The following is a 455290-nucleotide window of genomic DNA, read 5'->3' on the forward strand; positions in this document are numbered from 1 at the left end:
AGCTACGCCGACCTGGTCGCCCTCTGCCAGTTCCTCCCCGGCCCCGCCAGCAGCCAGGTTGGCATGGCCCTCGGCCTGGCCCGCGCCGGCTACCCCGGCGCCCTCGCCGCCTGGCTCGGTTTCACCCTGCCCTCGGCGCTGCTGCTGGTACTCTTCGCTCTCGGTCTGGGACGCTGGGGCGCGCTGTTGCCCGAGGGCGTGCTGCATGGCCTGAAGATCGCCGCGGTGGCGGTGGTGGCCCAGGCGGTCTGGGGCATGGGCCGCAGCCTGTGTCCGGATCGCCCGCGCCTGGCGCTGATGGCGCTGTCCTGCGCGAGCGTGCTGGCCTGGCCCACGGCCTGGGCCCAGGTCGCGGTGATCGCCGGTGCCGGCCTGGCCGGCCTCGCCCTGTTGAAAACGGAAGCCGGGGAAGGCCACGAGCGGCTGCCGATCGCCATTGGCTACCGCGGCGCGCTGCTGTTCCTCACCCTGTTCGCCGTGCTGCTGGTCTGCCTGCCGCTGGCCGCGCGCCTCTGGCCGGAACACTGGCTGCGCCTGCTCGATGCGTTCTACCGGGCCGGCTCGCTGGTGTTCGGCGGCGGCCATGTGGTGCTGCCGCTGCTACAGGCGGAAGTGGTGCCCAACGGCTGGGTCGACGGCGATACCTTCCTCGCCGGCTACGCGGCCGCCCAGGCGGTACCGGGCCCGCTCTTCACCTTCGCCGCGTTCCTCGGCGCAGCCTCGGGCCCGGCGCCGAACGGCTGGAGCGGCGCGCTGCTGTGCCTGCTGGCGATCTTCCTGCCGTCGTTCCTGCTGGTCGCCGGTGCCTTGCCATTCTGGGAACGCCTGCGCCACGAACAGCGGGTACGGGCAACGCTGGCCGGGGTCAACGCGGCGGTGGTCGGCCTGCTGCTGGCGGCGCTGTACCAGCCGCTCTGGACCGAAGGCATCCTGCGCCCGGCCGACTTCGCCCTGCTGCTCTTCGCCCTGCTGGCCCTGCTCGCCTGGAAGACGCCGCCCTGGCAAGTGGTGCTCGCCTGCGCCGTGGCCGGCGGCCTGATCGCCGCAGCCGGCTAGCCGTTCAAGGCCAGGCTCAGCCCCTGCGCCGCCGGCGCGGCCGCCTTGCCCGGCTCCGCGCCCTCCGGCCGATAGCCGAGGCGCAGGCCGCCCCAGTGCTTGCCGTGGATGAAGATCGGCACCGAAAGATCGTGCATCAGCTCGCCGGTGTCACGGGTGTAGGTCTGTAGCAACAGCGGCTGCTGGTGGCTGCCGCAGCGAATCCCGGTGCGGTCGTTGAACAGGCGCTTGCTGCGGCTGCGCAACGCGTCCGTCTGCGGGTCGCCGCTGGGCGGATGGGCGAAGGCGCGATTGTGGGTGGGCACGTAGCCTTCGGGGGTACAGGCGATGGCGAACACCAGGTTGCGGTTGCGCTCCAGCAACTGCTCCTGGATGCCCGGCAGGACCTGGTCGGTGTAGCTGTCGAAGCGGGTCCGGTACTTGGTCGGCTGGGTATTGGGCAACGGCTGGTAGCTGCGGTCGAACAGGTCGTCGAGGTCGATGCGCCCGCTGCGCACGTCCTCCTCGAAGCGAGCGGCGATAGCCGCCGCGCCCTCCCGGGCGAGGTCGTAGACCGACTGGTGGTAGGCGTCCAGGCTGACCTCGGCGAGGCGCTCGCTGATCACCTCGGCCTGGTTCTCCAACTGGCTGGCGGCTTCGCCGAGGCGCAGGGTCTGTTCCTCGCTGGCGCTGAGGTCGCCGCGCACTTGCTCGACCGCGGCGAACAGGCTGGCGAGTTGGCTGCGGTTGATCTCGGCGCCCTGGGCGATCTCGGTAATCTGGCTCTCCACCCCGGCCGCCAGTTCGGCAATGCCTTCCAGTTGCCGACCGGTCAGCTCGACCTGGCCGACCCCTTCGCCCAACTCTTCGGAAAGCTGGCGGATCTGCTCGACCACCTCGCTGGTCTGGCGCTGGATCTCGGCGACCATCTGGCCGACTTCCTCGGTGGCCTCGGCGGTACGTCCGGCCAGGCCGCGCACCTCTTCGGCAACCACCGCGAAGCCGCGCCCATGCTCGCCGGCGCGGGCCGCCTCGATGGCCGCGTTGAGGGCCAGCAGGTTGGTCTGGCTGGCGATGCCCTGGATCACCAGGGTGACCCGCTGGATGTCCTCGCTGCGCTGGTTCAGCGCCTCGATCGCCTCGCGGCTGGCGCCCATCCGCTCGCTGAGCCGATGCATGCGCTCGATGGTCGAGGCCAGCAGCACCTGGCCCTCGTCGCTGCCGGCGCGCGCCCGGGTGGCGGCGTCCATGGCCTGGCGCGCCAGATTGGAGGTGGCGCGCTCGGTGTGGATCATCACTTCGGCGCTGCCGACGATCTGTTCGGCGGCGTCGAGCTGGGATTGCAGCTTCTCCGCCAGGCGCTTCACCGAGAACGCCACGCCGGCGGCCGACAAGGCGTTCTGGCTGGTGTTATGGGACAGGTCGCGAGCCAGCCGGGCGATGTCGGGCTCGCCGACGGTCGCCACCGCCGTGCGGTTGCCGGGAAGCAGCCAGGGCAACCAGAGCAGCGCCACGCCGAGCGGCAGGGCCAGGTACAGCGGCAGCCAGCCATGCCGGGCGCCGACCAGCAGGAGAACCAGGGCCAGGCTCTGCAACAGGCAGACGAAGAGGATGCGGGAACGAGCGGGCTGCATGAGTAAATCTCCGGCCTCCGGGGCGTTGCGTCATGACCCTGGGGTCGGACGGGCGACGGCGGGGCTTCTTTATTTGACTTGTAGTCCGGTTTGTAGCCCGCCCCCGGAAGCGCCGCCATCGTTCCTTAGTGGTATGGCCAATGGCTGGCATTCGACTAGCGCAGGCCGCGACGAAAGGCGGAGAACACCCCGGACGCGTCGGCCAGGCCTTGATCCATGGGGGCTTCGCCGCATTTCCAGGGGTCGCTCGAAGAATTTCCGTCCTGCCGTCCGTCGGCCGACACCGTATGACAAGCCCGGAGCCCACGTTATAATTCCGCGCCCATTTACAGCCGGTAGCGGTCGACTAGACTCCCAACCGGCGCTGGCCGGACCCCGCTTCCGCCCAGCCTGGTCGCTATCGGGCCCGCTCTTTTTGGACTCAGGACCACCCGTGACGAAAGACGAATTGCGTGCCGCGCTGGCGCGCGAGGAACAGCGTTACAAGGACGTGTACGGCGGCGAAGTGACGCTTTATGCCGCCCAGCCGGAACCCGACCGCAAGCCCTGGCGCAAGCGCCCAACCGTTCAGGATCAGGCGTTCGACAGAGAACTGCAGAAGATCGAAGAAGAGCGTCTCAAGGCCGGGCAGGAAGCAGCGAACCCCATTCCATTTACCTCCAACCGACAGGAGAGCGACGGATAACGAAGCGTTTCAATCTGTTTCGTTTTTCCCGCAAAGCCCGATGCGACGGGGCGTTGCCCGCGACAATGGCAACCTTCCGGAGTTCCAGACGGATAAAAACGCATCTGGCATAATCGCCGCCCCGTCTCTGACCGGTTTCTCACATGTTCGATCTTTTCAGCGGGCTCGATGCCTGGGTGGGTATCAGCCTGGTGCTGGCCCTGGCCTTCGTCCTCACCTTCGAGTTCATCAACGGCTTCCACGACACTGCCAACGCGGTGGCCACCGTCATCTACACCAAAGCGATGTCCCCCTACCGGGCGGTGATGCTCTCCGGTGTGTTCAACTTCCTCGGCGTGCTGCTCGGCGGTGTCGGCGTAGCCTACGCCATCGTTCACCTGCTGCCGGTGGAACTGCTGATCAACGTGAACACCGGCCATGGCCTGGCGATGGTCTTCTCCCTGCTCGCCGCCGCCATCGCCTGGAACCTCGGCACCTGGTACTTCGGCATCCCGGCCTCCAGCTCGCACACCCTGATCGGCTCGATCCTCGGCGTCGGCCTGGCCAATGCGCTGATCACCGACGTGCCGCTGGCCGAAGGGATCAACTGGCAGAAGGCGATCGACATCGGCCTGTCGCTGATCTTCTCGCCGCTGGCCGGCTTCATGGTCGCCGCGCTGGTCCTGCTCGGACTGAAGTGGTGGCGTCCGCTGTCGAAGATGCACAAGACCCCGGAAACCCGTCGCGAACTCGACGAGAAGAAGCACCCGCCGTTCTGGAACCGCCTGGTGCTGGTGCTTTCCGCCATGGCGGTAAGCTTCGTCCATGGCTCCAACGACGGCCAGAAGGGTATCGGCCTGATCATGCTGGTACTGATCGGCATCGTCCCGGCCAAGTTCGTCCTCGACCTGAACAGCACCACCTACCAGATCGAGCGCACCCGCGACGCCGCCCTGCACCTCAGCCAGTTCTACCAGCGCCACACCGATACCCTCGGCGACATGCTGGCCCTGGGCAAGAGCAATGGCAGCGAGATGCCGCAGTTCTACCGCTGCGATCCGAAACAGACCGAGCCGACCATCAACGCGCTGCTTCGCGACCTGCGCGGCGTGCCCAGCTACAACGACCTGGACGCCGACGAGCGCGTGCAGGTGCGTCGCTACCTGCTGTGCCTGGACGACACCGCGAAGAAGGTCGGCAAGCTATCCGACCTGCCGGCGCGGGAGAAGGCCGACCTCGAGAAGCTACGCAAGGACCTGACCGCGACCACCGAATACGCGCCGTTCTGGGTCATCATCGCGGTGGCCCTGGCTCTCGGCATCGGCACCATGGTCGGCTGGAAGCGCGTAGTGCTCACCGTCGGCGAGAAGATCGGCAAGCAGGGCATGACCTACGCCCAGGGCATGAGCGCGCAGATCACCGCCGCCGCCGCCATCGGCATGGCCAACATCTACAGCCTGCCGGTGTCCACCACCCATGTACTGTCCTCCGGCGTGGCCGGGACCATGGTGGCGAACAAGAGCGGCCTGCACGGCGGCACCGTGCGCAACATCCTGATGGCCTGGGTGCTCACCCTGCCGACTTCGATGGCGCTGTCCGCCGGCCTGTTCTGGCTGGCCTCGCAATTCATCTGAGCCGCCTCGCCGGTTGAAAAAACGCCTGCTTGTCCGCAGGCGTTTTTTTGCCGCGCTCCCACCGACGTCATCCGCCCGCCTCGGCGGGCAGCGCCGCCAGCGGCAAGCGAACCACGAACAACGCGCCCTCCCCCTGGTTGGCCGCCGTCAGGCTACCGCCCATGTTGCGCACCAGATCGTGGCTGACCGAGAGACCCAGGCCGGTACCCTTGCCCTCCGCCTTGGTGGTGAAGAAGGGTTCGAATATCCGCTCCAGCAGGAGCGGTTCGATCCCGCCGCCGTTGTCGTGCACGTGCAATTCGACCCAGCCCGGTTCGCGGCAGGCCACCTGCTCCAGGCGAACGCGCCGGCTGGCCAGGCCGGGATTGCCGAGAAGGGCATCGCGGGCGTTGGCGAGCAGGTTGATGATCACCTGCTCCAACTGGTCCGCCTGCCCTCGCACCACCATCCGCTGCGTCGGCGCCGGGCACTCCACCTCGATGGCGTGCTGACGCAGCCCCTCGCCGAGCAGGCCCAGGGCGCCTTCGAAGGCGGTATAGGGGTCGAACGGCAGCGCCTCCAGCGCCGACTTGCGGCTGAACACGCCGAGGTGGCTGACCAGGCGGTCGACGCGCAGGACCTGGGCATCCATGCGCTCCAGTTTCTCGCCCAGGTAGTCGCCGTCGAGGCCGACGCTGTTCATCCGCTGGCGCATGTTGAAGAGGGTCATGCGCAGCACGTGCAGCGGCTGCTTCACCTCGTGGGCGAGGCCGCTGACCATCTCCCCCAGGCTGGCCATCTTGGCGCCTTGCGCCAGTTGCTGCTGGGCCCGGCGCACCGGCGTGTTGTCGCGCCCCACCGCCTGTACCTCGCACAATTCGCCACGGGCGTCGAACAACGGCCGCTCGGCCCACACCAGCCAGAGAAAACGTTGCCCCGGCAGGTTGAAGCGCAGCTCCGGCACCTCGCTGGCGCCCTCCCGCGGCGAGCCCAGCAGACGCGCGCGCAAGGCGCTGGCGTCTTCCGCCGCCAGCCACTCGTCGAGCCGGCGACCGACCAGGCGCTCCGGGCTGGTCGCGAGGCTATCGGCGAAGGTCCGGTTCACGTAGGTCAGCACCAGGTCGGCGGTATAGCGACAGATCAGCGCCGGCGAATCCTCCACCAGGACCCGGTAGCGTTCCTCGCTCTCGGCGATACGCTGTGCCGCCAGGTGCTGCTCGGTCACGTCCAGCCACAGGCCCACCGCCTCGCTGGGCAGGCCCTGGGCATCGTGCAGCAGCTTGGCTTCGTCGTAGAGCCAGTGCCAGTTGCCCTGGCCATCGGCGAGGCGATAGCGGGTCTTCACCCGGCCCTCGCGAAGCAACTCGCGGCCACGGGCGAAAAAGGCCTCCAGGTCGTCCGGATGCACCCGTTCGGCGAGCGCCTGCCAACTCTGTCCCTGCAAGTCGAGGCCGAGCAGGTTGCTCGCGCTTTCGCTGTAGAACTCCGGCACCAGGTGCCCCTGCTCGACCCGCTGGACGTAGATCACCACCGGCGCGCTGTCGATCAGGCTGCGCAGCCGCGCGTGGGCCGCCTGTGCCCGTTCCTCCTGGCGCCGGCCTTCGCTGATGTCGAGCAGCACGCCGGACAGCCCCAGCGCGCTGCCGCGTCCCAGCAGCCGGCCCTCGATGCGCAGCCAGCGGCGCTCGCCGCGGCTATCCGGCTGACGCAGGCAAAGGTCCTGGGCCAGCGCCTGGCCGCTGCGCAGGCTGGCACGCAGGCGCAGGCCGAGCTCGTCAGCGTCCGCCGGTTGCAGCAGGCCCTGCAGGTGTTCCAGCGGCACCCGACGATACTCGCCGGTCAACCCCAGGCTGTCGTGCAAGGCCGGCGCCAGTTCGAAGAGTTCCTGCTCCGCCCAGTAACGCCACCAGCCGCCGCCGATCATCTCCTGCAACAGCCCCAGCTTGCGCGAACTGTCGTGCTGCTCGTGGAGTTCGCAGCGGTCCGCCACCTGGTTCGCCAGCAGTTCCGCGAGGTATTGCCAGTCCTGCGGCGCGGGCCCCTGGGCGAGCTGCTCCAGCGACATCGGCCGCACCAGCAATGCCCCCAGGCGGCCACCGCGCATCGCCGCCGGCACCAGGTAGAGCGCGTCCTCGCCGATCTGCCGGAGCAGCGTCGAGGCGCCTTCGCCACGGCGTAGCAAGCGCGCGCCCGCCCCTTCGCGCAGGTCGTCGTCGGCGAGTTGCAGGGTCGGTCGCAGCAAACTGTCGCTGCCAGGCCGCACATGACTGGCGAAGACCGTGCAGAAACCCTTGCCGTCGCCCAGCAGCAGGGCGATAGCCTGCATCTGGAACGCGCCGGAGAGCGATTCGAGAATCTCCTGGACTGCCTCCGCCAGGTGCCCGTGGGAGACATGGCGCAGACGCGAAAGGATCAGCTTGCCCAGGCTCAGGCTCTGCAACTGGTGCTGCTGGCTGTCGGACTGCCAGTTGAGGTCGGAGATGTCCATGCCCAGCAGCAGCGAGCGTCCCAGGCCGTCGAGCGGCTGCATCGGCTGGAAACGACAGGTCAATGGCGCGGCGGCATCGCTGCGCAGCGTCAGGTCGAGACGCTCGCCCCGGCGCAGGCCGGCCAGCGTCGGCGCACCGGGGGCGCGCCGCTCCAGATACTCGGCGAAAGGCCGCGGCTGTTCGCCAAGCCCATGGGCGCACTGCAGACGATACGCCTGCCGCCCGCCGACCCGGATCACGCGGTCCTGTTCGTCCATCTCGAAACACAGGTCCCAACTCCTCAGCGAAGCGCTCCAGAGGGAGGGGCCTTCCTGCGAAAAGGGTTCCGGCCTCTCGGCCTCGGCGGACGACGAGCGGGAAAATTCGAACATGCGACCACCTCACAGCAACAGGTTGGCACTCGCCTTCAGCGTCTGCGGCAGGTTGGGAATCGCGCCGATGCCGGGGAAGCTCAGCACGGGGATGATCGCCTTGCCCGGATCGCCGTACGGGTACTGCACGCAGACCTCGATCCGCGACGTGGCGCTGACGTAGTCGGCGTACTGGCCGTTACCGGCACAAGGCTGGAGGTTCGCTCGCCAGGCCGCCGGCATCCAGTCCAGGCGTGCGAGCAACTCGTCCCTGGCACGGGCTTCGGCGAGGCTCTCGTAGCCCGCATCGGAGGGATCGACAGCGATCGCCGCACGAGCCCCCACGGCAGCGGCATCGTTGAACGACTGCAACATGAGCAAAGGAATGCTGTAGCTGATCAGGCCGTAGACCAGCGCGAAAAACAGCAGGAAGATCGCTGTGAATTCGATGGCGACGGCGCCGTGCTGGCGTCGCCGGGAAGCTTTTCCGAGCATGAGCTGACATCCCCGATCCGCATCCTTAATACTAGTCGTCATTCGCTCCGCCAACGTTACTGAAAAGGTATTAATCCAGATGTCGAAAAAAGGCTGAAGAACAGGATGGAGCAATTAGCACTGGCCTTGTGGGCAAGCGTTTGCGGATATCAGGACATCAAACGTTTGCGCGTCTCCAACTGGCTTATCCTGGGCGGTTTTCTTATTTCCTTTGTTTATTTATATGTGAAAGAGTCAAGCCTGACCGGCGCTACGGTTAATATGGCAATGACCGCACTTTTTATAGGCGTCTGCCTCAGCCTTCCCGGCTACCTTCTCGGCAGGCTCGGCGCCGCCGACGTCAAGTACCTGGCCGCACTGGGGCTGGCCAGCGACCCACTTACGGTGCTCTATAGCCTGGCCTTCGGCTGCCTGCTGTGCATCGCGCTATTCATCCTCGTAAAGTTATTCAAACGTTCGGTAGAAAAGTCCGCAATGAATGAAGAAGTTCGCCTTCGAAGGGCACCGTCAAAAAACAAGTCATTCCCTTTTATATTCGCCATGAGCGCCGGCCTTTTGGCACATCTGATTATCAGTAAAATTATCTGAGTAAACTTGCGGAAGACCTCACTTAGCGACTATATGCTTATGGCTAATACCATTCGGTATGGCTGCATTCCAATGCACGTCCCCTGTTAAAAACAAAATAAGCAAATGGAGCGTATGACCATGGACAAACCGGCCTCGCGGCATTTCAGCGTCTTGATCATCGATGATGAACCCCAGGTGACCTCGGAACTCCGCGAACTGCTGGAAAACAGTGGCTACCGTTGCGTAACCAGCACCCACCGGGAGTCGGCGATCGCCAGCTTCCAGGCCGACCCGAACATCGGCCTGGTCATCTGCGACCTCTACCTGGGGCAGGACAACGGTATCCGCCTGATCGAGAGCCTCAAGGAAGTCGCCGGCAACGGCAGGTTCTTCGAATCGATCATCCTCACCGGTCACGATGGCCGCCAGGAAGTGATCGAGGCCATGCGGGTCGGCGCCGCCGACTACTACCAGAAACCGGTGGCGCCGCAGGAACTGCTGCATGGCCTCGAACGCCTGGAGAACCGCCTGCACGAGCGCGTCCGCAGCCAGTTGAGCCTGAGCCACGTCAACCAGCGCCTGGAATACCTCGCCGAATCGCTGAACTCGATCTACCGCGACATCCACAAGATCAAGTACGAGGTACACGGCAACAGCCAGCCGAGTGCCCTCAAGAGCGAAGACAGCCAGCCGTCCGCGCCGCCGGCGTCGGTCGCGGAAAGCCAGGTGTCCCCGAGCAATCCGCTGTTCGGCAAGCTGTCGCCCCGCCAGCAGGCGGTGGCGCGGCTGGTGAGCAAGGGCCTGACCAACTACCAGATCGCCTACGAACTGGGCATCACCGAGAACACGGTGAAGCTGTACGTCTCCCAGGTGCTGCGCCTGATGCATATGCACAACCGCACACAGCTGGCGCTGGCCCTGTCGCCTGCGGCGATGCAGCAGGGCAGCGGAGCGGTGGTGCACTGACAGGCGCGATGGCCCGGCAGACCTGCTAGATCAGCAGTTCCGCCCTGCCGACATCGACCTTCAGAATCTCCGCGTCGATGTATCCAAGTTGTACCCCCAGCAAGGGCAGGACCAGATTCAGGATCGGCGTCAGCAGCCCATCGACCAGAGGTGCCACCACGGAATTCACGATGAGGTCGGTGAGCGCCGTCGAGCCGCACAGCAAAGGCAAGCACAGTCCGAGCACCACGGGATTGACGTTGATGCTGGTTTTCAGGGTACTGGCGAGAAAGCCGCTTTCCGGCAACCTGCGGCTCTGGACGAGATCGGAACCGTCGGCTTTCACGTTGAATCGCGTATCGCCCGAGCTGCCGGCGATCGAGGTATCGAGCTTGAGATCCAATCGCACCAAGCCGCCAAGCACCAGAATCGAGCCGACCTGATCGATGTTGGCCGGACTGCCGATCTTTATCGTCGCTCCGCTGCTTCTCCAACCGAAGTCCAACGCGGTATCCGGGCGGGTACAGGCCATGCTTTTCAGCCAGACGGCTCCCGACGCGCCTTCGATGGCCAGTTGCAGTTTCGTGGTGGCGAGAATGGACAGGAACCCGGAATCGATGTCCGCCGTAAGTCGTACCTGGGACTGGCGCACCTCCGTGCGCCAGGCACCGCTCTCATCCTGCCCTGGCGGCCCGGAGACGATCCTCTTCGGCTCTACGACCGTGAGCCGTGCATTGGCCAATCCGGGGATGCCCAGGTTCACGGCGACCGCGGAATTCTTGTTGGCGACCTGGGCAACCGCCATGATGAGATCCAGCGCATTGATCGCCGTATCCAGCTGCGACATGCTGTTCACCTCGCCGGCGCTCAGCCCCAGCAAGTCTCCCAGTTTCAACGTGGCCGACTTTACCCCCACCAATTGCGTTCTCAGGGCCTCGACCGAGGCTACGCCGTTCTTCGCCAGGACGTTCACGCTGGCGGCGAGTACCTGCTGCAAGCCGACGTTGGTATTCAACAACTGTTCGATGGTCCCCAGGCTGGTATCGACCCCGATCAAGCCCATTCCATCCGCGCCGAGAATGTCCAGCACACTGAGCTTCGCGTCGGCGATACCGTTGTAGGCCGCCGCGGAGAGATCGATGTGGGTGCCCAGCAATCCGCTCAAGATGGGGTTGAGCAACGCCGATTGGCCACTGTTCACGCTGGCCAGCCCCGTACCTGCGGAAATCGTGGCGTTCGGCAGGCGTCGCGCCACGGCCTCTGCGCGGAGATCGACGTTGGCATTGCCGCCGCCGAACAGTCCCCCGAGGTTGGCGACCAGGCTGCCGGGAACGCTCTTGGTCACCTCGACATGCACCGCCTCGTTGGCGGCAGCCGCGTTCGACGCGCTGGCTATGAAACTGCGCAGGCCGCCGGCACTCAGCACGCCGCCGACCTCCGCCGACAGGCTGGAGCCGGCGGCGTCCGCATCGAACCCGTTGAGCATCGCGCTGGCCTTGGCGAAAGACGTCGCCTGTGCAGAACTCTGGTCGCCGCACAAGGCTCCCTGGGAGGCACTCTCCAGCGCCGCCACGTCCGCCACTCGCTGCAGGTTGCGCTGCTCCAGGTAGAGCCGCCCGGTATCCACCACCAGCAACAGGCAGATCAAGGCCAGCAGCAGGGTGGTCGCCGCCAGGATGCCGATCGCCCCACGCTGTCTTGCAGGCCATCCGTTCATGCCCTGCCCCTCCGCCAGGAACCGTCAGTTCTTGCTCTCGCCGAAGCCGCGATCTTCCAGCAGGTACTCGGGAATCTCGTGCTCATAGCTTTTCAGGTAGCGCTGGTAGGAGCGCTGGCGCTCGGCGGCGGTCGCGCTTTGCCGGACCGGGCTGGCGGCCCGGCCGCTCGCCTGGATGGCCAGCCAGGCGCGGGTGGCGGTCTGCGGTTCGGCCGTCGCTGGCGCGGCGGGACGGACCGCCGGCGTGTCCGCGGCCCAGGCCGGGCCGGACAGGAGCAGCAAGACGCCGAACAGGATTCGCTCGTGCATGGTTCACCTCTCCGGCGCCGGCTCAGGGCGCCTCGTTGGCCATCGCGGTATGCATATTCGCCTCCGCCGGCCGTTCCGCCAGCGGGTCGTCGCTTGCCGGCGCCGCGCCGGGTGTCGGTACGGCACCCCAGCTGCGCGCCCGCGCCTCGGCCGCGCGGATGTCCCGGGCATCCAGCTGCAAACGCTCGATCAGGCGCTGCGCATCTTCCCGGTCGCCTTGCAGGTACAGCAGGCCGAGCAGGTTGGTCGCCGGCAGCTTGCCGCCCTGCTGCAACTCCAGCGCAGTGATGAATTCGAAGCGCGCGCCGACACGGTCGCCGCGCTTGAGCAGGGCGACCCCCAGGTCGTTGCGGAAGCGGCTCTCGGTCGGCCGCAGGCGCGCCGCCTCGCGCAGCTCGAGGACCGCCCGGGCGCTGTCGCCACTGCGCAGGGCGAGCAGGCCGAGGCCGTGGTGCGCCTCGGGTGCCTTGCAGGTTTCCAGCAGGGCCTGGTACTCGGCCCTGGCCCGCGGGTCGCCGATCCGGCGCAGGATCAGCGCCCTTTCCTCGCGCACGTCGAGCAAGCCCGGCGGCATGCTTTCCAGGTTGGCCAGGGCCGCATGCAGGCGGCCCTCGCGGATCATGTCGCGGACCATGTTCATCTGCAGTTCCTGCTCCTGGCCGAGCTGCTGCGAACACTCCCGTGGGCCGTCCCGCCCCGGCAGCGCGGCGCAACCGCCGAGCAGGGCGGCGCACAGGCCGATGCCGATCAGTGCTTTCATCCCAGTCCTCCCAAGGCCTTGGTGATGGCGATGACGCCCGGACCGGCGAGGACGATCAGCAGCGCCGGGAACAGCAGCACCATCATCACCAGGCTCATCTTCGCCGACAGCTTGCCGATGCGTTCCTGCAAGGTGGTCAGGCGCCGGTCTTCGAACAGTTGCTTGAGCGTCAGCAGGGTGCTGCGCGCACTGCCGCCCTGGCGCAACATCTGCCGTAGCACGCCGCAGCAGTCGTTCAGCGGGTCCACCTGCAGGCGCCGGGCAAGCGCCTCCAGCTCTTCCGCCAGGTCGATGCCGTTGTCGGCACGGGTCAGCGCCAGGTCCAGCTCGCGGGCCAGTTGCGGGGTGATCCCGCGGCCTTCCAGGCAGACCACGCGCAGCGTCTGCTCCACGGTCAGACCGGCATCGAAGAGGATGCGGATCAGTTGTACGAACAGGATCATCTCGTCGGCGATCAGCGCCCGGCGCGCCTTGGCGAAGTGCTTGAGCACCTGCTTGGGCAGGAGGAAACCGATGCCGGCGGCGAACAGCAGCGGCACCGCGTAGGACGCCTCGCTCTCGGCGCGCAGCAGCTTGACCAGCAAGACCAGGAGAACGAACAGCAGCGGCGTGAGAAACACCGAGATCAGGTACAGGGTCCGGTAGCGACTCTCGTGCCAGCCGGCCTGTTGCAGCAACTGGCGGGCCTCGCTGTCCATAAGTTGCAGGCGCCGCACCCAGAAGCTGTCGTCCATCCGCTCGGTCATGCCGGCCAGCCACCTGGTCGAGCCGCCAGGGTTGGCCAGCGCTCCCAGGCGCCTCTCGATCAGGCGCTGCTCGCGGCTGCCGTTGCGCGCCTGGAGCAACAGCAACAAGGCACCGCCGACCGACATCAGGAGCGCCGCGAAAATCAGCCACTGTGCCTGCATGGCCACCTCCTAGACGCTCTTGAGCATGCGCCACAGCGCATAGCAGCCGAGCAGTTGCAGCCCGAGCGAGGCCAGCAGCAGGAAACGCCCGGTGCCGTCGGCCCACATGTTCAGCAGATAGCCCGGGTTGCTCGCCAGGATGTAGCCGCCCAGGGCGCTCGGCACGCCGGCCAGGACATAGGCGCTGATCCGTGTCTCGCCGGTCATCGCGTGCAACTGCCGGCTGAGCTTCTCGCGTTCGTGGATGAGCTTGACGATGCTGTCCAGCAGGTCGCTGGTATTGCCGCCATAACGGTGGTTGACCGAGACACCCAGGGCGAGGATGCGCAGTTCCTCCACCTCGTAGAGTTCGGCGACTTCCTGCAACGCCTCCGGCAGGTGGATGCCGAGAAGCACGTGGTTGCGCGCCAGGGTGAAGATGTCGCGCAGCGGCTCCTCGGCGTTCTCCACCGCCTGCATCAGCGCGTCGCCCAGCGTGCGCCCGGCGTGCAGGCTGCGCACCACCTGGTCGAGGAAGCGCGGCATCTGCCGGATCATTCGCTTCAGGCGGCGCTGGTAGAGCATGCCCAGGGCGACGCGGCAGGACAGCGCCGCCAGTAGCAGGCCGCCTAGCGCACCGACGATGCCGAACAGGCGCAATCCGCTCCAGACCAGCAGCAGCGCGAGCACTGCCGCCCCGAACAACCACGGGCGCGGGCGCTGGATACCGGCGCGACGCATCTGGCGAGCCAGCCAGTGACTGCTGCGCGGCCGCACCGCGACCGCCTCCTGGCGTCCCAGCAGCCGTTCAACCACCAGTTCGTTGCGCCCGGCGCGCCAGCCCATGAACGCCAGAGCCAGCGCGGCGAAAGCCAGCACGCCGCTGAACAGCACCAACAGTTGCGCGCCGTTCACAGCAGCGCCTGGCGGAATTTCTGCCCGACCGGCGCGGCCTGGCGGACGAACTGCCCGCTGCCACGCCGGTCGAGACTGAACAGGGTATTGGTGACGTACACGCCGTCGCGCACCTCCAGCACCTCCAGCACTTCGCTGATGCAACGCCGACCGCTGGCCAGGCGGGTGATCTGCACCACCACGTCCAGCGCGGCGCAGATCATCAGGCGCAAGGTCTGCTCCGGCAGCCTGTTGCCGGTCAGGCCGACCAGCATCTCCATGCGCAGCAGCGAATCCATCGCCGAGTTGGCGTGCACCGTGCTCATCGAGCCGTCGTGGCCGGTGTTCATCGCCTGCAGCACGTCGAGCACCTCGACGCCGCGGATCTCGCCGAGGATGATCCGGTCCGGGCGCATCCGCAGGGCGTTGCGGATCAGGTCGCGGGCGGTCACCTCGCCGTAGCCCTCGGCGTTCGGCGGACGGGTCTCCAGGCGCACCACGTGGTCGTGGCCGAGTTGCAGCTCGGCGGTGTCCTCGATGGTGACGATCCGCTCGCGTTCGTCGATGAAGCCGCTGATGACGTTGAGCAAGGTGGTCTTGCCGGTGCCGGTGCCGCCGCTGATGAGGATGTTGCAGCGGCGCGAGACCGCCTGGCGGAGGAACTCGAGCAAGGCTTCGTCGACGCTCTGGTAGGCCAGCAGGTCGGCACTGCGCAGCAGCTCCTGGCTGAACTTGCGGATCGAGATGCACGGCCCGTCCAGCGCCACCGGGGGAATGATCGCGTTGACCCGGCTGCCGTCCGGCAGGCGCGCGTCGACCATCGGGCTGGACTCGTCCAGGCGTCGGCCGAGGGGCGCGAGGATACGCTGGATCACCCGCAGTACATGGTGGTCGTCGATGAAGCGCAGGTCGCTCTGGTAGAGCCGCCCTTCCCGCTCGACGAACACCCGGCCCGGTCCGTTGACGAGGATTTCCGAGACGCCGGGATCGCGCAGGAGGATCTCCAGCGGGCCGAAGCCGGTGAGTTCGTCGACCACCTCTTCGGCCAGGCGGTCCAGTTCGTAGCGGGAGATCGCCAGTTGATGGCGCGAGCCGTATTCGCAGACCTTTTCCGAGACGTACTGGACCACGGCGGAGCGCGCGCCCTCCAGCAGGTTCATGCCGTCTTCGTCGATCTCGTCGATGATGTAGCGGTGCAGGCGCAGCTTCAGCGCCTGGATGTCCTGCTCCTGGCGGTAGTGGAAGGCACCGCCGTCAGGACGCGCGCCGAATCCCGTGCTCATAGCAGCGCCGCCTTGGCCCGGCCGAGCCAGGACAGCAGCGAACGGCGCTCGCCACGTGTCACGCACAGGCTGTCCGCCAGTTGCCGCAGCTTGGCCGCCAATGGGTCGCGCGGCGCCACCTCGAACAGGCTCTTGCCGAGGTTCTTCGCGCGCAGGCGCGATTCCGGGGACAACGGCAGGACACCGAACAGATCGAGGTCGAACATCCGGCTGAGGGCCTGCTGGTCCGGCGCCACATTGGGCAGGTAGCGCTCGATCAGCAACTCGATGGAGGGCAACGGCAGGTTGCGCTCGCGCAGGCGGCGCAGGCGCTCCAGGCCCTTCTTGCAGGACGGCACGCTCTGGTCGACCATCCACAGCACGCGGTTGGCCTGCACCAGCAACTGGTTGCTCAGCTCGCCCTCGGGCAGCCCGGTGAGGTTGACCACCACATGGCTGAACGCCCCGCGCAGGTTGCCCAGCAACAGATAGAGTTCGGCGGTGGTGACTCGCTCCAGCACGCCGGGCTCGTCGGTCAGGCTGAGTATCCGCAGGCCGCTGTCGAGGCGGGTGAAGGCGCTGTCGATCAGGGTCTGGTCGAGGCGCCGCAGGTTGCGCAAGGCGTCGCTGAAGGTGAAGGCCGAGTCCAGGCCGAGGATCGCCAGCGCCTCGCCGGTGGGCTGGCCGACGTCCAGCAGCAGGACCTGGTTCGGCGTCTGCTCCTGCAACGCCTTGGCCAGGTGCAAGGCGACGAAGGCGCCGTCGGCGTCCGGTCGGGCGCTGACCAGGGTCAGCAGCTCGCCCTGGCGCGCCGCGCTCACCGGCACGCTGGGCAGGCGTCCGCCGAGGCGCCGGATCAGCCCGGTCAGCTCGCTGGCGCGGGCGCCGTAGGTGATGAAGTCGCGCGCGCCGGCGCGCATCGCCGCCAGCACCAACTGGTTGTCCAGGCCGTCGCCGATGGCCACCACCGAGAGCATCGGCCGCGCCGATACCAATCCCTCGACCAGCGCGCCCTGGGACACCAGGTTGCTCTTGCCGAGGCTGATGAACAGCACCCCGGCGGCGGTGACGTCGAGCAGCGCCAGCAACTCCTCCAGGCTGGCGCTGCCTGCGGGTACCACCTGGCCGGCGGACGCCAGGCTGTTCTGCAACCAGTCGAGTTCGCCGGGATGCTGGGTCAGCGCCACGAAGTTCTGGTTCATGCGCGCCTCCTAATCCGACAGGCCGGTGTCGTTCTGCTGGCCGTCGTACTCGCCGCGCTCGAGGAAGTACAGGCGCGAGAACCCCGGATCGTAGTGCCGCAAGCCCTCGCCGGGCAGGTCCGGCAACTGTGCGTCGGCAGCCAGCGGCTGAACCAGGTGTGGGGTGACGATCATCAGCAGCTCGCGGTCGTCCTTGTCCAGCTTGGTCGAGCGGAAGAACGCACCGAGGATCGGGATGTCGCCCAGCCAGGGAAACTTGTCGACGTTGCTCACCGAGTTGCTGCTGGTCAGCCCGCTGATCACGAAACTCTCGCCATCGGCCAGCATCACGCTGGTGTCGGTGCGCCGGACGCGCAGTGCCGGCACCGCCACCCCGCCGCTCTGGATGCCGGCGCTGTAGTCCAGTTCGCTGACCTCCGGCGCCACCTTGAGAGCGATGCGGCGGTTGTTCATCACCGTTGGGGTGAGGGTCAGACGGATGCCGAACTCCTTGTATTCGATGGTGACGTTGTCGTTGGTGCCGTTCGGCACCGGGATCGGAAACTCGCCGCCGGCGAGGAACGACGCGCTCTGCCCGCTCATCGCCACCAGGCTCGGGCGCGCCAGGGTATAGGCGAAGCCGCTGCCCTCCAGGGCATTCATGAAGCTCAACCACTTGCCGCCGCCGAAGATCAGGTTGAATCCCGAGCTGCCGGTGCCGAAGGTGCCGCCCAGGCCGCTGCCGTCGGCATTGACCTTGATGTCGCCGAGGCTGCCTGGCGCACCGAGCACCCAGAGGTTGCCGCCGCGCCGGACGAACGAGGTGCTGGCCTGCTTCAGCTTGCTGCGGCTGACCTCGACGAAGCGGATATCGGTCTGCACCTGGTTCGGTAGCTCCTCCGCGGCACCGGCGGTGAACGCTGGAGCACCGCGGGTATCGACGCTACCGCGTCCCTCGACCTCCACCAGGCTGCGCAACGGCTCGGGACTGCAGCCGGTCCAGATCAGCAGGCTGGTGGAGCCCTGTTCCTTGCCGGTGACCAGGAAGCCGCGACGATCCAGCAACTGTACGTCGGCGATCTTCGGATCGCCGATGGCCAGCCGTTCGATCGGCACCGCCAGGCGCAGGTCACGCTGTTGCCCCTGGACGACATCGACCCGCGGCGCCTGCGCCAGCAACTCGATGCAGCCCTGCGGCAAAGCCAGTGCCGGCAGCGCCAACGCCACCCCCAGCAGCCCTCCCAGCCAGCGCGACACGCCTATCCCGGTGCTCCGATGCATATGCCGGCTCCCCTCAAGGCGCTTCATGGGTCATGGCGCTGCCACGGTAGACCGTGACCCCGTTGGCCACCGGCACGCGCGGAGCCGCGCTGCGCACGCTCGGCGCCGTCGGTTTGCGGCGCTCCAGCAGTTGGTCGAGGCTCAGCGCCGCGCTCGGCGCGCCCAGCGACGCTTGCAGCAGCGCGCCTTCCTGCTCCCTGCGGTAGAGTTCTTCGTCCTTGCTGCGGATGGCCAGGCGCAGCGAACCGGCCTGGCTCGCCAGCATCAGCCGCGCCACGCCGTCCTCCGGTACCGCCAGCACCGCGGTACGCGGCGGACGCGGGTCCTTTTCCTGGTTCGAGCGGTCCTGCCCATCGCTGCCCACGGCGATCCGCTCGCCGTAGGTCAGTACCCGGACTCCGGGCAACACCAGTTGCGCCAGCGGGGTCGATTCGCCGTCCCGCTCGTCACGCACGAAGAGCATCACGTCGACATAGTCGCCGGGCAGGACGAAGCCGCCGCCGCCGACCACTTCGTCCACAGCGATCGCCATCGCCCGCTCGTCCGGACGAATGGTCCGGGCCAGCGGACCGCCGGGTTCTAGGGTCGCGGCGGAAAGAATGCTGCCGGCCGGCACCGCGACCCAGACCCGCTTGCCGAGCAACGCCTCGGGCCTGTCGTAGCTACCGACCGGTGCGGTCCGCAACAGCTCGACGCTCAGGTCGTCCTTGCCGATCACCGCCAGCGCCGGGAGATCGCGACTGGCCACCAGCACCGGCTTGCGTTCGAGCTTTTCCAGCGAAGCGCCCACCGCCGCCGAAGCCGGCGCCACGGATGGAGCATGCGCGTTCGATGGCGCGCGGCCGATGGATACGCCGAGGTATCCGAGCAGCACAGCACCGAGCAGCAGCAGGCCGGCCAGGGCCATCAGCACCTTGCTATTCATGGGCAGACCCCTGCTATGCGTCCGGACAGGTCGATGAACGGAAAATCACCGGCGATCGCCGATGATCGGAAAAGAAAAACGGGCGTCTCGCTGTCCGTGTCATGGCCATACTCCGGGACTGGCTTTCCATGGCAGGTACATTGGGGTTATCGACTGGCGACAGTCGTTATTCAAGAACCAAAGTTCATAACTTCGAACTTGCGACGATAGGCCTGAATCTAGACTCGGGATAATCAATGTCAATTTGTCATTAGATGTAGTCCAAGCCTTGTAACCCGCCATATAACCTTGCGACTAATCCACTCCTACTAATGCCATTTAGTTGTTGCAAAACGCCATCATCGGCCTAGCCTCAGCGTGGAGGCAGGGCTCTGTCTCGGTGATTGCCGCGTTCGAGGAGCAAACAAGAATGAAGAACCTGACCCTGTTCGTGTATTGCAAAGTTCGCGCATTCCTGGCGGACGAAGAAGGGGCAAACGCCATCGAATACGCGGTTATCGCCGGTTTGATCGCGGTGGCTCTGATTGCCGTATTGAGTCCCACGGACAGCGGTATCGTCGGCGGTCTGAAAGCCTTCTTCGACGGCGTCGGCACCAAAGTCGGCGGACTGGCTCCGGACTGACGTCCTCTTCCAGAGCGATTTCCCTCCAGTGGCGCCATTTTCATGGCGCCACTATTTTGCCTTTATGCTGGCACTGTGCTACAAAGCCGGCCGTTCAGGCGCTGGATCATGGCTTTCCCCCGCAAGCTCCCTACCTGGTGGCCTGGGCTCCCCGCCCTTCTTGAGGCTTTTGCCAGGACGCATCGCTCATGCTTCGCTCGCTGTCGTTTGCCAAGAAAATCCTTCTCGCCGCCGCATTGGTGGTGGTTTTCGCCTTCACCTGCTTCATCCTCTACAACGATTACCGACAGCGCGAGGCCGTGCGCACGGACACGGAAAACTACCTCGGGGAAATCGGCACCCTGACCGCCAGCAACATCCAGAGCTGGCTGGAAGGCCGCATGCACCTGGTGGAAGGCCTGGCCTCGCAACTGGCGCTGCTCGACCAGCCCGACGAGGCGAATATCGCAAGGCAACTGGAACAGCCCGTCTTCAGCCGCAATTTCGCGTCGGTCTATCTTGGCGAGGCGGCCAGCGGCGCCTTCACCATGCGCCCCTACGACGCCATGCCGGAAGGTTACGACCCACGTACCCGCGCCTGGTACAAGGACGCGCTGGCGGCCGACCGGCTTATCGTCACCGAACCCTTCGTCGATGCCGGCACCGGCGAGCAGATCCTCGCCATGTCGCTGCCGGTGCGGCACGCCGGTCAACTGCTGGGCGTCGCCGCCGGCGACATGAAGCTGGAGACCCTGACCGCAATCCTCAATTCCCTGAAGTTCGATGGTGCCGGCTACGCCTTCCTGGTCAGCGACGCCGGCAAGATCCTCCTCCACCCCGACTCCGGGCTGGTCCTGAAGACCCTCGCCGAAGCCTATCCCAAGGGCGCACCGAACATCGACCCCGGGGTCCACGAGGTGGAACTCGACGGCCGCAGCCAGTTCGTTTCCTTCACCCCGGTGAAGGGACTGCCCGGCGTGACCTGGTACGTCGCCCTGGTCCTCGACCGCGACACCGCCTATTCGATGCTCAGCGAATTCCGCACTTCGGCGATCGTCGCCACGCTGATCGCGGTGGTCGGCATCATGCTTCTCCTCGGCATGCTGATCCGCGTACTGATGCAACCGCTCACCGACATGGGCCGCGCCATGCAGGACATCGCCCAGGGTGAAGGCGACCTGACCAAGCGCCTGAAAGTCACCAGCAACGATGAATTCGGTACGTTGGCCAATGCCTTCAACCGCTTCGTCGAGCGTATCCACGAATCGATCCGCGAGGTCGCCGGCACCGCCCGTCAACTGCACGACGTGGCGCAACTGGTGGTGAACGCCTCGAACTCCTCGATGGCCAACTCCGACGAGCAGTCCAACCGCACCAACAGCGTCGCCGCAGCGATCAACGAACTCGGCGCCGCCGCCCAGGAAATCGCCCGCAACGCCGCCGATGCCTCGCACCATGCGTCCGACGCCAACCACCAGGCCGAGGACGGCAAGCAGGTGGTCGAGCAGACCATCCGCGCGATGAACGAGCTTTCCGAGAAGATCAGCGCCTCCTGCGCCAACATCGAGGCCCTCAACAGCCGCACGGTGAACATCGGCCAGATCCTCGAGGTGATCAAGGGCATCTCCGAGCAGACCAACCTGCTCGCCCTCAACGCCGCCATCGAAGCCGCCCGCGCCGGCGAGGCCGGACGCGGCTTCGCGGTGGTCGCCGACGAGGTGCGCAACCTGGCCCATCGCGCCCAGGAGTCGGCCCAGCAGATCCAGAAGATGATCGAAGAGCTGCAAGTCGGCGCCCGCGAGGCGGTGGGCACCATGACCGAAAGCCAGCGCTACAGCCTGGAGAGCGTGGAGATCGCCAACCGTGCCGGCGAACGCCTGGGCAGCGTGACCAGCCGGATCGGCGAGATCGACAGCATGAACCAGTCGGTGGCCACCGCCACCGAGGAACAGACCGCGGTGGTCGACTCGCTGAACATGGACATCACAGAGATCAACACCCTCAACCAGGAAGGCGTGGAGAACCTCCAGGCCACCCTGCGCGCCTGCGGCGAGCTGGAAGCCCAGGCCGGGCGCCTGCGGCACCTGGTGGACAGCTTCAAGATCTGAGCCCGTCCGTCCCACAGGCCAGCTAACCGCGAAGCGGTTAGTCGGCGATCATCCAGCCCCCATGAAAAAGGCGCCCGCGGGCGCCTTTTTCATGGCCTGGCGCTCAGCGCCGCTTCTTCCCGCCCATCAACGAGCCGAGCAGGCCACGCACCAGCTCCCGGCTCAACTGGTTGGCCGCCTGGCGCATGGCGCTCTTCACCGTCGAATTGGACAGCAGGCTGCCGAGAATCTGCCCGGCCATGCCGCCGACGCCGGACGCGCTTTCCTGCTGTGCAGGCGCCTGGCCCTGCACCTCGGGCTTGGCGTCCGCCTTGCTCGCCAGCACCTCGTAGGCCGACTCGCGATCGATCGGCTGGTCGTAGCGCCCCTTCAACGGCGACCGCTGGACCAGTTCGGCGCGTTCGCTGTCGCTCAGCGGGCCGATCCGCGAATAGGGCGGCGCCACCGCGACGCGCTGGACCATGGCCGGCGTGCCCTTTTCCTCCAGGGTGCCGACCAGCGCCTCGCCGATACCCAGTTCGGTCAGCACCCCCAGGGTGTCGAACGCCGGGTTCGGGCGGAAACCGTCGGCCACCGCGCGCAGCGATTTCTGTTCCTTGGCGGTGAAGGCGCGCAGGCCATGCTGGATACGCAGGCCGAGCTGGGCCAGGACATCGTCCGGCAGGTCGCCCGGCGACTGGGTGACGAAGTACACCCCGACGCCTTTCGAGCGGATCAGCCGGACCACCTGTTCCAGGCGGTCGCGCAAGGCTTTCGGCGTGCCGTTGAACAGCAGGTGGGCCTCGTCGAAGAACAGTGCCAGCACCGGCTTGTCGGCATCGCCGCGCTCCGGCAGTTGCTCGAACAGCTCGGCCAGCAGCCAGAGCAGGAAAGTCGCGTAGACCTTCGGCGCCTCGTGCACCAGGCGGCTGGCGTCGAGCAGGTGGATGCGCCCGCGCCCGTCCGGCTCGGGGCGGAGGATGTCTTCCAGTTGCAGGGCAGGCTCGCCGAAGAAGGCCTCGGCGCCCTGCTGCTCCAGAGTGGCCAGGCGGCGCAGCAGCGCCTGCCCGGAAGCGCCGGTGAACAGCGCCCGGTCCTCGCCGAGGATCTCCGGATTGTCCTTCAGGTGGTTGAGCAGCGCCTTCAGGTCCTTCAGGTCGAGCAGCAGCAGGCCTTCCCGGTCGGCCACCTGGAAGGCGGCGAACAGCGCGGCCTGCTGGCTATCGGTCAACTCCAGGAGGTTGGCCAGCAGCAGCGGGCCCATCTCGCTGATGGTGGTGCGCAACGGGTGGCCGGTCTTCCCGGCGATGTCCCAGAGCGTGGTCGGGTAGGCCTTCGGCTGGTAGTTCAGCCACGGCATGCTGGCAATGCGTTCGGCGACCTTGCCCTGCGGGTTGCCCGGCGCGGCAATGCCGCACAGGTCGCCCTTGATGTCGGCGGCGAATACCGCGACACCGGCATCGCTGAAGGATTCGGCGAGGTGCTGCAAGGTCACCGTCTTGCCAGTACCGGTGGCGCCGGCGATCAATCCATGACGGTTGGCCAGGCGCCAGGCCTGCCCTACCGGCTGGCCATCGGGGCCAGCGCCGATCAACAACTCATTCGCTTGCGACATCCATTCATCCTCGGGACTAAAGCTCCGGCACGCTGTGCCGACAGTATGGGAAAGCCCTTGTACAACGGGGCTTCCAGCGGAACCCGCGTACCAATATGCGCGGGTTCCCGCGAAGGGCGTCGGGCCAGCGCATCGGCCCGATCTGGCCGTCCAGCTTCAGCGAAGACCTTCGGGCCTTGCTGAGACAGGAAAAATCGCCATCGTATCCGTATCACGCATTCTTCGGAGCCACCCAGGGAACCGTGGCTTCGTGGCACAAGGCCGTGCCTGGGTCGACGGACTACCCACCCGCGCGACCCGCCCGACGCTGCAAGGCGTACGGAAAGCCCCTGCGCCCGCGGAACGGTCGCAGGGGTCTGGTCAAAGACTGGCGCTACATACTCCTGGACGCAATACAACATGATCAAAAGTCTGAAGTTCAGCCACAAGATCCTCCTCGCGGCCTCCCTCGTGGTGTTCGCCGCTTTCGCACTGTTCACCCTCTACAACGATTACCTGCAGCGCAACGCGATCCGCGAGGACCTCGAAAGCTACCTGCGGGAGATGGGTGACGTGACCTCCAGCAACATCCAGAACTGGCTCGGCGGCCGTCTGTTGCTGGTCGAGCAGACCGCCCAGACCCTGGCCCGCGACCACAGCCCGGAAGCCGTCAGCGCCCTGCTCGAACAGCCGGCCCTGACCTCGACCTTCAGCTTCACCTACCTCGGCCAGCAGGACGGCGTCTTCACCATGCGCCCGGACAGCCCGATGCCGGCCGGCTACGATCCGCGCAGCCGGCCCTGGTACAAGGACGCCGTAGCGGCCGGCGGCCTGACCCTGACCGAGCCCTACGTCGACGCCGCCACCCAGGAACTGATCATCACCGCGGCGACGCCGGTGAAGGCCGCCGGCAACACCCTCGGCGTGGTGGGCGGCGACCTCAGCCTGAAGACCCTGGTACAGATCATCAATTCGCTGGACTTCAGCGGCATGGGCTACGCCTTCCTGGTCAGCGGCGACGGCAAGATCCTGGTGCACCCGGACAAAGAGCAGGTGATGAAGACCCTGAGCGAGGTCTACCCGCAGAACACGCCGAAGATCGCCACCGGTTTCAGCGAGGCCGAATTGCACGGGCATACCCGCATCCTCGCCTTTACCCCGATCAAGGGCCTGCCTTCGGTGACCTGGTACCTGGCGCTGTCCATCGACAAGGACAAGGCCTACGCCATGCTCAGCAAGTTCCGCGTCTCGGCCATCGCCGCCGCGCTGATCTCCATCGTCGCCATCCTGGTCCTGCTCGGCCTGCTGATCCGCCTGCTGATGCAGCCGCTGCACCTGATGGGCCGTGCCATGCAGGACATCGCCCAGGGCGAGGGCGACCTGACCAAGCGCCTCGCCGTGACCAGCCGCGATGAATTCGGCGTGCTCGGCGATGCCTTCAACCAGTTCGTCGAGCGGATCCATCGCTCGATCCGGGAAGTCGCCGGGACCGCGCACAAACTGCACGACGTCTCGCAACTGGTGGTGAACGCCTCGAACTCTTCGATGGCCAACTCCGACGAGCAGTCCAACCGCACCAACAGCGTAGCCGCGGCGATCAACGAACTCGGCGCCGCCGCCCAGGAAATCGCCCGCAACGCCGCCGATGCCTCGCACCATGCGTCCGACGCCAACCACCAGGCCGAAGACGGCAAGCAGGTGGTCGAGCAGACCATCCGCGCGATGAACGAGCTTTCCGAGAAGATCAGCGCCTCCTGCGCCAACATCGAGGCCCTCAACAGCCGCACGGTGAACATCGGCCAGATCCTCGAAGTGATCAAGGGCATCTCCGAGCAGACCAACCTGCTCGCCCTCAACGCCGCCATCGAAGCCGCCCGCGCCGGCGAGGCCGGGCGCGGCTTCGCGGTGGTCGCCGACGAGGTGCGCAACCTGGCCCATCGCGCCCAGGAATCGGCGCTGCAGATCCAGAAGATGATCGAAGAGCTGCAAGTCGGCGCCCGCGAGGCGGTGGCCACCATGACCGAGAGCCAGCGCTACAGCCTGGAGAGCGTGGAGATCGCCAACCGTGCCGGCGAAAGCCTGGGCAGCGTGACCCGGCGGATCGGCGAGATCGACGGGATGAACCAGTCGGTGGCCACCGCCACCGAGGAACAGACCGCGGTGGTCGATTCGCTGAACATGGACATCACCGAGATCAACACCCTCAACCAGGAAGGCGTGGAGAACCTCCAGGCCACCCTGCGCGCCTGCGGCGAGCTGGAAACCCAGGCCGGGCGCCTGCGCCAACTGGTGGACAGCTTCAAGATCTGAGCCCTGCCTGTCCCGTAGCCGAACCGGCCGGATAACCGCGAAGCGATTATCCGGCCTATCGATGAAGAGCGCCCACGGGCGCTTTTTTCGTTCTCCAGGTCGCATTCGGTGAAACCATTCATCCATTGCGCTAAAGCTTCCGGGCTTGCCGCCGACAGACACGGCAAGCCTTGCAGTTGCGATCCAACTGGGGCTGTTCACGACAGCGCGCCCGCGCCTCCCGGATGCAAGAAACCATGATCAAAAGTCTCAAGTTCAGTCACAAGATCCTGCTCGCCGCCGCGCTGGTGGTGATCGCGACCTTCTCCCTCTTCACCCTCTACAACGACTCCCTGCAGCGCACCTCGATCCGCGAGGACCTGGAGGACTACCTGCACGAAATGGGCGAGATCACCGCCAGCAACGTGCAGAACTGGCTGAGCGGGCGCATCCTGCTGATCGAGAACCTGGCCCAGACCCTGGCCCGCGACCACAGCCCGGAGACCACCCAGGCCCTGCTGGAACAGCCGCTGCTGGGCTCGACCTTCCTCTTCACCTACCTGGGGCAGACCGACGGCACCTACACCGCGCGCCCCACCAGCGACCTGCCGGCCGACTACGACCCGCGCCGCCGCCCCTGGTACAACGCCGCCACCAGCGCCGGCCAGACCACCCTCACCGAACCCTACATGGAGCCGGCCATCCACGAGCTGGTACTGACCATCGCCAGCCCGGCGCGCCAGGACGGCCAGCCGTTCGGCGTGGTCGGCGGCGACCTCAGCCTGCAGACGGTGGTGAAGATCATCAACTCGCTGGACTTCGGCGGCATGGGCTACGCCTTCCTGGTCAGCGGCGACGGCAAGATCCTCGTCCATCCGGACAAGGACCAGGTCATGAAGAGCCTCAGCGACGTCTACCCACGCAACACGCCGAAGATCGGCAGCGGCTTCAGCGAGGCCGAGCTGCACGGCAACACCCGGATCCTCAGTTTCTCTCCGGTCAAGGGCCTGTCCGGCCTGGACTGGTACATCGGCATCTCGGTGGACAAGGACAAGGCCTATGCCATGCTCACCAAGCTGCGTACCTCGGCGATCGTCGCCGCGCTGATCGCGGTGGTCGCCATCGTCCTCCTCCTCGGCATGCTGATCCGCGTACTGATGCAACCGCTCACCGACATGGGCCGCGCCATGCAGGACATCGCCCAGGGCGAAGGCGACCTGACCAAGCGCCTGAAGGTCACCAGCAACGATGAATTCGGGGTCCTGGCCATTTCCTTCAACCGCTTCGTCGAGCGTATCCACGAATCGATCCGCGAGGTCGCCGGCACCGCCCGTCAACTGCACGACGTGGCGCAACTGGTGGTGAACGCCTCGAACTCTTCGATGGCCAACTCCGACGAGCAGTCCAACCGTACCAACAGCGTCGCCGCGGCGATCAACGAACTCGGTGCCGCCGCCCAGGAAATCGCCCGCAACGCCGCCGATGCCTCGCACCATGCGTCCGACGCCAACCACCAGGCCGAGGACGGCAAGCAGGTGGTCGAGCAGACCATCCGCGCGATGAACGAGCTTTCCGAGAAGATCAGCGCCTCCTGCGCCAACATCGAGGCCCTCAACAGCCGCACGGTGAACATCGGCCAGATCCTCGAAGTGATCAAGGGCATCTCCGAGCAGACCAACCTGCTCGCCCTCAACGCCGCCATCGAAGCCGCCCGCGCCGGCGAGGCCGGACGCGGCTTCGCGGTGGTCGCCGACGAGGTGCGCAACCTGGCCCACCGCGCCCAGGAGTCGGCCCAGCAGATCCAGAAGATGATCGAGGAACTGCAGATCGGCGCCCAGGAAGCGGTCAGCACCATGACCGAGAGTCAGCGCTACAGCCTGGAGAGCGTGGAGATCGCCAACCGTGCCGGCGAACGCCTGAGCAGTGTCACCGGACGGATCGCCGAGATCGACGGGATGAACCAGTCGGTGGCCACCGCCACCGAGGAGCAGACCGCGGTGGTCGATTCGCTGAACATGGACATCACCGAGATCAACACCCTCAACCAGGAAGGCGTGGAGAACCTCCAGGCCACCCTGCGCGCCTGCGGCGAGCTGGAAACCCAGGCCGGGCGCCTGCGCCAGCTGGTGGACAGCTTCAAGATCTGAGCACTGCCCGAGCCGTAGCCGAACCGGCGGATAATCGCGCCGCGGCTATCCGCCCTGCCCCCGGCCATTCGTAGGGTGAACAACGCCAACGGCGTTGTTCACCCTTATCCTGCCAGGATGCCTCCCGAGGCATGCCTTCCTCTCCGCCCGCTCCCTCTGCGACCTATTCCCGCGCTGGCTGCCCCGAACGCGCCGGCTCGCGCTTTCTTTCCTAGACTTGAAGCTACCCATGGCTCCCGCACACCGTTCGAACGACTGCCGGCGCCGGTGGTCCACTGAGTGGCAGAAGGAACAAGCTCAACGGAGGAAGGCCCATCGTGCACATCGCCGATATGACCATGTTCTACGCGCCTGCCAGCGGGGGGGTACGCACCTATCTCGAAGCCAAGCATCGCCATCTCTGGCACTATCCCGGCATTCGCCACAGCGTGCTGGTTCCTGGCGCCGGCTATCGCCAGGCGAACGGCATCCACGAGGTGCCGGCGCCGCCGCTGCCATTCGGCAATGGCTACCGCTTCCCTCTCCGTCGCGGCCCCTGGCGCAAGGTGCTGCGCAATCTGCAACCGGACCTGATCGAGGTCGGCGACCCCTACCTCACCGCCTGGGCGGCGCTCGACGCACGGCGTCGGCTGGACGTGCCGGTGATCGGTTTCTACCACTCCGACCTGCCGCTGCTGGTGAGCAATCGCATGGGCGCCTGGCTCGGCACCAACGCGGACAACTACGTCAGCAAGCTGTACGGCCACTTCGACCGGGTCCTGGCCCCCAGCCGGGTGATGGCGGAAAAGCTGATGCGCCTGGGCGTCGCCGACGTGCATGTACAACCGCTGGGCGTCGACCTCGTCACCTTCCATCCGAGCAACCGAGATCCGGGGCTGCGCCAGGAACTCGGCCTGGACGAGGAAACCCGCCTGCTGGTGTTCGCCGGGCGCGGTTCGCGGGAAAAGAACCTGCCGGTACTGCTCGACGCCATCCAGCGCCTCGGCGACGGCTATCACCTGTTGCTGGTGGGTTCCAACATGCCGACCCGGGTACCGCGCAACACCAGCGTGGTCGACCATTTCTGCGACAGCCGCGAAGTCGCCCGCCTGCTGGCGAGCAGCGACGCGCTGCTGCACGCCGGCGACCAGGAGACCTTCGGCCTGGTCGCACTCGAAGCGATGGCCAGCGGCATTCCGGTGGTGGCGGTGCGCGCCGGGGCACTGGCGGAAATAGTCCCGGAGCGTTGCGGCGTGCTCTGCGCGCCGAACAACGGCGACGCCATGGCCTGCGCGGTGCGCGAACTGTTCAGCCACGACGTCGAGCTGCGCGGCCAGCGCGCCCGCCGTCACGTCGAGCGCCAGCATGCCTGGGACGCGGTGGTCGCCGGCCTGCTCCTGCACTACCACGCGGTACTCGGCGACAGCGAGGCGAGGTTCCCGCGCTATGGCTGAACGCAGCCTGCTGCTGGTGTTGCACGACGTGGCCCCGGAAACCTGGCCGGACTACCGGCCCTTCGTCGAGGCCGTGGACGCGCTCGGCCAGGTCCCCATGACCTGGCTGGTAGTGCCCGATTTCCACCATCGCAACCCGTTGGAAGCCGACGAAAAGTTCTGCGAACTGCTCTCGCGGCGGGTGGCCCGGGGTGACGAACTGGCTCTCCACGGCTTCTATCACTACGATGACGCCCCACCACCGCGTACTCCAGGGCAATACTTCATGCGTCGCATCTACACCTGGGAGGGAGAGTTCTATGCCCTCGACCACGCCGAGGCCAAGGCCCGCCTGGCCGCCGGCATCGAACTGTTCCGCCGCCGCGGATGGCCGCTGCACGGTTTCGTCGCGCCGGCCTGGCTGATGAGCGCCGGCACCCGCCAGGCGCTCGGCGAGAGCGGACTGCGCTACACCAGCGACCCGTCCAACCTGTATCGGCTTCCCCACCTGCAACCGATCGAGGCCCCCGGTCTGGTCTGGAGCGCGCGCAGTGCCTGGCGTCGCGGCCTCTCCTGGGCGCTCAGCGAGCAGCGCCGGCGGGCCTGGCGCGCAGCGCCGGTGATCCGCCTCGGACTCCATCCGGTCGACATGCGCCATCGCTTTTCCCGCGAATACTGGCTGCGTACCCTGCGCACCCTGCTGTCCGAGGGGCGCCAGCCGCTGACCAAGATCGACTGGCTGGAGCGCCGCCTCGCCCTGGACCACGCGGCATGAGTCGAGGCTGGTTACTGCTGTTCGGTTTGATCGGTGCCTCGCTGATTCCGCTGGTGCTCGGCGGCAGCGACATGTTCTCGCGCTTGCGCGCCTTCCCGCTGGACAGCCTGCTGCTGATGTTCGGCATGATCGTGGTCTGCTGGTTCATCAACGGCCTGCGCCTGCGGCTGCTGCTCGCCGGGCGCGCCGGCAAGCTCGGGCAGTTGCAGAGCGTCGGCATCATCATGGCCAGCGAATTCGCTTTCTGCGCCACTCCGGGCGGCAGCGGCGGGCCGTTGACCCTGATGGCGCTGCTGGCCCGGCGCGGCCTGCGCCCGGCACAGACCAGCGCGGTGTTCGCGGTCGACCAGTTGGCCGACCTGACGTTCTTCCTCTGCGCCCTCGGCGCGATCCTGATCTATGCCCTCAGCCATTCGCTGAGCCCGAACATGGAATCGAGCCTGATCTTCAGCGCGGTATTCCTGGTCGGCCTGTTCGTCGGCGCGGTAATGCTGATCCGCTACCTGCACCAGGTGATCCGCTTCAACGGGCGGGTTCTGGCGCGGCTCGGCGTGTCATCGCGCAAGCGCCTGCACTGGGGCCGCAAGATCCTGCATTTCCGCATTGCCCTGCACGACAGCCTGCGCCTGCCGAAACGACGCCTGCTGGCGGTCTTCCTTCTCAGCAGTACGCACTGGCTACTGCGCTTCAGCGTGCTCGATCTGACCCTGCGCGGCCTGGGAGTGGATATCCAGTGGGCCTGGACCTTCCTGATCCAGATGGTCTCGCTCAGCGCCGGACAGCTCTCGCTGATCCCCGGCGGCGCCGGCGGCACCGAGCTGACCTCGGCGGCCCTGCTGGCCCCCATGATCGGCAAGTCGACGGCGGCGGCGGCCATCGTCATCTGGCGAGCGGTGACCTTCTATTTCTACCTCGTCGCCGGCGGCCCGGTGTTCGCAGTGCTCGCCGGACGCCCGCTGCTGAAGAAGCTGATCAGCAGTCGCGAGGCTTCTTCCTGAGCGTATCCTCGGCGTCAGCCTCGCCCGTCTCGCTGGCGCTCTCCTGGATACGCCGCCAGAGTTCGGCCGCGCCGGGAAACTCGGTTCCGTCCTCGTCGCCGAGGGCGTCGATGTCGTAACGGCTTGTGCAACCCTCGCCGAGGGTCGGTGGCGGGCTGGCGGTGCCCGCCGACCTGGGATCGCTCATGTTCGTTCCTCCGGGTGCCGGCCCCGGCCGGCATTCCAGGGAAGCCGACTCAGTCGAACACCACCGTCTTGTTGCCGTGTACCAGTACGCGGTCTTCCAGGTGATAGCGCAGTCCGCGCGCGAGCACCAGTTTTTCCACATCCTTGCCCAGCCGCACCATGTCTTCGACGTTGTCGCGGTGAGTGACCCGCACCACGTCCTGCTCGATGATCGGACCGGCATCCAGTTCCTCGGTCACGTAATGGCTGGTCGCGCCGATCAGCTTGACCCCGCGCTTCGACGCCTGGTGATACGGCTTGGCGCCGATGAAGGACGGCAGGAAGCTGTGGTGGATGTTGATCACCTGGTGGGCGTACTTGCGGCACAGGTCCGGCGGCAGGATCTGCATGTAGCGAGCCAGGACGATGCAGTCGGCGCCATGTTCGTCGATCAGCCGGGAAACTTCATCGAAAGCCGGCTGCTTGTCCTGCGGATCGACGGGAACGTGGAAATACGGGATACCGTGCCACTCGACCATGCTGCGCAGGTCGTCGTGGTTGGCGATCACGCAGGGAATCTCGCAGTCCAGTTCGCCGCTGTGCCAGCGGTGCAGCAGATCGGCCAGGCAATGGGACTCCTTGCTGGCCATCAGCACCACGCGCTTCTTCACCTCGGAATCGGTGATCCGCCATTCCATGGAGAATTCGCGGGCGATCGGGGCGAAAGCCTGGCGGAAGCCATCCAGGTCGAACGGCAGAGAGTCGGCACGGATCTCGTGGCGCATGAAGAACCAGCCGTTATCGTTGTCGGAATGATGGCTGGCTTCGGTGATCCAGCCATTGTAGGTGGCCAGGAAGTTACTCACCTTGGCAACGATCCCGACCCCGTCGGGACAGGCGATCACCAGCCGAAAAGTGCGCATGGGTATACTCCAGAAACATCGCGAAAGGCCGCCATTCTAGCGGCATGGCGGGAAAAGTTCAGCCTCGGCGAAGGCCTTTCGACAGGCTGTTGCGCGAGAGAATAAACCCGCACAACAGGGCAATCCCGATGCGGAATTAATTACTTTGAATTTCATCGAGAAAAGTTTTCATCGCGGTTTACTTACAGTTTCGCCCTGACTATTATTGAATCTACTTACATGCCCGCCACCGCCACTCAGCACAGACAAGGTACCTGACATGTCCCTGATCAACGAATATCGCGCCACGGAAGAAGCCATCAAGGAACTTCAGGAGCGCCTGAAGTCCCTGGAACAAGACGACAAACTGAAAAAAGAACTGGAATTCGAAGAGAAGCTGCGCACGCTGATGGGCACTTACCAGAAGTCCCTGCGTGACGTGATTTCCCTGCTCGATCCGGACGCCAAGATCGGCAAGAGCACCCGCACCGCCAAGGCGCCTGCCGGCAAGCGCGCGCGCAAGGTCAAGCAGTACAAGAACCCGCACACCGGCGAAGTCATCGAGACCAAGGGCGGCAACCACAAGACTTTGAAAGAGTGGAAAGCCAAGTGGGGCCCCGAGGCCGTCGAGAGCTGGGCCACCCTGCTCGGCTAAACCAGTCAGTTCCACGAAGAACGCCAGCCCAGTGCTGGCGTTTTTCATTTCCGCCGGATCGTACCGACTCCTCTGCCTGCGTCCTCAAGTCTCCAGCGAATAGCGTTGACGCAGTTCCGCGGCGTAATCGCGCCAGGCCGCAAGTACCGCCGGCAATGTGCCGCCCTGCTCTTGCCGACAAGCCTCCAGCGCCGCCTCGAAGGCCGGCAAAGTATTCGGTGCGCCGTATTCTTCATGGGACAAACGATTGCGGCAGAAGCTTTCCCATTGTTGGCGCTCGTCCACATTTAAAGTTTCCGGGAAATTTCGCGCACGATAGCGGAAGAACAACTCCTGCAAACGGGCATCGTCGAAGGGCCATTGTTCTTTGGCCAATTGCTCCGGTTCGGCAAGGCGCAGCTGTTCACAAAGGCGTCGATCTCGATCGCCAATAAATCCGTCATACAACTGTTGCTCGGGGTCGTCGCTGGCGGAGAAACTTTCTTCGCCATATAGCGCTGTCAGTTTGTCCGCCCAGACGGTTTGATGCTGGCGCAACAGCTCGGCTTTTCGCTGGCACTCCTCGAGTTCGATGCCGGTTCGCTGGCGATCCTCGGCGCGCAATACCGACAGCGGCGCCACCACCGGGCAACGGTTGACCTGGATCTGCTTCAGCGGCACCGGCAACTCGCCCTCGGCCAGTTCGTCGCGACGGGTATACAGGCGCCTGCGCAAGTCTTCGGCCGACAACTCCAGCAGCGGCGCGGGATCGGCGCAGAGGTCGCAGACGATCAGGGCATTGCGGTTGCGCGGGTGCCAGGCCAGCGGCAGGACCACCGAGAGGAAATGGCGCTCCGCGGAAAAGCGTCCGGAGACATGCACCAGCGGCTGCAGCAGGCGCACCTGGTCGAGCACCTTGTGCTTGCTGCGCAATTGGTAGAGGTAATCGTACAGGCGCGGCTGGCGCTGACGGATCAGGCGGGCCAGGGCAATGGTGGCGCGGACATCGGAAAGCGCGTCGTGGGCCTGGCCATGCTCCAGGCCGTTTGCCGCGGTGAGCATTTCCAGCTTCAGCGACAGCCGGCCGTCCAGCTGCGGCCACTGGATGCCCTCCGGGCGCAGGGCATAGGCGGTACGGACCATGTCGATCAGGTCCCAGCGGCTATTGCCGCCTTGCCACTCGCGGGCGTAGGGATCGAAGAAGTTGCGGTACAGGCTGTAGCGCGTCACTTCGTCGTCGAAGCGCAGGGAGTTGTAGCCGGCCACGCAGGTCGCCGGCTGCGCCAGCTGGGCGTGTACCCGGGTCATGAAGTCGGCCTCGGACAGCCCCCGCTCGGCCAGCCGCTGGGGAGTGATGCCGGTGATCAGGCAAGCCATAGGGTGAGGCAGGATATCGTCGCTGGGACGGCAATACAGGTTCATCGGCTCGCCGATCTCGTTCAGCGCCTCGTCCGTGCGGATCCCGGCGATCTGCAACGGCCGGTCGCGGCGAGGGTCGATGCCGGTGGTTTCGTAGTCGTACCAAAAAATACTCGCGTTCACGGTCATTCCCTTTCTGGCGGCACCGGGCAGTCTACCAGTGACTGCCGCGAAGCTCGCGACCCACTTCGGGGATTTCCAGGTTTTCCAACGAACTCACGGAAAGCGCCGTAGGCACAGCCCGCCAGGGCGCGTCAGTGCGCATATCTGCCATCCGAACCTTGCGTTGTCCCCTCCGCCCTCGCTAGCATTCCGCTCGCACGGATGCCCGTTTCACTGACAAGGACAGCACCATGAACGACACCAGCAATCCCTACGCCACCCCCGCCAGCGCCCTGCAACCGACCCAGGCGGTGCCGCCGGTCATCGGCGACTACGACTTCCGCATCGGCGACGTGATCAGCGAAGCCTGGGCCAAGATCAAGGGCGTCAAAGGCATCCTGATCGGCGCCTTCGTGGTCTACAGCGTGGTGATCCAGACCATCACCTTCATCCTCACCCTGCTCTTCGGCGGTATCGGCCTGATGAGCGAGGCCGATCCCATCGCCTTCGCGGTCGGCCAGATGATCGCCAGCCTGGTCGCCACGGCGGTGGGCTACCCGTTCTTCACCGGCCTGACCATGATCGGCATCCGCCGCGCCGCCGACCAGCCGGCGACCTTCAACGAAATGTTCAACTACTTCGGCATGCTGGTGCCGCTGCTGCTCACCGGCCTGCTGATGATGCTGATGGTCTACGTCGGCTTCTTCCTGCTGATCATCCCCGGCCTCTACCTGAGCGTCGCCTACATGCTCGCCCTGCCGCTGGTGGCCGAGCGCGGCCTGACGCCCTGGCAGGCCCTGGAAACCTCGCGCAAGGCCATCAGCCGCCACTGGTTCAAGGTGTTCGGCCTGCTGCTGGTGCTGAGCCTGCTGATGCTGGTGAGCATGATCCCGCTGTTCATCGGCCTGATCTGGACCGGCCCGCTGTTCGTCGTTTCCATGGGTATTCTCTACCGCACCATCTTCGGCGTTCGCCCGCTGGGCAACTGAGGTGCAGACCGGGCCGTCGCGGCGGCCCGGTTGCCTGATGACGCCACGCTGGCTAGCATCTGACTTTCCCCGACACGGCCCCCCGATGCCACCGAACGCAGCCGCCCGCCTCGTCGCGCCCGCCCCCCGGCCAGGCGCCGAGGTCCTCGACACCCACTACCACGTGGAAACGCCGGAAGGCATCGACCTGCTCCTGCGTCCCGCCGGCGTCGTCCCCCGGGCCCTGGCCTATACCATCGACCTCTGCATCCGCGGCCTGATCATGCTGGTGCTGATGCTCGGCCTGGCGTTCCTCGGCAAGCTCGGCGCCGGCCTCGGCCTGCTGCTGACCTTCGTCATGACCTGGTGGTACATGGTCCTCTTCGAGGTGCTCAACCAGGGCCGCTCGCCCGGCAAGCAGATGATGGGACTGCGCGTCGTCCACGACGACGGCACTCCGGTGGGCTGGGCCGCGTCGCTGCTGCGCAACCTGCTGCGCTTCGCCGACATCCTGCCCTTCGGCTACGCCCTCGGTCTGCTCTGTTGCCTGAACCATCCGGCCTTCAAGCGCCTGGGCGACATCGCCGCCGGCACCCTGGTGGTCTACCGCGAACCCGAACTGAGCCGGCCCAGCCTGCCTGACGTCGAGCCGCAACTGCCGCCCTTCCCCATGAGCCTGGAAGAACAGCGCGCTTTCCTCGGCTTCGCCGAACGCGGCGCGGCGCTTTCCTCGGCACGCCGCGAGGAACTGGCGGGCATTCTCGCCGAACCGCTGGGCGTCGAGCCGGTACGCGCCCAGGCCGAGATCAACGGCATCGCCCGCGGCTTTCTCGGCCTGCGCCAGGAGAGCGCATGAAACAGAGCCTCTTCGAACAGCGCCACCAGGCCGCCTGGCAACGCTTCGACAAACGCCTCGCCTTCCTCGAGAAAGGCAAGAAGCTGGAAGGCTCCAGCGACGACTTCGCCGCCGATTACCGGCGCCTCTGCCAACAACTGGCGCTGGCCCAGGAGCGCGGCTACAGCAGTCACCTGATCGACCAGTTGCAGCAACTGGCGATGCGCGGCCACCAGCAGTTCTACCGGCACCGCAGCCACCTCGGCAGCCGCATCCTCGGCTTCCTGCTCGCCGGCCTGCCGCGCCTGGTCCGCGAGGAATGGCGCAGCATCGCCGTGGCCAGCCTGCTGTTCTACGGCAGCGCCCTGCTCATGGGGCTGCTGGTCTATCACTTTCCCGACCTGATCTACAGCGTGGTCAGCCCGGACAAGGTCAGCGAGATGGAGTCTATGTACGCCCCGGAAACCACCCGCCTGGGTCCGTTGGGGGCACGCGACACCAGCGACGACTGGGAAATGTTCGGCTTCTACATCATGAACAACATCGGCATCGCCTTTCAGACCTTCGCCAGCGGCGTGCTGCTGGGACTCGGCAGCCTGTTCTTCCTGCTGTTCAATGGCCTGATGATCGGTTCGGTGGCCGGCCACCTGACGCAGATCGGCTACGTGCAGACCTTCTGGCCGTTCGTCATCGGCCACGGCGCGTTCGAACTGACCGCCATCACCTTCGCCGGCGCCGCCGGCCTTAAGCTCGGCTGGGCGCTGCTCGCGCCAGGTCGCCTGACCCGCGGCGAAGCCCTGCGGCTGGCCGCCCGGCGCAGCGTGCAACTGATCGCCGGGGTGATCGTGCTGTTGCTGCTGGCGGCCTTCACCGAGGCCTATTGGTCTTCCATCAGTCATTTCGAGCCGCGGGTGAAGTACGCGGTCGGCGCGGTCCTCTGGCTGCTGGTCGGCAGCTACTTCCTGTTCGCCGGACGGAGCCGCCATGCGCCTGACTGACGCCAGCGTGGCGATTCGACCGCGCAGCGCCTGGGAAGCGCTCGACCTCGGCATCCTCCTGGCGCATCGCCATGCGCGCCTGCTGATGGGCAGCTGGGCGTTGCTGACCCTGCCGCTGTTCGCCGTGCTCAGCCTCCTGCTGTGGCAGCATCCGACCCTGGCGATCCTGATCTTCTGGTGGCTCAAGCCGGCCTTCGAACGACTGCCGCTGTACATTCTCTCGCACGCCCTGTTCGGCGATACGCCAACCCTGAAGCAGGCCCTGCGCGCCTATCCCGCCCTGCTGAGGAAACAGTTGCCGGCCAGCCTGCTGTGGCGCCGCTTCAGTCCGACGCGCAGCTTCGACCTGCCGGTCCTGCAACTGGAAGGGCTCGCCGGGGAGCCCCGCAGCCAGCGCCTGATCGTATTGTCCCAGCGCAACGCCGGCGGCGCGACCTGGCTGACCGTGGTCGGCGTGCACCTGGAAATGGCGCTCTGGGCCGGCTTCGCCATGCTTCTCTACCTGCTGATCCCAGCGCAGAACGAGATCGACTGGAACTGGCAGAGCCTGCTCGACCCGGAAGCCGGCGAGTGGCTCTGGCTGGAGCACCTCTCGAACCTGCTCTACGTCCTGGTGCTGGTAGTCTGGGAGCCGATCTACGTGGCCTGCGGCTTCACCCTCTACCTGAACCGGCGCACCGAACTGGAGGCCTGGGACATCGAGCTGGTGTTCCGCCGCCTGCGCCAGCGTCTGGTCGGCAGCGCCTATGTCCTGCTGCTCGGCCTGGCCGCTTCGCTGGCCTGGCTGCCCGCCCCTTCCGCCTACGCCGAGCCGGCGGCCGCCGCCAGCGCCGGCGAAGCCGAGCTACCGCCCGAGCAGGCCCGCCTGCTGCGGCAGAAACTCAACAGCGAACAGGCCGGCAAGCAGATCCGGGCGATCGTCGACGGCGCGCCGTTCAAGAACAGCGAGACCGTTACGGGCTGGCGCTTCGGCGACAAGACCGAGAAAAAGGACAGCCGCAAGGAGGACGAAGAGCGGCTCAAGGCATTCTTCGAGGCCCTGGCCAACTGGGTGCCGTTCCGTCACGCGGCGCAGGTCATCGAAGTGCTGCTCTGGGCGCTGCTGTTCAGCGCGGTGTTCCTGCTGGTCTGGCGCTACCGTGAATGGCTGCGCCTGTTCGTCGGCAACCTGGGCTTGCCGCAACGGGCCCGCCGCGAAGCGCCGACGGTGATGTTCGGCCTCGATCTCAGTCCGGAAAGCCTGCCCGACGACATCGCCGGCAACGCCGAACGGCTCTGGAACGAGAAACCACGGGAAGCCCTCGGCCTGCTCTACCGCGGGCTGCTCAGCCGACTGCTGCATGACTACCGCCTGCCGTTGAAGGGCTCTCATACCGAGGGCGAGGTCCTGCGCCTGGTCGAAGGACTGGAGCAACAACGGCCGCTGCTGCACTACAGCCAACTGCTGACCGCCCAATGGCAGGCGCTCGCCTACGGCCACCGGCTGCCGGCCGACGACGCTCGCCAGCGCCTCTGCGACGGCTGGCGCAGCCTTTTCGCCGCGGGAGCCAAGCCATGATGAGCCGGCGCGCGCGCTTCCTGTTGCTTGCCGTGCTCCTGCTGCTGGCCGGGCTGCTGGCGATCTTCCTGGCCAGCCGCCTGCAACCCTATACGGAGACGATCGACCTCGGCCCATCGCCGGAGGCCCGGCGCAATCCCTACCTGGCCGCCGAACTGTTCCTGCGCAAGCAGGGGGTCACGGTGAGCCGCGCCGACGGCCTTGAGGTCCTCAAGGAACTGCCGCCCTCCGGGCATACCCTGCTCCTGCTCGGCAGCCGTTCCGGCATGACTCCCGGCCAGGCGCGCCGCCTGCTGCAATGGAGCGAGCAGGGCGGGCACCTGGTGCTGATCGCCGAACGCCTGTGGGACGAGGACGAGAAGAAGAGCGGCGACCTGCTGCTCGACAGCCTGGATATCCGCCAGTACCTCACCGAGGACTTCGACGACAGCCAGGACCGGGCCAGCGAGGAAACCGCCGACGCCGACGAAGGTAGCGTCGACGACCATGCGACCGAAGCGCCGCCGGAGGAAGCCGCCGGCGAGGAAGAAGAGCCCGCCGACAGCGTGCCGGACTATTCCGCACTGACCCGCCTGTACCTGGAAAACGAGCGCTCGCCGGCCTACATCGGCTTCGATCCCGACTACCACCTCTACGATCCGCAGAACCACGCCTACGCCTGGGCCAACAGCGGCGACGCCACCCACCTGTTGCAGATGCAGCACGGCAAGGGCCTGGTCACGGTGCTCACCGACGCCTGGATCTGGCAGAACCGCAACATCGAGCAGTACGACAACGCCTGGCTGCTCTGGTACCTGACCCAGGACAACCAGGTGACCCTGCTCTACCGCGCCGAACGCGACAGCCTCGCCACCCTGCTCGCCCGCCACTTCCCCGAGGCCCTGGCGGCAGCGCTGCTGCTGTTGCTCGCTGGCCTGTGGCGCGCAGGGCTGCGCCAGGGTCCCTTGCAGCCGGTGGCCAGCCGTTCGCGCCGGCAACTGGAGGAACACCTGCGCGCCGGCGCCGACTTCCTCCTCCGCCAGCGCGGCCACGTCGCCTTGCTGCACGGTCTGCAACGCGACATCCTGCGCAGGGCGCGGCGTCGCCACCCCGGTTTCGAACAGCTCGGCGTCGCCGAGCAATGGCAGATCCTCGGTCGCATGACCCGCCTGCCACCCAGCGCCATCAGCCAGGCCATGCGCCCATATCCGGCGCAGCGCCTTTCCGCTGCCGACTTCACCCGCCAGGTCGCCCACCTGCAAAGCCTCAGGAATGCCCTATGAGCGAACAGACGCCCGAACAACCGAGCACCGCGCCCAACCCGGCGCTCCAGCGCCAGCGCGCCAGCCAGCTGGCCCAGGCCCTGCGCAGCGAACTGCAGAAAGCCCTGATTGGCCAGGGCGCGGTGATCGACGATGTGCTCACCGCGTTGCTCGCCGGCGGCCACGTGTTGGTGGAAGGCGTGCCGGGGCTCGGCAAGACCCTGCTGGTACGCGCCCTGGCGCGCTGCTTCGACGGCGGCTTCGCGCGCATCCAGTTCACCCCCGACCTGATGCCCAGCGACGTCACCGGCCACGCCGTATACGACCTCGCCAGCGAGCAGTTCAAGCTGCGCAAGGGGCCGGTGTTCACCCACCTGCTGCTGGCGGACGAGATCAACCGCGCGCCGGCCAAGACCCAGGCCGCCCTCCTGGAAGTGATGCAGGAGCGCCAGGTCACCCTGGAAGGACGCGCCCTGCCGGTGCCGCAGCCGTTCATGGTGCTGGCGACGCAGAACCCGATCGAGCAGGAAGGCACCTATCCGCTGCCGGAAGCCGAACTCGACCGCTTCATGCTCAAGCTGCGCATCGATTACCCGGCCGAAGCCGAGGAACAGACCCTGGTGCGCCAGGTGACCCGCTCCGCGCGCAGCGACATGCTCGACGTGGCCAACCTGCGGCCGCTGCTGAAGGACAAAGACGTTCTCGCCCTGCAGCGGATCGCCAGCGACCTGCCGATCGACGACCAGGTCCTCGACTATGCCGTGCGCCTGGCCCGCACCACCCGCAACTGGCCGGGCCTGGCCCTCGGCGCCGGACCTCGCGCGTCGATCGCCCTGGTCCGTTGCGGCCGGGCGCGGGCGCTGTTGCGCGGCGGCGAGTTCGTGGTGCCGGACGACATCAAGGGCTGTGCCCTGGCGGTCCTGCGCCATCGGGTCCGGCTGTCTCCGGAGCTGGACATCGAGGGGCTGTCGGTGGACCAGGTCCTGCAACAGTTGCTCGACCAGGTACCGGCCCCCCGCGTATGAAGCCATCGCGCGCCCTGCTGGCGCTGTTCGCCGCGCTCCTGCTGCTGGCCATCGGCCTGGGCAGCCTGTCGGCGCTCGGCCAGCGGTTGCCTGCGCAACTGCATACATTCTGGTGGGCGGTGCTCGCCGCGCTGCTCCTGCTCGGCCTGCTGGACGCCCTGTGGGCGCGCCGCCAGGCGGTGCCGAAGCTGAGCCGCCAGCTCAGCGGCAACCTGCCGCTGGGGCGCTGGAGCGAAGTGCGCCTGCATCTGCAGCACACCTATCGGCGTCCGGTTCGCCTGACCCTGTTCGATCACCTGCCGGCCGGCATGGATTTCGAGTACCTGCCGCAGGAGGTCGAACTGCGCCCGGGCGAAAGCACCGAGGTCGGCTACCGGGTGCGGCCGCTCAACCGCGGTCACTTCGTGTTTCCCCGCTGCGAGCTGGAACTGCCCAGCCCGCTGCGCCTGTGGCGGCAGCGCCGCTACCTGGAAGCACGTGGCGAGACCCGCGTCTACCCGGACTTCGCCCGCCTCTACGGCGCCGAACTGATGGCGGTCGACCACTGGCTCAACCAGATCGGCGTACGCGGCGGCCAGCGCCGCGGCCTCGGCCTGGAGTTCCACCAGTTGCGCGAATTCCGCGACGGCGACACCCTGCGCCAGATCGACTGGAAGGCCACCGCTCGCAAACGCACGCCGATCGCCCGCGAATACCAGGACGAACGCGACCAGCAGATCCTCTTCCTGCTCGACTGCGGCCGCCGCATGCGCAGCCAGGACGGCGACCTGTCGCACTTCGACCATGCCCTCAACGCCAGCCTGCTGCTGGCCTACGTGGCCCTGCGCCAGGGCGATGCGGTGGGCGCCATGACCTTCGCCGGCGACGACCGCCGGCACCTCCCGCCGGGCAAGGGCAGCGCCCAGCTCGGCGCGCTGCTCAACACCGTCTACGACCTGCAGACCAGCCAGCGTCCCGCCGACTTCCCGGAAGCCGTGCAGGCGGTGCTGTCCCGCCAGCGGCGGCGGGCCCTGGTGATCCTGGTGACCAACCTGCGCGACGAGGACGACGAAGAACTGCTCGGCGCGGTGAAACGCCTGGGCCGCCAACACCGGGTGCTGGTCGCCAGCCTGCGCGAGGAAGTGCTCGACACCCTGCGCCAGGAGCCGGTCGCCCGCTACGAGCAGGCGCTCGCCTACACCGGCACCATCGACTACCTGAATGCGCGCAACGGCCTCCACGAGAAGCTCGCGGCCCACGGCGTGCCAGTGCTCGATGCGCGTCCCAGCGAACTCGGGCCGGAGCTGATCAGCCGCTACCTGGGCTGGAAGCGCGCCGGCGTGCTTTGACGGATCAGACCGACTGCGGCTGGCGGGGGAAGCTGAAGTAGCGGCGCAGCGCCTCCACCAGTTCGAGGAATTCGGCGGGCGGCGCCAGCAGGTGGAAGCCGGAATCGAAATGACCGGGCGTGACGTCCTCGCAGGTCCACCGGCAGTCGGCGGAAAAATCGATGCATTGCGGGCGACCGCCCAGTCCCGGAACCTTCAGGCGCAGTTCGAAACGCGCGCCGACCAGCATCGGCAGTTGGCTGATCAGCAGCAGGCCGTCCTCGGAGACGTTGCCGATGTAGCCCATCGGCTTGTCGGTGATGCGATTGAACACCTTCAGGTAGCTGGGCAACTGATGGCGCTGGATATGTCGTTGAAGACCCATAATGGCATTTCGCTATGATTTGCAGTCCAGTATGACGATGCCGGCGCTCGGGGAACAAGCTCAGCGGCAGCGTTCGGACTCCCGCGAGGCCAGTTCGCGACGAATGGCGTCCAGCTCGGCATCGCTCAGGTAAACCGGCCCGCCGCCGGCGTCCTGCCGATAGAAGCGGCCGCCGCGTTCGAGCTGGGACAACTGTTGCCGCAAGCGCCCGCATTCCTCGGCCAGCGCAGCCTGGCGCTGGCCGGCACGTTCGGCGGCGGCGGTGCGTTCCTCGCGACGAGCATCGAAATACTCCTGGGTGCGCTGCTCGCGCTGGCGGGTCGCGGCGTCACGTTCCACCACCTGCGGCCTGACTTCGACGCGTTGCGCGCCGGCCGGTGGCGTGGCGGAGAAGTGTACCTTGCCCTGGGCATCGGTCCAGCGATAGATGTCCGCCTGTGCCAGCACGGGCATCAGGGCGACACAGAACCACAGGGCACGCATGCGAACCTCCTCCGTGAAATCCAGGACGAAGCTTACCGGATCGACCGGGGTCCCATGCGACCGACGGTCAGCCTGAACGCCCGTCCAGTCTCCCGGCCGCCTACAGGCGGGTCGGCACGGCGCTGGCCGAGGCCGGCGTCTCATTCAGCCGGCCCAGCTGGCGCAAGGTCTCCAGCCGCGCCTTGGCACGGTAGGCATATTCGCTGGTGGGGTAACGGGCGATGATGAAGTGGTAGGTCTGCGCCGCGTCGACGAACAGGCTCTGGCGTTCCAGGCACTGGCCGCGCAGCAGCGAGATTTCCGGCTGCAGGTAGGGCCGCGCGCGAATCCGCCGTTCGGCCCGCGACAGGTCGAGCATCACCTGTGCGCAATCGCCTTTGTCGTAGGCGCGGTAGGCCCCGTTCAGGTCGCTGTTCAGCGACCAGCTGTTACAACCGGTGGCACTCAGCGCCAGGCAGGCAACGATCAAGCTTCGCATAGGCATATCCTCCGTTGGGAACTGTATCGGCGCGTATTGGCGTGACTGAAGGGCCTGACTAGACTGGGGTGGCTCTCGCCCTGGCGCCAAGGAGATGCCATGCGCTTCGCCCGCCGTCTCGTCCTGCTCCCATTGTTGTCGCTGCTGGCCGCCTGTTCGCCGACCACGCCGCTGTTCGTCGCCCAGGTGACCACTGGCGAAGTCGCCGAATACAAGCAGATGAAGAGCAACCGCATGACCGCCGCCATCGAGGAGGAAGGCGACCTGCTGACCTACAGCGCCATGGCGATCCGCGACAACAGGAGCGCCGAGGCGGAGAAGCTCTACCTCACCGGCTACGACAATAGCCGCTACAGCGCCGAGGTGCGCGGTATCTCGCTGTACCAGATCGGCCTGATCTACATGAGCCGCTACAACGACCAGCGCGACGACGCCAAGGCCACCGACTACTTCCAGCGCGTGGTCCGCGAGTTCCCCGGCACCCACGCCGCCGAGCATGCCCAGGCGCGCCTGCTGGCGATGCGCCAGCGAGCCAGGGAGCCGGTGCAGAAGAGCGCCCGCGAATTGCTCGCCACCTGGAAGCCGCAGCAGAACCTCGACCTCTACAAGACCAGCCTCGACCCGGACATGACCCTGCTGTCGCGCCGCGCGGTGCTCAAGGATCGCGTCGACGAAGCCGCCGAGCTCTACCTGCTGGCGGTCAACGATCCGGCGATTCCTGCCGGTATAAAGGAAAAGGCCCTCTACCAGCTCGGCCTGATGTACCTGGCGCCGGACAACCCGCACCCGAACCGCGACAAGGCCATCGAATACCTGCGCCGCCAGTTGCTCGACTATCCTGAAGGCGAATTGTCGAACAAGGCCAGCCGGCACCTCGACCAGGCGCTCAACGTGCAACCTCGCTGATCCCCGCCGGACTGACCCAGATCAAGCGCCCGTCGCGGCGCCTGGTCTGCAATGGCATTCCCGCCCAGTGCCAGGAGCGTTGCCATGAACCTGCATAACCTGCTGGTGGTCGTCGACCCGAGCAGCGACGAACAGCCGGCCCTTACCCGTGCCCAGTGGATCGCCGAACGCAGCGGCGCCAGCGTCGAGTTGCTGCTGTGCGACTTCAACCCGGCGCTGGACGGCGGGCTGTTCTTCGACAGTCACTCGCTGCAGCGTGCCCGCGACCTTTACCTGGACGAACGGGTCACCTGGCTGGAGCAGCTTTCCATGCCGCTGCAGCAGGCCGGCATCCGCACTCAGGTCGAGGCCCAGTGGGGCAAGCCGCTGGACCGGATGGTCCTGCAACGGGTCGGCGAAACCCGGCCCGACCTGGTCCTCAAGAGCACCCGCAAGCACAACCTGCTGCGCCGCCTGCTACTGGGCAACAGCGACTGGCAATTGATCCGCCACTGCCCGCAGCCGCTCTGGCTGGTCCATCACGACGCCTGGCGCGGCCAGCGCCTGTGCGCGGCGCTCGACCCGCTGCATGCCAGCGACAAGCCGGCCGCCCTCGATCACCGGCTGATCGCCGCCGCCCGCCAGCTCGAAGCCAGCCTGGGGCTGCGCGCCGACTACCTGCATACCCACGCGGCGATGCCGCGCAGCCTGCTGTTCGACGCGGAAATGCTCGCCGGCTACGAGCGTTTCGTGCTGCAACATGAGGAACGTCACCGCCAGGCCTTCGACGACCTGCTGGCAGCCTACCCGGAGATCGCCGCGGAGCGCCGCCACCTGCTGGCCGGCTATGCCGAGCAGGCGATCCCCGACTTCGTCCGGGCCAACGACATCGACCTGCTGCTGATGGGCGCGGTCGCCCGGGGGCACCTGGACAACGCGCTGATCGGGCAAACCGCCGAACGCGTCCTGGAGGAGGTGGAATGCGACCTGCTGGTGCTCAAACCGACAAATGACATCTGATGCAGATAGTATGACTCCGCAGTCGCCGCCGAGCCTCGCCGGTGGTAGCCTGCACGCCAGCGTTATCCAAGGAGTCCTTTGCATGTCCGTTCGCCGCACCAAAATCGTCGCCACCCTCGGCCCAGCCAGCAATTCCCCGGAAGTGCTGGAGCAACTGATCCTGGCCGGGATCGACGTCGCCCGCCTCAACTTCTCCCACGGCACCCCCGATGAACACCGCGCCCGCGCCAGGCTGGTGCGCGAACTGGCGGCCAAGCACGGCCGCTTCGTCGCCCTGCTCGGCGACCTGCAAGGACCGAAGATCCGCATCGCCAAGTTCGCCAACAAGCGCATCGAATTGCAGGTCGGCGACAAGTTCCGCTTCTCCACCAGCCACGCCCGCGACGCCGGTACCCAGGAAGTGGTCGGCATCGACTACCCGGACCTGGTGAAGGACTGCGGGGTCGGCGATGAACTGCTGCTGGACGACGGCCGGGTGGTGATGGTGGTCGAGGAAGTCGCCGCCGACGAACTGCGCTGCCGGGTGCTGATCGGCGGCCCGCTGTCCGACCACAAGGGCATCAACCGCCGCGGCGGCGGTCTCACCGCGCCGGCGCTGACCGACAAGGACAAGGCCGACATCAAGCTGGCCGCGGACATGGACCTGGACTACGTGGCCGTTTCCTTCCCGCGCGACGCCAAGGACATGGAATACGCCCGCCGCCTGCTCACCGAGGCCGGAGGCAAGGCCTGGCTGGTGGCCAAGATCGAGCGCGCCGAGGCGGTCGCCGACGACGACGCCCTCGACGGCCTGATTCGTGCCAGCGACGCGGTGATGGTGGCCCGTGGCGACCTCGGCGTGGAAATCGGCGATGCCGAGCTGGTCGGCATCCAGAAGAAGATCATCCTGCACGCTCGCCGCAACAATAAAGTGGTGATCACCGCGACCCAGATGATGGAGTCGATGATCCACAGCCCGATGCCGACCCGCGCGGAAGTCTCCGACGTGGCCAACGCCGTGCTCGACTACACCGACGCGGTGATGCTCTCGGCGGAAAGCGCCGCCGGCGAGTACCCGGTGGAAGCGGTGAAAGCCATGGCCCGCGTCTGCCAGGGCGCCGAGAAGCACCCGACCAGCCAGAAATCCAGCCACCGCCTCGGCCAGACCTTCGACCGCTGCGACGAGAGCATCGCCCTGGCGTCGATGTACACGGCCAACCACTTCCCGGGGATCAAGGCGATCATCTGCCTGACCGAAAGCGGCTTCACCCCGCTGATCATGTCGCGCATCCGCTCGTCGGTACCGATCTACGCCTACTCCCCGCACCGCGAGACCCAGGCTCGCGTGGCGATGTTCCGCGGCGTGGAAACCATCCCCTTCGACCCGGCGGCGCTGCCGGCGGAGAAGGTCAGCCAGGCCGCGGTCGACGAGTTGCTCAAGCGCGGCGTGGTGACCAAGGGCGACTGGGTGATCCTGACCAAGGGCGACAGCTACACCGCCCAGGGCGGCACCAACACCATGAAGGTGCTGCACGTCGGCGACCTGCTGGTATAAGCGCACGTCGCGGCGGATAACGCCCGTGGCGTTATCCGCCCTACGGACCGGCGCTCCGCTAACTCAACGTGGTGTAGGGCGAATAACCGCTACGCGGTTATCCGCCGTTTCAGCCGCATCGCGGCGAATAACGCCTGGGGCGTTATCCGCCCTACGGATCGTCGCTCCGCTGGCCCAACAGCGGTGTGCTCAGGCGAACCTGGAGAAATCCGGCTGGCGCCGGTGCATGAAGGCGCTGAGCGCCTCGATCGCCTCGGGCGAGCGCAGTCGGGTACTGAAGATATCGCCTTCCTCGGCGATCACCCGGCGAAGCTCCTCGATAAACGGCGCTTTCATCAGGCGCTTGCTCTCCACTACCGCCGAGGGCGCCAGGTGCAGGAAGCGCCGGGCCGCATCGCGGGCGTGCTCCAGCACCGTGGCGCCATCCTCCAGCGCCGCATTGGCCAGGCCCCAGGCCGCCGCCTGCTCGCCGCTGAAGTCCTGGCCAAGCATCAGCAATTCCGCAGCCCTGGCATGACCGAGCATGCGCGGCAGGATCAGGCTCGAGCCGAACTCCGGTGTCAGGCCGAGGTTGACGAACGGCATCTTCAATCGCGCGTTGCGACCAACGAAGACCAGATCGCAATGCAGCAGCAGGGTGGTGCCGATACCCACCGCCGGTCCGTTCACCGCGGCGATCACCGGCTTGGGGAATTCCAGCAGGGCGCTCATGAAGCGGCCGACCGGGCTGTCGCGCAGGGATGGCGGTTGTTCGAGGAAGTCGAGGATGTCGTTGCCGCTGGTGAAGCAGGCATCGCCGCCAGTGATCAGCACTACCCGCACAGCCGTATCGGCCTGCGCCTCCAGCAGCGCCTCGGCCATCCGGCTGTACATCGCGCGGGTCAGCGCGTTCTTCTTGTCCTGGCGGTCCAGGCGCAGGGTCAGCAGCCCTGTTTCGCGTTCGACCCGAATCAGCTCGCTCATCGTCACTCCAGGGATGCGGCGCAAGGCCGCGGCAATGACTGCAAGGCACCGCCACCGGCGCCGCGTCAGGCGTGGGGCAGGAACAGGTCCGCCAGGGTCTGGCTACGCGGTACGCCGGCCAGGTAGAGATGCCGGGCGAAGCGTTCGACGCTGACGGGTTGGCCGCAGAGTAAGGCCATGCTGCGCCGCGGAACAAGGCGGAGATCGGCCAAGGCAGAGGGCAACTGCGCCGCCGACACCAGGTTGACGCGCAGTTGCGGATGACGCCCGGCCAACTCCGCCAACTCGCTCGCCAGGTAGTGGTCGCGCGCCAGGTGCAGCAGCTGGATCGGCGCCTGGTGTTCCGCGCGCAAGGCTTCGCGAAGTATCCCCCAGAGCGGCGCCAGCCCGGTGCCGGCGGCCATCAGCAACAGCGGTCGCTCCTGCCAGTCCGGCTCGTAGCGCAACGCCCCGCCGCGCAACTCGCCCAGACGCAGGAGCGCGCCAGGCGCCAGGCGCCGGGCGCGGTCGCAGAACGCGCCGGGAGCGCTACAGTCGATGTGGAACTCCAGCCATGGGTCCTCGTGAGGCAGGCTGGCCAGCGAATAGGGACGCGCCACGCCATCGTCGCTCCACAGCAGCAGGTGCTGCCCGGCGCGATAGCGCAAGGGCCGCTCCGGCTCCAGGCGCAGGCGCAGCACATCGCCCAGCCAGTGGCAGGCGACGACCCTGGCCGGCAGCCCGTCGCGCTCAGGATCGAAAGGCTGCAACATGAGGTCGCCGAGCACCCGGCACTGACAGGCCAGCCGCCAGCCCGCTTCGCGCCGTACCGGATCGAGCGCCTCCGGGAGGGTGTCTTCCACCTCGCCCTGCAGGCAATGCACCAGGCAGGCGTGGCAACTGCCGGCGCGGCAGCTATGGGGCACGGCGATGCCGCCGGCGAGCAGCGCATCCAGCAGGTTGCTGCCGGCGGCGACGGCAAGGCGTCGCTCGCCGACCCGTATGTCAGGCACTGGTGACCTCCCAGGTGGCGTCGCAGCGGTTTCGTCCGCCACGCTTGGCACGGTAGAGCGCCTGGTCGGCCCGCTGCAAGGCCTCGTCGAGATCGTCGTCGGCATACAGCAGGGTCATGCCCACCGAAAGGCTCAGGGTATCCACCGTGACCCCGACCGGTTCCGCCTGTTCGAACGCCAGGCGCAGGCGTTCGCAACAGCTTTCCAGCTGTTCCGCGTCGGCGTGGGGCAGCAGCAGGACGAACTCCTCGCCGCCGTAACGGGCCAGGACGTCGCCATCGCGCAGACAGGAACGCGCCACCGCGGCGAAGGTCTGCAGGACCCGATCGCCGGCGGCGTGGCCGTGGCGGTCGTTGATCCGCTTGAAGTGATCGAGGTCGATCAGCGCCAGGCCGTGCTGCCGGTTCGGCAGCAGGTCTTCCAGCGCCCGACTGGCCAGGCGCATGAAATGCCGGCGGTTGAACAGCCCGGTGAGTTCGTCGGTGGCCACCAGGTCTTCCAGTTGGCGCATCATGCCGCGCAGCGTGTCCTGGTGCGCCTGCAAGGCATAGCGGCGCTGGCGCATGCGTTGCCGCATCGCCTGTATGTAGCTGGCGAACAGGCTCAGCCAGACCATTACGATGAACATCACGAGCACCTGCAATGCAGCCCGGCCCGGCAGCTCGAGACGCTGCTGCAAGGCCTCTACCAGGTAGATGCCGGAAAAAGCGATGAACGCCAGCGCCGCACAGCGGGCGAAGACCCGCGGCGGCAGTTGGAACACGCCGAACAGCAGGGCCAGCACGTAGAACACCATGAAGGTGCCGCGCAGGCTGTCGACGTGATAGAGGAAATAGGTCAGCCAGGCGATCGCCACCAGCACCTGCGGCTCGGTCAGGCTGGGATCGGCGTAACGCAGGTTGCGACCGCTGGCGAACAGCCAGAGGAAGGCCAGTTGGCAAGCCACCACCAGGGTGGTGCTGGCTGCCGCGGTGGTCGGCGCTGCGCGGTAGAAGCCGCTGAGTAGCGCCAGCCAGAGCAGGACCAGGCCGAGCAGGTAGGTGCCTGCGGCCATGCCGAACCGGCGGAGCAAGAGCTTTTGCAGCGCACGCTGTTTCAGAGGAGGCTTGTCTGTGCGCATGGGCTCCGTCCCGTAATGGCACCTGGCCGCAATGTACCCTGCCCCCTGCGGGTTGCCTAGTCGAACGAACTGCCAGCTAGCGGACCGCGGATTTATCGGCCGACCAGCCGGCTGGCCGACCAAGGTCTGATCGTCGGCGCGTGCGCCCGTCTCGCCGGAACGGCTATACTGTCGCGCCTTTTTTGCGCCGGTGCCTGACCGGCGCGCTCCTCGGCTGCGGCCGGCTCCGTGACCCTGCCCCGCATCCGAATTACCCGCCTGAAGAGGACCGTGCTCCATGGCCGTGATCAAGCAAGACGACCTGATCCAGAGCGTCGCCGATGCCCTGCAGTTCATCTCCTACTACCACCCGGTCGATTTCATCCAGGCCATGCATGAGGCCTACCTGCGCGAAGAATCGCCGGCTGCCCGCGACTCCATGGCGCAGATCCTGATCAACTCGCGCATGTGCGCCACCGGCCACCGCCCGATCTGCCAGGACACCGGGATCGTCACGGTGTTCGTCCGGGTCGGCATGGACGTGCGCTGGGACGGCGCTACCATGAGCGTCGACGATATGATCAACGAAGGCGTGCGCCGCGCCTACAACCTGCCGGAGAACGTCCTGCGCGCCTCGATCCTGGCCGACCCGGCCGGCGCGCGGAAGAACACCAAGGACAACACGCCGGCGGTGATCCACTACTCCATCGTTCCCGGCGACAAGGTCGAAGTCGATGTCGCGGCCAAGGGCGGCGGCTCGGAGAACAAGTCGAAGATGGCCATGCTCAACCCGTCCGACTCGATCGTCGACTGGGTGCTGAAGACCGTACCGACCATGGGCGCCGGCTGGTGCCCGCCGGGCATGCTCGGCATCGGCATCGGCGGCACCGCGGAGAAAGCAGCAGTGATGGCGAAGGAAGTCCTCATGGACCCGATCGACATCCACGAACTGAAGGCCCGCGGCCCGCAGAACCGCATCGAGGAACTGCGCCTGGAGCTGTTCGAGAAGGTCAACCAGCTGGGCATCGGTGCCCAGGGTCTGGGCGGCCTGACCACCGTGCTCGACGTCAAGATCATGGACTACCCGACCCACGCCGCCTCGCTGCCGGTGTGCATGATCCCCAACTGCGCCGCGACCCGCCACGCCCACTTCGTGCTCGACGGCTCCGGCCCCGCCGAACTGGAAGCGCCGTCGCTCGACGCCTACCCGGAGATCGTCTGGGAAGCCGGCCCGTCCGCGCGCCGCGTCGACCTGGACAAGATCACCCCGGAAGAGGTGCAAAGCTGGAAACCGGGCGAGACCCTGCTGCTCAACGGCAAGATGCTCACCGGCCGCGACGCCGCGCACAAGCGCATGGTCGACATGCTGAACAAGGGCGAAACGCTGCCGGTGGACCTGAAAGGCCGCTTCATCTATTACGTCGGCCCGGTCGATCCGGTCGGCGACGAGGTGGTCGGCCCGGCCGGTCCCACCACCGCCACCCGGATGGACAAGTTCACCCGCCAGATCCTCGAACAGACCGGCCTGCTGGGCATGATCGGCAAGTCCGAGCGCGGTCCCATCGCCATCGAGGCGATCAAGGACAACAAGGCGGTATATCTGATGGCCGTCGGCGGCGCCGCCTACCTGGTCGCCCAGGCAATCAAGAAGTCCAAGGTGCTGGCCTTCGCCGAACTGGGCATGGAAGCGATCTACGAGTTCGAGGTGAAGGACATGCCGGTCACCGTCGCGGTTGACACCAACGGCGAGTCGGTGCACATCACCGGCCCGGCGGTCTGGCAGAAGAAGATCGCCGAAAGCCTGGCGGTCGAGGTCAAGTAAGCCTGCTCCGTCCCTGGAAAAGCCCGGCCCCGCGCCGGGCTTTTTCGTACGGCCACTGGCCGGAGCCTGGACTGGCAGCGCCGCAGGCGCCTTGGTTCAGCCGAACCAGAAATACAGCAAGGTCAGGTTCGCCGCCGAGATCAGGCCGAACAACGACCAGGCCAGCGCGCTGACCCAGCGCGGGTTGACGAACTCCCCCATCAGGTTCCGGTCGCTGCTGAAGCGAATCAGCGGCCACAGGGCGAACGGCAATTGCAGGCTGAGCACCACCTGGCTGAGCACCAGCAGCTTGCCTACCGCGCCTTCGCCCAGCCAGAGCACGCCGATCAAGGCCGGCACCAGGGCCAGGCCGCGGGTGATCAGGCGCCGCTGCCAGCAGGGAATCTTCGCCCGGAGGAAACCCTCCATCACCACCTGCCCGGCAATGGTGCCGGTGAAGGTCGAGCTTTGCCCCGCCGCCAGCAGGGCGAAGCCGAACAGGAAGCTGGCCAGGGCGCCGCCCACCAGCGGGTCGAGCAGGTGGTAGGCGTCCTGGATCTCCACCACCTCGGTGTGGCCGCTGCCGTGGAAAGCCGCGGCGGCGAGGATCAGGATCGCCGCATTGACCAGCAGCGCCAGGGACAGCGAGCCGATGGTGTCGAGCCGGGAAAAGCGGATCGCCGAGCGTTTGCTCGCCGCGTCGTCGCCGCTGACCCGGGTCTGCACCACGGACGAATGCAGGTAGAGGTTGTGCGGCATCACCGTCGCGCCGAGGATGCCGATCGCCAGGTACAGCGGCTCCTGGCTGCTCAGGGTGTCCCAGGATGGCCGCAGGCCGGCGGCGACATCCGGCCAGTAGGGGCCGATCAGCACCAGTTCGACGAAGAAACACGCGCCGATGGTCGCGATCAGCCCCAGCACTATGGCCTCCAGGCGGCGGAAGTTGGCGCCCTGCAGGGCCAGCACGATCAGGGTATCGAAGGCGGTGAGGACCACCCCGGTGGTAATCGAGACGCCCAGCAGCAGGTGGAAGGCCAGCGCCGCGCCGAGCACCTCGGCAAGGTCGGTGGCGACGATCGACAGTTCCGCCAGCAGCCATTGGCCACGCGCCACGCCAGGGCGATAGCGCTCCCGGGAGAGCTGCGCGAGGTCGCGGCCGGTGGCGATCCCCAGGCGCGAACAGAGGCTTTGCAGGAGCATCCCGGAAAAGCTCGCCAGCACCACCACGAACAGCAGCGCGTAGCCGAAGCGCGAGCCCGCCTCGATGGCGGTGGCCCAGTTGCCGGGGTCCATGTAGCCGACCGAGACCAGCAGGCCGGGGCCGACGAACAGCGCCAGCTTGCGCAGCGGCGAGGCGTCGGCCGGCACCGCCACGCTGTGGCTGACCGCCGAGGGACAGAACGGCGCGGTGGCCGTGGTGGGCAGGGAGTATTTCACGAGGCGACGCCGGATCGGGGAGGAAGTGCGACCAGCCTAAACGTTTCACCCCGGTCGCGTCTTCCCTCCCCTCAGGCCTGGGCGCGCTGGCCGACCAGGCTCAGCTCGGCGACCTTCTCGCGCCGCTGCGCCAGGTAGCGGGTGCAACTGACACGCAGGAAGGAGGCGAAGTTGAGCACCTCGCCGCGATAGTCCATCACTTCCTCGTAGAGCTTGGTGATCAACTGGTTGGTGCTCAGGCCCTCGCCTTCGGCGATTTCCCGGAGGATGTCCCAGAACTGGTTCTCCAGGCGCAGGGTGGTCACCACCCCGCGGATGCGCAAGGAACGCGAGCGCGATTCATAGAGGATCGGGTCGGCTTTCACATAGAGTTCGCACATGCGCGGGGGTCTCCTGGGTCTCAGTGGCTGATACGGGTGCCGAGCACCTCAAGGAAGCGCGCCAGCCACGCCGGATGCGCCGGCCAGGCCGGCGCAGTGACCAGGTGGCCGTCGACGTGGGCCTGGTCCGACGGAATGTCGACGTACTCGCCGCCGGCCAGCCGCACCTCCGGGGCGCAGGCCGGATAGGCGCTGCACGCCCGCCCTTGCAGGACGCCGGCGGCGGCCAGCAGCTGGGCGCCATGGCAGACCGCGGCGATCGGCTTGCGCGCGGCGTCGAAGGCACGCACCAGAGCCAGCACCTGCTCGTTCAGGCGCAGGTATTCGGGGGCGCGGCCGCCGGGGATCAGCAGGGCATCGTAATCCTCGGCGCGGGCCTGGGCAAAGTCGGCATTGAGGGTGAAGTTGTGGCCCGGCTTCTCACTGTAGGTCTGGTCGCCTTCGAAATCGTGGATGGCGGTGCGCACGCTTTGCCCGGCCCGCTTGTCCGGACACACCGCATGCACCTGGTGGCCCACCATCTGCAGGGCCTGGAACGGGACCATGGTTTCGTAGTCTTCGGCATAGTCGCCGACCAGCATCAGGATCTTCTTCGCAGCCATCACGCGCACTCCTTCGGGCAGGGCCCGGTCATACCGGGGATGCACCTAAGGTAGCCAATCCGCAGGGGGACGCGGGTAATAGACGGTTACTACACGCGTGCCGGGTTCAGATGCCGATCTTGTCCAGGGCCCGCCCGACGCCTTCCCAGAACGAGCGCTGCACGCGTTTCCGGTAGCCGCTGGCGGCGAACTGCATGGGCTCCTGGACCTGGTGGGTAGCGCCGATTTCCGCAGCGCCGAGATCGGCCGCCACCAATTGCAGCGGGCCATCGCCCTCACCCGCCGGGTTCTCGCTCTTCGGTGGCGGGTTGAGTTCGTCGTAGCGCAGGTAGTAGACCGAGCCGGCCCTGGCCTCGAGCATGAAGCTGGCGATGCGGGTGAAATCCATCGGACCGTCGGCGAACAGGGTCCAGAAGCTGCCCGCCAGCGGCCGGCGCATTTCCAGCTTGTAGCTGCCGGTCTCGAACTCGAACGCCAGGTAGCCGTTGCTCGGCAGGCTGCCGATCAGTTCGTTGTTGAGGAAGATCCCCGGCGCCTCGAGTTCCTCGTCCGCCCACTGGCTCCGCGGACGGTAGAGGTAGACGGTGGCGTGGCTGGCATCGGCGCTCGGATGGGCGACGAAGGCCGGTCCGTCCACCGCACCGAAGAACGCGCCGGGCGTGCTGCAGCCGACCAGGCTCGCGACGATCGACAGGGCCAGCGACAGGCTGCGCAGCATGCTCCATCCCTCTTCTTATGGTTATCCGCGCAGCATAACCAGCCGGGTCGGGCCTGCCACCCGTCGAAAGTCCGGTTCTCCGGGAGAACGGCCTCAGGCCGGGCGCGGCACCTTGGCCAGCGCCGGCGTCGGCATCAGCCGGCGCACCAGCCACTTGCGCACCGGCACCACGCCGCGCTCCTGGAACAGTACGCAGAACGCCACCAGCAGGACCAGGAACAGCGGGTAGTAGAGCAGCGACGATGGCAGCGCGGCCGCCGCCTCGGTGCAGGCGCGCCAGTCGTCGAGACAACGCCCCGGCACGGCGATAAGGCGCTCGCTACGGGAGAACAGGGTGAACATCGGCACATGCAGGGCGAACAGCGACAGCGAGGCGGCCCCCAGGCGCGGCGACCAGTGGCGGACGAAAGCGCTCTTCGGGTCGGCGGGCAGCGCGCAAAGGCACACCAGCAGCAACTGGGCCGGCAGCAGCAGGCCGTTGTGCAGCAGGAAGTACCAATGCTTGGCGCCCTGGGTGAACAGGTAGTCGGCCACCAGGAAGGCCGCCACCACCAGCGCCACCAGCGCGGCCAGCAGGCCACGTCCCGGCACCATGCCGCGGTCGCGGTAGCCGCGGAACAACCCGTAGGCCAGGATGCCGCCAAGGAATTCCGGCAGGCGCAGCAACGGATTGCGGTGCAGCAGGCCGGTCCAGGGGATCCCGTAGCTCTCGCTGGCCACTACCAGCGCCGGCGGGATCAGGTAGACCAGCCAGACCAGCGCCAGCACCTTCCACTTGTGCCGGCTGCGCATCAGCCGCGGGGCGACGAAGGGAAACGCCAGGTAGAAGAACATCAGCGTCGACAGCGACCACAACGGCGCGTTGAAGGTCAGGTAATAGGGATTCCAGGCCTGCAGCAGGAGGATCTGCAGGATGCTGTTGACGAACAGTTCGGTGTTGCTCATCCAGTGCAGGAAGAGTTCCGGGTGGGTGCGGCCGAGCACTTCGTTGGTGTCGTAGATGACGAAGCGCGGGGTGGCCTTGTCCAGCTCGGGACCGATTCCCAGGTGGCTGAGGGCCAGCAGCACCAGGATCGACAGCAGCAGGGAGAACAGGTGCAGCGGATAGAGATTGGACAGTCGCTTGGTCCAGAAGCTGCGGGCGCTTTCGCGCAACCGGCCGCTGCGTGCGTAGACATGGGCCAGGAGGAAGCCGGAAAGCACGAAGAAGGTACTGGTGGCGAAGAACCCCAGGCTGGTCAGTTCGTCGAGACCGGGAAACTTCTGCTCTTTCGGATAGGTATGCAGGGTGTGGTACACCACCACGTACAGGCCGAGCAGGAAGCGCAACCATTCCAGTCCGATGAAACGTTCCTTGGAGTCGGGCGTTGCCACGCATCTCTCCTTTGTCATTGTAATGGGCGGTCCGGGGTAGACCCGCAAGCTCCCCGGCAAGTTTCACCGGGCCGGCCAGCGGCTACGAACGGCCGCGCCCTAGCGCCGGCGGTCGAGGAAATTCACCACTACCCGGTCCAGCCAACCCCACAGGCGCTGGTGCAGGCGCATCCACAGGGGTCGCGCGCGCCACATCGCCAGGGTCACCTCGCGGCTGTCGGCGAAGTCCGCCAGCAGGCTCGCCGCCGCCTCATTGGTGAAGTCCGGGTCGAGGGCCTCGAGATTGGCGTCGAGGTTGAAGCGTAGATTCCAATGATCGAAGTTGCAGGAGCCGACGCTCACCCAATCGTCGACCATGACCATCTTCAGGTGCAGGAAGCGCGGCTGGTATTCGTGGATGCGCACGCCGGCGCGCAGCAGGCGCGGGTAGTAGCGCTGCCCGGCATAGCGCACCGGGGCGTGGTCGGTGAGCCGCCCGGCCAGCAGCAGGCGCACCTCCACGCCGCGCTGGGCGGCCTTGCGCAGGGCCCGGCGAACCTTCCAGGTCGGCAGGAAGTACGGCGTCGCCAGCCAGATCCGTCGGCGCGAGCCGTTCAGCGCGCGGACCAGCGATTGCAGGATGTCGCGGTGCTGGCGGGCGTCGGCGTAGGCCACCCGGCCCAACCCACGGGCCGCCCCCGGCTGCGGCGGAAGGCGGGTAAGGGTCATGCCCTCGCGGGGCTTCCAGGCTTTCTCTTCGAGACAGGCCAGCCATTGCCGCTCGAACAGCGCCGCCCAGTCCGCCACCACCGGGCCGTCCATCTCGACCATCACCTCGCGCCAGGCGCTGACGTCGCTGACCGGTTCCCAGAATTCGTCGGTGATCCCGGCGCCGCCGACATAACCGAGGCGCCCGTCCACCAGCAGCAGCTTGCGATGGTCGCGGTAGAGATTGCCGCCAGTCAGCTTCCAGCGCAGCGGGTTGTACAGCCGCAGTTCGCCGCCGGCCTCGCGCAGGCGCTGGATCCAGGCGCTGCCCAGGCCTAGGCAGCCGAAGCCGTCGAACAGGCAGCGCACGGCGACGCCCCGGCGGCGGGCATCCAGCAGGGCGACGAGAAACAGTTCGGCGCAATGCCCGTCTTCCACCAGGTACAGCTCCAGCTCGATGCTCCGCTGCGCCGCCTCGATGGCCAGCAGCATGCGCGGGAAGAACCGCACGCCGTCATTGAGCAGGGCGAAGCGGTTGTCGCTGCGCCAGGGAAAGACCGGGCCGCTCACCGCGAAGTGAAGATCAGCACGGCGCCGACCGGCACCGAGAGCCCGATGCTGCCGGCGCCGGCCAGCTTGCGCAGGGTCTCGATGCCGGGGGCGAGGTCGAAGTCGGCGGCGTCCAGCACCAGCGGCGACAGGGTCACCACCTGGAAGCGATGCTCGTCCAGGCGGGTCACCAACAGGTCGCTGGCGTAGCTCTTGCGCTTGCCGTGCAGGCTGACGGTCACCGGCTGGCGCATTTCCAGTTGCACGCCGTCGGCCAGCTCGACGATCGGCGCCAGGTCGAGCTGGGCGGTGATCTCCGCCTCGGCGAAGCGCTTGGTCTCGAACAGATGCTCGCGGATGCGTTCGTCGCGCAGCGGGATGTCGGTGCTCACCGAGTCCAGCTCGACGCGCAGGCGCGCCTGCCCCTTGTCGTCGACCTTGCCGTGCATGACCAGGAAGCGGCCGACTTCCGAAAGGGTAGCGTTCTTGGTGGAGATGAAACTGAGTCGCGACGACTCGTAGTCCAGGTACCAGGCGGCCTGGACCGGCAAGGCCAGGAGGGCCAGGCCGAGGCAGATCAACTTGTGCATGAGGGTTCCCTTTGCGTCCGGCGCCACCTTAAACCGGCCGCCTGGGAGCAGGCAAACTCCCGCGTCAGTCGAGCGCGTGCTGCAACTGACTGACGGTATCGGCCAGGGTTCCCAGATGCCGGCGGCGCACCCGTTCGACGCAATCCTGGTCGCGCGGCCAGTGCAGCGCCACGCTGCCGAGCAGGCGACCCTGGGCGCGTACCGGCAAGGCCACCGCGCGGATCAGGAACGGCAGGCGCACCGGATACTCCCAGTGTCCCTCGGTACGCTCGCCGTAGCCCTGGCCGTGGGCCTGCTCGCGGGTGCGCAGCCAGAGGTCCTCGTCTACCTGGTGCTGGCGCGCCAGGCGGCGCACCTCGCTGTCTGCCAGTTCGCCCAGGCAGGCCTTGCCCATGGCCGAATGGAACAGGCTGGCGTGCTGGCCGACCACCAGCCGGTTGGCCGGGTAGCGCTTGCGCAGGACGCCGGGCACCGAGCTTTCCGCCACCAGCAGGCGGTCGCCGTCGAGAATCGACAAATCGGCGACCAGCCCGGTGCGCTCGCTCAACTCCACCAGCAGCGGCGCGGAACGCTCCACCACCTGGCAGCGGAAGCGCTCGGCGGCGTCACCGTAGAGGCGGGTGGAACGCAGCCGGTAGCGCCGGTCGGTCAAGCCGCGGTACAGCCAGCCCTGCTCCAGCAGGGTATGCAGCAGCCGCGACACCGTGGCCTTGGGCAGCTCAGTCAGGTAATGCAGTTCCTCGAGCCCCAGCGCCTGGTGCTGGCCCAGCAGATCGAGGATCGCCAGCGCCCGCTCCACCGAACGCACGGTTCCCGCCTCTTCTCTTTCCGGCATGACGACACCTCCACCGTCGACAGACCGTTATGGCAAAGCAAGATGCAGGCCCAGGTCATGTAGGAAGAATCTGCGAATACGGCAGCATTGCTCCGCGGCCTAGTCGATTCCCCCTGGAGCCTCGAGCATCGCCGGCGGACGGCGGCTGACCCAACGGGTCAGGCCCTCGTGGGCATGGGCCAGTTGCAGCACCGCCAGGTCGGCCTGCGCCGGGCCGATGATCTGCAATCCCATCGGCAGGCCCGCCGCGCCGAAGCCGATAGGTACGCTGATCGCCGGCAAACCGGCCAGGGTCGGGCCGATCACCACCTCCATCCAGCGGTGATAGGTGTCCATCGGCCGCCCGGCGACCTGCCGCGGCCACGCCGTTTCTGCATCGAAAGGAAACACCTGGGCGCTGGGCAGCAAGAGGAAATCGTAACGTTCGAACAGACGCGCCAGCGCCCGATACCAGTCGCTGCGATCCAGCGAGGCGCGATAGACCTCGGCGGCGCCGAGGCCGAGCCCGGACTCCACTTCCCACTGCGCCTCCGGCTTGAGTCGGACGCGCCGTGCGGGATCGGCGTAAAGCTCGCCAAGCGAGCCCTGCACCAGCCACTGGCGATGGACCAGCCAGGTGCGCCACAGGCGCTCCAGGGGATAGTCCGGCAGGCACGCCTCGACGTCGCAGCCCAGCTCGGCGAAATCGCCCAGCGCGGCTTCGCAAAGCTCCAGCACGCCCTCCTCCATCGGCAGGTAGCCGGCGTAGTCGCCGAGCCAGCCGAGCCGGGCTCCGCGGAAGTCGCGCCCGAGGTCGTCGGCGAACCTGCGCGGATCGTCGCGCAACGACAGCGGACAGCGCGGATCGTAGCCGGCCTGGGTGGCCAGCAGCCGGGCCAGGTCGGCCACGCTGCGCCCCATCGGGCCTTCGGTGGCCAGTTGCTGAACGAACAGTTCCGCTTGCGGGCCGTGCGGCACCCGTCCCTGGGACGGGCGGAAGCCGTAGACGTTGTTGTAGGCGGCGGGGTTGCGCAGCGAACCCATCATGTCGCTGCCGTCGGCCACCGGCAGCATGCGCAGCGCCAGCGCCACCGCCGCCCCACCGCTGCTGCCGCCGGCGATCCGCGCCGGATCGTAGGCATTGCGGGTGGTGCCGAACAGCGGGTTGTAGGTCTGCGAGCCGAGCCCGAACTCCGGTACGTTGGTCTTGCCGATGACGATCGCACCGCTGCTCTTCACCCGCTCGACGACGATTGCGTCGTGCTCCGGCACCTGCCCGGCGAACAGCGGCGAACCCAGGGTGGTAGGAATGCCGGAGGTGGCGGCGAGGTCCTTGATCGCCTGCGGCATGCCGTGCATCCAGCCCAGCCGTTCGCCGCGCGCCAGTTGCCGGTCGCGCTCGTCGGCCTGGGCGAGCAGACGGCTTTCCGCCTGCAGCGAGACGATGGCGTTGACCCGCGGGTTGAACCGTTCGATCTGCGCCAGGTAGGCCTGCATGACCTCGCGGCAGGATAGTTCGCGTCGGCGGATCGCCGCGGACAGCGGCAGCGCGTCAAGCGCGACGATTTCCTCGTGGCCGTCGCTTCGATGGCGGGTGGCGCTCATTCACAGACTCCTTGCCGGCTTGCCCAGGGCCGGTTCACGGGGGCGCGGGGCGGGCGTCGCGCCCTCCCGCAGATAGAGGGTGGCGAGCAGCCCGAGGAAGGCCGCGCCGAGCACGTAGAACGCCGGCGCCACTGGCGAGCCGCCGACCTCGGTGAGCCAGGTGACGATGAACGGAGCGAAACCGCCGAACAGCATCACCGCCAGGTTATACGCCACCGCCAGGCCGGTGGAACGCACCCGCACCGGAAACTGCTCGGCCACCGCGGTCGGCGCCGGGCCGAAGAAGCCGCCGATCGCCGTGCACAGCAACAGTTGCATCAGCAGCAGGCGCCCCAGGCTCGGCGCCGCGGCGACCCAAGCGAACAGCGGATAGACCATGAACATGAAGGCCAGGGTCGCGACCAACAGCACCGGGCGCCGCCCGACCCGGTCGGAGAGTCCCCCAGCCAACGGGATTACCAGGGTCATCAGCGCCACCGCAGCCATCTGCACCATGAACACCTCGTCCAGCGGCAGGCCCAACTGCTTGTGGGCGAAGGTCGGCATATTCACCAGCACCACGTAGAAGGACACCGTGCCGATCACCGTCAGGCCCATGCTCACCAGCACGCTGCGCCGGTATTCGCGCAGCACGCCGAGCAGCCCCTGGCGCTCGCCGGGCTCCCGGATGGCTTCGAGGAAGGCCTCGGTCTCGCCCATGTAGCGGCGGATCCACAATCCCACCGGACCGATCAGCAGACCGAACAGGAACGGCACCCGCCAGCCCCAGCTCTCCAGGGCCTCGGCGTCCAGGCAATGGGTGACCAGCGCGCCCATCCCCGCACCGGCGAACACCGCCAGGCACTGGCCGAACAATTGCCAGGAACCGTAGAGACCGCGCCGGTGCGGTGGCGCGCTTTCCACCAGGAAAGCCGTGGCGCTGGCGTACTCGCCGCCGGTGGCGAAACCCTGCAGCATTCGCGCGATCACGATCAGCAACGGTGCGCCGACGCCGATCGCCGCGTAGGTCGGGGCGAAGGCGATCATCGCGATGGACAGCGTCATCAGCAGGATGATCAGTTGCATCGCCGCCTTGCGTCCCCTGCGGTCGGCATACAGGCCGAGCAGGACCCCACCGACCGGACGCATGAAGAAACCGACACCGAAGGTGGCCAGGGCCATCAACAGCGAGGTGTACTCGTCGCCGGAAGGGAAGAACAGCCTGGCGATCAGGCTGGAAAGGAAGCCGTAGACGATGAAGTCGTACCACTCCAGGGCGTTGCCGATCACGGCAGCCGCCACCTGGCGGGTACGCGAGGTACCGCTCGGGCAAGCGTGCATGGGAATCTCCTGGTAACCGGGGGAATGCCGGCGCGACTCAGGCCGCGCCGTTATTGGCGGCAGTCAGTCGAAGGCCGGACGCCGCGGGGGCGGCCAGCCAGGTCTCGGCGAGCGCGCCCCAATAGGCCGCGCCCCGGACCAGGATGTCGTCGTTGAAGTCATAGGCCGGGTTGTGCACCATCGGCCGTCCTCTGCCGTTGCCGATGAACAGGTAGCTGCCGGGGCAGCGCTGTAGCATCCAGGCGAAGTCCTCGCTGCCCATCAGCTTCGGCGTGTCGCCGTCGACCTGCTCCGCGCCGGCCAGCTCGACCCCGACCTGGCGGGCGAACTCGGTTTCCTCGACGCTGTTGACCAGCACCGGATAGGCCGGGTAGTGCTCGATGCTGGCCTGGCACCCATAGCTGGCGGCCTGCAACTCGATGATCTGGCGAACCCGCTGCAGCACCTGCTCGCGCACCTGGCCGTCGAGCGCCCGCAGGCTCAGGCGCAGCACGGCGCGCTGGGGTATGACGTTGGCCGCCTCGCCGGCCTGCAATGCACCGACCGTGACCACCGCGGCCTTCTGCGGATCGACGTTGCGCGCCACCACGCTCTGCAGGGCCATCACCGCGCTCGACGCGGCGAGCAGCGGATCGACGCTCAAGTGCGGCATCGAACCGTGGCCACCGACGCCCTCCAGGGTGACGCTCAGCAGGTCCTGGGAAGCCATCATCGGTCCCGCGCGGAAGCCCAGGTGCCCGGCCTCCAGTCCCGGCATGTTGTGCATGCCGAACAGCGCATCGCAGGGAAAGCGCTCCAGCAGCCCGTCGGCTAGCATCGCCTCGGCGCCGCCCTGGCCTTCCTCGGCGGGCTGGAAAATCAGTACCAGGGTGCCGTCGAAACGCCGCGTCGCCGCCAGGTAGCGTGCCGCGCCGAGCAGCATCGCGGTGTGTCCGTCGTGGCCGCAGGCGTGCATGCGCCCGCCGTGGCAGCTGCTGTAGCCGAGCCCCGTGGCCTCGACGATCGGCAGCGCATCCATGTCCGCCCGCAGGCCGAGCCGCCGCGTACCGTCGCCCTGGCGGAGGACGCCGACCACGCCGGTGCGGCCGATCCCTTCGTGCACTTCGTAGCCCCAGCCGCGCAGGCACTCGGCGACCAGCGCGGCGGTGCGTCGCTCCTCGAAGCCCAGTTCGGGATGGGCGTGGATGTCCTGGCGCAGGCTACGCAGGTCGTCGGCGACCTCCTCGAGCCAGGCCACGATGTGTCGATGTCGAGCCATGCCGTCTCTCCTCTGGCCGGATTGCGCTCCGGTCTTGTTGGCGGGAGGCCCGGACGCAAGGCCGGCCGGGCGTGGTCACAGCTAAGCGCAGCGCGCGGCGAAGGACAACGGAAGGCGGTTCCACTGGGTGGAACCCAAGGCCCGCGCCGCCCTGCGCCGGCGCGTCAGAACTGTTCCGGCGGCACTTCGCGGAAGTTCAGCACGGCGAACACCGGTACCTCGGGAGTGATCGAGGGAATATTGGCCATGTCCTTCAAGGGCTTGAGCTTCTCTTCCAGGTCGAAGTCGAGCAGCTTCAGCAGCACCGGCTCCAGGGTCGCCACCTGGACCAGCCCTTCGCCCTGGCGGGTGACCAGCACGTCGGCCTTCAGGCGGCGCTGCTGGCCGTGCAGGTCGAGGGTGAAGTCGAGCTTCTCGACCCGCGACTGACCGACCCGCAGGTCGTCGAAGCCGGCCATGTCCAGGCGGCTCTCCACGGTGGCCTCGGGGAAGCGCGAGGTTTCGAAGAAGTTGTCCTTCATTCGCTCGTCGCGCAGGGCCAGGCCGCTGTCCAGGGTGCCCAGCGGCACCACGATGCGCGCGACGCCCTGCTTGTCGATCTGGCCGCTGAGACGGTCGAAGCGCTGCACCTCGGCCATCTTCGCGCGTTTCACGGAAACGAAGCTGATCCGCGAGTAATCCGGCTCCAGTTGCCATTCCGCCGCCGACAGCAGCGGGCTGAGGAGCAACAACAGGACACACAATACAACAGGCATTCCACCTCCGGCTTCGGGCCGGCGCCGTCCCTCGCCCCGCGCCCCGACATGCGCCGCCGGTCAGTCCGGCAGCCTGTCCGCCTCGGGCATGAGCCGGCATCCCTCGCGCGGGCCCAGCCAGGCGGCCGTCTGCGTACTGCCGAGGCCGCGGGCGGTCACCCGGCGGCGGGCTTCGTCGTCGAAGAAGCCGCTGATCGGCACGTACTGTTGGGTATAGGCCCGGCAATAGTCCGCGGAGTTCCCCATCACGTAGCGGCAGGAGCAGTACTCCTTGGCCGTGTAGGCGCCGATGATGGCGGGAAAGGCCGCCAGGTGGATGCGGTTCTGCCAGGCCCACGCGAGGGCGGCGAGCAGCCCCAGGACGAACAGGAAGAGCAAGGGATGGCGACGGATCATGGCCGCGCCTCCCCGACGAACGCCGCCTGCGCCAGGCGCAGGAATTCGTTGTGACGGAAACGCCCGTCGCGGTCGTCGGCGTAGCGCACGATCACCAGCTTCTCCTCGGGCAGCACGTAGAGCGCCTGGCCCCAGTGGCCGAGCGCGGCGAAGGCGGTCTCGGCGACGTCCGGCCAGGGCGCCCGCGCGCCTTTCACCGCACGGTTCAACCACCACTGGCCGCCCGGCACCGCCTCGCCCTCCTCTTCCGCGCTCGGCCGGTAGCGGGCGAAGGGCGTCAGGTTGAACTCGACCCATGCCAGCGGCAGCAGTTGCCGCTCGCGCCAGCGCCCGTGGCGCTGCATCAGCAGGCCGACGCGCGCCAGGTCGCGGGCGCTCATGTAGACGTACGACGAGCCGACGAACGTGCCGGCGGCGTCTCGCTCCCATACCGCCGAACGGATGCCCAGCGGCTCGAACAGCGCGCGCCAGGGGTACTCGGCATAGTCCGCGCCGAGCATGCCGTGGAGGGCCGCCGCCAGCACGTTGCTGTCGCCGCTGGAGTAGCGGAAACGCCGGCCCGGCGGCCGGGCCTGCGGGGTCTCGGCGACGAAGCCGGCCATGTCGTCACGCCCACGGGTGTAAAGCATCGCCACCACGGAGGATTTCAATGGCGCGAACTCGTAGTCCTCCTGCCAGTCCAGCCCGGAAGACCAGTTCAGCAGGTGGCGTAACGTCACCTGGGGATGACGGGCGAACGGCGGGTAGTAGCGCGCCACCGGGTCGTCGAGCTGGAAGCGCCCTTCGCCCTCGGCGACGCCAAGCAGCGTGGCGAGCAGGCTCTTGCTCACCGACCAGGTAAGGTGCGGGGTCTCGGCACGGCTCGGGCCGGCGTAGCGCTCATAGAGCAGGCGACCGTCGCGGATCACCACTACCGCGTCGGTGCGGATGCCTTTGCGACGAACATCGTCGCGACGGCCGAAGACATAGCGCTCGAATGCCTCCAGCGCCGGCCCCGCGGGCTGTTGGGCACGGGGCCAGTCGGTGTCGGGCCAGTCTTCGGCCAGGGCAGGGAGGGCGAATACCAGAGCCAGCGCGGCGAGGGCGCGGCGGGACAACGGCAAAGCGGGCATCGGCGGGCCCTCTCGACGGTCGAGGGGCAACCCTAGCATGGCGTCGATGACGCCAGGAAGCGCGGACTCAGCCGGGCATGCGGTAGTCGTCCGGACCGAGCAGGTCGATGCCGCACTCGAGGTTCTCGATCCAGTAGAGGAAGGCGCTGATCATTTCCTTGCCGACGAAGGGCCGCCCGTGTTGCGGCACGATCATCTCCACATCCATGTCCCGGACCATCCGCGCCCACAGGCGGCAGATCTTGTTCGCCGCCATGTAGCGGCGATGGAATCCGTCCATGTACTGGATATGCGCGGCGAAATCGCTGACCGGCGCCGCGTCGTCCACCAGCGAGGCGCCCATGTCGCCCGAGAAAAGGATCTTGCTCACCGGGTCGTAGAGCTGGAAGTTGCCCACCGAATGCAGGAAATGCGCGGGGATCGCCTTCAACGAGCAGTCGCCGAGAGCGATCGCCTGGCCGCGGTCGGGCAACGGCATGACCCGGTCGTAGGTGTTGATGCCATGGCTGACCGCCAGGTAGTTGGCCGTCAGGTGCGGCAGGAAGCGCGCCCACAGCTTGGAGCAGATCACCCGGGCGCGGGTGTGCAGCAGCCACTTGTCGAGGGCGGCGATGATGTCCGGGTCCTGGTGCGAAGCGAAGATGTAGTCCAGCTCCTGCAGCGGAAAGCGTTTCGACAATTCCAGCGAGAGCGGCGTGTAGGTCAGGTCGCCGCCGGGATCGAGCAGCAGGTACTGGCCGTTGTCGACGATCAGGAACTGGTTGGACTGGACCCCTTCGCCGCTGACGAGGTCATCGAAACACAGGCACTGGTGGCTGCCGTTGTCGAACAGCACGATCGGTTCGCGTCGCATGGTCGGTGAAATCTACTCTGTGCAGGCGCCGAGGAGCATTCCTCGCCGGATGCTGCGCAGGGTAAGCGCCTGCGGCGCGGCGCCTCACTGACCTGGGTCAAGCCCGAGGCGGGTCAAGGCCTTCTCCAGGCGAACTTTGCGGGCCCCGTTGGCAATCGCCAGCAAGCCGCGATCGCGTTGCCACAATGCCTCCCAGGTCGAGGCGTTGGCGGCGAAGGCGGCATCCAGTTGCCCCTCCAGCGCCGAGAACTGTTCGAACAGCCCAGCCAGTACCGCCTGGGTGCCGACGCAGGCGACCGGATGCCGCGCGACCTCGGCGCAGCCGCCGAGGATGCCGGCCAGGCGCAGCAGCAGCGGCGAGGGCCAGCCGCATTCATGGCCGACCCCATAGAGCCAGCCGACCAGCGCCGCCAGCACATGGACATCCTCCAGCAGGCGGAACGGCCTGACGTAGTCGTCCCAACCATCGCCGGGCAGGCGCTCGCAATGGGCACCGTCGAGCAACAGGCGGGAATGCGGCACATCCGGCATCAGCGGCAGCGCCGGCAACGCCTCCAGGCGCGCCCCCGGGGCGCCGGCCAGGACCACCGTCATCGACAGTCGCGGCGGCTGCCCCGGTGCCTCGTCGCGGGCGGCCACCAGCCACCAGGAGGCGCTGTCGCCAGCGGTGACGAAATCCTTTTGTCCATGCAGGACCAGCCCCTCCAGGCGGGTCTGCAGGTCCGCCGGGCGCACGCTGCGCTTCTCGGTCACGCACAGCGCGCCGAGACCTTCCGGCGCCGCCGGCCAGAGCGCGCGCAGGGCCGCCTGGTAGCCGGCGAGGAAGGCCAGGCCCGGACTCGCCGCCAATCGTCCGCCGAGCACCGCCCGCTCCAGGGTGCCAAGACCGTCGGCGCGCGCCAGGGCGGCGGCGTGCCAGTCTTCCAGGGAGCCTTCGGTGGGCAGGCGGTCGAGCGGGCCGAGCAAGCGTTGCCAGGACATGGCGGACTCCAGTGTGGAATGTGTCGGAACCGGCATCCTGCCGAGGGTGCCAGCGTTGAACAACGGCGCGTTACATCCGGCGACAATGTCATACAAGCATCACGCCCCTGTCACAGGGGTGACACCGCGCCTTCCTAGCCTGAGCTTGCACAACAAAGCCGAGCGGCCGCAACCCGCGGCGCCGGCCCAAGGAGGCCCAGGCATGACCCAGACCGCCATTACCCGCGAACCCGTCGCCGGACGCCGCCTGAAGGCCGAGCGCCTGAACGGCGCCCGCGCCCTGCGCGAGGCCCAGGCCCTGCGCTACCGCGTATTCAGCGCCGAGTTCGACGCCAAGCTCGAAGGCGCCGAAGACGGCCTCGACCGCGACGACTACGACCGTCACTGCGCACACATCGGCGTCCGCGACCTCGACAGCGGCGCCCTGGTGGCCACCACCCGGCTGCTCGACCATCGCGCCGCCGAACGCCTCGGGCGCTTCTACAGCGAAGAGGAGTTCCACCTCTCCGGCCTCGACGCCCTGCACGGCCCGGTCCTGGAGATCGGCCGCACCTGCGTCGCTCCCGAATACCGCAACGGCGCCACCATCGCGGTACTCTGGGGCGAACTCGCCGAGGTCCTCAACGAGGGCGGCTACCGCTACCTGATGGGCTGCGCCAGCATTCCCATGCGCGACGGCGGTATGCAGGCCAAGGCGGTGATGCAGCGGCTGCGCGAACGCTACCTGTGCACCGACTACCTGCAGGCCGAGCCGAAGAACCCGCTGCCGCCGCTGGACGTCCCGGAAAACCTCACCGCCGAGCTGCCGCCGCTGCTCAAGGCCTACATGCGCCTGGGCGCGAAGATCTGCGGCGAGCCCTGCTGGGACCCGGATTTCCAGGTCGCCGACGTGTTCATCCTGCTCAAGCGCGACGAACTCTGCCCGCGCTACGCCCGCCACTTCAAGGCAGCGGTCTGATGGCGCGGCTGCGCCTGCTGCTGCGCAGCGCCCGCCTGCTCGGGCTGGTCGCGCTCGGACTGGGCCTGGCCGCTTGGGTCAGCCTGCGCGAGCGACTGCCCGGCGCCGACGTCACGCCGCTGCGCCAGCGCCTGACCCGCTGGTGGCTGGCGCGCCTCTGCGCGGCCCTGCCCTTCGAGGTCAGGGTCAGCGGCGAAGCACCCCGGCAACCCATGCTGTGGGTAGCCAACCATGTGTCCTGGACCGATATCCCGCTGCTCGGCGCCCTGGCGCCGCTGACCTTCCTGTCCAAGGCCGAGGTGCGTGCCTGGCCGCTGGCCGGCTGGCTGGCGGAAAAGGCCGGCACCCTGTTCATCCGCCGCGGCTCGGGCGACAGCCGGCTGATCAACCAGCAATTGGCCGAACAACTGCACCGTGGGCGCAACCTGCTGATCTTCCCGGAAGGGACCACCACCAACGGCGAAAGCCTGCGCACCTTCCACGGTCGCCTGATGGCCAGCGCCCTGGAAGCCGGCGTGGCGGTGCAGCCGGTGGCGATCAGCTACCGCCGCGACGGCGTGCCCGATGCGCAGGCGCCGTTCATCGGCGACGACGACTTGCTCAGCCACCTCGGCCGCCTGCTGCGCGGCGAGCGCGGCAGCGTGCATATCCAGCTGCTGGAACCGATCCCCAGCCAGGGCCTGGACCGCGCCGAACTGGCCCGCCAGGCCCAGCAGGCGGTGCGCCTGGCGCTGTTCGGCACTGCCGCCCCTACGCAAACCCGGCGCGCCGCCTAGTCGCGCTTGGGCGGCACCGCCAGCACGTCACATGGTAGGTCGCCGAGGGCCGCCTCGGCCACGCTGCCGATCAGCGCGCGGCGGAAGCCGGTCAGGCCCTGAGTGCCGAGCACCGTCAACTGCGGCGCCTGGCGGCGTACCTCGGTCATGATCACGTTGATCGGCAAGCCTTCGCCGACGCGCAACTGGATGTCCTCGCGGCCCAGCCCCAGGCCGGCGACGTAGTCGCGCAGCTCGACGTTGGCCTTGAGTTCCTCCTGGTCGACGTAATGCTCGACGCGGTCTTCCTTGATCCCCGAATAACGCATCATGCCCTTGGCGAACGGCTCGAAGGCATGCAGCGCGGTGAGGCTGGCGGCGTCGAGGAAGCCGAGCTGGCCGGCCATCTGCACCGCGCGCGTCGAGGTCGGCGAGAAGTCCAGCGCCAGCAGCACCCGGCGGTACTCCTCTTCCGGCGCACCGGCCGCGCGCAGCACCGGGATCTTCGCATTGCGTACCACCCGCTCCAGGGTGGTGCCGATGAACAGGTCGCGCAGCGGCGTGTGCCGGTGCGCGCCCATCACCAGCAGGTCGGCGCCGATCTCCTCGGCCACCGCGTTGATCACCACCACCGGATCGCCGACCCGCACGATCGCCTTGGACTCGACGCCGAGGCGCTCCTTCAGGGCCTGTCCGTTCACTTCCAGCAGGTTGGCGATGGCCAGCCGTTGCGGCGCGATCAGCACCGGCGGCTGGTCGTCGTCGAGCACGTTCAGCACGGTCAGATCGGCATTCCTCGCCTTGGCCAGCGCCGCGGCGCGCATGACCGCCAGCTCGGAACGCGAGGACAGGTCGGTCGCCACCAGGATTCGTTTCATCTTCCACCTCCATTGGCAGAGCGTTGAACGTCGGCCCCATTGAACGATCGACGCGACCGCTGCCGGTTGATGTGCATCAAGCGGATGCTTCGGACTGAAACAATTGATAGGTGATTCCGCCGGCCGGGCCAATGGCCGCTGCGCCAGGCTCAGCGCTGGCTCAGGGCGAAAGCCTGGAGTTGCGGGTAGAAGGCGCGGAAATCCGCGCTCAGGTCATCGTAGCGCTGGGCCAGTTCTTCCCAGGAGCCGTCCAGCAGGTGCGGTCGCGACAGCCTCCGCGACATACCGCCCAGCACTTCGCGCAAGACCGCGAACTCGCGGTAGCTGCCCAGCCAGTCCTGGGCCGCCATCCGCGGCGCGATGCGCGCCAGGCGCTCCGGCAGCGGCGAGGCGGTGCGCAGGGTGCCGTAGACCCGCTCGACGAACTGCGGCAGCGGTTCGTCGGCGTAGTCGTTCCAGTCGCGCGCCAGGCAGTGGTCGAAGAACACGTCCAGCAGGACGCCGGCGAAACGCCGGCGCTCCAGCGGGAAGCGCCGCTTGGCCGCATGCACCAGTGGGTGGCTGTCGGTGAAGGCGTCGATGCGCCGGTGCAACTGGATGGCCCGCTCGATCTCGTCCGGCCATTGTCCCTGCAGGCGGCCCTTGACGAAGTCGCCGTACAGGCTGCCGAGCAGTTGGGCCGGTTGCGGGCCGCCGAGGTGGAGATGCGCGAGGTAGTTCATGCGGGCTAGCTTACCCCAGGGACGGAACGGTCGTTTCGATCATCGTCATCAGCCCTGTCGATAGCGACTATCGTCGCAATCGATCCCCATATCGTCCCACACCGATATATAGTTCGTCCCAACCCGATATGGACGGCCAACGGACCACCGCCATGCCACTGGACATCGACGAAATCATCAAGGCTCTCTCCCACCCGGTGCGACGCGACATGCTGCGCTGGCTGAAGGAACCGGAGAAGTACTTCGTCGAGCAGGACCACCCGTTCGAGATCGGCGTCTGCGCCGGCAAGTTCGACCAGCGTACCGGTCTTTCCCAGTCCACCGTATCGGTACACCTCGCCACCCTGCAACGCGCCGGTCTGGTGACCAGCCGCCGGGTCGGCCAGTGGAACTTCTTCAAGCGCAACGAGGAGACCATCCAGGCCTTCCTCGACCAACTCGGCGACGAGCTGTAAGCAGCACTCGCTTCCACCCCACCACCTCGCAGTCCAGGAGCTCGACCGATGCCGGCGTCTCTTCTCGTCCTCGCTTTATCCGCCTTTGCCATCGGTACCACCGAATTCGTCATCATGGGCCTGCTGCCGCAGGTCGCCGGCGACCTGCGGGTATCCATTCCCAGCGCCGGCTGGCTGATCAGCGGCTACGCCTTCGCCGTGGCCTTCGGCGCCCCGCTGATGGCCATGGCCACCGCCCGCCTGGAACGCAAGAAAGCCCTGCTCGCGCTGATGGGCATCTTCATCGTCGGCAACCTGCTCTGCGCGGTGGCCGCCAACTACGGCCTGCTGATGCTGGCGCGGATCGTCACCGCGCTCTGCCATGGCGCCTTCTTCGGCATCGGCTCGGTGGTCGCCGCCAGCCTGGTGGCGCCGAACCGCCGCGCTTCCGCCGTGGCCCTGATGTTCACCGGCCTGACCCTGGCCAACGTGCTCGGCGTGCCGCTGGGTACCGCGCTCGGCCAGGAAGCCGGCTGGCGCGCGACCTTCTGGGTGGTGACCCTGATCGGCGTGGTCGCCTTCGTCGGCCTGGCCAGGGTGCTGCCAAACGACCGCGAGGAAGAGAAGGTCGACCTGCGCCAGGAAATGTCCGCGCTGAAGAACCCGTCGCTGTGGCTGGCCCTGGGCACCACCGTGCTGTTCGCCGCCTCGATGTTCGCCCTGTTCACCTACGTCGCGCCGCTGCTCGGCGAAGTCACCGGGGTCAGCCCGCGCGGCGTGACCTGGACCCTGCTGCTGATCGGCGTCGGCCTGACCGTCGGCAACGTGATCGGCGGCCGCCTCGCCGACTGGCGCCTGGGCACCACCATGGCCGCGGTGTTCGCCGCCATGGCGCTGGTTTCGGCGCTGTTCAGCTGGACCAGCCAGGCCCTGCTGCCGGCGGAAATCACCCTGTTCTTCTGGGCCGCCGCCGCCTTCGCCGCGGTGCCCGCGCTGCAGGTCAACGTGGTCCGCGTCGGGCATGCCGCGCCGAATCTGGTGGCGACCCTGAACATCGGCGCCTTCAACGTCGGCAACGCGCTCGGCGCCTGGGTCGGCGGCAGCGTCATCGACCACGGCCTGGGCCTGACCCGCGTGCCGCTGGCCGCCGCCGCGCTGGCCGCGCTGGCGTTGCTGGCCACCCTGATCGCCTTTTCCGGAAACGGCCGCGCCCAGGCGCAGCCGGTCCTCGATTGATCCCCTGTCCGTCTATTCCCTAGTGGAGGATGTTCCATGGCTACTCTGTTCGATCCCATCGTGCTCGGCGACCTCGAGCTGCCCAACCGCATCGTCATGGCGCCGCTGACCCGCTGCCGCGCCGATGAAGGCCGCGTGCCCAACGCCCTGATGGCCGAGTACTACGCCCAGCGCGCCGATGCCGGCCTGATCCTCAGCGAGGCCACCGCGGTCACGCCGATGGGCGTGGGCTACCCCGACACCCCCGGCATCTGGTCCGATGACCAGGTCCGTGGCTGGAGCAACGTGACCAAGGCGGTGCACGCCGCCGGCGGACGCATCTTCCTGCAACTCTGGCACGTCGGGCGGATTTCCGATCCGCTCTACCTGAATGGCGAGCTGCCGGTGGCGCCGAGCGCCATCGCCGCCGAGGGGCACGTCAGCCTGGTGCGCCCGAAGCGTCCCTACGTCACCCCGCGCGCGCTGGACACCGAGGAGATCGCCGACATCGTCGAGGCCTACCGCCAGGGCGCCGAGCGGGCCAAGGCCGCCGGCTTCGACGGCGTGGAGATCCACGGCGCCAACGGCTACCTGCTCGACCAGTTCCTCCAGGACAGCACCAACAAGCGCACCGACCGCTACGGCGGCTCCATCGAGAACCGCGCGCGCCTGCTGCTGGAAGTCACCGACGCGGCGATCTCCGTATGGGGCGCCCAGCGCGTCGGCGTACACCTGGCGCCGCGTGCCGACTCCCACGACATGGGCGATTCCAACCGCCTGGAAACCTTCAGCCATGTCGCCCGTGAGCTGGGCAAGCGCGGCATCGCCTTCATCTGCGCCCGCGAAGCGCAGGCCGACGACAGCATCGGCGTAGCCCTGAAGAAAGCCTTCGGCGGACCCTACATCGCCAACGAGCAGTTCACCCTCGACAGCGCCAACGCCATCCTGGCCAAGGGCGACGCCGATGCGGTGGCCTTCGGCGTCCCCTTCATCGCCAACCCGGACCTGGTCGAACGCCTGCGCCAGGGTGCCGAACTGAACCCGCCGCGCCCGGAGACCTTCTATACCGGCGGCACCGAAGGCTACCTGGACTATCCGACCCTGGCCTGATCGCGCCAGCCAGGAAGAGCCCGCCACGCTTGCCGTGGCGGGCTCTGTGCTTTGCCCGTCTAGCGCAGGCGGAAATACGGCTCCGGCTCCGCGCACGGATCGCGCTGGGCGCAGCTCTTGCAACCGCCGCCGCAACCGCCCGAGCTTTGCGCAGCCACCCGCTCGACCTTGCCGAGCGCGATCAGCCGCTCCAGGATCGCCTCCACCAGCGCCGGCGGCGCGTCCACCTGGCGGCTGAGCTGTTTAAGCCCACGCGCCTGGCCGTCTTCCAGGGCGGCGCGGATCTGCATGAGTGTCGCCATCAGTGACATCCTCCCTGCCCGCTCGGGGCATCGGCCATTCGGCCTGGCAGTTGCAGTACCTGCTCACGGCCGAACAGACGCAGGCAGGTCATCAGGATCAGGTTGAAGAGCAGCACCACGGCGATGGTCAGGACGCTACGCTCGGGGTGCGCGGCGAAGGTGGCGACCTGGTAGCAGAGGGTCGCCAGCGAGTAGGCGACGTTCAGCCCCCAGAGCACCGAGAAAGCCATCCAGCCCTTGCTGCTTTCCCGGGCGATCGCGCCCATGGCGGTCACGCAGGGCACGTAGAGCAGGACGAAGACCAGATAGCTGTAGGCCGCGATGGGGCTGCCGAACTTGCTCGCCATGGTGCCCATCGAGCCGGTCTCCATGTCGCCGTCGGCCATGCTCGCCTCCACCGGGTTGGCCAGCACGCTGAGGCTGAAGGTATCGACCAGGCCGTCCCAGGTTTCGACCAGGGCGTCGCGCAGTTGCCCGGGCAGGTCGTAGCCTTCGTAGTCGAAGGCCTCGCCCTGGATCTGCTCGGCGGTGTAGAGGGTGTTCAGGGTGCCGACCACCACTTCCTTGGCCATCGCCCCGGTGACCAGGCCGACGGTGGCCTGCCAGTTGTCCGGCTGCACCCCGAGCGGCGCCAGCAGCGGAGTGAGACGCTGGCTGACGCTGGCCAGGGCGGAATGGCCGATGTCGCCCTGCACCGGCTTGCCGTCGAGGGTGATGCTGTTCAGGCCGCCGATCACCAGGCTGACCAGGATGATCACCTTGCCGGCCCGCACCACGAAGCCGCGCAGGCGCGACCAGGTCTGCAGCAGCAGGCTCTTAAGGTGTGGCACATGGTACAGCGGCAGTTCCATGACGAACGGCGAGGCCTCGCCGCGCATCAAAGTGTGCTTGAGCAACAGCCCGGTGAGGATCGCCACGACGATGCCGAGCAGGTACAGGGAGAAGATCACCAGCGCGCCGCCCTGGCCGAAGAAGGCCCCGGCGAATACGGCGAAGATCGCCAGGCGCGCGCCGCAGGACATGAACGGCGCCATCATGATGGTAATCAGCCGCTCGCGCTGCGCGTCCAGGGTCCGCGCACCCATGATCGACGGTACGTTGCAGCCGAAACCGACGATCAGCGGCACGAACGACTTGCCCGGCAGGCCCAGCGCCTGCATCAGGCGGTCCATGACGAAGGCCGCGCGGGCCATGTAGCCGGAATCCTCGAGCAGCGAGAGGAACAGGTACATCAAGCCGATCTGCGGCACCAGCGGCAACACCGTGTTGACCCCGCCGCCGATGCCCTGGGCGAGGAACGCCGTGAGCCAGTCGGGCAGGCCGAAGCGAATGCCCAGCCACTGGATGCCATCGATGAAGATCGCCGACGAGCCCTTGTCGAAGATCGGCTGTAGCGCCCCGCCGATGTTGATGGCGAAGAAGAACATCAGGTACATCACCAGCAGGAAGATCGGCAGGCCCAGCCAGCGATTCAGGACGATCCGGTCGAGCCATTGGGTCAGCCGGTGCGGCTGCGCCTGCTGGTGGTCGCAGACCGCCGCGCAGATCTCGCCGATAAGCCGGTAGCGCGCATCGACGATCGCCAGCTCGGGCTCCTCGCCGCAGCCCCGGCGCGCCTGTTCCAGGGTGGCGGGCGGCAAGCCCAGCGCCGGGCCGTTGAAGATGTCGCCTTCCAGCGCCTGCAACGCCAGCCAGCGCGGCTCGATGGCCGAGGCCGCCGGAGCGCGCGTTTCCAGAAGGTAGCCGACCTGCGCCTGGATGGCCGGCGGGTAGTCCACCGCCAGCGCCGCCTGCGGGACCTGCAACTCGTCGATGGCCGCCTTCAGCTCGTCGATGCCATCGGCGCGGGTGGACACCAGCGGCACCACCGGGCAACCGAGACGCCGCGCCAGACCGTCGATATCGATGCGGATGCGCTGGCTACGGGCGATGTCGAGCATGTTCAGCGCGACGATGCAGGGGATGCCCATCTCCCGCAACTGCACCGTGAGGTACAGGTTGCGCTCCAGGTTCGCCGCATCCACCACGTTGACCAGCACGTCGACTTCGCCGCTGGCGATGTAGCGGCAGGCGATCTGCTCGTCCAGCGAGGCCTGGGCGGAAACGCTGGTCAGCGAATAGGTGCCGGGCAGGTCGACCAGGCGTACCGCGTGGCGGGCGGTGTGGAACGCACCCTCCTTGCGCTCCACGGTGACGCCGGCCCAGTTGCCGACCCGCTGGCGCGAGCCGGTGAGCTGGTTGAACAGGGTGGTCTTGCCGGAGTTGGGATTGCCGATCAGGCCGAGGGTCAATGCGGTCATGGGGATTCCGGGCGGGGTCAGTCGAGCGGGACGAGGGTCAGCAGGGCGAGGTCCTTGCGCCGCAGCGCCAGGCTGGTCTGGCGGGTCTCGACCTGGATCGGGTCGCCCAGCGGGGCGATGCGCACCACGCGCAGCGCCGCGCCGGGCAGAAGCCCCATGGAGAACAGGCGTTGGCGATAGCCGTTGCTGATGGCGGGGGAATAACCGGTGATGCGGTAGGAACGGGACGGTTGCAATGCGCTCATGGCGGATTCCAGGCAGAGGAAGGGACCAATGGCCTCCCTGGCCGGTGACCGAGAATCTAAACGACTCTCACTTAAGGCTCGCTTAAGGACGCAGTATCGGAGTGGAGGAGCAGCGGATTCGCTGATCCAGAGCAATGGAAGCGGGGATTTTCGCCGGGCGCGGCGAACTGTCGCCGCCAGCGCCCGGTGCGACGGGGCGGCTGGCGGCGCAAGGGGTCAGCGGGTATTGAGCTGCTGCTGCAGGTTCTGCACCTGGGCCTGGAGGGTGTTGATGTTGCGCATCACCTGGGTGCGGAAGGCGTCGAACTCGGCGGTATTGCCGCCCTGGGCCGGGCGATTGTCGAGCTGGCTGCGCAATACCAGCAGGTCGTCCTGGATACCCTTGATCGTCTGGCTCGGGTTGCCCTGCTTCTTCAGCGCCGCGACATCGCCGCCGAGGGCCTTGAGTTGCTCGTTGGTCTTGCCCAGTTCGACCTGCAGGGCTTTCAGCTTCTCCTGTTCGGCGGCCAGTGTCTGCAGCTTGCCGTCCAGTTGCGCGACCAGTTGCGCCGCGCTTTCCTGCTGGGCCTTGAGATCGCTGGCCAGTTGATCGAGGCGTTTGCCCTGGCCGCCGAACTGGTTGCTCACATCGGCCTGCTGGCGTTCCTGGCTGCCGAGTTTCTCCTGCAGTTGCTTGACCTGCAGGCGCAGCGCCTCGCGTTCGCTGGTGACGCTGGACTCGCTGGCGACCACCTTGCCGCGAATGTCGTCGAGGCGCCCGGCGGCTTCTTCGCTGATCCTCACGAAGCTTTCCTGGGTCGCCACCAACTGCTGTTCCATCAGGCTGATTTGCTGGTGGCTCCACCAACCCACCCCGGCGAGGGCGATCAGCATCGCCCCGAGCAGGGCCCAGAGCGGGCCGGTAGAGGCCGGACGGCGCTCCTTGGTGTCGACGACCCGGCGCTGCTCCGGTTCGTAGACGTGCCGCGGGTGGTGGCCGAATTCGTCGCGGTCGGCGGCATCGGTGGTCAGGCTGGGCACATCGTCGAGTTCGTCGAAAGCATCGTTACGCATGGTGAAAACCTGTGAAGGGGAACGGCATCCTGCCGGAGGCCTGGAGAAAGGGCCGAACGGCGCATTATATCGGTTCTGCCCCGCCCCTTCAGCGTCTGCTCGAAGCAAATTGCCGGACCGGGGCGCTCCACCGCGAAGCCGTGCGCCCCAAGACGGAGCGAACGCTGTCCGGCACAGACCGCCGCAGGCCGCCGCCGGTTCCCTGCCCCGCACGCCGGCGCTGGTCCGCGGCCCGCATGGCACGTCGCTTGCCTGGGCTTTGCCGGGCAGATTCGAGAGCCGGAGGATGCATGGAGTTGAACAAATCCTTGCTGGATTGCATGCGCGCCGTGCGCCGACGCCTGCGCGAGGAACAGGCGCTGGATATCCACTTCCAGCAACGCGATGCGGTCGCCGCGATGCAGGCGGCCTGCGCCCGCTCCGGCGATGCGACAACGCGGGAGCTGGGACTGCGCCTCGGCAGGCTCAGCGGGGTCGCGCTGCCGCCGGCGGAACCTTCCCTGTTGCCCGCGCAGGCGCCGAGCCGACAATACGCCGGCCCGCTACGCGGCTGATCAGAGTCCCTGGGCGCGCCACCAGGCGCAGAACTCGTCGAGCGCGGTCCACAGGCTGACCCGCGGGTCGTAGTCGAGGTATTCGCGGGCGCGGTTGATGTCCAGGGTGAAGTTCTTCGCCATCACCGCCATGCCCAGGCGGAACAGCACCGGCTCCGGACGCCCCGGCAGGATCCGGCAGACGCCTTCGTTGAGCGCCGCCAGGCCATAGCCGACGGCATACGGCAGGTGACCGCCGACCGGCGGCAGCTCGAGCTGGCGCATCACGTAGTTGACCGCATCCCAGAACGGTACCGGCTGCCCGTTGCTGATGTTGTAGACCTTGCCCAGCGCCGGCTCGCCGGCCAGCAGGCAACTGAACAGCGCGTCGTTGAGATTGTGCACGCTGGTGAAGTCGACCCGGTTCAGGCCGTTGCCGAGGATCCGCAGGCGTCCCTTGCGGTGGGCCTGGATCATTCGCGGGAAGATGCTGGTGTCGCCGGCACCGACCACGAAGCGCGGACGCAGCGCCAACACTTCCAGGCCCAGGTCGCGGGCGCTGAGCACCAGTTGCTCGGCCTGGTACTTGGTCGCCCCGTAATGGTCGGAAAAACGCCGGGGTACGTACTCTTCGTTCAGATCCAGGTGGTCGCGCCCGTCGAAATAGATCGACGGCGACGACAGATGCACCAGGCGCCGCACCTTTTGCCGCATGCAGGCCTCGACGACGCTCTCGGCAAGCCCGACGTTGGCCGCCAGGAAGCGTTCGCGCGGCCCCCAGACTCCGACCGCGCCGGCACAATGCACCACCGCCTCGACATCCTCGCAGAGGCGCAGGACCAGCGCCGGGTCGGCGAGGTCGCCGGGAACGAACTCGGCGCCCCGCGCCACCAGATGCTCCACCGCGTCCGCACGACGACCGCTGACCCGTACCGACAGGCCCTGCTCCAGGGCGAAGCGAGCGAAACGCCCGCCGATGAAGCCCGTCGCCCCCGTTACCAGAATCCGCATTGCGTTTCTCCCGTTGTCCTTCTTGTGCCGCGACTCTAGCAACCCGGAGCCGCGCCACCACTGGCACAGCATGCCAGAACAACGACCTTGCGGGCCGCCGGCACGACTTGCGTTGGGCGACAGAAGCGGCGCTGCGCGCTACAAGGTCTAACCTGAAAGCCACCTGCACGCTGGGAGACGCACCATGGCCAGTCACTGGATGATCTACGGCGCCAACGGCTACACCGGCCGGCTGGTCGCTGAACAGGCGCAGCGCGAGGGCCTGACGCCGCTCCTCGGCGGACGCAACCCGGCCGCCCTGCACGCCCTCGGCAGCCAGCTCGGGCTGGAGTGCCGGGTCTTCGACCTGGGGGATCCGCAGGCCTGCCGCGAAGCCCTGGACCAGGTGAAGGTGGTGGCCCATTGCGCCGGTCCGTTCTCCGCCACTAGCACGCCGATGATCGCCGCCTGCCGTGCCGCCGGCACCCACTACGTGGATATCACTGGAGAGATCGCGGTGTTCGAGCAGGCCCACGCCGGCGACGCCGAGGCCCGCGAGGCCGGCATCGTGGTCTGCCCGGGCGTCGGCTTCGATGTGATCCCCACCGATTGCCTGGCCGCCTGCCTGAAGGAGGCGCTGCCGGACGCGCAACGGCTGGCGCTGGGCTTCGACACCGGCAGCGGGCTTTCGACGGGAACCGCGAAGACCAGCGTCGAAGGCCTCAAGCTCGGCGGCAAGATCCGCGAGAATGGCCGCCTGCGCGACGTACCGCTGGGCTACAAGCGCCGCGACATCGATTTCGGCCGCGGCCTGCGGCACGCCGTGACGATTCCCTGGGGCGACGTGGCCACCGCCTACTACAGCACCGGCATCCCGGACATCGAGGTCTACCTGCCGGCGCCGCCGCTGCTGGCCCTGAGCATGCGCCTGATCGACCCACTGCGTCCGCTGCTCGGTCGGCAACGGGTCCAGGACTGGCTCAAGGGGCAGGTCGACAAACGTATCTCCGGCCCCGACCAGGCGGCCCGCGAGCGTCTGCGCACCTGGGTCTGGGGCGAGGCGCGCAACGCCCGCGGCGAACGCCGCACGGCGCGCCTGGAGACGGCCAACGTGTACGACCTGACCCTGCACGGCGTGCTCCTGGCAGTGCGCCACCTGCTGGACTACCAGGGGCCCGGCGGCTACTTCACGCCATCGCGGTTGCTCGGCGCGCGCTGCGTCGAATCGTTGCCCGGCTCCGGACGAATCACCGTCATCGGCTGATCAACCTGACACCCGCACCAAGCCGTCGCCGGCGCGGGCGAGCAGGTGCTCGGTGAGCGACGCGAGCAGTTCGCCGCCGTTGCGCCAGTAGTGCCAGTACAACGGTACGTCGATGACCTGGCCGGGCAGCAGCTCGACCAGTTCGCCGCGCGCCAGCTCGCCTTGCACCTGGCGCTCCGGCACCAGGCCCCAGCCGAGACCGCCGGCGGTGAGGCGGACGAAACCTTCCGAGGATGGGCAGAGGTGGTGGATGAAACCGCCCTCGACGCCGAGGTCCTTGAGAAAGCGGTGTTGCAGCAGGTCGTCCGGGCCGAACACGATCGCCGGCACGCCGGCCAGGGCGGCCGCCTCGACCCCGCGGGGAAAGTGCCGGGCAATGAAATCCGGGCTGGCCAGGCCGCGATAACGCATGGCTCCGAGCAGCAGCGAACGCGCGCCGGCCACCGGCCGCGCGCTACCGCACACGCAGCCCGCCACTTCGCCCGCGCGCATGCGCTTGAGCCCGACCTCCTGGTCCTCCACCACAAGGTCCAGCAGCACCCGCCGCTCGGCGCAGAAATCGCCCACCGCGGCGGCCCACCAGGTCGCCAGGCTATCGGCGTTGAGAGCGATGCGCAGGCGCTCCGGGGCACCGCCTTCATCCAGGTTCGGCACCCAGCGCTGCAGGTCGCCCTCCAGCAGCCGCACCTGCTGCACATGGTTGAGCAGGCGGCGCCCGAGATCGGTGGGATGCGGCGGCGTCTCGCGCACCAGGACCGGCTGGCCGACCCGCGCCTCGAGCAGCTTGATCCGCTGCGATACCGCCGATTGCGACAGCCCCAGCGCCTGTGCGGCGCGCTCGAAACCGCCCTGCTCCACCACCGCGGCCAGCGCGGCGAGCAACTTGTAGTCGAACAAAATCAGTTTTCCTAATGAGAGATCAGCAGGATTCGTTTTCCTTATAAACCGCCCGCGGCCACACTCGCCAGCACTTTTCCGATTCACCCGACGCGGACCGACCATGGCTGGCGAAACCTCGCTGCGCACCCTGCTGCGCACGCTCACTCCCGAACTCAATCCCGGCGACTATGTGTTCTGTACCTGCGCCGATGGCGCGCTGCCGAACGGCGCCGAGCCGCTCGCCAGCTTCCGCGAGCGCGAGGGCCTGACCCTGGTGCTCGAACGCCGGCAGGCCGAACGCCTGGGCCTGCCCTACGAATACGTGGCGGCCTGGATCACCCTGACGGTGCACTCCTCGCTGGCGGCGGTGGGCCTGACCGCCGCCTTCGCCACGGCGCTAGCCGAAGCCGGGATCAGTTGCAACGTGATGGCCGGCTATTTCCACGACCACCTGTTCGTCGCCCGCGACGAGGGCCGGCGCGCCCTCGCCGTGCTCCAGCGGCTGGCGGCGGAGGCACACTGACATGTGGCAGAGCTATCTCAACGGCATCCTGGTGGCTGCCGGCCTGATCATCGCCATCGGCGCGCAGAATGCCTTCGTCCTCGCGCAGAGCCTGCGCCGCGAGCATCACCTCTCGGTGGCCGCGCTCTGCGTGTTCTGCGACGCGGTGCTGGTCAGCCTCGGCGTGTTCGGCCTGGCCAAGCTGCTGCTGGAAAACCCGACGCTGCTGGCCATCGCCCGCTGGGGCGGGATCGCCTTCCTGACCTGGTATGGGCTCAAGGCGCTGCTTCGCGCGTTGCGCCCGGACGCTCTCGGCAACGCCGCGGAAACCGGGCCACGCTCGCGCAAGGCGGTGCTTCTGGCGGCACTGGCGGTCACCCTGCTCAACCCCCACGTCTATCTCGATACCGTACTTCTGATCGGTTCGCTCGGCGCCCAGCAAGCCGCGCCGGGCGCCTATGCCCTCGGCGCGGCCAGCGCCTCGCTGATGTGGTTCTTCGCCCTCGCCCTCGGCGCGGCATGGCTGGCCCCCTGGCTGGCGCGCCCGGCCACCTGGCGCCTGCTCGACCTGATGGTGGCGGCCATGATGCTGGGCATGGCCGCGCAACTGCTGTTCCGGGGATAACGCGGTTTCCGTCTACCCGAGCGAACCCTCGCGCCGCCAGGCAGTCCAGAGAGAATGCGGCGGTGTTCGCCGGCGAGCTTGCAGAAGCCCGTCGCAGCGCGCCGCCGCCGGCCTTTGCCCCTACAGTTGCTGCGTGGATATGCCCCGACACGGGTGCTATGATCCGGAGTTCGCGGCACTGGGAGCCTAGGCTCCGAGTCGCACCCGGCGCCCTTTCCGGAGCGCTCCGCCGAACGTCCCCCCGGGGATCCAGGACGGGCTCCCGGACAGGCATCGGACCGGCCCCGTGAACCGGTCGCGCGCTAGCCGCGCCAGTCCTGACCTGAGGAAGAATAGGAGAGACACCATGGCTTTCGAATTGCCGCCGCTGCCTTACGAAAAGAACGCCCTTGAGCCGCACATTTCCGCAGAAACCCTGGAATACCACCACGACAAGCACCACAACACCTACGTGGTGAACCTGAACAACCTGATCCCGGGTACCGAGTTCGAAGGCAAGAGCCTCGAAGAGATCGTCAAGAGCTCCTCCGGCGGCATCTTCAACAACGCCGCCCAGGTGTGGAACCACACCTTCTACTGGAACTGCCTGAGCCCGAACGGCGGTGGCCAGCCCACCGGCGCCCTGGCCGACGCCATCAACGCCGCCTTCGGCTCCTTCGACAAGTTCAAGGAAGAGTTCACCAAGACTTCCGTCGGCACCTTCGGTTCCGGCTGGGGCTGGCTGGTGAAGAAGGCCGACGGCTCCCTGGCCCTGGCCAGCACCATCGGTGCCGGCAACCCGCTGACCAGCGGCGACACCCCGCTGCTGACCTGCGACGTCTGGGAACACGCCTACTACATCGACTACCGCAACCTGCGTCCGAAGTACGTCGAGGCGTTCTGGAACCTGGTCAACTGGGACTTCGTAGCGAAGAATTTCGCTGCCTGAGTCTGATCAGAACCACGAAAAAGCCCGGCATTCGCCGGGCTTTTTCGTTTTAATCTGCGGTCCAGGAGCCATCGTCTACCCTCAGGAACTGGTAGACCTTCGCTCGTGATAGCCTCTTGAGGTAAACAAGCTCTTCCTACCGGCTTGTCTTTCGCCCTGGCGACGAACAAGGAAGGCCCCTTGAAACTGGACTCCCGACACAGCCTCTCGCTCAAGCTGCTGCGTGTCGTGCTACTGGCGGCGCTGGCCGTTGGCGTAGTGCTCAGTTGCGCGCAGATCGTCTTCGACGCCTACAAGGCCAAGCAGGCGGTGAGCAGCGACGCCCAACGCATCCTCGCGATGGTCCGCGACCCTTCCACCCAGGCGGTCTACAGCCTCGACCGGGAAATGGCGATGCAGGTCCTCGAAGGCCTGTTCCAGCACGAGGCGGTGCGCCAGGCGAGCATCGGCCATCCCGGCGAGCCGATGCTGGCGGAGAAATCCAGGCCGCTGCTGGACCTGCCGACGCGCTGGCTGACCGACCCGATCCTCGGCCAGGAACGCACCTTCAGCATTCGACTGATCGGCCGCCCGCCCTATAGCGAATACTACGGCGACCTGAAGATCACCCTGGACACCGCGCCCTACGGCGAGAACTTCGTCACCACTTCGGAAATCATCTTCATCTCCGGCATTCTCCGCGCCCTGGCCATGGGCCTGGTACTGTTCCTGGTCTACCACTGGATGCTGACCAAGCCGCTGTCGAAGATCATCGAGCACCTGGTCAGCATCAATCCCGACCGCCCCAGCCAGCACCAGTTGCCGCTGCTCAAGGGGCACGAACGCAACGAGCTGGGGCTCTGGGTGACCACCGCCAACCAGTTGCTCGCCTCGATCGAAAGCAACAGCCACCTGCGTCGCGAGGCCGAAGACAACCTGCTGCGCATTTCCCAGTACGACTTCCTCACCGGCCTGCCGAACCGCCAGTTGCTGCAACAGCAACTCGACCAGATCCTCGACGGCGCCGGCCGCCAGCAGCGCCGGGTGGCAGTGCTGTGCCTGGGCCTCGACGATTTCAAGGGGATCAACGAGCAGTACACCTACCAGCTCGGCGACCAGCTGCTGATCGCCCTCGCCGACCGCCTGCGCGGGCACAGCGCGCGGCTCGGTTCGCTGGCGCGCCTGGGCGGCGACCAGTTCGCCCTGGTCCAGGCCGACATCGAGCAACCCTACGAGGCGGCCGAACTGGCGCAGAGCATCCTCGACGGCCTGGAAGCGCCGTTCGAGATCGACCAGCACGAGGTGCGCCTGCGCGCCACCATCGGTATCACCCTGTTCCCCGAGGACGGCGAGACCACGGAGAAACTGCTGCAGAAGGCCGAGCAGACCATGACCCTGGCCAAGACCCGCTCGCGCAACCGCTACCAGTTCTACATCGCCAGCGTGGACAGCGAAATGCGTCGCCGCCGGGAACTGGAAAAGGACCTGCGCGACGCCCTGCAGCGCCACGAGCTGCACCTCGTCTACCAGCCGCAGGTGGACTACCGCGACCACCGCGTGGTCGGCGTCGAGGCACTGCTGCGCTGGCAACATCCGTTGCACGGCTTCGTCCCGCCGGACCTGTTCATCCCGCTGGCGGAACAGAACGGCAGCATCTTCAGCATCGGCGAGTGGGTGCTCGACCAGGCCTGCCGGCAGTTGCGCGAATGGCACGACCAGGGCTTCGACGACCTGCGCATGGCGGTCAATCTTTCCACCGTGCAGCTCCACCACAACGCCCTGCCACGGGTGGTCAGCAACCTGCTGCAGGTCTACCGCCTGCCGGCGCGCAGCCTGGAGCTGGAAGTCACCGAGACCGGCCTGATGGAGGACATCTCCACTGCCGCCCAGCACCTCCTCAGCCTGCGCCGCGCCGGCGCGCTGATCGCCATCGACGATTTCGGCACCGGCTATTCCTCGCTGAGCTACCTGAAGAGCCTGCCGCTGGACAAGATCAAGATCGACAAGAGTTTCGTCCAGGACCTGCTGCAGGACGAGGACGACGCGACCATCGTTCGCGCCATCATCCAGCTCGGCAAGAGCCTGGGCATGCAGGTGATCGCCGAGGGCGTGGAAACCGCCGAGCAGGAGGCGTACATCATCGCCGAAGGTTGCAACGAAGGTCAGGGCTACCTGTACAGCAAGCCGCTGCCGGCCAGGGAACTGACCCAGTACCTCAAGCAGGCGCGACGCCTGAGCCAGGCCACCAGCAGCGAACGGCCCTGATCAGAACAGGCGGCTGAACAGCCAGCCCGCCAATAGCGCGCTGCCCAGGCAGAGCAACGCGGCCCCCGCCGCCTGGCGGCGCAGTTGCACGGCGAGATCGTCCTCGCCCTGGCTGGAGAGAATGAAGGGATGCGCCTCCCCCGGCTTGCCGAGCCGGTGGCGGGTCGGCGCGGCGCTGCTTGCCCGATGCCGATCCTCGGCCTCCAGCCGTGCCGCCAGGCGCACCCGGTTCCATTCGCGCTCGTCCAGCTCGCCGCTGCCGTCGCTGTCGAAGCGCGCCAGCAGCCCGTGGAAATCGCCCTTCCATTCACGGATCACCGCACCCTGCGCCCGTTCGGCATCGAGTCCCTGGCGACCGCCACCGCTGCTGCGGAATTCGCCCAGCGCATAGAGCGGCTCGCCGGCATGCAGGCGCTCCTCGGTGTAGCGGTAAAGCCGCTCTCCGCCGACCAGGGTGCCGAAGCTCTCCAGCAGTCGCAGGGTATCGATCGGTGCTTCGCGAAAAGCCTCCCAGCGCTGCTGGGTCAAGGGTCGCACCTCGGCGCCGCGTGGGTCGACCAGGCAGGCATCGGTGGCATCGCGCAAGCCGAATGGCGACTCGCTGGCACCTTTGTCGACGGTGCGCCAGGCCTTCTCGCGGCCACTGCGCTTTTCCTCGACTTCGATGCGGTAGCGCCACCACAGGCACGGCTTGCCGGTCAAGGGAGCCTGCAGCGGGCCTTCCGGGCCCTCCTCGAGCACCCCGTAGAGTTCGACGAAACCCTGCGCCGCCGAACGGATCCGCGAGGTCGGTACGTCGCCGAGCAGGCGCGCCCGGGCAAGGCGGTGCACGAACTGCCAGCCGGCCCAGGCGCAGAGCCCCAGGCTGGCGGCGATGAACAGCCAGCGCAGGTCGAAGTCCATCTCAGCCGAACAGGGCCTTGAGATCGACGTCGGCCTTCTCCGCCTCGCTGAACTGCAACAGCTCGGCGGCCTTGAAGCCAGCGACACGGGCGATCAGCAGGTCGGGAAATTGCTCGATGCGCACGTTGTTCAGGTTCACCGCCTCGTTGTACAGCTCGCGGCGATCGGCGATCCCGTTCTCCAGGCCGCTGATGCGCTGGGAAAGGAACTGGAAACTTTCGTTGGCCTTGAGCTGCGGGTAGTTCTCGGCCAGCGCGAAAAGCTGCCCCAGGCCGGCGCGCAGGCCGCTCTCGGCCTTGCCCAGGGCATTCACGTCGGCGCGCTCGCGGGCGCTGGCGACGGCGTTGCGGGCGGCGATGACCCGCTCCAGGGTGGCGCGCTCGTGCTGCATGTATTGCTTGCAGGCCTCGACCAGCTTCGGCAGCTCGTCATGGCGCTGCTTGAGGAGCACGTCGATGTTGGCCCAGGCCTTGCCCACGGCGTGCTTCAGCCGTACCAGGCCGTTGTAGAGCACCACCGCGTAGCCGGCGAGCAGCAGCAGGACAACCCAGAAAGCGATAGCGGTCAGACTCATGGACGGAGCTCCGGACGAAGATACTGGCATTCTAGCTGCGCCCGACATGTCCAGGCACGACGGCGATCACGCTGCGCCCTTTTCAAAAATGCAAATCTTTCGCATTATGTGGCGGTTTTTTAACGCCCTCGCGGGTGTTTCCGACAAGCGCACGCCGCTTCGGCACGCCACCAATAAAGCAAAGGAATCCGCCATGACTCGTATGCCCCTGGCCACCGCCAGTCTGCTGGCCCTCGCCATCTCCCTCGCCGGCTGCGGCGACGACAAGAAAGCCGAAGCGCCCGCAACACCGGCGGCCAGCACGCAGCCCGCCGCGCCCGCCGCCGCCCCGGCCGCCAAGGTCGACGAGGCCGCCGCCAAGGCGGTGATCAAGAACTACGCGGACCTCGCCGAAGCCACCTTCGCCGATGCCCTGAGCACCGCCAAGGACCTGCAGAAAGCCATCGACGCGTTCCTCGCCAAGCCTGACGCGGAGACCCTGAAAGCCGCCAAGGAAGCCTGGTTCGCCGCTCGTACCCCCTACTCCCAGAGCGAAGCCTTCCGCTTCGGCAACGCGATCATCGACGACTGGGAAGGACAGGTTAACGCCTGGCCGCTGGACGAAGGCCTGATCGACTATGTCGCCAAGGACTACCAGCACGCCCTGGGCAACCCTGGCGCCACCGCCAACATCGTCGCCAACACCGAGATCCAGGTCGGCGAAGACAAGATCGACGTCAAGGAAATCACCGGCGAGAAACTGGCCAGCCTGAACGAGCTGGGCGGTTCCGAAGCCAACGTCGCCACCGGCTACCACGCCATTGAGTTCCTCCTCTGGGGCCAGGACCTGAACGGCACCGGTCCCGGCGCCGGCAATCGTCCGGCCACCGACTATGCCCAGGGCAAGGACTGCACCGGCGGCCATTGCGACCGTCGTGCCGCCTACCTGAAGGCCGTCACCGACCTGCTGGTCAGCGACCTCGAATACATGGCCGGACAGTGGAAAGCCGGCGTCGCCGACAACTACCGCGCCAAGCTGGAGGCCGAACCGGTGGATACCGGCCTGCGCAAGATGTTCTTCGGCATGGGCAGCCTGTCCCTCGGCGAACTGGCCGGCGAGCGCATGAAGGTCGCGCTGGAGGCCAACTCCACCGAAGACGAGCACGACTGCTTCAGCGACGACACCCACCACACCCTGTTCTTCAACGGCAAGAGCATCCGCAACATCTACCTCGGCGAGTACAAGCGCATCGACGGCAGCGTGGTCAAGGGCCCGAGCCTGGCCGACCTGGTCGCCAAGGCCGACGCCGCCGCCAACGACACCCTGAAGGCCGACCTGGCCGACACCGAGGCCAAGCTGCAGGCCATCGTCGACAGCGCCGAGAAGGATGGCGTGCACTTCGACCAGATGATCGCTCCGGACAACAAGGACGGCCAGCAGAAGATCCGCGACGCCATCGCCGCCCTGGTCAAGCAGACCGGCGCCATCGAGCAGGCCGCGGGCAAGCTGGGTATCCAGGACCTGAAGCCGGACAACGCCGACCACGAGTTCTGACTCCTTCCTGCGCCAACAGCGTGCGGCCCATGGCCGCACGCTGCGTTTCAGGGCCTCGAAAGCGGACTTCGCGGGCCTTTACAAACGCAAATCCCTCTTATTTTGATTAGCTCCAACTGGTAAGCTTGCGGGCTGTTTCTACGCAGTCCGGGATGTTCGCCGATGTCGTTGCCGTCACCTTCCATGCCGCTCGCCTGTCTCCTGACGGCGCTCCTTCTGGGCGGATGCGGCGCCGACGACGAACCGCTGCGCGCCGAGCCCGGTGAACACCTGTCCGGGGGCGCGACCACGGTGCTGCAAAGCGACCGCAACGCCTTCTCCCTGCCCTCCGCCAACCTCGCCCCGAGCCGGCGCCTGGACTTCAGCGTGGGCAACAGTTTCTTCCGCAACCCCTGGGTCATCGCCCCTTCCTCCACCACCGCGCGCGACGGTCTGGGACCGCTGTTCAATACCAACGCCTGCCAGAACTGCCATGTGAAGGACGGCCGCGGCCACCCGCCGGGAGCGGACGCGGTCAGCGCGGTGTCGATGCTGGTACGCCTGTCGATCCCGGCCGGCCCTGCGGACGGCAAGACCCTGTTGCACCAGGGGGTGATTCCCGAGCCGACCTACGGCGGCCAGTTGCAGGACGTCGGCATTCCCGGCGTCGCCCCGGAAGGCAAGGTGCGGATGGACTACGAGCCGCTGAAGGTGAGGTTCGAGGACGGCACCGAGGTCGAACTGCGCAAGCCGATCCTGCGGATCAGCCAGCTCGGCTATGGGCCGATGCATCCGCAGACGATGTTTTCCGCCCGCGTCGCCCCGCCGATGATCGGGCTCGGCCTGCTCGAGGCGATTCCCGATGAGGCGATCCTGGCCAATGCCGATCCGGACGACCGCAACGGCGACGGTATCCGCGGGCGCGCCAACCAGGTCTGGGATGCCGCGCGGCAGCGCACCGCGCTCGGCCGCTTCGGCTGGAAGGCCGGCCAGCCGGATATCCCGCAGCAGAACGCGCACGCCTTCGCCAACGACATGGGCCTGACCAGCAGCCTGCTGCCCCACGACGACTGCAGCGCCGCCCAGGTCGAGTGCCGCCGGGCGCCCGACGGCGGCGAGCCGGAAGTCAGCGACAACATCTTCGCCCAGGTGCTGTTCTACAGCCGCAACCTGGCGGTCCCGGCGCGGCGCAAGGTGGACGACCCGCAGGTGCTGGCCGGCAAGCGCCTGTTCGCCCAGGCCAACTGCGTGGCCTGCCACGTTCCCGCCTTCACTACCGGTTCCGACGCCAGCGAGCCGGAGCTGGCCAACCAACGGATTCGTCCCTATTCCGACCTGTTGCTGCATGACATGGGCGACGGCTTGGCGGACAATCGCCCGGAATTTCTCGCCAGCGGGCGGGACTGGCGAACCCCGCCGCTATGGGGCATCGGCCTGACCGAAACGGTCAACGGTCACACCCAGTTCCTCCACGACGGGCGCGCCCGCAATCTGCTGGAGGCGATCCTCTGGCACGGCGGCGAAGCCGAAGCGGCCAAGCGGCACGTGCTCGGCTTCGACGCCGACCAGCGCAGCGCCCTGCTGGCCTTCCTGAATTCACTCTGAGGAGCCCACATGTTCCGCCCACGACTGCTCTTGACCAGCCTCGCCATCGCCCTCGGCGCCTGTTCGCCGCAAGACCCGCAGGCCGTCACCAGTGCCGCCCTGGCGCAACAGGTGATCCTGCCGACCTACAGCCGCTGGGTGGAGGCCGACCAGGCCCTGGCCAGCAGCGCCCTGGCCTACTGCCAGGGCAAGGAAGACCTGGCCAAGGCCCGCGACGCGTTCCACGCCGCGCAGAAGGCCTGGGCCGAGCTGCAACCGCTGCTGATCGGCCCGCTGGCCGAGGGCAACCGCGCCTGGCAGGTGCAGTTCTGGCCGGACAAGAAGGATCTGGTCGGGCGCCAGGTCGAACAGTTGCTGAAGAACAACCCGCAGGTCGACGCCGCGGCCCTGGCCAAGGCCAGCGTGGTGGTGCAGGGGCTCTCCGCCTACGAATACATCCTCTTCGACAGCAAGATCGACCTCGCTGACGCCGCCACCAAGGCCCGCTATTGCCCGTTGCTGGAAGCCATCGGCACCCACCAGCAGCAACTGGCCCAGGACATCCTGGCGCGCTGGAAGAACGACGGCGGCATGCTCACCCAGATGAGCAAGTTCCCCAACGACCGCTACGCCGACGCCCACGAGGCGATCGCCGAGCTGCTGCGGGTCCAGGTCACCGCCCTGGACATGCTGAAGAAGAAACTCGGTACTCCGCTGGGCCGGCAGAGCAAGGGCATTCCCCAGCCCTACCAGGCCGAGGCCTGGCGCAGCAACGCCTCGCTGGCCAGCCTGGACGCCAGCCTGAGCGGCGCCCAGGCGCTCTGGGAAGGTATCGACGGCAAGGGCCTGAAGACCCTGCTGCCGGCCGAACAGAAGGCCCTGGCCGGCAAGATCGACGCCGCCTACGTCGACAGCCACGCGAAGCTGGCGGCGCTGGAACAGAAACCGCTCTCCGAACTGCTCGCCAGCGAAGACGGGCGCAACCAGCTCAACGCCCTCTATGACAGCCTGAACGTGGTCCACCGCCTGCACGAAGGCGACCTGGCCCGCGCCCTCGGCGTGCAACTGGGCTTCAACGCCAACGATGGCGACTGAGGTTGGCACCATGCTGCGACGTCATGTGATCGGCCTGGGCAGCCTGCTGCTCGGCGCCTTGTCCTTCGGCGGCTGGAGCTTCAGCCGCCAGGGTAGCCAACCGCTGGTGCTGTCGGCGCGCGACGACGCCGATGGCCAGCATTACGCGGTGGGCTACCGCCTGGACGGCAAGTGCCAGTTCGCCACCCGCGTGGCCCAGCGCTGCCACGACATCGTCCAGCACCCGAGCCTGCCGCTGGCGCTGTTCGTCGCCCGCCGGCCAGGCACCGAAAGCTACCTGATCGACCTGAACGACGGTCGCCTGCTGCAGACCCTGGTCTCGCAGAAAGACCGCCACTTCTACGGCCACGGCGTGTTCCACCAGAGCGGCGAGTGGCTCTACGCCACCGAGAACGACACTACCGATCCCGGTCGCGGCGTGCTCGGCGTCTACCGTTTCGACGGCGAGCGACTGCAGCACAGCGGCGAGATCTCCACCCACGGCCTCGGGCCGCACCAGGTTTCCTGGATGCCCGACGGCGAGACCCTGGTAGTGGCCAACGGCGGCATTCGCACCGAGGCGGAAAGCCGGGTCGAGATGAACCTCGACGCCATGGAGCCCAGCCTGGTGCTGATGCGCCGCGACGGCAATCTGCTGTCCAAGGAAACCCTGGCGCAGCAGATGAACAGCGTCCGCCACCTGGCGATCGGTCGCGACGGCACCATCGTCGCCGGCCAGCAGTTCATGGGCGATGCCCACGAACATGCCGACCTGCTGGCGATCAAGCGCCCCGGCCGTCCCTTCGAAGCCTTCCCGGTGGCCGAGGAGCAGCGCCTGGCGATGGCCCAGTACACCGCCAGCGTGGCGATCCACGACGACCTGCGCCTGGTGGCCCTGACCGCCCCGCGCGGCAACCGTTTCTTCATCTGGGACCTGGACAGCGGTGCCGTACGCCTCGACGCGCCGTTGCCGGACTGCGCCGGCGTGGGCGCGGTGAAGAACGGCTTCGTCGTCACATCCGGACAGGGCCGTTGCCGCTTCTACGACTGCCAGGGCGAGCGCATCGCCGCGCAACCGCTGGAGCTGCCTGCCGGCCTCTGGGACAACCACCTGCACCTGGCCTGAGAGCGCGGCATCAACCTCTCGCCATACCGGTCCGCGAAAGTCGGAAGCGACCTGCAACACGCTTGAAATCTTTCGCCAATCCTGTGCTTTGACAAGCCTTGAAAGCTGCACGTAATGTGTCGGATTCGCCCCGAAACGGGGCGCTCTCGGCATACCAGGGACCAGGATTATGTTGCTCCGCCGCATGTTGATCATGCTCGCCGCGGTGATCGCCGTGGTGGCGATTCTCGCCGGCTACAAGGTCTACTCCATCCGTCAGCAGATCGCCCTTTTCAGCGCACCGAAACCGCCGATCAGCGTGACCGCCAGCCTGGCCGAAAAGCGTCCCTGGCAGAGCCGCCTGCCAGCCATCGGCAGCCTCAAGGCATTCCAGGGCGTGACCCTCACCGCCGAAGTCTCCGGCACGGTACGCGACGTACTGTTCCTTTCCGGCGACCAGGTGAAGCTGGACCAACCGCTGATCCAGCTGGAAAGCGACGTCGAGGAAGCCACCCTGCGCACTGCCGAGGCCGATCTCGGCCTGGCCAGGGCCGAGTACCAGCGCGGCCGCGAACTGATCGGCAGCAAGGCCATCTCGAAAAGCGAATTCGACCGTCTCGCCGCGCAGTGGGCCAAGACCAGCGCCACCGTCGCCGAGCTGAAGGCGGCGCTGGCGAAGAAGCGCGTGCTCGCGCCCTTCGCCGGGACCATCGGCATCCGCCAGGTGGACGTCGGCGACTACGTCTCGCCCGGGACGCCGATCGCCACCTTGCAGGACCTTTCCACCCTGCTCCTGGATTTCCACCTGCCCGAGCAGGACTTCCCCCTGCTCAGCCGCGGCCAGTTGGTGAAGGTCCGGGTCGCCGCCTACCCCGGCCAGGTGTTCGACGCCGAGATCGCCGCCATCAACCCCAAGGTCGACAACGAGACCCGCAACCTGCAGGTCCGCGCCGCCCTGGAGAACCCGGACGGCAAGCTGCTGCCGGGCATGTTCGCCAACCTCGAGGTGATGTTGCCTGGCGAGGAACAACGCGTCGTGGTGCCGGAGACGGCGATCACCTTCACCCTCTACGGCGACTCGATCTACGTCGTCGGGCAGAAGAAGGACGAGCAGGGCCAGGTGTCGAAGGATGACAAGGGCCAGCCGCAACGGGTCGTCGAGCGCCGCTTCGTCAGGATCGGCGAACGCCGCGAAGGCCTGGCGGTGGTGCTCGAAGGCCTGGAGGGCGGCGAGCAGGTAGTGACTTCCGGGCAACTGAAGCTCGACAACGGCGCCGCGGTGGCCATCGTCGCCGAGCGGGACCTCCAGCAAGAGCACTGAGTCGCGCGCCTTCCCGCTCCAAGGCGGAAGGCTTGCCAAGGGACTGAAACATGGCTTTTACCGATCCGTTCATCCGTCGTCCGGTCCTGGCGAGCGTGGTCAGCCTGCTGATCGTCCTGCTCGGCATGCAGGCCTTCAGCAAGCTGGTGATCCGCGAGTATCCGCAAATGGAGAACGCGCTGATCACGGTGACCACGCTCTACGCCGGAGCCAACGCGGAGACCATCCAGGGCTACATCACCCAGCCGCTGCAGCAGAGCCTGGCCAGCGCCGAAGGCATCGACTACATGACCTCGGTGAGCCGGCAGAACTATTCGACCATCTCCATCTACGCGCGGATCGGCGCCAATACCGATCGCCTGGTCACCGAGCTGCTGGCCAAGTCCAACGAAGTGAAGAGCCAACTGCCGCCGGACGCCGAGGACCCGGTGCTGCAGAAGGAGGCCGCGGATGCCTCGGCGCTGATGTACATCAGCTTCTACAGCGAGCAGATGAACAACCCGCAGATCACCGACTACCTGTCGCGGGTGATCCAGCCCAAGCTGGCGACCCTGCCCGGTATCGCCGAGGCGGAGATCCTCGGCAACCAGGTGTTCGCCATGCGCCTGTGGCTGGACCCGGTGAAGATGGCCGCGTTCGGCGTCACCGCCGGCGAGATCAACCAGGCGGTGCAGCAGTACAACTTCCTCGCCGCCGCCGGCGAGGTGAAGGGCCAGTTGGTGGTCACCAGCGTCAATGCTTCCACCGACCTCAAGTCGCCCCAGGCCTTCGCCGCCATCCCGGTGAAGACCGACGGCGACCGCCGGGTGCTGATGGGCGATGTCGCACGGGTCGAACTGGGCGCCGCCAGCTACGACGCGATCAGTTCGTTCAATGGGATTCCCTCGGTCTACATCGGCATCAAGGGCACGCCCAGCGCCAACCCGCTGGACGTGATCAAGGAAGTGCGGGCGAAGATGCCCGAACTGGAAGAGCAATTGCCGCCCAACCTCAAGGTGTCCATCGCCTACGACGCCACGCGCTTCATCCAGGCCTCCATCGACGAAGTGGTGAAGACCCTCGGCGAGGCGGTGCTGATCGTCATCGTGGTGGTGTTCCTGTTCCTCGGCGCGTTCCGTTCGGTACTGATCCCGGTGGTGACCATTCCGCTGTCGATGATCGGCGTGTTGTTCTTCATGCAGGCCATGGGCTACTCGATCAACCTGCTGACCCTGCTGGCGATGGTCCTGGCCATCGGCCTGGTGGTGGACGACGCGATCGTGGTGGTGGAAAACATCCACCGCCACATCGAGGAGGGCAAGCCGCCCTTCGAGGCCGCCCTGGAGGGCGCGCGGGAGATCGCCGTGCCGGTGGTCAGCATGACCATCACCCTCGCCGCGGTCTACGCGCCGATCGGCTTTCTCACCGGCCTCACCGGCGCCCTGTTCAAGGAATTCGCCTTCACCCTGGCCGGCGCGGTGATCATTTCCGGGATCGTCGCCCTGACCCTGTCGCCGATGATGTGCTCGCGCCTGTTGCGCCACGAGGAGAATCCCTCGGGCCTGGCGCATCGCCTCGACCTGATCTTCGAGGGCCTGAAGCGACGCTACCAGCGCGCCCTCCACGGCACCCTGGACACCCGTCCGGTGGTCCTGGTGTTCGCCGTGCTGGTACTGGCGCTGATCCCGGTACTGCTGATGTTCACCAAGAAGGAGCTGGCGCCGGAAGAGGACCAGGGCATCGTGTTCCTCATGACCAACTCGCCGCAGACCGCCAACCTCGACTACCTGAATCGCTATACCGCCGAGTTCGAAGGCATCTTCCGCAGCTTCCCGGAGTATTACTCGGCGTTCCAGATCAACGGCTACAACGGCGTCCAGGCCGGCATCGGCGGCATGCTGCTCAAGCCCTGGGACGAACGCGAAAAGAGCCAGATGGAATTGCTCCATGCGGTGCAGGCGAAGCTCAACGAGATTCCCGGCGTGCAGATCTTCGCCTTCAACCTGCCGTCGCTACCGGGCACCGGCGAGGGCCTGCCATTCCAGTTCGTGCTCAACACCGCCAACGACTACGAGTCGCTGCTGCAAGTGGCGCAACGGGTGAAGCAGCGCGCCAGCGAGTCCGGCAAGTTCGCCTTCCTCGATCTCGACCTGGCGTTCGACAAACCCGAGCTGGTGGTCGACATCGACCGCGAGAAGGCCGCGCAGATGGGCGTCTCCATGCAGGACCTGGGGGTGGCGCTGGCCAGCCTGCTCGGCGAGGGCGAGATCAACCGCTTCACCATCGACGGGCGCAGCTACAAGGTCATCGCCCAGGTCGAACGCCCCTATCGCGACAATCCCGGCTGGCTCGGCAGCTACTACGTGAAGAGCCGCAACGGCCAACTGGTCGCCCTCTCGACCCTGATCGAGACCCACGAACGGGCACGGCCGCGGCAACTGAACCAGTTCCAGCAGCTCAACTCGGCGATCATCTCCGGCTTCCCCATCGTCAGCATGGGCGAGGCCATCGAGACAGTTCAGCAGATCGCCCGCGAGGAAGCCCCGCGCGGCTTCGCCGTCGACTACGCCGGCGCTTCCCGGCAATACGTGCAGGAAGGCAGCGCATTGCTGGTCACCTTCGGACTGGCCCTGGCGATCATCTTCCTGGTCCTCGCCGCACAGTTCGAAAGCTTCCGCGATCCGCTGGTGATCATGGTCACCGTGCCGCTGTCGATCTGCGGTGCGCTGATACCGCTGTTCCTCGGCGTGTCGAGCCTGAACATCTATACCCAGGTCGGCCTGGTGACACTGATCGGCCTGATCAGCAAACACGGCATCCTGATCGTCGAGTTCGCCAACCAGTTGCGCCACGAACAGGGGCTGGGGCGTCGCGAGGCCATCGAGCAGGCCGCCGCGATCCGCCTGCGGCCGGTACTGATGACCACCGCGGCGATGGTGCTCGGGGTGATCCCGCTGATCCTCGCCACCGGCGCCGGGGCGGTCAGTCGCTTCGACATCGGCATCGTGATCGCTACCGGCATGTCGGTGGGCACCCTCTTCACCCTGTTCGTCCTGCCGTGCATCTACACCCTGGTGGCCAGGCCGGATGCCCCGCCAGGCGTGACGCAAGCGGCAAACGCACACTGATCGGAAACGGCGGACAGCGACAACAGCGCTGTCCGCCGGCGCTGTCGCTCCATCCCACAGCCCTCCGGGCGCGATCCTATGTCCGCCGGCAGCCGCCTCCAGTAGACTGCCCGCTGAAACGCAGTGGTGAGACGAGCATGGCCGAGAGCGCTTTTTCCGAACGTATCGTGCAGAACCTGCTGGATACCGACTTCTACAAGCTGACCATGATGCAGGCGGTGCTGCACAACTATCCCAACGCCGAGGTGGAGTGGGAGTTCCGCTGCCGCAACCAGGAAGACCTGCGCCTGTACCTGCCGGCCATCCGCGAACAACTGGAATACCTGGCGGGCCTGGCGATCAGCGACGAGCAACTGGCCTTCCTCGAACGGATTCCCTTCCTCGCACCGGACTTCATCCGCTTCCTCGGGTTGTTCCGCTTCAACCCGCGCTACGTGCAGACCGGCATCGAGAACGACGAATTCTTCCTGCGCCTGAAAGGCCCCTGGCTGCACGTGATCCTCTTCGAAGTGCCGCTGCTGGCGATGATCAGCGAGGTGCGCAACCGCGCCCGCTACCCGGCCGCCACCGTCGAGCAGGCGCGCGAACGCCTGCAGGAAAAGTTCGATTGGCTGCGCCGGGAGGCCAGCGCCGAGGAACTGGCCGGCTTCAAGATGGCCGACTTCGGTACCCGCCGCCGCTTCTCCTATCGGGTCCACGAGGCGGTGGTGAGCGGTCTGAAGGAGGACTTTCCGGGCTGCTTCGTCGGCACCAGCAACGTCCACCTGGCACGCAAGCTCGACCTCAAGCCCCTCGGCACCATGGCCCACGAATGGCTGATGGCCCACCAGCAGCTCGGTCCGCGCCTGATCGACAGCCAGAGTGCCGCGTTGGACTGCTGGGTCCGCGAATACCGTGGGCTGCTCGGCATCGCGCTGACCGACTGCATCACCACCGATGCCTTCCTGCGCGACTTCGACCTCTATTTCGCCAAGCTCTTCGACGGCCTCCGCCACGACTCGGGCGACCCGTTGCTGTGGGCGGAAAAGACCATCGCCCACTACCTCAAGCTGGGCATCGACCCGTTGACCAAGACCCTGGTGTTCTCCGACGGCCTTGACCTGCCGCGGGCCCTGAAGATCTATCGCGCGTTGCAGGGCCGGATCAACGTCAGCTTCGGCATAGGCACGCATTTCACCTGCGACCTGCCGGGCGTCGAGCCGATGAACATCGTGGTGAAGATGAGCGCCTGCAACGGCCATCCGGTGGCAAAGATCTCCGATACGCCCGGCAAGGCGCAATGCCGGGACCCTGACTTCATCCACTACCTCAAGCACGTGTTCCAGGTCGCCTAGGGCAAGCCTGGCGCGCTGCGGCAAGGTGGCGCATGAGGCCTGGTCCTTATTCGGCCCATGCCTCCGACGATCTCATCGCCCATGAAAAAAAAGCCCCGCCAAGGCGGGGCTTTTTCGACAAGGAGACTCAGCGCGACAGGCTGGCTCCCCCCTGGGAAAGACCGAACATCAGCAGCAGGATGTCCTTGTTCGGCTGGACCTCCTGGCGCGTCGGCCGCTCGGCCTTGAGCACCGAAGGCGTCGGGCAGTACTCATGACCGCCGTTCATCTGCACCACGTTCGGCGCGGGTTCGTGCCAGGCGGCAGCCGCGGCTGTAGCCACGGCGAGAGCGCCGACCAGCAACAAACCTCGAGTGATTTCTAATTTCATGTCTGCAACCCTTTGATGGCGCTGCCAAACGCCGTCTGGTAACCATAGATGAAGGCTTGCCACTGCGCGCCAGTCCACGACGAACGGCGCTTCAACTGCTTCAGGTCGTGCTGGGACGCCTTGTTCACCGTAAGGCGGCGGCGGCTCTTCTCCAGGTCGATCAGCGCTACTTCGATGGCCTCGCCCTCGACGCGGACGAAGATGTGCTTCGGATAGAGACAACCGTGCTGCCAGTGGGCGAGATTCATCCGGGCAATGGTAGCGCCGATTTGTTGCAGAATTCTTTGGTGCTTCGCTTCGCCCCAGCGGTCCTGGTCACCGCGCGCATAGCACTCGTCGAGGCTGGAGAAACCCTCCAGGGCTTCGGTCACCAGCAGCGCCTGCCATTGTCCGTCGACCTTGCGGCAGCCGGAATAGACCAGGCGCGGCACGCGAATACCAAGCGACTCGAAGGCCCGTAGCGCATCGCGCTCGCGCATGGCGGTGGGATAGCCGAAAGGGCGCTGCCAGTCGCGGTAGACGTGGCCGGTCTGCTGCTTGCGATAGAGCAGCCGTCCATCGCCGGTGTACACCCGCTGCACGCCGCTGGCCCCGCCGCGCCGCTCGTTGGGCTCCTCGACCCAGCTGCCGGGTACCTGCAACCACTGGTCGATGGCGGAGTCGCCGGAGATACGTTGCAGGGATGCCAGATCGGGAGCCATCGTTATTCCTTTCGCAAGATATAGACCCGCCACATGTGATACAGCGGGATGAAATCGAGATGCTTCTGGACGACGAAGCCGGCGTCGCGGAACTCGCGCTCGACCGTTTCGGCTGGTAACACGAAGCGGTTCTGGTAGCCGGTCTGTTCCCCGTTCGCTACCCGCCGTGCCTCCATGCGCCTACGCTTCCAGGCCTTGAAATTGCCATCGACCCAGAGGGAAAGAATCACGCTGTCCCGCGTGACCCGGTGAAACTCGCGGAGCAGGACGCGTCGATCATCCGCCTCGCCGATGTGGTGGAGCAGCCGCATGCAGAAGATATTGTCCACCGAGCTGTCCGGCAGGTCGATGGCGAAAGCGGAAGTCTGCAAGGGCCGTACCCGTTTCACCACACCGTCCGGCTGGCCGGCGCAGGCGACCGCCAGCATGTCCGCGGAATTGTCGGCGCCGATGATCACCCGGTTGTCCTTTTCCGCCAGCAGCGGCCAGAAGCGTCCGGCGCCGCAGGGCAGGTCGAGCACCAGGTTGGGCTGCCCCGCGAGCTTCAGCGCGTGCAGGGCGAGTTGGACGTCGCGCCGGTGGGAAAGTTTCCGGGCGAGGCCGTCCTGATGCTTCTTCAGGTAGGCCTCAGCATGCTCGCGATCATACTTGTGAGAAAAGTCGAGGTCGACAGGCGGATTGTTCATGACGGGAACTCCAGGATTCATGAGACGAACGGTATGAATCCAGCCGTCAAGCTCGGGTCAAGGGGTGGTGAATTTTTCGTCAAGCAACATCGAGTAAAACTTCGAACCGGCAGCCGTGCGGCTCCACCGCGCTGAGGGTTACGCTCCAGCCCTCGGCCGCGCAGATCCGCTTCACCAGCGAGAGCCCGAGGCCAAGGCCTTCGCCGCGCCCGGAGCTGGAACTGCCGCGAACGAAGGGCATGAAGATGCGTTCGCGTTGTTCTTCCGGGACGCCCGCCCCGGTGTCCTCGACGCTGAAACCATGCTCGTCGAGGGTCAGCGTGATGCTCCCGGCATCGGTGTAGTGGGTCGCGTTGCGCAACAGGTTGCCCATCACCGCGCGCAGCAGCGGCGCGTTGAACTGGCCGGCGCAAGCGCCTTCGTTGCGGTAGTGCAGGGTCAGGCCTCGCGCCTCGACCTGTTCGCGCCAGACCTGGACCAGGTCGTCGGCGATGCTCTCCAGGCTACCGTGGGGCGCCAGGCTTTCCTCGCCCTTCTGCGCACGCGCCAGCAACAGGAAGGTTTGCACCAGGTCGCGCATCTCCTCGGTGGCCTTGGTCATCCGCTCCAGTTGGCCACGGGCGCGCGGGCCGAGGCTGGGTTCTTCGGCCAGCAGTTCGCACGAGGTGGCGATGACCATCAACGGCGTACGCAACTCATGACTGACGTCGCTGGTGAACAATTGCTCGCGCTTGAGCGCGTCGCGCAGGCGGCCAAGGGTCTCGTCGAAGGAAGCGGCCAGCTCGCCGACCTCGTCGTTGGCGTAGTCCGGCGCCAACGGCGGCGCCAGACCGAGCAACTGTTCGCGATGCCGCACCTGGCGCGCCAGGCGCACCACCGGCTCCATCACCTTGCGCGCGAGCATCCAGCCAAGCAGGCCGGCCAGGGCGATGCTCAGCACGTAGCCGGTCAGCACCGAGGCGTAGAGCACCTGCTCGCGCGCTTCGAAATCGCTCTGGTCCTGCAGCAGGACGAAACGGCGACCATCGATATCGCGCACCAGCGCATGGAACGACAAGTCGCCCTCGAACACTTCGTGGAAACCGACATCCAGTTGGTCCAGCGCCGGCGGCATGGCGTAGGAGCCCTGGCCGTCGCTGATGAAGAAGCGCATGCCGGGATCGAGCACCGGGTTGCGTCCCTGGGCCAGGTCGTCGCGCAGGATGCGCTCCAGTTCGCCGCCCAGGTCGCGGGAAATCAGGCGCTCCTCGATGATGTGGACCACGCCGACGATGCCGGCGGAGAACAGTCCCCCCACGGCGACCGTCATCAACATGAAGGCGATGACGATCCGGCGGGCGAGGCTCTGCTTATACTCCATTCGGCTCCTCCGCCAGGCGGTAGCCGACGCCATGCACCGTATGCAGCAAGGCCACGGAGAATGGCTTGTCGATCACCTGACGGAGTTGATGGACGTGGCTGCGCAGGCTGTCGCTGTCCGGGCAGTCGTCGCCCCAGACCGCTTCCTCCAGGGCATCCCGGCGCACCACATGGGGGCTCTTCTGCATCAGCACGGCGAGCAGCTTGAGGCCGATCGGGTTGAGCTTGAGCGACTTGCCCGCGCGCTTGACCTCCAGGGTGTCCAGGTCATAGCTCAGATCGGCCACGCTCAGCTCGCGGCGGCCGCCACCCTGGGCGCGACGCAGCACCGCCTCGATGCGTGCGGAAAGTTCGGAAAGGGCGAAGGGCTTGACCAGGTAATCGTCGGCGCCGGAACGAAACCCCTGCAGGCGGTCGTCCAACTGGTCGCGGGCGGTGAGCATGATCACCGGGGTGTCGCGCCGTGCGTCTTCGCGCAGGCGCCGGCACAGGGCATAGCCGTCGATTCCCGGCAGCATCACGTCGAGCACGATCAGGTCGTAGTGCTCGGTGGCCGCCAGATGCAGGCCGGACAGCCCGTCCTGCGCGCAATCCACGGTATAGCCCTTGAGCGACAGGTAATCGGCCAGGTTGGCCAGGATGTCGCGGTTGTCTTCGACCACCAGTATTCGCATGTCCCACTCCTTCGCAGGAAGACCGATCGAGCGCCTCTCGCGCATTTACGGATTCTTCACCGGCGATTCACACCGGCTCTACGCTCGCCACCAGAGACTGCATGGCGTCTTCCATGGCCGCCGATCATAGCGGCTTTGCGGATGCGCACGAACCCCGGCGGTGGATTTAACCAGCGTCGAAGTCAAGAGAACGTCAACGCCAGCGTTGGAGATCGCATGACCCAGGCCGCCGTCCATTCCCCTTCCCGTCCATTCAACCCCTGGCTGTTCCTCGCCCTGCCGCTGGGCCTGGCGGCACTGCTGCTGGCCTTCGAGCCGGTGACCCTCGACCTCGCCCTGGCCAACTTGATGTACGACCCGGGCGCCGGCTTCATCGGCCGGCACAGCTGGTTCCTGGAGAACATCCTGCACGACCGGGTCAAGCAACTGGTGATCGCCATCAGCGTCCTCGGCCTGCTGGTCTCCATCGCCGGACTGTTCCACCGGCCATGGCGCGCACTGAGCAGGCCGCTGGCCTATGTGTTCCTCGCCATGAGCCTTGCAGCCAGCATAGTCACTCCGCTCAAGGCGCTCACCGCCGTGCAGTGCCCCTGGAGCCTGGCGCAGTTCGGCGGCGAGGAAACCTACAGTTCGCTGCTCAGCCCGCGGCCGCCGACCGAGCACCCCGGACGCTGCTGGCCGGGCGGGCACGCATCGTCCGGATTCGTCCTGTTCGCGCTGTTCTTCGCCCTGCGCGACCGCAAGCCCAGGCTGGCGCGCTACGCCCTGGCCTTCGCCTTCGCCATGGGCTGCCTGCTGTCGCTGTCGCGCATGCTGCAAGGTGCGCACTTCCTCTCGCACAACCTGTGGACGATGCTGTTCGACTGGCTGATCTGCCTCGGCCTGTACCGCCTGATGCTCTACCGACCGGAGAAGCGAGGACAGCGCAACGGCGGCGCCGACGAAAACCGCGTTCAGGGAGACGGTTCGTCCGCTCCCAGCACGCCGAACTCGATGGGCACCTTCATGTAGAACAGCCGCACGCCGGCCTGGCGGATCGACTCGAACAGCCGTTCTGCCTGCTCGGGATCGACCGCCATGAGGATTTCCTGCGGCTGGTCGGCCAGCTCGAAGAAATGCATCGAATGCAGCCGGCCGCTCTGGCCGAAGCCTTCGCTGGCAGCCAACGCGGTGGCACCGCGCACGCCCAGGCGGCGCGCCTCTTGCAGCAGCCAGTCGCAGATCGGCTGGCCCTGGTGCAGCGCCCCTGCTGGGTGATGAAGGTCAGTTGATAGCCTTGCATGGTCGGTCCTCCCGCTGCGCTATTTGCCCAGCATCCAGTTCATCGAGAACAACCCCAGCAGAGTCATCAGCAACGAGCCGCTGACGTGCGTCGCGATGGCCCCGGCGGCCCAACCCAGGCGGCCCTCCTGAAGCAGGCTGACGACCTCGGCGGAAAAGGTGGAGAAAGTGGTCAGGCCGCCGCAGAACCCGGTGATGATCAGTAGCCGCCATTCCGGAGCGATGCCCGGCGCCTGGGCGAAATAGGCAATCGCCGCGCCGATGACATAGCCGCCGACCAGGTTGGCCAGCAGCGTGCCGGGGGGAATGCTGGGCAGCAGGCTGTTCAGCTTGAGCCCGAGGAACCAGCGCAGCAACGCCCCCAGGGCGGCGCCGAGGGCGATGGCGAGAATGGATTTCCACATAGTCCTGTCCTTGTAGGAGCGATTCGGACAGGCGGCAGGCGAGCGCCTACGCGCCTTTCCAGGTTCATGCGTAGGCATCATCAGCCCCAGGGGCGGTTGAAGGAGGAATGCCATCTCCTGTCGGCAAGATTGGCACAAAGCGAGGCACCTATCAAAGGCCGGAGTACGCCGGATCGCCCGAAGCGTGCCAGTCTAGGGAACCTTTCCCCTTCCTTCGCCGGAGCCCCCCATGCGCCCAGCCCTGCTGCTTTGCTGCCTGTTCCTGTCCGCCACCGCCCAGGCCGAGGATTGCTCGCCGCAAACCTCTGTCGGTAGCTGGTGCGAGCTGCCGCTCGCGGCCCTCCACCCGACCCAGCAGAATGTCGGCCTGCTGCAGGTCGAGGATGACCAGGCCAAGCTCGCCGGGAAGAAGCCCAAGGCTCTCGAGCGCTACTTGCGCAAGAAGGAGATTCCGGTGGTGATCGGCCCCGGCGGCCGCTTCTACCTCACCGATCGCCATCACCTGAGTAGCGCGCTCTGGCGCCTGGACCCGAAACAGGGCGTACCGGTGAAGGTGATCGGCCGGCTACCCCAGGCCAGCGACTTCTGGAAGAAGATGCAGGAAAACCACTGGGTCTGGCTGCACGATGCGCGTGGCGCGGAGATCCCGCCCGAGGCGCTGCCGGACGCTCTCGCCGGGCTTGGCGACGATCCCTACCGCGCCCTGGCCGGCTACGCCGAGGACGAGAACGCCTTCGACAAGGATCGGCAGAGCTATTTCATCGAATTCCACTGGGCGCGCTATTTCGGCGAACGCATGCACTGGCGGCCGATCAGCCGCGCCACTCTGCCCGACGACCTGAAGCAGGCGCTGCGCCTGGCCTGCGAACCGGCGGCAAAGGAGCTGCCGGGCTACCGCCAGGACTGCCCGCGCTGAGGAATAAAAAAAGCCCCGCCGAAGCGGGGCTTTTCCAACCACAGGGGCCGGTCGGCTTACATCATGCCGCCCATGCCGCCCATGCCGCCCATGTCAGGCATGCCGCCCATGGCCGGCTTGTCTTCCACGATCTCGGCAACCATGGCTTCGGTGGTGATCATCAGACCGCCGATGGAGGCCGCAGCCTGCAGAGCGGAACGAGTGACCTTGGCCGGGTCCAGGATGCCCATCTCGATCATGTCGCCGTACACGCCGGTAGCAGCGTTGAAGCCGTAGTTGCCGGAACCCTGCTTGACCTTGTCGACCACTACGCTCGGCTCGTCGCCGGCGTTGGCCACGATCTGGCGCAGCGGCGATTCGACGGCGCGACGCAGCAGGGCGATACCGACGTTCTGCTCCTCGTTGTCACCCTTCAGGCCTTCGATGGCTTGCAGGGCACGAACCAGGGCTACGCCGCCGCCGGGAACCACGCCCTCTTCCACCGCCGCACGGGTAGCGTGCAGGGCGTCTTCGACGCGGGCTTTCTTCTCTTTCATCTCGACTTCGGTGGCAGCGCCTACCTTGATCACGGCAACACCGCCGGCCAGCTTGGCCAGGCGCTCTTGCAGCTTCTCGCGGTCGTAGTCGGAAGTGGTTTCCTCGATCTGCTTGCGGATCTGCAGGACGCGGGCTTCGATATCAGCCTGCACACCGGCGCCATCGATGATGGTGGTGTTTTCCTTGTTGATCACGACGCGCTTGGCGTTGCCCAGGTGCTCCAGGGTAGCGCCTTCCAGGCTCAGGCCGACTTCTTCGCTGATCACGGTACCGCCGGTGAGGATGGCGATGTCCTGCAGCATGGCCTTGCGGCGGTCGCCGAAGCCCGGAGCCTTGACGGCCGCGACCTTGACGATGCCACGCATGTTGTTCACCACCAGGGTGGCCAGGGCTTCGCCCTCGACGTCCTCGGCGACGATCAGCAGCGGACGGCCGGCCTTGGCGACGGCTTCCAGCACCGGCAGCATTTCGCGGATGTTGGAGATCTTCTTGTCGACCAGCAGCAGCAGCGGGCTATCCAGCTCGGCAGCCATGGTGTCCGGCTTGTTCACGAAGTAGGGGGACAGGTAGCCGCGATCGAACTGCATGCCTTCGACGACGGACAGTTCGTTTTCCAGGCCCGAGCCTTCCTCGACGGTGATCACGCCTTCTTTACCGACTTTTTCCATGGCTTCGGCAATGATCTGGCCGATGGACTCGTCGGAGTTGGCGGAGATGGTGCCTACCTGGGCGATGGCCTTGGTGTCGGCGCAGGGCTTGGCCAGCTCTTTCAGCTGGGCGACGATGGCCACGGTGGCCTTGTCGATGCCACGCTTCAGGTCCATCGGGTTCATGCCGGCGGCAACGGCCTTCAGGCCTTCGTTGACGATGGCCTGGGCCAGGACGGTCGCGGTGGTGGTGCCGTCACCGGCAGCATCGTTGGCCTTGGAGGCAACGTCTTTCACCAGTTGCGCGCCCATGTTCTCGAACTTGTCTTTCAGCTCGATTTCCTTGGCGACGGAAACGCCATCCTTGGTGATGGTCGGAGCGCCGAAGGACTTGTCCAGAACCACGTTGCGGCCTTTCGGGCCGAGGGTGGCCTTGACGGCATCGGCCAGCACGTTCACGCCGACCAGCATTTTCTTGCGAGCGGAATCGCCGAACTTAACTTCTTTGGCAGCCATGTTCTCTTTCCTCTAAATCGAATTCGGTGAAAACGGAGTGGTGAGACCGATCAGTCTTCCAGGACGGCGAGGATTTCGGACTCGCCCATCACCAGCAGTTCCTCGCCATCGACCTTGATGGCGTTGCTGCCGGAGTAAGGCCCGAAGACCACCTTGTCGCCCACCTTCACTGCCAGAGCGCGCACTTCGCCGTTGTCCAGTACACGACCGGTACCTACGGCTACCACTTCACCGCGGTTCGGCTTCTCGGCGGCGGAACCCGGCAGCACGATGCCGCCTGCGGTCTTGGTCTCTTCCTCGCTGCGACGGATAACGACGCGATCATGCAGAGGACGAAGCTTCATAGTCGTAACTCTCCCAAACAGTGGTTTCCAACGGCCGGATCGAAGTCCGGCGGGTTTTGTTGAAGCCGGCGTTGCCGGGTTGCGACTCGACGCGCGAGCCGCGTAAGACAGCCTGCCCTTGTGGCAGGGACCTTGCGGTGACCGTTACATAAGGTCGCCACAAGCCATTTCAAGGGCATGCAGTGAAAATTTTTTTCAGTTGCGCGAATCGTCGCGGCGCTCGTACTCGCCCTCGATGACGTTCGGCCGCGACGGACCCTGTCCGTAGCGGGCGTTCAGGTCGTCGGCAAAGGCGCGCCGGCGCAGCGCCTGCTGTTCGACGCGGCGGCGCAGGCCGCCGAGCATCAGGCGACGGGTGAAAGGAATCAGGCAGAGGATGCCGAAGATGTCGCTGATGAAACCCGGCAGCATCAGCAGGCCGCCGCCGACGGCGATCAACAGGCCTTCGAGCATTTCCTGCTCCGGCAGTTCGCCACGGGCCAGTCGTTCGCGGGCGCGCCAGGCGGTGGCCACACCGGCCACGCGCAACAATGCGGCACCGATGAAGGCGCTGGCGACGATCAGGAACAGGGTCCAGCCGACCCCGATGACACTGCCGACCTTGATCAGGACGGCCAGCTCGACCAGCGGGAAGAGCAACAGCAGAAAGAGGAAAGCGCGCATTTCAGAGTCCTTGGCGGGGCCCGTTTGCCCCCGGTACCACCAGTAGTTGGCGCCAGCCGGGGAAGAATTCAACCCTGCTCCGGCTCGACGGTCGGCCAGCGCTCGGCCCTGGCCAGTTGCACCAGCGCCTGGCGCACGGCCCCGGGGTTGCCGCAGGCGGCGGGGAACGGCAGCCAGTGCAGGCCCTGGCCGATGCGCAGGTGGAAACCTTCTGTATCAATTCCCGCCAGCTGCGCCGCGGCATGCGCCGGCAGTCCGGCCAGTTCCACATAGTGGGCGATGGCGGCGGCGTGGTCGCTGTTCATGTGCTCGACCATGCCGCGCTCGGCTTCTCCGGCGAACGGATTGGCCAGCGGCACGCGCTCGGCGGCCAGCCAGTGGATCGCGCCGAAACCGCCGATGAAACGCCACTGGACCGGCTGCAGCACCCAGAAATCGAAATCGTGGACCCGATGGTAGTCGGCGGACTCGGGGAAATAGCGGTAATAGCGCTCGGCCGCCGCGGCGACCTCCTCCTCCGCCAATTGCCGCGCCTCGGCCAGCAGGGTGAGGCGGCCGACAGCCTGGATATCCTCGGCGCCGCGCTCGCCTACCAGCATCGAGCAGCGCGGGTCCGCCTGCAGGTTGTGGGTGTGCTGGGCGATCCGGCTGATCAGGATCAGCGGCCGGCCTTCAGCATCCAGGCAATAGGGAACCACCGAGCCGAAAGGAAAGCCCGGCCATTTCTTCGAGTGGGTGGAAAGGACCGCACGGTATTCCTTGAGCAGCAATTCTCGGGCATTCTTTGCAGCTTCAACGCTCAATTTATGACTCCTTGCATAGAATCCGTCGTAAACGGACGGGCATATCAAAGTACGTTCGCAGGTGCCGGCAAGGTCCGCTTCCAGAAACTGCTCGTGGGGTTCCAAGCAATGCAATTGAAAGACAAGGTCATCATCATCACCGGCGGCTGCCAGGGGCTCGGTCGGGCAATGGGCGAATATCTCGCCGGCAAGGGCGCCAGGCTGGCCCTGGTCGATCTCAACCGCGAACGTCTCGACGAAGCCGTCGCTGCCTGCAAGGCCGCCGGCGGCGACGCTCGCGCCTACGTGTGCAACGTGGCGGACGAGGAACAGGTTACCCACATGGTGGCCCAGGTCGCCAGCGACTTCGGCGCGATCAACGGCCTGATCAACAACGCCGGCATCCTCCGCGACGGCCTGACCATCAAGGTCAAGGACGGCCAGTTGAGCAAGATGAGCCTGGCCCAATGGCAATCGGTGATCGACGTCAACCTCACCGGTGTGTTCCTTTGCACCCGCGAAGTGGCGGCGAAGATGATCGAGCTGAAGAACGAAGGCGCGATCGTCAACATTTCCTCGATCTCCCGCGCCGGCAACATGGGCCAGGCCAACTACTCGGCAGCCAAGGCCGGGGTCGCCGCGGATACCGTGGTCTGGGCGAAGGAACTGGCGCGCTACGGCATCCGCGTGGCCGGCGTGGCGCCGGGCTTCATCGAGACCGAGATGACCGCCGGGATGAAACCCGAGGCGCTGGAGAAGATGACCGCCGGCATCCCTCTGAAGCGCATGGGCAAGCCGGTGGAGATCGCCCACTCGGTGGCCTACATCTTCGAGAACGACTACTACACCGGCCGCGTTCTCGAACTGGACGGCGGCCTGCGCCTGTAGGCCCCGGCCCGGCAAGGAAAAAGCCCCGCTATCGCGGGGCTTTTTCGTGCAGGCCGGCTTACCAGCCGACCCCGAGGCCGAAGGTATAGCGGCGCTGGTTGACGTTGCCGTCGTTGCCGCTGAACTTGTCCCATTCCGCCTTCATGCTCAGCGAAGCCCAACTGGTCAGCTTGTAGCGGATCCCCGCCTCGGTCTGCAGCTCGTAGTCCAGGCCGGATTGCAGCGGCTTGCTGACCTCGCCGTTGGTGAACAGCTCGAACTGCTTGGCCAGCAGGTAGCGGTTGTAGTCCCACTTGAAGCTCGACGAATAGAAGTGTTCCTTCTCGCCGTCGGCGAACTCGTAGTCGTTGCGGTTGACCAGGGTGGCAATGGAGAACGCGCCCAGCTCGTTGTCCCAGAACTGGTAGCCGGGGCCGGTACCGACGGTACGCTTCTTCGCCAGGTCCTCGATCATGTCGCGCTTGTAGGCGACCTGGCCCTGCCAGAACCAGTGGTCGTCGATGAAGCGGTCCAGCGCGTACTGGCCGGAATAATTGTCGGTGCTGACCAGGCCGTTCTTCTTCTCGCGGTTGTACTCGCCCTGCACGTTGTGGCGCCAGAGTCCGTGGCGGGCGTTGGTCTTGAAATCGATGTCGTAGTCGGACACATCGTTCTCGGCCTGCTTGCGGTCCAGCGAGAAATCGACGTTGCCGTTCCATACCCAGTCCTGGAGGATCGGCTTGGGCGGCATCATCTGCTGGATGCTGGCCAGCTCCACGGTCTTCGGCTCGCCGTTGACCAGGGTCACCTGGCCCGGCCCGGCGGCCCTGATGCCCTTGGAATGCTCGCCGGTCTCGGCATCCTGCTTGACCAGCAGGTTCTGCTCGCTCTCGAAGGTGGAGATCTTGTCCCACTTGAGCGTGATGTCGCCGCCATAGTCGGTCTTCAGCAGCAGCTTGCCGCCGTCGAACAGGGTGATCTTGCCGGTAAGGCGGTCACCGTTCTTCATCCAGACCGTATCGGCAAGGGCTGAGGTGGAACTTGCAAGGGCAGCGAGGCACAGCAGGATTCTCGACAACATGAGCACAAATCAACTGAGTTGGGTTCGAAGAGGCCGGCATTATCCAAATGCCGGGCGGCAGAGCAAGGACCGGGGCACGGGCGGTAAAGTTCAGCCGGATCGACCGAAAGGTGAGCCGCGTCACCAGCCGACGCCGACCCCGATCAGGTAGTGCCGGTCGGACTGGGTGCCCCCCTCGGTGCGCAACTGGTCCAGTTCATAGAGGAACGAAAGACGCGCCCAACTGTTCAGGCGATAGCGCAGGCCGTATTCGCTGTCGAGCAGGTAGTCGATCCGCTCGATGCCGGGAACCAGCACGGTTCCCTTGCTGTACAGCTCCAGCCGGGTCCCGGCGAGCAGCCGCTTGTAGTCCCACTCCAGCGAATAGGAGGTGAAATCCTCGCGCGGCTGATCGCGCCACTCCAGTTGCCAGCGACTGATCTCGGCGACCAGGTCGAAACGCCCGAGTTCGTCGTCCCAGAACTGGTAGCCGGGGCCGGTTCCCAGCGCGCTCTGGCGCTCCAGGTTGTCGATCGCATCGTGCTTCTGCGAATAGCTGCCACGCCAGAACCAGTGTTCGTCGAAGAAGCGATCGAGGTCGTAGTCCAGCTCCCAGTTGTCCTCGACCTTGCGCCCATCCTTCTTTTCCCGCTCCACTTCCCCCGCCAGCACGTGGCGCCAGGCGCCGTGGCGAAGCCGGGTATCACCCTTGAGCTTCCATTCGTCCTTGTCGCTGTCGTTGCGCTTGCTGTCCAGCTTGACGTCGAGATTGCCCTCCCAGACCAGGTCCTCCACCAGCGGTCGCGGCGGCACCATCTGGCGAATACTGGCCAGCGGGACGGTATGGCTGCCGCCATCGACGATCCGCACCATGCCCTTGCCCGCCGCCTCCAGGGTTCGGCTACGCTGCCCGGATACGCCCTGCTGCTTGATCAGCAGGGGTTTGTCGGAACTGATGGTGTCGATATCCTTCCAATCGATCAGCACCTGGCCGGCATAACGGGTCTTCAGCGCCAGCTTGCCGCCGTCCATCAGCACGATCTCGCCGGACAGGCGGTCACCGTTGTCCAGCCATACGGTGTCGGCCAGCACGGGGCCGGCCAGGAGCATCACGACGATTGAACAGAGGGCTCTGAGCGACATGGGCGTTCACAAGGCGGACAGGAAAGGGAAAACCGATGAGCATGCCTGGGCCGGCAGCGACCCGGCAAGTGCCCAGGCGCGCCGCGAGGCCCTGTACCTGGTGCTGGCGCAGGTGCCGCCGGGGCAGGTGGTCAGCTACGGGCAACTGGCCGAACTGGCCGGCCTAGGCCGCGCCGCCCGCTGGGTCGGCAGGACGCTCAGCCAGTTGCCGGTGGATACCCGCCTGCCCTGGCATCGGGTTCTCGGCGCCGGCGGTCGCATCAGCCTGCCGGCGGACAGTCCCGGCGGTCGCGAACAACGCGCACGCTTGCGCGAGGAAGGCGTTCTCCTGCACAACGACAGGGTGGACATACGTCGGCATGGCTGGCTTACAGCGAAGTAGAGCGGTTAGAGTGCGCGTTATTTTTTGCGGAACGGTTACCCCATGACTCAGCAATCCTGGCGAGAGGCCCTGGTCGCCTACAAGTCTCCCGCCAGCCTGGCCCTCCTGCTGCTCGGCTTCGCCGCCGGCCTGCCCACCATGCTGGTGTTCAACACCCTGTCGGTGTGGCTGCGCGAAGCCGGCGTGGCGCGGGATACCATCGGTTTCGCCAGTTGGCTGGGGCTGGTGTACGCCTTCAAGTGGGTCTGGTCGCCGATGCTCGACCAGTGGCGCCTGCCCTTCGTCGGCCGTCTCGGCCGGCGCCGTTCCTGGCTGGTGTTCTCGCAGGTGCTGATCGCCCTGGGACTGCTCGGCATGGCCCTGTGCAATCCGCAGAGCCACCTGCCCTGGCTGATCGGCCTGGCCCTGCTGGTGGCGTTCGCCTCCGCCACCCAGGACATCGCGATCGACGCCTACCGCCTGGAAATCGCCGAGGATAGCCGCCAGGCCGCCCTCGCTGCCTGCTACATGACCGGCTACCGCGCGGCAATCCTGCTGGCCAGCGCCGGCGCGCTGATTCTCGCCGAATGGTTCGGCTCCACCAGCCTCAACTACAGCCAGTCGGCCTGGGGCCTGACCTATGCGTTGTTCGCCCTGCTGATCCTGCCCGGGCTGGTCACCAGCCTGCTGATCCGCGAGCCGGCGGTGGACGTGCCGATCCACGTCAACCCGTCGCGTTTCGACTTCAACCACCAACTGCTCTCGGTGCTCCTGCTGCTGATCCTGCTGATCTCGCTGCCGGCGATGATCACCGCCCTCCTCGACCGCGCCTGGCCGCGCGCCGGCCTCTACGCGCTGCTCATGGGGATCTGCCTGTCGCCGTGGGGACGCCAGCAGATTCGCCCGGTCCGCGAACTGCTCGCCACCGTGCGCAGGCCGCTGCTGGTGGCGGCGCGCGGCAAGGAAGTGCCGCTGTTCGATTTCGTCCACCAGGCGGTCTCGGTGATGGTGCTGATCATCCTCCTCGTCACCGTCACCGCCATGTGCCGCGCCTACTACTCCGGTGCCTGGCCGCGCGGCACGCTGTTCCTGCTGATCGCCGCGTCCTGCCTGTCGGCACCCGGGCGCCTGCTGATGGCCCCGGTGCTGACGCCGATCACCGAGTTCGTCCAGCGTTATCGCTGGCAGGCCCTGCTGCTGCTCGGCCTGATCTCCACCTATCGCCTGTCGGACACGGTGATGGGGGTGATGGCCGGGGTCTTCTACATCGACATGGGCTTCTCCAAGGAAGTCATCGCCAGCGTCAGCAAGGTCTTCGGCGTACTCATGACCCTGATCGGCGCCGCCGCCGGCGGGGTGCTGATCGCCCGCTTCAGCATCCTCTCCATCCTGTTCATCGGCGGTGCCGCTTCGGCTGCCACCAACCTGCTGTTCGCCATGCTCGCCCAGCTCGGCCCGCTGCACGCCGAGGCCCTGCCCAGCCATGACGTGATCAGCCTGGTGATGGCGCTCGAGCCGCACGTGCTGATGCTGGTGATGACCATCACCCTCGACAACTTCAGCGGCGGCCTCGCCGCCTCGGCCTTCGTCGCCTACCTGTCGAGCCTGACCAACCTGAAGTTCTCCGCCACCCAGTACGCCATGCTCAGCTCGACCATGCTCCTGCTGCCGCGCTTCATCGGCGGCTACTCCGGAACCATGGTCGAGAGCCTCGGCTACGAGCACTTCTTCTACGTCACCGCGGTGATGGGCATTCCCACCCTGCTGCTGATCGGCTGGTTGTGGCTGCGCCGCGCGCCGTCCAGCGAGACGCCGGCGCCGGGTCACCAGAACGCCGAGCAGCACTGAGGCAAGAATGAAAAAGGCCGGCATTCGCCGGCCTTTTTCGTGGATCGTGCGGGCCCTCAGTCGGCCATCGCGCCCTGCACAACCTTGACCACCCGCTGCGGGAAGGGAATGCCGATACCTTCCTTGCCCAGCGCGTCGCGGGCCTTTTCGTTGAACATGAACATCACGTCCCAGTAGTCGGCGTTCTTCACCCAGACCCGCAGGGACAGGGTAATCGCGCTTTCGCCGAGATTGGAAACCACCGCCACCGGTGCCGGGTCCTTCAGAACCCGCGGGTCGTCGGCCATGGCCAGGAGAATGTTCTGCGCATTCTTCAGGTCGGCGTCGTAGTCGATGCCGACGTCGAAGATCACCTTGCGCAGCGGCTCGGCGGAGTAGTTGGTCACCGTTCCGTTGGACAGCGCCCCGTTGGGCACGATGATCCGCTTGTTGTCGCCGCTACGCAGCACGGTGTGGAAGATCAGGATCGAATCCACGGTGCCGGCCACGCCCTGCGCCTCGATCCAGTCGCCGACCTTGAACGGGCGGAACAGCAGGATCAGCACGCCGCCAGCGAAGTTAGCCAGGCTGCCCTGCAGGGCCAGGCCGATGGCCAGGCCGGCGGCGCCGATGGCGGCGACGAAACTGGTGGTCTGGATGCCGATCATGGAAGCCACGCTGACCACCAGCAGGATCTTCAGGACGATGCTCACCAGGCTGCCGACGAAGCCCTGCAGGGTGCGGTCGACGCTGCGCCTGGCGAGCAGGCCGCCGACCCGGCCGGTCAGGGTGTTGATCAGCCACCAGCCGATCGCCAGGGTCAGCAGCGCCAGGGCGACCTTGCCGCTGTACTCCAGCACGATCGGCAGCCAGGACTCGGTCTGCTGCACCAGTCGGTCGTAGTTCAATTCCATGCATTACCTCCATTTCTCGAAAAAACACCCCTCCCTTCCGCAACGGAAACGGGACGGGCTTGCAGATTCCTGCCCGGACGCCGTGGGCCGACGTTCCCGGGCCTGGATACGAATCGGCGCAGCGCGGACGAACCGACGCTGCGCCGACAGGGGCGGACAACGCGGGAGAGGTCGCGGCGGCGCTACTCCCTATTGCGATGCCCGGGATGGCGAGAGGTTCCGAAAAACCTCGTCAATCGCGGAAGTTGGTGAACTGCAGCGGCATGCCGAGGGATTCGCCGCGCAGCAGGGCGATGGCCTCCTGCAGATCGTCGCGCTTCTTGCCGGTGACGCGCACCTGCTCGCCCTGGATGGCGGCCTGGACCTTGAGCTTGCGCTCCTTGATCAGGCCGACGATCTTCTTCGCCAGGTCCTTGTCGATGCCCTCGCGGAAGTTCACTTCCTGCTTGACCACCTTGCCCGACGGGTAGGCATCCTTGATCTCCATGCACTGGCTGTCGACCTTGCGCTTGACCAGGTTGGAACGCAGGATGTCGAGCATCTGCTCGAGCATGAAATCGGCTTCGGCGGTGAGGGTCACCGACTTGTCCTTGGCTTCGAAACTGCATTTGCCTTTCAGGTCGAAACGGCGATCCAGTTCCTTGATGGCGTTGTCCACGGCGTTGGTCAACTCGTGTTTGTCCAGTTCGGACACCACGTCGAACGAAGGCATGTCATCTCTCCAGATGGACGGCGCGACAGGGTTCACAGACGGAACCGCGCCTGGCTTGACGGTAAAAAATGCCCGCCCATTATAACCGAGCCCTCGCGAGCGAATGCCCGCCGGTGTGGCGGAGACCGACGATTTCTTCCCGATGGCGCGCGCGATCGCGGCCGGGACCCGGCCTCCCGCGACGAACCGGGCCCTTGCCGGCAGCGTACCGGCGCCCATCCTCTTCTCGAGTCCGTTCATGCCCAACCCCGATCTCAGCATCCTGGTCGTCGACGACGCCAAGTTTTCCAGCGCCATGATCGGCCGCGCCCTCAGCCAGGCCGGCTACCAGGACATCCGCTTCGCCAGCAGCGCCAGCGAGGCCCTGCAGCAGCTCGAACAACGCCCGGTCAGCGTGCTCCTGGCCGACTGGCTGATGCCGGAGATGGACGGCCTGGAACTGACCGCCCGGGTCCGCCAACTGGACGAAAGCATCAACCACTACACCTACATCGTCCTGCTCACCGGCAAGGAAGGCGAGAACGTCCTCGGCGAGGCCTTCGACCGCGGCGTCGACGACTTCGTCAGCAAGGCCGCAATGAACGAGCAACTGGTGCCGCGCATCTACGCAGCCGACCGCCTGTGCAACACCCTGCAACGGTTGCTGGTGGAAAACCGCCTGCTCACCGAAAACATCGCGCGGATGGAAGAACGCAACCTGGTGGATACCCTCACCGGCCTCGGCAATCCCCGCTACCTGCGCCAGAAGCTGGCCGACAGCCTGCGCCAGGTGGAAACCCGCGGTGGAGCGCTGTGCTACCTGCTGGTCGGCATGCCCGAGGCACCGGTCCTGCGCCAGCGGCACGGCGAGGCCTTCCATCGCGAGCTGCTGCTCGGCGTGGCCAGGCGCCTGCAACAGCTGGTCCGGCCGCTGGACGTGCTGGTGCGCCTGGACGAGCAGCATTTCGCCCTGATCACCTTGGTGGAGGACCTGCACGAATGCTCGTCGAGCAGCTTCAAGCGGCTGCACGACGGGCTCAACCTGAAGGCCTTCAAGACCAGCGAAGGCTTCATCAGCCTGAAAGCCGGCATCGCCATGCTCGGCCTCGACAGCGGGGCATTGCCGCTGGGCATCGACGAACTGCTGCAGCGCACCGAGGCCCTGTTGCCCGATGCCTATGCCAGCGGCAGGATCGCAACCTGCCGGCTACCGGCACTGCGCTAGACTTCGCTCTATCGTCAGCCATTCGCAGTAGCCACCATGACCTGGCATATCCTCGGCGCCGGTAGCCTCGGCAGCCTCTGGGCCGCGCGCCTCGGGCGCGCCGGCCTGCCCGTCCGCCTGATCCTGCGCGACCGCCAGCGCCTGCGCCGCTACCAACAGGCCGGCGGACTGAGCCTGGTGGAAGACGGCCAGGCCAGCCTCTACCCGATCGCCGCGGAAACCCCGGACGGCGGGCAACCCATCCAGCGCCTGCTGCTGGCCTGCAAGGCCTACGACGCGGAGGAAGCCGCCTCCAGCGTGGCCCATCGCCTGGCCGGCAACGCCGAACTGCTGTTGCTGCAGAACGGCCTGGGCAGCCAGCAGGCGGTCGCCGCCCGCCTGCCGCGCAGCCGCTGCCTGTTCGCCTCCAGCACCGAAGGCGCGTTCCGCGATGGCGATTTCCGCGTGGTCTTCGCCGGCCGCGGGCACACCTGGCTCGGCGATCCGCGCGACACAAGCGCCCCCGCCTGGCTGGCGCAGCTGTCCCAGGCCGGGATCCCGCACAGCTGGAGCGACGACATCCTCGAACGCCTGTGGCGCAAGCTGGCCCTGAACTGCGCGATCAACCCGCTGACCGTCCTCCACGATTGCCGCAACGGCGGCCTGCGGCAGCACCCGGAAGAGATCGCCGCGCTTTGCGACGAACTCGGCCAGTTGCTCCACGCCAGCGGCTACGACGCCGCCGCCAGGAGCCTGCTGGAGGATGTCCGGGCGGTGATCGACGCCACCGCGGCCAACTATTCCTCGATGCATCAGGACGTCACCCGCGGCCGGCGCACGGAAATCGGCTATCTGCTCGGCTACGCCTGCCAGCATGCGCAGCGCCTGGGACTACCGCTGCCGCGCCTGGGAACCTTGCTCGCCCGCCTCCAGGCCCATCTGCGCCAGCGCGGTTTGCCCGACCGCTAAAGCGCGTTACCCTGCCCGCCATTCCTTTTCGCCGCGGACCGCCAGAGCCCATGAACCTGCGCCAGCGCCTCGACAACCTGCCCGTAGGGCAGAAACTGCTCGCCGCCCTGCTGATCCTGCTGGCCACCGTGCTGCTGGTGGCCAACCTGGCGTTCATCAGCGCCGCCTACTGGATTTCCCAGGAGAGCGTCGCCCCCCAGGCGATGCAGACCATCGGCCGGCTGATCGCCAACCCGGCGCTCAGCCAGCCGGCACTCAGTTCGCCGCAGACCGCCGAGGTCCTGCTGCGCCAGCTCAACGATTACCAGCCGTTGCGCGCCGCGGCCCTGTACGACAGCAATGGGCTGATGCTGGCCGACCTGCAACGCGGCGACACCCTCAAGCTGCCGACCCGCCTGGACCGCCTGGAGCACTGGAGGCGCGGCGAGTACCGCCTCAACGCGCTGATCGAACTGCCCCAGGAAAACGCCCGCCCCGGCTACCTGTTGCTGGTGGCCAGCGGTGAACTGCCGAGCGCGTTCTACACCGGAACCCTCACCGCCAGCCTGGCGATCCTCGGCGTCAGCGTGCTGCTCTGGCTGCTGGTGGCGCAGCAGATACGCCGCCTGATCACCCGGCCGATCCGCGATCTCGAGGAACTGTCGCGGCAGGTCACCCGCGAGGAGAACTACGCCCTCCGCGCCCAGCGCGGCAACGGCGACGAGATCGGCCGCCTGGCCGACGCGTTCAACACCATGCTGACCCGCATCGAGGCCCGCGAGCAACAGCTTAAGCGCGCCCGCGACGATGCCCAGGAAGCGGTCGAGCAGGCCCAGAGCCTGGCCGAGGAAACCCGCCGCTCGAACCGCAAGCTGGAACTGGAAGTGCAGGTGCGCAGCAAGATCGAGAAGAAGCTCACCGGTTTCCAGCACTACCTCAACAGCATCATCGACTCCATGCCTTCGGCGCTGATCGCGGTGGACGAGCAACTCTACGTCACGCAGTGGAACCAGGAGGCCAGCCAGCTTTCCGGCACCAGCCTGGACGATGCGGTCAACCAGCCGGTGTTCCTCGCCTTTCCCTCGCTCAAGCCGTTCCTTCCGCAGCTCACCCGGGCTGCCGAGAAGCACAGCGTGGAGCGTGTCGAACGGGTCACCTGGGCGCTGATCGACACGCCGCGCCACTACGCCCTGACCTTCTACCCGCTGATGGGCGGCACCGGCCGCGGCGCGGTGATCCGCATCGACGACATCACCCAGCGGCTGAGCCTGGAAGAAGTGATGGTGCAATCGGAGAAGATGCTCTCGGTCGGCAGCCTCGCCGCCGGCATGGCCCACGAGATCAACAACCCGCTCGGCGCGATCCTGCACAACGTGCAGAACATCAAGCGGCGCCTGTCCCCGGAGCTGGCGAAGAACGTCGAGCTGGCGGCCGAGGTCGGAGTGCCGCTGGAAGACATCAATCACTACCTCGACGGCCGCGACATCCCGCGCCTGCTGGAAGGCATCCAGCACGCCGGCTCGCGGGCAGCGAAGATCGTCACCCACATGCTCGCCTTCAGCCGCCGCAGCCACCGGCAGATGACCGCTTGCGAACTGCCCGCACTGCTCGAACAGGCGGTGGAAATCGCCGGCAACGACTTCGACCTGGCCGAAGGCTTCGACTTCAAATCGTTGCAGATCGTCCACGAGTTCGACCCCAACCTCGGCCCGGTGCCGGTGATCGCCAACGAGGTCGAGCAGGTCCTGCTCAACCTGCTGAAGAACGCCGCCCAGGCCATCCACCAGCGCGACGACGAAGAGGAAGGCGAACAGGGTCGGATCGTCCTGCGCACGCGCCTGACGCCGCCCTGGGCGGAAGTCCAGGTGGAAGACAACGGCAGCGGCATGCCCGAACTGGTGCGCAAGCGTATCTTCGAGCCGTTCTTCACCACCAAGGAAGTCGGCCAGGGCACCGGTCTCGGCCTGTCCGTCTCGTATTTCATCATCACCAACAATCACAAGGGCCAGATGGAAGTACGCTCGGAACTGGGCCGCGGCACCTGCTTCAGCATCCGCCTGCCGCTGGAAAGCTCCGAAGCGGTCGCCCCGGCACAAGCCAAGGCCCTGCCGCCCGCTCTGCCGCAACCCGGTAGCAGCCTGCGGCGGGGCGACGAAGAGGAAGGTTGAAACCATGGGCAATCGATTGTCGAAGATCTACACCCGTACCGGCGACCGCGGCGAGACCGGCCTGGCCGGCGGACGCCGGGTGCCCAAGAGCCATCCACGCATCGAGGCGATCGGCGCGGTGGACGAATTGAACAGCCAGTTGGGCCTGCTCCTTGCCGAGCTGCTGGAAGCGCGTGGCGCACATCCCGGCCTGGAGGAGATCGTCCAGGCGCTGGCGCCAGTGCAACACCGCCTGTTCGACCTCGGCGGGGAGCTGGCGATGCCGGAGTATCGGGCCCTGGACGAGACGGAAGTGGCACGCCTGGAAAGCTGCATCGACCGCTGGAACGACGAGCTGGGCCCGCTGAAGAATTTCATCCTCCCCGGCGGTTCCCGCCTGGTCGCCCAGGCCCATGTCTGCCGCAGCCTGGCGCGCAGTGCCGAACGGCGCTGCCAGGCGCTGGACCAGGAGGAAACGCTGGAGGGCGTCGGCCTGCGCTACCTGAACCGGCTCTCCGACCTGCTGTTCGTCGCCGCCCGCGCCATCGCTCGGCGCCAGGGCGTGGCGGAGATTCTCTGGGAGGCGGCGGCAAAACCGGACTGACGGCGAGCGAGGGCTCGGCATCGAGACGAAAAAAGGAGGCCGAAGCCTCCTTTTTTCTTCATTCCACCGTCAAAGGCCGCCCGGCCAGAACGCACGGATACCCGCCACGCCCTGGGCTCCATGCTCCCAAGCCTGCTCGGCTTGCTGCGGACCGACGCCACCCAGCAGGTAGACCGGCTGGTTGAAGCCGGCGATCAGTTCGGCGGCCTTGTCCCAACCCAGCGCCGGCTCGCCGGGATGGCTCTCGGTCGGCTGTACCGGCGAAAGGGTGACGAACTCCACTCCCATCGAGGCGGCCAGGGCCAGTTCCTCCGCGTCGTGGCAGGAAGCGGCCAGCAGGCGCCCTTCGGGGAACGGCCGACCGGCGCTGGCGTATTTGCGCAGTTGAGCGGAGGTCAGGTGCCAGCCGGCAGCCGGGAAGTCGCCCAGCCACTCCAGCGGGCCTTTCAGCATCAGTTGCGCCTTGCCGGCGCAGAGTCCCTGGATATCGATGGCGAGATCGCGGTATTCGGGACTGAACATGTTCGGCGCGCGCAACTGGATGAGGCGGATGCCCGCCTCCACCGCCTTGCGTACGCCGCTGATCAGCTCGCCCGGCTCCAGGCCGTCCGGGGTGATCAGATAGTGCGCCGGCAGGCGCGCGGCCTGGACGATCGGCGCGTTGGCGGCGGGGAACTCGTAGTCCGCCAGCTCGCGCGGCTCCACCCAGGCCAGCGGTTGGCCCTCGACGCCGTGGGCTTCGCCGGAAAACCCGTCGACCTCCCAGACATCGAGCAGGACATGCTTGTCGGCATAGTCGTGGCGAACCTGGATCAGCGGCCGGGCCCGCTCGACACGGATGCCCAGTTCCTCTTCCAGCTCACGGGCCAACGCCGCGCGCACCGGCTCGCCGTCCTCCACCTTGCCCCCGGGAAACTCCCACAGGCCGCCCTGATGCTTGTCTTCCGGCCGCCGGGCGATCAGCACCCGGCCATCGGAGCCACGAATCACGGCCGCGGCAACATGTACTCGTTTCACGGATCATCTCCTCGCTACTGCCGTCACGCACCGCCGGAAGCGGCGGACGGCCATCAACTACCGGCCTGCTCGCGCAATGCCGCGTCGTACCAGGCGCGGAACGCAGGCCACTGATAAATCGTCTCGACATAGGTCCGGGCGATATCCGGCAACTCCACCGCATAACTGCGGAAACGCGCCGCCACCGGTGCGTAGAACGCATCCGCCAGGCTGGCGTGGCCGAACAGGAACGGACCGTCCTGGCCGAAGCGCCGCCGGCAATCCGCCCAGGCTTCGCAGATACGTTGAATATCCTGTCGTGTCGCCTCGGACAATTCCACCAATGGCTGCTGGCGCCGCAGGTCCATCGGCAGCTCGCCGCGCAACGCGGCGAAACCGCTGTGCATTTCCGCGCAGACCGAACGGGCCAGCGCCCGCGCCGCCTCGCCGCGCGGCCACAGGTGGGCCTCGGGGAAGCGCTCGGCGAGGTACTCGGCGATGGCCAGGGAATCCCAGATGTCGCCATCCTCGCTTTTCAGCAAGGGCACCTTGCCGGTCGGCGAATATTGCAGGATCCGCTCCCGGCTATCGGGCCGCCCCAGCGGGACGAGTATCTCGTCGAACGCCGCCCCGCTCATGCGCAGGGCCAGCCAGCCCCGCAGCGACCAGGACGAGTCATTGCGATTGCCAATCACGATGGTCAGGGCCATGCGCCTCTCCTCTTCGGCCGCCCGACGCGGACGGCCATGCACCAGAGAACTTAAGAGGCGCACGGACCGATGGCAAATTCCCGATTTTCATCCATCGATGAAGGATCGGAATGCCTGGCTTCAGGTGCGGTACTCTGCGTTGATCTTCACGTATTCGTGGGACAGGTCGGTGGTCCAGATGGTCTCGCTGCAGGTGCCGCGTCCCAGTTCGATGCGGATGCCGATCTCGGCCTGGGCCATCACCGCCGCGCCCTGCTCCTCGGTGTAACTGGCCGCCCGGCCGCCACGGCTGGCGATACAGACGTCGCCAAGGAACACGTCGATCTTGCTCACGTCCAGATTGGCCACGCCGGCACGTCCGACCGCGGCGAGGATGCGTCCCCAGTTCGGGTCGGAGGCGAACAGCGCGGTCTTGATCAGCGGCGAGTGGGCCACGGCATAGCCGACATCCAGGCACTCCTGGTGGGTGGCGCCGCCGTTGACCTGGACAGTGACGAACTTGGTCGCGCCCTCGCCGTCGCGAACGATGGCCTGGGCCAGCTCCATGGAAACCTCCAGTACCGCTTGCTTCAACGCGGCGAACAGCGCGCCGCTGGCCTGGGTGACTTCCGGCAGCGCCGCGCGACCGGTGGCGATCAGCATGCAGCAGTCGTTGGTGGAGGTATCGCCGTCGATGGTGATGCGGTTGAAGGACTTGTTGGCGGCATCGCGCAACAGATCCTGCAACACGCCCTGGGCGACCTTGGCGTCGGTGGCGATATAACCGAGCATGGTCGCCATGTTCGGCTTGATCATCCCGGCGCCCTTGCTGATCCCGGTGACGGTCACGGTCACGCCATCGTGCACGAACTGGCGGCTGGCGCCCTTGGGCAGGGTATCGGTGGTCATGATCCCCGCGGCAGCTTCGGCCCAGCGGTCCTCGGCCAGGTCGGCGAGGGCCGCAGGCAACGCCGCCTCGATCTTGGCCACCGGCAGAGGCTCGCCGATCACCCCGGTGGAATATGGCAGCACCGAAGTCTCGGCGACCCCGGCCAGTTCGGCGAGCTTGGCGCAGGTTTGCGCGGCGGCGGCGAGGCCGGCCTCGCCGGTACCGGCGTTGGCGTTGCCGGTATTGGTCAACAGGTAGCGCACCTCACCGAGGAAACGCTGCTTGGCCAGGGTCACCGGCGCGGCACAGAACGCGTTCAGGGTGAACACCCCGGCCACGCTGGAGCCTTCGGCGCAGCGCATGACCACCACGTCTTTGCGCCCCGGTCGCTTGATGCCGGCGGAAGCGATGCCGAGTTCGAAACCGGGGACCGGGTGCAGGGTGGACAGGGGGCCAAGACCGACAGCCATGGGAACGCGCTCCTTTACCAAACAGTGGACTCGATGCCGTCTGCGACGGCGTGACGGAAAACGCATCGGCGCCGGTCTGGCGCCAATTCGAACAAACGCCGCGAGCGGCAGGACCGGTCGCGGCGTTGGTGAACCAGGCGGGAAGCTTAGTCCAGCTGCCCGTGGCAGTGCTTGTATTTCTTGCCGGAACCGCACGGGCAAGGCTCGTTGCGGCCGATCTTCTGCTCGTTGCGCACAGGCTCGAGCGGCACGACCGGAGCCGGGCCCTCGGGAAGCGCTTCTTCCTCGCCGGCCACGGCCTGCTCCATCGAGGGAGCCTCGGCGTGCTGGAACTGCATGCGCTTGGCCAGTTCCTCGGCCTCGCGACGCAGGCGGGCCTCCTCTTCGGCCGGGTCTTCGCGACGGACCTGGACGTGGGACAGCACGCGGATGGTGTCGCGCTTGATCGAGTCCAGCAGCTCCTGGAACAGGGTGAAGGACTCGCGCTTGTATTCCTGCTTCGGATTCTTCTGCGCGTAGCCACGCAGGTGGATGCCGTGCCGCAGGTGGTCCATGGTCGACAGGTGGTCCTTCCACAGGTCATCCAGTACCCGCAGCAGCATCTGCTTCTCGAAGGCGCGCAGGGCTTCGGCGCCGGCCAGCTCTTCCTTCTCGTAGTAGGCGGCGACGATCTGCTCGAGGATCTTGCTACGCAGGGTTTCCTCGTACAACTTGTCGTCTTCGTCCAGCCACTGCTGGATCGGCAGGCGTACGGCGAAGTCGCTGTACAGCGCGGCCTCCAGGCCTTCGATGTCCCACTGCTCGGGCAGCGACTGCGGCGGAATGTGTTGGTTGATGGTGGCGCTGAGGGTTTCCTCGCGGAACTCCTTGATGGTCTCGCCCACGTCCTCTGCCGACAGCAGGGTGTTGCGCATGTGGTAGATCACCTTGCGCTGCTCGTTGGCTACGTCATCGAATTCCAGCAGTTGCTTGCGGATGTCGAAGTTGCGCCCTTCGACCTTGCGCTGGGCCTTCTCGATGGCGTTGGTCACCATGCGGTGCTCGATCGCCTCGCCGGACTGCATGCCCAGCGCCTTCATGAAGTTCTTCACCCGGTCGGAGGCGAAGATCCGCATCAGGTTGTCTTCCAGCGACAGGTAGAAGCGGCTGGAACCCGGGTCGCCCTGACGACCGGCACGGCCGCGCAACTGGTTGTCGATCCGGCGGGATTCGTGGCGCTCGGAGGCGATCACGTGCAGGCCACCCGCCTCGATCACCTGCTGGTGGCGCTTCTGCCATTCGGCCTTGATCTGGGCGATCTGCTCCTCGGTGGGGTTCTCCAGGGCCGCGACTTCGACTTCCCAGTTGCCACCGAGGAGGATGTCGGTACCGCGGCCGGCCATGTTGGTGGCGATGGTCACCGAACCGGGCGCGCCAGCCTGGGCGATGATCTCGGCTTCCTTCTCGTGGTACTTGGCGTTGAGCACCTTGTGCTCGATGCCTGCCTCTTGCAACAGCTTGGAAACGTACTCGGAACTCTCGATCGACGCGGTGCCGACCAGGATCGGCCGGCCGAGGGCCTGGCACTGCTTGATGTCGGTGATGATCGCCGCGTACTTCTCTTCCTGGGTCAGGTAGACCAGGTCGTTGAAGTCCTTGCGCGCGATCGGCCGGTGGGTCGGGATCACCACCACGTCGAGACCGTAGATCTGGCGGAACTCGAAGGCCTCGGTATCGGCGGTGCCGGTCATGCCGGCCAGCTTGTTGTACAGGCGGAAATAGTTCTGGAAGGTGGTGGAGGCCAGGGTCTGGCTCTCGGCCTGGATCGGCAGGCCCTCCTTCGCTTCGATGGCCTGGTGCAGGCCCTCGGACAGGCGACGGCCAGGCATGGTGCGGCCGGTGTGCTCGTCGATCAGGAGGATCTGGTCGCCCTGGACGATGTACTCGACGTTGCGGTGGAACAGGGTGTGCGCGCGCAGCGCTGCGTAGACGTGGGTCAGCAGGCTCAGGTTGTGCGCCGAGTAGAGGCTCTCGCCTTCGCCGAGCAGGCCGTTCTGGCTCAGCAGGTCCTCGATGAACTGGTGGCCCTGCTCGTTGAGTTCGACCTGGCGGGTCTTCTCGTCGATGCTGTAGTGGCCTTCCTCGGTCGGCTTGCCCTCGACCTCTTCGACCTGGCGCTTGAGACGCGGGATCAGCTTGTTGATCTTGATGTACAGCTCGGAGCTGTCTTCGGCCTGGCCGGAGATGATCAGCGGGGTACGCGCCTCGTCGATGAGGATCGAGTCCACTTCGTCGACCACGGCGAAGTTCAGCTCGCGCTGGAACTTGTCGTCCAGGCTGAAGGCCATGTTGTCGCGCAGGTAATCGAAGCCGAATTCGTTGTTGGTGCCGTAGGTGATGTCGGCGGCGTAGGCGGCGCGCTTGTCTTCCGGCGGCTGGAAGGGAGTGACCACGCCGACGCTGAGACCGAGGAACTCGTACAGCGGGCGCATCCAGTTGGCGTCGCGGCGCGCCAGGTAGTCGTTCACCGTGACCACGTGCACGCCCTTGCCGGACAGCGCGTTGAGGTAGACCGGCAGGGTGCCCACCAGGGTCTTACCCTCGCCGGTACGCATTTCGGCGATCTTGCCGTCGTGCAAGGTCATGCCGCCGATCAGCTGGACGTCGAAGTGGCGCATGCCCATCACCCGCTTGCCAGCCTCGCGAACCACGGCGAAGGCTTCGGGCAGCAATTGGTCGAGCGTTTCGCCCTTGGCGTAGCGCTGCTGGAATTCAGCCGTTTTCGCCTTCAACTGCTCGTCGGAGAGCGCCACCATCTGGGGCTCGAGCGCATTGATGGCCTGTACAGCCTTGGCCATGCGCTTTACATCACGCTCGTTCTTGCTTCCAAAGAGTTTCTTCAACAAAGGCGCAAACATATCGACTTGGTCATCCACACGTGGGGAATGGAAGGCTCACCCATCCGGCGGCCCGTGCCGATCAACGGCATGAAAGGGAACATTCTACCCGGAAACGGGTATGAGAAAAGTACAGCAGATCAATGCGCATCGCTCACTCGGAAACAGACGCGCGTGCGATGAAGCTTTGCGGATTCATTACCCGGCCATCCTTCATCACTTCGAAATGTACGTGGTAGCCGGTGGAGCGTCCGGTGCTGCCGACCTTGGCCAGCACCTGGCCGCGCTTGACCAGGTCACCGACCTCGACCAGGTTCTTCTGGTTATGGGCATACAACGTGGTGTAGCCATCGGCGTGCCCGACCTCGACCACGTTGCCATAGCCGTTCTTGCGCCCGGACCAGGTCACCACCCCCGCCGCCACGGCCACCACGTCGCTGCCGGCCGGCGCGGCGAAGTCGATGCCCTTGTGCATGCTCAGGCGGCCGCTCACCGGATTGACCCGGCGCCCGAACGGCGAGGAGATGTAGCCCTGGCGCACCGGCTGGCCGGCCAGGTAGGTCGACTGGCTGATGTGCTTGTCGGCGAGCAGTTGCTCCAGCACCTCGAGCTGCTGCTCGCGGGTATCCAGGCGTGCCGCCAGTTCGTCCAGCGTCGCCATGAACGACGGCGGGGCATAGGCGCTGCCCTCCAGCGGTTCGTCGACGCCACCCTGGCCGACGCTCAGGGAGAAGTCGAACTCGTCGGGGTCGACGTCGGCCAGCTCGGTGAGACGTTCGCCGAGGGCATCCAGCCGAACCAGGCGCGCCTGCAGTTCGCCGAGATGCACGCTCAGTGCGTCCATCTGCCGCTGCGCGTCCTCGCGGGCGCTGCTGATCTCGGCGCTCTGCGCCTGCAGCGCGGCATCGACTTCGATGCCGGCCACCGGAGCCGGCGCGCGGAACAGCCAGGCGCCCATGAAGCCCCCGGCCAACAGGCTGGCACCGACCACGCAGGCCCCGGCCAGCATCAGCAACCGCGGCTGCAGATGGACGGAGCGAGCGGCCCCATGGTGCCGGCTCAGAAAAATGATGTGCATGACTTATCCTTCATACGGGCCGGCAGTAGCGAAACGCTTTCTGCTACCATTCCGACTCAGTAACCCCCAGGCTTCCCGCCATGTCTTTTCGTCCCTTGCCCGCCCAGGCATCGACCCAGTTGCTGCGCCAGGCCAGGCCGCTGCAGATGCTGTTCGCCGAAGCCCAGCGCATCTGCCGCCTGCAGCAACTGCTGGAAAGCCAGTTGCAACCGGCGGCGCGCCCGTACTGCCATGTGGCTTCGTGGCGCGGCGGTTGCCTGCTGCTGATCGTCACCGATGGCCACTGGGCCACACGCCTGCGCTATCAGCAGCGGCGCCTGCAGCGGCAGCTGCAGGCTTTCGAAGAATTCGCGAACTTAGCGAAAATCCTTTTCAAGGTGCAACCCACCACGTCCACACAACGTGCGGCACGTCGCAGCTTGACCCTGTCTGCCGTCGCGGCGGAAAACCTTCGCGAATCCGCCGACATCGTCGGCAATCCACGCCTGCGGGAAGCGCTCGAGCGGTTGGCAAGCCGCGCCGAGAAAAGCCGGCAAGAATAAATCCCGAAATAAAAAGAGGCCACCCTGAGGTGGCCTCCAAATATGGAAAGGAGAGTTTTCCTACACTGCCGCCGCCGGGCGCATATAGGAAATAGGCGCGGTACGCGCGTCTTCGAAGGTCACCACTTCCCAAGCATCCTTGTCTGCGATCAACGTACGCAGCAGTTGGTTGTTCAGGGCATGGCCGGACTTGAAGCCACGGAACTCGCCGATAAGACTGTTGCCGAGCAGATACAGGTCGCCGATGGCATCCAGGATCTTGTGCTTGACGAACTCGTCCTCGTAACGCAGGCCGTCTTCGTTGAGCACGCGGTTCTCGTCGACCACGATCGCGTTCTCCACGCTACCGCCGAGTGCCAGGTTCTGCGAACGCAGGTACTCGATGTCGCGCATGAACCCGAAGGTACGGGCGCGGCTGACCTCCTTGACGAAGGAAGTACTGGAGAAATCGACCGAGGCCTGCTGGGTGCGACCACGGAAGACCGGATGATCGAAATCGATCTCGAAGCTGACCTTGAAGCCGTCGAACGGAACGAAGACGGCGCGCTTGTCGCCCTCTTCCACGCTGACTTCGCGCTTGATGCGGATGAACTTCTTGGCAGCTTCCTGCTCTTGCAATCCGGCGGACTGGATCAGGAATACGAACGGACCAGCGCTGCCATCCATGATCGGCACTTCCGAAGCGGACAGCTCGACGTAGGCGTTGTCGATACCCAGGCCGGCCATGGCCGAGAGCAGGTGCTCCACCGTATCCACTTTGACGTCACCCTTGACCAGGGTGGTCGACATGGTGGTTTCGCCGACGTTCTCGGCCCGGGCCGGGATTTCCACTACCGGATCCAGGTCGGTGCGGCAGAACACGATACCGGTGTCCACCGGCGCCGGTTTCAGGGTCAGGTAAACCTTTTCCCCCGAGTGCAGACCGACGCCAGTAGCCCGGATGATGTTCTTCAAGGTGCGTTGTTTGATCATGGCTTTGGCCGCTTAAGCGCTGACTGCGAACTGTTTTCAACAATGGCCGGCGATGATAGCAGAACCGGCCTTTGCTGAACACCAATCACATCTCTACTCCTGATTAATTACTTCAATCGGCCTGACGACGCAGGAACGCCGGGATATCCAGGTAATCCAGGTCATCCTGCGGGTTCAGCTTGGCCGCGGTCGCCGCGCTGCCGTGAGACTGGTTGCGCATCACGGTAGGACGGTCGAGGTCGCGGTAGTTCACCGACTGCTGCTCGCGCTGGGCCGGTGCGGCTGCCTGGGTTGCGCTGCCCTGCACGGTGTTGTCGACGACCTTCACCGGTTTCTCCAGGCGCGCGCCCAGGCCGGTGGCGACTACGGTGACGTGCAGCTCATCGCGCATGTCCGCGTCGATCACGGTGCCCACCTTCACAGTGGCGTGCTCGGAAGCGAACTGTTCGATGATGTTGCCGACATCGGAGTACTCGCCCAGGGACAGGTCCGGACCCGCGGTAATGTTCACCAGGATGCCGCGCGCGCCCTGCAGGTTGACGTCTTCCAGCAGCGGGTTGCGGATTGCCGCTTCGGTGGCCTCGCGGGCACGGTTCGGACCGCTGGCGCAGCCGGTACCCATCATCGCCATGCCCATTTCGCTCATGACGGTCTTCACGTCGGCGAAGTCGACGTTGATCATGCCCGGACGCTTGATGATGTCGGAGATACCGCGCACGGCACCGGCCAGCACGTCATCGGCCTTGGCGAAGGCAGCCAGCAGGCTGGCGTCCTTGCCGAGGATGGTCAGCAGCTTCTCGTTCGGGATGGTGATCAGCGAATCGACGCTCTCGGCCAGCGCGCGGATGCCCTCGTCGGCGATCTGCATGCGCTTGCGACCTTCGAACGGGAACGGACGGGTCACCACCGCGACGGTGAGGATGCCCATTTCCTTCGCCACTTCGGCGATGATCGGCGCGGCGCCGGTACCGGTGCCGCCACCCATGCCGGTGGTGATGAAGACCATGTCGGCGCCTTCCAGCACTTCGGAAATGCGCTCGCGATCTTCCAGAGCCGCCTGACGACCGACTTCCGGATTGGCGCCGGCACCCAGCCCCTTGGTGACGCCCGGGCCGAGTTGCAGAACGGTGCGCGCCGCGATGTTCTTCAGCGCTTGTGCGTCGGTGTTGGCGCAGATGAACTCGACGCCCTCGACGTTGTTCTTGGCCATGTGATTGACGGCGTTGCCGCCACCACCACCTACACCGATCACTTTTATGACGGCGGTTTGTGCGATGTTATCGACCAGTTCAAACATTTCCCCTCTCCTTCCTTTCTAGTTTTGTCGCCTACTGTTACCGCGTTGAATCAGAAATTGCCCTGGACCCAGCGTTTGAGCCGCTCCAGGACAGGTGCCTTGGGTTCGTCGCTGCTGTAGCTGCTGCCTGACACAGACATCGACATGCCATCGGACTGCTTCTGCAGTCCGTACATCAGCAGGCCGACGCCCGTCGAATAGATCGGGTTGCGCACCACGTCGGTGAGGCCCTTCACGCTATACGGCACGCCGAGGCGTACCGGCATGTGGAAGATTTCCTCGGCCAGCTCGACCGCGCCTTCCATCTTCGAGGTGCCGCCGGTGAGGACGATCCCGGCCGGGATCAGGTCCTCGTAGCCGCTGCGGCGCAGCTCGGCCTGGACCAGGGTGAACAGCTCGTCGTAACGAGGCTCGACCACTTCGGCCAGGGCCTGGCGCGACAGTTCGCGCGGCGGCCGGTCGCCGACGCTGGGCACCTTGATGGTCTCGCCGGCACCGGCCAGCTTGGCCAGGGCGCAGGCGTAGCGGATCTTGATCTCTTCCGCGTACTGGGTCGGCGTCCGCAGGGCCATGGCGATGTCATTGGTGACCTGGTCGCCGGCGATCGGGATCACCGCGGTATGGCGGATCGCGCCTTCGGTGAAGATCGCGATATCGGTGGTGCCGCCGCCGATATCCACCAGGCACACGCCCAGTTCCTTCTCGTCCTCGGTCAGCACCGAATAGGCCGAGGCCAACTGCTCGAGGATGATGTCGTCGACCTCGAGGCCGCAGCGGCGCACGCACTTCTCGATGTTCTGCGAGGCATTCACCGCGCAGGTCACCACGTGCACCTTGGCTTCCAGGCGCACCCCGGACATGCCCAGCGGCTCGCGCACGCCTTCCTGGTTATCGATCACGTAATCCTGGGCCAGGGTATGCAGCACCCGCTGGTCCGCCGGGATCGCCACCGCCTGGGCGGCATCCAGTACCCGTTCGATATCCGCCGGGTTCACCTCGCGATCGCGGATCGCCACGATGCCGTGGGAATTGAGGCTGCGGATGTGGTTGCCGGCGATGCCGACGAACGCCGAGTGGATACGGCAACCGGCCATCTGCTGGGCCTCGTCGATGGCGCGCTGGATCGACTGCACGGTGGACTCGATGTTCACCACCACGCCCTTCTTCAGGCCGCGGGACGGATGAGTACCGATGCCAACGACCTCCAGCTGGCCATCGGCCGTCACCTCGCCCACCAGCGCCACCACCTTGGAGGTACCGATGTCGAGGCCGACGATCATCTTGCCGCTCTGCACGCTTGCCATGGTTATTACTGTCTCCTCAACTCACTGCACGGCGCTGGCCGTGGCCACCGTCGCGGGCGTGACCGGCTCGCGCCACGCAACGGCGAGGCCGTTGGGGTAACGCAGGTCGATCCGCGCAATGTTCGAAATCTGATCTTTGAGTGCCTTGTCGTAGATGCTTACGAAGCGGCGAATCTTGTCTACCACGTGGTCGCGCCCGATCTGGATCTCGACGCCCTGGGCCGTGGTCAGCGCCCAACCGCCGCGATCGCTCATTTCCAGGCGGGCGATGGAGAACCCGAGGGGACGCAGCAACTGGCTGAGCAACTGGTATTGCTGCATCACCTGCTGTTGCGCCCGCTGTGGACCATGCAAGCGGGGCAGATGTTCATAATTCGCCAGCTCCTTTGGCGTAAAAGCCTGTCCCTGGTTGTTCAGCAGCGCTTCGTCGCCCCACCGGGCGATCGGCAGTTGCTCGTCCAGGCGGATCACCACCTGGTCCGGCCACACCCGGCGCACCTCGGCGTGGGCGATCCAGGGCATCTGTTCCAGTTGCCCGCGCATGCCCGCCAGGTCGATGGTGAAGAAGCTCGCCGCCAGGTACGGGGAAATCCGCTGCTGCACCGCGCGCTGGCTGATGTAGCTGAGGTCGCCCTCGACACTGACCTTGGCGATCGGCCGGTCGGCGTACGGCAGGATGTACTCGGCGCCGCGATAGGCGCCATAGCCGAGAACGGCCAGCAACAGCGGCCAGGCCAGGTACTTGAGGAAACTGAAGTCGGCTTTCGGCAGGCGCACGCTCAGCGGTTCCTTGGCCACCAGACGGCTGGCGCCGCGCGGCATCGGCTTGCGCGGAGCGCGGCCGAGTCCGCCGGGTTGCTGATGACGGAGCAGTACGCCGTTCATGGCTTATCCCCTCGCCTCGCGGCTATCGGCCAGGATCGCCAGCACCAGTTGCTGGAAATCCAGGCCGGCGGCCCGCGCGGCCATAGGCACCAGGCTGTGGTCGGTCATGCCTGGTGCGGTGTTGACTTCAAGCAGCCAGAAACGCCCTTCGGCGTCCTGCATCACGTCCGCCCGCCCCCAGCCCTGGATGCCCAGGGCGTCGCAGGCGCGCGCGGTGAGTTCCTTCAGCTCGCGTTCCTTGGCCTCGTCGAGACCGCAGGGCACCTGGTAGCGGGTATCGCTGGCCAGGTACTTGGCGTCGTAGTCGTAGAAGGTGTGCGGCGTGCCCAGGCGGATCGCCGGCAGCACCTGCCCGCGCAAGGTCGCCACGGTGAATTCCGGGCCGCTGATCCACTGCTCGACCAGCACCTGCGAGTCGTAGCGGGCCGCTTCGCGCCACGCCGCGATCAATTCGTCTAGCCCGCCGACCTTGGCCATGCCGATGCTCGAGCCTTCGTGAGCCGGCTTGACGATCAGCGGGAAACCCAGTCGCTGCGCCGCTTCGCGGCAGTCATCCTCGCTGGCCAACACCGCGTAGTCCGGGGTCGGCAGGCCGAGGCTGAGCCAGACCCGCTTGGTCCGCAGCTTGTCCATCGCCAGCGCCGAGGCCAGCACGCCGCTGCCGGTGTAGGGAATGCCCGCGCACTCGAGCAGGCCCTGCATGCTGCCATCCTCGCCGCCACGACCATGGAGAATGATGAAGGCGCGGTCGATCTTCTCCTCGACCAGGCGTTGCAGCAGGTCTTCGCCGACATCGATGCCGAAGGCATCGACCCCGGCGGCCAGCAGGGATTGCAGGACCATCGCGCCGGACTTCAGCGACACCTCGCGCTCGGCGCTCTTGCCGCCGAACAGCACGGCAACGCGGCCGAACGCCTTGGGATCCTGGGTGCCGTTCAGCAGGCTATCGAGGCAAAGGTTCATGCGCCCTTCCCTCCCTTGCCGGCGAACAGCGGGTTCTTGATCAGTTGCGGGGCCAGGCCGCCGACATCGCCAGCGCCCTGGCAAAGCAGGATGTCGCCAGCGCGCAGCAGCGGCTTGACCAGCGGCGCCAGGTCGGCGTCGCGCTCGAAGTAGATCGGGTCGAGCTGGCCGCGCTGGCGGATGCTGTGGCACAGCTGGCGGCTGTCGGCTCCCGGGATCGGCTCTTCGCCGGCCGGATAGACCTCCATCAACAGCAGCACGTTGGCTTCGCCCAGCACCTGCACGAAGTCTTCGTACAGGTCGCGGGTACGGGTATAGCGATGCGGCTGGTAGACCATCACCAGGCGACGCTCCGGCCAACCGCCACGGATCGCCTTGATCACCGCGGCGACTTCGCGCGGATGGTGGCCGTAGTCGTCCACCAGCATCACGCTGCCACCCTCGACCTGCAGCTCGCCGTAGACCTGGAAGCGCCGGCCTACGCCCTGGAAGCCGGACAGCCCCTGGACGATGGCTTCGTCGGAGATGCCCTCGTCGGTAGCGATGACGATGGTCGCCAGGGAATTCAGCACGTTGTGCAGGCCGGGCATGTTCACCGAGACGTCCAGCGGCTCGCGCTCCGGGCGCAACACGGTGAACCAGGTGCGCATGCCTTCCTGGCGGATGTTGATCGCGCGCACGTCGGCGTCTTCGCTGAGGCCGTAGGTCACGGTCGGACGGGCGATCTGCGGGAGGATCTCGCGCACCACCGGGTCATCCACGCACATTACTGCCAGTCCGTAGAACGGCAGGTTGTGGAGGAACTCGACGAAGGTCTTCTTCAGCTTGTTGAAGTCGCCGCCGTAGGTCGCCATGTGGTCGGCGTCGATATTGGTGACCACCGCGACCATCGGTTGCAGGTGCAGGAAGCTGGCGTCGCTCTCGTCGGCCTCGGCCACCAGGTAGCGGCTGGCGCCGAGCTGGGCGTTGGTCCCGGCGGCGTTCAGCCGACCGCCGATGACGAAGGTCGGGTCCAGGCCGCCGGCGGCGAACACCGAGGCGATCAGGCTGGTAGTGGTGGTCTTGCCGTGGGTGCCGGCTACCGCGATGCCGTGCCGGTAGCGCATCAGCTCGGCGAGCATCTCCGCACGCGGCACCACCGGAATCCGCCGTTCCAGGGCCGAGGCCACTTCCGGGTTGGCCCGGTTGATGGCACTGGACACCACCAGCACGTCGGCGCCGTCGGCGTTTTCCGCCTGGTGGCCGATGAAGATCTGCGCGCCGAACTTCTCCAGGCGCTCGGTCACCGCCGAGGCCTTGAGGTCCGAGCCGGATACCTCGTAGCCGAGGTTCAGCAGCACTTCGGCGATCCCGCACATGCCGGCGCCGCCGATGCCGACGAAATGGATGCGGCGGATACGGCGCATGGTCCGGGTGACGCCATTCGGTTCTTTAACCACGGGCCACCTCCAGGCAGGCATCGACCACCGTCCGGGTAGCCTCGGGTTTCGCCAGGCTGCGTGCCTGGTCTGCCATGGAGCGCAGGGTTTCGGGATGCATCAGGACCTCGGACAGCTGCGCGGCCAGTTCGGCCGCGCCGGTAGACTTTTGCGGCAGCAGGCGGCCGGCGCCGCTGCGTACCAGGAATTCGGCATTGCGGGTCTGGTGATCGTCGATCGCGTGAGGCAACGGCACCAGGAAGGCGGGTAATCCCGCCGCCGTCAGCTCGCTGACGGTCAGCGCGCCGGCGCGGCAGATCACCAGGTCGGCCCAGGCGTAGGCCGCGGCCATGTCGCTGATGAAGGGCGCGACGTCCGCTTCGACCGCCACTGTGCGATAACGCTCGGCGGTAATCTCGGCATGCTGACGACCGGCCTGATGGCGGATTGCCGGACGGATTTCCAGCGGCACCTGCGCGAGGGCCTCTGGCAACAGCTTGTTCAGCGGTTCCGCGCCAAGGCTGCCGCCGAGCACCAGCAGATTGACCCGACGGCCGGTCAGCGGCGCGCGGGCGTGCGCGTCGAGGAACAGCTCGCCGCGCACCGGATTGCCGGTGGTCAGACGCTTGTCGCTGGCCGGGAAGGTATCCGGGAATGCCTCGCAGACGCGCCTGGCGATCGGCGCCAGGCTGCGGTTGGCGGTGCCGGCCACGGCGTTCTGCTCGTGGATCACCAGCGGCACGCCGTTGAGGCGCGCGGCCAGGCCGCCCGGGCCGGTGACATAGCCACCCAGGCCGAGCACGCAGACCGGCCTCAGCTGGCGGATCAGCCGCAGCGCCTGGAACAGCGACTTGAGCAGTTCCAGCGGCGCCTTGACCAGCGACTTCAGGCCCTTGCCGCGCAGCCCGCTGACCTGGATCAGGTGCAATGGCAGGCCGGCCTTGGGTACCAGGTCATTCTCGATGCCGCGCGGCGTCCCCAGCCAGTGCACGGCATAGCCGCGCGCCTGGAACTCCCCCGCACAGGCGAGCGCCGGGAACACGTGTCCGCCGGTGCCACCCGCCATGATCAGGACATTACCTTTCATCGGCAAAGTCCTCTTCGTTGAACTCATATTCCTCGCTACCCAGGTGGGTTCGCCGTTCCCATTCGATGCGCAGCAACATCCCCAGACAGGCACAGCAGATCACCAGCGAACTGCCGCCGTAGCTGAGGAACGGCAGGGTCAGGCCCTTGGTCGGCAGCAGGCCGACGTTCACCCCGATGTTGATCAGGAACTGGCCGATCCAGAGGAAGGCCAGGCCGTAGGCCACGTAGGCGGAGAAGAACTGCTTGGCCTGCTCGGCCCAGATGCCGATGTACAGCGCGCGCAGGCTGACGAACACGAACAGGGCGACGGTCGCCAGGGCGCCGACGATGCCCAGCTCCTCTGCAAGCACGGCGAAGACGAAGTCGGTGTGCGCCTCCGGCAGGTAGAACTGCTTCTGGATGCTGTTGCCCAGTCCCATGCCCAACCAGCCGCCGCGGCCGAAGGCGATCAGCGCCTGGCTCAACTGATAGCCGGCGCCGAACTGGTCGGCCCAGGGGTCGGTGAAGTTGGTCAGGCGTGCCATCCGGTAGGGCTGGGTCTGGATCAGCAGGACCACCGCGCCGACCGCCAGCAGCACCATCAGGCCGAAGCGGAACAGCCCCACCCCGCCGAGGAACAGCATGGCCGCGGCAGCGCCCATCATTACCACGGTGGCGCCGAAGTCCGGCTCGCGCAGCAGCAGGCCGGCCATCGGCAGCAACACCACGAAGGGCTTGAAGAAGCCCATCCAGCTTTCCCGGACCTCCTGCTGGCGGCGGATCAGGTAGCCGGCCATGAAGATCACCACGCAGACCTTGGCGATCTCCGAAGGCTGGATGTTGAACAGGCCGAAGCCGATCCAGCGCATCGAGCCGTTCACCTCGCGGCCGATACCGGGGGTGATCACCAGCACCAGCAGGCCGAAGGCGACCAGCAACAGCTTCCAGCCCCAACGCTGCCAGGTGGCCATCGGGACCATCATGGTCAGGCCGCAGGAAATCAGGCCGATCACCAGGTAGATCAGGTGACGGACGGAGAAGTACAGCGGGTTGCCCGACTGCGCCGCCGCCACCTCGGAAGAGGCGGAAGTCACCATCACCAGGCCGAGGCCGAGCAGCGCCAGGCAACCCGCCAGCAGCGGGAAGTCCAGGTCGATGCCGTGCCGGCTCAACAGCGGCGACGGGAAGGGGCGCAACACCGACAGCATCACGCTAGCTCCTCTACGGCTTTGGCGAACAGGCGTCCGCGTTCTTCGAAGTTCTTGAACATGTCCAGGCTCGCGCAGGCCGGCGACAACAGCACCGCATCGCCTTCGCGGGCCAGCTCGGCGGCCTGCCGGACTGCTTCGTCCAGCGTTGCGACGCGCACCAGCGGTACCGCGTTGCCCAGTGCCTGGGCAATCAGCCCGGCGTCACGGCCAAGCAGTACCACCGCCCGGCAGAAGCGCGCGACCGGCTCGCGCAGGTCATGGAAATCGGCGCCCTTGCCGTCTCCGCCGGCGAGCAGCACCAGCTTGCCGTCGATGTCGGCACCCAGCCCCTCGATCGCCGCCAGGGCGGCGCCGACGTTGGTGGCCTTGGAATCGTCGTAGTAGCTCACGCCCTGCCGCTCGCGTACCCACTGGCAGCGATGAGCCAGGCCGGAAAACGCCTTCAGCGCGCCGAGCATGGCGTCGAACGGCAGGCCGACCGCATGGCCCAGCGCCAGCGCGGCGAGCGCGTTGGAATAGTTGTGGGCGCCACGGATCTTCAGTTCGCCGACCGGCAGCAGCTTGTCGAACTGGAACGCCAGCCACTTCTGGCCGTCTTCCTCGATCAGGCCGAAAGCCTTGAAGTCCGGCTTGTTCAGGCCGAACGACCAGCACGGCACGGTATCGGCGATCAGCGGTCGGGTCAGGGCATCGGCGCGATTCACCACGACCTGGCGGGCACCGCGGAAGATCCGGTGCTTGGCCAGGTGGTAGTCAGCCATGCCGTCGTAGCGATCCATATGGTCTTCGCTGACGTTCAGCACGGTCGCCACCTCGGCGTTGAGGCGATCGCAGGTTTCCAGCTGGAAGCTCGACAGCTCCAGCACGTACAGCTCGATATCGTCGGCCAGCAGGTCGAGCGCCGGGGTGCCGAGGTTGCCGCCGACGGCGACACGCTTGTCCGCGGCCACCGCCATTTCGCCCACCAGGGTGGTCACGGTGCTCTTCGCGTTGGAACCGGTGATGGCGACGATCGGGGCCTTCGCCTCGCGGGCGAAGAGATCGATGTCACCGGAGATGCGCACGCCTTTCGCGGCGGCCTGTACCAGCGCAGGGGTGCGCAGCGACAAGCCGGGGCTGACGTAGAGTTCGCGGGCGGAGCAGAGGAACTCGGCGTCGAGTTCGCCGCAACGCACTTCCACCTGCGGATACTGGGCACGCAGGGTGGCCAGCTCCGGCGGGTTCTCTCGGGTATCGACCACGGCGAAAGGCAAGCCGCGGCGCGCCAGGTAGCGCACCAGGGACATGCCGCTCTTGCCGAGGCCGACAACGATGCGGAAGTGGTCGGAGGCGATCAGGCTCATGCTCTCTTCGTCCTCAACGCAGCTTCAAGGTGGCGAGGCCGATCAGCACCAGGATCACGGTGATGATCCAGAAGCGCACGATCACGCGCGGCTCCGGCCAGCCTTTCAGTTCGAAATGGTGATGGATCGGCGCCATGCGGAAGACGCGGCGTCCGGTCAGCTTGAAGGAAGCGACCTGGATCATCACCGAGAGGGTTTCCATGACGAACACCCCACCCATGATGAACAGCACGATCTCCTGGCGCACGATCACCGCGATGGTGCCCAGCGCGGCGCCCAGCGCCAGCGCGCCGACGTCGCCCATGAAGACCTGCGCCGGATAGGTGTTGAACCAGAGGAAGCCGAGGCCGGCGCCGACCAGCGCGGCGCAGAACACGATCAGCTCGCCGGCGCCCGGTACGTTGGGAATCAGCAGGTACTCGGCGAACTTCACGTTGCCCGACAGGTAGCAGAAGATGCCCAGCGCGCCGGCAACCATTACCGTCGGCATGATCGCCAGGCCGTCGAGACCGTCGGTGAGGTTCACCGCATTGCTCGAACCGACGATGACGAAGTAGGTCAGGACCACGAAGAAGATGCCCAACTGGATCTCGACGCTCTTCAGCATCGGCACGATCAGGGTGGTCTCGATCGGGGTTTCGGCAGTCATATAGAGGAACACGGCGGCGCCGATGCCAAACACCGACTGCCAGAAGTACTTCCAGCGGCTCGGCAGGCCGCGGGAGTTCTTCTCGATCACCTTGCGGTAGTCGTCCACCCAGCCGATGGCACCGAACAGCAGGGTAACGACCAGCACCACCCACACGTAGCGGTTGGAAAGATCCGCCCACAGCAGCGTGCTGATGGCGATGGCGGTAAGGATCAGGGCGCCGCCCATGGTCGGGGTGCCCTTCTTCGACAGGTGCGACTGCGGACCGTCGTTGCGCACGGCCTGGCCGATCTGGCGGATCTGCAAGGTACGGATCATCCAGGGCCCCAGCCACAGCGACAGCGACAGCGCGGTGAGCACGCTGAGAATGCCGCGCAGGGTCAGGTACTGGAAGACGCCGAAGCCCTTGTAGAACTGTTGCAGGTATTCGGCCAGCAGCAGGAGCATTAGTGACTCTCCTCGGAGGAACCGCACAGCGCCGCGACGACTTTGTCCATCGCCGCGCTGCGGGAACCCTTGATCAAAATGGTGGTTGTCGGTTGTTCGGTGGCCAGCGCCCCGATCAGGCTGGCCTGGTCGGCGAAGTGCCGGCCCGTGGCGCCGAACGCCTGTACGGCGTGGGCCATCAGCGGTCCGACCGCATAGAGCGCGGACACCTTGCCAGCGGCGTAGGCGCCCACCTCGCGGTGGGCCTGCTCGGCCCAGGAACCGAGTTCGCCCATGTCTCCGAGGACCAGGACGGTGCGCCCGGAAAAGCCGCTCAGTATATCAATCGCCGCCAGCATTGACGCGGGGTTGGCGTTGTAGCTGTCGTCTATCACACGCAGCCCGCTGGCGGTCAGTTGCGCTACCGCGCGGCCCTTGACCGGCTGCAGCGCCTGCAGCCCGGCGACGATCCCATCCAGCGGCACGCCCAGTGCATGGGCGGCAGCGGCGGCAGCCAGGGCATTGGCGACATTGTGCCGCCCCAGCAGGTTGAGCTGGACCTGCGCTTCACCCGCTACGCCCTGCAGCCTGAAGCCCATGCAGCCGCGCGCATCGCGCTGCAGATCGGCGGCGCGGAAATCGGCCTGGGGCCGGTCGAGGGAGAAAGTCAGCAACGGACGGCCGCTGGCACGGGCCTTCCAGGTGTCGAAGGCCTTGTCGTCCAGGTTCAGCACGGCGGTGCCGTCGGCGGCCAGCCCTTCGAGTATCTCGCCCTTCGCCTCGACGATCTTCTCCGGTCCGCCGAACTCGCCGACATGGGCGGTGCCGGCATTGGTGATGATCGCCACGTGCGGGCGGGTCAGCTCGACCGTGTAGGCGATCTCGCCGATGCGCGAGGCGCCCAGTTCGATCACTGCGCTACGGTGCTGCGGCGCCAGTTGCAGCAGGGTCAGCGGTACGCCGAGGTCGTTGTTCAGATTGCCACGGGTAGCCAGCACCGACTCGGCATCGCCGGCCTGGGTACGCAGGATGCTGGCGAGCATCTCCTTGACCGTGGTCTTGCCGCTGGAGCCCGTCATGGCCGCCAGCGGGCCGGTGAACTTGCGCCGGTTCAGCGCGCCCAGTCGCCCCAGGGCCGCACGGGTATCGCGCACCAGCAATTGCGGCAGGGGCGCGTCGGCGACTTCGCGCTCCACCAGCGCAGCCACCGCGCCCTTGGCGGCAACCTCGGAGAGATAGTCGTGGCCGTCGAAACGCGGCCCACTCAGGGCAATGAACAGTTGGCCGGGCCCGATGGCGCGACTGTCGGTAGAAACCGCCGAAAAGACGGCGTCCTCGCCGATCAGGCGGGCGTCCAGCGCGACCGTCAACTGGCTGAGGCGAAGAGGCTCAAGCATGCGGCACCTCCCAGGCGGCCAGGGCGCGCTCGGCCTGCTCGATGTCGGAGAACGGATGGCGTACGCCGTCGATCTCCTGATAATCCTCGTGACCCTTGCCAGCCAGGAGCACCACGTCATCCACCGCAGCGGAAGCGATCAGATGGGCGATCGCCTCACCGCGCGACGGCAGGAAGGTAACCTTGTCAGCGGCAGCGAAGCCTTTGCGGATATCGGCGATGATCGCCGCACTGGCCTCGGTGCGCGGGTTGTCGTCGGTGACCAGCACCCCATCCGCCAGGCGTTCGGCGATCGCAGCCATCAACGGACGCTTGCCGGCATCGCGATCGCCACCGCAGCCGAACAGGCACAGCAGGCGCGCGGCCGCGTGCGGACGCAGGGCCTCCAGGACTTTTTCCAGGGCGTCGGGAGTATGCGCGTAGTCCACCACCACCAGCGGCTTGTCGCCGCCTCCCAGGCGCTGCATGCGGCCGACCGGCCCCTGCAGTTGCGGCAAGGTGCGGAGGATATCGCCCAAGGGATAACCCAGGCCAAGCAACGCACCGACCGCCGCCAGCAGGTTGCTCAGGTTGAAGCGGCCGAGCAATGGGCTGCGCAGCAGGCCCTCGCCGTGCGGAGTGACCAGTGCCGCCTCGATGCCGGCGTCGCCGAAGCGCGCTTCGCGGCAATAGAGGAACGCCGAGCTGTCGGTGAGGCTGTAGGTGATCAGCTCCGAGTCCTGTTCCTCGCCGGCCAGTCGACGGCCGAAATCGTCGTCCAGGTTGATCACCCGGCAGCGCAGGCCCGGCCAGGCGAACAGCTTGGCCTTGGCGGCGGCATAGGCTTCCATCGAGCCGTGATAGTCGAGGTGGTCGCGGGACAGATTGGTGAACACCGCGATATCGAAACCGAGCGCCGCCACGCGGCCCTGGTCGAGGCCGTGGGAAGACACTTCCATCGCTACCGCGCGGGCGCCGGCCTGCTTCAGCGTGGCCAGCGTGGCTTGCACCGCGAGCGGGTCCGGCGTGGTGTGCCGGCCGCTCTCCAGGGCGCCGTAGAAACCGGTGCCGAGGGTGCCGACGATGCCGCAGCGCTCGCCGAGCAGATCCAGGGCCTGGGCCACCAGTTGGCTGACGCTGGTCTTGCCGTTGGTGCCGGTGACGCCGATCAGGTCCAGCCCGCGGCTCGGCTCGCCGTAGAAACGCCCGGCGACCGCCGACAGTTGCGCGGCCAGCCCCTTCACCGCGATCAGCGGCGCATCGCTGGGCGGCAACTCTCCGGCGCCTTCCGCCTCGTAAGCCACGGCAGCCGCGCCCTTGGCCAGGGCATCGGCGATGTGCGCACGACCATCCTGGCGCCCGCCCGGCACCGCCAGGAACAGGTCGCCCGGACGAACGCCGCGGCTATCCAGGGTCAGCTCGCGGATCAGCAGATCGCGCTCGGCCTGGGGAAACAGTTGGTTCAGGCTCATAGGCATCAGCCACGCCCTCCTTTTGCGGGCGCAGCATTGACCTGCTGCTGTTCGGTGGCCGTCGGCAGGTTATCCGGCGGCACGTTCATCAGGCGCAGCGCGCCAGCCATGACCTTACTGAACACCGGCGCCGACACCAGGCCGCCGAAGTAGCCCGCCTTGCTCGGCTCGTCGATCACCACGACCATCGCGATGCGCGGATCGGTGGCCGGGGCGAAACCGGCGAACAGCGAGCAATAGGCGTTTTCCCGGTAGCCCTTGGTGCCGACCGAGACCTTGCGCGCGGTCCCGCTCTTGCCGGCGGCGTGGTAACCCGGCACCTGGGCGCGGAACACCCCGCCCTGGGCCTCGACCACTTGTTGCAGCATGCCCTGCACGGTGGAAGCCACTTCAGGCGAGATCACCTGCACACCATCCGGCACGCGGTCGACTCGGGTCATGCTCAGCGGCACGCTCTTGCCGTCGTTGGCCAGGGCCGCATAGGCATGCGCCAACTGGATCGCGGTTACCGAGAGACCGTAGCCGTAGGCCAGGGTCGCGGTTTCCGCCTTCGGCCACTTGCGGTGGTTGGGCAGGTTGCCGACGCGCTCGCCGGGGAAGCCCAACCCCGTGTCCTGCCCGAGACCGACCTGTTGCATGACCGAGTAGATGGATTCGGCGCCGATGTCGAAGGCGATCTTGATGATGCCGACGTTGCTCGACTTGATCAGGATGCCGGTGAGATCGAGTTGCCGCGAATTGCGCGATACGTCGCGAATGGTGTAGCGGCCGATCTGCAGGGTGCCCGGGTAGACGTCGACGATATCGCTGGGTTTCCAGCGCCCGCTGGCCAGCGCCGCGCTCATCGAGAACGGCTTGACCGTCGAGCCCGGCTCGAACACGTCGATCATCGCCCGGTTGCGCATGGCCGCCGGCTGCAGGTTACGACGATTGTTCGGGTTGTAGGTGGGCTGGTTGGTCATGGCCAGGATCTCCCCGGTCTTCACGTCCATGATCACCAAGCTGCCGGCCTTGGCGCCGTTTTCCAGCAGAGCGTTGCGCAGTTCGCGATGAGCCAGGTACTGCAGGCGCAGGTCGATGGACAGCGCAAGGGTCTTGCCCGGTTTGGCATTCTTGGTGACCTGCACGTCCTTGATCACGCGGCCACGGCGATCCTTGAGCACCTGGCGCTTGCCCGGCACGCCGGCCAGCCATTCGTCGAAAGCCAGCTCGATACCTTCGCGACCACGGTCGTCGACATCGGTGAAGCCGACCGCATGGGCCACCACTTCGCCAGCCGGGTAAAAACGCCGAAACTCCTCGATGGAGTACACGCCGGGCACCTTCAGGGCGATCACGCCTTCGCCCTGCTCCGGGGTCAGCCCACGGACCAGATAGATGAACTCGCGCTCGGCGTTCTGCTCGATGCGGTCGGCGAACAGCTTGGTATCCTGCCCGAGCGCCGCCGCCAGTTGCGGCCAGCGTTCCTTGGCGGTCATCAGCTCCTTGGGGTTGGCCCACAGGGTGGTGACCGGGGTGCTCACCGCCAGCGGTTCGCCGTTGCGGTCAGTGATCAGGCCCCGGTGCGCAGGGATGGCGATATGCCGCACGCTACGCGCGTCGCCCTGGCCCTTGAGGAAGTCATGGTCGATCACGTGCAGGTCGACGATTCGCCAGACGATGGCGCCGACCATCGCCAGCAGCAGGCCGACGATCACGCAGAACCGCCATGGGTAGAGAGCGCCCTGGAAATAATTCAGTTTCATGGCGCCACCATCCTGACCTCGGCCGGGTCGGGAACGCGCATGCGCAACTGTTCCACCGCCAGGCTTTCGATACGGCTATGGGCGGTCCAGGTGCTCTGCTCGAGAATCAACCGGCCCCACTCGGCCTGCGCCTTGTCGCGCACACTCAGCTCGGAATACAGCGAGTTGAGCAGTTGCCGGTTCCAGTAGGTGCTGTAGGCCACGGCAATCGCCGAGAGCAGCAGACCTATATAAAGCAGCAACATGAGGAAGCTGCCGGTAGGCAGGCGCTTGACGAAGAGACGGCTCATCTCAGCTTCTCCGCCACGCGCATGACCGCGCTGCGCGAGCGCGGGTTGGCCTTGAGTTCTTCTTCCGAAGCGTACTGCGGCTTGCCCAGCAGCTTCAGGCGCGGTTCGAAGACCTTGGAACGGATCGGCAGGTCGCGCGGCAGGTTGTCCGCCTCGCCCTTGGCGTGCTTGCGCATGAACAGCTTGACGATGCGGTCTTCCAGGGAATGGAAACTGATCACCACCAGGCGGCCGCCGACGGCCAGCGATTCGAGCGCGGCGTCAAGGCCGCGCTCGAGATCGCCCAATTCATTGTTCACATGGATGCGCAGGCCCTGGAATGCGCGGGTCGCCGGATTCTTACCCTTCTCCCAGGCGGGGTTGGCAACCGTGATCACTTCGGCCAGATCGGCGGTCCGTTCGAACGGGCGCTCCTGGCGGCGCTGCACGATGGCGCGGGCCATCCGCTTGGCGAAGCGCTCTTCGCCATATTCCTTGAAGACCCGGGCGATTTCCTCTTCGGCGGCATTGGCGATGAACTCCGCTGCGCTGATGCCCTGGCCGGGATTCATGCGCATGTCCAGGGGACCATCGTTGAGGAAGCTGAAGCCGCGCTCGGGATCGTCGAGTTGCGGCGACGACACGCCAAGGTCGAGCAGGACGCCATCGACCCGACCTTCGAGACCGCGTGCGCGCACCTCATCGCCCAGTTCGGCGAACGAGCGCTGCACAATGACGAAGCGGCCGTCTTCGGCCGCCAATGCTTTTCCTGTCTGGATGGCCTGGGGATCTTTGTCGAATCCGAGCAGGCGTCCCCCGGTGCCCAGTTTCTCGAGCAAGGCTCGACTATGGCCCCCTCTTCCGAAGGTACCGTCCAGATAGCAGCCGTCCTCCCGCGGGGCCAGTGCGGAAACGGCCTCCTCGAGCAGAACGGTGATATGGCGGTAGGTGGCATTCATAGTCAAAGGATCAGGTCGCGTAGTTCGTCCGGCAGCCCACCGGGTTGTTTGATTGCCGCCAGGTCGGCTTCAGCCATGGCGTTCCAGGCATCCTCATCCCACAACTGAAACTTGTTCAGTTGCCCCACCAGCATCGCCCGCTTGTCCAGCTTGGCGTACTCGCGCAGGCGCGGCGGAATCAGGAAACGCCCGTTTCCGTCCAGTTCCAGATCGACGGCATTACCGATCAGCAGCCGCTGCAGGCGCCGCGTTTCTTCTCGCAAAGAAGGCAGCTCGCGCAGCTTGGCTTCGATCAGTTCCCATTCGGGCAAGGGGTAAACGGTGAGGCAGGGGTCGACTGCGTCGATAGTGACGATGAGCTGGCCGGCACAACGCGAAACGAGCTCGTCACGATACCGACTCGGCATCGCGAGGCGCCCTTTGGCGTCAAGACTTATGGCATTAGCTCCGCGAAACACGTCAGCGCTTCCCCTGTGGTTGGCTTTCCATGCCAATTGATCCCACTTTTACCCACTTCATACCACTTCTGCACACTATAGAAATCCACACTCCCCACCGTCAAGGCGCGTCAGAAGTGAAAAATCCTTACAGGACGGAGATTTAGCGTGCTTTTGGAAGGTTGCGGAGCGCTTTTAGAAGTAAAAGAGATGACAAAACACAATAAGTCCAAAGTCTTAGCCTTCGAACTTAAAGTGATTTATCAAGAGTTGCGGCTTTTCGCTTTTGCGACGGACGGATAAAACCGGGAAAAAGCGAAGAGAGTGGGAAGAAGTGGGAGAGTCGATCTATAAGCCGGGTTCTGTCGAGGACAGCCATTCCTCTGGGACGCACATCACTGTACGCCTCAAGCGACCTACCCGAATCCAACGCGGGCCGCGCCAATGGATTCCTATTTGGTCTTGCTCCGAGTGGGGTTTACCTAGCCACGCACTGTTGCCAGCCGTGCGGTGCGCTCTTACCGCACCTTTTCACCCTTACCGGCGCTGTTGCGCTTAGGCGGTTATTTTCTGTGGCACTTTCCGTAGGCTCGCGCCTCCCAGGCGTTACCTGGCACTCTGCCCTATGGAGCCCGGACTTTCCTCCACCGCGCTATTGCGCGACAGCGACTGTCCAATCGACTCTCCGCCGACAAGGTTAGCGGGAGCAGGCGCGAAGAACAAGCTCAACTCTTCCCTTGGCGCTGCAAAGCCTGTTGATACAAAAGGTTTTTTCGCACCCCGGTGATTTCCGCCGCCAGCGCCGCGGCTTTCTTCAACGGCAGCTCGGCAAGCAGCAGGTCGAGCACCCTGAGCGCCTCTGCACCGATCGACTCCTCGCCTTCCGGCGCCTGCCACCCCGCCACCAGCACAACGCACTCACCGCGCTGCTGGTTGCTGTCCGACGCGACCCAATCGTGCAGTTCGGCCAACGGCAGGCTGCGAATGGTCTCGAAGGTCTTGCTCAGCTCCCGCGCCAGCACCGCACGGCGCTCCCCGCCGAACACGTCGCGCATGTCCGCCAGGCTTTCCAGCAGACGATGGGGCGCCTCGTAGAAAATCAGCGTGCGTGGCTCTTCCTGTACCGCCTGGAGGCGGCTGCGTCGTCCCGCAGCCTTGGCGGGCAGGAAACCTTCGAAGATGAACCGGTCCGACGGCAATCCCGCCGCCGACAGCGCCGCGATCAGCGCGCAGGAGCCCGGCACCGGGACCACCCGGATACCCAGCGCCTGTGCCTGGCGCACCAGGTGGAAGCCGGGATCGGAAATCAGCGGGGTACCGGCGTCCGAGATCAGCGCGACGTCCTCCCCCCCCTGCAGCCGGGAGATGAAGCGCCCGCCCTCCTCGCGCTCGTTGTGCTCGTGGCAGGCCGCCAATGGCGTCTCAATGCCGAAGTGCTGGAACAGCCGGATCGAATGGCGGGTATCCTCCGCAGCCACCAGGGCCACCTCCCGCAGCACCCGCAGGGCGCGCGGGGTGATGTCGTCGAGATTGCCGATCGGGGTCGCCACTACGAACAGAGTGCCTGCTGACACGAAAATACCTCGGGAGCTATCTGAAAAGGCGGCATTGTATCGCGATTCAGGGTGCCGCCATCGCACCCGAGGCGGGCCTCCGGTACAATCGGCGACTCTTCGTGAATGCGCCATGAGAAGCCCTATATGATCGCTTGCCTGCGTCCGCTTTCTGCTCTGATCCTGGCCGGTCTGCTGACCGCCTGCGCGACCTCGTCCAATTCCGGACTGGGCGAACTTCCCCGTACGCCGAATGCCAGCATCGAGCAGTTGTTGCAACAGGCCAGCCAGAGCAAGCCCGAGGAAGCGGCGCTGCTGCGCCTCTCGGCAGCGGACCTTGCCTACCAGCAGAAGGACCTCGCCAGGTCCACCGCCATCCTGGGACAGATCCCGCTGGAAAGCCTGAAGCCGGCCCAGCAGGTCTTCGCCAGCACCCTGAACGCCGAACTGGCCCTCGCCCGCAGCAAGCCCAAGGCCGCCCTGCAGGCATTGCAGCATCCGAGCATGCAGCATCTCAGCGAGCTGCCGGTGACCCAGCAGGTTCGTACCCAGCGCGCCAAGGCCCAGGCCCTCGCCGCCGACGGCCAGGTCCTTGCCGCAGCCAAGGAGCGCATCTACTTCGCCCCGCTGCTCGAGGGCCCGGCGGTGATCGAGAACCAGGAAAAGATCTGGACCCTGGTCAGCAGCCTGCCGGTCGACCAGTTGCAACCGAGCGCCAACGAAGGCGACCTCAGCGGCTGGCTGGCCCTGGCACGCATCACCAAGACCTCGGCGACCCTGCAGCAACAGCAGGCCAGCATCGAGAGCTGGCAACAGCAGAACCCCGAGCACCCGGCGGCCAAGCACTTGCCGGCGGCGCTGGAGAAACTCAAGACGCTGTCCCAGCAGCCGCTGACCCGCATCGCCCTCCTGCTACCCCAGCAGGGGCAGTTGGCCAACGTCGCCCGGGCCCTGCAGGACGGCTTCCTCGCCGCCCACTTCCAGGCCCAGCAGGCCGGCCAGAACCCTCCTTCGATCAAGCTCTACGACAGTACCCAGGTGCGCTCGCTAGATGACTTCTACCGCCAGGCCCAGGCCGATGGCGTCGAACTGGTCGTCGGTCCCCTGGAGAAGCCGCTGGTCAAGCAACTCGCCAACCGCGAGCAACTGCCGATCACCACCCTCGCACTCAACTACAGCGACAACAGCCAGGAAGGCCCGGCGCAGCTGTTCCAGTTCGGCCTCGCCGCCGAGGACGAAGCGCGCGCGGTGGCCAGCCGGGCCTGGGGCGACGGCATGCGCCGGGCCGTGGCGCTGGTGCCGCGCGGCGAATGGGGCGACCGCGTGCTGGCCGCCTTCAGCCAGAGCTGGCAGTCCGCGGGCGGCAGCCTGATCGCCGCCGAGCATGTCGACCAGCCGGTACAACTGGCGCAACAGATCGCCGACCTGCTGCAACTGCGCCAGAGCGAAGGCCGCGCCCAGCGCCTGCAGGGCGCCCTCGGCAGCCAGATCGCCACCCAGCCGTCGCGCCGCCAGGACATCGACTTCGTGTTCCTCGCCGCCACCCCGCAGCAGGCCCGCCAGATCAAGCCGACCCTGGCCTTCCAGTACGCCGGCGACCTTCCGGTCTACGCCACTTCGCACCTCTACACCGGGACCAACAACCCGACCCAGGACCAGGACCTCAACGGCATCCGCTTCTGCGAGACCCCGTGGCTGCTCAACCCCAGCGACCCGACCCGCCAGCAGGTCGCCGCCCAATGGCCCCAGGCCAACGGCAGCATGGGCCGCCTCTACGCTATGGGCGTCGACGCCTACCGCCTCGCTCCGCGTCTGCCTGAACTGAAGGCCGTGCCGAGCCTGCAGATCGACGGCCTGACCGGTACCCTGAGCCTGAATCCGACCCAGCGCATCGAACGCCAGTTGCAATGGGCCGAGTTCCGCAATGGCCAGGTCCAGCCGCTGGGGACCACCAGCTTTTGACCGATAGGGAAAGCTCCCGGGACAAGGGGCGCCAGGCCGAGGAACTGGCCTGCGCCCATCTACGGCGACAGGGCCTTGCCACACTTGGCAAGAATTGGAGCTGTCGCCGCGGAGAGCTCGATCTGGTCATGCTCGACGGCGATACAGTAGTATTCGTCGAAGTCCGCTCCCGCCGGCATCGCGCCTGGGGCGGAGCCCTGGAGAGCATCGACGCGCGCAAGCGGCAACGCCTGATTCTCTCCGCCGAACTTTTTCTGCAACAGGAGGCGCGCTGGGCCAAACGCCCCTGTCGCTTCGATGTGGTCACCGTCGATACCAGCGACGGACAATCACCACCGCGACTGGACTGGATTCAGAACGCATTCGACGCCTGATCAGCCGCCCCACCGAAGGTCATTACCGATGGACATGCAACACCGTATCCGCCAGCTCTTCCAGGCCAGCATCGAGACCAAGCAGCAGGCGCTGGAAGTACTGCCTCCCTATATCGAGCAAGCCAGCCTGGTGATGGTCAATGCGCTGCTCAACGAGGGCAAGATCCTCTCCTGCGGCAATGGCGGCTCGGCCGGCGATGCCCAGCACTTCTCCTCCGAACTGCTCAACCGCTTCGAGCGCGAACGTCCGAGCCTGCCGGCCGTGGCCCTGACCACCGACAGCTCGACCATCACCTCGATCGCCAACGACTACAGCTACAACGAAGTCTTCTCCAAGCAGATCCGCGCCCTGGGCCAGCCGGGCGACGTCCTGCTGGCGATTTCCACCAGCGGCAATTCGGCCAACGTGATCCAGGCCATCCAGGCTGCCCACGATCGCGAGATGCTGGTGGTCGCCCTGACCGGCCGCGACGGTGGCGGCATGGCTTCGCTGCTGCTGCCGGAAGACGTGGAGATCCGCGTTCCTTCCAAGATCACCGCACGCATCCAGGAAGTCCACCTGCTGGCCATCCACTGCCTCTGCGACCTGATCGACCGCCAACTGTTCGGGAGTGAAGAATGAGCCGTACCGCCTTCGTCGCCGCCACCCTGGCCCTGAGCCTGGCCCTGGGAGGCTGCAGCAGTTTCCTCAGCGCCACCCGGGACAAACCGATCGACGACGATCGCGGGACCCGAACCATCGGCAGCAAGATCGACGACTCGCTGATCGAGACCAAGGCCGCGGTGAACATCGCCAAGGCCGATCCGGCCCTGGACAAGGACTCTCACATCGTCGTGGTCAGCTACAACGGCATCGTGCTGATCGCCGGCCAGACCCCGCGCGCCGACCTCAAGAGCAAGGCCGAGCAGGCCGCACGCACGGTGCAGAAGGTCAAGAACGTGCATAACGAACTGCAGGTGACCTCGCCCTCCTCCCTGCTCGCCCGCAACAACGACGCCTGGATCACCACCAAGCTGAAGACCCAGATGCTCAGCGATCCCAACGTGCCCTCGTCGCGGATCAAGGTGGTCACCGAGAACGGCATCGTCTACATGATGGGCCTGGTCAACCAGCAGGAAGCCGCCCAGGCTGTCCGCGTCGCCCAGGGCGTCGACGGGGTGCAGAAGATCGTCAAGCTGTTCGAATACATAAACTGAAGAACAGCGAACGAAAAAAAGGCGATCCTTCGATCGCCTTTTTCATTGCTCGCCGTTTACTTGACCACCTTCAGGGATGGCCTGCCACTGGGACGCGGCGGCTCATCGGACGGCCCACCATCGTCATCGCCCGGCTCGTCGTCCACCGGACCCGGCTGCTCCAGATCGAAGACCATGCCCTGGCCGTTTTCCCGGGCGTAGATGGCCATTACCGCCAGCGCTGGAATGTACAGGCTCTGCGCCACGCCGCCGAAACGCCCCTCGAAGCTGACCGCCTCGTTGTCCATGTGCAGATGCCGCACGGCAGAGGGCGAGACATTGAGCACGATCTGCCCATCGCTGGCATAGCCCGGAGGCACCTTTACCCCGGCGAACTCTGCGTTCACCAGGATATGCGGCGTGCAATCGTTGTCGACGATCCATTCATAGAGCGCGCGGACCAGATAGGGACGGCTGGAATTCATCTTCATGTTCCTTAACGCATATCTCGTTCAACGGAAGACAGGCTGACCCGGAAGCTTTCCCGGGCGAATCCGCGCTCCATGTAGTCGAGCAACGGCTTGGCCTGCCGCGGCAACTCGATGCCCAGCAGCGGCAGACGCCAGAGGATCGGCAACAGGCAGCAATCCACCAGGCTGAAATCCTCGCTGAGGAAATATGCCTTGTCGGCGAACAGCGGGGAAACCCCGGTCAGGCTCTCGCGCAACTCCTTGCGCGCCTGGACCCGCTCGGCCTCCTTGCTGCGCGCATCCAGGATCCGGTCCACCAGGGAACACCAGTCCCGCTGGATACGATGGATCAACAGGCGGCTGTTGGCACGCTTCACCGGATAATCGGGCAGCAGCGGCGGATGCGGATAGCGTTCGTCGAGGTATTCCATGACCACCGTCGGCTCGTACAGCGCCAGGTCGCGATCGACCAGGGTCGGTACGCTGCCGTAGGGGTTGACCTCCGCCAGCATCGGCGGACAGCGGCCCGCCTCGATATCGATCACCTCTACCGCCACGTTCTTCTCGGCCAGGACCAGGCGGATGCGATGGCAGTAATGATCGGCAGGGTCGGAATAGCAGGTCAGCTTGTTGATTGAAGCCATGGAGCCCTCCTCGCAGGTCGACTTGTGGGAGGTGAAAAGACGCGCGCGCCCCGTAGGGCGCGCGCTTCGAAGACCAACGTGCGGGTTAGTGCACGTCCTTCCAGTACTCGCGTTTGAGGAGATAGGCGAATACGAAGAAGAAGGCCAGGTAGAGCAGGACGTAGGTACCGATACGCTCGGAGGCCAGCTTGTTCGGGTTGGCCGAATAGGCCAGGAAGGTCACCAGGTTCTTGACCTTCTCGTCGAACTGAGCTTCGTTCAGTTCGCCGGTCTTCGGCACCACGGTCAACTGGTCACAAGCTTCGTGAGTCAGCGGGGTACCGGTCAACGGATCGAACTGCTTCTTGCCATCCTCGACCACCTGTACCTGCTTGCAGCCGATCACCTGGCGTCCCTGCAGGGGCGCCAGGACGTTCGGCATGCCGACGTTGGGGAAGATCACGTTGTTCACGCCCCACGGACGCTTGGGATCCTCGTAGAACGAGCGCAGGTAGCTGTACAGCCAGTCGGTGCCGCGTACGCGGGCAACCAGGGTCAGATCCGGCGGAGCGGCGCCGAACCAGGTCTTGGCGTCGGCCGGCTTCATGCCGATGTCCATGTGGTCGCCGATCTTGGCGCCGGTGAACACCAGCTTCTCCATCATCAGATCGGCAGGAATGCCCAGGTCGGTGGCGACACGCTCGTAACGCTGGAACTTGGCGCTATGGCAGCCCATGCAGTAGTTGGCGAAGGTACGCGCGCCATCCTGCATGGCCGCCTTGTCGGTCAGGTCGATGTCGACATGATCCAGTTGCGGCCCATGGCCGCCAGCGGCGAAACCCAGGACTGGCAGTACCGCCAGAATCAGTGCAGCGAATTGCTTTTTCATCAGCCAGTCACCCTTTCCGGAACCGGTTTGGTCTTCTCCATCCGGGTGTAGAACGGCATCAGGATGAAGAAGGCGAAATACAGGACGGTGCAAACGCGCGACAGGGTAGTACCCAGCGGGCTCGGAGCCTGGGCGCCGTAGTAGCCGAGGATCACGAAGGACACCGCGAAGATCACCAGCCACAGCTTGCTCAGCCAGCCCTTGTAGCGGATCGAGCGAACCGGGCTGCGATCCAGCCACGGCAGGACGAACAGCACGGCGATCGCCGCACCCATCGCCACCACGCCCATCAGCTTGTCCGGAACCGCGCGGAGGATCGCGTAGAACGGGGTGAAGTACCAGACCGGAGCGATGTGCTCGGGGGTCTTGAACTGGTTGGCCATCTCGAAGTTGGGCTTCTCGAGGAAGTAGCCGCCCATTTCCGGGAAGAAGAAGATCACGGTGCAGAAGATGAACAGGAACACCACCACACCGACGATATCCTTCACGGTGTAGTACGGATGGAACGCGATGCCGTCCAGCGGTACGCCGTTCTCGTCCTTCTTCTTCTTGATGTCAACGCCGTCCGGGTTGTTCGAACCGACTTCGTGCAGCGCCAGGATGTGCAGCACGACCAGGCCGAGCAGGACGATCGGCAGGGCGATCACATGCAGGGCGAAGAAGCGGTTCAGGGTGATGCCGGAGATCAGGAAGTCACCGCGGATCCACTGGGCCAGGTCTTCGCCGACCACCGGAATCGCGCCGAACAGGGAAATGATCACCTGGGCGCCCCAGTAGGACATCTGACCCCAAGGCAGCAGGTAGCCCATGAAGGCCTCGGCCATCAGCGCCAGGTAGATCAGCATGCCGAAGATCCACACCAGCTCGCGCGGCTTCTGATAGGAGCCGTAGAGCAGGCCGCGGAACATGTGCAGGTAGACCACGATGAAGAACGCCGATGCACCGGTGGAGTGCATGTAGCGAATGATCCAGCCGTAGTCGACATCGCGCATGATGTATTCGACGGAAGCGAACGCCTCTTCGGCCGACGGCGTGAAGCTCATGGTCAGCCAGATGCCGGTGAGGATCTGGTTGACCAGCACCAGCAGCGCCAGGGAACCGAAGAAATACCAGAAGTTGAAGTTCTTCGGTGCGTAGTACTTGCTCAGATGGTCTTCCCACATCTTGGTCGCGGGAAAACGCGCATCGACCCAAGCCATGAACTTGTTCATCAGGCTTTCTCCTGGTCCACGCCGATGGTGATGACGTCGTCAGCATCGAACGTATAAGGCGGAATCGGCAGGTTCAGCGGCGCTGGCTGGCCTTTGTAGACACGACCGGCGAGGTCGTAGTGGGAGCCGTGGCAAGGGCAGAAGTAGCCGCCCTTCCAGTCCGGACCGAGGTCGGCGGGGGCGACTTCGGGACGGAAGGTCGGCGAGCAGCCCAGGTGGGTGCAGATGCCGACGATCACCGCCAGTTCCGGCTTGATCGAGCGAAGCTTGGGATCGACGTACTCCGGCTGCTCCGAGGCCTTGGAGTCCGGGTCGGCCAGTTGTCCTTCGAGGCTCGGCAGGGCGTCCAGCATCTCCTTCGTGCGGTGCACGATGAATACAGGCTTGCCGCGCCATTCAGCGATGATCTGCTGACCTGGATCGATCTTGCCCACGTTCACCTGCACCGGCGCGCCAGCAGCCTTGGCTTTGGCACTGGGGAACCATGACCCTACGAACGGGACCGCAGCACCCACCGCTCCCGCCGCGCCAACCACAGAGGTGGCCGCGACGAGGAAGCGACGCCGGCCTGCATTCACGCCGTCATTACTCATTCAGTCGTCTCCCATCAGCTTCAGACCTGTTCTAATCAGGCCTTTAAGTAAAAATTCGAGCCGCGCAAAAAATTCGCCAAATGGTAAAGAAAACCCCCTTTGATGACAAGGTAATAGCCTGACACAAAACGCCCGAAACCCTTGTAGGGCGCGCCCTTCGGCCATGCGACACCTTGCCGCAGAGTTAAAGCGTAGACATAAAAAAACGCCCAGCTCCGAAGAGGTGGGCGTTTTTCAGCAAGCGTCGAATTAACGCTTGGAGTACTGCGGACGCTTACGCGCTTTACGCAGACCGACTTTCTTACGCTCGACTTCACGGGCATCGCGAGTCACGTAGCCGGCCTTGCGCAGCGAGCTACGCAGGGTTTCGTCGTACTCGATCAGGGCACGGGTGATGCCGTGACGGATCGCACCGGCCTGACCGCTTACGCCACCGCCAACGACGGTAACGAAGATGTCGAACTTCTCGACGGTCTCGGTCAGCTCGAGCGGCTGACGCACGACCATGCGAGCGGTTTCACGACCGAAGAACTGATCGAGACCACGGTTGTTGATGGAAATCTTGCCAGTACCCGGACGCAGGAAGACGCGAGCGGTAGCGGTCTTACGACGGCCAGTGCCGTAATTTTGAGTCGCCGACATAATGAGCTATCCCGTTAAATCTTCAGTTCTTGGGGCTGCTGAGCGGTGTGCGGGTGGCTGGCACCCTTGTACACCTTCAGCTTGCGATACATATCGCGACCCAGAGGGTTCTTCGGCAGCATGCCTTTTACAGCGGTCTCGATGACGCGCTCAGGGGCCTTGGCGATCAGCTTCTCGAAGTTGATCGACTTGATGCCGCCCGGGAAGCCGGAGTGGTGGTAGTACATCTTGTCGGTGGTCTTGGCACCGGTCACACGCACCTGCTCGGCGTTGATGACGACGATGTAGTCGCCGGTGTCAACGTGCGGAGTGTACTCAGGCTTGTGCTTGCCACGCAGGCGGCGGGCAATTTCGGTCGCCAGACGACCCAGGGTCTGGCCGGCAGCGTCGACGACGAACCAGTCGCGCTGTACAGTTTCCGGTTTCGCGGTATAGGTTTTCATTCGTTATAGCCTCAGGGGCCGCCTGAAAATAAGACGGCGAATCTTACTGGACAGTGGTTGCCTTGACAAGTCAAGGACAGCCGAAAACAGACACGAATTGGGGCTCGGGTCGGTGTGCGTCCGTAACGACTAGATACATCGATCGGCAGGCTTGGCATCCCCCACCGATGAAAGGCTGCGGAATTATGCAGATTTCGCCAGAATTTACAACCGCATTAACCACTTAATTTCACGAGGACACCCGCATGGAGTATCGCCCGCTCGGCCGCACCGATCTGAAAGTCAGCGCCCTCTGCCTCGGCACCATGACCTGGGGCGAGCAGAACAGCGAGCAGGACGCCTTCGCCCAGATCGCCAGGGCCAAGGCCGCCGGGATCAATTTCATGGATACCGCCGAAATGTATCCGGTGCCGCCCCGCGCCGAGACCTACGCCAGCACCGAGCGCATCATCGGCAACTGTTTCCGCCGCAGCGGCGACCGCGCCGACTGGATCCTCGCCAGCAAGATCGCCGGCCCCGGCAACGGCATCAGCCATGTGCGCGACGGCAACCTCAAGTTCAACCGCCAGCACATCGTCGCCGCCCTCGATGCCAGCCTGGAGCGCCTGCAGACAGACTGGCTGGACCTCTACCAGTTGCACTGGCCGGAGCGGCGGACCAACTTCTTCGGCCAGCTCGGCTACCAGCACCAGGAAGAGAGCTTCACACCGCTGGAGGAAACCCTGGAAGTGCTCGACGAGCAGGTGCGCGCCGGCAAGATCCGCCACATCGGCCTGTCCAACGAGACACCCTGGGGCACCATGACCTTCCTCAGGCTCGCCGAGGAGCGCGGCTGGCCGCGCGCGGTATCGATCCAGAACCCCTACAACCTGCTCAACCGCAGCTTCGAGGTGGGCCTGGCGGAAATCGCCATCCGCGAGCAGTGCGGCCTGTTGGCCTACTCGCCGATGGCCTTCGGCATGCTTTCCGGCAAGTACGCGGACGGCGCCCGCCCGGCCAACGCGCGCATCAGTCTCTACAGTCGCTTCACCCGCTACACCAACCCGCAGGCGGAAGCGGCCTGCGCGCGCTACGTGGCGGTGGCCCGCGAACATGGACTGGAACCGGCGCAGATGGCACTGGCCTACGTCACTTCGCGGCCGTTCGTGACCAGCAACATCATCGGCGCGACCTCGCTGGAACAGCTGGAAACCAATCTCGGCAGCGTCGACCTGAGGCTGGACGAGGAGGTGCTCGCCGGTATCGATGCGATCCACCGGGAGCAACCGAACCCGGCTCCCTGAGGCTCCAGGGGCCTGGCGGTGCCGGCGGGTTCGGCGGACAACCGCGCGATGCGGTCGTTCGCCCCTCCCGGTGGCCAGGAGCGCCTCACAGGGCCCGCGCGATGATCTCCTTCATGATCTCGTTGGTACCGGCGTAGATCCGCTGTACCCGGGCATCGGCCCAGGCCCGCGCCACCGGATATTCCCACATGAAGCCGTAGCCGCCGTGCAACTGCACGCATTCGTCGAGCACCTTGCATTGCAGGTCCGTCGTCCAGTACTTGCACATGGCGGCGGTGGGTACGTCCAGCTTGCCCTGGAGATGCAGCTCCATGCAGCGATCGACGAAGACCCGGCCGACCTGGATCTCGGTAGCCATCTCGGCAAGCTTGAAGCGGGTATTCTGGAAGTCCGCCACCGACTTGCCGAACGCCTTGCGCTCGCGAGTGTAGTCGAGCGTCCATTGCAGGGCCGCCTCGGCCGACGCCAGCGCGCCGATACCGACGGTCAGGCGCTCCTGCGGCAGCTCCTGCATCAGGTAGATGAATCCCTGGCCGTCCTTGCCGAGCAGGTTCTCCCGGGGAATCCGCACATCCTGGAAGAACAGCTCGGAGGTGTCCTGGGCCTTCATCCCGACCTTCTCCAGGCGCTTGCCCTTGCTGAAGCCCGGCGTACCCGCCTCGACCACGAACAGGCTTATGCCCTTGGCGCCAGCCTTCGGATCGGTCTTCGCCACCACGATCACCAGGTCGGCGAGGAAGCCGTTGGTGATGAAGGTCTTCGAGCCATTGATGACGTACTCGTCGCCATCCAGTACCGCCGTGGTCTTCACCCCTTGCAGGTCGGAACCGGCCCCCGGCTCGGTCATGGCGATGGCCGCGACCATCTCGCCGGATACCAGCTTCGGCAGGTACTTGCGCTTCAGCGCCTCGCTGCCGTAGTGAAGGATGTAGGGCGCAGCGATGTCCGAATGCAGGGAGAAACCGATCCCGGTCAGGCCGGCCCGACCGATCTCTTCGATGACCACGGCGCTGTAGAGGAAGTCCGCGCCCATCCCGCCATACTCTTCCGGCAGGTGCGAACAGAGCATTCCGGCCTCGCCGGCCTTGTTCCAGAGCGCGCGGTCGACATGCCCATCCTTTTCCCATTGGTGATGGAAAGGCACGGCTTCCTGTTCGAGAAACTTGCGCACGCTGTCGCGAAACAGTTCGTGGTCGGAGCTGAACAGGGTTCTCGGTATCATCGTGGTCACCTGGAAACGGTCTGGGATCGGGTTGGCTGCACGCGGCAGGTCTTCGACTGTAGGGAAATGCCCCGACCGACGCACTGGACAGTTGCGCCAAAAAATAAGACGATCCAGCCGCCTTTTGACCGCTTTCCCTTACTCACAACAACGATAAAAATCCATGCGCGCTCAATCCGCTCCGGTGCTGAAACATGTCGGCATCGTCGCCATCGACGGCGTCTTCGCCTCGACCCTGATGCAGGCCAAGGACTTCTTCCACATGGCCAGCCTGCGCCACGGCAAGCAGCAGGGCCTCGGTCTCCAGCCGGCCTTCCGCACCCGCATCCTCAGCCCCGACGGCCAGCCGGTACGCAGCTTCAGCGGCGACAGCATCGCCGTCGACGGTCCCCTCGCCGCCTGCGATATCGTGGTCCTGCCCGCCTTCTGGGGCGACTTCGACGCGCTCGAACGGCGCTATCCGCAAATCGTTCCCTGGTTGCGCCGCAGCCATGCCGAGGGAACCGCCCTCTGCGGCGAGGCGACCGGGGTCTTCTGGCTGGCCCAGGCAGGCCTGCTGGATGGCAAGGAAGCGACCACCTACTGGCGCTTCTATCGGGAATTCGCCGAACGCTTCCCGAACGTGCTGCTCAACCAGGAGAAGCACCTGACCGATGCCGACGACCTGTTCTGCGCCAGCGGCGTCACCTCCGCCTGCGACCTCTACATCTATCTGATCGAGCGTTTCTGCGGCGGATCGGTGGCCCAGGCGGTGGCCCGGGATACCCTCTACGAAGTACAGCGCAGCTACACCCCAGGGCGTATCGGCTTCGGCGGACAGAAGCTGCACCATGACCCGACGATCCTGCAGATCCAGCAATGGCTGGAAGACCACTTCGCCGACAAGTTCCGTTTCGAGGACGTCGCCCGCGACCACGGCATGAGCATCCGCAACTTCATGCGGCGCTTCCAGGCCGCTACCGGCGACAAGCCACTGCACTACCTGCAGCGACTGCGGATCGAGACCGCCAAGGGCATGCTCTCGAGCACGCGCAAGAGCATCAAGACGATCAGCTACGAGGTCGGCTACGACGACGCCAGCTTCTTCGCCCGCCTGTTCCGCCAGCACACCGAACTCTCTCCCCACCATTACCGTCGCCAGTTCATGCAGAAGGAAAGCTGAGCCGGACATCGCCAGGCCTGCCCGAACGGCATCGGCGCCGGCGCTTTCCCTACAGAACCTAGGATAGGTAGCCAGGTCGGCCTTCGCGGGTTCTCATGAATCCGCAGGCCCGCCGCAGACGCGGGCGTTCCGAACAACGACAAGAACGGACCTTTGCCATGCGCCTTTATCTGCTCGCCTTCCTGGCCCTCTTCGGTATGAATGCTATGGCCGCCGACAACTGGAAAGCCTTCCCCTACGACCAGAGCGCCTATGACTATCCAGGCGACAAGTTGAAGGAAGCCTGGCCGCGCCTGACCCGCGGCTTCGGCGACTATCCCTATCCGGACGCCGACTGGGTGGTGAACATGGCGACCGCCCATCCGGATGCCCTGGAAAAGACCGTGAAGGCCGGCACCGGCTTCACCGGCAAGCCGGAAGAGGCCGCGCAATATGCGGCGCGCCTGCAGGATGTCTGGCGCCTGCTGTTCCGCGGCGACTACGCCAAGGCCAAGGAGCAGGGACTGGCCCTGGGAGTCGGCGGCCAGGTACCGGCGATGTTCGCCCAGGTGCTCTACGCCATGTTCCTGGCTCCCGACCAGGCGGAGAAACAGCGCCTGCTCGAAGAGGTCATCGACTACACCAATCAGGCCGGCCCGCTGGTCAAGGCCGATATCGTCGCCCAGTTCGGCAGCGTCTACGCCAAGGCGCGCCTGGCCGAGGAGCTATCGGTACCGGTAGTGCTCAAGCGCGGCTATACCAGCGAAATCCCCAAGGAACTGGACGCCCTCCTGGCCAGGCAACCCAACCAGCCGTTCGCCCTGGCGCTCTACGGCGGCTACGAGGCGGGAGTGATCCGCAAGGTCGGCAAGCTGGTCGGCAAGATGACCTACGGGGTCAGCGCCGACAAGATGGAACAGTACTTCGCCCGCTCCTTCCGCCAGGCCAACGACCTGCCGATCGGCCACTACGAGTACGCCAACGCGCTGACCTACGTATACGGCGACGACGAGCGGGAGAAGGCCATCGCCCAACTGAAGCAGGCCGTGGCGATCAAGCCGATCAACGCCATGGAAGCCCTCGAAGTGGCCCATGCGAAGAAGCTCCTCGCCGGCTTCGAGCAGAACACCGCGCAGCGCTGAAACGCCGCGCGTCCATGAAAAAAGGGGTTGCCATCGGCAACCCCTTTCTCGTTTCCGCCCCGGATCAGGGCCGGTGCGGACGCGTCAGGTATTCGTGGGACTGCATTTCCAGCAGACGACTGAGGGTGCGCTGGAATTCGAACTCCAGCCGGCCGCCGCTGTAGAGATCCTTTAGCTCGACCTCGGCGGAGATGATCAGCTTGACGCTGCGGTCGTAGAACTCATCCACCAGGTTGATGAAACGCCGCGCCATGTCGTCCTTGGTGACGCCCATCTGCTCGACGTTGGAGATCAGCACGGCGTGGAAAATCTTCGCCAGCTCGATGTAGTCGTTCTGGCTGCGCGGGCCGTCGCACAGCTCGCGGAATTCGAACCAGGCCACGTCGTCGCAGGTCAGGCGCGCGCGGATCTCGCGGTTCTCGATCATCAGCGCCTCGTCGCGCTGGGCCTTGGCACAGTCCGGGGTCAGGGCCTTGAAGCTGCGCGCCATCTCCTCCTCGACCTGTTCACTGAGCGGCCAGTGGAACAGCTCGGCCTGCTCCAGCGCGCGCAGGCGATAGTCGACGCCGCTATCGACGTTGACGATCTCGGTATGCTCCTTGAGCAGGGCGATCGCCGGCAGGAAACGGGCGCGTTGCAGGCCGTCCTTGTACAGGCCGTCCGGCACGATGTTGGAGGTCGCCACCAGGCTCACGCCGTTCTTGAACAGCTCTTCCAGCAGGGTGGCGAGGATCATCGCATCGGTGATGTCGGAGACGAAGAACTCGTCGAAGCAGATCACCCGCGCCTCGTCGGCGAAGCGCTTGCCGATGATGGTCAGCGGGTTCTTCTCGCCCTTGAGGGTCTTCAGTTCTTCGTGCACCCGCTTCATGAAGCGGTGGAAGTGCGTGCGTACCTTCTGCTCGAACGGCAGCGACTCGAAGAAAGTGTCCACCAGGTAGGTCTTGCCACGGCCGACGCCGCCCCAGAAATACAGGCCCTTCACCGGCCCACCGGACTTCCTGCCGAGCAGCTTGCCGAACAGGCCGGGCTTGGCGTGGTCGGCGGCGACCAGGTCATCGTAGAGGCGTTGCAGATGCTTCACGGCATTCGCCTGTGCGGCATCGTGGAAGAAATCGGGGCGTTGGAGATCGGCCTGGTAGCGCTCGAGGGGCGTCATGATCGGTAGCAATGCAACGAAAACGGGGCCGTCACTTTAGCGACGACCCCGTCTCTTGGCAATCGGCCATCCGTCGAGGATGTACCGGGGCTGCCTACTCCTGCGGTGCCAGCGCTTCGCGGGTGCGCTCGATGGCGGCGTCACGGGCGGCGGCGTCGGCGAAGGCCGGGCTCTGCGCCACCGCCTCGCCATCCAGCCACAGGCCAAAGGCATTGCCCTCGGCCCGCAGGTCAGCAGTCTCGCCAGCCAGCAGGCGCTTGCTCACCGCACCGGCGGCCTTGCCGTCGGCGAAGGCGCGGGACAGCAGTAGCTGTTCGCCGGCGGCGTCCAGCAGGCGGAAGCGGAAGCTGCCGTCGTCGTCGCGGAAGCTGACCAGGCGCGCAGCCTTGGCGGCCTTCTTCTTGCCGCTCTCGGTACTTTTCAGCGGCTCGCGCAGGGAGCGCAGGCCGACTGCCTCGCGCAACTCGGCGATGAATGGGGTGGCGATGCGGCGCGCCTTGGCGGCGCCGGCGAGGAGAATGTCCTCGATATCGTCCGGCTTGGCGATCAGCGCCTGGTAACGCTCGCGAGCCTCACCCAGTTCGTTGTCGAGCAACTGGAACAGGCGCTGCTTGGCTTCGCCCCAGGCCAGGCCGTCGAGCAGTTCCTGACGGAACGCGGCGACCTGTTCGGCACTGGCGAAGGCCGAGTAAAGAAGGAACAGGTGCGAACTGTCCGGGTCCTTCGGCTCGCCCGGCGCGCGCGAGTCGGTGACGATGCGTGCGATGGCGTCCTTGAGCTGCCTGGACGGGCTGAACAGCGGGATGGTGTTGTCGTAGCTCTTGGACATCTTGCGCCCGTCCAGGCCCGGCAGGGTGGCGACGTTTTCCTCGATCACCGCTTCGGGCAGGACGAAGAACTCGCGGCCGTTGCCGAACAGGTGGTTGAAACGCTGGCCGATGTCGCGGGCCATCTCCACGTGCTGCACCTGGTCGCGCCCGACCGGGATCTTGTGCGCGTTGAACATCAGGATGTCCGCGGCCATCAGCACCGGATAGCTGTAGAGGCCCATGGTCACGCCGGCGTCCGGGTCTTCGCCAGCCTCGACATTGCGGTCCACCGCGGCCTTGTAGGCATGCGCGCGGTTGAGCAGACCCTTGGCACTGACGCAGGTGAGCAACCAGGTCAGCTCGGGAATCTCGGGGATGTCCGACTGCCGGTAGAAGGTCGCACGCTCGACGTCCAGGCCGCCGGCCAGCCAGGTCGCGGCGATTTCCAGGCGCGAGCGCTGGATACGAGCGGGATCGTCGCACTTGATCAAGGCGTGGTAGTCCGCCAGGAAGTAGAACGAATCCACGTCGCTCCGACGGCTGGCGAGGATCGCCGGGCGGATGGCGCCGGCGTAGTTGCCCAGGTGCGGAGTGCCGGTAGGAGTGATGCCGGTCAGGATACGAGTAGTCATGCGATACCAGATGTCAGGCAAAGAAAAGAATGGCGCGCCGGATGGTAGCAGGGCCGGCGCGACAACGTCAGTCCTGCAGGCGTGGCAGCAACAGGTCCTTCAGATCGATCAGCTTGCCATGGAAGAAATGTCCGCTTTCCGCCACCCGCAACAGCTCGTGCGGTCGTGCCAGGGACTCGCTCCAGGCATATACCGCGGCCGGCGTGACCACGTCGTCATCCTCCGGCTGCACCACGGTCAGCGGGCAACGCGCAGGCAGGCTGACCGCGAAGCGTTCCACCGGCGGCGCGATCATGAACAGCCGCGCCAGCCCGACGCCCTCCGCTTCCAGGCGACCCGCCAGATTGCCGGCGACGCAGGAGCCGAAGGAAAAGCCCATCAGTGTCAGCGGCAACCCCGGATGGCGTGCCAGCAACCAGCGCGCGGCGGCCTCGGCGTCGTCGATCTCGCCGATCCCCTCGCCATAGCTGCCAGCGCTCTGGCCAACGCCACGGAAGTTGAAACGCAGGGTCGCCAGGCCGGCATCGCGGGCGCTGCGTTGCAGAGTGGCGACCACCTTGTTCTGCATGGTGCCGGCGAACAGCGGGTGCGGATGGCAGACCAGGGCGATGCCGCGGGCATCGGGCAGATCGAGGTGCAGGGCTTCCAGCGGCCCGCAGGGGCCATCGATGGATACAGGGATTTCGCGGGTAGACAAACAGGAACTCCGTGACCCCGGCTCGGGTCGACTCGTCTAGCAGATTACTCCAAGCGACACAGGCACTTACTCGCGTGCCGTGGTATACAGCTCGGACTCAAGCCGTTAACGTAAAGCAAAGCCGTCTATAGAGGAAGGATTCGCGTGGAACAGTCGCTCACCGCCTGGCTGCTGCCGGCCCTCGCCCTGGTCGCCGGGGTCGCCATCGGTTTTCTGATCGCCCGCCTGCTGCCCAACGCCGCGCCGAACAAGGTGCAACGCCAGATGGACGACCTGCAGGACCGCTTCGACAGCTATCAGCGCGAAGTCGTGACCCATTTCAACACCACCGCCAGCCTCGTGAAGAAGCTGACCCAGAGCTACCAGGACGTGCAGGAGCACCTCTCCGACGGCGCCCAGCGTCTGGCCCTGGACGAACAGACCCGCCAGCGCCTGCTGGCCGCGCTGCATGCCGACGAGGCCTACCCGGCCGAGCGCCGCGAGCGCCTGACTCCGCCGGCCTCCGGTGAAGTGCCGAAGGACTATGCGCCGAAGAGCCCGGACAGCCCCGGCACCCTCGACGCCACCTACGGCCTGAAAGGCAAGTACTGACGCGCTGCGCGAACCTGCCGACGCCCATGAAAAAGCCCCGCATCAGCGGGGCTTTTTCATGGCTGCGAGACGATCAGATCGCCTGGCGTTCGCGCAACAGGTCGAGCACCTGCTTCACGCCGTCCTCGACGCTCAGCGCCTGGGTATCGATCACCAGGTCGGCATCCAGCGGCACGTCGTAGGGGAAGGACTCGCCGGGGATATTGTCCTCGCCCGCCGCATACAGCCCCTGGGGATCGCGTTCGCGGCAGACCTGCGGCGACGCCTGCACATAGACGGTGATCAGGCGCTCGGCGCCGATCAGCGCCCTGGCCTGCTCGCGCCCTTCCGCGCTCGGCGCGACGAAGGCGCAGAGGCTGATCAACCCGGCCTCGTTGAACTGCTTGGCGACATGGGCGGTACGCAGCCAGTTCTCGGTGCGTCCGGCGCGGTCCTGCGGCAACCCCTTGTTCAGGTCGTGGCGCAGGTTCTGCCCGTCCAGCACGTAGACCGCGCGGCCCATATCGAACAGCTTGCGCTCCACGGCGTAGGCCAGGGTGCTCTTGCCGGCGCCGGAGAGGCCGCTGAACAGTACGGTCGCCGGCTGCTGGCCGAAGCGGCCGGCACGCTCCTCGCGCGTCACATGGGCATTCGAACCGTGATGCGCGCTGCTGCCATGGGCCGCCGGCGGAGCGGAGACGATCATGCCGGCGCCAACGGTGCCGTTGGTCAGGCGATCGATGACGATGAAGGCGCCGGTGGTGCGGTTCTGCTCATAGCCATCGAGCGCGATGGGCGCGTCCAGGCTGACCTTGACCCTGGCGATCTCGTTCAGCTTCAGCTCGCTGCCCGGGGTCCGCTCCAGGGTATTCACGTCCACCTTGTGGACGATGCTCGGAATCGAACCCGGCACATAGCTGGTAGCGCGCTTGATATCGTACTTCTTGCCCGGAAGCATCGGCTCCTCGGCCATCCACACCAGCATGGCATCGAAGCCGTCGGTGACCAGCGGGCGATTGTCGGCATGCACCAGCATGTCGCCGCGGGAAACGTCGATCTCGTCTTCCAGGGTCAGGGTGACGGCCTGGCCGGGACCGGCCTGCTCCAGTTCGCCCTCGAAGGTGACGATGGATTTCACCTTGCTGCCCTTGCCCGACGGCAAGGCCACCACCTCGTCGCCCTTGCGCACCACGCCGCTGGCCAGGGTGCCGGCGAAACCGCGGAAGTTCAGGTTCGGCCGGTTCACGTACTGCACCGGGAAGCGCATGTCATCGAGGTTGCGGTCGGCTGCGATCTCGACGGTTTCGAGGATTTCCATCAGCGACTGGCCGGCGTACCAGGGCGAACGCTCGGACTTGTTGACCACGTTGTCGCCCTTGAGCGCCGACATCGGCACGAAGTGCAGCGAACTGGTCTTCAGACCGATCTTCTCGGCAAAGGCCAGGTAGTCGGCCTTGATCTGTTCGAAGACACCCTGGTCGAAGTCCTTCAGGTCCATCTTGTTGATGGCGACCACGATATGCCGGATGCCCAGCAGGGACGCGATGAAACTGTGCCGGCGGGTCTGGGTCTGCACGCCGTAGCGGGCATCGATCAGGATGATCGCCAGGTCGCAGGTCGAGGCACCGGTGGCCATGTTGCGGGTGTACTGCTCATGACCGGGCGTGTCTGCGATGATGAACTTGCGCTTGGCGGTGCTGAAGTAGCGGTACGCCACGTCGATGGTGATGCCCTGCTCACGCTCGGCCTGCAGGCCGTCGACCAGCAGCGCCAGGTCGACGTCGTCGCCCGTGGTGCCGACTTTCTTCGAGTCGCGGGTGATGGCCTCGAGGTGATCCTCGTAGATCATCTTGGAGTCATGCAGCAGGCGCCCGATCAGGGTGCTCTTGCCGTCATCGACGTTGCCGCAGGTAAGGAAGCGCAGCAGTTCCTTGCGTTCGTGCTGCCCCAGGTAGGCGAGGATGTCCTCGCTGATCAGATCGGATTGATGAGACATGCTGCGTACCCTCAGAAATAGCCCTGACGTTTCTTTTCTTCCATCGAACCGGCCTGGTCATGGTCGATGACCCGGCCCTGGCGTTCGGAAGTACGCGTCAGGAGCATTTCCTGGATGATTTCCGGCAGCGTGGTGGCGCTGGACTCGACCGCGCCGGTGAGCGGGTAGCAGCCGAGGGTACGGAAGCGCACCATGCGCTTCTCGATGCGGGCTTTCTCTTCGTCAGAGAGATGCTCGAGGATGCGCTCGTCGTCGATCATGATCAGCGTGCCGTTCTTCTCGATAACCTCGCGCTCGGCGGCGAAGTACAGCGGGACGATCGGGATGCCTTCCAGGTAGATGTATTGCCAGATGTCCAGCTCGGTCCAGTTGGACAGCGGGAAGACGCGGATCGACTCGCCCTTCTTCACCTTGCCGTTGTAGATGTTCCACAGCTCGGGACGCTGGTTCTTCGGGTCCCAGCGGTGCTTGCTGTCGCGGAACGAATAGACCCGTTCCTTGGCCCGCGACTTCTCCTCGTCGCGGCGCGCACCGCCGAAGGCAGCGTCGAAACCGTACTTGTCCAGGGCCTGCTTGAGTCCCTCGGTCTTCATCACATCGGTGTGCTTGGCGCTGCCGTGGGTGAACGGGTTGATGCCCTGGGCGACGCCGTCCGGGTTGACGTGGGTGATCAGGTCCAGGCCCATTTCCTCGACCATCCGATCGCGGAACCTGTACATCTCCTGGAATTTCCAGCGGGTGTCCACGTGCATCACCGGGAAGGGCAGCTTGCCGGGGAAGAAGGCCTTGCGGGCCAGGTGCAGCATGACCGCGGAATCCTTGCCGATCGAGTACAGCATCACCGGGTTATCGAACTCGGCGGCCACCTCGCGGATGATGTGGATGCTTTCCGCCTCCAGCTGTTTCAGGTGCGTCAGTTTGTCGACCATGGCTACTCACGGAATTGCTTATGGACGGCCGTCGGGCCGTAGACGAACGCGCACTCTATCACAGCGCAAGGCTCTAAAAGATTCGCCATTTATACCGAAAAAATATACCCATATAGCCATCAGCGCTCAGCCTCGCAGCCGGCGAAAACACTGGCGTCGAGAGGTTTTCCAGGGGCGTTTCGCAGACCGGGCGGACAAAGCTGAGACGGCATCGTCCCGGACCGGACAAAGCCGTCGCCGCGACAGCGAGCAGACGGTCCGCCCCCCTTTCGGCGGCTCGACTTGTACGCCAGCGGCACTGCGCTAGCATAGCGGGCATCGTCATTCCGCCAAGAAGACCCCAGATGCGCCGTACCGCCCTCGCCCTGCCCCTGTTCCTCCTGGTCTCAGCATGCAGCAGCGAACCGACGCCACCACCGAAACCCGCCGCCAAACCCCAGGCCCGCACCGTCATTTCACCCCGCCCCGTACGCCAGTCGGTGCAACCGATACTGCCGCTGCGCGGCGATTACGCGAACAATCCGGCGGCACAGCGCTTCATCGACAGGATGGTCAGCCAGCACGGCTTCAACCGCCAGCAACTGCACGACCTGTTCGCCCAGACCCAGCGCCTGGACTGGGTGATCCGCCTGATGGACCGGCAAGCCCCCACCTATACCCCACCCAGCGGACCGAACGGCGCCTGGCTGCGCTACCGGAAGAAGTTCGTCACGCCAGGCAACGTACAGAACGGCGTGCTGTTCTGGGACCAATACGAAGCCGACCTGCAACGGGCGTCGCGCGTCTACGGCGTGCCGCCGGAGATCATCGTCGGCATCATCGGCGTGGAAACCCGCTGGGGGCGGGTGATGGGCAAGACGCGGATCATCGATGCGCTGTCCACCCTGTCCTTCTCCTACCCTCGCCGCGCGGAGTTCTTCAGCGGCGAACTGGAGCAATTCCTCCTCCAGGCTCGCAAGGAAGGTGCCGATCCGCTGGCCCTGCGCGGTTCCTATGCCGGCGCCATGGGCTACGGCCAGTTCATGCCGTCTTCATTCACCAAGTACGCAGTAGACTTCGACGGCGATGGGCATATCGACCTGTGGAATCCGCGTGACGCGATCGGCAGCGTCGCCAACTATTTCAAGCAGCACGGCTGGGTCAACGGCGATCGCGTGGCGGTTCCCGCCAGCGGCCGGGCGCCCTCGCTGGAGGATGGCTTCAAGACGCTGTACCCGCTGGACGTGCTCGCTTCCGCCGGACTACGCCCGCAGGGTCCGCTCGGCGGCCACCGGCAAGCCAGCCTGCTGCGCCTGGACATGGGCAGGAACTACCAGTACTGGTACGGCTTGCCGAACTTCTACGTGATCACCCGCTACAACCACAGCACCCACTACGCGATGGCTGTCTGGGAACTGGGCAAGGAGGTCGACCGGGTGCGTCACCGCTCCGTCGTCAGGCAGGATTAGGACAGTCGATGAACAGGTGCTCGATGGCGAAGCGCTTGCCCAGGTAGTCGCCCAGCGCCTGCACCCCGTAGCGCTCGGTGGCGTGGTGTCCGGCGGCGATGAAGCTGATGCCGTTCTCCCGCGCGCTGTGCACGGTCTGCTCGGAAACCTCGCCGGTCAGGTAGGCATCGACGCCGGCGGCGATCGCCTGGTCGATATAACCCTGGGCGCCGCCGGTGCACCAGGCGATGCGTCGGACCGGCTGGCCGGCGTCGACCAGCAGCGGCTCGCGCCCCAGCGCATCGCGCACATGCCGAGCGAAATCGGCAGGCTGCATCGGCTCGGCAAGCGAACCGAGGAGGACGATGGAACGCGGGTTGCCCGGCTCCAACGGCCCTTCCACTTCGAAGCCGAGCTGCCGGGCGAGCTGCACGTTGTTGCCCACCTCCGGATGCAGATCCAGCGGCAGGTGGTAAGCCAGCAGACTGATATCGTTGTTCAGCAGGGTCTTCAGGCGCCGTTGCTTCATGCCGACCACGCAGGGATTCTCACCCTTCCAGAAGTAGCCGTGATGCACCAGCACCACGTCGGCGTCGGCCTCCACGGCGGCATCCAGCAGCGCCTGGCTGGCAGTGACCCCGCTGACGATCCGCCGCACCTGCGGCCGGCCCTCGACCTGCAGGCCGTTCGGGCAGTAGTCCTGGATGCGCGCGGCATCCAGATAACGGTCGGCCTCTTCGACCAGGGTGCTCAGGGCGATAGCCATGCAAATTCCTCTTCATTCAGGCAGGGCGCGCCGCTCCTCTAATGGACGGCTTCCCCCTATAATGGGCGCCACCTTATCGGCCGCTTTTCGGCCTCGCAACCCCAAGGATTGTCCCGATGCCCAAGGCCCTGCGTTTCCTCGGCTGGCCCGTGCTGGTCGGCGTGCTGCTGGCCCTGCTGATCATCCAGCGCAACCCCGAGCTGGTCGGCCTGCCACGCCAGGAGGTGCACGTCGAGCAGGCGCCTCTGCTCAGCCGTCTGCAGGAAGGCCCGGTGTCCTATGCCAATGCGGTGAGCCGGGCGGCTCCGGCAGTGGCCAACCTGTACACCACCAAGATGGTCAGCAAGCCCTCCCACCCATTGTTCGACGACCCGATGTTCCGCCGCTTCTTCGGCGACAACCTGCCGCAACAGAAGCGCATGGAATCGAGCCTCGGCTCGGCGGTGATCATGAGCGCGGAAGGCTACCTGCTGACTAACAACCACGTGACCGCTGGCGCCGACCAGATCATCGTGGCCTTGCGCGACGGCCGCGAGACCATCGCCCAGTTGGTCGGCAGCGACCCGGAAACCGACCTGGCCGTGCTGAAGATCGACCTTAAGAACCTGCCGGCGATGACCCTCGGCCGCTCCGACGGCATTCGCACCGGCGACGTCTGCCTCGCCATCGGCAACCCGTTCGGCGTCGGCCAGACCGTGACCATGGGCATCATCAGCGCCACCGGACGCAACCAGCTCGGCCTGAACACCTACGAAGACTTCATCCAGACCGACGCGGCGATCAACCCCGGTAACTCCGGCGGCGCGCTGGTGGACGCTGCCGGCAACCTGATCGGCATCAACACGGCGATCTTCTCCAAGTCCGGCGGCTCCCAGGGTATCGGCTTCGCCATCCCGACCAAGCTGGCCCTGGAGGTCATGCAGTCGATCATCGAGCACGGCCAGGTGATCCGCGGCTGGCTCGGCGTCGAGGTCAAGGCGCTGACCCCGGAACTGGCGGAGTCCCTGGGCCTCGGCGAAACCGCCGGGATCGTCGTCGCCGGCGTCTATCGCGACGGTCCGGCGGCGCGCGGCGGCCTGCTGCCGGGCGACGTGATCCTGACCATCGACAAGCAGGAAGCCAGCGACGGCCGCCGCTCGATGAACCAGGTGGCGCGCACCCGTCCGGGACAGAAGATCAGCATCGTGGTGCTGCGCAACGGACAGAAGGTCAACCTGACCGCCGAGGTCGGCCTGCGTCCGCCGCCGGCACCGGCTCCACAGCAGAAACAGGACGGCGGCGAGTGATCCCCGCCATTGAAAACGGCGCCCTCGGGCGCCGTTTTCGTATCACTTGAGGAAGTGCAGGGCGTCCAGTAGCGCCTGGTTCTGCTCCGGACTGCCGATGGTGATACGCAGGAACTGGTCGATCCGCGCCTGCTTGAAATGGCGGACGATCACTCCCTGCTTGCGCAGGGTCGAGGCAATCTGCCCGGCATCGTGCCGCGGATGACGGGCGAAGACGAAGTTGGCGGCCGACGGTAGCACCTCGAAGCCCAGCGCCTGCAAAGAGGCGCTCAACGCCTCGCGGCTATCGATCACTGCCTGGCAGGTCCGACGGAAATAGGCGTCGTCCTCGAAAGCCGCCGCCGCGCCGGCGATCGCCAGGCGATCCAGCGGATAGGAATTGAAGCTGTTCTTGATCCGCTCCAGCGCCTCGACCAGATCGGCATGGCCGACCGCCAGGCCGACCCGCAGGCCGGCCAGGGAGCGCGACTTGGACAGCGTCTGGGTGACCAGCAGGTTCGGGTAGCGATCGATCAGGGCGATGGCGCTCTCGCCACCGAAGTCGACATAGGCCTCGTCGACCACCACCACCGAATCCGGCGACGCCTTCAGCATCGCTTCGATGGCGTCCAGCGGCAGCAGGCAGCCGGTCGGCGCGTTCGGATTGGGGAAGATGATCCCGCCGTTGGGCCGCGCGTAGTCTTCGACGCGGATGCGGAACCTTTCATCCAGCGCGATCTTCTCGTGCGCGATCCCGTACAGGCCGCAATAGACCGGGTAGAAGCTGTAGGTCACGTCCGGGAACAGCAGCGGCAGGTCGTGTTGGAACAGGCCATGGAAAATGTGCGCGAGCACCTCGTCGGAGCCGTTGCCGACGAACACCTGGTTGGCCTGTACGCCGTAGTGCGCGGCGACCGCCTGCTTCAACCGCTCGCCGTTGGGATCGGGATACAGGCGCAGGTCGTCGTTGAGTTCCGCCTGCATCGCGGCGAGCGCCTGTGGCGACGGACCGTAGGGATTCTCGTTGGTGTTCAGCTTGACCAGCCGCGACAGCTTCGGCTGCTCGCCCGGCACATAAGGCACCAGGTCCTTGACGAAGGGACTCCAGAATTTGCTCATGCTCAGGCCTCCTTCTCGTCGAGGATGCGGTATTCGGCGCTGCGCGCGTGGGCGGTCAACGACTCGCCGCGAGCCAGCACCGAAGCGGTGCGACCGAGGACCGAAGCGCCCTCGGCCGAGCAGTTGATGATCGACGAACGCTTCTGGAAGTCATATACCCCCAGCGGCGAAGAGAAACGCGCGGTACCGGAGGTCGGCAGCACGTGGTTCGGGCCGGCGCAGTAGTCGCCCAGGGCCTCGGCAGTGTAGCGGCCCATGAAGATCGCACCGGCATGGCGGATCTCCGGCAGCCAGCTTTCCGGATCGGCCACCGACAGTTCCAGGTGTTCCGGGGCGATGCGGTTGGCCACCGCGCAGGCCTGGGCCTGGTCGGCGACCTGGATCAGCGCGCCACGCCCCTCCAGGGAGGTGCGGATGATCTCGGCGCGCTCCATGGTCGGCAGCAGGCGGGCGATGCTGTCCGCGACGCGGTCCAGGAACGCCGCGTCCGGACTGACCAGGATCGACTGGGCGTCTTCGTCGTGTTCGGCCTGGGAGAACAGGTCCATGGCGATCCAGTCGGGATCGGTCTGGCCATCGCAGACCACGAGGATTTCCGAGGGACCGGCGATCATGTCGATGCCGACCTGGCCGAACACGTGACGCTTGGCGGTGGCCACGTAGATGTTGCCGGGGCCGACGATCTTGTCCACCCGCGGCACGCTTTCGGTGCCGTAGGCCAACGCGGCCACGGCCTGTGCCCCGCCGATGGTGAAGACACGGTCGACACCGGCGATGCAGGCGGCGGCGAGGACGATCTCGTTGATCTCGCCGCGCGGGGTCGGTACGACCATGACCACTTCGGACACCCCGGCGACCTTGGCCGGGATCGCGTTCATCAGCACCGAGGACGGGTAGGACGCCTTGCCGCCCGGCACATAGAGCCCGGCGCGGTCCAGCGGGGTGACCTGCTGGCCGAGCACCGTGCCGTCGGCCTCGGTGTAGCGCCAGGAACCCTGCTTCTGCTTCTCGTGGTAGCTGCGCACGCGCTCGGCGGCGACTTCCAGGGCTTCGCGCTGGGCTACGGTGATACGGGTGAGAGCCAGCTCCAGGCGCTCGCGCGGCAGGATCAGGTCGGCCATCGAGGCGGCCTGGAGACCGTCGAAGCGCTGGGTGAACTCGACCACGGCGGCGTCGCCACGGCTGCGTACGGCGGCGATGATGTCGAGGACGCGCTGGTTGACCGAATCGTCGGAGACACTTTCCCAGCTCAGCAGATGATCCAGATGACGCCCGAAGTCCGGATCAGCGGCATTGAGTCGACGGATAGCGAAGGGAGCGGTCATAGCGAGCCTCTTTTATGGATGGCGTTGTCTCGGGCGCCGCTAGACTACCAAGCCCACCGTGCGGGCACCCGAGAAAATTTGGCTATGACACGGATAGGCAGGTGCGGCGCGGAGCCGCACGGGTATCAGTGACGGTGTCGCGCCTCGACGGCGTCGCGCAGGGTATCGATCAGCGACTGGATGCGACCGTGCTGCATCTTCATCGAGGCCTTGTTGACCACCAGGCGCGAGCTGATCGTGGCGATCAGTTCCTGGGGCTCCAGGCCGTTGGCGCGCAGGGTATTGCCGGTATCCACGACGTCGATGATCTTGTCGGCGAGACCGACCAGGGGCGCCAGCTCCATCGAGCCGTACAGCTTGATCACGTCGACCTGGCGGCCCTGCTCGGCGTAGTAGCGCTTGGCGACATTGACGAACTTGGTGGCCACCCGCAGGCGTCCCTTGGGTTCAGGCGCGCCAATGGCGCCGGCGGTCATCAGCTTGCAGTTGGCGATACGCAGGTCCAGCGGTTCGTAGAGTCCCTGGCCGCCGTACTCCATCAGCACGTCCTTGCCGGCCACGCCGAGATCGGCGGCGCCATGCTCGACATAGGTCGGCACGTCGGTGGCGCGCACGATGAGCAGGCGCACATCGGGCAGGGACGTCGGGATGATCAGCTTGCGGCTCTTGTCCGGGTTCTCCGACGGCACGATGCCCGCCGCTGCGAGCAGCGGCAGGGTATCGTCGAGAATCCGGCCCTTGGACAAGGCGATGGTCAGCATTTGCGCGACAGCCTCCGCTAGCCCGGTACGCGGCGGATCTTGGCGCCGAGCAGCTGGAGTTTCTCTTCGATGCACTCGTAGCCACGGTCGATGTGGTAGATGCGATCGATCAGGGTGTCGCCCTCGGCCACCAGGCCGGCGATCACCAGGCTCGCGGATGCGCGCAGGTCGGTCGCCATGACCGGAGCGCCCTTGAGCTTGGGTACGCCGGTGACGATGGCGGTGTTGCCTTCGACGAGGATCTGCGCACCCATGCGGTTCATTTCGTAAACATGCATGAAGCGGTTCTCGAAGACCGTCTCGATGACCGCGCCGGTGCCTTCGGCAACCGCGTTCATGGAGATGAACTGGGCCTGCATGTCGGTGGGGAACGCCGGGTACGGCGCGGTACGCACGTTGACCGCCTTCGGCCGGTTGCCCTTCATGTCCAGCTCGATCCAGTTGCTGCCGGTGCTGATGTGAGCACCGGCCTCTTCCAGCTTCTGCAGGACCGCCTCGAGGATGGTCGGATCGGTATCCTTCAACTTCACCCGGCCGCCGGTCGCGGCCGCGGCCACCAGGTAGGTGCCGGTCTCGATACGGTCGGGCAGTACGTCGTAGCGAGCGCCGCCGAGGCGCTTCACACCTTCGATGACGATGGTATCGGAGCCAGCGCCCTGGACGTTGGCGCCCATGGCGTTCAGGCAGTTGGCCAGGTCGACCACCTCCGGCTCGCGAGCGGCGTTCTGCAGCACGGTGCGGCCGTTGGCCAGCGCGGCGGCCATCATCAGGTTCTCGGTGCCGGTCACGCTGACGGTATCGAAGAAGAAGTGACCGCCACGCAGGCCGCCGGCGGGCGCCTTGGCCTTGATGTAGCCGCCTTCGACCTCGATCTGCGCGCCCATGGCCTCGAGACCGCGGATATGCAGGTCGACCGGACGCGAACCGATCGCGCAACCGCCCGGCAGGGCCACTTCGGCCTCGCCGAAGCGCGCCAGCATCGGGCCCAGCACCAGGATCGAGGCACGCATGGTCTTCACCAGTTCGTACGGCGCGACCAGGGTCTTGATGCTGCTGGCGTCGACTTCGACGTTGAGCTTCTCGTCGATGATCGGCTGCACGCCCATGCGGCCGAACAGTTCGATCATGGTGGTAATGTCGTGCAGGTGCGGCAGGTTGCAGACGGTGACCGGAGTATCGGCCAGCAGGGTCGCGGCCAGGATCGGCAGCGCCGAGTTCTTCGCGCCGGAAATGCGGATTTCGCCATCGAGGCGGTTACCGCCGGTAATAATCAGTTTATCCATTGCAATGATCCCCCGTGGGCTCAGGAACGCTCGGCCCAGGCGGCGCGGCTGAAGAATTTCATGGTGACGGCATGGATGCTGCCATCGGCGATCCAGGCGTTCAAATGGGCGTAGACCTGCTGCTGACGCTTGACCGGGCTCTGGCCGGCCAGTTCGTCGCTGATCAGATTCAGTTGGAAATTGCACCCTTCGCCCTCGACTTCCACCTGGGTGCCGGGGAGTTTTTCCTGGAGAAGGCTCTTAACGTCTTCGGCCTGCATGCTCAACCTCAATCGGGCGCCCTACGCGCACGGTCGGCCATCATACAAAAAAGCCCTCCGCCTGCGAACCCCAGGAAGGGACGCGCAGACGGAGGGCCGCTCGTTCCACCGGCCGGTCATTCCTGCAGAGGCAGGATCTCCAGAAGGCTGCTGACCTTGGCAATCTCCCGCATGTCGTCCGGCAAGGCCCTGACGCTCAGGACCTTGCCGGCCTTGCGTGCGTCGCGCATGAAGGCCAGCAACAGGGAAATGCCCACGCTGCTGGAGCGCTCCACCGCCGAGCAGTCGACGACCAGTTCCGCCGCCTGGCTGGCGCGGATCAGCCGACCGCCCTGCTCGCGCAACGCCGGCCCGCTGCTGTAGTCGAGCACGCCGGCGAGCTGCAGTTCGCCGGCCGCGCCTTCGCGCAGGCTGGCCTGGCTCATTTCGCCCCGGCCTCTTCCGCTTTCGCGGTTTCCTTGGCCTTGGCGACCACCTCACCCCAGCCGGCGATGGTCTTCTCGAGGTCGTTGCGGTTCTTCTGCATGGTGTCGGCGAACTGGTCGCGGAACAGCTTGCCGATGTTGATGCCGTTGATGATCACGTTGCGGACCTTCCAGCCACCGGCCAGGTTGGTCATGGTGTAGGAGACCGGGTAAACCGTGCCCTTGCTGTCACGGATTTCCATGTTGACGCTGGCGCGATCGTCGCTCGGCTTGGCCGAGCTAGGCAGCACGCGGATGTCCTGGTTGTCGTATTCGAGCAGCGCGTTGCCGTAGAACTGCATCAGGCTGTTCTTGAACACTTCCTCGAAGCGCTTGATCTGCTCGGGTGAGGCCTGGCGCGAATACTTGACGGTCATCACGCTCTTGGCGATGCCCTCGGCATCGACCACCGGCCCGAGGATACGGTCGAGAGTGGCGTAGAGCTTTTGCGGATCGGCCTTGTAGGCGGCCTTGTTGGCCTTGATGTCGGAAAGCAGTTCGTCGACCGTGCCCTGCACCACCTGTTGCGGGGTCGGCGCCGCCATGGAAAGCAGCGGGAAAGCCGCCAGGAACACCAGCAGGCCGCGACGCAGAAGAGTCAGCATGGAAGAAAACCTCACTTTTTGGCTTCGTCTTTGTTAACCGAGTTCAGCAGGAACTTGCCGATCAGGTCTTCCAGCACCAGCGCCGACTGGGTGTCGTGGATGGTGCTGCCGTCCTTCAGAACGTCCTCGTCGCCGCCGACGCTGATGCCGATGTATTTCTCGCCCAGCAGGCCGGCGGTCAGGATCGACGCCGTGGAATCGACCGGCAGGTTGTTCACGTTCTGGTTGATCTCCATGGTCACGCGACCAGTGTAGCTGTCGCGATCCAGGTCGACCGCCGTCACCTTGCCGATCGTCACGCCGGCCAGGGTGACCTTGCCGCGCACGGTAACACCGGCGATGTTGTCGAAGTAGGCGTAGACCTTGTAGGTATCGCCGGCGTTGCCCACGCTCAGGCCGCTGACCCGCAGGGCCAGCAGCAACAGGGCCAGCAGGCCGGCCAGGAGGAACAGGCCGACACCGATTTCCAGGGTGCGGGTTTGCATTCAGAAATCTCCAAACATCAAAGCAGTCAGAATGAAGTCGAGCCCCAGCACCGCCAGGGAGGCATAGACCACGGTCCGAGTCGTCGCCCGGCTGATTCCTTCCGAGGTCGGCTCGCAGTCGTAGCCTTGGTAGACCGCGATCCAGGTCACCACGAAGGCGAATACGATACTTTTGATCACGCCGTTGAGCACATCCTCGGTGAACTGCACGCTGTTCTGCATGTTCGCCCAGAACGACCCCTCGTATACGCCCAGCCAGTCGACCGCGACCATCGCCCCGCCCCAGATGCCGACCACGCTGAAGATCGCGGCGAGCAGCGGCATGGAGATGAAACCGGCCCACAGGCGCGGCGCGACGATGTACTTGAGCGGGTCGACACCGATCATTTCCAGGCTGGAAAGCTGTTCGGTGGCCTTCATGTTGCCGATTTCCGCGGTAAGCGCAGAGCCGGCACGGCCGGCGAACAGCAGGCCGGTCACCACCGGCCCCAGTTCGCGCAGCAGGGTCAGGGCCACCATCTGCCCGACCGCCTGCTCGGAACCATAGGAAATCAGGATGTTGTAGCCCTGCAGGGCCAGCACCATGCCAATGAACAGGCCCGAGACGACGATGATCGCCAGCGACAGCACGCCTACCGAGTAGAGTTGCTTCACCAGCAGGTGCAAACCGGTGCCTGGCGTGCGTCGGCCGAGCAGGGCGTGGCCGAGGAACAGGGTCGAGCGGCCGAGCGCGGCGACCACGTCCAGGCCGGCGCGGCCGAACAGGCGGATACGTTCGAGGGGAGAGACTCTACGCATCAGCGCTCTCCCAGCAGGTCGGCCCGGTAGTCGCGGGCCGGATAATGGAACGGAACGGGACCATCCGGGATTCCCTTGACGAACTGGCGGATACGAGGATCGTCGGTTTCCTTGAGGACGTCCGGCGTCCCGTGGCCAAGTACCCGGCCGTCGCCGACGATATAGATGTAGTCGGCGATGCTGGCGGTCTCGGCCAGGTCATGGGAAACCACGATGCTGGTGATGCCGAGGGCATCGTTGAGCAGGCGGATCAGGCGCACCAGGACGCCCATGGCGATCGGATCCTGCCCCACGAACGGCTCGTCGTAGAGCAGGATCTGCGGGTCCAGGGCGATCGCCCGGGCCAGGGCGACGCGGCGCTTCATGCCGCCGGAAAGCTCGTCCGGCATCAGTTCCACGGCGCCGCGCAGGCCGACGGCCTGAAGCTTCATCAGGACGATGTCGCGGATCATCTCTTCCGGCAGCTGGGTATGCACGCGCAGCGGAAACGCGACGTTCTCGAAGACGTCGAGATCGGTGAACAGCGCCCCGCTCTGGAACAGCACGCCGAACTGCTTGCGCATGTCGAACAGGTCGCCGCGCGAAAGCTGCGGCAGGTTCTGCCCGTTGACCCAGACCTCCCCCTTCGAAGGACGCAACTGGGAGGCGATCAGCCGCAGCAACGTGGTCTTGCCGCAACCGGACGGGCCCATGATGCCGGTCACCTTTCCGCGCGGGATACGCACATCGATGTTGTCGAAAATCGCCCGCGATCCGCGCTTGAAGGTCAGGCCCTTCAACTCGACCGCGTAGGCACTATCGGTGCTCATCAGGACTCCTTGCGATGCGACCCGTCCATGCTGGACGCCTTGCCCGTTGCAAAGGCACGCATCCCGGAGGGGTCGAATGGGCGCGGACTATAGCACTGCGGCGGGTTCTGGCCCAAGGCCTGGCACCGTGCCGTTCAGCTTGGATTCAGCTTGTTCGGAGCGTTCTCTCAGCCCTTTAGGACATATCGCACACTTCAGGTTCACTACGGACAGAAAAAAATCGCGTCGACGTCGAATATATCGACATTTATGCAGTCATAGCGCGGAGTGCAGATAACGGCGGCGTAACAGAGCATTGCAGTCCATACAACATTGCGCCGCGGGGGATGCGGACCGACTTCACAGCATGGCTGGTGTAAGCGGGACACGCTTTCCCGTTATAATCCCGCCTTTAATCCAGGCGCCACATTCGTTGAACATGAGCCAGAACCTCGATTTCATCCATTCCGCCCAGCGCACCATCGGCCTCGAGCGCGACGCGGTAGACAGCCTGCTGGCGCGGATTGGCGACGATTTCGTCAAGGCCTGCGAACTGCTGCTGGCCGGCAAGGGCCGGGTCGTCGTCGTCGGCATGGGCAAGTCCGGTCACATCGGCAAGAAGATCGCCGCTACCCTGGCCAGCACCGGCACCCCCTCCTTCTTCGTGCATCCGGCCGAGGCCAGCCACGGCGACATGGGCATGATCACCAAGGACGACGTGGTCCTCGCCCTGTCCAACTCCGGCTCGACTGCCGAAATCGTCACCCTGTTGCCTCTGATCAAGCGCCTGGGCATCACCCTGATCAGCATGACCGGTAACCCCGAGTCGCCCCTGGCCAAGGCTGCGGAAGTGAACCTGGACGCCAGTGTCGGCCAGGAAGCCTGTCCACTGAACCTGGCCCCGACCTCCTCCACCACCGTAACCCTGGTCCTCGGCGACGCCCTGGCGATCGCCCTGCTCGAAGCTCGCGGCTTTACCGCGGAAGACTTCGCCTTCTCGCACCCGGGCGGTGCGCTGGGCCGCCGACTGCTGCTGAAGGTGGAAGACGTCATGCACGTCGGCGAAGGGCTGCCGCAGGTGCTGCTCGGCACCTCGCTGACCGGCGCACTGATGGAAATGACCCGCAAGGGCCTGGGCATGACCGTAGTGCTCGACGAACATGGCAAGCTTGCCGGCATTTTCACCGATGGCGACCTGCGTCGCGCCCTGGATCGGGGCATCGACGTCCGCCAGGTCACCATCGACCAGGTGATGACCGTCCACGGCAAGACCGTCCGCGCCGAAATTCTCGCCGCGGAAGCCCTGAAGATCATGGAAGACAACAAGATCGGCGCACTGGTGGTGGTCGACGCGGACGACCGTCCGGTCGGCGCCCTGAACATGCACGACCTGTTGCGCGCAGGAGTGATGTAATGAGCGATACCCATTCGGCCGCGGAACTCCCGGTCCGGGCCCGCCGGATACGCCTGGCGATCTTCGACGTCGACGGCGTGCTGACCGACGGCAAGCTGTATTTCCTCGTCGACGGCAGCGAGTTCAAGACCTTCAACACCCTGGACGGACATGGCATCAAGATGCTCATCGCCTCCGGCGTGCGCACCGCCATCATCACCGGCCGCGTCACTCCGGTGGTCGAACGGCGCGCGCGCAACCTGGGCATCCAGCACCTCTATCAGGGCCGGGAAGACAAGCTCGCCGTCCTCGACGAACTTCTCGGCGAACTCGGACTAGGCTATGAGCAAGTCGCCTACCTTGGCGACGACCTGCCCGATCTGCCGGTGATCCGCCGCGTCGGCCTGGGCATGGCGGTAGCCAGTGCCGACCCGTTCGTGCGCCAGCATGCCCATGGCGTCACCGCGGCCCGCGGCGGCGAAGGCGCCGCCCGCGAGTTCTGCGAACTGATCATGCGCGCCCAGGGTACGCTCGAAGCCGCCCAGGGCGCCTATCTGTAGAGCCGACCATGCCGAAGACACTACGCCAGAAACTGCTGCTCGCCCTGATCGCCCTGTTGCTGATCGTCGCGGGCTACTACTGGAACGTCGGGCTCGAGCTGTTCAACGAACAGCCGACCCGCCCCGGCCAGGACAACACCATCGACTACTATGCCGAGAATGCCCATAGCCTCCAGTACCAGGAGGACGGCAGCCTCGACTACGAGATGACCGCGGTGAAGCTGGAGCACCAGAAAGCCACGGACATCACTTTCGTCACCACCCCCGACCTGCTGCTCTTCCGTGGCAACGTGCAACCCTGGCACATCCAGAGCGCCCGCGCCGAAGTCGGACCGAAAGGCAAGGAGGTCGAACTCATCGACGACGTGCGCGTCGCACGTACCGATGCCAAGGGCCAACCAAGCATCCTGACCACCACTCGGCTGACCGTATTCCCCGACAAGAATTATGCACAGACCGAGCAAGCCGTTAAAATCGACGCGGCCAATGGAGTGACGACGGCTGTTGGAATGAAAGCGTATCTGAAAGACAGCCGGATGCACCTGCTGTCCAACGTAAGAGGTCAGCATGAGGTTCGTTAATACCCTCCCCCTTATTTTCGGTCTGACTGCCGCCCTCGGCAGCTCCATGGCCTTGGCCCTGCCTTCGGACCGCGAACAACCGATCCGCGTCCAGGCCGACAGCGCCGAACTGGACGACAAGCAGGGCGTCGCGGTCTACCGCGGCGACGTCGTGGTGACCCAGGGCAGCACCAAGCTGACCGGCAACACCGTGACCCTGAAACAGGACAAGAACGGCGACATCGAGGTCGTGACCTCGGTCGGCAAGCCTGCCTACTACGAGCAGAAACCCGCTCCGGACAAGGACGTGACCAAGGCCTATGGCCTGACCATCCAGTACTTCGTCACGCAGAACCGGGTCGTGCTGATCGACCAGGCCAAGGTGATCCAGGAAGGCAACACCTTCGAAGGCGAGAAGATCGTCTATGACACCCAGCGCCAGATCGTCAACGCGGGTCGTGCCACCGGCTCCCAGGTGACCAGCCCGCGCCCGCGCATCGACATGGTCATCCAGCCGAAGAAAAAGGCCCAGTAATGGCAACGCTCAAAGCCCAGCACCTGGCCAAAAGCTATAAAGGCCGGCAAGTCGTCCGCGACGTCAGCATGTCCATCGATAGCGGGCAGATCGTCGGCCTGCTCGGTCCGAACGGTGCCGGCAAGACCACCTGCTTCTACATGATCGTCGGCCTGGTCCAGGCCGACCAGGGCGTGGTCCGCATCGACGAGCAGAACGTCACCCACCTGCCGATGCACGGGCGCGCCCGGGCCGGCATCGGCTACCTGCCGCAGGAAGCCTCGATCTTCCGCAAGCTGTCGGTATCCGACAACATCATGGCGATCCTCGAGACCCGCAGCGACCTCGATCGCAACGGTCGCAAGGAAGCCCTGGAAGGCCTGCTGCAGGAATTCCACATCCACCACATCCGCGACAACCTCGGCATGAGCCTGTCCGGCGGCGAACGACGCCGGGTGGAAATCGCCCGCGCCCTGGCCAGCGCGCCGAAATTCATCCTCCTCGACGAGCCCTTCGCCGGCGTGGACCCGATCTCGGTCGGCGACATCAAGCAGATCATCCATCACCTCAAGGCGAAGGGTATCGGCATCCTCATCACCGACCACAACGTCCGCGAGACCCTGGACATCTGTGAAACGGCGTATATCGTCAATGATGGGCAGTTGATCGCGGAGGGGGATGCCGAGAGCATCCTCGCCAACGACCTGGTCAAGGAAGTCTACCTGGGGCACGAGTTCCGCCTCTGAAGAAATCTCCTAGCGCGCCCTCCGGCCTCGCCGGAGCGGTTCCGCTCGCCCGCGGTTTCGCAACCGCGAGTGCCGCCTGGAGCGGATGATTTATTCAGAGCAACCCTAGGCAAAGTACGAAAATTCAGGCATATAATTTGCTTCCTGGCGGTGCCGCCACCTCGGCACCCGTAGTAGTGGATGGTGCCATCCGGTACCAGCGAATAAGGTACTAAGCCCTCAGCCATGAAACCATCGCTAGTCCTCAAGATGGGCCAGCAGCTGACGATGACGCCGCAGCTGCAACAGGCCATACGCCTCCTCCAGCTATCCACCCTGGACCTCCAGCAGGAAATCCAGGAAGCGCTGGAATCCAATCCCATGCTCGAACGCCAGGAAGACGGCGACGATTTCGACAACAGCGACCCTCTCGCCGATGGCGCCGAACAGGCGGCCAGCGCGCCCCAGGAGAGCCCTCTCCAGGAAAGCGCCACGCCCAGCGTCGAAAGCCTCGACGACGACCAGTGGAGCGAACGCATACCCAGCGAGTTGCCGGTGGATACCGCCTGGGAAGACATCTACCAGACCAGCGCCAGCAGCCTGCCCAGCAACGACGATGACGAATGGGACTTCACCGCGCGCACCAGCAGCGGCGAGAGCCTGCACAGCCACCTGCTCTGGCAGGTCAACCTGGCACCGATGTCGGACACCGATCGGATGATCGCGGTGACCATCATCGATAGCATCAACAACGATGGCTACCTCGAAGAGTCCCTCGAAGAAATCCTCGCCGCCATCGATCCGGAACTGGACGTCGAGCTCGACGAAGTGGAAGTCGTGCTGCGCCGCATCCAGCAACTGGAACCCGCCGGCATCGGCGCCCGCAACCTGCGCGAGTGCCTGCTGCTGCAACTGCGCCAGTTGCCGTCCACCACGCCCTGGCTGAACGAAGCGCTGCGCCTGGTATCCGACTACCTCGACCTGCTCGGCGGCCGCGACTACAGCCAATTGATGCGGCGCATGAAGCTCAAGGAAGACGAACTGCGTCAGGTCATCGAGCTGATCCAGTGCCTGCATCCCCGGCCCGGTTCGCAGATCGAATCGAGCGAAGCCGAATACATCGTCCCCGACGTCATCGTGCGCAAGGACAACGAGCGCTGGCTGGTCGAGCTGAACCAGGAGGCGATGCCGCGCCTGCGCGTCAACGCCACCTACGCCGGCATGGTCCGCCGCGCCGATAGCAGCGCCGACAATACCTTCATGCGCAACCAGTTGCAGGAAGCCCGCTGGTTCATCAAGAGCCTGCAGAGCCGCAACGAAACGCTGATGAAGGTCGCCACCCAGATCGTCGAGCACCAGCGCGGTTTCCTCGACTACGGCGAAGAAGCCATGAAGCCGCTGGTCCTGCATGACATCGCCGAAGCGGTGGGCATGCACGAATCGACCATTTCGCGGGTCACCACGCAGAAATACATGCATACGCCGCGCGGCATTTTCGAGCTGAAATATTTCTTTTCAAGTCACGTCAGCACCGCCGAAGGCGGGGAATGCTCGTCCACCGCGATCCGCGCGATCATCAAGAAACTGGTGGCCGCGGAAAATGCGAAAAAGCCATTGAGCGACAGCAAGATCGCTGGTTTACTGGAGGCACAGGGCATTCAAGTGGCTCGCCGCACCGTCGCCAAATACCGCGAATCCCTGGGCATAGCCCCTTCGAGCGAGCGCAAGCGACTGGTGTGACGTTGATCCACGCCAAGGTGTTCCGGAGGCAGGTTGCTAACCTGCCACTTACACACGGGCAACAAGGAGAACGCGGTATGCAAGTCAACATCAGTGGCCATCAACTGGATGTGACCGACGCCCTGCGCGACTATGTCGGCGAGAAACTGAGCCGTCTGGAGCGCCATTTCGACAAGATCACCAATGTTCAGGTGATCATGGAGGTCGAGAAACTGAAGCAGAAGATCGAAGCCACCCTGCGCATCGCCGGTGGCGAGATCGTAGCCAATGCGGAACATGAGGACATGTACGCGGCCATCGACCTGCTGATCGACAAACTCGACCGTCAACTGATCAAACACAAAGAGAAGTATCTCGAACGGCAGCAAGGCGTAGGCGCCCGCTGATCTCCCCTCCCCTATGATCCGACTTGAGCAAATCCTGACCCCCGGCCGTTCCCTCGTGAACGTGCCGGGCGGCAGCAAGAAACGCGTACTCGAACAAATCGCCAACCTGGTAGCCAGGGAGCTGCCGGAGTTCGACGCCCAGACCATCTTCGAAAACCTGGTGGCCCGGGAAAAACTCGGCTCCACCGGCTTCGGCAATGGCATCGCCATTCCGCACTGCCGCCTGTCTGGCTGCCAGAGCCCCATCAGCGCCGTGCTGCACCTGGATGCTCCCGTGGACTTCGACGCGCTGGACGGCGCGCCGGTCGACCTGCTCTTCGTCCTGCTGGTACCGGAGGCCGCGACCGAGGAACATCTCGAACTGCTCCGGCAGATCGCCGCCATGCTCGACCGTGCCGACGTACGCGACCGCCTGCGCAGCGCTCCCACTGCCGAAGCGCTTTATCAGATCGTGGTAGACGTACAGAACGGGCAATGACATGCGCCTGATCATCGTCAGCGGCCGCTCGGGCTCGGGCAAGAGCACCGCCCTGAACGTCCTCGAAGACAACGGCTTCTATTGCATCGACAACCTTCCCGCCAGCCTGCTTCCCGACCTGGCGCAGCGCGCCCTGTTGCACACGGAGCTACTGCAGCCACAGGTGGCGGTGTCGATCGACGCCCGCAACCTGCCCAGCCAGTTGCAGCGCTTCCCCGAACTGTTGCAGGAAGTGCGGGACAACCACATCAACTGCGATGTGCTGTATCTCGACGCCGACGACGAGACGCTGCTCAAACGATTCTCGGAAACCCGCCGGCGCCACCCGCTGACCACCGACACCCGTTCGCTGGCGGAGGCGATTGGCGACGAGAGCCAATTGCTCGGACCGATCGCCGACCTCGCCGACCTTAAGCTGGACACCACCAGCCTCAACCTCTATCAGTTGCGCGACACCATCAAACTGCGCCTGTTGAACAAGCCGGAACCCGGCACCGCGTTCCTCGTCGAATCCTTTGGCTTCAAGCGCGGCATGCCAGTCGACGCCGACCTGGTGTTCGATGTGCGCTGCCTGCCGAACCCCTACTGGAAGCCCGAGTTGCGCGATCATTCGGGGCTGGAGCCGGAAGTCCGCGAGTATCTGGCCGCCCAGCCGGACGTCGAGGAAATGTACCAGGACATCGTCGGCTACCTGAACAAATGGTTGCCGCGCTTCGCCGCCAGTAACCGCTCATATGTAACAGTTGCGATAGGCTGTACCGGCGGGCACCATCGTTCGGTCTACCTCGCCGAGCGGATTGGCGCTGCACTCAGGGATTCCCTGAAGAACGTGCAGATTCGCCACCGCGATCTCAGCAGCTAGCCCATAACAAGAAGGACAGACTCCCCAAGATGCCCGCCCTCGAGATCACCATCATCAACAAGCTCGGTCTGCACGCCCGCGCGGCGGCCAAGTTCGTCGGCGTCGCGGGGCGCTACCCTTGCCAGGTCCGAGTCGGCCGCAATCCTGAAAGCTGCGTCGACGGCAAGAGCATCATGGCCGTGATGATGCTGGCTGCCGGCAAGGGCACCAACCTGCACCTGCATACCGAAGGCGAACAGGAAGACGAGGCGTTGAACGCGCTGGTCGAACTGATCAACAACAGGTTTGACGAGGGCGAGTGAACGCCCTCACCTTTCATCCTTAAAGCCGCTTCACACCTGGGCTACAGCCTGACCCTGTGCGTCCACACCAGGTTCGCATTCCTTTTCAGCGTCCACGAAACGTCCACACCCCTGGGCCAGGGGATTCAGGTTGACGACTTCGGCCAAGTGTCCGGGGCTGAAATGTGCATAGCGCATCGTCATCTGGAGAGTCGCGTGGCCCAGCACGCGCTGCAGGGTCAGGATGTCACCACCGTTCATCATGTAATGACTTGCGAAGGTATGGCGCAGCACATGGGTCAGTTGCCCTTTCGGCAGTTGCAGATCCAGTTCGGCCACCGCCAGCTCGAACGCCTTGTAGGTCGCCGAGTAGGACGATCTCCAGGGGAGCGCCCCCTCAAGCGACTTCTGCAGCTCTGCAGAAATCGGCACTGCGCGGTTTCTTGCCGACTTAGTGCGGACGAAGTGGATTCGACCATCCCGCACCTGCAGAGGTGTCAAATTCATTGCTTCGGACCACCTGGCACCAGTGGCTAAGCAGACCCGGGCAACCATACCAACCGTGGACGGGTGTTGATCCAGCTTGGCCAGCAAAAGCGGGATCTGTTCCCGGCTCAGGTAGCCCATTTCCGTCTCGTCCTGCTTGAGCGCTCGAACCTTCGCCAACGGGTTCTCACCTGTCCACTTCTCCAGACGCTCCAGCTCATTGAACATGGCCCGCAGGTGCACCAGTTCGTGGTTCAACGTCTTGGCACCTACAGGCTTGGCCGCCTGCCCTTTCTTCTTGCCTGACCCAGTTTTGAGCCGCCCCCACTTCCCTGCAATCCGGGCAGCACGATAGTCGGCAAACATCTCGGCGGTGAAGGTGCAAACCATCGGGTCGCCGATTCGCGCCACAGTGGTCAGCATTTCGCGGCGTCGCTTGTCGCCTTGCTTTAAGGTGTTGCCGTGCATGGTGAACCACAGCCCCACCAGTTCACTCAGGCGGCGTTCGTCGCGTTTCGGCTTCTTCTCAAACTCGCCCTTGGAGCCGTCGCCCATGATTCGACGTTCCAAGTGCATGGCTTCGTTCTTCGACTTCACCAGCCGGCGGATCCGCGGGCCTGACCTTCCCTCTGGCCGGCAATCCACCAACCACTGGCCATTGTCCTGTTTCTTGATCGACATGGGTTTAACTACGAGCCCGGCGCTTAACGCCCAGGATCTTGCGCAGGGTGTTGATCTCGCCAGTAGCCGTATCCGTAACCTTGTTGCGTGGATACACGCGATCCAGGCGGAAGGTGCGGGGCTCGTTGCGCATGTGGCAGAGGCCTACAAAGTAGGTGTCGTCTTCACCGGCCACCACCTTATGCACCGTCACTTCGCGGTCGGAGTACTCGCCTTGCGCGTTGCGGTAGTTGAAGCGGATCTGCTTCGCCCCCGTCCAAATCGTTTCGCCTTGGATGTACTCAGCATCGTTGTGCTCGAAGGTGTTATTCGCGCGTGCTTCTGAGCTACGGCCATTCTCGGCCACGTCAATCCACTGCTGAGCCAGCGCCTGGCTGCTCTTGCCCTTCTTCTTGTGGCGGATGAATCGAATGGTCTCGACGATGGCCCACACTAGGTAGATGGCCATCGCGGACTTCACCCACTCAGCATCACTCGTTACAGCCGTCAACCCCAAAGCCAGGACAAAGTAGCCACACCAGACATAGAGCGGCCGAATCGGTTCTGGCAGCTTCATTTCTGCTGCTCCAGCGGACTGATCTGACCGCAATCGGGCGCGGTGTCACCAGTCATCAGCCATAGAACGTACTTCTTGAATCGCGTATGGCCCGTGATCTTCAACAGCGCAACGGAACTCACCTCAAGGCGTAGGGCAAGCTCATATTTCTTGTAGCTGCTCAGGCTGATACCCGTCGCCTCACACAGCTCCGCTTGGGTCATTCCCTCCCTTATCCGAATCGCCTTCAGCTTCTCCGCTAACTCCATTAGTTGCATTTTCCTCTTGACATGGTTCCGTATGGGTACTTACACTGGTTCCGTATGGGTACTTTTGACCCAAATATCCACAAATATCAGTCAGGAGATTATCAGAATGCAGATTGCTATCGACACGCCATACGTGACTGTCGCCGAGTTCGTGAAGCGATCCGGCCAGTCCAAAAGCGCTGTGGAAAACGAGATCAGGGCAGGCCATTACCTGATACGGCCAAAGAGGGAGGGCTCGCGTGGGGCCGTGCTGATCAACATGGTTCACATGGCCCTGGAAGCTGCAGAGCAGGCGCAGCGAGTGCGCAACGAATCGAAAGCTGGTCAGCAGCAGTAAGGGAACCGGAATGAACGCACGTGTAAGCCAGGACCAGTTCGACGAGATCTACCGTCAGGACGTTCTGCCGGCGCTGGAAAGCGACGCCGAACTGGATTTCAAGCCGCATGAGGCTTCGGAAAAGTACCTGAACAACGGGGTATGCCCGGGCTGTGGGAAGCGCTCGCTGTACATCAGTCGCCAGAAGCCCTTTCAGCTGAAATGCAATCGGCTCAACAAGTGCCAGTACGAAGAGAAGACCCGCGACCGTTACTCCTACCTGTTCGAAAACCTCTCCGATCGCTTCCCCCGATCGGAGGCCGACCCGCACGCCACCGCTCGCGCCTACCTCCAGCGTGCTCGCGGGTTCAACACTGATCGACTTGCCGGTTGTTACGAGCAAGCGCGGTACAAGACCAAGAGCGGCGAGTGGGTGGAAACCGTCCGGTTCCCGCTGTGCGACGGCTACTGGGAACGCCTGATCGACCAGCGCGGGATCCAGGCCAACGAAGGCAAGAAGGCCCACATCAAGTACGGCACCAACTACCAGAACAAGGGGTGGACACCACCTGGCCAGGTCATCGAGAAGAACGACAAGGTGTTCATCGTCGAAGGGATCTTCCATGCCATCGCGCTGTGGCTCGCCGGCTATAAGGTGATCGCCTCGATCTCGGCCAACAACTTCCCCTGGGCCTACGTCGACGAGCACCAGGGCAAGCTGGTGACGTGGACACTCGCCCTGGACAACGACAAGGCTGGCCGCACCTTCACGGTGAAATACCGCAAGCAGTTGGCGGAAAGGAACGAGCTGGTGGCCGTCGCCCTGCTGCCGCTGCAGGGCAACGGCGAGCCACAGGACTGGGATGACGTCTACCGAATCGGCCGCCTGGACGAAACCCTGGTAAACGATGCCCTGTACGAGGGGCGGCTTTTCACGGCACCCACACCGCTGAACAAGGCCTATGTCATGTTCCAGCGCCTGAATCGGTCGTTCTTCCTGCTGGAGTTCGGCAATCGCCTGTACTCGGCCAGGGTGAACAAGAACGAGCTGCAGACAGATGGTGAAGCCCCGGGCGGTGGTTTCCTGGAAGAGTTCAAGAAGCACACCACCGTCGAGCAGGTCGCCAATTGCGTACCGCACTTCGAATACATCCAGAGCGACGTCATTACCAACGAACAGCAATACTTCTTCCGCGTCGCCTTCCCCAACGGTCGCAACAGCGTGACGGTCGCCCTGACAGCTGGCTCTATCGCTGAGCCGCGGGCCTTCGCCAAAACGCTGCTTGAGCGCACGCCTGGCGGGGTGTTCAACGGTGGCGAGAAGGTTCTGTCGATCCTTCGTGAGCAGTGGACAGAGAACCCGGACGTGGTGCGGACCCTACCATTCGTGGGGTATGACGAAGAAACCGGCACCTATTGCTTCCAAGACTTCGGGTTCATCAAGGGCCGCGAGCTGCTGGCCAACGAACACCGCTATCTCGACACAGGGAAGGGTGCGCTGAAAACCGCGTTGCAAAGCTTGCATATCACCTATGGCGAGCAGGTGAACCTGGACTGGTTCGACGACCTGGTGGCCGTACACCAGATGAACGGCCTGGCCGCTCTTTCCTGGTGGACCGGATCGCTGTTCACCCAACAGATCAAGAAGATGGTCGGTAATTACCCCTACCTGGAGTTCACGGGGCAGGGCGGTGCGGGTAAATCGTCCCTGCTGCGCTTCCTCTGGCGTCTGTTCGGCCGCACCAATCATGAAGGCATCAAGCCTAACGGTGGCGGCACCAGTAACGTGGGCCTGGCCCGTGTACTCGCCCAGGTCAGCAACCTGCCGGTGGTGTTCATCGAATCCGACAGCGAGTCCACCGACAGCCAGGGACGCATCATCATCAACCAGTTCAACTGGGACGATCACAAGGATCTCTTCGACTACAACGGCACATTGCGCACCACTGGTACGAAAACTACCGGTCCCGAAACCGCCAGCCTTCTGTTCCGCGCCGCCCTGTGCATCGCGCAGAACAATCAGGTAGTGGCGAGCGAACCGACCCTGACCCGTATCGTTCACCTGCACGCGACCAGGGACCACCACACCATTGCCTTGAAAGCAGTCGCCGACCGCCTGCACCGCCTCGAGGTCGGCCACCTGGCTGGCTACCTACGTCACTGCCTGGCCAATGAAACCTTGTGGCTGGAGCGCTTCTGGAAAGCCCGCGACACCTACCACAAGTTCTTGCTCGGCGTTAGCGCGCTGAAGCACTTCCGGATCGTTGACTGCCACGCCACGGTTATGGCGGCAGCCTATGCGACCCAGGGACTGCTGCCAGGGTGGACCGACGAACTCCAACTGCAAGTCGTCCAGCATCTCAAGAATCGCGCACAACACAGGCAGCAGGTCATCAGTAGCGAACCCGAGCTGCTGACCAAGTTCTGGAACATCTACCACTTCCTCAATGAGCGGGTGGTAACGATCACCGACCAGGACGGGACCCGGGAAGAGATCCACGAAACTCTCAACCATTCGACCGATCCAGCCTTAATTGCCATCAACCTCGAGCACTTCACCCAAGCCTCGAAGAACGCAGGGCAGGAACTCCTACCCTCGACCTTGCTGCGTCGTGACCTGCCCAAGAGCCAGACCTATGCCTTCATCGAAAACAAAAAGGTTCGATCCGCCCTGGAGAAGCGCCCTCTGCAGTGCTGGATCTTTCAGAAGAGGTGCGTGTGAGCCCGGCGAAGGTCTCGTGTGCGGTTAGAGGTTCAGGTCTTTCCAAGGAAGTCTGCGTAGACCCTCAGTTTGTCCGGAACATATGGAACAAATGAAAAATGAAATATAAATCTCTTTATTTTCAATCACTTAAACATAAAAACACGTTCCACCACTACTGGAACACACAGGAACAATCGGAACAGTTCTGTTCCTTACCTGTTCCAGCAATGTTCCAAGAGCATTTTTCATCGGAACAGCCGGTAAGCCACGTGGCACTAGGGTTACAGCGACTTTCACTTTTCACCTGTTCTCAGGTGTTCCAGTAGCACCGGAACAGCCGGGGAGTACTAGAGGCCACGAATGGCGCGGCCTCCAACTTTTCGGCCCCAGCTGTTCCGGATGTTCCAGACCTGGCGAGGGCATACGCAGAACGGATTTTTTAGGAGAGAACAACGATGGACGCCACCCAACCACTCGCCCAGAACCTGGCCCGCCTGGTCGGCCCGTTCGACCTGGCCAGCAGCACCGCGCACCAGGACTTTCTCTACTGGTGGCGGCGCGGCGCCAAGCTGCTGCGCCTACCGCAGCTACAGCCCCGGCAGGACCGTCACTGGGAAGTCCCCGAGATCGAGGACGACCAACTGCCGCGGATGCTGAAAGCGCTGCACGCCCTGGACGAGCCCCACCAGGCGCTGCTGCTAACGATGCTCAGCCTGGCCGGGTTCAAGCGCTCGGCCTGGCTGCATCAGGAAGCCGGCCTGGAGTTCGGCCAGTTGGCCGCCTGCAGGCTCGGCAACGACGTGTTCCAGATCCTGGTCGGCCTGCTGGCCAACCACCGCGAAACCCCCAACCACTGAGAACGGAGAACCCCATGAACGAATCCATCAGCGCCGCCATGGCCAAGATCTACGCCTACGACCAGGAGCGTCCCGCCCTGATCGCCGCCGGCAACCAGGCGCTGGTCCGCCTGGCCCCCATCGCGCTCCAGCCAACCGACCAGGCGCGCACCATCGGGCGCTTCCTGCTCGGGCTGTACAACGGCGAGGAATTCCCCTTTGACCTGACTGAGCTGCGCGGCCTGGACCTGGATCTGTTCCAGGACTGCCTGGCGGTCCTGGTCATGGATTACAGCCCCGAGCTGGAGGTCCACGAGCGAGTCCCAAACGGCAATGCCATCTGGCAGCGCCTGATCGAGCTGTGGGCCCCGGAAGCGGCTTAACGCCTCAACCACCAACGAAGGACAACACGATGACGAAGAACGAAGAAAACCTGGGCAAGCTCTTTGGAGCCCAACTGGTCAAGTCGCTGATCGATATACAGGCGACCAAGGTACTGCGGCGTCTGGTGCCGGAAGCACTCTGTCACACGGAAACAGGGGGAGTCGTTGGGCGCCTTCTGCTCGGCCTCGAGGATGGAGAGGCACACCCCTTCAACCTGAACGACCTGCGGCGCCTGGATCCGATCCTGCAGGACGAATGCCTGTTGGTCATCGCTCTGGACGGGACCGCCATGTTGAAAGTCCGCCAGCGCATCGAGCGCGACGATAACGGCCGAGTGGTATGGGCCCTGCTGAACAGCATGTGGGCACCGAAACAGCCGAACGCCTGACGGCATGAAGAAGAGGCGTCGAGGAGTAGCCGCTCCCCGACGCCAACCACCAGCGAAGGAGTCACACGATGAAGAAACACCCCAGCGGTAGCAACGCGAAGGCTACCACAGCACCGCGCCATCTGGTTGCCACCGCCATCGTCGGCGGCGCCCTGGTTGCATTCCTGGTCATGAAAACGGACGCGGCCCGGGCCAGGCTGCAGAGCGTCGCCGCCCTGGCCTACAGCCTGGGCGAACTCACCGACCAGGACGTCTCAGTAGTCGCCCAGTTGCTGGCCCGCCCCATACGTCCTACAGCCCCTGCTATCACGTTCGGAGAACACCACCATGTCTAACTCCCGTACCGCCGAGAAGTTCGTAGTGCGCCTACCTGACGGCATGCGCGACCGGGTCGCGGAGACTGCGCGGGACAACCATCGCAGCATGAATTCGGAAATCATCGCCCGCTTGGAACAGACACTGCTCGACGACCAGTCCCGCCAGCACCAGGACCGGCTGGTCCAGTTGCTTAACGCACGGATCGATGCCTTGGAAGAGGAGCTGCAGCTCTACCGCAAGGGAGCCCACGCATGAAAGCTGACCGTCACGGCACCCTGGCCGAGCAGAAGCGGTTTGCCCTGCGCTGGCAAGACGTGAACCAACGCCCGGAATGCGGCAACTGTCGATACCTGCGCACCGAGAAAGCCCCGGCCGCGACCTGCCCAGGCGCTGCCGTCCAGGCGATCCACCACTGCGACCGAGGCGGATTCCTGACGACCAGGACCGCGATCTGCGACCAGCACAAGAGGATCAGCCAATGATCGGCGCGCCGGTTCACCTGCAAGAACGCCGCGTGTTCAATGTCAGCGAAGAGCGTAATCGGCAAGCACGCAAGCAACTGTGGCTGCCGTCCACCTTCGTGATCGTCGAAGCCTCGCCGGTGCTCAACTACTTCAGCGGCCTGGGCGTCGTCCAGATCCCGCTGCCTCCGGGGGAGTTCCTGGTGGGCATGCAGGACCCCGCCGGCGCCCGGCGCTTCGGAATGGTCAGGTTCGAGGGGATCCACGACCTGGAGGGATGGGAGGAACAGGCATAACAAAGGGCGCTTCGGCGCCCTTTCTCACTTTCAGCGGAGGTTAGCGCACAGCAATTGCAGCGCTAAAACGACATAACCAGTTATATACCAGATCAGCACAAAATTATTTTCCAAAAACCAGCATTTAACTAATTTAGCAAAATTTCATTGTAAAAATCCTCCATTCAGAAAAACATTTAATGAGAAAATTATTCTATTGAAATATCGATAATGAAACCGCCACCACCGCCAAACATATCGACACTCCAGAATCCAGCAAAAACCGTTCATCGCCCCATATCCAAAAAATAAAATCAAGCCTGAAAAAGTGCTTGACCAAGCAAAATAGAGACATATAAAGTTTGCTCCCATCAATTGGCCAGCATGGAGTACCGGCAAATGGGAGACCTCACAATTACTGAGCTGCGCGACCAACTTAACGACGTACAGCACGCGCTTAGTTTCGTGAGTGGGGCAGTTGGTTCCGTTCCGCTAACAGAGCCTGAGCGCCTAGGCGCTCAAGTGATTATCAACTGGGTGAACAGCGACCTAGCGGGAACCTCCAAACTGTTGGAGAAGATTGGGCGTCAGGGCAACAACCCCAGTTGATCGAATAAGGCTCGTTGCTGGTGGCGGGGCATTTCGCGGAGACGGTCAAACAGAATTCGCTCCAGCGGCTCCGCTGCCGGAACCAAGGTATGCGAGAACGCGAGATTCATAACGAAACGATGCCCGCATCCCTTAGCATCCAAACACTGGCAATACAACTTGGCGAACTCAGGCGTAATATCTTCCCGCGTTGCGATTCTCGCTTTCGATCCACACAACTTACAGTAGACCCGCATATCTCCCCCCTACGGTCCCGACCAGGAACCTATTTTGCCATAAAGCTAGCCTGCGGAGGCTTCTTTAAACGCAATGCGCCGGTCTTCTCTGAGCACTTCATTCACCTGAAGAAACAGCTGTTGGATCGGCCGAATCTCGTTGTTCATGTACACCCGGTCGATCTTCTCAATGTCACCGAATCCAGCGCTATTCTCCGGAATGATTCCCGCCAGCGCCGGGTTCATTCGCCAAGCGGCGATAACATCATTACGAGTTATGTTCTTGACCTTCTCCAGTTCGTCCTTCGCCTGGAAATCGCCGACCGGGATTATCTGGATCGCCTTTTCAGAACCGCCGGGAATATTGACGAACATAGAACGGAAGTTTCCGACACCCTTACTTGCCGCGATCTGTGCCTTCAATTCCTCTTCGTCTTCATCGCTCAAGTCCGGATCGTTGGTATAGAAGATATAGCCGGCATGCGCTCCGTTGCTGTAGTAGCGCCGGCGAAACAGTGTCGCCGCTTCGTTCAACAGCAGCGACTGGAGCCCGCCCAGGTAGTCGGGTATCCCGTAGATGTTCTGCTCCACGTCGTATTCTTTCAGGTGCAGCACTTCGTCCTGGTCAAACTCCAGTTCCTCACCATGCGGCAGTAACATGGTGTACCCGCCGTCCAATCGGCAACGCATGTTGATCGCCGGCAGGTGCTCCAGCTCCAGGACCTGGCCGGCGATGTTCTCGCGCAGGTACAGGAAGCATTCCCCGAACACCATATGGTCCAGGCCTACACAGCGCATCGTCTGCACGCTGAGCCCGAGGGACGGGAGAAAGTCACGCAACAGCAGGTTGCGCTTGAACGGTGCGATGGCGCCGTGATGGGGGTTTGCGCGCAGCAGCTTGGCCAGCCCCTGGCGCGACACGGGCGGCAGGTAGATCCGCCCGCACTCGCTGGCGAAGACGCCCAGGTACTCGCCGATATTCTGTGTCAGCACCTGTTCCGGTGCGCCGAACGAGAACGCGCGCGCACCGTTGCGCTGTTGTGCCTGCTGCCGTGGTTTTCGCTTTGCCATGGGTCGCCTGTGTCGAGCTGCTGAGGGAATAGCGGCTGCGCCGCCGCTTGTTGGTGTTCAGGGGTTCATGGGCTAGCGCGTGCATGATCGACCAGGCCACGTCGGCGTGGCCGGTAGCCTCGGTCCTCGACGCGCTGTAAGTAATCAGGCCGCTGGCCGTCGTGCCGCGCTTGATCGAGAGGAACGCGGCGGCGACCTCGGTCCAGCCTGCGTCCCACTCGATCCGCCGGCCCTGGATCACATCCTGGGCCTTCAGCACCAAGGCGGTCTTCGCCTCCAGGCTGTAGTGGATAGGCGTAGCCCGGGGATAGAAGTCCTTCACCAGATCGAACACCCCGTAACCGACGCCGGTAATGTCGATGCCGATGTGCTGGACATTGAAGCGCTGACATAACTGCTCGATCTGCCGGGCCTGGTGCGTGAATGACGTACCCCGCCAGCTGTGCTTCTCCAGGATCCGGAACTTGCCGCCCGGCTCCAGGGGCGGGGCAACGACAACGCACGTCGCGTCGTCACGGGTTCGGCTGGGGTCGTACCCAAGCCAGACCGGGCGGTTGTCGAACGGCCGCGGGCTGTCCGGGTCGTAGTCCGTCCACAGGCCCAAGTCGGAATAGCAGCGCTCCAGGTCGGCCAAGGCGAATGCAGCCTGGGTGCTGTCGATGAACTTGCACATGAACAGCTGTTCGAAGCGCTCTTCGTCGTACTCCAGTTGCAGGCGCTCCAGGTCGAACAGGTTGCAGCCGCCGGCGATGGCGTCTTGAATCGTGATGACCTTGCGCCACTGCCCGTCCGGGCACAACGCGCCGGCGTGGATCTGCGCTTCGCTGGGCCACGGCCCGGCCTTCTTTCCGCGCTTGCTGTTGCGGAACTCCTCGCCAGTCCAGTACGGGTACGCCTGGTGCGTTACTGCGCTGGGCGTGGAGAAGTACGTCAGGCGCCACTTTGCATGCGAGGCCATCGCGCTGGCCACCGTCTGCAGCTTCTGGAAATTGGGGATCCAGAACACTTCGTCGATGTAGACGTGGCCGTGGTAGCTCTGCGCCGTATTGCTGTTCGTCGAAAGGAACCGCAGTTCCGCCCACGGCTTGCCGTCCTTGCTCAGTATGATGGGATTGCCGGACAGCTCGATATCGAACCACTGCGCTGCGAACGCAACGATGTAACTCCGGAACACTTCGGACTGGGCGCGGCTGGCGGACAGGAATATCTGGTTGTCGCCGGTCAGCACTGCGTCCATGAATGCTTCGGCGGCGAAGTAGTAGGTCAGCCCGATCTGGCGCGACTTCAGGATGTGGCGGATCCGCGCCGTAAGCGGATTCTTCTTCGCCGCGAACAGCTCCAGCTGGTAGCCGAACATCCGCGACGTGAACTTGTCCAGGAAGTCGATTTCGGTCACGCCTGAGACGTCATTCTTCAACTTTTTGGGCTTGCGTTTTCCCTCTCGTGGCGGGCGCTCGCCGCGCTCCCGGCCGCGCTCGGCGCGGGCGTCCGGTGCGGGCTCGCCTGCAGGTGACGGCGCAGGCCTGACCGCTTGCTTCTGCAGGCGCTCGCGGATCGAGGTCAGTCGGTCCAGTTCGTCAAGGTCTGCTTTCGACAACGCCCCAGGCTTCTCCGCAATCAGCGTGATCCGCCTGCTGATCGCGGCCAGGGGTTCTTCATCTGTCAGCAGTTCGTCCCAGCCGCCCCGGGCGATCCAGTAATAGACGATGCGGACGTTGGGCAGGCCCAGCTGGGCCTGTATCTCCTTCGGCTTCGCCCGCCGGAGATACAGCCGTTTGGCGGCTTCCTTCACTTCGATTGAGTACGACATGGGGCGCAGTCTATGCGCCGAAAATCGCCCTAACGCGCTCCGCAACTGCCTGTTTTTACTAACGAAATCAGATCGCAGGAACGCGCAGTGGATCCGCTTTCTTGGCCCTTCCCCGCTCCCTATCGTGGCGCTCAACGACACCAACCGAGCACCACGAATGCCCCGTTCCCTTGTTTCACCGTGGAAGCGCGTGGCCGTCAGCGGCGACACCGTAGACGGGCGCGTCATCACCGAGCAGGAACTGCGCGACTGCGCGGAAACCTACGACCGCAGTTTCTACACGGCGACGATCTGGGCCGAACATGATCGCTGGAGGGGCGCCCACGGCACGGTCTACGAAGTGCGCCTGGTCGAAGCAAAGGACGACCCGGAACTTGAGCCCGGCCAGGTCAGCTTGGAAGCCCGCCTGCGCCCGAACGACGACCTGCTGGCCCTGAACGACCAGGGCAAAGGCCTGTTCTCCAGCATCGAGATCTGGCCGAACTTCCGCAATTCCGGCCGCTGCTACCTCTCCGGGATGGCCGTCACCGACGAGCCGGCAAGCACCCGCACCCAGGAACTGTATTTCTCCCGCCGCCGCCCCAACGGCGCTGGCGTCCGCTTCTTCACCAGTTCCCACCCCCTCAGCAACCTGCGCGAAGACGACGGCGCGACCGCGCCCGAGGTGCGCGGCCTGATCGCCTCGCTAACCCGCGTGTTCAAGCTCTTCAGCGTCCCCAACACCCCCACCGAAAACCCATCATCCGACGAGGTAGAACCAATGGATGAAGCCACCGCCAAGGCCCTCAAGGCCCTTTACGATCAACTGGTTATCATCCTGGCCGGGCTCCAGGCAGTGATCGAACCCGTCGTCGAGGACGTGGACACCAGCGACACCCAGGAACAAGTCGATGCCGTCGGCGCCGCCGTCCAGGACGTGGTGGACCAGGCTGACGAAGAACGCGACTTCAAGCGCAAGAAGGGCAAGGAAGGCAAGGAAACCAAGGAACTCAGCGCCCGCATGGACGAGCTGCAGGACACCATGGCCAAGCTGCTCAACACCGCCCAGGGGCGCAAGATCCCGCGCACCACTGGCGCCGCCGCCAAGGCTCGCGGTAAGGGGCTGCGCTAATGGGTGCCCTCAGCGAACGCGCCCAGGCGCAGTACCAGCAACTCCAAGAGGACATGGCCGAGGCCTATAACGTCCACGACACCGCCCGCACCTTCGCAGTGGAGCCCACCCACGCCCAGGAACTCAACGACCAGATCACCGAGCGCGCCGATTTCCTCGGTCGCATCAACGTCGTCCCGGTCAGCGAGATCAAGGGCGAAAAGGTTCTGCTGGGCCTGAACGGACCTGCGTCGAGCCGCACCGACACCAGCACCAAGGACCGCGAGCCGCGCGACCTGCTGGACCTGAAGAACAACGAATACGAACTCTTCCATACCGAAACGGACGTGGCCCTGAAGTTCGCCACCATCGACAGCTGGGCGAAGTTCCCGGACTTTGCCGACCGCTACCTGGCGGCGGTTCAGCGCCGCATCGCCCTGGACCGGATCCTGATCGGCTTCCACGGCACCCATGCGGCCAAGCAGACCGACCTTCAGCAATTCCCGATGCTCCAGGACGTGAACAAAGGCTGGCTGCAACTGGCCCGCGAGCTGATCCCGGAACAGGTGCTGAAATCTGCCGACCCGGCCAAGAAAATCGTCATTGGCAAGGGGGGCGACTATGCCAACCTCGACGCGGCTGTGCATGACGTCAAGCAGATGATCGACCCTGTGTTCCGTGACGAAGGCGACCTGGTGGCGATCATCGGTTCCGACCTGCTGGCATACGACAAGGGCAAGCTGTATGCCGCGCAGGGGCAGACCCCGACCGAGAAAGAGCGGATCGAGGAAGCCCAGGTGATCGCCACCTATGGCGGCCTGCCGTCCTTCCTGGTGCCGTTCTTCCCGGTCAAGGGAATCATGGTCACGAGCTGGGACAACCTGTCGATCTACTTCCAAGACACCAGCTGGCGGCGCCATCTTCTGGAGAACCCCAAGCGCTCCCGCGTCGAGGACTACAACGGGCGCAATGAAGGTTACGTGATCGAGCAGTTGGGCAAGTTCGCTGCGCTGGAATCCGATTCCGTGGAGCTTGCGCCGTGAGCCTGGCCCTGGCCCACAAGCGCCGGATTCTGGCCGAGGGCGTGGCGGCTGATGCCGCCACCGTCCCGGCCTACAACCCGAGCGAGGCGCTGAACAGCCCAGCGAACGCGCAGAAGCACCTGGCCCTGATGCTGACCGCCCTGGATGGCGACCTGGAGCGCATCAGCGCGATCAACAGCCGCGAGGAACGCCAGCGCCTGAAGCGCGACGAACTGCTGCCCAAGTATCTGGACTATGTGCAGCGCTACCGCGCCGCCGGCCTGGTCTACCCGAATCCGGTCCTGGTCCAGGTGCTGGTCTGGCTGTTCGACACGGTTCAGTTCGAGGACGGCCTGGAACTGGCCCTGTTCGCTATCGAGCAGGGCCAGGAGATGCCGGAGCGCTTCAAGCGCCGCGATATCCAGACCTTTGTGGCTGATGCCGTCATCGACTGGGCCGAAGCCGAGTACAAGGCCTTGCGCAGTCCCGAACCCTACGTCTCCAACCTCCTGCCGTTGGTCGATGGCCAGTGGACGTTGTTCGAGCGGATCCCGGCGCGCTTCCACAAGGTGCTGGGCCAGATCGCGATGGATAGCGAGGAGTGGACGCAGGCCATCGAGCACTTCGACCGAGCCGTGGAGCTGTATCCGGAAATCGGCGTCGGCACCCGCCGAGCCACCGCCGCCAAGGCGCTGGCCAAGGCAGAAGCCGACGCGAGGACAACCCCGGACGCGCCCCCGGCCAGCCCTTAACCGACTACCCCCCGCAGCGGGGCGCGCCCAGGCGAGACGGCTACCTGTAGTCCGCTCAACCCGAAGGCGTCAGCCCCGCCCTATTCGAGTGTCACGCATGAGCTTTTCCGGCAAACCCACCCACGTGATCGAGCAGCCCATCCCCAACGACGGCTTCTGGCCGGATCTGGACGTCGCCGAGTTCCAGCGCCTGTACCGCATGCCGGCGGAATACCTGCTGGATCTGCTGGTGGACGGCGTGACCACCGCCCGGGCCGAGGTGAACCAGGACCTGGCCAAGCGCAAGCGCGCCTGGCAGGCCGCTGGGGTCACTCGGCTGGAAACCGCAGATCCGCAGGTGCTGCCGGATCGCGCCGAGTACGTCGCGCACTACAAGCGCGCCGTGTATTGCCGCGCCAAGGCTCAGCTGCTCGGCCAGTTCGCCACGGTCAACCGCCGTCCCGAGGCCGAGAACCTGGCGAAAGAGGCCGAGCAGACCCGCGAGCTGTTCTTGGCCTACAGCCAGCAGGCCGTCCGCCTGATCCAGGGCCGTTCGCGCATCACAGCGGAGCTTCTGTAATGGACAAGTTGCGCGCCCTAACCGCCTACCTGATCGACCGCCAACTGGTGCCCACCGAGCAGTTGGACAGCTTCGCCGAACAGGTGAGCCTGACCCTGGTCTGGAAGCCTGAACGCGAAGGCCTGCGCCTGGGCGCGATGCGCTATCGCGCCGTCATCATCCTGGAACGGCTGGCCGATCACCCCGGGCGCCTCATGGCTCTGGTCGGCAGTTGGCTGGAGAACAACGACCAGGACCGCGACGGCCTGCCGGATCCTGTATTTGACGTCGAGCAGATGGACCCGGACCTGGCCGACGTAGAACTGTCCGTCGAGTTCGTCGAACCGCTGCACCTGGCCGAGGATCCCGCCGGCGAAATCGAAGCGTTCGGCCAGCGCTGGGCGTTCGTGCCGTTCGACCTGTGGGTGGCCGAGCATGGCGAGGTGATCCATGGCTAGCGGCGCTCTGAACTTCGACATGCGCGGCGAACTCGACGTGCGCGCCCAGATGGCCCTGATGAGCCTGCCGCCGCAATTCCGCCGGCGCCTGCTGAACAACGCGCTCAAGCGCGTACGCGCCCAGGCTCGCCGCAACGTCTCCGGCCAGCAGAGCCCGGATGGTACGCCCTTTGAACCGCGCAAGCGCAAGGGCCGCCGCAAGATGCTTGCGGGCCTGGTCAAGCCCAAGCACCTGAACGTCACTCAACTGAACGCCGACCAGGGCGTGCTGGGCTGGCGTAATCCGCTGATGGGCCACATCGCGGGGCAGCACCAGGACGGTTACGTGGAACGCCGCACCGCCGCGCAGATGCGCCGCTGGAACCGCGTCCAGCCGAACCAGGCCTGCACAGAGAAACAGGCCAAGCGCCTGCGCCGCCTGGGTTTTCGTGTCCGCCAGGCCGGCAAGAAAGGGCTGTCTCGCCCATCCGTGCCGTGGATCCAGCAGCACGTCGGCTTTCAGCAGGCCGGCCTGCTGATTCGCGTCCTGCGCGACGAACAGCCCGGCCCGCAAAGCTGGGAAATCAAGCTGCCCAAGCGCGAATTCCTCGGCATCACCCAGCAGGAAACCGGGCGCCTGGTCGCCCAGCTCCTGGAACAAATCCTGAACTCTCCCCGATAGCGAGGCCCACCCATGGCTTTAGGCACTGTCAGCGTCAATAACCTCAACCTGGGCCAAGGTCCGGTGACTGAGATCGAACGCTATTTCCTGTTCATCGGCCCCGCGCCGAAGAACATCGGCAAGCTGGTCCCCCTAAACACCCAGTCCGACCTGGACGTGCAGCTGGGAATCCCAGATTCCGACCTCAAGCAGCAGATCGCCGCCGCACGGGCCAACGGCAGCAGCCGCTGGGCGGCCATGGCGGCGCCGATTGCACCGGACGGCAGTTGGCAGGACGCGCTGGCCTACGCCCAGCGCGAAGGCGTATCCGTCGAGGCCGTGGTGATTACCCGCCCGGCGGCCGATGCAACCGAGCTGCAGGCCATGCACACGGCCGCCGTCGAACTCGGCAACCGGTACGGCCGCCGCGTGTTCGTGATGGCGGCAGCGCCGGGCCTGACCGACGCCCAGGACTGGTCCACCTACCTGGAGGCCGCCCGCATGCTGGTCGCGGACATTGCCGCGCCGCGCGTGCTGTGCGTCCCGCAGCTGCACCGCAACAACCTGGGCGTGCTGGCCGGGCGCCTGGCGTCCGCAGAGGTCAGCATCGCCGACAGCCCCATGCGCGTTGCCAGCGGCGCCGTGGTCGGCCTCGGCGAGACGCCCCGCGACAAGGACGGGGTGCCGCTGGATATGGCCGTGCTGGCCGAGCTGGACAAGGCTCGTTACTCCGTCCCTCAGACCTACCCCGACTATCCGGGCACCTTCTGGGGCGATGGCAACCTGCTCGACGCCCCCGGCAGTGACTTCAACGTCGTGGAGAACCTGCGCGTGGCCGACAAGGCCGCCCGGCGCGTGCGGATCCTGCTGATTCAGCGTGTCGCGGATCGCAAGGTGAACAACACCCCCAACAGCATGGCGTCCACCCGTACCGCCCTCATGCGCCCGCTACGCGAAATGGCCCGCGCAACCACCTTTGCCGGCCAGACCTTCCCCGGCGAGATCCAGCCGCCCCAGGACGGTGACGTGGTGCTGACCTGGAAGAGCCGCACCGAGGTAGAGGTCTTCATCAAGATCCGCCCCTTCAACAGCCCCAAGACCCTGACCGCGAACATCGCCCTGGACCTGTCCGGCGGCGACGAGGAGTAAGCCATGGCCCGCATTTCTGGAATGAACTTCGACGTGAACATGGGCGACACCCTGGTTCACGTCGAGAAAGCCACCCTGGATATCACCGACAACAGCGCCGTTGCACAGACCGGCGGCGTCCCGGACGGGCATGTGGACGGCGACGTGACCGCCAGCGGCGAACTGGAGCTGGACAGCGCGAACTTCGCCCTGGTGATGGAAGCGGCACGCCGCGCCGGCAGCTTTCGCAAGATCGATCCGGTGGACTGCCTGTTCTTCGCCAAGGCTGGTGTCGATGAAATCCGCGTAGAGGCCTTTGGCTGCAAGCTCAAGGTCTCCAGCCTGCTGGACATTGATCCGAAGGGCGGCACGAAGACCGTCCATAAGATCCCGTTCGATGTCACCAGTCCGGACTTCATTCGCATCAACGGCGTGCCCTACCTCGACGCCAGCGAAACCGAGGATCTGCGCTGATGGCGGACTGTTTCGACCGCGCCCAGGCCCGCGAGCTGCAGGACCGCGAACTGGCCCTGCAGGCGCACCAGGTGCGCGTCCGGCCCAGCGGGCCGAGCCTGACCCACTGCCAGGACTGCGGCGACCCGATTCCCGAGGCGCGCCGCGCACTGGGGGGCATGTTGCGCTGCACGCCCTGCCAATCCGCTTTCGAGAAAGGGGGCCGCAGATGAGCAGCCGCGCCACACCCGCCGTTCGTATCGGCAAGCTGGAACGCGACCTGGCCGTGCTCGATCACCGCTTGGGTGACGTCGAGCGCCTGAACCGCGACGTGCCCCCCCGGCTCACCCGGCTGGAACAGCAGTTCGAGCACATGACCGAGCAGCTGGACGACCTGAACGCCGGCCAGCAGAAGTTAACCAGCACGGTGGACAACATCGGCCGGAAGATCACCTGGGCGCTGGGCGTGGCCAGCACGCTGTGGGCGCTGCTGCAGATGTTCGGGCCGGTCCTGCTGCGTCTGGTGCTGCCATGACGCTGCCGCGCAAGCTCACCGCCGCCGGCGGGGCGCTGGCCCTGGCTGCCGCTCTGGTCGCTCCGTTCGAGGGCCGTTCGCTGGTCGCCTATCTCGACCCTGTGGGGATCCCGACGATCTGCGAGGGGATCACCGCCGGCGTTCGCATGGGCGACATGGCGACCCCGGCAGAGTGCGACGCGCTGCTGGAGCGCGAGCTGCAACGGGCCGTCGATGCGGTTGACCGCCAGGTCCTGGTGCCGCTGCCCGACACGCGCCGCGCCGCCCTGGCGTCGTTCGTCTACAACGTCGGCGAAGGCCAACTGGCCCGCTCGACGCTGTTGCGCAAGCTCAACGCCGGCGACGTGCGTGGCGCCTGCGCCGAGCTGTCGCGCTGGGTCTATGCCGGCGGCAAGAAACTCGGCGGGCTTGTCCGGCGACGCGCTGCCGAGCGCGAGCTGTGCGAGGTGGGCCTGTGAGCCGCTTCGGCCTGCTGCTGGTCGCCGGGCTACTGGCCGTCCTGGTGCTTCTGGTCCTGGAGCGTGGGCGGATCCTGCGCACCAACGACCAGGTGCGCCGCGACCTGCAGGACGCCCAGCGCGAAGTCGCCGGCCTGCAGCAAGCCGCACACATCGCCGGCGAGCTACTGGCCGCCCGTGACGCACTCGACCTCAAGCACACCCAGGAACTCAACGATGAACGCGACCAGAACGCACGCCTGCGCGCTGCTGTTGACGCTGGCCGTCAGCGGCTGCGCGTCAACGCCACCTGCCCCGCAGTGTCCGCCGATGCCGGCGCCACCGGCCTGGCTGATGCAGGAGCCGCCGAACTCGCTGCAGAGGCTCGACAGGATTATTTCGCCCTCCGCGACGAACTCGCCCTGACCCGCCGCATGGTGCTGGGCCTGCAGGACTACGTCCGCACGCTCCAGCGCCTGTACCCCTTCCCCATTTTTCCCGTGATCCAACTACCCCAAGGAAACGCACCATGACCGAACGAAGCGAAAAAACCGAAATCACCCTGCAGATCCAGGACAAGGAATTCACCTTTGCCCTCAGCCCGGCGGACGTGACCCGCTATTTCAACGGCCTGAACCCGAACAACAAGGTAGCGCCCTCGAACAACCTCCTGACCAGCACCGTCCAGCAGGACCAACTGGCCGCCCTGCGCCCGTACCTGGTCAACCCCATGACCGTCATGAAGCTGGCCGGCGCGCTCCTGGAGGAATACGCCCCGGACGTCGAAGTGACCGTAAAAAAGCGCTCGGCCGCGCTGAGCGACTGAACGAAGACGGCCTGGGCCAGCTGATGGCCCTGGTCGAACGCTGGCTACCTGGAGCCGCGCCCACGGCGGACAACCTGGGCACGGCCAAGTGGCTGGAAGACGAACATTGGCGCCGCATGGAGATAGCCGTAACAAACGGCATCGCCAAGGCGCTGAACGGCTGATGGACCCCACCGCATGAGCACCAACAGCACCGCGAGACTGGACTTTGTGCTGCGCCTGATCGACCAGGTGACGGCGCCCGCAGCGCAGGCCAGCAAGGCCCTCATGGACGTGGCCGAGGTCGGCAAGAACGGATTCATGCAGGTGGGCGCCGGCATCGCCGGCGTGGTCGGTTCCGTGGTCGCGTTCCGCCAGTCCCTGGCCCCGGCCTTGGAGCAGACCGGGGCCCTGGGCGAGATCCAGTCCCTGGGCGTCGCCCAAGACGCCCTGGACGGGCTGAACCAGGCGTCGATGGAGTTCGCCGCGAACTACGGCGAGCACGCCACCGCCTTTGTCCGCTCGGCCTACCAGGTCGAAGGCGCGATAAAGGGGCTGGTGGGCAACGAGCTGGCTGCGATCACCAACGCGTCCAACGTGCTGGCCAAGGCCACCCGCGCCGACGCCGACACGATGACAACCTACATCGGCACCATGTACGGGCTGTTCCAGGGCCAGGCCGATGCGATGGGCCGGGCAAAGTGGGTCGAGCAACTGACCGGGCAGACCGCCCGCGCCGTCCAGTTGTTCCGCACGTCCGGCGAACAGATGAACGAGGCGTTCAAGGCTACCGGCATCGGTGCATCGGCCGCCGGCGCCTCCCTGGTCGAACAGATGGCGGTCCTCGGCCAGTTGAGCCAGACCATGGAGGGCGGCGAGGCAGGCGGGCTCTACAAAGCGTTCTTCGAAAACGTCAGCGCCGCCCAGGACAAGCTGGGCATGAAGTTCACCGACGCCGGCGGCCGGCTGCTGCCCATCATGCAGATCCTGGACAAGCTGCAGACGAAGTTCGGCAACCTGACCAAGCAGACCGACCTGGACGCCATTACCGGCGCGTTCGGCGGCGAGGCGGCGCGGATGATCGTCACGTTGCTGAAGGACACCGGCGCCCTGGCCAACAACCTGGACCAACTGGGCAAGGTCAAAGGCATGGAGCGAGCCGAGCGAATGGCCCGGGCCATGGTCGATCCATGGCAACGTCTCGACAGCGTTATCGAGAACATCCGCATATCGTTCGGCATGGTGCTGTTGCCAGTCCTCAACCCGCTGATCGAGCGCGTGGCCGAGGCCGGAAAGACATTCCAGCGCTGGCTGGGCATGTTCCCGAACATCGCTCGATGGCTCGGCTACATCACCCTCGGCGTGCTGGCCCTGACCGCCGCCGCCGGCGCGCTCACGCTGCTGGGCGGCCTGGTCACACTCTTCTCGGTCCTGGTCAGTCCAGTTGCGCTCCTGGTCGCCGGGTTCGCCGCCCTGGTGGTCGCGGTCGGCGCCACCATCATCTGGTGGGACGAGCTGCAGGCAGCCTTCGGCAACACGACCTGGTTCCAGGCGCTGGTGACGATGGCCACCCCGGTGGTGCTGACCTTCCGCATCCTGGTCGCCGTCCTGTCGGGACTATGGGACGTGTTCAGCGCGCTTTGGACCATCGGCGGCGAATACGCTCAATCCCTGGGCTTGCTCAGCGAAGGGGCAGGCGCCGCCACGGGTGCCTGGGGAACCTTCCTCCAGGTGCTGGCAAACGTCAGCCCCTTTGCATTGATCGGGAAAGCCCTCAAGGGCTTGATCGCGCTGCTGAACCTGATTCCGGGGATCAACATCGACGCCGAATTCGGCACGCTGCCCACCCTGCCGCAAGCGGCGGCCGAGGGGGCAACGGTGCCGATCGTTCCCACTGCGAGCCAGGCACAGCCACGCCTCGGCGCCGACGTGCTCGAGCGCGTCATGCCGAAAGCCCCGGAACTGCCGCTGGTCCTGCAGGCGAGTGTCCCCCCTTCAAGCGTCCCAGCACAGCCGCTGCCTGTCCTGCAGCAGCCTCTGGCCCCCGTACTGGGCCGGGTCACACCGCCGAGCATCCCAGCCCAGCCCCTGCAGTTGCTGCCCGAAGCGGCACCGCTGCCGGACCTGCAGCAGCACCTGGCGCCCACGCTGGGGCTGGTTTCGGCTCTGCCCACCCTGCAGCAACCGCTGGACCCGCTACTGGGCCAGCTCAAGCCCCCAGCCGCCCAACCGCTGCACCTGGTTCCCCAGGTGCAGCGGTTGCCGCCGCAACCCATGGAGGCCACCAACGCCCTGGAAGGCGCCGAGAAAGCCCGAGAGTCGATCAATAGGGCAATCCCTCGCCTCGCCCCTCAACAGGCCACCAGCGTGCCACCTGGGGGCTTCCTGCGCGCCATCCAGAACACCAACACGGTGAACCGAGGAATGCACGTCGAGAAAGTCGAGATCCATACCAGCAAGGCACCCACCGCGCACGACCTGGAAGGCCTCCTGGAGATGGCCGGATGACGCTCTACATCGATCTTTTGATTGTCGGCAACGACCTGGCCCTGGATCCGTCCCGCCAGCCGCGCCTGGTCGACGACCGGGCGAGCATCGCCCAGGACATCGCGCACCTGATCCGCGAAAGCGGGCTGTTGGTCACGCTGGTGGCCGAGCGTAGCCGGCTGAAACAGCGCGATTGCATCCAGCAAATGGAGCTGCTGGTTGAAGCGGACGAGCGCCTGGTGCCCGGCACCGTGCGGATTATCGAAGAAGGGTCGGGGCGCTACCTGGTCACGGCCACAACTGTGGAATTCGGCGCAATCGAGGTAACGCTGTGACTGTAGATTTCAAAGGCGCGCTGCGCGACGCCGGTATCCCAACCACCGAAGCCGATCTGCGCAAGGCCTGGGAAAAGGAGGTGGAGGCCCAGGGCTCGCTGCTGAGCAATACAAGCGCCTATTCGCCGTTCTGGCGCATCGTCACCGCCCTGGTGACGAAACCCGTCCTGGCCCTGCTGGAGTTCATCAGCGGCACCGTGCTACCGAACTTCTTCGTGAAGACCGCCGGCGGCGCCTGGCTGGATATGCTGGCCTGGGCGGTCAATGTGGAGCGCAAGCCGGCCAGCCAGGCCGAGGGCGCGCTGTTATTCACCCGCGCCGCTCCCGCCGGAGTCCTGGAGGTGCCCGTAGGCACACGGGTGCAGTCCGCAGCGATCAACGGCCATATCTACGAGCTGGAGACGACCGAACCCGGGCTGTTCGAGGATGGCCAGACCCAGGCGTCCATCCCCGTCCGCGCCGTCGAGCCGGGCAGCGGGTTCAACCTGGCGCCCGGCTACTACGCCATTCTCCCCGTGCCGGTCCCCGGCATCGTCCAGGTGGTGAACCTGGACGGCTGGCTGTCCGTGCCCGGGGCCGACTCCGAACCCGACGAGCAACTGCGCTTGCGCGTGCGTAACCAGTTCTCCGCCGTCAACCAGTCCCACACCGATGCTGTGTATCGCGCCATGATCGCCGGCTTTCAGGGCGTGCGCCCGGATGGCGTGTACTTCGAGCACGGTGCGCCGCGTGGGCCAGGCTCGGCCAATGCCTTCGTGCTGTTCGATGCCGGCGTGCCGGCGGACGAGTACCTGGAGCAGATAAACGCCTACATCCGCGACGAGGGCAACCACGGCCACGGCGACGACCTGCAGGTGTTCGTCATGCCCGAAACACTGCACAAGGTCCGCGTCGAGATCTGGCCCCGGGCAAATCTCACCGCCGACCAGCGCGCAGAGCTGAAAACCAACGTGGAGCAGTTCATCCGCGCCGCATTCCGCGAGAGTACCGCCAGTGGCTACCAACCGACCCTGACCTATCCGCAGTCGCGCTTCAGCTTCAGCCGGCTAGCCGAGGAACTGCACGAACAGTTCCCACGCCTGGAGTCCCTGCACTTCGACAACACCGACATTCTGTCGCAGCTGAATATCCCCCGGCTCCAGGATCTGCAGGTGGTCGCCCATGATTAAGCTGAAGCTGCCGTTCTGGCTCGACGGCCCCGAGCTGGCCAAGCTGACCCGCGCCGCACAGGCCTGGTGGGAAAAGGCCGAAGACTGGCTGCGCTGGCCGCTGCTGCAGCTGGACGCGGAAACCTGCCACATCACGATCCTGGATCTGTTGGCCTGGCAGCGCGACATATCCCGATTCCGCGGCGAACCGGAAAACCTGTACCGGCTGCGCGTGAAACACGCATTCGTCAACGCCGTGGACGCCGGATCCGTCGCCGGCGTGAAACGCATCCTGCAGCGCCTCGGCGTCGGCTACGTCGAGATCGAGGAACGGATGCCCGGCCGCGACTGGGACGTTGTGCTGCTGCAACTGACCGACTCGCAGCTATCGGCCAATCCCGAGCTGCTGCGCGTACTGATCCAGCAGTACGGGCGTACCTGCCGTCGCTACGACTTCCAGACCATCACACCGGTGACGCTGCACATCGTCGCCGCCGACTTCAACGACGACCAGCAGACCCTGGTCGCTACCCTGTAGGAGCCACGCATGGCACGCATCACCACCGCCGGCGAACGTTTGATTGCCCAGAAGCTGGGCGAAAAGAAGATCCTGGAAATCAGCCGCGTCGTGCTCGCCTTGGTGCCTGGCCTGGATCCGAGCAAGCCGGTAGACCGCGACGCGGCCAAGCCGCCGGCCAACCAGATCGTCTACACCGCCAACGTGACCAAGGCCGGGTACGTGAACCCGAACCAGATCGTTTACAGCCTGATGATGGGTAGCGACGTCGGGGACTTCGACTGGAACTGGATGGGCCTGGAGTCCGCCGAGGGCGTTCTGTTCGCCGTCGCCTGGGTGCCGGTCCAGCAGAAGCGCAAGAACAAACCGCCGCTGCAGATCGGCAACAACGTGACCCGGAACATCTTGGTGATGTTCGACGGCGCCCAGGAACTGACCGCGCTGACCATCGACGCCAGCACCTGGCAGCACGACTTCACCGTGCGCCTGGCCGGGATCGACGAACGCGAACGCCGGAGCAACAGGGACATCTTCGGGCGGGCGACCTTCTTCAACGCCGGTCTGCTGCTTGAGAAAGCGGCCACGAACTACCGGCTGAAAGCCGGACTGGCCTACGTCGAAGGGATCCGCGTCAACGCCTCGGCGGACGTGTCCGTCGCGGCGCCGGCGCTGCCGTCCACCGCATGGTTGGACGTGCGCCTGCAGCGTGACCAGTCCGACGTGGTGGCGTCTTGGTCCATCGCCTGGGGCGCCGACCGGCAGGACTTCACAGACAGCGCTGGTGCTCAGCATTACCTGGTGCCGCTGGCTGATCTGGCCGCCAATGGTGCCGTCACCGACCGGCGCGCTGTCGAGCCCATCGCCGGCGACCTGGTGCGCTACCTGGCCGCCCGCGTCGGCACCTATCCGAATCTGCGCGCCCAGGCAACGACAAAGGGGGACGTGGGCCTGGGCAACCTGCCCAACGCCATCAGCGACGACCCGACTAACAACAACGGCCAGGTGCTGGCCACCACCAAGATGGTCCAGGCCGTGCGATCGATCCTACAGGGCGCGCTGGATGCCATCGTCAGTGGCGCCACGGTGGTGGGCAAGGCCGCCCGGCTGGCCACCCCTCGGCGGATCTCCATCAGCGGCGCGGCGACGGGCTCTGGCACCTTCGACGGCAGCGCGGACACCGCCCTGGCCATCACCCTGGCGGACTCCGGCGTAACCGCTGGCACGTACCCGAAAGTCAACGTAAACGCCAAAGGCCTGGTAACAGGCGGGGCGGCCTTGACGGCGGCGGACCTGCCCGCCCTCGATGTCGCCAAGATCACTACCGGCGTCCTGCCCGTGGCCCGTGGCGGCACGGGCAACGCCATCGGCCAGGCTACGACGGCAGTGAAACTCGCCACACCGCGCACTATCTCCGTGGTGGGTGACGGAACCGGTAGCGCATCGTTCGATGGCAGCGCCAATGCAAGCCTCTCGTTAGCTCTGGCGAATACCGGCGTTGGAGCGGGAACCTATACGAAAGTCAGCGTCAACGCCAAAGGGTTGGTCACAGGCAGCGCGGCGCTGGTGCCAGCGGATATACCCGGACTGGACTGGTCCAAAATCAGTAGCGGCAAACCGACGAGCCTGGCTGGCTATGGCATCACCGACGGCATCAAGATCGGTAGTTTTGGACTCGCTGGAAATATCGCACCAACTGCCGGCATAGACACCGTTGGCCTAGCTGGAGGGTTTTACGGATATGCAGCGGGGGCAACATCCTTCGTCAATTACTGCAGCTTGATCAATATTCCATATATTTCAGATAGATACTCCGCACAGCTGGGCATCATGCAAGGGGCGAATGAAGTAAACGTACATGTTCGCTCAACCAAAAATGATGGGAAGTGGACACCCACTCGCCGGCTATGGCACGACGGCGACTTCCGTCCGACTGACTTTGCGGCTACTGGACATTCTCACGATGCGAACCAGATAACCTCCGGCATCCTGCCGCTGGCTCGCGGTGGCACAGGTGCCAACAACGCCGCAACGGCCCGAAGCAACATCGGCGCCGGGACTATCGCAACCGCCTCGCTGGGATCCAGCGGCTGGTGGCGAGACAACGACACGGGACTGATCCGCCAGTGGGGGCGGGTGACTGTAGGCGGGGACACTACTGCAGGCATCACTTTCCCGATTCCGTTTCCGAACGTTTGCCTGGGCGGCTTCGCGGGCCAGACAGCAAATTTCCACCCCGGCACAGACGCGAGCACCTCGTTCTATAACCTGACGACGACAGGTGCGACTGTGGAAAACGGGTACCAACTACAGATGGTTCTGTTCTGGGAGGCATTCGGCCGATGAACACCAGCGACTATGTTTTCTCCCCCTCTGCGACGGCGTTCTACCCCGTGTCGTTGCGCGAGGCCTACGAGTCCGGCAACGGCTGGCCTGCAGACGGAATCCCCGTCAGCGCTGAGGTCCACGCCAGGATCCTGCAGGAACAGGAAGCTGGCCGGGTGATCTGCGCAGGCCCGGATGGGCAGCCGATGACGAAAGAGCCGCCACCGCCCTCCACCGATGAACTGGCGACGATAGAGCGCGCCTGGCGGGATCACCAACTGGACGCCACCGACGCCCTGGTGGCACGCCACCGCGACGAGATCGAGGACGGCGACACTACCCTGACCGGCGAGCAGTACCAGGCACTGCAGGCCTACCGGCGCACCCTGCGCGACTGGCCCGAGCAGGGCGAGTTTCCGCTTGCGGAGCACCGCCCCAGCGCCCCGGCGTGGCTCGCCGAAGAGCTGGAGCGCGACGGCAGGTACTCCGCATGACCTGGGCATCAGTGACCATACGCTGGCCTGCCCAGGCCACGCGCTGGCTGGACGACTTGAGCAACGCGCAGAAGCTCGCCGGCGGCGAGCTGGCCAGCACAACCAAGCGTATGCGCGACCTGCAGGGGCTGGCCACCACCAACCCGGGGCCGGTCGGTGCGGCGGCCGGGCCGGCGATATCCGCCGGGCGCAACGCGATGGCCACCACGCTGGGCCAGGCTCCCGCCTGCATGGCCGTGACGCCATTCCAGACAGGAATCGGCCAGGGCAAAGGACACCAGCGCTTCCTGTCGGCGCCGAACCTCCTGCAGCTGCTGGGCGATAAGCTGCTGCAACTGCCGCAGCGCGACGACCAGGAACAGCACGCCCTGATCCTGTTGTTCCTGGGCACGCGCTACGACCGGTTAGCGGCCACCCTGGGCCGTTTCAACGCGCTGATGCCGATTCCAGACCTGCAGCGCGCCGAGCGGCGCGCCGGACACCTTTCCCGCCTGGAAACGGAAAAGTGGATCCTGCCCACCGCCGGCCCCTTGCCTCGCTGGCAGGATCTGCCCCTGGAGCGCTGCACCATTACCCGCGCAGCCCGGCAAACCCTGTCCGGGCAGTTGGCCGTTCTGGAAGGCTACGCCGCCGACAGTTCGCCCATGGCCGAGCTGGGCGCCCTGGCGCAGCGCAAGCAGGCACTGCAGGCGAGCAAGGACGCCGCCCTGCAGGCGCTGCGCGCGCAACTGGAGAATGGCGCCGAGGACAGCACAATGCAGGCCCGCCTGGTCGGCCCCGGCAACGCCAGCGAGCTACGCCGGCAGTTGCTCAAGGGCAAGGCGCCAGGGCATGAGTGGGTGCTGTGCGCCGGGCTGGCCCTGGTCGGTTCGCTCGCCGGCCTGGCGTTCGTGCGTGAGCTGGTGGGGCTGGATCCATGACGCTCATGCTCGACGGCGAACAGGTCCACGGAAAGGAACTGCAGATCACCGCCAACCTGCGCATCGAAAGCGCGGACCTGTCCGGGCAGACCAGCAACACGGCTACAGCTCACAAGGGCTTCAAGCCCAAGGGGCTGACCGTCAGCCTGATGATTCCCTACGTAGACCAGACGCACCTGGTGGCCCTGGTGCGGATGGCCGAGAAGACAGCGGGCGGCGGACAACTGCATACATACCGCGTCGTCAACAAGACAGCCGAGGCCTTCGGCGTGCGCCAGGTCCAGTTCAGCGACAACCTCAGCGTACGCGAAGACGACCTGCTGCGGGCCTGGCGGATCCAGTTCACCCTGACCGAAAAGCTCTCGAACCCCGAGCGTGTAGAGACACGCCGGCCCGGAAACAAGGTCCAGCAGCAGGCCGGCACCGGCGCCACGGTCGCGGATCCCACCGCCGGCGGCGACGGCAAGCCCACCCAGGAACTGACAGGGTTCGAACGGATCCTGCAGCGCGTGGACCAGGCGCTGGAGGGTACGCCGTGAAGCTGCACCAGGTACTCACCGTCAACAGCCAGGCCGTGCCGCTGGTTCAGGGCGAAGTTCGCCTGGATCTGCGCACGCCTGGGCGGGCGTCGTTCACCATCAAGGCACCGGCGCCGGTACGCGGCCTGGTCGCCCTGGACATTGGCTACAACGACCGGCCGCTGCAGCGGCACTTCCTGGGCTACGTCGAGCGCTGCAGCGCGGCGAACGCGACCGAGCAGGTTCTGTTCTGCCGCGAACTGGCCGCCGTCCTCGCCCAGCCCCTGCCCATGGGGCTACGCCATGTGGATCTCCGCGAGGTTCTGGAGGACGTGAGCCGCCAGACCGGCCTGACCTTCCGTGTCCCGGACGCCGACTACTCCAGGACGAAAGCACCTTACTTCTACTCGCTCGCCGCCGGCTACCAGGCCATGGACAGCCTGTCCCGGGTGTTCCAGATCCCGGATTTCATCTGGCATCAGCAGGGCAACGGCGAGGTCTATGTGGGCAACTGGGCGCATAGCTACTGGGGCGCACGGGCGCCCATCCAGCTGGAAACCGAACTGTTCGACAGCTACCAGGGCAAACAGTCCGCCGTGGTGGCAGCACTGCCCGGGATCCGCCCCGGGGCGACAATCAACCAGGGCGAGCGCATCACCTCGGTGACGCTCACCGGAACCCAGATGGCCATCAAATGGAAGAAGCTGTAACCCGTATCGTAGAGCGGCAATTCCCTGAACTCTCCGGCGGCTATCACCTACCGCGCTACGCCCGCGTCACCGCCGTGGCGGATCCGCCGGCGGCGAACGGCTTATGCGACGACTTCCGCCCCCGCTTCGCCGTAGATCTGGAGATTCTGGACGTGAACGGCGAGGCCGACCCGGCGTTGCCGCCCATGCCGGGCGTCCCGCTACCGCTGCCCAACGGCGGCGGCGAACGTGGGTTCCTGGCCTTCCCCGAGGAAGGCACCATGGTGGTGGTGGGCTTCGCATACGGCCTGCCGAACAAGCCGTTCATTTTGCAGATCCTGCCCCACGGCCAGAGCCTGCCGAAGCTGCCGAAAGAGGATCAGCTGTGGCAGCACAGCGAAGCCGTTCTGCAGCGCGTAGACGGCGCGGGGAACTGGACGAGGCAGACGGATGGGCGTATCCGCGATCAAGCAATGGAGCGCGAGATAGAGGCCCTGGAGAATGTCGAACGCTACCAAGGCAGCCGAGTCGAGATCGAGGACCACGCGACCGAGCAGGTGGGCGGCGTCAAGCGGATCGAGGCGCTGGGTGCGCTCAAGCTGTTATCCGGCGGATCCGCCAGCCTGGCCGCCGTGGACGATCTACACCAGGCCACCGGGCGCGACCTGAACCTGGTTGCCGGCCAGCGCTACAACGCCACCATCGGCGCCGGCATGGACGAGCGTATCCAGGGAATGCGCCGGAGCGTGGCGGCCGTCGCCCAGCACCTGCAGGCGCCGAAGACATGGCTGGGGTCTGCTGACGTGAATGTCCTGCAGGTGTTGTGCGACCTGCTGGACCTGGTGCAGCAGATGAACACCCAGTTAGCCGGTCACGTCCACCCGCCGGCAGGACCACCGACCAATGCCGGCGACTTCACCACTGACGCGGCCCAAGCAGCCGCCTTGGCCGGGAAGCTAAAGCCGATCACCGGATAGAAAAAGCCCGCCGAATTGGCGGGCTTCTTCGTGCGCGTCGGATCAGTACGCGTCGTCGGGATAGTAGCTGTCCCGACCCAGCTTGGCTTCCAGGTACTCTTCAAGCAGGGTCATCAGGGCGAGATTGAACAGCCCCTGCTCTTTCAAGTGGGCCACGGCCTCATCTGCAGAAATCTCCTTCCTGGTGAACTTATGCACTGTTTCCGTGAATGGCATATCAACCTCCTAACGCTATCCTGGTGCCATTATGCCGCAATGACAGTCACAGCCAACCGTTGGCCCAAGATCGCCAGAGCATGTTCCACCGCTTCGATCTTCGACCCGTGGAGCAGATCCACCAGGCGGTCTACCTGGACGCGATTCACTCCCAGCCGGCGAGCCAGTTCCGCCTTCCCTACGTTCTGAGCCAGCATGGTGTTCCACAGCGCAATCTTGGCCGAAGTGAGCGCGGGCAATCGAACGATCGACTGACCCGCTTTGCCTTTCGACGGCAGTGGGATCGACTGCCGCCGGTCCACATAGAGCGACAGGGCCGACTCTAGGCCTTCCACAGCGTCCAGCAGCGCTTCATCAACGGTATCTCCGGCGCTCGCCATTTCGGGTACATCGTCGCAGCTGACCCACACGCTGCCGGCTTCCTCGTGAACCGTTACGGGATAGTCAAACATAGCTGTTCAGCCTCCGATCATAGGGCTGGGCCTCAATCCTTGAGGCCCAGGTCTTTGATTATCTTCTTCCTCAACCCATCGCCTATTTCCTTGGCTCCATGGTCAGGGAAGATCGTCTGGTTGTCGCCGTAGTAGACCTTGAAGTGGCTTCCCTTGGCAGGCTCGAAAATGACTCCCCGAGCCTTCAACCAGCGCCGAAACTCGCTGTACTTCATGTTGAGTCCTTATCGTTTCGACGGAAGAGAGTATGCAACATTTTTGTTACTACCGCAACATTTTTGTTGCATCCCTTTGATAGCTCAAAAAATGTCCGGCCACGAAAAAAATCGAACACAAAACGCACTTATCCCCCTCCCGCCGACGGGCCGTGTGTCGTGGAAATCGTGAAACCCGGGGTGAGATGAAACCAGGCTCCCAGGACGCGCCCCTGCTGGGCCTGGAGAGCCCAGGGGCCGTTTCACACTGTGAAAGGAATTGTGAAGGAATGAAGCAGGTGCGAGCTGATAGTGTCCACAAATCGTCCACACCAGGGATAGATATTTAACCCAAATAAGGGCAAATATCCAATAAAACCTTTACAATTCAACATCTTATACGCCGAACCAAAGCATGCGAAGCGGTCAACAACCGTTTCGACGAAGGCGAGTAGCCTCTTCCCAGCGACAACGAAAAAGCCGCCAACTGGCGGCTTTTCCTTTCCGGCGATTGCGGCCGGCGTCAATTCAGCGCGGGTCGGATGAGTCCCCTAGCCCAGCGCGGTATCCAGCACCATCATCAGGCAGAAGCCGAACACCAGGCCCAGCGTAGCCTCGGCGGCATGTCCCTGGCGGTGGGATTCGGGAATGATCTCGTGGGTGACCACGAAGAGCATCGCTCCCGCCGCGGCGGCCAGCCCCCAGGGCAGGAGCAGCGCGGAGAGGCCGACCAGCCAGGCGCAGAGCACCGCGAACAGCGGCTCGACCAGGCCCGACGCGGCACCGACCAGCATCGCCTTGAAACGCGACATACCGACTCCGGCCAGCACCAGCGCCACCACCAGCCCTTCCGGCACATCCTGCAGAGCGATGCCCAGGGCGAGGCCGTTGGCCTCGTCCAGGCCGGCACCGGCCGACACGCCAACCGCCATGCCTTCGGGGATGTTGTGCAGGACGATGGCCGTGACGAATAGCAGGATGCGCGGGGGAATGCCACCGGACAGTGGCGCGCCCTCGCAACCGGGATGGACGTCCGGCATCAGCCGGCCGAGGATGAACAGCCCCATCACGCCGACCGCCAGGCCGAAACTGACCAGGAACCCCGCGCCGAACTTCGAGTAGCCGAGGTCGCCGGCCGCGGATAGCGCCGGCATGATCAGCGAGAAGGCCGTCGCCGAGAGCATCACGCCGGCACCGAAGCCCAGCAGCGCATCCGACAGGCGCGCCGGCATGGTCTTCACCACCAGCACCGGCATCGCCCCGAGAGCGGTACCGAAGGCGCAGAGCAGGCCGCCTTTCAACGCCAGCACGATGGGCGCCGGCAGGTTGAGCTCGGCCAGCAACAGCGCGTGGCGGCCGAGCAGGTAGCCGCCGCCGATGAAGATCAGCAGGCCCAGCAGGTTGCGCAGCGTCCGCCCGTTACCTTCGGCGATGCCATGGAGCAACGCCTTCATCGCCGCACCGCCAGGCTGCCGGCCAGCCATCTCGCATCACGGGTAACACTAGGCCAGGGCTTGCGCATAGCGACGCGCGACCTCCCGCCAGTCGATCACGTTGTAGAAAGCGCCGATGTATTCCGGGCGGCGGTTCTGGTACTTCAGGTAATAGGCGTGCTCCCATACGTCCAGGCCGAGGATCGGCGTATTGCCGTTCATCAGCGGGCTGTCCTGGTTACCGCTGCTCTCCACCAGCAAGCTGCCCTGGGGAGTCACGCTGAGCCAGGCCCAGCCGCTGCCGAAGCGGGTCAGCGCAGCCTTGGTGAACGCATCCTTGAACGCCTCGAAGCCCCCGAGCTGCTCATCGATGGCCCGCCCCAGGTCGCCATCGGGACGGCCACCGCCCTGGGGCGACATCACGGTCCAGAACAGCGAGTGGTTGGCATGCCCACCGCCATTGTTGACAACCGGGGTGCGCAGCTTCTCCGGCAGACCAGCCAGTTGCCGCAGCAGGCTTTCCACCGGCTGCTCGGCATAGGGCGTGCCTTCCAGCGCGGCGTTCAGGTTGTTCACGTAGGTCTGGTGGTGCTTGCTGTGGTGGATCTCCATGGTCAGCGCATCGATATGCGGTTCCAGGGCATCGTAGGCGTAGGGCAAGGGCGGCAAGGCGTGGGGCATGGAAACTCTCCGTCAGTGATAGCGAAGTGAGGGGGGCGGAGCGAGGAACTCGGGTCGGACCTCCGCGTTCGGCGGTCCCTTGAGCAGGCGCTCGGTGCGCGGATAGGCACCGTGCTCGCCGATGAACGACAGCAGTTCGACATAGGTGCGCCGGCTGTGATGCTGGGCCGCCTGGCGCAGGGCCAACGGCAGCTTCTGGTCGGCGCTGACCCGCAACAGGCGCTCGTGGCAGGCGCAGAGGTATTCGGCGGTTTCCTCCGGTTGCTCCAGTTGCAGGTGCAAGTCGGCCAGGTTGTGATGGGAAATGACGAACGCCATCACCGCCTCGTCGGCGTCGCCCCAGCGTTCCAGCAGCACCTGGGCCAGGGCCAGGGCCAGGGCATGGAGGTAATGCTCACGCGCATCGATCAATGCGCCGGTGACGAAACAGCGGTTGCCCTGTTCGATCGTTCGTTGCCAATGACGCATGGCGGTACCTCCAGTGGTGGGGCGGCCTCAGAGGCCGCCAGCCGTGAGTTTTTCCGGATCCAGCAACACCTCCAGGCGCGCACGGTCCAGATCGGTGTTTTCCAGCGCCACATCGATGATCGGCCGTCCCTCGCGATAGGCCTGCTTGGCGATTTCCGCAGCCTTCTGGTAGCCGATGATCGGGTTCAGCGCGGTGACCAGGATCGGGTTGCGCGCCAACGCCTCGCTGAGCTTGCCCTGGTTGACCTTGAAGCTGGCGATGGCCTTGTCCGCCAGCAGCCGGCTGACGTTGGCCAGCAACTGGATGCTGTGCAACAGGTTGTCCGCCACCAGCGGCAGCATCACGTTCAGTTCGAAGTTGCCCGATTGGCCGGCGACGGCAATGGCGGCGTCATTGCCGATCACCTGGGCGGCGACCATCGCGGTGGCCTCCGGGATCACCGGGTTGACCTTGCCGGGCATGATCGAGGAGCCTGGTTGCAGCGCTTCCAGCTCGATCTCGCCGAGCCCGGCAAGCGGCCCGGAGTTCATCCAGCGCAGGTCGTTGGCCAGCTTCATCAGGGTCACGGCCAGGGTCTTCAACTGGCCGGACGCAGCGACCGCCGTGTCCTGCGAACCGATCAGGGCGAAGAAGTCGTCGCCGGGGCGGAACGCCAACCCGGTCAGGTCGTTCAGCTCCTGGCTGAAACGTTCGGCGAACCGCGGATGGGCGTTGATCCCGGTGCCCACCGCGGTGCCGCCCTGTGCCAACTGCTGCAAGGCAGGAAGTACGCTCTCGATGTGCACGCCAGCCTGTCGCACCTGCTGCGCCCAGCCACCGAGCACCTGGCTCATGCGTACCGGCATCGCATCCATCAGGTGGGTGCGGCCGGTCTTCACATAGGCATGCACTTCGCCGGCCTTGCTCTGGATAGTCTGCTCCAGGTGGCGCAGCGCCGGCAGCAGGCGTTCGCTGATCTCGAGGGCGGCACTGATGTGGATGGTCGAGGGGATGATGTCGTTGCTGCTCTGCCCGCAGTTCACATGGTCGTTCGGATTGACCTTGCCGCCCAGGCGGCGACTGGCCAGGGTCGCCACCACTTCGTTGGCGTTCATGTTGGAACTGGTGCCGGAGCCGGTCTGGAACACATCCACCGGGAAATGCTGCATGAAGTCCTCCTGCAGCAACTGCAGGCAGGTCTCGGCGATCGCCTCGCCCATCGGTGCATCCAGTTGCTGCAGGGAGACGTTCGCCCGCGCTGCCGCGGCCTTGGCCAGCAGTAGGGCGCGGACGAAGGCCTGGGGCATGCGCTGGCCGCTGACCGGGAAGTTGTTCACCGCGCGCTGGGTCTGGGCGCCATAGAGGGCGGTCGCCGGGACCGCCAGTTCGCCCATGCTGTCGCGTTCGATGCGGGTGTCAGTCATCTTGGTTTCCTTGTTGCGGGTGATCGAAGCTCATCGACGGCGCCAGGTCCTGCCTGGCCATTCGTACGGAGAGCTGGCGCAGCCGTCGCCGCTGGCTGCCGTTGGTGGTCAATCGCTGAAGTTCACAGAGGGGCCGGTAGGCGTAGTCGAGGCAGAGGCTGCGCCAGTGCCAGGGCAATATCGGATCGCGACCGGTATCGAGCAGGAGGTTGTAGGCTTTCTCGAACAGCGGCCAGGCGGCCACACCTTCCCAACCGGCGAGATAGCGCGCCTCGCCGAGGTACTGGTCGAGCAGGCGCGGTTCGTCGGGATCGAGCGCGCAGCGGATCTGCGTGCCCAGCCAGTACCAGTGATCCAATGCTTGCGGGTCGTGCGCCTCGAAGGACATGGCAACCTCACCAGACGATAATGAGATTGATTATTGTTTTCTTCTTGGCAAAAGACAAGCATGGTCCCCATAGAGGCGGACAATCGAACAGGCGGAAACGAAAACGCCAGCGACGAGCGCTGGCGTTCTACAGAGGGAAACCCGGCCTCAGCGCCCGGCCACCATCATCGACTCGACCAGTACAGAACCGGTATGCAGGTTGCCGCGCCGTTCGATGTCCTTGCCGACCGCGACGATACGGCGGAACAGGTCGCGCAGGTTGGCGGCGATGGTGACTTCCTGGACCGGGAACTGGATCTCGCCGTTCTCGACCCAGTAGCCGGCGGCGCCGCGGGAATAATCGCCGGTCACCAGGTTGACGCCCTGCCCCATCAACTCGGTGACCAGCAGGCCACGCCCCATCCGGCGTATGAGAGCGGCCTGGTCCTCGTCGCCATGGCTGACGAACAGGTTATGCACGCCGCCGGCGTTGGCCGTGCTCGGCAAGCCGAGCTTGCGCCCGGAATAGGTGCCCAGGACATAGGACACCAGCTCGCCGTTCTCGACGAATGGCTTGGCGTAGGTGGCCAGGCCGTCGCTATCGAAGCTGGCGCTGCCGAGCGCGCCGACCAGGTGCGGCCGCTCGTCGATGCTCAGCCACTCGGGAAACAGGCGCTGGCCCAGCGCGCCTTCGAGGAAGGATGACTTGCGATACAGGCTGCCGCCTGAGATCGCCCCGAGGAAATGGCCGAACAGGCCAACAGCGATTTCCGGAGCGAACAGCACCGGCACTTCGGCGGTCTGCACCGGCCGCGCGCCCAGTCGGCTGGCGGCGCGCTCGGCGGCGCGCCGGCCGATCGACTCGGCGCTGGCCAAGGCCTCGCCACGGCGGTTGACGTCATACCAATAGTCACGCTGCATCTGTCCTTCGCCCTCGGCGATCATCACGCAGCTGAGGCTGTGCCGGGTGCTGGCGTAACCACCGATGAAACCGTGGCTGTTACCGTATACCCGGCAGCCCTGGTGGGTATTCAGGGTGGTGCCGTCGGCCTTGGTCACCCGCTTGTCGGCGGCGAACGCCGCTGCCTCGCAAGCCAGGGCACGTTCCACGGCCTGCTCGGGACTCAGGCTCCATGGATGATAGAGGTCCAGCTCGGGCAACTCGCGGGCCATCAACGCGGCATCGGCGAGACCGGCGCATTCGTCCTCGGAGGTATGGCGGGCGATCGCCAGCGCCGCCGCCACCGTCTCGCGGATGGCCGCCTCGCCGGTCGCCGAGGTGCTCGCCGAGCCCTTGCGCTGGCCTGCGTAGAGGGTGATGCCGAAACCTTGGTCACGGTAGAACTCGACGGTTTCCACCTCGCCCTGGCGCACGCTGGTGGACAGGCCCTGCTCCAGCGACACCGCCACTTCGCAGGCACTGGCGCCCTGGCGGCGGGCCTCGGCGATGATCTGCTCGACCTGCTCGCGAAGGTCCGGAAGCACGGAGGGACCGACTGCCGCGGCATGTAGACTCATCTGTTGACTCTCCTGTTGACGTGGCCGCCCACGCGGCCGGGCCGGACAAGCGGCCCCTGACTCGTTATCATGGCGGCGTTTTCCACTGGACCACCACCATGGCTGAATTTCACGACGACGACTCGCAATTCGAAGAGAAGAGCAAGTCGCAGATCAAACGCGAGCTGCATGCCCTGCAGGACCTCGGCGAGCGCCTGACCACCCTGCAACCGCAGTTGCTGGAGCGCCTGCCGCTCACCGACCCGCTACGCAAGGCGCTGCTCGAGGCGCCGAAGCACAAGGCGCACATCGCCCGCAAACGGCATATCCAGTACATCGGCAAACTGATGCGCGACCAGGACGTGGACGCCATCGTCGCCCTCATCGACCAGGTGGACTCCTCCACCCGCCAGTACAACGAACGTTTCCATGCCCTCGAACGTTGGCGCGACCAGTTGATCGCCGGCGGCGACGCAGCGCTCGACGCCTTCGTCGGGGAGTTCCCCGAGTGCGATCGCCAGCACCTGCGCGGCCTGGTCCGCCACGCCCAGCACGAGGCCGCGCACAACAAACCGCCGGCCGCCGCACGCAAAGTGTTCAAGTACATCCGCGAACTGGACGAAACCAAGCGCGGCCTGCGCTAGGTTTCGCCGCGCCGGCGCCCGGGCCATGCCTCAGGCGCCGGTGCCGCCGACGGTGATCGCATCGATCTTCAGGGTCGGCTGGCCGACGCCGACCGGCACCGACTGACCGTCCTTCCCGCAGGTTCCCACGCCACTGTCCAGGGCCAGGTCGTTGCCGACCATGGACACCCGGCTCATCGCTTCCGGACCGTTGCCGATCAGGGTGGCGCCTTTCACCGGGGTGGTGATCCTGCCGTTCTCGATCAGGTAGGCCTCGCTGGTGGAGAACACGAACTTGCCGCTGGTGATATCGACCTGGCCACCGCCGAGGTTGGCGCAGTAGATACCCTTCTCCACCGAGGCGATGATTTCCTGCGGATCGCTCTCGCCGGCCAGCATGTAGGTGTTGGTCATGCGTGGCATCGGCAGGTGCGCGTAGGACTCGCGGCGGCCGTTACCGGTGCGCGCCACGCCCATCAGGCGGGCGTTGAGCTTGTCCTGCATGTAGCCCTTGAGCACGCCGTTCTCGATCAGCACGTTGCAGTTGCTCGGCGTGCCTTCGTCATCCACGCTCAGCGAGCCGCGACGCCCGGCCAGGGTGCCGTCGTCGACGATGGTGCACAGGCTCGAGGCGACCTTTTCGCCGATCCGGCCGCTGTAGGCGGAGCTGCCCTTGCGGTTGAAGTCGCCCTCCAGGCCGTGGCCGACCGCTTCGTGGAGCAGGACCCCGGACCAACCCGCGCCCATCACCACCGGCAGGGTGCCGGCCGGCGCGGGAATCGCCTCGAGGTTGACCAGCGCCTGGCGCAGGGCCTCGCGGGCGTAGCCCATGGCACGATCTTCCTGGAGGAAATAGCGATAGTCGGTGCGACCGCCGCCGCCGTGGCCGCCGCGTTCGCGTCGGCCGTTCTGTTCGACGATCACGCTGACGTTGAAACGCACCAGCGGACGAATGTCGGCGGCCAGCGAACCGTCGCTGGCCGCTACCAGGATCTGCTCCCAGACGCCGGCCATGCTCACCGTGACCTGCTGGATGCGGGGATCGAGCGCACGGGTAGCGGCGTCGATCTGCTTCAGCAACTCGACCTTCTCGGCACGGCTGAGCACGTCCAGCGGGTTCTCGCCGGCGTACAGGCGAGCCGGCACCACGGCCTTGAACGCCTGCACACTGCCGTTCTGTCCCGCACGGGAAATCGAACGGGCCGCCACCGCGGCCTGTTTCAACGCCTCGGCGGTGATCGCATTGCTATAGGCGAAGCCGGTCTTCTCGCCCGACTGCGCGCGTACCCCGACGCCCTGGTCGAGATTGAAGCTGCCTTCCTTGACGATGCCGTCCTCGAGCATCCACGACTCGGAGACCTGGCTCTGGAAATACAGGTCGGCGGCATCGATGCCCGGGCCGTTCAGTTCATGAAGAATGCCGGGCAGGCTGTCCAGCTCCAGACCACCGGGGGCCAGCAACTGCTGGCTGACGGATGACAACAACTCGCTCATATTCACTCCGTACGCGCCGGCCGCGGTTCGGCCGGCGGGAAAAATCGTCTGTGCGCCACCACCGGCATGCGCCGGCGGATATCCGCCTGTTCTGCGGCGTCGCGCGCCGCCAGCAGCACCGCTTCGCCCTGCGGCCGCTCGGCCAGGACCCGGCCCCAGGGATCGACGATGGCCGAATGGCCGAACGTCTCCCGGCCCCGTGGGTGGACGCCACCCTGTCCGGCCGCCAGCAGGTAGCACTGGGTCTCGATGGCGCGGGCGCGGACCAGCACCTGCCAGTGCGCCGCGCCAGTCACCGCGGTGAACGCCGACGGCGCCGTGATCAGCTCTGCGCCGGCCTCGCGCAGCGCGGTATAGAGTTCCGGAAAACGCAGGTCGTAGCAGACCGTCAGGCCAAGGCGACCGACCGGCGTATCCGCCACCACGATCTTCTGACCGAAAGCATAGTCGTCGGATTCACGATAGCGGCCCCGCGCATCGGCTACGTCCACATCGAACAGGTGCAGCTTGTCGTAGCGGGCAACCCGTTCTCCATGCTCGTCGATCAGCAGCGAACAGGCATTCGCCTTCGCCTCGGGTTGCCCCTCCGGCGGCAGCGGCAGCGTTCCAGCGACTATCCACAACCTGAGGTCGCGAGCGGCGGAATTCAACCACGACAGGATCGGCCCGTTCCCCCGCGCCTCGGCGCGCCCCAGTTCGGCCAGGTCGCGCCGGCCCATGGCGGCGAAGTTTTCCGGCAACACGGCGAGCCGCGCCCCACCCTCGGCGGCCTGTTCCAGCAGGCGACGGGCGGCGGCCAGGTTGGCCGTCACGTCGTCCTGGCTGACCATCTGGATCACGGCAATGGACATGATTTCCTCCTCGCGGACGAAAGCGCCGCGTCGCGGCACCGGGCGCCGCTCAGCGGGGCTTCTCGAATGGCTTGTCGAAGCTGATCTTCGGATCCTGCCAGGGGCCCTTGACGCTGTATTGCACGCTGGCGAAGCGCGAGACCCGGTCGCCGAGCAGCTTGTCGACGACGAAGACCGCGCCACCGACCGCCGGACCGCCGACTATCAGTGCCGCCAGGGTCAGGTTGTTGGTCAATGGCAAGGTCACCAGCAGCTTGGCGTCGACCCGATCGTGAGCCAGGTCCAGGGTACCGTTCAACTCCAGGTTGCTCGACGGCCCTTCCAGCTTCAGCGGCTCGCGGGTGATGTAGACGCCGTCGGTGGCGGAGAGAACCCCCTTCACCCGGTCATAGCTCAGTCCCTTGCCGAGGATGTCCGAGAAGTCCAGGCGCAGCCGGCGGTTGATCGCGTTGAAATTGAGCAGGCCGAACACTCGCAGCGCCTGGGCGCTGCCTTCGACCTCGACGAACTGCCCCTTGCGCAGCGATGCATCCATGCTGCCGCTGAAGCGCTTCAGAGCCATGTAGGCCGGCGATCCCGGCCACTGGCCGTTGATATCCATGCGGAAACGTTCGCTGGTGGCGCTCGGCGCGAAATTCCAGGCCTTGAGCACATCCGCCAGGTTCTTGCCCTCGATCCGTCCCTGGTAGGTGCTGCGGGTATTGCCCGGACTGCCGTCCCAGCGCAGGCTGCCATTGACGTGCAGGCCACGCAGGTCGAGGTCCAGGTCGTTGAACGCCACGCCGTTGCTGCCCGGCCGTACCTTCAGGCTCCAGGCGCCCAGCGGCTGGCCGCCGAGGGCGACCTGGCCGATCTTCACGTCTACCGCCGGCAGGCTGCGCGGATCGACGGCGGCCAGCGGGTCCGAATCCTCCACCTTGTTCTCGTCGGGAAGGGTCGACTTCGGCAGGTTCAGGCGGTCCAGATCGACCACGATCGGCGCGCCCCTGGCATCCGGCAAGACCAGACGCCCCGATGCGAGGTCGCTGACCAGCACCAGTTGCCAGGCCCGCTCCTGGCGGGCCAGGTCGACGGTCAGGTTCTTCAGCTCCTGGCCGAAGCCCTTGAAGCTGTCGATGCGCAGGTCGGCGCCGCGCAGCAGGCCCGCAGCGCTACTGGCAGCCTGGTCGCCATTGCCGTAGCGCTTCAGGGTGGCCTGCCAGGCGTCCCAGTCCAGTTCCGCCAGACGCCCGCGCACCCGCAGCCCCTGTGCCGAGGGCAGCAACGCCGGGTCACCGCCCAGGCGCAGGGCGCCGCGTCCGTTCAGCGGCTTGTCCGCCGGGGCCGCATAGGCCAAGCTGGCGAGGCCGTCGTAACGCGCCCAGTAACGCCGTTCGGCGCCATCCAGGGTCATCCGCCATTGGGTCGGCCGCGCCTGGGCGGCCGTCTTGCCGAACGGCGCCGGCAGGTCGACGACGGCGCCCTTGAGATCCGAATCGATCTGCAACTGGCTGTCCTTGCCATCCAGCAGCAGGTTGAGCTGGAACGGCAGGCGTCCCGAGACCGGTAACGGACGCTGGCCAGCGCCGAGCCAGTCGCTCAGCGACTTGACCGCCACCTGGCCGTTGAGCAGCAAGCGCGTGCGCGCATCGCCGCGCCCCTCGGCGACGATCCGCCCGCGTACCTCGCTGCCCAGCACCCGGGCCTGCACCGCCGGGGCGCTCAGGCCCTTGGCCAGGTCGAAACGGAAGTCGCCCTTCACTTCGCTCATATCCAGCTTCGGACTGGGCATCTTCAGGGTCGCGCCCACGGTGGAGAAATCCACGACCACCCCGGTCTTGCCGGCCTCGTCGTGGTCCAGTGGAATATCCAGCTTCAGGTGGCCCTGCAAGGGCCCGTCGCCCTCCCAGCCGGCGAAGATCTTGCGGGTCGGGATCGGCGCTTCCTGGAGCAGCTTGATGCCGTCCTTCAGGTTACTGTCGACGGCGCCATCCACATACAGGTGCGGCGTCTGTCCCGGCCGGCCGAGAGGTATGTCGACCTTGACGTCGCTGACCCGGGAATTCAGCAGATTCCCGCTGGAGGCCAGCACGCGGACTCCGGAATCCTCGACGAACACCTCGCCGACCGTTTTGCTCAGGGCGGGCCAGCCGGGCTGGTAGGCCAGCTCGCCGTCGCGAACCTTGAAGTAGAGGTTCATGACGTGGGCTTCGGCCGCCGCGCCGCGGTTCAGCGAGCCCTGCCACTGGAAGTAGCCCTGCTCGACATGGCCACTGCGGATCGCCGTCTTCAACCAGTTCGCCAGGCTTTTGTTCATTCCCGGCAACTGGGTCGGCAGGTACTTGGCGGTGAAGCGCGCGTCGCCGTCGCTGAGGCCGACCTGCAGGTCCATGTAGTCTTCAGCGCCGGGATCGCGCATCAGGCGGATCAGCATGTCGCCGGCCAGGCGGCCCTCCTCGCCCTCGACCCGCATCAGATGGCTGCCGAGGGTGAAGGCGCGGTCGTCCAGGCTCCAGAACATCCGCGTGCGAGCCTCGCGGTAGCGCCACGGCTCGGGAAATACCTTGGCCAGGTGCAGCATGAAATCCTGCGCCGATGCGTCGAGCTGGCCTCCGGCCAGGGTGCCGGTCAAGGTGCCGCTGACGTTTTCCACCGCCGGGACCTCATGGAACGCCGAGATACCGACCTTTTCCAGGTTGGTTGCGTAGCTGACCCGCTCGGGCACCTCTCGCTGCGGCCAGAAATCGGCGTTCAGGTTGTGCAGGATGCCCTTCGGCTTCAGGCCCACCACCCACTCCGCCGCCGCGTCCGGCAGCGGCGCCAGCGCTTCTATCGCCGGCACCAGGGGCGTCAGGTCGACGCGGTCGGCCTGCAGCTTCCAGTGTGGCTCGTTGTTCTGCTGGTCGCGACGCAACAGCAACTCCACCTCGCCCCAGCGCTGCTCGCCGAAATTCGCCGCCAGGTCGCCGACCCGAACCTTCCAGCCCTGCGCTTCGCGATCGAAGAACAGGTTCATGCCCAGGTCGTTGATTTCCACCGGCTTGCGCGCGGCATACGAGGCCTTCAACTGCGGCGCCAGCAGCCGTGCCACCAGCCGTTGCGCCTTGCCGTCGCGCCAGTCGAACCAGAAGTCGCCGCCGGCCTTGGCCCGGGCGATCTTCCATTCCTGGGTCAGACCGGCCGGCAACCATTGCGCCCAGTCGCTCTGCGGCAGGCTGAGATAGAACCTGGCGCTGCTGCGCGGCCAGTCCTCGCTGTCGATCCGCCCTTCGGCGTGCAGCGCCAGAGGTTGGCCGTCCGGCAGTTGCAGGCGGGCATCGAGACTCTGCCCACCAACCGATGAACTGCGCAGGGTCGCGCCGACCGCGCTGAGCGACAACGCTGCGCTTCCCCGCGGCGCCACCTCCAGTTGACTGTCCAGCAGCGAGATGCGTTGGGTCTGCAGCAGGAATTGCAGGAGCTTCCGGGGATCGCTGGGCTTGTCACTGTGCGGCAGGCCATCCAGGCTCCACTGGCCATCCTCGCCTTCGCGCAGGGTCAGCTTGAGTCCCTCCAGCTCCAGGCTGCCGATCCGCACCTGGCGCGCCAGCAGGCTGCCGAGCAGGTCCGGCGCCAGCCGCACCCGCGCCAGGCGCAGACTCTGTTCGCCGTCGCCGACCTGGATGTCGCGCGCCACCACCAGAGGCTCGAAGCCGCGCCAGGAGCCCGTCAGCTCGGCAATCCGCACCGGTATGCCGAGTTGCTTGCCAGCTTCGTCCTCCAGCTGCTGGCGGTATTCGGCCACCAGCGGCACCAGTTGCCGGCCAAGGCTGACGTACAGCGCCAGCAGCACCAGTACCAGGGCGCACAGACCCAGGACGATCCGTAGCAGTCGCGTTCCGAGGCTTCCCACATCCGCCATTTCAGCCATACGCCTCAGAGCAGGACCACGTCATATTGCTCCTGCGAGTACATCGCCTCGACCTGGAACTTGATGGTGCGGCCGATGAACGCCTCGAGATCGGCGACGTTGCCCGACTCCTCGTCGAGCAGCCGGTCCACCACCTTCTGGTTGGCCAGCACCAGGTAGGAGTCGGCCTGGTAGGCACGCGCCTCGCGGAGAATCTCGCGGAAAATCTCGTAGCAGGTGGTTTCCGCAGTCTTCAGCATGCCGCGTCCCTGGCAGCAGGGGCACGGCTCGCAGAGGATCTGCACCAGGCTTTCGCGGGTGCGTTTGCGGGTCATCTGCACCAGGCCCAACTCGGTGATGCCGATGATGTTGGTCTTCGCGTGGTCGCGCTCCAGTTGCTTCTCCAGGGTGCGCAGGACCTGCCGGCGATGCTCCTCGTCCTCCATGTCGATGAAGTCGATGATGATGATCCCGCCCAGGTTGCGCAGGCGCAGTTGGCGGGCGATCGCGGTGGCCGCCTCGAGGTTGGTCTTGAAGATGGTTTCCTCGAGGTTGCGATGGCCGACGAAGGCGCCGGTGTTCACGTCGATGGTGGTCATCGCCTCGGTCGGATCGACGATCAGGTAGCCGCCGGACTTCAGCAGTACCTTGCGCTCCAGGGCTTTCTGGATTTCGTCCTCGACGCCGTAGAGATCGAAGATCGGTCGCTCGCCCGGGTAGTGTTCGAGGCGATCGGAAATCTCCGGCATCAATTCTTCGACGAAGGAAGTGATCTTCTGGAAGTTCTCTCGCGAGTCGATGCGGATCTTCTCGATCCGCGGGTTCACCAGGTCGCGCAGGGTACGGATCGCCAGGGACAGGTCTTCGTAGATCACCGAAGGCGCACCGACGGTCTGGATCTGCGCGGCGATCTGGTCCCATAGCCGGCGAAGGTAGCGGATGTCGGCGAGAATCTCGTCCTCGCCCGCACCTTCCGCGGCGGTGCGCAGGATGAAGCCGCCCTGTCCCTCGATGCCTTCCGCCGCCACGCAGTCGGCCACCACCTTCTTCAGGCGCTCGCGCTCGACTTCGTCCTCGATCCGCAGGGATATCCCGACATGGCTGGTGCGCGGCATGTACACCAGATAGCGCGAAGGAATCGACAGGTGGGTGGTCAGCCGTGCGCCCTTGGTGCCGATCGGATCCTTGGTCACCTGCACCACCAGCGCCTGCCCCTCATGGACCAGGGCACTGATGCTTTCCACGGCGCTGCCTTCGCGATTGGATATCTCGGCGGCATGGATGAACGCCGCACGTTCCAGGCCGATGTCGACGAACGCCGCCTGCATCCCCGGCAGTACCCGTACCACCCGCCCCTTGTAGATATTGCCGACGATGCCGCGCCGCTGGGTGCGTTCGACATGCACTTCCTGCAGGACGCCGTTTTCCACCACCGCCACGCGCGACTCCATCGGCGTGATATTGATCAGGATCTCTTCGCTCATGCGTCCACTGTCCTTATTTCGGCGCGTTAGGCGTTACGGCGGGTTGCCACCCACGGGCTGCCAGCAAGGGATGCCGAATTCCCTCAACAGTTCCGCAGTTTCACACAAAGGCAGCCCGACCACCGCACTGTAACTGCCTTCGATGCGACTGACGAATATCGCCCCGAGGCCCTGGATCGCATATCCGCCTGCCTTGTCCGCCGGCTCGCCGCTCTGCCAGTAGCGCAGCGCTTCTTCCGGAGCGACCTGGCGGAAGCGCACCCGGCACTCCACCACCCGCGCCTCGACGCCGCCAGCGGCGGCCAGGGCCACGGCGGTGAGAACCTGGTGTTCGCGCCCGGACAGCGCAGCCAGCATGGCCAGCCCGTCGGCCTGGTCCACGGGCTTGCCGAGAATTCGCCCGTCGATCACCACCGAGGTATCCGCGCCCAGGACACAACCGTCCTCGCCGCGCCCTTCCAGCATAGCCAGCCCGGCGGCCGCCTTGCCGCGCGCCAGGCGCTCGACGTAGGCGGCGGGCGCTTCGTTCGGCAAGGGGGACTCGTCGATAGCGGTGGCGAGCACGGACAGCGGCACGCCGATCTGGGTCAGCAGTTCACGGCGACGGGGCGAGGCGGAGGCGAGATACAGCGACGGCATGGAGGCTCCCGGGAAACGCGTCGGGCGATGCGCCGATCACCCGTTTCGAAGAATGACGATATCCGCCGCAGCATAGCTGCGAAGCGGACCTACCTCACGTTGAGACGCAGGCGGACGAACTGCAGCAGGGCGTACACCCAGGGCCAGAGCAGCGCGCTGACCAGGGCCGGGAGCAGGAAGGTCAGGGTCGGCGGACGATTGCCGGTCAGGGCGTTGAGCCAGAGCTGGAGCAGCTGCGCCAGGCCGTAGACCACCACCAGCACCAGGCACTGCTGCCAGGCCGGGAACATGCGCAGGCGCTGGTGCAGGGACAGCACGAGGAAGGTGATCAGGCCGAGGATCAGCGCGTTCTGCCCGAGCAGGTTGCCGTAGAGCACGTCCTGGGCCAGGCCGAGCAGCCAGGCGGTGACCATCCCGACGCGCTCGGGCAGCAGCAACACCCAGTAGGTCAGCAGCATCGCCAGCCACAGCGGGCGGCCGATCTCGGTGAAGGTAGGCATCGGCGCTACGGCCAGCACTAGCCCGACCAGCAGGCTCAGCCAGATCACCCAGACATTGTTCGAACCTTGAGTCGCGCGAGCCATCAGCGGCGCCCCCCGTTCGCCGCCGGAGCGGCAGGCTGCGTGGGAGCTGGCGCGGGCGCGGCGGCGGGCTGCTGCGCAGCGCCCTGGGCTGCCGGGGTGGCCGGCGACGGCGCGGCGGCCGGTTGCGCGGCAGGCTGGGGCGCCTGGGCGCCGGCGGCGGCTTTCTTGTCCGCCTCTTCCTGGGCCTCGGCGGCGTCGTTGGCGCGCTGTTCCGGGGTGCGGCTGTCGCTGAACACCAGCAGCACGTAGCGGCTACGGTTCATCTTCGCGGTCGGCACCGCGCGCACCACGGCGAACGGCTGGCCGGAATCGTGGATCACTTCCTTGACCGTGGCCACCGGATAGCCGGCGGGGAAGCGTTGCCCCAGGCCGGAGCTGACCAGTAGGTCGCCTTCCTTGATGTCGGCGGTGTCGGCGACGTAGCGCAATTCCAGGCGCTCGGGATTGCCGGTGCCGACGGCGATGGCGCGCAGGCCGTTGCGATTGACCTGCACCGGGATACTGTGGGTGGTGTCGGTGAGCAGCAGGACCCGCGCGGTATAGGGCATCACCTCGACCACCTGGCCCATCAGGCCGCTGGCATCGAGCACCGGCTGGCCGACGAAGACGCCGTCGTTCTCGCCCTTGTCGATCATGATGCGTTGGGTGAAGGGGTTCGGATCGACGCCGATCAGCTCGCTGACCAGTACCTTGTCGTCGACCAGCGCGGCGGAATTGAGCAGCTCGCGCAGGCGCACGTTCTGCTCGGTGAGCGCGGCGAGTTTCTGCACCCGGCGCTGCATCAGCAGGGACTCGGCCTTGAGGCGTTCGTTCTCGGCGATCAGCTCGCTACGGCTGCTGAACTGGTCGCGCACGCCTTCCCAGGCGCGCACCGGCATTTCCGCCAGGCCGTAGAAAGGCGTGAGCACCATCCCCAGCTTGCTGCGGACGGGCTCCAGATAGTCGAACCGGGCGTCCACCACCATCAGGCTGACCGACAGCACGGCCAGCACCAACAGGCGAACGCCCAGCGACGGGCCTTTGGAGAATAGCGGTTTGATGATCCGCTCCTAGGCGACGATGCTCGCCACCTTACTCGGTGGAGAGCAGGTCCATGGAGTGGCGGTCCATCATCTCCAGCGCGCGGCCACCGCCGCGAGCCACGCAGGTCAGCGGCTCCTCGGCGACGATCACCGGCAGGCCGGTTTCCTGTGCCAGCAGCTTGTCCAGGTCGCGCAGCAGCGCGCCACCGCCGGTCAGCACCAGGCCGCGCTCGGCGATATCCGAGGCCAGCTCCGGCGGCGATTGCTCGAGGGCGCTCTTGACCGCCTGGACGATGGTCGCCAGGGACTCCTGCAGGGCCTCGAGGACCTCGTTGGAGTTCAGGGTGAAGCTGCGCGGTACGCCTTCGGCCAGGTTACGGCCGCGGACGTCGACTTCGCGAACGTCGCCGCCCGGGAAGGCGGTGCCGATCTCCTGCTTGATGCGCTCGGCGGTGGATTCGCCGATCAGGCTGCCGTAGTTGCGGCGCACGTAGGTGACGATGGCTTCGTCGAAGCGGTCGCCACCGACGCGGACGGATTCGGCGTAGACCACGCCGTTGAGGGAAATCAGGGCGATCTCGGTAGTGCCGCCGCCGATGTCTACGACCATCGAGCCGCGGGCCTCCTCGACCGGCAGGCCGGCGCCGATGGCGGCAGCCATCGGCTCTTCGATCAGGAACACCTCGCGGGCGCCGGCGCCCAGGGCGGATTCGCGGATGGCCCGGCGCTCAACCTGGGTGGACTTGCACGGTACGCAGATCAGCACGCGCGGGCTGGGCTGCAGGAAGCTGTTCTCGTGGACCTTGTTGATGAAGTACTGCAGCATCTTCTCGCAGACGCTGAAATCCGCGATCACGCCGTCTTTCATCGGACGGATGGCGGCGATGTTGCCCGGGGTACGGCCGAGCATGCGCTTGGCCTCGGTGCCCACGGCGACGACGCTCTTCTGGCTGCCATGGCTGCGAATGGCGACCACGGACGGTTCGTTCAGGACGATGCCGCGCTCGCGCACATAAATAAGGGTATTGGCAGTACCCAGGTCGATCGACAGATCGCTGGAAAACATGCCACGCAATTTTTTGAACATGGGAAAGAAACCCTAGGCGAAGCGTGGGTGAAAAATACGCGGGTAAAAAAGTGCGGCAAACTCTAACAACGACGGGGATTTTGGGCAAGGCGGGCAATATGCTAAATTGCAGGCTTTTCCCGGCCCCACAAGGCCCGTCCAGGCGGAATTAGACCGCCGACCGCGGCATCCGTTCCCTGCCTTATATAACGCATGGCGCCCCGCCGCCCTTCCAAGGCCGCTTTTGCTGGAGACTCCCGATGGCGCTTGAACGCTCCGACGTGGAAAAAATCGCCCATCTCGCCCGCCTGGGCCTGAGCGAGGCCGATCTTCCGCGCACCACCGAGACCCTGAACAACATCCTCGGCCTGATCGACCAGATGCAGGCGGTCGACACCAGCGGCGTCGAACCGCTTGCCCACCCGCTGGAAGCCACCCAGCGCCTGCGTCCGGACGCGGTCACCGAGACCGATCACCGCGACGCCTACCAGACCATCGCCCCCGCCGTGGAAGAAGGTCTGTACCTGGTTCCGAAAGTCATCGAGTAATAAGGACGCGGACACATGCTGCATCAATTGACCCTCGCCGAGATCGCCCGCGCCCTCGCCGACAAGCAATTTTCCGCCGAAGAGCTGACCCGCACCCTGCTCGGTCGCATCCGGCAGCTGGATCCCCAGCTCAACAGCTTCATCAGCATCACCGACGACCTGGCCATCGCCCAGGCCAAGGCAGCCGACGAACGGCGCGCCAACGGCGAGAACGGCGCCCTGCTCGGCGCGCCGATCGCCCACAAGGACCTGTTCTGCACCCAGGGCGTACGCACCAGCTGCGGTTCGAAGATGCTCGACAACTTCGTCTCGCCCTACGACGCCACCGTGGTCGAGAAGCTCGCCGCCGCCGGCGCCGTTACCCTCGGCAAGCTGAACATGGACGAATTCGCCATGGGCTCGTCGAACCAGTCCAGCCACTACGGCGCGGTGAACAACCCCTGGAGCCTCGACCGCGTGCCTGGCGGCTCCTCCGGCGGCTCCGCCGCGGCAGTCGCCGCGCGCCTGCTGCCGGCCGCCACCGGCACCGATACCGGCGGCTCGATCCGCCAGCCGGCGGCGCTGACCAACCTCACCGGGATCAAGCCGACCTACGGCCGGGTTTCCCGCTGGGGCATGATCGCCTACGCCTCCAGCCTCGACCAGGGCGGCCCGCTGGCGCGCACCGCCGAGGACTGCGCGCTGATGCTGGGGGTGATGGCCGGATTCGATCCGAAGGACTCGACCAGCGTCGAACAGCCAGTGGACGACTACCTGGCCGCCCTGCAGAAGCCGCTGAGCGGCCTGCGCATCGGCCTGCCGCGGGAATACTTCGGCGCCGGCCTCGACAGCCGCATCGCCGACGCGGTGCTGGCCGTGGTCGAGGAGCTGAAGACGCTCGGCGCCACGGTGAAGGACATTTCCCTGCCGAACATGCAGCACGCCATCCCGGCCTACTACGTGATCGCGCCGGCCGAGGCGTCCTCCAACCTGTCGCGCTTCGACGGCGTGCGCTATGGCTATCGTTGCGACGCCCCGCAGAACCTGGAAGACCTGTACAAGCGCTCGCGCGCGGAAGGCTTCGGCAGCGAAGTGAAGAACCGCATCATGGTCGGCACCTACGCACTGTCGGCCGGCTACTACGATGCCTATTACCTGCAGGCTCAGAAGATTCGCCGGCTGATCAAGAACGACTTCGTCAGCGCCTTTGCCGAAGTGGACGTGATCCTCGGCCCGACCACGCCGAACCCGGCCTGGAAGATCGGCGAGAAGAACGACGACCCGGTTTCCCAGTACCTGGAAGACATCTACACCATCACCGCCAACCTCGCCGGCCTGCCGGGGCTGTCCATGCCCGCCGGCTTCGTCGACGGCCTGCCGGTGGGTGTCCAGTTGCTCGCGCCCTACTTCCAGGAGGGTCGCCTGCTCAACGTCGCGCACCAGTACCAGCAGGTCAGCGACTGGCACACCCGCACCCCGGCCGGCTTCTAAGCCATGGCAACGCCACGCAGTCCCCTCCCCTCTCCCGGCGCGGAGAGGGCGACCCGCAGGGTCGGCAGCGGGACTGCGCAGGCACAGAAGGATTGAGGAACACCACATGCAATGGGAAACCGTGATCGGGCTGGAAATCCACGCACAGCTCGCCACCCAATCGAAGATCTTCTCCGGCAGCTCGACCGCCTTCGGCGCCGCGCCGAATACCCAAGCCAGCCTGGTCGACCTGGCCATGCCGGGCACCCTGCCGGTGCTCAACGAGGAGGCCGTACGCATGGCCTGCCTGTTCGGCCTGGCGATCGACGCACGGATCGACCGGCAGAACGTGTTCGCCCGCAAGAACTACTTCTACCCTGACCTGCCGAAGGGCTACCAGACCAGCCAGATGGACCATCCCATCGTCGGCAAGGGCCACCTCGACATCACCCTGGAAGACGGCACCACCAAGCGCATCGGCATCACCCGCGCGCACCTGGAGGAGGACGCCGGCAAGAGCCTGCACGAAGACTTCCAGGGCATGAGCGGCATCGACCTGAACCGCGCCGGCACGCCGTTGCTGGAGATCGTTTCCGAGCCGGACATCCGCAGCGCCAAGGAAGCCGTGGCCTACGTCAAGGCGATCCACGCCCTGGTGCGCTACCTGGGCATCTGCGACGGCAACATGGCCGAGGGCTCGCTGCGCTGCGACTGCAACGTCTCGGTGCGACCGAAGGGCCAGGCCGAATTCGGCACCCGCGCCGAGATCAAGAACGTCAACTCCTTCCGCTTCATCGAGAAGGCGATCAACCACGAGATCCAGCGCCAGATCGAGCTGCTCGAGGACGGCGGCAAGGTGGTCCAGGAAACCCGCCTGTACGACCCGAACAAGGACGAGACCCGCTCCATGCGCGGCAAGGAAGAAGCCAACGACTACCGTTACTTCCCCTGTCCCGACCTGCTGCCGGTGGTCATCGAGCCCGAGTACCTGGCGAAGCTGCGCGAGCAACTGCCGGAACTGCCGGTGCAGAAGCGCGAACGCTTCGAGAGCCAGTACAGCCTGTCCGCCTACGATGCCAGCGTGCTGTCCGCCAGCCGCGAGATGGCCGACTACTTCGAGAAGGTCCAGGGTATCTGCGGCGACGCCAAGCTGGCGGCCAACTGGGTGATGGTCGAGCTGGGCAGCCTGCTCAACAAAGACGGCCTGGAGATCGAGCAGTCTCCGGTGTCCGCCGAGCAACTGGGCGGCATGATCCTGCGCATCAAGGACAACACCATCTCCGGCAAGATCGCCAAGATGGTCTTCGAAGCCATGGCCAACGGCGAGGGTTCCGCCGACCAGATCATCGAGGCCAAGGGCCTGAAGCAGGTCACCGACAGTGGCGCCATCGAGAAGATGCTCGACGAGGTGCTGGCGGCCAACGCCGAGCAGGTCGAGCAGTACCGCGCCGCCGACGAGGCCAAGCGCGGCAAGATGTTCGGCTTCTTCGTCGGCCAGGCGATGAAGGCCTCGAAAGGCAAGGCCAACCCGCAGCAGGTGAACGAGTTGCTGAAGAAAAAGCTCGAAGCGTGAGTCAAAGCCAGACGCCGGGTTCGCCCGGCGTCTTCTTGTCCGCCAGGAGCCTGTTGTCCATGCCCAACCCATCCGCCGCCGCGCGCCTCGCCCTCGCCGTCCTGCCCCTGTTCCTCGCCGGCTGCTCCAGCCTCGCCGGCAGCGGTTCCGCGGATACCGGCGAAGCCTCCTACTATGGCAGCCGCCACGCAGGCCTGCGTACTGCCAGCGGCGAGCGCTACAACCCCAACGCAATGACCGCTGCCCACCGCACGTTGCCGTTCGGTACCCGCGTGCGGGTAACCAACCTCGACAACCGCCGCAGCGTGGTGGTGCGGATCAACGATCGCGGGCCGTTCCGCCGCGGGCGGATCATCGATGTATCGCGCAAGGCCGCCGAAGGCCTGGGTATGATCCGCAGCGGCGTGGCGCCGGTTCGGATAGAGTCGCTGGATTGAGCCACCTTCTACCCACGACAGGAACCTTCCGATGAGCGAACAAGGCAAGACCGGCCTGGAGATCCGACGTGAAGTCATGGGCGACGCCTTCGTCGAGCGCGCCATGGGCAACGCCACCGCCTTCACCCAGCCATTGCAGGACTTCGTCAACGAGCATGCCTGGGGCTCGGTCTGGGCCCGCGAGGCGCTGCCGCGCAAGACCCGCAGCCTGATCACCCTGGCCGCCCTGACCGCCCTGAAATGCCCGCAGGAACTCAAGGGGCACGTGCGCGGCGCGCTGAACAACGGCTGCACGGTGGAGGAAATCCGCGAGGCACTGCTGCACTGCGCGGTCTATGCCGGGGTGCCGGCGGCGATCGATGCGTTCCGTGCGGCCCAGGAAGCGATCGATACCTGGCAGGGCGAACAGCCCGCCTGAGCCCAGGAGCCATTCGCAGCGGCATGAGCGCCGCCGCCAGGCCACGCGGTTGGTAACGCCGATGCCTGAGCGACGGCGAATAACGCCAGAGGCGTTATCCGCCAGCGCAGGCGCCTACGGATAACTGAAGCGCTTAACCAGCGTCAGTTCGCCAGGCTTGCGCATCGGCACCAGGAAGGTTTCCTGTTTCTCGTTCGGCGTGCCCTCTTCGGTGACCAGGGTGATGCGCGCCGTGGTCAGGTCCTGGGCGGCCTGTTCGGCGCCATCCTCGCTGCTGCCGTAGCCACCGCCAAAGTAGTTGACGTAGACCAGGTAGGGCCCCTTCTGTGGCGTCGGCGTGGCGATGATTTCCGGGCCGTAGCCGGTGGTGACGTCGACATCCAGGGTCGCGCCGTTGGCCAGCGAACGATTGCCATACCAGACATGGTCGCCGTCCGGGGTCACCAGGTGCAGGTCGAGGTCGGTGTTGTCGCTGTCCCAGGACAGCAGCACGCGCAGCTTGGCCGGCACTTCCCCGCCGCCGCCACCGTGATAGAACTGGACCCGTCGCGACTGCCCGGCGGCGTTGCGCACCTCGACGCTGTTGCTGCCGGACGGGAAGGCGAACGGGCGGTCGAAGCTGCCATCGGCGTCCACCTTCAGCGGCATGCTCACACCGTTCACCACCAGCGTCGCCGGACGCTCCTTGGGCTGGCTCTCGATCGCGCCGCGAATGCGCGCGGTGGTCGCCTGGTCGGCGGCGACGTTGACCGAGGACGCCGGGTAGTTCACCACCTGCCGGTAATTGGCGGCGGAACCGTCGCCGGCACGCCAGCCGGAGACCGGCGTATCCAGTTTCACGGGGTTGTCCGCCCAGGCGACGAGGGGAAGGCAACTGAGCAGGGCGGCAAGGGAGATTCGGTTCATGGAGTCATTCCAGTAGCAGGCGCCGGGCCAGGCTTTCGACATAGTTTTCGTCCTGGCCGCTGGGATGGGCGCGGAAGGCCAGGTGCAGGTATTCATGGGTGAGGTCCAGGCGTTCCTGTAGGGAATACAGGCCGCGGACGAAGATGCGTTCGCGCTCGCGATCGACATAGGGTCGCCCGGAAGCCAGGCGGCACACGGAAAAACTCGGAATCTCCTCGTAGCCGGGCTCTCGGTCGAGGCGCTCGCGCCACTGCCGGCGCTGCTTGCGCAGCCAGTCTTCGGCGGCCGGCAACGGCTGGCAGGCGGCCACCGGGTTGTCCCAGCGGCTCAGGCTGCTGCGCGGGAAAGCCTGGGCGAGGATGCTGTCGTAGCCCAGTCCCTGCCCGGCTTGCTCCACCGCGTGCTTCCAGGACAGGCGCGCCGGACCAGGCTGGTCGGAGTGATAGTTGACGGTCGCCCCGGCCAGCACCAGGTCGGCGCTCCAGGCGGCGATCCGCCGCGTCGGCGCGCTGGCCGGGCGCGGCGCCACGCGCTGGCGCTGGCTGCTGTCATCGATGGACAGGCATTCGCCGCGCGGCGCGGCGTTTTGCAATAGATAGGTGCGAATGGTCACCGCCAGCGCGCGAGCGGCTTCCTTCGGCTGCGCCGAGGCTTCGCGCTCCAGCACCCGCGCCACGTACTCTTCGCGCGAAACCCGCGCGACCAGCCGCGGCACGCCATCCACCCGTTGCAGGAAGAGGTCGCCGGCGCTGGCGATGTCCAGGCGATTGCCGTTGGCGAACAGCACTTGCTGCGGACCATGCAGCAGGCCTTCGGCGGCCGGGCGGCCGGCGGGATCACTGACCGAGCGCAGCGGATAGCGGCTGAACAGGTTCACTTCCACGCAACGGCCCGGATCGGCCGGCCACGGACTCGGCAGGAAGCGCCCGAGCACCTCGGCGTAGCGGTCCAGGATCACCTTGCTGGTTCCCGGGCCGCCGAGCCAGAGCGGCGTTCCATCGACCAGCCAGCCGGCGAAACCGCCCTGGCGCGCCTGCGGGTCATGGTCGTCGAGCCAGCTCCAGGTCTTCACCCGCAGGCGGCCGCCAAGGCTGGCCACGGCATGGCCGTCGCCGGCCTGCAACGCCACGTCGAGCAGTACCCGCCGCGCCTCGCCCTGGGCCGGCAGTTGCTGCAACTGTTCCAGAAGCTCCTTAACCGGCACCCGCGTCTGCGGTTGCAGCCGTTCCAGATCGAGCAACCAGGCCGGTGCCTGGCGCGCCTGCCAGTAGTCGCGCCAGGCCTCCGGCCGCAAGGCGAGGCGCTGCGGCTCGAAATACAGCCCGCAGGAGCGCACCAGGGCGCGGTCACGACCGATCGTCTGGCCATTCTCGCAGCAGTAGACCTCCTCGCGGCTGCGCCCCTGGCAGGCATAGGGCCGCTCGGCCTGGCCGGTGTCGCTCAGCCAGGCGAAGACGAACAGTTTCCACAGGCTGCCCAGCGGAGCCTGCAAATCGGCCGGCAACGGCCGGCGCTCGAGCACCCGCTGGCGATCCAGGCTCACCAGTTCGTAGCCCTGGGTCGTGCGCCAGGCCAGCTGGACCGGCGCCTCCGCTGCGCGAAGCAGCAACGGCACGGCGCACAGCAGGACCAGCCAGGCGCGCAACGCAATCACTCGACCTTGACCTTGGCCAGCGCCGGCTTGGCTTCCAGGGCCTGCTGTTCCGGCGCGTAGAGACGCAGGTAGCGGGCCGGTGGCAGGTTGAAGCTGCCTTTCTGGGAGAAACGCACCAGGTGACGGAAACGCTGCTCGCCACTCAGGCTGTCCACCGGCACTCCGTAGAACAGCTCGCCCGGTTCGTTGCGCGCGCGCTCCAGGGTGGTCGCCTCGTCGCCGGCCAGACCGCTGATCTTGATGCCCCAGGTGGTGCGCTCGACATCCGCACCGGGCGGCAGCGGCAGTTCCAGCATGCCGTAGCGTAGAGCGGTGTCTTCCGGAACGGTCAGGGTCACTTCGTCGAGATACAGTTCGTCGCTGGAAAGCGGCTTGTCGCCGACCTCCTCGACCTTGAACTCGAACGCCCCCTCGCCGGGCACCAGGCGCAGCAGGCGACGGCTGATCTGCACCGGCAGTTGCCCGCTCGGCGCCTGGGCGCTGCGGTAGCTGAGCGCAACCGGCAACGGCCGGGCCGGCGCCTCGTCCAGGTCGACCCAGCTCGGAATGCCGCGGCCGCGCCATTGCCAGTAGGTTTCGCCGGTAGCACCGCGCTGCGCCTGCCAGTCCTTCGGCGGCTGCGGCAGCTTGCCCTGCGGCGCCTGGGCCAAGGCGCCCTGCAGCCAGGTCAGGGCCAGGGCGCGTTCCAGGGTCGATTGCGCCGGCGCCAGGCGTTGCAGCAGAGCGCTGGCCTGCTGGCCATCCACGGCCGAGCGAGAGGCCAGCAAGGCATCGGTGAACGGCAAGCCGGCCTCACGCAGGCGCTGCGTCGCCGTCTCGGCCTGGGCGGCCAGCGGCGCGGGCACCGCAACCCGCAGTTGCCGTGCCAGGTCCACCGCCAGCACTCGCGCCGCGGCCAGGCCGACGGCCGAGTCCGGGTCGCCCAGCACCAGGCCGTCGTCGGCCTCCAGCGGCTCCGCGCGCGCCTGCCCTTCGCCGGCGTTGGCCAGATCGTTGAGCAGGCCGCCGAGCAGGGTGTTCACCGGCAACTGCATGTCGCGGGCGAAAGCCAGGATCAGCGCGCGCTGCAGCAGCGGGGTCTGCGTCGCCTGCTTGGCGTAGGGCTCGAGGATGCGCTGCCAGTGTTCGGCCGGCAGTTGGATCTCCAGTGCGCGGCTGGCGTACCAATCGGCGTAGTAGGCGTAGGCGGTGAGGAAAGCGTCGCCATCGACGTCGCCGCCCCACCAGGCGAACCAGGCGTCCGGGCCAGCCATCTGCACCAGGCGCAGGCGACTGTTCTGCATGATCAGGCGCAGGCGGTCGCGAATCCGCGGCTCGCCGCCGGCCAGCGCCGGATAGGCGATGCTCAGCGGCAGCAGTTGGCTGGCGGTCTGCTCGACGCCGCCGTAGGGATACTCCAGCAGATCATCGAGATTGCCCAGGTAGGCCGCGGCCGGGCCATCGGCCAGGCGCAGGCGTACGTCGCGGGCGTCCGCCGGCAGTTGCAACGGGTTGCTCGCCGCCGCCAGGCTGAGGTTCTGCGCCTGCTCCACCTGCCAGCCGTCGGCCAGCAGGTTGAAGCGCACCGCCAGGCGGTCGCGGACCTGCCCGTCCTGGCGCAGCTCGGCGCTCCAGTCGCCATCGCTGAGCGGCTGTTGCGCCAGCGGAATGTAGTTGACTCCCTTGGCCAGCTCCAGGGGCTGGCTGCGCTGGCTGCCAGGCGGCCCGCTGAGCAGCTCGGCCTTGACCGGCTGTTCGCCCTGGTTGAAGACGAACAGGCCGAGGTCGGGCTGGTCACCCTGGCGGAAGCGGGTCGGCCCGCTCCATTTCAGGTACAGCGGCTTCTCCGAGCGAAGGAACTGCTTCTTCTGGCCGACCTGGCCGTTGTCGTCGATGGCCCGTGCGGTGATCCGCCAGCGGGTCAGCGAGTCGGGCATGCGGAAGCTGAAGCTGGCCTTGCCCTGGGCGTCGGTGACCAGCTCCGGCTGCCAGGCGGCGGTGTCGACATCCTCGCGGCGCGGCCGCTCCAGTACCTTGACGCCGCGCTCGCTGCGGTTCGCCCGTCCGGGTGCGCTGGTGCTGCCGGGCAACGCCACGTCGTAGCTGATGAAGGCCAGGCTGGCGCTGGTGCGCACGTTGTTGCGCCGCGGATGGTAGAAGAACTGGTCGATGCCGGGGGCGATCTCCGCCTGCAGGGCATAGACCATCTCATCCACCACGCTGACGGTCAGGTGGCTAGAAACCGGTTTGCCGGCGAAGCGCGTGGCCAGGGTCACGGTCACCGTCTCGCCCGGTTCGTAGCGCTCCTTGTCGGTGGCGATGTCGATCTCCACCTGGGGCATGCCGACCTTGATCCCGGCGTTCTGGAAGCTGTAGTCGCCGCCCTTGGTGTAGAGCACCGAGAAGGTCAGGTTCGGCGAGAACTCCTCGCGCACCGGGATCCGCACGCGGTACTGGGTCGGATTGAGCTTTTCCAGGCGCAGCCAGTCGGCGCCCTTGGACAGCAGGGCGGTGGCCTCGACCTTGTCGCGCTCCAGGGACAACAGTGCATCCTCCACCGGCTCGGGGAAGGTGATCAGTGCGGAGGCTTCCTCGCCGGTGCGGTACTCGGGCTTGTCGAACACCACCTCGACGGTGCCCGGCACCGACTTCACGCCCTCGCCGCTCACCGAGTGGCCGGTGGCGCCAAGGAGCTGGCCCTTGTCGTCGCGCAGCTCCACGGAATAGGTACCGGGGCGCTCGAAGGCCAGCGCGAAGCGGCCGTCGGCGACCGGACCGCTGTCGGTGGCGCGGTCCTCCAGGCGGATCCACTGGTAGCTGCTCGGCTTGAGCGGGGTCGGCTGTTCGCTGGCATAGCTGAACTCGACCTTCTCGCCGGCGGCGCTGAAGCGCTGCGGCGCGCTCAGGCGGTAGCGCGCGGCACCGCGCTCGATGAGGATCTCCTTGCTGGTCTTGACCCGGTAGGCGGCGCCGTCGCTGGCGAAGATGGTCAGCATGTAGCGACTGGGTTTCTCGGCCGGCGGCAATTCGATGGCGGCGCGGCCCTTGCCGTCGGTGGTCAGTTCGGTGCTGCTCAGTTCCACCGGGAACTGGCCGAGATACTGCAGTTCGTTGTCCACCATCGACAACTGCTGGGCGCGCAGGCTCAGTTGCAGGCGCGCGTTGGCCACCGGCTTGCCGTCCGGATAGAGCAGGACGATCTCGCCCTTAACCGGCTCGGCGGTCTTGAAGTCCGGCTTGGCCAGGTCGAGGGAGACTTCGAAGTGCGGCTTGATGTATTCGGCGACGCGGAAGGCGCTGCTGTAGGTCTGCCCGCGGTAGTCGAAGCGCAACTCGTAGCCGCCGGCGACGGCGTTCTCCGGCAGTTGGAAGCGGCCATTGGCGCCGCTCTTCGCGTCGAAGCGGAGGTCCAGGCTTTGCAATACCGTGCCGCTGGCGTCGATCACGCTCAGGCGCACCGGCGCGCTGGCGGCGGCCTGGGATTGACGGGCGTCCTTGAACTCGCGGCCGACCATCTTCAACGAGACCCAGTCGCCCGGCCGGTACAGCGGGCGGTCGGTGAAGGCGTAGATCTTGGTGTCGTAGATCTCGCTGTCGTAATAGAAGTTCTCGGAGACGAAGACCCCACCCTCGCGGTCCTCGCCGATCACGTAGGAGCGCTCCGGACTGGCGTGCTTGAGCCGCAGCAGGCCGTCGGCGTCGGTATTGCCGCTGCTCATCACGCCCAGGCCGTCGGTCCACAGCACCTTGGTGTCGGGCACCGGGGTGCCTTCGTGCTTGCGTGCGGTCCAGACCAGCAGCTCGTCGCCGGCGACCTTGCTCACCGCCACGCTGTTGGAGACGAACACCACGGTGGTGGCGCGGTACTTGCCGACCAGCGCCTCGACCAGGTAGAGGCCCGGCTTCAGCTTGCCCAGCGGGATGTAGACATTGCCCGGCACGACGTTGATGAACTCGCTGGAGGAACCGGCCAGCTTGACGTCCTGCGGCGGCTCGATGGGCTTGGCGTCCCACAGCGGATAGCGGAACTGGCTGACCAGCGGCAGGCCGGGAATCGGCGCGTATTGCGGCTGCGCGTCGTAGGGCGTCGGCGCGGTCATGGCGTTGCCCATCTTCAGCTCGGGCACCGCCTCGGTGACCTGTTGCCGCGACTCGTAGGAGAAGGCGCGCTGCATCACCCGGCGCGACTTGCGATACCAGTTGTCCCAGAGATAGGCCAGGGTGTTCGACAGGCCTTCGCCCTTGAACTGTCCCTCGGCCAGGACCCGGTGCAGGTTCTTCTGCCGCTTGAGGAACTCCAGCGGCTGTTCGATCCGGTACAGGCGCACGTCGACCCCGCCATAGGGCTCCATGCGGTAGCGCCGGTAGTCGCGGCCGGGCGCTTCGAGACGGACCCGCGCTTCCTCGTCGGTGGCGAAGCTGCTGTCGGCGAGCAGGAAGAAGGATTCGCCGGCCATCGGCGTGTAGCCGCTCGGTTCCACCGTGTCTTCCGCCTGGACGGCGGCGAACGGCAGCAGGACCAGGGCGGCGACCGCCAGGCGACGGCTGAAACGGCGCAGGTTGCTCATTGCTGTGGTCTTCACTGGGACGCGATTCATTGAGAGAGGAAAGCCAGCCGATAGATGCCGATAAAGTTGGGATTGGATTCGTCGGGGATCCATCGGGTGTCCTTCCATGTCATGAGTTGTTGCAGGCTGACCGAGCGCATGCCGTTATCGGTCGGGGTGCTGCTGCCGGTGTGATAGGCGATGGAGCGGCCCATCCAGATCATCAGGTGCTGGTCGTCGCCCTGGTCGTAGAACATCAGGTCGCCGGGGCGCGCCTGGTTGAGGTCGCGGCCGACCAGCCGACTGTTGAACTGCACCAGCTTGATCGCATTCACGTAGGGCCCGACCTGGCCGCCACCCTGCTGCCAGGTCTGCGCCAGGCGCCGTTGCTCGGGACTGAGCGCCAGCTCCGGGGGCAGGTAGCGGTTGGACAGGCCGTTGGCGCGCAGCCACTTGCCATCGTGGACTTTCAGCGCCTCGTTGGCGGCGAAGCGCACCAGGCCGGCGCAGTCCTGCTGGTGCCAGCGCGGACTCGGCCCTTGGCGCAACTGTTCCTGGGCGATGCGCACGAACCAGGCGCGGAATACCTGCGATTGCTGCGGGTCGAGCGTTACCGCGGGCTCGCCGCGGGCACCGCCGCTGGCCAGCAGGAGCAGCGCCAGGCCGAAGGCAGTCAGACGTCTCACAGCGACCGCCATTCCAGCGGCAGCCATTGCCACGGTGCGTTGGCCTGGCTTCCGGCAGGCAGGCCGAGGGCGTAGCTGCCCTTGCCGGCGAGGGTTTTCAGGCGCGGCATCAGGTAGGTGTCGGCGGCATTGCGGAATACCGGCTCCATGTCCTGCGGCAGGCTGTCGAGGGTTTCCCGTTGCAGCAGTTCGGAGAGCGGCTGCGGCGCCAGGTAGGCCGGTACCAGCGCATCCTTCGGCAACACCTCGGCGAGCGGCGGATAGCGTTTGTCGAGGGTGTCCAGGGCCTTGCCGAGCAACTGGTCGTCGAGGGAGAACAGCAGGGTCTGGCCATGGCGCGCCATGCCGATGCGGAAGAACGCGCGGCCGCTGATGCTCTCCGGGTTGTCCGCCTGGCTGGCCGGATAGGCGCCGAAGTTCGAGCTGACCTGGCGGGTCCAGCGGCGGGTCTGGCCATCCATCCGGTCTTCCACCGGGAAGCTGCCACCCTCGACCTTGGCTTCCTTCGCGCCGATCACACGGCCGAACAGCTTGCCCAGCTCGTCGTCGAGTTCGGCACTGGCCGGCGCGCTCAACTGGCCCACCAGCAGCGGCGAATGCAGCCGCGAACTGGCGTACCAGCAGAGACCGGCGGCGCCGCTGAGATGCTCGGAGAAGGCCTGGGCCATCTTCTGCTCGGCCCCCAGGCGCTCCAGCATCACCCCGTACAGGCCGGGGGTGACCGGCAGCGCCACGCAGGCGCTGGCGCCCATCGGCATGGCCTGCCAGACCGGGGCGAAGTCCAGCGGCGGCTGACGTTCCACCTCGTTCAGCGCCAGGTAGCTGCTCCAGCCCTGCTCGCCCTTCTCGAAGCGCACCCCGGCGAAGCTCGGGATGAAGCGCTGGTAGCCCATGGCCAGGACGCTGGCATTGAGGGTGATGCGCTGGCGCAGCTCGCCGCGGCCCGGCAGGCCGAAGCGCTCGGGGAACAGTTCGTCGCCGTCGAGCAGTGCCTCCAGGTCTTCGCTGGCCGGAGCATTCAGCGGGCTGTCGTCGCTCTCGCCACCATCGTCGAAGAGCATCCGTGGGTTCGACAGCAACAACAGCCGGTCGCCCTTGGACAGGAACAGCATCGCCTTGTCGTTGCCGTAGCGCAGGCGATAGACCGAGGTTCCCGCCAGCTCGCCGACCTTGCGCAACTGCTGGTCGTCGGTGGCGATATGGGCCAGCGGCTCGAGCACTCGCGCCAGGCCGCCGCGCTTGAGCACCACCACGAAGTCGCGCAGGCGGCCGTCGGCGCCGCGCCAGAGGGCGACCTGGGCCGGTTGGTCGAGCAGTTCCTCGACCAGGCTGTCCTTCAGGGTCAGGTCGTGCTCGTAGATGATCCGCCGCAACGTACCGGTCAGGCCAAGGCGGTCGCCATTGTTCTCGTAATAGAAAACGAAGTCCTCGGTCAGGGTATCGCGCAGCAACGGCACCTCGAGGATTTCCTTCGGCAGGCGGCTCAGCGACACGCTCTCGATCAGCGCGTCGGGCTTGCGCAGGTCACGGTAGGCACGCGGCGCGCCGGCGTCCGCGGGTGCCTGGGCGCCGATCGGCTGGCCGAGGTCCTCTTCGGCCGGGCGCCCTCCGCCGAGCCGCTCCAGCCAGCCCATCTGCCAGGCCAGCACACCGCCGGCGGCCAGCGCGGCGACGATCCCCAGCACCGGCCACAGGGCGCTTCGGGTGCGCGCAGCGGCGGGCGCAGGGGTTCCGTTGGCAGGGCTGGGGGTGTTGTTCTCGCTCATGGTTCGCTAATCCCGTGTCATCCGTACGAGGGGATGCTTCAGTAGGTAAAGGTCTTGACCAGCACCAGGTCGCCGATGGTGCGCAGGGGCACGACGAAGGTCTCGTGCTTCTCGTCGACGCTGTTTTCGTTGAACACCAGGTTGACCTGCGCGGTGATCACGTCCTGTACGTTGCTGCCGGCCTGGAAGTTGTAGCCCTGGTTGTTGAGGTTGCCCCAGTAGTTCACGTAGATCAGGTAGGTGCCGTGCAGCGGCGCGCCCATGGTGAACATCTCCGGGCCGGGCCCGTCGACGCCATCCGGATCGAGGCCGCCGCTGTTGCTCAGGCGCGGATGCGCCCAGTAGGCGTGCTGGCCATCGGGGGTGACGATATGCAGGTCAAGCTCGGCCTTCGGATCGTCCCAACCCAGCACCACGCGCACGCGCGGCGGCAGTTGGGAGCGATTGGCCTCGTAGAACTGCACGCGCTTGAGGATCTTGCCGTCGGCGCTGCCGACCTGGACGCCGTTGGAGCCGTGGCCGAACGCATAGGGGCGGACGAAGCGCCCGGCGCCGTCGGTATAGAGAGGGAGAGGATTGCCGTTGACCACCAGGCGCTGGGCGCGCTCGGTGCCGACCAGTTCGCGCAGGTGTCCTTCGATCAGGCTGCGGCCGCGCTGGCCGCCGCGATCGATGGGCGGAGTCGGATAGGCGACACGCGGGGCATCGGGCTGTTCGAGCAGGCCGGAATAGCGCCAGCCTGCCGTCGGACCATCCAGGTCCACCGAAGGCTCGGCTAGTGCAGGCAGCCCGAAGGCCAGTCCGAACAGCACCGACAGGCAGCCGGCACTCGAACCGAAGATACGCATGATCAATCCCTGGTCGTGCGATTCATGAAAGCTGCATCTTAACGATTGCGCTGTCCGCTGGATATCCCCGGCGACCGGCGGAATCTGCGAAATCCACCGCGATTCGACGGAAAACGGAAAGCACAGGGGGCGCCATGCGGCGCCCCCGTTGTCATTTACGCTTCAGCGCCGTACCGGCCGCTTCTGCAGCTTGCGCTGCAAGGTCCGTCGATGCATGCCCAGGGCACGGGCGGTGGCGGAGATGTTGCCCTCGTGCTCGGCGAGCACGCGCTGGATGTGCTCCCATTGCAGGCGATCCACCGACATCGGGTTTTCCGGCACCAGGGTGTCCAGGTCGGCGTGCTCGGAGAGCAGCGCGGCCAGCACGTCATCGGCATCCGCCGGCTTGCACAGGTAGTTGCAGGCGCCGCGCTTGATCGCCTCCACCGCGGTGGCGATGCTGGAATAGCCGGTGAGGATCACCACCCGCATGTCCGCGTGCAGCTCCAGCAGCTTCGGCAGCAGCACCAGGCCGGAGTCGCCTTCCATCTTCAGGTCGAGCACGGCGTAGTCCGGCGTATCCTGCTGGGCCAGCGCCAGGCCTTCCTCGGCGGAGCCGGCGGTGCTGACCCGCAGGCCGCGACGGCTCATGGCCCGGGCCAGGACCCGGGTAAAGGTGGGATCGTCGTCCACCAGCAGGAGGTGGGGATGTTCTTCCCCTTCGAAGAGCAGCTCTTCAGACATAGGCAGGGCCTCTCAGACGGATCACTCAAGCCATTCCGTAGCTGCGCGGCAAGCGCAGTTCGGTCAGAGTGCCGCCATCTTCGTGGTTATACAACTTCACCGTTCCACCAGCGCGGGTCACGCTGGCCTGACTGAGAAACAGGCCGAGGCCGAAGCCCTTGCCCTTGGTGGTGAAGAACGGTTTGCCGATCTGTTCGGCGATCGCCAGGGGCACCCCGACGCCGTGGTCGCGGATACTCAGGCAGATACTGCTGCTGTCCCAGTCCAGGCGGATGTCGAGGTCGTCGGGACAGGCGTCCGCCGCATTGTTCAGCAGGTTCAGCAGAGCCTGGCTGAGGTCGGTCGGCGGGGTCAGGCGCGGCGCGGAGCCGAGGCCCAGGCACTGGTAGCGGTAGGAGGCCTCCGGACGCATCAGGTGCCAGCGGCGCAGCACCGATTCCAGCCATTCCGCGGCGCTTTGCTCTTCGATCGCCTGGCGACGGTCGGCCTCGGCCGCCCGTACCAGTTGCTGGAGGGTGTGCTTGCACTGCTTGACCTGTTCCTGGAGCAATGCCAGGTCTTCCTGCAGGGTCGGGTCCTGCGGGCGCTCCTGGCGCAACTCGTTGAGCAGCACGCTCATGGTCGCCAGCGGCGTACCCAGTTCGTGCGCAGCACCGGCCGCCTGGGTGGCCACCGCGAGCAACTGCTGGTCGCGCATGCTTTCCTCGCGCCGCTCGGCCTGCATGTGCGCCTGCCAGCGCAGGGCCTCGGACATCTTCACCACGAAGAAGGTGATGAAGGCCGCCGACAGGGCGAAGTTCAGCCACATGCCGAACAGGTGCAGGTTGATCAGCATCGCCTCGTGCTGAACCGCCTGCAGGTGCAGCGGGTGGTACCAGATCAGCAGCAGGGTGTAGCCGGTCAGGGCCAGGCCGGAGAGCACCATGGAGTAGATCCAGGGCAGGGTCGCAGCGGCGATGGTCAGCGGTACCAGGTAATAGGAAACGAAGGGGTTGGTCGAGCCGCCCGAGTAATACAGCAAGGTGCTGTGGATGATCAGGTCGCAGGCCAGTTGTACCGCGTACTCCTGGTCGGTCACCGGCCACGGCGCGCGCAGGCGCAGCGCGGTGAACAGAATCAGGCAGGCGGACAGGCCAAGGGTCAGGCCGAGCGCCAGCCACGGCAGCGGCAACAGGTCGGAGAGCCAGGCGAAACCCACCGAGCCGGCCTGCGCGGCCAGCACGAGAATACGGATGAGGAGCAGACGGCCAAGGTTCTGGCGACTGGCGGAGAGCAGGAAAACCGGTGCGCGCATGTTTTCTTCCGGAATAAGCGCGAGTATAGCCAAGACGCTGTCGGCAACTCTGCGGCAAAGTGACTCAGAAACCTCGCAGGTCGCCATCCTGCCCTGTTTCGCCGAGCGCTGTCAGGGCTCAGATCAGTAAATTTCACGTTTTTTCCGAAATCGCCTAACCCGTTCCGGGAAAAGCCTTCGTCTCATGGTCCAAGACTGGCGTATAGGCGTGTTTGCCGCGCCTGCCGGAACGATGCTCTACAGTGTGAATTCAGCCTTAGTACAAGGAGTTGCCCAATGTCTGCGATTTCCCGCCTGGCCGCCGCCGTCACCCTCTGCGCCGCCAGCCTCTCGGCCGTCGCCGAGGAAGCGCCGCGCTACAACCAGGTCTCGCTGCACGCCGAAGTCAGCCAGCAGGTGGCCCACGACCTGATGCAGGTCACCCTCTACAGCGAAAACCAGGGCAGCGATCCGGCCAAGCTCGCCGCCGAAACCACCAGCGTCCTCAACGCCGCCGTCGCCGACGCGCGCAAGGTCAAGGGCGTGACCATCAGCCTGGGCAGTCGCAACAGCTATCCGGTCTACGACGACAAGGGCCAGAAGATCACTGGCTGGCGCGAGCGCGCCGAGCTGCGCCTGGAAAGCTCCGACTTCGCCGCCCTCGGCCAGCTTTCCGCCGACCTGCTGGGCAAGCTGAAGATGGGCGGCATGGACTTCAGCATCGCCGATGCGACCCGCAAGAAGAACGAGGACCAATTGATGAAAGGCGCCGTGGACGCGTTCAAGGAGCGCGCCCAGTTGCTCACCGAGGCGCTCGGCGGCAAGGGCTACAAGCTGGTCAGCCTGAGCGTGAACAGCGCCGGCGCACCGCGCCCGTACCCGGTGATGCGGATGGCGGCGATGAAGGCCGACGCCAGCTTCGGTGGCGCCCAGGCGCCGGAGATCGAGGCCGGGACCAGCCAGGTCACGGTCAACGCCGACGGTGTGATCGAGGTGCAGATGCCCTGATCCGGTCGGCGCGCACCACAAGAGGCAGCCTCCGGGCTGCCTCTTGCGTTTCCACTGTCTCTCGCGCAGCAAACGCGGCCTGCGTCGCGTTTGCGCAAATTCGAAAATGCGACATTCCCTTTCAATCGGATAACAACATCTACACTGAAGCGACCTCGACGCTTGCGGCCGGCACACGCCCTGCATAGCTTCGCGCAAGACAGCTCACGAGGCTGTCCCTCGCAGACAATCAAAATAACCAGAGGTCACTCCATGCGTAGAAACGCCGTCATCCGCTCCGCGATCATGCCCTCGCTGCTCGGCGCAGCGCTGGTCGCCGCCGTTCCCCAGGCCTTCGCCAGCAACCTGATCTTCTGCTCGGAAGGCAGCCCGGCCGGCTTCGACCCCGCCCAGTACACCACCGGTACCGATTTCGACGCCGCGGCGGAAACCGTCTTCAACCGCCTGACCCAGTTCGAGCGCGGCGGCACCAAGGTCCTTCCCGGCCTTGCGGAAAGCTGGGACGTCAGCGACGACGGCAAGACCTATACCTTCCACCTGCGCAAGGGCGTGAAGTTCCACAGCACCGACTACTTCAAGCCGACCCGCGAATTCAATGCCGACGACGTGCTGTTCACCTTCGAACGCATGCTCGACAAGGATCATCCGTTCCGCAAGGCCTACCCCACCGAGTTTCCCTACTTCACCGACATGGGCCTGGACAAGAACATCGCCAGGATCGAGAAGCTCGACGAGCACACGGTGAAATTCACCCTCAACGAGGTCGACGCGGCCTTCATCCAGAACCTGGCGATGCCCTTCCCATCGATCCAGTCCGCCGAATACGCCGCGCAACTGCTCAAGCAGGGCAAGGCCAGCGACATCAACCAGAAGCCGATCGGCACCGGCCCGTTCGTATTCAGCCGCTACCAGAAGGATGCGCAGATCCGTTTCAAGGGCAACAAGGACTACTGGAAGCCGGACGAGGTGAAGGTCGACAACCTGATCTTCGCCATCAACACCGACGCCTCGGTGCGCGCGCAGAAGCTCAAGGCCGGCGAGTGCCAGATCACCCTCAACCCACGCCCCGCCGATCTCAAGGCCCTGCAGGAAGCGGCGAACCTGAAGGTGCCCTCGCAGCCAGGCTTCAACCTCGGCTACATCGCCTACAACGTTACCCACAAGCCGTTCGACCAGCTCGAAGTACGCCAGGCGCTGGACATGGCGGTGAACAAGCAGGCCATCATCGACGCCGTCTACCAGGGTGCCGGGCAACTGGCGGTGAACGGCATGCCGCCGACCCAGTGGTCCTATGACGAAACCATCAAGGACGCCCCGTTCGATCCGGCCAAGGCCCGGGAACTGCTGAAGAAGGCCGGCGTCGCCGAGGGCACCGAGATCACCCTGTGGGCGATGCCGGTGCAACGTCCCTACAACCCCAACGCCAAGCTGATGGCGGAGATGATCCAGGCCGACTGGGCGAAGATCGGCATCAAGGCCAGGATCGTCAGCTACGAGTGGGGCGAGTACATCAAGCGCGCCCATGCCGGCGAGCATGACGCCATGCTGTTCGGCTGGACCGGCGACAACGGCGACCCGGACAACTGGCTGGCGACCCTCTACGGCTGCGACTCGATCAACGGCAACAACGTATCGAAATGGTGCGACGCGGCCTACGACAAGCTGGTCAAGGATGCCAAGCGGGTCACCGACCAGGACAAGCGCAGCGAGCTGTACAAGCAGGCCCAGCACATCCTCAAGGAGCAGGTACCGATCACCCCGATCGCCCACTCCACCGTGTACCAGCCGATGAACAAGTCGGTGCATGACTTCAAGATCAGCCCCTTCTCGCGGAACGCCTTCTATGGCGTAGCCAACCAGCCCTGATGCCGACGCCACCCCGGTCGTTTCACGACCGGGGTGCAGAAGAACGGCACGACCCGTACTTCATTTCTTTGCTTTTCCTGCCCGTGTTCCAGAACGGCGCTGTGCGCGTTCCGCCAGGAGCGCTCGCCTCGCCGTATTCGACCGCCGCGCCCAGGCGCGGGCGAAACCGGCGCAAACCTGGTGGGTAAAACAGGTGCCACGACAACAATAAAGGGAGCAATCAGGTGATGAGATACCAACGAGTGACCGGCGCGACGCTGGGACTGGCCTTGATGGCATCGGCCGCGCCAGGCTGGGCGGCGGACGAGCAGGAAACCCCGCCGACCCCGGACAATCCCAGCTACGCCGCCCAGGTGCAGAGCATCCCCAGCGTGGAGAAACCGATCAAGGGCCAGGCCGGCGCCAGCGGGCTGTTCGAGGGGCAGAGCCTGACCCTGACCACTCGCAACTTCTATTCCCGGGAAAACATGAAGGACAGCTTCACCTTCCGCATTCCCAAGGCCGGCGGCGGCTCCCAGCGCATCCACCAGCGCAACGCCTGGGTCCAGGGCACGGTGCTCAAGTACAGCTCGGGCTACACCCAGGGCAGCATCGGCTTCGGCTTCGACGTCGCAGCCTTCAACGAGATCGCCCTGGAGCGCGGCAAGGGCCGCATCGGCGGCGGCGGCAACCGGACCCTGGCGAACAGCGACGGCGAGGCGATCGGCGAATGGTCCAAGCTGGGCGTCGCCAATATCCGCCTGCGCGCCTCGAACACCGAGTTCAAGGCCGGTCGCTTCCTGGTCAACACTCCGGTGTTCAGCTACATCGACAACCGTGCCCTGCCCTCCAGCTTCACCGGCTTCGCCGTGACCAGCGAGGAGCTGGACAACCTCAGCCTGCAAGCCGGCAGCTTCCGCAAGGTCAGCCCGCGGACCGGTTCCGGCGACGAGGACATGACCACCGAGTACGGCACCCGCCAGGTCAAGGGCGACCGCCTGAACTACCTGGGCGGCAACTACAAGCCGCTCGACGGGCTGGAGATCTCCCTCTATGGCTCGCATTTCCAGGACGTCTGGAACCAGTACTACCTGGGCGTGACCCACGACATCGGCGACCTCGAGAACGGCATCGCCCTGCGCACCGCCTTCAACGGCTACCACACCGGCGACACCGGCGCGCGCGAGGCCGGCTACATCGACAACGACACCTGGAGCCTGGCCTTCACCCTCGGCCATCGTGCCCACGCCCTGACCCTGGCCTACCAGCAGGTCGACGGCAACGAATACTTCGACTACGTGCACGAGACCTCGGCGATCTTCCTGGCCAACTCGATGCTGGCCGACTACAACAGCCCCAACGAGAAGTCCGCGCAGATCCGCTACGAGACCGACTGGAGCTACTACGGGGTCCCCGGCCTGAGCACCGGCGTGTGGTACGTGAAGGGCTGGGACATCGACGGCACCCACTACGACGGCGATCGCAACGGTGCCTACGGCAACTACGCCGAGGTGCGCGCCCAGGACGGCGAGAAGCACCACGAGCTGGGCCTGATGGCGGCCTACAAGGTGCAGAACGGGCCGATCAAGGACAGCACCTTCAAGCTCACCTACATGATGCACAAGGCCAGCCAGAACCAGATCGACGGCAGCGTCAACGAACTGCGCCTGGTCAGCACCTTCCCCTTCAACCTGCTGTAAACCTGCGACACCTGCGGCCCCGGCGACGGGGCCCACGAGGAGGACCCCATGCTCCATCCGTTGCTCCGACACCTGCCCCTGGCCCTGGCGCTATGCGCCGCCGGCGCGGCCCAGGCGAAGAACCTGGTGGTCTGCACCGAGGCCAGCCCGGAAGGCTTCGACATCGTCCAGTACACCGGCGCGGTGACCGCCGACGCCTCCGCGGAAACCGTGTTCAACCGCCTGCTCGCCTTCCGCCCCGGCACCACCGAGGTGATCCCGGGGCTGGCCGAGCGCTGGGACGTCAGCGCCGACGGACTGAGCTATACCTTCCACCTGCGCCCCGGCGTGAAATTCCATACCACCGACTACTTCAAGCCGACCCGGAGCCTGAATGCCGATGATGTGCTGTGGACCTTCCAGCGCGCCCTCGATCCGAAGCACCCCTGGCATGCCTCGGCGCTGCGCGGCTACGCCTACTTCGACGCGATGGGCATGGGCGAGCTGATCAAGTCGGTGGAAAAGGTCGACGAGCTCACCGTGCGCTTCGTCCTCAACCGTCCCGAAGCGCCGTTCCTGCGCGATATGGCGATGCCCTTCGCGTCCATCTATTCCGCCGAGTACGGCGACCAGTTGCTCGCCGCCGGCAAGCAGGGCCAGTTGAACAACCAGCCGATCGGCACCGGGCCGTTCGTCTTCAAGCGCTACGCCAAGGACGCCCAGGTCCGCTACACGGCGAACCCGGACTACTACGCCGGCAAGCCGCCGATCGACAATCTGGTGTTCGCCATTACCCTCGATCCCAACGTGCGCATGCAGAAGGTCCGTGCCGGCGAGTGCCAGGTCTCGCTGTACCCGAAACCGGAGGACGTGCCGCGCCTGAAGCAGGACCCGAACCTGGCGGTGGACGAGATCGATGCCCTGCTGACCACCTACATTGCCATCAACACCCAGCACAAGCCGCTCGACGACCCGCGCGTGCGCCAGGCGATCAACCTCGCTCTGGACAAGAAGGCCATGCTCGACGCGGTGTTCGGCCCCGGCGCGGCCAGTCCGGCGGTCGGTCCCTATCCCCCGACCCTGCTCGGCTACAACCATTCGATCCAGGACTGGCCGCACGATCCCGAACGCGCCAGGGCGCTGCTCAAGGAAGCCGGTGCGGAAAATCTCAGGATCACCCTGTTCATTCGCAACGGCACCTCGCCTACCATCCCCAACCCCGCCCTGGCGGCACAGATGCTGCAAGCAGACCTGGCCAAGGCCGGCATCCAACTGACCATCCGTTCCCTGGAATGGGGCGAGCTGCTCAAGCGTTCGAAGGCCGGCGAGCACGACCTGTCGCTGCTTGGCTGGGCCGGCGACAACGGCGACCCGGACAACTTCCTCAGCCCGAACCTGAGCTGCGCCGCCGCCGAGTCGGGTGAAAACCAGGCGCGCTGGTGCGACAAGGACTTCGAGGCGCTGATGCGCAAGGCCCGCGAGGTGAGCGATCCGGCCGAGCGGGCGAAACTGTACGAGCAGGCCCAGGTGGTATTCCACGAACAGGCCCCATGGATACCGCTGGCCTACCCGAAGCTGTTCAACGTCCGGCGGAACACGGTGCAGGGCTACGTGATCAATCCGTTGAGCAACAACAACTTCGCCACCACCTCGGTGAAGCCGTAGAAGAACAAGGACCACAGCCCCGCCGCCAGCGGGGCGCACGGTCCGCGATGAGGAGTTACCCGCCAACATGCTTAGTTTCATTGCACGACGATTGGGGTTGCTGATCCCCACCTTCTTCGGCGTGACGCTGCTCACCTTCGCGCTGATCCGCCTGATTCCCGGCGACCCGGTGGAAGTGATGATGGGCGAACGTCGCGTCGATCCGCAGATGCATGCCGAGGCCCTGCACCGCCTGGGCCTGGACAAGCCGCTGTACCAGCAGTACCTGGACTATGTCGGCAACCTCGCCCAGGGCAACCTTGGAAAATCCATACGCACACATGAGCCTGTCTGGAATGAGTTTCTCACGCTATTTTCAGCCACCCTGGAACTTTCATTCGCAGCAATGCTTTTTGCCGGCACACTCGGCCTCCTAGCAGGAGTGGTAGCCGCACTCAAGCGAGGTTCGATTTTTGACCACGGAGTAATGACAATATCTCTAGCGGGCTACTCAATGCCGATTTTTTGGTGGGGCCTGCTCTTGATCATGCTCTTTTCCGTTTCATTAGGCTGGACTCCTGTTTCTGACCGTATCGGCGTGCTGTATGAGGTGGAGCCGAAGACCGGCTTCATGCTCATCGACACCCTGCTCTCCGACGAGGAAGGCGCGTTCCTCGACGCCGTGCGCCACCTGATCCTGCCGGCCATCGTGCTGGGCACCATCCCGCTGGCGGTGATCGCCCGCATGACCCGCTCGGCGATGCTCGAGGTCCTGCGCGAGGACTACGTGCGCACCGCCCGCGCCAAGGGCTTGTCGCCGGCCCGGGTGGTCTTCGTGCACGCCCTGCGCAACGCGCTGATCCCGGTGCTGACGGTGTTAGGCCTGCAGGTCGGCACCCTGCTCGCCGGCGCGGTGCTGACCGAGACCATCTTCTCCTGGCCGGGCATCGGCAAGTGGCTGATCGACGCCATCAGCGCTCGCGACTACCCGGTGGTGCAGAACGGCATCCTGCTGGTCGCCACCCTGGTCATCCTGGTCAATTTCGTCGTGGACATCCTCTACGGCCTGGCCAACCCACGCATTCGCCACCAACGCTGAGGAGCGAGCCGATGAACGCCATGCACAACGCTCCCGCCAGCGACCCGAGCCTGGTCTACCCGTCCCCGCTGAAGGAATTCTGGCAAGCCTTTACCCGGAACAAAGGTGCCGTCGGCGGCCTGCTGTTCATGCTGCTGATCGTGTTCTGCGCGCTGTTCGCCCCCTGGGTCGCGCCCTACGATCCGAGCGAACAATTCCGCGACTTCCTGCTGACCCCGCCGTCCTGGCTGGAGGGCGGCCAGGCGCGTTTCCTGCTCGGCACCGACGAACTGGGCCGCGACCTGCTCTCGCGGCTGATCCACGGCGCCCGCCTGTCGCTGCTGATCGGCCTGTCCTCGGTGGTGATCTCGCTGGTCCCCGGCATCCTCCTCGGCCTGCTCGCCGGCTTCTCGCCGAACCGTGCCGGACCGCTGATCATGCGCCTGATGGACATCATGCTGGCGCTGCCGTCGCTGCTGCTGGCGGTGGCCATCGTGGCGATCCTCGGCCCGGGCCTGATCAACACCGTGATCGCCATCGCCATCGTCTCGCTGCCGGCCTACGTACGCCTGACCCGCGCCGCGGTGATGACCGAGCTAAACCGCGACTACGTCACCGCCTCGCGCCTGGCCGGCGCCGGCACCCTGCGACTGATGTTCGTCTGCGTGCTGCCGAACTGCATGGCGCCGCTGATCGTCCAGGCCACCCTGAGCTTCTCTTCGGCGATCCTCGACGCCGCCGCCCTCGGCTTCCTCGGCCTCGGCGTGCAACCGCCGACCCCCGAGTGGGGCACCATGCTCGCCTCCGCCCGCGACTACATCGAGCGCGCCTGGTGGGTGGTCAGCCTGCCCGGCCTGACCATCCTGCTCAGCGTACTGGCGATCAACCTGATGGGCGACGGCCTGCGCGACGCCCTCGATCCGAAACTGAAGAACGCGGCATGAGGAGCACAACCATGAACAGCGCATCCGTATCCGCGCCACAGGAGACCGCCGCATGAGCCTCCTCGATATCAAGAACCTCAGCGTACGCTTCGGCGACACCACCGCCGTGCCCGTGGTCGACGGCCTCGACCTGAGCGTCGACAAGGGCGAGGTGCTGGCCATCGTCGGCGAGTCCGGCTCCGGCAAGTCGGTGACCATGATGGCCCTGATGGGCCTGATCGACGCCCCCGGCTGGGTATCCGCCGATCACCTGCGCTTCGACGGCCACGACATGCTCACCCTCAAGGGCCGCCAGCGCCGGCGCATCGTCGGCAAGGACATGGCGATGGTCTTCCAGGACCCGATGACCGCCCTCAACCCCAGCTACACCGTCGGCTACCAGATCGAGGAGGTTCTCCGCCTGCATCTCGGCCTGCGCGGCAAGGCCCTGCGCCAGCGCGCCCTGGAACTGCTCGAACGGGTCGAGATCCCGGCCGCCGCCAGCCGTCTCGACGCCTACCCGCACCAGCTCTCCGGCGGCATGAGCCAGCGCGTGGCGATCGCCATGGCCATCGCTGCCGAGCCCAAGCTGTTGATCGCCGACGAGCCGACCACCGCCCTCGACGTGACCATCCAGGCGCAGATCATGGAGCTGCTGCTGAACCTGCAGCGCGACCAGGACATGGCGCTGATCCTGATCACCCACGATCTCGCCGTGGTCGCCGAGACCGCCCAGCGCGTCTGCGTGATGTACGCCGGCGAAGCGGTGGAGATCGGCGGCGTGCCGGCGCTGTTCGACCGCCCGACCCATCCCTACACCGAGGCGCTGATCAAGGCGATCCCCGAGCACTGTGCCGGCGAAGCCCGCCTGGCCACCCTGCCCGGCATCGTTCCGGGGCGCTACGACCGCCCGCGCGGTTGCCTGCTGTCGCCACGCTGCCCCTATGCCCAGGAGCATTGCCGCCAGGAGCGGCCAGCCCTGGAGGCGCACGAGCGCGGCGCGGTGCGCTGCTTCTATCCGTTGAACCTGCTGAACGAGGTGGCCTGATGGAAACCGTTCTGACCGCCCGTGATCTGACCCGTCACTACGAAGTCTCCCGCGGCCTGTTCAAGGGCCACGCCCAGGTGCGCGCGCTGAACGGCGTATCGTTCGAACTGGAAGCCGGCAAGACCCTCGCCGTGGTCGGCGAGTCCGGCTGCGGCAAGTCGACCCTGGCGCGCGCCCTGACCCTGATCGAGGAACCCACCTCCGGCTCGCTGAAAATCGCCGGGCAGGAGGTCAAGGGCGCCAGCAAGGACCAGCGCCGGCAGTTGCGCCGCGACGTGCAGATGGTCTTCCAGAACCCCTACGCCTCGCTCAATCCGCGACAGAAGATCGGCGACCAGTTGGCCGAGCCGCTGCTGATCAATACCGCGCTGTCGCGCGAGGAACGCCGCGAAAAGGTCCAGCAGATGATGCGCCAGGTCGGCCTGCGGCCGGAGCACTACCAGCGCTACCCGCACATGTTCTCCGGCGGCCAGCGCCAGCGCATCGCCCTGGCCCGGGCGATGATGCTGCAACCCAAGGTGCTGGTGGCGGACGAGCCGACCTCGGCCCTCGACGTGTCGATCCAGGCCCAGGTACTGAACCTGTTCATGGACCTGCAGCAGCAGTTCCGCACCGCCTACGTGTTCATCTCGCACAACCTGGCGGTGGTCCGCCACGTCGCCGACGATGTCCTGGTGATGTACCTCGGCCGACCGGCGGAGATGGGGCCGGCGGACAAGCTCTACGAGAACCCGCTGCATCCCTACACCCGTGCGCTGCTCTCCGCGACCCCGGCGATCCACCCGGACCCGACGAAGCCGAAGATCCGCATCCAGGGCGAACTGCCGAACCCGCTGCACCCGCCGGAGGGTTGCGCCTTCCACAAGCGCTGCCCCTACGCCACTGAGCGCTGCCGCAGCGAGGTGCCCGAGCTGCGCCTGCTCGACCAGCGCCAGGTGGCCTGTCACCACGCCGAGCAGTTCCTCGGCTGAGCGCCACGGGGCGCTCGCCGCCCCGCAGCCCTTCAGAGCTGGCGCAGCAGCGCCAGCCTTACCCCGAACCCTATCAACAACCCACCGAAGCCCCACTGCTGCAGGCGCTGTGCCCGCGGCCGGGACGCCAGCCAGCGGCCCAGGCGGCCACCGACCAGGGCGTAGGCGCAGTCGAAGGCCAGGCCAACCAGAACCAGGACCGCACCGAGCGCGGCGAACTGGACGGCCAGCGAACCGGCCTCGGGGCTGACGAACTGCGGCAGCAGCACCGAACAGAACAGCAGGGCCTTGGGGTTCAGCAGGTTGGTCAGGAGTCCGCGCAGCAAGGCCCGGCGGTCGGCGTGGGGGACTAGCGGCGCGGAGCCCGCGTCGCTGGTCGGCAAGGCCAGTCCGCCACCGCGCAGCATCTGCAGGCCAAGCCAGGCGAGGTAGGCGGCGCCGAGCAAGCGCACCAGGTCGAAGGTCCAGGGAGCGGTACGGAACAGCAGCGCCAGCCCGGTCGCGGCCATCAGCACATGGCAGGCCCGAGCCAGGGCCAGGCCGAGGGCGGTGACCAGCGCCGCGCGACGGCCCTGGCGGGCGCCGGTCTGGAACAGCAGGAGCATGTCTGGTCCGGGCACCAGGTAAACCACCGCCAGGGCAATCAGGAAAGCGCTCGTGTCCATCGTATCGGCTCCAGGAAGGTGACCCGGATAACGATTCTATGCCCGCAAGGCAGGGCAGGTGCTTGCGTTTTCCACCAGCCTATCCATTCTATTTGGCAGTAAATTCTACTCTCTGGAGACTATCCATCCGGATATGCCAAGATGAAACTCGACGCCTATGACCACCGCATCCTCGCCGCCCTCCAGCGCGACGGCCGCCTGAGCAACGTCCAACTGGCCGAGGAGATCGGCCTCTCCCCGTCCCCCTGCCTGCGCCGCGTGCGCCTGCTGGAAGAGGCCGGGGTGATTCGCGGCTACCAGGCCAGCATCGACCGCGACGAGGTCGGCCTCGGCCTCACGGTGTTCGTCGGGATCAAGGTGGAACGCCACCGCCAGGAGCAGGCCGAGGCCTTCCACCGTGCGGTGGTCGACCTGCCGGAGGTGATCTCGGTGCACCTCGTCTCCGGCGAGTCGGACTTCCTCCTGCAAGTGGTGGTCCCCGACCTGCGCGCCTACGAACGCCTGCTCAGCGAGACCCTGCTGCGCCTGCCCGGGGTCAGCGACATTCGCAGCAACTTCGCGATCAAGACGGTCAAGGCGCCCTCGCCGCTGCCGCTCGGCCACCTGGCCGGCTGAGCGCTCAGCCGCGGAAGAAGCAGTAGAAGCGCAGCAGATCGGCCTGCTGCGTCGCCAGGTCGCTCTCGACGAAGGTTACCTCGCTATGCGCGGGGCTTTGCGCCAGGCGCGAGAGGTCCAGTGGATGGACGAAGCCCAGCAGCGGATAGCCGCCCATGCTCTGGCGGTCGGCCATCAGCACAATGGGTTGGCCATCGGGCGGAACCTGGATAGCGCCCTCCACCACGCCCTGCGACCAGGCGCGCGGCGCCCCGCGCAGTGGCTTGCCGGCCAGGCGGACGCCCATGCGATCGGACCGCGGGCTGATTCGCCAGGCGCTGGCGAAGAAGGCTTGCCGGCTGGCTGCGTCGAAGGCCGCCGCATCGCCGCCGAGCAGCACGCGCAAGGGCCGCTGCTGCCGGTAGTCCGGCTGGAAACGCCAGGGCACGCTGGCATCCCACGGACACGCCGCTCCCGCTTCGGCACACGGCAGGCAATCGCCCTCCGCCAGGATCCGGCCATCGCCCTGTAAACCGCCGAGCCCGTCGCGAACCTGGCAGGCGACGCTGCCCAGTACCGGCCTCGCCCGGAAACCGCCGGCGCAGGCCAGGTAGGCACGCTGCCCGGCCTCGGCGAAGCCCAGTTCGATGCGTTGCCCGCGGCGGACCCGGAAGCGACTCCAGGGCAGGCATTCGCGACCGTCCACCGTCAGCGCCAGGCGCGCTCCGGTCAGCGCCAGCCAGGTCGCCTTCACCCTGCACTCCAGCACCAAGCCGCCGAAAGCGATTTCCAGCAATGGCGTCCCCCAGGGATTACCGAGCAGACGATTGGCCCAGGCTGCCGCCTGGCGGTCCAGAGGGCCGCCCGGGGATACGCCGAGGTGCTGCCAGCCACGCCGGCCGTCGTCCTGCAGCAGGCTCTGCGGTCCCGCCTTGACGACCCGCAAACCATTCATTCGCGCCCACCCAGGTCGAGGAAGTCCTCGCGCCCGATGGCGACGAAGCGCACCCGGTCGCCCAGCGCCAGTGGGCACGGAGGAGTGACGGCCGGATCGAACGGACGCCACGGACTGCGTCCCAGCAGGTGCCAGCCGCCGGGCGAGGCCTGCGGATAGATCGCCGTCTGCGCCTCGGCAATGGCCAGGCTGCCGGCCGGTACACGCGCCCGCGGGGTGGCCCGCCGCGGCAGGACCAGGCGCGGATCGAGGCCGCCGAGGTAGGCGAATCCCGGAGCGAAACCGATCGCGCCGACCCGGTATTCGGCCGCGCTGTGCAGTTCGATCACTCCTTCGCCAGTCAATCCGCAGGCAACCGCTACCGTCGCGAGGTCCTCGCCGGCGTACCAGACGGGAATCTCGTGCAGGCGCCCGGCATCATCGGCGGGGCGCCAGGCGTGCCACTCCGCCAGCAGCGGACCCAGGCGTTCTTCCAGTACCTGCGGGGCGATGCGGTAGGGGTCGTAATGCAGCATCAGGGTGGTCCAGCCCGGCACCAGATCCCTGACGCCTTCGCCGAGCCCCTCGCGCAGACGTCTGGCCAGCTCGGCCAGGCGCACAGACAGGTCCACTTCGGGCTCTTCGGCGAGCGTCAGCAGCAGGGCTTCGGCACCAGCGGGTTCGATGCGGATCACAGGCTGTCCAGGGCCGCGCGCAGGCGCCGGAGGACCGCCAGCGACTGCGGGTTGTCGCCATGCACGCAAAGACTGTCGGCGGTCAGGCGCAGCGGGTTGCCGTCGTAGTCGGGGAAGGCTTCGCCGCGGGCGATGGCCAGGGCCTGTTCGATGATCCGCTGCGGATCGTGATGCACCGCGCCGCCAAGCCGCCGCGGCGCCAGCCGACCGTCCGGCAGGTAGGCGCGATCGGCGAAGGCCTCGAACAGCAGCGGCACGTCGGCCTCGTCGGCCAGTTCCAGCTCGCGGCCGTTGTCGGCCAGGGCCAGCACCATCAGCGGCAGGCCCTTGCGATAGGCGGCGCAGGCGTCGAGCACGGCGCGCAGCAGCTCATCGTCGCCGACCAGGTCGTTGTACAGCGCGCCATGCGGCTTGACATAGGCCACCTGGGCACCGAGGGAACGGCAGAAAGCGTCCAGCGCACCGATCTGGTACAGCACCATGGCATGCACCTCTTCGGCAGAGCAGGCCAGCGAGCGCCGGCCGAAGCCGCTCAGGTCGGGATAGGCCGGGTGCGCGCCGATGCTCACGCCATGGCGTACCGCCAGCTCCACCGCGCGCCGCATGGTGAGCGGGTCGCCAGCGTGGAAGCCGCAAGCCAGGTTGGCCTGGTCAACCAGCGGCATGCTGTGGACATCGTCGCCTATGCGCCAGGCGCCAAAGCTTTCGCCCATGTCGCAGTTGAGCAGGATACGCCGGCCGGTGTCGTTCATTGTGCGCTCCTTTCGAGGCCAGGATTACGGAAAAATGAGCGCAGTGCTGGCGAATTAGCGTCAGGTAGCATACTCAGGCACTGAGAACAGGAGTAAATTCTCCTCTTTTGCACCGACGACCTTGCATTCATGAAAGTTCTCATCCTGGCGGCCTATGCGCTGAGCATCCTCTATGTCCATTTTCGCGGCCGGGTACGCCACAAGCTGTCGCGCCAATTGAGCGACCACTCCAGCTTCCTCGCTCCGATCAACTGCCTGATGTACCTGTTCTCGAAGGTACCGAACCGCCCCTACCTGGCACCGCAGACCTTCCCCGAACTGCAGGTTCTGGTCGACAACTGGCAAGCCATCCGCAGCGAGGCGCTGCACCTGCACGACGCCGGCAACATCAAGCGTTCCGAACAGTACGACGATATCGGTTTCAACTCGTTCTTCAAGAGCGGCTGGAAGCGCTTCTACCTGAAATGGTACGACGAGGCCCATCCCTCCGCCGGACAACTCTGCCCGCAGACCACCGCCCTGTTGCGGCAGATTCCCTCGGTCAAGGCGGCGATGTTCGCCGAACTGCCGCCGGGCTCGAAGCTGGTGCGACACCGCGATCCCTACGCCGGCTCGCTGCGCTTCCACCTGGGACTGTTCACCCCCAACGACCCGGCCTGCTTCATCGAGGTGGACGGCGAGCGCTACCAGTGGCGCGACGGCGAGGCGGTGGTGTTCGATGAAACCTTCATCCACTACGCGGAAAACGCCACCGAACACAACCGCATCATTCTCTTCTGCGACATCGAGCGGCCGCTGACCCAGGGCTGGGCCACCGCCTTCAACCGCTGGTTCAGCCGCAACGTGATGGCTGCCGCGGCCGCCCCGAACAACGCAGGCGACCGGACCGGCGGACTCAATCGGATCTTCGACAGCCTCTACAAGATCCGTCTGCAGGGCAAACGTTTGAAGAAGCGCAACCGCAAGCTCTACTACCTGCAGAAATGGGGCTTCTTCGCCCTGGTACTGGCTTTCATCCTGTGGATCTGAGGCCCGGCGACGCAAGGCCCCGATAGCTCCGTAGGGCGCATGACGCCAACGGCGTCATCCGCCGACACCCCGCCGAAATGGCGGATAACCGCTCTGCGGTTGTTCGCCCTACGCCACGGACAGCGCGAAGTCCGATAGCTCCGTAGGGCGCATGACGCCAACGGCGTCATCCGCCGACACCCCGCCGAAATGGCGGATAACCGCTCTGCGGTTATTCGCCCTACGCCACGGGCGGCGCGACGTCCCGATAGCCCGTAGGGCGCATGACGCCAACGGCGTCATCCGCCGATACCCCGCCGAAATGGCGGATAACCGCTCTGCGGTTATTCGTCCTACGCCCCGGAAAGCCCGGCAGTCCCAGCAACTGGCAACGAAAAGGCTCCCTTGGGAGCCTTTTTCATTCATCCGTTCAGTACACGTCGCGCCGGTAACGTCCTTCGTCGGCCAGGCGTTGCAAGGCCTCCTCACCGAGCACTTCGCGCAGTACCCGGTCGACACCACCGGCCATGCCCTGCAGGCTGCCGCAGACGTACAAGGCCGCGCCCTCGTCGATCCAGCGCCGCAGTTCATCCGCCGCTTCATGCAGGCGGTCCTGGACATAGATCTTCTCCGCCTGGTCGCGGGAGAAGGCCAGGTCCAGGCGTTGCAGCTCGCCCCTGGCCAGGGCTTGCTCCAGCTCCGCACGACAGTAGTAGTCGTGGGCGAAATTGCGTTCGCCGAACAGCAGCCAGTTGCGCTTGCGCCCGGCGGCAATGCTGGCGCGCAACAGGCTGCGCAGGCCGGCGAGCCCGGTACCGTTGCCGATGAGAATCAGCGGCACGTCATCCTCCGGCAGGTGGAAACCCGCGTTGCGGCGCAGGCGCAGGGTCAGCGCGGCGCCGAGCGGCAGGTACTCGGTGAGCCAGCCGGAGCAGATGCCCAGGCTGCCGTCGGCATGCTGCTCCTGGCGTACGATCAGTTGCAGGTCGCCATCGCTCTGCAGCGACGCGATGGAGTACTGGCGCACGGAAAGCGGAATCAGCGCATCCAGCAGCGCCTGCGGGTGCAAGCCGACCAGGTGTTCGAAAGAATCCGGCAGCAGGCGCCCGGCCAGGGCCTGCTCCAGGCTCTGCTCGACGCCCTCGACCGCCACCCGCACCTGGCCGTCCAGGTGATGCCGCTGCAGCCATTCGCGGATGCGCGCGGGCGCCTGGTGCGGAACGATCTCCAGCAGATCGCCGGCGCGCCATTGGATGGCGCTGTCGGCCGGCGCACGCAGGTCCAGCAGCCAGGTCGACTCGCCCTGGCTGCCAGGATTCAGGCACTCCCGCCGCGCCAGCGACCAGACCTCGAAGGCCGGCGCTTCCCAGGCCGCCGGGGCGGCACCGCCGGTCACCTCGGCCAGGCTTTCCTGCCATTGGCGCAGGGCCGCGGCGTCGCCATCATCGACCTCCACCGGGGCGAACAGGCTCCGCGCGCCCTGCCCCTGCAACCAGCCCTGCATGCGCCGGGCGAAGCCGCAGAACTGCTCGTACTGGCGATCTCCCAAGGCCAGCAGGGCGTAGCTCAGGCCATCGAGGCTGGCGGCCTGGCCAAGCACCTTGCGTTCGAAGCCGCGGGCGCTGTCCGGCGCCTCACCGTCGCCGAAGGTGCTGACCACGAACAGCGCCTTGCGCGCCTCGGCGAGTTGCCCGGCATCCAGGCGCGCCAGCGATTCGACCCGCACCGGCAACCCGGCCGCCTGCAACTGGCCGGCGCTCTGCCAGGCCAGTTGCTCGGCAAAACCGCTCTGGCTGGCGTAGCCGATCAGCCAGGGCTCGCCGCTGGCGCCGGCGCTGCCGCCCAGGTCGGCGCGGCTCGCCCGTACCGCGCGTTTCTTGCGCCGGCGGTCGAGGTAGAGCAGCCAGCCGGTGATGAAGAACAGCGGCATCACCAGGCTGGCGAGCATCATCAGGATGCGTCCGGCCATGCCGAAATAGCTGCCTACGTGCAATGCATAGACGCTGGCCAGCAACTGGCTGCCGAAAGAACGGTCGCTATAGCGCTGGTCGCTTTTCACCTGGCCGTTGGCCGGGTCCAGGGTCAGGGTGTTGAAGGCACGCTCGTGCGGCGCGTCGGTCAGGCGATAGAACACTGTCGCCGGCTGGCCGCCCGCCGGCGGCAGGCGCAGGTTGTAGGCCTGCAAGCGGTCGCCGCCGGCCTGGCGGATGCTGTTCCATACCGCCGCGTAGTCGACCACCAGCGGAGCCGCATCGGCCGGGCGCTCGCCACGTCCGCCCGGCTTGCCGCGCTGCGCCTGCTGGCCGGCGGGCGCGTCGTCGAGCAGTTTGAACAGGCCGTTGCGGTACCACTCGTAGGACCAGTACAGGCCGGTCAGCGCAGCCAGCAGGTAGAACGCCAGGCACCAGGTGCCGGCCACGGCATGCAGGTCCCAGTTGAAACTGCGCCCCTTGCGCGACCAGTCGAGGGTCAGCCAGGCGCGCCAGTCGAGGACCTTGCGCGGCCAGCGCAGGTAGAGACCGGACAGGCAGAAGAAGATCAGGATCAGGGTGCAGGCGGCGGTGACCTGCTTGCCGTACTCGCCCATGGCGAGGAAACGGTGCAGTTGCATCATCAGGTTGAAGAAACCCTCGCCGCGCGGCTCGCCGACGAAAGCCCCGGTGTAGGGATCGATCCAGCGCGACTCGCCGCGGCGCTGTCCCGGCGGCGGGGTGTAGAAGATCCGCCCGGCCTTGTCGCTGTCCATCTCGACCCAGACGAAGGCCACTTTCCGCCCCGGCTCGGCGCCTTCGATACGGCGCACCAGTTCGTCCAGCGGCAGCACGCCCTCGGGGCGCTTCTGCACCACCAGCACGTCAGGGTTGAGCGCGCGCATCAGTTCGTCCTGGAACGACAGGGTCGCTCCGGTGACGCCCATCAGCGCCAGCACCAGGCCGGCGCTGATGCCGAAGAACCAATGCAACTGGAACCAGACTTTCTTCACAGGATCACCTTCACGGCCGCCGCGCGGCAACAACGGGACTACGCCGACGCCAAGCGCCGGCCAGACGACACGAGGACGTCGGCGGGCAATTCTATTTGATAATCAGTTGCGATAAAGCCGAATTAACGTTCTTTACGCTCTATTTACCCACCTGGATGCGGGAAAGCCCCATCCCGCAGGGGGAATGGGGCTTTCGTGGGGAGCGAGAGCGGCTGTCAGAAGTGGAAGTTGGTGCTGAACAGTATCGTCCTTCCAGCGGCCTGGGACGCATAGTGCGCCGCATAGGCTTTGTCGAAGTACTTCTTGTCGAACACATTCTGCACGTTCAACTGGAAATCGATGTTCTTGCTCAGTTTGTAGCTGGCCATTGCGTCATAGCGCCAGTAATCGGGGACATAGACGGTATTGCCAACGTCGCCATAGACCTTGTCGACATAGAAAGCCCCGCCGCCGATGGTGGTCTTCGGGAAGATGTCATAGGTGGTCCAGAGACTGAAGCTGTTCTTCGGCGTATTTGGCATCTCGTTGCCGTTGTTGGAAGCCGCCGATGCGTTCACATTGCCGTTACGCCCAGCCTTACCGGCATCGACCAACTCGCTGTCCAGGTAGCTGTAGCCCGCGAACACCTTCCACTTCTCGGTCAGCTTGCCGCTGGCGCTCAACTCCACGCCGTCGACGCGGGATTGTCCGGCGTTGTCGTAGGTCTGGTTGGCGACCAGGATGCGGGTATTGTCCTTGTCGGTGCGGAAGATCGCGGCACTCAGCTCCAGCCGCTCGTTGAAGAAAGCCCACTTGGTACCAAGCTCGTAGTTCGTGGTTTCTTCCGGTTCAAGGTTGTTGCTGATGGCGAACCCGTCGACAGCATTCGAGGTATCCCCATTATCGAGCATGCTACCCGGCGGCGTAGCCGAAGTGGCGTAGGACGCATAGATGCTGCCGTTGGGTACAGGTTTCCACACCAAGCCTGCCTGCCAGTTCCAGAAGCTCGACTTGTCGCTGAGTTTGGTAGCGGGTCTTACACCGTGGTTCTTCGCCGTAGTTTCGAAACTATCGAAGCGCGCGCCAATATTGACCTGCCACTGCTCGTTCAGGTCGATGGTGTCGAACGCATATATTGCCTTGGTGGTGCCGACCGTATTCAGCGGCGCATATTTCCGGGTAATACTGCCATTCCATGGATCGTGCGGATTGGGATTTTCCAGACTAGTGCAGTTATAGCCGCTAGGCGCCCCGATCAGCGATGGATTGCACTTGTTGCTGCCCAGGCCGGTATTGGTATCGACGGTATACCCATCGCGCTTGCTGTCTTCTCGGCTGAACTCCAGGCCGGTGCTGAAGCTGTTCTTGAAGCCACCCAGGTAGAACTCTCCAAACAGGTCAGTCTGGTTGACTGCTGTGGTGGTGGTACTTACCCGATTGTTCTGGCGGCGCCAGACCGAGCCGTTGTTTATGTTGCCCTGGCTGTCATCCGGTTGTGTCCACAGATAGTCCTGATGACTGTTGCCGTAACGCGAGGTATTGCGAATAGTGAGGCTGTCAGTCAGATCATGCTCAACGGTGATGGTACTGGTATCGATGCGGCTCTTCTGGAAATCGCGCCCCGTCAGCCCATAGAAATTGCCTCGATCCACATTCACCGGTTTGTCCGGATTGTGCTTGCTGCGATCGCTACTCTTGGCATAGGGAATGCCCGAATCCGGGGTATCGTCACTTTCCAGGTGATAATGGCTGACGGTCACTCGGGTCGGCGAGCCAAGACCGAAGGTGAGCGACGGCGCTACGCCCCAGCGACTGACATCGACCTCATCGCGGCCCGCGACATTGGCATCGTGCTTGAGAAGATTCAGCCGGAATGCCGCATTGCCATCGAGGAACTCCTGGTTGAGGTCCAGGGTGTAGCGGCGAGTCTGGTCAGAACCATAGGTGAAGCCGCCATCGATGAAGTTCCCAGCCTTGGCCTGCTTGCTGACGAGATTGAGGCTGCCGCCGGCCGAGCCACGTCCTCCGAATGCCGAGTTAGGGCCCTTGCTGACCTCGATCTGCTCAAGGTTGAAGATCTCGCGGGTCTGTGCACCAGTATCGCGTACACCATCGACGTAAGTATCGCTTTGCGCATCGAAGCCGCGAATGAATGGCCGGTCACCGGTGGGATTGCCGCCCTCGCCCGCGCCAAAGGTAATGCCTGGAACGGTACGCAGTGCATCCTGGAGAGACACGGCGGCGGTATCCTTTATCACCTGCTTTGGTACTACCGTGACGGAGCGCGGCGTATCCAAGAGCGGCGCGGTGTACTTCTTCGACGCCGAGCGGTCGACGTTGTAGGTGGTTTCGTCCTGCTGCTCGCCGACGATGGTGGCCGCATCCAGCGACAGTACGCGGTCCTTGTCGGTCTTTTTCTGCCCGGCCTCGTCGGCGTGGGCTGCCTGCGGTGCGGCGATGGCGGTGATGGCGACACCGATGGCCGAAGCCAGCAGACGTTGCGAAGAAACGGCGGTATCCGTGGACTGACGCGACATTCGAAACCCCTCCCCGGGAGCTGTGAAGGTCGCGGAATTTATTGCAGATCAGAATTGTTATCAATTATTACGGATTCGCATTCGACAGGAATTTACATTCTTTACAATTTTCTCATTACATTTTTTCCCATCTCGCTCGTCTACAACTTCTGGCGGTTTTACACGTCCAATGCAAATCAATATCATTGGCAATCATTTCGCCTTCATGGACAGCGCCATGTTGCTGCATATTCCCGCCATCTTCACCGCCGAGGAAGTCTCCCGGATCCGCGCAGCCCTGGAGCAGGCGGAATGGGCCGACGGCAAGGCGACCGCCGGCTACCAATCGGCCAAGGCCAAGCACAACCTGCAACTGCCGCAGGACCACCCGCTGGCCCGGGAGATCGGCGAAGCCATGCTGCAGCGCCTGTGGAACCATCCCCTGTTCATGTCCGCCGCCCTGCCGCTCAAGGTCTTCCCGCCGCTGTTCAACTGCTATACCGGCGGGGGCTCGTTCGACTTCCACATCGACAACGCCGTGCGCGACGTCCATGGCGGCCGCGAGCGGGTCCGTACCGACCTGTCCTCGACCCTCTTCTTCAGCGACCCGGAGGACTATGACGGCGGCGAACTGGTGATCCAGGACACCTACGGCCTGCAACAGGTGAAGCTGCCCGCCGGCGATCTGGTGCTCTACCCCGGCACCAGCCTGCACAAGGTCAATCCGGTCACCCGTGGCGCGCGCTACGCCTCGTTCTTCTGGACCCAGAGCCTGGTCCGCGAAGACAGCCAGCGCACCCTGCTATTCGAAATGGACCAGTCGATCCAGCGACTCACCCACGACGTGCCCGACCATCCCTCGCTGATCCGCCTAACCGGCACCTACCACAATCTCCTGCGGCGCTGGTCGGAACTCTGAACATGCGCCACCTGCTGCTCCGTCACGACGCACTGGACGCCGAAGGTTTCGCCGCACAACTGGCCGGTACCCCGGGCGAGGTTGCCCAGGCTATCCTCGGCGCTGCGCGCGAGGGCCTGACGGAAGCCCAGGCCCTGCTCGGACAGATCCTTCTGGACGGCCAAGGCATCCAGCGCGACCCGACCCTGGCGCGGACCTGGTTCGCGATCGCCGCCGGGCACGGCCACGCAATGGCGCGCAATATGCTCGCTCGCTGCCTGGAACATGGCTGGGGCGGCCCGGCGGATCCAGCCGCGGCAGCGGTCCACTATCGGATCGCCGCCCAGGCCGGCCTCGACTGGGCCCGCTACAACCTGGCCAATCTTCACGCCACCGGCCGCGGCGTGCCCCAGGACCAGCCGCGCGCCTATGCGCTGTATCGGCAAGCGGCCGAGCAGGGCCACGCGAAATCGATGAACCTGGTGGGGCGCTACCACGAAGAAGGCCTGGTGGTCGCTCGCGACCTGGCGCAAGCTGCGCACTGGTATCGACGCTCCGCCGAGGGCGGCGATTTTCGCGGCCAGTTCAGCCACGCCGCGATGCTCAGCGCCTCGGGCCGCCATGCCGAAGCCGAAACCTGGCTCCGGCGTGCCCTCGAAGGCGGCAACCTAAACTTCCTGCGCAGTGCCCGCCATGGCCTGGAGCAGTCGGCCCACCCGCCGTTCCGCAGCCTGGCGCTGGCCTACTACCGACGCGCGGCGCAGTTGGGCGACGACACCGATCGAGAGGCCCTGGAACAGGCGTTCGAACGTCACGGGCACGCACGACTACCCGCCTGACGAACAACGCACGACCCTTTGTTCACGCCCACATAACACTTTTTTGACAAGCCTTTCCCTACCCTCGCCGTTTCATCGAGGCGAACGACGATCGCGCCTCCGATCCATCGAACGAGGCTATCGTGTCCCCCACCCCACCACGCGTTACGCGCAATCGCATCGACTGGGCCGGCCTGGGCTGGCTGTTCCTGTTCTTCTGGTTCTTCTCCGGTATCACCCAACTGCTCCTGCTGACCTCCGGCAACAGCGGTTTCTCCGGTTTCCGCAACGCCATGGTGCTGAGCACCATCTGGCTTGCGCCGGTGTTGCTGTTCCCGCGCTGGACCAAGCCGCTGGCCGCCGTCATCGGGCTGGTGCTGTGGGCCGCCTCGCTGGTCGGCCTGAGCTATTTCGGCATCTATCACCAGGAATTCTCGCAAAGCGTGATCTTCGTGATGTTCGAGTCGAACACCGCCGAGGCCAGCGAATATTTCAGCCAGTACTTCAACCCCTGGATGACCCTCGGCCTGGTGCTCTACAGCCTGGTCGCCATCCTCCTCTGGCGCCGCCTGCGCCCGGTCTACCTGCCGCGCTTCAGCGCCCTGCCGGTGGCGGTGCTGCTGATCGTCGCGACCATCGGTTATCCGTTCTACAAGCAACTGGTCAGCCAGGGCCGGCCCTTCGACGAAGCCCTGGACAAGGTCCAGGCGCGCATGGAACCGGCGGTGCCCTGGCAATTGCTGATCGGCTACCAGCAATACCGCCAGCAACTGGGCAGCATGCAGGCGCTGTTGCAAAAGAACGCGGCCCTACCGCCGCTGAAGAACCTCGTCGATGCCAATGGCGATACGCCGCGCACGCTGGTCCTGGTGATCGGCGAATCCACGTCGCGCAAGCACATGAGCCTCTACGGCTATCCACGCGAAACGACCCCGCAGTTGGACGCACTGAAGGCCGCGAACCGGAACCTCACGGTATTCAACAACGTGGTGGCGTCGCGGCCATACACCATCGAGGTGCTGCAGCAGGTGCTAACGTTCGCTGACCAGGAGCATCCCGACCGCTTCCTCACCGATCCGTCGCTGATGAACCTGATGAAGCAGGCCGGCTACAAAACCTTCTGGATCACCAACCAGCAGACCATGACCAAGCGCAACACCATGCTGACGACCTTCGCCCAGCAGACCGATGCGCAGTTCTACCTGAACAACCAGCGCAGCCAGAACGCCAGCCAGCTGGACGGCGCGGTGCTGGCGCCCTTCGCCAAGGTGCTGGACGACCCGGCGCCGAAGAAGTTCATCGTGGTCCATCTGCTCGGCACCCACATGAACTACAAGTACCGCTATCCCGCCGACTACGCTCGCTTCGTCGACCGCCAGGGCGCCCCGGCGGCCCTCAGCGACGACCAGGTGGAGGTCTACAACAGCTACGACAACGCCGTGCTGTACAACGACTACGTGGTCTCCAGCCTGATCAAGGGCTTCGCCAACAGCGATCCGAACGGCTTCCTGGTCTACCTCTCGGACCATGGCGAGGAAGTCTTCGACGAAGCCCCGCACGACCGCCTCGGCCGCAACGAAGGCGACCCGACCCGCGGCATGTACACCGTGCCCTTCCTGGTCTGGACTTCGCCCAGCTGGCAGCAGACCCACCCACGCGACCTGCAGGCCCTGGTCGACCGACGCTACAGCAGCGAAGACCTGATCCATACCTGGTCCGACCTCGCCGGCCTCAACTATGACCTCTTCGATCCGACCAAGAGCCTGGTGAGCAACGACTTCCAGCATGAAGTCCGCTGGATCGGCAACCCCTATGCCCACAATGGCTTGCGCGACTTCGACAAGCTGCCGCTGGACAAGGCCGACGCCGGGCAGCAGGTAGCCCAGGCCGGACGACCCGCGCCAACGACGCCGCGCGCACCGTCCCGCCAGCCGAACGAAGGCTGACCGCCGCCAAAGAAAACGCCCCGCCGAGCGGGGCGTTTTTCCATCCGTAGCGCCCTCAGGGCAAGACCAGGTTGCCCTGCTCGTCGAACGGCCAGAACGGGTTGTAGGCAATTTCCCAAAGGTGTCCATCCGGGTCGGCGACATATCCGGAGTAGCCACCCCAGAACACTTCCTGCGGCATCTTGGTCGCCTGCCCGCCGGCCGCCGTAGCTGCGGAGAACAGACGGTCCACCTCGTCCCGCGAGGCGCAGTTGCAGGCCAGGGTGATAGCCGCGAAGCCGGTCGGACGATCTTCCACCTGCGCATCCTCGGCGAGGGCGCTGCGTCCGTAGAGGCCGAGGACCAGGTTGCGGCCCTTGAGAAATACCACCTGCTCGTTGCCGTCCGAAGAGGGCTGCCAGCCCAGCGCCTGGTAGTAGAGAGAGGAGCGGGCCAGATCGGCGACCCCGAGGGTCACCAGGGAAATACCATTGCCTGTCATGTCGGCGTCCTTGTCATGGGTTGTCGAACAAGGCTGGCACGAGCGCCGCGAGGCTTCCAGAGCGACATGAAAAAGCCCCGCCGAGGCGGGGCTCTTCGTAACAGAGGCGACTGCGCTAGAGGTAGAACGCCTTCAGCGGCGGGAAGCCGTTGAACTCCACCGCACTGTAGCTGGTGGTGTAGGCGCCGGTAGACAGCCAGTAAAGGCGGTCGCCGCTCGCCAGGTTCAGCGGCAGGCCATACTTGTAGTGCTCGTACATGATGTCGGCGCTGTCGCAGGTCGGGCCGGCGATCACCACCTCTTCCATCTCGCCCTGCTTCTCGGTCCAGATCGGGAACTTGATCGACTCGTCCATGGTTTCGATCAGTCCGGAGAACTTGCCGACGTCGGCATAGACCCAGCGCTCCACGGCGGTCCGCGACTTGCGGGCGACCAGCACCACTTCGCTGACCAGGATGCCGGCATTGGCGATCAGCGAACGGCCCGGCTCGAGGATGATTTCCGGCAGGTCGTCGCCGAAGTCCTCCTTGAGGAAGCGGATGATCTCCTCCGCATAGGTTTCCAGGTCGTTGGTCTTGGTGATGTAGTTGGCCGGGAAGCCGCCGCCCATGTTGATCATCTTCAGGACGATGCCGTCTTCTTCCTTCAGGCGCTCGAAGATCACCTTGACCTTGGCGATCGCTGCGTCCCACACCGAGATGTCGCGCTGCTGCGAACCGACGTGGAAGGAAATGCCGTAGGGCTCCAGGCCCAGCTGGCGGGCCAGGATCAGCAGGTCCATGGCCATGTCGGTCTGGCAGCCGAACTTGCGCGACAACGGCCAGTCTGCGGTAGTCGAGCCCTCGGTGAGGATACGCACGTAGACCTTGGCGCCGGGAGCGGCCTTGGCGATGTTGCGCAGGTCGGCTTCGGAGTCGGTGGCGAACAGGCGCACGCCCTTCTCGTAGAAGTAGCGGATGTCCTTGGATTTCTTGATGGTGTTGCCGTAGCTGATACGCTCCGGACCGACGCCGGTCTTCATCACCTTGTCCAGTTCGTAGATCGAGGCGATATCGAAGTTCGAACCCTTGTCGCGCAGCAGCTCGGTGATTTCGGTAGCGGGATTGGCCTTCACCGCGTAGTAGATCCTGGCGAAGGGGAAGCAGTCGGTCAGTTGGTCGTAGGCATCGGCGATGGTCTGCTTGTCGATGACCACGAAGGGGGTTTCCTGCTTGTCGGCGAAGGCCTTCATGCGCTGGAAGGTTTCAGGGGCGAAATAATCCTCGACCTTGATGGACATGGTTGGGACTCCCAATGGCAAAACACATGGATTCGTAGGGGTGAAGCTGAACGTCTAATCCGTTTCCCCACTTTGGTTCGCCTACTTCCCAAGGCATGTCGCCGAGTATCACCTGCCTGCCGGCAGCCACCGCCTGTTCATCCTGGTAGGTCGCGCACATGTCCCGCGCGACGACCTGACCGCTTGAGCAGCGGACGTCGCCTTGCCACAAGGCGATCTCTCGTCGTCAGTACTTGAGCCGGATGGATCGTTTCCAGCATGGACGTTCGGGCGCGAACTTTAGGACCAAGGGGACGCGAGATCAATAAAAAAATGCCGCGATTTCGCCTCCGCCTGTCGCACCGCCGGATTGACCTGCTCAGCCTTTACCCCATGTGCATGACAGTGGGATGTCCCCGTCCGCCCAGCGTTCAATCGGATGGACGAAAAACGTCCCGCGCAGGCCTTGCGCCTACACCCGGAACGCGCCGATCAGGCGTTTCAGCTGGGTCACCTGGGCGCCCAGTTCGCGGCTGGCCCGTTCGGTCTGGCTGGCGCCTTCCGCGGTGCGCTCGCCGGCCTGGTTGATCTCGACGATGTTCTGGTCGATATCGTGGGCCACGGCGGTCTGTTGCTCGGCGGCGGCGGCGATCTGCTGGTTCTGGTCGACGATCATGCCCACCGCGCCGAGGATATTCTCCAGTGCCTGCTGCACCTGCGCCGACTCGTTGACCGTGCCATCGGCGGTATGGTGGCTGCTGCCCATCGCCTTCACCGCCGCATCGACGCCGCCCTGCAGGCGCAGGATCATCTGTTCGATCTCGGCGGTGGATTGCTGGGTGCGCTTGGCCAGCGTGCGCACCTCGTCGGCCACCACCGCGAAACCGCGCCCCTGCTCCCCGGCACGAGCGGCCTCGATCGCCGCATTGAGCGCCAGCAGGTTGGTCTGTTCGGCGATGCCCTTGATCACATCCAGCACCTGGCTGATCGAGGCGCTGTCACTGGCCAGGCGATTGATCGCCGCCACCGACTGGTCGATCTCGCCGGCCAGGCGCTGGATGCTACCCACCTGCGACTCGACCAGGCTGCGCCCGCTGAGGGTTTCCTGGTTCACGCTGTTCGCGCTGCTCACCGCCATCGCCGCGCTGCGTGCCACTTCCTGGGCGGTAGCGGCCATCTGGTTCATCGCCGTGGCCACCTGCTCGATCTGGCTGCGTTGCCCGGCTACCGCCTGGTTGCTTTCGGCCGACACCGACTCGACGCGCAGGGTCTGCCGCTCGACCTCGCCGACGGTCTGGCTGACCCGCTCGATCAGGTCGTGGATCTTCGCCACCGACTCGTTGAACGATTGTCCCAGCTCGCCCAGTTCGTCACGGCTGCGGGCCTGGAAGCTGACCGTCATGTCGCCGCCGGCGACGCGCTCCATCATTCGCCCGAGATCCTTCAAGGTGGCGCGGGTGGAGACGTAGAAACCGCCGTAGAGGTATAGGATCGCGGCGAAAACCACGGCCAGCGCGGCGACTAGCAACAGCATCTGCGTGCGCACCTGTTGCAGGCGCTTTTGCAACTGGGTATCGAGATAGCCGAGAACGGCGTCGTCGAGCTGGTAGGTCTTGTCCATCGCCGCGCTGACCTGATCGTAGAACTGCGTCCACGGGGTATCCAGCGTCTCGGCCACGATCACCCGGTCCTCGAACAACTGCCCCAGGCTCTTCAGGGTCTCGCGACTGGCCTGGGCGGCCTCCTCGAGCGCCGGTGGGCTGCCGGCCAGGGACTCCTGCAGCTTCAGGCCGTACTCGCCATGCAGTTTCTCGAACTCCAGCAGCAGTTCGTCGAGCCGCGCGCTGGAGGACGAATTGAGGAAACCCTGGCCCAGGGAGTAGGCGCCGATGGCGCGCCCCTTGCTGATGGCCGCCGTCACCTCCGGCGTTATCGAACCGACCAGCTCGCTGAGCTGGCGCACCTGGCGCTGGCTGTCCTGGCTGAGCCCGGCCTGGGCGATAAGCAACTTGATGAATACCTGTGCGCTACCGAGCAGCTTCTCCGCCCGTGCGCCCTTGCCCTGCAAGGACCCTTCGGCCTCCACGGCCTGCAAGCCGTTGAGCAACCGGTCGCGCTGGGCCTCGAATTCGGCTACCGCCGCACCATCCTCGCTGAGCGGCGCCAGCGCCTCGAGCCGCCCGCGCAACCCCTTCTGGACGTCCGCGATGCGCGCTTCCAGATCGCCGGCCTTGCCGGACTGGCCGATGACCGCATTGATCTGCAACAGATCGTTGAGGGACTCCAGGCCACGCCGGATCTGAAGTCCGCTACCCAGCAGCGTCAAGCTCTGCAGTTCGATCCGGGTGTCGCTGAACTGGCGATAGGCATCGCGCACCAGATAGAAGCTGGTGATCAGCAGCGGCAGGAAGAACAGCACGCTGATCAGGCCGAACTTCATGCCGAAGCTGAGCCGGTTCATCAGCGCGATAGCGGGATAGAGTACGGTCTTCACCCAGACGTCTCCTGATTGTTCTTATCGTTCTGAGAGATGCCGCCGCGTGGCGACATTGACGCACGGAGTCCGCTCGGTAATGGCCTTTCGAAATCATGCGGACACGTTCACCTGTGTACCCGATATCGGCCTGGTGTTCTGTAACTTAAGGTTAACGGGGAATCGCAGGCGGATTCCCCGTCGCTGCGCTCAGAGGAACAGCGCGCAGAAGGCGAACACGGCGTACCAGAGCACGGCCGCACGCACCAGCAATTGCCAGAGCGCATCCAGGCTGGCGACGCCGGCGGCACCCAGTTCGACCGCTTCGACATCGCTGGCGACCCGTCCGGCCTTGCCCAGCAGCGCGGCCGCCGAGATGTCCCAGGCCAGCAGCCAGTGCAGCAGCACGCGGATAACCGCGAGGAAGTTGCCGACCAGGGCGAAGCTCAGCACCAGCGCACGCACCGGCAACCAGTCGAGGATATGCCGGACGCGCGCCGCCTGTTCGCGCAACGCCGGCTGGCGGGCGTGCTCCAGCGCCAGTGCCAGCAGGCGATAGGCCAGGGCCGCCACCGGGCCGAGCAAGGCATACCAGAAGATCACCGCGAAGAAGCTCTGGTAGCCCTGCCAGAGCAAATGGCTGTGCACCCGGCCGATCAGTTCGCTCTCGCTGCCGCCCAGGATCCCCAGATCGCGTTCGGCGACATGGAAGGCAGCCTGGGCCTCCTCGCGCCGCCAGGCGTCGCGGAACGGCCCGAGGTCGGCCATGACGTCGCCGCGGCCGAGACTGTAGACCACCACCAGAAGATGCAGCGGAAGGCTCAACCAGCCATAGGCCAGCGGCTGCAGCAATGTCAGCAGCAGGGCCAGCGGCAGCAACGGCAGGACCACCGCGAGCAGCAGCCCCAGCCAGGAGCGGCGGGACACCGAGGGCAGGTCCTCGACCAGGCTCAGCCAGGCGAGCCAGGCGCCATCGCGCTGGATACGCCGGCGCCAGCCGGAGAACTTCTCCAGCGCAAGGGCCAGCAGCAACACCAGGAACGTCATGTTTCCTCCTTGGAATCGGTCAATCCGGCGCGGTAGCGCGACCAGTCGAAAGCCTCGCCGGGATCGGTCTTGCGCTCCGGGGCGATATCGCAGTGGCCCTGGATGCGTTCCGGGGTGATCCCCGGGAAGGCCGCGCGCAACAGCCGCGTCAGCCCGGCCAGGGCAGTGTACTGCGCGTCCGTGTACGGTTCCGTGTCGGTCCCCTCCAGTTCGATGCCAAGGGAGAAGTCGTTGCACGCCTCGCGACCGTCGAAGCAGGAAACCCCGGCATGCCAGGCGCGGTCGTGACAGGAGACGAACTGGGTGATGGCGCCGTCGCGTTCGATGAGGAAATGCGCGGAAACCGTCAGGTGGCGGATATCCTCGAAATAGGGATGTTCGTTCGGGTCCAGACGATTCTGGAAGAACGCCTGGACCTTGCCGATGCCGAACTGTCCCGGCGGCAGGCTGATATTGTGGATGACCAGCAGCGACACCGCGTCCCCTTGCGGACGCAGATTGAAATTCGGTGAAGGGCAGTGGCGGACGCCACGGACCCAGCCGGTAACGGAATCGAAATGCATACGGGCTCCTGAACGAGCCCCCACTCTAATCCAGCGGCGCCGGAATGACGATCAGGCGGGCTCTGGATCGGCCGCTTCGACATGCGTCGAGGAAAGGTATTACCCGCAAGAACGAAAAGACCCGGCATCCGCCGGGTCCTCGAGAAGCGGCTAGGCGCCCTTGAGGCGCCGCAGGTTGCCGATCACCGACTCCAGGGCCCGGTCGAACAGCAAGGCATCGTCCAGCAGGCGTACCGCCTGCCGGCGAAACTCCACCGCCAGGCCCATGCGGGTCTTTTCCAGGACCTTCATCCCGGTGCGATTGACGAAGATGTAGCGCCCGGTGGGCCGGATCACTGCCGCCAGCTTGCAGCGCAGCTTGTGCTCGGCGTCCTCCTGGATTTCCACCCAACTGCCGACACGCAGCGCATCGACCCGCAGCAGTGCCTCGTCGTTGTCCGGCAGGCGCACTTCGCTCTCGACAGGCGCCGGGGCGGCGTCCGGCGAGGTCAGGACGATTTCCTCGACCACCCGCAGCATGACCGGCGCCCGGGGCTTTTCCGCGGCCGTGCCCGGGGTCGCTTCGTCGAGCAGGGGGCTGTCCGCGACCGCCGCCTCGCCGCGCTTGTCGCGCTGCAGGCCCTGGACATGCAGGGTTTCCAGCTGGCTGAAGAATTCACCGGTGGAAAACGGATCGAAGGCTGCGCTGGCCAATCCCTCGCGCAGCGCCTTGAGCAGGCCTGGCACGCGCTCCAGCAACTGTTGGCGGGACAGCGGATCATCATGCGGGCCGACGCTCCAGATCAGCTCGTCCATGGTATCCAGGGCCTCCCGCCACTCGGCCGAAGCCTTGCCATGCTTGAGGCAGATCAGCAGCATCACCTTGCTCCAGGCATCCCGCAGCAGGCGCACCACCACCTCCGGCAGGACCTTGCCGAGCAGTCGCTGGTTCAGCACCTGCTCCACGTCCTGACGAGCCAGTTCGGCCTTGGCGCGGCCTTCCTCGGCGTCGCGAGTGCGTTGCTCGAGGAGCTCGCTGCGGCGGCGCTCGTCGCCGGTGAAGGCAATGAAGTCCTCCAGCAACTCGGCGAAGATCGCCGGGTCGTCGACGAAGTCGTTCAACAGCCGCATCACGACATGTTCGATCTTCTGGTACAGGCTGTCGCGCCGGGCATCATTGTGTTCGGCCCAGCCCAGCGACGCGGATGCGATCTCGTTGAGCAGGCGACGCGCCGGATGGCTACCGCGGCTGAAGAAGGTCTTGTCGAGGAGGGCCACCTTGAGCATCGGGATCTGCATCCGACCGATCAGGGCCTTCAGCGAATCAGGCAGGGTGCGGTCGTCGAGAATGAACTCGAACAGCATCGACACCAGGTTGATGACGTCATCGTCCACCTGGCCGACCACCCGAGAACGGCCGCTCTTGTGGCTGACCCGCTGGAGCAGTTGGTCGACCCCGTCGCGGACGTCGAACTCCGCGGCGCCAGGGCCCGGCAAGTGCTGTTGCAGGTGGGAAAGCAGGCGCATCAGGTCGTTGCTGGAAATCGGCGCGGCATTCTCAGGCGTTTCGCGACGGTAGAAGGAAGGATTGTCGCGGACCTGCGCCAGCAGTTCCTGCAGCGCGCCGAAGACTTCCTGCTGACCGCCGTCGAGCAGCGCAGCCTGTGCCTGCAGGGTCCCGGCATCGCGCACCGCTTCGGGACGGACAGCGGGCTGACGCCGCGGCAGCGCGGATTTGAGTTCCGGCAGCACGCCCGCAGCGACCAGGATCTGGTTGGCCTCGGCGTACAACTGGTCGCAATGGGCCAGGACGTACTTCTCGAACAGCTTGAGAATGATCAGCTTGACCTTGATCTCGACGCCGAGCCCCTGGCAGGCATCGAGGAAAGCCGCGGTCAGCGGACGCGGAGCAAGGGGATTGTTCTTCTCGTCGACCTTCCGGCCGACCAGGGTGTTCAGGCGGGTGCTCAGGTGGGCCAGCGCGGAGGCATCGCGGCTCATCACCCGCGCCACCATCGCGTCCACCGCGACGGACTCCTCCAGTTCCTCGTTCTGTACCAGGCTGAGGCTATCGAAGGACACGGTATCCAGGGTCGGCACGGATTTGCCGGACTGTACCTGGTTGAGCGCCGAGAACTCCTCGAAGACCTTCTGCAGGTAGACCCGCTCGATACTCTTGCGCTTGAGGCGCAGGTCGCGCATGGCTTCGAAGAAAGCGTTCTGTTCGAGGTTGCTGGTGGCTCGGTCGGCCATTTCGAAGAGGGTGTCGTCGGCGTTGTCGAACAACGCCTGCAACGCCTGTTTCAGCTGCAGCGCCGCCTTGTCGCGCACCTGCACGAGGATGACCGGCAGGCGCCCCGCTCCGGCGTTCGGCGACGGCTCGGAAGCGACCCTGGTCAGGTGCACCACATTGGCATCGTTCTGCATCGGGACTCTCCTGCCACCCTCGCGGCCGCGCATGGAATGGCAAAAATCGGGCACAGAGGATCGATTGGCGTCGTCCGTAACGTCAATTTCCAGGCGTCAAAAACAAGTATCTACATTCATTATAGAGATACTTTCAAATCTAGATAGAGGGTTTTCCTATAGACATGACTCTCTTCACACAAGCGAAGGCCGATGAATGGCGGCCGTCCCGACCGGCGCCCAGGTAGGCACAGACGCCGTCCGCCGCGCTCCGTATAATCGCCCGATCTCGTACAGGAGCCCGCCATGCCTAACCTCACCCTTGCCGACCTCCAAGGCGAAATCCAGGCCAACGTCCGCACCGCCCTGGCGGAAGACGTCGGCGGCGGCGACCTTACCGCTCAGTTGATCGATCCACAACGCGAGGCCGAGGCCCGGGTGATTACCCGCGAGCACGCGACGATCGCGGGCCGCGCCTGGGTCGACGAGGTCTTCCGCCAGGTCGATCCGCGAGTGCTGGTGACCTGGCAGGTGGAGGACGGCCAGCGAGTCGAGCCGAATCAGATGCTGTTCCAGCTAAAAGGTCCGGCCCGCGCGCTGCTCACCGGCGAGCGCAGCGCGCTGAACTTCCTCCAGCTGCTTTCCGGTACCGCTACCCGCAGCCAGCACTACGCCGACCTGGTCGCCGGCACCGCGGTGAAGCTCCTCGACACCCGCAAGACCCTGCCAGGCCTGCGCCTCGCGCAGAAGTACGCGGTCACCTGCGGCGGTTGCCACAACCATCGCATCGGCCTCTACGATGCCTTCCTGATCAAGGAAAACCACATCGCCGCCTGCGGCGGTATCGACCGGGCAATTGCCGAGGCCCGGCGCATAGCACCCGGCAAGCCGGTGGAAGTGGAAGTGGAGAACCTCGATGAACTGCGCCAGGCGCTGGAGGCCGGCGCCGATATCGTCATGCTCGACGAACTCAGCCTGGGCGACATGCGCACCGCCGTCGCCCTCACCGCCGGCCGCGCCAAGCTGGAAGCTTCCGGCGGAATCAACGAGAGCACCCTGCGCAACATCGCCGAGACCGGCGTCGACTACATCTCCATCGGCACCCTGACCAAGGACGTCAGGGCCGTCGACCTGTCCATGCGCCTCACCCTCTGAACGAATCGCAGGCGAAAAAAAGCCCCGCCGAAGCGGGGCTTTTTATGCGACTGGTGCCGGATAGAGAAATCGAACCCCCGACCTTCTCATTACGAATGAGCTGCTCTACCGACTGAGCTAATCCGGCGGCGGCGAGCAAACTACCACCCTGCAGCCAAGCAAATCAAGTCGCAGCATCACTCTTGCGGAAGTCAAAGAAAAAACGGCGAGCTTTATCGAAACAGATCGTTCCCGTTTCGTAGGCACTTTCAATATCCAGACGAATACAACCTGGCCCAACGGAGTGAGCATTCCTCCCCACTATCCGCTCAACTTGCCCTGCCACCACCGGCAATGTCTTGTAGCGCTCCAATTGGGTCTGTAGCGGTCGTCCATCGAGCATTCCTTTTACATGCAGTTCAAGGAACTCGGTTTTCTCCGCAGGCAAGTCGATATAAAAATACTCAGGAGAAAACACTTTAAACCTCATCAACTCTTCAGAAGAAAGGCCAGCCTGCAGATAAGACGCCCTATTCAACACATGAAACGTATCAAACACATGAACAAGAGCAAGCGGCCTCGCCTGATAGACAACATAAACTCCCGCCGACAGGCAGGAAAACTGAAATAGAGCAATGACACCCAAGTCACGCACTAACTCCATGGCTGGCTTTCTCATATCATAGACAACCAGAGTCAACAACGGCCCCAAAACCAAGTCGACAGCGGCAACGATGCGCACCCCCTGCCATCCTCCTGCTATTTCGAACAAAGCACCGGGATACCACCACAAACAGATGATTGCCAGCAATACGATAAAAATTGCCAGACTAATGAGTAGATGGATAGAAAAGGCTCTCCAACGACTTCCAGCGAAATGCACTATAACCACTCTCCCACATAAAAAAAGCCCCTCTTAGGAGGGGCTCTTTTCAGCATTAGCCTATTAGCGGCATTCGCTCGGAGCGAAACGAGCCGGCAGGGTACCTGCAGTCAGGGCAGGCATATTGCGGTCGGGACCACTGGAAACCGCATTGGATTGCGATGCACAACCCCAGTCAATAGAGCCAGTCACACCGGCAGCATAACTGGCACCCAATTGAGTCGGGGCACCGGCAGCATTCTGCACATAGGGAGTAAATACCAGGGTAGAGTCAGCCGGAATATTACCCACGTTTGTGGCATTGAAAGTAACAGTGATTTCACCAGTCGCCTCTGCAATTCGTACAGAGGTCACATACTTACTGGTAGCACCGGCGTTACCGGCTTGAGCATTCCAGACCCTTGCCGAAGCGGCTAGCTCACCGGCAGTGGCAGAGCTATCGCCAATAAGCGTCTTGGCGCTGGCAGCCAGACCAACCCCCTCTGTCACGCGAGCACGAATGGTGTAATCCTGATATGCCGGCAAAGCGACGGCAGCAAGAATACCGATGATCGCAACCACGATCATCAGTTCGATCAAGGTAAAGCCTTTCTGAGCTTTCATGTATCTCTCCATTGATATATCCAGGCCTAACGCCTGACGACCATAAAGCATCTTGCATGCCAACCTGAAAACTCCATAGCTACGAAGCCGGTTCAGCCTCTCCCCTCCAGCGGCAGCCCCACAAACCGACAATATGTGACGCTTTTCGGCAGTCCGACCTTCTCGGTTTGGCAGCCCTCCTCTTCTGCGTTATAAGGCAGCATATCTAGCCTTATGCGACCACTCCCAATGAACGACACAATTCAACTCAGCGGCTTGGCTCGCCAGCTCGTCCTGCATGAACTTCTCGATGAAAAGGCCGCCCAACAGGCCCAATCGCAGGCCCAGCGCAACAAGTTGTCGCTGGTAACCTATCTGGTACAAAGCAAGCTAGTGAAAGGGCAGGCCTTGATCGAACTGGCTGCGGATCAATTCGGTATCGCCTACTGCGACCTGAACAGCCTTGAGCGGGACAGTCTGCCCAAGGATCTGATCAGCGAGAAGCTGGTGCGCCAGCATCGAGTAGTTCCGTTGTGGCGACGCGGCAACAAGCTGTTCGTCGGCATCTCCGATCCAGCCAACCACCAGGCGATTAACGATGTGCAGTTCAGCACAGGCCTGACTACTGAAGCCATCCTGGTCGAGGATGACAAGCTCGGCATCATCATCGAGAAACTATTCGAAAATGCCACTGACAGCCTTGCAGGACTGGACGACGTGGATCTGGAAGGCCTGGATGTCGGTTCCGGTGCGGGCGCAAGCCAGGATGATGATTCCAGTGCAGAGACAGACGACGCCCCGGTGGTGCGTTTCGTCAACAAAATGTTGTTGGATGCGATCAGAGGCGGCTCCTCCGACCTGCATTTCGAGCCCTATGAAAAGATTTACCGCGTACGTTTCCGCACCGATGGCATGCTCCATGAAGTAGCCAAGCCGCCGATCCAGTTGGCCAGCCGTATTTCCGCGCGACTCAAGGTGATGGCCGGCCTGGATATCTCCGAACGGCGCAAGCCGCAGGACGGGCGGATCAAGATGCGCGTGTCGAAGACCAAGTCCATCGACTTCCGCGTCAACACCCTGCCGACCCTGTGGGGCGAGAAGATCGTGATGCGTATCCTCGATTCCTCCAGCGCGCAGATGGGCATCGACGCCCTCGGCTACGAGGAAGACCAGAAGGAACTCTACCTGGCTGCGCTCAAGCAGCCGCAGGGCATGATCCTGGTCACCGGGCCCACCGGCTCGGGCAAGACGGTCTCCCTGTACACCGGCCTGAACATCCTCAACACCACCGACATCAACATCTCCACTGCCGAAGACCCGGTGGAGATCAACTTGGAAGGCATCAACCAGGTCAACGTCAATCCGCGCCAGGGCATGGACTTCTCCCAGGCGCTGCGCGCCTTCCTGCGCCAGGACCCGGACGTGATCATGGTCGGCGAGATTCGCGACCTGGAGACGGCCGAGATCGCCATCAAGGCGGCGCAGACCGGGCATATGGTGATGTCCACCCTGCACACCAACAGCGCCGCCGAGACCCTGACCCGCCTGCTGAACATGGGCGTGCCAGCGTTCAACCTGGCGACCTCGGTGAACCTGATCATCGCCCAGCGACTTGCGCGAAAACTCTGCTCGCACTGCAAGAAAGAGCATGAGGTACCGAAGGAAACACTCCTCCATGAAGGCTTCCCCGAGGATCGGATCGGCACCTTCAAGCTGTATTCACCAGTAGGCTGCGACCATTGCAAGAACGGTTACAAGGGCCGTGTCGGTATTTATGAAGTGGTTAAAAACACCCCGGCCCTGCAGCGGATTATCATGGAGGAAGGCAACTCCATCGAGATCGCCGAGCAAGCCCGCAAAGAAGGCTTCAACGATCTGCGCACCTCAGGCCTGCTGAAAGCCATGCAGGGGATCACCAGCCTGGAGGAAGTCAACCGCGTGACCAAGGACTAATCCATGGCGGACAAAGCGTTAAAGACCAGTGTCTTCATCTGGGAAGGCACTGATAAGAAAGGCAGCAAGGTCAAAGGAGAGTTGGCCGGGCAAAACCCTATGCTGGTGAAGGCTCAACTGCGCAAACAGGGTATCAACCCACTAAAGGTCCGCAAGAAAGGTATCACCCTGTTTGGGGCAGGGAAGAAGATTAAGCCCATGGACATCGCCCTGTTCACTCGGCAGATGTCTACCATGATGGGTGCCGGCGTACCGTTACTGCAATCTTTTGACATCATCGGCGAAGGATTCGAAAATCCAAACATGCGCAAGCTAGTCGATGAGATCAAGCAGGATGTTGCCGCCGGTAACAGCTTAGCCAGTTCACTTCGAAAGAAACCCATTTACTTCGATGATCTCTACTGCAACCTAGTCGATGCTGGCGAACAGTCCGGTGCTTTGGAGACATTATTGGATCGGGTAGCAACTTATAAAGAAAAGACAGAATCCCTGAAAGCCAAAATAAAAAGGCCATGACTTATCCCATTGCAGTAATTGTAGTGGCCCTTGTGGTGTCGGCGATCCTTCTGATAAAAGTGGTCCCACAGTTCCAGTCCGTATTTGCAAATTTTGGCGCCGAGTTGCCGGCCTTTACTCAAATGGTCATCAATCTTTCCGAGATTCTTCAAGAGTGGTGGCTCATAGTGCTTATTGGTCTTTTTGCCGCAGCTTTTGCATTTAGGGAAGTTCATCGGCGCTCGCAAAAACTGAGAGATTCAGTAGATCGGGGCCTGCTGAAACTACCTATCATCGGCGGGATACTTTACAAATCAGCTATCGCCCGCTACGCCCGAACGCTATCCACTACCTTTGCGGCTGGAGTGCCTCTGGTAGAAGCTCTGGACTCCGTTTCCGGAGCAACTGGCAACGTGGTATTCAAGAATGCCGTTACCAAGATCAAACAAGACGTGTCCAGCGGCATGCAATTGAACTTTTCCATGCGCACCACCAATGTTTTCCCCAGTATGGCTATCCAGATGGCTGCAATTGGCGAGGAATCAGGTTCGCTAGATGAGATGTTAGGAAAAGTTGCCGGTTTCTATGAGGAAGAAGTCGATAACGCCGTCGACAACCTGACAACGTTGATGGAGCCGATGATCATGGCCGTGCTCGGCGTACTGGTCGGCGGCCTGATCATCGCTATGTATCTACCGATCTTCCAACTGGGTTCCGTTGTGTAAAGATGGAACTCCTCGACTACCTGGCCAGCCATCCGCTGGCCTTTGTCTTGTGCGCCATCCTCCTTGGCCTGCTGGTCGGCAGCTTCCTCAACGTCGTCGTGCATCGCCTGCCGAAGATGATGGAGCGCAACTGGAAGGCCGAAGCCCGCGAAGCGCTCGGGCTGGAGCCGGAACCCAAGCAGGCGACCTACAACCTGGTGCTGCCGAATTCGGCGTGCCCGCGCTGCGGCCACGAGATCCGCCCCTGGGAAAACATCCCGCTGGTCAGCTACCTGGCGCTGGGCGGCAAGTGCTCGTCCTGCAAGGCCGCCATCGGCAAACGCTACCCCCTGGTGGAACTGGCCACCGCGCTGCTTTCCGGCTACGTCGCCTGGCATTTCGGCTTCACCTGGCAGGCGGGCGCGATGCTCCTGCTGACCTGGGGTCTGCTGGCGATGAGCCTGATCGATGCCGATCACCAACTGCTGCCGGACGTGCTGGTGCTGCCGTTGCTCTGGCTGGGCCTGATCGCCAACCATTTCGGCCTCTTCGCCAGCCTCGACGATGCGCTGTTCGGCGCGGTGTTCGGCTACCTGAGCCTGTGGTCGGTGTTCTGGCTGTTCAAGCTGGTGACCGGCAAGGAGGGCATGGGCTACGGCGACTTCAAGCTGCTGGCCATGCTCGGTGCCTGGGGCGGCTGGCAGATCCTGCCGCTGACCATCCTGCTGTCGTCGCTGGTCGGGGCGATCCTCGGGGTGATCATGCTGCGCCTGCGCAACGCCGAAAGCGGCACGCCGATCCCCTTCGGTCCCTATCTGGCGATTGCCGGGTGGATTGCTTTGCTCTGGGGTGATCAAATAACCCGGACCTATCTGCAATTCGCCGGATTCAAATGACCCAACCCTGGATACTAGGCCTCACGGGCGGTATCGGCAGCGGCAAGAGCGCAGCCGCCGAGCATTTCATTTCCCTCGGCGTCCACCTGGTGGACGCCGACCATGCCGCCCGCTGGGTGGTGGAGCCGGGGCGTCCGGCCCTGGCGAAGATCGTCGAACGCTTCGGCGACGGCATCCTCCTGCCCGATGGCCAGCTCGACCGCGCCGCCTTGCGCGAGCGGATCTTCCAGGCGCCGGAGGAACGGCGCTGGCTGGAGCAATTGCTGCACCCGCTGATCGGCGCGGAGATCGTCCAGTACCTGGCCAGGGCCGAATCGCCCTACGCCATCCTGGTCTCGCCGCTGCTGGTGGAGTCCGGCCAGCGCCAGATGACCCAGCGCGTGCTGGTGGTGGATACCCCGGAACATCTGCAACTACAGCGCACCATGCTTCGCGACAAGGTCTCCGAGGAGCAGGTGCGCTCGATCCTCCAGGCCCAGGCCCGGCGCGACGAGCGCTTGAAGCACGCCGACGACGTGCTGGTCAACGACGGCGACCTGTCCCACCTGCAGCGTGAAGTCGAACGACTGCACGCCTTCTACCTGACCTTGCGAGGAGGCCGAGCATGAGCCAGCCCCTGACCGTGGAGTGCCCGACCTGCGGCGCGCCCGTCGAATGGAAAAGCGACAACAAGTACCGCCCCTTCTGCTCCGACCGCTGCAAGCTGATCGATCTCGGCGCCTGGGCCGCCGAGGAACATGCGATCCCCGGCGACACCCTGGAAGACGATATCTTCTCCGCCGACCTGCCGCCTCGCGAGCATTGAACGCAACGGGCCAGCCAATCCGGCTGGCCCGTTCCTTCAGGGACGCATGAAAGCGTAGTCGCGCTGGTCGTCGAGATTCTCCGCAAGAAATTGCAGTTCGCTGGCCAGGTCGCCAGCATCGCGCTCCGCCCGGTTCAGTTCGACGATTGCGCTGAGCAACGCGCGCAGGCGCATTGCCCGGTCCGCCTCGTCGCTCTTCGACAGTAACTCTCGCAGGCCCTCTCGGGCCCATTCATGGACACCCATGTTCCGCTCCTCACCTGGGAAAACGGCAGGATCGCGGCCGGCTTCGTCCGAAACACTGACGCAAGTCAGCCGCCGCCCGCCATGAACCTGGCGAATGACTGGTCATCAGGGCTTGCGCTCTTCGTCCTTCCAGGGCGCCTGCAGGTAGCGCGTGCGATTGAAGGTTTCCAGCCACTCCGGGTAGTAGACCACCAGGCCGGTGATCACCGTGCCGTTGATGAAGGCCTCGGGGAACATGATCAGCCACAGGTAACCAGCGAAGTCCTCCAGCCAGGGCGGCATCGGGAAAAGGCCGTCGATCCAGACCACGCCAAGGCCGAGCAGCAGGACCACCACCGCGGTGAGGGCCGCCGGGAAGAAACCGCAGCAGAAGATGTAGACGAACAGGTTGCGCGGCTGGCGCTTTTCCACGAACAACGCCGCCAGCTCCGCGATCAGCGCGGGGATCGCCACCAGCAGCACGCCGTTGACGCCGATCGCCAGCCAATCCTGGCGGCCGAGCAGGCACAAGCCCAGTTGCGCCACCAGCCCCACCACGATCGCCAGCGGCCAGTCGAGCAGCAAGGTGACGGCGGTCATACCGATGAAATGGAAGGACAGTCCCGACTCGAAGTCCCGGCGCACCAGCCAGAGCAGGAACAGCCCGAGCATGGTGCCGAACACCAGGTGCTGGCGGCGGGTATCGCTGACCAGCTCGACCCAGGGCGCGCGCCAGGCGGCGAGCAGCAGCAGCGGCGCATAGATGGCCCAGCCCAGTTCCAGGCTTTCCGCCGACAGCAATTCGGCAGCGATCACGGCTGCAGTTGTTCCAGGGCGATGCGCAGGGCCACCGGCGAATCCAACTGGCGGGTTTCCAACACGCGGCGCTGCTCCAGCCTGACCCAGAGGACCTTGCCCTCGTCCGAGGCATAGCGAGAAGCGATGGCCGCGTCGCGATCGAGCAGCACCGGATAACTGTAGTCACGCATGGCCGGCACCGCGAAAAGCCGGGAAATCAGCGCCGGCATGCGGCTGATGTCCGCCAGGAACAGCGCGTGGCGCGCCTCCAGGTAGCCCTTTGGGCGTTCCGCCAGCGCCGCCTTGACCAACTTCGAGCCGTCCATGTCCCGCGCCACCAGCAGGACCCGGGTGGAGTCGTCCAGCGAGTGCGCCTTTTCGAACTGGTCCTGCAACGTCCAGGGCTCCAGGGTGGAGCCCTTCTCCACGGCCAGCGCCAGGCCGGGCAGCAGCATGCCCAGCAGAACCCAATGCAATCGTTTCACGCGTGTCCCTCCCGAGTGGAAAATACCTGGATGTCCTTGCGCCGCTCCCAGTCCGACTGGGCTCGCCAGAATGCCTGTGCCTCCTCGGCGGCATCCAGGACGAAGACATGGGATTTGCCGATCCCCTCCCTCGCCAGACGCGCCAGCACTTCGTCGAGCATCCGCCGCGCCAGCCCCAGCCCTCGATAACCGGGATCGACCACCAGGTGCTGGAGGTAACCACGGCGACCGTCATGCCCGGCCATCAGGCAGGCGATCACCTCCCCTTCGGTTTCGACCAGCAGGCTCAGCCCGGGGTTGCGTTGAAGGTAGGCGAGGAAGAAGGGATAGGCGTCCTCCGCACGCAGGCGGATACCTGGCGTTCGCGACCACAGCGCGAAGAGTGCCGGGTGATCGGCGGCGATGACGCTGCGAAGTTGCATCGGAACGGCTCCGGCCCAAGGGGAACGGCAGTGTACACCGAGCCTCGCCGCTGGCGCGCTCCGGGACGGATTGTCGCAACCGGAACGCCTGCAGGCTGGAAAGCGGGCCCGCCGGCAGACTAAGCTGAGCCCATGAACGAAGCGGATTATCTGCGCCTGCTCACCCGTCAGGCCGAACAAGCCAACGACTTCCTCTCCAACGCACGTAAATGGGACCGCGAGCGCTGGGTCTGCCAGCGCTTCCTCGAAGCCCTTAACGTGCCCTATCGCCAGGAGGATTTCGCCGCCCCCGGGGAACAGCCGCCGGACGTCCTGTTCAAGGGTGCCGGCTTCGAGGTGTTCTTCGTCCTCGATGAAGGTCGCCGGCTGAACGAGGAGTGGCGCGAGGAACTGACCCGTCGCCGCCAGGCCGTCAGCCTGCGCCAACTGATCCGACGCGAAGAGCGGCCACAACGGATCGCCGCCGCCGAGCTGCAGGCACGACTGGCGCCAACCCTGCGCAAGAAGGCGCACAACTATAGCGAGCGCGGCATCGACCACGGCGAACTGGACCTGCTGGCCTTCGTCAACCTGAAGCGCGCGGTGCCCGATTTCAATACGCCCTTCCCGCCGCCCACCGAATACCTGCGCCAAGGCTGGCGCTCGCTGTCGATGGTCGGTCCGACCTTTGCCCGGGTGCTCTTCGCTCACTCCGGCGCCCCCGAATTCCTGCGCGCCAACCTCGGCCGCAGCATCCTGTTCGACGCCGGGGTAGGCCTGTGAGCGAAGGGCGGGTGAAGTGGATCGGCGTGCGCTCCGGCAGCCGCGCGCCGATCCAGGAACTGGAGGTGGTGGAGGCACGGCGCGGCCTGGGACTGACAGGCGACCACCCGCACCCGCCGCGCCAGGTCACCCTGGTGCAGTGGGAACACATCGAGGCCCTCGGTACCCTGCTGGGCAGGCCGCTGTTGCCCAACGAGATGCGCCGCAACATCGCCGTCGCCGGCATCAACCTGCTCAGCCTGAAGGACCGTCGCTTCCGCCTCGGCGGCGCGCTGCTGGAAACCACTGGCTGGTACCAACCCTGCGGACGCCTGGAAAAGCACATCGACCACCGCACGCTGAAGAGCGTGCGCGAACAGGGCGGCATCACCGCGCGGGTGATCGGCAGCGGAGTGATCCGCCTCGACGATCCGCTGGTGATCGAGCCCCCTGTCTGTCTAGAATGACCGACATCGAAAACGGAGGCCTGCCATGTCCAGCCGACTGAGCCCCGAAGACCAGCAGAAGGTCGAGCAGTACCTCGCCTCGCCGCTGCACCAGGTCGAGCGTGCGCCGTTCCGCCCGTGGTTCCTGATGTTCGTCCTGCTCGCCGTGGTCATCGGCCTGGGCCTGCTCAGCCGCCTCCTCAGCTACCTGGCCTGAGTCGTCCGGTCGAGCCACGCTCCCGACGACCGCCTCACGGAATTCCCACTATGAGATATCCACATGTCCCATCGCATCGTGATCGTCGGCGGCGGCGCCGGCGGGCTGGAGCTCGCCACCCGTCTCGGCCGCACCCTGGGTAAACGCGGCAAGGCCCAGGTCACCCTGGTCGACGCCAACCTCACCCACATCTGGAAACCCCTGCTGCACGAAGTCGCCGCCGGCTCGCTCAATTCCTCCGAGGACGAGCTGAACTACGTCGCCCAGGCGAAATGGAACCACTTCGAATTCCAGCTCGGCCGCATGCAGGGCCTGGATCGCGCCGGCAAGCGGGTCCGCCTGGCCGCACTGGTGGACGAGAATGGCGTTGAGCTGGTTCCCGAGCGCGACATCGCCTACGACACCCTGGTGATCGCCGTCGGCAGCACCACCAACGACTTCGGCACCGAGGGCGCTGCGGAACACTGCATTTTCCTCGATACCCGCGCCCAGGCCGAACGCTTCCATCGCCAGCTGCTCGGCCAGTACCTGCGTGCGCATACCGGGCACGACGCGAACAACAACGCAGTGAGTATCGCCATCATCGGCGCCGGCGCCACCGGCGTCGAACTGGCTGCGGAACTGCACCACGCCGCGCAGATGCTGGCCGCCTACGGGCTCGACCGGATCCGCCCGGAAGACCTGCACATCAGCCTGGTCGAAGCCGGCCCACGGGTGCTGCCGGCGCTGCCCGAGCGTATCAGTCAGCCGGTACACCAGACCCTGAGCAAGCTCGGCGTACGGGTGATGACCGGCTCCGCGGTGAGCAAGGTAGATGCGGACGGCCTCTGGACCGGCGACGGCGAGTTCGTCCCGGCGACGCTCAAGGTCTGGGCGGCGGGCATCCGGGCTCCGGCCTTCCTCAAGGAACTCGACGGCCTGGAAAGCAACCGTATCAACCAACTGGTGGTCCGCCCGACCCTGCAGACCACCCGCGACGACGACATCTTCGCCTTCGGCGACTGCGCCGCCTGTCCCCAGCCGGCGCAACCGGGAGAGCAACCGCGCAACGTGCCGCCACGCGCCCAGGCCGCGCACCAGCAGGCCTCGCTGCTGGTGAAATCGCTGCGTGCCCGTCTCGAAGGCAAGCCGCTGGGCGAATATCACTACCGCGACTACGGTTCGCTGATCTCGCTGTCGCGCTTCAGCGCGGTCGGCAACCTGATGGGCAATCTGATGGGTAGCGTCATGCTCGAAGGCTGGCTGGCGCGGATGTTCTACGTATCGCTATACCGCATGCACCAGATGGCGTTGTACGGTCCGCTGCGCACCGCGATGCTGATGCTCAGCGGCCGCCTGCGCAGCACCGAGCCACGCCTCAAGCTGCACTGAGCCATTACGCCCCGTTTGCCGTCGGCGCGGGGCGTTCCTTCAACAGCGAAGCTGGCGCAACTGCGCCAGCCGACTGGCGGTACGCTGCATGTCCGCAGGCAGGTCGCTGCCCTCGACCAGGTCCGGCAGCGCCTTTTCGGCACTCAGGAAAAAACGCCGGTCATTGTCGTAAAGGACGTCGACGAGATTGATGAAGCGCTGCTGGGCGGCGACCGAACAGCGCGCCATCGGCGGTACGCCCTCCAGCACCCAGGTAGAGAAGCGTTCGCCGAGGGCAAGGTAGTCCATCACCGCGGTTGGCGCCTCGCAAAGGTCGGCGAAGGCGAACCACACCAGGTCGCCGCACACCGCGCGCGCCTGCAACGTCCTCGCGCCGCTTTGCAGGGTCACGCGTTGCGAGGGCTCGGGCGCGGACAAGCCCAACTCATCCAGGCAAGCGCATGAGGCTGGCCAGCAATACCCGCCGCTGGCATAACCGGAAGCGATCTCCTGCCGCGGCGAAATCGTCCGGTAGTCCCGGGCGCCGGCTACTTCCAGCACTTCCATGCGCGTCTCGATCAACCGGATCGCCGGCAGGAAGCGTTCGTGGTAGAGCGGATTGGGCAGCAGTTGCCGCGGTGCGTAGTTGGAGGTGCAGACCAGGGTGATCTTCCTGCGGAACAGCTCCCTGAACAGGCGTGTTATCAGCATCGCGTCGCCGATGTCGTGGACATGGAATTCGTCGAAGCAAAGCAGCCGGCAATCTCCCAGCAGTTCGTCGAGCGCACCGCCCAGGGCATCGGGCCGCCCCTGGCGGCGGAACATGCCGTCATGAAGCTGGCGAAAGAACGCATGGAAATGCGTCCGGCGCAGGCCCTGCAAATCGGCGCTGCGAAAGAAGCCATCCATCAGCCAGCTCTTGCCGCGCCCGACCGGCCCCCACAGGTAGAGGCTGCGCGGCGCTTGCCGGAATAGCGACGGACCTCGACGCAAGCGCTCCGCCAATCGATCGAGATGAAGAATGGCATTGCCCTGGGCTGCGTCCAGCACATAGCCGCGCCGTTGCGCCTCTTGGTGGAAATAGCGGGCTACGGGCGTTGTGGGCTTGGTGCCGGTCATGGGTGAACGCCGCGAAAAAGAACCGAAAGACACACGCCGTTGATGCTCAGCCTGAGAGGGACCGTAAACCGAGACGGAATTCTAGCGCTGCGTCCTGCCCATGCTCCAGCCGCCAGATCGAACGGCGGGCGATAGTCGGACAGGCCCTTTGATCATGACCGCCACGGTCGCGATACGGAATCGCGCTCAGCCGCTACTTCCGCCCCACTGTTTCCGCCGCTTCCGCAGCCGAGCCCGTTATCACCGGAGTTTTTTCCTACAGCAGTCCTCCCAGTCCCCTACGAAAACCAAGAAGTTCTACCGGCCAACGCCAGAAAACTACGATTGTCGCCGTTTCAGCCTCGCCCCAGGCTATCGCCCACTCGATTCTCCGCCTTGAAACCGATCGTTCTGCACATGCCTGCGGATATCGGCTTCTTTTCCCTGCAAGAACCGCGCTCCGGGCCGATTGACCATGCATCCAGCTTTTCCGCGTAACCAGGCTAGCCTTTCTTTCCCGCCGCCCTCCCCAAAGCCTTCCGGCAGTTCCACTTCGATCGTTCCATCCCTCAGGGCCGGACCGTTGCTCCGTACGGGCCTCATGGGAATGGCCATGCTGTCGTCCGGCCTTGCCAGTGCCGCCCCGGATGCGGGGCAGGCGCTGCGTGACGTGGAAAGCCGACGCCTGAACCTGCCCGCGCCGGTGGAACTGGACGCCGAGCGCCCCAGCCCCGAGGACGGCGTATCACGGGCTGCCGAAGAGGGCGGCCCGACGGTGCTGGTCAAGCGCTTCCAACTCAGCGGCAACAGGCAGTTCGACGATCGACGCCTGCTGGCGCTCCTGCACGACCTGCCGGGCCAGGAACTCAATCTGAGCCAATTGCACGCCGCCGCCGCCCGCATCGGCGATTTCTATCGGGAAAAGGGATATGTGCTGGCGCGCGCCTTCCTCCCGGCACAGGAAATCCAGGATGGAACGGTACGCATCGAAGTGCTCGAGGGACGCTACGGCAGGATCGAACTGCACAACACGTCCCGAACGCTGGACCGCGTTCTACTCCGCCCCTTGAGCGCACTCGAACGAGATACCGCGGTCCAGGGCTCGGAGCTGGAGCGTGCGCTTCTGCTCCTGAGCGACATTCCCGGCCTCCAGGCCAAAGGCACCCTGCTGCCGGGCCAGGCGCAGGGAACCACGGACTTGCGCGTCGAGGCCCGCCCCGGCCCGCTGGTCGGCGGAAGGCTGGAGGCAGACAACTATGGCGGCCGCTACATGGGGGAATATCGCCTGGGAACCACCCTCGACTTCAACAGCCCGCTGCGACTGGGCGACCAGGCGAGACTGAGCCTGCTGGGCAGCGACCGGCACCAACGCTACTACCGTGCAGCCTATCAACTGCCCCTTGGTTCCCGAGGCACGCGCATCGGACTGGCCCACGCCGAGACGACCTATCGACTGGTACGCGATTTCTCGCGCCTGGACGCCCATGGCCGGGCCATTACCGACAGTCTGTTCGTCAGCCAGCCCCTGCTGCGTAGCCGCAGCTTAAGCCTGTCCACCCAGTTGCAATATGAAAACAAACGACTTCGCGATGACCAGGAGCGTACCGGGAGGCATAGCCGCAAGGAGATCCGCCTGTGGACCGCCAGCATCAGCGGAAACGCCCAGGACCGCTTGTTCGGCGGTGGACAGAGCGGCTTCTCGCTGGCCTATGCCCACGGCCAGCTCGCCATCGACTCCGCCGAAGAGCGGCTGCTGGACCGCTACACCATCGGTACCGCCGGCAGCTTCGACAAGATCATGCTCAACGCCGTACGCCTGCAGCACCTGGGCGACCGCCTGCAGTTGTTCGCCCAACTCAACGCCCAGTGGAGCGGCGGCAACCTAGACAGCGCGGAACAGTTCGACATGGGCGGCCCCTACGGCGTTCGGGCGTTCCCCCTGGGCAGCTACAAGGGCTACGGCGACGAAGGCTGGCAAGCCAGTGCGGAGCTGCGCTACAGCCTGGCTCCGGGCTGGCAGCTGAGTTCGTTCGTCGACCAGGGCGCGGTGAAATTCCTCAAGCACCCCAACACCACGGAAGGCAATCGCAACCGCATGGCCGCCGTCGGCAGCGGCGCAACCTGGTACGGAACGGATCACCAGGTCAGCCTGACCGCCGCCTGGCCCCTGAGCCAGGAAAACAACATCGAGCCCGAGCGCACTCCCCGGCTGTGGTTGCAAGCGACCCGCTACTTCTGAGCAAGCTCCCGCCCGCCATGCCGGCGGGCCCCACTGAAAGGAAAAGCCATGAACAAGAGCTATACGCTGGTCTGGAACCAGGCCACAGGCTGTTGGAACGTCGCAAGCGAAGGTACCCGTCGGCGCAGCAAGAGCGGACGCGGCAAGGCGCTCGTAGTCGCCGGAGCGTCACTGCTCGGCCTGTTCTGCCAGGCCCCCGCCGTCGCCCTGCCCAGCGGCGCCACGGTCGTTTCAGGCGATGCCGGATTCCAGACATCCACCGATGGCCGGCATATGGTCATCGACCAGCAGAGCCACAAGCTGATCACTAATTGGAACGAGTTCAGCGTCCGTGCCGATGAGCGGGTCAGCTTCCACCAGCCGGGCCAGGACGCCGTCGCCCTGAACCGGGTGATCGGCCGCAACGGCAGCGATATCCAGGGGCGGATAGATGCCAACGGCAAGGTCTTCCTGGTCAATCCCAACGGCGTGGTCTTCGGCAAGTCCGCCCAGGTCAACGTAGGCGGCCTGGTGGCTTCCACCCTGGACCTGGCCGACAGGGACTTCCTCGCCGGCAACTACCAGTTCTCCGGCGACTCCGGCGCAACCGTAAGCAATGCCGGCAGCCTGAAAGCCAGCGAAGGCGGCAGCATCGCCCTGCTGGGCGCCCGGGTCAGCAACGACGGCGTGATCCAGGCGCAACTCGGCGCCGTGGCCCTGGGCGCAGGCCAGGGCATCAACCTCAATTTCGACGGCGACGGCCTGCTCAACCTGCAGGTGGACAAGGGCTCGGTCGACGCTCTTGCACACAACGGCGGCCTCATCCGCGCCGATGGCGGCCAGGTGCTGATGAGCGCCCGCAGCGCCGACAGCCTGCTCAAGACCGTCGTCAACAACCAGGGCACTCTCGAGGCCAGGACGCTACGCAGCGCGGAAGGACGCATCGTCCTCGACGGCGGCGAACAGGGTACCGTGCGGGTGGCCGGCAAGCAGGACGCCAGCGCCATCGGCGGAGGCAATGGCGGCCTGGTGCTGAACCAGGGCGCGAACGTCGAGATACAGCGAACCGCGCAGGTGGACACCCATGCCGACCAGGGCGCAACCGGCACCTGGAGGATTCTCTCGCACGAGGTCAGCGTAGCCGCTGTCGGCCAGGCAAACGCTGCCGGTGATGGTTCCGGCCAGGTCCATGTAGCGCAGGGCCCAGCCGGGGCCAATGCGTCCGATAGCAACGGCGTGACCATCGTTCAGCAGCAGCCGGCCGTCGACCTCGCCGCCGGCGCCAACGGTACCTCCGCAGTGCAGAGCCAGAGCGGCGCCAACATCGGCTCGGGCGCAAGTGGCATCAGCGTCGTGCAAAGCCAGAACAGCCCCAATATCGGCTCGGGCGCCAATGGCATCAGCGTCGTGCAAAGCCAGAACAGCCCCAATATCGGCTCGGGCGCCAATGGCATCAGCGTCGTGCAAAGCCAGAATGGCGCCAATATCGGCGCCGGCGCGAGTGGCATCAGCGTCGTGCAGAGCCAGAACAGCCCCAATATCGGCTCGGGCGTCAATGGCGTGACTGTCGTGCAGAGCCAGAACGGTGCCAATATCGGTTCGGGCGCAAGTGGCATCAGCGTTGTGCAAAGCCAGAATGGCGCAAATATCGGTTCAGGCGCGAGTGGCATCAGCGTCGTGCAGAGCCAGAGCGGCCCCAGCATCGGCTCGGGCGTCAATGGCGTCACAATCGTGCAGAGCCAGAGCGGTGCCAACATCGGCCCCGGCGTCAACGGAATCGATGTCGTCCAGACCCAGACTCTCCCCAACCTGAGCCCAGGCGCCAATGGCTCCAGCATCGTCCAGGTCCAGACGCTACCCGATATCGCCGCCGACGCCGGCAATGTGCATGTCGTCCAGGTCCAGACCGGCGGTAACAAGGTCTTCGGCAATTCCGCCACCAACGTCAGGTCACGTACCGTTCAGGCCCGGAGCAGCGAGAATGTCGGTTCCGGCCTGGCGAATCCAAGCAGCGCGGGAAAAGGCCCGACGCTGCATGCCGATACCCTGGCCCGCAACCTTTCCACAAGCAACGTCGAAGTGGTCGCCACCCGGGGCAACGCGCATGTCGGCGCGCCGCTGTCCTGGGACAGCGGCAACGGCCTGACGCTAACCGCCGAGCGCGGGGACCTCAGGATCAATGGCGCGCTGACGGCCCAGGGGGAAAACGCCAGCCTTACTCTCAATGCCGGGCAGCGCCCTCTCCGTATCGACGACAGCCTCTCTCTCACTGGCCAGGGAGCCCGGGTCGAATTCAATTCGGACAAGGGTTATGCCCTCGCCGAAGGCGCCCGGATCACCCTGTCCGGCAAGAACGCAGGATTCCGCGCCAATGGGCGGGACTACAGCGTGATCCAGGACCTGCAGCAGTTGCGCGGCATCGATAGGGACCTGGGCGGCAGCTATGTCCTCGGCAATCGAATCGCAGGCGGCAATTCCAGCTTCCTGTCGATAGGCAACGCCAGCGCCTTCGGCGGTACCTTCGACGGCCTGGGCAACACCATCGATAATCTTGCCGTGTACGGCACCGGTGCCTACTCCGGCCTGTTCAGCGTCAACCGGGGCACCCTCCGCAACCTGAACCTGGAACGCATTTCCGCCGATGGAGCACAGGCCACCCACTACAACGTCCAGGTCGGTAGCCTGGCCGCCGTCAACCTCGGTCGCATCGACAATGTGAACGCCAGCGACATCCGTATCGCCGCGGCCTCGAAGCTGAACAGCCTCGGCGGGCTGGTCGCACTGAACCTGGGCAGCATCGACAACGCCAGCGCCAGCGGCACGCTGGTCGGCAACCGCCACACCTATGCTCTGGGCGGACTCGCAGCCGAAAACATCAGCACAGCCAGGGGCGTGGCCAGCATCTCCAACAGCCGGGCCGATTTTGCCATCTCCGGCCAGTTGAAGGACCATGCCAGCCACTACGGCGCGGGGGGCCTGGTAGGCAGGAACCGCGGCGGCCTCATCCGCAGCAGCGGCAGCCAGGGAACGCTGTCGCTGAGCGGTCACGGGATGAACCTGGGAGGACTGGTCGGATACAGCTCCGCCGGCGGACTGGCGGACGTATCCGCCTTCGTCGACGTCTCAGGCAACGGACAGCACGGCCTGTACGGAGGGCTCATCGGCCTCAACGTAAACAGTGGTATCGCCCACGCCACGGCCAGCGGCAAGGTCCGGGGCACAGACGCGGAAGCACTGGGCGGGCTGATCGGCCGGAACCTGAACGCGGCCATCACCAACGCCAGCGCCCATGGCGACGTCGTCCTGCAAGCCGGTCGCTACTTGGGAGGCCTGATCGGCCACAACCAGGCAGGCAACCTGGCCGACGTCAGTGCCAGCGGCAACCTGAGTGGTGGGTCGCTGCTCCAGGCCGGCGGCCTGATCGGTCTCAACGCCAATGCCTCGCTGGTCAATGCCTCCGCCAAGGGCAACGTCGCTACCCGCGGAGCAGAAGCGGTTGGCGGTCTGCTCGGCGAAAACCTGTACGGCTCCATCATCAACGGTTCCGCCAGTGGCGAAGTCACCGACGGCAGCGGCAAAACCCTGGGTGGCCTGATAGGGTCCAACCTCGGCGGCAATCATTCCAACCTGAAGGCCTCCGGGTGGGTAAACGCAGGGGCGAACAGTGACGTGGGAGGGCTGATCGGCCACAACCGGGGCGGCAACCACAGCACCCTGGCCGCATCCGGCAATGTCACCGGGGGCAAGGGCAGTCGCGTCGGCGGACTCGTCGGCTACAACGATGCCGCCTCGCTGACGAACGTCTCGGCTTCGGGCAACGTCAGCGCCAACGGTTCCAGGGCCATCGGCGGGTTGCTCGGCAACGATCTGCGAGGCTCGCTGATGCTCGCCAGTAGCCATGGGACGGTAATCGACATGACCGGCCACAATCTGGGAGGACTGCTCGGCCGCGGCGAAAATACCTCGATCCGCTCCGCCAACGCCACCGGCGCGGTCACCGGGGGCGGCGGCGCCAGTGTCGGCGGGCTGGTCGGCTCCCTGGAAGGCTGGCGGGCTCTCGTCCTGGGGGCCTCGGCCAGCGGCGATGCGAGGGCGGGATACGACAGCTATATCGGCGGGCTGGCAGGCTTCAGCACCGGCACCATCAGGGGCGCTTCCGCTTCCGGCAAGGTCGGAGGCTCGGGCCTGCTGGGCGGCCTGGTCGCCTGGAATCAGGGGAATGTCATGGGTTCTTCGGCCAGCGGCAGGCTGGAGCCGCAAATCCCCAACCAGATCCATGGCGGACTGATCGGCATCAATTTTGGCTGGCAGTCCTGGAACTCGGTATACGGGGCTGCGGCGGCCGTTCCCATGATAGGTCGCCACTACAACCTGTGAATCGATTCTCCCGGTACCCGTACCGGGAGGCTTCCTGTTCGATGGAGCGGCCGGGCCTCAGGGCCCGCCGCCTCCAGACGCTCGATGGAATGCCATGCTGGAAGGCCAGGCGTCGGGAGAAACTGGGCTGGAAGAGCGGACCATCCTCCTTCCCACAGGCCAGCATTCGGAAAGTAATGGCACAGAAACGAAAAAGCCCACCTTTGCAGGTGGGCTTTTTCGTCTTGAATATGGTGGGTCGTGTAGGATTCGAACCTACGACCAATTGGTTAAAAGCCATTTGGACCAAGGTCGTCTAGGAAGGGTTTCCACTCCCGTTACAACGAGTCTGTTTAGCAGCCTCTAATGACCCCACATTAGAGGCTGTAGACATGAATGCGAAAGCGACTTCGGTTGTATCCACCAAGGGTGGTGTAGGGAAATCCACCACCGCCGCCAACCTCGGTGCATTTTGCGCCGATGCTGGCCTGAAGACCCTCCTCATCGACCTGGACCCCGTCCAGCCCTCCCTATCTTCGTACTACGAGCTACCTGAAGTCGCCCAGGGCGGCATCTACGACCTGCTCGCCGCCAACATAACTGACCCAGCGAGGATCATCTCCAGGACGATTATCCCCAACCTGGACGTCGTGATTTCCAACGACCAGAACAACCAGCTCAACAACCTACTGCTCCAGGCGCCCGATGGCCGGCTCCGGCTGGCAAACCTCATGCCGTCCCTGAAACAGGGCTACGACCTGGTGCTGATCGACACCCAAGGTGCGCGCTCCGCTTTACTCGAAATGGTCGTGCTCGCATCGGATCTGGTTGTTTCCCCCCTGCAGCCCAACATGCTCACTGCCCGCGAGTTCAACCGCGGCACCATGCAAATGCTCGATGGACTGCGCCCCTACGAGCGCCTCGGCATGCGGATCCCCAAGGTTCAGATCGTCATCAACTGCCTGGACCAGACCAATGACTCCCGGGCGATTCACGAGAATGTGCGTGCCATCTTCGATGAGCATCAGGATATTTCTGTACTCGAAACGACTGTCCCGGATGCCGTCGTGTTTCGCAATGCAGCATCGCGCGGGCTACCAGCGCACCGCCTCGAAACGCGGCAACCCTCGAATCGCACATCAGCGCCCGCGCTGGAAATCATCCGTAACCTGGCCATCGAGGTCTTTCCCGAGTGGACTGACCGTTTCCTCGCGCTGACGCCGGAGGCGGTAGCAGCACTGGTCAAGGGAGGGCGCTGACATGGCGAAGCCTCCTATCACCCAAGCCCGCGACGTCGACGCGGAACTTGTGCTGCAACTGAACAAGTTCGGCAGCGCCGCCGACCTTCGGAGCCAACAGGCCAAGTTGACCGGCGCTGCGCGAGAAATACGCAAGCTGACTGGTGGCGGTACCGACCTGTTCGGGAAGCTGGGTTGCTACTTGAGCTTCGAGCAAAAGCAGCTCCTACAAGACGCTGCGCGCTTGCTCGACTCGGTGAACCAGCAGGTCGAGCATGCGAAGGAAAAGCGTGATCGCGACGAGAAACAGGCCAAGAAGCGGCGTGAGCTGCGCGGGCGCCTGGCCAAGCAACTGGTCGACTCGAACTACCCGCTTCCGGGAAATACGCTCGAAGAGCGGCTGGAAATCCTGCAGATCGCGTTGATCTACAACCGGGCCAAGGTGTTCGATCCCCTGTACTCCACGCACCAGCTCCACTCAAAACTCAAACGCTGGCTGGAGCGTCCCAAGCAGCTCATCGGGTGGCACAGTGAAGCCGAGTATTTCGCTAGTCAGGTGGGGAGCCTGCGATGTGACTTCATTAGCCATCTGACTCACGAAATCGCCTACGACGATGGCAGTGAAGTCGAGGAGCGCCTGCGCGTCATCAAGCAGAAGGTCGCTGACTGCACCGCACAGATCGCTCTGACCAGCGAGGAGCAGGAAACCCTTCAGCTCTGGACAGACGCTCTGCAATCGGCTCCGGAGGGCCTCATATGAACCTCCAGAACCGCAACAACCTCATCCTGAGCCTGATCGCCGAGACCCAGTTCGACGCCTACGTGCAAGGCTACATGGCCAAAGCAGGCGCTGCCGCCGGTGCTTCCGACAATCTGCTGGTCGAGGCTGAAGGTGCTGCGATGCTGCAGGGCCTTGTCGCTCCGGTTCGCGCTCAGCAGCGTGCCTGTGGACAGCCCCTGCAGAACGCCCTGCTCCAAATCGCCCACGACCTACTGTTGCAGACGAAGTCGCAACTGGCCATCGCGGCCAATGCCAGCTCGATCCACGTGATCCAGCGGGACATGAACAGGGCTATCTGGAATATCGCGACTGCCATCGATCACCTGGCCGAGTTCGCCCAACCCTCCCAGGACACCGTGAAGGTCATCGAGCGGCTGATGCTCTTCGTCGGCAGCTCGCCTAGCCCGGAAGGCCAGCAACTGGCCGCAGAGGCAAGTGCAGTGCTTGGCATGAGCGAGGGGGGGCTGGCATGAAGCCAATGGACAAGCAAAAAGTCCTCGCCAAGGTCGAGAAGCTGATGGCCCTGGCGAATGCCAAGGGGGCCACGCCGAACGAGGCGGAAACCGCATTGCGCCAGGCCGCGATCCTGAAGCGCCAGTTCGACCTCAGCGAAGCGGAGATCTCGGCCCACACGGTGGAAACCGCGTGCGTTCCCACTCGAACCAGGCGCTCTCCTGCCCAATGGCTGCATGAGCTGGCCGGGATCTGCGCCAGTTCCTTCGGCTGCGACTACCTGGCGGCATACGCGATGCCAGCGGGCTGGACGTTCAAGTTCATGGGCCGAGGGATCGGCCCTGAGCTAGCCGCTCACGCCTACTCTACGCTCCACCACCAACTGGTGGCGGCGCGCTCGGCTCATGTCGCTCAACAGAAGCGCTGCAAGCTGTCGACCAAGCGCCGTCGCAGCAAGCTCTTCGTCGAAGGCTGGCTTCTCGCAGTGCGTTCGCTGGTACGTGACTTTGCCGGCAGGCCGGACGAGTCGACTCAAGCAGCCATCAAGGCCTACCTCGAACTACACCATCCGGAGCTGAAACTCCTGGAGCCGGCAGCGCCGACGAAGCCCCTGGCCTATGACCAGGCTTCGCTGCACGCAGGCTGGGAGCACGGCAAAAACACTCGCCTGCACCGCGGCGTCAGCCGGCGAGTTCAGGGCGCGCTCGAGCAGGGAGGTTCCCGATGACTCGCAAGGACAACAACAAGCAGAACGTCGTCATCGACAACCTGGAGCTCATCACCCGGGCCGAACGCATGCGCCGCAACTCCATCCATCGCTATCCACCTGAGCTGAAGAGCGCAATCCGCGTCATCAGCAAGCTCAAGCGCACCATTCAGGAGGTCGAGCATGAAAAACAAGATTGAGGATCTGCGTAATCACCTCTTTGCCACCATCGAAGGGCTGCTGGACGAAGACAAGCCCCTGGATATCGAACGCGCGAAAGCGGTGGCTCATGTGGGTTCGGTGATCATCGAGTCCGCCAAGGTGGAGGTGAAAGCGCTGGAGATCATCGGCGCCCCGGGCAGCAGCGGAAGCACATTCCTGCAGATCGGCCAGGAGGACTCGAAGTGAGCGCGCTGGAGCTTACTCCTCCTCACTCAGTCGAGGCAGAGCAAGCGGTACTCGGTGGCCTGATGCTGGACAACGCGGCATGGGACATTGTCGGCGATCACCTGCATAAAGAGGACTTCTTCCGGCATGAACATCGGCTGATCTTCACCGCCATCAGCGAGTTGGCCGCGAAGGACGCCCCGTTTGACGTCGTGACGGTGTCGGAAGCGATCGAAGACCTTCCAGAAGCCGGCGGGCTGGCCTACCTCGGCCAGCTCGCTGACAACACGCCCTCCGTGGCCAATATCGAGGCTTACGCGCAGATCGTTCGCGATCGGGCGCACCTGCGGCAGTTGATGTCTCTCGGGCACCACTGCACCAGAACCGCCTCGAACCACCAGGCGAATCCCTGTGAGGTTCAGGAGGAGATCGAGCAGAAGCTGTTCGCCCTCGGCCAAGATCAGCACAAGTCCGACTTTGTCGATATCAACAAGGGCCTCGCGAAGATCGTCGACACCATCGATTACCGCTTCAACAACAACGTGACGGTAACGGGGGTCCCGACAGGCCTGAAGGATCTCGACGAGCTCTCCGGCGGACTACAGAAGTCGGATCTCATCATCGTCGGTGCCCGTCCCTCGATGGGCAAAACGTCGTTTGCCCTCAACTTGATCGACGCCGCGCTACAGAGCGACCAACAGAAGTCTGTCCAGGTTTACAGCATGGAAATGCCAGCAGAGCAGCTGCTGTTCAGGCTTGCTGCCCTGCTCGGCCACCTGGACCTTGGCAAGCTGATGAAGGGCCAACTGCAAGAAGAGGATTGGCCCAGGCTGACCGTCGCGATCCAGCGCATAAACGACTATGGCAGCCGACTGGTCATCAACGACCAGGGCAACCTGACGCCGACAGAGCTGCGCGCCAAGGTTCGCCGTGCAGCCAGGAAGTACGGCCACCCCGTACTGATCCTGGTCGACTACCTGCAGCTGATGCGCTGCCCAGGCCTGGAAAACCGAGCCACCGAGATCTCGGAAATCTCCCGCTCGCTGAAAGCACTGGCCAAGGAAATGGATTGCCCCGTCGTGGCCCTGTCCCAGCTCAATCGCAGCCTGGAGAACCGGCCGAACAAGCGACCGAACAACGCAGACCTGCGTGAGAGCGGCGCAATCGAGCAGGACGCGGACGTGATCATGTTCGTGTACCGCGACGAGGTCTACCACCCCAACACCGAGGCCAAGGGCATTGCCGAAATCATCATCGGCAAGTACCGCAACGGCCCGATCGGCACCGTCCGCGCCGCCTTCATCGCCAACCAGACCCGCTTCGCCGACCTTGCACCAACTTGGCAGGGAGCTCTTGCATGAGCCCCTTCATTGAACTTCCGATCTCTCGCCGGCGGGAGCCGGCAAGGAGTCTAGTCATGCGTGACCAGCAGCCCGCTAACAATCTCCTTTCGATAGCGAGCGCCGAATGGATACAAGCCTTGCAGAACTTCTGCCACCACGGACGAGTGTATGACGGGTCCGCCGCCAATGCCTGGCTATTGGATGCCTGCCTACTTGTTCCCAGCGCTGCCCTCATCCACGGTGTCATCGAGTACATTCTTAACAGCCGTGAGGACATACCATACGGAGGGCTACGCCCAAGCTGGGTGGCTCAGCGGCTCGAGCAGGAGGGATTGATTAGTCACCGGTGCGGGGCAGTCTTGCACTGGCAGGAGCACGGCTATCGCTTTTCCACGGTGGTCAGGATCGACCCCGAACAGATTTGGCCCGATAAGCGCTCGAGACCCGAAGCATTCGTTACCGGACCACTAGATAGCCAGGAGCTTGGGGTAATTGAAATCCTGGCGCATCCGAACGCCAGACGTCGTAGTCCGTCCCCGGTGCGCCTGGCAGCACTGGTTCGATCTTCGCTAGCCATACCTGCTGAGCCTCTTCATCCCATTGCAAATCCGCCAGTTCTTCATGCAGTGCTAGCCACCTATCCCGAATTGGCATCTCCCGAATGGTTTCCAGTGGCCAGGAGTAGCAACGCATGAGCGCATACTCAATGGCATCCATGCCCCATAGCCTCCAGCCTTTGTCACGTGCCAGTGAGTTACCAAGGGTACACAGCACAAAGACTTGGCTTATCCATTGCGCTCTGGCCATCGTCATAGGCAATCCGTCCCCCTTTTGTGAGTCAGGAACGCATGCCTGGATCTGGATAAGCATCTCGTCGTATCCAAAGCGGTATTCGTTCTTCATGCCGGACCTCCTGTGGTCTGGGTGGGTTTGTTTGGCGACGCCAACCTTACCACCGGATGCGTCCGGCTCCCTTTCGCGCCTGTGGCCACAGGCTGCACGACGCCCTGCCGTCCCTGCCCTCCCCTCCGATCTCTCGCCGGCGGGAGCCGGCAAGGAGTCTAGTCATGCGTGACCAGCAACCTGCTACCAATCCTCCCCAGCCTTGCGCCCAGAGTCCAAGTCCAGACTGGCTCCAAGACCTGTCCCATGCACTGATCGAGTCACTCATGGCCGAGCCCAGTGGTTTTCATGGCGAAGCACAGGCAGAGGCCTTCCTGCGAGCTCATTTGGCACGGCTCCCCCACTACGAACGACTGGGGCTGTCGAAGGCTAATCTCGTTCCCCTGATGCAAGATATCTTCAGGCAACTGCAGCACACCTTTTCTTTCCTGGGTATCGATGCGACCTGGCTCAGGCAGCGCCAGCTCGAGCGACAAGTCGCTCAGACGAATGCTTACTCTGTCTTGAAGGCACTGCAAAGCGCCGTCGCACAGTTGCGGACCCACGAAGGGCCGAGCCCCGTACTCTGGTTAACGGGGCTCGACCGGACGACCCGGCCGTTCGTTCGGGCTTCGGCATTAGAGGGAGCCCTACGCCAAGCACTTACCGACAAAGGCTGGACGACCTCGCAGATCGAGGACGCCTGGCCAAGCGCAGGCCTGCAACCTTACCTACAGGCCCTTGGCCTGTGCCGGCAGACGCTCGCCTTCGCGCTTGACGACCCCAGCCAAGCCCTGGACCTGCCAACCCAGCGTGCAGCCATCCTGGCCGCTCATGACGAACTCATCATTGAGCTGAGGGGGCGGCCTCTCTGGGAGAGCTGGAACAGTCCGCCAGCAGACTACGAATGGGGTGAGAGAGCGACCGTTCCAATGACCTCTAGCTCGTCCACGGATACTACTGGGCAAACGCTTCCCGCCACACCTCGAGGTCGTCCTTCCTACTATCTATGGGAACTGGTCCCCACACCTGTCTCTCATCGCGCCACACCCGACGCGCCTCTTCCGGGACATGAAGCGGCTCCAGCTCATCGCAAATGGCTAGCCATTTATGAGCAGGAGACAGCGCCTGCACCTGCGGCGGCGTCCAGGAGTAGCGTCTTATGAGCGCGAAATCGATCGCGACGACCTCACCCAGGGGCCAACTGTACTTCTCTGCAAGTGCAGTGCCCAAGACGTTGAGCAAATACTGCTGCTGGAGCACCACTACATCTTCAGTGGCCAGCGGCTGGTCCTTTTCCAAACCATTGTCCTTCCTATATCGCTCGATTAGGCGGGTGAGTATGCGCTCGTACGCCTTTACACCCTGCGACATCCCCTCTTTGCCTGCGTTCATGCCGGACCTCCTGTGGTCTGTGTGGTTTTGGTTCGCACCGCCGACCTTACCACCGGATGCGTCCGGCTCCCTTTTAGCAGCGACCGTCACGCCTTCAGCGCTACCGGTCCTGCAACCTCATTTTTCATCTCATCTTCAACTGCCAGTTGCTGGCCCACGCCGGCAAGGAGCCCATGCATGAACACTTCCCAGCACCTGGTCACCCACCAGTGCATGAATTGTGGCCGGCACCACCCACACCACTTGGTGCGCCAGGTTCTCCCCGCCGAGAACACCCCAGAAGGAGAAGCCGAGGTGTTGGTCTGCCCCTGCTGCGGGAGCTACGACGTCCATCAGTTGGAGGCTGTCTTTGATGAACACTGAAGCCCGCTTTCCGAGTATCCACGCCTCGGCCGCGTTCACCGACTCGGCAGTGGTTCATGCCAATCACGTTGGGGTCAACCCCATCGAGCTGGACGCCCTCAGCCAAGTGATCTCGCGCCTTTCGCGGGACGAGAGCACGGTCGCACCCAGTTCGATGGAGCGAGAGCTTCGTGAGCTGGAGGAACTGGGGTACATCGAAATCTCGACCACCCAGGCCGGGACTCTGGTGGTCACTACGCGCGCTCCGGGGCAATTGCTTTCGGCTTACTTCTGGTCGGTATGGATCCCGCGACACCTGTTCAGTTGCTCGCTGAAAGTGAGCCTGGTGCCGTACCTCTGCTGCGGCACTCAGGACTCCCAGCACCTCACCGCCGTGTTCCGCATTGCAGGCAGCAAGGACGCCGCGCGCGAGTTCCTGCATCAGTTGGCCAACAACTATCCCGGGCATGAGCCGGAGTTGCCCGAACTGGTGGCCGTTCAGGTCGGTGATGCACTCAGCAAGGAGGCCGAATCATGAAGGCGTCCCAGACCTATCAGTGCATCGTCAAGTTCGATGGCGCCGGCTTCTGGACCAATACCATTCAGAAGCAGCGTGCGACCTGCACCTGGAGCGACAAGGTTGCAGCCTCCCGCCTTGCCGAACGGCTGTTCGGCGAGGACAACGCCTACATCACCCGTATGCCGGCACAGGCAGGCGACCACGAAAAGCGCATCGAGAGCCGCTGGGAACTGTCCTGTAGAAATCCCAAGGAGGTAGCGCACGATGCCTGACGTCACCGCTTACCGGCCGGCTGAGGACGAGCTCGCTCAACTGCGCACAGAGGTCCGCATGCTGCGTTCCGCGCATGACGACCTGGCCTGCAGCCGACAGAGCGATCGTCGCAGCCTTCAGGCACTGGTGAGGCGCCTCCTGGATGCCGCCGCCACCGACAGCCTTCCCCGCTCCCTGGCAGAGATGGAGACCTGGCTGCAGCTCAACAGCGAGGAGACCACGAATGCGTAGTTTCCTTCGCGGCGCCCGGGAAAGCGTTCGCCGGCTGGTGGCCTTCGCTCAAGCAGAAGGCTGGAGCGTCGACCGCTCCGCAGGCGGCCACTTGAAGCTCAGCAAGATCGGCTGCGCCTCGATCTTCATTTCTTCCACGCCAAGCGACGCACGCGGCGAGCTCAATGCCCGCGCCCTGCTCCGTCGAGCCGACAGGCAGCGTTCCCTGAACCAGGAGTCTTTCTGATGCCTATCAAACACGCCATCGTCCACCTGATCGAGAAGAAGCCCGACGGCACCCCGGCCATGCTCCACGCACGCGACGCCGAGCTGGGCGACTCCCAGGCCATCGAGAACCTGCTGGCCGACCTCAACGAAAGCTACAACGCCAAGAACAAGGCCTGGGGCTTCTTCCAGGGCGAGTCCGGGGCCTACCCGTTCAGCGGCTGGCTCGGCGATTACCTGGAGGGCGACCGCGACTTCGTCGGCTTCAGCCGCGAAGCGGTCGAGCACCTGCAGAAGCTGATGGAGGAGTCCAATCTCTCCACCGGCGGCCACATCCTGTTCGCCCACTATCAGCAAGGCATGACCGATTACCTGGCGATCGCCCTGCTGCACCACAGCGAAGGTGTGGCGGTGAACGAGTCGCTGGAGGTCACCCCGTCGCGCCACCTGGACCTCGCCCAGTTGCACCTGGCCGCGCGGATCAATATTTCCGAATGGCGCAACAACAAGCAGTCGAAGCAGTACATCTCGTTCATCAAGGGCAAGGGCGGGAAGAAGGTCTCCGACTATTTCCGCGACTTCATCGGCTGCCAGGAAGGGGTGGATTCGCCGAGCGAGACGCGCACCCTGCTGAAAGCCTTCAGCGATTTCGTGGAAAGCGAGGACATGGCCGAGGAACAGGCCCGCGAGAAGACCGAGACGCTGGTCGACTACGCCACCTCGCAGGCGCGCATCGGCGAGCCGATGACCCTCGACGCGCTCTCGGAACTGATGGACGACCAGCAACCGCGGGCGTTCTACGACTACATCCGTAACAAGGACTACGGCCTGTCGCCGGAAATCCCGGCGGACAAGCGCACCCTCAACCAGTTCCGCCGCTTCACCGGCCGCGCCGAGGGCCTGTCGATCAGCTTCGAGGCGCACCTGCTGGGCTCCAGGATCGAGTACGACGAGGAGCGCGACACGCTGCGGATCAGCAGTCTCCCCACTCAGCTTCGCGACCAGCTCAAGCGCCGCAAGGCGGAGCAGGAGAGCACGTCATGAAAGGGGTTCGTCGCCCAATCCTGCGCTACCACGGAGGCAAGTGGAAACTTGCTCCCTGGATCATCCAGCACCTGGCGCCACATCACACTTACGTCGAGCCCTTCGGCGGCGCAGCCTCCGTCCTGCTCCGGAAAGCCCGCAGCTACGCCGAGATCTATAACGACCTCGACGGGGACGTGGTGAACCTGTTCCGCGTCGCGCGGGATCACGGTGAGGAACTGCGCCAGGCCCTGGCGCTTACCCCGTTTGCCCGGGAAGAGTTCGAAGCCAGCTACGTCGAAACAACCGATCCGCTCGAGCGCGCGCGGCGGATGGTTATCCGAAGCTTGCAAGGTTTCGGTACCGCAGCTGCGTCCGGCGAACGTACAGGGTTCCGCTCAACCTCGACCAGATCCGGTACCGGACCTGCACTGGACTGGCGCAACTACCCCGACACGCTGACCGCGATAACAGAACGCCTGCAGGGCGTGGTGATCGAGAACCGCGACGCCCTCGCGCTGATGGAGTATCACGACCGGCCGAATACGCTGCACTACGTGGACCCGCCCTACGTCCACTCGACCCGCAGCACGAAGGTGCGCCACAACGCCACCGGCAAGTCGTACCGGTACGAAATGGACGACAACCAGCACAAGGAGCTGGCGGCACTCCTCAAACGGCTGCGCGGCATGGTGGTGCTCTCCGGATATCCCTGCCCCCTCTACGACGAGCTCTACATCACCTGGCACAGAGTCGACCGCCACGCCTATGCAGACGGCTCCAGAGAGCGAATCGAATGCCTCTGGCTCAACAGCGCAGCGCTTGAGGGGTTGGCACAACTGGACTTCTTCCAGGCCAGTAATGCGTCTCCATCGCCCTCATTCCAGACCACGGCCGCTCATTACTGAGCGATCTGCAGGAGAACAACATGAAGAACGTTACTTCGATCAGCCGCAAACACGCAGAAGACAAGTTTGTTGTACGCATGCCGCAAGGGCTCCGCGATCAGCTCAAGCAAAAGGCCGCGCATAACCACCGCTCGGCCAACAGCGAGATCGTCTACCGACTGGAGCGCAGCAACGCGCTCGAGGAAGAACTCGCGCGAGCAAACCGAATGGTCGACGAGCTCCTCGCCAAAAATCAGCGCCTGCAGGCAGAGCTGGCGGCGGCGAACGCGCCTCAGGTGGCGGAGGCATGAGTATGGCCAAGATCAACCCGCAAGATCTGAAAGACCGGCTACTTGCCCCTGGTTTTACCGCGCCGCCCAAGGTTCTGGAGCAGCTGTCGGACCCAGTCAGCGACACGCCCATGGTCCTGACGCTCGACCAGGTCCTCCCCTGGCACGATAACCCCCGGACCACTCGAAACCCGAAATACGATGAGTTGAAAGAATCGATCCGGCATCGAGGCCTCGATACGCCGCCACCAGTGACTCGACGCCCTGGGGAAGACAAATACCGCATTCGCAACGGCGGAAACACTCGCCTGGAAATTCTCAACGAGCTCTACAAAGAGACCGGCGACGAGCGTTACTTCCGCTTCAACTGCCTATTCCGCCCCTGGGATCAGCAGCGCGGCGAAATCATCGCGCTCACCGGTCACCTGGCCGAAAACGATTTGAAGGGCGACCTCAAGTTCATCGAGCGGGCCGTCGGCATTCAGAAAGCGAAAGCCTGGTATGAGGAGGAGAAAGGAGAACCGGTCGGCATCCGCGAGCTATCTCGGAAGCTCACCGATGACGGCTATCCTGTTTCACCCTCACACATCAGCAAGATGTTGGATGCCGTTGAGATACTGCTGCCAGCCATCCCTGTGATGCTGTATTCGGGACTCGGCAAACCTCAAATCGAAAAACTCCTGTCACTCAGAAAGTCAGCCTCTTCCTGCTGGACACGTCTATACGCCGGCGAAGGCATCGACTTCGAGATGCTGTTCCAGGACACCCTGGCAATCTTCGACAGTAGCCCTGACGAATTCATATTCGACCGATTCCAGGACGAACTCATCGACCAGATGAAGCGTCCCTTGGGCCTGCGTTATGACCAGATCCTGCTCGAGATCACCAACGGGCAGCAGGAACAACGCCGCAGCACTCTGGTCGACCTGCCCACACCTGCCGGGCCACCTGAAATTCCACCAGTTGGGCAGGAAAACCCTGCTGCGTCGTCTACTGGGCAAGCACAAATACAGAGCCCCGCTACCGGCCTCCAAACGTCCAAGACCAAGAGCCCCCCGGGTACATCTACCCTGCCAGCTCCGCCGCCACCAGTCCAACAACAGCAACTGACCGACGAGGAGCGTGCAGCGGTCTTGGCAGGCCATATCGTGAGCCCGGTATCGACCAGGATCCAGCAGACTCGCCAACGGCTTGCCGGCCTTGAGGGTGAACATCTACCTGTCTTCGATGAAACAGCCCTGCAGGCAATCCCAGTGCAAGTCGGCGGTCTGCACCCGATCACCGACCTCTGGTACATCGAGCGGTCGATCGATACCCCCGAGATCTTGCGACAGCACATCGCTGACCTGGCTGAAGAGATCGCTCTGCACGTCGGCGCCCCAGGCGAGATCGTCAGGATTCAGGGCGGTGTGGGTTACACGTATCGCGAGCCCAATGAAGACCGTGAGATTACTGATTCAGCGCTGCACCTCATGACGTTGCTTCAAGCGCTCAGCGGCCAGGTCCAAGTCGTTCTGAACACTCACGATCAACAGACCTGCCGCGATGCACTGGGTGAATTCCAGTTCTCAGCTGGCCTAGCTCAGTTGCTGCTGGGCCAACCCACCACAAGCGATCAGCCATCCAGCCAGGCAGGCCGTCTCAATGACGAAGCCCTGGTGAAACTGTTCCGGATCATTCGTCTTGCCCGACGCCTGGTTGACCTTGAGCTGCCGCCGACCGCCTTCGAGCAAGCAGCTACCGACCAGTGATTTCGCACGATTTGGGGAGAGATCGACATGTCGAAGTCGTTGATCAATGAAGCGGTCCTGACGCAGGTGCTCAACCACCTGCGCAACGGCCAGCTCAGGCGTTGTGCCGAGATGGGGCTGCGGCCGGAGATTCTGGCTCAGCTCCAACAGCCTGCTGTCATGAGCATCCTGACCAATACCCCGGTTTCCTGGGTAGACGTCAGAGTGAACATCGACGTCATGGAGAAGATCCTGGCCACAGCCGAGCGCAGCGCGCAGGAAGACCTGCAGATCGAACGCGCACTGAAGCTGGGAGCCACCACAACGATGATCCAGAGCTTTTTCGGTCTGTCGCCGGAGGACACCGCCACCAAGCGCTTGATGCTGGAGATCCACCCGCGCCGCGGTCGCTGGCGGCAGCTCGATGAACAGATCGAGCGCCAGATTTGGTTCCGCTGGGAGCACCTGATGCATGAAAACCAGGTCCGCCTCGAGGACAGCATGGAGTTGCTGGACATCGCGATGATCCTCACCGAGGAAATCAACGCCGGAATCGAACAAGACAGTCCAGAATTCATCAGCCTCGCCATTGTGTGGTCTCTCATCCAGAGCTGGTTGAAAGACAACCTCTATCAACCAAACAGGAAAGGACAGGCCAAGCCCACCACCCTTTACCTGGCCAGCGTCAGCGCTCACCTCCCCTCGCCTGCGGCTCACCCGCCACAGAGTCCCGCCCTGGAGATTGAGCCTGCGCAGCAGCAACTCCTCAACCTGGTTCAGTCGGAAGGCGATACGACACCATGACAATGAGGCTGTCGCGCTTTCCCATTTCGACCTTGCTGGACTCGGCCTCGGGACATCTCGAGGACCACTTGTTTAAGAAGCGGCTCGCTGCCGAAAGCGGCGAACCGCTGGCTCAACAATATTCCGGTATCATTTTCAGCGGCAACCCGCATGAAACCGTTCCTCGGCGCCTGCTGCTGGATAAACGCCTCACCCCGCTGGAGCGGAACTGCTGGCAAGTGTTCCGCCTGCTCATCAACGACGACGGGCTGACCGCGTTCCCGACATACGAGCAACTACGCCCCTACCTCGGTATGCAGCCGGGCAAGATCGCCTCGCGCGAAACCATCGCCAAGGCACTCACGGTCCTTCGTCTGACCCGCTGGCTCAGCCTCGGCCGACGCCTACGCAACGACCTCAACGGGCAAGTACAGGGCAACGTCTACATCCTCCACGACGAACCGGTATCCCCGGCAGAGGCCCTGGAGCTGGACGCCGACTACATGCAGTTGCTGAGCCAGTCCACCGGCCACAGCAACCGAGCCATACGCGAAATCGGCCAGATCACCTGGCGGGAATTCAGGGATGACCCGGACGTGGGTCGCCGCCTCCCAACCCATCTGGAGAAGCTCGAGGGACGATTGAACCACCAGCAATGGGCTATCGATAGTCAGCTCGAAGCGGATCCAGCGGCAGAGTTCGGCATCCGAACTCTGCCCGATCTACCTCATTCAACCCCGAGTTCGGATGCCGAACTCAGTGAAATCAGCAACAAGCAATGCGCTTTACCGCTGAGTTCGGATGCCGAACTCAGACAGAATCCGCCGAGTACGCCCTTGGTTCGGATGCCGAACTCATATAGTACGTATACATACAAACAAGATTCTGTATATAAAAAGCCAGTACAACCGCGAACACGCGAGGAAGCACATCCGAACTGGCAGGGCCTCTTGCACGCACTGGAGGCCGAGCAACGGATCCAAGCCGTAAGCGCGCTCCGACGGGTGTCCGAGGATCTTCGGCTACCCATCATCGAGCAGTGGCAGCACCGATGTGCCGGCGGAACCGTCGGCAATCCGTTCGGCTACCTCATGACGCTCATCCAGCGTGCAGTCCAGGGCAAGTTCAACGCTTCTTGGACTCCGGAAGAACCGGCTGAGCGAACCATCCCCGCAACGGAACGCCCCATTCGTGCTCCGGCACCATCAAGCCCCATAGCGCCTACACAGCCTCAGGTCCAGCCCAGGGGGGATACCCGGACAGGGAGCGAGGTCCTCAGCCGGCTCAAGGACCTCATTCGGCCCAGGCACGGATCGAGCGTGCCATCCGAGCGGGGTGATGAGCCATGAGAAAGTCTCGGTCGGGCGTCGTGTTTTTTAGTGTTGCGGCCCGCATCACTCTGCCAAGGAACGACCTCGGCGCCGACGGCGAGCTGGGTGTTTCCACTGGAAACACTCTGCCAAGGATCGACCTCGGCGCCGGCGGCGAGTTGGGTGGTTCCACTGGAACCACTTCACCAGGAACTGACTTCGGCGCCGACGGCAAGCTGGGTGATGCCACTGGAAACACTCTGCCAAGGATCGACCTCGGCGCCGACGGCGAGCTGGGTGTTTCCACTGGAAACACTCTGCCAAGGATCGACCTCGGCGCCGGCGGCGAGTTGGGTGGTTCCACTGGAACCACTTCACCAGGAACTGACTTCGGCGCCGACGGCAAGCTGGGTGATGCCACTGGAAACACTCTGCCAAGGATCGACCTCGGCGCCGACGGCGAGCTGGGTGTTTCCACTGGAAACACTCTGCCAAGGATCGACCTCGGCGCCGGCGGCGAGTTGGGTGGTTCCACTGGAACCACTTCACCAGGAACTGACTTCGGCGCCGACGGCAAGCTGGGTGATGCCACTGGAAACACTCTGCCAAGGATCGACCTCGGCGCCGACGGCGAGCTGGGTGTTTCCACTGGAAACACTCTGCCAAGGATCGACCTCGGCGCCGGCGGCGAGTTGGGTGGTTCCACTGGAACCACTTCACCAGGAACTGACTTCGGCGCCGACGGCAAGCTGGGTGATGCCACTGGAAACACTCTGCCAAGGATCGACCTCGGCGCCGACGGCGAGCTGGGTGTTTCCACTGGAAACACTCTGCCAAGGATCGACCTCGGCGCCGGCGGCGAGTTGGGTGGTTCCACTGGAACCACTTCACCAGGAACTGACTTCGGCGCCGACGGCAAGCTGGGTGATGCCACTGGAAACACTCTGCCAAGGATCGACCTCGGCGCCGACGGCGAGCTGGGTGTTTCCACTGGAAACACTCTGCCAAGGATCGACCTCGGCGCCGGCGGCGAGTTGGGTGGTTCCACTGGAACCACTTCACCAGGAACTGACTTCGGCGCCGACGGCAAGCTGGGTGATGCCACTGGAAACACTCTGCCAAGGATCGACCTCGGCGCCGACGGCGAGCTGGGTGTTTCCACTGGAAACACTCTGCCAAGGATCGACCTCGGCGCCGGCGGCGAGTTGGGTGGTTCCACTGGAACCACTTCACCAGGAACTGACTTCGGCGCCGACGGCAAGCTGGGTGATGCCACTGGAAACACTCTGCCAAGGATCGACCTCGGCGCCGACGGCGAGCTGGGTGTTTCCACTGGAAACACTCTGCCAAGGATCGACCTCGGCGCCGGCGGCGAGTTGGGTGATTCGGCCCGAAACACTCTGCCAGGTCCTGGCCTCGGCGCCGCCGGCGAACTGGGTGTTGCCACTGGCAACAGTCCGCTAGGACCTGGCCTCGGCGCCGAGGGCTATCAACCTCTCCCACTCAATAGGAACCGAAAAGATGTGCGACTCAATCGTGTATGCCCCTATGGACGAACTCGAATTCGAGCGGCTGCTAGGGCTGGCAACCCTATTCAACGACAACGATGAATGGCCTATCGACTTTACGGAGCTGCAGGAACTGAGCGAGCTGCTCGGCAAGCTCAAAAGTTGCGTCGACGTAGCGATAGACAACACACCTGAGGCGGCCAAGAGCTGAAGGAGGCCAACCTCCATGAGCCGCAGGCGGGATGATGATGAACCCGCACTGCCAGCGGAAATACCCCAGCGGCGAACCATGTATTTCCTACTGCGCGCTCCTACCCCGATCAGCACGATGTGGCCGAACCCCTTCCCTATATAGGAACCCTGCACCATGGCTGAAACCCATCGGCTTCAGATCGGCTCTCTCCGCAGCGATGTCGCCCTGACGCTTCACACCTATCACGCCGCCCGCATCTGGACAGGCCGGCAGAAGTCGGATGCCAAGCACAGCATCCTCGGCCTCTCCGGCTTCTGCGCCTACGTGAATCGCATGCACCGCGGGGCAGCACAGGACGATCCGTACTCCGACTGGTGGCTGGTTCAGATCGAAGAGAAAGTCGAGAGCTGCCAAGCCGCGCTCAAGGCCATCGACCAGCGCCTGGATGACGTAATGGCCAAGCTGCCAGCGACCCTCGATATCTCCGAGAACTTGTCCGTCACACCGGTCAAGGTCCCGTTGTTCATCTCCAACCCTCTCGGCTTCAAGGCGGTCTATCTCCTGACCAACTACGACGAACTCGCCCGCCGAATCCTGCTGGCCCAGCACGTCGGACTGGTCGGTCGCCGCGACATGGAGGTCTGGCTCGACGAAGGTGCGTCGGTGCTGCGCAGCCTCTTTGGTCTGGCTCAGAGCTACCAGTTCACGGGCGCCACTCGCGACGACTTCGCCGCGAACAACGCTCGCGCCGAAGCCGCGCGGAAGATGTACGAGAAGTTCGGCGAGATCCCGCAGGACATCCTGGAGGGTACCCGACGCTCGAACTTCGCTCCGCCGATCACTCGGGGCCGCTCTGACGGTGATGCCGATGATGACGCTGACCGTGTCGAGCTCGAGGACTGATCGGAATGCGGCAGCTCGATAAGGACCAGCAAGGCGCTCTGCAACAAAGTGCCTTCCGCCCACTGCAACAAACTGCCTTCCAGGCGCTGCAACACAGTGCCTCACTAAAAGGCCTTTTAAAGCCTTTTAAAGGTAAGGGGGAGCTGGCCCAGTTGGCGGAGCAATGCGAAGTCCTGGAGCAGGGATTGCTTGAGCTTGCCCAGGGACTGCTGGCCCAGGTTCGTCGCCCGCCCTTCACTCTTCTGCCCACCCGACTCATCGAGCAGCGCACATCCGCACGCACCACCTTTCTTCGCTGGCAGCACATTGCAACCCGGCGGATGGGCGTCGGGGTGTGGGCGGAAATGCTGCGCCAGGACAAGACCCCGGAATACCTGCTGCAAGACCTCTACGAGATGGAGCTGCAGCGCATCACCCTCAACATGCAGATCAGCCTGATCCACTCCATCGGCAAGCAGGCCGCCGAGTGTGCGGAAAAGATGGGCCAGGCCGAGGCCGAGTTCATGGGCCGACTGCAGCAGAGTCAGACCCGCCCTGGTTCCGTGGGCATGTAGCTGTACCGCTCTACCTTCGACGAAACGATCACCAACGGAGAGACAACATGAGCAACATCAGCAGCAAGACCGTTTCCAACACCAAAGCCCAGCCCTCCACCGAGGTCAGCGTCGAGATCATCGGCGGCAAGCCCACCACGACCAGCCTCGACGTCGCCAAGCATTTTCGGAAGAGGCACGACAACGTGTTACGGGATATCAAAAACTTGGAATGTCCCGAGGATTTTGCACTCCTCAATTTTGAGGAGTGTTCCCGCACGGGAGCGAACAACAGGCCAGAGCCATACGTGCGCATGACTCGCGACGGCTTCACCCTTCTCTGCATGGGGTTCACTGGCAAGGAAGCTATGCACTGGAAGGTCGCTTACATCAACGCCTTCAACAAGATGGAACAGGCGATCATCGAGCAACCCGAGATCCTCAGCCACAACCACCTGCTCCAGTTCGCTATCAAGACCCTCGACCTGATGCGCGACCACACCCTCGGCGAGCCGGCCCGACCCAGGACAGAACAGGTCGTATGCAACTACCTGGCCGTCGAGTCCTTGGACGCGGCGAATCCCGAGCAGATCAAGCAGGCCCTGAACTTCCTCCAGGGGCAGATCATCGGTGAAGGTGTGGCCGCCAAGTCCTTGCCCAGCGTGGCCGGCTCCTCCATCGCCAAGGACCTGCTCTACGGCTTGCTGCGCTCCGCTCATGACGCGGAGCTGCTGTTCAACTCCCTTTACGACAGCGGCGTCGAAAAGCTGGCCAGCGAAGTGTTCAAGGAGCACATGGCCAACACCTTGGCTGCAACGTCTCGGCAAACCCGTGAACTGCTCGGGTACGTGGCCAGCCGCGCCACTCGCTCCCCCTTCAAACCACGCTCCACCCACTAACCCCCGACTCAACCGACTGGAGATTCATCATGGCTACCCCCGTCTTCTGGGAAGGCAACATCGGCTCGGCGCCGGAGCACCGCAGCTTCCCCAACGGCAACAATCCCCCGCGGCAGTTGCTGCGTCTCAACGTGATGTTCGACAACTCGATTCCCGATGGCCAGGGTGGCTACAAGGATCGCGGCGGCTTCTGGTGCAGCGTCGAGTGGTGGCATCAGGATGCCCAGCGTTTCGCCGAACTGTTCGCGAAAGGTATGCGCGTCAAGGTCGAAGGCCGGGCGATCATGGACCGCTGGCCGGACAAAGAGTCTGGCGAAGAAGTACAGGCGCTGAAGGTCGAAGCCTCGCGCATTTCCATCCTTCCGCATCGCCTGGCCGAGGTCACCCTGTTGCCGTCGACCAATGGCCAGGCGACCCAGCATCAGCAGACTCGGCAAGTCTCGCAGCAGGACTACGACAGCGCCTTCGACGACGACATCCCCATGTAGCAGGCGGCTTAATTTTTGTCCGCCCATTCGTGAAGCTGCGGGTGGCAAGCACTACTCGTCGCCGCCCGCAGCCTCTACAAAGACTCGCCCGACAGGAAATCCACCATGAACAGGAAAGATGACCAAGCAGGTTCACATTGCCCATTTCGGGATCGCGATGAGCCGTTGACCAGGCAGCCCCTCAGCGCCGGCGAGATTTCAGTTCTGGAGTGCATGGCGCTTATGGAGGAAGAAGATCGCGCGGCCTTCATCCGAATGGCTCAGGGCATTGCCGAAGCGACGGTGAAACGCCGGTCTTAATTTTCCGCGCCCACTCGTGAAGTTGCAGGTGGCTAGAACCATTCTTCGCCGCCCGCAGCCTCGACAAGCATGCCAGCGACTGGAGCAACCGCAATGAACAGCTTTGCCGGCAAAATGCTGTTAAACCAGCATCCTTAATTTTGGCCGCCCGTTCGCGAAGTCTCTGGTGGCAAGAACTTCCGATTCGGAAATCTCGACCAGTACGAGGTGCAGTGTGTCAAAGAAAGCGACCCATACCGACAAGCTGGACAGGCGACATTACAACGATCCCCACCGGACTGTACGGGCTCTTGGCGCTGAGGCCGCGCGGAAAGGGCTACGGGTGTTCGACTGCCCTTACAGTCATCCTGCGATGCGGGCGTCCTGGTTGAAAGGGTTTGCCCAGGAGCAGCAACAACAGCTCGACTTCTGATCGATCCCGCTCTACAGCACCTCCCGAAAACTGCAACAACGCACCGTTCATTTCTCATTGTTGGCCCGCTCTCTGACCGCGACAGTTCGACCGACTGTTCCGAGAGATTCCGCCGATGCACCTCGTAATCATTGAAGCCCCGGGCAAGCTGAAAAAGCTGCGGTCCCTTCTCCCCTCCATTCGTCCCGACGTGACCTGGCAGGTCGAAGCGACTGCCGGTCATATCAGAGACCTACCCGTTCACGGCCAGGATCCGCAGATGCTCACCGTCGGCGTAGGCCAGGATTTCAAACCCCACTACCAGATCCTTTCGGGCAAGGAAAAGACCGTCGCACGGCTGAAGGAGCTGCGGCAGAAAGCCGTGGAAGTCTACGTCGCATCCGACCCGGATCGGGAAGGCGAAAGCATCGGCTGGCACATCCTCCAGGCTGCCGGGATCAAGAACTACAAGCGCGTTGCCTTCAAGGAAATCACCAAGTCGTGCATCAGCGCCGAGCTCAGCTCACCACGCCGTCTGGACCTCCCGAAGGTCGCCTCGCAGGAATGCCGTCGCGTCATCGATCGCCTGGTGGGGTATCTGGTCACGCCAGAGCTGCGGCGTGTGATGGGTAGGCCAACCACCGCCGGGCGCGTGCAGTCCGTCGCGGTGTACCTGGTGGTCCTGCGAGAGCGGGAGATCCGCGCCTTCACAGCAATCAAGCACTTCGGGGTGGAACTGACCTTCGTTTCGCCCAGCGACGGCCGTACCTGGACGGCGGAATGGGATCCAGTGCCCGTGTTTGCCAGCAAGGAGTTCCCGTATGTCCAGGATCGTCAACTCGCAGAACTGGTGGGGGCTATACGCAATGTCATCGTCGAGACCTGCATTGATGGCGAAGAAACCGATACGCCTCCGGCACCGTTCATCTCCTCCTCGCTCCAGATGGCCGCCGGGAATGCGCTGAAGTGGTCACCCGACAAGACGATGAAGGTCGCCCAGCGGCTGTATGAACAGGGGCTCATCACCTACCACCGGACGGACAACCCCAATATTTCGAAGGACTCGATGCCGGATATCCGTGCTGTCGCCAAAGCCTTGGGGCTGAAGTGTGTAGAGCAACAGCGGATGTTCAAAGCGGACCAAGACGCCCAGGAAGGGCACCCCGCCATCACCCCTACCGACTGGATGGCCGCTTCCGCCGGTGAAACTGCTGATGAGCAGGCGCTGTACCAGCTCATTCGAGTCCGTGCGCTTGCCAGCCAGATCGAAGCTGCCGTGTACGCAGTGAGAACCATCACCCTCCTGGGCGTCGGCCCCGACAAAAAGCCGCTGCGCTTCGGCGCCAAAGGGAAGCTGTTGAACGTGCCTGGCTGGAGAAAACTGCTGCAGGGCGATGACGCCGAGGAGCAGAAGAACGAAACGCCTTCAAACCCCATCCCGGCGCTGGAGCCAGGCCAGATACTCAAGGTCTACAGCGGCGAGGTCCTGGAGAAGAAAACCACCCCTCCCAAGCGATTCACCGACGCCAGTCTGGTGGGCGAGATGAAGCGCCGCGGGATTGGTCGGCCATCATCCTACGCCTCTATCGTGAAGAACATCATCGACAAGGGCCAGGTGCAGATGAAGGGGCGAAGCCTGATCCCCGGCGAGCTGGGAGAGGCCACCATCGCGCTCCTGGAGCACAACTTCAGCTTCCTCAGCCTCGACTTCACCCGCAACCTCGAGGTCGCCTTGGACCGGATCGCCAACAGCGAGGATACCTACATGAACGTGGTCCAGCAGTTCTACCAGCTACTACAGACAGAGCTGCAGACACTCCGCGCGCTCCCCAGCGCACAGGACGAACCACGCGCAAGCTCCACCGCCAGTATCTCCTCGGCGCCGACCAGCGACTTCCTTTGCGGCAAGTGCGGTCTGCCGCTGGTCCACCGCAAGAAAGCCGGCAAGGGCGGCTTCGACTTCTGGGGTTGCAGCGGCTTTCGCACCACAGGGTGCAAGGTCAGCTACCCCACCAAGAACGGCCAACCTGACTTCGACAACCCGCGCGGGCTATAGGTAATACATGAACATGCAAACCAGCATCGACAGGAACCTCAATTTCGACTTTGTGCGCAGGCAAGTCGAGCAACCGCCAGCTTGGGCCTCTGAGGTCCTGCTGTCATGGGAGGAAGCCTACCCCCAGGAAAAGCACGCCTTCCTTCAAAGCCACTACTGGACCGAGACGGGATCGATCAATGTGTTCCGCGTCGTGGGTACGGACCACTGGGATTACCAAGGAAAGTCCTGGCTCGACTTCCTCACTGGCGGCAAGCGAATGCAGCGAAACCTGCAGGCCTTGCTGGACAACCCGAGCTACTACCTGCAGCCAACGGAGCGCAGGCCCGCGATCCACTACAACACGCTCGATGGCTTGAGCTTCTATGTCGGATCCGACGGCAACCACCGCACCTGTATTGCCCGATTCTTCCTGGCCGAACAGCAGAAAAGCCAGCTTCACGACGTGACGCTCAACCACTACCAGGTCAACGACAGCTTCTACCGCCTGTACGGGCAACTTCGGCAACTGCTCCTGCTACAGGGGCTACCTGTGCAAATCCATCCGGAGCGTGTGCAGTTGGGCCGGGAAGATACTGCTGGCTGGAAGATGGATACCTACCAGACCACATTGAACTGGTTGAACCTCAAGACCCAGGAGGAAATATCTCTGAACGAAGCCCAGACACGGGAGCAACTCATCGACCTCATGCGGGGAAAACCATCTGAAGAGCAATCGCGAGGCTGGAAGACAAAGCTGAAATGGCTCATTTCAGGCTGAGCTCGCAGTCAGACTTGCATCGCTATTCGGGCCAGCTACGCTCTGCCATACACGCTGTATATCCCCGGCGTGTTCCCCGCCCCCGACACCCTGTTCCCGCACACAGGCCTGTCGGGGGCTCTTTTTGAGCTCAGTGGCCATGAAGGTCATGATGTTCATCGTCACCTGACTCTCAGAGTCCACTTGGTGTTCCTGGTCTCGTAATCCAAGGAAATACAGGCCGAGTGGCCTGAACATTTCCCATCGATCCGAAGCACACCGACCAGCCACAGTGCTGCTCGCTTACACAGGAGCATACGCGTGGCACCACTCGACAACGCCTCCCCTAGCGGGCCGCTACAGGATCCATCCCTGGCCCGCTACAGCGAGCGGCAGCTCGCCGTCGCCAACACCTGGGCAACACATTTCTCCCTCGCAGGGACAGCTCGAACCAAGTTCATCCGTCACTACCTGCGCAGCACCTCTACGACTAGGTGCTGGTGCATCACCGTCGCGGCGGACAACGGTATTCGCTACACCATCATGCGTGCAGGGCCACTACTCCAGGTGTTCGACGGTCAACTGATCGGTGCGTGGGAGTGCAAGCCTGCCCATCGTGTCCCGGCAAGCACGCCGTCCCCGGCAGGGGCGTTGAAGCTGTTACAGCGCCTTGAGAAGTTCGACGACGCAGTTGCTGTACTCAGCTCATACACCAAGCGAGCGCACGACCTAGCCACTCAGATGGCCAGGGACGACCTCGGACTTCCGCATCGCCTCGTGTATCCGAGCCACAGCAACAAGCGCTACTACGCGCCAAGGCACCAGTTCTACTTGAAGCAGATCGGAGCGGTCTTGCGAACCTTCAGACAGGTCCTGGACCAAGACCTGCTGTTCGCCATCCGCTCGGTTCGGTGCCTCTCGCCCCAGCTCTACAACTGGCTGGCTCAAGGCAACCAGGTGCGCCGACTGCAAATGCTGAAGGCTCAGCCGGTCTTGACGCCGCTACTGGTGGATTGCGAGGAGGGAGTCTGGCCTCACACGACGACCAATGACAACGGCGAGAGCATCCACCATTACCTTCCTTGCCCCTTTTCCCTGATTGATAGTGAACGACCGCAGGCCGCAGCCATGCCATGCGGTTTTTACCTCGATATGGGCCGTATTCTTGGGCAGGTCGCGGACGAAGGGATCTCGGTCATCAACTTTTTCGCCTGGCTATTTCAGGCGCCACGGGCCTCGATTCGATTTCTTAGTCACGTCAGTCCCGGCCGTGCGGGAGGCGCTCTCTTCCATCGCAAACGGGAAGGCCGATATTCGGGATGGCATGCTCTCCTACTGGCTGCATCGCTAGGTAACCGGCGGCCGATCACTCGCGCTCAATGGACAGCATTCTATGCCGCCTACAATGCGATCCCCTGGCAAATTCACAACGCCAAGCCCGACTACAACCGTCTATTCAATGGCTGCCCGTCGGATTGGCAGGATCCGGCATGGCTTGCAATCACTGCACGGCTGAGCGACATCAAGGAGTTCTATTCCGCCCTCGACCAGGGGAACTCACAGGTTGTTCGGCAGGCGCGCAGCGCCCTGAAAGCGTATCTGGGTCATTGTACCTACCGACAGGCTGGCAAGCTGGTGGACGACTACCACCAGGTCCAGAGGGAGCTGCGTGCCGCAGTGCAGAGCAGCCTGCCCGATCTGGTCGACACCGACGAGTACACCACCTGGGAGGGAATGCTGTCTGTCGGCCTTGTCAATTGCCCTAATGGCCTGCAGATCGTCGAGCTCCGCTGTCCTGCCGACCTATATGCCGAACATATCGCTCTGGCACATTGCATCGATAGCTACGACCAGGCCGCCTACCGAGGAGACTGCCGACTGCTCTCAATACGTGAGGCTGGTCGTCCGCTGGCCTCTGCCGAACTGGAGCTCAGGCGTGAGCATGGCGAGCCACTAGGTAGGCCCTGGAATCCCCAGCACCTTTCTACGGTGCAACTGCGCAAACTCGATAATGACCCCGTACCGGCAGACTCCCCTGCCGGCCAGGCTTACCGCTGGTTCATGGAACGGATTCGCTCTGGAGCCATAGCGACGAACCTGAACTGGCCCGACATGACCGTCCACATGACACGCTTCGCCGATGGTCGCTGGAAGGCGGGCCTCGCCGAAGCCACGGCGAAGTGGCTGCTCACTCGGTTGGAAAACCGATGAGCCGTCCACGCCTGGTCAACCGTACCTCCGCGACTCCTTCGACGCTTCTGCAGCGGGCTATCTTCGACGGCTACGACTTCGGCTTGAAGATCCCCTACATCGCAGGCAGCAACCGCGCGCTGCTGGAACTGTCCGGCTTCTTCATCAGCGCCCGGGAGCATCCGTTGCACCGCTACTGGCGGGTCCCCAAGGGCAAGTTGCTGCCCGAACTGGACTCGCTGTACAACCGACTCGCCGAGCTCGCTGGAGGCCTCCACTCACAGTCCTGGCGGGACTTCAGCGGCATGGTCGAATCTGCACAGGCCTCGCTTGACCGACAGGCCTTCACCTGGGGTTTGCTGCTGCGCATCGCGCCGCTGGCCGAGGGCGGCGTCTTGCTGTCAGGCGAGTTCCATCCCGGTGTGGTGGCGGTGGCTCGGCGGATGCGCGGGGTGTTCCTGCGCCCATCGAGCTCCTGGCGCATCGACGCCACACCTGAGCTGCTCCGCAGCAACCTGATCCTGGAGCTTGGCCTCGCCGAGGAACAATTCGAGATACTGGATACCGTCCAGGAGCTGCTCAGCGACGGTAGCTTCGCGCCGGCGACCGAGCTGCCCAGCATGAGCATCGGCGGTCCACAGCAGGAACCGGCAGCGCCATCCCTGGAGGACGAGTCAGCTTGTGACATCTACCTCGCCGCGGTGCCAGAGATCGAGCGCACCGAGTACAGCTCGGCTGATATCGAGGCGGCGCTTCAGGGCTACTCGCTACTGGCCCACCAGCCTGCCGGCATCGCTCACTTGCTGCAGAGAACCAGCGCCCTGTTGGCCGACGACATGGGATTGGGCAAGACCCGCCAGGCGGTCATCGCCGCTTCGATCCGAGCGGCGGGCAGGCCAATTCTGGTCATCACCCTGGCCACCCTGTTGATCAATTGGCAGCGCGAAATCCAGGAGGTCTATCCCTCGGCCACCGTGGCCATCCAGCAGGACAACCCAGAGGCGCAGTGGATCCTGGTCAACTACGAGCAGTTGAGCCCCTTCGTCGCCAACGCTTCGCGCTTCGCCGTGATGGTCATCGACGAGGCGCAGCGGATGAAGGAACCGACGGCGCAATGCACGCGGCACGGTTTCGACATTGCCGCCCAAGTGCCGAACCGCTACCTGCTTACCGGCACGCCGGTGCTCAACCGTGAAACCGAGCTGCACACCCTGCTTCGCCTCTCAGGCCACCCCATCGGACAACTGCCGCTGAAAGAGTTCTGCGACCGCTTCGCCGGCAACCCGGAGTTCCGCCAGAGTCTGCGGGCGGAGCTGGGTGACTGGATGCTGCGCAGGCGCAAGGATGTGCTGCCCAGCCTCAAGGGCAAGCAGCGGCAGTTGCTGAAGGTGGCCCTCTCCACCGAGGAACGGCAGCAGTACGACGTGCTGCGCCTCGAGGACCGACCGATTTTCGCGCGACTCGGCGCGCTGCGGCGTTACCTGGAAACGGTGAAGGTTCGCGTGGCGATGGACCTGCTGAGCGAGCTCGACGCCGAGGACAAGGTGATCCTGTTCTGCGAGTTCAAGCCGACCGTGGCTGCGCTGAAGGAACTCTGCGAGCAGGCCGGGCTCGGCTGCGTCACGCTGGTGGGCAATGACTCGCTTACCAAGCGGCAGAAGGCGATCGATCGCTTCCAGCAGGATTCCGACTGCCGGGTGTTCATCTGCACCACGGCGGCCGCCGGGACGGGCAACAACCTCACTGCGGCGAACTACGTGTTTTTCCTCGGTCTGCCCTGGACTCCCGGTCAGCAGGAACAAGCCGAGGACCGCGCGTACCGCAACGGCCAGCTCCGCATGGTCGTGGTGAAGATCCCACTGGTCGAGGCCACGATCGACGAGCAACTGTGGCAACTGCTCAACGCGAAACGCCAGGTTGCCCAGGACCTCATCGAGCCCGAGCAGGTCGACGGAAACCGTGCGCTTTTGGCCGCAAGCCTTGCCGAACGCTGATTACTCGGGTTGAACCAGCCGCTGATCGACACAGTAAAAAAACTACTCTCACCAACCGAGCACTTCCTGCTGCAACACGGAGGAGCAGGAAGCAAGCTCGATCACAACGACACGACTGTTCAGCAGGAGATGCCCCAAAAATGAGATTCGAGCAGCCCTCACCGACTATCGACTACAGAAGAAATATGGTGCTGCAAGCGTTGCTGAAGATCGAGGCGCTCTACGAGCTCGCACATGCCGCCTCTCCAGAGCTGCTAGCGAACATTAAGGAAGCGCTGGCCGACCCAGATAGACTTTGCGAAATGGCGACAGCAATCGCCTTATATTACCTTCACCGGGAACCTACAGTTCCAGCGCTATACATAGAACTCGTCGAGGATGAAGTTGCACGCTACCCCTTCACCTATGACGAGATAGAGTCAGTGATGGATTCAAAGATTAGGGAAGTCCTATTCCCTAGGTATGAGCGATACCACGATACATGAGTGAGCCCAGCAACTCGATTCACCAGTAATAGCCAAGGATCGGGAGAGGGAACTCTAACTGGACGAGTTCTCACTGAGCATGCGGGCGGGCGGTCAGATCAACGCCCAGAGCTCGCATTACTGCCAGCATGGTTTTCAATGTAGGGTTCCCGCGCTCACTAAACGATTTGTAAAGCTGCTCCCTGGCCAAACCCGTTTCCTTGGCCAACTCCGTCATCCCCTTGGCGCGGGCCACGACTCCCATAGCCTTAGCGATATAGGCGGTGTCTCCAGTATCCAAAGCGTCTGCGATGAACAGAGCCATGGCCTCCGGGCTGTCCAGCGCTTGCGCGGGGTCATAATCATAAATTTGCTCGGTCATTGCGGCCTCCACTCATTTGCCAGGCGTTTCGCCATTTCTATATCCCTGGCCTGGCTGCTCTTGTCTCCACCACATAGCAGGATGACGATTTCCGTCCCGCGCTGCTGGAAGTACACCCGATAGCCTGGGCCATAGTGAATCCTCAACTCGCTCACACCCTGGCCGACTGGTGACACATCGCCGGGTAGTCCATTCGCCAATCGGAAGATACGGGCGGCGATCACGGCCTTTGCCCGCCGATCCTTTAGCTTGCTTTCCCATGCCATGAAAGTGGCGGTTTGTTTGACTTCGACCATGGGTCAACTGTGACTTATAAATCACAAACAGTCAATCGCACGCAGCCTTAGCACACGCTTTGTTCCAAATTCTGTTGGCTCCCCTTGAAGCACAATCCTGCGGGTGGGCAAAAGAAATCCCCTACCCTGTTGCCGAGTATTTCCTGCTGAGGCATGGCGAATGGCCTGCCACTGTGTGCCCCATCATCAAAGGGGGCCTCAATGACCAGGCAGTTGACCACTCTCACGCTGTGCCTGCTGCTCGCCAGTTGCACGACCCACAAGGCTGAGCCGGCCAGGCCCGCCTTCGACAGCAGCCGCAATCCAGACCTGCTCTCTCCGGACCTGTACCCGAATGGCGTACAACCGGAGAAGGAGCCCGTCGTGCGCTACGGGCGCTACACCCTGGTCAGCACCCAGCCTGATGCCGGTCAACGCGACCTGATGGCCCAGATCATCGACGTAACCATCCCGTCGAGCATGAACCCGAGTGTCAAGGACGCCATGCAGTACGTGATGAGCCGCTCGGGTTACTCGCTGTGCCCGGCAGAGGCCGGTCATGTGAACATCCTCTACACCCGGCCGCTGCCGGCGGCTCAGTACAAGCTCGGCCCGATGACCCTGCGCAACACCCTCCAGGTCCTCTCCGGCCCTGCCTGGCAGGTGAAGGTCGACGAGGTCGCGCGGCAGGTCTGCTTCGTGCTGCGCCCGGGCTATCAACTTCCCCCGGTGCCAAGGCCGAAACCGGTCCAGCAACTGTATGCGAAGCCCGCTGCCCCAACTCCAGCGGCGGTAACGCAACCCTCCTCCACGGAAAAAGTCAGCACGCTGGAGTCGCCCGTCGTGGTCGCCTCGGTGCCAACGCCGGCGCCGATCACAACCAGCCCCGCTCCGACCAAGAAGCCTGAATACACCACTGTGCTCCCCCCAGCCGCACCGGCCAAGGATGGCCACTCCTCTTCTCCTCCCGCGGCTTCGGCACCGATCAAGCTTCCGGCCTCCGCCGTGAAGTCCACGCCGCCCACTCCGGCCACCGTGGCTTCCACTCCACCGGACAAGGCGCTCCCTTCGGCGGAGCCGAGTCGGCCGCTGACACAGGCCTGGTCGGCCGAGACGGGATCAACCCTGCGCGACACCTTGGAAGCCTGGGCCAAGCGCGCACGCTGGACCGTCCGCTGGGAGCCGCAGGATCTCAACTATCCGATCGAAGCTCCTCTGACCTTCCACGGCTCCTTCGAGGACGCGGTATCCGAGCTGTTCCCGCTGTATGACGCTGCCGAACGGCCCTTCCTGGTGAACGCCAGCCGGCCGCAGTCCCTGATCATCATCAAGGAGCGCAAGAACTGATGCGTGCCCCCCTGAAGAACCTCTTGCCTTGCCTCCTGATCCCCGCGCTGGCCAGTTGCTCGGTCGCACGGGTGAACGAGTCGGCGGATCGTGTCGAAGCTACGGCAGATTCCGCGTCGACGATCGCAGCACAGATGCGCAACACCCGACCGGATCGCCGCGATACGGTGGTGTTCTCCGACAAACCCTGGGTCAGCACGAAGCCCCTGAGCGTTTCGCACACCTTGTCCAGTGACTGCATCGTGACGTGGCGCCCTGCAGGCGCAGCGTCGCTGCAGGAGGCCGCCCAGGAAGTCATCAACCAATGCCACCTGGCGGTCAGTATCACGCCCGACGCGCTGAACCCGGCCGCTTTTGCCCTGCAACCTCAGCAGCGCGCGAGCAACGCCCCGCCGCCCATCCAAGGCGGCCAGGACATGGCCACCATGCTGTTTCCTGCCTCCGTCGCCAACGGCATGTCCCTAGGTGCCGGCGGCAGCATGGGATCGAGCTTCGGGTCCTACGGCCCGCGGTCGCTGTACAACATCAAATGGAACGGCAAGGTCAGCGGGTTCCTCGATCTCATCGCCGCCCGCGCCGGCGTGTCCTGGCGCTACAACCCAACCGAGAAACGGGTCGAGTTCTACTACCTGGACACTCGGACCTTCCGCATCTACGCCTTCGACGACGTCAACACGGTGGACTCCACCGTGCGTTCCGGTATGACGACGGCCGCCGGCATCAGCGGGGATGGCTCCGGATCCACTGGACAGAATGGCAGCTCCGGCATCAGCGGCGACTCCGGCAGCAAGCAGACCACCAGCTCCGAGCTGAAGACCTCGATCCTCAGCGACATAGAGAACAGCATCAACTCGATGCTGACGCCGAGCATGGGACGCATGTCGCTGTCGCGTGCCACGGGCACCCTGACCGTCACCGACCGACCAGAGGTCCTCAACCGCGTCCAGCAGTTGGTCAACCGGGAGAACGAGAGCATCACCAAGCAGGTGCTGCTGAACGTCAACGTGCTCTCGGTCGCCCTGACCGACAAGGATCAACTGGGGATCGACTGGAACCTGGTCTACAAGTCGCTCAACAACAAGTGGGGCATCGGCCTGAAGAACACCATGCCAGGCATCGATCAAAGCGCGATCTCCGGCTCCGTGAGCATCCTGGATACCGCCAACAGCGCCTGGGCAGGATCCAAGGCCATGGTCCAGGCGCTGGCCCAGCAGGGTCGCGTCTCGACCGTCCGCTCCCCGTCCGTGACCACGCTCAACCTCCAGTCGGCGCCGATCCAGATCGGCCGCTACGACAGCTACCTGGCCTCCAGCCAGATCTCCAACGTCGCCCAGGTCGGCAGTACCACCTCGCTGATCCCGGGCGCCGTGACCAGCGGCTACAACATGAGCCTGCTGCCGTTCGTGATGGAAAGCGGCGAGATGCTGCTGAAGATCAACATCAACATGACCTCCCGGCCGACGTTCGAAATGCAGACCAGCGGGGACTCCAAAGCCCAGTTCCCGAGCTACGACATCCAGCTGTTCGACCAGAAGGTGCGCCTGCGCAGCGGCGAGACCTTGGTGCTCTCCGGCTTCGACCAGACTACCGAGGACACCAACAAGGTCGGCACCGGCGACGCCGGATTCTTCGGCCTTGGCGGCGGGCTGACCCGCAATACCAAGCGCGAGGTCATCGTGGTGCTGATCACCCCCGTCGTGCTGGGCTGAACCATGGAGAAGCCTGACCTCGGCAGCCGTGGACCAGACGTCTCGATCCTGAGCTACCACGGCAACAAGTTCGTCAGCGGCCTGTTCTGGCGGCCGCTATCCAGCCAGCGGCAGTACATGAAGGAAGCGCGCAAGCTGGGCAAGGAAGAGCATCTGGACATCGTTGCCATCCGCCATTCGCCGACAGTGATCCAGGCCGGCTTCGTTTCGAAGTCGCAAGGCGCAGTCAAGGGCATGTACTCCCTGGCCTCGGCGCTTTCAGGCCAGTTCGAAGGCGACTTCCTGGCCTGCTGGAAGGTCGACGAGGACCGCTACGCACTGGTCGCCACGCTCGATGGCGCGATCGTCCCCGGCCAGGACCTGGTCACCACCTTCGACGAAGCCAGGGACCGGGTCAGGAAGCTCTCTACGCGCGGCGTGCTTCGAAACGCACAGGTCTTCGTTCCCGAAGGATTCGAATTCCCCGTCAAGGACTTCGACATCGAGGAACTGCTCGCGCCGAAGCGCCTGCGGCGCGACTACCGCCTCCGGCAACTCACCTTCGGCTTGTCCGCCAGGGAGTGGACGGCAGTGGCCCTGCTCGGTTGCTTGGTAGGCGGGTCGCTAACCGCCTACTACCTATGGAATGCCCACCAGCAAGAGCTCGCCAGACAAGCCGCGCTCCTCGAGGAGCAGAGGCGCCTCGCCGAGCTGGCCGAGAAGAACGCCCAGGCCAAGCAGCCGCTGGACCTGGCGTCATTGCAGAAGCCTTGGACGCTCATGCCTGACCTCGAGGACATGCTACGCGCCTGTAGCAAGGCAACTGGGGTACTGTCGCTGTCGATCCAGGGCTGGCTCTTCGAATCCAGCAAGTGCGACGGCAGGGTCCTGGTCGCCACCTACCACCGTACCGGCAACAGCACGGCAGCCGACCTCACAGCGGCCAGCCAGCACCTGTTCGCCGACCGCCCCGCCTTCGTCATCGACAACGGCAACACCGCGGCCCTGAAGGTCGACCTGAAAGTCGCCATCGGTAGCGATGAGCCGCTGCAGCCAGCCGACGACGTGCTGCAGGCGCTCACCAGCCATCTGTACCGTCAGGGTGTCGAGCCCAAGCTGTCGATCAGTCAGGAGACAACTCCGCCCCTTCCTGGCGCGGAAGCGGCGACGGAGCAGCAAGTGGTGTTGCCCTCCTGGAAGAAATTCACCTTCAGCGCCCAGACCAGGCTCCCGGCAGACCTGACCTTCCAGGGGCTGCCCGCCGCCGGGGTCCGCATCACCAACCTCGAAACCACGCTCAAGGACAGCCAGTTGGACTGGACTGTCACAGGAGAAATCTATGCGAACTGAGCCGATCGGCATGGCCGTGGCCGTGCTCTTCCTCCTCGCGTCCGGCCAGGCCTGCGCCGGCACCGTTGGCGAACTGGCGGAGATCCAGGCCCAGGCCATCCTCACCGAGGCCAAGGTGCGTCTGGCCACGGCGCAGCGGCAACTGGAGGGCAAAGGCGAAACCGGCCAGGTCGTCAGCGCCCAGGGGCAGACGTTCGCCATGCCGGTGCCGGCGCCGCCGCCGACGATCACGCAGCCGGTTCCGCCGGTGGTGCGGACCATCTACGGCGCCGGCGGCAAGATGACTGCCACATTCTTGTTCCCGGGCGGGTACGAGGTGGACGCCGCCAGCGGCGCGGAGCTGCCGGGCAACTACCGCGTCGAGTCGATCTCCCTGGACCAGGTCGTACTCACCGACAAGGACGGCAACCGCGTGCCCGTGGGCTTCTCCAGCGTTGCCCCGACCCAAGCCGCCTCCTCGGCCCAAGGCGCCTCCGTTCCGCCGGCGCTGCCCGGGGCGGTACCGCAGCCGTTCATCCAGTAGGTACCGCCATGACGAACCTTCAGATTGCCGCACTTGCGCAGCCCTCCATGGTGACCCAACTGCTCACCGCCGACGGTGGTGAATGGGAGGTATCGAAGTTCCTGCAGGAAATCATGGCCCTGGCCGCCGACGGCACGCTCTATCTATCGGAGAGCCACCAGAACGACATACACGTTCTGTCGTTCATCGACCGTCTCGATCGCCGTGGCTTCCAATACCAGCTCAACCTCACCGACCTGCAGACCATTCACCAGCTTTACCGCGCCGTCGCCATTGACGGCCTGGTCGATAGCGATGGCCAGCGCGCCACCCAGATGCAGGAGCGCGTGGTCAAGATCATTCGTAAGGCCACTGAGCTGCGCGCCAGTGACGTGCATTTCGTCGTGAGTCCCGCCGGCACCGGCAGCAAGATCCGTTTCCGCGTCGACGGCCTGCTGAAGACCGTCGAGCAGTTCCGCAGCCAGGAGCTGCACGAACTCTGCGCCACCATCTACCAATCCATGTGCGACGTGGCCGAGCCACTTTTCAAGCCGCAACTGGACCAGGATGCGCGGATGAGCCAGACCTTCGTCGAGAAGCTCAACCTGTTCAGTGCCCGGATCGCTACCCGCCCGCGTGCCGGGGGGTTCTTGATGATCCTGCGGCTGCTCTACGACGACACCGGCCTCGACAGCCTGGAGCAGCTCGGCTACCTGCCCGAGCAGAACGCACTGTTCGATCGCATGATGCGTATGCCCTACGGCATCAACATCCTGTCCGGCCCCACCGGGTCAGGGAAGTCGATGACCTTGAAGGTCACCATGGAAGGCCTCGACAAGCTCCATGGCGGATCCAAGCACATCCTGACCATCGAGGATCCGCCGGAATACCGCATTCGCGGCGAAGGCATCAACCAGACCCCACTGGTCTACGACGCCACCGACCCAGACGCAGAACGCCAGGCCTGGGCCGCAGGCATCGCCAACGGCATGCGCCTGGATCCGGACTACATGATGATCGGCGAGGTACGCGACCTCTTCGCCGCTGTCGCCGCGTTCCGTGGTGCGATGACCGGGCACGGCCTGTGGTCGACCCTGCACACCAACAGCGCGATCGGCATTGTCCAGCGCCTGAAGGACCTGGGCGTCGACCCCGGCTTGCTGTTCGATCCGGCCCTGCTGACCGGCCTGATCAACCAGAGCCTGCTGCCCAAGCTCTGCCCCCACTGCAAAGTGCGCTTCCAAGACCACCAAGACCAGCTCGCGCTCGACCTGGTCGAACGGGTCCAGCGCTTGACCGATGTTTCCCAGGTGTACGTCAAGGGGCCTGGCTGCCAGGCCTGCCGTGGCTCCGGGGTCAACGGCCGCTCGATCGTCGCCGAGGTGGTGCTGCCCACCCTGGCCTTCATGCGTGTGTTCGCCAAAGGCGGCCCAGCCGAGGCACGCAACTACTGGGTCAAGACCATGCAGGGCATCACCAAGCACGCCCACGCCATCCGCCGCATCAACGAGGGCATGTTCGACCCGCAGATGGTCGAGGATTTCATTGGGCCACTCGACTTCGATGAGCATCTGCTCGACGACAGCTTCTACTCGCAGGAGGCGTGCTGATGGGGGGCTTCTGGGAGCAGTTGCAGTTCGCCTTCTACAGCAAGCAGTTCGGCCGCAAGGAACGCCTGCAGTTCTACGAAAGCATGTCCACCCTGCTCGAAAACGGGGTCCCGCTGAAGGACGCTGTGGCAGAGGTACACAAGATCTTCGCTCATGAGGGACAGCATCCGTTTCATCCGGTGGCCATCGCCAGTCGCGAAGCGCTGATGGGGCTGTCCAACGGCAAGCGTCTGGCCACCGCCATGGCGCTCTATCTACCCGCCCAGGAGCGAGCGCTGATCGAGGCCGGCGAGATGAGCGGCAACCTGGTTCAGGCCATGGGCGATGCCGTCTCCCTGGTCGAGGCCCAGGCCAGGATCCGCGCCACCATCTGGCAGGCGCTGCTCTATCCCTCGGCGCTGTCCGCCATGATGGTGTTCCTGCTGTGCATCGTGGCCTATCGCATGGTCCCCAGCCTGGCCAGGCTCTCCGACCCAGTCACGTGGACCGGCCCGCTCGCCACGCTCAACGCCATTGCCAGCTTCGTCACAGGACCTGGTATCTACGTTCTGGTCGCCGTAATCACCCTCACGGTGGTGGTCATCGTCACGTTGCCGACCTACCGCTGGAAAGGCCGGGTCTGGCTGGACCGGATGCTGCCGCCCTGGTCCATCTACCGCATGCTCCAGGGCACCACCTTCCTGCTGAACATGGCCGTCATGCTCAACGCCGGCATACGCCCCTACGACAGCCTGGCCAGCATGATCAAGATCTCCCCGCCCTGGCTGAAGCAGCGCTTGGAAGCTGCTCGCTACGGCGTGGGCCTGGGCCAGAACCTGGGAGTCGCCCTTCGCAGCGCCGGTCACGATTTCCCCGACCGACAGGCCATCCAGTACCTGTGCATCCTCGCCAACCGGGGAGGCCTCTCCGAAGCGCTGGTCAAGTTCAGCCGCCGCTGGCAGGAGACCAGCCTCAAGCAGATCGAGCTGGCCGCCGGGCTGGTGAAGAACTTCGCCCTGATCTTCATCGGCGCGCTGATGATCCTGGTCCTGCTCGGCGCCTACCAGGCACAGCAGCTCATCCAATCCATGAACCACTGAAACCTCACCAAGGAGCGCTCCATGAGCACTACGCAACGCACTTCCCGTCCGACGCAGGGCGGTTTCGTTTCCATCGAGATGATCATCGTGCTGATCATCATCGCCATCGGAGTCGGCCTGGGGCTGGCCGCAGCGGCAGGGATGTTCAGTTCGTCCAACGCCAACGAGGAACAGCGCAACATCAGCGTCATTGCGGCCAACGCACGTGCCCTGAAGACCTCTTCGGGCTACGGCTCCAGCGGTACCAACCTGATCCCGAGCCTGATCGCAATCAACGGCGTGCCGAAGAACATGAGTGTCTCCTCCGGCGTCGTCTACAACGTCTACGGCGGATCGGTCACTGTCTCGTCCACCGGCATGGGCTTCTCGATCACCACCAGCAAGCTGCCCAAGGATGCCTGTATCACCCTGGGCACCAAAATCGCGAAGAACACCTTCGAGCAGACCAAGATCAACAGCGGCACCGCTATCACTGGTGAGGTCACCACTGCGGCTGCGACCCAGGCCTGCAGCAGCGATAGCAACAGCATTACCTGGACCTACAGTTCGTGAGTGTGAACCCGATCATTCAGGCTCAGTTCGTCGACCTTTACCTCGGTGAAGGCTTCGCCGACGTGAAGGGCCTGGCCGGCGTCGGCGCGCGCCGAGTCGAGGTGCCTCGCGAGTGGGAGTCGCACGCCCAGGAACTGCTCCAGCTCTGCAGGCAAACGCTGGAGGAGCTGCAGGATCCCGAGTTCGCCATCGTCGTCGACGGTGTGCTGCTGCGCGTCACCCAACTGGAAGATGCTTTCAACGGCGGGAGTGTCTTCGTGCTGCGCCGGTCGACAGCCCAAGTTCGAAGCTTCGAGGATATCGGCTATCCGAGCGAGGTGGTCGCTACGCTCCTGAACCCGCAACTGCAGGGCTTGATCCTGTTCTGTGGCGATATGGCGACCGGCAAGACCAGCTCCGCCGCCTCGCTGATTCTCGCCCGACTGCAGACCCTGGGCGGGGTTGGCTTCACAGTCGAGGATCCACAAGAAACCAATCTCAGCGGCCAACATGGACTCGGCCGCTGTATCCAAGTCAGAACCTCACGACGCTCGGGAGGCTACAGCGAAGCCCTGTTGCGCACCCTGCGTACCGGAGCCGACCTGATATTGATCGGCGAGATCCGCGACGAAGACACCGCCTATCAGGCTTGCAAAGCTTCGCTGAACGGCAACCTGGTCATATCGACCATCCACGCCAAGAACTGCCCGCAAGCCATCGAACGGCTGATCACCCTGGCCAAACCCCTCGCGTCCAATGCCTACGACGTCGTGGCTGAAGGCATTCAGGCCGTGATCTGCCAGGAGTTGGTAAGTGATGGCGGCGCTCGAAGACTGCACGCAGAACCGTTGCTTTTCACCGGAGTGGACTCCGTCGCCATGCGCGATAAGATCCGCCGGCAGCAGATTCATCTACTTGAGGACGATGTGAATCGCCAGGCTCGCAAAAGCCTGTGGGAGCCTATCTATGAATAACCTCAAGCTCAGCCGCGGCTTTATCTCAATTGAATTAATGATCGCCTTGATCGTTATCGCCATCGCGACTACCGGCGGGATTTCAGTCTTGATGAGCTATCTAGACGGCCTGAATGAACAGCACGCGGCCCAGCAGCAACAGCAGGTGGCCAAGGCAGCGGAGAAGTACCTGAAGGACAACTTCAGCACGGTTCTGGCCAGCGCCGGCGCCACGGCCCCGGCGGTGATCACCGTCCCGATGTTGCGCAACACCCGTTACCTGCCCGCAGGCTTCCGCGACACCAACATCTACGGCCAGCAATACCAGGTACTGGCCCGCAAGCCGGCGGCCAACCAGCTCGAAACGCTGATCGTGACCACGGGTGGACAGGTAGCTTCCGAACTCTCGATCCGCCGGATCGCGCAGCTCATGGGAGCCACCGGGGGCTACATCTCGAAAACCAACACCAGTGTCGCCCAGGGCGCCGCCTGGCAGGTGGCCTTGAGCAATTTCGGTAGCGCTCCCGGCGCTGGACACCTGGCGACGGCGCTGTTCTTCCAGGACGGCGCCATTGCCAACGAGTACCTCTACCGCAATGCCGTCCCGGGTCATCCCGAGCTCAACCGGATGAACACGGCATTGAATATGGGCGGCAACAATATCGCCGCAGCCGGAGCGGTCACCGCCAGCGGAAACATCACGACCAGCGCGGACATCAGCGCGCGCAACGTGACAGCCACTGGCACGGTGAAAGCCGGCACTGCTGACGTCGCCGGCGAGACGTACACCGGAGGCTGGTTCAGGACCCGCGGTAACTCAGGTTGGTACAACGAACGGTGGGACGGTGGCTGGTATATGAGTGACAGCACATGGGTCAGGTCGTGGATGAACAAGAACGTTTATACCGGCGGAGAATTGAGAGGGGGAAAGCTCAGCTCCGAAGGTAGAACGACCGTCGGCGAGTACCTTCAGATCAATGGTTTGGCGGCAGAAAATGCAGGATGCGCCCCCAATGGCCTGGTAGGCAGAGACAACAGCGGCCCCCTATTCTGCACCGATGGGCTGTGGAAACGGCCCAGTGGCGTGAATATCGCCACCCCTGTGGTGCTGGCACAGTATCCCGCCGATAACCGACCCCGCACCCACTGCCAAGCGGTATCCAGGGACGCGCTGATCAATGGCTCCGGCCCCGGCGTTCTGCGCCTGGAAGTCGATGGCGTGATCGTTGGTCAAGCGCGCTCCACCGCTGGGCGATACGCTGACGTAGTTGAAGACGCCTCGATCTCCGCCATGGTGAAAGCCGGACACCGGTTCTGCCTTTACAGCACCGTTGTGCTCGCAGGATTCGGCAACTCCGCCGGCATGCGTGTGACGGCCACCTACCTCAACTAGGGAGTCCTCCAGATATCATGCCGCTGCTCTGGATTGCCCTATTGCTCACCCTGCTCACCGGAACCTGGCTGAGTGTACAAAGCGACCACGCGACCTCGAGCGCCGAACTGGCCGAGGTCGATACCCTGGCCAGGAGCTTGCTGCTCTACCGCTCCAGGCTGGCGGAGTACGCACACGCCAACCCCGGTTTCAGCGGTTCGCCGGCGGACTCCGCTCTTGGTTTACCGGCCTGGTTCCGCAAGCCAGCGCGGCTTCAGGGCTACATCGCCGCCGGCACCAGCTACGCCTTCATCGCCTCGCCGCCGGCAGGGCTGGCGGCGGCCGTGGATGCCGGTACGGAATCCGACCTGGTTGGCGTCAGGCGCAACGGCCAGTTAGTCACGCGCCGCCTAGGAGCCACTGCCATTGTGCTCCCTGCGCCCATCCCCGAGGACGCGGTGGTCGCGGTCAAATAACCTCCATAGGCCAGTAAACCCCGGCGCAGCTTGATAAACCGGCCTTCTGAACACATAATGCCATCAACTTTGATTTCACCCCGCTGGCTACTGACGGTCATCAGTAGCGCCCTGGTGATGCAGGTTCGCCTCATTACCAAACCGTAAGCACGCTACAACACCGGGTGGGGCGTGCGGATCTGGTTGAGAATTCTCCCTGTGTCTCCCTGTTCTTTTGCTTGTCATGCAGCCGTCAACTCGTGTCGAGCGAGTTTAAAGGCACATAGGGTTCTCAAGAGGTTCGGTGTACCCTCGATTTAAGGGTCGTACTGGTGTTACGGCCCCTCCTTTTCCCCTCTCCATGGGTAGCCTGATGCTCCTGCTCCAGGACTATCAGGCTACCCATCGGGATCCTTCTCCCTGCCGGTGGCCCGCCGGTGATACGCAGGGCTCCCTTTGTACGCGGATGCGTGCCTACTGTTTGCTGGCCAAGCCACGATAATGGCCGGGTGATGGGATCGAGACGATCAATGCCCAGGGATCGACGATTCAACCACAGGTGGCTCACTTGACTCCCCTTCCAGACACGGCTGGGGAAACCTTTGACAGGGTTTCTACCAGCCGCGCTCTTCCGCCCTCGCTCTCCGCCCGCTGCATCCGCTCCCCCTCCTGCTTGACCTTGACACTTTCGCCCCCCGCTTCGATGATGAACGCGTGATCTGCTGACGTTGTCAGCGACATGCCCCCATGCAGCTTGGATCCGAAAGGCTGCAGCACCGTCCAGCGTGTCGATCCTCCCCCAAGTCCGCACAGCGCTCGGCAGCGCGGAAACAGCAGCTTCTGCTGGAGCGCCTCCTCCCCCTCTTGATGGGAACACCCTCCCATCAAGGAATCGGTGTTCTCCATCGTGCCCGCAACACAGGAGATCCACCATGCTCGACCCTTTCTGACGCCGCTCGCCACAATCTCACTACGCTCGCCCCATTGGGATGCCCTCATCATCCACCAAGAGAAATTCAATGGCCCAATATGACAGCGCCTACAAACTCCTATTCTCCCACCCCGACCTGGTCCGCGACCTGCTCCGCGGCTTTGTCCCCGAACAGTGGGTCCAGCACCTGGACTTCAGTACCCTGGAAAAAGTCAGCGGCCAATTCGTCTCCGACGACCTGCGCGACCGACACAACGACCTGCTATGGCGCGTTCGCCTCGACAATGACCACTGGATCTACCTCTACCTGTTGCTCGAGTTCCAGAGCACCGACGACTACTGGATGGCCATTCGCCTGATGACCTACATAGGTCTGCTTTACCAGGACCTCGCCCGACAGAGGGTCGTCTTGCCTGGACAGCCTCTACCACCGGTCTTCCCTATCGTCCTCTACAACGGTAGCCCCCGATGGAGCGGCCCGCTCGACACCGCCGACCTGTTCGAGATCCCTGCGGACTCGCCCCTGGCCGCCTATAAACCCAAACTGCGCTATTTCCTGCTCGACGAACGACACCTGGATGTCACAACCTTGCCCAAGGACGACAACCTGGTAGCCCAAGTCCTGCACCTGGAAAACAGCGCTCACCCACAACAAGCGATCCGCGCCGTCGAAACGTTGCAAAAGCTGTTGCACGCCCCCGAATGTGATAGTGTAAGGCGTGCCTTCAACGTCTGGATCCGGCATACCGTCGCCGAAAAACTCAACCGGCAAGCCAACCAGCTACCGTCGACCGAAACCTTGGAGGACATCTACATCATGCTCACCGAACACACCGGACAATGGTCCGAAACCTGGAAGCGCGAAGGTCTTCAGCAAGGTCTTCAGCAAGGTCTTCAGCAAGGACGCCAGGAAGGTCAGGCGGCACTATTGACCCGATTGGCGGAGCGCCGCTTTGGCCCGCTGTCGGCTGCCGATCGCGCCCGGCTGGAAGCCGCCACCCAGGCCCAGCTCGAAGCCTGGGCCGACGCCATCCTCACCGCCCAGAGCCTGGCTGAGCTGTTCACCGCTCACTGATTTCGCCTGGCTCCCGCCCGACAGCCCCTTCACAGGGGCTGTCGTTTATCCGCCCCTTGACGCCCACGCTCAACGCGTACAACCTCCTCCCATGTCCTGCTGACGTTGTCAGCGACATGCCCCCATGCAGCTCGGATCCGAAAGGCTGCAGCACAGCCCACCGTGTTGATCCAACCCAAGACCGCATAGCTTCTGGTAGCGCGGTCGGTCGGCCTCGGTCGATAGAAGCTCCCTTCCGCAACCCAGCGGGGAATCCACTTCCCCGCCAGGGCCAGTGTTTTCTCCGCACCCTCAACCTGCAGGAGAAACACCATGTCCAAGCAATCCACCAGCTTCGAAATCGGCTTTGCCCTCGGCAGTGTTGTGCGTGAGTTCCGCAGAGCGCTCAGTCGCCCTCCGGTCGTAGTGCAAGCACAAGCGCCGGTTGCGTTGAGCGTCCAGCGCATCGATCCTGCCTTCCTGGCCGGCCCGACCGCTGGCGAGCTAGAACACATCAGCGACATCCCAGCCATCGTCCGGCTGAAGAATATCAACCTGAATGACTGGTATCTAGCCAATACGCGCGAGGTGCAAAAGCCCAAGCGCGCACGCAAACCCAAGCCGGCCAAGGCGACCGCCAAAGCTGAAACGCCAGTCAGGAAGGAGCTCAAGATGGGTTCCCTCGACCATTTGATTGCACCCAACTCCGAAAGCGAAATGGGGAGGCCCCCTCTCCAGTTAGAGTCCCTGAACGATCATGAGATTGCTCTTTTGCCAGCACCTCCTGGTAGCGCAGTCTCTTGGGAACTCCATCGGCGTACTCAGGAGCAATACCACCAACGCTGGCAGGACTACTTGTCCACCATGACGGATGAACAAGTAGCTGCTCTCGGCCGCTAATAGCCACTGCTACCACTCCCAACCCTGCCGGGAACCATCCCGCAGGGTGGTTTTCCGGCATTTTTCGAGGAAAACCATGAAATCGAAACGTTCTGCATTCGCAGACGATCTCCGAAAAATCGGTACCACTGCCGTTGCGGCGAGCCTGGTGGGCATCTTCCTCAGCGAGCACCGCTTGCTGACGGCATATGCTTTCGTCATGGGTATGGTAATCTAGCTCATAGGTATCGCTCTCACCGAGGAGGAGGAGTGAAATGTCCCAGACCGAGTTCGGCATGATCATCATGACCAGCCTGGTGGTTATCTGCTCCGGCATAGCCCTCTGGTTCAGTTGGCCTCAGGTCAAGACCTGGTGCCAAAAACATCGGATTCTTCCCCGTCATCATTGACCATGAAAGCGCCCAACACTGGGCGCTTTTTTCATTTCATGGGTATTGACATTCATTTTTCCCCTGCCCATCCTTTACCCCGTGAGCTGCTGACGTTGTCGGCAACCCTCCCCCAGTAGTCATGATCTGAAAGACTACGACACGGACTTCCGTGTAGATCGAACCCAAGATCGCACCAGCTTCCGGTAGCGCGATCAATCAACCCACAGGTTGATGGAAGCCCTCTCCCTCTGATTTACCTCCCAATACCGACCCATGCGGGGAATACTTTTCCCTGACGGGCAAGGTGTTTCTCCGCTTTCGCTTACGAAACTGGAGAATCATCATGAGCAACAACACCCAAGCCCAAGAAGCCAAATATTTCGACCTGCACACCACCGGTATCGGCTACCTCAATCGCATCCGCGAGGTACCGATCCGCCGAGGTGAACCATTCCTCGCCGTAACCGTCGCAGCCCTCCATGGCGCGGCAGACAGCGTGGAATACTCCTACATCGACTGCAAAGTGGTCGGCGCCCAGGCTGAAAAGCTTGTCCGCCGTTGCAAGGAAGCAGTCGAGGCCGAGAAGAAGGTGCTGATTTCCTTCCGTATCGGCGACATCTGGGCGGATCCCTTCACCTACGAGAAAGGTGAGAAAAAAGGCCAGTCCGGCGCAAGCCTCAAAGGCCGGCTGCTCTTCATCTCCTGGATCAAAGTGGATGGCACCACCGTCTACGATGCGAAGGAAGAAGCTGAAAAAGCCCAGCAAGGCCAAGGCGAACCGCAAGGTGAGCCCGCAGCTCCTGCTGAGCGCGCTGAACAAGCCGCTGCTTGAGCACGGCTTGATCGAATACCGGCCCTCATCCCGAGGGCCTTTCACTACCTACGCTATGCGCCACTCTTCATCGCATACCCATCCGGGGGGCACCATCTCCCCCAGGGCGTGGTGTTCTCCATTATCTGGAGATCATCATGAGCAATATCCAAATCGTAGATCTGCCCGCTCTGCCGGAAGTTGAAGAGGTTTGCCTCAGCGACGTCGAGGAAGAGCTGCTGCTCAGCAGTCATTTCTGCAACTTCGCCTGGCTGTTCCTGGCCAGCAACAATACTCAGGTATCTGCCCTGGCCTAATCGCCAAACATTTCCCATTTAGGGGGCCACAGTCCCCGTGGGACTGGTGTTTCCTACCGAAAGGAGAATCACCATGCACTACGGAAAGCGGGCACTCGCCCATCTTCGTCTCGAACTGCCGCTGCAGGTTCTTATGTCCAACGCCGGCTTTTATATCGGCACCCTTGATGAAGAAGTACCAGCCTCGCGCGAGTCGGTTGAATATTACCCCTCCCGCGAACTTGCCCAACAGGCATTAGACAACGGCACTTGGACGCAACGGGAATATTAAGAAGACCTATCGCGTTAACTGCAACAACTCCACACCCTCAGGGCGCTTCGGCGCCCCTTACTTCCCCTGGAGGTCCATAGCCTCCAAGGGCATGGGCTTCCGATTTCCGGAGATATCCCATGACTCAACTCAATCCGTTTATCCGCGGCTATAGCAACTTCAGGATCGAACGCACCCTGCAGATAACCTACGAAGATGATTGCGCCCCCTGCTACCGTGCGTTGCACCCGACGCAGCAATCTCTCTCCGATGCACAACTGCAGTGCTTCCCCTGCATCTTCAATGACGACTTCGCGCTAATCACCGAGGGTCAAGAGATCGGTGAGGGGCTTGAGGACCGCTGCCCTAATGATGGCCTGGTCCGCAACGTGATCTACGGCATCTTTGCCGAACAGGCTGGCGGCCAACAAAAGCACATCGGCGATCAATATTCGTTGTCCGAGGCCGAGAGTGTCATTCGCTGCTTGTCGTTTGGCGACGGTCACTGACGATTGAGCAATCCGGCCGGCGGGAAATCCCGCCAGCCCCCGAATTCGAATTGGCTCGCTGTCGTTGACAGCGCCTCCCAAGGAGCCAGGGTTTAAGGCTCCGGCGCGCAAGCGCTAACCCACCCAAGACCGCTACAGCACTCGGCAGCGCGGTCGCATCACGCAAGTGATGGAGTGCATCCTACCCACCCACGCGGGGACCTCATCCCCGCGGGAGAGGCCTGCGTATTCGGAGACCTCTCATGACCTCTCTCAACAACCACTCCAGCGCAGGCCACACTGCTGCGTACCTCAAACTCCCGATCGTTCTCACCAACGCGGCCTGGCTGCGCCTGGTCTATCTCGCCAACCCTGCCAGGGTCGACGAGATGGGCACCCGGCTGGCCAGTGTCGTTCAAACCGCCTGGCAGGAGCTTTCGCTCCAGCCGACCGCGAAGCACATCCAATTCCACCTGTACCACAAGGAGGAAGAGGGGCAGGACCGCGCGCTCGCGCTGCTAGTCCTCTCGATAGTCGAGCCGTCCGATGAGCCTTCCTACCTGCGCATCGAGCTGCAGGAAGAAAGCCTCCAGGGCAACCCGGATACCGAGTAGTTCTCCCCTCACCACGATCCCGCTTCGGCGGGATCATCCTTTTCGCAGGTCACGCCATGATCAACATACCCGGCCAGTTGGCCATTCGAACCATCAACGGTCGCAATGGCGAGTTCAACGTGGGAAAGCTTTCGACCTCGATCGGGGAGTTCGTCATCAAGGACGCTCTCCTGGACCAGCACATCGAAGGCAAGTACCGCGGTGATTTCGCCATCACCGAGATCCGTCCCTCGTACTACACCACCGGCGGCCGGCTGGTCGTCGAGATCCGCGCCAAGCTGGACAGCATGACGCTGGACGACGTGGACAACCTCAGCGACGAGGAGGCAGAGCGCCTCTCTGGCAATGAGGTCGATCCGCTCGACGAAGTGCCCGCGATCCAGCAACCCACTGTCGCACCGGCGGCACCGCCGAAGTCGCCCCAGAAACCGAAGCCTCTGCGCCCCGTCGCAACCGGGGACGACGCGCCTTTCGGTATGGACCCTCCGGCTCCTGCAGCGCAGGCCGCCTCTCTGGACACAGACGCGGATGCAGAACTGTTCGGGACGGTCTGGCCGCTAGGCGAAATCGTCAAGCTGGACACCACGGTCGACCGCAAGCGACTGCGCCAACAGTGCGTGCGACTCGGCGCGCTGGGCTATGAGCTCGACTTCAAACAACAGGTGTGGACCCGCAAGGAGGCCGCATGAAATCGATCTACAACACCCCAGGCTTCAGCGAGGAGTTGTTGCTGGTTTGCGCCTCGCTGCGCGAGGTCGGACTGGACAATCTGTCTGATCAGTTCCGCGATGCAGTGTTCGACCGATCCGTCGTCGACCAGGCCATCATCGCACTGCGTGAGCGGGTGAAGACCCCTTCGTCGGAGCATGCGGCCGACAACGAGCCATGGCTGTACTGCGACTGGCAGGCCAGGCAAACAGCTTACCGGCTCCTCCAGCGCCTTGAGCGCGCAACACGCTGAAGCAACACCCTACCCACCCCTGCCGGGTTCTCCCGTCAGGGAGACCTGGCCAACCACAGGAGCACACCTATGGGATGGCTTTTCTCACATCAGACGAAGGAAGACCTGCTGCGTGAGCTGCTGGCCCCAACCAGTACCTTCGCAGGCAGCACCGAGGTGCTGGCACACGCAGTCTCCGGCAATGAACTTTGGACTGTCGTAAAACGAACCTTCCACCTTGCCGGATTCTATTTCGGCAAGCCGGCCGGTCACTCGATCACCATGATCGAGCTGCACTTGCTGGACTGCTCGGCCGGGCAATGGGGCTACAAGACCATTCCGGAGAAAGCAGGCCCGTTCTACTACGGCTGTCCGCTGGAGTTCCTGGACCTGGCTCACGATGAGACCAACCAGGAGTGGCGAGACCGTCTGACGCAAGAACACCAAGCCTGACCGCACCAACCACTTCCCTTGAGGGGCTCCCTCAAGGGCGCTCCTCGTCTACCACCAGGAGCACACCATGAACCCACTGTTCACCAACCTCACCCAGGAAACCCTCGCCTACCTCGAGGATCAACTGTCCAACAACGACGTCGCCGGCGACGACGAGCTCATCGACCTGTTCATCGAGGAGCTGTCGCTGACCTTGGAGCAGGCGGAAGCGGCTGTCGCGCTACGCGATCAGTACCTCTGCCAGGTCTTCCTGAACGGCCAAGGGCCGCTGCACCAAGACGATGGGCTGAGCTTCGACCCTCACACCAAGAGCGTTCGGTAACCACCACGCTCCCCTGCACCAGTTGGACTACACCCCCGAGGGGCTTCACCGCCCCTCGAGGGCGGCGTGGCTCCTCCTTCCAGGAGGTTCCTATGCCCAGTCCCACCCCGCTCTACCAGATCGAAGAGTGCCCAGACCTGTACGTCGACGCCTGCGTGTGCGACGAGCAGCGCAACCTGGTCTTTCTTTCGGCCTGGGGCCGCGACACCGTGACACAAGAGTTCCTGGCCAGGCTGACGCTGGGCCGGGAAGAAAATGGCATCGACCATTTCCACATCATCGTGGACGGCCGCCGCTTACCTGTCTTCCCAAACCAGGATCTCCTGGAGAAACGCACCACCCGCCAGTTCCGCGGCACGTTGTTCGGCAGCCTGCTCAATCTTTGGCTGTTCGATCGGCGCGCCTCGGCGCCCGACCGAGGCAATCACCTCGCCTTCGCACTCCTGCAGCGCGATGAGGATCCACACCAGAGGCTCTGGCCGCTGGTGATGGAAACCTGTCCGCTCCCCCTCCTGCAGCACTGGCGCGAGCCGGTGATGGAGGTCCTCACCCAGCACCAGATGTTGACGGCCCTACCCGGGACGATCGGCAACGTCTGCGCCTGGCGACTCGCCCTGCGGGTCGACGTGCTCGAGCCCACTCTCGGTGAGCTGATCCGCGAAAGCATTCTTACCACCGATGCTCAGGCGCAAGCCTGAGCCATCCCTCTCAGACTCAAGGAGGCCCCATGGCCCTCATGTTCCCGCGCTTGGCGCGCAACTTTGCACGCAACGGCTACTTCCCTACCGATGAGGTCACCCTCGAACGCGCTCTGCAGGCCCTCGCTCCCGCCCCGTCGGGCAGGATGAGGATCTGTGATCCCTGCGCCGGTGAGGGGGTTGCCCTGGCTGAGGCAGCACACATCCTCGGCCGCGACAAGGTCCAAGCCCTCGCTGTCGAGTACGACCGCGAGCGCGCCGACCATGCTCGAGGCTTGCTTGACCGAGTGCTGCACAGTGACCTTTTCGACACCATGATCAGCAGGCAGTCGTTCGGACTGCTCTGGCTCAACCCGCCTTATGGCGACCTGGTGGCGGACCACTCCGGTGCGTCGCAGTACCAGGGCAGCGGCCGCAGGCGTCTGGAGAAAGCGTTCTACCAGCGCTGCCTGCCGTTGCTGCAGTACGGCGGCGTCATGGTCCTGATTGTTCCTCACTACGTCTTGGACGATGAGCTGACCGGCTGGTTGAGCAACCACTTCACCGGCCTGCGCATATACGCAGCCGCGGATCCTACCTTCAAACAGGTGGTGATCTTCGGCATCCGGGTCCGTCGACAGGACCTGGCCCGGGCGGACGCCAATCAGGTGAGGTCTCGCCTGCAGGCGATCGGCGCGGGCCAGGAAAAGGCCGAGGAAATTCCAGCGGCTTGGCCGTGTGAACCCTATGTGGTTCTGCCGGCCACCAGCGAGCTGGAGCACTTCTATCGAGTAACCCTGGAGCCGGAGCAGTTCGCCGGCGAGATCCAGCGGCTGCGAGGTCTCTGGCCTGACTTCAACCTGCACTTCGCGCAAGCGGGGCTGCAGCCCCGCCCACCAGTCCGCGAGCTGTCTCGCTGGCACCTGGCTCTGGCCTTGGCCGCCGGCGCGATTTCCGGCGTCGTGCGCTCGAAGTCGGGCCGCATCCTGGTCGTGAAGGGTGACACCTACAAGGACAAGGTCCGCAAGACCGAATTCACCGAAGACGAAGACGGCAACATCACCGAGGTGAGGATACTCACAGACCGTTTCATCCCGATCATCCGGGCATGGGAAATGACACCCTCCTCGGTCAATCAGGGCCGCGTGCTGACCATCAGCTCGTCGGCTGCGACCACGGAAGAGGCTGAAGAGCCCCAACCTGAGCCGGCCCCCGAACCGCTGCTGTTCAGCCCTGGCCAAGTCGTAATGACCGCTGCCGTGAGCCACCTGGTGGAAACCGGTCAACTCAACCCAGCGCCTTTGCTGAACCGCCATCTGGCGGGAGATTGGGGGACGCTGGACCAGGAAGACTGGAACACCAACCAGAGAGCCCTGAAGTTCGGCGATAGGCTGCTGTCGTCCTACGACATCGACGCCGGCGGCGAATCCAGGCTCTGGATCATCACTGAGGCCAATCGCAGTTCGACCACCCTGTTGCTCCCTAGCGACTACTGACCTCGCCCCCACGGCGATTCCTTCCACTCCCCCCTGCAGGGTATGCCGATACCCGAAAGGGACGTGCATGCCCTGCTTTCTTCCTTCATCCGCAGGAGATGCACATGAACGCTCAGACCCAACCGGCCGCCCTGGCCGCCTTCCCCCTGAACATCAACCTGACCGACTTCATCGACGAGTTCGGCGACGAGCTCCTGGAGTCGCTCAATCGCTCCAACCCCCCGGTCTATACCGGCTCCGATAACGCTCACCGCCAGTTGGTGATGGACCGACTCAAGCGCAAGCCCTTCGCGGCCCAGGCCGAGGTCGTCCAGGCCATCACCGCCCTGCTGCTGGACCGTAACGAGCAGGCCGGGATCATCAACGCCGAGATGGGCACCGGGAAAACCATGATGGCCATCGCTGTCGCAGCGGTCATGCACGCGGCCGGCTATCGCCGGACCCTGGTTGTCTCTCCGCCGCACCTGGTCTACAAGTGGCGCCGCGAGATTCTGGAGACCATCCCAGCCGCCCGCGTCTGGGTACTCAATGGCCCAGATACTCTGCTCAAACTGCTCAAGCTACGAGATCAGATGGGCGACGCCTACGACGGACGCCAGGAGTTCTTCATCCTCGGCCGCGTGCGGATGCGGATGGGTTTCCATTGGCGGCTCGCCTGCTGGAAGAAACGCGCCGCCGGCGGCCAACTGCTCGCTGCGTGCCCGGATTGCGGCCAGGTCCTCGAGGACCTGGAAGGCAACCTGGTCACGGTGGAGGAGTTCGAGCGTGGTGACCGTCGACGTACCTGTTCCTCCTGTCGTGGGGCGCTCTGGACGCTGATCCGGCCAGGTAAGCCTGACGGCGGCAACCGGCGCGCAACGATCCTCAAGTCGATGTGTCGGATTCCAACCATCGGCCCGGTCAGGGCGGAGCGCCTGCTGAACGACTTCGGCGAGGACTTCCTGGCCACGATGTTGGTGGACAACGTCTCGGAGTTCATCAACCTGATGGACGCCAAGGGCGACTTCGTCTTCAGCGATCGGCAGGCCAAACGCATGGAGCGATCGATGGCGAACATCGAGTTCGGCTTCGGCGAAGGCGGCTACCAACCGACCGAGTTCATAAAAAGACAACTTCCCAACGGCTACTTCGATCTGTTGGTGGTGGATGAGGGGCATGAGTACAAGAACAGCGGTTCGGCCCAGGGCCAGGCCATGGGCGTTCTCGCAGCCAAGGCACGGAAAACCGTGCTGCTGACCGGAACGCTCATGGGCGGCTACGCCGACGACCTGTTCTACCTCCTGTTCCGCATCCTCACCCAGCGCATGATCGAGGACGGCTATCGGCCCAACGCGCGCGGCAGCATGGCTCCCGCAGCTATGTCGTTCATGCGCGACCACGGTGTGCTCAAGGATATCTACACCGAGCGCGACGGTGATTCGCACAAGACAGCGCGGGGCAAGAAGCTCTCGGTACGCACGGTGAAGGCTCCCGGCTTCGGCCCGAAGGGCATCCACCGCTTCGTATTGCCGTTCACCGTGTTCCTGAAGCTCAAGGATATCGGTGGCAACGTACTGCCCGACTACCAGGAGGAGTTCGTCGACGTGCCGATGGCGCCTGATCAGGCTTCGGCCTATCAGCGCCTGGCGGCCACGCTGACAGCGGAGCTCCGCCAGGCTCTGGCGCGACGAGATACCACGCTCCTGGGCGTGGTCCTCAACGTGCTGCTGGCTTGGCCGGACTGCTGTTTCCGACCGGAGATCGTCAAGCATCCGCGAAGCCGGGACACACTGGCCTTCGTGCCAGCGATCTTCGGCGACGAGCAGTTGATGCCCAAGGAGCAGGCGCTGGTGGACCTCTGCCTCGAGGAGAAAGCGAAGGGCCGCAAGGTTCTGGCATACACCGTCTACAGCGGGACGCGCGACACCACGTCCAGGCTGAAGAAAGTGCTCGAGCAATCCGGGCTGAAGGTGGCAGTGCTACGTGCTTCGGTCGATACCGCTCGACGCGAGGATTGGATCCTCGACCAGGTCGATCGCGGCATCGATGTGCTGATCACCAACCCGGAGCTGGTGAAGACCGGGCTGGACCTGCTGGACTTCCCGACCATCGCGTTCCTGCAGACGGGGTACAACGTGTACACCTTGCAGCAGGCCGCGCGGCGGTCGTGGCGGATCGGGCAGAAGCACCCGGTGCGGGTGGTGTTCTTCGGCTACGCCGGCAGCTCGCAGATCACCTGCTTGCAGTTGATGGCGAAGAAGATCGCTGTGGCTCAGAGCACGTCGGGAGACGTTCCCGAGTCAGGTCTCGATTCGTTGAACCAGGACGGGGACTCGGTGGAGATGGCGTTGGCACGACAACTCATTGCAGCATGAACTCATAGGCCACCTTCGGGTGGCCTTTTTTTATATCAGCTTGGACGTACAGCGCCCTTGAGTAACTGCCAAGACAGTAAGACAGCATCATCCGCCCCAACCTCCTTTGCCGCCCAGCGCTGGACTGCCTCAATGTCAGTGTCGTATTCGATGGGGAATTCAATGTCTATTTGTCTCGTATGCCTGTTGGAAAGCCCCTTCCCCTGGCGCACGGACATGAAATGGACGTGGTATCGCGGCATGGCCCTTTTCTCTCCTACCTAGTGACCGTTTTATATTCAGCGAATAGATCGCCAGCAAACTCACGTCGCTTCCCTCAATCAGTTTGCCGCTGCTGGCGATGGTATGCGCCGGTATTTTTCGGCCTCGTCCAGCTGTTTGGCCAGGAGCATAACATCGGCCTCATACTCTGCGATTACCTTGTCACGCACGGCCACCGGGCCGAACCACAAGATAGCGAACGTGAAAATACAACCCAGGACGAAGGCCGGCATTGCGACCATGAAAACCCAAGCCTGGCGGCTTGGCTCTTGGTTCTTATTTTCCGTGAGCCTGGGGTAGAACTGCTTAGTCATGAGCATTTTCCTCGGTAATCAGACCTTTGCCAACTCGCCCTCCAGAACTCGCAAATGAGTGGGTCGATGAGGCAACCACGCCCGAACGGGCAGAGCAGATGGTACTGCAGGAAAGTGAGGCTCCAGAAGTGTTCACCTGGTATCGCGTCGACCGCGCGGTCGGCAATGTTCGCAATCAAGGGGTACACCTCATAGAGCCTCAGCGGACCGGGTAGGCTTAGTTCAACTATCGGCTGCCAGGAATTGCAGGAGGAAGTATCTGGCGATGAATCGGGGCGTTATCCTTCCCCTGTCGCCAGCGACGAAGGTCCTCGCTCACCCAATCATTCAGTGAGGCCGCGGACAAGGTTCCCCCATTCTTCAGGTAATATGCAACCTCCGCCATAGCTTGGTGATAGCCGCGCCGGTAAGTACCCTCTATTTGTGAATCGGCAGGACCAATATCTGAGCCTGGCCCCAACTTACCATTAACCATCCTCTCGAGAAGACTGTTTTCACCACTCATAATAACCCCCTATGGTTATAAATCAGTTTTACAAGCTTGATACAACCAAGGAACCTTAACCATTTTTCTCAATGTTCTTCAAGTGCATCAAGGGAGCAATTCGTCATAGCTTAATTCCTAGGAATAGCCTTTCAGTCAACCTATAGGCAACTGGCCGAGCACCAAAAGCGTGCTCAGTGCATGGTAGCGAGCCAGGTATTCGCTCCATGCCTCATCGACGTGCGCGCTCTCAATCCCTGCCTCCCTCTTGCGATAAAAAGCAGCCACGGCGGCCAGTTCCTGGCGCGCTATATCGATGATGGTTTGTTCGAGCTGGGGAAGGTCTGTATTCATGGCCTAGGGCTTCCTCGAAGCAGTGTTAACCAGAAATGACGCAGCCTGGATGCGTGTGAAGGGCACCCAGAGTCGACTGATCTTCGCATAGCGAATCAGGCCCGGCGATTCGCCAGAATCCTATCCAAAAAAATCCCACCCCCACTCACCGAGTATTTCCTACTGCCTCAATGGGGGCAGTCTGAGAGGGTGTCTCTGGCTTCGCGCGAGGACACTCATGAAACGCCCATCCCCTGCATCAATGATTCTTGGCCTCTGCTTGACAGCAATGGCCGGCCTGCTGGGCTACCAGCAGTACCAACTCATTCAGCTCCGATCAGGCGTGGACAGTGCCGCGGAAAAGACCTCGCTAGAGGCGATCCTGGCGCGCTTGAATCGAGTCGACGAGCGCCTCGACGCCGTGGATGGACAGCACCTGGTCAGCAACGAGGACTTCCGCTCAGGCCAGCAGGCGCTGTCCAACCGCATTGACGCCGCGCAGGCCTTCGCCAAGCAGGCCTCCGACGCCGTCGAGAACCTGGCTCAAACCACCGCCTCGGCCGGCGATCTCCTGGTGCTCAAGGCAACAGTGGAGACGCTGGACGGTTCTGTCCGCACGCTGCAAGAGAAGCAAGCCAAGGCTCCGCCGCTGATCGTGCCTCCACCGAAGCGCGGTGCCTTCCCTGTCAAGCCCAAGCCGAAACCCAAGCCGATCGAGCCTCCGCCCTTCTCAATCCTCGGCGTGGAGTATCGCGGGGGCGAACGGTTTCTGTCGGTTGCACCTCCGGGATCCACCCAGCTCAGCCAGATCTACCTCATTCGCCAGGGCGATGCCGTCGCCGGCACGACCTGGCGCCTGACCGACCTTGACGATCGTACCGCGCACTTCGACGTCGCCGGCGCCTCGCGCAGCGTCCGCATCCAACCATAGGACCCCGCACATGAACAGAACCGTATCGCTCCTGTCCGGCCTGGTGCTGCTGAGTTATCCCGCAGTCGGTCAGGAGGCTGCGGCAAGCCGAGAGACCAGCAGCCAGCTGTCCGGTAGCCAACTCGGCACGCTGAAACAGCAGACATCTCAGAGCGACCTGGCCCAGGAGTGGGGACTGAACCAACAGGAATGGACCCGCTACCAGACGCTCATGCAAGGCCCCAGGGGCGTGTACTCGCCTGGCATTGACCCGCTGACTGCGCTGGGCATCGAGGCGCGATCGGCAGAGGAACGGCGGCGGTATGCCGATCTACAGGTCCAGGCCGAACGGCGCCGGGTCGAGAAGGAACTCGCCTACCAGCGCGCATACGACGAAGCCTTCGCCCGCGCCTATCCAGGCGAGGGGGTGATCCGCCTCACCGAAAGCAGCACGGCCAACCCGTCGGGCACCCCGAACATGAGCCCAGCGTTGCAGAGCAGCGGGCGCCTGGCCCTGTTCGTCCAGGACAACTGCACCGCCTGCATCCAGCGGGTCCGCGACCTGCAGCAGCAGAACAAGGAGTTCGACCTCTACTTCGTCGGTAGCCAGAACGACGCAGAGCGAGTGCGGCATTGGGCAATCCTCGCCGGCGTCGACCCGAAGAAGGTTCGCAGCAAGCAGATCACGCTCAATCATGACGAGGGCCGCTGGATGGCCCTGGGACTGGGCGGGGCCCTTCCCGCCCTGGTCCAGGAGGTGAACGGCCGATGGCAACGTCTGTAATCCGCGCCCTCCAACTGGCCGCCCTGCTGGTCCTGGCCAACATCGCTCAGGCCGCCGTGGATCCTCCGCCGGCGTACAAGCAGATCGCCCTGCCCAAAGGGGTTCCGGCCGAGGTGCTCTATTCGGTCGCGCTGACCGAGAGCAAGGTCCTGCTGCGCGGCGAATACGTTCCCTGGCCCTGGACATTGAACGTCGCCGGGAAATCCTACTACTACGCGACCCGCACCGCCGCCTGCACAGCGCTACTCGCGGCAATCAACCTCTACGGGGCCAAGAGCGTCGATTCCGGCCTCGGCCAGGTCAATATCGGCTGGAACGGACATCGTTTCTCCAGCCCCTGCGACTCCCTGGATCCGTACAAGAACCTGGACGCCACCTCCGACATCCTGATCGAGCAGCGGGACGCCCTGTATGCATCCGCCCCGGGAAGACCGGTGGACTGGATCCAGGTTGCCGGCCGCTACCACCGCCCCGCCGGCGGCGCGCCTGCCGCCAAATACCGTAGGACGGTATCCCGCCACCTTAGCCAAGTCCTCGGCGTCAACCTACTGGTGACCAATCCATGAAGAAGATCCTTGCCACGCTGGCATTTTGCACGGCGTTCGCGACTCAAGCCTGGGCCGCCGGGCTGATCGTTGTCGAAGACCTCGGCGGAGCCTCAGCGCTCCCCTACTACCAGGGCCTGGATCCGCAGCCATCCGCTGCCACACCAGGACCTGGCGACCTGGGTGTCCGTGGCTCAGGTGCGTTTCCAGTTCGCTCGGCACGCCTTTCGCCAGGCCAGGTTCAGGGGCGCGCCATCAACGCCCCAGGCCTGCAACCTCTGTTCCTCGTCGGCGACGACACGCTGTCTCGAACCTGGCTGAAAGAGCGAGGCGACGAGCTCCGAGGCCTCCACGCTGTGGGCCTGGCAGTGAACGTGGCCAGCGAAGCGCGCCTGACGGAAATCCGTGCCTGGGGGAAAGGACTTCAGATATTGCCGGCGCCGGCGGACGACCTGGTCGACCGGCTCGGACTGCGGCACTACCCCGCCCTCATCACATCCACCGCCATCCAGCAGTAGGAGTCCTCATGACTACTCACCTGATCACCCTGGTCATCAAGCAGCCGAGCGACGCTCAGGCACGCCAACTCATGTACCAGGAGTTGCTCGGCCTGATCTCACGCTACGGCGGTGAGGTGACGTCCACGGCCCTCGAGGACGAATCGACCCTCTGTGAGCTGCTGGAGCAGATGCTGCCCGATCATGAGGTAGAGCAAGCCAGGAAACAGGTGCTCGAACTTCATGCCAAGCGCCGCCGACCGGGCCGCCTGCACTCGCCGGCAAGCCTGAAGGTGTAACCCATGGCTGGCCAGTACCCGCTGGAAGCGCTCTTGCGGCCTGCCGTGGAGCTCTACACCACCACCGTGTGCTTCACCGCGGCCGCGCTCTGCATCGTCGCGCCGTGGACGTTCGCCCTCACTCCGCTGTTCGGCATCGTGGCCGCGCTGGGCTTCGTCTGGCTGGGCGTCGTGCGGCTGAAGCAGGCCGGCGTGGTGCTCCGCTACCGGCGGAACATTCGCCGACTGCCGAAGTACACGATGACCAGCGCCGAAATGCCGGTCAGCAACGAACACTTGTTCATCGGCAAGGGCTTTCGCTGGACGCAGAAGCATACGCAGCGCCTGGCAGATACCTACCTGCCCCAGTTCGCCTCCTACGTCGAGCCCTCGCCGCTCTACGAGCGCGCGCGCCGGCTGGAGAAGCAGCTCGAGTTCGCCCCCTTCCCCCTGAAGCTGGTCGCCAAAGCCACTGCCTGGGACGTGGCCTGGAACCCCGCACGGCCGCTGCCGCCCGTGGGCGGTTTGCCTCGGCTCCATGGCATCGAGCCGCGCGAACAGGACGTAGGCCTGCAACTGGGCGAGCGCGTCGGCCACACACTGGTACTCGGCACTACGAGGGTAGGTAAGACGCGACTCGCGGAGCTGTTCATCACCCAGGATATTCGCCGCACCCACTGCCGGGGCCGACGCCGGCGGGCGAAGATGGGTCGGCGGACCCAGACGGTTCACCACGGCTATCGGCGCCGGCGCGCAGAGGAGCAGCCGGACTACGAGGTGGTGATCGTCTTCGACCCGAAAGGCGATGCTGACCTGCTCAAGCGTATGTACGTGGAGTGCGAGCGTGCCGGCCGCCTGGATGAGTTCTACGTGTTCCATCTCGGTCATCCTGACCTGTCGGCACGCTACAACGCCGTCGGCCGGTTCGGCCGGATCTCCGAGGTCGCCACCCGCGTCGCCGGCCAGCTCTCCGGCGAAGGCAACAGCGCGGCGTTCCGTGAGTTCGCCTGGCGGTTCGTCAACATCATCGCCCGCGCGCTGCACGCGCTGGGTATCCGCCCGGACTACCAGCAGATCCTCCGCCACGTCGTGAACATCGATGCGTTGTTCGTCGAATATGCCCAGAAATACATCAGCGAGCACGATCCCAGGGCCTGGGACACGATCATCCAGATCGAGGGCAAGCTCAACGACAAGAACATCCCGTTCAACATGAAAGGACGGCCCCTGCGGGTCGTGGCCATCGACCAGTACCTGACACAGAAACGCATCGCCGACCCGGTCATGGAAGGCCTGAAGAGCGCAGTGCGCTACGACAAGACCTACTTCGACAAGATCGTGGCCTCGCTGCTGCCGCTGCTGGAGAAACTCACCACTGGGCGGATCTCGGAGCTGCTTTCGCCCAACTACGCGGACCTCAACGATCCGCGGCCGATCTTCGACTGGATGCAGGTCATCCGCAAACGCGCCGTGGTCTACGTCGGCCTCGACGCACTATCGGATACCGAGGTCGCCGCCGCGGTGGGCAACTCCATGTTCAGCGACCTGGTCTCGGTGGCGGGTCACATCTACAAGCATGGTGTCGATGACGGCCTGCCCGGCTCGCTCGCTGGCGGCAAGGTCCGCATCAACCTGCATGCCGACGAGTTCAACGAGCTGATTGGCGACGAGTTCATCCCCATGGTCAACAAAGCGGGCGGCGCCGGCGTGCAGGTGACGGCCTACACCCAGACCATGAGCGACATCGAGGCCAAGATCGGCTCCCGCGCGAAGGCCGGTCAGATCATCGGCAACTTCAACAACCTGTTCATGCTGCGGGTGCGCGAGACCGCCACGGCCGAACTCCTTACCAATCAGCTCCCCAAGGTCCAGATCTACACCAGCACGCCGGCGAGCGGCGCCAACGACGCGATCAACAACAAGAAGGCAGCCTTCACCTCCAGCTCGCACGACCAGGTGCAGATGACCAGCGTGCCGATGCTCGAGCCGGCCCACATCGTTGGTCTGCCCAAAGGACAGGCGTTCGCGCTACTCGAGGGCGGCAATCTCTGGAAGATCCGAATGCCGCTGCCGGCGGTCGATCCCGACGAGGTGATGCCGAAAAGCCTGCAGGAGCTGGCTGCCGGTATGCGCAAGGGCCAGGCCGCCAACAGCGAGTGGTGGGAGGCGCCGGGATACTCCGCCCTGCAGGATGGTCTGCCCCAGGACCTGGTCGACGATTTCCGTCACCTCGGCGCCGGTGAGGATGCCGCCTGATGGCTGAAGTCACTCAACGTGCAGAGCAGCAACAAGAGAGCCAGAAGACCCTTCTCGGCACCATCATCAGTACGCCCTTCCAATTTCTCGGCGTGATGTTCGGGTCGCTGATCGGCGCAATCATCGTGGAGTGGGTTTGCCTGTATTTCTTCTGGCCTGACGCGGGCTGGAAGCATGCCCAGGCCATGTTCGAGTACGAACTCAGTTGGCTGTCGCAGGGGCTGTTACACAGCGTCGTCGTGCAGGAGCCAGGTCGAACCGCCACCTGGCTGGCCCAGTTGGCCTATGACTGGTTGTTCGTGAAGACCGGGATGGTCGACTGGATGACCAACATGACTACCATCGCGCAGGCCGGGCCACGGAGCCCGCTGGACGTTCGCTATCTCACCGCCCAGGGTGTCTCCACGCTGCAGAACTACGGCCTGGCCGCGCTGTACACGGTGCTGACATTCGTTGTGCGCCTGGTGATCCTGGTCATGACGATCCCGTTGTTCCTGATGGCCGCGTTCACCGGCCTGGTGGACGGCCTGGTGCGCCGGGACCTGCGCAAGTTCGGCGCCGGCCGGGAGTCCAGCTACCTCTACCACAAGGCGCGCGGCAGCATCATTCCGCTGGCGGTCGTCCCCTGGACCCTCTACCTGGCGATCCCCATCAGCATCAATCCCCTGCTCATCCTACTGCCCTGCGCCGCGCTGCTCGGCGTAGCGGTGTGCATCACAGCATCCACCTTCAAGAAATACCTCTAGTCCTCGAGGAGACGCTCATGGCCCTACCGCTGAAACACCTCTTGCCTTCGCGCGACACGGCTCTACACGCCAGTTGGATCACGCTGACTGTCCTTGTACTGCTGCTTTCAGCGGCTGTACTCATGACGATGGGCAGGCTCAAGGAGGCCGGCACGTATTGGCAAGTTCTCGTTGAAGTCGCCCTGGTATTGCTGTCAGTCCAATGGTTGCTCACCGCAACCTGGGTTCGAGTGGGTACTCGTCGTGGTCCATGGACCAGACAGGCCGTTTTAACTCCGCTCGCCTGGCTCAGCGTGACCTCGATGCTATACGTCTATGCCGTGGCACAGGTGATAAATCGGTTGATTCCAACAATGGAGACGGTAGCCCCCCACGCTACTACAGGGGCCGCCGAGGGCGCGGCATTTCTCACGCTATGTGCCGGATTCTCACTATGCCTGGCAACTATGACAATGGTCATTACGCACCTTTGCTACCTGTGTATTCGGCACCGGCGCACTATCGGTTGAGCACCTCGAACCAGTGAGTCAACCAAGGCACAGCGTGTGATCTCAACTCACTAGATGAGAACCACGCGACAGCAAAAAGCAGAATCAAAAAGATCAACGCGAAACGCCAAATTTTCATTTCGATGCCTTCAGGGTGACGAACGACAAATGATGCCATGCCCTGACTAGCTCCACAGCCGCAGCCCCTGTTTAACCAGACACTTACCAATCTGGAAGCCCTCGTATCTCCGGAGACACCTATGCAGTGGACTCACGAACAGTCACCGATCATCCAGTCGAAGGCATCGAAGATCCTGGTGCGAGCCTTCGCCGGCACTGGCAAGACCACCACCCTGGTGGGCTTTGCCAAGGCGAACCCTACCCTGAGAATCCTCTATCTTTGCTACAACAGCTCGGTGGAGAAAGCCGCGAAGGGCAAGTTTCCCCGCAACGTAGTGTGCAAGACCGCCCACAGCCTGGCTCATGCGGTGTACGGCATCCAGTACGCCCACAAGAAGACGAAGAACCTGCGTCTGACCGATATCGCCCGCGGACTCGATACCCAAGACTGGGAGTTGGTACGTGACGTGCTGGCCACGCTGAACAACTACATGGCTAGTGCCGACGCAGAGCTCGGCCGACCGCACTTCCCGCGCTTCCGCGACAAGGCGTTCCTCACCAGTGCCCAGGAACGCTTCCTCAAGCAGGGCCTGGACATGGCGCGAGTAGTCTGGAGGCGCATGGTCGATCTCCAGGACACCGGCATGCTGATGCCCCATGACGGCTACCTGAAGCTGTATCAACTGAGCAAGCCCGATTTAAGCCAGCGCTTCGACTGCATGCTCCTGGACGAGGGGCAGGACATCAACCCAGTGATTGCGGACATTGCCCATTGGCAGCGCATCAGAATGGCTATCGTCGGCGATCCCCATCAGCAGCTCTACCGGTTCAGGGGCGCAGAAGATGCCCTGAACAGCGACTGGATGGCCGGCGCCGAGGAGCACTACCTGACCCAGAGCTGGCGATTCGGCCCCGCGATCGCACACGTGGCCAACATCATCCTCTCCTACAAGGGCGAAACACGGAAACTTCAAGGACTGGGTCCGCAGACGCTGGTGAAAAAGTCCCTCCCGCCGGACCTTCCTCACCGCACTTTCATTCACCGCACCGTTATCGGCGTCATCGAGAATGCCCTGCAGTTGGTCCGCAATCATCCGGAGCCCAAATTCCACTGGGTAGGTGGTATCGACAGTTACTCGCTGCGCGACCTGGAGGATCTATACGCATTCAGCCGAGGCCTGCGCCAAAACGTCCAGAACAAGAAACTGCTCCGTGACTACCGCGACTACACCCAGTACGTGGAGATCGCCGAGATCAGCCAGGACGGTGAGATGCTTCGCTCGATCAAGATCATATCGACCTACCCTGATCTGCCTGCGCGGATCCTTGAGCTTCGCTCACTGACCCTTGACGATGAGCTGGACGCAACAATCACCCTGACCACCGCACACAAGGCCAAGGGGCTGGAATGGGATTTCGTTTGCCTGTACGACGACTTCAACGCGGACCCGCTGGCCCCCGACACCGACCCAGGCAAGCGCGACGATGAGTTGAACCTGATCTACGTCGCAGTGACCCGCGCGATGAAGGTCCTCGCCATCAACAGCCTGGTGCTGTCGATCATGCAGCGGTACGTGGACGAGAGAAAGCTGAAGGAGCTGGTGGTCAGTAATAGGGAGTAAAGCGAAACTGCAGAAATCCACGGTACCCAGTAAGGGTATTTTCGATTGAAGCCCTCCCCCTGCCCCTGAAACGGTGCGGTTTTCCCCGAACCGATCCAGGAGCACACCATGAGCATAAAACAGTCCTTCGAATACCATGTCGAGAACATCGTCATTCCCTACAAAACCCTCACCAAGGGCGTCGCGATGTTCAAACACAAAGAAGACACCTTGGAACCCGACGACCACGCCTTGCTCAACCCTCTGCGCTGGGCCGAGGTCGTGCGTCTGGGCCAGGAAGGCTGGGAGCTGGTGAGCGTTCAGCCACTCATGCGGGGCGTAACCGAGATCGGCAATCAAAACGCCCAAGGCTGGGCTTGGGGCGTCGCTCTGCCCGTCAGCTACCTGCTGTTTTTCAAGCGCGCAACCTCATAAAAAAATACCCCGAACCCGCGCCGAGTATTTCTTGCGGAATGGAATCAGGGCGATCGGCAAGCTGATCGCACCCTGATCTGCAAGAGATTCGCCGTGAACACTCCACATCCATCCCTTCGCCGAAGCTGCCTGGCCGTCTTGGCCTGCAGTGCGCTGGTCGCACAGGGAGCTTTCGCAGCGAGCGCCTCCGAGCAGGCGAACCTGGAGGTGATGATCCGGCAGCTCAACGCCCTCGAGGACACCGCCCGCCGCAGTGCCCAGAGCGCCGATGAGCCCGGACAGCGCTTCTACTTCGACTACTCACGCCTGGCCGCTGACCTGCAGCGCATCCGCCAAGGCCTGCAGGACTACATGACCCCCAGCCGCGCGCAGCCGCGTGACCCTTCCGACTTATCCGGGAATTACACCCTGCGCGGAGGGCCGATGCCGTGAGCATGAGCGGAGCCCAGACATCAGCGTTCCAGGCCGCCGCTGGCTTTCCCCCATCGGCCGGCGAGGGGCTGTTCATTGGAGCAGCGATGACCTTTCTCCTGCTGTGGTCCGCCTGGGCGATGTACAGCACCTGGCGCGGCTGGGCCACCAACAACCTCGACAGCGCCACTGCCGGCGTTTCCGCGATACGGATCGTGGTCCTCCTCGGCATCACCTCTTTCTTCCTCCTCAGCTGACCCATACGGAGACACTCATGCTGAAATTCACCCTCCAGAAACTGTCCGCCCTCTACCGGAGCCTGGCTGCCATCTCTTTGGCGCTCCCCGGTGTCGCTTTGGCTGCACTCCCCAAACCCGAGGCACCTAGCCGTGGGGAGGGATCGGGCATCATGCAAACCATCCAGAACTTCGGCTATGACGGAGCGATGCTCCTCGCGCTGCTCATCTGCGCGGCTGTCTTTCTGGGGGTCGCTTGGCATACCTACGGCACCTATCACGCCATCCATGACGGGAAGAAGAAGTGGTCGGATCTCGGAGCGGGCGTAGCCGTAGGTGTCGGCCTGCTGATCTTGATCATTTATCTCGTCACCAAAGCCACCGCCATCATGTAAGGGCCTTCCCATGCCCGAAGAACATCTGTTTCAGGATGGCACCCTCAGCTTCCTGCCGACCCGTTTGAACCGGCAACCGGTGGTCATCGGCGGCCTGACCGCAGACGAAATGTGGATCACGGTCTTCACCAGCGGAGCAGCCGGGTTCGTTCTTGGCATCCCGGCTGCCTTGGTCGCAGGTAACGCTGCCTGCATTCCACTGGGCGCGCTGCTGGTCGGCGCCCTCGGCCTGGGTATCGGCAGCCGCGTCCTGCGGCGGATGAAGCGGGGGCGGCCTGACACCTGGTTCTACCGCCAGGTGGAGCTGGCCCTCTCGCTGCGCCTTCCCGTCTTCGGCAACCGTCGCCTGGTTACGCGCTCCGGCGCCTGGACCAGTCGACGCACGGAGTCCCCATGAGTTTCAGAAAACACACTGCACAACAGCAGGCACACATCAACACCTTCCGGTTCATCACCGGCTTCCTGTGCATGGTCATCGTTGTGCTGGCCTACTGCGTCTGGGAAGCCCGCAAGGACCTGTGGATCCACATTCCGCCCGACTTGCGCTCAGGAAGCACCCGGTTGTGGTGGGACATTCCGCCAGAGAGTGTCTATGCATTCGGTCTCTACATCTTCCAGCAGGTGCAACGTTGGCCCAAGGACGGCGAGGTGGACTACAAGGGAAACCTGTTCCGCTACGCCGCCTACCTCACTCCCTCCTGCAAAGTCTTCCTGGAGAAAGACTTCGAGTTTCGTCGTAACGCCGGCGAGCTCAGGGGGCGAGAGCGCACCACCTCGGAAATCCCCGGTCGGGGCATTGGCGAGAGCGATGGCCGCGTGATCCAACACTCGATCAATGACTGGACCGTCAACCTGGACATGGACAGCACGGAGTATTACGCCGGCGAAAAGATCAAGCGCGCGCTGGCCCGCTACCCGTTGCACGTCATCCGCGCCGACGTCGACCCGGAGACCAATCCCTTCGGCCTGCAGTGGGACTGCTACTCCGATACGCCTCAACGTATCGAACTAGAGGAGCCGGTCGCCCCCATCAAGCGGGAGGGAGGTCTATGATCCGGAAGTCGACAGGCTCGCTCTTGCTAATGCTTGCCCTACCCACACTGGCCCACGCGGTGGAGATTCTGCGCTGGGAGCGCATTCCGTTGGCCATTCCGTTGACGGTCGGCCAGGAACGCATTGTATTCGTCGACAGGAACGTGCGAGTCGGCGTTCCTCGGGACCTGCAGGGCAAGTTGCGCGTCCAGAGTACCGGCGGCGCGCTCTACCTGCTCGCCAACGAGCCGATTCCTCCGGCGCGCCTGCGTCTGCAGGACGCAACCAATGGCGAGCAGATGCTCATCGATATCGCCGCCACCGAGGCAGCGGCCGACCAACAGCCGCGCGAGCCAGTCAGGATCGTCGCCGGCGAGCCCGTGGCTCCGCACTATGGCCAGTCCCGGGAAGCCCAGCCATCGGCAGCAGCGAAACAGACCGAGCAGGCAGAAGCACCGAAGGCCGTGCCGCGCGAAACGCCCGTCCCCGTGGTTCTGACGCGCTATGCGGCGCAGATGCTCTATGCCCCGCTTCGCACGGTGGAGCCGGTGGATGGCGTCGGTCAGGTGCGCGTCAAGCGACAGCTCAACCTGACCACCCTGCTCCCCAGCCTACCCATCACGGCTACCGCCTTGGGCGCCTGGCGGCTGGACGACTACTACGTCACGGCGGTGAAGCTGCAGAACGCCAGCGCCCAGCACCTGGCCCTGGATCCCAGGGACCTGATGGGCAATTTCGTCGCCGCGACCTTCCAGCACCCGTACTTGGGGGTCCGGGGCGACGCTTCCGACACTACTACCGTGTATCTGGTGACACGCGGCCGCGGCCTTGCCGACGCGCTCCTGCCCTCCTCCATCAGCCAGATCGATCCCAAAGGAGGCCGTCGTGGCGCTGACCGGTAATCCCCTCCTGAAATTGCTGGTCATCCCCGTCGTGATCGGCGCCATCCTGATCGGCGTGAGCATGATGGGCAAGAAGGAAAGCGCGCAATCACAAGGCGCCGCAACCCCGACGGTAACGTCGGAAGAAGCGGCAACCCTGGGCATCGACGGCGACACGCCCGCCGACACACTACGCACCATCGTGGCAGAAAGCCGGCAGCTCAAGGAGCAAATCAGCAAGGTGATCCAGGAGAATGACTCGCTCAAAGCCGCCAATGAGAACCTGCAGGGCCGCCTGCGCAACATCGATCAGAACATAGAGCAGAAGCTCAACAACACCGCCCAGGAGCTGCAGCAACAGCAGGAGAACCGTAGCCAGACGATCCTGGACCAGGTACAGAAACGGCTCGAGAACTTAACCCACATTCCCGAGGCCGGCGACACCGACCTGCCCGTAGGATTCGGCGTGCGACCAGAGGATGGCCAGCACTTTCAGGGAGCGGGCTCGTCGTCATCGGACATCGTCTGGATCGAGCCCCAGGACGCCCGCGCGGTCGATGCCAATGGCCAGCCGCTGGCCGCCGGCTCCACCACCCAACCGAGCGGATTCAGCTTCCCGACCTCCTTCGGCAACGCGGTCGATCGCGGCCAGAACGCGCTGGAGCGGATCGATGACGGGCTGCACCCCGTCGGCCAGCAGCGATCCGACCTGGAAAACCGCAAGCTCGTCCGCAAGACCTACACGCTGCCGCAGAACTCGACGCTCATGGGCTCGGTGGCCATGTCTGCGCTGATCGGTCGTGTGCCGGTCGACGGGACGGTCAATGATCCTTACCCGTTCAAAATCCTCATCGGCCCGGACAACCTCACCGCTAACGGCATCGAGCTGCCGGACGTCGCCGGCGCGGTAGCCAGCGGGACCGCCTCGGGCGACTGGACACTCTCCTGCGTGCGTGGGCAGATCCGTAGCCTCACGTTCGTGTTCAACGACGGGACCGTGCGCACCTTCCCGGCGCCGGCCGAAGAGGTGAATGACAACCAGAGCAACAACAACCAGACCGCCAGCGCCGACCAGAAAACCATCCAGGGCGGCCTCGGCTGGATCAGCGACCCCTACGGCATCCCCTGCATCGCCGGTGATCGCCGATCCAATGCCAAGGAGTACCTGGGCAATCAGAGCCTACTCACGGCTGCCGGGGCCGGCATCGCCAAACTCCTGGACGCCGACGAGAACAACACCAGCACCGTCTTCAGCGGCAACGGCACCAGCTTCGGGACGACCGGAACCAACAGCAACTCGGCCCTCAACAGCATCCTCTCCGGCGGCGTCAGCGACATCCGGCAGTGGATGAACAAGCTGTACGGCGAGGCCTTCGCCGCCGTCTACGTGCAACCTGGCGCGCGGGTCGCCGTGCATCTCGATCAGCAACTGGCGATCGACTACGAACTCAAGGGCCGCAAGGTCGACTACAGCTCTGGAGCCGCTCATGCAACAGCAGATCTGGACTAACTCCCTTCTTCGCCTCTGCGCCGGCCTGGCCTGCGCGCTGACCCTCTCAGCGTGCTCCACCAGCTCGGAGGAGATGCTGCCCCACGGCGAGGCCAACATGCTCGACGTCTGGGAACAAGGTGCAACCAGCTCGATAGGCAACAGCCGTGGCCGGCTACTCCTCGATGCCAGGCAAACGCTGCGGCGCCCGATCGATCCGCAGCAGGTTGCCTCCGCGAACGACCAGGCCGACTACACCCGCACGGCCAGCAACGAGATCCACAGCCAGTTCAAACGACTGCCCAATCCCGACCTGGTCATGTATGTGTTCCCGCACCTGGCCGGCAGCGATCCCGCCCCGGTACCGGGCTATACCACCGTGTTCCCCTTCTACCAGCGAGTCCAGTACGCCATGCCGGGCGAGCGCACGGAGGACTACTGATGGGCCTTTTTCAAACCCTTCTGCGCGGTCGCACACAGCCTCAGTCGGTACCGGCTGACGCTCCCGAAGATTCAGGAGCGCTGGACGTAGCGGCTGCGGAAGAAGCGACTGAGCGCTATCTGGCGCGACTGGCCGCCACGGGTATTCCTCTGCCCAACACCGGGAGCAAGAATGGCGCCACGCAGGCTGAAGCGTCACGCATCTACGATCACGACCCATCGTTCGTCGACCTGCTGCCCTGGGCTGAGTACCTGCCCGACGAGCAGGTGATGCTCCTGGAAGATGGGCGTTCGCGTGCCGTCTTCTTCGAGCTGGTGCCCTTGGGCACCGAGGGCCGCGACCCCAATTGGATGCAGAACGCCCGGGACGCACTAAAGGAAGCCCTGCAGAACTCCTTCGACGAGCACGAAACCTCGCCCTGGATCGTCCAGTTCTACGCCCAGGACGAGATCAGCTGGGACAATTTCCAGGAGCAGTTGAGGCAGTACGTCCATCCTCGAGCGCGAGGATCGGCCTTCAGCGAGATGTACCTGGCGCTCATGAAGCATCACCTGGAGGGAATTTCGAAGCCGGGCGGACTGTTCGTCGACACCGCCGTCAGCAAGCTGCCCTGGCGAGGACAGCAGCGCCGCGTGCGGATGGTCGTCTACCGCCGGATCCGCAAGGCGGATGCGCAGATTCGCGGACAGGACCCGGCGGCGTATCTGAAATCCATCTGCGAGCGTATCCAAGGCGGCCTGGCGAACGCCGGCATCGTCGCTTCGCGTATGGGCGGACAGGAGATCAGGAACTGGTTGATCCGCTGGTTCAACCCGCACCCGGATCACCTCGGCAAGACCGATGCGGATCTACGTCGCTTCTACGAACTGGTCTGCCGGCCGGACGAACCGATCCTGCAGGACGAGTTGCCGCTGGCCGACGGCACCGACTTCTCCCAAAACCTGTTCTATCGGCAGCCTGTTTCCGATGCCACCCAGGGCGTATGGCTCTTCGATGCCATGCCGCACCGAGTGATTGTGGTCGACCAGTTGAACAAGGCGCCGCTGACAGGCCACTTCACCGGCGAGACGCTCAAAGGTGATGGCCTCAACGCCCTGTTCGATCGAATGCCCGAGGACACGCTGCTGTGCATCACCATGGTCGTGACGCCGCAGGACATGCTGGAAGGGCATCTGCAGCAGCTCTCGAAAAAGGCCGTTGGTGACACCCAGGCCTCGATCCACACCCGCGAGGACGTGGCCACCGTTCGCCGCCTGATCGGCCGGGAGCACAAGCTCTATCGCGGTTCGATCGCTCTGTTCGTGCGCGGCCGCGACCATACCCAGTTGGAGGAGCGCTGCATCACCCTGAGCAACGTGCTGCTCGGCGCCGGCCTGGTGCCGGTCGAACCGCAGAACGAAGTGGGACCGCTGAACAGCTACCTGCGCTGGCTGCCCTGCAATTTCGATCCGAACGAGAAGCGAGCGCTGGAGTGGTACACCCAGATGATGTTCGCGCAGCACATCGCCAACCTGTCGCCCATCTGGGGGCGCACCACCGGTACCGGACACCCTGGCTTCACGCTGTTCAACCGTGGCGGCGCGCCGTTGACCTTCGACCCGTTCAACAAGCTGGACCGGCAGATGAATGCCCACGGCTTCATCTTCGGGCCAACTGGCTCCGGCAAGTCGGCGTCCCTGACCAACCTCATCTGCCAGATGCTCGCCATGTACCTGCCGCGGATGTTCGTCGCGGAAGCGGGCAACAGCTTCGGCCTGCTGGCCGACTTCGCCAAGCGGTTTGGCCTCTCGGTCCACCGGGTCCGCCTCGCCCCGGGCTCCGGCGTCAGCCTGGCGCCGTTCGCGGACGCCATCAAGCTGGTCGAGAGCCCCGACCAAGTGAAGGTCCTGGACGCCGAAGACATCGAGGCCTCGGACTCGGTCCAGGGCAGCAAGGCCGACCTCGAGGACGACCAGCGAGACATCCTGGGCGAGATGGAGATCGTCGCCCGCCTGATGATTACCGGCGGCGAAGAGAAGGAAGACGCGCGCCTGACCCGTGCCGATCGCAGCGCCGTCCGCCAGGCGATCCTGGCGGCGGCCAGGACCTGCGCCGCCGCGAACCGCACGGTACTGACCCAAGATGTGCGCGATGCGCTCTACGAGGCCTCCAGGAGCGATGGCACCGCGCCAGAACGGCGCGCGCGCCTGGCCGAAATGGCGGAAGCCATGCAGATGTTCTGCATGGGTGCCGACGGCGAGATGTTCAATCGCGAAGGCACGCCCTGGCCTGAAGCCGATCTCACCGTGGTGGATTTCGCGACTTACGCGCGCGAAGGCTACGCCGCCCAGCTCGGGATCGCCTACATCTCGCTGCTGAACACCGTGAACAACATCGCCGAACGCGACCAATTCAAGGGCCGGCCCATCGTCAAGATCACCGATGAGGGGCACATCATCACCAAGCACCCGCTGCTGCTGCCCTACGCCATGAAGATCACCAAGATGTGGCGGAAACTGGGCGCCTGGTTCTGGCTCGCCACCCAGAACATCGACGACATCCCAGCCTCCGGGGCACCGATGCTGAACATGATCGAGTGGTGGCTGTGCCTGAACATGCCCCCCGACGAGGTAGAGAAGATCTCCAGGTTCCGCGAGCTGTCGCCGGCGCAGAAGTCGATGATGCTCTCGGCCCGCAAGGAAAGCGGCAAGTTCACCGAGGGCGTGCTCCTGGCCAAGGGCAAGGAGTACCTCTTCCGTGTGGTTCCCCCGAGCCTCTACCTGGCCCTGGCAATGACCGAGAACGAAGAAAAGAACCAGCGCTACAACATCATGCAAGCCACCGGCTGCGACGAGCTCGAGGCGGCCTTGCAGGTCGCAGCGGATCTCGACAAGGCGCGCGGCCTGCCACCCTTCCCCATTGTTTTCCCAGACCAACCGGCAGTGGAGTGCCAGGACGAATGAGAGCTCTGAATTCGCTGACCCAGAACCTGATCGACAACCTGACCCAGATCCTGCAGAACCCCGAAGAAGATGCCCTGCAGACGCTCAGGATATGCGCTCCTGTACTGATCGAGGAGCTGCAGCAGATTCAACTGAGGGCGGTCGATCGCCGGGACATTGTCCCGCAGATAAAGCAGCTCCTGGATGAATGGCTGCAACAGCATCCACAGCCTGATACGGCCCAACAGGCGCTCATCGAGGCCGTGGACCGTGCGGAGATCCTACAGCGGAGGCAAGCGTGAGACTGTTGAAGGGCGGCTGGGCAGCGAAACGATTTCAAGGTCCCGCCCTGCCCTGGGCGGGGCTGCTGCTGATCTTGCTGGCTGCATCCGCCATAGGGGTAGAGCTTCTGGTGAAGGGGCTGCCAGCCAACCACAGCCTCTACGGCGATGCGAAAGCGCGCTGGACGATCAATGAATACGCTGACCTGGAGTGCCCCTTCTGCAAGGTCTACACCCCACGACTGAAGCGCTGGGTAGACAGCCATCCGGACGTGAACCTGGTTTGGCGGCATCTTCCCCTGCAGATGCATGGCGAGGCGGCCCGCCACCAGGCTCGCCTGGTGGAGTGCGCGGGGATCCAAGGCGGCGCCAAAGCCTTCTGGAGCGCTATCGATGCGATCTTCGCTCAGTCGGCCGGCAACGGGGGCGGACTGCCTGGCGGCACATTGGACTTTCCTGAACTGGACCAGTCTCGACTGGAGAAATGTGCGAAAGACAACGAGCTGGTTGACTCATCCATCAAGTCGGACATCGACATTGCACGGTCGAAGGGCATTACAGCGACCCCGACCCTCGTCATCCAAGACAACCAGACGAAACGAAGCGTGAAGCTGGAGGGCATGGCCGACGAAACCACCTTGCTGTCGGCGATAGACTGGCTAGCGACCTTAGAAGCGAAGAGTGACTGAAGCGAAACACGGATGCCGGACCATGTTGGCTGGTAAGCCTGATGCATCACGAAGCCTACGTACACTAGTACCGGAGCCAGCCCGGAGCGTGAAGCACGTGCATCCCGTAGGCGAAGTACGTATGCTACGCGCCAGGATGATTTAGGAACCACAGGATGCGACGAGTAAGATATCCCGCCTTCATTGCTGGCTCACAACGAAGAAAGAAAAAAAACTTTAATTTTGTCAGCTTATTTTCTGGTGCTGGCATAGGAGATTACGGCCTACACCTTGCAGGCGGAGTGTGTTTGGCTGCCTGCGAGATAGACACCCAAAGAGCTGCCGTACATACTGCCAACTTCAAAAAGCATGTATGGGGTGACATCCGCAAAGAAAAAGTCAAGATAGTAGAAAGTCTTAAAGATAAAAACATAGACCTAATTATTGCGACCCCTCCCTGTCAAAGTTTCAGCACTGCAAACTCCAGAAGGGGACTTAGAGATGATGCAGAGCATGCAAAAGGAGATGAGAGAAACAGCCTTTTTTTCGAAGCACTTTATATAATAAGAGAACTAAACCCCTCGTTCGTTCTATTTGAGAACGTACCAAATTTTCTAATGAAGAAAATAAAATGCGAAGAGGAAAAAGTAACAAGCAGAGTTCATGAATTCATCGAAGCCTCGTTGCAAGACTATCAATCTTGGCAAGGTAATATTTGCTTTTCAAAATTTGGCGTTCCGCAAACACGAAAAAGATCACTTGCATTCTTCGCTAGACGAGACTTGAAAATCAACAAGGACCAGCTCGCACCGAACAACTGGCTTGCTAAAATAGATGGAGCCCCAAGCTGTATTCTGGAAGCAATAAGTGACCTCTCGCCTCTTGACGGGATTTCTCCAACTGTGGCGAGGGATGAGTCTGACCCTTTGCACCAAGTACCTGTATACTCGCACAAACACTACTCATGGATAGCAGGCATACCGGCGGGAAGTGGAAAGTCTGCTTGGGAGAATAACTGCTTAAACTGCGGCTTTAGTGCAGCACCTATATTCACAGTTCATTGCCCTTCCTGTCTTGAACCTATGAAAAATAGGCCACACGTAGAAAGTAAAAACGGCGAGATACGGGCTATCAAGGGTTTCAAGACAAGTTACAAGCGAATGAAGCCAAATGAGCTTGCAAACACTATTACCACATCCAGCGGCACATTCAGCAGCGACGTAAAACTTCATCCACTTCAGAATCGTGTATTAAGTGTAAGAGAGTGCGCCAGGCTCCAGACTATACCCGACAGTTTTAAATGGCCACAAGTCTTAGAGTACCGAAAGGCTCACCTTTTTCGAGAGATGATAGGTGAGGCAGTACCACCACTCGTCACCTATCAACTTGGCCTTACGCTGCAAAGCTTAATTTCACTTAAGACTTCTTGACCGCCTTTACAATCTCGTCAAGCTCAGGGGATGTTTTGGCCATTTGAGCAAGAAAACCAGTAACGCTATGTCCACCAAGGTCACAGACTTGTCTGACTCGAACATCGTTCGGGTCAGCATCTGCCCCTGCAAGCAACCCTCCGAGCAACTGCATGTGGTCTCGACGCGAGAGTTTTAATACATCCTGCCACTTCACATATTCCATGGCATTACTTTTTTGCTCTTGAATTCCAGGGTCAAACTCTCTGGCCAATAATACGCCACGAACTTTTTTAGAAGAATCTCTAGATTGTAAGTATGTCATATATGAGTGGAGCTGCTCGAACTCTGGCCAGCTAGCTACAGCATCCGGACCTTTCAGCTCAACAACCAAGATATGAGTATCTGCAGAGTCCACAAAAAACACAAAATCAGGCTTAGTATAGTCAGCAGGGGAAGCAACATGTACGGGCCTCGCAGTAAAAATCCCCTGCTGCTGCGCCTCCTCACAAATAGTTTTCAGCGCCCGCCGTGGAATGTAGCTTTCGTACTTCTTATCAAGAATCCATGGAAACTGTTCTATTAGAAATTGTAGCTGAGTTTCTTGACCACGCATTATATGGCCTTCAAGCTGCGTCAAAGCGAACACTCGTTGCGAAAAAACCACAGCAAGAGAAAGGCTCTCTGGCACCAACTGCTCGACAAGCCTGTCCATAATTAGGCTAAACTTCTCAGCATCAAATAGCGCAGCTTCCTCCCAAAGCTTCTTAATAAGTCTACGAGCTGGCTCATGCACCCAAGCCTTAACAGTTGCCTCTACTAAACGCTCTTGACTTTCGCCATCTCCTTGCATCCTTGGTGTAATCTCACTCAATAGGTCAACCAAGTGTTCTTTTTCAGAAGGTCTAACGTATAAGCTTTTATCCACAACCACCTTATCTATTAATTTACCACCCTCTTCCTTAGCTGAAAGCTTTAGAGCCTTCTGATACTCTTTAACCCAATCCTTAACGCTACTCGCTCCCCAACTATAGAACCCTTCGAAATTTGGATCATCCCAATTAATGGATGTTCGATCAGTCGAAATTGCATCATACTCTAACTCATCTATCCAATCCGCCTCCACTACGGCATACATATATCTTGAAAATATCTCACTTCCTTTAACTCCAAAGAAAAAAGCTCTGTCCTGAGCAATTTTACCGTGAGCATATACTCCTACACCCGCCTGCTCCTGAGGCCAAGAAGCCTCTTTCACAAAGCCTACCCAATAACTAACTTCTCTACTTCCGTCAGGGGTTTGAACTACTGCTGTTTTTGAACCGCTCTCTGGTATACGTAAATACCAGGCAGGGAAAGCATGACTTTCCTGTAGCTCCTCACCATTAACCCATACTTTAAAATCCGGCCTACATAACGTAACAGTGAAACGTCGACCGAGAGATTCCATTAGATCAGCAGCCAGTATAGCCCTCCGCAGAGTAAGGTCTCCTGCAAGTATTAATGTACCCGATCCATCATCCCCCAGACGCCTCTTAAACGACTCAACGTATTTAGCCCCCTCTCCAGCCAGCGATGAGTCTACCGACGCCAACGGTACATTACTAGCCAAAATATCAGGCTTATATTCTGAGAAGGACTTGTAATCCCCTTCAGACTTAAGCATTCCTTCGTAATTGAACGTAAGCCAAGTCGCCATCCCCTCGGACACCGTTATGAGGCTAACAAGGCGAGCAACTCCAAAAGGAGCAAGTTTTCCAATACCTTTTCGCCCCATCGGCTTACGTTCAGCGAAACCTTCCCTTACACCCTTATTAACTTCACCCTCGTCTCTTTTTGGCTTTCCAACAACTAGGTAGTTATCCCTCAACGATGTGTGTGTCATTCCATGACCGTCGTCGGCTACGGCTATTAGTCTTGGCGCCCCTCCGGAGGTATTGGAAATGTCAATCCATACATTATTTGCGTAAGCATCCCATGAGTTAGAAACCAACTCAGCCAGAACATTCGTAGGCTTATTCTGATAGAGCTTTAAACCTAAATGCTCTAATACATTATGGGAGAATCGGAGTACCAACTCCTCTTGCAAGTCACCTTCAAAAGCTGTCATGGCTTCCCTCCATGAAGATTAAATAGATATCCAACCAAATCTGTTCGAAGAACATGCTCACGAAATAGAGCGTCGCAATCCGCCGATGCCAAGTGGCCACCCGCACGCTGGATTATGCCCTCCGCTACTAAGCTAGTCACCAGAGCGTTCACCTCACATTTTGCGAGTTGAAAAAATACTCTGTCGGCAGGATGATGATTTCCTGCTGCCCCATCGCAAGCGATCCTGTCTCCTGTCTGTACCTTCCTCGAACCGGTACAGACCCATGCCTCTTCATCACTCTCCCCCTGGCTGGCGGCCACAAACGCTGGTCGTTGGCTTACTACTGGTACTGCTGAGCGGCGCGAGCCAGGCCGAAACCTGGGTCATCACCGACAAGGCTCATCCGGTCACCGCCACCGGATCATCGCGAGTCCTGCTCCTGGATGCCCAGCAGCACCTTGAGGAGCAGCTGACTGACGCTCTACCCAAGGATCCTCAACAAGCTCAGGCAGCATTTCAGCAGTTACTACAAAGCCCTGCGGGGCGACGCCTGCAGGCAGAACTGGTTAAGGCACAACAAGACGTCGCCGATGCGTGGAGTCTCGGTGTCGAGAAGATCCCTGCCGTGGTAGTCGACAGGCAGTACGTGGTCTACGGCGAGCCGGATGTACCGCGCGCGCTTGAGCTGATCGCCAAGGCCAGGAGGTCGCGCTGATGACCAGCCACAACCTCCGCCGCCTGGCAGCGGCGGCCGCCACCTTCAGCCTCTCGTTCACGGCCTCGGCCGCGATCAACAGCGCCGCCATCGTCTCCTCCACCCTTTCGCCCCAGTGCCTCGAATACAAGGTCGTCGGGATCTGCTACTGGCTGCTCTGCGGCCCACATGGCTGCAAGGTGAAGACGTCGGTCAAGGTCCGCCACTACGTGCCTGACGCAGTCGTCTCCAGCTATGCGAATACCGGGAGCAACCCCTGGACGGAAGTGTCGGCGCTGGGCACACCGAATCCCCTCGCCCAGGCCGGCAATGACGCGACCACCAACTACAAGGCCGAGAACAGCATCGGCCGCTTCAAGGAAGCGGATGTGATCGGCCATCCTGGCGGGGCCACGTTCAGCCGGTTCGCCAGCGCCTCTGGGTACGTTTGCCCTGGCGCCACCTTCCCGCTGGTGCCGTACTTCCTCAGCACACTGGACGCCATTGGCTGGCGGCATGGCATTCCCGAGCAGGTGTACCCCGAAGCGTTGGTCCCAGGGCTGCGCGAGGTGGGTGGAATCTTCTCCGGCGACATGTGGGGGAACCTCTATCCGCGCAGCGGATTCCTGCACCAGACCGACGACTACAAGACGGCGGCCGTCATCGCCCAGCGCGCCGGCGACATCACCACGCGAATCGGCCAGCTCCACGTCTACCTCCCCATGCGCGCAGCACCCAAGGACGGCTACTGGCCGGCGGGCGAGCTGAAAGAGGGCGATGCCTCGACCGGGAAATGGCAGGAGCTGACCCCGTCCCTGAGCCTCAACTGCGCGGTGTTTCCCAACTCAGGGCCGAAGACGCAAGCCGTCGACGGCGATTACGCCTGGGCGCTCTGGCGTCCCTACTCCTGCTGCCAGCGCAAGGGGCAGATCTTCCTCGGCAGTACCGACTTCCAATAAGGACACGGAGACGAATCATGCGAATGAACATCACCTCGGTCGCGCTGACGTGGCTGCTCGCAGCGCAACTTGCCCAGGCCGACGACCCAATCAACGTGTCCAAGACCGGCACGGTGCTCAGCGACGAGGTCCTATACAGCATTGGCGGCGGCAGTGCGGTGAGCATGGGCAGCGCCGGCCAGATGGACTCGATCGGCGTCGGTTTCGGCTGGAACAACGACCTGATGTGCGGAAACATGAACCTGAGCACCACCCTGGAGAACCAGCTCAACGGTGCCACACAGGGTTTCCAGAACATCATGGGCTCAGTCATCCAGAACGCGACCGGCGCGGTCATGTCGCTGCCGGCGTTGATCATCCAGCGCGCGAACCCTCAGCTCTACAACCTGATCACCAATGGCATCCTGCAGGCGCGGATCGACTACGACCGCTCGAAAGGGACTTGCAGAGCGATCGCCGAGAAGATGGCTGACATCGCTGGCGAGCAGACCGGCTGGGGGAAAATCGCCGAAGGCCAGGCCCTGGGTGCCACACTGGCCTCTGGCGGGAAAGACGCCGTATCCGCCCTCGAAGCAGTGGAGAAGAAGGGCGGCAACGATGGCATAACCTGGGTCGGTGGAGACAAGGCCGGCGGCTCCGGCCAGAAGCCCATTCGCATCGTCAACGACGTGACCCGGGCGGGCTACAACCTGTTGACCAGCCGCTCAGTGAATGACTCGTCGAGCGTGCCTTCCGCCACTTGCAACAGCGGCCTGGTCTGCAACACCTGGTCCTCCCCCCAGGAAGCCGCCGCGTTCGCCACCCGGGTTCTGGGCGAACAACAGCAACAGACCTGTGAAGGCTGTCAGAAGACGGTGACGGCGGCAGGCGTCGGCCTGACCCCGCTGATCCAAGAGACCTACGACAAGAAGCTCCAGTCGCTGCAGGAGCTGCTGTCGAAAAGTAAGCCACTGACCGCCGAGAACCTGGCTGCGGCCGGCACCGATGCCTTGCCGATCACCCGCGGCGTCATCGAGGCGCTGCGCGACGAGCGTGACCAGGACGTCCTGGCGCGCCGCCTGGCGTCCGATGTCTCCCTGATGGACGTGCTCAGCAAGGCCCTGTTGTTGCAGCGCCTGATGTTCGCCGGCGCCAAGGAGCCCAACGTCGCCGCCAACGGCCTGGCCACCCAAGCCGTCGATCAGCAGACCAGCCTCCTGCAGCAGGAGATCTCCAATCTCAAGACCGAACTGGAACTCCGTCGCGAGTTGGCCAGCAATTCCCCCATGCGGGTCATCGAGCGCGGGCAACAACGCGCCTCAGGATCCAGTGGCGTGTTCGAGTCGGCGCCCGATGCTGATCGCCTCGATCGCCTGCAGGCCCCCTCTGCCGCCGGCGGCAAGTCGGGAGGGAGACCGTGATGGCAGATACGCTCACCACCCGAAAGCTTCTCGGCCAACTGCTGGTCGGAGTGCTGATGGTCATCGGCCTGGCAGTGGTCGGTACGCTGCTCAGCCTCTTCGCCCTGAACCACTTCGGTGGCATCCAGGGCCTGGAGGCCTGGCGGCAAAGCAACTACTGGAGCTTGTTCGCCTGGCGGGCGCTGCTGTACTGCGCCCTGGCCATCGCCTGGTTCCGGCTCAAGCAGCGCAAGGAACTGAGCGCGCATGAGCGGCAGCGCATTCGGCGGATCGAGATCCTGGTGCTGTTGCTGGTCCTGCTCATCGAATTCAGCAAAGCCTACTTCCGCACGGGAGGCGCAGCATGACCTTCATGACCAATGACTACCTGGAGTATTACCTCACCCTCCTCGGCTGGATCATCAACAACGGGATCTGGAACATGATCTCGGACACGGGCCTGTTCGCGGTGCCCTTCGCTGCCATCGTGATGCGCGAATGGCTGAAAGTTCGCGGGGAAGGCGCCGACGAGGGCAACAAGGGAGTGTTGTCTCTGGCCCGCATCGAGACGCATATCTACGTCGGCTACATCGTGGTCGCCCTGGCGGGGATCCCGGTCGTCAACGTGAGCTTCGACACCATCGAGTTCGACCAGGCCCGCGCCCAGCAGTGCCAATACAATCTGCCGGCGCCGGCAGACACCGGCTGGTCGACCTCCTTCAGCAGCCTGGCCGGCAAGAGTGCGCAGATGCCGCTCTGGTGGGCGATGATGCACGCCCTGTCCAAGGGCTTCACCAGCGGCGCCATCGCGGCCATTCCGTGCGGCACGGATCTGCGGCAGATGCGAATGGAAGTGGACAACACGCGCGTGAACAACCCGCTGCTAGCACAGGAAATCGCTGATTTCTCCAGGGACTGCTACGGGCCCTCCCGTGCGCGGCTGTTCATGCGGCAACCCGACCTGGGCTCCGTCGCCGAGGACAACAAGGCGTTGCAAGACCTGAACTGGATCGGCTCCCGATTCCTGTTGAACACCCCGGGGTACTACGACACCGACTACTCGAAGAGTCCCCGTCAGTCGTGGCCCTACAACGCCACCCGCGATGCCGGCCTGCCTCAGGTGGGCGGTGGTGGCGGCTACCCAACCTGCAAGCAGTGGTGGGCTGACTCAGGGATCGGCTTGCGTGATCGGATCAAGGACCAGGTGGATCCGGACCTGATGACCAACTTCCTCAAGTGGGCGAAATGGTTGAACCAGGACGAGGTGACCGAGGCTGTCATTCGCCAGGTGATCTCACCCTCCAGCCAGGTCAAGGGTAACGTCTACACCGATTACGGCGGGCAGGTGGGCGGTACCGTCTGGAATGGACTGGCTCGTGCCGGAGGCACCCTGGGAGTGGCAATGGGCAGCCTGGCCTACTTCCCGGCGATGGATATGGTCCGCCAGGCACTGCCGATGGTGATGTCGTTCCTGAAGATGGCAATGGTCATCTGCATTCCGATGGTCCTGGTCATCGGCACCTATCAACTGAAAGTTGCCATGACGATGACGGTCGTCTTCTTTGCGATGATGTTCGTCGATTTCTGGTTTCAGTTAGCCAGATACATCGACAGCACGATCCTTGATGCCTTCTATGGTTCGGGATCACCACATCTTTCATTCAACCCAGTCATGGGGCTGAATACGGCGACTCAAGATGCAATATTGAACTTCGTAATGGGGGCAATGTTCGTTATATTGCCCATGCTGTGGATAACTGCTATAGGCTGGGCAGGCGTCCAAGTTGGAGCTCTCCTCAGCGATCTCAGTAACGGGGTCAAAGGGGTCCAACAGGCAGGAGCACAGGGTGGTGGCGTAGCTAAGCAGGCAATATCGTCGTTCTCCCCCAAAGGGGATTGACAGAAAAGGGGCTATAAGGCCCCTTTTCTACTAGTCTTCACGAGAAAGAACTCCATCATCTCGTCGCCCCATCCAATCCAACTCATTACCGAAAACATCTCGGCCATATGGAGCTGCTTGGGCTTCATCTTTTTCCAACTGTTGGAAGATCGAAAAGTCACCTTTAACCAACACCCACCCAATCAACCCAAACGACAATAAGGTCATGAAGGCGCTGGCAAGCCAGGTAAAGTTCTGAGCAAAGATAACGAACAGCACCACGACCAGGCAGGTCCGCTTGACCCACCGCACTGCAGGCCGACGATCATGCAGGCAGAAACGCACAAGCGTACCCAAACCAAAACCGATCCGGGAGGCAAAACCTTTGTTGGTGTGCGCGTTCATCATCAATCTCCTGGCTCCCAGAGGGAGGCATCCTGCTATCACCTATACGCCAAAAAAGATGATCTGGCAAGCCTTATGGCATATTATGCCACTAGCTATCTGCCGACTGGAGTACCTCATGGCAACGCGAAACGTCGTCCTTCCCGATCCGCTGGAGCAGGATATCAACGAACTGGTGGAGACCGGCCGCTATCAAAACCGCAGCGAAGTCATCCGGGCAGGGTTGCGCCTGCTGCTGCAACAGGAAGCCCAGAATAGCGCCAAGCTCGAAGCCCTCCGCAACGCAACATCCAGTGGGCTGATGCAACTGGAACGCGGCGAGTACGACGAGATCACCAGCGACGACCTGGCCCAATACCTCGACGAGCTCGGCAACCAGGCGAGCCACTGAAGCATGGCCAAGTACCGCATCTCCCATGATGCTCAGGCGGACATCTTCGACATCCTGCGCTTCACCCACAACCGCTTCGGCGATGCCGCGCGCCGACGTTACCAGGCACTCATCGGCGCGGCGCTGGAAGCAGTTGCGTCAGACCCACAACAGGTAGGCAGCATCAGCCGTGAAGAACTGGGAGCTGGGCTGCGCAGTATCCACCTCGTTTACTGCCGCTCGATGCCCAACGTCGGTAAGGTTGTTCGGCCCAGGCACTTCGTCTTCTACCGGGTTGCGACTGACCAAGTGCTCGAGGTGGTTCGCGTGCTTCACGACTCCATGGATCTGGATCAACACCTGCCTCGCAACCGATGACTTCCAAGCTGAATATCAGCTCCGGTTCATCCGGCGGGCAGCAAGTCACCCAGCACCCGACGCGCCGCCTCGACCAAACCGCTGTCTCTATGTGGATGATCCTCGGGCAAAGCAATCAAACGTTGGAAATACTGGCGGTTAAATACAATCGACTTCGTATATATATCGATAGCCTTTCCTTTCCGCTCTGTGGAAACCAGCATTTCCATCCCCTCGGTCAGCTCACCCTCAAGGCTGTCCTTACGAAACCGGTGCTTCACAAAGCACATATTGAGATCGAAATACTCCTTTCTCCCTGACTCATCCACCTTCGAGGAGACTCGGCCATACTTATCAACTGAGGCTGCCGGCACTTCAGCGGAGACTGCCTTGACAAGGTCATCATCGAGTAAAAGCTGTCCAAAAAGACTCTGAGAATCAGCCATATAGGCAAATATCCAGGGAATATTGGTCAGGGTTGCCCCAGTATAAAGATATCCTCTCTCCCTTCTGTATTGTTCCAGCATCCGGATAGCCAAGTTTTGAGAGATATTCACGCCCAGTTCTTTCCGCAGCAGGTAGATAACCCTGTCGAACTGCTCGATCAGTATTTTTAGTATTTTCAGAGGCGTGCCGTTTACCGAGGCTTTCCGCTCTGTCTTTTGGTGTACCCTTGGTTTGAAATAAGGGCAGTTCTCTCGCGCCTCCTCATCCGCTTCGGCAAGGTCTCGAACCGAACGAGCGTAATGACGCCCATAGGGACGAGCCACATTGGCGGGCAAATGATAAAGGCCTATGATTTGTACTGGATTGTCGCAGGCGGGACAGACAGCGAAATGTCCCTCCGTGCCATTTTCAGAGGTGGAGAACCAAGGCTCCTGGCGTCGCGTTTCTTCTTCGAAACGTTCGCGCTCGATTGGTCGCTCATCGGTTTCCTCTGGCTTCAACTTGTAGACATCCATAGCGCACCGCTCTCCATGAAAATAATCAATTTAGCCTGTATCGATTAGCCATCCGGCTCCACCAGCCCTCGGGAAGTTCGGGGACCGCCCCTTCATGCTCGGCCATTCTCAAGCACTGAAGAACGGTGCTCAAGCCAAGGGAGAGGACGTGATGTTTATCCTGCAGCGCAAAGATGAGTTCGTCATGGCACAGGCTCCCGCTGTCATCCCCGTTTTGCTCTTGGAGTAGCTCCGCCCGGTTATTCAGTATGTCGTCATGGTTCATCGTATCCATCTCCTGTCTGACTCGGCCAGATTGGCCAGGTCCGCAACGAGAGGGTGCCCGGTTACAGGGTGCAGCGCCTCGAAAAAACCAAACCTGACCCATGAAGTATTTTTCCGTCGACACCGGAGCACAAATGGCCAAAGGGTGAAATGGGCTTGAAGGGCGAAGGGAATGGTTCACAAGGGTAAAAGCCCTACCCGAAAGGGCCTGCCGGAAGGCAGAAAGGGCTGCGTTCGCGCCGGCGAACACGAAAAGGCTACGGGTGAACATCCACCAGCAGGTGCCCAATGGTTAAGCCTGGCCCAGTTCCTCCCAGGCAAAGCACAAGACGGGCCTGTCAGTAATTTCGTGTTTGGGGCATAACATGAGGTCAAGGAGTGTCTATGTCTCGCAAACCAAGAACCCAGCCGGCAGCGTTGCCTGTGATTCCTTCCGAGTTGCTGGAGTCGTTTGGTGACGGCTCGATGACGGCCGAAGCTATCAATGCGGCGTCCCTGGCTTTCAAGAAGGCCCTGATCGAGCGGGCCCTGGCCGGTGAGCTGAACCATCACCTGGGCTACCCGGCCGGCACAGCCAAGCCCGAGCGGATGAGTAATCAGCGCAACGGCAAGGGGGCCAAGACGGTGCTGACCCAGGAGGGGCCGATCCGTATCGACGTGCCCCGAGATCGCGAGGGCAGCTTTGCCCCGCTCCTGATCCCCAAGCATGAGCGCCGTTTTACTGGCTTTGATGACAAGATCGTCGCCATGTATGCCCGCGGCATGACGGTGCGCGAAATCCAGGGCTTTCTGCTGGAACAATACGGCACAGACGTCTCGCCGGACTTCATCAGCTCGGTCACTGACGAGGTTATGGCCGAGGTCACCGCCTGGCAGGCCAGGCCGCTCGAGCCCATGTATCCGGTCGTGTTCTTTGACGCGCTGCGGGTCAAGATCAGGGAGGATGCTGTCGTGCGCAACAAGGCCGTCTATCTGGCCCTGGGCGTGCTACCCGACGGCACACGCGATATCCTGGGTTTGTGGATTGAAGGCACCGAAGGCGCCAAGTTCTGGATGAAGGTCTTCAACGACCTGAAGACCCGGGGCGTGGGCGATATCCTGATCGCCGTGACTGACGGGTTGAAGGGTATACCCGAGGCGCTGGCCGCGGTGTTCCCGGCCACCACACTGCAAACCTGCATCGTCCATCTGATCCGCAACAGCCTCGATTACGCGAGCTGGAAGGATCGCAAGGCGCTGGCCGCCGCGATCCGACCGATCTATACCGCTGTCAGTGCTGAAGCGGCCCTGGCCGCGCTTGACGCCTTTGCCGATGGGCCGTGGGGTCAGAAGTTCCCCACCGTCTGCGCGGCATGGCGCAATGCCTGGGATCGCGTGATTCCGTTCTTCGCCTTTGCGCCGGAGATCCGCAAGGTGATCTACACCACCAACGCCATCGAGAATGTCAACTCGCAGCTACGCAAGATCATCAAGACCCGGGGCCATTTCCCTACTGACGAAGCCGCCTCCAAGTTGATCTGGCTCGCGCTGCGAAACATCACCGCCAAATGGAGCCGATCCGCTCACGACTGGAAGCAAGCCATGAACCAATTCGCTATCCTTTACGCTGACCGATTCAGTCGCCCTTCCGTGTAATTCTCTACCCGCCCTAAACACGGAATTTATGACACCCCCCACAAGACCGAGCTGGCATATTGCCAATAAAATACCCTACCCCGCTACCGTTGTTTTATCGTTGTTGCCAGCCCTGATCTGGCGGAAAAGCCCGCTCCATGAATCGTCATGGAGCCTCCCATGTTTCAACTCCTTTCCTGGATCTCCAGGAAGCCGTCCCCCAGCCAACTAACCAAAGCTGCCCCAGGGGGATTCCTCCCTCCTCTGAGCAGTATGGAGCTGCTCGGCACACCTCGGCGCCGGCAGCTACTGGAGAACATCTGGCAGCGCGCCTCGCTATCCAAGCAGCAATTCGAGGAGATCTACCGGCGGCCACTGGCCAACTATGCCGAGCTGGTCCAGCAGCTCCCTGCTTCGGAAAACCATCACCATGCCCATCCAGGCGGGATGATCGATCACGGCTTGGAGATCGTGGCCTACGCACTGAAGGTACGGCAGACCTATTTGCTCCCGATCGGCGCAGCGCCGGAGTCACAGTCAGCCCAGGCTGAAGCCTGGTCGGCCGCCGCGGCGTATGGTGCCCTGGCTCACGACATAGGCAAGATCGTCGTAGACCTGCAGGTTGAGCTGCAGGACGGCAGCACATGGCACCCTTGGAACGGACCGATCAACCAGCCTTACCGCTTCAAGTACGTGAAATCCCGCGAATACCAGCTCCACGGCGCTGCCTCAGCACTCCTCATCCACCAACTGCTACCGCGCACCGCACTCGATTGGCTCAGTCGCTTTCCAGAGCTGTGGGCTCAATTGATCTACCTGTTCGCAGGTCAGTACGAGCACGCCGGGATCCTCGGCGAGATCATCGTGAAGGCAGACCAGGCCTCCGTCGCGCAGGAGTTGGGAGGTAATCCGGATCGAGCGCTGGCTGCACCGAAGCAGTCGCTGCAGCGGCAGTTGGCAGACGGCCTTCGCTTCTTGGTGAAGGACAAGTTCAAGTTGAATCAACCTAGCGGCCCGTCCGATGGATGGCTGACTCAGGACGCACTCTGGCTGGTGAGCAAGCCCGCGGCCGATCAGTTGAGAGCCTACCTGCTGGCTCAGGGAATCGAAGGGGTCCCCTCCTCCAACGCGCCATTCTTCAACATGCTCCAGGACCAGGCCGTCATTCAGACGAACGCCGAAGACAAGGCCATCTGGACGGCCACGATAGACAATGGTGCTGGGTGGAGAAACAAGTTCACGCTCCTCAAGATCGCTCCAGCCTTGATTTGGGCTGACCCTGCCGAGCGGCCTGATTCCTACAGCGGATCACTCGTCATTGAAGAGGGCAACGCCTCCCCTGAAAAGCCGGAAACGACCTGCGAAATCCCCAACGATCCGATTGAACAGCAGCAAGCACCAGAAACCAAGATGACGCTCCGCCAACCTTCGCCGAGCGTTGCGAAACCGTCAAAGGAGATACGGGCGATTGCGAACCCGTCAATTGATGATCAGGAAGAAACGGACGACTTATACGCGCTTCTTGGTAATATCACTTCGCCACCAAGCGGGCTAGACACTACTAGCCACGCCTCACCGGCTGCTTCTCCTACGAACACTCGCGGGGAGGAGAACCTGCAGCAGCCATTAGGAACCGCGGAGCCAGCAGATTGCGCTCCTGAAACAGTTGAAGACGTATTTATGCCTAGCAGAAGCACTGATCTGGGACAGGGATTCGTTGGCTGGATGAAAGCTGGCATCGCGGCCCGTCGCCTGTTCATCAACGACACCAAAGCCTTGATACATACCGTCGACGGGACCGCCATGCTGGTCACACCAGGAATCTTCAAGCGTTATGTCCATGAGCATCCAGAGCTCGAAAAGCTGGCCCAGGCCAAGGAGACGACCGGCTGGAAGCTGGTGCAACGCGCGTTCGAGAAACAGGGTCTTCACCGAAAGACCAATAAGAACCTGAACATCTGGACCATCAAGGTTTCTGGTCCTCGCAAGACGAAAGAGCTCAAGGCATACCTGCTCCAGGATCCCAAACTGCTGTTCCCTGTGCAGCCTCTGGACAACCCAAGCCTCACGGTCATCACCGATGCCGAAGGGGGTGTGGAATGACCCCACTTCAATTGACCGAGGAATATCTCTTCGCACACGACCTCAGAGAGGCCAGCCAGAAGACCTATCGAGCAGCAACCAGAGCGCTCATGAAGCACTTCGGCAGCACAGTCACCGTGCAGGAAATCACTCATCGGAGTGTATTGGAATGGAGACGAAAGGTATTGGAGCAGGGGCTATCCAAACGCAGTTGGAACACTTACTCGAGCCACCTGCGCACCGTTTGGGGATATGCCATTGAGTACGAACTGCTGACCCACAGCCAAATCAATCCTTTCAAGAAAACCGGAGTGACGCCGCCAAAGCGGCCGAGCAAGACAGTAGCACTCGATGCCATACAAAGCGCTCGCTCCTGGCTGAAAGTGCTAGATAGCTCCGAGCACTGCACGGGGGAACGCGCACGAATCACTCCGGTTTGGTTCTGGCGGTGCGTATTCGAGACATTCTACGAAACCGGCATCCGTCTGAATGCGCTGCTGTGCATTCGTAAGTGCGATGTGGACTGGAAAAGAAAAATGATCCTGATCCGGGCTGAGACAGAGAAAACCCACCGAGAGTTTTCCGTCCCCATCACCGATGGGATAGCCCCCCATATACGGCGGCTACTCCAGGAAGCCGAGCAGGTAGGCATGAGCCACCACGACCAGCTATTCAATGTGAATCGTTTCTCACGCCACTATGCACGCAAGGAAATGAATGCCGACCAAGTCGAGGCGATGTACAGAAAGTTGACCGAGAAGACCGGGGTACGAATGACGCCCCATCGATTCAGGCACACCCTGGCTTCCGACTTGATGAAGCAGCATGAGCGCAATATCCATGTCGCCAAGGATCTACTCAACCACTCCAACATCCAAACAACAATGAGCTATATCGAGACGGATCACGATCAGATTCGGGCAGTGCTTAACGAGCGAAGCCTAGCTCAGGGCGCCGTGGCACAGACCCGAAAGGTCGATTACAGTGGATCGCCGCAGAAGGCGGCTCATTCAAGGCCGGCGCTGCCACGCCCAACTCAGAGAGGAAGCAGTCCGTCGACACAGGTACCCACAGCAGAAGTGACGAGTACGGGGTCTGATCAGGAGATTCAGGCTTACAACTCACCACCCTTCTGTACTCAAAGAAGAGCCGACGCGGTACCCCCACCAGCGGACAACTCCGAACAGGACTTGCTGTTCGCGCTGCTGGCCCAACACCTGTTGCGACAGGCAAGCCTGACGACAACCGAGGGCAACTGCGCTCCTAGATGGGGTACCGTTGTCGGAAAGAAAGCAAGCCCCCCGTTGGCCGATCGGTAGGCCGGTAGGGAAAATCTGAAATAAGCGAGGGCCTCTGCACATCAACGCCGGCGCACTCGCAGAGCCCTGAATTCTCGCGGCTATCACCGCATGACCCTCTGTAATCGCAGATTACGTCGGAGGTGCTTTGCTACGCCTACAGATAGGTATGAGCGGCCAGCTCAGGGCCAATCCCATGGCTTCAGGGCCTTAGAAACAGAAAAGCCCACCTAAATAGGCGGGCTATTCCATATTGACATCACGTCAATGCGGGCCTAATGTTCGGCCCAGACGGCTGCTAGACAAGAACCGGCGTAACACCCCTTCCTAGACCTATGCAACTCGCCCCGTCGAAAATGGTGGGTCGTGTAGGATTCGAACCTACGACCAATTGGTTAAAAGCCAACTGCTCTACCGACTGAGCTAACGACCCAAGTATGAGGTGGTCGGGGTAGAGAGATTCGAACTCCCGACATCCTGCTCCCAAAGCAGGCGCGCTACCGGACTGCGCTATACCCCGATTGGAAGTTGGCTCCGCGACCTGGACTCGAACCAGGGACCCAATGATTAACAGTCATTTGCTCTACCGACTGAGCTATCGCGGAACGTCTTTCTTCCAACCCTGGACGCTTCCGGTGTTGCTGGATTCGCGTCTCAGAGGCGCGCCATTTTACGGATGCGCGCGGGCATGTCAACCCTCTGATCCAAAAAGTTTTTCTTCTTTTTCCACGAGCGACAAAACGGCCCTTCCACTGCATGCGGCAGCGCTCTCGCGCCTACCGGACGCCCATGAAAAAGCCCCGCCGAAGCGGGGCTTTCCCTGTCCGCCCCCGAAGAGGTCAGGCGAAGACGATCTCGTCGCCTTCCACCTTCGCCGAGATACTGGCACCCGGCGCGAATTTGCCGGCCAGGATCAGTTGCGCCAGCGGGTTCTCGATCCAGCGCTGGATGGCCCGCTTCAGCGGGCGTGCGCCATAGACCGGGTCGAAGCCGACGGCAATCAGCTTGTCCAGCGCCTCCTGGCTCAGTTCCAGGCTCAGCTCGCGCTCGGCCAGGCGCTTGCGCAGGCGACCGAGCTGGATCTCGGCGATGCCGGCGATCTGCTCGCGAGCCAGCGGCTCGAACACCACCACTTCGTCGATCCGGTTGATGAATTCCGGACGGAAGTGCGCATTGACCGCGTCCATCACTGCGGCACGTTGCGCCTCGCGGTCGCCGGCCAGCTCCTGGATCTGCGCCGAACCGAGGTTGGAGGTCATCACCACCACGGTGTTGCGGAAGTCCACCGTACGCCCGTGACTGTCGGTCAGGCGTCCGTCCTCGAGCACCTGGAGGAGAATGTTGAATACATCCGGATGGGCCTTCTCCACCTCGTCCAGCAGCACCACCGAGTAGGGCTTGCGGCGGATCGCCTCGGTCAGGTAGCCGCCTTCCTCGAAGCCGACGTAGCCCGGAGGCGCGCCGATCAGGCGGGCCACCGAGTGTTTCTCCATGAACTCGGACATATCTATCCGCACCAGCGCCTCCTCGGTATCGAAGAGGAACTCGGCCAGCGCCTTGCACAACTCGGTCTTGCCCACCCCGGTCGGGCCGAGGAAGAGGAACGAGCCGCTCGGCCGGTTCGGATCGGCGAGGCCGGCGCGCGAACGGCGCACGGCGTTGGACACGGCGACTACCGCCTCGTCCTGGCCGATCACTCGCCGATGCAGCTCCTGCTCCATGCGCAGCAGCTTCTCGCGCTCGCCCTCGAGCATCTTCGACACCGGGATACCGGTCCACTTGGAAACCACTTCGGCGATTTCCTCGTCGGTCACCTTGTTGCGCAGCAACTGGTTCTCGGTCTTGCCGTGCTGGTCGACCATCTGCAGGCTGCGTTCCAGGTCCGGGATGGTCTGGTACTGGATGCGCGCCATGCTCTCGAGGTCGCCCTTGCGCCGCGCCGCCTCCATCTCCTGCTTGGCCTGCTCGATCTTCTGCTGGATCTGCGCCGAGCCCTGCACCTCGGCCTTCTCGGACTTCCAGATCTCCTCGAGGTCGGCGTATTCGCGCTCGAGCTTGACGATATCCTCCTCCAGCTTGGCCAGGCGCTTCCTGGTGGCTTCGTCGTCTTCCTTCTTCAGCGCCTCGCGCTCGATCTTCAGCTGGATCAGCCGACGGTCGAGACGATCCAGTTCCTCCGGCTTGGAGTCGATCTCCATGCGGATGCGGCTGGCGGCCTCGTCGATCAGGTCGATGGCCTTGTCCGGCAGTTGCCGATCGGTGATGTAGCGGTGCGACAGCTTGGCCGCGGCGATGATCGCGCCGTCGGTGATGCTCACCCCGTGGTGCACTTCATAGCGTTCCTTGAGGCCACGGAGGATGGCGATGGTGTCTTCCTCGCTCGGCTCGTCCACCAGCACCTTCTGGAAGCGGCGCTCCAGCGCAGCATCCTTCTCGATGTACTGGCGATACTCGTCGAGGGTAGTAGCACCGACGCAGTGCAGCTCGCCGCGCGCCAGAGCCGGCTTGAGCATGTTGCCGGCGTCCATGGCGCCTTCCGCCTTGCCGGCGCCGACCATGGTGTGCAGTTCGTCGATGAACAGGATGACCCGACCTTCCTGCTTGCCCAGTTCGTTCAGGACCGCCTTCAGGCGTTCCTCGAACTCGCCGCGGAACTTGGCACCGGCGATCAGCGCCCCCATGTCCAGGGCCAGCAGGCGCTTGTCCTTGAGGCCGTCCGGCACTTCGCCGTTGATGATGCGCTGGGCCAGGCCCTCGACGATGGCGGTCTTGCCGACGCCGGGTTCGCCGATCAACACCGGGTTGTTCTTGGTCCGCCGCTGCAGGACCTGGATGGTCCGGCGGATCTCGTCGTCGCGACCGATCACCGGGTCGAGCTTGCCTTCCTCGGCGCGCTTGGTCATGTCGACGGTGTACTTGTCCAGCGCCTGGCGCGACTCCTCGACGTTCGGGTCGTTCACCGCTTCGCCGCCACGCAGGTTGGCCACGGCATTCTCCAGCGCCTTGCGCGACACGCCCTGGCCGAGCAGCAGCTTGCCGAGCCTGGTGTTCTCGTCCATCGCGGCCAGCAATACCAGCTCGCTGGAGATGAACTGGTCGCCCTTCTGCTGGGCCAGGCGGTCAGCCTGGTTGAGCAGGCGTGCGAGATCCTGGGACAGGTTCACGTCGCCGGTCGGGCTCTGGATCTTCGGCAGCGCGTCGAGTTCTTTGTTGAGGCCGCTGCGCAGGGCGGCGATATCGAAGCCGACCTGCATCAGCAGGGGCTTGATCGAACCGCCTTGCTGCTCGAGCAGGGCGGAAAGCAGGTGCACCGGCTCGATGGCCGGATGGTCATGGCCAACGGCCAGGGACTGGGCGTCGGAGAGCGCCAGTTGCAGCTTGCTGGTCAAACGGTCTATTCGCATGGGTCGTCCTTCCTTCTATAGAGCGGGCCGGAACGATGGGTGTCCCTGATGAAGAAAAGCCCGCCGAGATGACTCAGTAGATAAGGGCGATTTTCCGCGGTTCAAGCGACCGGACCGTGACATCGGTCAGTTGCCACCGGATAACCTGCGCGGGCCTAGTCCTGGAGCCAGACCAGGCTGGCAAAACGGCCGGTACGCGACGAGCGGCGGTAGGAATAGAAGCGCGCGGTATCGCTGAAGGTGCAGAAGCCGCCGCCATGCACGGCGGTGACGCCATGGGCGCCCAGGCGGATCCGCGCGAGTCGGTAGATGTCGGCCATGAAGCGGCCCGGATTGGCGCTAGGTACGAAAGCCGAGCGCGCCTCGGCGTGCGCAGCGACGAATGCATCGCGGACCTCGCCGCCGACCTCGAAGGCCTGCGGGCCGATCGCCGGCCCCAGCCAGACCAGCAGTTCGTCGCCGGGCACGCCCAGGCTGTCCACCGTCGCCTCCAGCACGCCCGCCGCCAGCCCGCGCCAGCCGGCATGGGCCGCGGCCACGCGGGTGCCCGAGCGGTCGCAGAACAACGCCGGCAGGCAGTCGGCGGTCATGATCGTACAGGCGACGCCCGGCGTCGCGCTCCAGCTGGCGTCGGCCCTGAGCACCCGGTTCGGGTCGGCCTCCACCACCGTCACTCCGTGCACCTGTTCCAACCAGCTCGGCCGGCATTCCCGACGCTCGGTCAGGCGTCGGCGGTTTTCTTCCACGGCGCGCGGATCGTCGTCGACGTGGGCGCCAAGGTTCAGACTGTCGAAGGGTGCCTGGCTGACCCCGCCACTGCGCGTGGTCACGCAGGCCCGCACACGGGCCGGCGCCGGCCAGTCGGGGGTCAGCCAGGCGTTCATCCGACGAACGCCTCGCGATCCTGGCGCAACAGGCTGAGCAGCCAGAGGAAGTCTTCCGGCAGCGGCGACTCCCACTTCATGCGCACGCCGGTGGCCGGGTGATCCAGTTCGAGGAAGCGCGCGTGCAGCGCCTGCCGGGGGAATTCGCGAAGAGTCTGGACCAGGGTCTGGCTGGCCACCGGGGGAATCCTGAAGCGCCCACCGTAGACCGGATCGCCGACCAGGGGATAGCCAATATGGCTCATGTGCACGCGGATCTGGTGGGTACGCCCGGTCTCCAGCTTGACCCGGGTATGGGTGTGCGCACGGAAGCGTTCCAGCACGCGGTAATGGCTGACCGCCACCTTGCCGGCGTCGACCACCGCCATCTTCTGCCGCTGCACGCCATGCCGTCCGATCGGCGCATCGATGGTGCCGCCGGAGGTGATCACGCCGATCACGATCGCCTCGTAGATGCGGCTGACCGACCGTGCCTGCAGTTGCGCCACCAGCTTGGTGTGGGCCTCCAGCGTCTTGGCCACTACCATCAGGCCGGTCGTGTCCTTGTCCAGGCGGTGGACGATCCCGGCGCGCGGCACATTGGCGATGTCCGGGACATGGTAGAGCAAGGCATTCAGCAGGGTGCCGTCCTGATGGCCGGCAGCCGGATGGACCACCAGGCCGGCGGGCTTGTCGATCACCAGGATGTGCTCGTCCTCGTAGACGATTTCCAGCTCGATGTCCTGTGCGAGCCACTCGCCCTGGGCTTCCTGCTCGGCCTCCAGGACCAGTTGCGCGCCGCTGTGGACGATGTCGCGCGGGCGCAGCACGGCGCCGTCGACGGTCAGGCGACCGTCCTTGATCCAGCCGGCCAGACGGGAGCGGGAGTGTTCGGGAAAAAGCTGGGCGGCGATCTGGTCGAGACGCTGGCCACCCAGCTCGAACGGCACCTCGGCCGCGCGTTGAATCATATCGGACATGAGTAGGAGACGATGCTCAGCGCGGCTTTTGGAATCGGCTACGCGCTGTGGTTAAATACGGGGTCTTTGTCCCAGGGGTGCCTGGGGCGCCAATCATAACAGACGGTTGAGGCCAAGCCGACCGTCCCAGGGACGCAAGCCGCCATGCAAGTGAAACACCTGCTGCTGATCGCCATCCTCGCCCTCACCGCAGCCTGCTCCTCGAACAAGGAGACTGTCGACGAGAACCTGAGCGAGAGCCAGCTGTACCAGCAGGCGCAGGACGACCTCAACAACAAGAGCTACAACAGCGCCGTCACCAAGCTGAAAGCCCTCGAATCGCGCTATCCCTTCGGCCGCTACGCCGAGCAGGCCCAGCTCGAGCTGATCTACGCCAACTACAAGAACATGGAGCCCGAAGCCGCCCGCGCCGCCGCCGAACGCTTCATCCGCCTGCATCCGCAGCACCCCAACGTCGACTACGCCTACTACCTCAAGGGCCTGTCCTCCTTCGACCAGGACCGCGGCCTGCTGGCGCGCTTCCTGCCGCTGGACATGACCAAGCGCGACCCGGGCGCCGCCCGCGACTCCTTCAACGAGTTCGCCCAGCTCACCAGCCGCTTCCCCAACAGCCGCTACGCCCCGGACGCCAAGGCGCGCATGGTGTACCTGCGCAACCTGCTGGCGGCCTACGAAGTGCACGTCGGCCACTACTACCTGAAGCGCCAGGCCTATGTCGCCGCCGCCAACCGCGGTCGCTACGTGGTGGAGAACTTCCAGGAAACCCCGGCCGTCGGCGATGGCCTGGCGATCATGGTCGAAGCCTACCGTCGCCTGGGTCTCGACGACCTGGCCAGCACCAGCCTGGAAACCCTCAAGCTCAACTATCCGGATAACGCCAGCCTCAAGGATGGCGAGTTCGTCGCCCGCGAAAGCGAGGCCGACACCCGCTCCTGGCTGGCCAAGGCCACCCTGGGCCTGATCGAGGGCGGCGAGCCGCCGCCGCATATGGAAACCCAGGCCGCCAAGGACGTGATCAAGCAGTACGAGGATGCCGAGCGGGAGATCCCCGCCGAACTGAAGCCGGAAAACCAGGATCACAGCGCCGACGACGAGAAGCCGGAGAGCGATGACGACGAAGACTCCGGCCGCTCCTGGTGGAGCTACATGACCTTCGGTCTCTTCGACTGATCGCACGAAACACCGAAGGGAGGCGCAGGCCTCCCTTCTTTTTGCCCGCCGCCATGCCTCTCCCAGCGCCAAACGCCGCACAGCCTGGACCTTCCCGGCTGGGATCGAGCCGGCGGCTTGGCTAAACTGCAGCTTTCTCCAGCCTCCGAGATCACCATGGGCCTTTTCCGCCTCCTGTTCTGGATCGCCCTGATCGCCATCGCGTTCTGGCTCTGGCGTCGCTTTACCCGTCCCACTCCGCGCCAGCAGCAACGTCCGCAGGACGAGCCGAGCGCATCGCCGATGGTCCGCTGCGCCCATTGCGGCGTCCACGTGCCGCAGACCAACGCCCTCGCCCACGAACAACGCTGGTATTGCAGCCAGGCGCACCTGCGCCAGGACCAGGGCGACCGTGCGCGCTGAACGGCTACGGCTGAGCGAGGAGCAGGGGCAACGCATCCTCCGTCTGTACCACCTGTACCGCCTGACCATCGGCCTGGTACTGGTCCTGCTGATCTCCAGCGAACTGGAAGATCAGGTCCTCAAGCTCGTCCACCCTGAACTGTTCCATGTCGGCAGTTGGTGCTACCTGGTCTTCAACATCCTGGTCGCGCTGTTCCTGCCACCGTCGCGGCAATTGCTGCCGATCTTCATCCTCGCGCTCACCGACGTGCTGATGCTTTGCGGCCTGTTCTACGCAGGTGGCGGCGTACCCAGCGGCATCGGCAGCCTGCTGGTGGTGGCGGTGGCCATTGCCAACATCCTGCTGCGCGGGCGCATCGGCCTGGTCATCGCGGCGGCGGCCAGCCTCGGCCTGCTCTACCTGACCTTCTTCCTCAGCCTGAGCAGTCCGGACGCCACCAACCACTACGTCCAGGCCGGCGGCCTCGGCACCCTGTGCTTCGCCGCCGCGCTGGTGATCCAGGCTCTGGTGCGGCGCCAGGAGCAGACCGAAACGCTGGCCGAAGAACGCGCCGAGACGGTCGCCAACCTGGAGGAACTCAACGCATTGATCCTGCAGCGCATGCGCACCGGCATCCTCGTGGTCGATAGCCGTCAGGCCATCCTCCTCGCCAACCAGGCCGCCCTCGGCCTGCTCAGGCAGGACGACGTGCAGGGCGCCAGCCTCGGCCGCCACAGCCCGATGCTGATGCACTGCATGAAGCAATGGCGCCTGAATCCCAGCCTCCGTCCGCCGACGCTCAAGGTGGTGCCGGACGGCCCGACGGTGCAACCCAGCTTTATCAGCCTCAACCGCGAAGACGACCAGCACGTGCTGATCTTCCTCGAAGACATTTCGCAGATCGCCCAGCAGGCGCAGCAGATGAAGCTGGCCGGTCTCGGCCGCCTGACCGCCGGCATCGCCCATGAGATCCGCAACCCGCTGGGCGCGATCAGCCACGCCGCCCAACTGCTGCAGGAGTCAGAGGAACTGGATGCCCCGGACCGACGGCTGACGCAGATCATCCAGGACCAGTCGAAGCGGATGAACCTGGTCATCGAGAACGTCCTGCAGCTCTCCCGTCGCCGCCAGGCCGAACCGCAGCAGCTCGACCTGAAGGAGTGGCTTCAGCGGTTCGTCGACGAATATCCCGGCAGGCTGCGCAACGACAGCGAACTGCACCTGCAGCTCGGTGCCGGCGACATCCAGACCCGCATGGACCCACACCAGTTGAACCAGGTGCTGAGCAACCTGGTGCAGAACGGTCTTCGCTACAGCGCCCAGGCGCACGGGCGCGGCCAGGTCTGGCTGAGCCTCGCGCGCGACCCGGAGAGCGACCTGCCGGTGCTGGAAGTCATCGACGACGGTCCCGGCGTACCGGCGGACAAACTGAACAACCTGTTCGAACCCTTCTTTACTACAGAAAGCAAAGGCACCGGCCTGGGCCTCTATCTCTCCCGCGAACTCTGCGAGAGCAACCAGGCACGGATCGACTACCGCAATCGCGAGGAAGGCGGCGGCTGCTTCCGCATCACCTTCGCCCACCCGCGCAAACTCAGCTGACGGAAGCCGCACGCATGAGCCGACAAAAAGCCCTGATCGTCGACGATGAACCGGATATCCGCGAACTGCTGGAAATCACTCTCGGCCGCATGAAGCTGGACACCCGCAGCGCCCGCAACGTCAAGGAAGCCCGCGAGTTGCTGGCCCGCGAGCCGTTCGACCTGTGCCTCACCGACATGCGCCTGCCGGACGGCAGCGGCCTCGATCTGGTCCAGTACATCCAGCAGCGCCATCCACAGACCCCGGTGGCCATGATCACCGCGTACGGCAGCCTGGACACCGCGATCCAGGCGCTCAAGGCCGGTGCCTTCGACTTCCTCACCAAACCGGTCGACCTCGGTCGCTTGCGGGAGCTGGTGGCAACCGCCCTGCGCTTGCGCAACCCGGAAGCCGAGGAAGCGCCGGTGGACAACCGCCTGCTCGGCGAGTCGCCGCCGATGCGCGCCCTGCGCAACCAGATCGGCAAGCTGGCGCGCAGCCAGGCGCCGGTCTACATCAGTGGCGAGTCCGGCAGCGGCAAGGAACTGGTGGCGCGCCTGATCCACGAGCAGGGCCCACGTATCGAGCGGCCGTTCGTGCCGGTGAACTGCGGCGCGATTCCCTCCGAGCTGATGGAAAGCGAGTTCTTCGGCCACAAGAAAGGCAGCTTCACTGGCGCTATCGAAGACAAGCAGGGCCTGTTCCAGGCCGCCAGCGGCGGCACCCTGTTCCTCGACGAAGTCGCCGACCTGCCGATGGCCATGCAGGTCAAACTGCTCCGGGCGATCCAGGAAAAGGCCGTGCGCGCGGTCGGCGGCCAGCAGGAGGTCGCCGTCGACGTGCGCATCCTCTGCGCCACCCACAAGGACCTCGCCGCCGAAGTCGGCGCCGGGCGCTTCCGCCAGGACCTCTACTACCGCCTCAACGTCATCGAGCTGCGCGTACCACCGCTGCGCGAACGCCGCGAGGACATCCCGCTGCTCGCCGATCGCATCCTCAAGCGCCTGGCCGGCGACACCGGCCTGCCGGCCGCCAGGCTGACCGGCGACGCACAGGAGAAGCTGAAGAACTACCGCTTCCCGGGCAACGTCCGCGAGCTGGAAAACATGCTGGAGCGCGCCTATACCCTGTGCGAAGACGACCAGATCCAGCCTCACGACCTGCGCCTGGCCGATGCGCCGGGTGCCAGCCAGGAAGGCGCGGCGAGCCTGAGCGAAATCGACAACCTCGAGGACTACCTGGAAGATATCGAGCGCAAGCTGATCATGCAGGCACTCGAGGAGACCCGCTGGAACCGCACCGCCGCGGCCCAGCGCCTGGGCCTGACGTTCCGCTCGATGCGCTACCGCCTGAAAAAGCTGGGCATCGACTGAAAGTGAAAAGGCCTGTCCGAAGACAGGCCTTTTGGTTTTCGCTCCTCAGAGGCGACCAGCCGGGGCGTAGGGGGCCGGGTCGATGATCGGTTCCCGCCCGCTCATGAGATCCGCCAGCAGACGGCACGACGCCGGCGCCAGGACCAGCCCGTTGCGGTAGTGCCCGGTATTCAGCCAGAGCCCGTCGAAGCCAGGCACCGGACCGATATAGGGGATACCTTCGGGAGAGCCCGGGCGCAACCCTGCCCAGTGGGCCACCGGCTGCATGTCCGCCAGTTCCGGCAACAGTTCTGCCGCAGACGCCCTGAGGCTTTCCAGCGCCTCGTCGGTCGGCGTCTTGTCGAAGCCCGAATGTTCCAAGGTGCTGCCGATCAGGATGTGGCCGTCGCGCCGCGGAATCGCGTAGCGCCCCTTGGCCAGCACCATGCGCGGCAGGAAATCCGCCGCGCACTTGTAGAGGATCATCTGCCCTTTCACCGGTACCACGGGCAGTTCCAGGCCAAGCGGCTTCAACAACTCGCCGCTCCAGGCGCCCGCCGCCAGCAGCACCTTGTCGCCACGGATCTCGCCACGCGAGGTCGCCACGCCGACCACTCGATCGCCGTCGCGCAACCAGCCGCGCACCTCCGTCTGTTCATGCAACTCGAGATTGGCGAATTGTTGCAGGGATGCCCGCAATGAGCGCGCCAGGCGAGGATTGCGCACATTGGCCACGCCCGACATGTAGACCGCCCGCTGGAAGCCCGCGCCCAGCCCGGGCACCGCCGCGTAGGCCTCCTCGATCGGCACTTCCTTCAACGGCCGGGTGTGGTTGCGTGCCCACTGCAGTGCCTCGATCTGGTCGTCCAGGTCCAGCCAGTACAGGCCAACGGTATGGACCTCGGGATCGAGCCCAGTCTCGTCGAGCAAACGCTGCCCCAGGGCCGGGTAGAAGTCCTGCGACCAGTGCGCCAGGGCGGTCACCGCCGGGCTGTAGCGCCACGGATAGAGCGGCGAGACGATCCCGCCCCCCGCCCAGGATGCCTCACGCCCACTCTCGCCCCGCTCCACCAGGGTCACCCGCAGTCCGGCGAGCGCCAGCTCCCGGGCGGTCAACAGGCCGATGACACCAGCGCCTACCACTACTACATCTCTACTCACCACAGGGCTCCTACCGATTTGCCAGGAACAGAGAAATATCACTCAAAGGGATCAGATGCTGACGAATTGCCTGCTTCAACGAACTTAGTCGAATCTGTCCCGGTGAAAAGCCCATCATACCCGCAGAGGTATTCATCCCATGAAATCGAGCGGCTTCAACTTGGTCGAACTATCGATAGTCCTATTGATCCTTGCGATAGGCCTGACAATTGCGCTGCCCACCCTCCACGACAGAGTGAAGCGGGACATTAGCCGTGCTACTCGTGACAGCCTGACTAGTCATCTGATGGCTGCGCGGGCTAGCAGCATACAGAACGGCGTGATCATCGAGGTCTGCGGTAGCGGTGACGGCAGTACCTGCAGCGAGGAATGGCATCTCGGCTGGTTCAGCCGTAACGACAGGAGCCAACAGATACTGGCCCGGCATGAAAATACGAGTCGCACCGATATTCATTGGCGGGGCTTCGACAAGCGACTGCGCTACCTGCCTAATGGCACCAGCCCTACAGGTAACGGGCGTTTCTTCGAATGTAAGGACGATCGCATCGAGTGGCAATTGGTGCTCAATCGGCAAGGCCGCCTCAGGGTGGCGGGAAAGAGCGAAAATAAAAAGCTCTCTTACCTGTGCTCCAGGCGGTGAGAGAACTGTTTCACATACCGTTTGCCAGTCATCCCACTCTCCGCTCCGGCTGTCTCTGCTACAGGGACAATGCGCTCTCCACTAGGCAAGATTATCTGGCCCTTTTCCTTGTGGAGTACTGCATGCGCTCTATTTGTCGCAGCGCCGGCTTTTCCCTGATCGAGTTGATGATGGTGTTGGTTCTGGTCGCCATATTCGCCAGCATTGCCGTACCCAGTTTCAACGCCTTGATCGAGCGCAACCGAATCCAGACTGCCAGCGAGGAACTCTACAGCCTGCTTCAGTACGCTCGCAGCGAAGCTGTAAACCGTCATGCCAATGTGAGCATCAGGGCGACGCAGAACAATGACTGGGCAAAAGGCCTGGAAATCATCAGCGGCGCGACCACCGTGCAAAAGCACCAAGGTTTCCAGCAGGTCTCGCTATCCGCCAGCAGTGCGACTGCGGAGCTGACCTTCAACGCTACCGGCACACTTAGCAACCAGGCTGCAAACATTGACATAAAGGTCTGCTTCGCCGGTGACAAAAGTACAGGACGTCTGCTTACCGTTCAGCCCAGTGGACGCGTGATCCTGTACCCATCTTCAAAGCAACCGGACAGCTGTAACTGAGGAAAGCCCATGTCTCGAGAAACGGGTTTCAGCATGATCGAAGTACTGGTTGCTCTGGTGCTGATCAGCATTGGCGTACTGGGCATGGTTGCCATGCAAGGGCGCACGATCCAGTACACGCAGGAGTCGGTACAACGCAATGCCGCAGCAATGCTTGCTAGCGACCTGATGGAAATAATGCGTGCGGACCCAGATGCCGTACTCAATCTACGCGCCCAACTACGCGAAGACTCGGTCTACTACAAGGCCAAGGGCAGCGACTTTCCCGCAGCCCCAGCGCGCTGCGCGCCATTGCCAGCAGATGCTAAGGAACGTCTCGGCTGCTGGGCCCAACAGGCCTCGAAAGACTTGCCGGGAGCCTCCGCACTCTTGAATAGCCAATTCTACATTTGTCGCAGCCCAACCCCGGGTACCTGCGACAACACCAAAGGCTCGGCCATCGAAATCCAGGTTGCCTGGCGAGCCATGGATGGAGCGTGTTTCAACGCCTCTGACTCCACCTTGTGCACCTACAGCGTCCGCTCCGAATTGTGAGAACAAGCATGCTCTTCAGCAAAATGCAGAAAGGCCTATCGATGGTAGAACTGCTCGTGGCACTCGCTATAAGCAGCTTCCTGATCCTGGGGATCAGCCAGATCTACATCGACAACAAACGCAACTATCTTTTCCAGCAAGGCCAGGCCGGCAACCAGGAAAATAGCCGCTTCGTTCTTATGCTGCTGCAGCAACAACTGGATAAGACAGCCTATCGTCGCCTTCACGACGACAACATGGAGAATGCTTTCAAATCCGCGACATTCAATGGCTGTCGTGCATTTGTGGCTGGCGAGACTATCGCTGCGGCAACTGCCCTCAAGGCGGGTGAGTACGGTGTCTGCTTGCGCTATCAACCCGCCTACAAAGGGGAGCATGATTGCCTCGGTAATGAAATTACCGGAGTTCCGGAAAAGCCCTTCACAAATACTCCCCCTGTCGTCGTTCGCCTGGTCTACCTACCGAGCGCCGGTACCCTGAGTTGCAGTCGTCCCGATATCGCCCAGTCGAAATCGGGAGAATTGGTCAGTGGTCTCACAGACTTCCGCTTGGAAGCGGGGGTCGGGCCAGCAGATCGTAGCGAACGCAAAGTATCCAGCTTCGTCGCACTACAGGATGTCGCCGGTCGTCCTATCCGAGCATTGCGCTTCTCAATCCTGGCAGGCAGCGACAATACAAGCCTGCGCACAGGAGATGATAGCCAGGCACGCGATCGCTGGATCGTCCTTTATCCCGAGAGCAAAAGCGCCATCGAGGCCGCAGACAAAGGCCAGATTTACCAAATAGCGCGTGGTAACCAAACCATCAGGAATCTCATGCCATGACCCTGCGCCATACCTCTCGACAGCAGGGATCCACGTTGTTGATCTCGCTGGTTATCTTGTTGATGATCACGCTCCTCGCCGTTTCCAACATGCGCGAGGTGTCACTGGAAAGCCGTATCACCGGCAATCTCATCGAACAGAAGCGCCTGCGCAATGCGGGCGAAGCTGGGCTACGCGAAGGTGAACGACGCTTTTTCAATACCATCAAGCCCCCAGAGGTCGGCAGCGGATGCGCCGATAGCAATGTCAAACGGCCTTGCATACTGAACCTGAGTGCCCTCTCCGTACCCCGAGATGACGTGCACAACAATCCGGTGGCAGCCCTGAACGGCAAGACAGATAACGCCAATTCACGTGTCTGGATGCCCTACCGAGGCAGCGATCTGAATAACCCTACGCAGATCGACAAAGACCGCGCAGTCACCTGGCAGACCATCACGGTGCCCGCTGGCGAACAGAACAACGAAGCGGAAAATCCCGAGTACGGCAACATGATGCGCGGGGTCGGCACGTTCTACTACGAAACCAACAGCCGCGCCCTCAACAAGGCGGGCGGAGAGACTGTTCTACAGGCCGTTCATGCACGCCTGTATACCAACTGACTGGAGCCAGCGCATGATCCACCAGATTACCCGCGCAGGAAAAAGCCTGCTGGCTGCAGGTTGCACCCTGAGCATCCTGTTCGCCTCTGACAGTTATGCCGCCACGGCCCTGAATGTCAGCCAGCAACCCCTGTTCCTAACCCAGGGCGTTGCTCCCAACCTGCTGTTCACTCTAGATGACTCAGGCAGTATGGCCTGGGCTTACGTGCCCGACGGTATTAGCGGGAATAGCGGCAGAGCGGGACGTTCCAGCGATTACAACGCACTGTACTACAACCCCGACTATGCTTACCAAGTGCCCAAGAAATTGACACTGTCAGGCGATCAGATCATCGTTTCCGACTATCCAGTGCCACGCTTCACAGCAGCCTGGCAGGATGGCTACGCCCAAGGCTCCACCACCAACCTGAGCAATAACTATCGCCCTCAATGGGGAACCGGCTGGCTTGGTTGCATCGATAGCAGCTGCAATACCGGGAGAGCTTATTACTATACTTATAAGGTAAGCGCTAGCTGCCCTGCACAGCCGGTGAGCAGCTCCAACTCCTGTTATACCTACAATGCTCTTCCTACCAGTCAGGAAAGCAACTTTGCGATATGGTACTCCTACTATCGCAACCGCATCCTGGCCACAAAGACCGCTGCCAACCTGGCCTTTTACAGCCTGCCGGAAAACGTGCGTCTCACTTGGGGGGCCCTGAACACCTGTAGCATCGGCGCCAACAGCAGAAGCTGCCAAAACAATGCCCTGCTCCAATTCAACAAGCAGCACAAAATCAATTTCTTCAATTGGCTGGCGAACAGCCCGGCCAGCGGCGGTACTCCTCTGCATGCGGCTCTTGACCGAGCCGGACGCTTCTTGCAAACCAACGGCACAGCTTATACCACCGAAGACGGAAAGACATATTCCTGCCGGGCCAGCTATCACATCATGATGACCGACGGTATCTGGAACGGTCGGAACGTCACCCCCGGCAATCTCGACAACCAGAACCAGACCTTTCCTGATAGCACCCTCTATAGGCCACAGCCCCCTTATGCCGACAGCAATGCCAGCTCATTGGCTGACCTGGCTTTCAAATACTGGACCACAGACTTACGTCCCAGCATCGACAATGACCTGAAGCCTTTCATGGCCTACAAGAGTGGGGACGATTCCAAGGATTACTGGGACCCTCGCAACAACCCAGCCACTTGGCAACACATGGTCAACTTTACTGTTGGCCTAGGTCTTTCCTATTCGCTCACATTGAACTCTGCACCAACTTGGACAGGCAGCACCTTTGGCAACTACGAGGAGTTGATGGCTGGAAGCAAGGCTTGGCCCAGCGTCGGTAACGACGCCGCACCCGGTAACGTCTACGACCTCTGGCATGCAGCTATCAACTCTCGTGGAGACTTCTTTAGCGCGGAATCACCGGACTCTCTGGTTCAGGCTTTCAATAAGATCCTGACACGGATTTCCGAGCGCAACACCTCCTCCTCCAAACCAGCAATGACTTCCGCGCTGCAGGATGACGGAACCGGCGACAAGCTGATCCGCTACAGCTACCAGTCCAGCTTTGCCAGTGACAAGAACTGGGCGGGCGACCTTATACGTTACAAGGTGGAGTCGACTTCCACCGGTTCGACCAAAACCCAGGAATGGAGCGCCGGCGCACTGCTGGACAACCGAGCTCCCGCTACCCGTAATATTTACATCGCCAGCAATAGCGGAACCAACCGCCTTAAGCCTTTCACATGGAGCAATATTGAGGGAAGTCAGTTAGCCACTTGGCTGAACCGCAACCCGGACAAGGACAATCAGGCCGACACCAAAGGAGCACAGCGGGTCGACTTCATCCGTGGCCAGCAGAATATGGATGGATTCCGGCAACGACAGGCGGTGTTAGGGGACATCGTGCACTCGTCTCCAGCCGTGGTCGGACCGGCCCAATACCTCACTTATCTGGCCAACCCCATCGAACCCAGCGGCGACTACGGCACATTCAAGACAGAGGCAGACCAGCGCAGCCCTAGAGTTTATGTTGGATCCAACGATGGCATGTTGCATGGTTTCAACATCAAAACCGGCGTGGAAGAGTTCGCTTTCATCCCTACAGCAGTATTCGAAAAGCTTAACAAGCTTACCGGCATCAGCTACCAGGGCGGTGCCCACCAATATTTCGTCGACGCTACACCGGTCGTCAGCGATGCCTTTTTCGATGGAGCTTGGCACACTGTTCTGATCGGAACGCTTGGTGCTGGAGGTCGCGGCCTGTTCGCACTCGATGTAACCAAGCCGGACGATGTCAAGCTGCTTTGGGAATACGATAGCAGTACCGACTCGGACCTTGGTTACACCTTCTCCAAACCTACCGTAGCCAGACTGCACAGCGGACAATGGGCAGTAGTTACCGGCAACGGCTATGGAAGCGATAATGACAAGGCAGCTTTACTGCTGATTGATTTGAAAAAGGGAACGCTGATCAAGAAGCTGGAAGTCCAAAGCGAGCGCGGAATAGCCAATGGCCTATCGACGCCTCGCCTGGCTGATAACAACAGCGATGGCATTGCTGACTACGCCTATGCTGGCGATCTGCAGGGAAATATCTGGCGCTTCGATTTGATCGGCAATACCCGCAACGACGACCCAGACACAAATACCTCTATCAATCCCTTCAAGCCCGGAGATGTAGATCCTTCTGCTTTCAGAGTATCGTTCAGCGGCGCCCCGCTTTTCCGTGCTCGCGCCGACAACAATACTCGTCAGCCCATCACGGCTCCGCCTACCTTGGTACGCCATCCTAGCCGTAAGGGCTACATCGTCATCGTAGGTACAGGAAAATACTTCGAGGACGATGACGCTCAGGCCGATACCAGCCGAGCCATGACGCTCTATGGTATCTGGGATCGCCAGACCAAGGGCGAAAGCGCAAACAGTACCCCAACCATCGACCGCAACGCCCTCACAGCCCAAACCATGACAACAGAGGCGAACTCCACATTCGGTAGCGTGAACAGGAATATTCGGCTTATTAGCCAAAACCCGGTGAAGTGGTACAAAGACGGAGCAACCGGTACCGCGAACTCGGATGTGGCTAGCTATGGCTGGCGACTGAATCTGGAGGTCAATAGCAGCAAGAAAGGCGAAATGATGATCGAAGATATGTTCGCTGCCGGCCAAGTGCTTCTATTGCAGACCTTGACACCGAACGACGACCCTTGTGACAGCGGCTCTACCAGCTGGACCTACGGCCTCAATCCATATACTGGCGGACGTACCAGTTTCACCGTCTTCGATCTCAAACGTGCGGGTATAGTGGACTCTGGCTCGGACTACAACGGCTCGGTCGTATCCGCCTTCCAACAGGATGGACTAGGTGGCTTGGCCATTACCCAGAACGAACAGCGTCAATCCGAGGCTTGCACTGGTGATGAGTGCATCATCTTCAACCCCAGCGACAAGAGTAACGGACGACAAACCTGGCGGGTCGTCGAGGAGAAATGAACATGAACCCCTTACGTCTTCTCGCCACAGCTCTTGCAGCTCTAGCTCTGGCTTGCCCAACCTTTGCCTTGAGTGCCACGAATACGTTCGAGAATGTGGGCGTGGTCGAGGATGTTCATCCTGCCGCCGGTCTGGTAGTAGTCGATGGGCAGACATATCGCTTGCCCAACCGTGTCCAACAACAGGACTCGCCGGTCATATTCTTGGTACGTCAGGGACAGACAGTGTCTTTCTCCGGCAAACTCACCAGCGACCTGCCAGAAATCGAGTCGTTCTACATTATCAAGCAGGCCCCTCTCGTTCCCTTCGGATCGGAGCAGCAACAATGAAGTCGAACAGAGGCTTCACTCTCATCGAGTTGATGATCGTCGTAGTAATCATCGCTATTCTTGCTGGTATCGCCTACCCCAGCTACGACGAATACGTGAAGCGCGGGAATCGCACCGAAGGACAGGCATTACTCAGCGAAGCAGCCGCTACTCAAGAGCGCTATTTTTCACAGAACAATACTTATATCACTACCCAAGCCGACATCGGCAAGCTGCATATGCGCAACACATCGGGCACCACAGTGAAGTCCTCCACAGGCAAATACAGCCTTACCGTCGATACGGTAGCCAACGACGGAGGTTATCGCCTTATCGCCAACCAGGCATTCAACGATCTTGATTGTGGCAACCTGACCTTGACCGCCAACGGCGAGAAAGGCCGGACTGGAAGCAAGAAGAGCGTTGCAGAATGCTGGCGCTAAAGCGCCGAAACAAGAAAAAGGCAAAGCCCGGCATAAGCCGGGCTTTTTCAGGTGCGCAAAAATTCCGATTACAAAGCCTTGACCCGCAGTTCCTTGGGCATCGAGAAGGTAATGTTCTCCTCCCGTCCCTCCAGTTCCTGCTCTTCCGACGCCCCCCACTCACGTAGCTGGGCGATCACTCCGCGCACCAGCACTTCCGGCGCGGAGGCGCCTGCGGTGATTCCGATGCGACGCACACCGTCGAACCAGCCGCGTTGCATGTCCTCGGCGCCGTCGATCAGGTAGGCCGGCGTGCCCATCCGCTCGGCGAGTTCGCGCAGGCGGTTGGAGTTGGAACTGTTGGGGCTGCCCACCACCAGGACCATGTCGCACTGGTCGGCCAGTTCCTTCACGGCATCCTGGCGGTTCTGGGTGGCATAGCAGATGTCGTTCTTGCGCGGCCCCTGGATCTGCGGGAACTTGGCGCGCAGGGCATCGATGACCTTCGAGGTGTCGTCCATCGACAGGGTGGTCTGGGTCACGTAGTGCAGGGCTTCGGGCTTGCGCACCTCCAGCGCGGCGACGTCGGCCTCGTCCTCCACCAGGTAGATGGCACCGCCGTTGCTGGCATCGTACTGGCCCATGGTGCCTTCCACCTCGGGGTGGCCTTCATGCCCGATCAGCACGCATTCGTGGCCGTCGCGGCTGTAGCGCACCACTTCCATGTGCACCTTGGTCACCAGCGGGCAGGTCGCGTCGAAAACCTTCAGGCCGCGCCCCTCGGCTTCCTTGCGGACCGCCTGGGAAACGCCGTGGGCGCTGAAGATGACGATGACGTTGTCCGGCACCTGATCGAGTTCCTCGACGAAGATGGCGCCGCGCTGGCGCAGGTTGTCCACGACGAACTTGTTGTGCACCACCTCGTGACGCACGTAGATCGGCGGGCCGAAGACATCGAGGGCACGGTTGACGATCTCGATGGCGCGATCCACGCCGGCGCAGAAGCCGCGGGGATTGGCGAGTTTGATTTGCATGGCGGTCTCGTGGGCGACGCGGTGATTGGACGAATGAACCTTGCTACCGCCCTCCCCGCTTGGGAAGGGCGCAGCGACCGACGGTTCAGGCCGGCTGGACGTCAATGATCTCGACTTCGAAGGCCAGGGTCTTGCCGGCCAGCGGATGATTGAAGTCGACGGTCACCTGCTGCTCATCGAACGCCTTGACCACGCCCGGCAGTTCGGTCTTGGCCGCGTCGTTGAAGATCACCAGCAGGCCCTCGGCCAGCTCCATGTCCTGGAACTGGTCGCGCGGCATGATCTGCACGTTCTGCGGATTCGGCTGGCCGAAGCCCTGTTCGGGAAGAATGCTCAGGGTGCGCTTGTCGCCAGCCTTCAAGCCGAACAGCGCCTGTTCGAAGCCCGGCAGCAGGTTGCCGTCGCCGACCTTGAACGAGGCCGGCTGCTTGTCGAAGGTGCTGTCGACGACGTTGCCGTCCTCCAGCTTGAGGGCGAAATGCAGGGTGACGCGGCTCTCCTGGCCAATGCGGGTCGACTCAGCCATGGGCGGCTTCTCCGGATTTCTTCGATCTGAACATGTCGAGCGCCAGCATGACGGCACCGACGGTGATGGCGCTATCGGCCAGGTTGAACGCCGGGAAGTACCAGCGGTTCTGCCAGTGCACCAGGATGAAGTCCACCACGTGGCCAAGGACCATGCGGTCGTAGAGGTTGCCCAGGGCGCCGCCGAGCACCAGCGCCAGGGCGATGGCCAACCAGGTCTCGCCTTTCTTCAGGCGTTTCAGCCAGACCACCAGGATCGCGCTGACGACGATGGCGATCAGGGCGAACAGCCAGCGCTGCCAGCCCGAGCTGTCGGCCAGGAAGCTGAAGGCGGCACCGGTGTTATAGGCCAGGGTCCAGCTGAACAGATCGGGGATCACCACGATCTGCTGGTACATGCTCAGTTCGGCCTGGAAGAACGCCTTGCTGAGCTGGTCGAGGACGAACACCAGCACGGTGATCCACAACCAGGGCAAGCGCCCGAAACGATCGACGTCAGGCATAGTGGCGAACCTCGCCGCTGCCTTCGATGTTCTCGATGCAGCGACCACACAGGTCAGGATGCGCAGCGTGCTGACCGACGTCCTCGCGATGGTGCCAGCAACGACCGCACTTGGCGTGGGTCGACTTGACCACTTTCAGCTTGAGGCCGGCGACTTCGCTGTCCACCGCGTCGGCCGGAGCCGCCGACAGCGGCGCCAGGGTCGCGGTCGAGGTGATCAGGACGAAGCGTAGCTCGTTGCCCAGCTTGGCCAATTGGGCCTGCAGCGCGTCTTCCGCATACAGGGTGACCTCGGCCTGCAGGTTGCCGCCCACGGCCTTGGCCGCGCGCTGGTTCTCCAGCTCCTTGTTGACCGCGGCCTTCACCGCCATGACCTGCTCCCAGTACTGGCGATTCAACGTCACGTCGGCCGGCAATTCGCTGAGGCCGTCGTACCAGGTGGCGAGCATTACCGACTCGGCGCGCTCGCCGGGCAGGAACTTCCAGACTTCCTCGGCGGTGAACGCCAGGATCGGGGCGATCCAGCGTACGAGGGCCTCGGCGATGTGGAACAGTGCGGTCTGACAGGAGCGCCGGGCGACGCTGTTGGCGCCGGTGGTGTACTGGCGGTCCTTGATGATGTCCAGGTAGAACCCGCCCAGCTCCTGTACGCAGAAGTTGTGCACCTTGGAATAGACGTTCCAGAAGCGGTACTCGCGGTACGCCTCTTCGATCTCGCGCTGCAAGAGCAGGGCGCGATCGACCGCCCAGCGATCCAGGGCCAGCATTTCCTGGGGCGGCAGCAGATCCGTGGCCGGATCGAAACCGTTCAGGTTGGACAGCAGGAAGCGCGTGGTATTGCGGATCCGCCGGTAGGCATCGGCGCTGCGCTGGAGAATCTGCTGGGATACCGCGATCTCGCCCGAGTAATCGGTCGAGGCTACCCACAGGCGCAGGATGTCGGCGCCCAGGGTATCGATGACAGTCTGCGGCACCACGGTATTGCCCAGTGACTTGGACATCTTGCGGCCGGACTCGTCGACGGTGAAACCGTGGGTCAGCAACTGGCGGTACGGCGCATGGTTGTCGATCGCGCAGCCGGTCAGCAGCGAGGAGTGGAACCAGCCGCGGTGCTGGTCGGAACCTTCCAGGTAGAGATCGGCGACCGGGCCGCTGGCATGGCCGATCCGGTGGGAGCCACGCAGCACGTGCCAGTGGGTGGTGCCGGAGTCGAACCAGACGTCCAGGGTGTCGTTGATCTTGTCGTACTGCGCGGCCTCCTCGCCGAGCAACTCGGCGGCGTCGAGCTTGAACCAGGCTTCGATGCCTTCCTTCTCGACTCGCTGCGCGACCTCTTCCATCAGCTCGACGGTGCGTGGATGCAGTTCGCCGCTGGCCTTGTGCAGGAAGAACGGGATCGGTACGCCCCAGTTGCGCTGGCGCGAGATGCACCAGTCGGGACGCCCGGCGATCATTCCGTGCAGGCGCGCCTGGCCCCAGCCCGGGACGAATTCGGTCTGGGTGATGGCTTCCAGCGCTCGCTCGCGCAGGGAAGCACCCTGCCTGGGCTGCTTGTCCATGCCGACGAACCACTGCGCGGTGGCGCGATAGATCAGCGGCGTCTTGTGCCGCCAGCAGTGCATGTAGCTGTGATTGATGGTTTCGTGGGCCAGCAGGCTGCCGACCTCTTCCAGCTTGGCCACCACGTTAGGGTTGGCCTTCCAGATGAACTGGCCGCCGAAGAACGGCAACGAGTCGACGTAGACGCCGTTGCTCTGCACCGGGCTGAGGATGTCGTCGTTGCTCATCCCGTAGCGCTTGCAGGTATAGAAGTCGTCTTCGCCGTAGGCCGGCGACGAGTGGACGATACCGGTGCCGGCATCGAGGGCCACGTAGTCGGCCAGGTAGACCGGCGACAGGCGCTCGTAGAACGGATGGCGGAAGTTGATCAGTTCCAGCGCCTCGCCCTTGGCGGTGGCGACCACCTTGCCCTCGCGCTGGTAGCGCGCCAGGCAGGACTCGACCAGGGCCTCGGCCAGCACCAGGTAGCGATCGCCGGCATCGACCAGCGCGTAGTCGATCTCCGGATGCACGTTCAGCGCCTGGTTGGCCGGGATGGTCCAGGGCGTGGTGGTCCAGATGACGATCTGCGCCGGCTTGTCCAGGGCCGCCAGGCCGAAGGCCGCGGCCAGCTTGTCGGCATCCGCCACCGGGAAGCCGACGTCGATGGTCGGCGACTTCTTGTCGGCGTACTCGACCTCGGCCTCGGCCAGCGCCGAACCACAGTCGAAGCACCAGTTGACCGGCTTCAGGCCCTTGAACACGAAGTCCTGCTTGACCATTTCCGCGAGGGCGCGGATTTCGTTCGCCTCGTTGGCGAAATTCATGGTCTTGTAGGGGTTGTCCCACTCGCCGAGCACGCCCAGGCGGATGAAGTCGGCCTTCTGCCCTTCGATCTGCTCGGCTGCGTATTCGCGGCACAGTTCGCGGGTCTTGTCCGCCGGAAGATTCTTGCCGTGGGTGGTCTCGACCTTGTGCTCGATGGGCAGGCCGTGGCAATCCCAGCCCGGCACATAGGGCGCGTCGTAGCCCGCCAGGGTCTTGGAGCGGACAATGATGTCCTTGAGAATCTTGTTGACCGCGTGACCGATGTGAATGCTGCCGTTGGCGTACGGAGGGCCATCGTGCAGGACGAACTTCGGACGGTCGCCGCCAATGGCCCGCAGCTTCTGGTACAGACCGATGTCGTTCCAGAACTTCAGGGTTTCCGGCTCGCGCTGGGGCAGGCCGGCTTTCATTGGGAAGGCGGTTTCCGGAAGGTTTAGCGTCGCTTTGTAGTCGGTCATCTCAGGGCCTGTTCAGGATCTCTTCAATCAAGCGGTTGGCCCAGCCAGTAGGCCCGGGCGGCGGCGATATCCGCGAGAATCGCCGCCTTGAGTGCCTCCAGGGAGGCAAAACGCTGCTCGTCGCGCAGCTTCTGGTGGAAGGTCACCTGCAGATGCCGGCCGTATAGATCGCCGGCGAAATCGAGCAGGTGCACTTCCAGATGGGGACGGCCGTCGCCGTTCACCGAAGGGCGGGTGCCGATGTTCGCCACCCCCTGGCAACGCTGGCCATCGACCAGCGTACTGACCAGGTAGACCCCGTTCAACGGCGCCTTGCGCCGTTTCAGTTGAATGTTGGCCGTGGGCGAGCCCAGTTGCCGGCCGAGTTTCTGTCCATGCAGGACCCGTCCGCTCAGGCTGAAGGGACGCCCCAGAAGGCGCTCGGCGAGATGCAGGTCGCCCTCGGCCAGGGCCTGGCGGACCCGCGTGCTGCTCACCCGCACGCCGTCCAGTTCGACGGTGGCGGCCGCCTCGACGGTGAACCCCTGCTCGCGACTGGCGTTCACCAGGAAGGCGAAGTCACCGGAGCGGTCGCAGCCGAAACGGAAATCGTCGCCCACTTCAAGGTGCCGCACCGCCAGTCCATCGACCAGGACCTGGCGGACGAACTCGGCTGCCGACAGCTCGCGCAAGCGGCGGTTGAAGGCCAGGCAGAGCACCACGTCGACGCCCTGCCCACGCAGCAACTCGAGTTTCTCGCGCAGGCGGGTCAGACGCACCGGCGCCGAATCGGGGGAGAAGAACTCGCGCGGCTGCGGCTCGAAAATCACCACGCAGCTGGGTACGCCCAGCTCCAGCGAGCGCTCGCGCAGACGCGCCAGGATAGCCTGGTGCCCGAGGTGGACGCCGTCGAAGTTACCGATGGTGGCGACGCAGCCCCCGGCCAGGGGCTGCAGGTTGTGTAGTCCGCGAAGCAGCTGCATAGCACGCTTATTGCTCAGAAAGTGGTCGATTATACGCGTACCGGGCGCCGGACAACAGGCAAAACGGCATGATCCCGCCGCCAGCCCGGACGCGCTTCACAGCACCGCCCGACGGGAAAAGTCGCGCAGGCGGAAACCCAGCAGCGCGAGCATACCGAAATAGGCCAGGAGACCGGCAACCACCAGCAGGCCGAGGCGCAGGAATCGCTCCAGCATGGCGCCCTGCTCCCAGGCCGGCAGCCAGTGCATCGTGGCCAGCAGCACCGCCGACATCGCCAGCACCGCGACCACCAGCTTGACCAGGAACTTCGCCCAGCCCGGTTGCGGCAGGTACAGACGCTGCTTGCGCAGTTGCCAGTAGAGCAGCCCGGCATTCAGGCAGGCCGCCAGGCCGATGGACAGGGCCAGGCCGGCATGCTGAAGCGGGCCGATGAAGGCCAGGTTCATCAGCTGGGTGGAAACCAGGGTGAAGAGCGCGATCTTCACTGGCGTACGGATGTTCTGCTGGGCATAGAAGCCCGGCGCAAGAACCTTGACCAGGATGATGCCGAGCAGGCCGACGGAGTAGGCGACCAGCGCGCGCTGGGTCATCGCCGCGTCCACCGTGGTGAACTTGCCGTACTGGAACAGCGAGACGGTCAGAGGTTCGGCGAGGATCGCCAGGGCCAGCGAACACGGCAGCACCAGCAGGAAGCACAGGCGCAGGCCCCAGTCGAGCAGGCGCGAGTACTCATGGCGATCCTTGTTCGAATAGGTCTTCGCCAGCATCGGCAGGAGGATCGTCCCCAGCGCCACGCCCAATACGCCGGAAGGCAGCTCCATCAGGCGGTCGGCGTAGTACATCCAGGACACCGAACCGGCTGCCAGGAACGAAGCGAAGATGGTGTTGATGATCAGCGAGATCTGGCTCACCGAGACCCCCAGGATGGCCGGCAGCATCAGCTTCATCACCCGCCAGACGCCGCTGTCCCTGAGGTTCAGGCGCGGCAGCACGAGCATGCCGATCTTCCTCAGGTGCGGCAGCTGATAGAGGAGCTGCAACAGGCCGCCGGCCAGCACCGCCCAGCCCAGCACCATGACCGGCGGATCGAAATAAGGCGTGAGGAACAGCGCGAAGCCGATCATTGCGACGTTCAGCAGGGTCGGCACGAAGGCCGGCACCGAGAAGCGGTTCCAGGTGTTGAGGATCGCGCCGGCCAGGGACGACAGCGAGATCAGCAATATATAAGGAAAGGTCACCCGCAGCAGGTCGGTGGTCAGGGCGAACTTTTCCGGGGTATCGGCGAAGCCCGGCGCGGTGACCCAGATAACCCAGGGCGCGGCGAGGATGCCGAGCGCCGTGACCAGCGCCAGCACCAGCGTGAGCAAGCCGGAAACGTAGGCGATGAAGGTCCGCGTCGCCTCCTCGCCCTGCTGGTTCTTGTACTCTGCCAGGATCGGCACGAAAGCCTGGGAAAACGCCCCCTCGGCGAAGATCCGCCGCAACAGGTTGGGCAGCTTGAAGGCGACGAAAAAGGCGTCGGTGGCGAGGCCGGCACCGAAGATCCGCGCCAGGATGGTATCGCGGACGAAGCCGAGGACCCGCGACAGCATGGTGATGGAACTCACCGCCGCCAATGATTTGAGAAGATTCATGGATGTCGGGCTGCCGGCATGTCGAAATTGATCCTGTCCAAGACCGCGACCGGCCGGGCCGGTTCATCGCGCGAGTGCGCCCTCGCCGCCGAACGGCGGTCCGCGAGGGCGCGCCGAGTGTAGAATGCGCGCCGGAATAAATCACCCGCAAGAAAGCAGGCGACATCCGTCGCCGATCTTTCCGGCCGCATGCGCAGCCCCTTGACAACCCCTGGAGGCGACGGCATTATTCGCGGCCTTAATTTGTTCGCTATTTACCCAGTTTTTTTCGAGGAGCTCGACGGTGGCCAACACACCTTCCGCCAAAAAACGCGCCAAACAGGCTGAGAAGCGTCGCAGCCACAACGCCAGCCTGCGCTCCATGGTGCGCACCTACATCAAGAACGTCGTGAAAGCCATCGACGCCAAGGACCTGGAAAAAGCCCAGGCCGCCTTCACCGCCGCTGTACCGGTGATCGACCGCATGGCTGACAAAGGCATCATCCACAAGAACAAGGCTGCTCGTCACAAGAGCCGTCTGAGCGGCCACATCAAGGCCCTCAGCACCGCTGCCGCCTAAGGCACGCCTTGCTCGAATAAAAAACCGGCCAATGGCCGGTTTTTTATTGCCCGCGACTCGCTCGCCTCAGCGAGCGGTCGGCCAGGGCATGAGGGGAATCGCCGTCACCGCGTTCTGCGGACTGCCCTCGATCACCCGGTCGCTGTAGACCAGATAGACCAAGGCATTGCGCTTGCGATCGAAGAAGCGCACCACCTGCATGCTTTTGAACACCAGCGAAGTGCGCTGCTTGAACACCTCTTCGCCATCCTTGAGTTCGCCACTGAACTGGATCGGCCCCACCTGGCGACAGGCGATCGACGCCTCGGCGCGATCCTCCGCCAGCCCCAGGCCGCCCTTGACCCCACCGGTCTTGGCGCGCGACAGATAGCAGGTCACGCCCTGCACCTTGGGATCGTCGAAAGCCTCGACGACAATCTTGTCGTTCGGCCCGACCCACTTGAACACCGTGGAAACCTCGCCGATCTCCTCCGCCCCGGCAAGCGCCGGCAACAGCAGCAGACCACCCAGCAACCCCGCGAGCTTGCGCATTCACCCTCTCCTCAGACCAGAACCAGATTGTCGCGATGCACCAGCTCCGGCCCATCCACGTAGCCGAGCAAGGCCTCGATGGCATCCGTCGGCTGACCGAGGATCTTCTGCGCCTCCAGCGCACTGTAGTTGACCAGGCCGCGCGCCACTTCGCGCCCGCCCTGGTCCACACAGACCACCATCTCGCCGCGACGGAAGCTGCCCTGGACCGCCTTGACCCCAACCGGCAACAGGCTCTTGTGATCCTGGCTCACCGCCTTCACCGCCCCATCGTCCAGCACCAGGGTGCCGCGCATCTGCAAGTGGCCGGCCAGCCACTGCTTGCGCGCCGCCTTGCGACTGCGATCAGGGGTCAACAGGGTGCCGAGGCGTTCGCCGGCGCGCAGGCGGTCGAGGACACGCTCGATACGCCCGCCGACGATCACCGTATGCCCGCCGGAACGCGCCGCCAGGCGCGCCGCCCGCAGCTTGGTCTGCATTCCGCCGCGCCCCAGGGCGCCGGCACTGCCGCCGGCCACCGCATCGAGCTGCGGATCATCGGCACGCGCCTCGTAGATCAGTTGGGCATCGGGATTGTTGCGCGGATCGGCGTCGAACATACCGTCGCGATCGGTAAGGATCACCAGCAGGTCGGCCTCGACCAGGTTGGCCACCAGTGCCGCCAGGGTGTCGTTGTCGCCGAAGCGGATCTCGTCGGTGACCACCGTGTCGTTCTCGTTGATCACCGGGACCACACCCAGCTCGACCAGGGTCCGCAGGGTGCTGCGGGCGTTCAGGTAGCGCTTGCGGTCGGAAAGGTCGTCATGGGTCAGCAACACCTGGGCGGTCTGCAGGCCATGCAGGGCGAAGCTGGACTCCCAGGCCTGCACCAACCCCATCTGTCCCACCGAGGCGGCGGCCTGGAGTTCGTGCATCGCGCTAGGTCGGGACACCCAGCCCAGGCGACTCATACCGGCGGCGACGGCGCCGGACGACACCAGCACCAGCTCGATGCCGGCGCAATGCAGCGCCACCATCTGCTCGACCCAAACGGCCATGGCATTGCGATCCAGCCCACGGCCATCGGCCGTCAGCAGGGCGCTACCGATCTTCACCACCCAGCGCCGCGCGCCAGTCACCTTGTCCCGCATACCCTCAACCTTAGAAGCCCAGGCTTCGACTCTTCAGCCCCGCCGGCCCGCCCGGCGGGGTATCACGCCATCAGGGAACGTAGAAGATCTCCGGACCGTCGCCGTCGTCTTCCTCATCATCGAAATCATCGTCATCCACCGCACCAGCGTTCTTCAGCCCCGAACGCCGCAGCGCGCGCGCATCGTCCAGGGCCTGCAGACGGGCCCGCGCCTCGTCCTCGATACGCCGGTCGAGTTCGGCCAGCTCCTCGGCATACTGCGGATCTTCTTCCAGGCGCAGGGTACGCTCGTCGAGATAGCGCATGATGTCCTGGCTGAGCGCCTCGGTGCCATCGCGCTCCAGGGCGGAGATCACATAGACCGGGCCTTCCCAGCCCAACCGCTCGATCACCGCCTGCTTGCGCGCCTCGCGCTCGGCCGGATCGAGGATCTGGTCCATCTTGTTCAGCACCAGCCAGCGCTCGCGCTCGGTCAGCGCCGGACTGAAGCGACCCAGCTCGCGAACGATGACCTCGGCGGCATCGGCCGGATCGCTTTCGTCCAGCGGCGCCATGTCCACCAGATGCAGGAGGATACGGGTCCGCGCCAGATGCTTGAGGAAGCGGATGCCCAGCCCGGCGCCTTCGGCGGCACCTTCGATCAGGCCGGGAATGTCGGCGACCACGAAGCTCTTGTAGCGACCGACGCTGACCACGCCGAGGTTCGGCACCAGGGTGGTGAACGGATAGTCGGCCACCTTCGGCTTGGCCGCGGACACTGCACGGATGAAAGTGCTCTTGCCGGCATTCGGCAGTCCCAGCAGGCCGACGTCGGCCAGCACCTTCAGTTCCAGCTTGAGGTCGCGCGCCTCACCCGGCTTGCCCGGGGTGGTCTGGCGCGGCGCCCGATTGGTACTGGATTTGAAACGGGTGTTACCGAGGCCGTGCCAGCCGCCCTGCGCGACCATCAGCCGCTGACCAGGCTCGGTCAGGTCGCCGATAATCTCCTGGGTATTGGCGTCGATCACGGTAGTACCGACCGGCACCGGCAGGATCAGGTCGTCGCCCTTGGCCCCGGTGCAGTCCTTGCTGCCGCCGTTCTCGCCGCGCTGGGCATCGAAACGGCGGGTGTAGCGATAGTCGACCAGGGTGTTCAGGTTGACGTCGGCTTCCAGGTAGATGGAACCGCCATCGCCACCGTCGCCGCCGTTGGGACCGCCCTTTTCGATGAACTTCTCGCGACGAAAGCTCATGAGGCCATTGCCGCCGTCACCGGCTTTCACGTGGATTGATACTTCATCGACGAATTTCATGGATATGCCTCCCACCACGAGGGCGGGTTAACAGAAAAAAAACATAGGATACAGGATGCCCCGAAAGCAGGGCATGGCCGGAAGCCGGCGCAGAAACAAAAAAGCCCCGTCGCGAGACAGGGCTTTTTCAGCGAGCTATTGCTTAGGCAGCAACGATGCTCACGTATTTGCGACCAAAGGCGCCTTTGGTCTCAAACTTGACCACGCCGTCCACTTTCGCGAACAGGGTGTGGTCCTTGCCCAGGCCAACGCCGTAACCGGCGTGGAATTTGGTGCCGCGCTGACGAACCAGGATGTTGCCAGCCTTTACAGCCTGGCCGCCGAACAGTTTCACGCCAAGGCGTTTACTTTCTGAGTCGCGGCCGTTGCGGGTAGAACCGCCAGCTTTTTTGTGTGCCATGAGTCATATCCTCCAGAAAGGAATTAGGCCTGAATGCCGGTGATCTTGATTTCAGTGAACCACTGGCGGTGGCCCTGACGCTTCATGTGGTGCTTACGACGGCGGAACTTGATGATGCGGACCTTGTCGTGACGGCCGTGGGAAACCACTTCAGCGGTAACCTTCGCACCTTCGACGACCGGCAGGCCGATTTTCACGTCTTCGCCATTGGCAACCAGCAGGACGCGGTCGAAATCGATCGCTTCGCCGGTAGCGACGTCGAGTTTCTCGACCTTGAGGAATTCGCCTTCGGTGACTTTGTGCTGCTTGCCACCGGTAACAATCACTGCGTACATGTGTATCTCCGTTAAACCTGCTCACCCGACGCTTTATAGAAGTAGGAATCGGCCGGCATGGCTGCATGGGGTCGGATCGGACGCCCGTGCAATTGCGTAAGGCAGGGTATGCCAAGGAAGTTCAGGGCCCGCGATTGTACGGAAAGGTCCAGGCCGAGGCAAGTGCCACGGGCCTTTCCTTGACAGTCCCCCCCCTGCCACCTAGCATGCCGCGCAATCTTTGTGGAGCTATTGTCACTGATGCAACCCCAGGCCTTCTACCGCGTGGTGGCGGAAGATTTCACCGCCGTCGACGGGATCATCCGTCGCCAACTCACCTCCCGCGTTCCCCTGGTGGAAAAGATCGGCGACTACATCATCTCCGCCGGCGGCAAGCGCCTGCGCCCGCTGCTGGTCCTGCTCGCCGGCAAGACCCTGGGCTACAAGGGCGACGACCTCTGCCTGCTGGCCGCCACCATCGAATTCCTGCACACCTCCACTCTGCTGCACGACGACGTCGTCGACGCCTCCGGCCTGCGCCGCGGCCGCTCCACCGCCAATGCCCTGTGGGGCAACGCGCCGAGCGTGCTGGTAGGCGACTTCCTTTATGCCCGCTCCTTCGAAATGATGGTCGAGCTGGGTTCCATGCCGGTCATGCGCATCATATCCCAGGCCACCCGGGTGATCGCCGAGGGCGAAGTGCTGCAATTGTCCAAGGTACGCGACGCCAGCACTACCGAAGAGACCTACATGGAAGTGATCCGCGGCAAGACCGCGATGCTTTTCGAGGCCTCGACCCACAGCGCCGCCGCGCTGTGCCAGGCCGGCGAGGAACAGTCCGAGGCACTGCGCCGCTTCGGCGACTACCTGGGAATCGCCTTCCAACTGGTGGACGACCTGCTCGACTACCGCGGCGACGCCGCGACCCTCGGCAAGAACGTCGGCGACGACCTCGCCGAAGGCAAGCCCACCCTGCCGCTGATCGTCACCATGCGCGACGGCACCGAGGAGCAGGCCGCGCTGGTACGCAAGGCCATCCAGCAAGGTGGCAGCCAGGACCTGGAGAGCGTCTGTGCCGCCGTCGAGGCTGCCGGCGCCCTGGACTATACCGCCAACCTCGCCCGCGACTACGCCGCCCGCGCCATCGCCTGCCTGGATACGCTGCCGGACAACGAATACCGCTCCGCCCTGGTCGAACTCAGCGAATTCGCTGTCGCCCGTACCCACTGAACCGGGCTCGACTTGTGACGAACGCCGCCGTTTTCACGGCGGCGTTTTCGTTTTGCGACGAAAGGCACGATCAAGACTTGCTATTACGATAATAAGAATTATTCTCATCTTACAGTCTTGTCACGGAGATGAGCGCCATGACTTATTTGATCGATGCCTGGCTTGATCGGCCACACCCCTACCTGCGGATCCTGCACCGGGAAACCGGGGAAATCTGCGCAGTCCTGGAAGAAGACGCGCTGGACGAACTGCGTGACCAGGGCGGCCTGGACCTGCACGAGTTGAACTCGAGCGAACCGCTGATCCTCAAGGAGCTGGTACGCAACCTGTTCCTCTTCTGCTACGCCCGCGCCCTGCGCTGAGCCTTTGCGATGACGCCAGGACGCGTCATCCGTGCGCCGCTGCCCGGGAGGCGGATCGCACGAACGGAGGCAAAGGCGCCTCCGGCCGGTTCCGGGAAGGTCACGGACGACCTTCCCGGAGTCACTTTCCTCATGTCCCGGTCTTTCCGCAACGCCTCGCCCGAGCACGCCGGCAGCCCCTCGCTGCGATAGGGATTCCTGCCTGATCCACATCAAGCCGACCTCGCCTGAAAGCCGTTACAACAGCGGCGTGACCGTCGTCCTGTCGACGGCCGCATAACGAAAAAAAGAATGGACCGTGGCCGAGGGGACCGCCCCAGGCCTACGCCTAAGGATGAGGAAATGCCTGCTTCTTTCCCGCGCCTCGGCTTGCTCGGCGCGCTGTGCTCCATCGTTCCCCTGCTCCATGCCAGCGAACCGACCACGGACGCTGCGCTCATCGAAAAAGGCCGCTACGTGGCCCAGCTCGGCGACTGCATCGCCTGCCATACCGGCCCGCAGGGCGCGCCGATGGCCGGCGGCCTGGAGCTGAAGACTCCAATGGGTACCATCTACTCGACCAACATCACTCCCGACCGGGAGACCGGCATCGGCCGCTACAGCTTCGAAGAGTTCGACCGCGCCATGCGCAAGGGGGTGACCGCCGAGGGAGTGAATCTCTATCCGGCGATGCCCTACCCGTCCTACGCCAAGATCAGCGAAGAAGACATGCGTGCGCTGTACGCCTACCTGATGCACGGCGTGCAACCCGTCACCCAGGCGAATACGCCGAGCGCGATGAGCTGGCCGTTCAACCAGCGCTGGGGCCTGTCGCTGTGGAACTGGGCGTTCCTCGACGACGCGCCGTTCACGCCCTCCAGCGACGCGGACCCGGCGATCAACCGCGGCGCCTACCTGGTACAGGGGCTCGGCCACTGCGGCGCCTGCCATACTCCGCGCGGCATCGCCTTCCAGGAAAAAGCCATGAGCGAAGCCGGTCGTTCCGGGCAGTTCTACCTCGCCGGCGAAACCGTCGAACAATGGCAAGCGCTGAGCCTGCGCAACCTGTGGACGGTGGAGGACACCGTGCAGTTGCTGAAGACCGGGCAGAACCGCTTCGCCACGGTGTCCGGCAGCATGACCGATGTCATCCACCACAGCACCCAGCACTTCAGCGACGACGATCTGCTGGCCATCGCCAGCTACCTGAAGTCCCTGCCGGCCGGCAAGGACGACCTGCCCATGCCCGACAGCGAACGCCCACTGGCAGCACCGGTCGACCTGTACAGCTCGCGGGGCGGTCTCGGCTACGCGCAGTTCTGCTCCGACTGCCACCGCAAGGACGGCAGCGGCGTCCCGGGTATGTTCCCTCCGCTGGCCGGCAACCCCACGGTCGCTTCGGCCAACCCGAGCACGCTACTGCATATCACCCTTACCGGCTGGAAAACCGCGGAGACCGCAACCCACTCGCGGGTCTACACCATGCCCGGCTTCGCCCAGCTGGAAGACCGCGAAATCGCCGAAATCCTCAGCTTCGTCCGCAGCAGTTGGGGCAACCAGGGTTCGTCGATCGATGCCGGCCAGGTGAAGAAACTGCGCCAGCAGATCGAGGCCGGCAACGGCCCGGCCACGACCTTCGTCTCTCCACGCCTGGCGGACATGCTCGCGGCGCCGAACGCCGAACAGGTGGTACGCGGCATGCGCCTGCACCTGGAGACCCGCGAGCTGCTGCCGGCGAACGTCGGCAACCAGTTGAACTGCACCAGTTGCCACCTGAACGCCGGAACCGTAGCCGACGGCTCGCCCTTCGTCGGCGTCTCGGCGTTCTTCCCCAGCTACGCGCCCCGGGCGGGCAAGGTCATCGGCCTGGAGGAGCGCATCAACGGCTGCTTCCGGCGCTCGATGAACGGTAAGCCTCTGCCGCCGGACTCTGCCGACATGCAGGCGATGGTGGCCTACTTCGACTGGATGAAGAACAACACCCGGCCGCAGGACAAGGTCGCCGGCCGCGGCGTCGGCAAGGTCGACCCGGCGCTGAAGCCCGACCCAGAGAACGGCCGCAAGGTCTACGCCCGACAATGCGCGGTGTGTCATGGCGAGAATGGCGAGGGGCTGAGGAACAGCGCCGGCGAGATGCTCTTCCCACCGCTGTGGGGCGACGAGTCGTTCAATATCGGCGCCGGCATGGCGCGGACCTTCACCGCTGCCGCCTTCGTCAAGCACAACATGCCGATCGGCTTCCAGGAACGCTTCCCGCTCGGCCAGGGCGGCCTCAGCGACCAGGACGCAGTGGACGTCGCGGAGTACTTTTCGCACCAGCCGCGCCCGGACTTCCCGGACAAGATCAAGGACTGGCCGAAGGACAAGCGTCCGCTGGATGCCCGCTACTGATGCCGCAATGAAAAACGCCCCGTCGATGCGTCGACGGGGCGTTTCACTCCTTCCTGGGGCCGATGCGCCTCAGAGGATTTCCAGCAGTTCGACGTCGAACACCAGCACGCTGTGCGGAGGAATGCTGCCGACCGCCTGGCCGCCATAGGCCAGTTCGCTCGGTACGTGCAGGCGCCACTTGGAGCCGGCGTTCATCAGTTGCAGCGCTTCGACCCAGCCGGCGATCACGCCGCCCACCGGGAACTCGGCCGGCTGGCCGCGCTGGTAGGAGCTGTCGAATACGGTGCCGTCGATCAGGGTGCCGTGGTAGTGGGTGCGCACGGTATCCTCGCGGGAAGGCTTGGCGCCCTCGCCAGTACTCAGCACTTCGAATTGCAGGCCCGACGGCAGCACGGTCACGCCTTCGCGCTTGGCGTTCTCGGCCAGGTAGGCGCGGCCTTCGCCAGCGGCGGCTTCGGCCTTGGCCTGGGCTTCGGCCTGCATGCGTTCGCGGATCACCTGGAAGCTGGCCGACAGCGCCTCGCCGGAAACCCGGCTGTCGATACCTGCGAACGCATCGGACAGGCCGGCCAGGACTGCGTCCAGGGTCATGCCTGGAACCGGATTCTCGCGCAGTTGGTCGCCCAGTTGACGGCCGATGCCGTAGCTGACACGGGCTTCGTCAGTGGTCAGGTTGAGTTCGCTCATGGCGGTGCTCCGCTGTGGGGTCGAAAAAGGGCGGCCAGCCTAGCACAGAAGGCCCTTCCCCCCTACCGGCGCAGCCGCTTGTGCTCAACCCTGGCGGATCGACAGCGGCAGCCCGCCGATAAACGAACCCGACTCGGCCAGGAGGCCACACATCTCGTCATCGACATCGGCGCACACCAACTCCACCGGAACCCTGTCCAGCCCGCGCAGTACCTGGCGCGCATGCTCCACGGAGCGCAGGCTGACCGGCTGGCCGAGATCGTCCTCCACCGGATAGGCGCGGCCGCCCATCTGCGCCTCCAGGACATAGATGCCACCCTCCAGCGACACCAGGTGCAAGGCGTCGATATGTCCAGCCTGGACCCGGCCGGCGAGATCCTGCATGTTCATCGCGAACCTCTCGAGGTTGCGCAGGCAGCGGAAGCCTCCAGGTTTCCGCCAACCGCCTCGGTCCCGACAGCGCCGGCCCGATTCCCGGCATCGTCCGGCCGCCAGGCCCCGACGATGCGAAGGACGCCCGCTCCCGGCGTCCGCCCGATATCACAGGAAAGTCTTGCCCAGGCACCAGGCAACGCAAGCCGGAAACGCCGCCGCCCGTCCGTTTTACAACGGCCGGGCGGCGCGAGCGAAACACTGGAGAGGGTCGTCAGTGACGGGTCTGCTTATCCAGGTAGCCCATGGCGAACGCCGAGAGCACGAAGGTCATGTGGATGATCACGTACCACATCAGCTTGTTGTCCGGCACATTCTTCGCGTCCATGAAGATGCGCAACAAGTGGATCGAAGAGATCGCCACGATGGAGGCGGCCACCTTGTTCTTCAGCGAGCCGGAATCCATCTTGCCCAGCCAGCTGAGCTTTTCCTTGCCTTCGTCGATGTCCAGTTGCGAAACGAAGTTCTCGTAGCCGGAGATCATCACCATGACCAGCAGGCCGCCGACCAGAGCCATGTCGATCAGCGAGAGCAGGACCAGGATCAGGTCGGCCTCGGCCATCGCGAAGATGTTCGGGATGACGTGGAATATTTCCTGGAAGAACTTGATGGTCAACGCCAGCAGCGCCAGCGACAGGCCCATGTAGATGGGAGCCAGCAGCCAGCGCGAGGCGTACATGGCGTTTTCGAAAAAGCGTTCCATGGTCTCTTGTGTGTATGTGCAGGGGGAAATGGGGCGGCGAGTATAACGCAGCGGCCGGCGGTTTTTATCCAGAAAATCTGTGGATAAATATGTGCACCGAGCCGGGATGGATCCCGCCAGCGATGATGGCACGGGGCCTTGACCGGATTGCTCAGGCTTTGCCCAGGCGCCGCTCAGGATTCCGGGCGAAACAGGTAGTCGCCGACATGCGGCCGTCGTTCGCCATTGAGTCGGCGCAGTTCGCCCTGCAGGTGCAGGCGCCAGATCGGCGGGTCGACGGCTTCGATATAGCCTTGCTGGGCCAGGCAGTCGGCAATCGCCTGCAACACCCCTTCGGCCACCAGCGGTCCGTGGAAGGGGCCCTGGGCCTTGATCGCCGAAGGCTGGGAGCCGGACATGCCGGCGGCGCAAAGCAGGGTCCAGAGTCCGTTCTCTCCGGCCAGCGGCCTGACCACGCATTCGATTCGCGTGGTCAGCCCCAGACAAGGGCGGATGAGGCAGAGGTTACGCGGCATGGCGGCATCCTCACGGGGGTTCCCAGTTTTGAGCCTACACCTGCCGCCAGGTTCCGCATAGCGCCGGCGGGAACTTGTCCACAGGGCTGAAACGCACGAGGGCGGGGCTTTCCAGCCCCGCCCTCGGCAGGTTCCGGCAACGCGCCGGACTCAGTCCTTCTTCGCCGCGGCCTTGTCCTTCGCCGCGACGGTCTCTTTCTCCGCCGGCTTGTCCTTTTCCTTGTCGTCCTCTTCCATGCCGAGTTCGGATATCTCCTGCAAGCGCGCCACGACCAGATCGTTCACGCTGCCTTTCGGGAAGCGTCCCTTCTCGTCCTGGGCACCGACCGGCTTGCCCACCAGCAGCGCCAGCGCCTCGTCCACCTCACGCACCGCGTAGACGTGGAACTGCCCGGCGCGCACCGCCTGCAATACGCGCTCGTCCAGCATCAGGGTGGTGACGTTGGCGCGCGGGATGATCACGCCCTGCTCGCCGGTCAGGCCGCGCGCTTCGCAGAGGCGGAAGAAGCCCTCGATCTTCTCGTTGACGCCGCCGACCGCCTGCACCTCGCCGAACTGGTTGATCGAGCCGGTAATGGCGAAGCACTGCTTCAAGGGCGTCCGCGACAGTGCTGAGATCAGCGTGCAGACCTCGCCGAGCGAGGCGCTGTCGCCGTCCACGTAGCCGTAGGATTGTTCCAGGGCGATGCTGGCGGAGATTTCCAGGGGGAACTCCTGGGCGTAGCGGCTACCCAGGTAGCCGGTGAGGATCATCACGCCCTTGGAGTGGATCGGCTGGCCGAGGTTGACCTCGCGCTCGATGTCGACGATGCCGCTGCTGCCCGGATAGACGGTCGCGGAAATCCGCGCCGGCACGCCGAACACCGAGTCGCCCACCTCCAGCACGGTCAGTCCGTTGCACTTGCCGACCGCGGCGCCAGCGGTGTCGATCAGGATGATCCCCGCCAGCATGTCGTCGAGGATCCGCGCCGACACTCGTCCGGTGCGGGTCTGCTTGGCCTTGAGGGCACGCTCGATGTGGCCGAGCTGGATCACCTCCTCGTTCGCCAGCTGACGGATGAAATCGGCTTCGCTGACCAACTGGAACAGGTCGCCGATCCGTGCCGAAAGCCGCCCCTGGTGCTCGGCCAGGCGCGCGCTGTAGGTCGCCAGTCGCGCCACCGCCGCGCCGCTGAGGGGCGCCATGCCCTCTTCCGAGGTGCGCGTCTTGAGCAACTGGGCGAACTGTTCGAGGCTGTCCTCGCCCAGCGGGATGTCCTCGTCGAAGTCCACCAGTACCCGGAACATCTCCTGGAAGTCCGGATCGAGGTCCTGCAGGGTGTAGTAGATCTGCCGCGAGCCGATGATGATCACCTTCAGTTGCAGCGGGATCACCTGGGGGGTCAGGGAAACCGCAGCCAGGCGGCCGAGTTCGGCCAGCGGCGACTCCATCTTCAACTGGCGCGACTGCAGGGCACGCTTGAGCGCGTCCCAGACGAACGGCTCGCCAAGCATCTTTTCCGCTTCCAGGATCAGGAAGCCGCCGTTGGCCCGGTGCAGCGCCCCCGGACGCAACTGCCGGTAGCTGGTGTAGAGCGCCCCCTGGTCGGAGCTGTACTCGATGCGGCCGAACAGGTTGTCGTAGGTCGGGTGCGACTCGAACACCACCGGCGCGCCGCTGGTCGCGTGATGGACGATGGCCTGGTTCGGCGCGTACTGCTCGATCAGCCCTTGCTTGCGCTGGGCGTCGGTGCGGCTGTCGTCGACCAGTTGGTCGACCACGGTCTTCAGCAGGTTCAGTTGCATCGCCTGCAGGTAGGCGCAGACGCCCGGGTTGTTGTTGTACTTCTCCACCAGAGGCGCCAGCAGGGGCTGCAGGGCCAGGGTGATGGTTTCCTCGTTGAGCTCGCGCAACTGGTTGCTCGACTCGCGCTTCCACTGCGGCAGGCTCGCCAGTTCCTCGTTGAGGTACTCCTCGAGGGCGGCGATATCCTTGTGGAAACGCTCGCGCTCGGCTTCGGGCAACTGGGCGAATTCGGCCTCGTCGAGGGCCTTGCCGTCCTTCATCGGGGTGAAGGCGACGTTGGCGCTGTCGCGGTACAGCGCCACGTCCTTCTCCAGGGCGCGCCGCTCCACCGAGTCCAGGGCGCGGTCGTAGCGCTGGTTGAAAGCGCGGTCGACGGCGTTCTTCTTCTGCTGGTAGGCCGGATGCTCGAAGACCGCCGGGAAGGTCGACATCAGGTTGTCGATCAGACGGTCGATGTCGGCGCTGAACTCGGTCGCGCTGCCCGGCGGCAGCTCGATCACCCGAGGTTCGCGCGGCTCGTCGAAATTGTTCAGGTAGACCCAGTCGGAGGGCGTGGCGACGCGCTTGCCCTCGGCTTGCAGGTAGCGTTTGACGAAGGAGAAGCGTCCGGTCCCCGGCTCGCCCATGACGAATACGTTGTAACCCGGACGCGGCATCGCCACACCGAACTGCAGCGCCTCGACCGCACGCTCCTGGCCCAGCACGCCGCGGAAGGGCTCCAGGTCATCGGTGGTGTCGAAGGCGAATTGCTCGGGAGCGAACGGGCGGGTCAGTTCTTCTGGCGCCAGGCGCAGGCCGGCAGCGACGGAATCGGGCATCGGGAATCCTTGCATCGGGCGGCAGATCGCCGCGGGGTGTCGTCGCCCGCATTCTCCCCCCAGCCTCGCGCCACTGACAAGGCGCGGATGGCGCTATCTCACCGATGTACCAGGTCGGCGCAGCGCAGGCAGTATTCCGCCGCAGGCAGGGCGGCCAGGCGCGCCGGTTCGATGGCCTCGCCACAGCGCTCGCACTGGCCGTAGCGACCTTCCGCCAGGCGCAGGCGGGCCAGGCCGACCTGGCGCATCCCCGCCTCCGCCTCGGCGAGCAGGCCTTCGAGCACTTCGTCGTTCTGGCGCTGCACCGCCTGCTCGGCAAAGTCCGGCGAATGGCTGCGCGCCAGGTCCCGGCGGATCGCCGCGGCGCGTGCCGCGTACTCGGTCGCCAGGGTTTCCAGGGCGGTAGCGGGGTCGAAAGCGCTCATATCCACCTCCTGCATGAGGAACGGCTGACCAAGGCCGGTTTCGCTCAGACCGACCAGAACTTTCCCAAGTCTGGACGGTTCCAAGCGGATTGCCGCTGACGCCGGTCAATTTTCGCCCGGCATTGCGCGCTGCCACCCATTCGGTGCCTTGACACCCCGGTGGCATTCCGAAAAGCTCACGGCGTCGCTGGCCCGCTCCAGATGGCTCCGATCCACCTCAAGAGAGAACAAACGATGAAACGGATTCTGCTCGGTACCCTGTTCGCCGCCGCCTCCTTCAACGCTTTCGCCGACGCTCCCGGCGGCGCCGGCTGCGGCTGGGGCAACATGCTCTTCAAAGGCCAGCGCGGCGTGGCCACCCACGTGGTCGCGGCGACCACCAACGGCACTTCCGGCAACAACACCTTCGGCATGACCACCGGCACCAACGGCTGCCATACCAACGGCGCGCTGTCCTATGGCGGCAAGCCCCTGCTGGTGCTCGGCAGCATGATGGACGAGCTGTCCGAAGACATGGCCAAGGGCAATGGCGAAGCGCTGACCACCTATGCCGTGGTGCTGGGCGTGCAACCGCAGGACCGCGAGCACTTCGCCGCCGTCACCCACGAGCATTTCTCCGAGATCTTCAACAAGTCCGACGCCACCGCCGCCGACGTCTATGCCAACACCCAGGCGATCCTGAAACAGGACGCCCGCCTGGCCAAGTACGCCGAGCAGGCCTGAGCCTCGCCGCCTGCCCGTTCGCGGGCAGGCCCCTTTCCCCAAGCATTAAGCCTTGCCGATGCCGAAACGCCTGTTGCCCTGGATGGCGCTGTGCGCCTGCTCCCCCCTTCTGGCTGCGCCCACGGTTCCCGAGGCCCGCCTCCAGCAACTGGCCGCCGATCCCTACTGGATCGCCCTCGGCCACTACGAACGCGGCAAGCTCGGCGGTTGGCGCAGCTACGTCGACGACGAGCGGTTCTTCCTCGCCGACAACGGCGAGAGCCACCCGGACGCCGAACTGGCGGCCACGCTAAAGGCGCTCTATGCCTCGCCCAGCCTTGGCGACAAGCATGCCCAGTGCGTCTACCCGGCGCGCACCCGCTGGCTGCGCCAGCAACTGCAACTCGACGACCTGCCGCAGCCGCAGTGCGGCGAATACGACAACTGGTACCGCGACATCAACCCGCACAGCGCGGTGCTGGTGTTCCCCGCGGCCTACCTGAACAGCCCGTCGTCGATGTTCGGCCACACCCTGCTGCGCATCGACCAGGCCGACGTCACCAGCAACAACACTGCCCTGCTCAGCTACGCGCTGAACTTCGGCGCCTACATCGAAGGCATGGACAACAGCATCCTCTATGCCTGGAAAGGCCTGATGGGCGGCTATCCCGGCCTGTTCGCGCTGGTCCCGTACCGGGAGAAGCTGGCCGAGTACAGCCGCCTGGAGAACCGCGACCTCTGGGAATACAAGCTGAACCTGACGCCCGAGGAGACCGGGCGCATGGTCGAACACGTCTGGGAACTCAAGCAGGTCCGCTTCGACTACTACTTCTTCGACGAGAACTGTTCGTTCCGCCTGCTCGAACTGATGGAGATCGCCCGCCCGGGCATCGAGCTGACCGAGCAGTTCCCGCTTACCGCGATCCCCACCGACACCGTCCGCGCGGTGAAGAACGCCGGGCTGATCGAGCGCATCGACTACCGGCCGTCGCGCGAGAAGGAACTGCTCGCCCGCGCCGAACCGCTCGACCATGCCGAGCGCGACTGGGCCAAGCGCCTGGCGGACGACGACAGCCTGCTCGACGCTCCCGACTTCAAGGCCCTGCCGATGCCGCGCCAGGCGCTGATCCAGGACGCCGCCTTCCGTCTGGTGCGCTACCGCGCCACCGGTCAGGCGCGTGACAGCGGCATCGCCTCGCGCAGCTACAACCTGTTGCGTGCGATCAACCGCAACCCACCGCCGGACCTCCAGGTCGAGCGCCCCGGCCAGCCGGAAGACGGCCACGAGTCACGGACCTGGCAGTTCGGCGTCGGCAGCCGCGATGACCGCGCCTTCGCCGAGTACGGCCTGCGCATGGCCTACCATGACCTCGCCGATAACGCCTATGGCTTCCCCCTCGGCGCGCAGATCGAGATCGGCCAGCTCAAGCTGCGCCAGTACGAAGGCAACCGCTGGCAGTTGCAGAATCTCGACCTGGTCACCATCCGCTCGCTGACCCCGCGCAACCAGTTGCTCAAGCCGCTGTCCTGGCAGGTCGCCGGCGGCCTGGAGCGGGTGCCGGGCGAGGACGGCGACGAAAATCTGGTCAGCCACCTCAACGGCGGCGCCGGCGGCAGCTGGATGTTCGGCGACGACCTGCTGCTCTACGCCATGGGCACCGCGCGGATCGAGAACAACAGGGACTTCGCCGCCGCCATCGCCCCGGCGGTGGGCTTCGACAGCGGCTTGCTGTGGCGCAACCCGTTGGGCAACCTGACCCTGGAGGCCAAGGGCGACTACTTCCACAACGGCGAAGTGCGCCGCAGCCTGGGCTTCGTCCAGCAGGTGGAGCTGGGCCGCGACCTCGGCCTGCGCCTGAGCGCCGAACGCGAGTTCAGCCATGTCGGCAAGCCGATCAACGAGGTCAAGCTGGAGCTGCGCTGGTACTACTACTGAGCCAGCCTCCGGCGCACCTCCATCAGGGCGAAGCCGAGCAGGTTGAGGCCTTGCCAGGTCGCCGGCTCGGCTGCCAGGGGATCGCTCGCGGCCAGGCCGATGCCCCAGATCGCGTCCACCGGGCTGGCCTCGACCAGCACCCGGTCGGCGGTGCCCAGAAGGTATTTCTTCAGCGAAGCGTTCTGGCCGAACTTGCCGAGGTTGCCTTCGATCACGATTCCCACCCGCTCGGCGTTCCAGCGTGCCTCGTCGAAGCCGGCGACTTCGCGGCCGAGGGCCTTCGCCTCGCCTGGGCTGCGCGCCGCCAGGATGCGCTCGAGCAGCCTGGAGTCGTCGAACAAGCGTGCCTTGGCCGCCATCATGTAATGCTCGGCGCTGGCGTAGCGCACCCCGTCGAGCTTGAACGAAGCCTCGTACCACTGGCTGAAACAGCTCTTGCCGACCTTGTCATCCGTCGCCGGGCGATGTCCCCAGAAATACAGGTATTTGAAGCTTTCGCCGGCCGCGCAGCGCTGGCGCAGCCGCTCGACGTCCATTATCTCGCTCATCGGCATTCGTCCCTGGAGCCCGTGAAAAGACGCCAAGGATATCCCGAAGTGGTGTTCAGGCGCGTATCTGCGCCCAGTCCAGGCCGAAACGCGCCAGGTACTTGCGCAGCCGGTCGGCGTCGTTGGGGTTGCGCTTGTCCTGGCGCGAAACGGCGAACAGCCGGCGTCCCGCCTCGGAAAGGGTCTTAGCCCCGCGGCACACCTCCAGCACCGCCTGCAGTTGCAGGCGGTCGAACAGATCCAGGGCCTCCACCCGCTGCCCCAGCAGATCAGCCAGTGGCTCCCGGCCCGCATCGAGCCCCCAGGCCTGGCGCAGGCGGAGGATCTCCTCCTCGACCAGCGCCTCGTCGATCCGCCCGCTGTCGGCCAGGGTCGCCATCCGTGTGATGGAAGCCGACAGCTCGCGGAAGTTGCCGGCCCAGCGCGCTTCGCTGGAACCGGCGAAGGCCAGGTAGCGACGCTTGGCCTCCAGGTTGAAACGCACCTGCCGCCCTTGCTCGCGGGCGTGCCGCTCCAGTTCGAAGTCGATGTTCGGCTCGATGTCCTCGCGGCGTCCAGCCAGGCCCGGCAACTCGAAGGTCCACAGGTTGATGCGGGCGAACAGGTCCTCGCGGAACAGGCCTTCGGCCACTCGTCCGCGCAAGTCGCGGTGGGTCCCGGCGATAAGCTGGAAGTCGCTCTCCACCTCACGGTCCGAACCCAGCGGGAAGAAGCGCTTCTCTTCGATCGCCTTGAGCAGCATCGCCTGTTCGTCGGCGCCCAGCTCGCCGATCTCGTCGAGGAACAGCATGCCACCGTCGGCTGCGCGCAGCAGGCCTTCGCGCGCATTCTGCGCGCCGGTGAAGGCGCCCTTGACGTGGCCGAACAGGGCCGACATCGCGCCGTCGCCGCGCAAGGTGGCGCAGTTGACCTCGACGAAACGCCCGTCGAGCTGGTGCCGGCTGCGCTTGAGTTCATAGATGCGCCGGGCGAGGAACGATTTGCCGGCACCGGTCGGCCCCACCAGCAGCATGGGTGCCCGCGAACGCACGGCGACCCGCTCGATCTGCTCGATGGAGCGGTTGAAAGCGGCATTGCGCGTGGCGATTCCCGACTTGAGAAAAGCCAGGCTTTCCTCCTGTTCGCGGCGGAACCGCGAGGCGATGCGGTCGTAGCGGGACAGGTCGAGGTCGATCAGCGTCGCCGAGCCCTCGGGATGGCGCGCCTCGTCCTTGCGCCGCGACGGCGAGGTCTGCACCAGCCGGGCCGGCAGGTAGCGCGCCTCGGTAAGGAGGAACCAGCAGATCTGCGCGACATGGGTCCCGGTGGTGATATGCACCAGGTAGTCCTCGCGCTCGGTGTCGAAGGGGTAGGCGCTGACGAAATCGTGCAGGGCGCCATAGACCTCCTCGAAGTCCCAGGGGTTGCGCAGTTCCATCTGCTGCAGGCGGACCTCGGTATGCGGCGACACCGCGGCGATGTCGGCGCGAATCCGCTCGGCCAGGCCGAGGTCGCGGGCGTCGTTGCCGTGGATCAGTTCGAGGCGGTCGATCAGCAGGTCCGGCTGCTGGCACAGGCCGATGCTCGGCCGCCACTTTTGCCAGCGCGCCGCGCCCTTGCCGAGACGGTCGAGGGTGGCGCCGATGAAGCCGATGGCGACCGTGCGTTTCATCACTGCTTATCCTTCAAGATAAAGATCGATATGAAAATATATAGAAATAGTCGGACATCTCTCCATCGAATTCGCCGACGAATCGCAATAAAAAATTTATTCACCTTTAAAATCAAATAGTTAATCAAGAAATAGTCTCATCGATAAAAACCTGGCACGCCGCTCGCTATATCCATCTCGACCGCATCGCCCATGCAGGCCGACGGGTCGGGACTCCAGTCCCGCCGGTGCCCGAGCCCACCCCTGGTGTCGGCGTCGTGCATGCCGCCCGCAACAACGACGGTCATTCGCGAATGACGGCAATGCCGCTTCGCGGTTCGATAGCTCAGCCTGGTAGAGCAACCATCCACGAAATGGTCTGTCGCGGGTTCGACTCCCGCTCGAACGTTGCCTTAACGGCAATCACTCAATGGCAACACCCGCCGGTGTGGCCGAGGCGAACTGCGCAAGCGGCCAGGAAGGCCGGAGAACGCAAGGGAGCCGAAGCCGCCGCCGGCCCGTCCGGCCCGCGGTTCGGGCACGGGGCAAGGCAGGCCGGGGATCGAGGGAATCGATCGCATGGACAGGACGTCCGCCAGGCCAACCTCCTCCGCGCTCCACCCGCGACGCTCGACGGGCCGGCAACACCGGCACCACGGAAGAATGAAAGGAATGAAGAGATGAAAATGCTGAAGCGCTTTATCGTGAAGAAGAACGAACGCGGCCTGCTGTACTCCGAAGGCGACTTCCTCGCCGTGCTCGAACCGGGCACCTACCGCCGCTTCGATCCGTACGACCGCCTGAGCCTGGAAAGCTTCAGCCTGAACACCCCGCAGTTCGAACACCGCCTGGCCGGCTACCTGCGGCAGAGCGAACCGCAACTGGTGGAGCGCTATTTCACCCGGATGGACCTGGGCGACAACGAGGCCGGCCTGCGCTACGAGGACGGCGTGCTGGTGGAGCTGCTCGCACCGGGCAGCCGCCGACTGTACTGGAAAGGCCAGACCGAGCAGCGCCTGGAGCGCATCGACCTGACCCAGGACTATCGATTGTCCGCCGCGCTGGTCGCCCAGTTGCACCAGCCGAACCTGCGCGGCCGGGCCCTGGCGGGCCTGGACGCAGTGTTGCTGGTCCAGGTGCCGGCGTTCCAGGTCGGCGTGCTCAAGGTCGACGGCGCCCTTGCCGGCCTGCTGCAAGCCGGACAATACGGTTTCTGGCGCTACAACCGGCAAGTCAGCGTGGAACTGGTCGACACCCGTATCCAGGCGCTGGAGGTCAGCGGCCAGGAGATCCTTACCCGCGACAAGGTCAGCCTGCGCCTGAACCTCGCCGCCAACTGGCGCTACAACGACGTACTCACCGCCTTCTCGCGGCTGAGCAAGCCGCTGGAGTACCTGTACCGCGAGCTGCAGTTCGGCCTGCGGGCGGCAGTGGGCACCCGTACCCTCGACGAACTGCTGGAGAACAAGCAGTCGATCGACGAAGCGGTCAGCGCCCACCTGGCCGCCAAGCTGGAAGACAGCGGCCTGGAAGTGAGCGGCCTGGGCGTGCGCGACATCATCCTCCCGGGCGAAATGAAGACCCTGCTGGCGCAGGTGGTGGAGGCGGAGAAGGCGGCCCAGGCCAATGTGATCCGCCGCCGCGAGGAAACCTCGGCGACCCGCTCGCTGCTGAATACCGCGAAGGTCATGGAGGAAAACCCGACCGCGCTGCGTCTGAAAGAACTGGAAACCCTGGAGCGGGTGGCCGAGCGCATCGACCGGATTTCGGTATTCGGTGGCCTGGACCAGGTATTGAACGGACTGGTCACGCTGAAGCAGGCCTGATCACGAACGATAGCCGCGCCGTCGACGGGACGACGCGGAGCACAAGGAAAGCACGATGAAAGACATGAATATCCTCGAAGTGGCCGGCGGCAAGCCGATCAAGCTCTGGACCCAGGGCGTACCGGTGGAGGAGGAAGCGCGCCAGCAGTTGCTGAACACGGCGAAGATGCCCTTCATCTTCAAGCACCTGGCGGTGATGCCTGACGTGCACCTGGGCAAGGGCTCGACCATCGGTAGCGTGATCCCTACCCTCGGCGCGATCATCCCGGCCGCGGTGGGCGTGGATATCGGCTGCGGAATGATCGCCGCGCGCACCTCGCTGGTCGCCGCCGACCTGCCGGACAACCTGCACGCCCTGCGCAGCGCCATCGAGCAGGCGGTACCCCACGGCAAGACCTTCGGCCGCCGCGACCGCGGCGCCTGGCACGAGGTACCGGAGGCCGCCGACCAGGCCTGGAAGGCGCTCGCCGGTCGCTTCAAGGCGATCACCGACAAGCACCCGAGGCTGGAGAAGACCAACAACCGCCAGCACCTGGGAACCCTCGGCACCGGCAACCACTTCATCGAGGTCTGCCTGGACGAGGCCGACCGCGTCTGGTTCATGCTGCACAGCGGTTCGCGCGGGGTCGGCAACGCCATCGGCAACCTGTTCATCGAACTGGCCAAGGCGGACATGCGCCAGCACATCGCCAACCTGCCGGACAAGGACCTGGCCTACTTCGAGGAAGGCAGCCGGAACTTCGACGACTACGTGGAAGCGGTCGGCTGGGCCCAGGATTTCGCCCGGCAGAACCGCGCGCTGATGATGCACGCGGTGATCGAGGCGGCGCGCCAGGTGATCCGCAAGCCGTTCGAAGCCAACCTGGAGGCGGTCGATTGCCACCATAACTACGTGCAGAAGGAGCGCCACTTCGGCCAGGAGGTACTGGTCACCCGCAAAGGCGCGGTGTCCGCGCAGAAGGGCCAGCTCGGCATCATTCCCGGCTCGATGGGGGCGAAGAGCTTCATTGTCCGCGGCCTCGGCAACCAGGAAGCGTTCTGCTCGTGCAGCCACGGCGCCGGGCGAACCATGAGCCGGACCAAGGCGAAGAAGGTCTTCAGCGTCGCCGACCAGGCCCGCGCCACCGCCCACGTCGAATGCCGCAAGGACGCCGACGTGATCGACGAGATCCCGATGGCCTACAAGGACATCGACCGGGTCATGGAAGCCCAGCGCGAGCTGGTGGAAGTGCTGCACACCCTGCGTCAGGTGGTGTGCGTGAAAGGATGACGGGCGCCCTGTGGCGCCCGCTGGGGAAGAATCGAAATGAACAGGGAAGAACGCCATCCGCTCCCCGCCGCCATGCGCGAGCGGGTACTGGATGAGCTGGAACGGATCGAACGCGAGCACGACGTAGTCGTGCTCTACGCCTGCGAGTCGGGCAGCCGGGCCTGGGGCTTCGCTTCGCCGGACAGCGACTATGACGTACGCTTCGTCTATGTGCATCAGCCCGAGTGGTATCAGCGCGTCGAGGAACCTCGCGACGTGATAGAACGCCCGCTGAGCGACGAGCTGGACATCAGCGGCTGGGAGCTGCGCAAGGCGTTGCGCCTGATGCGCAAATCCAACCCGGCCCTGCTGGAGTGGCTCGGCTCGCCGCTGGTGTATCGGGAAGAGCCTGGCGTGCGCGAGGAACTGCTCTGGCTGGGCAACGCCTTTCACTCCGTACCTGGCAGCCGCCATCACTACCTGTCGATGGCACGCAAGAACTACCGCGGCTACCTGAAGGGCGACAGCGTCCGGCTGAAGAAATACCTCTACGTCCTGCGCCCGTTGTTCGCGGTGCGTTGGCTGGATGCAGGCCTGGGCTTGCCGCCGGTGGCGTTCGAGAGGCTAGTGGAAGCCACGCTGGACGACCCGTCGCTGCGCGAAGAGCTGGATGCCCTGCTGAGCCTCAAGCGTCAGCGCGACGAATCGGCCTACGGCCCTCCGCGCCTGGCGCTGCAACGCTTCATCGAAGCGGAGTTGCTCCAGGCCGAACGAGGGGCCGCCCAACCAACCGGCGCGCGCCAGGACAGCCGACTGCTGGATCGCTACCTCCACGACAAGATATGGCAATACACAAGGGAAACCTCATGAGAAAGGACCTCATCGAACTCGACGGCAGCGAAGGCGGCGGGCAGATCCTGCGTAGCGCCCTGAGCCTGTCGATGACCAGCGGCCAGCCGCTGCGCATCCGCAACATCCGTGGCCGGCGCAGCCGTCCGGGGCTGCTGCGCCAGCACCTCACCGCGGTGCGCGCGGCGGCGGAAATCTGCGCGGCCGAGGTCGAGGGTGCCGAACTCGGCTCACGCGAGCTGGCGTTCCGGCCCGGTGCGATCCGCGCCGGCGACTACGCCTTCGCCATCGGCTCCGCCGGCAGTTGCTCGCTGGTACTGCAAACCCTGCTGCCGGCGCTGCTCGCGGCCAACGGCGAAAGCCGGGTGAGGATCAGCGGCGGCACCCACAATCCACTGGCGCCGCCGGCGGACTTTCTCCGCGACAGCTGGCTGCCGCTGCTGCGGCGGATGGGCGCGGAAGTCGACCTGGAACTGCTGCGCCACGGCTTCGTACCCGCCGGCGGTGGCGAGCTGCTGGCGCGGGTACGCCCGGCGCGCTGGCGGCCGCTGCAACTGGAGCATCCCGGCGCGGCGCTGCGGCGCCAGGCGCGGGCGCTGCTCGCCGGGATTCCCGGGCACGTCGGCGAGCGCGAGCTGGAGAGGGTCCGCCAGCGCCTCGGTTGGAGCGACGAAGAACGCCAGCTGGAGTTCCTCGCGGAGGACCAGGGGCCGGGCAACGCCCTGCTGCTGCGGATCGACTGCGAGCACATCTGCGCGACCTTCTGCGCCTTCGGCCAGGCCGGCGTCAGCGCCGAACGGGTGGCGGAACAGGTCGCGACGCAAGCCATCGGCTGGATGGAAAGCGGCTGCGCGGCGGACGAGCACCTCGCCGACCAATTGCTGCTGCCCATGGCCCTGGCCGGCGCCGGCAGCTTCACCACGCCACGGCTGAGCGCCCATCTGCAAAGCAACCGCCGGATTATCGAACGCTTCCTGCCGGTGAGGATCGGCGACCAGGCGCTGGACGGCGGCGGTCATCGCATCGTCATCACATCGGCTTGACGAATTCCTCACCAATGCCGACCTAGACTCGCGCCGGACCTGCCAGCGGGCCCGGCGCGAACCTCCGGGAGTCCCGTCCCGGCGGTCGAGGAGTCCCAGCCATGTCTTCTTCGCGTCTCGGCGTGCTTGTCCTCGCCCTGCTCCTGCTCACCGCCACCCTGCTCGGCGGCTGCGAAAACACCCACCAGCACCTGCTCGCCCAGGGCTACCCGCCCGCCTATGCCGACGGTTTCGACGACGGCTGCGGCAGCGGCCGCCAGGCGGCCGGCTCGATCAGCGGCGAATTCCGCAAGGACGTCCCCCGCTACCTGCGCGAGGCGATCTACGCCAGCGGCTGGGGCGACGGCTTCGAGCAATGCCGGTCGATGGCGCAGAGCGAAGAGCGGCGGCGCTTCGAGGAACGCCAGTGGAACGACCGCGACGACGATTGGCAGCGCGACCGCGACCGCGTGCTGGCCCGGGCCTTGCGCGAGCGCTGAAGCACGCTGCGACAACCATCCGCAGTGCCGATCCCGGTACGCTTGATCCACGTCAAGCCGGGCGCAGCGCCGCTGGCCTCTCCTCACAGGACCGGTTGTAACGCCTGATAAGGAGAAAAAAAGATGCAGTCCTCGCAACTGCTCCCGCTTGGCAGCCTGTTGCTGTCGTTCGCCACGCCCCTCGCCCTGGCCGATGCCCTGCACGACCAGGCCAGCGCGCTGTTCAAACCCATCCCCGAGCAGGTCACCGAGCTGCGCGGCCAGCCCATCAGCGAGCAACAGCGCGAACTCGGCAAGAAACTGTTCTTCGACCCGCGCCTGTCACGCAGCCATGTGCTCAGCTGCAACACCTGCCACAACGTCGGCACCGGCGGCGCCGACAACGTACCGACGTCGGTCGGTCACGGCTGGCAGAAGGGGCCACGCAATTCGCCGACGGTCTTCAACGCCGTGTTCAATGCCGCGCAGTTCTGGGATGGCCGCGCCAAGGACCTGGGGGAGCAGGCCAAGGGCCCCATCCAGAACAGCGTCGAGATGCACAGTACCCCGCAGTTGGTCGAACAGACCCTGGGCAGCATCCCGGAATACGTGGACGCCTTCCGCAAGGCCTTCCCCAAGGCCGGCAAGCCGGTCAGCTTCGACAACATGGCGCTGGCCATCGAGGCCTACGAGGCGACCCTGGTGACTCCGGACTCGCCCTTCGACCTGTATCTCAAGGGCGACGACAAGGCCCTCGACGCGCAGCAGAAGAAAGGCCTCAAGGCGTTCATGGACAGTGGCTGCAGCGCCTGCCACAACGGCATCAACCTGGGCGGCCAGGCCTACTTCCCGTTCGGCCTGGTGAAGAAGCCCGACGCCAGCGTGCTGCCCAGCGGCGACAAGGGCCGCTTCGCCGTGACCAAGACCCAGAGCGACGAGTACGTATTCCGCGCCGCGCCCCTGCGCAACGTCGCCCTCACCGCGCCGTACTTCCACAGCGGCCAGGTCTGGGAGCTCAAGGACGCGGTGGCGATCATGGGCAACGCCCAGCTCGGCAAGCAGTTGGCGCCGGACGACGTGGAGAACATCGTCGCCTTCCTGCACAGCCTGAGCGGCAAGCAGCCGCGCGTCGAATATCCGCTGCTGCCGGCCAGCACGGAGACCACGCCGCGTCCCGCGGAATAACCGGCACAAGGAAAAACGGGGCTCCCCTGGAGCCCCGTTTTTTTCCTCGATGGGACAACCTCAGACCACGCCCTGCGCCAGCATCGCATCGGCGACCTTGACGAAGCCGGCGATGTTCGCCCCCTTCACGTAGTTGACCCGCCCCTGCTCCTCGCCGTACAGCAGGCAGGCATGGTGGATCGACTGCATGATGCCGTGCAGCTTGGTATCCACCTCGCCCTCGCTCCAGCGCAGGCGCATGGCGTTCTGCGACATTTCCAGGCCGCTCACCGCCACTCCGCCGGCGTTCGACGCCTTGCCCGGCGCGTAGAGGATGCCGGCCTCGAGGAACAGGTCGACGGCTTCCAGGGTCGAGGGCATGTTGGCGCCTTCGGCGACACAGACGCAGCCGTTGGCCAGCAGGCGCCGCGCATCCTCGGCATCCAGTTCGTTCTGGGTCGCGCAGGGCAGCGCGATATCGCAGGCCAGGCCCCAGGGCCGGCGCCCTTCGAGGAACTGCAGGGAAAACTGCTCCGCCATCTCGCGGATGCGCCCGCGGCGCACGTTCTTCAGCTCCATCAGGTATTCCCACTGCTCGTCGGAGAGCCCCGCCTCGGCATACAGGGTGCCTTCGGAATCGGACAGCGAGATCACCTTGCCGCCCATTTCCATGACCTTGCGCGCCGCGTACTGGGCGACGTTGCCCGAGCCGGAGATCGCCACCCGCTGGCCGTCGAAGCCGCGGCCACGGTCCTTGAGCATTTCCTGGGCGAAGTAGACGCAGCCGAAGCCGGTCGCCTCCGGGCGGATCAGGCTGCCGCCGTAGCTCAGGCCCTTGCCGGTCAGCACCGAGGTGAACTGGTTGGACAGGCGCTTGTACTGGCCGAACAGGTAGCCGATCTCACGCGCGCCGACGCCGATGTCGCCGGCCGGCACGTCCAGGTCGGCGCCGACGTGGCGGTACAGCTCGCTCATGAACGACTGGCAGAAACGCATCACCTCGGCGTCGCTCTTGCCCTTCGGATCGAAGTCGGAGCCGCCCTTGCCGCCGCCCATGGGCAGAGTGGTCAGGGAGTTCTTGAAGACCTGCTCGAAGGCGAGGAACTTCAGCACCCCGAGGTTGACCGAGGGATGGAAGCGCAGGCCGCCCTTGTAGGGGCCGATGGCGCTGCTCATCTGCACCCGGTAGCCACGGTTGACCCGTACCCGGCCCTGGTCGTCGACCCAGGGTACGCGGAACAGGATCGCCCGCTCGGGTTCGACGATGCGTTCGATGATGCCGGCTTCCAGGTAGTGCGGGTTGGCCTCGAGGAACGGCCAGAGGGAACGCAGCACCTCTTCCACCGCCTGGTGGAATTCGGGCTGATCGGGATCGCGCCGCTTCAGGCGCTCGAGGAAAGCGTCGACGGATTGCGTCATTTTTCTCACCGGTTTCTAGTTTTGTGAACAATTTTTTGCGCGTGACTCTAACAAGCCAGGCGGCACCTAGAAAGTGCGAAATGACGCATTGATGAATCTTTATGGTGCAAAACTGAAACTTTCCGGGTCCGCCAGAACGGCTAGGGCCAGAGCGCACGCCTGGAACCAGGTTGCCTCCCGGGGTGGCCACGCACTGTTGAAGGGCGACGAAAGCACCGTTCGCGTGCATCCCGGCGCCAGATGCGAAAGGGCCTCCCCCTGACGGGGGAGGCCCTTTCTCTGCCTACGGCCGGGTCTAGAAGTCGTAGGTCGCGGACAGGCTGAACACCTGTCCCTTGCTGGTTGCCCTGCCATCCAGGCGTCCGCCGCCGAGGCGATCCTGGTTGACCGTCTTCAACGGCACCTCCTTGACGAACTGCCGCGAGTAGGCCGCGTCGATCGACAACTCCGGCATCGACTGGAAGCGATAGCCGGCGCCCAGGGAGGCGAAGTAGCGATCGCCGTCGGGAATCCGCGGGTCGCGGGTGGCATTGTGAGTCGGCGTCTGGTCGTAGGCGACCCCGGCGCGCATGGTCCACTGTTCGGTCACCTTGTAGTCGCCGCCCACCGCCAGGGTCCAGGTGTTCCGGTAGGTGTAGGGGATGGAGACGATCGTGTTGCCGTGGGACTTGAGGGTCAGGTCCTGGAATGACGACCACTCGGTCCAGGTGGCGCTGGCGCCCAGGCTCAGACGGTCGTTGAACTGGTGTACCCAGTCCAGCGAGGCGTAGGCGGGGATATCCAGGCGCGCCGAGGCGGAAGCGCCCATGCGCAGGTCCAGGCCGGGATAGGCCAGGCCCGGAGTGCCTCCCTCGATGGCGCCCTCGGTCAGCCCACCGTCGTGGTCGTAGAGGTTGTAGTGACCCTTCAGCTTGTTGCGGATCTTCGCGTGGTAGGCGAAGCCCAGGGTGTCGCGGTCGGTCGGCTTCCACACCGCGCCGGCGAAGAAGCCGGGCGAGGTGTTGTCCACCTTGACCCGCATCAGCGCGGACGAGTTCGAGGCCGGGAACGGAATCCCGCCCATGCCCGGGGAGTTGGCGGCCGAGGCATAGAGATCGAGGTTCTGGCTGACGAAGCCGGAGGTGCGCTGGATGATCACCCCGGCGCCCAGGGAGAAGTTGTCGTTGACCTTGAACGACAGGGAGCCGGTCAGGCCGATCGTCTCGATCTTGGTGTCCACCGCGAAATCGCGGCCTTTCCAGTTCGGGTCCCAGGTACTGCGCATTCCCATCGGAACGACCTGGCTCAGACCGAAGGCGAAGCGGTCGTTGATCGGTACGACCAGGAAGCCGGTCGGCAGCCACGCGCCGAATCCGGCCTGGCCGCCATCGTTGGTAGCCAGCTCGGGAGTGCCCGGCCCATCCTGGTAGCCGCCGGTCATGGGATTGCCCTGGTAGTCGTAGGCATCGCCGTTGTACTTGATGTCGATATCGGCGTAGTTGATCGTCAACTGGGCGATCCGCTTGTCGATGAAAGCCATGGCCGCCGGGTTGTTGAACGCGGCGCTCGGATCGTTGGGAAACAGCGAGCCGCCTGCCATCGCACGGCCCCAGCCCGCCGTGTTGGTGGTCGGTACCATGAAGCCGCCGGCTTGTGCCTGGGACGTGCCGAACAGTCCGCCGACGATCAGGGCGCAGAGCAATGGCAATGGTTTTCTGGCAAACAGGCAGGAAATATCGTTTTTGTTGTTCAAGGTTTCACCCCTGGTGGCTGCTAGTGCACGGGGCACGATGGTCGGCCTGCTTGAGCGTCCTGGCGGACACCCTCCCCCAGGCCGTTTTCCATGTGCGAACGAGGTTCTGCGCCGCTTCCGGCGGAAACTCCCTCGGACCTGCCGGCCCGCGAAGGACGCCTGGCAGCGGGAGCGCGAAACCGCTGGCGCCGAAGGCGCCAGCGGCAGCCCGGATTACGGGTTGACTACGAAGGCCGGGGTCGGCTGCACACTCAGGCTGTTGATCTTGCAGTTCCCAGCCAGCGACTGATTGCTGGCGCTGAGGGTATTGGTGGCGTTGCTCCAGGAACCGTTGACGGTGCTCGGGCCACAGGTAGAGGAGAGAATCTTGAAGCCGACGCCATCGACCTTGCCGGCGGTGGTGCTGGAGACGGTCAGCTTCCACGGCAGGCCGGTCATCTGCGGCACGCTGCACAGGGTGTTGCTGCCGCTGACGGTGACGCTGTCGATCGAGGCATAGGAACCATCGGCGGCTGTCGTGCCCTTGAAGGTGATGTTGCAGGTCACTGGCAGATTGAGCGACGCCGGCGAGCTCACGCTGATGGTGCCAGGTGCGGTGAAGGCCGAGTTGACCGGGGTGATGGTGGCCGCGCTGGCCATGGACGAAACGCTCAGGCAGAGAGCAAGAGCAGCAAAGGACGGCAGGGACTTGATGGATTTCATTGTTTTGTATCCTTCCAGTGAGTTGGCAACGCTCGCGGTTGCCGAGCCTTGATCATGCGGCAGGATCGTCGCCGACCCGCCCCCACGACCACCTTGTGCCTTCCCGTCCGTTCCACCTGCCAGGCGAACCACACCACCCGCCTTGACCGTGCGTACCGGGATTCGGGAGAAGCTTTATCTCATGAGTCCTATCCGGTGCCGACGCTGACGGTCCCCACGACGAGCCGGGACAGACCGGATATCAGAAAGATCCGATAGGTTTGCCAACCCGCCGCACCTCGGAATGCCCGCCTGGCCGACCTCCGCGAACGCAGGCCTGACAGGGCTGGCAAACACCGCGAGGGGGCAGTGGACCAGTCAACGACGGGGGCCAGAGTACGGTCAGCGCGGCTCTGGAAAAGCCTAGCGAAAGAAGGGGGTTGCCCCTCCGAAGAAAGATCGGTGAATACCGTGGAGGGCGAACGAAGCGTCGTCGCGAAGGAATCCTGATACCTCTGTCAACATCCGCGTCGGGAAGAAACGCACCATGACGGGGCATACCTACCAGAATTGGCAGCTCGCGAAGCGACCCAGCCAACCCAAAGTTAGGTTGCCAACTATCGGTCGGACGAGGACGGCACGCGAACGAGACCCGGCTGCAACTCGAACACCTCCACGCCCTCCGGCGTGGAGCGTCCGATCTTGACCTGTTGCGCCATCACGCTGGCGCCGGGAGCCTGGCGAAAGTCCACGAACAGCCGGTCACCCTCGTGGCGTATCGCCTCCGGCGGCACGACGATGGCCTGTTCGTTGCGATAGGTGGTGACCGTCAGCTTGGCGCTCATTCCCAGACGAATCTTCTGCAACTGGCGGGGATCAAGCGGCGCTACCGACACCGTCACCTCGAACTGCGGGCTGCCTCCCTGGGCCATGCCGGGCAGAGCCTGACCACCGAGGGCGGCGATGACGCCCTCCAGCGTGGTGCCCTCGAAGCCGTCGCCACTGATTTCCACCGCCTGCCCTTCGCGCAACTGGTTGATATCCAGTTCGGAAACCTTCGCAGATACCTTCAGCCGCTCGACGCTGGCCAGGCCGAACAACGCCTGGCCCTGCCCCAGCTTGCTACCGGCCTGCACCGGTTCGCGGCTGCCCTGCTCGCCAGCCAGGCCGGGCGCCGCGACGACGATACCGGCAAAGGGCGCGCGCACCGTACGGCCATCCAGCTGGGCCTGCAGCGTCTCGTATTTCACGCTGGCGTTGGCCAGGTCCATTTCGGCGATCTGGCGATTCTCGCCCTGCCCCTTGGCGCGGGTCGACTCCACTTCCCGCCGGGCCGCCTCCAGGTCCATGCGCTGCTGGCTGGCCTGTTGTTCGAGATCGTCGAGTTCGTTGCGCGGGACGATCCCGCGCTGGAACAGCTCGCGGGTCTCGCGCAACTTGCGCTCGGTGCTGCTCTGCGCCAGCTGCGCGCTGCGCAGGGCACGACGGACCCGCGCCATGTCCTCGCCACGCTCCCAGTCGCGCAGGTCCTGCAGGGTGCGACGGGCCTTGAGCAACGCCGACTGTGCCTCGCGCACCTGCACGGCGATCTCGCGGGTGTCCATGCGTAGCAGCTCCTGTCCTTCCGCGACCCGCTGTCCCGGCTCCACCAGCAGCGCCTCGACATTGCCGGCGAAGGGCGCCGCCAGGGTCACCACACGCCCCGGCTCCAGGCGTCCGACCAGGCCGATCTGATGCACCAGCGGGGCCGCCCGCACGGCGACCCAGCGCTCCCCTTCCGTGCGTTTCGCGGTGCCGCCGGCGAGGACCAGCCAGGCCAGCGCCGCGACAACCGCCAGGCCGGCGGCGAGCGGCAATGCGGGCCGGCGCAGGAAGGAAAACCGGTCAGTGGTCATTGAGCGAAATCTCCCAGCTATCCAGGGTCATGCCGACGATCAGGTCGAGCTGCGTCTGCGCATTGAGAAACGAGATCAGGGCATTCAATTGGGTGTTCTCGACGTTGCGCAGGTCGGTCTCGAAGCTCAGCACCTGGAAGTTGCTCGAACGCCCGACGCGCAGCTTTTCCCGCTCGATCTCCAGCTTGCGCCGCGACAAGGCGGTGGCGCGCTGGGCGATCTGGTACTGGCGCCAGCGCGTGCCGAGGTCGCGCACCGCATCGATGACGTTCTGCTCCAGGGTCTGCCGGGCATCCTCGATCAGGATCTTCTGGTTCTCCACGTCGACCTGGGCGCGCACCTCGGCCTGCCGGCGGCTGAGGTCGCCGATGGGAATTTCCACCTGTACCCCGGCGTAGCTGTCCCAGCTGCGTGAATTGTCGCCACCGCCCTCGCTGTAGCGGTCGCGGATCTGGCTGGCGCCGCCCACCAGCGAGACATCCCACAGGCGCTGGTTCTTCGCCAGCACCAGGTTGAGGTCGGCCTGGCGACTGCCGATCAGGCGTTGCAGGTATTCCGGTTGCTGCTGCAGGGCGGTCCTGATCGCCTGCTGGCGGTCAACCTCGATCGGCGTGGCGGCCAGCGCATCGCTGGCGCGGATCTGCGTCGACAGGTCCAGCGCCAGCAGTTGCAGCAGGGCCAGGCGTGCGCTGTCGACCTGGTTGGCGGACTCCTCGACGTTGAGCTCCTGGCTGGCGACGTCGGCCTCGGTCTGCACGATCTCGAATTCGGCCATTCGCCCGGCGCGGATCATCGCCCGGTTGACCTCGAGCAGCTCCTGGGTCCGCGCCAGGGCTTCGCGAGAGATGCGCGCCTGCTCCTGGGCGCGCAGCAGCTCCCGGTAGGCACCGATGACCTGGCTGATGGTCTGCGACACGCTGGCCTTGAGTTGCAGGCGATTGGCGTCTTCGGAGAGACGTGCCAGGCGCAGCGGCGCGGTGGTGACGTCCCAGCCCGCATCGCGCAGCAACGGCTGGACGACGGTCAGGTCGAGGCCATCGCTGCGGTAGCGCCCGGCCTCGTCGGCGGTGCGGAACTGCTTCACCCAGGCCAGGCTGAAACGAGTGCCATATTCGCCAAGCAGGGTCGCGGTGGGCGAGACATTGCTGGTCCTCGTGCGGTCTTCGGTGGCGCGGTTGGCGCGATAGTCGCCGCGCACCACCAGCTTCGGGTTGAAGGCGTCGGCGGCGACCCGCAGGTCGAACTTCTGCGCGATCCGTTGCAGGTAGGCGCTACGGATTCCACGGTTGTTGCGCAGGCCAAGATAGACCGCGTCGCTCAGGCTGAGGTCGATCACCTGCTCGCTGAGCAGTACCGACCTGCCCTGCTCGCGGGCCATGCTCGGTACGTCCGGACTCAGCGCCGGGTTGACGCTGGCCGCCACCGGAAGAGCGGCGACCAGCCACAGCACGCCCAGGCCCCACCTATTCATCGCGCAGCGCCTCGACCGGTTGCAGGCGAGCCGCCGAGACCGCCGGATAGAGCCCGAAGAACAGCCCCACCAGCAGGGTACTGCCCATCCCCAGCGGCAGGGCCGCGTAGGCCAGAGAGAAGGTCCAGCCGGAGAACCTGGCGTAGAGATACGCAGCCGCCACGCCGAGCACCGCGCCCGACAGCGCGCCCGCGGCGGTCAGGGTCACCGCCTCGATCAGGAACAGGTTGCGGATGTCCCGCTGGCGCGCGCCCAGCGCCATGCGCACGCCGATTTCCCGGCGGCGTTCGGCGACACTCATCAGCATCACGTTCATCACTCCGACGCCGCCGCCGAGCAGGGAGATGATCCCCAGTCCGGCCAGCAGGTAAGTGAAGGTCCGGGTCTGCCGCTTGAGTCCATCGAGCACCTGCTGCGAGACCTGGACCTGCGCCTCGTGACCGGGCAACCGCGCCGTCAGGGCCGCGCCCAGGGCCGCGCCGACGCTATAGACGTCCGCTCCCGGCGAGACCCGCGCCACCACATGGCTGACCTCGGCGGCCGGCTGCAGGCGCGGCATGCCCGGCGCCGGCACGAACAGCGAGTCGTTGGCGGCGAACGGCAAGAGGGCGGCGCTGGCCTGCGGCTGGAGAATGCCGATCACGCGGAACAGATAGTCGTTGACCGTCAGTTGCTCGCCGAGGCGCAGCGGATCGCCGGGCGCCCCCAGGGCCTCGGCGATTGTCGCGCCCACCACCACGTAGGTGTCGTGATCGTCGAAGCGCGAGAGGAAACGTCCTTCGCGCAGCCGTAGCCTGGCGGCGGCTGCGAGCCCGGCGCTGGCGCCGACGATACTGGCGTTGCTGGTACGTCCGTGAAAGGTCACCGGGGCCGAGTACAGGCCCAGCGCCGCCAGGTGCTCCAGACCGGCCACGTCGCGGAGCAGCGGTTCGGTGTCGAGCGACGCCGGCATCGGCATCGGCGCCTGCGGGGCGAACGGGAACTGCACCACCAGGGTGTCGGTGCCCATGTCCTTGAAGATGCTCATCGCTTCGTCGGTCGCGTTGCTGCCGATGTTCAGCATCGCGATCACCGATGAACAGCCCATGACGATACCCAGCAACGCCAGCAGCGAGCGGCGCCCCAGCCCGCGAAGACTGGCGAGGGCCTCGTGAAGCAATTGCCGGGGCGACGGGCTGGCGCTCACCGGCAGGCCTCCGCCAGGTCCTCGTGCACCTCGCCATGCCGTACTGTCAGTTGGCGCCCGAGACGGGCCGCCAGGCCGGGATCGTGGGTGACCACCACCAGGGTCACCTGGCGCTCGCGGTTGAGCGTGAGAAGCAGCTCCAGCACTTCTTTCGCGGTGCTCGCGTCGAGGTTGCCGGTTGGTTCGTCGGCGAGGATCAGCGCCGGCTCGCCGACCAGCGCGCGAGCGATGGCGACGCGCTGCCGCTGGCCGCCGGAGAGGTCCGCCGGACGATGGCCGGCGCGCTCGGCCAGGCCGACCCGGGCGAGCATCGCCTCGGCCCGCTCCAGTGCCTCGCGGCGCGGCATCCCTCGATAGCTCAGGGGCAGCGCGACGTTGTCCAGCGCGTTCAGCCGCGGCAACAGGTTGAAGCTCTGGAAGACGAAGCCGATCAGGCGATTGCGGATCGCCGCCAGTCGGTCCCCGTCGACGCTGAAGATGTCGTGCTCGGCGAAGCGGTAGGCGCCGCTGTCCGGGCGGTCGAGCAGGCCGAGGATATTCAGCAGGGTGCTCTTGCCCGAGCCCGACGCGCCGACGATCGCGCAGCTTTCTCCGGGAAAGATGTCCAGGCAGACGTCTTTCAGTATCTGCAGCGGCTGCCCCCCCAGGAGGTAGCCCTTGCCGATCCCCTGCAGGGAGATCAATGATTCGTGCTTGTTTGTTGTTGGCATTCGCACCCGACCGCTCGCATCCCTTCAAGGCCCGCCCGGTCGTACCGCCGCAAGGCCGGCGATACAGGCCGAACGGCCATACTGCTGATGATGGAGACAGCGCACAAGCCGCCACCACCGGCAACGCTACCCCGAGGCGCCAGCGCCGAGCGAAGGTAGCGGCTGGTCCGCCCGGCCAATGCCGGTACTCGATTCCGCCGGGCTTCGCCATATGGCGCGGCCTCTCCGGGCAGGCGGTATTGAGCGCACGGATCGGCTGCGCAGACCACTAGCAGAGCTGACACCATCGCGGCCGTCGATGCACCCCCATCTTTAGTTAGGTGAAGGCTCAGGCATGCTGCTTGGGAGCCCCCCGGGTACCGCCGATGGAGGTGTCCTGCGCAGTTCCCATGTTCCCCTGCGCATGGCTCGTTGAATTCCAGGCATGAAAAAACCGCCGGCCGGCAACGCCGGCGGGCGGTTTCTCGAAGGCGCGCTTACGCCAGTTTCTTGTAGCGCACGCGGTGCGGCTGGGCCGCGGCGTCGCCCAGGCGCTTCTTGCGGTCGGCCTCGAACTCGGTGTAGTTGCCTTCGAAGAAGGTCACCTTGCCATCGTCCTCGTAGGAGAGGATGTGGGTGGCGATCCGGTCGAGGAACCAGCGGTCGTGGGAGATCACGATGGCAGCGCCGGGGAAGTCCAGCAGCGCTTCTTCCAGCGCGCGCAAGGTTTCCACGTCGAGGTCGTTGGACGGTTCGTCGAGCAGCAGCACGTTGCCGCCCTGCTTCAGGGTCAGGGCCAGGTGCAGACGGCCACGCTCACCGCCGGAGAGGTCCTTGACGAACTTCTGCTGGTCGGCGCCCTTGAAGTTGAAGCGACCGACATAGCTGCGCGAGGGGACTTCGTAGTTGCCGATCTTGATCTGCTCGAAACCGTCGGAAACCTGCTCCCACACGGTCTTGTTGCCTTCCAGGCTGTCACGGCTCTGGTCGACGCTGGCGATCTGCACGGTCTCGCCGATCTCGATGGTGCCGGAGTCCGGCTGCTCCTTGCCGGTGAGCATGCGGAACAGGGTCGACTTGCCCGCGCCGTTGCCGCCGATCACACCGACGATAGCGCCCTTGGGAATGCTCAGGGACAGGTTGTCGATCAGCACACGGTCGCCGTAGCCCTTGGTCACGTTGTGCAGTTCGATGACCTTGTCGCCCAGGCGCGGACCGGCCGGGATGTAGATCTCGTTGGTCTCGCTGCGCTTCTGGAATTCCTGCGACTGCAGTTCCTCGAAGCGCTGCAGGCGCGCCTTGGACTTGGCCTGGCGGCCCTTGGCGCCCTGGCGCACCCACTCCAGCTCGGCCTTCATGGCCTTGGCGTGGGAGGCTTCCTGCTTGGCTTCCTGGGCCAGGCGGGCGGCCTTGGATTCCAGCCAGCCGGAGTAGTTGCCTTCGAACGGGATGCCATGGCCACGGTCGAGTTCGAGGATCCAGCCGGCGACGTTGTCGAGGAAGTAGCGGTCGTGGGTGATCGCCACCACGGTGCCGGGGAAGTCGTGCAGGAAATGCTCCAGCCAGGCCACCGAGTCGGCGTCCAGGTGGTTGGTCGGTTCGTCCAGCAGCAGCATGTCGGGAGCCGACAGCAGCAGGCGGCACAGCGCTACGCGGCGCTTTTCGCCGCCGGACAGGTGCTCGACCTTGGCATCCCACGGCGGCAGGCGCAGGGCGTCGGCGGCGACTTCCAGTTGGCGTTCCAGGTTGTGTCCGTCGGATGCCTGGAGGATCGCCTCCAGCTTGGCCTGCTCGGCGGCCAGGGCGTCGAAGTCGGCATCCGGCTCGGCATAGGCGGCATAGACCTCGTCCAGCCGCGCCTGGGCCTGCTTGATCTGGCCGACGGCCTCTTCGACGATGTCGCGCACGGTGGCCTGCGGGTCCAGCTTGGGCTCCTGCGGCAGGTAGCCGACGTTGATCCCCGGCATCGGCCGGGCCTCGCCTTCGATCTCGGTGTCGACGCCGGCCATGATCCGCAGCAGGGTGGACTTGCCCGCGCCGTTCAGGCCGAGCACGCCGATCTTGGCGCCGGGGAAGAACGACAGGGAGATGTCCTTGAGGATTTCACGCTTGGGCGGAACGATCTTGCCGACCCGATGCATGGTGTAGACGTACTGAGCCAAAACGAGCACCTCATGAAGAAAAGGAAAAAAACTCGGCCAAGTATATGACAGACCGAGAGAAAGCTGGCCAGCCACCCCGGTTTTCGTGGGGCGAGGCGCTTTGCCGGCGAATGTTCGCCGTCCGATTCCAGGCCGCTACGGTGACGCTGAGCAGCGTACTGGCCGCCCTTACTGTCTCCGCTACCCTCGTCCTGTCAAAGGCGTTCTGCCTGAGCGAGGCGGCGACCATCGCCCCGTGCGAGGTCTGGGTGGGCCTGACACTGCTCGCGGCCATGGTGCTGCCTCTCAAGACCTGACGCGAAGCAAGGCGTGGGGAGATCCAGCCTGCTACAATTGATCCAAATCAGTCTCAAAAGAACAAAAAAAACCTCAAAAATGACACTCGCTCCCAGATCCGCCCAGCTACCCGACTCCCCGCACAGGGACAGTCTCGACCCAGCGCCAACCCCGTCGTCTCAGGACCAGCGTCTGCTCAAGGCCCTGGCCACCGCGATGGTCAATCATCCGCGCGCCACCATGGGAGAACTGGCGGAACTGGCAGGAGTGAGCAGGGCAACCCTGAACCGTCATTGCGGTACCCGCGAAGGTCTCAAGCGGCGCCTGGAAAGCCATGCCAGGAGTACCCTCGAACGCCTCACCCACAGCGCCGCCCTGCAGCGCCTGGAGCCGCGGGAAGCGCTACGCGAGCTGATCCGGGAACACCTCGCCCAGCGCGACCTGCTGGCGCTGCTGATGTTCGAGCAGAACCCGGGACGCCACGCCGGGCATGGGGACGCCAGTTGGCAGTCCTATGTCGAAGCCCTGGACGCCTTCTTCCTGCGCGGCCAGCAGAAGCGTGTGTTCCGTATCGATATCAGCGCGGCGACCTTCAGCGAACTCTTCATCGTCCTGATCTACGGCATGGTCGATGCCGAGCGCCGCGGTCGCGCGGCCAGCGCCGGGTTGTCCGCCACACTCGAGGAGCTGTTCCTGCGTGGCGCGTCGAACCCCGCACAACCTGCCAGCCCTTGAGCGGGCGGCAGTTGCCACCCGCTAGCACCGTTTCCCACACGTTTACCCGCTCAACTCCTGCCGCCTCGATGTACCACCAGGCTCCGTCCCTCGTCCCAGCCTCCGCCGAGCGCGCGGAACAGGTCGACCAGGGCGATCTGCCGCTGGGTGCTGCCGTCGATGAAGGCGATCTCGTTGAGGAAGCTGCTGCGCTGCGCATCGAGGTAGCGCAGGTGGTTGTCGACGCCACTCTCGTAGCGTGCCTTGGCCAGCTTCAGGGCTTCGTTGCTGCTGTTCGCCAGGGCGCGCAGGGCCTTCTCTTCGCGACGCAGGGTATCGCTGGCCGCCAGGGCGTCGGCGACCTCGCGGAAAGCGGTCTGGATGGTCCCCTCGTAGGCAGCCACCGCCGAATCCTTGCGCGCCTCGGCCAGGCTCAGGTTGGCACGGTTGCGCCCGCCATCGAAGATCGGCAGCGTCAGCGTCGGCAGGAAGCTCCAGGAGCGCGAGCCGCCATCGAACAGGCCGGACATTTCCGCGCTGGAGGTGCCGAAGCTGCCGGTCAGGCTGATGCGTGGGAAGAACGCCGCGCGCGCCGCGCCGATATCCGCGTTGCGCGCCCGCAAACGATGTTCGGCGGCAAGGATGTCGGGGCGTCGCTCGATCAGCTCGGACGGCGTGCCGGGAGCGATGTCCTGCAACAGCTTCGGCCGCTGCCCCGGACTCCGCGGAATCACCTGCGCGGCATCGTCGCTGCCCAGCAGCAACACCAGCGCGTTGAATGCCTGCTGTTTCTGCCGCAGGTTGCGCTCCTGCTCGGCGCGCGCCTGCTCCACCAGGCCAAGGGCTTCCTGGTAGTCCAGCGCGGTGGCGGCGCCGGCCGCGCGGCGCTGGTCGATCAGGGCGAAGGAATACTCGCGGCTGACCAGGGTCTGACGGGTCAGCGCCAGGCGCCGCAGGGCGCCGTCGTAGCTCAGGTAGGCCTGGCTGACCTCGGCGACCAGGGCGATCCGTGCCGCGCGCGCTGCCTCCTCGCTGGCCAGGTACTGTTGCAGGGCTGCGTCGGTCAGGCTCTTGACCCGACCGAAGAGGTCCAGTTCGTACTCCGGCAGGGCCAGCCCGACCTGGTAGCTGCTGGCCACTTCCGAGCGATTGCCGGCGGACAGGTCGGCCGGCTGCCGCTGGCGGTTGCCGGTGGCAGCGGCATTCAGGCCCGGAACCCGGTCGGCGCGCTGGATTCGGTACTGCGCGCGGGCCGCCTCGATATCCAGGAGGGTCTGGCGCAGCGAGCGGTTGTTATCCAGGGCCATGTCCACCAGGCGGCGTAGTTCGGCATCGACGATGAAACTCTTCCAATCCAGCGTGTCGATCGCCGCGCCCTGGCGCTGGGCGGCGGCGCCGCTCCAGCTGTCGGCCACCGGCGCGGCGGGACGTTCGTAGGTCGGCGCCATGGAGCAGGCGCCGAGGGTCAGGGCGATCAGCAGCGCCGATACGCCGAAAGCAGGTTTGCGCATCTCGTTCACTCCCCGGCCGAAGCGGCCTGTTCGATGGGTGCCGGCTTGCTGCGCAGCAGCGACAGCAGCCAGACGAAACAGATAGGTACGAACAGCACGCCGAGGAAGGTGGCGCTGAGCATCCCGCCGATCACTCCGGTGCCGATGGCACGCTGGCTCGCCGCGCCGGCACCGCTGGCCAGGGCCAGGGGTATCACGCCGAGGATGAACGCCATGGAAGTCATGATGATCGGCCGGAAGCGCAGGCGCGCGGCCTCGATGGCGGCGTCGCGCAGGCTATGCCCCTGCTCCCAGAGTTCCTTGGCGAACTCGACGATGAGAATCGCGTTCTTCGCCGAAAGACCGATGATGGTGATCAGGCCGACCTTGAAATACACGTCGTTGGACATACCGCTGACCATCACCGCGAGCACCGCGCCGATGGCGCCGATCGGCACGATCAGCATCACCGACAGCGGGATCGACCAGCTCTCGTAGAGCGCCACCAGCAACAGGAACACCACCAGGATAGCGAGGGCGAACAGGCTGGTGGCCTGCCCGGCGGAGACCTTCTCCTGATAGGACAGGCCGGTCCACTCGTAGCCGATGCCGGCCGGCAGCTGCGCGGCCAGGCGCTCCATTTCCGCCATGGCTTCGCCGGTGCTGAAGCCGGGCGCGGCGTCACCGACGATGCGGATCGACGGGTAGCCGTTATAGCGCACCAATTGCACCGGTCCCTCTTCCCATTTCACGCTGACGAAGGCGCTGAGCGGTACCAGGTTGCCAGCAGCGTTAGGCACGTATAGCTCGAGCACGCTTTCCGGGGTCATCCGGTTGCCCTGTTCGGCCTGGATCACCACCCGCTGTTGGCGCCCCGCATTGGTGAAGTCGTTGATCACCTCCGAGCCGAAGGCAGCGGACAGCGTGCCGCTGATGGTCTCGAAGCTCACCCCCAGGGCGCGGGCCTTCTCCCGGTCGATCAACAGGCGCAGTTGCGGCGCTTCGGCCAGTCCTTCCATCATCGCGTAAAGGAATTTCGGGTTGGTCTGGATCTCACCAAGAAGAGTATCGCGAGCCTGCAGCAGCGCTTCGCGGCCGACCCCGCTACGGTCCATCAGGCGCAATGCGAAGCCGCCGGAGTTACCCAGACCGTTGATCGGTGGCGGCGACACGGCCATGACCGTGCCATCGTCGGGCAGCGCGAAATGCTCGTTCAGCGCGGCGATCTCGGCGGCGGCCGACTGCTCGGCGCCTCGCTCGGACCAGTCCTTGAAGGTCGGGAAGGCCAGCGCGGCATTGTCGCCCTGGCCTGAGAAGCTGAAGCCCGAGATCAGGAACACCGAAGCCACCGCCTCGCGGGACTTGAGGAAGCGCTCGAGTTCCTCGCCGGTGGCATCGGTGCGCACGCGCGAAGCGCCAGGCGGCAGTTGCACGTCGACCACCATGTAGCCGAGGTCTTCCGCCGGCACGAAGGCTTCCGGCAGGCGCAGGTAGAAGTAGCCGAGCATGGCCACCAGGCCGGCGTACACCAGCATGAAGCGTCCGGCGCGCGCCACCAGCTTCGAGTTGAGCAGCGAATAGCGCTCGGTGACGCGGGCGAAGCCACGGTTGAAGGCGCCGAAGAAGCCGCGCTTCTCGTGGTGCCCTTCGGGAATGGGCTTGAGCAGCGTGGCGCACAGCGCCGGGGTGAAGGTCAGGGCGAGGAAGCCGGAGAACAGGATCGAGACCGCCAGCGACACCGAGAACTGCTGGTAGATCACCCCCACCGAACCGGCCATGAAAGCCAGCGGCAGGAACACCGCCGAGAGCACCAGGGTGATGCCGACGATGGCGCCGGATACCTGCTTCATCGCCTTGACCGTGGCCTCGGCCGGGGAAATCCCCTCCTCCGCCATGATCCGCTCGACGTTCTCCACCACCACGATGGCGTCGTCCACCAGGATGCCGATCGCCAGGACCATGCCGAACATGGTCATCATGTTCACCGAGAACCCCAGCAGGTACATCACCATCAGCGTACCCAGCAGGCACACCGGCACCACGATGGACGGGATCAGGGTGTAGCGGACGTTCTGCAGGAACAGGAACATCACCAGGAACACCAGGACCATCGCTTCGATCAGGGTGTGGATCACCTTCTCGATGGCCACGTCGACGAAGCGCGAGGTGTCGTAGGGCACGCTGTACTGCATGTCCTCGGGGAAGAACGCCGACAGTTCGGCGAGACGCTGTTTCACCAGGGTAGCGGTCTGGATCGCGTTGGCCCCGGGCGACAGCTGGATAGCCCCGCCCACGGTGGGCGTGCCGTTCAGTCGCGAGGAAATGTTGTAGCTCTCCTTGCCGAGTTCCAGGCGCGCGACATCGGCGAGCCGGACCAGCGAGCCGTCCTCGTTGGCGCGCAGCACTACCTGGCCGAACTCCTGCGGATCGTCCAGGGTGCCCTTCACCGCCAGGGTCGCCGTCAGCTCCTGCGCGGAACTGCCCGGTGCGCTGCCGAAGGCGCCGGCCGGCACCTGCACGTTCTGCCCGCGGATGGCATTGCTCACGTCGTCGATGGAGAGGCCGAAGCCCACCAGCTTCTGCGGATCGATCCAGACCCGCATGGCCGCCTCGGAAGAGAAGAATTGCAGCTTGCCGACGCCCGGCAGGCGCCGCAGCTCGTTGTTGATATTGCGCGCGGCGTAGTCGCCGAGGGCGGTGGTGTCGCTGCGCTGAGCGCCTTCCTTGTAGCTGAGCGCATAGATCAGCAGGAAACCGGCGCTGGTCTGCTCGACCTGCAGGCCCTGGGTCAGCACCGCCTGCGGCATGCGCGCCTCGGCTTTCTTCAGGCGGTTCTGCACGTCCACCTGGGCCAGGTCCGGATCGGTGCCCGGCTCGAAGGTGACGACGATCTCGGCGCTGCCGTTGGAGTTGTTGGTCGACTCGAAGTAGAGCAGGCCCTTGGCGCCGTTCAGCGACTCCTCGAGCACGCTGGTGACGGAGTCCACCAGCACTTTCGCCGAGGCGCCGGGATAGGTGGCGGTGATGGTGATCTGTGGCGGCGCGACATTGGGGTACTGCGCTACCGGCAATTTGGAAATGACCAGCAGGCCGGCCAGGGAGATGAACAGGGCCACCACCCAGGCGAAGTTCGGCCGCTTGATGAAGAATTCGGACATCGGAAAATCCTCGGGGCGAACCCGCCCTTACTGTTGCGGCACGGACGACTGGGCTTGCGTCTGGGCACCATCCGGCTTCGGCACGATCTTCACCCCCGGCTGCACCGCAGCCAGGCCGCCGACTATGACCCGGTCACCCGGCTCCAGGCCCTCGGTGATCTGCCAGCGCGCCCCCTGCATGACGCCGGTACCGACGCTGCGCGCCTCGGCGCGCTCGTCGGCGCCCACCACCATCACCTGGGCGCTGCCGTCGCTGGAGCGGCGCACGGCCCGTTGCGGCACCAGGATCGCCTGGTTGTCGATGCCCTGGGGCGTACGTACGCGCACGTACATGCCCGGCAGCAGGACCCCGTCGGGGTTGGTGAACTTGCCGCGCAGGGCGATCTGGCCGGTGCCGCGATCCACCTCCACGTCGGCGA

General features: G+C 64.5%; 450 protein-coding genes, 5 tRNA genes, 1 other RNA gene, 4 pseudogenes and 1 riboswitch (2 of these 461 cut by a window edge). Of the genes and pseudogenes, 253 read left to right on the forward strand and 207 right to left on the reverse strand.

Annotated elements, in window-relative coordinates; all coding sequences use genetic code 11:
- Positions 1-1056, forward strand: the 3' portion of a protein-coding gene (gene chrA / locus VQ067_RS22955; protein WP_003110111.1) for a chromate efflux transporter. Its footprint begins 150 nt before the window's first position; 1056 of the gene's 1206 nt are visible here — the last part of the coding sequence; the start codon falls outside the window, past its left edge; the stop codon is at positions 1054-1056.
- Here the strand turns inward: chrA and VQ067_RS22960 are convergent.
- Positions 1053-2669, reverse strand: a complete 1617-nt coding sequence (locus VQ067_RS22960) for a methyl-accepting chemotaxis protein (RefSeq protein WP_003093807.1) — start codon at positions 2667-2669, stop codon at positions 1053-1055. The genes chrA and VQ067_RS22960 overlap by 4 nt on opposite strands.
- Before the next feature lie 433 nt (positions 2670-3102).
- On the opposite strand from VQ067_RS22960, the gene VQ067_RS22965 reads away from it, so the two are divergent.
- Both VQ067_RS22965 and VQ067_RS22970 read left to right on the forward strand, forming a co-directional pair.
- Positions 3103-3354, forward strand: a complete 252-nt coding sequence (locus VQ067_RS22965; RefSeq protein WP_009315976.1) for a hypothetical protein — start codon at positions 3103-3105, stop codon at positions 3352-3354.
- A gap of 143 nt (positions 3355-3497) precedes the next feature.
- Positions 3498-4967, forward strand: a complete 1470-nt coding sequence (locus tag VQ067_RS22970) for an inorganic phosphate transporter (RefSeq protein ID WP_003093821.1) — start codon at positions 3498-3500, stop codon at positions 4965-4967.
- 67 nt (positions 4968-5034) lie between these two features.
- On the opposite strand, the gene pprA is transcribed toward VQ067_RS22970, so the two are convergent.
- Positions 5035-7806: a two-component system sensor histidine kinase PprA gene (gene pprA, locus VQ067_RS22975; RefSeq protein ID WP_033991509.1), complete on the reverse strand. Its 2772-nt coding sequence runs from the start codon at positions 7804-7806 to the stop codon at positions 5035-5037.
- A gap of 9 nt (positions 7807-7815) precedes the next feature.
- Positions 7816-8322: a TadE/TadG family type IV pilus assembly protein gene (locus tag VQ067_RS22980; protein WP_003120840.1), complete on the reverse strand. Its 507-nt coding sequence runs from the start codon at positions 8320-8322 to the stop codon at positions 7816-7818.
- 63 nt (positions 8323-8385) lie between these two features.
- Between VQ067_RS22980 and fppA the strand changes: the two genes are divergently transcribed.
- On the forward strand, positions 8386-8868 hold the full coding sequence (gene fppA, locus VQ067_RS22985; protein ID WP_003110115.1) for a type 4b pilus Flp prepilin peptidase: 483 nt from the start codon (positions 8386-8388) through the stop codon (positions 8866-8868).
- Between the two features lie 120 nt (positions 8869-8988).
- On the forward strand, positions 8989-9816 hold the full coding sequence (gene pprB / locus VQ067_RS22990; protein WP_003103959.1) for a two-component response regulator PprB: 828 nt from the start codon (positions 8989-8991) through the stop codon (positions 9814-9816).
- 25 nt (positions 9817-9841) lie between these two features.
- Here pprB and tadG read toward each other — a convergent pair whose 3' ends face one another.
- The 9 genes from tadG to rcpC are packed head-to-tail and all read right to left on the reverse strand — an operon-like array spanning position 9842 to position 19011.
- Positions 9842-11512, reverse strand: a complete 1671-nt coding sequence (tadG, locus tag VQ067_RS22995; protein ID WP_003141184.1) for a type 4b pilus Flp biogenesis protein TadG — start codon at positions 11510-11512, stop codon at positions 9842-9844.
- Between the two features lie 24 nt (positions 11513-11536).
- Positions 11537-11821, reverse strand: coding sequence for a DUF3613 domain-containing protein (locus tag VQ067_RS23000; protein ID WP_033991510.1), 285 nt, complete (start codon positions 11819-11821; stop codon positions 11537-11539).
- A gap of 22 nt (positions 11822-11843) precedes the next feature.
- Positions 11844-12581, reverse strand: a complete 738-nt coding sequence (gene tadD, locus VQ067_RS23005) for a type 4b pilus Flp biogenesis protein TadD (RefSeq protein ID WP_033991511.1) — start codon at positions 12579-12581, stop codon at positions 11844-11846.
- Complete coding sequence (gene tadC / locus VQ067_RS23010; protein WP_033991512.1) at positions 12578-13489, reverse strand: type 4b pilus Flp biogenesis protein TadC; 912 nt, start codon at positions 13487-13489, stop codon at positions 12578-12580. Before tadC ends, tadD begins: the two co-directional genes overlap by 4 nt.
- Positions 13490-13498: 9 nt before the next feature.
- Entirely contained in the window at positions 13499-14383 is an 885-nt protein-coding gene (gene tadB, locus VQ067_RS23015) for a type 4b pilus Flp biogenesis protein TadB (protein WP_003093848.1), read from the reverse strand.
- On the reverse strand, positions 14380-15645 hold the full coding sequence (gene tadA / locus VQ067_RS23020) for a type 4b pilus Flp biogenesis ATPase TadA (protein WP_003093851.1): 1266 nt from the start codon (positions 15643-15645) through the stop codon (positions 14380-14382). The genes tadB and tadA overlap by 4 nt, the downstream gene beginning before the upstream one ends.
- Positions 15642-16826, reverse strand: a complete 1185-nt coding sequence (tadZ, locus tag VQ067_RS23025) for a type 4b pilus Flp biogenesis protein TadZ (RefSeq protein WP_003093855.1) — start codon at positions 16824-16826, stop codon at positions 15642-15644. The genes tadA and tadZ overlap by 4 nt, the downstream gene beginning before the upstream one ends.
- Positions 16827-16835: 9 nt before the next feature.
- Positions 16836-18086, reverse strand: coding sequence for a type 4b pilus Flp secretin RcpA (gene rcpA, locus VQ067_RS23030; RefSeq protein WP_003110119.1), 1251 nt, complete (start codon positions 18084-18086; stop codon positions 16836-16838).
- 13 nt (positions 18087-18099) lie between these two features.
- A complete protein-coding gene (rcpC, locus tag VQ067_RS23035; RefSeq protein ID WP_033985866.1) occupies positions 18100-19011 on the reverse strand; it encodes a type 4b pilus Flp biogenesis protein RcpC in 912 nt (303 codons plus the stop codon).
- 409 nt (positions 19012-19420) lie between these two features.
- Between rcpC and flp the strand changes: the two genes are divergently transcribed.
- Together flp and pctC are read left to right on the forward strand one after the other, a co-directional pair.
- Positions 19421-19633: a type 4b pilus Flp major pilin gene (gene flp, locus VQ067_RS23040; RefSeq protein ID WP_003093864.1), complete on the forward strand. Its 213-nt coding sequence runs from the start codon at positions 19421-19423 to the stop codon at positions 19631-19633.
- A 188-nt stretch (positions 19634-19821) separates the two neighbouring features.
- Entirely contained in the window at positions 19822-21720 is a 1899-nt protein-coding gene (gene pctC, locus VQ067_RS23045) for a methyl-accepting chemotaxis protein PctC (RefSeq protein ID WP_034019567.1), read from the forward strand.
- Between the two features lie 103 nt (positions 21721-21823).
- Here pctC and VQ067_RS23050 read toward each other — a convergent pair whose 3' ends face one another.
- The gene (locus tag VQ067_RS23050) at positions 21824-23314 is read right to left on the reverse strand and encodes a helicase HerA-like domain-containing protein (RefSeq protein ID WP_003093869.1); all 1491 of its coding nucleotides are present in this window, start codon (positions 23312-23314) and stop codon (positions 21824-21826) included.
- A gap of 399 nt (positions 23315-23713) precedes the next feature.
- Between VQ067_RS23050 and pctA the strand changes: the two genes are divergently transcribed.
- The 5 genes from pctA (at position 23714) to VQ067_RS23075 (ending at position 30914) form a co-directional block, all read left to right on the forward strand.
- Positions 23714-25603 carry a methyl-accepting chemotaxis protein PctA gene (gene pctA, locus VQ067_RS23055; protein WP_011666750.1) on the forward strand — a complete coding sequence of 630 codons (1890 nt, stop codon included), beginning with the start codon at positions 23714-23716 and terminating at the stop codon, positions 25601-25603.
- A 236-nt stretch (positions 25604-25839) separates the two neighbouring features.
- Positions 25840-27729 carry a methyl-accepting chemotaxis protein PctB gene (gene pctB / locus VQ067_RS23060; protein WP_033991634.1) on the forward strand — a complete coding sequence of 630 codons (1890 nt, stop codon included), beginning with the start codon at positions 25840-25842 and terminating at the stop codon, positions 27727-27729.
- A gap of 317 nt (positions 27730-28046) precedes the next feature.
- Complete coding sequence (locus VQ067_RS23065; protein WP_003110035.1) at positions 28047-29162, forward strand: glycosyltransferase family 4 protein; 1116 nt, start codon at positions 28047-28049, stop codon at positions 29160-29162.
- Positions 29155-29916 (forward strand): DUF2334 domain-containing protein, encoded by a 762-nt coding sequence (locus VQ067_RS23070; protein ID WP_003093883.1) that lies wholly within the window; start codon positions 29155-29157, stop codon positions 29914-29916. The genes VQ067_RS23065 and VQ067_RS23070 overlap by 8 nt, the downstream gene beginning before the upstream one ends.
- Positions 29913-30914 (forward strand): lysylphosphatidylglycerol synthase transmembrane domain-containing protein, encoded by a 1002-nt coding sequence (locus VQ067_RS23075; protein ID WP_003093885.1) that lies wholly within the window; start codon positions 29913-29915, stop codon positions 30912-30914. Before VQ067_RS23070 ends, VQ067_RS23075 begins: the two co-directional genes overlap by 4 nt.
- Here VQ067_RS23075 and VQ067_RS23080 read toward each other — a convergent pair.
- The gene (locus VQ067_RS23080) at positions 30889-31101 is read right to left on the reverse strand and encodes a hypothetical protein (RefSeq protein ID WP_003101176.1); all 213 of its coding nucleotides are present in this window, start codon (positions 31099-31101) and stop codon (positions 30889-30891) included. The genes VQ067_RS23075 and VQ067_RS23080 overlap by 26 nt on opposite strands.
- 49 nt (positions 31102-31150) lie before the next feature.
- Positions 31151-32002, reverse strand: a complete 852-nt coding sequence (gene purU / locus VQ067_RS23085) for a formyltetrahydrofolate deformylase (protein ID WP_003101174.1) — start codon at positions 32000-32002, stop codon at positions 31151-31153.
- A 259-nt stretch (positions 32003-32261) separates the two neighbouring features.
- Between purU and mvaT the strand changes: the two genes are divergently transcribed.
- Positions 32262-32636: a histone-like nucleoid-structuring protein MvaT gene (gene mvaT / locus VQ067_RS23090; protein ID WP_003093888.1), complete on the forward strand. Its 375-nt coding sequence runs from the start codon at positions 32262-32264 to the stop codon at positions 32634-32636.
- Between the two features lie 84 nt (positions 32637-32720).
- Here the strand turns inward: mvaT and sbcB are convergent, their stop codons facing one another.
- Positions 32721-34163, reverse strand: coding sequence for an exodeoxyribonuclease I (sbcB, locus tag VQ067_RS23095; protein ID WP_009878058.1), 1443 nt, complete (start codon positions 34161-34163; stop codon positions 32721-32723).
- Positions 34164-34387: 224 nt separating this feature from the next.
- Between sbcB and VQ067_RS23100 the strand changes: the two genes are divergently transcribed.
- The 7 genes from VQ067_RS23100 to VQ067_RS23130 are packed head-to-tail and all read left to right on the forward strand — an operon-like array spanning position 34388 to position 42089.
- Positions 34388-35125, forward strand: coding sequence for a hypothetical protein (locus VQ067_RS23100; RefSeq protein ID WP_003101171.1), 738 nt, complete (start codon positions 34388-34390; stop codon positions 35123-35125).
- A 37-nt stretch (positions 35126-35162) separates the two neighbouring features.
- A complete protein-coding gene (locus VQ067_RS23105; protein ID WP_003134638.1) occupies positions 35163-35960 on the forward strand; it encodes an RDD family protein in 798 nt (265 codons plus the stop codon).
- Positions 35957-36937 carry a stage II sporulation protein M gene (locus VQ067_RS23110; RefSeq protein ID WP_003093893.1) on the forward strand — a complete coding sequence of 327 codons (981 nt, stop codon included), beginning with the start codon at positions 35957-35959 and terminating at the stop codon, positions 36935-36937. Before VQ067_RS23105 ends, VQ067_RS23110 begins: the two co-directional genes overlap by 4 nt.
- Positions 36924-38495, forward strand: a complete 1572-nt coding sequence (locus VQ067_RS23115; RefSeq protein WP_031639922.1) for a DUF4129 domain-containing protein — start codon at positions 36924-36926, stop codon at positions 38493-38495. Before VQ067_RS23110 ends, VQ067_RS23115 begins: the two co-directional genes overlap by 14 nt.
- Positions 38492-39757, forward strand: a complete 1266-nt coding sequence (locus VQ067_RS23120; protein WP_003110039.1) for a DUF4350 domain-containing protein — start codon at positions 38492-38494, stop codon at positions 39755-39757. Before VQ067_RS23115 ends, VQ067_RS23120 begins: the two co-directional genes overlap by 4 nt.
- On the forward strand, positions 39754-40761 hold the full coding sequence (locus VQ067_RS23125) for an AAA family ATPase (RefSeq protein ID WP_003093896.1): 1008 nt from the start codon (positions 39754-39756) through the stop codon (positions 40759-40761). Before VQ067_RS23120 ends, VQ067_RS23125 begins: the two co-directional genes overlap by 4 nt.
- A complete protein-coding gene (locus tag VQ067_RS23130; RefSeq protein ID WP_033991154.1) occupies positions 40758-42089 on the forward strand; it encodes a DUF58 domain-containing protein in 1332 nt (443 codons plus the stop codon). The genes VQ067_RS23125 and VQ067_RS23130 overlap by 4 nt, the downstream gene beginning before the upstream one ends.
- Before the next feature lie 4 nt (positions 42090-42093).
- Here the strand turns inward: VQ067_RS23130 and VQ067_RS23135 are convergent, their stop codons facing one another.
- The 3 genes from VQ067_RS23135 to VQ067_RS23145 form a co-directional block, all read right to left on the reverse strand.
- On the reverse strand, positions 42094-42453 hold the full coding sequence (locus VQ067_RS23135; protein WP_003093898.1) for a PilZ domain-containing protein: 360 nt from the start codon (positions 42451-42453) through the stop codon (positions 42094-42096).
- A 60-nt stretch (positions 42454-42513) separates the two neighbouring features.
- A complete protein-coding gene (locus VQ067_RS23140; protein WP_003093901.1) occupies positions 42514-42936 on the reverse strand; it encodes a DUF4124 domain-containing protein in 423 nt (140 codons plus the stop codon).
- A 100-nt stretch (positions 42937-43036) separates the two neighbouring features.
- The gene (locus tag VQ067_RS23145) at positions 43037-43420 is read right to left on the reverse strand and encodes a tetratricopeptide repeat protein (RefSeq protein WP_003141224.1); all 384 of its coding nucleotides are present in this window, start codon (positions 43418-43420) and stop codon (positions 43037-43039) included.
- 93 nt (positions 43421-43513) lie between these two features.
- On the opposite strand from VQ067_RS23145, the gene VQ067_RS23150 reads away from it, so the two are divergent.
- From VQ067_RS23150 to pyk, 3 genes are all read left to right on the forward strand, one after another.
- On the forward strand, positions 43514-44320 hold the full coding sequence (locus tag VQ067_RS23150; protein WP_003093924.1) for a tetratricopeptide repeat protein: 807 nt from the start codon (positions 43514-43516) through the stop codon (positions 44318-44320).
- Positions 44321-44404: 84 nt separating this feature from the next.
- Entirely contained in the window at positions 44405-45319 is a 915-nt protein-coding gene (locus tag VQ067_RS23155; protein ID WP_003093926.1) for a universal stress protein, read from the forward strand.
- 82 nt (positions 45320-45401) lie between these two features.
- Positions 45402-46853 carry a pyruvate kinase gene (gene pyk, locus VQ067_RS23160; protein WP_003093930.1) on the forward strand — a complete coding sequence of 484 codons (1452 nt, stop codon included), beginning with the start codon at positions 45402-45404 and terminating at the stop codon, positions 46851-46853.
- Between the two features lie 189 nt (positions 46854-47042).
- On the opposite strand, the gene VQ067_RS23165 is transcribed toward pyk, so the two are convergent.
- The 3 genes from VQ067_RS23165 to VQ067_RS23175 all read right to left on the reverse strand — a co-directional run bounded on the left by VQ067_RS23165 (position 47043) and on the right by VQ067_RS23175 (position 49928).
- Entirely contained in the window at positions 47043-47816 is a 774-nt protein-coding gene (locus VQ067_RS23165; RefSeq protein ID WP_003110043.1) for an enoyl-CoA hydratase, read from the reverse strand.
- A 65-nt stretch (positions 47817-47881) separates the two neighbouring features.
- Positions 47882-48808, reverse strand: coding sequence for an iron-sulfur-binding ferredoxin reductase (locus tag VQ067_RS23170; RefSeq protein WP_033991153.1), 927 nt, complete (start codon positions 48806-48808; stop codon positions 47882-47884).
- Positions 48801-49928, reverse strand: coding sequence for a GGDEF domain-containing protein (locus VQ067_RS23175; protein WP_003093937.1), 1128 nt, complete (start codon positions 49926-49928; stop codon positions 48801-48803). The genes VQ067_RS23170 and VQ067_RS23175 overlap by 8 nt, the downstream gene beginning before the upstream one ends.
- Before the next feature lie 277 nt (positions 49929-50205).
- On the opposite strand from VQ067_RS23175, the gene VQ067_RS23180 reads away from it, so the two are divergent.
- Positions 50206-51729 (forward strand): fumarate hydratase, encoded by a 1524-nt coding sequence (locus VQ067_RS23180; protein ID WP_003093938.1) that lies wholly within the window; start codon positions 50206-50208, stop codon positions 51727-51729.
- A gap of 96 nt (positions 51730-51825) precedes the next feature.
- On the opposite strand, the gene VQ067_RS23185 is transcribed toward VQ067_RS23180, so the two are convergent.
- The 16 genes from VQ067_RS23185 to VQ067_RS23260 form a co-directional block, all read right to left on the reverse strand.
- Complete coding sequence (locus VQ067_RS23185; protein WP_073651059.1) at positions 51826-53133, reverse strand: Nramp family divalent metal transporter; 1308 nt, start codon at positions 53131-53133, stop codon at positions 51826-51828.
- Positions 53134-53216: 83 nt separating this feature from the next.
- Entirely contained in the window at positions 53217-53525 is a 309-nt protein-coding gene (locus VQ067_RS23190; protein WP_003093942.1) for a ribbon-helix-helix domain-containing protein, read from the reverse strand.
- 20 nt (positions 53526-53545) lie between these two features.
- Complete coding sequence (locus VQ067_RS23195; protein ID WP_019485779.1) at positions 53546-54130, reverse strand: DJ-1/PfpI family protein; 585 nt, start codon at positions 54128-54130, stop codon at positions 53546-53548.
- A gap of 103 nt (positions 54131-54233) precedes the next feature.
- Complete coding sequence (locus VQ067_RS23200) at positions 54234-54845, reverse strand: DUF2846 domain-containing protein (protein WP_023092836.1); 612 nt, start codon at positions 54843-54845, stop codon at positions 54234-54236.
- Between the two features lie 93 nt (positions 54846-54938).
- Positions 54939-56219: an acyltransferase family protein gene (locus VQ067_RS23205; protein ID WP_023092837.1), complete on the reverse strand. Its 1281-nt coding sequence runs from the start codon at positions 56217-56219 to the stop codon at positions 54939-54941.
- Between the two features lie 99 nt (positions 56220-56318).
- The gene (locus VQ067_RS23210) at positions 56319-57398 is read right to left on the reverse strand and encodes a phospholipase D-like domain-containing protein (protein ID WP_003120863.1); all 1080 of its coding nucleotides are present in this window, start codon (positions 57396-57398) and stop codon (positions 56319-56321) included.
- Positions 57399-57472: 74 nt separating this feature from the next.
- Positions 57473-58045 carry a YceI family protein gene (locus VQ067_RS23215; protein WP_003093949.1) on the reverse strand — a complete coding sequence of 191 codons (573 nt, stop codon included), beginning with the start codon at positions 58043-58045 and terminating at the stop codon, positions 57473-57475.
- 64 nt (positions 58046-58109) lie between these two features.
- Positions 58110-58880, reverse strand: a complete 771-nt coding sequence (locus VQ067_RS23220; protein ID WP_003093951.1) for an IclR family transcriptional regulator — start codon at positions 58878-58880, stop codon at positions 58110-58112.
- Between the two features lie 99 nt (positions 58881-58979).
- Complete coding sequence (locus VQ067_RS23225; RefSeq protein WP_033991152.1) at positions 58980-60464, reverse strand: amidase; 1485 nt, start codon at positions 60462-60464, stop codon at positions 58980-58982.
- Positions 60465-61784 (reverse strand): citrate-proton symporter, encoded by a 1320-nt coding sequence (locus VQ067_RS23230; RefSeq protein WP_003141238.1) that lies wholly within the window; start codon positions 61782-61784, stop codon positions 60465-60467.
- A gap of 37 nt (positions 61785-61821) precedes the next feature.
- Positions 61822-63042: a M20 aminoacylase family protein gene (locus tag VQ067_RS23235; protein ID WP_003101134.1), complete on the reverse strand. Its 1221-nt coding sequence runs from the start codon at positions 63040-63042 to the stop codon at positions 61822-61824.
- Positions 63043-63206: 164 nt separating this feature from the next.
- A complete protein-coding gene (locus tag VQ067_RS23240) occupies positions 63207-63797 on the reverse strand; it encodes a YceI family protein (RefSeq protein ID WP_003093959.1) in 591 nt (196 codons plus the stop codon).
- Positions 63798-63857: 60 nt separating this feature from the next.
- Positions 63858-64193, reverse strand: coding sequence for a hypothetical protein (locus tag VQ067_RS23245; protein ID WP_003093963.1), 336 nt, complete (start codon positions 64191-64193; stop codon positions 63858-63860).
- On the reverse strand, positions 64190-65305 hold the full coding sequence (locus tag VQ067_RS23250; RefSeq protein ID WP_033991151.1) for a serine hydrolase domain-containing protein: 1116 nt from the start codon (positions 65303-65305) through the stop codon (positions 64190-64192). The genes VQ067_RS23245 and VQ067_RS23250 overlap by 4 nt, the downstream gene beginning before the upstream one ends.
- 67 nt (positions 65306-65372) lie before the next feature.
- Positions 65373-66158, reverse strand: coding sequence for an MBL fold metallo-hydrolase (locus tag VQ067_RS23255; protein ID WP_003093967.1), 786 nt, complete (start codon positions 66156-66158; stop codon positions 65373-65375).
- Positions 66159-66242: 84 nt separating this feature from the next.
- On the reverse strand, positions 66243-67139 hold the full coding sequence (locus VQ067_RS23260; protein WP_003093969.1) for an acyl-CoA dehydrogenase family protein: 897 nt from the start codon (positions 67137-67139) through the stop codon (positions 66243-66245).
- Positions 67140-67341: 202 nt separating this feature from the next.
- Between VQ067_RS23260 and olsB the strand changes: the two genes are divergently transcribed.
- Both olsB and olsA read left to right on the forward strand, forming a co-directional pair.
- Positions 67342-68097 (forward strand): L-ornithine N(alpha)-acyltransferase, encoded by a 756-nt coding sequence (gene olsB, locus VQ067_RS23265; RefSeq protein ID WP_003093970.1) that lies wholly within the window; start codon positions 67342-67344, stop codon positions 68095-68097.
- Complete coding sequence (gene olsA, locus VQ067_RS23270) at positions 68097-68873, forward strand: lyso-ornithine lipid O-acyltransferase (RefSeq protein WP_023875884.1); 777 nt, start codon at positions 68097-68099, stop codon at positions 68871-68873. Before olsB ends, olsA begins: the two co-directional genes overlap by 1 nt.
- On the opposite strand, the gene VQ067_RS23275 is transcribed toward olsA, so the two are convergent.
- Both VQ067_RS23275 and VQ067_RS23280 read right to left on the reverse strand, forming a co-directional pair.
- Positions 68870-69730 (reverse strand): universal stress protein, encoded by an 861-nt coding sequence (locus VQ067_RS23275; RefSeq protein WP_019485786.1) that lies wholly within the window; start codon positions 69728-69730, stop codon positions 68870-68872. The two genes, olsA and VQ067_RS23275, sit on opposite strands and share 4 nt — an antisense overlap.
- A gap of 149 nt (positions 69731-69879) precedes the next feature.
- Positions 69880-70452, reverse strand: a complete 573-nt coding sequence (locus VQ067_RS23280) for an acyl carrier protein phosphodiesterase (protein ID WP_003093976.1) — start codon at positions 70450-70452, stop codon at positions 69880-69882.
- A gap of 152 nt (positions 70453-70604) precedes the next feature.
- Here VQ067_RS23280 and pyeR point away from each other — a divergent pair, with 152 nt between their 5' ends.
- The 3 genes from pyeR to VQ067_RS23295 are packed head-to-tail and all read left to right on the forward strand — an operon-like array spanning position 70605 to position 73211.
- A complete protein-coding gene (pyeR, locus tag VQ067_RS23285; RefSeq protein ID WP_003093978.1) occupies positions 70605-70907 on the forward strand; it encodes an ArsR family transcriptional repressor PyeR in 303 nt (100 codons plus the stop codon).
- Positions 70908-70955: 48 nt separating this feature from the next.
- Complete coding sequence (locus tag VQ067_RS23290; protein WP_003103801.1) at positions 70956-72122, forward strand: MFS transporter; 1167 nt, start codon at positions 70956-70958, stop codon at positions 72120-72122.
- A gap of 36 nt (positions 72123-72158) precedes the next feature.
- Positions 72159-73211: an alkene reductase gene (locus VQ067_RS23295; RefSeq protein WP_003103810.1), complete on the forward strand. Its 1053-nt coding sequence runs from the start codon at positions 72159-72161 to the stop codon at positions 73209-73211.
- Between the two features lie 59 nt (positions 73212-73270).
- Here the strand turns inward: VQ067_RS23295 and VQ067_RS23300 are convergent, their stop codons facing one another.
- From VQ067_RS23300 to VQ067_RS23315, 4 genes are all read right to left on the reverse strand, one after another.
- A complete protein-coding gene (locus VQ067_RS23300) occupies positions 73271-73513 on the reverse strand; it encodes a FeoC-like transcriptional regulator (protein WP_033991150.1) in 243 nt (80 codons plus the stop codon).
- The gene (gene feoB, locus VQ067_RS23305; protein WP_003111342.1) at positions 73513-75813 is read right to left on the reverse strand and encodes a Fe(2+) transporter permease subunit FeoB; all 2301 of its coding nucleotides are present in this window, start codon (positions 75811-75813) and stop codon (positions 73513-73515) included. The genes VQ067_RS23300 and feoB overlap by 1 nt, the downstream gene beginning before the upstream one ends.
- A 17-nt stretch (positions 75814-75830) precedes the next feature.
- Complete coding sequence (gene feoA, locus VQ067_RS23310) at positions 75831-76058, reverse strand: ferrous iron transporter A (RefSeq protein ID WP_003103819.1); 228 nt, start codon at positions 76056-76058, stop codon at positions 75831-75833.
- Positions 76059-76274: 216 nt separating this feature from the next.
- Entirely contained in the window at positions 76275-77111 is an 837-nt protein-coding gene (locus VQ067_RS23315; RefSeq protein ID WP_003093989.1) for an ATPase, read from the reverse strand.
- Positions 77112-77401: 290 nt separating this feature from the next.
- On the opposite strand from VQ067_RS23315, the gene VQ067_RS23320 reads away from it, so the two are divergent.
- Positions 77402-77665, forward strand: coding sequence for a hypothetical protein (locus VQ067_RS23320; RefSeq protein ID WP_016254086.1), 264 nt, complete (start codon positions 77402-77404; stop codon positions 77663-77665).
- On the opposite strand, the gene VQ067_RS23325 is transcribed toward VQ067_RS23320, so the two are convergent.
- On the reverse strand, positions 77666-78655 hold the full coding sequence (locus VQ067_RS23325) for an NAD-dependent epimerase/dehydratase family protein (RefSeq protein ID WP_003141244.1): 990 nt from the start codon (positions 78653-78655) through the stop codon (positions 77666-77668).
- 184 nt (positions 78656-78839) lie between these two features.
- Between VQ067_RS23325 and VQ067_RS23330 the strand changes: the two genes are divergently transcribed.
- Complete coding sequence (locus VQ067_RS23330) at positions 78840-79898, forward strand: saccharopine dehydrogenase family protein (RefSeq protein ID WP_003141247.1); 1059 nt, start codon at positions 78840-78842, stop codon at positions 79896-79898.
- Here the strand turns inward: VQ067_RS23330 and VQ067_RS23335 are convergent, their stop codons facing one another.
- Positions 79899-80801: a LysR family transcriptional regulator ArgP gene (locus VQ067_RS23335; RefSeq protein ID WP_003120877.1), complete on the reverse strand. Its 903-nt coding sequence runs from the start codon at positions 80799-80801 to the stop codon at positions 79899-79901. It abuts the gene before it with no gap.
- A gap of 97 nt (positions 80802-80898) precedes the next feature.
- On the opposite strand from VQ067_RS23335, the gene VQ067_RS23340 reads away from it, so the two are divergent.
- From VQ067_RS23340 to bifA, 4 genes are all read left to right on the forward strand, one after another.
- The gene (locus VQ067_RS23340; RefSeq protein WP_003094000.1) at positions 80899-81300 is read left to right on the forward strand and encodes an ACT domain-containing protein; all 402 of its coding nucleotides are present in this window, start codon (positions 80899-80901) and stop codon (positions 81298-81300) included.
- A gap of 1 nt (position 81301) precedes the next feature.
- Positions 81302-81904, forward strand: coding sequence for a LysE/ArgO family amino acid transporter (locus VQ067_RS23345; RefSeq protein ID WP_003094003.1), 603 nt, complete (start codon positions 81302-81304; stop codon positions 81902-81904).
- Between the two features lie 346 nt (positions 81905-82250).
- A complete protein-coding gene (gene sodB, locus VQ067_RS23350; protein ID WP_003094005.1) occupies positions 82251-82832 on the forward strand; it encodes a superoxide dismutase [Fe] in 582 nt (193 codons plus the stop codon).
- Between the two features lie 180 nt (positions 82833-83012).
- Entirely contained in the window at positions 83013-85076 is a 2064-nt protein-coding gene (gene bifA / locus VQ067_RS23355) for a cyclic-di-GMP phosphodiesterase BifA (RefSeq protein WP_003094007.1), read from the forward strand.
- Here the strand turns inward: bifA and VQ067_RS23360 are convergent, their stop codons facing one another.
- Both VQ067_RS23360 and VQ067_RS23365 read right to left on the reverse strand, forming a co-directional pair.
- On the reverse strand, positions 85077-85979 hold the full coding sequence (locus tag VQ067_RS23360; protein ID WP_033991149.1) for a GIDE domain-containing protein: 903 nt from the start codon (positions 85977-85979) through the stop codon (positions 85077-85079).
- 1 nt (position 85980) lies between these two features.
- Positions 85981-86553, reverse strand: a complete 573-nt coding sequence (locus tag VQ067_RS23365) for a LemA family protein (RefSeq protein ID WP_003094011.1) — start codon at positions 86551-86553, stop codon at positions 85981-85983.
- A gap of 193 nt (positions 86554-86746) precedes the next feature.
- On the opposite strand from VQ067_RS23365, the gene VQ067_RS23370 reads away from it, so the two are divergent.
- The 7 genes from VQ067_RS23370 to pncB all read left to right on the forward strand — a co-directional run bounded on the left by VQ067_RS23370 (position 86747) and on the right by pncB (position 97591).
- On the forward strand, positions 86747-88087 hold the full coding sequence (locus VQ067_RS23370) for an imelysin family protein (protein ID WP_003112765.1): 1341 nt from the start codon (positions 86747-86749) through the stop codon (positions 88085-88087).
- Between the two features lie 162 nt (positions 88088-88249).
- Complete coding sequence (locus VQ067_RS23375) at positions 88250-89671, forward strand: di-heme oxidoreductase family protein (RefSeq protein ID WP_003141253.1); 1422 nt, start codon at positions 88250-88252, stop codon at positions 89669-89671.
- 9 nt (positions 89672-89680) lie between these two features.
- Positions 89681-90745 (forward strand): imelysin family protein, encoded by a 1065-nt coding sequence (locus VQ067_RS23380; RefSeq protein ID WP_003141254.1) that lies wholly within the window; start codon positions 89681-89683, stop codon positions 90743-90745.
- A 10-nt stretch (positions 90746-90755) separates the two neighbouring features.
- Positions 90756-91850, forward strand: a complete 1095-nt coding sequence (locus VQ067_RS23385; protein ID WP_021264170.1) for a DUF1513 domain-containing protein — start codon at positions 90756-90758, stop codon at positions 91848-91850.
- A gap of 169 nt (positions 91851-92019) precedes the next feature.
- Positions 92020-93150, forward strand: coding sequence for a multidrug efflux RND transporter periplasmic adaptor subunit MexV (gene mexV, locus VQ067_RS23390; protein ID WP_003102651.1), 1131 nt, complete (start codon positions 92020-92022; stop codon positions 93148-93150).
- Positions 93151-93200: 50 nt separating this feature from the next.
- Positions 93201-96257, forward strand: a complete 3057-nt coding sequence (mexW, locus tag VQ067_RS23395; protein ID WP_003141256.1) for a multidrug efflux RND transporter permease subunit MexW — start codon at positions 93201-93203, stop codon at positions 96255-96257.
- A 137-nt stretch (positions 96258-96394) separates the two neighbouring features.
- The gene (gene pncB, locus VQ067_RS23400; protein WP_003102657.1) at positions 96395-97591 is read left to right on the forward strand and encodes a nicotinate phosphoribosyltransferase; all 1197 of its coding nucleotides are present in this window, start codon (positions 96395-96397) and stop codon (positions 97589-97591) included.
- A gap of 127 nt (positions 97592-97718) precedes the next feature.
- On the opposite strand, the gene VQ067_RS23405 is transcribed toward pncB, so the two are convergent.
- The 5 genes from VQ067_RS23405 to VQ067_RS23425 all read right to left on the reverse strand — a co-directional run bounded on the left by VQ067_RS23405 (position 97719) and on the right by VQ067_RS23425 (position 101381).
- Positions 97719-97961 (reverse strand): hypothetical protein, encoded by a 243-nt coding sequence (locus tag VQ067_RS23405; protein ID WP_003134699.1) that lies wholly within the window; start codon positions 97959-97961, stop codon positions 97719-97721.
- A complete protein-coding gene (locus VQ067_RS23410; RefSeq protein ID WP_003094029.1) occupies positions 97958-98662 on the reverse strand; it encodes a lipopolysaccharide kinase InaA family protein in 705 nt (234 codons plus the stop codon). Before VQ067_RS23410 ends, VQ067_RS23405 begins: the two co-directional genes overlap by 4 nt.
- A gap of 2 nt (positions 98663-98664) precedes the next feature.
- Positions 98665-99348: a class I SAM-dependent methyltransferase gene (locus tag VQ067_RS23415; RefSeq protein WP_340080918.1), complete on the reverse strand. Its 684-nt coding sequence runs from the start codon at positions 99346-99348 to the stop codon at positions 98665-98667.
- Positions 99349-99427: 79 nt separating this feature from the next.
- Positions 99428-100708, reverse strand: a complete 1281-nt coding sequence (locus tag VQ067_RS23420) for a sensor histidine kinase (RefSeq protein ID WP_003094037.1) — start codon at positions 100706-100708, stop codon at positions 99428-99430.
- Entirely contained in the window at positions 100698-101381 is a 684-nt protein-coding gene (locus VQ067_RS23425; RefSeq protein WP_003094039.1) for a response regulator transcription factor, read from the reverse strand. The genes VQ067_RS23420 and VQ067_RS23425 overlap by 11 nt, the downstream gene beginning before the upstream one ends.
- 216 nt (positions 101382-101597) lie before the next feature.
- Here VQ067_RS23425 and VQ067_RS23430 point away from each other — a divergent pair, with 216 nt between their 5' ends.
- Positions 101598-102392 carry a phosphatase PAP2 family protein gene (locus VQ067_RS23430; RefSeq protein WP_003094044.1) on the forward strand — a complete coding sequence of 265 codons (795 nt, stop codon included), beginning with the start codon at positions 101598-101600 and terminating at the stop codon, positions 102390-102392.
- On the opposite strand, the pseudogene VQ067_RS23435 reads toward VQ067_RS23430, so the two are convergent.
- Positions 102335-102663: pseudogene (locus tag VQ067_RS23435) on the reverse strand (DUF190 domain-containing protein). The gene VQ067_RS23430 and the pseudogene VQ067_RS23435 overlap by 58 nt on opposite strands.
- Before the next feature lie 19 nt (positions 102664-102682).
- Positions 102683-103066 carry a fluoride efflux transporter CrcB gene (crcB, locus tag VQ067_RS23440; protein WP_003094051.1) on the reverse strand — a complete coding sequence of 128 codons (384 nt, stop codon included), beginning with the start codon at positions 103064-103066 and terminating at the stop codon, positions 102683-102685.
- Positions 103067-103130: 64 nt separating this feature from the next.
- Positions 103131-103193: riboswitch (Fluoride riboswitch) on the reverse strand.
- 102 nt (positions 103194-103295) lie between these two features.
- On the opposite strand from crcB, the gene VQ067_RS23445 reads away from it, so the two are divergent.
- Positions 103296-103982 carry a ParB-like protein gene (locus VQ067_RS23445; protein ID WP_023875887.1) on the forward strand — a complete coding sequence of 229 codons (687 nt, stop codon included), beginning with the start codon at positions 103296-103298 and terminating at the stop codon, positions 103980-103982.
- A gap of 56 nt (positions 103983-104038) precedes the next feature.
- Here VQ067_RS23445 and groL read toward each other — a convergent pair whose 3' ends face one another.
- The 4 genes from groL to VQ067_RS23465 all read right to left on the reverse strand — a co-directional run bounded on the left by groL (position 104039) and on the right by VQ067_RS23465 (position 107492).
- Positions 104039-105682, reverse strand: a complete 1644-nt coding sequence (groL, locus tag VQ067_RS23450; RefSeq protein WP_003094059.1) for a chaperonin GroEL — start codon at positions 105680-105682, stop codon at positions 104039-104041.
- Between the two features lie 50 nt (positions 105683-105732).
- Positions 105733-106026: a co-chaperone GroES gene (locus VQ067_RS23455; RefSeq protein WP_003094064.1), complete on the reverse strand. Its 294-nt coding sequence runs from the start codon at positions 106024-106026 to the stop codon at positions 105733-105735.
- A 195-nt stretch (positions 106027-106221) separates the two neighbouring features.
- Positions 106222-106689 (reverse strand): FxsA family protein, encoded by a 468-nt coding sequence (locus tag VQ067_RS23460; protein ID WP_003094066.1) that lies wholly within the window; start codon positions 106687-106689, stop codon positions 106222-106224.
- 68 nt (positions 106690-106757) lie between these two features.
- Positions 106758-107492, reverse strand: coding sequence for a HugZ family pyridoxamine 5'-phosphate oxidase (locus VQ067_RS23465; RefSeq protein WP_003112758.1), 735 nt, complete (start codon positions 107490-107492; stop codon positions 106758-106760).
- Positions 107493-107600: 108 nt separating this feature from the next.
- On the opposite strand from VQ067_RS23465, the gene VQ067_RS23470 reads away from it, so the two are divergent.
- Positions 107601-108359, forward strand: coding sequence for an SDR family oxidoreductase (locus tag VQ067_RS23470; protein ID WP_023111783.1), 759 nt, complete (start codon positions 107601-107603; stop codon positions 108357-108359).
- 58 nt (positions 108360-108417) lie between these two features.
- Here VQ067_RS23470 and VQ067_RS23475 read toward each other — a convergent pair whose 3' ends face one another.
- On the reverse strand, positions 108418-109425 hold the full coding sequence (locus VQ067_RS23475) for a DUF481 domain-containing protein (RefSeq protein WP_003134709.1): 1008 nt from the start codon (positions 109423-109425) through the stop codon (positions 108418-108420).
- Positions 109426-109539: 114 nt separating this feature from the next.
- Complete coding sequence (locus tag VQ067_RS23480; protein ID WP_033939189.1) at positions 109540-110541, reverse strand: DUF481 domain-containing protein; 1002 nt, start codon at positions 110539-110541, stop codon at positions 109540-109542.
- Between VQ067_RS23480 and VQ067_RS23485 the strand changes: the two genes are divergently transcribed.
- The gene (locus VQ067_RS23485; protein WP_003112757.1) at positions 110540-110923 is read left to right on the forward strand and encodes an MGMT family protein; all 384 of its coding nucleotides are present in this window, start codon (positions 110540-110542) and stop codon (positions 110921-110923) included. The two genes, VQ067_RS23480 and VQ067_RS23485, sit on opposite strands and share 2 nt — an antisense overlap.
- Positions 110924-110965: 42 nt before the next feature.
- Positions 110966-112750, forward strand: a complete 1785-nt coding sequence (ampG, locus tag VQ067_RS23490; protein ID WP_003094076.1) for an MFS transporter AmpG — start codon at positions 110966-110968, stop codon at positions 112748-112750.
- Between the two features lie 56 nt (positions 112751-112806).
- Here the strand turns inward: ampG and VQ067_RS23495 are convergent, their stop codons facing one another.
- Both VQ067_RS23495 and VQ067_RS23500 read right to left on the reverse strand, forming a co-directional pair.
- Positions 112807-113643, reverse strand: coding sequence for a mechanosensitive ion channel family protein (locus tag VQ067_RS23495; RefSeq protein WP_003094078.1), 837 nt, complete (start codon positions 113641-113643; stop codon positions 112807-112809).
- A 232-nt stretch (positions 113644-113875) separates the two neighbouring features.
- A complete protein-coding gene (locus tag VQ067_RS23500) occupies positions 113876-114355 on the reverse strand; it encodes a YajQ family cyclic di-GMP-binding protein (RefSeq protein WP_003094081.1) in 480 nt (159 codons plus the stop codon).
- Positions 114356-114458: 103 nt separating this feature from the next.
- Here VQ067_RS23500 and VQ067_RS23505 point away from each other — a divergent pair, with 103 nt between their 5' ends.
- The 4 genes from VQ067_RS23505 to VQ067_RS23520 are packed head-to-tail and all read left to right on the forward strand — an operon-like array spanning position 114459 to position 119237.
- The gene (locus VQ067_RS23505; RefSeq protein WP_003110161.1) at positions 114459-115559 is read left to right on the forward strand and encodes a GGDEF domain-containing response regulator; all 1101 of its coding nucleotides are present in this window, start codon (positions 114459-114461) and stop codon (positions 115557-115559) included.
- Between the two features lie 36 nt (positions 115560-115595).
- A complete protein-coding gene (locus VQ067_RS23510; RefSeq protein WP_340080919.1) occupies positions 115596-116507 on the forward strand; it encodes a putative 2-dehydropantoate 2-reductase in 912 nt (303 codons plus the stop codon).
- Between the two features lie 50 nt (positions 116508-116557).
- Entirely contained in the window at positions 116558-118654 is a 2097-nt protein-coding gene (locus VQ067_RS23515; protein ID WP_003094087.1) for a sensor histidine kinase, read from the forward strand.
- Between the two features lie 4 nt (positions 118655-118658).
- Complete coding sequence (locus VQ067_RS23520; RefSeq protein WP_003094089.1) at positions 118659-119237, forward strand: cob(I)yrinic acid a,c-diamide adenosyltransferase; 579 nt, start codon at positions 118659-118661, stop codon at positions 119235-119237.
- A 69-nt stretch (positions 119238-119306) separates the two neighbouring features.
- Here VQ067_RS23520 and VQ067_RS23525 read toward each other — a convergent pair whose 3' ends face one another.
- From VQ067_RS23525 to VQ067_RS23545, 5 genes are all read right to left on the reverse strand, one after another.
- Positions 119307-120254 (reverse strand): Nudix family hydrolase, encoded by a 948-nt coding sequence (locus VQ067_RS23525; protein WP_003110158.1) that lies wholly within the window; start codon positions 120252-120254, stop codon positions 119307-119309.
- Positions 120255-120307: 53 nt separating this feature from the next.
- The gene (locus VQ067_RS23530) at positions 120308-120943 is read right to left on the reverse strand and encodes a glutathione S-transferase family protein (RefSeq protein WP_015503525.1); all 636 of its coding nucleotides are present in this window, start codon (positions 120941-120943) and stop codon (positions 120308-120310) included.
- Between the two features lie 120 nt (positions 120944-121063).
- A complete protein-coding gene (argJ, locus tag VQ067_RS23535) occupies positions 121064-122281 on the reverse strand; it encodes a bifunctional glutamate N-acetyltransferase/amino-acid acetyltransferase ArgJ (protein ID WP_003110156.1) in 1218 nt (405 codons plus the stop codon).
- 146 nt (positions 122282-122427) lie between these two features.
- Positions 122428-125178 (reverse strand): preprotein translocase subunit SecA, encoded by a 2751-nt coding sequence (gene secA / locus VQ067_RS23540; RefSeq protein WP_003110155.1) that lies wholly within the window; start codon positions 125176-125178, stop codon positions 122428-122430.
- Between the two features lie 133 nt (positions 125179-125311).
- Positions 125312-126235, reverse strand: a complete 924-nt coding sequence (locus VQ067_RS23545) for a M23 family metallopeptidase (RefSeq protein WP_003094103.1) — start codon at positions 126233-126235, stop codon at positions 125312-125314.
- Between the two features lie 80 nt (positions 126236-126315).
- Here VQ067_RS23545 and VQ067_RS23550 point away from each other — a divergent pair, with 80 nt between their 5' ends.
- Positions 126316-126777 (forward strand): DciA family protein, encoded by a 462-nt coding sequence (locus VQ067_RS23550; protein ID WP_003094105.1) that lies wholly within the window; start codon positions 126316-126318, stop codon positions 126775-126777.
- 60 nt (positions 126778-126837) lie between these two features.
- Here VQ067_RS23550 and lpxC read toward each other — a convergent pair whose 3' ends face one another.
- The 18 genes from lpxC to rsmI all read right to left on the reverse strand — a co-directional run bounded on the left by lpxC (position 126838) and on the right by rsmI (position 146144).
- Positions 126838-127749, reverse strand: a complete 912-nt coding sequence (gene lpxC, locus VQ067_RS23555; protein ID WP_003094111.1) for a UDP-3-O-acyl-N-acetylglucosamine deacetylase — start codon at positions 127747-127749, stop codon at positions 126838-126840.
- 112 nt (positions 127750-127861) lie between these two features.
- Positions 127862-129046 carry a cell division protein FtsZ gene (ftsZ, locus tag VQ067_RS23560; protein WP_003103118.1) on the reverse strand — a complete coding sequence of 395 codons (1185 nt, stop codon included), beginning with the start codon at positions 129044-129046 and terminating at the stop codon, positions 127862-127864.
- A gap of 50 nt (positions 129047-129096) precedes the next feature.
- Complete coding sequence (ftsA, locus tag VQ067_RS23565) at positions 129097-130350, reverse strand: cell division protein FtsA (RefSeq protein ID WP_003094115.1); 1254 nt, start codon at positions 130348-130350, stop codon at positions 129097-129099.
- A gap of 21 nt (positions 130351-130371) precedes the next feature.
- On the reverse strand, positions 130372-131235 hold the full coding sequence (locus VQ067_RS23570) for a cell division protein FtsQ/DivIB (RefSeq protein WP_003094118.1): 864 nt from the start codon (positions 131233-131235) through the stop codon (positions 130372-130374).
- 3 nt (positions 131236-131238) lie between these two features.
- Complete coding sequence (locus VQ067_RS23575) at positions 131239-132198, reverse strand: D-alanine--D-alanine ligase (protein WP_003103113.1); 960 nt, start codon at positions 132196-132198, stop codon at positions 131239-131241.
- Positions 132195-133637: a UDP-N-acetylmuramate--L-alanine ligase gene (gene murC, locus VQ067_RS23580; protein ID WP_003094121.1), complete on the reverse strand. Its 1443-nt coding sequence runs from the start codon at positions 133635-133637 to the stop codon at positions 132195-132197. The genes VQ067_RS23575 and murC overlap by 4 nt, the downstream gene beginning before the upstream one ends.
- Positions 133630-134703, reverse strand: coding sequence for an undecaprenyldiphospho-muramoylpentapeptide beta-N-acetylglucosaminyltransferase (gene murG / locus VQ067_RS23585; protein ID WP_033991148.1), 1074 nt, complete (start codon positions 134701-134703; stop codon positions 133630-133632). The genes murC and murG overlap by 8 nt, the downstream gene beginning before the upstream one ends.
- On the reverse strand, positions 134693-135892 hold the full coding sequence (gene ftsW, locus VQ067_RS23590) for a putative lipid II flippase FtsW (RefSeq protein WP_003094125.1): 1200 nt from the start codon (positions 135890-135892) through the stop codon (positions 134693-134695). Before ftsW ends, murG begins: the two co-directional genes overlap by 11 nt.
- Entirely contained in the window at positions 135892-137238 is a 1347-nt protein-coding gene (gene murD, locus VQ067_RS23595; RefSeq protein ID WP_003103104.1) for a UDP-N-acetylmuramoyl-L-alanine--D-glutamate ligase, read from the reverse strand. The genes ftsW and murD overlap by 1 nt, the downstream gene beginning before the upstream one ends.
- 13 nt (positions 137239-137251) lie before the next feature.
- The gene (mraY, locus tag VQ067_RS23600; protein ID WP_003094129.1) at positions 137252-138334 is read right to left on the reverse strand and encodes a phospho-N-acetylmuramoyl-pentapeptide-transferase; all 1083 of its coding nucleotides are present in this window, start codon (positions 138332-138334) and stop codon (positions 137252-137254) included.
- Positions 138334-139710, reverse strand: coding sequence for a UDP-N-acetylmuramoyl-tripeptide--D-alanyl-D-alanine ligase (locus VQ067_RS23605; RefSeq protein WP_003094130.1), 1377 nt, complete (start codon positions 139708-139710; stop codon positions 138334-138336). Before VQ067_RS23605 ends, mraY begins: the two co-directional genes overlap by 1 nt.
- Positions 139703-141166, reverse strand: coding sequence for a UDP-N-acetylmuramoyl-L-alanyl-D-glutamate--2,6-diaminopimelate ligase (locus tag VQ067_RS23610; protein ID WP_003094133.1), 1464 nt, complete (start codon positions 141164-141166; stop codon positions 139703-139705). Before VQ067_RS23610 ends, VQ067_RS23605 begins: the two co-directional genes overlap by 8 nt.
- Positions 141166-142905: a peptidoglycan D,D-transpeptidase FtsI gene (gene ftsI, locus VQ067_RS23615; protein WP_340080920.1), complete on the reverse strand. Its 1740-nt coding sequence runs from the start codon at positions 142903-142905 to the stop codon at positions 141166-141168. Before ftsI ends, VQ067_RS23610 begins: the two co-directional genes overlap by 1 nt.
- Positions 142902-143195 carry a cell division protein FtsL gene (gene ftsL, locus VQ067_RS23620; protein WP_003094142.1) on the reverse strand — a complete coding sequence of 98 codons (294 nt, stop codon included), beginning with the start codon at positions 143193-143195 and terminating at the stop codon, positions 142902-142904. The genes ftsI and ftsL overlap by 4 nt, the downstream gene beginning before the upstream one ends.
- Positions 143192-144133 (reverse strand): 16S rRNA (cytosine(1402)-N(4))-methyltransferase RsmH, encoded by a 942-nt coding sequence (gene rsmH, locus VQ067_RS23625; protein WP_019485797.1) that lies wholly within the window; start codon positions 144131-144133, stop codon positions 143192-143194. Before rsmH ends, ftsL begins: the two co-directional genes overlap by 4 nt.
- A 2-nt stretch (positions 144134-144135) precedes the next feature.
- Complete coding sequence (mraZ, locus tag VQ067_RS23630; RefSeq protein ID WP_003103101.1) at positions 144136-144591, reverse strand: division/cell wall cluster transcriptional repressor MraZ; 456 nt, start codon at positions 144589-144591, stop codon at positions 144136-144138.
- Positions 144592-144905: 314 nt separating this feature from the next.
- Positions 144906-145255: RNase P RNA component class A (gene rnpB, locus VQ067_RS23635), an RNA gene on the reverse strand.
- A 40-nt stretch (positions 145256-145295) separates the two neighbouring features.
- The gene (rsmI, locus tag VQ067_RS23640; RefSeq protein WP_003134739.1) at positions 145296-146144 is read right to left on the reverse strand and encodes a 16S rRNA (cytidine(1402)-2'-O)-methyltransferase; all 849 of its coding nucleotides are present in this window, start codon (positions 146142-146144) and stop codon (positions 145296-145298) included.
- Between the two features lie 126 nt (positions 146145-146270).
- On the opposite strand from rsmI, the gene VQ067_RS23645 reads away from it, so the two are divergent.
- The 4 genes from VQ067_RS23645 to VQ067_RS23660 are packed head-to-tail and all read left to right on the forward strand — an operon-like array spanning position 146271 to position 149656.
- Positions 146271-148085 (forward strand): penicillin-binding protein activator, encoded by a 1815-nt coding sequence (locus VQ067_RS23645; RefSeq protein WP_033991147.1) that lies wholly within the window; start codon positions 146271-146273, stop codon positions 148083-148085.
- A complete protein-coding gene (locus VQ067_RS23650) occupies positions 148082-148459 on the forward strand; it encodes a YraN family protein (RefSeq protein WP_033984897.1) in 378 nt (125 codons plus the stop codon). Before VQ067_RS23645 ends, VQ067_RS23650 begins: the two co-directional genes overlap by 4 nt.
- Positions 148460-148487: 28 nt before the next feature.
- Positions 148488-149081, forward strand: a complete 594-nt coding sequence (locus VQ067_RS23655) for a phosphoheptose isomerase (protein ID WP_003094149.1) — start codon at positions 148488-148490, stop codon at positions 149079-149081.
- Entirely contained in the window at positions 149078-149656 is a 579-nt protein-coding gene (locus VQ067_RS23660; RefSeq protein WP_003094151.1) for a BON domain-containing protein, read from the forward strand. The genes VQ067_RS23655 and VQ067_RS23660 overlap by 4 nt, the downstream gene beginning before the upstream one ends.
- A 56-nt stretch (positions 149657-149712) precedes the next feature.
- Here VQ067_RS23660 and VQ067_RS23665 read toward each other — a convergent pair whose 3' ends face one another.
- The 7 genes from VQ067_RS23665 to rplM form a co-directional block, all read right to left on the reverse strand.
- On the reverse strand, positions 149713-150120 hold the full coding sequence (locus VQ067_RS23665; protein WP_003094153.1) for a ClpXP protease specificity-enhancing factor: 408 nt from the start codon (positions 150118-150120) through the stop codon (positions 149713-149715).
- An 11-nt stretch (positions 150121-150131) separates the two neighbouring features.
- Positions 150132-150749, reverse strand: a complete 618-nt coding sequence (locus VQ067_RS23670; RefSeq protein ID WP_009875902.1) for a glutathione S-transferase N-terminal domain-containing protein — start codon at positions 150747-150749, stop codon at positions 150132-150134.
- Positions 150750-150834: 85 nt separating this feature from the next.
- Positions 150835-151617 (reverse strand): cytochrome c1, encoded by a 783-nt coding sequence (locus tag VQ067_RS23675; protein ID WP_003094157.1) that lies wholly within the window; start codon positions 151615-151617, stop codon positions 150835-150837.
- Entirely contained in the window at positions 151617-152828 is a 1212-nt protein-coding gene (locus VQ067_RS23680) for a cytochrome b (protein ID WP_003094159.1), read from the reverse strand. Before VQ067_RS23680 ends, VQ067_RS23675 begins: the two co-directional genes overlap by 1 nt.
- Positions 152828-153421 (reverse strand): ubiquinol-cytochrome c reductase iron-sulfur subunit, encoded by a 594-nt coding sequence (gene petA / locus VQ067_RS23685; protein ID WP_003100631.1) that lies wholly within the window; start codon positions 153419-153421, stop codon positions 152828-152830. Before petA ends, VQ067_RS23680 begins: the two co-directional genes overlap by 1 nt.
- A 249-nt stretch (positions 153422-153670) precedes the next feature.
- Entirely contained in the window at positions 153671-154063 is a 393-nt protein-coding gene (gene rpsI / locus VQ067_RS23690; protein WP_003098810.1) for a 30S ribosomal protein S9, read from the reverse strand.
- A 14-nt stretch (positions 154064-154077) separates the two neighbouring features.
- A complete protein-coding gene (gene rplM, locus VQ067_RS23695; RefSeq protein ID WP_003094164.1) occupies positions 154078-154506 on the reverse strand; it encodes a 50S ribosomal protein L13 in 429 nt (142 codons plus the stop codon).
- 245 nt (positions 154507-154751) lie between these two features.
- Here rplM and VQ067_RS23700 point away from each other — a divergent pair, with 245 nt between their 5' ends.
- A complete protein-coding gene (locus VQ067_RS23700) occupies positions 154752-155789 on the forward strand; it encodes an NADP(H)-dependent aldo-keto reductase (protein ID WP_033991146.1) in 1038 nt (345 codons plus the stop codon).
- Between the two features lie 85 nt (positions 155790-155874).
- Here the strand turns inward: VQ067_RS23700 and VQ067_RS23705 are convergent, their stop codons facing one another.
- Positions 155875-157020 (reverse strand): acyl-CoA dehydrogenase family protein, encoded by a 1146-nt coding sequence (locus VQ067_RS23705; protein WP_003134747.1) that lies wholly within the window; start codon positions 157018-157020, stop codon positions 155875-155877.
- A 253-nt stretch (positions 157021-157273) separates the two neighbouring features.
- Between VQ067_RS23705 and VQ067_RS23710 the strand changes: the two genes are divergently transcribed.
- Complete coding sequence (locus VQ067_RS23710) at positions 157274-158173, forward strand: GlxA family transcriptional regulator (protein WP_003120906.1); 900 nt, start codon at positions 157274-157276, stop codon at positions 158171-158173.
- Between the two features lie 158 nt (positions 158174-158331).
- Positions 158332-159294: a hypothetical protein gene (locus VQ067_RS23715; RefSeq protein ID WP_015503532.1), complete on the forward strand. Its 963-nt coding sequence runs from the start codon at positions 158332-158334 to the stop codon at positions 159292-159294.
- A 64-nt stretch (positions 159295-159358) separates the two neighbouring features.
- On the opposite strand, the gene zapE (VQ067_RS23720) is transcribed toward VQ067_RS23715, so the two are convergent.
- The 3 genes from zapE (VQ067_RS23720) to VQ067_RS23730 all read right to left on the reverse strand — a co-directional run bounded on the left by zapE (VQ067_RS23720) (position 159359) and on the right by VQ067_RS23730 (position 162591).
- Positions 159359-160453, reverse strand: coding sequence for a cell division protein ZapE (gene zapE / locus VQ067_RS23720; protein ID WP_003094297.1), 1095 nt, complete (start codon positions 160451-160453; stop codon positions 159359-159361).
- Positions 160454-160547: 94 nt separating this feature from the next.
- Positions 160548-161894 carry a tryptophan--tRNA ligase gene (locus VQ067_RS23725; RefSeq protein ID WP_003094300.1) on the reverse strand — a complete coding sequence of 449 codons (1347 nt, stop codon included), beginning with the start codon at positions 161892-161894 and terminating at the stop codon, positions 160548-160550.
- 67 nt (positions 161895-161961) lie between these two features.
- Positions 161962-162591, reverse strand: a complete 630-nt coding sequence (locus VQ067_RS23730) for an alpha/beta hydrolase (RefSeq protein WP_003094302.1) — start codon at positions 162589-162591, stop codon at positions 161962-161964.
- 144 nt (positions 162592-162735) lie between these two features.
- On the opposite strand from VQ067_RS23730, the gene VQ067_RS23735 reads away from it, so the two are divergent.
- Complete coding sequence (locus VQ067_RS23735; protein ID WP_003094304.1) at positions 162736-163182, forward strand: YhcB family protein; 447 nt, start codon at positions 162736-162738, stop codon at positions 163180-163182.
- Positions 163183-163255: 73 nt separating this feature from the next.
- On the opposite strand, the gene cysN is transcribed toward VQ067_RS23735, so the two are convergent.
- Positions 163256-165157, reverse strand: a complete 1902-nt coding sequence (gene cysN / locus VQ067_RS23740; RefSeq protein WP_003110029.1) for a sulfate adenylyltransferase subunit CysN — start codon at positions 165155-165157, stop codon at positions 163256-163258.
- 11 nt (positions 165158-165168) lie between these two features.
- Positions 165169-166086, reverse strand: a complete 918-nt coding sequence (gene cysD, locus VQ067_RS23745) for a sulfate adenylyltransferase subunit CysD (protein WP_003094311.1) — start codon at positions 166084-166086, stop codon at positions 165169-165171.
- A 344-nt stretch (positions 166087-166430) separates the two neighbouring features.
- Here cysD and mltB point away from each other — a divergent pair, with 344 nt between their 5' ends.
- Positions 166431-167534, forward strand: coding sequence for a lytic murein transglycosylase B (gene mltB / locus VQ067_RS23750; protein ID WP_033991145.1), 1104 nt, complete (start codon positions 166431-166433; stop codon positions 167532-167534).
- Here the strand turns inward: mltB and VQ067_RS23755 are convergent.
- Positions 167521-168279 carry a Nif3-like dinuclear metal center hexameric protein gene (locus VQ067_RS23755; protein ID WP_033991144.1) on the reverse strand — a complete coding sequence of 253 codons (759 nt, stop codon included), beginning with the start codon at positions 168277-168279 and terminating at the stop codon, positions 167521-167523. The two genes, mltB and VQ067_RS23755, sit on opposite strands and share 14 nt — an antisense overlap.
- Before the next feature lie 116 nt (positions 168280-168395).
- On the opposite strand from VQ067_RS23755, the gene algW reads away from it, so the two are divergent.
- On the forward strand, positions 168396-169565 hold the full coding sequence (gene algW, locus VQ067_RS23760) for a Do family serine endopeptidase AlgW (protein WP_003134756.1): 1170 nt from the start codon (positions 168396-168398) through the stop codon (positions 169563-169565).
- A 42-nt stretch (positions 169566-169607) separates the two neighbouring features.
- Here the strand turns inward: algW and hisC are convergent, their stop codons facing one another.
- The 10 genes from hisC to VQ067_RS23810 form a co-directional block, all read right to left on the reverse strand.
- Positions 169608-170663 carry a histidinol-phosphate transaminase gene (gene hisC / locus VQ067_RS23765; protein ID WP_033991143.1) on the reverse strand — a complete coding sequence of 352 codons (1056 nt, stop codon included), beginning with the start codon at positions 170661-170663 and terminating at the stop codon, positions 169608-169610.
- Between the two features lie 2 nt (positions 170664-170665).
- A complete protein-coding gene (hisD, locus tag VQ067_RS23770; RefSeq protein WP_003094326.1) occupies positions 170666-171988 on the reverse strand; it encodes a histidinol dehydrogenase in 1323 nt (440 codons plus the stop codon).
- Positions 171989-172113: 125 nt separating this feature from the next.
- Positions 172114-172749 (reverse strand): ATP phosphoribosyltransferase, encoded by a 636-nt coding sequence (gene hisG, locus VQ067_RS23775; RefSeq protein ID WP_003094331.1) that lies wholly within the window; start codon positions 172747-172749, stop codon positions 172114-172116.
- 17 nt (positions 172750-172766) lie between these two features.
- The gene (gene murA, locus VQ067_RS23780; RefSeq protein WP_003094332.1) at positions 172767-174032 is read right to left on the reverse strand and encodes a UDP-N-acetylglucosamine 1-carboxyvinyltransferase; all 1266 of its coding nucleotides are present in this window, start codon (positions 174030-174032) and stop codon (positions 172767-172769) included.
- A gap of 20 nt (positions 174033-174052) precedes the next feature.
- Positions 174053-174292, reverse strand: coding sequence for a BolA family protein (locus VQ067_RS23785; protein WP_003094334.1), 240 nt, complete (start codon positions 174290-174292; stop codon positions 174053-174055).
- Between the two features lie 116 nt (positions 174293-174408).
- Entirely contained in the window at positions 174409-174717 is a 309-nt protein-coding gene (locus tag VQ067_RS23790) for an STAS domain-containing protein (protein ID WP_003094335.1), read from the reverse strand.
- Entirely contained in the window at positions 174714-175361 is a 648-nt protein-coding gene (locus VQ067_RS23795) for an MlaC/ttg2D family ABC transporter substrate-binding protein (protein WP_003094337.1), read from the reverse strand. Before VQ067_RS23795 ends, VQ067_RS23790 begins: the two co-directional genes overlap by 4 nt.
- Before the next feature lie 11 nt (positions 175362-175372).
- Complete coding sequence (gene mlaD, locus VQ067_RS23800) at positions 175373-175846, reverse strand: outer membrane lipid asymmetry maintenance protein MlaD (protein WP_003094339.1); 474 nt, start codon at positions 175844-175846, stop codon at positions 175373-175375.
- Positions 175847-176644, reverse strand: a complete 798-nt coding sequence (gene mlaE / locus VQ067_RS23805; protein ID WP_003094341.1) for a lipid asymmetry maintenance ABC transporter permease subunit MlaE — start codon at positions 176642-176644, stop codon at positions 175847-175849. It lies immediately after the preceding gene.
- Positions 176644-177453 (reverse strand): ATP-binding cassette domain-containing protein, encoded by an 810-nt coding sequence (locus tag VQ067_RS23810; RefSeq protein WP_003094343.1) that lies wholly within the window; start codon positions 177451-177453, stop codon positions 176644-176646. The genes mlaE and VQ067_RS23810 overlap by 1 nt, the downstream gene beginning before the upstream one ends.
- A gap of 412 nt (positions 177454-177865) precedes the next feature.
- On the opposite strand from VQ067_RS23810, the gene kdsD reads away from it, so the two are divergent.
- The 10 genes from kdsD to VQ067_RS23860 all read left to right on the forward strand — a co-directional run bounded on the left by kdsD (position 177866) and on the right by VQ067_RS23860 (position 184952).
- Positions 177866-178846, forward strand: a complete 981-nt coding sequence (gene kdsD, locus VQ067_RS23815; RefSeq protein WP_003094347.1) for an arabinose-5-phosphate isomerase KdsD — start codon at positions 177866-177868, stop codon at positions 178844-178846.
- A complete protein-coding gene (locus tag VQ067_RS23820; protein WP_033991142.1) occupies positions 178846-179385 on the forward strand; it encodes a KdsC family phosphatase in 540 nt (179 codons plus the stop codon). Before kdsD ends, VQ067_RS23820 begins: the two co-directional genes overlap by 1 nt.
- Positions 179386-179393: 8 nt before the next feature.
- The gene (gene lptC / locus VQ067_RS23825) at positions 179394-179966 is read left to right on the forward strand and encodes an LPS export ABC transporter periplasmic protein LptC (protein WP_003094353.1); all 573 of its coding nucleotides are present in this window, start codon (positions 179394-179396) and stop codon (positions 179964-179966) included.
- A complete protein-coding gene (gene lptA / locus VQ067_RS23830; RefSeq protein ID WP_003120916.1) occupies positions 179953-180480 on the forward strand; it encodes a lipopolysaccharide transport periplasmic protein LptA in 528 nt (175 codons plus the stop codon). The genes lptC and lptA overlap by 14 nt, the downstream gene beginning before the upstream one ends.
- A complete protein-coding gene (lptB, locus tag VQ067_RS23835) occupies positions 180480-181205 on the forward strand; it encodes an LPS export ABC transporter ATP-binding protein (protein WP_003094355.1) in 726 nt (241 codons plus the stop codon). The genes lptA and lptB overlap by 1 nt, the downstream gene beginning before the upstream one ends.
- 225 nt (positions 181206-181430) lie before the next feature.
- The gene (locus VQ067_RS23840; RefSeq protein ID WP_003094357.1) at positions 181431-182924 is read left to right on the forward strand and encodes an RNA polymerase factor sigma-54; all 1494 of its coding nucleotides are present in this window, start codon (positions 181431-181433) and stop codon (positions 182922-182924) included.
- A 77-nt stretch (positions 182925-183001) separates the two neighbouring features.
- Complete coding sequence (hpf, locus tag VQ067_RS23845; protein WP_003094359.1) at positions 183002-183310, forward strand: ribosome hibernation-promoting factor, HPF/YfiA family; 309 nt, start codon at positions 183002-183004, stop codon at positions 183308-183310.
- Between the two features lie 13 nt (positions 183311-183323).
- Positions 183324-183788 (forward strand): PTS IIA-like nitrogen regulatory protein PtsN, encoded by a 465-nt coding sequence (gene ptsN / locus VQ067_RS23850; protein WP_003098853.1) that lies wholly within the window; start codon positions 183324-183326, stop codon positions 183786-183788.
- A gap of 1 nt (position 183789) precedes the next feature.
- Positions 183790-184650, forward strand: coding sequence for an RNase adapter RapZ (gene rapZ, locus VQ067_RS23855; protein WP_003094361.1), 861 nt, complete (start codon positions 183790-183792; stop codon positions 184648-184650).
- Between the two features lie 29 nt (positions 184651-184679).
- Positions 184680-184952, forward strand: coding sequence for an HPr family phosphocarrier protein (locus VQ067_RS23860; RefSeq protein ID WP_003094362.1), 273 nt, complete (start codon positions 184680-184682; stop codon positions 184950-184952).
- A 30-nt stretch (positions 184953-184982) separates the two neighbouring features.
- Here VQ067_RS23860 and VQ067_RS23865 read toward each other — a convergent pair whose 3' ends face one another.
- Genes VQ067_RS23865 through VQ067_RS23875 form a run of 3 tightly spaced genes read right to left on the reverse strand, consistent with a single transcriptional unit; the run spans position 184983 to position 186911 of the window.
- Positions 184983-186098 carry a phage integrase gene (locus VQ067_RS23865; RefSeq protein ID WP_033994811.1) on the reverse strand — a complete coding sequence of 372 codons (1116 nt, stop codon included), beginning with the start codon at positions 186096-186098 and terminating at the stop codon, positions 184983-184985.
- Positions 186099-186102: 4 nt separating this feature from the next.
- Positions 186103-186654, reverse strand: a complete 552-nt coding sequence (locus tag VQ067_RS23870) for a WYL domain-containing protein (RefSeq protein ID WP_033994812.1) — start codon at positions 186652-186654, stop codon at positions 186103-186105.
- Positions 186651-186911 (reverse strand): helix-turn-helix domain-containing protein, encoded by a 261-nt coding sequence (locus VQ067_RS23875; RefSeq protein WP_308463123.1) that lies wholly within the window; start codon positions 186909-186911, stop codon positions 186651-186653. Before VQ067_RS23875 ends, VQ067_RS23870 begins: the two co-directional genes overlap by 4 nt.
- A 97-nt stretch (positions 186912-187008) precedes the next feature.
- On the opposite strand from VQ067_RS23875, the gene VQ067_RS23880 reads away from it, so the two are divergent.
- The 9 genes from VQ067_RS23880 (at position 187009) to VQ067_RS23920 (ending at position 192605) form a co-directional block, all read left to right on the forward strand.
- Positions 187009-187239 (forward strand): hypothetical protein, encoded by a 231-nt coding sequence (locus VQ067_RS23880; protein WP_033994814.1) that lies wholly within the window; start codon positions 187009-187011, stop codon positions 187237-187239.
- Between the two features lie 10 nt (positions 187240-187249).
- Entirely contained in the window at positions 187250-189940 is a 2691-nt protein-coding gene (locus tag VQ067_RS23885) for a toprim domain-containing protein (RefSeq protein ID WP_033994816.1), read from the forward strand.
- A 437-nt stretch (positions 189941-190377) separates the two neighbouring features.
- Positions 190378-190779 carry a hypothetical protein gene (locus VQ067_RS23890; protein ID WP_033994818.1) on the forward strand — a complete coding sequence of 134 codons (402 nt, stop codon included), beginning with the start codon at positions 190378-190380 and terminating at the stop codon, positions 190777-190779.
- A gap of 14 nt (positions 190780-190793) precedes the next feature.
- Positions 190794-191141 (forward strand): DUF7673 family protein, encoded by a 348-nt coding sequence (locus VQ067_RS23895; RefSeq protein WP_023107726.1) that lies wholly within the window; start codon positions 190794-190796, stop codon positions 191139-191141.
- Positions 191142-191170: 29 nt separating this feature from the next.
- On the forward strand, positions 191171-191530 hold the full coding sequence (locus VQ067_RS23900; protein WP_033994819.1) for a DUF7673 family protein: 360 nt from the start codon (positions 191171-191173) through the stop codon (positions 191528-191530).
- Between the two features lie 68 nt (positions 191531-191598).
- Positions 191599-191865 (forward strand): hypothetical protein, encoded by a 267-nt coding sequence (locus VQ067_RS23905; RefSeq protein ID WP_340080921.1) that lies wholly within the window; start codon positions 191599-191601, stop codon positions 191863-191865.
- Complete coding sequence (locus VQ067_RS23910; protein ID WP_019725797.1) at positions 191858-192103, forward strand: Arc family DNA-binding protein; 246 nt, start codon at positions 191858-191860, stop codon at positions 192101-192103. Before VQ067_RS23905 ends, VQ067_RS23910 begins: the two co-directional genes overlap by 8 nt.
- Positions 192100-192330, forward strand: coding sequence for a hypothetical protein (locus tag VQ067_RS23915; protein WP_031633744.1), 231 nt, complete (start codon positions 192100-192102; stop codon positions 192328-192330). The genes VQ067_RS23910 and VQ067_RS23915 overlap by 4 nt, the downstream gene beginning before the upstream one ends.
- Entirely contained in the window at positions 192327-192605 is a 279-nt protein-coding gene (locus tag VQ067_RS23920; RefSeq protein ID WP_023107722.1) for a hypothetical protein, read from the forward strand. Before VQ067_RS23915 ends, VQ067_RS23920 begins: the two co-directional genes overlap by 4 nt.
- Positions 192606-193171: 566 nt before the next feature.
- On the opposite strand, the gene VQ067_RS23925 is transcribed toward VQ067_RS23920, so the two are convergent.
- From VQ067_RS23925 to VQ067_RS23935, 3 genes are read right to left on the reverse strand one after another with little or no spacing between them, the layout of a single operon-like run.
- On the reverse strand, positions 193172-193429 hold the full coding sequence (locus VQ067_RS23925; protein WP_019725794.1) for an ogr/Delta-like zinc finger family protein: 258 nt from the start codon (positions 193427-193429) through the stop codon (positions 193172-193174).
- Between the two features lie 45 nt (positions 193430-193474).
- Entirely contained in the window at positions 193475-194329 is an 855-nt protein-coding gene (locus tag VQ067_RS23930) for a phage portal protein (RefSeq protein ID WP_340080922.1), read from the reverse strand.
- Positions 194241-196289, reverse strand: coding sequence for a terminase large subunit domain-containing protein (locus VQ067_RS23935; protein ID WP_340080923.1), 2049 nt, complete (start codon positions 196287-196289; stop codon positions 194241-194243). Before VQ067_RS23935 ends, VQ067_RS23930 begins: the two co-directional genes overlap by 89 nt.
- Before the next feature lie 157 nt (positions 196290-196446).
- On the opposite strand from VQ067_RS23935, the gene VQ067_RS23940 reads away from it, so the two are divergent.
- The 24 genes from VQ067_RS23940 (at position 196447) to VQ067_RS24055 (ending at position 214554) form a co-directional block, all read left to right on the forward strand.
- Entirely contained in the window at positions 196447-197400 is a 954-nt protein-coding gene (locus tag VQ067_RS23940; RefSeq protein WP_019725791.1) for a GPO family capsid scaffolding protein, read from the forward strand.
- Entirely contained in the window at positions 197400-198422 is a 1023-nt protein-coding gene (locus tag VQ067_RS23945) for a phage major capsid protein, P2 family (RefSeq protein WP_012074147.1), read from the forward strand. The genes VQ067_RS23940 and VQ067_RS23945 overlap by 1 nt, the downstream gene beginning before the upstream one ends.
- Positions 198419-199153 carry a phage terminase small subunit gene (gene gpM / locus VQ067_RS23950; RefSeq protein ID WP_340080924.1) on the forward strand — a complete coding sequence of 245 codons (735 nt, stop codon included), beginning with the start codon at positions 198419-198421 and terminating at the stop codon, positions 199151-199153. Before VQ067_RS23945 ends, gpM begins: the two co-directional genes overlap by 4 nt.
- Positions 199154-199250: 97 nt before the next feature.
- The gene (locus VQ067_RS23955; RefSeq protein WP_126869528.1) at positions 199251-199712 is read left to right on the forward strand and encodes a head completion/stabilization protein; all 462 of its coding nucleotides are present in this window, start codon (positions 199251-199253) and stop codon (positions 199710-199712) included.
- The gene (locus VQ067_RS23960; protein ID WP_126869527.1) at positions 199712-200149 is read left to right on the forward strand and encodes a phage tail protein; all 438 of its coding nucleotides are present in this window, start codon (positions 199712-199714) and stop codon (positions 200147-200149) included. The genes VQ067_RS23955 and VQ067_RS23960 overlap by 1 nt, the downstream gene beginning before the upstream one ends.
- On the forward strand, positions 200142-200810 hold the full coding sequence (locus VQ067_RS23965) for a hypothetical protein (RefSeq protein ID WP_023126976.1): 669 nt from the start codon (positions 200142-200144) through the stop codon (positions 200808-200810). Before VQ067_RS23960 ends, VQ067_RS23965 begins: the two co-directional genes overlap by 8 nt.
- Positions 200811-200822: 12 nt before the next feature.
- Entirely contained in the window at positions 200823-201938 is a 1116-nt protein-coding gene (locus VQ067_RS23970; RefSeq protein WP_340080925.1) for a DUF2586 domain-containing protein, read from the forward strand.
- Positions 201939-201941: 3 nt separating this feature from the next.
- Positions 201942-202391, forward strand: coding sequence for a phage protein (locus VQ067_RS23975; protein WP_023122750.1), 450 nt, complete (start codon positions 201942-201944; stop codon positions 202389-202391).
- Entirely contained in the window at positions 202391-202603 is a 213-nt protein-coding gene (locus VQ067_RS23980) for a TraR/DksA C4-type zinc finger protein (protein ID WP_058355499.1), read from the forward strand. The genes VQ067_RS23975 and VQ067_RS23980 overlap by 1 nt, the downstream gene beginning before the upstream one ends.
- Positions 202600-202905 (forward strand): hypothetical protein, encoded by a 306-nt coding sequence (locus tag VQ067_RS23985; RefSeq protein WP_019725783.1) that lies wholly within the window; start codon positions 202600-202602, stop codon positions 202903-202905. Before VQ067_RS23980 ends, VQ067_RS23985 begins: the two co-directional genes overlap by 4 nt.
- Positions 202902-203363 carry a lysozyme gene (locus VQ067_RS23990; RefSeq protein ID WP_023107710.1) on the forward strand — a complete coding sequence of 154 codons (462 nt, stop codon included), beginning with the start codon at positions 202902-202904 and terminating at the stop codon, positions 203361-203363. Before VQ067_RS23985 ends, VQ067_RS23990 begins: the two co-directional genes overlap by 4 nt.
- Positions 203360-203875, forward strand: a complete 516-nt coding sequence (locus VQ067_RS23995) for a lysis system i-spanin subunit Rz (protein WP_023122753.1) — start codon at positions 203360-203362, stop codon at positions 203873-203875. The genes VQ067_RS23990 and VQ067_RS23995 overlap by 4 nt, the downstream gene beginning before the upstream one ends.
- The gene (locus VQ067_RS24000) at positions 203872-204168 is read left to right on the forward strand and encodes a putative phage tail assembly chaperone (RefSeq protein ID WP_023107708.1); all 297 of its coding nucleotides are present in this window, start codon (positions 203872-203874) and stop codon (positions 204166-204168) included. The genes VQ067_RS23995 and VQ067_RS24000 overlap by 4 nt, the downstream gene beginning before the upstream one ends.
- Before the next feature lie 23 nt (positions 204169-204191).
- Positions 204192-204332 (forward strand): DUF6890 family protein, encoded by a 141-nt coding sequence (locus VQ067_RS24005; RefSeq protein WP_019725779.1) that lies wholly within the window; start codon positions 204192-204194, stop codon positions 204330-204332.
- Between the two features lie 13 nt (positions 204333-204345).
- Entirely contained in the window at positions 204346-206655 is a 2310-nt protein-coding gene (locus tag VQ067_RS24010) for a phage tail tape measure protein (RefSeq protein ID WP_340080926.1), read from the forward strand.
- The gene (locus tag VQ067_RS24015) at positions 206652-206969 is read left to right on the forward strand and encodes a DUF2590 family protein (RefSeq protein WP_019725777.1); all 318 of its coding nucleotides are present in this window, start codon (positions 206652-206654) and stop codon (positions 206967-206969) included. Before VQ067_RS24010 ends, VQ067_RS24015 begins: the two co-directional genes overlap by 4 nt.
- Entirely contained in the window at positions 206966-208138 is a 1173-nt protein-coding gene (locus tag VQ067_RS24020) for a baseplate J/gp47 family protein (protein ID WP_340080927.1), read from the forward strand. Before VQ067_RS24015 ends, VQ067_RS24020 begins: the two co-directional genes overlap by 4 nt.
- Entirely contained in the window at positions 208131-208655 is a 525-nt protein-coding gene (locus tag VQ067_RS24025; RefSeq protein WP_023122756.1) for a phage tail protein, read from the forward strand. The genes VQ067_RS24020 and VQ067_RS24025 overlap by 8 nt, the downstream gene beginning before the upstream one ends.
- Before the next feature lie 9 nt (positions 208656-208664).
- Complete coding sequence (locus VQ067_RS24030) at positions 208665-210977, forward strand: phage tail-collar fiber domain-containing protein (protein ID WP_340080928.1); 2313 nt, start codon at positions 208665-208667, stop codon at positions 210975-210977.
- Complete coding sequence (locus VQ067_RS24035; protein WP_340080929.1) at positions 210974-211450, forward strand: phage tail assembly chaperone; 477 nt, start codon at positions 210974-210976, stop codon at positions 211448-211450. The genes VQ067_RS24030 and VQ067_RS24035 overlap by 4 nt, the downstream gene beginning before the upstream one ends.
- Entirely contained in the window at positions 211447-212370 is a 924-nt protein-coding gene (locus tag VQ067_RS24040; protein ID WP_340080930.1) for a hypothetical protein, read from the forward strand. Before VQ067_RS24035 ends, VQ067_RS24040 begins: the two co-directional genes overlap by 4 nt.
- The gene (locus VQ067_RS24045) at positions 212367-212909 is read left to right on the forward strand and encodes a baseplate complex protein (protein ID WP_106120507.1); all 543 of its coding nucleotides are present in this window, start codon (positions 212367-212369) and stop codon (positions 212907-212909) included. Before VQ067_RS24040 ends, VQ067_RS24045 begins: the two co-directional genes overlap by 4 nt.
- Positions 212906-213598 (forward strand): hypothetical protein, encoded by a 693-nt coding sequence (locus VQ067_RS24050; protein ID WP_340080931.1) that lies wholly within the window; start codon positions 212906-212908, stop codon positions 213596-213598. The genes VQ067_RS24045 and VQ067_RS24050 overlap by 4 nt, the downstream gene beginning before the upstream one ends.
- Positions 213583-214554, forward strand: coding sequence for a hypothetical protein (locus tag VQ067_RS24055; RefSeq protein WP_059309252.1), 972 nt, complete (start codon positions 213583-213585; stop codon positions 214552-214554). Before VQ067_RS24050 ends, VQ067_RS24055 begins: the two co-directional genes overlap by 16 nt.
- A 245-nt stretch (positions 214555-214799) precedes the next feature.
- On the opposite strand, the gene VQ067_RS24060 is transcribed toward VQ067_RS24055, so the two are convergent.
- From VQ067_RS24060 to pmbA, 8 genes are all read right to left on the reverse strand, one after another.
- Positions 214800-215222, reverse strand: coding sequence for a type II toxin-antitoxin system HicB family antitoxin (locus VQ067_RS24060; protein ID WP_019725767.1), 423 nt, complete (start codon positions 215220-215222; stop codon positions 214800-214802).
- Between the two features lie 32 nt (positions 215223-215254).
- On the reverse strand, positions 215255-215437 hold the full coding sequence (locus VQ067_RS24065; protein WP_019725766.1) for a type II toxin-antitoxin system HicA family toxin: 183 nt from the start codon (positions 215435-215437) through the stop codon (positions 215255-215257).
- A gap of 530 nt (positions 215438-215967) precedes the next feature.
- The gene (locus tag VQ067_RS24070; RefSeq protein ID WP_003120918.1) at positions 215968-216900 is read right to left on the reverse strand and encodes a ZIP family metal transporter; all 933 of its coding nucleotides are present in this window, start codon (positions 216898-216900) and stop codon (positions 215968-215970) included.
- 18 nt (positions 216901-216918) lie between these two features.
- On the reverse strand, positions 216919-217530 hold the full coding sequence (locus VQ067_RS24075) for a superoxide dismutase (RefSeq protein WP_003098862.1): 612 nt from the start codon (positions 217528-217530) through the stop codon (positions 216919-216921).
- Positions 217531-217542: 12 nt separating this feature from the next.
- Positions 217543-217998 carry a hypothetical protein gene (locus VQ067_RS24080; protein WP_042933854.1) on the reverse strand — a complete coding sequence of 152 codons (456 nt, stop codon included), beginning with the start codon at positions 217996-217998 and terminating at the stop codon, positions 217543-217545.
- 27 nt (positions 217999-218025) lie between these two features.
- Positions 218026-219402, reverse strand: a complete 1377-nt coding sequence (gene fumC, locus VQ067_RS24085; RefSeq protein ID WP_003098863.1) for a class II fumarate hydratase FumC — start codon at positions 219400-219402, stop codon at positions 218026-218028.
- Entirely contained in the window at positions 219395-219790 is a 396-nt protein-coding gene (locus tag VQ067_RS24090; protein WP_003094374.1) for a hypothetical protein, read from the reverse strand. Before VQ067_RS24090 ends, fumC begins: the two co-directional genes overlap by 8 nt.
- Before the next feature lie 147 nt (positions 219791-219937).
- Complete coding sequence (gene pmbA / locus VQ067_RS24095; RefSeq protein WP_317951614.1) at positions 219938-221287, reverse strand: metalloprotease PmbA; 1350 nt, start codon at positions 221285-221287, stop codon at positions 219938-219940.
- Between the two features lie 98 nt (positions 221288-221385).
- Here pmbA and yjgA point away from each other — a divergent pair, with 98 nt between their 5' ends.
- Positions 221386-221910, forward strand: a complete 525-nt coding sequence (yjgA, locus tag VQ067_RS24100; protein WP_003094378.1) for a ribosome biogenesis factor YjgA — start codon at positions 221386-221388, stop codon at positions 221908-221910.
- 30 nt (positions 221911-221940) lie between these two features.
- Here yjgA and tldD read toward each other — a convergent pair whose 3' ends face one another.
- The 8 genes from tldD to mreB form a co-directional block, all read right to left on the reverse strand.
- Positions 221941-223383, reverse strand: coding sequence for a metalloprotease TldD (gene tldD / locus VQ067_RS24105; RefSeq protein WP_003134783.1), 1443 nt, complete (start codon positions 223381-223383; stop codon positions 221941-221943).
- Between the two features lie 2 nt (positions 223384-223385).
- Positions 223386-224234, reverse strand: a complete 849-nt coding sequence (locus VQ067_RS24110; protein WP_003094382.1) for a carbon-nitrogen hydrolase family protein — start codon at positions 224232-224234, stop codon at positions 223386-223388.
- A 49-nt stretch (positions 224235-224283) separates the two neighbouring features.
- Positions 224284-228114 (reverse strand): YhdP family protein, encoded by a 3831-nt coding sequence (locus tag VQ067_RS24115; protein ID WP_033990685.1) that lies wholly within the window; start codon positions 228112-228114, stop codon positions 224284-224286.
- A 14-nt stretch (positions 228115-228128) separates the two neighbouring features.
- Positions 228129-229586: a ribonuclease G gene (gene rng, locus VQ067_RS24120; protein ID WP_003094386.1), complete on the reverse strand. Its 1458-nt coding sequence runs from the start codon at positions 229584-229586 to the stop codon at positions 228129-228131.
- A gap of 33 nt (positions 229587-229619) precedes the next feature.
- Complete coding sequence (locus VQ067_RS24125; RefSeq protein ID WP_003145924.1) at positions 229620-230225, reverse strand: Maf family protein; 606 nt, start codon at positions 230223-230225, stop codon at positions 229620-229622.
- An 89-nt stretch (positions 230226-230314) separates the two neighbouring features.
- Positions 230315-230809, reverse strand: a complete 495-nt coding sequence (gene mreD / locus VQ067_RS24130) for a rod shape-determining protein MreD (protein WP_003094389.1) — start codon at positions 230807-230809, stop codon at positions 230315-230317.
- The gene (gene mreC, locus VQ067_RS24135; RefSeq protein WP_071533941.1) at positions 230809-231849 is read right to left on the reverse strand and encodes a rod shape-determining protein MreC; all 1041 of its coding nucleotides are present in this window, start codon (positions 231847-231849) and stop codon (positions 230809-230811) included. The genes mreD and mreC overlap by 1 nt, the downstream gene beginning before the upstream one ends.
- 31 nt (positions 231850-231880) lie before the next feature.
- Entirely contained in the window at positions 231881-232918 is a 1038-nt protein-coding gene (mreB, locus tag VQ067_RS24140) for a rod shape-determining protein MreB (RefSeq protein ID WP_003094393.1), read from the reverse strand.
- Positions 232919-233157: 239 nt separating this feature from the next.
- Here mreB and gatC point away from each other — a divergent pair, with 239 nt between their 5' ends.
- From gatC to VQ067_RS24165, 5 genes are all read left to right on the forward strand, one after another.
- Positions 233158-233445 (forward strand): Asp-tRNA(Asn)/Glu-tRNA(Gln) amidotransferase subunit GatC, encoded by a 288-nt coding sequence (gatC, locus tag VQ067_RS24145; protein ID WP_003094397.1) that lies wholly within the window; start codon positions 233158-233160, stop codon positions 233443-233445.
- A 15-nt stretch (positions 233446-233460) separates the two neighbouring features.
- Positions 233461-234915, forward strand: a complete 1455-nt coding sequence (gene gatA / locus VQ067_RS24150) for an Asp-tRNA(Asn)/Glu-tRNA(Gln) amidotransferase subunit GatA (RefSeq protein ID WP_003094399.1) — start codon at positions 233461-233463, stop codon at positions 234913-234915.
- Between the two features lie 91 nt (positions 234916-235006).
- Positions 235007-236467 (forward strand): Asp-tRNA(Asn)/Glu-tRNA(Gln) amidotransferase subunit GatB, encoded by a 1461-nt coding sequence (gene gatB, locus VQ067_RS24155; RefSeq protein ID WP_224754179.1) that lies wholly within the window; start codon positions 235007-235009, stop codon positions 236465-236467.
- 59 nt (positions 236468-236526) lie between these two features.
- Entirely contained in the window at positions 236527-236904 is a 378-nt protein-coding gene (locus VQ067_RS24160; protein WP_003094403.1) for a septal ring lytic transglycosylase RlpA family protein, read from the forward strand.
- Positions 236905-236935: 31 nt separating this feature from the next.
- Positions 236936-237322, forward strand: coding sequence for a carboxymuconolactone decarboxylase family protein (locus VQ067_RS24165; RefSeq protein ID WP_003094405.1), 387 nt, complete (start codon positions 236936-236938; stop codon positions 237320-237322).
- Between the two features lie 114 nt (positions 237323-237436).
- Here the strand turns inward: VQ067_RS24165 and VQ067_RS24170 are convergent, their stop codons facing one another.
- The 8 genes from VQ067_RS24170 to VQ067_RS24205 form a co-directional block, all read right to left on the reverse strand.
- On the reverse strand, positions 237437-238228 hold the full coding sequence (locus tag VQ067_RS24170; protein WP_023980545.1) for a YfaP family protein: 792 nt from the start codon (positions 238226-238228) through the stop codon (positions 237437-237439).
- Between the two features lie 4 nt (positions 238229-238232).
- Positions 238233-239882, reverse strand: coding sequence for a YfaQ family protein (locus VQ067_RS24175; RefSeq protein WP_074241096.1), 1650 nt, complete (start codon positions 239880-239882; stop codon positions 238233-238235).
- Entirely contained in the window at positions 239879-244429 is a 4551-nt protein-coding gene (gene magD / locus VQ067_RS24180) for an alpha-2-macroglobulin MagD (RefSeq protein ID WP_033990676.1), read from the reverse strand. The genes VQ067_RS24175 and magD overlap by 4 nt, the downstream gene beginning before the upstream one ends.
- Before the next feature lie 26 nt (positions 244430-244455).
- Positions 244456-245094, reverse strand: a complete 639-nt coding sequence (locus VQ067_RS24185) for a DUF1175 domain-containing protein (protein WP_074241094.1) — start codon at positions 245092-245094, stop codon at positions 244456-244458.
- Positions 245091-246860, reverse strand: coding sequence for a DUF2138 domain-containing protein (locus VQ067_RS24190; RefSeq protein ID WP_033990674.1), 1770 nt, complete (start codon positions 246858-246860; stop codon positions 245091-245093). Before VQ067_RS24190 ends, VQ067_RS24185 begins: the two co-directional genes overlap by 4 nt.
- A gap of 38 nt (positions 246861-246898) precedes the next feature.
- Complete coding sequence (locus VQ067_RS24195; RefSeq protein WP_003094417.1) at positions 246899-247708, reverse strand: YfaP family protein; 810 nt, start codon at positions 247706-247708, stop codon at positions 246899-246901.
- Positions 247709-247870: 162 nt separating this feature from the next.
- Positions 247871-248431 (reverse strand): response regulator transcription factor, encoded by a 561-nt coding sequence (locus tag VQ067_RS24200; protein WP_003094419.1) that lies wholly within the window; start codon positions 248429-248431, stop codon positions 247871-247873.
- A gap of 25 nt (positions 248432-248456) precedes the next feature.
- A complete protein-coding gene (locus VQ067_RS24205) occupies positions 248457-249725 on the reverse strand; it encodes an ATP-binding protein (protein WP_003094421.1) in 1269 nt (422 codons plus the stop codon).
- Between the two features lie 276 nt (positions 249726-250001).
- Here VQ067_RS24205 and VQ067_RS24210 point away from each other — a divergent pair, with 276 nt between their 5' ends.
- From VQ067_RS24210 to VQ067_RS24245, 8 genes are all read left to right on the forward strand, one after another.
- Positions 250002-250712, forward strand: coding sequence for an SIMPL domain-containing protein (locus VQ067_RS24210; protein WP_003094423.1), 711 nt, complete (start codon positions 250002-250004; stop codon positions 250710-250712).
- 252 nt (positions 250713-250964) lie between these two features.
- Positions 250965-252578 (forward strand): ABC transporter substrate-binding protein, encoded by a 1614-nt coding sequence (locus VQ067_RS24215; protein WP_340080932.1) that lies wholly within the window; start codon positions 250965-250967, stop codon positions 252576-252578.
- Positions 252579-252802: 224 nt separating this feature from the next.
- Complete coding sequence (locus VQ067_RS24220; protein WP_074241092.1) at positions 252803-254257, forward strand: OprD family outer membrane porin; 1455 nt, start codon at positions 252803-252805, stop codon at positions 254255-254257.
- 48 nt (positions 254258-254305) lie between these two features.
- Positions 254306-255901: an ABC transporter substrate-binding protein gene (locus VQ067_RS24225; RefSeq protein WP_003094445.1), complete on the forward strand. Its 1596-nt coding sequence runs from the start codon at positions 254306-254308 to the stop codon at positions 255899-255901.
- Between the two features lie 67 nt (positions 255902-255968).
- Positions 255969-256979, forward strand: a complete 1011-nt coding sequence (locus VQ067_RS24230) for an ABC transporter permease subunit (protein WP_003110329.1) — start codon at positions 255969-255971, stop codon at positions 256977-256979.
- An 11-nt stretch (positions 256980-256990) separates the two neighbouring features.
- Entirely contained in the window at positions 256991-257902 is a 912-nt protein-coding gene (locus tag VQ067_RS24235) for an ABC transporter permease subunit (RefSeq protein WP_003112858.1), read from the forward strand.
- Between the two features lie 52 nt (positions 257903-257954).
- A complete protein-coding gene (locus tag VQ067_RS24240; RefSeq protein WP_003094451.1) occupies positions 257955-258929 on the forward strand; it encodes an ABC transporter ATP-binding protein in 975 nt (324 codons plus the stop codon).
- Positions 258929-259900 carry a peptide ABC transporter ATP-binding protein gene (locus VQ067_RS24245; RefSeq protein WP_003110330.1) on the forward strand — a complete coding sequence of 324 codons (972 nt, stop codon included), beginning with the start codon at positions 258929-258931 and terminating at the stop codon, positions 259898-259900. Before VQ067_RS24240 ends, VQ067_RS24245 begins: the two co-directional genes overlap by 1 nt.
- Positions 259901-259932: 32 nt before the next feature.
- Here the strand turns inward: VQ067_RS24245 and VQ067_RS24250 are convergent, their stop codons facing one another.
- A complete protein-coding gene (locus VQ067_RS24250; RefSeq protein WP_003110331.1) occupies positions 259933-260565 on the reverse strand; it encodes a LysE family translocator in 633 nt (210 codons plus the stop codon).
- 141 nt (positions 260566-260706) lie between these two features.
- Between VQ067_RS24250 and VQ067_RS24255 the strand changes: the two genes are divergently transcribed.
- Complete coding sequence (locus VQ067_RS24255) at positions 260707-261180, forward strand: Lrp/AsnC family transcriptional regulator (RefSeq protein WP_003094456.1); 474 nt, start codon at positions 260707-260709, stop codon at positions 261178-261180.
- Between the two features lie 4 nt (positions 261181-261184).
- On the opposite strand, the gene VQ067_RS24260 is transcribed toward VQ067_RS24255, so the two are convergent.
- Genes VQ067_RS24260 through VQ067_RS24270 form a run of 3 tightly spaced genes read right to left on the reverse strand, consistent with a single transcriptional unit; the run spans position 261185 to position 263540 of the window.
- Positions 261185-262114 carry a 5-oxoprolinase subunit C family protein gene (locus VQ067_RS24260; protein ID WP_033990670.1) on the reverse strand — a complete coding sequence of 310 codons (930 nt, stop codon included), beginning with the start codon at positions 262112-262114 and terminating at the stop codon, positions 261185-261187.
- Positions 262111-262788, reverse strand: coding sequence for a 5-oxoprolinase subunit PxpB (gene pxpB / locus VQ067_RS24265; RefSeq protein WP_019486065.1), 678 nt, complete (start codon positions 262786-262788; stop codon positions 262111-262113). Before pxpB ends, VQ067_RS24260 begins: the two co-directional genes overlap by 4 nt.
- On the reverse strand, positions 262785-263540 hold the full coding sequence (locus tag VQ067_RS24270; protein WP_019486066.1) for a 5-oxoprolinase subunit PxpA: 756 nt from the start codon (positions 263538-263540) through the stop codon (positions 262785-262787). Before VQ067_RS24270 ends, pxpB begins: the two co-directional genes overlap by 4 nt.
- A gap of 129 nt (positions 263541-263669) precedes the next feature.
- On the opposite strand from VQ067_RS24270, the gene lpxO reads away from it, so the two are divergent.
- Positions 263670-264569 (forward strand): lipid A hydroxylase LpxO, encoded by a 900-nt coding sequence (gene lpxO / locus VQ067_RS24275; RefSeq protein WP_033990668.1) that lies wholly within the window; start codon positions 263670-263672, stop codon positions 264567-264569.
- Between the two features lie 409 nt (positions 264570-264978).
- Here the strand turns inward: lpxO and VQ067_RS24280 are convergent, their stop codons facing one another.
- Complete coding sequence (locus VQ067_RS24280) at positions 264979-267531, reverse strand: PepSY domain-containing protein (RefSeq protein WP_033990667.1); 2553 nt, start codon at positions 267529-267531, stop codon at positions 264979-264981.
- A gap of 215 nt (positions 267532-267746) precedes the next feature.
- A complete protein-coding gene (gene piuD / locus VQ067_RS24285; RefSeq protein WP_019486068.1) occupies positions 267747-270047 on the reverse strand; it encodes a TonB-dependent siderophore receptor PiuD in 2301 nt (766 codons plus the stop codon).
- Positions 270048-270264: 217 nt separating this feature from the next.
- Between piuD and VQ067_RS24290 the strand changes: the two genes are divergently transcribed.
- The 3 genes from VQ067_RS24290 to VQ067_RS24300 all read left to right on the forward strand — a co-directional run bounded on the left by VQ067_RS24290 (position 270265) and on the right by VQ067_RS24300 (position 273688).
- Positions 270265-270945 (forward strand): Fe2+-dependent dioxygenase, encoded by a 681-nt coding sequence (locus VQ067_RS24290; protein WP_003110338.1) that lies wholly within the window; start codon positions 270265-270267, stop codon positions 270943-270945.
- Between the two features lie 2 nt (positions 270946-270947).
- Positions 270948-271763, forward strand: coding sequence for a tetratricopeptide repeat protein (locus tag VQ067_RS24295; protein ID WP_033990666.1), 816 nt, complete (start codon positions 270948-270950; stop codon positions 271761-271763).
- A gap of 122 nt (positions 271764-271885) precedes the next feature.
- A complete protein-coding gene (locus VQ067_RS24300; RefSeq protein WP_003141345.1) occupies positions 271886-273688 on the forward strand; it encodes a phosphoethanolamine transferase CptA in 1803 nt (600 codons plus the stop codon).
- A 55-nt stretch (positions 273689-273743) separates the two neighbouring features.
- Here the strand turns inward: VQ067_RS24300 and VQ067_RS24305 are convergent, their stop codons facing one another.
- The 6 genes from VQ067_RS24305 to VQ067_RS24330 form a co-directional block, all read right to left on the reverse strand.
- Complete coding sequence (locus VQ067_RS24305) at positions 273744-274169, reverse strand: VOC family protein (RefSeq protein ID WP_003110340.1); 426 nt, start codon at positions 274167-274169, stop codon at positions 273744-273746.
- A gap of 115 nt (positions 274170-274284) precedes the next feature.
- On the reverse strand, positions 274285-275448 hold the full coding sequence (locus VQ067_RS24310) for a type III PLP-dependent enzyme (RefSeq protein ID WP_003094617.1): 1164 nt from the start codon (positions 275446-275448) through the stop codon (positions 274285-274287).
- A gap of 451 nt (positions 275449-275899) precedes the next feature.
- A complete protein-coding gene (locus VQ067_RS24315) occupies positions 275900-277921 on the reverse strand; it encodes a methyl-accepting chemotaxis protein (protein WP_003094624.1) in 2022 nt (673 codons plus the stop codon).
- A gap of 189 nt (positions 277922-278110) precedes the next feature.
- Complete coding sequence (gene ampE, locus VQ067_RS24320) at positions 278111-278947, reverse strand: regulatory signaling modulator protein AmpE (protein WP_003134884.1); 837 nt, start codon at positions 278945-278947, stop codon at positions 278111-278113.
- Entirely contained in the window at positions 278944-279510 is a 567-nt protein-coding gene (gene ampD / locus VQ067_RS24325) for a 1,6-anhydro-N-acetylmuramyl-L-alanine amidase AmpD (RefSeq protein ID WP_143978270.1), read from the reverse strand. Before ampD ends, ampE begins: the two co-directional genes overlap by 4 nt.
- Positions 279511-279660: 150 nt before the next feature.
- Complete coding sequence (locus VQ067_RS24330; protein WP_033990664.1) at positions 279661-281916, reverse strand: DUF1631 domain-containing protein; 2256 nt, start codon at positions 281914-281916, stop codon at positions 279661-279663.
- Between the two features lie 285 nt (positions 281917-282201).
- Here VQ067_RS24330 and nadC point away from each other — a divergent pair, with 285 nt between their 5' ends.
- Entirely contained in the window at positions 282202-283050 is an 849-nt protein-coding gene (gene nadC, locus VQ067_RS24335; protein WP_033990663.1) for a carboxylating nicotinate-nucleotide diphosphorylase, read from the forward strand.
- A 51-nt stretch (positions 283051-283101) separates the two neighbouring features.
- On the opposite strand, the gene VQ067_RS24340 is transcribed toward nadC, so the two are convergent.
- From VQ067_RS24340 to VQ067_RS24350, 3 genes are all read right to left on the reverse strand, one after another.
- Positions 283102-283177 (reverse strand) — tRNA-Thr (locus VQ067_RS24340).
- 36 nt (positions 283178-283213) lie between these two features.
- Positions 283214-283912, reverse strand: coding sequence for a hypothetical protein (locus VQ067_RS24345; RefSeq protein ID WP_223677410.1), 699 nt, complete (start codon positions 283910-283912; stop codon positions 283214-283216).
- Positions 283913-283975: 63 nt separating this feature from the next.
- On the reverse strand, positions 283976-284515 hold the full coding sequence (locus tag VQ067_RS24350) for a pilin (RefSeq protein ID WP_033938465.1): 540 nt from the start codon (positions 284513-284515) through the stop codon (positions 283976-283978).
- A 228-nt stretch (positions 284516-284743) separates the two neighbouring features.
- Between VQ067_RS24350 and pilB the strand changes: the two genes are divergently transcribed.
- From pilB to yacG, 5 genes and pseudogenes are all read left to right on the forward strand, one after another.
- Positions 284744-286447, forward strand: a complete 1704-nt coding sequence (gene pilB / locus VQ067_RS24355; RefSeq protein ID WP_003116249.1) for a type IV-A pilus assembly ATPase PilB — start codon at positions 284744-284746, stop codon at positions 286445-286447.
- A 3-nt stretch (positions 286448-286450) separates the two neighbouring features.
- Positions 286451-287667, forward strand: a pseudogene (locus VQ067_RS24360) (type II secretion system F family protein).
- 2 nt (positions 287668-287669) lie between these two features.
- A complete protein-coding gene (gene pilD / locus VQ067_RS24365) occupies positions 287670-288542 on the forward strand; it encodes a type IV prepilin peptidase/methyltransferase PilD (protein ID WP_003116251.1) in 873 nt (290 codons plus the stop codon).
- On the forward strand, positions 288539-289150 hold the full coding sequence (gene coaE, locus VQ067_RS24370) for a dephospho-CoA kinase (RefSeq protein WP_003094654.1): 612 nt from the start codon (positions 288539-288541) through the stop codon (positions 289148-289150). Before pilD ends, coaE begins: the two co-directional genes overlap by 4 nt.
- Positions 289147-289347: a DNA gyrase inhibitor YacG gene (yacG, locus tag VQ067_RS24375; protein ID WP_003094656.1), complete on the forward strand. Its 201-nt coding sequence runs from the start codon at positions 289147-289149 to the stop codon at positions 289345-289347. The genes coaE and yacG overlap by 4 nt, the downstream gene beginning before the upstream one ends.
- Before the next feature lie 36 nt (positions 289348-289383).
- Here the strand turns inward: yacG and VQ067_RS24380 are convergent, their stop codons facing one another.
- From VQ067_RS24380 to VQ067_RS24395, 4 genes are all read right to left on the reverse strand, one after another.
- Complete coding sequence (locus tag VQ067_RS24380; RefSeq protein WP_003094660.1) at positions 289384-289593, reverse strand: hypothetical protein; 210 nt, start codon at positions 289591-289593, stop codon at positions 289384-289386.
- Between the two features lie 105 nt (positions 289594-289698).
- Positions 289699-290388, reverse strand: coding sequence for an energy-coupling factor ABC transporter permease (locus VQ067_RS24385; RefSeq protein WP_003094662.1), 690 nt, complete (start codon positions 290386-290388; stop codon positions 289699-289701).
- Positions 290385-290855, reverse strand: coding sequence for a hypothetical protein (locus VQ067_RS24390; protein ID WP_003094664.1), 471 nt, complete (start codon positions 290853-290855; stop codon positions 290385-290387). Before VQ067_RS24390 ends, VQ067_RS24385 begins: the two co-directional genes overlap by 4 nt.
- Entirely contained in the window at positions 290852-291277 is a 426-nt protein-coding gene (locus tag VQ067_RS24395) for a GNAT family N-acetyltransferase (protein WP_003103865.1), read from the reverse strand. The genes VQ067_RS24390 and VQ067_RS24395 overlap by 4 nt, the downstream gene beginning before the upstream one ends.
- Positions 291278-291409: 132 nt before the next feature.
- Here VQ067_RS24395 and VQ067_RS24400 point away from each other — a divergent pair, with 132 nt between their 5' ends.
- The 4 genes from VQ067_RS24400 (at position 291410) to VQ067_RS24415 (ending at position 294052) form a co-directional block, all read left to right on the forward strand.
- Complete coding sequence (locus VQ067_RS24400) at positions 291410-292039, forward strand: DUF1780 domain-containing protein (RefSeq protein ID WP_003094668.1); 630 nt, start codon at positions 291410-291412, stop codon at positions 292037-292039.
- Positions 292036-292485, forward strand: a complete 450-nt coding sequence (locus tag VQ067_RS24405) for an MOSC domain-containing protein (protein ID WP_023100233.1) — start codon at positions 292036-292038, stop codon at positions 292483-292485. Before VQ067_RS24400 ends, VQ067_RS24405 begins: the two co-directional genes overlap by 4 nt.
- A 25-nt stretch (positions 292486-292510) precedes the next feature.
- Positions 292511-292681, forward strand: coding sequence for a DUF3094 family protein (locus tag VQ067_RS24410; RefSeq protein WP_003094672.1), 171 nt, complete (start codon positions 292511-292513; stop codon positions 292679-292681).
- Between the two features lie 63 nt (positions 292682-292744).
- Positions 292745-294052, forward strand: coding sequence for an NAD(P)/FAD-dependent oxidoreductase (locus tag VQ067_RS24415; protein ID WP_003112837.1), 1308 nt, complete (start codon positions 292745-292747; stop codon positions 294050-294052).
- 39 nt (positions 294053-294091) lie between these two features.
- Here the strand turns inward: VQ067_RS24415 and zapE (VQ067_RS24420) are convergent, their stop codons facing one another.
- Positions 294092-295183 (reverse strand): cell division protein ZapE, encoded by a 1092-nt coding sequence (zapE, locus tag VQ067_RS24420; protein ID WP_074241087.1) that lies wholly within the window; start codon positions 295181-295183, stop codon positions 294092-294094.
- 547 nt (positions 295184-295730) lie between these two features.
- Here zapE (VQ067_RS24420) and VQ067_RS24425 point away from each other — a divergent pair.
- The 9 genes and pseudogenes from VQ067_RS24425 (at position 295731) to dnaB (ending at position 306629) form a co-directional block, all read left to right on the forward strand.
- Positions 295731-297368 carry a ShlB/FhaC/HecB family hemolysin secretion/activation protein gene (locus VQ067_RS24425; RefSeq protein ID WP_019372164.1) on the forward strand — a complete coding sequence of 546 codons (1638 nt, stop codon included), beginning with the start codon at positions 295731-295733 and terminating at the stop codon, positions 297366-297368.
- 48 nt (positions 297369-297416) lie between these two features.
- Positions 297417-301724 carry a two-partner secretion system exoprotein TpsA4 gene (tpsA4, locus tag VQ067_RS24430; protein WP_033990661.1) on the forward strand — a complete coding sequence of 1436 codons (4308 nt, stop codon included), beginning with the start codon at positions 297417-297419 and terminating at the stop codon, positions 301722-301724.
- A 371-nt stretch (positions 301725-302095) separates the two neighbouring features.
- Positions 302096-302962 (forward strand): ParA family protein, encoded by an 867-nt coding sequence (locus VQ067_RS24435; RefSeq protein ID WP_003111785.1) that lies wholly within the window; start codon positions 302096-302098, stop codon positions 302960-302962.
- 1 nt (position 302963) lies between these two features.
- On the forward strand, positions 302964-303701 hold the full coding sequence (locus VQ067_RS24440; protein ID WP_003111784.1) for a hypothetical protein: 738 nt from the start codon (positions 302964-302966) through the stop codon (positions 303699-303701).
- A complete protein-coding gene (locus VQ067_RS24445; protein WP_003111783.1) occupies positions 303698-304195 on the forward strand; it encodes a hypothetical protein in 498 nt (165 codons plus the stop codon). Before VQ067_RS24440 ends, VQ067_RS24445 begins: the two co-directional genes overlap by 4 nt.
- Positions 304196-304200: 5 nt before the next feature.
- Positions 304201-304902, forward strand: coding sequence for a DUF2786 domain-containing protein (locus VQ067_RS24450; protein ID WP_023443554.1), 702 nt, complete (start codon positions 304201-304203; stop codon positions 304900-304902).
- A gap of 5 nt (positions 304903-304907) precedes the next feature.
- Positions 304908-305081 (forward strand): annotated as a pseudogene (locus VQ067_RS24455) (HNH endonuclease signature motif containing protein); the annotation flags it as partial.
- The gene (locus tag VQ067_RS24460; RefSeq protein ID WP_003111780.1) at positions 305065-305289 is read left to right on the forward strand and encodes a hypothetical protein; all 225 of its coding nucleotides are present in this window, start codon (positions 305065-305067) and stop codon (positions 305287-305289) included. The pseudogene VQ067_RS24455 and the gene VQ067_RS24460, both read left to right, overlap by 17 nt.
- A complete protein-coding gene (gene dnaB / locus VQ067_RS24465; protein WP_010792218.1) occupies positions 305286-306629 on the forward strand; it encodes a replicative DNA helicase in 1344 nt (447 codons plus the stop codon). The genes VQ067_RS24460 and dnaB overlap by 4 nt, the downstream gene beginning before the upstream one ends.
- Before the next feature lie 438 nt (positions 306630-307067).
- On the opposite strand, the gene VQ067_RS24470 is transcribed toward dnaB, so the two are convergent.
- Together VQ067_RS24470 and VQ067_RS24475 are read right to left on the reverse strand one after the other, a co-directional pair.
- Entirely contained in the window at positions 307068-307514 is a 447-nt protein-coding gene (locus VQ067_RS24470; protein WP_021263367.1) for a hypothetical protein, read from the reverse strand.
- A 936-nt stretch (positions 307515-308450) separates the two neighbouring features.
- The gene (locus VQ067_RS24475; RefSeq protein ID WP_010792221.1) at positions 308451-308888 is read right to left on the reverse strand and encodes a hypothetical protein; all 438 of its coding nucleotides are present in this window, start codon (positions 308886-308888) and stop codon (positions 308451-308453) included.
- A gap of 177 nt (positions 308889-309065) precedes the next feature.
- Here VQ067_RS24475 and VQ067_RS24480 point away from each other — a divergent pair, with 177 nt between their 5' ends.
- The 24 genes from VQ067_RS24480 to VQ067_RS24595 all read left to right on the forward strand — a co-directional run bounded on the left by VQ067_RS24480 (position 309066) and on the right by VQ067_RS24595 (position 329160).
- Positions 309066-309251: a hypothetical protein gene (locus tag VQ067_RS24480; RefSeq protein WP_010792222.1), complete on the forward strand. Its 186-nt coding sequence runs from the start codon at positions 309066-309068 to the stop codon at positions 309249-309251.
- Positions 309241-309768 (forward strand): hypothetical protein, encoded by a 528-nt coding sequence (locus VQ067_RS24485; protein ID WP_003120967.1) that lies wholly within the window; start codon positions 309241-309243, stop codon positions 309766-309768. Before VQ067_RS24480 ends, VQ067_RS24485 begins: the two co-directional genes overlap by 11 nt.
- The gene (locus VQ067_RS24490) at positions 309765-310022 is read left to right on the forward strand and encodes a hypothetical protein (protein WP_004352848.1); all 258 of its coding nucleotides are present in this window, start codon (positions 309765-309767) and stop codon (positions 310020-310022) included. Before VQ067_RS24485 ends, VQ067_RS24490 begins: the two co-directional genes overlap by 4 nt.
- Positions 310015-310254: a hypothetical protein gene (locus tag VQ067_RS24495; RefSeq protein WP_010792223.1), complete on the forward strand. Its 240-nt coding sequence runs from the start codon at positions 310015-310017 to the stop codon at positions 310252-310254. The genes VQ067_RS24490 and VQ067_RS24495 overlap by 8 nt, the downstream gene beginning before the upstream one ends.
- Positions 310247-310480, forward strand: a complete 234-nt coding sequence (locus VQ067_RS24500) for a hypothetical protein (RefSeq protein ID WP_003103841.1) — start codon at positions 310247-310249, stop codon at positions 310478-310480. The genes VQ067_RS24495 and VQ067_RS24500 overlap by 8 nt, the downstream gene beginning before the upstream one ends.
- The gene (gene yejK / locus VQ067_RS24505; RefSeq protein ID WP_012076845.1) at positions 310480-311502 is read left to right on the forward strand and encodes a nucleoid-associated protein YejK; all 1023 of its coding nucleotides are present in this window, start codon (positions 310480-310482) and stop codon (positions 311500-311502) included. The genes VQ067_RS24500 and yejK overlap by 1 nt, the downstream gene beginning before the upstream one ends.
- Positions 311499-312389, forward strand: a complete 891-nt coding sequence (locus VQ067_RS24510; RefSeq protein ID WP_012076846.1) for a DNA adenine methylase — start codon at positions 311499-311501, stop codon at positions 312387-312389. The genes yejK and VQ067_RS24510 overlap by 4 nt, the downstream gene beginning before the upstream one ends.
- Positions 312390-312409: 20 nt before the next feature.
- Entirely contained in the window at positions 312410-312679 is a 270-nt protein-coding gene (gene tprA / locus VQ067_RS24515) for an ICE element conjugation transcription factor TprA (RefSeq protein ID WP_340080933.1), read from the forward strand.
- Positions 312676-314409 carry a ParB family protein gene (locus tag VQ067_RS24520; RefSeq protein WP_031637209.1) on the forward strand — a complete coding sequence of 578 codons (1734 nt, stop codon included), beginning with the start codon at positions 312676-312678 and terminating at the stop codon, positions 314407-314409. The genes tprA and VQ067_RS24520 overlap by 4 nt, the downstream gene beginning before the upstream one ends.
- A gap of 27 nt (positions 314410-314436) precedes the next feature.
- Positions 314437-315192, forward strand: coding sequence for a DUF2857 domain-containing protein (locus tag VQ067_RS24525; protein ID WP_012076849.1), 756 nt, complete (start codon positions 314437-314439; stop codon positions 315190-315192).
- 2 nt (positions 315193-315194) lie between these two features.
- Positions 315195-316520, forward strand: a complete 1326-nt coding sequence (locus tag VQ067_RS24530; protein ID WP_031637207.1) for an STY4528 family pathogenicity island replication protein — start codon at positions 315195-315197, stop codon at positions 316518-316520.
- Positions 316517-318091 (forward strand): hypothetical protein, encoded by a 1575-nt coding sequence (locus VQ067_RS24535; RefSeq protein WP_340080934.1) that lies wholly within the window; start codon positions 316517-316519, stop codon positions 318089-318091. Before VQ067_RS24530 ends, VQ067_RS24535 begins: the two co-directional genes overlap by 4 nt.
- Positions 318092-318356: 265 nt before the next feature.
- Entirely contained in the window at positions 318357-319085 is a 729-nt protein-coding gene (locus tag VQ067_RS24540; RefSeq protein ID WP_034014909.1) for a PFL_4669 family integrating conjugative element protein, read from the forward strand.
- Positions 319086-319090: 5 nt separating this feature from the next.
- The gene (locus tag VQ067_RS24545; RefSeq protein ID WP_016851606.1) at positions 319091-319639 is read left to right on the forward strand and encodes a DUF3158 family protein; all 549 of its coding nucleotides are present in this window, start codon (positions 319091-319093) and stop codon (positions 319637-319639) included.
- Between the two features lie 47 nt (positions 319640-319686).
- Entirely contained in the window at positions 319687-320517 is an 831-nt protein-coding gene (locus VQ067_RS24550) for a Rha family transcriptional regulator (protein WP_012076855.1), read from the forward strand.
- A 29-nt stretch (positions 320518-320546) separates the two neighbouring features.
- On the forward strand, positions 320547-321005 hold the full coding sequence (locus VQ067_RS24555) for a single-stranded DNA-binding protein (protein ID WP_016851607.1): 459 nt from the start codon (positions 320547-320549) through the stop codon (positions 321003-321005).
- Positions 321006-321110: 105 nt separating this feature from the next.
- Positions 321111-321305 carry a hypothetical protein gene (locus VQ067_RS24560; RefSeq protein WP_016851608.1) on the forward strand — a complete coding sequence of 65 codons (195 nt, stop codon included), beginning with the start codon at positions 321111-321113 and terminating at the stop codon, positions 321303-321305.
- A 214-nt stretch (positions 321306-321519) separates the two neighbouring features.
- On the forward strand, positions 321520-321717 hold the full coding sequence (gene crpP, locus VQ067_RS24565; RefSeq protein ID WP_071533909.1) for an ICE-associated protein CrpP: 198 nt from the start codon (positions 321520-321522) through the stop codon (positions 321715-321717).
- A 115-nt stretch (positions 321718-321832) separates the two neighbouring features.
- Positions 321833-323752 carry a type I DNA topoisomerase gene (topA, locus tag VQ067_RS24570; RefSeq protein WP_340080935.1) on the forward strand — a complete coding sequence of 640 codons (1920 nt, stop codon included), beginning with the start codon at positions 321833-321835 and terminating at the stop codon, positions 323750-323752.
- 13 nt (positions 323753-323765) lie between these two features.
- Positions 323766-324512, forward strand: a complete 747-nt coding sequence (locus tag VQ067_RS24575) for a hypothetical protein (RefSeq protein WP_223677422.1) — start codon at positions 323766-323768, stop codon at positions 324510-324512.
- A gap of 300 nt (positions 324513-324812) precedes the next feature.
- Positions 324813-326702, forward strand: coding sequence for a hypothetical protein (locus tag VQ067_RS24580; RefSeq protein ID WP_340080936.1), 1890 nt, complete (start codon positions 324813-324815; stop codon positions 326700-326702).
- On the forward strand, positions 326699-328675 hold the full coding sequence (locus tag VQ067_RS24585) for a DEAD/DEAH box helicase (protein ID WP_016851611.1): 1977 nt from the start codon (positions 326699-326701) through the stop codon (positions 328673-328675). The genes VQ067_RS24580 and VQ067_RS24585 overlap by 4 nt, the downstream gene beginning before the upstream one ends.
- A 9-nt stretch (positions 328676-328684) precedes the next feature.
- Positions 328685-328819, forward strand: coding sequence for a hypothetical protein (locus tag VQ067_RS24590; protein ID WP_255253641.1), 135 nt, complete (start codon positions 328685-328687; stop codon positions 328817-328819).
- The gene (locus VQ067_RS24595) at positions 328816-329160 is read left to right on the forward strand and encodes a hypothetical protein (RefSeq protein ID WP_016851612.1); all 345 of its coding nucleotides are present in this window, start codon (positions 328816-328818) and stop codon (positions 329158-329160) included. Before VQ067_RS24590 ends, VQ067_RS24595 begins: the two co-directional genes overlap by 4 nt.
- 70 nt (positions 329161-329230) lie before the next feature.
- On the opposite strand, the gene VQ067_RS24600 is transcribed toward VQ067_RS24595, so the two are convergent.
- The gene (locus VQ067_RS24600; RefSeq protein ID WP_003448662.1) at positions 329231-329521 is read right to left on the reverse strand and encodes an addiction module antidote protein; all 291 of its coding nucleotides are present in this window, start codon (positions 329519-329521) and stop codon (positions 329231-329233) included.
- Positions 329518-329817, reverse strand: coding sequence for a type II toxin-antitoxin system RelE/ParE family toxin (locus VQ067_RS24605; RefSeq protein WP_003120987.1), 300 nt, complete (start codon positions 329815-329817; stop codon positions 329518-329520). Before VQ067_RS24605 ends, VQ067_RS24600 begins: the two co-directional genes overlap by 4 nt.
- 201 nt (positions 329818-330018) lie before the next feature.
- On the opposite strand from VQ067_RS24605, the gene pilL2 reads away from it, so the two are divergent.
- The 26 genes from pilL2 to VQ067_RS24735 all read left to right on the forward strand — a co-directional run bounded on the left by pilL2 (position 330019) and on the right by VQ067_RS24735 (position 352661).
- The gene (gene pilL2, locus VQ067_RS24610) at positions 330019-331143 is read left to right on the forward strand and encodes a PFGI-1 class ICE element type IV pilus protein PilL2 (protein ID WP_012076859.1); all 1125 of its coding nucleotides are present in this window, start codon (positions 330019-330021) and stop codon (positions 331141-331143) included.
- Positions 331143-332852 carry a PilN family type IVB pilus formation outer membrane protein gene (pilN, locus tag VQ067_RS24615; protein WP_012076860.1) on the forward strand — a complete coding sequence of 570 codons (1710 nt, stop codon included), beginning with the start codon at positions 331143-331145 and terminating at the stop codon, positions 332850-332852. Before pilL2 ends, pilN begins: the two co-directional genes overlap by 1 nt.
- Before the next feature lie 3 nt (positions 332853-332855).
- Positions 332856-334181, forward strand: coding sequence for a type 4b pilus protein PilO2 (gene pilO2, locus VQ067_RS24620; protein ID WP_023518445.1), 1326 nt, complete (start codon positions 332856-332858; stop codon positions 334179-334181).
- Complete coding sequence (pilP, locus tag VQ067_RS24625; protein ID WP_023104012.1) at positions 334171-334704, forward strand: type IV pilus biogenesis protein PilP; 534 nt, start codon at positions 334171-334173, stop codon at positions 334702-334704. Before pilO2 ends, pilP begins: the two co-directional genes overlap by 11 nt.
- 8 nt (positions 334705-334712) lie before the next feature.
- Positions 334713-336293: a GspE/PulE family protein gene (locus VQ067_RS24630; protein WP_256837393.1), complete on the forward strand. Its 1581-nt coding sequence runs from the start codon at positions 334713-334715 to the stop codon at positions 336291-336293.
- Positions 336293-337372: a type II secretion system F family protein gene (locus VQ067_RS24635; RefSeq protein WP_256837394.1), complete on the forward strand. Its 1080-nt coding sequence runs from the start codon at positions 336293-336295 to the stop codon at positions 337370-337372. Before VQ067_RS24630 ends, VQ067_RS24635 begins: the two co-directional genes overlap by 1 nt.
- Positions 337373-337393: 21 nt before the next feature.
- The gene (locus VQ067_RS24640) at positions 337394-337924 is read left to right on the forward strand and encodes a type 4 pilus major pilin (protein ID WP_003120996.1); all 531 of its coding nucleotides are present in this window, start codon (positions 337394-337396) and stop codon (positions 337922-337924) included.
- Positions 337921-338877 (forward strand): ATPase, T2SS/T4P/T4SS family, encoded by a 957-nt coding sequence (locus tag VQ067_RS24645; protein WP_003448639.1) that lies wholly within the window; start codon positions 337921-337923, stop codon positions 338875-338877. Before VQ067_RS24640 ends, VQ067_RS24645 begins: the two co-directional genes overlap by 4 nt.
- Entirely contained in the window at positions 338870-340249 is a 1380-nt protein-coding gene (gene pilV, locus VQ067_RS24650; RefSeq protein WP_058146312.1) for a shufflon system plasmid conjugative transfer pilus tip adhesin PilV, read from the forward strand. The genes VQ067_RS24645 and pilV (VQ067_RS24650) overlap by 8 nt, the downstream gene beginning before the upstream one ends.
- A gap of 17 nt (positions 340250-340266) precedes the next feature.
- A complete protein-coding gene (gene pilM / locus VQ067_RS24655; RefSeq protein WP_003099771.1) occupies positions 340267-340704 on the forward strand; it encodes a type IV pilus biogenesis protein PilM in 438 nt (145 codons plus the stop codon).
- 998 nt (positions 340705-341702) lie between these two features.
- Entirely contained in the window at positions 341703-342689 is a 987-nt protein-coding gene (locus VQ067_RS24660; RefSeq protein WP_003099775.1) for an Rpn family recombination-promoting nuclease/putative transposase, read from the forward strand.
- 312 nt (positions 342690-343001) lie between these two features.
- The gene (locus VQ067_RS24665) at positions 343002-343568 is read left to right on the forward strand and encodes a hypothetical protein (protein ID WP_340080937.1); all 567 of its coding nucleotides are present in this window, start codon (positions 343002-343004) and stop codon (positions 343566-343568) included.
- A 76-nt stretch (positions 343569-343644) separates the two neighbouring features.
- Positions 343645-343785, forward strand: a complete 141-nt coding sequence (locus tag VQ067_RS24670) for a hypothetical protein (protein ID WP_003099780.1) — start codon at positions 343645-343647, stop codon at positions 343783-343785.
- Positions 343786-343822: 37 nt separating this feature from the next.
- Entirely contained in the window at positions 343823-343957 is a 135-nt protein-coding gene (locus tag VQ067_RS24675) for a hypothetical protein (protein WP_003099783.1), read from the forward strand.
- Between the two features lie 325 nt (positions 343958-344282).
- Positions 344283-344771, forward strand: a complete 489-nt coding sequence (locus VQ067_RS24680) for an STY4534 family ICE replication protein (protein ID WP_003099785.1) — start codon at positions 344283-344285, stop codon at positions 344769-344771.
- A gap of 137 nt (positions 344772-344908) precedes the next feature.
- Positions 344909-345067, forward strand: a complete 159-nt coding sequence (locus tag VQ067_RS24685) for a hypothetical protein (RefSeq protein WP_003099787.1) — start codon at positions 344909-344911, stop codon at positions 345065-345067.
- A 73-nt stretch (positions 345068-345140) separates the two neighbouring features.
- Complete coding sequence (locus VQ067_RS24690) at positions 345141-345338, forward strand: hypothetical protein (RefSeq protein WP_003099789.1); 198 nt, start codon at positions 345141-345143, stop codon at positions 345336-345338.
- A 119-nt stretch (positions 345339-345457) separates the two neighbouring features.
- Complete coding sequence (locus tag VQ067_RS24695) at positions 345458-345826, forward strand: hypothetical protein (RefSeq protein WP_003099790.1); 369 nt, start codon at positions 345458-345460, stop codon at positions 345824-345826.
- Positions 345827-346068: 242 nt separating this feature from the next.
- Positions 346069-346419: a hypothetical protein gene (locus VQ067_RS24700; RefSeq protein ID WP_004347949.1), complete on the forward strand. Its 351-nt coding sequence runs from the start codon at positions 346069-346071 to the stop codon at positions 346417-346419.
- 56 nt (positions 346420-346475) lie between these two features.
- A complete protein-coding gene (locus tag VQ067_RS24705; protein ID WP_023518438.1) occupies positions 346476-347108 on the forward strand; it encodes a DUF3275 family protein in 633 nt (210 codons plus the stop codon).
- Complete coding sequence (locus tag VQ067_RS24710) at positions 347105-347380, forward strand: hypothetical protein (protein WP_023518437.1); 276 nt, start codon at positions 347105-347107, stop codon at positions 347378-347380. Before VQ067_RS24705 ends, VQ067_RS24710 begins: the two co-directional genes overlap by 4 nt.
- A 69-nt stretch (positions 347381-347449) precedes the next feature.
- Positions 347450-347812, forward strand: a complete 363-nt coding sequence (locus VQ067_RS24715; RefSeq protein WP_003117061.1) for a hypothetical protein — start codon at positions 347450-347452, stop codon at positions 347810-347812.
- 67 nt (positions 347813-347879) lie between these two features.
- Complete coding sequence (locus tag VQ067_RS24720; protein WP_003117062.1) at positions 347880-348134, forward strand: hypothetical protein; 255 nt, start codon at positions 347880-347882, stop codon at positions 348132-348134.
- 92 nt (positions 348135-348226) lie between these two features.
- Positions 348227-348832 (forward strand): hypothetical protein, encoded by a 606-nt coding sequence (locus tag VQ067_RS24725; RefSeq protein WP_003125296.1) that lies wholly within the window; start codon positions 348227-348229, stop codon positions 348830-348832.
- A 29-nt stretch (positions 348833-348861) separates the two neighbouring features.
- On the forward strand, positions 348862-350307 hold the full coding sequence (locus VQ067_RS24730) for a DUF6094 domain-containing protein (RefSeq protein WP_023518436.1): 1446 nt from the start codon (positions 348862-348864) through the stop codon (positions 350305-350307).
- Positions 350308-350411: 104 nt separating this feature from the next.
- Positions 350412-352661 (forward strand): DEAD/DEAH box helicase, encoded by a 2250-nt coding sequence (locus tag VQ067_RS24735; RefSeq protein WP_023518435.1) that lies wholly within the window; start codon positions 350412-350414, stop codon positions 352659-352661.
- Positions 352662-352981: 320 nt separating this feature from the next.
- Here VQ067_RS24735 and VQ067_RS24740 read toward each other — a convergent pair whose 3' ends face one another.
- Positions 352982-353236, reverse strand: a complete 255-nt coding sequence (locus VQ067_RS24740) for a hypothetical protein (protein ID WP_003099808.1) — start codon at positions 353234-353236, stop codon at positions 352982-352984.
- Positions 353237-353277: 41 nt separating this feature from the next.
- Here VQ067_RS24740 and VQ067_RS24745 point away from each other — a divergent pair.
- Positions 353278-353451, forward strand: a pseudogene (locus VQ067_RS24745) (DUF159 family protein); the annotation flags it as partial.
- A gap of 425 nt (positions 353452-353876) precedes the next feature.
- Here the strand turns inward: VQ067_RS24745 and VQ067_RS24750 are convergent.
- Positions 353877-354074: a hypothetical protein gene (locus tag VQ067_RS24750; RefSeq protein ID WP_003099811.1), complete on the reverse strand. Its 198-nt coding sequence runs from the start codon at positions 354072-354074 to the stop codon at positions 353877-353879.
- Between the two features lie 217 nt (positions 354075-354291).
- Between VQ067_RS24750 and VQ067_RS24755 the strand changes: the two genes are divergently transcribed.
- From VQ067_RS24755 to VQ067_RS24860, 22 genes are all read left to right on the forward strand, one after another.
- Entirely contained in the window at positions 354292-354984 is a 693-nt protein-coding gene (locus tag VQ067_RS24755) for a hypothetical protein (protein WP_003123350.1), read from the forward strand.
- Positions 354985-354994: 10 nt separating this feature from the next.
- Positions 354995-355747, forward strand: coding sequence for a TIGR03759 family integrating conjugative element protein (locus tag VQ067_RS24760; RefSeq protein WP_003121010.1), 753 nt, complete (start codon positions 354995-354997; stop codon positions 355745-355747).
- Positions 355732-356313, forward strand: coding sequence for a hypothetical protein (locus VQ067_RS24765; RefSeq protein ID WP_003117072.1), 582 nt, complete (start codon positions 355732-355734; stop codon positions 356311-356313). The genes VQ067_RS24760 and VQ067_RS24765 overlap by 16 nt, the downstream gene beginning before the upstream one ends.
- Positions 356310-356810: an integrating conjugative element protein gene (locus VQ067_RS24770; RefSeq protein WP_003099819.1), complete on the forward strand. Its 501-nt coding sequence runs from the start codon at positions 356310-356312 to the stop codon at positions 356808-356810. Before VQ067_RS24765 ends, VQ067_RS24770 begins: the two co-directional genes overlap by 4 nt.
- A gap of 8 nt (positions 356811-356818) precedes the next feature.
- The gene (locus VQ067_RS24775) at positions 356819-357088 is read left to right on the forward strand and encodes a hypothetical protein (RefSeq protein WP_003099820.1); all 270 of its coding nucleotides are present in this window, start codon (positions 356819-356821) and stop codon (positions 357086-357088) included.
- Between the two features lie 3 nt (positions 357089-357091).
- The gene (gene traD / locus VQ067_RS24780; RefSeq protein WP_003099821.1) at positions 357092-359323 is read left to right on the forward strand and encodes a type IV conjugative transfer system coupling protein TraD; all 2232 of its coding nucleotides are present in this window, start codon (positions 357092-357094) and stop codon (positions 359321-359323) included.
- Positions 359323-360069, forward strand: a complete 747-nt coding sequence (locus tag VQ067_RS24785) for a TIGR03747 family integrating conjugative element membrane protein (protein ID WP_003086173.1) — start codon at positions 359323-359325, stop codon at positions 360067-360069. The genes traD and VQ067_RS24785 overlap by 1 nt, the downstream gene beginning before the upstream one ends.
- A 17-nt stretch (positions 360070-360086) precedes the next feature.
- The gene (locus VQ067_RS24790) at positions 360087-360578 is read left to right on the forward strand and encodes a hypothetical protein (protein ID WP_340080938.1); all 492 of its coding nucleotides are present in this window, start codon (positions 360087-360089) and stop codon (positions 360576-360578) included.
- Positions 360579-360817: 239 nt separating this feature from the next.
- On the forward strand, positions 360818-362299 hold the full coding sequence (locus VQ067_RS24795; protein ID WP_058146309.1) for a UvrD-helicase domain-containing protein: 1482 nt from the start codon (positions 360818-360820) through the stop codon (positions 362297-362299).
- Positions 362300-362407: 108 nt separating this feature from the next.
- Entirely contained in the window at positions 362408-362713 is a 306-nt protein-coding gene (locus VQ067_RS24800) for a hypothetical protein (protein WP_003099832.1), read from the forward strand.
- Positions 362714-362806: 93 nt separating this feature from the next.
- Positions 362807-363145, forward strand: a complete 339-nt coding sequence (locus tag VQ067_RS24805) for an integrative conjugative element protein, RAQPRD family (protein WP_020750393.1) — start codon at positions 362807-362809, stop codon at positions 363143-363145.
- On the forward strand, positions 363142-363381 hold the full coding sequence (locus VQ067_RS24810; protein WP_003099839.1) for a TIGR03758 family integrating conjugative element protein: 240 nt from the start codon (positions 363142-363144) through the stop codon (positions 363379-363381). Before VQ067_RS24805 ends, VQ067_RS24810 begins: the two co-directional genes overlap by 4 nt.
- A gap of 17 nt (positions 363382-363398) precedes the next feature.
- Entirely contained in the window at positions 363399-363755 is a 357-nt protein-coding gene (locus VQ067_RS24815; RefSeq protein ID WP_003099841.1) for a TIGR03745 family integrating conjugative element membrane protein, read from the forward strand.
- A gap of 10 nt (positions 363756-363765) precedes the next feature.
- The gene (locus VQ067_RS24820) at positions 363766-364152 is read left to right on the forward strand and encodes a TIGR03750 family conjugal transfer protein (RefSeq protein ID WP_003099843.1); all 387 of its coding nucleotides are present in this window, start codon (positions 363766-363768) and stop codon (positions 364150-364152) included.
- A complete protein-coding gene (locus VQ067_RS24825) occupies positions 364149-364808 on the forward strand; it encodes a PFL_4703 family integrating conjugative element protein (RefSeq protein WP_116826007.1) in 660 nt (219 codons plus the stop codon). The genes VQ067_RS24820 and VQ067_RS24825 overlap by 4 nt, the downstream gene beginning before the upstream one ends.
- Positions 364805-365689, forward strand: a complete 885-nt coding sequence (locus VQ067_RS24830; protein WP_043487135.1) for a TIGR03749 family integrating conjugative element protein — start codon at positions 364805-364807, stop codon at positions 365687-365689. Before VQ067_RS24825 ends, VQ067_RS24830 begins: the two co-directional genes overlap by 4 nt.
- Positions 365673-367178 carry a TIGR03752 family integrating conjugative element protein gene (locus VQ067_RS24835; protein WP_023518412.1) on the forward strand — a complete coding sequence of 502 codons (1506 nt, stop codon included), beginning with the start codon at positions 365673-365675 and terminating at the stop codon, positions 367176-367178. The genes VQ067_RS24830 and VQ067_RS24835 overlap by 17 nt, the downstream gene beginning before the upstream one ends.
- Positions 367156-367599, forward strand: coding sequence for a TIGR03751 family conjugal transfer lipoprotein (locus tag VQ067_RS24840; protein WP_023518411.1), 444 nt, complete (start codon positions 367156-367158; stop codon positions 367597-367599). The genes VQ067_RS24835 and VQ067_RS24840 overlap by 23 nt, the downstream gene beginning before the upstream one ends.
- On the forward strand, positions 367599-370541 hold the full coding sequence (locus tag VQ067_RS24845) for a conjugative transfer ATPase (RefSeq protein ID WP_340080939.1): 2943 nt from the start codon (positions 367599-367601) through the stop codon (positions 370539-370541). Before VQ067_RS24840 ends, VQ067_RS24845 begins: the two co-directional genes overlap by 1 nt.
- Positions 370538-370822 (forward strand): hypothetical protein, encoded by a 285-nt coding sequence (locus VQ067_RS24850; protein WP_003086159.1) that lies wholly within the window; start codon positions 370538-370540, stop codon positions 370820-370822. The genes VQ067_RS24845 and VQ067_RS24850 overlap by 4 nt, the downstream gene beginning before the upstream one ends.
- On the forward strand, positions 370819-371490 hold the full coding sequence (locus tag VQ067_RS24855; RefSeq protein WP_023092929.1) for a DsbA family protein: 672 nt from the start codon (positions 370819-370821) through the stop codon (positions 371488-371490). The genes VQ067_RS24850 and VQ067_RS24855 overlap by 4 nt, the downstream gene beginning before the upstream one ends.
- A gap of 155 nt (positions 371491-371645) precedes the next feature.
- Positions 371646-372899: a DNA cytosine methyltransferase gene (locus VQ067_RS24860; RefSeq protein ID WP_003151440.1), complete on the forward strand. Its 1254-nt coding sequence runs from the start codon at positions 371646-371648 to the stop codon at positions 372897-372899.
- Here VQ067_RS24860 and VQ067_RS24865 read toward each other — a convergent pair.
- Positions 372886-374988 (reverse strand): ATP-binding protein, encoded by a 2103-nt coding sequence (locus VQ067_RS24865; RefSeq protein WP_023092930.1) that lies wholly within the window; start codon positions 374986-374988, stop codon positions 372886-372888. The two genes, VQ067_RS24860 and VQ067_RS24865, sit on opposite strands and share 14 nt — an antisense overlap.
- 265 nt (positions 374989-375253) lie before the next feature.
- Between VQ067_RS24865 and VQ067_RS24870 the strand changes: the two genes are divergently transcribed.
- Genes VQ067_RS24870 through VQ067_RS24890 form a run of 5 tightly spaced genes read left to right on the forward strand, consistent with a single transcriptional unit; the run spans position 375254 to position 379902 of the window.
- Entirely contained in the window at positions 375254-375685 is a 432-nt protein-coding gene (locus VQ067_RS24870; protein WP_023518409.1) for a TIGR03757 family integrating conjugative element protein, read from the forward strand.
- Positions 375685-376623, forward strand: a complete 939-nt coding sequence (locus tag VQ067_RS24875; protein WP_009875853.1) for a TIGR03756 family integrating conjugative element protein — start codon at positions 375685-375687, stop codon at positions 376621-376623. The genes VQ067_RS24870 and VQ067_RS24875 overlap by 1 nt, the downstream gene beginning before the upstream one ends.
- A gap of 17 nt (positions 376624-376640) precedes the next feature.
- Positions 376641-378023, forward strand: coding sequence for an integrating conjugative element protein (locus VQ067_RS24880; RefSeq protein ID WP_340080940.1), 1383 nt, complete (start codon positions 376641-376643; stop codon positions 378021-378023).
- Positions 378023-378370 (forward strand): hypothetical protein, encoded by a 348-nt coding sequence (locus VQ067_RS24885; protein WP_003099870.1) that lies wholly within the window; start codon positions 378023-378025, stop codon positions 378368-378370. The genes VQ067_RS24880 and VQ067_RS24885 overlap by 1 nt, the downstream gene beginning before the upstream one ends.
- Positions 378367-379902, forward strand: coding sequence for a conjugal transfer protein TraG N-terminal domain-containing protein (locus VQ067_RS24890; protein WP_340080941.1), 1536 nt, complete (start codon positions 378367-378369; stop codon positions 379900-379902). Before VQ067_RS24885 ends, VQ067_RS24890 begins: the two co-directional genes overlap by 4 nt.
- A gap of 30 nt (positions 379903-379932) precedes the next feature.
- Here the strand turns inward: VQ067_RS24890 and VQ067_RS24895 are convergent, their stop codons facing one another.
- Positions 379933-380286, reverse strand: a complete 354-nt coding sequence (locus VQ067_RS24895) for a hypothetical protein (protein ID WP_071548991.1) — start codon at positions 380284-380286, stop codon at positions 379933-379935.
- Between the two features lie 118 nt (positions 380287-380404).
- Between VQ067_RS24895 and VQ067_RS24900 the strand changes: the two genes are divergently transcribed.
- Both VQ067_RS24900 and VQ067_RS24905 read left to right on the forward strand, forming a co-directional pair.
- Positions 380405-380677: a type II toxin-antitoxin system ParD family antitoxin gene (locus tag VQ067_RS24900; RefSeq protein WP_003086148.1), complete on the forward strand. Its 273-nt coding sequence runs from the start codon at positions 380405-380407 to the stop codon at positions 380675-380677.
- A gap of 3 nt (positions 380678-380680) precedes the next feature.
- Complete coding sequence (locus tag VQ067_RS24905; protein ID WP_050153191.1) at positions 380681-381034, forward strand: type II toxin-antitoxin system RelE/ParE family toxin; 354 nt, start codon at positions 380681-380683, stop codon at positions 381032-381034.
- A 26-nt stretch (positions 381035-381060) separates the two neighbouring features.
- On the opposite strand, the gene VQ067_RS24910 is transcribed toward VQ067_RS24905, so the two are convergent.
- On the reverse strand, positions 381061-381975 hold the full coding sequence (locus tag VQ067_RS24910; protein WP_003119431.1) for a hypothetical protein: 915 nt from the start codon (positions 381973-381975) through the stop codon (positions 381061-381063).
- A 25-nt stretch (positions 381976-382000) separates the two neighbouring features.
- Positions 382001-382240 (reverse strand): hypothetical protein, encoded by a 240-nt coding sequence (locus VQ067_RS24915; RefSeq protein WP_010792230.1) that lies wholly within the window; start codon positions 382238-382240, stop codon positions 382001-382003.
- A 383-nt stretch (positions 382241-382623) separates the two neighbouring features.
- On the opposite strand from VQ067_RS24915, the gene VQ067_RS24920 reads away from it, so the two are divergent.
- The 3 genes from VQ067_RS24920 to VQ067_RS24930 all read left to right on the forward strand — a co-directional run bounded on the left by VQ067_RS24920 (position 382624) and on the right by VQ067_RS24930 (position 387254).
- Entirely contained in the window at positions 382624-383874 is a 1251-nt protein-coding gene (locus VQ067_RS24920; RefSeq protein ID WP_003119430.1) for an IS256 family transposase, read from the forward strand.
- 159 nt (positions 383875-384033) lie between these two features.
- Complete coding sequence (gene mobH, locus VQ067_RS24925; RefSeq protein ID WP_022580137.1) at positions 384034-385956, forward strand: MobH family relaxase; 1923 nt, start codon at positions 384034-384036, stop codon at positions 385954-385956.
- The gene (locus VQ067_RS24930; RefSeq protein WP_003454526.1) at positions 385953-387254 is read left to right on the forward strand and encodes a site-specific integrase; all 1302 of its coding nucleotides are present in this window, start codon (positions 385953-385955) and stop codon (positions 387252-387254) included. Before mobH ends, VQ067_RS24930 begins: the two co-directional genes overlap by 4 nt.
- Positions 387255-387590: 336 nt before the next feature.
- Here the strand turns inward: VQ067_RS24930 and VQ067_RS24935 are convergent.
- From VQ067_RS24935 to rluD, 6 genes are all read right to left on the reverse strand, one after another.
- A tRNA-Lys gene (locus VQ067_RS24935) sits at positions 387591-387666 on the reverse strand.
- Between the two features lie 10 nt (positions 387667-387676).
- Positions 387677-387753: transfer RNA gene (locus VQ067_RS24940), tRNA-Pro, on the reverse strand.
- 9 nt (positions 387754-387762) lie between these two features.
- Positions 387763-387838: transfer RNA gene (locus VQ067_RS24945), tRNA-Asn, on the reverse strand.
- Positions 387839-388072: 234 nt separating this feature from the next.
- Positions 388073-390637 (reverse strand): ATP-dependent chaperone ClpB, encoded by a 2565-nt coding sequence (clpB, locus tag VQ067_RS24950; RefSeq protein ID WP_003094682.1) that lies wholly within the window; start codon positions 390635-390637, stop codon positions 388073-388075.
- A gap of 155 nt (positions 390638-390792) precedes the next feature.
- Entirely contained in the window at positions 390793-391521 is a 729-nt protein-coding gene (gene pgeF, locus VQ067_RS24955) for a peptidoglycan editing factor PgeF (protein ID WP_033991129.1), read from the reverse strand.
- A complete protein-coding gene (gene rluD, locus VQ067_RS24960) occupies positions 391518-392480 on the reverse strand; it encodes a 23S rRNA pseudouridine(1911/1915/1917) synthase RluD (protein WP_003094686.1) in 963 nt (320 codons plus the stop codon). The genes pgeF and rluD overlap by 4 nt, the downstream gene beginning before the upstream one ends.
- 144 nt (positions 392481-392624) lie before the next feature.
- On the opposite strand from rluD, the gene VQ067_RS24965 reads away from it, so the two are divergent.
- The 4 genes from VQ067_RS24965 (at position 392625) to pilR (ending at position 396986) form a co-directional block, all read left to right on the forward strand.
- Positions 392625-393650 carry an outer membrane protein assembly factor BamD gene (locus VQ067_RS24965; RefSeq protein WP_003102590.1) on the forward strand — a complete coding sequence of 342 codons (1026 nt, stop codon included), beginning with the start codon at positions 392625-392627 and terminating at the stop codon, positions 393648-393650.
- 156 nt (positions 393651-393806) lie between these two features.
- Positions 393807-394052: a PP0621 family protein gene (locus tag VQ067_RS24970; protein WP_009316269.1), complete on the forward strand. Its 246-nt coding sequence runs from the start codon at positions 393807-393809 to the stop codon at positions 394050-394052.
- Positions 394042-395634 carry a two-component system sensor histidine kinase PilS gene (gene pilS / locus VQ067_RS24975; protein ID WP_003110428.1) on the forward strand — a complete coding sequence of 531 codons (1593 nt, stop codon included), beginning with the start codon at positions 394042-394044 and terminating at the stop codon, positions 395632-395634. The genes VQ067_RS24970 and pilS overlap by 11 nt, the downstream gene beginning before the upstream one ends.
- A 14-nt stretch (positions 395635-395648) precedes the next feature.
- Entirely contained in the window at positions 395649-396986 is a 1338-nt protein-coding gene (gene pilR, locus VQ067_RS24980) for a two-component system response regulator PilR (RefSeq protein WP_003110427.1), read from the forward strand.
- Between the two features lie 45 nt (positions 396987-397031).
- Here pilR and thiO read toward each other — a convergent pair whose 3' ends face one another.
- Positions 397032-398126 (reverse strand): glycine oxidase ThiO, encoded by a 1095-nt coding sequence (gene thiO / locus VQ067_RS24985; RefSeq protein WP_033991130.1) that lies wholly within the window; start codon positions 398124-398126, stop codon positions 397032-397034.
- A gap of 139 nt (positions 398127-398265) precedes the next feature.
- On the opposite strand from thiO, the gene VQ067_RS24990 reads away from it, so the two are divergent.
- The 8 genes from VQ067_RS24990 to VQ067_RS25025 all read left to right on the forward strand — a co-directional run bounded on the left by VQ067_RS24990 (position 398266) and on the right by VQ067_RS25025 (position 405578).
- Complete coding sequence (locus VQ067_RS24990) at positions 398266-398766, forward strand: GspH/FimT family pseudopilin (protein ID WP_016562346.1); 501 nt, start codon at positions 398266-398268, stop codon at positions 398764-398766.
- A gap of 122 nt (positions 398767-398888) precedes the next feature.
- The gene (locus tag VQ067_RS24995) at positions 398889-399377 is read left to right on the forward strand and encodes a GspH/FimT family pseudopilin (protein ID WP_003141552.1); all 489 of its coding nucleotides are present in this window, start codon (positions 398889-398891) and stop codon (positions 399375-399377) included.
- Between the two features lie 9 nt (positions 399378-399386).
- The gene (gene pilV / locus VQ067_RS25000) at positions 399387-399911 is read left to right on the forward strand and encodes a type IV pilus modification protein PilV (protein WP_003116261.1); all 525 of its coding nucleotides are present in this window, start codon (positions 399387-399389) and stop codon (positions 399909-399911) included.
- 8 nt (positions 399912-399919) lie between these two features.
- Positions 399920-400735 carry a PilW family protein gene (locus VQ067_RS25005; RefSeq protein WP_016254061.1) on the forward strand — a complete coding sequence of 272 codons (816 nt, stop codon included), beginning with the start codon at positions 399920-399922 and terminating at the stop codon, positions 400733-400735.
- On the forward strand, positions 400732-401337 hold the full coding sequence (locus VQ067_RS25010; protein WP_003116263.1) for a pilus assembly PilX family protein: 606 nt from the start codon (positions 400732-400734) through the stop codon (positions 401335-401337). The genes VQ067_RS25005 and VQ067_RS25010 overlap by 4 nt, the downstream gene beginning before the upstream one ends.
- Before the next feature lie 13 nt (positions 401338-401350).
- Positions 401351-404827: a pilus assembly protein gene (locus VQ067_RS25015; RefSeq protein WP_023100239.1), complete on the forward strand. Its 3477-nt coding sequence runs from the start codon at positions 401351-401353 to the stop codon at positions 404825-404827.
- A gap of 2 nt (positions 404828-404829) precedes the next feature.
- The gene (locus VQ067_RS25020; RefSeq protein ID WP_016254060.1) at positions 404830-405156 is read left to right on the forward strand and encodes a PilY2 family type 4a fimbrial biogenesis protein; all 327 of its coding nucleotides are present in this window, start codon (positions 404830-404832) and stop codon (positions 405154-405156) included.
- Entirely contained in the window at positions 405153-405578 is a 426-nt protein-coding gene (locus VQ067_RS25025) for a type IV pilin protein (RefSeq protein ID WP_003116267.1), read from the forward strand. Before VQ067_RS25020 ends, VQ067_RS25025 begins: the two co-directional genes overlap by 4 nt.
- A 68-nt stretch (positions 405579-405646) precedes the next feature.
- On the opposite strand, the gene ispH is transcribed toward VQ067_RS25025, so the two are convergent.
- The 6 genes from ispH to murJ all read right to left on the reverse strand — a co-directional run bounded on the left by ispH (position 405647) and on the right by murJ (position 413040).
- The gene (ispH, locus tag VQ067_RS25030) at positions 405647-406591 is read right to left on the reverse strand and encodes a 4-hydroxy-3-methylbut-2-enyl diphosphate reductase (RefSeq protein ID WP_003094724.1); all 945 of its coding nucleotides are present in this window, start codon (positions 406589-406591) and stop codon (positions 405647-405649) included.
- An 85-nt stretch (positions 406592-406676) separates the two neighbouring features.
- Entirely contained in the window at positions 406677-407117 is a 441-nt protein-coding gene (gene fkpB, locus VQ067_RS25035; RefSeq protein WP_003102613.1) for an FKBP-type peptidyl-prolyl cis-trans isomerase, read from the reverse strand.
- Positions 407110-407619, reverse strand: coding sequence for a signal peptidase II (gene lspA, locus VQ067_RS25040; RefSeq protein ID WP_003110420.1), 510 nt, complete (start codon positions 407617-407619; stop codon positions 407110-407112). The genes fkpB and lspA overlap by 8 nt, the downstream gene beginning before the upstream one ends.
- On the reverse strand, positions 407612-410443 hold the full coding sequence (gene ileS / locus VQ067_RS25045) for an isoleucine--tRNA ligase (RefSeq protein WP_003094730.1): 2832 nt from the start codon (positions 410441-410443) through the stop codon (positions 407612-407614). Before ileS ends, lspA begins: the two co-directional genes overlap by 8 nt.
- A gap of 23 nt (positions 410444-410466) precedes the next feature.
- Positions 410467-411405 (reverse strand): bifunctional riboflavin kinase/FAD synthetase, encoded by a 939-nt coding sequence (gene ribF, locus VQ067_RS25050; protein ID WP_003110419.1) that lies wholly within the window; start codon positions 411403-411405, stop codon positions 410467-410469.
- A gap of 96 nt (positions 411406-411501) precedes the next feature.
- Positions 411502-413040: a murein biosynthesis integral membrane protein MurJ gene (gene murJ, locus VQ067_RS25055; protein WP_003102622.1), complete on the reverse strand. Its 1539-nt coding sequence runs from the start codon at positions 413038-413040 to the stop codon at positions 411502-411504.
- A 283-nt stretch (positions 413041-413323) separates the two neighbouring features.
- Between murJ and rpsT the strand changes: the two genes are divergently transcribed.
- Positions 413324-413599: a 30S ribosomal protein S20 gene (gene rpsT / locus VQ067_RS25060; RefSeq protein WP_003094744.1), complete on the forward strand. Its 276-nt coding sequence runs from the start codon at positions 413324-413326 to the stop codon at positions 413597-413599.
- 66 nt (positions 413600-413665) lie between these two features.
- Here the strand turns inward: rpsT and VQ067_RS25065 are convergent, their stop codons facing one another.
- From VQ067_RS25065 to rplU, 5 genes are all read right to left on the reverse strand, one after another.
- Positions 413666-414130 carry a CreA family protein gene (locus VQ067_RS25065; RefSeq protein ID WP_003094746.1) on the reverse strand — a complete coding sequence of 155 codons (465 nt, stop codon included), beginning with the start codon at positions 414128-414130 and terminating at the stop codon, positions 413666-413668.
- An 11-nt stretch (positions 414131-414141) separates the two neighbouring features.
- Positions 414142-415260, reverse strand: a complete 1119-nt coding sequence (gene proB, locus VQ067_RS25070; protein WP_003094756.1) for a glutamate 5-kinase — start codon at positions 415258-415260, stop codon at positions 414142-414144.
- 70 nt (positions 415261-415330) lie between these two features.
- Positions 415331-416551 (reverse strand): Obg family GTPase CgtA, encoded by a 1221-nt coding sequence (cgtA, locus tag VQ067_RS25075; protein ID WP_003094758.1) that lies wholly within the window; start codon positions 416549-416551, stop codon positions 415331-415333.
- A gap of 142 nt (positions 416552-416693) precedes the next feature.
- Entirely contained in the window at positions 416694-416951 is a 258-nt protein-coding gene (rpmA, locus tag VQ067_RS25080; RefSeq protein WP_003094760.1) for a 50S ribosomal protein L27, read from the reverse strand.
- Positions 416952-416974: 23 nt separating this feature from the next.
- Positions 416975-417286: a 50S ribosomal protein L21 gene (gene rplU, locus VQ067_RS25085; protein WP_003094761.1), complete on the reverse strand. Its 312-nt coding sequence runs from the start codon at positions 417284-417286 to the stop codon at positions 416975-416977.
- Between the two features lie 240 nt (positions 417287-417526).
- Between rplU and VQ067_RS25090 the strand changes: the two genes are divergently transcribed.
- From VQ067_RS25090 to VQ067_RS25100, 3 genes are all read left to right on the forward strand, one after another.
- Entirely contained in the window at positions 417527-418495 is a 969-nt protein-coding gene (locus VQ067_RS25090) for a polyprenyl synthetase family protein (RefSeq protein ID WP_003094763.1), read from the forward strand.
- A 137-nt stretch (positions 418496-418632) separates the two neighbouring features.
- A complete protein-coding gene (locus tag VQ067_RS25095) occupies positions 418633-418857 on the forward strand; it encodes a PA4570 family protein (RefSeq protein WP_003094765.1) in 225 nt (74 codons plus the stop codon).
- Between the two features lie 342 nt (positions 418858-419199).
- A complete protein-coding gene (locus VQ067_RS25100; RefSeq protein WP_003111134.1) occupies positions 419200-421227 on the forward strand; it encodes a c-type cytochrome in 2028 nt (675 codons plus the stop codon).
- Positions 421228-421296: 69 nt separating this feature from the next.
- On the opposite strand, the gene VQ067_RS25105 is transcribed toward VQ067_RS25100, so the two are convergent.
- From VQ067_RS25105 to VQ067_RS25130, 6 genes are all read right to left on the reverse strand, one after another.
- Positions 421297-421914: an FKBP-type peptidyl-prolyl cis-trans isomerase gene (locus tag VQ067_RS25105; protein WP_003094769.1), complete on the reverse strand. Its 618-nt coding sequence runs from the start codon at positions 421912-421914 to the stop codon at positions 421297-421299.
- A gap of 84 nt (positions 421915-421998) precedes the next feature.
- The gene (locus VQ067_RS25110; RefSeq protein WP_003094771.1) at positions 421999-422304 is read right to left on the reverse strand and encodes a DUF6482 family protein; all 306 of its coding nucleotides are present in this window, start codon (positions 422302-422304) and stop codon (positions 421999-422001) included.
- A 256-nt stretch (positions 422305-422560) separates the two neighbouring features.
- Complete coding sequence (locus tag VQ067_RS25115; RefSeq protein WP_003094773.1) at positions 422561-423049, reverse strand: TIGR00645 family protein; 489 nt, start codon at positions 423047-423049, stop codon at positions 422561-422563.
- Positions 423050-423222: 173 nt separating this feature from the next.
- Entirely contained in the window at positions 423223-423564 is a 342-nt protein-coding gene (locus VQ067_RS25120; protein ID WP_003094775.1) for a PA4575 family protein, read from the reverse strand.
- A 150-nt stretch (positions 423565-423714) separates the two neighbouring features.
- Complete coding sequence (locus VQ067_RS25125; protein ID WP_003094777.1) at positions 423715-426168, reverse strand: Lon protease family protein; 2454 nt, start codon at positions 426166-426168, stop codon at positions 423715-423717.
- A 98-nt stretch (positions 426169-426266) separates the two neighbouring features.
- Positions 426267-426593 carry a TraR/DksA family transcriptional regulator gene (locus VQ067_RS25130; protein WP_003112819.1) on the reverse strand — a complete coding sequence of 109 codons (327 nt, stop codon included), beginning with the start codon at positions 426591-426593 and terminating at the stop codon, positions 426267-426269.
- A 234-nt stretch (positions 426594-426827) separates the two neighbouring features.
- Between VQ067_RS25130 and VQ067_RS25135 the strand changes: the two genes are divergently transcribed.
- Both VQ067_RS25135 and VQ067_RS25140 read left to right on the forward strand, forming a co-directional pair.
- Complete coding sequence (locus tag VQ067_RS25135) at positions 426828-427316, forward strand: DUF3015 domain-containing protein (protein ID WP_003094783.1); 489 nt, start codon at positions 426828-426830, stop codon at positions 427314-427316.
- A 58-nt stretch (positions 427317-427374) separates the two neighbouring features.
- Positions 427375-429231, forward strand: a complete 1857-nt coding sequence (locus VQ067_RS25140) for an Lnb N-terminal periplasmic domain-containing protein (RefSeq protein WP_003094784.1) — start codon at positions 427375-427377, stop codon at positions 429229-429231.
- On the opposite strand, the gene VQ067_RS25145 is transcribed toward VQ067_RS25140, so the two are convergent.
- Positions 429225-429779, reverse strand: a complete 555-nt coding sequence (locus tag VQ067_RS25145) for an NADAR family protein (protein ID WP_003134970.1) — start codon at positions 429777-429779, stop codon at positions 429225-429227. The genes VQ067_RS25140 and VQ067_RS25145 overlap by 7 nt on opposite strands.
- 55 nt (positions 429780-429834) lie before the next feature.
- A complete protein-coding gene (rtcR, locus tag VQ067_RS25150; protein ID WP_003119412.1) occupies positions 429835-431430 on the reverse strand; it encodes an RNA repair transcriptional activator RtcR in 1596 nt (531 codons plus the stop codon).
- 314 nt (positions 431431-431744) lie between these two features.
- Here rtcR and VQ067_RS25155 point away from each other — a divergent pair.
- The 7 genes from VQ067_RS25155 (at position 431745) to ccpA (ending at position 438019) form a co-directional block, all read left to right on the forward strand.
- Positions 431745-431818 (forward strand) — tRNA-Arg (locus tag VQ067_RS25155).
- 271 nt (positions 431819-432089) lie between these two features.
- A complete protein-coding gene (locus VQ067_RS25160) occupies positions 432090-433235 on the forward strand; it encodes a slipin family protein (RefSeq protein ID WP_003116273.1) in 1146 nt (381 codons plus the stop codon).
- Positions 433236-433290: 55 nt separating this feature from the next.
- On the forward strand, positions 433291-434505 hold the full coding sequence (locus VQ067_RS25165; protein ID WP_033991132.1) for an RtcB family protein: 1215 nt from the start codon (positions 433291-433293) through the stop codon (positions 434503-434505).
- 36 nt (positions 434506-434541) lie between these two features.
- Positions 434542-435354, forward strand: a complete 813-nt coding sequence (locus VQ067_RS25170) for a nucleotidyltransferase domain-containing protein (protein ID WP_021264108.1) — start codon at positions 434542-434544, stop codon at positions 435352-435354.
- Positions 435351-436376, forward strand: coding sequence for an RNA 3'-terminal phosphate cyclase (gene rtcA / locus VQ067_RS25175; RefSeq protein ID WP_003111141.1), 1026 nt, complete (start codon positions 435351-435353; stop codon positions 436374-436376). Before VQ067_RS25170 ends, rtcA begins: the two co-directional genes overlap by 4 nt.
- Positions 436377-436477: 101 nt before the next feature.
- The gene (locus VQ067_RS25180) at positions 436478-436855 is read left to right on the forward strand and encodes a hypothetical protein (RefSeq protein ID WP_004364343.1); all 378 of its coding nucleotides are present in this window, start codon (positions 436478-436480) and stop codon (positions 436853-436855) included.
- 123 nt (positions 436856-436978) lie between these two features.
- Complete coding sequence (gene ccpA, locus VQ067_RS25185) at positions 436979-438019, forward strand: cytochrome-c peroxidase CcpA (protein ID WP_004364346.1); 1041 nt, start codon at positions 436979-436981, stop codon at positions 438017-438019.
- A 60-nt stretch (positions 438020-438079) separates the two neighbouring features.
- Here the strand turns inward: ccpA and gdhA are convergent, their stop codons facing one another.
- The 8 genes from gdhA to ettA all read right to left on the reverse strand — a co-directional run bounded on the left by gdhA (position 438080) and on the right by ettA (position 449233).
- Entirely contained in the window at positions 438080-439417 is a 1338-nt protein-coding gene (gdhA, locus tag VQ067_RS25190) for an NADP-specific glutamate dehydrogenase (RefSeq protein ID WP_003094817.1), read from the reverse strand.
- 295 nt (positions 439418-439712) lie between these two features.
- On the reverse strand, positions 439713-441104 hold the full coding sequence (locus VQ067_RS25195) for an outer membrane protein transport protein (RefSeq protein ID WP_022580133.1): 1392 nt from the start codon (positions 441102-441104) through the stop codon (positions 439713-439715).
- Between the two features lie 258 nt (positions 441105-441362).
- Positions 441363-441851, reverse strand: a complete 489-nt coding sequence (praA, locus tag VQ067_RS25200) for an alkane oxidation protein activator PraA (protein ID WP_003094820.1) — start codon at positions 441849-441851, stop codon at positions 441363-441365.
- Between the two features lie 596 nt (positions 441852-442447).
- Positions 442448-443725 carry an efflux RND transporter periplasmic adaptor subunit gene (locus VQ067_RS25205; RefSeq protein WP_003094821.1) on the reverse strand — a complete coding sequence of 426 codons (1278 nt, stop codon included), beginning with the start codon at positions 443723-443725 and terminating at the stop codon, positions 442448-442450.
- Complete coding sequence (locus tag VQ067_RS25210; RefSeq protein WP_016562356.1) at positions 443715-445196, reverse strand: TolC family protein; 1482 nt, start codon at positions 445194-445196, stop codon at positions 443715-443717. Before VQ067_RS25210 ends, VQ067_RS25205 begins: the two co-directional genes overlap by 11 nt.
- Positions 445189-446382: an ABC transporter permease gene (locus VQ067_RS25215; RefSeq protein WP_003103140.1), complete on the reverse strand. Its 1194-nt coding sequence runs from the start codon at positions 446380-446382 to the stop codon at positions 445189-445191. The genes VQ067_RS25210 and VQ067_RS25215 overlap by 8 nt, the downstream gene beginning before the upstream one ends.
- Positions 446379-447065 (reverse strand): ABC transporter ATP-binding protein, encoded by a 687-nt coding sequence (locus tag VQ067_RS25220; protein ID WP_003112804.1) that lies wholly within the window; start codon positions 447063-447065, stop codon positions 446379-446381. Before VQ067_RS25220 ends, VQ067_RS25215 begins: the two co-directional genes overlap by 4 nt.
- Positions 447066-447568: 503 nt before the next feature.
- Positions 447569-449233 (reverse strand): energy-dependent translational throttle protein EttA, encoded by a 1665-nt coding sequence (ettA, locus tag VQ067_RS25225; RefSeq protein WP_021264104.1) that lies wholly within the window; start codon positions 449231-449233, stop codon positions 447569-447571.
- Positions 449234-449343: 110 nt separating this feature from the next.
- Here ettA and VQ067_RS25230 point away from each other — a divergent pair, with 110 nt between their 5' ends.
- Positions 449344-449529: a hypothetical protein gene (locus VQ067_RS25230; protein ID WP_169311245.1), complete on the forward strand. Its 186-nt coding sequence runs from the start codon at positions 449344-449346 to the stop codon at positions 449527-449529.
- 196 nt (positions 449530-449725) lie between these two features.
- Positions 449726-450244 (forward strand): TetR/AcrR family transcriptional regulator EscR, encoded by a 519-nt coding sequence (escR, locus tag VQ067_RS25235; protein WP_003134987.1) that lies wholly within the window; start codon positions 449726-449728, stop codon positions 450242-450244.
- A 50-nt stretch (positions 450245-450294) separates the two neighbouring features.
- On the opposite strand, the gene oprJ is transcribed toward escR, so the two are convergent.
- The 3 genes in view from oprJ to mexC are tightly spaced (at most 27 nt apart) and all read right to left on the reverse strand, a layout consistent with a single transcriptional unit that may run on beyond the window.
- On the reverse strand, positions 450295-451734 hold the full coding sequence (gene oprJ / locus VQ067_RS25240; protein WP_031686585.1) for a multidrug efflux transporter outer membrane subunit OprJ: 1440 nt from the start codon (positions 451732-451734) through the stop codon (positions 450295-450297).
- A gap of 5 nt (positions 451735-451739) precedes the next feature.
- A complete protein-coding gene (mexD, locus tag VQ067_RS25245) occupies positions 451740-454871 on the reverse strand; it encodes a multidrug efflux RND transporter permease subunit MexD (protein ID WP_003134989.1) in 3132 nt (1043 codons plus the stop codon).
- 27 nt (positions 454872-454898) lie between these two features.
- Positions 454899-455290: the 3' end of a multidrug efflux RND transporter periplasmic adaptor subunit MexC gene (gene mexC / locus VQ067_RS25250; protein WP_317951630.1), read on the reverse strand. It continues 772 nt past the right edge of the window; only the last 392 of its 1164 coding nucleotides appear in the window; its start codon lies beyond the right edge, outside the window — the gene reads right to left on this strand; it ends in the stop codon at positions 454899-454901.

Origin of the sequence: Pseudomonas sp. KBN12P06040, assembly GCF_037574965.1 — a bacterium.
Classification (GTDB): Bacteria; Pseudomonadota; Gammaproteobacteria; order Pseudomonadales; family Pseudomonadaceae; genus Pseudomonas; species Pseudomonas aeruginosa.

Bases quoted from the DNA above. Each gene is read 5' to 3' on its own strand.
- VQ067_RS22960 (WP_003093807.1), bottom strand. From the start codon at position 2,669: ATGCAGCCCGCTCGTTCCCGCATCCTCTTCGTCTGCCTGTTGCAGAGC.
- VQ067_RS22970 (WP_003093821.1), top strand. From the start codon at position 3,498: ATGTTCGATCTTTTCAGCGGGCTCGATGCCTGGGTGGGTATCAGCCTG.
- pprA (WP_033991509.1), bottom strand. From the start codon at position 7,806: ATGTTCGAATTTTCCCGCTCGTCGTCCGCCGAGGCCGAGAGGCCGGAA.
- VQ067_RS22980 (WP_003120840.1), bottom strand. From the start codon at position 8,322: ATGACGACTAGTATTAAGGATGCGGATCGGGGATGTCAGCTCATGCTC.
- fppA (WP_003110115.1), top strand. From the start codon at position 8,386: ATGGAGCAATTAGCACTGGCCTTGTGGGCAAGCGTTTGCGGATATCAG.
- pprB (WP_003103959.1), top strand. From the start codon at position 8,989: ATGGACAAACCGGCCTCGCGGCATTTCAGCGTCTTGATCATCGATGAT.
- tadG (WP_003141184.1), bottom strand. From the start codon at position 11,512: ATGAACGGATGGCCTGCAAGACAGCGTGGGGCGATCGGCATCCTGGCG.
- VQ067_RS23000 (WP_033991510.1), bottom strand. From the start codon at position 11,821: ATGCACGAGCGAATCCTGTTCGGCGTCTTGCTGCTCCTGTCCGGCCCG.
- tadD (WP_033991511.1), bottom strand. From the start codon at position 12,581: ATGAAAGCACTGATCGGCATCGGCCTGTGCGCCGCCCTGCTCGGCGGT.
- tadC (WP_033991512.1), bottom strand. From the start codon at position 13,489: ATGCAGGCACAGTGGCTGATTTTCGCGGCGCTCCTGATGTCGGTCGGC.
- tadA (WP_003093851.1), bottom strand. From the start codon at position 15,645: ATGAGCACGGGATTCGGCGCGCGTCCTGACGGCGGTGCCTTCCACTAC.
- tadZ (WP_003093855.1), bottom strand. From the start codon at position 16,826: ATGAACCAGAACTTCGTGGCGCTGACCCAGCATCCCGGCGAACTCGAC.
- rcpA (WP_003110119.1), bottom strand. From the start codon at position 18,086: ATGCATCGGAGCACCGGGATAGGCGTGTCGCGCTGGCTGGGAGGGCTG.
- rcpC (WP_033985866.1), bottom strand. From the start codon at position 19,011: ATGAATAGCAAGGTGCTGATGGCCCTGGCCGGCCTGCTGCTGCTCGGT.
- flp (WP_003093864.1), top strand. From the start codon at position 19,421: ATGAAGAACCTGACCCTGTTCGTGTATTGCAAAGTTCGCGCATTCCTG.
- pctC (WP_034019567.1), top strand. From the start codon at position 19,822: ATGCTTCGCTCGCTGTCGTTTGCCAAGAAAATCCTTCTCGCCGCCGCA.
- VQ067_RS23050 (WP_003093869.1), bottom strand. From the start codon at position 23,314: ATGTCGCAAGCGAATGAGTTGTTGATCGGCGCTGGCCCCGATGGCCAG.
- pctA (WP_011666750.1), top strand. From the start codon at position 23,714: ATGATCAAAAGTCTGAAGTTCAGCCACAAGATCCTCCTCGCGGCCTCC.
- pctB (WP_033991634.1), top strand. From the start codon at position 25,840: ATGATCAAAAGTCTCAAGTTCAGTCACAAGATCCTGCTCGCCGCCGCG.
- VQ067_RS23070 (WP_003093883.1), top strand. From the start codon at position 29,155: ATGGCTGAACGCAGCCTGCTGCTGGTGTTGCACGACGTGGCCCCGGAA.
- VQ067_RS23075 (WP_003093885.1), top strand. From the start codon at position 29,913: ATGAGTCGAGGCTGGTTACTGCTGTTCGGTTTGATCGGTGCCTCGCTG.
- VQ067_RS23080 (WP_003101176.1), bottom strand. From the start codon at position 31,101: ATGAGCGATCCCAGGTCGGCGGGCACCGCCAGCCCGCCACCGACCCTC.
- purU (WP_003101174.1), bottom strand. From the start codon at position 32,002: ATGCGCACTTTTCGGCTGGTGATCGCCTGTCCCGACGGGGTCGGGATC.
- mvaT (WP_003093888.1), top strand. From the start codon at position 32,262: ATGTCCCTGATCAACGAATATCGCGCCACGGAAGAAGCCATCAAGGAA.
- sbcB (WP_009878058.1), bottom strand. From the start codon at position 34,163: ATGACCGTGAACGCGAGTATTTTTTGGTACGACTACGAAACCACCGGC.
- VQ067_RS23100 (WP_003101171.1), top strand. From the start codon at position 34,388: ATGAACGACACCAGCAATCCCTACGCCACCCCCGCCAGCGCCCTGCAA.
- VQ067_RS23105 (WP_003134638.1), top strand. From the start codon at position 35,163: ATGACGCCACGCTGGCTAGCATCTGACTTTCCCCGACACGGCCCCCCG.
- VQ067_RS23110 (WP_003093893.1), top strand. From the start codon at position 35,957: ATGAAACAGAGCCTCTTCGAACAGCGCCACCAGGCCGCCTGGCAACGC.
- VQ067_RS23115 (WP_031639922.1), top strand. From the start codon at position 36,924: ATGCGCCTGACTGACGCCAGCGTGGCGATTCGACCGCGCAGCGCCTGG.
- VQ067_RS23120 (WP_003110039.1), top strand. From the start codon at position 38,492: ATGATGAGCCGGCGCGCGCGCTTCCTGTTGCTTGCCGTGCTCCTGCTG.
- VQ067_RS23125 (WP_003093896.1), top strand. From the start codon at position 39,754: ATGAGCGAACAGACGCCCGAACAACCGAGCACCGCGCCCAACCCGGCG.
- VQ067_RS23130 (WP_033991154.1), top strand. From the start codon at position 40,758: ATGAAGCCATCGCGCGCCCTGCTGGCGCTGTTCGCCGCGCTCCTGCTG.
- VQ067_RS23135 (WP_003093898.1), bottom strand. From the start codon at position 42,453: ATGGGTCTTCAACGACATATCCAGCGCCATCAGTTGCCCAGCTACCTG.
- VQ067_RS23140 (WP_003093901.1), bottom strand. From the start codon at position 42,936: ATGCGTGCCCTGTGGTTCTGTGTCGCCCTGATGCCCGTGCTGGCACAG.
- VQ067_RS23145 (WP_003141224.1), bottom strand. From the start codon at position 43,420: ATGCCTATGCGAAGCTTGATCGTTGCCTGCCTGGCGCTGAGTGCCACC.
- VQ067_RS23150 (WP_003093924.1), top strand. From the start codon at position 43,514: ATGCGCTTCGCCCGCCGTCTCGTCCTGCTCCCATTGTTGTCGCTGCTG.
- VQ067_RS23155 (WP_003093926.1), top strand. From the start codon at position 44,405: ATGAACCTGCATAACCTGCTGGTGGTCGTCGACCCGAGCAGCGACGAA.
- pyk (WP_003093930.1), top strand. From the start codon at position 45,402: ATGTCCGTTCGCCGCACCAAAATCGTCGCCACCCTCGGCCCAGCCAGC.
- VQ067_RS23165 (WP_003110043.1), bottom strand. From the start codon at position 47,816: ATGAGCGAGCTGATTCGGGTCGAACGCGAAACAGGGCTGCTGACCCTG.
- VQ067_RS23175 (WP_003093937.1), bottom strand. From the start codon at position 49,928: ATGCGCACAGACAAGCCTCCTCTGAAACAGCGTGCGCTGCAAAAGCTC.
- VQ067_RS23180 (WP_003093938.1), top strand. From the start codon at position 50,206: ATGGCCGTGATCAAGCAAGACGACCTGATCCAGAGCGTCGCCGATGCC.
- VQ067_RS23190 (WP_003093942.1), bottom strand. From the start codon at position 53,525: ATGTGCGAACTCTATGTGAAAGCCGACCCGATCCTCTATGAATCGCGC.
- VQ067_RS23200 (WP_023092836.1), bottom strand. From the start codon at position 54,845: ATGCTGCGCAGCCTGTCGCTGGCCCTGTCGATCGTCGCGAGCCTGGTC.
- VQ067_RS23210 (WP_003120863.1), bottom strand. From the start codon at position 57,398: ATGCTGCTGGCCATCGAGGCGGCGCAGCGGAGCATCGAGCTGGAGCTG.
- VQ067_RS23215 (WP_003093949.1), bottom strand. From the start codon at position 58,045: ATGCACAAGTTGATCTGCCTCGGCCTGGCCCTCCTGGCCTTGCCGGTC.
- VQ067_RS23220 (WP_003093951.1), bottom strand. From the start codon at position 58,880: ATGCCGGAAAGAGAAGAGGCGGGAACCGTGCGTTCGGTGGAGCGGGCG.
- VQ067_RS23225 (WP_033991152.1), bottom strand. From the start codon at position 60,464: ATGAGCGCCACCCGCCATCGAAGCGACGGCCACGAGGAAATCGTCGCG.
- VQ067_RS23230 (WP_003141238.1), bottom strand. From the start codon at position 61,784: ATGCACGCTTGCCCGAGCGGTACCTCGCGTACCCGCCAGGTGGCGGCT.
- VQ067_RS23235 (WP_003101134.1), bottom strand. From the start codon at position 63,042: ATGGCTCGACATCGACACATCGTGGCCTGGCTCGAGGAGGTCGCCGAC.
- VQ067_RS23240 (WP_003093959.1), bottom strand. From the start codon at position 63,797: ATGCCTGTTGTATTGTGTGTCCTGTTGTTGCTCCTCAGCCCGCTGCTG.
- VQ067_RS23245 (WP_003093963.1), bottom strand. From the start codon at position 64,193: ATGATCCGTCGCCATCCCTTGCTCTTCCTGTTCGTCCTGGGGCTGCTC.
- VQ067_RS23250 (WP_033991151.1), bottom strand. From the start codon at position 65,305: ATGCCCGCTTTGCCGTTGTCCCGCCGCGCCCTCGCCGCGCTGGCTCTG.
- VQ067_RS23255 (WP_003093967.1), bottom strand. From the start codon at position 66,158: ATGCGACGCGAACCGATCGTGCTGTTCGACAACGGCAGCCACCAGTGC.
- VQ067_RS23260 (WP_003093969.1), bottom strand. From the start codon at position 67,139: ATGTCCTGGCAACGCTTGCTCGGCCCGCTCGACCGCCTGCCCACCGAA.
- olsB (WP_003093970.1), top strand. From the start codon at position 67,342: ATGACCCAGACCGCCATTACCCGCGAACCCGTCGCCGGACGCCGCCTG.
- olsA (WP_023875884.1), top strand. From the start codon at position 68,097: ATGGCGCGGCTGCGCCTGCTGCTGCGCAGCGCCCGCCTGCTCGGGCTG.
- VQ067_RS23275 (WP_019485786.1), bottom strand. From the start codon at position 69,730: ATGAAACGAATCCTGGTGGCGACCGACCTGTCCTCGCGTTCCGAGCTG.
- VQ067_RS23280 (WP_003093976.1), bottom strand. From the start codon at position 70,452: ATGAACTACCTCGCGCATCTCCACCTCGGCGGCCCGCAACCGGCCCAA.
- pyeR (WP_003093978.1), top strand. From the start codon at position 70,605: ATGCCACTGGACATCGACGAAATCATCAAGGCTCTCTCCCACCCGGTG.
- VQ067_RS23290 (WP_003103801.1), top strand. From the start codon at position 70,956: ATGCCGGCGTCTCTTCTCGTCCTCGCTTTATCCGCCTTTGCCATCGGT.
- VQ067_RS23295 (WP_003103810.1), top strand. From the start codon at position 72,159: ATGGCTACTCTGTTCGATCCCATCGTGCTCGGCGACCTCGAGCTGCCC.
- VQ067_RS23300 (WP_033991150.1), bottom strand. From the start codon at position 73,513: ATGGCGACACTCATGCAGATCCGCGCCGCCCTGGAAGACGGCCAGGCG.
- feoB (WP_003111342.1), bottom strand. From the start codon at position 75,813: ATGACCGCATTGACCCTCGGCCTGATCGGCAATCCCAACTCCGGCAAG.
- feoA (WP_003103819.1), bottom strand. From the start codon at position 76,058: ATGAGCGCATTGCAACCGTCCCGTTCCTACCGCATCACCGGTTATTCC.
- VQ067_RS23315 (WP_003093989.1), bottom strand. From the start codon at position 77,111: ATGCGTAACGATGCTTTCGACGAACTCGACGATGTGCCCAGCCTGACC.
- VQ067_RS23320 (WP_016254086.1), top strand. From the start codon at position 77,402: ATGGAGTTGAACAAATCCTTGCTGGATTGCATGCGCGCCGTGCGCCGA.
- VQ067_RS23325 (WP_003141244.1), bottom strand. From the start codon at position 78,655: ATGCGGATTCTGGTAACGGGGGCGACGGGCTTCATCGGCGGGCGTTTC.
- VQ067_RS23330 (WP_003141247.1), top strand. From the start codon at position 78,840: ATGGCCAGTCACTGGATGATCTACGGCGCCAACGGCTACACCGGCCGG.
- VQ067_RS23340 (WP_003094000.1), top strand. From the start codon at position 80,899: ATGGCTGGCGAAACCTCGCTGCGCACCCTGCTGCGCACGCTCACTCCC.
- VQ067_RS23345 (WP_003094003.1), top strand. From the start codon at position 81,302: ATGTGGCAGAGCTATCTCAACGGCATCCTGGTGGCTGCCGGCCTGATC.
- sodB (WP_003094005.1), top strand. From the start codon at position 82,251: ATGGCTTTCGAATTGCCGCCGCTGCCTTACGAAAAGAACGCCCTTGAG.
- VQ067_RS23360 (WP_033991149.1), bottom strand. From the start codon at position 85,979: ATGGACTTCGACCTGCGCTGGCTGTTCATCGCCGCCAGCCTGGGGCTC.
- VQ067_RS23365 (WP_003094011.1), bottom strand. From the start codon at position 86,553: ATGAGTCTGACCGCTATCGCTTTCTGGGTTGTCCTGCTGCTGCTCGCC.
- VQ067_RS23370 (WP_003112765.1), top strand. From the start codon at position 86,747: ATGACTCGTATGCCCCTGGCCACCGCCAGTCTGCTGGCCCTCGCCATC.
- VQ067_RS23375 (WP_003141253.1), top strand. From the start codon at position 88,250: ATGTCGTTGCCGTCACCTTCCATGCCGCTCGCCTGTCTCCTGACGGCG.
- VQ067_RS23380 (WP_003141254.1), top strand. From the start codon at position 89,681: ATGTTCCGCCCACGACTGCTCTTGACCAGCCTCGCCATCGCCCTCGGC.
- VQ067_RS23385 (WP_021264170.1), top strand. From the start codon at position 90,756: ATGCTGCGACGTCATGTGATCGGCCTGGGCAGCCTGCTGCTCGGCGCC.
- mexV (WP_003102651.1), top strand. From the start codon at position 92,020: ATGTTGCTCCGCCGCATGTTGATCATGCTCGCCGCGGTGATCGCCGTG.
- mexW (WP_003141256.1), top strand. From the start codon at position 93,201: ATGGCTTTTACCGATCCGTTCATCCGTCGTCCGGTCCTGGCGAGCGTG.
- pncB (WP_003102657.1), top strand. From the start codon at position 96,395: ATGGCCGAGAGCGCTTTTTCCGAACGTATCGTGCAGAACCTGCTGGAT.
- VQ067_RS23405 (WP_003134699.1), bottom strand. From the start codon at position 97,961: ATGAAATTAGAAATCACTCGAGGTTTGTTGCTGGTCGGCGCTCTCGCC.
- VQ067_RS23410 (WP_003094029.1), bottom strand. From the start codon at position 98,662: ATGGCTCCCGATCTGGCATCCCTGCAACGTATCTCCGGCGACTCCGCC.
- VQ067_RS23415 (WP_340080918.1), bottom strand. From the start codon at position 99,348: ATGAACAATCCGCCTGTCGACCTCGACTTTTCTCACAAGTATGATCGC.
- VQ067_RS23420 (WP_003094037.1), bottom strand. From the start codon at position 100,708: ATGGAGTATAAGCAGAGCCTCGCCCGCCGGATCGTCATCGCCTTCATG.
- VQ067_RS23425 (WP_003094039.1), bottom strand. From the start codon at position 101,381: ATGCGAATACTGGTGGTCGAAGACAACCGCGACATCCTGGCCAACCTG.
- VQ067_RS23430 (WP_003094044.1), top strand. From the start codon at position 101,598: ATGACCCAGGCCGCCGTCCATTCCCCTTCCCGTCCATTCAACCCCTGG.
- crcB (WP_003094051.1), bottom strand. From the start codon at position 103,066: ATGTGGAAATCCATTCTCGCCATCGCCCTCGGCGCCGCCCTGGGGGCG.
- VQ067_RS23445 (WP_023875887.1), top strand. From the start codon at position 103,296: ATGCGCCCAGCCCTGCTGCTTTGCTGCCTGTTCCTGTCCGCCACCGCC.
- groL (WP_003094059.1), bottom strand. From the start codon at position 105,682: ATGGCTGCCAAAGAAGTTAAGTTCGGCGATTCCGCTCGCAAGAAAATG.
- VQ067_RS23455 (WP_003094064.1), bottom strand. From the start codon at position 106,026: ATGAAGCTTCGTCCTCTGCATGATCGCGTCGTTATCCGTCGCAGCGAG.
- VQ067_RS23460 (WP_003094066.1), bottom strand. From the start codon at position 106,689: ATGCGCGCTTTCCTCTTTCTGCTGTTGCTCTTCCCGCTGGTCGAGCTG.
- VQ067_RS23470 (WP_023111783.1), top strand. From the start codon at position 107,601: ATGCAATTGAAAGACAAGGTCATCATCATCACCGGCGGCTGCCAGGGG.
- VQ067_RS23485 (WP_003112757.1), top strand. From the start codon at position 110,540: ATGGGCGTTCACAAGGCGGACAGGAAAGGGAAAACCGATGAGCATGCC.
- VQ067_RS23480 (WP_033939189.1), bottom strand. From the start codon at position 110,541: ATGTCGCTCAGAGCCCTCTGTTCAATCGTCGTGATGCTCCTGGCCGGC.
- ampG (WP_003094076.1), top strand. From the start codon at position 110,966: ATGACTCAGCAATCCTGGCGAGAGGCCCTGGTCGCCTACAAGTCTCCC.
- VQ067_RS23495 (WP_003094078.1), bottom strand. From the start codon at position 113,643: ATGGAATTGAACTACGACCGACTGGTGCAGCAGACCGAGTCCTGGCTG.
- VQ067_RS23500 (WP_003094081.1), bottom strand. From the start codon at position 114,355: ATGCCTTCGTTCGACGTGGTGTCCGAACTGGACAAACACGAGTTGACC.
- VQ067_RS23505 (WP_003110161.1), top strand. From the start codon at position 114,459: ATGCCCGCCGGTGTGGCGGAGACCGACGATTTCTTCCCGATGGCGCGC.
- VQ067_RS23510 (WP_340080919.1), top strand. From the start codon at position 115,596: ATGACCTGGCATATCCTCGGCGCCGGTAGCCTCGGCAGCCTCTGGGCC.
- VQ067_RS23515 (WP_003094087.1), top strand. From the start codon at position 116,558: ATGAACCTGCGCCAGCGCCTCGACAACCTGCCCGTAGGGCAGAAACTG.
- VQ067_RS23520 (WP_003094089.1), top strand. From the start codon at position 118,659: ATGGGCAATCGATTGTCGAAGATCTACACCCGTACCGGCGACCGCGGC.
- VQ067_RS23530 (WP_015503525.1), bottom strand. From the start codon at position 120,943: ATGGCCCTGACCATCGTGATTGGCAATCGCAATGACTCGTCCTGGTCG.
- argJ (WP_003110156.1), bottom strand. From the start codon at position 122,281: ATGGCTGTCGGTCTTGGCCCCCTGTCCACCCTGCACCCGGTCCCCGGT.
- secA (WP_003110155.1), bottom strand. From the start codon at position 125,178: ATGTTTGCGCCTTTGTTGAAGAAACTCTTTGGAAGCAAGAACGAGCGT.
- VQ067_RS23545 (WP_003094103.1), bottom strand. From the start codon at position 126,235: ATGCACATCATTTTTCTGAGCCGGCACCATGGGGCCGCTCGCTCCGTC.
- VQ067_RS23550 (WP_003094105.1), top strand. From the start codon at position 126,316: ATGTCTTTTCGTCCCTTGCCCGCCCAGGCATCGACCCAGTTGCTGCGC.
- lpxC (WP_003094111.1), bottom strand. From the start codon at position 127,749: ATGATCAAACAACGCACCTTGAAGAACATCATCCGGGCTACTGGCGTC.
- ftsZ (WP_003103118.1), bottom strand. From the start codon at position 129,046: ATGTTTGAACTGGTCGATAACATCGCACAAACCGCCGTCATAAAAGTG.
- ftsA (WP_003094115.1), bottom strand. From the start codon at position 130,350: ATGGCAAGCGTGCAGAGCGGCAAGATGATCGTCGGCCTCGACATCGGT.
- VQ067_RS23570 (WP_003094118.1), bottom strand. From the start codon at position 131,235: ATGAACGGCGTACTGCTCCGTCATCAGCAACCCGGCGGACTCGGCCGC.
- VQ067_RS23575 (WP_003103113.1), bottom strand. From the start codon at position 132,198: ATGAACCTTTGCCTCGATAGCCTGCTGAACGGCACCCAGGATCCCAAG.
- murG (WP_033991148.1), bottom strand. From the start codon at position 134,703: ATGAAAGGTAATGTCCTGATCATGGCGGGTGGCACCGGCGGACACGTG.
- ftsW (WP_003094125.1), bottom strand. From the start codon at position 135,892: ATGCTGTCGGTGTTGCGCCCCTTCCCGTCGCCGCTGTTGAGCCGGCAC.
- murD (WP_003103104.1), bottom strand. From the start codon at position 137,238: ATGAGCCTGATCGCCTCCGACCACTTCCGCATCGTTGTCGGCCTCGGC.
- mraY (WP_003094129.1), bottom strand. From the start codon at position 138,334: ATGCTCCTGCTGCTGGCCGAATACCTGCAACAGTTCTACAAGGGCTTC.
- VQ067_RS23605 (WP_003094130.1), bottom strand. From the start codon at position 139,710: ATGCTTGAGCCTCTTCGCCTCAGCCAGTTGACGGTCGCGCTGGACGCC.
- VQ067_RS23610 (WP_003094133.1), bottom strand. From the start codon at position 141,166: ATGCCTATGAGCCTGAACCAACTGTTTCCCCAGGCCGAGCGCGATCTG.
- ftsI (WP_340080920.1), bottom strand. From the start codon at position 142,905: ATGAAACTGAATTATTTCCAGGGCGCTCTCTACCCATGGCGGTTCTGC.
- ftsL (WP_003094142.1), bottom strand. From the start codon at position 143,195: ATGAGCCGTCTCTTCGTCAAGCGCCTGCCTACCGGCAGCTTCCTCATG.
- rsmH (WP_019485797.1), bottom strand. From the start codon at position 144,133: ATGAATGCCACCTACCGCCATATCACCGTTCTGCTCGAGGAGGCCGTT.
- VQ067_RS23645 (WP_033991147.1), top strand. From the start codon at position 146,271: ATGATCGCTTGCCTGCGTCCGCTTTCTGCTCTGATCCTGGCCGGTCTG.
- VQ067_RS23655 (WP_003094149.1), top strand. From the start codon at position 148,488: ATGGACATGCAACACCGTATCCGCCAGCTCTTCCAGGCCAGCATCGAG.
- VQ067_RS23660 (WP_003094151.1), top strand. From the start codon at position 149,078: ATGAGCCGTACCGCCTTCGTCGCCGCCACCCTGGCCCTGAGCCTGGCC.
- VQ067_RS23665 (WP_003094153.1), bottom strand. From the start codon at position 150,120: ATGAATTCCAGCCGTCCCTATCTGGTCCGCGCGCTCTATGAATGGATC.
- VQ067_RS23670 (WP_009875902.1), bottom strand. From the start codon at position 150,749: ATGGCTTCAATCAACAAGCTGACCTGCTATTCCGACCCTGCCGATCAT.
- VQ067_RS23675 (WP_003094157.1), bottom strand. From the start codon at position 151,617: ATGAAAAAGCAATTCGCTGCACTGATTCTGGCGGTACTGCCAGTCCTG.
- VQ067_RS23680 (WP_003094159.1), bottom strand. From the start codon at position 152,828: ATGAACAAGTTCATGGCTTGGGTCGATGCGCGTTTTCCCGCGACCAAG.
- petA (WP_003100631.1), bottom strand. From the start codon at position 153,421: ATGAGTAATGACGGCGTGAATGCAGGCCGGCGTCGCTTCCTCGTCGCG.
- rpsI (WP_003098810.1), bottom strand. From the start codon at position 154,063: ATGTCGGCGACTCAAAATTACGGCACTGGCCGTCGTAAGACCGCTACC.
- rplM (WP_003094164.1), bottom strand. From the start codon at position 154,506: ATGAAAACCTATACCGCGAAACCGGAAACTGTACAGCGCGACTGGTTC.
- VQ067_RS23700 (WP_033991146.1), top strand. From the start codon at position 154,752: ATGGAGTATCGCCCGCTCGGCCGCACCGATCTGAAAGTCAGCGCCCTC.
- VQ067_RS23710 (WP_003120906.1), top strand. From the start codon at position 157,274: ATGGCCAGCCTGCGCCACGGCAAGCAGCAGGGCCTCGGTCTCCAGCCG.
- VQ067_RS23715 (WP_015503532.1), top strand. From the start codon at position 158,332: ATGCGCCTTTATCTGCTCGCCTTCCTGGCCCTCTTCGGTATGAATGCT.
- zapE (WP_003094297.1), bottom strand. From the start codon at position 160,453: ATGACGCCCCTCGAGCGCTACCAGGCCGATCTCCAACGCCCCGATTTC.
- VQ067_RS23725 (WP_003094300.1), bottom strand. From the start codon at position 161,894: ATGACTACTCGTATCCTGACCGGCATCACTCCTACCGGCACTCCGCAC.
- cysN (WP_003110029.1), bottom strand. From the start codon at position 165,157: ATGTCTCATCAATCCGATCTGATCAGCGAGGACATCCTCGCCTACCTG.
- cysD (WP_003094311.1), bottom strand. From the start codon at position 166,086: ATGGTCGACAAACTGACGCACCTGAAACAGCTGGAGGCGGAAAGCATC.
- mltB (WP_033991145.1), top strand. From the start codon at position 166,431: ATGCGCCGTACCGCCCTCGCCCTGCCCCTGTTCCTCCTGGTCTCAGCA.
- VQ067_RS23755 (WP_033991144.1), bottom strand. From the start codon at position 168,279: ATGGCTATCGCCCTGAGCACCCTGGTCGAAGAGGCCGACCGTTATCTG.
- algW (WP_003134756.1), top strand. From the start codon at position 168,396: ATGCCCAAGGCCCTGCGTTTCCTCGGCTGGCCCGTGCTGGTCGGCGTG.
- hisC (WP_033991143.1), bottom strand. From the start codon at position 170,663: ATGAGCAAATTCTGGAGTCCCTTCGTCAAGGACCTGGTGCCTTATGTG.
- hisD (WP_003094326.1), bottom strand. From the start codon at position 171,988: ATGACCGCTCCCTTCGCTATCCGTCGACTCAATGCCGCTGATCCGGAC.
- hisG (WP_003094331.1), bottom strand. From the start codon at position 172,749: ATGCTGACCATCGCCTTGTCCAAGGGCCGGATTCTCGACGATACCCTG.
- murA (WP_003094332.1), bottom strand. From the start codon at position 174,032: ATGGATAAACTGATTATTACCGGCGGTAACCGCCTCGATGGCGAAATC.
- VQ067_RS23785 (WP_003094334.1), bottom strand. From the start codon at position 174,292: ATGCAGGCCGAAGACGTTAAGAGCCTTCTCCAGGAAAAACTCCCCGGC.
- VQ067_RS23790 (WP_003094335.1), bottom strand. From the start codon at position 174,717: ATGAGCCAGGCCAGCCTGCGCGAAGGCGCGGCCGGCGAACTGCAGCTC.
- VQ067_RS23795 (WP_003094337.1), bottom strand. From the start codon at position 175,361: ATGCTGACTCTTCTGCGTCGCGGCCTGCTGGTGTTCCTGGCGGCTTTC.
- mlaD (WP_003094339.1), bottom strand. From the start codon at position 175,846: ATGCAAACCCGCACCCTGGAAATCGGTGTCGGCCTGTTCCTCCTGGCC.
- mlaE (WP_003094341.1), bottom strand. From the start codon at position 176,644: ATGCGTAGAGTCTCTCCCCTCGAACGTATCCGCCTGTTCGGCCGCGCC.
- VQ067_RS23810 (WP_003094343.1), bottom strand. From the start codon at position 177,453: ATGAGCACCGATAGTGCCTACGCGGTCGAGTTGAAGGGCCTGACCTTC.
- VQ067_RS23820 (WP_033991142.1), top strand. From the start codon at position 178,846: ATGAGCGATACCCATTCGGCCGCGGAACTCCCGGTCCGGGCCCGCCGG.
- lptC (WP_003094353.1), top strand. From the start codon at position 179,394: ATGCCGAAGACACTACGCCAGAAACTGCTGCTCGCCCTGATCGCCCTG.
- lptA (WP_003120916.1), top strand. From the start codon at position 179,953: ATGAGGTTCGTTAATACCCTCCCCCTTATTTTCGGTCTGACTGCCGCC.
- lptB (WP_003094355.1), top strand. From the start codon at position 180,480: ATGGCAACGCTCAAAGCCCAGCACCTGGCCAAAAGCTATAAAGGCCGG.
- VQ067_RS23840 (WP_003094357.1), top strand. From the start codon at position 181,431: ATGAAACCATCGCTAGTCCTCAAGATGGGCCAGCAGCTGACGATGACG.
- hpf (WP_003094359.1), top strand. From the start codon at position 183,002: ATGCAAGTCAACATCAGTGGCCATCAACTGGATGTGACCGACGCCCTG.
- ptsN (WP_003098853.1), top strand. From the start codon at position 183,324: ATGATCCGACTTGAGCAAATCCTGACCCCCGGCCGTTCCCTCGTGAAC.
- rapZ (WP_003094361.1), top strand. From the start codon at position 183,790: ATGCGCCTGATCATCGTCAGCGGCCGCTCGGGCTCGGGCAAGAGCACC.
- VQ067_RS23860 (WP_003094362.1), top strand. From the start codon at position 184,680: ATGCCCGCCCTCGAGATCACCATCATCAACAAGCTCGGTCTGCACGCC.
- VQ067_RS23865 (WP_033994811.1), bottom strand. From the start codon at position 186,098: ATGTCGATCAAGAAACAGGACAATGGCCAGTGGTTGGTGGATTGCCGG.
- VQ067_RS23870 (WP_033994812.1), bottom strand. From the start codon at position 186,654: ATGAAGCTGCCAGAACCGATTCGGCCGCTCTATGTCTGGTGTGGCTAC.
- VQ067_RS23875 (WP_308463123.1), bottom strand. From the start codon at position 186,911: ATGCAACTAATGGAGTTAGCGGAGAAGCTGAAGGCGATTCGGATAAGG.
- VQ067_RS23880 (WP_033994814.1), top strand. From the start codon at position 187,009: ATGCAGATTGCTATCGACACGCCATACGTGACTGTCGCCGAGTTCGTG.
- VQ067_RS23885 (WP_033994816.1), top strand. From the start codon at position 187,250: ATGAACGCACGTGTAAGCCAGGACCAGTTCGACGAGATCTACCGTCAG.
- VQ067_RS23890 (WP_033994818.1), top strand. From the start codon at position 190,378: ATGGACGCCACCCAACCACTCGCCCAGAACCTGGCCCGCCTGGTCGGC.
- VQ067_RS23895 (WP_023107726.1), top strand. From the start codon at position 190,794: ATGAACGAATCCATCAGCGCCGCCATGGCCAAGATCTACGCCTACGAC.
- VQ067_RS23900 (WP_033994819.1), top strand. From the start codon at position 191,171: ATGACGAAGAACGAAGAAAACCTGGGCAAGCTCTTTGGAGCCCAACTG.
- VQ067_RS23905 (WP_340080921.1), top strand. From the start codon at position 191,599: ATGAAGAAACACCCCAGCGGTAGCAACGCGAAGGCTACCACAGCACCG.
- VQ067_RS23910 (WP_019725797.1), top strand. From the start codon at position 191,858: ATGTCTAACTCCCGTACCGCCGAGAAGTTCGTAGTGCGCCTACCTGAC.
- VQ067_RS23915 (WP_031633744.1), top strand. From the start codon at position 192,100: ATGAAAGCTGACCGTCACGGCACCCTGGCCGAGCAGAAGCGGTTTGCC.
- VQ067_RS23920 (WP_023107722.1), top strand. From the start codon at position 192,327: ATGATCGGCGCGCCGGTTCACCTGCAAGAACGCCGCGTGTTCAATGTC.
- VQ067_RS23925 (WP_019725794.1), bottom strand. From the start codon at position 193,429: ATGCGGGTCTACTGTAAGTTGTGTGGATCGAAAGCGAGAATCGCAACG.
- VQ067_RS23935 (WP_340080923.1), bottom strand. From the start codon at position 196,289: ATGTCGTACTCAATCGAAGTGAAGGAAGCCGCCAAACGGCTGTATCTC.
- VQ067_RS23940 (WP_019725791.1), top strand. From the start codon at position 196,447: ATGCCCCGTTCCCTTGTTTCACCGTGGAAGCGCGTGGCCGTCAGCGGC.
- VQ067_RS23945 (WP_012074147.1), top strand. From the start codon at position 197,400: ATGGGTGCCCTCAGCGAACGCGCCCAGGCGCAGTACCAGCAACTCCAA.
- VQ067_RS23955 (WP_126869528.1), top strand. From the start codon at position 199,251: ATGAGCTTTTCCGGCAAACCCACCCACGTGATCGAGCAGCCCATCCCC.
- VQ067_RS23960 (WP_126869527.1), top strand. From the start codon at position 199,712: ATGGACAAGTTGCGCGCCCTAACCGCCTACCTGATCGACCGCCAACTG.
- VQ067_RS23965 (WP_023126976.1), top strand. From the start codon at position 200,142: ATGGCTAGCGGCGCTCTGAACTTCGACATGCGCGGCGAACTCGACGTG.
- VQ067_RS23970 (WP_340080925.1), top strand. From the start codon at position 200,823: ATGGCTTTAGGCACTGTCAGCGTCAATAACCTCAACCTGGGCCAAGGT.
- VQ067_RS23975 (WP_023122750.1), top strand. From the start codon at position 201,942: ATGGCCCGCATTTCTGGAATGAACTTCGACGTGAACATGGGCGACACC.
- VQ067_RS23980 (WP_058355499.1), top strand. From the start codon at position 202,391: ATGGCGGACTGTTTCGACCGCGCCCAGGCCCGCGAGCTGCAGGACCGC.
- VQ067_RS23985 (WP_019725783.1), top strand. From the start codon at position 202,600: ATGAGCAGCCGCGCCACACCCGCCGTTCGTATCGGCAAGCTGGAACGC.
- VQ067_RS23990 (WP_023107710.1), top strand. From the start codon at position 202,902: ATGACGCTGCCGCGCAAGCTCACCGCCGCCGGCGGGGCGCTGGCCCTG.
- VQ067_RS24000 (WP_023107708.1), top strand. From the start codon at position 203,872: ATGACCGAACGAAGCGAAAAAACCGAAATCACCCTGCAGATCCAGGAC.
- VQ067_RS24005 (WP_019725779.1), top strand. From the start codon at position 204,192: ATGGCCCTGGTCGAACGCTGGCTACCTGGAGCCGCGCCCACGGCGGAC.
- VQ067_RS24010 (WP_340080926.1), top strand. From the start codon at position 204,346: ATGAGCACCAACAGCACCGCGAGACTGGACTTTGTGCTGCGCCTGATC.
- VQ067_RS24015 (WP_019725777.1), top strand. From the start codon at position 206,652: ATGACGCTCTACATCGATCTTTTGATTGTCGGCAACGACCTGGCCCTG.
- VQ067_RS24025 (WP_023122756.1), top strand. From the start codon at position 208,131: ATGATTAAGCTGAAGCTGCCGTTCTGGCTCGACGGCCCCGAGCTGGCC.
- VQ067_RS24030 (WP_340080928.1), top strand. From the start codon at position 208,665: ATGGCACGCATCACCACCGCCGGCGAACGTTTGATTGCCCAGAAGCTG.
- VQ067_RS24035 (WP_340080929.1), top strand. From the start codon at position 210,974: ATGAACACCAGCGACTATGTTTTCTCCCCCTCTGCGACGGCGTTCTAC.
- VQ067_RS24040 (WP_340080930.1), top strand. From the start codon at position 211,447: ATGACCTGGGCATCAGTGACCATACGCTGGCCTGCCCAGGCCACGCGC.
- VQ067_RS24045 (WP_106120507.1), top strand. From the start codon at position 212,367: ATGACGCTCATGCTCGACGGCGAACAGGTCCACGGAAAGGAACTGCAG.
- VQ067_RS24055 (WP_059309252.1), top strand. From the start codon at position 213,583: ATGGAAGAAGCTGTAACCCGTATCGTAGAGCGGCAATTCCCTGAACTC.
- VQ067_RS24060 (WP_019725767.1), bottom strand. From the start codon at position 215,222: ATGTTTGACTATCCCGTAACGGTTCACGAGGAAGCCGGCAGCGTGTGG.
- VQ067_RS24065 (WP_019725766.1), bottom strand. From the start codon at position 215,437: ATGAAGTACAGCGAGTTTCGGCGCTGGTTGAAGGCTCGGGGAGTCATT.
- VQ067_RS24070 (WP_003120918.1), bottom strand. From the start codon at position 216,900: ATGGCTGGCCGGCAGCCTGGCGGTGCGGCGATGAAGGCGTTGCTCCAT.
- VQ067_RS24075 (WP_003098862.1), bottom strand. From the start codon at position 217,530: ATGCCCCACGCCTTGCCGCCCTTGCCCTACGCCTACGATGCCCTGGAA.
- VQ067_RS24080 (WP_042933854.1), bottom strand. From the start codon at position 217,998: ATGCGTCATTGGCAACGAACGATCGAACAGGGCAACCGCTGTTTCGTC.
- fumC (WP_003098863.1), bottom strand. From the start codon at position 219,402: ATGACTGACACCCGCATCGAACGCGACAGCATGGGCGAACTGGCGGTC.
- VQ067_RS24090 (WP_003094374.1), bottom strand. From the start codon at position 219,790: ATGTCCTTCGAGGCGCACGACCCGCAAGCATTGGATCACTGGTACTGG.
- pmbA (WP_317951614.1), bottom strand. From the start codon at position 221,287: ATGAGTCTACATGCCGCGGCAGTCGGTCCCTCCGTGCTTCCGGACCTT.
- yjgA (WP_003094378.1), top strand. From the start codon at position 221,386: ATGGCTGAATTTCACGACGACGACTCGCAATTCGAAGAGAAGAGCAAG.
- tldD (WP_003134783.1), bottom strand. From the start codon at position 223,383: ATGAGCGAGTTGTTGTCATCCGTCAGCCAGCAGTTGCTGGCCCCCGGT.
- VQ067_RS24110 (WP_003094382.1), bottom strand. From the start codon at position 224,234: ATGTCCATTGCCGTGATCCAGATGGTCAGCCAGGACGACGTGACGGCC.
- VQ067_RS24115 (WP_033990685.1), bottom strand. From the start codon at position 228,114: ATGGCGGATGTGGGAAGCCTCGGAACGCGACTGCTACGGATCGTCCTG.
- rng (WP_003094386.1), bottom strand. From the start codon at position 229,586: ATGAGCGAAGAGATCCTGATCAATATCACGCCGATGGAGTCGCGCGTG.
- VQ067_RS24125 (WP_003145924.1), bottom strand. From the start codon at position 230,225: ATGCCGTCGCTGTATCTCGCCTCCGCCTCGCCCCGTCGCCGTGAACTG.
- mreD (WP_003094389.1), bottom strand. From the start codon at position 230,809: ATGGCTCGCGCGACTCAAGGTTCGAACAATGTCTGGGTGATCTGGCTG.
- mreB (WP_003094393.1), bottom strand. From the start codon at position 232,918: ATGTTCAAAAAATTGCGTGGCATGTTTTCCAGCGATCTGTCGATCGAC.
- gatC (WP_003094397.1), top strand. From the start codon at position 233,158: ATGGCGCTTGAACGCTCCGACGTGGAAAAAATCGCCCATCTCGCCCGC.
- gatA (WP_003094399.1), top strand. From the start codon at position 233,461: ATGCTGCATCAATTGACCCTCGCCGAGATCGCCCGCGCCCTCGCCGAC.
- VQ067_RS24160 (WP_003094403.1), top strand. From the start codon at position 236,527: ATGCCCAACCCATCCGCCGCCGCGCGCCTCGCCCTCGCCGTCCTGCCC.
- VQ067_RS24165 (WP_003094405.1), top strand. From the start codon at position 236,936: ATGAGCGAACAAGGCAAGACCGGCCTGGAGATCCGACGTGAAGTCATG.
- VQ067_RS24170 (WP_023980545.1), bottom strand. From the start codon at position 238,228: ATGAACCGAATCTCCCTTGCCGCCCTGCTCAGTTGCCTTCCCCTCGTC.
- magD (WP_033990676.1), bottom strand. From the start codon at position 244,429: ATGAGCAACCTGCGCCGTTTCAGCCGTCGCCTGGCGGTCGCCGCCCTG.
- VQ067_RS24190 (WP_033990674.1), bottom strand. From the start codon at position 246,860: ATGAGCGAGAACAACACCCCCAGCCCTGCCAACGGAACCCCTGCGCCC.
- VQ067_RS24195 (WP_003094417.1), bottom strand. From the start codon at position 247,708: ATGCGTATCTTCGGTTCGAGTGCCGGCTGCCTGTCGGTGCTGTTCGGA.
- VQ067_RS24200 (WP_003094419.1), bottom strand. From the start codon at position 248,431: ATGTCTGAAGAGCTGCTCTTCGAAGGGGAAGAACATCCCCACCTCCTG.
- VQ067_RS24205 (WP_003094421.1), bottom strand. From the start codon at position 249,725: ATGCGCGCACCGGTTTTCCTGCTCTCCGCCAGTCGCCAGAACCTTGGC.
- VQ067_RS24210 (WP_003094423.1), top strand. From the start codon at position 250,002: ATGTCTGCGATTTCCCGCCTGGCCGCCGCCGTCACCCTCTGCGCCGCC.
- VQ067_RS24215 (WP_340080932.1), top strand. From the start codon at position 250,965: ATGCGTAGAAACGCCGTCATCCGCTCCGCGATCATGCCCTCGCTGCTC.
- VQ067_RS24225 (WP_003094445.1), top strand. From the start codon at position 254,306: ATGCTCCATCCGTTGCTCCGACACCTGCCCCTGGCCCTGGCGCTATGC.
- VQ067_RS24230 (WP_003110329.1), top strand. From the start codon at position 255,969: ATGCTTAGTTTCATTGCACGACGATTGGGGTTGCTGATCCCCACCTTC.
- VQ067_RS24235 (WP_003112858.1), top strand. From the start codon at position 256,991: ATGAACGCCATGCACAACGCTCCCGCCAGCGACCCGAGCCTGGTCTAC.
- VQ067_RS24240 (WP_003094451.1), top strand. From the start codon at position 257,955: ATGAGCCTCCTCGATATCAAGAACCTCAGCGTACGCTTCGGCGACACC.
- VQ067_RS24245 (WP_003110330.1), top strand. From the start codon at position 258,929: ATGGAAACCGTTCTGACCGCCCGTGATCTGACCCGTCACTACGAAGTC.
- VQ067_RS24250 (WP_003110331.1), bottom strand. From the start codon at position 260,565: ATGGACACGAGCGCTTTCCTGATTGCCCTGGCGGTGGTTTACCTGGTG.
- VQ067_RS24255 (WP_003094456.1), top strand. From the start codon at position 260,707: ATGAAACTCGACGCCTATGACCACCGCATCCTCGCCGCCCTCCAGCGC.
- VQ067_RS24260 (WP_033990670.1), bottom strand. From the start codon at position 262,114: ATGAATGGTTTGCGGGTCGTCAAGGCGGGACCGCAGAGCCTGCTGCAG.
- VQ067_RS24270 (WP_019486066.1), bottom strand. From the start codon at position 263,540: ATGAACGACACCGGCCGGCGTATCCTGCTCAACTGCGACATGGGCGAA.
- lpxO (WP_033990668.1), top strand. From the start codon at position 263,670: ATGAAAGTTCTCATCCTGGCGGCCTATGCGCTGAGCATCCTCTATGTC.
- piuD (WP_019486068.1), bottom strand. From the start codon at position 270,047: ATGTCGCGTCAGTCCACGGATACCGCCGTTTCTTCGCAACGTCTGCTG.
- VQ067_RS24290 (WP_003110338.1), top strand. From the start codon at position 270,265: ATGTTGCTGCATATTCCCGCCATCTTCACCGCCGAGGAAGTCTCCCGG.
- VQ067_RS24295 (WP_033990666.1), top strand. From the start codon at position 270,948: ATGCGCCACCTGCTGCTCCGTCACGACGCACTGGACGCCGAAGGTTTC.
- VQ067_RS24305 (WP_003110340.1), bottom strand. From the start codon at position 274,169: ATGACAGGCAATGGTATTTCCCTGGTGACCCTCGGGGTCGCCGATCTG.
- VQ067_RS24310 (WP_003094617.1), bottom strand. From the start codon at position 275,448: ATGTCCATCAAGGTCGAGGATTATTTCGCCCCTGAAACCTTCCAGCGC.
- ampE (WP_003134884.1), bottom strand. From the start codon at position 278,947: ATGACGTTCCTGGTGTTGCTGCTGGCCCTTGCGCTGGAGAAGTTCTCC.
- ampD (WP_143978270.1), bottom strand. From the start codon at position 279,510: ATGCATTTCGATTCCGTTACCGGCTGGGTCCGTGGCGTCCGCCACTGC.
- VQ067_RS24330 (WP_033990664.1), bottom strand. From the start codon at position 281,916: ATGCAGAACGATGCCAATGTGGTGCACCTGACCAGGGTCGCTTCCGAG.
- nadC (WP_033990663.1), top strand. From the start codon at position 282,202: ATGCCTAACCTCACCCTTGCCGACCTCCAAGGCGAAATCCAGGCCAAC.
- VQ067_RS24350 (WP_033938465.1), bottom strand. From the start codon at position 284,515: ATGAAAGCTCAGAAAGGCTTTACCTTGATCGAACTGATGATCGTGGTT.
- pilB (WP_003116249.1), top strand. From the start codon at position 284,744: ATGAACGACACAATTCAACTCAGCGGCTTGGCTCGCCAGCTCGTCCTG.
- pilD (WP_003116251.1), top strand. From the start codon at position 287,670: ATGGAACTCCTCGACTACCTGGCCAGCCATCCGCTGGCCTTTGTCTTG.
- coaE (WP_003094654.1), top strand. From the start codon at position 288,539: ATGACCCAACCCTGGATACTAGGCCTCACGGGCGGTATCGGCAGCGGC.
- yacG (WP_003094656.1), top strand. From the start codon at position 289,147: ATGAGCCAGCCCCTGACCGTGGAGTGCCCGACCTGCGGCGCGCCCGTC.
- VQ067_RS24380 (WP_003094660.1), bottom strand. From the start codon at position 289,593: ATGGGTGTCCATGAATGGGCCCGAGAGGGCCTGCGAGAGTTACTGTCG.
- VQ067_RS24395 (WP_003103865.1), bottom strand. From the start codon at position 291,277: ATGCAACTTCGCAGCGTCATCGCCGCCGATCACCCGGCACTCTTCGCG.
- VQ067_RS24400 (WP_003094668.1), top strand. From the start codon at position 291,410: ATGAACGAAGCGGATTATCTGCGCCTGCTCACCCGTCAGGCCGAACAA.
- VQ067_RS24410 (WP_003094672.1), top strand. From the start codon at position 292,511: ATGTCCAGCCGACTGAGCCCCGAAGACCAGCAGAAGGTCGAGCAGTAC.
- VQ067_RS24415 (WP_003112837.1), top strand. From the start codon at position 292,745: ATGTCCCATCGCATCGTGATCGTCGGCGGCGGCGCCGGCGGGCTGGAG.
- VQ067_RS24425 (WP_019372164.1), top strand. From the start codon at position 295,731: ATGGGAATGGCCATGCTGTCGTCCGGCCTTGCCAGTGCCGCCCCGGAT.
- tpsA4 (WP_033990661.1), top strand. From the start codon at position 297,417: ATGAACAAGAGCTATACGCTGGTCTGGAACCAGGCCACAGGCTGTTGG.
- VQ067_RS24435 (WP_003111785.1), top strand. From the start codon at position 302,096: ATGAATGCGAAAGCGACTTCGGTTGTATCCACCAAGGGTGGTGTAGGG.
- VQ067_RS24440 (WP_003111784.1), top strand. From the start codon at position 302,964: ATGGCGAAGCCTCCTATCACCCAAGCCCGCGACGTCGACGCGGAACTT.
- VQ067_RS24445 (WP_003111783.1), top strand. From the start codon at position 303,698: ATGAACCTCCAGAACCGCAACAACCTCATCCTGAGCCTGATCGCCGAG.
- VQ067_RS24450 (WP_023443554.1), top strand. From the start codon at position 304,201: ATGGACAAGCAAAAAGTCCTCGCCAAGGTCGAGAAGCTGATGGCCCTG.
- VQ067_RS24460 (WP_003111780.1), top strand. From the start codon at position 305,065: ATGAAAAACAAGATTGAGGATCTGCGTAATCACCTCTTTGCCACCATC.
- VQ067_RS24470 (WP_021263367.1), bottom strand. From the start codon at position 307,514: ATGAAGAACGAATACCGCTTTGGATACGACGAGATGCTTATCCAGATC.
- VQ067_RS24475 (WP_010792221.1), bottom strand. From the start codon at position 308,888: ATGAACGCAGGCAAAGAGGGGATGTCGCAGGGTGTAAAGGCGTACGAG.
- VQ067_RS24480 (WP_010792222.1), top strand. From the start codon at position 309,066: ATGAACACTTCCCAGCACCTGGTCACCCACCAGTGCATGAATTGTGGC.
- VQ067_RS24485 (WP_003120967.1), top strand. From the start codon at position 309,241: ATGAACACTGAAGCCCGCTTTCCGAGTATCCACGCCTCGGCCGCGTTC.
- VQ067_RS24490 (WP_004352848.1), top strand. From the start codon at position 309,765: ATGAAGGCGTCCCAGACCTATCAGTGCATCGTCAAGTTCGATGGCGCC.
- VQ067_RS24495 (WP_010792223.1), top strand. From the start codon at position 310,015: ATGCCTGACGTCACCGCTTACCGGCCGGCTGAGGACGAGCTCGCTCAA.
- VQ067_RS24500 (WP_003103841.1), top strand. From the start codon at position 310,247: ATGCGTAGTTTCCTTCGCGGCGCCCGGGAAAGCGTTCGCCGGCTGGTG.
- yejK (WP_012076845.1), top strand. From the start codon at position 310,480: ATGCCTATCAAACACGCCATCGTCCACCTGATCGAGAAGAAGCCCGAC.
- VQ067_RS24510 (WP_012076846.1), top strand. From the start codon at position 311,499: ATGAAAGGGGTTCGTCGCCCAATCCTGCGCTACCACGGAGGCAAGTGG.
- tprA (WP_340080933.1), top strand. From the start codon at position 312,410: ATGAAGAACGTTACTTCGATCAGCCGCAAACACGCAGAAGACAAGTTT.
- VQ067_RS24520 (WP_031637209.1), top strand. From the start codon at position 312,676: ATGAGTATGGCCAAGATCAACCCGCAAGATCTGAAAGACCGGCTACTT.
- VQ067_RS24525 (WP_012076849.1), top strand. From the start codon at position 314,437: ATGTCGAAGTCGTTGATCAATGAAGCGGTCCTGACGCAGGTGCTCAAC.
- VQ067_RS24530 (WP_031637207.1), top strand. From the start codon at position 315,195: ATGAGGCTGTCGCGCTTTCCCATTTCGACCTTGCTGGACTCGGCCTCG.
- VQ067_RS24535 (WP_340080934.1), top strand. From the start codon at position 316,517: ATGAGAAAGTCTCGGTCGGGCGTCGTGTTTTTTAGTGTTGCGGCCCGC.
- VQ067_RS24540 (WP_034014909.1), top strand. From the start codon at position 318,357: ATGGCTGAAACCCATCGGCTTCAGATCGGCTCTCTCCGCAGCGATGTC.
- VQ067_RS24545 (WP_016851606.1), top strand. From the start codon at position 319,091: ATGCGGCAGCTCGATAAGGACCAGCAAGGCGCTCTGCAACAAAGTGCC.
- VQ067_RS24550 (WP_012076855.1), top strand. From the start codon at position 319,687: ATGAGCAACATCAGCAGCAAGACCGTTTCCAACACCAAAGCCCAGCCC.
- VQ067_RS24555 (WP_016851607.1), top strand. From the start codon at position 320,547: ATGGCTACCCCCGTCTTCTGGGAAGGCAACATCGGCTCGGCGCCGGAG.
- VQ067_RS24560 (WP_016851608.1), top strand. From the start codon at position 321,111: ATGAACAGGAAAGATGACCAAGCAGGTTCACATTGCCCATTTCGGGAT.
- topA (WP_340080935.1), top strand. From the start codon at position 321,833: ATGCACCTCGTAATCATTGAAGCCCCGGGCAAGCTGAAAAAGCTGCGG.
- VQ067_RS24575 (WP_223677422.1), top strand. From the start codon at position 323,766: ATGCAAACCAGCATCGACAGGAACCTCAATTTCGACTTTGTGCGCAGG.
- VQ067_RS24585 (WP_016851611.1), top strand. From the start codon at position 326,699: ATGAGCCGTCCACGCCTGGTCAACCGTACCTCCGCGACTCCTTCGACG.
- VQ067_RS24595 (WP_016851612.1), top strand. From the start codon at position 328,816: ATGAGATTCGAGCAGCCCTCACCGACTATCGACTACAGAAGAAATATG.
- VQ067_RS24600 (WP_003448662.1), bottom strand. From the start codon at position 329,521: ATGACCGAGCAAATTTATGATTATGACCCCGCGCAAGCGCTGGACAGC.
- VQ067_RS24605 (WP_003120987.1), bottom strand. From the start codon at position 329,817: ATGGTCGAAGTCAAACAAACCGCCACTTTCATGGCATGGGAAAGCAAG.
- pilL2 (WP_012076859.1), top strand. From the start codon at position 330,019: ATGACCAGGCAGTTGACCACTCTCACGCTGTGCCTGCTGCTCGCCAGT.
- pilN (WP_012076860.1), top strand. From the start codon at position 331,143: ATGCGTGCCCCCCTGAAGAACCTCTTGCCTTGCCTCCTGATCCCCGCG.
- pilO2 (WP_023518445.1), top strand. From the start codon at position 332,856: ATGGAGAAGCCTGACCTCGGCAGCCGTGGACCAGACGTCTCGATCCTG.
- pilP (WP_023104012.1), top strand. From the start codon at position 334,171: ATGCGAACTGAGCCGATCGGCATGGCCGTGGCCGTGCTCTTCCTCCTC.
- VQ067_RS24630 (WP_256837393.1), top strand. From the start codon at position 334,713: ATGACGAACCTTCAGATTGCCGCACTTGCGCAGCCCTCCATGGTGACC.
- VQ067_RS24635 (WP_256837394.1), top strand. From the start codon at position 336,293: ATGGGGGGCTTCTGGGAGCAGTTGCAGTTCGCCTTCTACAGCAAGCAG.
- VQ067_RS24640 (WP_003120996.1), top strand. From the start codon at position 337,394: ATGAGCACTACGCAACGCACTTCCCGTCCGACGCAGGGCGGTTTCGTT.
- pilV (WP_058146312.1), top strand. From the start codon at position 338,870: ATGAATAACCTCAAGCTCAGCCGCGGCTTTATCTCAATTGAATTAATG.
- pilM (WP_003099771.1), top strand. From the start codon at position 340,267: ATGCCGCTGCTCTGGATTGCCCTATTGCTCACCCTGCTCACCGGAACC.
- VQ067_RS24660 (WP_003099775.1), top strand. From the start codon at position 341,703: ATGGCCCAATATGACAGCGCCTACAAACTCCTATTCTCCCACCCCGAC.
- VQ067_RS24665 (WP_340080937.1), top strand. From the start codon at position 343,002: ATGTCCAAGCAATCCACCAGCTTCGAAATCGGCTTTGCCCTCGGCAGT.
- VQ067_RS24670 (WP_003099780.1), top strand. From the start codon at position 343,645: ATGAAATCGAAACGTTCTGCATTCGCAGACGATCTCCGAAAAATCGGT.
- VQ067_RS24675 (WP_003099783.1), top strand. From the start codon at position 343,823: ATGTCCCAGACCGAGTTCGGCATGATCATCATGACCAGCCTGGTGGTT.
- VQ067_RS24680 (WP_003099785.1), top strand. From the start codon at position 344,283: ATGAGCAACAACACCCAAGCCCAAGAAGCCAAATATTTCGACCTGCAC.
- VQ067_RS24685 (WP_003099787.1), top strand. From the start codon at position 344,909: ATGAGCAATATCCAAATCGTAGATCTGCCCGCTCTGCCGGAAGTTGAA.
- VQ067_RS24690 (WP_003099789.1), top strand. From the start codon at position 345,141: ATGCACTACGGAAAGCGGGCACTCGCCCATCTTCGTCTCGAACTGCCG.
- VQ067_RS24695 (WP_003099790.1), top strand. From the start codon at position 345,458: ATGACTCAACTCAATCCGTTTATCCGCGGCTATAGCAACTTCAGGATC.
- VQ067_RS24700 (WP_004347949.1), top strand. From the start codon at position 346,069: ATGACCTCTCTCAACAACCACTCCAGCGCAGGCCACACTGCTGCGTAC.
- VQ067_RS24705 (WP_023518438.1), top strand. From the start codon at position 346,476: ATGATCAACATACCCGGCCAGTTGGCCATTCGAACCATCAACGGTCGC.
- VQ067_RS24710 (WP_023518437.1), top strand. From the start codon at position 347,105: ATGAAATCGATCTACAACACCCCAGGCTTCAGCGAGGAGTTGTTGCTG.
- VQ067_RS24715 (WP_003117061.1), top strand. From the start codon at position 347,450: ATGGGATGGCTTTTCTCACATCAGACGAAGGAAGACCTGCTGCGTGAG.
- VQ067_RS24720 (WP_003117062.1), top strand. From the start codon at position 347,880: ATGAACCCACTGTTCACCAACCTCACCCAGGAAACCCTCGCCTACCTC.
- VQ067_RS24725 (WP_003125296.1), top strand. From the start codon at position 348,227: ATGCCCAGTCCCACCCCGCTCTACCAGATCGAAGAGTGCCCAGACCTG.
- VQ067_RS24730 (WP_023518436.1), top strand. From the start codon at position 348,862: ATGGCCCTCATGTTCCCGCGCTTGGCGCGCAACTTTGCACGCAACGGC.
- VQ067_RS24735 (WP_023518435.1), top strand. From the start codon at position 350,412: ATGAACGCTCAGACCCAACCGGCCGCCCTGGCCGCCTTCCCCCTGAAC.
- VQ067_RS24740 (WP_003099808.1), bottom strand. From the start codon at position 353,236: ATGACTAAGCAGTTCTACCCCAGGCTCACGGAAAATAAGAACCAAGAG.
- VQ067_RS24750 (WP_003099811.1), bottom strand. From the start codon at position 354,074: ATGAATACAGACCTTCCCCAGCTCGAACAAACCATCATCGATATAGCG.
- VQ067_RS24755 (WP_003123350.1), top strand. From the start codon at position 354,292: ATGAAACGCCCATCCCCTGCATCAATGATTCTTGGCCTCTGCTTGACA.
- VQ067_RS24760 (WP_003121010.1), top strand. From the start codon at position 354,995: ATGAACAGAACCGTATCGCTCCTGTCCGGCCTGGTGCTGCTGAGTTAT.
- VQ067_RS24765 (WP_003117072.1), top strand. From the start codon at position 355,732: ATGGCAACGTCTGTAATCCGCGCCCTCCAACTGGCCGCCCTGCTGGTC.
- VQ067_RS24770 (WP_003099819.1), top strand. From the start codon at position 356,310: ATGAAGAAGATCCTTGCCACGCTGGCATTTTGCACGGCGTTCGCGACT.
- VQ067_RS24775 (WP_003099820.1), top strand. From the start codon at position 356,819: ATGACTACTCACCTGATCACCCTGGTCATCAAGCAGCCGAGCGACGCT.
- traD (WP_003099821.1), top strand. From the start codon at position 357,092: ATGGCTGGCCAGTACCCGCTGGAAGCGCTCTTGCGGCCTGCCGTGGAG.
- VQ067_RS24785 (WP_003086173.1), top strand. From the start codon at position 359,323: ATGGCTGAAGTCACTCAACGTGCAGAGCAGCAACAAGAGAGCCAGAAG.
- VQ067_RS24790 (WP_340080938.1), top strand. From the start codon at position 360,087: ATGGCCCTACCGCTGAAACACCTCTTGCCTTCGCGCGACACGGCTCTA.
- VQ067_RS24795 (WP_058146309.1), top strand. From the start codon at position 360,818: ATGCAGTGGACTCACGAACAGTCACCGATCATCCAGTCGAAGGCATCG.
- VQ067_RS24800 (WP_003099832.1), top strand. From the start codon at position 362,408: ATGAGCATAAAACAGTCCTTCGAATACCATGTCGAGAACATCGTCATT.
- VQ067_RS24815 (WP_003099841.1), top strand. From the start codon at position 363,399: ATGCTGAAATTCACCCTCCAGAAACTGTCCGCCCTCTACCGGAGCCTG.
- VQ067_RS24820 (WP_003099843.1), top strand. From the start codon at position 363,766: ATGCCCGAAGAACATCTGTTTCAGGATGGCACCCTCAGCTTCCTGCCG.
- VQ067_RS24825 (WP_116826007.1), top strand. From the start codon at position 364,149: ATGAGTTTCAGAAAACACACTGCACAACAGCAGGCACACATCAACACC.
- VQ067_RS24830 (WP_043487135.1), top strand. From the start codon at position 364,805: ATGATCCGGAAGTCGACAGGCTCGCTCTTGCTAATGCTTGCCCTACCC.
- VQ067_RS24840 (WP_023518411.1), top strand. From the start codon at position 367,156: ATGCAACAGCAGATCTGGACTAACTCCCTTCTTCGCCTCTGCGCCGGC.
- VQ067_RS24845 (WP_340080939.1), top strand. From the start codon at position 367,599: ATGGGCCTTTTTCAAACCCTTCTGCGCGGTCGCACACAGCCTCAGTCG.
- VQ067_RS24850 (WP_003086159.1), top strand. From the start codon at position 370,538: ATGAGAGCTCTGAATTCGCTGACCCAGAACCTGATCGACAACCTGACC.
- VQ067_RS24860 (WP_003151440.1), top strand. From the start codon at position 371,646: ATGCGACGAGTAAGATATCCCGCCTTCATTGCTGGCTCACAACGAAGA.
- VQ067_RS24865 (WP_023092930.1), bottom strand. From the start codon at position 374,988: ATGACAGCTTTTGAAGGTGACTTGCAAGAGGAGTTGGTACTCCGATTC.
- VQ067_RS24870 (WP_023518409.1), top strand. From the start codon at position 375,254: ATGCCTCTTCATCACTCTCCCCCTGGCTGGCGGCCACAAACGCTGGTC.
- VQ067_RS24875 (WP_009875853.1), top strand. From the start codon at position 375,685: ATGACCAGCCACAACCTCCGCCGCCTGGCAGCGGCGGCCGCCACCTTC.
- VQ067_RS24880 (WP_340080940.1), top strand. From the start codon at position 376,641: ATGCGAATGAACATCACCTCGGTCGCGCTGACGTGGCTGCTCGCAGCG.
- VQ067_RS24885 (WP_003099870.1), top strand. From the start codon at position 378,023: ATGGCAGATACGCTCACCACCCGAAAGCTTCTCGGCCAACTGCTGGTC.
- VQ067_RS24890 (WP_340080941.1), top strand. From the start codon at position 378,367: ATGACCTTCATGACCAATGACTACCTGGAGTATTACCTCACCCTCCTC.
- VQ067_RS24895 (WP_071548991.1), bottom strand. From the start codon at position 380,286: ATGAACGCGCACACCAACAAAGGTTTTGCCTCCCGGATCGGTTTTGGT.
- VQ067_RS24900 (WP_003086148.1), top strand. From the start codon at position 380,405: ATGGCAACGCGAAACGTCGTCCTTCCCGATCCGCTGGAGCAGGATATC.
- VQ067_RS24905 (WP_050153191.1), top strand. From the start codon at position 380,681: ATGGCCAAGTACCGCATCTCCCATGATGCTCAGGCGGACATCTTCGAC.
- VQ067_RS24910 (WP_003119431.1), bottom strand. From the start codon at position 381,975: ATGGATGTCTACAAGTTGAAGCCAGAGGAAACCGATGAGCGACCAATC.
- VQ067_RS24915 (WP_010792230.1), bottom strand. From the start codon at position 382,240: ATGAACCATGACGACATACTGAATAACCGGGCGGAGCTACTCCAAGAG.
- VQ067_RS24920 (WP_003119430.1), top strand. From the start codon at position 382,624: ATGTCTCGCAAACCAAGAACCCAGCCGGCAGCGTTGCCTGTGATTCCT.
- mobH (WP_022580137.1), top strand. From the start codon at position 384,034: ATGTTTCAACTCCTTTCCTGGATCTCCAGGAAGCCGTCCCCCAGCCAA.
- VQ067_RS24930 (WP_003454526.1), top strand. From the start codon at position 385,953: ATGACCCCACTTCAATTGACCGAGGAATATCTCTTCGCACACGACCTC.
- clpB (WP_003094682.1), bottom strand. From the start codon at position 390,637: ATGCGAATAGACCGTTTGACCAGCAAGCTGCAACTGGCGCTCTCCGAC.
- pgeF (WP_033991129.1), bottom strand. From the start codon at position 391,521: ATGAACGCCTGGCTGACCCCCGACTGGCCGGCGCCGGCCCGTGTGCGG.
- rluD (WP_003094686.1), bottom strand. From the start codon at position 392,480: ATGTCCGATATGATTCAACGCGCGGCCGAGGTGCCGTTCGAGCTGGGT.
- VQ067_RS24965 (WP_003102590.1), top strand. From the start codon at position 392,625: ATGCAAGTGAAACACCTGCTGCTGATCGCCATCCTCGCCCTCACCGCA.
- VQ067_RS24970 (WP_009316269.1), top strand. From the start codon at position 393,807: ATGGGCCTTTTCCGCCTCCTGTTCTGGATCGCCCTGATCGCCATCGCG.
- pilR (WP_003110427.1), top strand. From the start codon at position 395,649: ATGAGCCGACAAAAAGCCCTGATCGTCGACGATGAACCGGATATCCGC.
- VQ067_RS24990 (WP_016562346.1), top strand. From the start codon at position 398,266: ATGAAATCGAGCGGCTTCAACTTGGTCGAACTATCGATAGTCCTATTG.
- VQ067_RS24995 (WP_003141552.1), top strand. From the start codon at position 398,889: ATGCGCTCTATTTGTCGCAGCGCCGGCTTTTCCCTGATCGAGTTGATG.
- pilV (WP_003116261.1), top strand. From the start codon at position 399,387: ATGTCTCGAGAAACGGGTTTCAGCATGATCGAAGTACTGGTTGCTCTG.
- VQ067_RS25005 (WP_016254061.1), top strand. From the start codon at position 399,920: ATGCTCTTCAGCAAAATGCAGAAAGGCCTATCGATGGTAGAACTGCTC.
- VQ067_RS25010 (WP_003116263.1), top strand. From the start codon at position 400,732: ATGACCCTGCGCCATACCTCTCGACAGCAGGGATCCACGTTGTTGATC.
- VQ067_RS25015 (WP_023100239.1), top strand. From the start codon at position 401,351: ATGATCCACCAGATTACCCGCGCAGGAAAAAGCCTGCTGGCTGCAGGT.
- VQ067_RS25020 (WP_016254060.1), top strand. From the start codon at position 404,830: ATGAACCCCTTACGTCTTCTCGCCACAGCTCTTGCAGCTCTAGCTCTG.
- VQ067_RS25025 (WP_003116267.1), top strand. From the start codon at position 405,153: ATGAAGTCGAACAGAGGCTTCACTCTCATCGAGTTGATGATCGTCGTA.
- ispH (WP_003094724.1), bottom strand. From the start codon at position 406,591: ATGCAAATCAAACTCGCCAATCCCCGCGGCTTCTGCGCCGGCGTGGAT.
- fkpB (WP_003102613.1), bottom strand. From the start codon at position 407,117: ATGGCTGAGTCGACCCGCATTGGCCAGGAGAGCCGCGTCACCCTGCAT.
- lspA (WP_003110420.1), bottom strand. From the start codon at position 407,619: ATGCCTGACGTCGATCGTTTCGGGCGCTTGCCCTGGTTGTGGATCACC.
- ileS (WP_003094730.1), bottom strand. From the start codon at position 410,443: ATGACCGACTACAAAGCGACGCTAAACCTTCCGGAAACCGCCTTCCCA.
- ribF (WP_003110419.1), bottom strand. From the start codon at position 411,405: ATGCAGCTGCTTCGCGGACTACACAACCTGCAGCCCCTGGCCGGGGGC.
- murJ (WP_003102622.1), bottom strand. From the start codon at position 413,040: ATGAATCTTCTCAAATCATTGGCGGCGGTGAGTTCCATCACCATGCTG.
- VQ067_RS25065 (WP_003094746.1), bottom strand. From the start codon at position 414,130: ATGCGCAAGCTCGCGGGGTTGCTGGGTGGTCTGCTGCTGTTGCCGGCG.
- proB (WP_003094756.1), bottom strand. From the start codon at position 415,260: ATGCGGGACAAGGTGACTGGCGCGCGGCGCTGGGTGGTGAAGATCGGT.
- cgtA (WP_003094758.1), bottom strand. From the start codon at position 416,551: ATGAAATTCGTCGATGAAGTATCAATCCACGTGAAAGCCGGTGACGGC.
- rpmA (WP_003094760.1), bottom strand. From the start codon at position 416,951: ATGGCACACAAAAAAGCTGGCGGTTCTACCCGCAACGGCCGCGACTCA.
- rplU (WP_003094761.1), bottom strand. From the start codon at position 417,286: ATGTACGCAGTGATTGTTACCGGTGGCAAGCAGCACAAAGTCACCGAA.
- VQ067_RS25090 (WP_003094763.1), top strand. From the start codon at position 417,527: ATGCAACCCCAGGCCTTCTACCGCGTGGTGGCGGAAGATTTCACCGCC.
- VQ067_RS25095 (WP_003094765.1), top strand. From the start codon at position 418,633: ATGACTTATTTGATCGATGCCTGGCTTGATCGGCCACACCCCTACCTG.
- VQ067_RS25100 (WP_003111134.1), top strand. From the start codon at position 419,200: ATGCCTGCTTCTTTCCCGCGCCTCGGCTTGCTCGGCGCGCTGTGCTCC.
- VQ067_RS25105 (WP_003094769.1), bottom strand. From the start codon at position 421,914: ATGAGCGAACTCAACCTGACCACTGACGAAGCCCGTGTCAGCTACGGC.
- VQ067_RS25110 (WP_003094771.1), bottom strand. From the start codon at position 422,304: ATGAACATGCAGGATCTCGCCGGCCGGGTCCAGGCTGGACATATCGAC.
- VQ067_RS25115 (WP_003094773.1), bottom strand. From the start codon at position 423,049: ATGGAACGCTTTTTCGAAAACGCCATGTACGCCTCGCGCTGGCTGCTG.
- VQ067_RS25120 (WP_003094775.1), bottom strand. From the start codon at position 423,564: ATGCCGCGTAACCTCTGCCTCATCCGCCCTTGTCTGGGGCTGACCACG.
- VQ067_RS25125 (WP_003094777.1), bottom strand. From the start codon at position 426,168: ATGCCCGATTCCGTCGCTGCCGGCCTGCGCCTGGCGCCAGAAGAACTG.
- VQ067_RS25130 (WP_003112819.1), bottom strand. From the start codon at position 426,593: ATGAGCGCTTTCGACCCCGCTACCGCCCTGGAAACCCTGGCGACCGAG.
- VQ067_RS25135 (WP_003094783.1), top strand. From the start codon at position 426,828: ATGAAACGGATTCTGCTCGGTACCCTGTTCGCCGCCGCCTCCTTCAAC.
- VQ067_RS25140 (WP_003094784.1), top strand. From the start codon at position 427,375: ATGCCGAAACGCCTGTTGCCCTGGATGGCGCTGTGCGCCTGCTCCCCC.
- VQ067_RS25145 (WP_003134970.1), bottom strand. From the start codon at position 429,779: ATGAGCGAGATAATGGACGTCGAGCGGCTGCGCCAGCGCTGCGCGGCC.
- rtcR (WP_003119412.1), bottom strand. From the start codon at position 431,430: ATGAAACGCACGGTCGCCATCGGCTTCATCGGCGCCACCCTCGACCGT.
- VQ067_RS25160 (WP_003116273.1), top strand. From the start codon at position 432,090: ATGAAAATGCTGAAGCGCTTTATCGTGAAGAAGAACGAACGCGGCCTG.
- VQ067_RS25165 (WP_033991132.1), top strand. From the start codon at position 433,291: ATGAAAGACATGAATATCCTCGAAGTGGCCGGCGGCAAGCCGATCAAG.
- VQ067_RS25170 (WP_021264108.1), top strand. From the start codon at position 434,542: ATGAACAGGGAAGAACGCCATCCGCTCCCCGCCGCCATGCGCGAGCGG.
- rtcA (WP_003111141.1), top strand. From the start codon at position 435,351: ATGAGAAAGGACCTCATCGAACTCGACGGCAGCGAAGGCGGCGGGCAG.
- VQ067_RS25180 (WP_004364343.1), top strand. From the start codon at position 436,478: ATGTCTTCTTCGCGTCTCGGCGTGCTTGTCCTCGCCCTGCTCCTGCTC.
- ccpA (WP_004364346.1), top strand. From the start codon at position 436,979: ATGCAGTCCTCGCAACTGCTCCCGCTTGGCAGCCTGTTGCTGTCGTTC.
- gdhA (WP_003094817.1), bottom strand. From the start codon at position 439,417: ATGACGCAATCCGTCGACGCTTTCCTCGAGCGCCTGAAGCGGCGCGAT.
- praA (WP_003094820.1), bottom strand. From the start codon at position 441,851: ATGAAATCCATCAAGTCCCTGCCGTCCTTTGCTGCTCTTGCTCTCTGC.
- VQ067_RS25205 (WP_003094821.1), bottom strand. From the start codon at position 443,725: ATGACCACTGACCGGTTTTCCTTCCTGCGCCGGCCCGCATTGCCGCTC.
- VQ067_RS25210 (WP_016562356.1), bottom strand. From the start codon at position 445,196: ATGAATAGGTGGGGCCTGGGCGTGCTGTGGCTGGTCGCCGCTCTTCCG.
- VQ067_RS25230 (WP_169311245.1), top strand. From the start codon at position 449,344: ATGTTCGCCGTCCGATTCCAGGCCGCTACGGTGACGCTGAGCAGCGTA.
- escR (WP_003134987.1), top strand. From the start codon at position 449,726: ATGGTCAATCATCCGCGCGCCACCATGGGAGAACTGGCGGAACTGGCA.
- oprJ (WP_031686585.1), bottom strand. From the start codon at position 451,734: ATGCGCAAACCTGCTTTCGGCGTATCGGCGCTGCTGATCGCCCTGACC.
- mexD (WP_003134989.1), bottom strand. From the start codon at position 454,871: ATGTCCGAATTCTTCATCAAGCGGCCGAACTTCGCCTGGGTGGTGGCC.